Annotated in this window: 340 protein-coding genes, 3 pseudogenes and 1 riboswitch; of the genes and pseudogenes, 186 read left to right on the top strand and 157 right to left on the bottom strand. The window is 69.9% G+C overall.

Features of this window, described 5'->3' with window-relative positions; genetic code table 11:
- Positions 1–148: 148 nt before the first annotated feature.
- Entirely contained in the window at positions 149–499 is a 351-nt protein-coding gene (locus tag ACIBHX_RS15590; protein WP_397067739.1) for a VOC family protein, read from the bottom strand.
- Positions 500–599: 100 nt separating this feature from the next.
- Here ACIBHX_RS15590 and ACIBHX_RS15585 point away from each other — a divergent pair, with 100 nt between their 5' ends.
- From ACIBHX_RS15585 to ACIBHX_RS15575, 3 genes are all read left to right on the top strand, one after another.
- Complete coding sequence (locus tag ACIBHX_RS15585) at positions 600–2,195, top strand: helix-turn-helix domain-containing protein (protein WP_397067738.1); 1,596 nt, start codon at positions 600–602, stop codon at positions 2,193–2,195.
- 37 nt (positions 2,196–2,232) lie between these two features.
- Complete coding sequence (locus ACIBHX_RS15580) at positions 2,233–2,643, top strand: SRPBCC domain-containing protein (protein ID WP_397067737.1); 411 nt, start codon at positions 2,233–2,235, stop codon at positions 2,641–2,643.
- Positions 2,644–2,855: 212 nt separating this feature from the next.
- Positions 2,856–5,384: an ATP-dependent Clp protease ATP-binding subunit gene (locus tag ACIBHX_RS15575; protein WP_397067736.1), complete on the top strand. Its 2,529-nt coding sequence runs from the start codon at positions 2,856–2,858 to the stop codon at positions 5,382–5,384.
- A gap of 3 nt (positions 5,385–5,387) precedes the next feature.
- On the opposite strand, the gene ptsP is transcribed toward ACIBHX_RS15575, so the two are convergent.
- The 8 genes from ptsP to ACIBHX_RS15535 are packed head-to-tail and all read right to left on the bottom strand — an operon-like array spanning position 5,388 to position 11,924.
- Positions 5,388–6,977, bottom strand: coding sequence for a phosphoenolpyruvate--protein phosphotransferase (gene ptsP, locus ACIBHX_RS15570; protein ID WP_397067735.1), 1,590 nt, complete (start codon positions 6,975–6,977; stop codon positions 5,388–5,390).
- Positions 6,970–7,242, bottom strand: coding sequence for an HPr family phosphocarrier protein (locus ACIBHX_RS15565; protein ID WP_397067734.1), 273 nt, complete (start codon positions 7,240–7,242; stop codon positions 6,970–6,972). The genes ptsP and ACIBHX_RS15565 overlap by 8 nt, the downstream gene beginning before the upstream one ends.
- 10 nt (positions 7,243–7,252) lie before the next feature.
- On the bottom strand, positions 7,253–8,257 hold the full coding sequence (locus ACIBHX_RS15560) for a zinc-dependent dehydrogenase (RefSeq protein WP_397067733.1): 1,005 nt from the start codon (positions 8,255–8,257) through the stop codon (positions 7,253–7,255).
- Positions 8,254–8,667: a PTS sugar transporter subunit IIA gene (locus ACIBHX_RS15555; protein WP_397067732.1), complete on the bottom strand. Its 414-nt coding sequence runs from the start codon at positions 8,665–8,667 to the stop codon at positions 8,254–8,256. The genes ACIBHX_RS15560 and ACIBHX_RS15555 overlap by 4 nt, the downstream gene beginning before the upstream one ends.
- A complete protein-coding gene (locus ACIBHX_RS15550) occupies positions 8,660–8,968 on the bottom strand; it encodes a PTS lactose transporter subunit IIB (protein WP_397067731.1) in 309 nt (102 codons plus the stop codon). Before ACIBHX_RS15550 ends, ACIBHX_RS15555 begins: the two co-directional genes overlap by 8 nt.
- A gap of 4 nt (positions 8,969–8,972) precedes the next feature.
- A complete protein-coding gene (gene mtlA / locus ACIBHX_RS15545; RefSeq protein WP_397067730.1) occupies positions 8,973–10,106 on the bottom strand; it encodes a mannitol-specific PTS transporter subunit IIC in 1,134 nt (377 codons plus the stop codon).
- Positions 10,107–10,152: 46 nt separating this feature from the next.
- Positions 10,153–11,166, bottom strand: a complete 1,014-nt coding sequence (locus ACIBHX_RS15540) for a 1-phosphofructokinase family hexose kinase (protein ID WP_397067729.1) — start codon at positions 11,164–11,166, stop codon at positions 10,153–10,155.
- Positions 11,163–11,924 (bottom strand): DeoR/GlpR family DNA-binding transcription regulator, encoded by a 762-nt coding sequence (locus ACIBHX_RS15535; protein ID WP_397067728.1) that lies wholly within the window; start codon positions 11,922–11,924, stop codon positions 11,163–11,165. The genes ACIBHX_RS15540 and ACIBHX_RS15535 overlap by 4 nt, the downstream gene beginning before the upstream one ends.
- 101 nt (positions 11,925–12,025) lie before the next feature.
- On the opposite strand from ACIBHX_RS15535, the gene ACIBHX_RS15530 reads away from it, so the two are divergent.
- Positions 12,026–12,886 (top strand): hypothetical protein, encoded by an 861-nt coding sequence (locus ACIBHX_RS15530; RefSeq protein ID WP_397067727.1) that lies wholly within the window; start codon positions 12,026–12,028, stop codon positions 12,884–12,886.
- Here ACIBHX_RS15530 and ACIBHX_RS15525 read toward each other — a convergent pair.
- Positions 12,868–13,212, bottom strand: a complete 345-nt coding sequence (locus tag ACIBHX_RS15525; RefSeq protein ID WP_397067726.1) for an MmcQ/YjbR family DNA-binding protein — start codon at positions 13,210–13,212, stop codon at positions 12,868–12,870. The genes ACIBHX_RS15530 and ACIBHX_RS15525 overlap by 19 nt on opposite strands.
- 266 nt (positions 13,213–13,478) lie before the next feature.
- Positions 13,479–14,003, bottom strand: a complete 525-nt coding sequence (def, locus tag ACIBHX_RS15520; protein WP_397067725.1) for a peptide deformylase — start codon at positions 14,001–14,003, stop codon at positions 13,479–13,481.
- Positions 14,004–14,120: 117 nt separating this feature from the next.
- Between def and ACIBHX_RS15515 the strand changes: the two genes are divergently transcribed.
- Positions 14,121–14,915, top strand: a complete 795-nt coding sequence (locus tag ACIBHX_RS15515; RefSeq protein WP_397067724.1) for a class I SAM-dependent methyltransferase — start codon at positions 14,121–14,123, stop codon at positions 14,913–14,915.
- Between the two features lie 213 nt (positions 14,916–15,128).
- Here the strand turns inward: ACIBHX_RS15515 and ACIBHX_RS15510 are convergent, their stop codons facing one another.
- Positions 15,129–15,650, bottom strand: a complete 522-nt coding sequence (locus ACIBHX_RS15510; RefSeq protein WP_397067723.1) for a hypothetical protein — start codon at positions 15,648–15,650, stop codon at positions 15,129–15,131.
- Between the two features lie 11 nt (positions 15,651–15,661).
- Positions 15,662–16,516 carry a hypothetical protein gene (locus tag ACIBHX_RS15505; RefSeq protein ID WP_397067722.1) on the bottom strand — a complete coding sequence of 285 codons (855 nt, stop codon included), beginning with the start codon at positions 16,514–16,516 and terminating at the stop codon, positions 15,662–15,664.
- 106 nt (positions 16,517–16,622) lie between these two features.
- Here ACIBHX_RS15505 and ACIBHX_RS15500 point away from each other — a divergent pair, with 106 nt between their 5' ends.
- Together ACIBHX_RS15500 and ACIBHX_RS15495 are read left to right on the top strand one after the other, a co-directional pair.
- Positions 16,623–17,552: a GNAT family N-acetyltransferase gene (locus ACIBHX_RS15500; RefSeq protein WP_397067721.1), complete on the top strand. Its 930-nt coding sequence runs from the start codon at positions 16,623–16,625 to the stop codon at positions 17,550–17,552.
- A gap of 56 nt (positions 17,553–17,608) precedes the next feature.
- Positions 17,609–18,367 carry an arylamine N-acetyltransferase gene (locus ACIBHX_RS15495; RefSeq protein WP_397067720.1) on the top strand — a complete coding sequence of 253 codons (759 nt, stop codon included), beginning with the start codon at positions 17,609–17,611 and terminating at the stop codon, positions 18,365–18,367.
- On the opposite strand, the gene ACIBHX_RS15490 is transcribed toward ACIBHX_RS15495, so the two are convergent.
- Both ACIBHX_RS15490 and ACIBHX_RS15485 read right to left on the bottom strand, forming a co-directional pair.
- A complete protein-coding gene (locus tag ACIBHX_RS15490; RefSeq protein ID WP_397067719.1) occupies positions 18,349–19,092 on the bottom strand; it encodes a DNA polymerase beta superfamily protein in 744 nt (247 codons plus the stop codon). The genes ACIBHX_RS15495 and ACIBHX_RS15490 overlap by 19 nt on opposite strands.
- Entirely contained in the window at positions 19,089–19,730 is a 642-nt protein-coding gene (locus tag ACIBHX_RS15485; RefSeq protein WP_397067718.1) for a DNA polymerase beta superfamily protein, read from the bottom strand. The genes ACIBHX_RS15490 and ACIBHX_RS15485 overlap by 4 nt, the downstream gene beginning before the upstream one ends.
- Before the next feature lie 193 nt (positions 19,731–19,923).
- On the opposite strand from ACIBHX_RS15485, the gene ACIBHX_RS15480 reads away from it, so the two are divergent.
- The 7 genes from ACIBHX_RS15480 (at position 19,924) to ACIBHX_RS15450 (ending at position 27,973) form a co-directional block, all read left to right on the top strand.
- Positions 19,924–21,807 (top strand): amino acid transporter, encoded by a 1,884-nt coding sequence (locus ACIBHX_RS15480; protein ID WP_397067717.1) that lies wholly within the window; start codon positions 19,924–19,926, stop codon positions 21,805–21,807.
- 43 nt (positions 21,808–21,850) lie between these two features.
- Complete coding sequence (locus ACIBHX_RS15475; protein ID WP_397067716.1) at positions 21,851–23,707, top strand: propionyl-CoA synthetase; 1,857 nt, start codon at positions 21,851–21,853, stop codon at positions 23,705–23,707.
- Between the two features lie 97 nt (positions 23,708–23,804).
- Positions 23,805–24,392, top strand: a complete 588-nt coding sequence (locus tag ACIBHX_RS15470; RefSeq protein ID WP_397067715.1) for a biotin transporter BioY — start codon at positions 23,805–23,807, stop codon at positions 24,390–24,392.
- A 2-nt stretch (positions 24,393–24,394) separates the two neighbouring features.
- A complete protein-coding gene (locus ACIBHX_RS15465; protein WP_397067714.1) occupies positions 24,395–25,621 on the top strand; it encodes an AMP-binding protein in 1,227 nt (408 codons plus the stop codon).
- A gap of 1 nt (position 25,622) precedes the next feature.
- Entirely contained in the window at positions 25,623–26,771 is a 1,149-nt protein-coding gene (locus ACIBHX_RS15460) for a thiolase family protein (protein ID WP_397067713.1), read from the top strand.
- A complete protein-coding gene (locus tag ACIBHX_RS15455; protein ID WP_397067712.1) occupies positions 26,772–27,446 on the top strand; it encodes an energy-coupling factor ABC transporter ATP-binding protein in 675 nt (224 codons plus the stop codon).
- A complete protein-coding gene (locus tag ACIBHX_RS15450; RefSeq protein ID WP_397067711.1) occupies positions 27,443–27,973 on the top strand; it encodes an energy-coupling factor transporter transmembrane component T family protein in 531 nt (176 codons plus the stop codon). The genes ACIBHX_RS15455 and ACIBHX_RS15450 overlap by 4 nt, the downstream gene beginning before the upstream one ends.
- Here ACIBHX_RS15450 and ACIBHX_RS15445 read toward each other — a convergent pair whose 3' ends face one another.
- Entirely contained in the window at positions 27,974–29,146 is a 1,173-nt protein-coding gene (locus tag ACIBHX_RS15445) for a sensor histidine kinase (protein ID WP_397067710.1), read from the bottom strand. It lies immediately after the preceding gene.
- Complete coding sequence (locus ACIBHX_RS15440) at positions 29,143–29,799, bottom strand: response regulator transcription factor (protein ID WP_397067709.1); 657 nt, start codon at positions 29,797–29,799, stop codon at positions 29,143–29,145. Before ACIBHX_RS15440 ends, ACIBHX_RS15445 begins: the two co-directional genes overlap by 4 nt.
- A 113-nt stretch (positions 29,800–29,912) precedes the next feature.
- On the opposite strand from ACIBHX_RS15440, the gene ACIBHX_RS15435 reads away from it, so the two are divergent.
- From ACIBHX_RS15435 to ACIBHX_RS15420, 4 genes are read left to right on the top strand one after another with little or no spacing between them, the layout of a single operon-like run.
- The gene (locus ACIBHX_RS15435) at positions 29,913–31,292 is read left to right on the top strand and encodes a hypothetical protein (protein WP_397067708.1); all 1,380 of its coding nucleotides are present in this window, start codon (positions 29,913–29,915) and stop codon (positions 31,290–31,292) included.
- 48 nt (positions 31,293–31,340) lie between these two features.
- Complete coding sequence (locus ACIBHX_RS15430; RefSeq protein ID WP_397067707.1) at positions 31,341–32,228, top strand: hypothetical protein; 888 nt, start codon at positions 31,341–31,343, stop codon at positions 32,226–32,228.
- 33 nt (positions 32,229–32,261) lie between these two features.
- On the top strand, positions 32,262–33,170 hold the full coding sequence (locus ACIBHX_RS15425; RefSeq protein WP_397067706.1) for a hypothetical protein: 909 nt from the start codon (positions 32,262–32,264) through the stop codon (positions 33,168–33,170).
- 11 nt (positions 33,171–33,181) lie between these two features.
- The gene (locus tag ACIBHX_RS15420) at positions 33,182–34,075 is read left to right on the top strand and encodes a hypothetical protein (RefSeq protein WP_397067705.1); all 894 of its coding nucleotides are present in this window, start codon (positions 33,182–33,184) and stop codon (positions 34,073–34,075) included.
- A gap of 129 nt (positions 34,076–34,204) precedes the next feature.
- Here ACIBHX_RS15420 and ACIBHX_RS15415 read toward each other — a convergent pair whose 3' ends face one another.
- Together ACIBHX_RS15415 and ACIBHX_RS15410 are read right to left on the bottom strand one after the other, a co-directional pair.
- Positions 34,205–35,338 carry a UDP-N-acetylglucosamine--N-acetylmuramyl-(pentapeptide) pyrophosphoryl-undecaprenol N-acetylglucosamine transferase gene (locus ACIBHX_RS15415; RefSeq protein ID WP_397067704.1) on the bottom strand — a complete coding sequence of 378 codons (1,134 nt, stop codon included), beginning with the start codon at positions 35,336–35,338 and terminating at the stop codon, positions 34,205–34,207.
- A 4-nt stretch (positions 35,339–35,342) separates the two neighbouring features.
- Positions 35,343–36,158, bottom strand: a complete 816-nt coding sequence (locus ACIBHX_RS15410) for a formylglycine-generating enzyme family protein (protein ID WP_397067824.1) — start codon at positions 36,156–36,158, stop codon at positions 35,343–35,345.
- 143 nt (positions 36,159–36,301) lie between these two features.
- Here ACIBHX_RS15410 and ACIBHX_RS15405 point away from each other — a divergent pair, with 143 nt between their 5' ends.
- Entirely contained in the window at positions 36,302–37,228 is a 927-nt protein-coding gene (locus tag ACIBHX_RS15405) for a Ppx/GppA family phosphatase (RefSeq protein ID WP_397067703.1), read from the top strand.
- Positions 37,229–37,280: 52 nt separating this feature from the next.
- Positions 37,281–38,351, top strand: coding sequence for an amidohydrolase family protein (locus ACIBHX_RS15400; RefSeq protein ID WP_397067702.1), 1,071 nt, complete (start codon positions 37,281–37,283; stop codon positions 38,349–38,351).
- Positions 38,352–38,362: 11 nt separating this feature from the next.
- On the opposite strand, the gene ACIBHX_RS15395 is transcribed toward ACIBHX_RS15400, so the two are convergent.
- Positions 38,363–39,172, bottom strand: a complete 810-nt coding sequence (locus ACIBHX_RS15395) for a helix-turn-helix domain-containing protein (protein ID WP_397067701.1) — start codon at positions 39,170–39,172, stop codon at positions 38,363–38,365.
- 88 nt (positions 39,173–39,260) lie between these two features.
- On the opposite strand from ACIBHX_RS15395, the gene ACIBHX_RS15390 reads away from it, so the two are divergent.
- Positions 39,261–39,641 carry a nuclear transport factor 2 family protein gene (locus ACIBHX_RS15390; protein WP_397067700.1) on the top strand — a complete coding sequence of 127 codons (381 nt, stop codon included), beginning with the start codon at positions 39,261–39,263 and terminating at the stop codon, positions 39,639–39,641.
- A gap of 273 nt (positions 39,642–39,914) precedes the next feature.
- Here ACIBHX_RS15390 and ACIBHX_RS15385 read toward each other — a convergent pair whose 3' ends face one another.
- A complete protein-coding gene (locus ACIBHX_RS15385; RefSeq protein WP_397067699.1) occupies positions 39,915–40,472 on the bottom strand; it encodes a permease in 558 nt (185 codons plus the stop codon).
- 72 nt (positions 40,473–40,544) lie between these two features.
- On the bottom strand, positions 40,545–40,973 hold the full coding sequence (locus ACIBHX_RS15380) for an SRPBCC family protein (protein WP_397067698.1): 429 nt from the start codon (positions 40,971–40,973) through the stop codon (positions 40,545–40,547).
- 75 nt (positions 40,974–41,048) lie between these two features.
- Between ACIBHX_RS15380 and ACIBHX_RS15375 the strand changes: the two genes are divergently transcribed.
- The 3 genes from ACIBHX_RS15375 (at position 41,049) to infA (ending at position 43,468) form a co-directional block, all read left to right on the top strand.
- Positions 41,049–41,900 carry a LysR family transcriptional regulator gene (locus tag ACIBHX_RS15375; protein ID WP_397067697.1) on the top strand — a complete coding sequence of 284 codons (852 nt, stop codon included), beginning with the start codon at positions 41,049–41,051 and terminating at the stop codon, positions 41,898–41,900.
- 523 nt (positions 41,901–42,423) lie between these two features.
- A complete protein-coding gene (locus tag ACIBHX_RS15370; RefSeq protein ID WP_397067696.1) occupies positions 42,424–43,176 on the top strand; it encodes a GNAT family N-acetyltransferase in 753 nt (250 codons plus the stop codon).
- Between the two features lie 67 nt (positions 43,177–43,243).
- The gene (gene infA, locus ACIBHX_RS15365) at positions 43,244–43,468 is read left to right on the top strand and encodes a translation initiation factor IF-1 (protein ID WP_397067695.1); all 225 of its coding nucleotides are present in this window, start codon (positions 43,244–43,246) and stop codon (positions 43,466–43,468) included.
- Here infA and ACIBHX_RS15360 read toward each other — a convergent pair.
- Complete coding sequence (locus tag ACIBHX_RS15360; RefSeq protein WP_397067694.1) at positions 43,456–43,752, bottom strand: hypothetical protein; 297 nt, start codon at positions 43,750–43,752, stop codon at positions 43,456–43,458. The genes infA and ACIBHX_RS15360 overlap by 13 nt on opposite strands.
- A gap of 51 nt (positions 43,753–43,803) precedes the next feature.
- Between ACIBHX_RS15360 and ACIBHX_RS15355 the strand changes: the two genes are divergently transcribed.
- The 4 genes from ACIBHX_RS15355 to ACIBHX_RS15340 all read left to right on the top strand — a co-directional run bounded on the left by ACIBHX_RS15355 (position 43,804) and on the right by ACIBHX_RS15340 (position 47,237).
- Positions 43,804–44,154, top strand: coding sequence for a nuclear transport factor 2 family protein (locus ACIBHX_RS15355; protein WP_397067693.1), 351 nt, complete (start codon positions 43,804–43,806; stop codon positions 44,152–44,154).
- Positions 44,155–44,195: 41 nt separating this feature from the next.
- Positions 44,196–45,185 (top strand): Leu/Phe/Val dehydrogenase, encoded by a 990-nt coding sequence (locus ACIBHX_RS15350; RefSeq protein ID WP_397067692.1) that lies wholly within the window; start codon positions 44,196–44,198, stop codon positions 45,183–45,185.
- A 251-nt stretch (positions 45,186–45,436) separates the two neighbouring features.
- Complete coding sequence (locus ACIBHX_RS15345) at positions 45,437–46,456, top strand: dipeptidase (RefSeq protein ID WP_397067691.1); 1,020 nt, start codon at positions 45,437–45,439, stop codon at positions 46,454–46,456.
- Positions 46,356–47,237: a GNAT family N-acetyltransferase gene (locus tag ACIBHX_RS15340; RefSeq protein ID WP_397067823.1), complete on the top strand. Its 882-nt coding sequence runs from the start codon at positions 46,356–46,358 to the stop codon at positions 47,235–47,237. The genes ACIBHX_RS15345 and ACIBHX_RS15340 overlap by 101 nt, the downstream gene beginning before the upstream one ends.
- Here ACIBHX_RS15340 and ACIBHX_RS15335 read toward each other — a convergent pair.
- Positions 47,221–47,523 carry an ATP-binding cassette domain-containing protein gene (locus ACIBHX_RS15335; RefSeq protein WP_397067690.1) on the bottom strand — a complete coding sequence of 101 codons (303 nt, stop codon included), beginning with the start codon at positions 47,521–47,523 and terminating at the stop codon, positions 47,221–47,223. The two genes, ACIBHX_RS15340 and ACIBHX_RS15335, sit on opposite strands and share 17 nt — an antisense overlap.
- Positions 47,524–47,739: 216 nt before the next feature.
- Between ACIBHX_RS15335 and ACIBHX_RS15330 the strand changes: the two genes are divergently transcribed.
- Positions 47,740–48,327 (top strand): isochorismatase family protein, encoded by a 588-nt coding sequence (locus ACIBHX_RS15330; RefSeq protein ID WP_397067689.1) that lies wholly within the window; start codon positions 47,740–47,742, stop codon positions 48,325–48,327.
- Here the strand turns inward: ACIBHX_RS15330 and ACIBHX_RS15325 are convergent.
- Both ACIBHX_RS15325 and ACIBHX_RS15320 read right to left on the bottom strand, forming a co-directional pair.
- Positions 48,298–48,705 carry a PucR family transcriptional regulator gene (locus tag ACIBHX_RS15325; protein WP_397067688.1) on the bottom strand — a complete coding sequence of 136 codons (408 nt, stop codon included), beginning with the start codon at positions 48,703–48,705 and terminating at the stop codon, positions 48,298–48,300. The two genes, ACIBHX_RS15330 and ACIBHX_RS15325, sit on opposite strands and share 30 nt — an antisense overlap.
- 151 nt (positions 48,706–48,856) lie before the next feature.
- A complete protein-coding gene (locus ACIBHX_RS15320) occupies positions 48,857–52,696 on the bottom strand; it encodes a helix-turn-helix domain-containing protein (protein WP_397067687.1) in 3,840 nt (1,279 codons plus the stop codon).
- 162 nt (positions 52,697–52,858) lie between these two features.
- Here ACIBHX_RS15320 and ACIBHX_RS15315 point away from each other — a divergent pair, with 162 nt between their 5' ends.
- The 13 genes from ACIBHX_RS15315 to ACIBHX_RS15255 all read left to right on the top strand — a co-directional run bounded on the left by ACIBHX_RS15315 (position 52,859) and on the right by ACIBHX_RS15255 (position 70,267).
- On the top strand, positions 52,859–53,461 hold the full coding sequence (locus tag ACIBHX_RS15315) for an RICIN domain-containing protein (protein ID WP_397067686.1): 603 nt from the start codon (positions 52,859–52,861) through the stop codon (positions 53,459–53,461).
- A 22-nt stretch (positions 53,462–53,483) separates the two neighbouring features.
- The gene (locus ACIBHX_RS15310; RefSeq protein ID WP_397067685.1) at positions 53,484–54,527 is read left to right on the top strand and encodes a hypothetical protein; all 1,044 of its coding nucleotides are present in this window, start codon (positions 53,484–53,486) and stop codon (positions 54,525–54,527) included.
- A gap of 149 nt (positions 54,528–54,676) precedes the next feature.
- Positions 54,677–58,564 (top strand): hypothetical protein, encoded by a 3,888-nt coding sequence (locus ACIBHX_RS15305; RefSeq protein ID WP_397067684.1) that lies wholly within the window; start codon positions 54,677–54,679, stop codon positions 58,562–58,564.
- 178 nt (positions 58,565–58,742) lie between these two features.
- Positions 58,743–60,236 (top strand): nitrilase-related carbon-nitrogen hydrolase, encoded by a 1,494-nt coding sequence (locus tag ACIBHX_RS15300; RefSeq protein WP_397067683.1) that lies wholly within the window; start codon positions 58,743–58,745, stop codon positions 60,234–60,236.
- A gap of 61 nt (positions 60,237–60,297) precedes the next feature.
- The gene (locus ACIBHX_RS15295; RefSeq protein WP_397067682.1) at positions 60,298–61,515 is read left to right on the top strand and encodes a sensor histidine kinase; all 1,218 of its coding nucleotides are present in this window, start codon (positions 60,298–60,300) and stop codon (positions 61,513–61,515) included.
- On the top strand, positions 61,506–62,150 hold the full coding sequence (locus ACIBHX_RS15290) for a response regulator (RefSeq protein ID WP_397067822.1): 645 nt from the start codon (positions 61,506–61,508) through the stop codon (positions 62,148–62,150). The genes ACIBHX_RS15295 and ACIBHX_RS15290 overlap by 10 nt, the downstream gene beginning before the upstream one ends.
- 28 nt (positions 62,151–62,178) lie before the next feature.
- Positions 62,179–63,702, top strand: coding sequence for an alpha-L-fucosidase (locus tag ACIBHX_RS15285; RefSeq protein ID WP_397067681.1), 1,524 nt, complete (start codon positions 62,179–62,181; stop codon positions 63,700–63,702).
- 29 nt (positions 63,703–63,731) lie between these two features.
- A complete protein-coding gene (locus tag ACIBHX_RS15280; protein WP_397067680.1) occupies positions 63,732–64,751 on the top strand; it encodes a LacI family DNA-binding transcriptional regulator in 1,020 nt (339 codons plus the stop codon).
- A gap of 24 nt (positions 64,752–64,775) precedes the next feature.
- Positions 64,776–66,275 (top strand): ABC transporter substrate-binding protein, encoded by a 1,500-nt coding sequence (locus tag ACIBHX_RS15275; protein WP_397067679.1) that lies wholly within the window; start codon positions 64,776–64,778, stop codon positions 66,273–66,275.
- Positions 66,272–67,258: a carbohydrate ABC transporter permease gene (locus ACIBHX_RS15270; protein WP_397067678.1), complete on the top strand. Its 987-nt coding sequence runs from the start codon at positions 66,272–66,274 to the stop codon at positions 67,256–67,258. The genes ACIBHX_RS15275 and ACIBHX_RS15270 overlap by 4 nt, the downstream gene beginning before the upstream one ends.
- Positions 67,255–68,070, top strand: coding sequence for a carbohydrate ABC transporter permease (locus ACIBHX_RS15265; RefSeq protein ID WP_397067677.1), 816 nt, complete (start codon positions 67,255–67,257; stop codon positions 68,068–68,070). Before ACIBHX_RS15270 ends, ACIBHX_RS15265 begins: the two co-directional genes overlap by 4 nt.
- A gap of 65 nt (positions 68,071–68,135) precedes the next feature.
- Positions 68,136–68,924 (top strand): endonuclease/exonuclease/phosphatase family protein, encoded by a 789-nt coding sequence (locus ACIBHX_RS15260; RefSeq protein ID WP_397067676.1) that lies wholly within the window; start codon positions 68,136–68,138, stop codon positions 68,922–68,924.
- Positions 68,921–70,267 (top strand): beta-N-acetylhexosaminidase, encoded by a 1,347-nt coding sequence (locus tag ACIBHX_RS15255; protein WP_397067675.1) that lies wholly within the window; start codon positions 68,921–68,923, stop codon positions 70,265–70,267. The genes ACIBHX_RS15260 and ACIBHX_RS15255 overlap by 4 nt, the downstream gene beginning before the upstream one ends.
- Positions 70,268–70,330: 63 nt before the next feature.
- Here the strand turns inward: ACIBHX_RS15255 and ACIBHX_RS15250 are convergent, their stop codons facing one another.
- The 3 genes from ACIBHX_RS15250 to ACIBHX_RS15240 form a co-directional block, all read right to left on the bottom strand.
- Positions 70,331–71,164 carry an alkaline phosphatase family protein gene (locus ACIBHX_RS15250; RefSeq protein WP_397067674.1) on the bottom strand — a complete coding sequence of 278 codons (834 nt, stop codon included), beginning with the start codon at positions 71,162–71,164 and terminating at the stop codon, positions 70,331–70,333.
- A 77-nt stretch (positions 71,165–71,241) separates the two neighbouring features.
- Positions 71,242–72,858 carry a multicopper oxidase family protein gene (locus ACIBHX_RS15245; RefSeq protein WP_397067673.1) on the bottom strand — a complete coding sequence of 539 codons (1,617 nt, stop codon included), beginning with the start codon at positions 72,856–72,858 and terminating at the stop codon, positions 71,242–71,244.
- On the bottom strand, positions 72,851–73,273 hold the full coding sequence (locus ACIBHX_RS15240; protein ID WP_397067672.1) for a hypothetical protein: 423 nt from the start codon (positions 73,271–73,273) through the stop codon (positions 72,851–72,853). Before ACIBHX_RS15240 ends, ACIBHX_RS15245 begins: the two co-directional genes overlap by 8 nt.
- Positions 73,274–73,381: 108 nt before the next feature.
- Between ACIBHX_RS15240 and ACIBHX_RS15235 the strand changes: the two genes are divergently transcribed.
- On the top strand, positions 73,382–74,293 hold the full coding sequence (locus tag ACIBHX_RS15235) for a LysR family transcriptional regulator (protein ID WP_397067671.1): 912 nt from the start codon (positions 73,382–73,384) through the stop codon (positions 74,291–74,293).
- 52 nt (positions 74,294–74,345) lie between these two features.
- Here ACIBHX_RS15235 and sigJ (ACIBHX_RS15230) read toward each other — a convergent pair whose 3' ends face one another.
- Positions 74,346–75,257 carry an RNA polymerase sigma factor SigJ gene (gene sigJ / locus ACIBHX_RS15230; protein ID WP_397067670.1) on the bottom strand — a complete coding sequence of 304 codons (912 nt, stop codon included), beginning with the start codon at positions 75,255–75,257 and terminating at the stop codon, positions 74,346–74,348.
- Positions 75,258–75,486: 229 nt separating this feature from the next.
- Here sigJ (ACIBHX_RS15230) and ACIBHX_RS15225 point away from each other — a divergent pair, with 229 nt between their 5' ends.
- The 3 genes from ACIBHX_RS15225 to ACIBHX_RS15215 all read left to right on the top strand — a co-directional run bounded on the left by ACIBHX_RS15225 (position 75,487) and on the right by ACIBHX_RS15215 (position 78,079).
- On the top strand, positions 75,487–76,056 hold the full coding sequence (locus ACIBHX_RS15225) for an NADPH-dependent FMN reductase (protein ID WP_397067669.1): 570 nt from the start codon (positions 75,487–75,489) through the stop codon (positions 76,054–76,056).
- 71 nt (positions 76,057–76,127) lie between these two features.
- Positions 76,128–76,568 (top strand): YybH family protein, encoded by a 441-nt coding sequence (locus ACIBHX_RS15220; RefSeq protein WP_397067668.1) that lies wholly within the window; start codon positions 76,128–76,130, stop codon positions 76,566–76,568.
- Positions 76,569–76,834: 266 nt separating this feature from the next.
- Positions 76,835–78,079, top strand: a complete 1,245-nt coding sequence (locus ACIBHX_RS15215) for an FAD-dependent monooxygenase (RefSeq protein WP_397067667.1) — start codon at positions 76,835–76,837, stop codon at positions 78,077–78,079.
- 579 nt (positions 78,080–78,658) lie between these two features.
- Here ACIBHX_RS15215 and ACIBHX_RS15210 read toward each other — a convergent pair.
- The 8 genes from ACIBHX_RS15210 to ACIBHX_RS15175 form a co-directional block, all read right to left on the bottom strand.
- Positions 78,659–79,294 carry a TetR/AcrR family transcriptional regulator gene (locus ACIBHX_RS15210; RefSeq protein ID WP_397067666.1) on the bottom strand — a complete coding sequence of 212 codons (636 nt, stop codon included), beginning with the start codon at positions 79,292–79,294 and terminating at the stop codon, positions 78,659–78,661.
- A 235-nt stretch (positions 79,295–79,529) separates the two neighbouring features.
- A complete protein-coding gene (locus ACIBHX_RS15205; RefSeq protein ID WP_397067665.1) occupies positions 79,530–81,131 on the bottom strand; it encodes an amidohydrolase in 1,602 nt (533 codons plus the stop codon).
- The gene (locus ACIBHX_RS15200) at positions 81,121–82,521 is read right to left on the bottom strand and encodes an amidase (protein WP_397067664.1); all 1,401 of its coding nucleotides are present in this window, start codon (positions 82,519–82,521) and stop codon (positions 81,121–81,123) included. Before ACIBHX_RS15200 ends, ACIBHX_RS15205 begins: the two co-directional genes overlap by 11 nt.
- Positions 82,518–83,315 carry an ABC transporter ATP-binding protein gene (locus ACIBHX_RS15195; protein WP_397067663.1) on the bottom strand — a complete coding sequence of 266 codons (798 nt, stop codon included), beginning with the start codon at positions 83,313–83,315 and terminating at the stop codon, positions 82,518–82,520. The genes ACIBHX_RS15200 and ACIBHX_RS15195 overlap by 4 nt, the downstream gene beginning before the upstream one ends.
- On the bottom strand, positions 83,312–84,268 hold the full coding sequence (locus ACIBHX_RS15190) for an ABC transporter ATP-binding protein (protein ID WP_397067662.1): 957 nt from the start codon (positions 84,266–84,268) through the stop codon (positions 83,312–83,314). Before ACIBHX_RS15190 ends, ACIBHX_RS15195 begins: the two co-directional genes overlap by 4 nt.
- Entirely contained in the window at positions 84,268–85,110 is an 843-nt protein-coding gene (locus ACIBHX_RS15185; protein WP_397067661.1) for an ABC transporter permease, read from the bottom strand. The genes ACIBHX_RS15190 and ACIBHX_RS15185 overlap by 1 nt, the downstream gene beginning before the upstream one ends.
- The gene (locus ACIBHX_RS15180; protein ID WP_397067660.1) at positions 85,107–86,087 is read right to left on the bottom strand and encodes an ABC transporter permease; all 981 of its coding nucleotides are present in this window, start codon (positions 86,085–86,087) and stop codon (positions 85,107–85,109) included. Before ACIBHX_RS15180 ends, ACIBHX_RS15185 begins: the two co-directional genes overlap by 4 nt.
- Positions 86,057–87,667, bottom strand: a complete 1,611-nt coding sequence (locus ACIBHX_RS15175) for an ABC transporter substrate-binding protein (protein WP_397067659.1) — start codon at positions 87,665–87,667, stop codon at positions 86,057–86,059. The genes ACIBHX_RS15180 and ACIBHX_RS15175 overlap by 31 nt, the downstream gene beginning before the upstream one ends.
- Before the next feature lie 96 nt (positions 87,668–87,763).
- Here ACIBHX_RS15175 and ACIBHX_RS15170 point away from each other — a divergent pair, with 96 nt between their 5' ends.
- On the top strand, positions 87,764–88,798 hold the full coding sequence (locus ACIBHX_RS15170; protein ID WP_397067658.1) for a LacI family DNA-binding transcriptional regulator: 1,035 nt from the start codon (positions 87,764–87,766) through the stop codon (positions 88,796–88,798).
- Between the two features lie 196 nt (positions 88,799–88,994).
- Here ACIBHX_RS15170 and ACIBHX_RS15165 read toward each other — a convergent pair whose 3' ends face one another.
- Both ACIBHX_RS15165 and ACIBHX_RS15160 read right to left on the bottom strand, forming a co-directional pair.
- The gene (locus ACIBHX_RS15165) at positions 88,995–90,038 is read right to left on the bottom strand and encodes an enolase C-terminal domain-like protein (RefSeq protein WP_397067657.1); all 1,044 of its coding nucleotides are present in this window, start codon (positions 90,036–90,038) and stop codon (positions 88,995–88,997) included.
- A gap of 23 nt (positions 90,039–90,061) precedes the next feature.
- On the bottom strand, positions 90,062–90,838 hold the full coding sequence (locus tag ACIBHX_RS15160; RefSeq protein ID WP_397067656.1) for a FadR/GntR family transcriptional regulator: 777 nt from the start codon (positions 90,836–90,838) through the stop codon (positions 90,062–90,064).
- 142 nt (positions 90,839–90,980) lie between these two features.
- Here ACIBHX_RS15160 and ACIBHX_RS15155 point away from each other — a divergent pair, with 142 nt between their 5' ends.
- From ACIBHX_RS15155 to ACIBHX_RS15135, 5 genes are read left to right on the top strand one after another with little or no spacing between them, the layout of a single operon-like run.
- The gene (locus ACIBHX_RS15155; RefSeq protein ID WP_397067655.1) at positions 90,981–92,240 is read left to right on the top strand and encodes an ABC transporter substrate-binding protein; all 1,260 of its coding nucleotides are present in this window, start codon (positions 90,981–90,983) and stop codon (positions 92,238–92,240) included.
- Positions 92,240–93,145: a carbohydrate ABC transporter permease gene (locus ACIBHX_RS15150; RefSeq protein WP_397067654.1), complete on the top strand. Its 906-nt coding sequence runs from the start codon at positions 92,240–92,242 to the stop codon at positions 93,143–93,145. The genes ACIBHX_RS15155 and ACIBHX_RS15150 overlap by 1 nt, the downstream gene beginning before the upstream one ends.
- Positions 93,138–93,962 carry a carbohydrate ABC transporter permease gene (locus tag ACIBHX_RS15145; RefSeq protein WP_397067653.1) on the top strand — a complete coding sequence of 275 codons (825 nt, stop codon included), beginning with the start codon at positions 93,138–93,140 and terminating at the stop codon, positions 93,960–93,962. The genes ACIBHX_RS15150 and ACIBHX_RS15145 overlap by 8 nt, the downstream gene beginning before the upstream one ends.
- A gap of 2 nt (positions 93,963–93,964) precedes the next feature.
- Complete coding sequence (locus ACIBHX_RS15140; RefSeq protein ID WP_397067652.1) at positions 93,965–95,137, top strand: Gfo/Idh/MocA family protein; 1,173 nt, start codon at positions 93,965–93,967, stop codon at positions 95,135–95,137.
- Between the two features lie 11 nt (positions 95,138–95,148).
- On the top strand, positions 95,149–97,488 hold the full coding sequence (locus tag ACIBHX_RS15135) for an Ig domain-containing protein (RefSeq protein WP_397067651.1): 2,340 nt from the start codon (positions 95,149–95,151) through the stop codon (positions 97,486–97,488).
- A gap of 10 nt (positions 97,489–97,498) precedes the next feature.
- On the opposite strand, the gene ACIBHX_RS15130 is transcribed toward ACIBHX_RS15135, so the two are convergent.
- The 4 genes from ACIBHX_RS15130 to ACIBHX_RS15115 form a co-directional block, all read right to left on the bottom strand.
- A complete protein-coding gene (locus ACIBHX_RS15130) occupies positions 97,499–97,939 on the bottom strand; it encodes a DoxX family protein (RefSeq protein WP_397067650.1) in 441 nt (146 codons plus the stop codon).
- A 64-nt stretch (positions 97,940–98,003) separates the two neighbouring features.
- Positions 98,004–98,543 carry an isochorismatase family protein gene (locus ACIBHX_RS15125; protein WP_397067649.1) on the bottom strand — a complete coding sequence of 180 codons (540 nt, stop codon included), beginning with the start codon at positions 98,541–98,543 and terminating at the stop codon, positions 98,004–98,006.
- Positions 98,544–98,619: 76 nt separating this feature from the next.
- On the bottom strand, positions 98,620–99,015 hold the full coding sequence (locus tag ACIBHX_RS15120) for an ATP-binding protein (RefSeq protein WP_397067648.1): 396 nt from the start codon (positions 99,013–99,015) through the stop codon (positions 98,620–98,622).
- 32 nt (positions 99,016–99,047) lie between these two features.
- A complete protein-coding gene (locus tag ACIBHX_RS15115; RefSeq protein WP_397067647.1) occupies positions 99,048–99,593 on the bottom strand; it encodes a TetR/AcrR family transcriptional regulator in 546 nt (181 codons plus the stop codon).
- A 101-nt stretch (positions 99,594–99,694) separates the two neighbouring features.
- On the opposite strand from ACIBHX_RS15115, the gene ACIBHX_RS15110 reads away from it, so the two are divergent.
- Together ACIBHX_RS15110 and ACIBHX_RS15105 are read left to right on the top strand one after the other, a co-directional pair.
- Positions 99,695–101,263: an MDR family MFS transporter gene (locus ACIBHX_RS15110; RefSeq protein ID WP_397067646.1), complete on the top strand. Its 1,569-nt coding sequence runs from the start codon at positions 99,695–99,697 to the stop codon at positions 101,261–101,263.
- 214 nt (positions 101,264–101,477) lie between these two features.
- Positions 101,478–102,407 (top strand): GNAT family N-acetyltransferase, encoded by a 930-nt coding sequence (locus tag ACIBHX_RS15105; RefSeq protein ID WP_397067645.1) that lies wholly within the window; start codon positions 101,478–101,480, stop codon positions 102,405–102,407.
- Here ACIBHX_RS15105 and ACIBHX_RS15100 read toward each other — a convergent pair.
- Genes ACIBHX_RS15100 through ACIBHX_RS15090 form a run of 3 tightly spaced genes read right to left on the bottom strand, consistent with a single transcriptional unit; the run spans position 102,404 to position 106,100 of the window.
- Positions 102,404–103,675, bottom strand: a complete 1,272-nt coding sequence (locus ACIBHX_RS15100) for an AAA family ATPase (RefSeq protein WP_397067644.1) — start codon at positions 103,673–103,675, stop codon at positions 102,404–102,406. The two genes, ACIBHX_RS15105 and ACIBHX_RS15100, sit on opposite strands and share 4 nt — an antisense overlap.
- On the bottom strand, positions 103,672–105,087 hold the full coding sequence (locus ACIBHX_RS15095; protein ID WP_397067643.1) for a hypothetical protein: 1,416 nt from the start codon (positions 105,085–105,087) through the stop codon (positions 103,672–103,674). Before ACIBHX_RS15095 ends, ACIBHX_RS15100 begins: the two co-directional genes overlap by 4 nt.
- Positions 105,084–106,100 carry a hypothetical protein gene (locus tag ACIBHX_RS15090; protein ID WP_397067642.1) on the bottom strand — a complete coding sequence of 339 codons (1,017 nt, stop codon included), beginning with the start codon at positions 106,098–106,100 and terminating at the stop codon, positions 105,084–105,086. The genes ACIBHX_RS15095 and ACIBHX_RS15090 overlap by 4 nt, the downstream gene beginning before the upstream one ends.
- Before the next feature lie 212 nt (positions 106,101–106,312).
- On the opposite strand from ACIBHX_RS15090, the gene ACIBHX_RS15085 reads away from it, so the two are divergent.
- Complete coding sequence (locus ACIBHX_RS15085; RefSeq protein WP_397067641.1) at positions 106,313–107,539, top strand: serine hydrolase domain-containing protein; 1,227 nt, start codon at positions 106,313–106,315, stop codon at positions 107,537–107,539.
- On the opposite strand, the gene ACIBHX_RS15080 is transcribed toward ACIBHX_RS15085, so the two are convergent.
- Positions 107,536–110,700 carry an ATP-binding protein gene (locus ACIBHX_RS15080; RefSeq protein WP_397067640.1) on the bottom strand — a complete coding sequence of 1,055 codons (3,165 nt, stop codon included), beginning with the start codon at positions 110,698–110,700 and terminating at the stop codon, positions 107,536–107,538. The genes ACIBHX_RS15085 and ACIBHX_RS15080 overlap by 4 nt on opposite strands.
- Before the next feature lie 221 nt (positions 110,701–110,921).
- Here ACIBHX_RS15080 and ACIBHX_RS15075 point away from each other — a divergent pair, with 221 nt between their 5' ends.
- Entirely contained in the window at positions 110,922–111,095 is a 174-nt protein-coding gene (locus tag ACIBHX_RS15075) for a hypothetical protein (protein WP_397067639.1), read from the top strand.
- A 70-nt stretch (positions 111,096–111,165) separates the two neighbouring features.
- Here the strand turns inward: ACIBHX_RS15075 and ACIBHX_RS15070 are convergent, their stop codons facing one another.
- Positions 111,166–111,750, bottom strand: coding sequence for a TetR/AcrR family transcriptional regulator (locus tag ACIBHX_RS15070; RefSeq protein WP_397067638.1), 585 nt, complete (start codon positions 111,748–111,750; stop codon positions 111,166–111,168).
- Between the two features lie 451 nt (positions 111,751–112,201).
- On the opposite strand from ACIBHX_RS15070, the gene ACIBHX_RS15065 reads away from it, so the two are divergent.
- Entirely contained in the window at positions 112,202–112,783 is a 582-nt protein-coding gene (locus ACIBHX_RS15065; protein ID WP_397067637.1) for a TIGR03086 family metal-binding protein, read from the top strand.
- 581 nt (positions 112,784–113,364) lie between these two features.
- Here the strand turns inward: ACIBHX_RS15065 and ACIBHX_RS15060 are convergent.
- Positions 113,365–113,829, bottom strand: a complete 465-nt coding sequence (locus ACIBHX_RS15060) for a PaaI family thioesterase (RefSeq protein WP_397067821.1) — start codon at positions 113,827–113,829, stop codon at positions 113,365–113,367.
- A gap of 7 nt (positions 113,830–113,836) precedes the next feature.
- Positions 113,837–114,508, bottom strand: coding sequence for a class I SAM-dependent methyltransferase (locus ACIBHX_RS15055; RefSeq protein WP_397067636.1), 672 nt, complete (start codon positions 114,506–114,508; stop codon positions 113,837–113,839).
- 33 nt (positions 114,509–114,541) lie between these two features.
- On the opposite strand from ACIBHX_RS15055, the gene ACIBHX_RS15050 reads away from it, so the two are divergent.
- A complete protein-coding gene (locus tag ACIBHX_RS15050; protein ID WP_397067635.1) occupies positions 114,542–114,946 on the top strand; it encodes a hypothetical protein in 405 nt (134 codons plus the stop codon).
- Positions 114,943–115,539 carry a TetR/AcrR family transcriptional regulator gene (locus tag ACIBHX_RS15045; protein ID WP_397067634.1) on the top strand — a complete coding sequence of 199 codons (597 nt, stop codon included), beginning with the start codon at positions 114,943–114,945 and terminating at the stop codon, positions 115,537–115,539. Before ACIBHX_RS15050 ends, ACIBHX_RS15045 begins: the two co-directional genes overlap by 4 nt.
- On the opposite strand, the gene ACIBHX_RS15040 is transcribed toward ACIBHX_RS15045, so the two are convergent.
- The 3 genes from ACIBHX_RS15040 to ACIBHX_RS15030 form a co-directional block, all read right to left on the bottom strand.
- On the bottom strand, positions 115,536–116,144 hold the full coding sequence (locus tag ACIBHX_RS15040; RefSeq protein WP_397067633.1) for a hypothetical protein: 609 nt from the start codon (positions 116,142–116,144) through the stop codon (positions 115,536–115,538). The genes ACIBHX_RS15045 and ACIBHX_RS15040 overlap by 4 nt on opposite strands.
- Positions 116,145–116,216: 72 nt before the next feature.
- Positions 116,217–117,146, bottom strand: a complete 930-nt coding sequence (locus ACIBHX_RS15035) for a phosphotransferase family protein (RefSeq protein ID WP_397067632.1) — start codon at positions 117,144–117,146, stop codon at positions 116,217–116,219.
- Entirely contained in the window at positions 117,143–118,324 is a 1,182-nt protein-coding gene (locus ACIBHX_RS15030) for an acyl-CoA dehydrogenase family protein (protein WP_397067631.1), read from the bottom strand. Before ACIBHX_RS15030 ends, ACIBHX_RS15035 begins: the two co-directional genes overlap by 4 nt.
- Positions 118,325–118,376: 52 nt before the next feature.
- Here ACIBHX_RS15030 and ACIBHX_RS15025 point away from each other — a divergent pair, with 52 nt between their 5' ends.
- Together ACIBHX_RS15025 and ACIBHX_RS15020 are read left to right on the top strand one after the other, a co-directional pair.
- Positions 118,377–118,712, top strand: coding sequence for a DUF6285 domain-containing protein (locus ACIBHX_RS15025; protein WP_397067630.1), 336 nt, complete (start codon positions 118,377–118,379; stop codon positions 118,710–118,712).
- A gap of 45 nt (positions 118,713–118,757) precedes the next feature.
- Positions 118,758–122,507 carry a CHAT domain-containing protein gene (locus ACIBHX_RS15020; RefSeq protein ID WP_397067629.1) on the top strand — a complete coding sequence of 1,250 codons (3,750 nt, stop codon included), beginning with the start codon at positions 118,758–118,760 and terminating at the stop codon, positions 122,505–122,507.
- 34 nt (positions 122,508–122,541) lie between these two features.
- Here ACIBHX_RS15020 and ACIBHX_RS15015 read toward each other — a convergent pair whose 3' ends face one another.
- The 8 genes from ACIBHX_RS15015 to ACIBHX_RS14980 form a co-directional block, all read right to left on the bottom strand.
- Positions 122,542–123,936 carry a CATRA conflict system CASPASE/TPR repeat-associated protein gene (locus tag ACIBHX_RS15015; protein ID WP_397067628.1) on the bottom strand — a complete coding sequence of 465 codons (1,395 nt, stop codon included), beginning with the start codon at positions 123,934–123,936 and terminating at the stop codon, positions 122,542–122,544.
- Positions 123,929–124,228, bottom strand: coding sequence for a CATRA system-associated protein (locus ACIBHX_RS15010; protein WP_397067627.1), 300 nt, complete (start codon positions 124,226–124,228; stop codon positions 123,929–123,931). Before ACIBHX_RS15010 ends, ACIBHX_RS15015 begins: the two co-directional genes overlap by 8 nt.
- A 93-nt stretch (positions 124,229–124,321) precedes the next feature.
- Positions 124,322–125,917, bottom strand: coding sequence for a monocarboxylate uptake permease MctP (mctP, locus tag ACIBHX_RS15005; protein WP_397067626.1), 1,596 nt, complete (start codon positions 125,915–125,917; stop codon positions 124,322–124,324).
- Positions 125,914–126,123, bottom strand: a complete 210-nt coding sequence (locus tag ACIBHX_RS15000; RefSeq protein WP_397067625.1) for a DUF3311 domain-containing protein — start codon at positions 126,121–126,123, stop codon at positions 125,914–125,916. Before ACIBHX_RS15000 ends, mctP (ACIBHX_RS15005) begins: the two co-directional genes overlap by 4 nt.
- Before the next feature lie 114 nt (positions 126,124–126,237).
- Complete coding sequence (gene mctP, locus ACIBHX_RS14995; protein WP_397067624.1) at positions 126,238–127,863, bottom strand: monocarboxylate uptake permease MctP; 1,626 nt, start codon at positions 127,861–127,863, stop codon at positions 126,238–126,240.
- Positions 127,860–128,063 (bottom strand): DUF3311 domain-containing protein, encoded by a 204-nt coding sequence (locus ACIBHX_RS14990; protein ID WP_397067623.1) that lies wholly within the window; start codon positions 128,061–128,063, stop codon positions 127,860–127,862. The genes mctP (ACIBHX_RS14995) and ACIBHX_RS14990 overlap by 4 nt, the downstream gene beginning before the upstream one ends.
- Positions 128,064–128,148: 85 nt before the next feature.
- The gene (locus ACIBHX_RS14985) at positions 128,149–128,775 is read right to left on the bottom strand and encodes a carboxymuconolactone decarboxylase family protein (RefSeq protein WP_397067622.1); all 627 of its coding nucleotides are present in this window, start codon (positions 128,773–128,775) and stop codon (positions 128,149–128,151) included.
- On the bottom strand, positions 128,775–129,323 hold the full coding sequence (locus ACIBHX_RS14980; RefSeq protein ID WP_397067621.1) for a VOC family protein: 549 nt from the start codon (positions 129,321–129,323) through the stop codon (positions 128,775–128,777). Before ACIBHX_RS14980 ends, ACIBHX_RS14985 begins: the two co-directional genes overlap by 1 nt.
- 78 nt (positions 129,324–129,401) lie before the next feature.
- Here ACIBHX_RS14980 and ACIBHX_RS14975 point away from each other — a divergent pair, with 78 nt between their 5' ends.
- A complete protein-coding gene (locus tag ACIBHX_RS14975; protein ID WP_397067620.1) occupies positions 129,402–130,295 on the top strand; it encodes an SDR family oxidoreductase in 894 nt (297 codons plus the stop codon).
- A 169-nt stretch (positions 130,296–130,464) separates the two neighbouring features.
- Here ACIBHX_RS14975 and ACIBHX_RS14970 read toward each other — a convergent pair whose 3' ends face one another.
- Both ACIBHX_RS14970 and ACIBHX_RS14965 read right to left on the bottom strand, forming a co-directional pair.
- Positions 130,465–131,394, bottom strand: a complete 930-nt coding sequence (locus tag ACIBHX_RS14970) for a helix-turn-helix transcriptional regulator (RefSeq protein WP_397067619.1) — start codon at positions 131,392–131,394, stop codon at positions 130,465–130,467.
- Positions 131,376–132,953: a CocE/NonD family hydrolase gene (locus ACIBHX_RS14965; RefSeq protein WP_397067618.1), complete on the bottom strand. Its 1,578-nt coding sequence runs from the start codon at positions 132,951–132,953 to the stop codon at positions 131,376–131,378. The genes ACIBHX_RS14970 and ACIBHX_RS14965 overlap by 19 nt, the downstream gene beginning before the upstream one ends.
- 44 nt (positions 132,954–132,997) lie before the next feature.
- Between ACIBHX_RS14965 and ACIBHX_RS14960 the strand changes: the two genes are divergently transcribed.
- Positions 132,998–133,756 carry an SGNH/GDSL hydrolase family protein gene (locus tag ACIBHX_RS14960; protein ID WP_397067617.1) on the top strand — a complete coding sequence of 253 codons (759 nt, stop codon included), beginning with the start codon at positions 132,998–133,000 and terminating at the stop codon, positions 133,754–133,756.
- Here ACIBHX_RS14960 and ACIBHX_RS14955 read toward each other — a convergent pair.
- The 9 genes from ACIBHX_RS14955 to ACIBHX_RS14915 all read right to left on the bottom strand — a co-directional run bounded on the left by ACIBHX_RS14955 (position 133,749) and on the right by ACIBHX_RS14915 (position 142,613).
- Positions 133,749–135,179: a glycosyltransferase family 39 protein gene (locus tag ACIBHX_RS14955; protein ID WP_397067616.1), complete on the bottom strand. Its 1,431-nt coding sequence runs from the start codon at positions 135,177–135,179 to the stop codon at positions 133,749–133,751. The two genes, ACIBHX_RS14960 and ACIBHX_RS14955, sit on opposite strands and share 8 nt — an antisense overlap.
- An 11-nt stretch (positions 135,180–135,190) precedes the next feature.
- On the bottom strand, positions 135,191–136,303 hold the full coding sequence (locus ACIBHX_RS14950) for a Glu/Leu/Phe/Val dehydrogenase dimerization domain-containing protein (protein WP_397067615.1): 1,113 nt from the start codon (positions 136,301–136,303) through the stop codon (positions 135,191–135,193).
- Positions 136,300–138,291: an acetate--CoA ligase family protein gene (locus ACIBHX_RS14945; protein WP_397067614.1), complete on the bottom strand. Its 1,992-nt coding sequence runs from the start codon at positions 138,289–138,291 to the stop codon at positions 136,300–136,302. The genes ACIBHX_RS14950 and ACIBHX_RS14945 overlap by 4 nt, the downstream gene beginning before the upstream one ends.
- The gene (locus ACIBHX_RS14940; RefSeq protein ID WP_397067613.1) at positions 138,288–139,448 is read right to left on the bottom strand and encodes an acyl-CoA dehydrogenase family protein; all 1,161 of its coding nucleotides are present in this window, start codon (positions 139,446–139,448) and stop codon (positions 138,288–138,290) included. Before ACIBHX_RS14940 ends, ACIBHX_RS14945 begins: the two co-directional genes overlap by 4 nt.
- A gap of 9 nt (positions 139,449–139,457) precedes the next feature.
- Positions 139,458–140,459: an ABC transporter ATP-binding protein gene (locus ACIBHX_RS14935; RefSeq protein WP_397067612.1), complete on the bottom strand. Its 1,002-nt coding sequence runs from the start codon at positions 140,457–140,459 to the stop codon at positions 139,458–139,460.
- Positions 140,456–141,232: an ABC transporter permease gene (locus ACIBHX_RS14930; protein WP_397067611.1), complete on the bottom strand. Its 777-nt coding sequence runs from the start codon at positions 141,230–141,232 to the stop codon at positions 140,456–140,458. The genes ACIBHX_RS14935 and ACIBHX_RS14930 overlap by 4 nt, the downstream gene beginning before the upstream one ends.
- Complete coding sequence (locus ACIBHX_RS14925) at positions 141,229–141,774, bottom strand: ABC transporter permease (protein ID WP_397067610.1); 546 nt, start codon at positions 141,772–141,774, stop codon at positions 141,229–141,231. Before ACIBHX_RS14925 ends, ACIBHX_RS14930 begins: the two co-directional genes overlap by 4 nt.
- A gap of 65 nt (positions 141,775–141,839) precedes the next feature.
- Complete coding sequence (locus ACIBHX_RS14920) at positions 141,840–142,433, bottom strand: TetR/AcrR family transcriptional regulator (protein ID WP_397067609.1); 594 nt, start codon at positions 142,431–142,433, stop codon at positions 141,840–141,842.
- Positions 142,434–142,466: 33 nt separating this feature from the next.
- Positions 142,467–142,613, bottom strand: a complete 147-nt coding sequence (locus ACIBHX_RS14915) for a hypothetical protein (RefSeq protein ID WP_397067608.1) — start codon at positions 142,611–142,613, stop codon at positions 142,467–142,469.
- A 207-nt stretch (positions 142,614–142,820) separates the two neighbouring features.
- Here ACIBHX_RS14915 and ACIBHX_RS14910 point away from each other — a divergent pair, with 207 nt between their 5' ends.
- Together ACIBHX_RS14910 and ACIBHX_RS14905 are read left to right on the top strand one after the other, a co-directional pair.
- Positions 142,821–144,947, top strand: coding sequence for an anthranilate synthase component I (locus ACIBHX_RS14910; protein ID WP_397067607.1), 2,127 nt, complete (start codon positions 142,821–142,823; stop codon positions 144,945–144,947).
- A 47-nt stretch (positions 144,948–144,994) separates the two neighbouring features.
- Positions 144,995–146,140, top strand: coding sequence for an amidohydrolase family protein (locus tag ACIBHX_RS14905; protein WP_397067606.1), 1,146 nt, complete (start codon positions 144,995–144,997; stop codon positions 146,138–146,140).
- Between the two features lie 54 nt (positions 146,141–146,194).
- Here ACIBHX_RS14905 and ACIBHX_RS14900 read toward each other — a convergent pair whose 3' ends face one another.
- The 3 genes from ACIBHX_RS14900 to ACIBHX_RS14890 form a co-directional block, all read right to left on the bottom strand.
- Positions 146,195–146,668 (bottom strand): MarR family winged helix-turn-helix transcriptional regulator, encoded by a 474-nt coding sequence (locus ACIBHX_RS14900; protein ID WP_397067605.1) that lies wholly within the window; start codon positions 146,666–146,668, stop codon positions 146,195–146,197.
- A 13-nt stretch (positions 146,669–146,681) separates the two neighbouring features.
- On the bottom strand, positions 146,682–147,032 hold the full coding sequence (locus ACIBHX_RS14895) for a DoxX family protein (RefSeq protein ID WP_397067604.1): 351 nt from the start codon (positions 147,030–147,032) through the stop codon (positions 146,682–146,684).
- A 168-nt stretch (positions 147,033–147,200) separates the two neighbouring features.
- Complete coding sequence (locus tag ACIBHX_RS14890) at positions 147,201–147,812, bottom strand: GntR family transcriptional regulator (RefSeq protein ID WP_397067603.1); 612 nt, start codon at positions 147,810–147,812, stop codon at positions 147,201–147,203.
- 301 nt (positions 147,813–148,113) lie between these two features.
- Here ACIBHX_RS14890 and thyX point away from each other — a divergent pair, with 301 nt between their 5' ends.
- Positions 148,114–148,896, top strand: coding sequence for an FAD-dependent thymidylate synthase (gene thyX / locus ACIBHX_RS14885; protein ID WP_397067602.1), 783 nt, complete (start codon positions 148,114–148,116; stop codon positions 148,894–148,896).
- 70 nt (positions 148,897–148,966) lie between these two features.
- Here the strand turns inward: thyX and ACIBHX_RS14880 are convergent, their stop codons facing one another.
- Positions 148,967–149,275, bottom strand: a complete 309-nt coding sequence (locus tag ACIBHX_RS14880) for a hypothetical protein (RefSeq protein WP_397067601.1) — start codon at positions 149,273–149,275, stop codon at positions 148,967–148,969.
- A gap of 4 nt (positions 149,276–149,279) precedes the next feature.
- The gene (locus ACIBHX_RS14875) at positions 149,280–150,359 is read right to left on the bottom strand and encodes a WD40/YVTN/BNR-like repeat-containing protein (RefSeq protein ID WP_397067600.1); all 1,080 of its coding nucleotides are present in this window, start codon (positions 150,357–150,359) and stop codon (positions 149,280–149,282) included.
- Between the two features lie 159 nt (positions 150,360–150,518).
- On the opposite strand from ACIBHX_RS14875, the gene ACIBHX_RS14870 reads away from it, so the two are divergent.
- Positions 150,519–151,316 (top strand): helix-turn-helix domain-containing protein, encoded by a 798-nt coding sequence (locus ACIBHX_RS14870; protein ID WP_397067599.1) that lies wholly within the window; start codon positions 150,519–150,521, stop codon positions 151,314–151,316.
- On the opposite strand, the gene ACIBHX_RS14865 is transcribed toward ACIBHX_RS14870, so the two are convergent.
- Positions 151,313–152,431, bottom strand: a complete 1,119-nt coding sequence (locus ACIBHX_RS14865) for a globin domain-containing protein (RefSeq protein WP_397067598.1) — start codon at positions 152,429–152,431, stop codon at positions 151,313–151,315. The genes ACIBHX_RS14870 and ACIBHX_RS14865 overlap by 4 nt on opposite strands.
- A gap of 329 nt (positions 152,432–152,760) precedes the next feature.
- Between ACIBHX_RS14865 and ACIBHX_RS14860 the strand changes: the two genes are divergently transcribed.
- From ACIBHX_RS14860 to ACIBHX_RS14810, 11 genes are all read left to right on the top strand, one after another.
- A complete protein-coding gene (locus ACIBHX_RS14860) occupies positions 152,761–153,426 on the top strand; it encodes an NAD(P)-dependent oxidoreductase (RefSeq protein ID WP_397067597.1) in 666 nt (221 codons plus the stop codon).
- Between the two features lie 60 nt (positions 153,427–153,486).
- Positions 153,487–154,629 carry an MFS transporter gene (locus tag ACIBHX_RS14855; RefSeq protein ID WP_397067596.1) on the top strand — a complete coding sequence of 381 codons (1,143 nt, stop codon included), beginning with the start codon at positions 153,487–153,489 and terminating at the stop codon, positions 154,627–154,629.
- A 378-nt stretch (positions 154,630–155,007) separates the two neighbouring features.
- Positions 155,008–156,669, top strand: a complete 1,662-nt coding sequence (locus tag ACIBHX_RS14850) for an ATP-binding protein (RefSeq protein WP_397067595.1) — start codon at positions 155,008–155,010, stop codon at positions 156,667–156,669.
- Positions 156,670–156,680: 11 nt separating this feature from the next.
- Positions 156,681–157,070: a roadblock/LC7 domain-containing protein gene (locus tag ACIBHX_RS14845; protein WP_397067594.1), complete on the top strand. Its 390-nt coding sequence runs from the start codon at positions 156,681–156,683 to the stop codon at positions 157,068–157,070.
- The gene (locus tag ACIBHX_RS14840) at positions 157,067–157,420 is read left to right on the top strand and encodes a DUF742 domain-containing protein (protein WP_397067593.1); all 354 of its coding nucleotides are present in this window, start codon (positions 157,067–157,069) and stop codon (positions 157,418–157,420) included. Before ACIBHX_RS14845 ends, ACIBHX_RS14840 begins: the two co-directional genes overlap by 4 nt.
- Complete coding sequence (locus tag ACIBHX_RS14835) at positions 157,398–157,985, top strand: GTP-binding protein (protein WP_397067592.1); 588 nt, start codon at positions 157,398–157,400, stop codon at positions 157,983–157,985. Before ACIBHX_RS14840 ends, ACIBHX_RS14835 begins: the two co-directional genes overlap by 23 nt.
- The gene (locus ACIBHX_RS14830) at positions 157,982–159,181 is read left to right on the top strand and encodes a cytochrome P450 (protein ID WP_397067591.1); all 1,200 of its coding nucleotides are present in this window, start codon (positions 157,982–157,984) and stop codon (positions 159,179–159,181) included. The genes ACIBHX_RS14835 and ACIBHX_RS14830 overlap by 4 nt, the downstream gene beginning before the upstream one ends.
- A complete protein-coding gene (locus ACIBHX_RS14825; protein WP_397067590.1) occupies positions 159,178–160,389 on the top strand; it encodes a cytochrome P450 in 1,212 nt (403 codons plus the stop codon). The genes ACIBHX_RS14830 and ACIBHX_RS14825 overlap by 4 nt, the downstream gene beginning before the upstream one ends.
- Positions 160,390–160,602: 213 nt before the next feature.
- The gene (locus ACIBHX_RS14820) at positions 160,603–161,313 is read left to right on the top strand and encodes a gamma-glutamyl-gamma-aminobutyrate hydrolase family protein (protein WP_397067589.1); all 711 of its coding nucleotides are present in this window, start codon (positions 160,603–160,605) and stop codon (positions 161,311–161,313) included.
- A gap of 9 nt (positions 161,314–161,322) precedes the next feature.
- The gene (locus tag ACIBHX_RS14815) at positions 161,323–162,237 is read left to right on the top strand and encodes an alpha/beta hydrolase (RefSeq protein ID WP_397067588.1); all 915 of its coding nucleotides are present in this window, start codon (positions 161,323–161,325) and stop codon (positions 162,235–162,237) included.
- Entirely contained in the window at positions 162,234–163,013 is a 780-nt protein-coding gene (locus ACIBHX_RS14810) for an enoyl-CoA hydratase/isomerase family protein (protein ID WP_397067587.1), read from the top strand. Before ACIBHX_RS14815 ends, ACIBHX_RS14810 begins: the two co-directional genes overlap by 4 nt.
- Here the strand turns inward: ACIBHX_RS14810 and ACIBHX_RS14805 are convergent.
- Both ACIBHX_RS14805 and ACIBHX_RS14800 read right to left on the bottom strand, forming a co-directional pair.
- Positions 163,010–164,191 carry an acyl-CoA dehydrogenase family protein gene (locus ACIBHX_RS14805; RefSeq protein WP_397067586.1) on the bottom strand — a complete coding sequence of 394 codons (1,182 nt, stop codon included), beginning with the start codon at positions 164,189–164,191 and terminating at the stop codon, positions 163,010–163,012. The two genes, ACIBHX_RS14810 and ACIBHX_RS14805, sit on opposite strands and share 4 nt — an antisense overlap.
- Before the next feature lie 63 nt (positions 164,192–164,254).
- Positions 164,255–164,845 carry a class I SAM-dependent methyltransferase gene (locus ACIBHX_RS14800; protein WP_397067585.1) on the bottom strand — a complete coding sequence of 197 codons (591 nt, stop codon included), beginning with the start codon at positions 164,843–164,845 and terminating at the stop codon, positions 164,255–164,257.
- A gap of 129 nt (positions 164,846–164,974) precedes the next feature.
- Between ACIBHX_RS14800 and ACIBHX_RS14795 the strand changes: the two genes are divergently transcribed.
- From ACIBHX_RS14795 to ACIBHX_RS14735, 13 genes are all read left to right on the top strand, one after another.
- Entirely contained in the window at positions 164,975–166,570 is a 1,596-nt protein-coding gene (locus ACIBHX_RS14795) for a sensor histidine kinase (protein WP_397067584.1), read from the top strand.
- Positions 166,567–167,265: a response regulator gene (locus tag ACIBHX_RS14790; protein ID WP_397067583.1), complete on the top strand. Its 699-nt coding sequence runs from the start codon at positions 166,567–166,569 to the stop codon at positions 167,263–167,265. The genes ACIBHX_RS14795 and ACIBHX_RS14790 overlap by 4 nt, the downstream gene beginning before the upstream one ends.
- A 64-nt stretch (positions 167,266–167,329) precedes the next feature.
- The gene (locus ACIBHX_RS14785; RefSeq protein WP_397067582.1) at positions 167,330–167,737 is read left to right on the top strand and encodes a hypothetical protein; all 408 of its coding nucleotides are present in this window, start codon (positions 167,330–167,332) and stop codon (positions 167,735–167,737) included.
- 9 nt (positions 167,738–167,746) lie between these two features.
- Positions 167,747–168,337, top strand: a complete 591-nt coding sequence (locus ACIBHX_RS14780) for a phosphoribosylanthranilate isomerase (RefSeq protein ID WP_397067581.1) — start codon at positions 167,747–167,749, stop codon at positions 168,335–168,337.
- Between the two features lie 115 nt (positions 168,338–168,452).
- Positions 168,453–169,034 carry a CDP-alcohol phosphatidyltransferase family protein gene (locus tag ACIBHX_RS14775; RefSeq protein ID WP_397067580.1) on the top strand — a complete coding sequence of 194 codons (582 nt, stop codon included), beginning with the start codon at positions 168,453–168,455 and terminating at the stop codon, positions 169,032–169,034.
- Between the two features lie 4 nt (positions 169,035–169,038).
- Positions 169,039–171,540, top strand: a complete 2,502-nt coding sequence (locus tag ACIBHX_RS14770; protein ID WP_397067579.1) for a sugar phosphate nucleotidyltransferase — start codon at positions 169,039–169,041, stop codon at positions 171,538–171,540.
- A 632-nt stretch (positions 171,541–172,172) separates the two neighbouring features.
- Complete coding sequence (locus ACIBHX_RS14765; protein ID WP_397067578.1) at positions 172,173–172,685, top strand: FHA domain-containing protein; 513 nt, start codon at positions 172,173–172,175, stop codon at positions 172,683–172,685.
- The gene (locus tag ACIBHX_RS14760) at positions 172,682–173,335 is read left to right on the top strand and encodes a MerR family transcriptional regulator (RefSeq protein ID WP_397067577.1); all 654 of its coding nucleotides are present in this window, start codon (positions 172,682–172,684) and stop codon (positions 173,333–173,335) included. The genes ACIBHX_RS14765 and ACIBHX_RS14760 overlap by 4 nt, the downstream gene beginning before the upstream one ends.
- A 73-nt stretch (positions 173,336–173,408) precedes the next feature.
- Positions 173,409–173,879 carry a bifunctional nuclease family protein gene (locus ACIBHX_RS14755; RefSeq protein ID WP_214316545.1) on the top strand — a complete coding sequence of 157 codons (471 nt, stop codon included), beginning with the start codon at positions 173,409–173,411 and terminating at the stop codon, positions 173,877–173,879.
- 147 nt (positions 173,880–174,026) lie between these two features.
- Entirely contained in the window at positions 174,027–174,647 is a 621-nt protein-coding gene (locus tag ACIBHX_RS14750) for a MerR family transcriptional regulator (protein WP_397067576.1), read from the top strand.
- 74 nt (positions 174,648–174,721) lie between these two features.
- Positions 174,722–174,815, top strand: a riboswitch (glycine riboswitch).
- 139 nt (positions 174,816–174,954) lie between these two features.
- Complete coding sequence (gcvP, locus tag ACIBHX_RS14745; RefSeq protein WP_397067575.1) at positions 174,955–177,765, top strand: aminomethyl-transferring glycine dehydrogenase; 2,811 nt, start codon at positions 174,955–174,957, stop codon at positions 177,763–177,765.
- Positions 177,766–177,993: 228 nt separating this feature from the next.
- Complete coding sequence (locus ACIBHX_RS14740) at positions 177,994–178,593, top strand: hypothetical protein (protein WP_397067574.1); 600 nt, start codon at positions 177,994–177,996, stop codon at positions 178,591–178,593.
- Positions 178,594–178,620: 27 nt separating this feature from the next.
- The gene (locus ACIBHX_RS14735) at positions 178,621–179,412 is read left to right on the top strand and encodes a tol-pal system YbgF family protein (protein ID WP_397067573.1); all 792 of its coding nucleotides are present in this window, start codon (positions 178,621–178,623) and stop codon (positions 179,410–179,412) included.
- A gap of 390 nt (positions 179,413–179,802) precedes the next feature.
- Here the strand turns inward: ACIBHX_RS14735 and ACIBHX_RS14730 are convergent, their stop codons facing one another.
- The 3 genes from ACIBHX_RS14730 to ACIBHX_RS14720 form a co-directional block, all read right to left on the bottom strand.
- Positions 179,803–180,240, bottom strand: a complete 438-nt coding sequence (locus ACIBHX_RS14730) for a hypothetical protein (RefSeq protein WP_397067572.1) — start codon at positions 180,238–180,240, stop codon at positions 179,803–179,805.
- Between the two features lie 107 nt (positions 180,241–180,347).
- Positions 180,348–180,512, bottom strand: a complete 165-nt coding sequence (locus ACIBHX_RS14725; protein WP_397067571.1) for a hypothetical protein — start codon at positions 180,510–180,512, stop codon at positions 180,348–180,350.
- A 127-nt stretch (positions 180,513–180,639) separates the two neighbouring features.
- A complete protein-coding gene (locus ACIBHX_RS14720; RefSeq protein ID WP_397067570.1) occupies positions 180,640–181,014 on the bottom strand; it encodes a hypothetical protein in 375 nt (124 codons plus the stop codon).
- 82 nt (positions 181,015–181,096) lie between these two features.
- On the opposite strand from ACIBHX_RS14720, the gene ACIBHX_RS14715 reads away from it, so the two are divergent.
- A complete protein-coding gene (locus tag ACIBHX_RS14715) occupies positions 181,097–181,690 on the top strand; it encodes an alpha/beta family hydrolase (protein ID WP_397067569.1) in 594 nt (197 codons plus the stop codon).
- A gap of 22 nt (positions 181,691–181,712) precedes the next feature.
- Here ACIBHX_RS14715 and ACIBHX_RS14710 read toward each other — a convergent pair whose 3' ends face one another.
- Together ACIBHX_RS14710 and ACIBHX_RS14705 are read right to left on the bottom strand one after the other, a co-directional pair.
- Positions 181,713–181,910: a DUF5999 family protein gene (locus tag ACIBHX_RS14710; RefSeq protein ID WP_250572460.1), complete on the bottom strand. Its 198-nt coding sequence runs from the start codon at positions 181,908–181,910 to the stop codon at positions 181,713–181,715.
- Between the two features lie 175 nt (positions 181,911–182,085).
- Entirely contained in the window at positions 182,086–182,646 is a 561-nt protein-coding gene (locus ACIBHX_RS14705; protein WP_397067568.1) for a TetR family transcriptional regulator, read from the bottom strand.
- A 94-nt stretch (positions 182,647–182,740) separates the two neighbouring features.
- Here ACIBHX_RS14705 and ACIBHX_RS14700 point away from each other — a divergent pair, with 94 nt between their 5' ends.
- Positions 182,741–183,139 (top strand): hypothetical protein, encoded by a 399-nt coding sequence (locus ACIBHX_RS14700; protein ID WP_397067567.1) that lies wholly within the window; start codon positions 182,741–182,743, stop codon positions 183,137–183,139.
- Between the two features lie 93 nt (positions 183,140–183,232).
- Here ACIBHX_RS14700 and ACIBHX_RS14695 read toward each other — a convergent pair whose 3' ends face one another.
- The 3 genes from ACIBHX_RS14695 to ACIBHX_RS14685 form a co-directional block, all read right to left on the bottom strand.
- Positions 183,233–184,528, bottom strand: a complete 1,296-nt coding sequence (locus tag ACIBHX_RS14695) for a sigma-70 family RNA polymerase sigma factor (RefSeq protein ID WP_397067566.1) — start codon at positions 184,526–184,528, stop codon at positions 183,233–183,235.
- Between the two features lie 164 nt (positions 184,529–184,692).
- The gene (locus tag ACIBHX_RS14690; RefSeq protein ID WP_397067565.1) at positions 184,693–185,046 is read right to left on the bottom strand and encodes a hypothetical protein; all 354 of its coding nucleotides are present in this window, start codon (positions 185,044–185,046) and stop codon (positions 184,693–184,695) included.
- Positions 185,047–185,169: 123 nt separating this feature from the next.
- Entirely contained in the window at positions 185,170–186,312 is a 1,143-nt protein-coding gene (locus ACIBHX_RS14685; protein WP_397067564.1) for an AMP-binding protein, read from the bottom strand.
- 30 nt (positions 186,313–186,342) lie between these two features.
- On the opposite strand from ACIBHX_RS14685, the gene ACIBHX_RS14680 reads away from it, so the two are divergent.
- The 3 genes from ACIBHX_RS14680 to ACIBHX_RS14670 all read left to right on the top strand — a co-directional run bounded on the left by ACIBHX_RS14680 (position 186,343) and on the right by ACIBHX_RS14670 (position 189,668).
- Positions 186,343–187,290, top strand: coding sequence for an o-succinylbenzoate synthase (locus tag ACIBHX_RS14680; RefSeq protein ID WP_397067563.1), 948 nt, complete (start codon positions 186,343–186,345; stop codon positions 187,288–187,290).
- The gene (gene menD / locus ACIBHX_RS14675; RefSeq protein WP_397067562.1) at positions 187,287–188,936 is read left to right on the top strand and encodes a 2-succinyl-5-enolpyruvyl-6-hydroxy-3-cyclohexene-1-carboxylic-acid synthase; all 1,650 of its coding nucleotides are present in this window, start codon (positions 187,287–187,289) and stop codon (positions 188,934–188,936) included. Before ACIBHX_RS14680 ends, menD begins: the two co-directional genes overlap by 4 nt.
- An 84-nt stretch (positions 188,937–189,020) precedes the next feature.
- Positions 189,021–189,668: a DedA family protein gene (locus tag ACIBHX_RS14670; protein WP_397067561.1), complete on the top strand. Its 648-nt coding sequence runs from the start codon at positions 189,021–189,023 to the stop codon at positions 189,666–189,668.
- On the opposite strand, the gene ACIBHX_RS14665 is transcribed toward ACIBHX_RS14670, so the two are convergent.
- On the bottom strand, positions 189,612–190,352 hold the full coding sequence (locus ACIBHX_RS14665) for a GntR family transcriptional regulator (protein ID WP_397067560.1): 741 nt from the start codon (positions 190,350–190,352) through the stop codon (positions 189,612–189,614). The genes ACIBHX_RS14670 and ACIBHX_RS14665 overlap by 57 nt on opposite strands.
- A gap of 185 nt (positions 190,353–190,537) precedes the next feature.
- Positions 190,538–191,218 (bottom strand): HAD family hydrolase, encoded by a 681-nt coding sequence (locus tag ACIBHX_RS14660; protein ID WP_397067559.1) that lies wholly within the window; start codon positions 191,216–191,218, stop codon positions 190,538–190,540.
- Between the two features lie 155 nt (positions 191,219–191,373).
- Here ACIBHX_RS14660 and ACIBHX_RS14655 point away from each other — a divergent pair, with 155 nt between their 5' ends.
- A complete protein-coding gene (locus ACIBHX_RS14655; RefSeq protein WP_397067558.1) occupies positions 191,374–192,144 on the top strand; it encodes a Scr1 family TA system antitoxin-like transcriptional regulator in 771 nt (256 codons plus the stop codon).
- Between the two features lie 28 nt (positions 192,145–192,172).
- Positions 192,173–192,949, top strand: a complete 777-nt coding sequence (locus ACIBHX_RS14650; RefSeq protein ID WP_397067557.1) for an SAM-dependent methyltransferase — start codon at positions 192,173–192,175, stop codon at positions 192,947–192,949.
- On the opposite strand, the gene ACIBHX_RS14645 is transcribed toward ACIBHX_RS14650, so the two are convergent.
- A complete protein-coding gene (locus tag ACIBHX_RS14645; protein ID WP_397067556.1) occupies positions 192,935–193,561 on the bottom strand; it encodes a GntR family transcriptional regulator in 627 nt (208 codons plus the stop codon). The genes ACIBHX_RS14650 and ACIBHX_RS14645 overlap by 15 nt on opposite strands.
- Before the next feature lie 18 nt (positions 193,562–193,579).
- On the opposite strand from ACIBHX_RS14645, the gene ACIBHX_RS14640 reads away from it, so the two are divergent.
- Together ACIBHX_RS14640 and ACIBHX_RS14635 are read left to right on the top strand one after the other, a co-directional pair.
- Positions 193,580–194,767, top strand: a complete 1,188-nt coding sequence (locus tag ACIBHX_RS14640; RefSeq protein ID WP_397067555.1) for a CaiB/BaiF CoA transferase family protein — start codon at positions 193,580–193,582, stop codon at positions 194,765–194,767.
- Entirely contained in the window at positions 194,764–195,558 is a 795-nt protein-coding gene (locus ACIBHX_RS14635; protein ID WP_397067554.1) for an HpcH/HpaI aldolase/citrate lyase family protein, read from the top strand. The genes ACIBHX_RS14640 and ACIBHX_RS14635 overlap by 4 nt, the downstream gene beginning before the upstream one ends.
- On the opposite strand, the gene ACIBHX_RS14630 is transcribed toward ACIBHX_RS14635, so the two are convergent.
- Together ACIBHX_RS14630 and ACIBHX_RS14625 are read right to left on the bottom strand one after the other, a co-directional pair.
- A complete protein-coding gene (locus tag ACIBHX_RS14630; RefSeq protein ID WP_397067553.1) occupies positions 195,538–196,557 on the bottom strand; it encodes an exo-alpha-sialidase in 1,020 nt (339 codons plus the stop codon). The genes ACIBHX_RS14635 and ACIBHX_RS14630 overlap by 21 nt on opposite strands.
- Positions 196,558–196,585: 28 nt before the next feature.
- Complete coding sequence (locus tag ACIBHX_RS14625; RefSeq protein WP_397067552.1) at positions 196,586–197,218, bottom strand: TetR/AcrR family transcriptional regulator; 633 nt, start codon at positions 197,216–197,218, stop codon at positions 196,586–196,588.
- A gap of 118 nt (positions 197,219–197,336) precedes the next feature.
- On the opposite strand from ACIBHX_RS14625, the gene ACIBHX_RS14620 reads away from it, so the two are divergent.
- The 9 genes from ACIBHX_RS14620 (at position 197,337) to ACIBHX_RS14580 (ending at position 206,222) form a co-directional block, all read left to right on the top strand.
- A complete protein-coding gene (locus tag ACIBHX_RS14620; RefSeq protein WP_397067551.1) occupies positions 197,337–198,326 on the top strand; it encodes a sugar ABC transporter substrate-binding protein in 990 nt (329 codons plus the stop codon).
- Positions 198,323–199,357 carry an ABC transporter permease gene (locus ACIBHX_RS14615; RefSeq protein ID WP_397067550.1) on the top strand — a complete coding sequence of 345 codons (1,035 nt, stop codon included), beginning with the start codon at positions 198,323–198,325 and terminating at the stop codon, positions 199,355–199,357. The genes ACIBHX_RS14620 and ACIBHX_RS14615 overlap by 4 nt, the downstream gene beginning before the upstream one ends.
- On the top strand, positions 199,354–200,109 hold the full coding sequence (locus ACIBHX_RS14610) for an ATP-binding cassette domain-containing protein (RefSeq protein ID WP_397067549.1): 756 nt from the start codon (positions 199,354–199,356) through the stop codon (positions 200,107–200,109). Before ACIBHX_RS14615 ends, ACIBHX_RS14610 begins: the two co-directional genes overlap by 4 nt.
- 83 nt (positions 200,110–200,192) lie before the next feature.
- Positions 200,193–200,780, top strand: coding sequence for a TetR/AcrR family transcriptional regulator (locus ACIBHX_RS14605; RefSeq protein WP_397067548.1), 588 nt, complete (start codon positions 200,193–200,195; stop codon positions 200,778–200,780).
- Positions 200,781–200,794: 14 nt separating this feature from the next.
- Complete coding sequence (locus ACIBHX_RS14600; RefSeq protein WP_397067547.1) at positions 200,795–201,280, top strand: cupin domain-containing protein; 486 nt, start codon at positions 200,795–200,797, stop codon at positions 201,278–201,280.
- A 181-nt stretch (positions 201,281–201,461) separates the two neighbouring features.
- Positions 201,462–202,769 carry an MFS transporter gene (locus ACIBHX_RS14595; RefSeq protein ID WP_397067546.1) on the top strand — a complete coding sequence of 436 codons (1,308 nt, stop codon included), beginning with the start codon at positions 201,462–201,464 and terminating at the stop codon, positions 202,767–202,769.
- Entirely contained in the window at positions 202,766–203,716 is a 951-nt protein-coding gene (locus tag ACIBHX_RS14590) for a hypothetical protein (RefSeq protein ID WP_397067545.1), read from the top strand. Before ACIBHX_RS14595 ends, ACIBHX_RS14590 begins: the two co-directional genes overlap by 4 nt.
- Positions 203,713–204,738, top strand: a complete 1,026-nt coding sequence (locus ACIBHX_RS14585) for a DUF917 domain-containing protein (protein WP_397067544.1) — start codon at positions 203,713–203,715, stop codon at positions 204,736–204,738. Before ACIBHX_RS14590 ends, ACIBHX_RS14585 begins: the two co-directional genes overlap by 4 nt.
- 23 nt (positions 204,739–204,761) lie before the next feature.
- Positions 204,762–206,222: a PucR family transcriptional regulator gene (locus ACIBHX_RS14580; RefSeq protein ID WP_397067543.1), complete on the top strand. Its 1,461-nt coding sequence runs from the start codon at positions 204,762–204,764 to the stop codon at positions 206,220–206,222.
- A gap of 825 nt (positions 206,223–207,047) precedes the next feature.
- Here the strand turns inward: ACIBHX_RS14580 and ACIBHX_RS14575 are convergent.
- From ACIBHX_RS14575 to ACIBHX_RS14555, 5 genes are all read right to left on the bottom strand, one after another.
- Complete coding sequence (locus ACIBHX_RS14575) at positions 207,048–207,851, bottom strand: ABC transporter permease (RefSeq protein ID WP_397067542.1); 804 nt, start codon at positions 207,849–207,851, stop codon at positions 207,048–207,050.
- Positions 207,848–208,810: an ATP-binding cassette domain-containing protein gene (locus ACIBHX_RS14570; protein WP_397067541.1), complete on the bottom strand. Its 963-nt coding sequence runs from the start codon at positions 208,808–208,810 to the stop codon at positions 207,848–207,850. The genes ACIBHX_RS14575 and ACIBHX_RS14570 overlap by 4 nt, the downstream gene beginning before the upstream one ends.
- A gap of 984 nt (positions 208,811–209,794) precedes the next feature.
- A complete protein-coding gene (locus ACIBHX_RS14565) occupies positions 209,795–210,646 on the bottom strand; it encodes a DUF4097 family beta strand repeat-containing protein (protein ID WP_397067540.1) in 852 nt (283 codons plus the stop codon).
- A 212-nt stretch (positions 210,647–210,858) separates the two neighbouring features.
- Positions 210,859–211,377 carry a toxin-antitoxin system HicB family antitoxin gene (locus tag ACIBHX_RS14560; RefSeq protein ID WP_397067539.1) on the bottom strand — a complete coding sequence of 173 codons (519 nt, stop codon included), beginning with the start codon at positions 211,375–211,377 and terminating at the stop codon, positions 210,859–210,861.
- Between the two features lie 266 nt (positions 211,378–211,643).
- Complete coding sequence (locus ACIBHX_RS14555) at positions 211,644–213,038, bottom strand: serine hydrolase domain-containing protein (RefSeq protein ID WP_397067538.1); 1,395 nt, start codon at positions 213,036–213,038, stop codon at positions 211,644–211,646.
- Positions 213,039–213,143: 105 nt separating this feature from the next.
- Between ACIBHX_RS14555 and ACIBHX_RS14550 the strand changes: the two genes are divergently transcribed.
- The 3 genes from ACIBHX_RS14550 to ACIBHX_RS14540 all read left to right on the top strand — a co-directional run bounded on the left by ACIBHX_RS14550 (position 213,144) and on the right by ACIBHX_RS14540 (position 215,777).
- Entirely contained in the window at positions 213,144–213,905 is a 762-nt protein-coding gene (locus ACIBHX_RS14550) for a TetR/AcrR family transcriptional regulator (protein ID WP_397067537.1), read from the top strand.
- Between the two features lie 192 nt (positions 213,906–214,097).
- The gene (locus ACIBHX_RS14545; RefSeq protein WP_397067536.1) at positions 214,098–214,766 is read left to right on the top strand and encodes a HEAT repeat domain-containing protein; all 669 of its coding nucleotides are present in this window, start codon (positions 214,098–214,100) and stop codon (positions 214,764–214,766) included.
- Positions 214,767–214,772: 6 nt separating this feature from the next.
- Entirely contained in the window at positions 214,773–215,777 is a 1,005-nt protein-coding gene (locus ACIBHX_RS14540; RefSeq protein WP_397067535.1) for a MerR family transcriptional regulator, read from the top strand.
- A gap of 44 nt (positions 215,778–215,821) precedes the next feature.
- Here ACIBHX_RS14540 and ACIBHX_RS14535 read toward each other — a convergent pair whose 3' ends face one another.
- Positions 215,822–217,453 (bottom strand): FAD-dependent monooxygenase, encoded by a 1,632-nt coding sequence (locus tag ACIBHX_RS14535; RefSeq protein WP_397067534.1) that lies wholly within the window; start codon positions 217,451–217,453, stop codon positions 215,822–215,824.
- A gap of 89 nt (positions 217,454–217,542) precedes the next feature.
- Here ACIBHX_RS14535 and ACIBHX_RS14530 point away from each other — a divergent pair, with 89 nt between their 5' ends.
- The 3 genes from ACIBHX_RS14530 (at position 217,543) to ACIBHX_RS14520 (ending at position 219,957) form a co-directional block, all read left to right on the top strand.
- Entirely contained in the window at positions 217,543–218,151 is a 609-nt protein-coding gene (locus ACIBHX_RS14530) for a TetR/AcrR family transcriptional regulator (protein WP_397067533.1), read from the top strand.
- Between the two features lie 152 nt (positions 218,152–218,303).
- Positions 218,304–219,188, top strand: coding sequence for a DUF2268 domain-containing protein (locus tag ACIBHX_RS14525; protein ID WP_397067532.1), 885 nt, complete (start codon positions 218,304–218,306; stop codon positions 219,186–219,188).
- A 10-nt stretch (positions 219,189–219,198) separates the two neighbouring features.
- Positions 219,199–219,957 (top strand): MerR family transcriptional regulator, encoded by a 759-nt coding sequence (locus ACIBHX_RS14520; protein WP_397067531.1) that lies wholly within the window; start codon positions 219,199–219,201, stop codon positions 219,955–219,957.
- Positions 219,958–220,065: 108 nt separating this feature from the next.
- Here the strand turns inward: ACIBHX_RS14520 and ACIBHX_RS14515 are convergent, their stop codons facing one another.
- The 7 genes from ACIBHX_RS14515 to ACIBHX_RS14485 all read right to left on the bottom strand — a co-directional run bounded on the left by ACIBHX_RS14515 (position 220,066) and on the right by ACIBHX_RS14485 (position 225,084).
- Positions 220,066–220,311 (bottom strand): hypothetical protein, encoded by a 246-nt coding sequence (locus ACIBHX_RS14515; protein ID WP_397067530.1) that lies wholly within the window; start codon positions 220,309–220,311, stop codon positions 220,066–220,068.
- A 1-nt stretch (position 220,312) separates the two neighbouring features.
- Positions 220,313–221,266: a sigma-70 family RNA polymerase sigma factor gene (locus ACIBHX_RS14510; protein WP_397067529.1), complete on the bottom strand. Its 954-nt coding sequence runs from the start codon at positions 221,264–221,266 to the stop codon at positions 220,313–220,315.
- Positions 221,259–221,990, bottom strand: a complete 732-nt coding sequence (locus ACIBHX_RS14505; protein WP_397067528.1) for a DUF899 domain-containing protein — start codon at positions 221,988–221,990, stop codon at positions 221,259–221,261. Before ACIBHX_RS14505 ends, ACIBHX_RS14510 begins: the two co-directional genes overlap by 8 nt.
- 28 nt (positions 221,991–222,018) lie before the next feature.
- Complete coding sequence (locus tag ACIBHX_RS14500; protein ID WP_397067527.1) at positions 222,019–222,726, bottom strand: hypothetical protein; 708 nt, start codon at positions 222,724–222,726, stop codon at positions 222,019–222,021.
- A 60-nt stretch (positions 222,727–222,786) separates the two neighbouring features.
- Complete coding sequence (locus ACIBHX_RS14495; protein ID WP_397067526.1) at positions 222,787–223,602, bottom strand: SDR family NAD(P)-dependent oxidoreductase; 816 nt, start codon at positions 223,600–223,602, stop codon at positions 222,787–222,789.
- A complete protein-coding gene (locus ACIBHX_RS14490; protein WP_397067525.1) occupies positions 223,599–224,357 on the bottom strand; it encodes an SDR family oxidoreductase in 759 nt (252 codons plus the stop codon). Before ACIBHX_RS14490 ends, ACIBHX_RS14495 begins: the two co-directional genes overlap by 4 nt.
- 136 nt (positions 224,358–224,493) lie before the next feature.
- Positions 224,494–225,084: a TetR/AcrR family transcriptional regulator gene (locus tag ACIBHX_RS14485; RefSeq protein ID WP_397067524.1), complete on the bottom strand. Its 591-nt coding sequence runs from the start codon at positions 225,082–225,084 to the stop codon at positions 224,494–224,496.
- 90 nt (positions 225,085–225,174) lie between these two features.
- Here ACIBHX_RS14485 and ACIBHX_RS14480 point away from each other — a divergent pair, with 90 nt between their 5' ends.
- The 8 genes from ACIBHX_RS14480 (at position 225,175) to ACIBHX_RS14445 (ending at position 233,750) form a co-directional block, all read left to right on the top strand.
- A complete protein-coding gene (locus ACIBHX_RS14480) occupies positions 225,175–226,584 on the top strand; it encodes an MFS transporter (protein WP_397067523.1) in 1,410 nt (469 codons plus the stop codon).
- Positions 226,585–226,622: 38 nt separating this feature from the next.
- On the top strand, positions 226,623–227,573 hold the full coding sequence (locus ACIBHX_RS14475; RefSeq protein WP_397067522.1) for an SDR family NAD(P)-dependent oxidoreductase: 951 nt from the start codon (positions 226,623–226,625) through the stop codon (positions 227,571–227,573).
- Positions 227,574–228,110: 537 nt separating this feature from the next.
- Positions 228,111–228,734 carry a hypothetical protein gene (locus ACIBHX_RS14470; RefSeq protein WP_397067521.1) on the top strand — a complete coding sequence of 208 codons (624 nt, stop codon included), beginning with the start codon at positions 228,111–228,113 and terminating at the stop codon, positions 228,732–228,734.
- 622 nt (positions 228,735–229,356) lie between these two features.
- Positions 229,357–229,977, top strand: a complete 621-nt coding sequence (locus ACIBHX_RS14465) for an RNA polymerase sigma factor (RefSeq protein WP_397067520.1) — start codon at positions 229,357–229,359, stop codon at positions 229,975–229,977.
- Complete coding sequence (locus tag ACIBHX_RS14460; protein ID WP_397067519.1) at positions 229,974–230,822, top strand: zf-HC2 domain-containing protein; 849 nt, start codon at positions 229,974–229,976, stop codon at positions 230,820–230,822. The genes ACIBHX_RS14465 and ACIBHX_RS14460 overlap by 4 nt, the downstream gene beginning before the upstream one ends.
- A complete protein-coding gene (locus ACIBHX_RS14455; protein WP_397067518.1) occupies positions 230,807–231,664 on the top strand; it encodes an ABC transporter ATP-binding protein in 858 nt (285 codons plus the stop codon). The genes ACIBHX_RS14460 and ACIBHX_RS14455 overlap by 16 nt, the downstream gene beginning before the upstream one ends.
- The gene (locus tag ACIBHX_RS14450) at positions 231,661–233,142 is read left to right on the top strand and encodes a hypothetical protein (RefSeq protein ID WP_397067517.1); all 1,482 of its coding nucleotides are present in this window, start codon (positions 231,661–231,663) and stop codon (positions 233,140–233,142) included. The genes ACIBHX_RS14455 and ACIBHX_RS14450 overlap by 4 nt, the downstream gene beginning before the upstream one ends.
- Positions 233,133–233,750, top strand: coding sequence for a hypothetical protein (locus tag ACIBHX_RS14445; protein WP_397067516.1), 618 nt, complete (start codon positions 233,133–233,135; stop codon positions 233,748–233,750). The genes ACIBHX_RS14450 and ACIBHX_RS14445 overlap by 10 nt, the downstream gene beginning before the upstream one ends.
- A gap of 464 nt (positions 233,751–234,214) precedes the next feature.
- On the opposite strand, the gene sigJ (ACIBHX_RS14440) is transcribed toward ACIBHX_RS14445, so the two are convergent.
- On the bottom strand, positions 234,215–235,069 hold the full coding sequence (sigJ, locus tag ACIBHX_RS14440; RefSeq protein WP_397067515.1) for an RNA polymerase sigma factor SigJ: 855 nt from the start codon (positions 235,067–235,069) through the stop codon (positions 234,215–234,217).
- 81 nt (positions 235,070–235,150) lie between these two features.
- On the opposite strand from sigJ (ACIBHX_RS14440), the gene ACIBHX_RS14435 reads away from it, so the two are divergent.
- The 3 genes from ACIBHX_RS14435 to ACIBHX_RS14425 all read left to right on the top strand — a co-directional run bounded on the left by ACIBHX_RS14435 (position 235,151) and on the right by ACIBHX_RS14425 (position 239,017).
- Positions 235,151–235,285 carry a hypothetical protein gene (locus tag ACIBHX_RS14435; protein WP_397067514.1) on the top strand — a complete coding sequence of 45 codons (135 nt, stop codon included), beginning with the start codon at positions 235,151–235,153 and terminating at the stop codon, positions 235,283–235,285.
- A gap of 76 nt (positions 235,286–235,361) precedes the next feature.
- Complete coding sequence (locus ACIBHX_RS14430) at positions 235,362–237,392, top strand: hydantoinase/oxoprolinase family protein (protein WP_397067513.1); 2,031 nt, start codon at positions 235,362–235,364, stop codon at positions 237,390–237,392.
- Positions 237,389–239,017, top strand: coding sequence for a hydantoinase B/oxoprolinase family protein (locus ACIBHX_RS14425; RefSeq protein WP_397067512.1), 1,629 nt, complete (start codon positions 237,389–237,391; stop codon positions 239,015–239,017). The genes ACIBHX_RS14430 and ACIBHX_RS14425 overlap by 4 nt, the downstream gene beginning before the upstream one ends.
- A gap of 19 nt (positions 239,018–239,036) precedes the next feature.
- Here ACIBHX_RS14425 and ACIBHX_RS14420 read toward each other — a convergent pair whose 3' ends face one another.
- Complete coding sequence (locus tag ACIBHX_RS14420) at positions 239,037–240,041, bottom strand: zinc-dependent alcohol dehydrogenase family protein (protein WP_397067511.1); 1,005 nt, start codon at positions 240,039–240,041, stop codon at positions 239,037–239,039.
- A 66-nt stretch (positions 240,042–240,107) separates the two neighbouring features.
- Between ACIBHX_RS14420 and ACIBHX_RS14415 the strand changes: the two genes are divergently transcribed.
- From ACIBHX_RS14415 to ACIBHX_RS14405, 3 genes are all read left to right on the top strand, one after another.
- Positions 240,108–240,425 carry an ArsR/SmtB family transcription factor gene (locus tag ACIBHX_RS14415; RefSeq protein ID WP_397067510.1) on the top strand — a complete coding sequence of 106 codons (318 nt, stop codon included), beginning with the start codon at positions 240,108–240,110 and terminating at the stop codon, positions 240,423–240,425.
- 83 nt (positions 240,426–240,508) lie between these two features.
- A complete protein-coding gene (locus ACIBHX_RS14410) occupies positions 240,509–242,770 on the top strand; it encodes a HelD family protein (protein WP_397067509.1) in 2,262 nt (753 codons plus the stop codon).
- Positions 242,771–243,083: 313 nt separating this feature from the next.
- Positions 243,084–244,058 (top strand): tyrosine-type recombinase/integrase, encoded by a 975-nt coding sequence (locus tag ACIBHX_RS14405; protein WP_397067508.1) that lies wholly within the window; start codon positions 243,084–243,086, stop codon positions 244,056–244,058.
- A 66-nt stretch (positions 244,059–244,124) separates the two neighbouring features.
- Here the strand turns inward: ACIBHX_RS14405 and ACIBHX_RS14400 are convergent, their stop codons facing one another.
- Together ACIBHX_RS14400 and ACIBHX_RS14395 are read right to left on the bottom strand one after the other, a co-directional pair.
- On the bottom strand, positions 244,125–244,868 hold the full coding sequence (locus ACIBHX_RS14400) for an ABC transporter permease (protein WP_397067507.1): 744 nt from the start codon (positions 244,866–244,868) through the stop codon (positions 244,125–244,127).
- A gap of 62 nt (positions 244,869–244,930) precedes the next feature.
- A pseudogene (locus ACIBHX_RS14395) lies at positions 244,931–245,569 on the bottom strand (ATP-binding cassette domain-containing protein); the annotation flags it as partial.
- Positions 245,570–245,657: 88 nt separating this feature from the next.
- Here ACIBHX_RS14395 and ACIBHX_RS14390 point away from each other — a divergent pair.
- Together ACIBHX_RS14390 and ACIBHX_RS14385 are read left to right on the top strand one after the other, a co-directional pair.
- Positions 245,658–246,761, top strand: coding sequence for a sensor histidine kinase (locus ACIBHX_RS14390; protein WP_397067506.1), 1,104 nt, complete (start codon positions 245,658–245,660; stop codon positions 246,759–246,761).
- Positions 246,758–247,381, top strand: a complete 624-nt coding sequence (locus tag ACIBHX_RS14385; protein WP_397067505.1) for a response regulator — start codon at positions 246,758–246,760, stop codon at positions 247,379–247,381. The genes ACIBHX_RS14390 and ACIBHX_RS14385 overlap by 4 nt, the downstream gene beginning before the upstream one ends.
- A 6-nt stretch (positions 247,382–247,387) precedes the next feature.
- Here ACIBHX_RS14385 and ACIBHX_RS14380 read toward each other — a convergent pair whose 3' ends face one another.
- A complete protein-coding gene (locus ACIBHX_RS14380) occupies positions 247,388–248,707 on the bottom strand; it encodes a transposase (RefSeq protein WP_397067504.1) in 1,320 nt (439 codons plus the stop codon).
- Positions 248,708–248,785: 78 nt separating this feature from the next.
- The gene (locus ACIBHX_RS14375; protein ID WP_397067503.1) at positions 248,786–248,932 is read right to left on the bottom strand and encodes an ATP-binding cassette domain-containing protein; all 147 of its coding nucleotides are present in this window, start codon (positions 248,930–248,932) and stop codon (positions 248,786–248,788) included.
- 659 nt (positions 248,933–249,591) lie between these two features.
- On the opposite strand from ACIBHX_RS14375, the gene rox reads away from it, so the two are divergent.
- Positions 249,592–251,118 (top strand): rifampin monooxygenase, encoded by a 1,527-nt coding sequence (rox, locus tag ACIBHX_RS14370; RefSeq protein WP_397067502.1) that lies wholly within the window; start codon positions 249,592–249,594, stop codon positions 251,116–251,118.
- A 273-nt stretch (positions 251,119–251,391) separates the two neighbouring features.
- Here rox and ACIBHX_RS14365 read toward each other — a convergent pair whose 3' ends face one another.
- Complete coding sequence (locus tag ACIBHX_RS14365) at positions 251,392–252,204, bottom strand: lysostaphin resistance A-like protein (RefSeq protein WP_397067501.1); 813 nt, start codon at positions 252,202–252,204, stop codon at positions 251,392–251,394.
- A 1,065-nt stretch (positions 252,205–253,269) separates the two neighbouring features.
- Between ACIBHX_RS14365 and ACIBHX_RS14360 the strand changes: the two genes are divergently transcribed.
- From ACIBHX_RS14360 to ACIBHX_RS14350, 3 genes are read left to right on the top strand one after another with little or no spacing between them, the layout of a single operon-like run.
- A complete protein-coding gene (locus tag ACIBHX_RS14360; RefSeq protein WP_397067500.1) occupies positions 253,270–253,596 on the top strand; it encodes a PadR family transcriptional regulator in 327 nt (108 codons plus the stop codon).
- Complete coding sequence (locus ACIBHX_RS14355) at positions 253,593–253,949, top strand: DUF1048 domain-containing protein (protein ID WP_397067499.1); 357 nt, start codon at positions 253,593–253,595, stop codon at positions 253,947–253,949. Before ACIBHX_RS14360 ends, ACIBHX_RS14355 begins: the two co-directional genes overlap by 4 nt.
- A 1-nt stretch (position 253,950) precedes the next feature.
- Entirely contained in the window at positions 253,951–254,277 is a 327-nt protein-coding gene (locus ACIBHX_RS14350) for a DUF1048 domain-containing protein (RefSeq protein ID WP_397067498.1), read from the top strand.
- Positions 254,278–254,439: 162 nt separating this feature from the next.
- On the opposite strand, the gene ACIBHX_RS14345 is transcribed toward ACIBHX_RS14350, so the two are convergent.
- Complete coding sequence (locus tag ACIBHX_RS14345; protein ID WP_397067497.1) at positions 254,440–254,721, bottom strand: hypothetical protein; 282 nt, start codon at positions 254,719–254,721, stop codon at positions 254,440–254,442.
- Positions 254,722–254,995: 274 nt separating this feature from the next.
- Here ACIBHX_RS14345 and ACIBHX_RS14340 point away from each other — a divergent pair, with 274 nt between their 5' ends.
- From ACIBHX_RS14340 to ACIBHX_RS14315, 6 genes are all read left to right on the top strand, one after another.
- Positions 254,996–255,784: an alpha/beta fold hydrolase gene (locus ACIBHX_RS14340; RefSeq protein ID WP_397067496.1), complete on the top strand. Its 789-nt coding sequence runs from the start codon at positions 254,996–254,998 to the stop codon at positions 255,782–255,784.
- Positions 255,785–255,787: 3 nt separating this feature from the next.
- On the top strand, positions 255,788–256,405 hold the full coding sequence (locus tag ACIBHX_RS14335; protein WP_397067495.1) for a DUF1707 domain-containing protein: 618 nt from the start codon (positions 255,788–255,790) through the stop codon (positions 256,403–256,405).
- A 63-nt stretch (positions 256,406–256,468) separates the two neighbouring features.
- The gene (locus tag ACIBHX_RS14330) at positions 256,469–256,645 is read left to right on the top strand and encodes a hypothetical protein (protein ID WP_397067494.1); all 177 of its coding nucleotides are present in this window, start codon (positions 256,469–256,471) and stop codon (positions 256,643–256,645) included.
- A gap of 267 nt (positions 256,646–256,912) precedes the next feature.
- On the top strand, positions 256,913–257,509 hold the full coding sequence (locus tag ACIBHX_RS14325; RefSeq protein ID WP_397067493.1) for a dihydrofolate reductase family protein: 597 nt from the start codon (positions 256,913–256,915) through the stop codon (positions 257,507–257,509).
- Positions 257,510–257,562: 53 nt separating this feature from the next.
- A complete protein-coding gene (locus ACIBHX_RS14320; protein ID WP_397067492.1) occupies positions 257,563–257,886 on the top strand; it encodes a YciI family protein in 324 nt (107 codons plus the stop codon).
- A complete protein-coding gene (locus ACIBHX_RS14315; RefSeq protein ID WP_397067490.1) occupies positions 257,883–259,118 on the top strand; it encodes an RNA polymerase sigma factor in 1,236 nt (411 codons plus the stop codon). Before ACIBHX_RS14320 ends, ACIBHX_RS14315 begins: the two co-directional genes overlap by 4 nt.
- Before the next feature lie 280 nt (positions 259,119–259,398).
- Here ACIBHX_RS14315 and ACIBHX_RS14310 read toward each other — a convergent pair whose 3' ends face one another.
- The 5 genes from ACIBHX_RS14310 to ACIBHX_RS14290 form a co-directional block, all read right to left on the bottom strand.
- Positions 259,399–260,415: a tyrosine-type recombinase/integrase gene (locus ACIBHX_RS14310; RefSeq protein WP_397067488.1), complete on the bottom strand. Its 1,017-nt coding sequence runs from the start codon at positions 260,413–260,415 to the stop codon at positions 259,399–259,401.
- A gap of 165 nt (positions 260,416–260,580) precedes the next feature.
- Positions 260,581–262,386, bottom strand: a complete 1,806-nt coding sequence (locus ACIBHX_RS14305; protein ID WP_397067486.1) for an ATP-binding cassette domain-containing protein — start codon at positions 262,384–262,386, stop codon at positions 260,581–260,583.
- A complete protein-coding gene (locus tag ACIBHX_RS14300; protein ID WP_397067485.1) occupies positions 262,386–264,191 on the bottom strand; it encodes an ABC transporter ATP-binding protein in 1,806 nt (601 codons plus the stop codon). Before ACIBHX_RS14300 ends, ACIBHX_RS14305 begins: the two co-directional genes overlap by 1 nt.
- Before the next feature lie 285 nt (positions 264,192–264,476).
- Complete coding sequence (locus tag ACIBHX_RS14295; RefSeq protein ID WP_397067484.1) at positions 264,477–266,711, bottom strand: Tn3 family transposase; 2,235 nt, start codon at positions 266,709–266,711, stop codon at positions 264,477–264,479.
- Complete coding sequence (locus tag ACIBHX_RS14290) at positions 266,606–267,511, bottom strand: DUF4158 domain-containing protein (protein ID WP_397067483.1); 906 nt, start codon at positions 267,509–267,511, stop codon at positions 266,606–266,608. The genes ACIBHX_RS14295 and ACIBHX_RS14290 overlap by 106 nt, the downstream gene beginning before the upstream one ends.
- On the opposite strand from ACIBHX_RS14290, the gene ACIBHX_RS14285 reads away from it, so the two are divergent.
- Both ACIBHX_RS14285 and ACIBHX_RS14280 read left to right on the top strand, forming a co-directional pair.
- A complete protein-coding gene (locus ACIBHX_RS14285; protein WP_397067820.1) occupies positions 267,499–267,873 on the top strand; it encodes a DUF6069 family protein in 375 nt (124 codons plus the stop codon). The two genes, ACIBHX_RS14290 and ACIBHX_RS14285, sit on opposite strands and share 13 nt — an antisense overlap.
- Positions 267,874–268,087: 214 nt before the next feature.
- Positions 268,088–269,464, top strand: a complete 1,377-nt coding sequence (locus tag ACIBHX_RS14280) for an MFS transporter (protein WP_397067481.1) — start codon at positions 268,088–268,090, stop codon at positions 269,462–269,464.
- A gap of 59 nt (positions 269,465–269,523) precedes the next feature.
- Here ACIBHX_RS14280 and ACIBHX_RS14275 read toward each other — a convergent pair whose 3' ends face one another.
- Positions 269,524–270,483, bottom strand: coding sequence for a zinc-binding alcohol dehydrogenase family protein (locus ACIBHX_RS14275; protein ID WP_397067480.1), 960 nt, complete (start codon positions 270,481–270,483; stop codon positions 269,524–269,526).
- Positions 270,480–270,728: a hypothetical protein gene (locus ACIBHX_RS14270; RefSeq protein ID WP_397067479.1), complete on the bottom strand. Its 249-nt coding sequence runs from the start codon at positions 270,726–270,728 to the stop codon at positions 270,480–270,482. Before ACIBHX_RS14270 ends, ACIBHX_RS14275 begins: the two co-directional genes overlap by 4 nt.
- 82 nt (positions 270,729–270,810) lie before the next feature.
- Here ACIBHX_RS14270 and ACIBHX_RS14265 point away from each other — a divergent pair, with 82 nt between their 5' ends.
- Entirely contained in the window at positions 270,811–271,443 is a 633-nt protein-coding gene (locus tag ACIBHX_RS14265; protein ID WP_397067477.1) for a TetR/AcrR family transcriptional regulator C-terminal domain-containing protein, read from the top strand.
- A 63-nt stretch (positions 271,444–271,506) separates the two neighbouring features.
- On the opposite strand, the gene ACIBHX_RS14260 is transcribed toward ACIBHX_RS14265, so the two are convergent.
- On the bottom strand, positions 271,507–272,763 hold the full coding sequence (locus ACIBHX_RS14260; protein WP_397067475.1) for an amidohydrolase family protein: 1,257 nt from the start codon (positions 272,761–272,763) through the stop codon (positions 271,507–271,509).
- Between the two features lie 158 nt (positions 272,764–272,921).
- Here ACIBHX_RS14260 and ACIBHX_RS14255 point away from each other — a divergent pair, with 158 nt between their 5' ends.
- The 4 genes and pseudogenes from ACIBHX_RS14255 to ACIBHX_RS14240 all read left to right on the top strand — a co-directional run bounded on the left by ACIBHX_RS14255 (position 272,922) and on the right by ACIBHX_RS14240 (position 275,696).
- A complete protein-coding gene (locus ACIBHX_RS14255) occupies positions 272,922–273,821 on the top strand; it encodes a LysR family transcriptional regulator (protein WP_397067819.1) in 900 nt (299 codons plus the stop codon).
- Between the two features lie 172 nt (positions 273,822–273,993).
- Entirely contained in the window at positions 273,994–274,917 is a 924-nt protein-coding gene (locus ACIBHX_RS14250) for an alpha/beta fold hydrolase (protein ID WP_397067474.1), read from the top strand.
- Positions 274,865–275,014: pseudogene (locus ACIBHX_RS14245) on the top strand (hypothetical protein); the annotation flags it as partial. The gene ACIBHX_RS14250 and the pseudogene ACIBHX_RS14245, both read left to right, overlap by 53 nt.
- A 40-nt stretch (positions 275,015–275,054) precedes the next feature.
- Positions 275,055–275,696: a MerR family transcriptional regulator gene (locus ACIBHX_RS14240; RefSeq protein ID WP_397067827.1), complete on the top strand. Its 642-nt coding sequence runs from the start codon at positions 275,055–275,057 to the stop codon at positions 275,694–275,696.
- 339 nt (positions 275,697–276,035) lie between these two features.
- Here the strand turns inward: ACIBHX_RS14240 and ACIBHX_RS14235 are convergent, their stop codons facing one another.
- Both ACIBHX_RS14235 and ACIBHX_RS14230 read right to left on the bottom strand, forming a co-directional pair.
- Positions 276,036–276,881, bottom strand: a complete 846-nt coding sequence (locus tag ACIBHX_RS14235; protein ID WP_397067472.1) for a methyltransferase — start codon at positions 276,879–276,881, stop codon at positions 276,036–276,038.
- 148 nt (positions 276,882–277,029) lie between these two features.
- On the bottom strand, positions 277,030–277,608 hold the full coding sequence (locus tag ACIBHX_RS14230; protein WP_397067470.1) for a helix-turn-helix domain-containing protein: 579 nt from the start codon (positions 277,606–277,608) through the stop codon (positions 277,030–277,032).
- Positions 277,609–277,703: 95 nt separating this feature from the next.
- Between ACIBHX_RS14230 and ACIBHX_RS14225 the strand changes: the two genes are divergently transcribed.
- Complete coding sequence (locus tag ACIBHX_RS14225; RefSeq protein WP_397067468.1) at positions 277,704–278,282, top strand: hypothetical protein; 579 nt, start codon at positions 277,704–277,706, stop codon at positions 278,280–278,282.
- Positions 278,283–278,419: 137 nt separating this feature from the next.
- Positions 278,420–280,024, top strand: coding sequence for an MFS transporter (locus tag ACIBHX_RS14220; protein WP_397067467.1), 1,605 nt, complete (start codon positions 278,420–278,422; stop codon positions 280,022–280,024).
- Positions 280,025–280,351: 327 nt separating this feature from the next.
- Here ACIBHX_RS14220 and ACIBHX_RS14215 read toward each other — a convergent pair whose 3' ends face one another.
- The gene (locus ACIBHX_RS14215; protein WP_397067465.1) at positions 280,352–281,785 is read right to left on the bottom strand and encodes a DHA2 family efflux MFS transporter permease subunit; all 1,434 of its coding nucleotides are present in this window, start codon (positions 281,783–281,785) and stop codon (positions 280,352–280,354) included.
- A 50-nt stretch (positions 281,786–281,835) separates the two neighbouring features.
- The gene (locus tag ACIBHX_RS14210) at positions 281,836–282,114 is read right to left on the bottom strand and encodes a hypothetical protein (RefSeq protein WP_397067463.1); all 279 of its coding nucleotides are present in this window, start codon (positions 282,112–282,114) and stop codon (positions 281,836–281,838) included.
- A gap of 461 nt (positions 282,115–282,575) precedes the next feature.
- Here ACIBHX_RS14210 and ACIBHX_RS14205 point away from each other — a divergent pair.
- Positions 282,576–282,665: pseudogene (locus ACIBHX_RS14205) on the top strand (helix-turn-helix domain-containing protein); the annotation flags it as partial.
- A gap of 142 nt (positions 282,666–282,807) precedes the next feature.
- On the opposite strand, the gene ACIBHX_RS14200 reads toward ACIBHX_RS14205, so the two are convergent.
- The gene (locus tag ACIBHX_RS14200) at positions 282,808–283,482 is read right to left on the bottom strand and encodes a TetR/AcrR family transcriptional regulator C-terminal domain-containing protein (protein ID WP_397067462.1); all 675 of its coding nucleotides are present in this window, start codon (positions 283,480–283,482) and stop codon (positions 282,808–282,810) included.
- A gap of 187 nt (positions 283,483–283,669) precedes the next feature.
- Here ACIBHX_RS14200 and ACIBHX_RS14195 point away from each other — a divergent pair, with 187 nt between their 5' ends.
- From ACIBHX_RS14195 to ACIBHX_RS14185, 3 genes are all read left to right on the top strand, one after another.
- The gene (locus ACIBHX_RS14195; RefSeq protein WP_397067460.1) at positions 283,670–284,638 is read left to right on the top strand and encodes an NAD(P)-dependent alcohol dehydrogenase; all 969 of its coding nucleotides are present in this window, start codon (positions 283,670–283,672) and stop codon (positions 284,636–284,638) included.
- Positions 284,639–284,734: 96 nt separating this feature from the next.
- Positions 284,735–285,211 carry a DUF6326 family protein gene (locus ACIBHX_RS14190; protein ID WP_397067458.1) on the top strand — a complete coding sequence of 159 codons (477 nt, stop codon included), beginning with the start codon at positions 284,735–284,737 and terminating at the stop codon, positions 285,209–285,211.
- A 387-nt stretch (positions 285,212–285,598) separates the two neighbouring features.
- The gene (locus ACIBHX_RS14185) at positions 285,599–285,895 is read left to right on the top strand and encodes a hypothetical protein (protein WP_397067456.1); all 297 of its coding nucleotides are present in this window, start codon (positions 285,599–285,601) and stop codon (positions 285,893–285,895) included.
- Here the strand turns inward: ACIBHX_RS14185 and ACIBHX_RS14180 are convergent.
- A complete protein-coding gene (locus tag ACIBHX_RS14180) occupies positions 285,882–287,132 on the bottom strand; it encodes an FAD-dependent monooxygenase (protein WP_397067454.1) in 1,251 nt (416 codons plus the stop codon). The genes ACIBHX_RS14185 and ACIBHX_RS14180 overlap by 14 nt on opposite strands.
- A gap of 72 nt (positions 287,133–287,204) precedes the next feature.
- Here ACIBHX_RS14180 and ACIBHX_RS14175 point away from each other — a divergent pair, with 72 nt between their 5' ends.
- From ACIBHX_RS14175 to ACIBHX_RS14165, 3 genes are all read left to right on the top strand, one after another.
- Positions 287,205–287,831 carry a TetR/AcrR family transcriptional regulator C-terminal domain-containing protein gene (locus ACIBHX_RS14175; protein WP_397067453.1) on the top strand — a complete coding sequence of 209 codons (627 nt, stop codon included), beginning with the start codon at positions 287,205–287,207 and terminating at the stop codon, positions 287,829–287,831.
- Positions 287,832–287,943: 112 nt separating this feature from the next.
- Positions 287,944–288,087: a hypothetical protein gene (locus ACIBHX_RS14170; RefSeq protein ID WP_397067452.1), complete on the top strand. Its 144-nt coding sequence runs from the start codon at positions 287,944–287,946 to the stop codon at positions 288,085–288,087.
- A gap of 23 nt (positions 288,088–288,110) precedes the next feature.
- Entirely contained in the window at positions 288,111–288,509 is a 399-nt protein-coding gene (locus ACIBHX_RS14165; protein WP_397067451.1) for a hypothetical protein, read from the top strand.
- Positions 288,510–288,655: 146 nt separating this feature from the next.
- Here the strand turns inward: ACIBHX_RS14165 and ACIBHX_RS14160 are convergent, their stop codons facing one another.
- Positions 288,656–289,099 (bottom strand): MarR family winged helix-turn-helix transcriptional regulator, encoded by a 444-nt coding sequence (locus ACIBHX_RS14160; RefSeq protein WP_397067450.1) that lies wholly within the window; start codon positions 289,097–289,099, stop codon positions 288,656–288,658.
- A 75-nt stretch (positions 289,100–289,174) separates the two neighbouring features.
- On the opposite strand from ACIBHX_RS14160, the gene ACIBHX_RS14155 reads away from it, so the two are divergent.
- Both ACIBHX_RS14155 and purB read left to right on the top strand, forming a co-directional pair.
- Positions 289,175–292,426 carry an efflux RND transporter permease subunit gene (locus tag ACIBHX_RS14155; RefSeq protein ID WP_397067449.1) on the top strand — a complete coding sequence of 1,084 codons (3,252 nt, stop codon included), beginning with the start codon at positions 289,175–289,177 and terminating at the stop codon, positions 292,424–292,426.
- A gap of 216 nt (positions 292,427–292,642) precedes the next feature.
- Positions 292,643–294,073 carry an adenylosuccinate lyase gene (gene purB, locus ACIBHX_RS14150; RefSeq protein ID WP_397067447.1) on the top strand — a complete coding sequence of 477 codons (1,431 nt, stop codon included), beginning with the start codon at positions 292,643–292,645 and terminating at the stop codon, positions 294,071–294,073.
- Positions 294,074–294,088: 15 nt separating this feature from the next.
- Here purB and ACIBHX_RS14145 read toward each other — a convergent pair whose 3' ends face one another.
- Positions 294,089–296,299: an alpha/beta fold hydrolase gene (locus ACIBHX_RS14145; RefSeq protein WP_397067445.1), complete on the bottom strand. Its 2,211-nt coding sequence runs from the start codon at positions 296,297–296,299 to the stop codon at positions 294,089–294,091.
- Positions 296,296–296,607, bottom strand: a complete 312-nt coding sequence (locus ACIBHX_RS14140; RefSeq protein ID WP_397067444.1) for a hypothetical protein — start codon at positions 296,605–296,607, stop codon at positions 296,296–296,298. The genes ACIBHX_RS14145 and ACIBHX_RS14140 overlap by 4 nt, the downstream gene beginning before the upstream one ends.
- Here ACIBHX_RS14140 and ACIBHX_RS14135 point away from each other — a divergent pair.
- Both ACIBHX_RS14135 and ACIBHX_RS14130 read left to right on the top strand, forming a co-directional pair.
- Positions 296,597–297,394, top strand: coding sequence for a sensor histidine kinase (locus ACIBHX_RS14135; protein ID WP_397067442.1), 798 nt, complete (start codon positions 296,597–296,599; stop codon positions 297,392–297,394). The genes ACIBHX_RS14140 and ACIBHX_RS14135 overlap by 11 nt on opposite strands.
- The gene (locus ACIBHX_RS14130; RefSeq protein ID WP_397067440.1) at positions 297,382–298,050 is read left to right on the top strand and encodes a response regulator; all 669 of its coding nucleotides are present in this window, start codon (positions 297,382–297,384) and stop codon (positions 298,048–298,050) included. The genes ACIBHX_RS14135 and ACIBHX_RS14130 overlap by 13 nt, the downstream gene beginning before the upstream one ends.
- Positions 298,051–298,126: 76 nt before the next feature.
- Here the strand turns inward: ACIBHX_RS14130 and ACIBHX_RS14125 are convergent, their stop codons facing one another.
- Both ACIBHX_RS14125 and ACIBHX_RS14120 read right to left on the bottom strand, forming a co-directional pair.
- A complete protein-coding gene (locus ACIBHX_RS14125; protein WP_397067439.1) occupies positions 298,127–298,864 on the bottom strand; it encodes a polyprenol monophosphomannose synthase in 738 nt (245 codons plus the stop codon).
- Positions 298,865–299,400: 536 nt separating this feature from the next.
- A complete protein-coding gene (locus tag ACIBHX_RS14120) occupies positions 299,401–302,547 on the bottom strand; it encodes a BTAD domain-containing putative transcriptional regulator (RefSeq protein WP_397067437.1) in 3,147 nt (1,048 codons plus the stop codon).
- Positions 302,548–302,678: 131 nt separating this feature from the next.
- On the opposite strand from ACIBHX_RS14120, the gene ACIBHX_RS14115 reads away from it, so the two are divergent.
- The 4 genes from ACIBHX_RS14115 (at position 302,679) to ACIBHX_RS14100 (ending at position 307,343) form a co-directional block, all read left to right on the top strand.
- A complete protein-coding gene (locus ACIBHX_RS14115) occupies positions 302,679–303,824 on the top strand; it encodes a serine hydrolase domain-containing protein (protein ID WP_397067435.1) in 1,146 nt (381 codons plus the stop codon).
- 42 nt (positions 303,825–303,866) lie between these two features.
- Positions 303,867–304,655, top strand: coding sequence for a hypothetical protein (locus ACIBHX_RS14110; protein ID WP_397067433.1), 789 nt, complete (start codon positions 303,867–303,869; stop codon positions 304,653–304,655).
- A 53-nt stretch (positions 304,656–304,708) separates the two neighbouring features.
- On the top strand, positions 304,709–305,875 hold the full coding sequence (locus ACIBHX_RS14105; protein WP_397067431.1) for a serine hydrolase domain-containing protein: 1,167 nt from the start codon (positions 304,709–304,711) through the stop codon (positions 305,873–305,875).
- 478 nt (positions 305,876–306,353) lie between these two features.
- Positions 306,354–307,343, top strand: a complete 990-nt coding sequence (locus ACIBHX_RS14100) for a DUF4037 domain-containing protein (protein ID WP_397067430.1) — start codon at positions 306,354–306,356, stop codon at positions 307,341–307,343.
- Positions 307,344–307,432: 89 nt separating this feature from the next.
- Here ACIBHX_RS14100 and ACIBHX_RS14095 read toward each other — a convergent pair whose 3' ends face one another.
- The 5 genes from ACIBHX_RS14095 to ACIBHX_RS14075 all read right to left on the bottom strand — a co-directional run bounded on the left by ACIBHX_RS14095 (position 307,433) and on the right by ACIBHX_RS14075 (position 311,082).
- Positions 307,433–308,212 carry an SRPBCC family protein gene (locus ACIBHX_RS14095; RefSeq protein ID WP_397067428.1) on the bottom strand — a complete coding sequence of 260 codons (780 nt, stop codon included), beginning with the start codon at positions 308,210–308,212 and terminating at the stop codon, positions 307,433–307,435.
- Entirely contained in the window at positions 308,209–308,502 is a 294-nt protein-coding gene (locus ACIBHX_RS14090) for an ArsR/SmtB family transcription factor (RefSeq protein ID WP_397067426.1), read from the bottom strand. Before ACIBHX_RS14090 ends, ACIBHX_RS14095 begins: the two co-directional genes overlap by 4 nt.
- Positions 308,503–308,523: 21 nt before the next feature.
- A complete protein-coding gene (locus tag ACIBHX_RS14085) occupies positions 308,524–309,378 on the bottom strand; it encodes an alpha/beta fold hydrolase (protein ID WP_397067425.1) in 855 nt (284 codons plus the stop codon).
- Positions 309,379–309,521: 143 nt separating this feature from the next.
- Positions 309,522–310,145 (bottom strand): PadR family transcriptional regulator, encoded by a 624-nt coding sequence (locus ACIBHX_RS14080; protein WP_397067424.1) that lies wholly within the window; start codon positions 310,143–310,145, stop codon positions 309,522–309,524.
- Positions 310,146–310,296: 151 nt separating this feature from the next.
- Positions 310,297–311,082, bottom strand: a complete 786-nt coding sequence (locus ACIBHX_RS14075; RefSeq protein WP_397067422.1) for a MerR family transcriptional regulator — start codon at positions 311,080–311,082, stop codon at positions 310,297–310,299.
- Between the two features lie 77 nt (positions 311,083–311,159).
- Between ACIBHX_RS14075 and ACIBHX_RS14070 the strand changes: the two genes are divergently transcribed.
- From ACIBHX_RS14070 to ACIBHX_RS14055, 4 genes are all read left to right on the top strand, one after another.
- On the top strand, positions 311,160–311,939 hold the full coding sequence (locus ACIBHX_RS14070) for a MerR family transcriptional regulator (protein WP_397067421.1): 780 nt from the start codon (positions 311,160–311,162) through the stop codon (positions 311,937–311,939).
- Positions 311,936–312,454: a GyrI-like domain-containing protein gene (locus ACIBHX_RS14065; protein ID WP_397067419.1), complete on the top strand. Its 519-nt coding sequence runs from the start codon at positions 311,936–311,938 to the stop codon at positions 312,452–312,454. Before ACIBHX_RS14070 ends, ACIBHX_RS14065 begins: the two co-directional genes overlap by 4 nt.
- 55 nt (positions 312,455–312,509) lie before the next feature.
- The gene (locus ACIBHX_RS14060) at positions 312,510–312,698 is read left to right on the top strand and encodes a hypothetical protein (RefSeq protein ID WP_397067417.1); all 189 of its coding nucleotides are present in this window, start codon (positions 312,510–312,512) and stop codon (positions 312,696–312,698) included.
- A gap of 181 nt (positions 312,699–312,879) precedes the next feature.
- The gene (locus ACIBHX_RS14055) at positions 312,880–313,605 is read left to right on the top strand and encodes a VOC family protein (RefSeq protein WP_397067416.1); all 726 of its coding nucleotides are present in this window, start codon (positions 312,880–312,882) and stop codon (positions 313,603–313,605) included.
- Between the two features lie 283 nt (positions 313,606–313,888).
- Here ACIBHX_RS14055 and ACIBHX_RS14050 read toward each other — a convergent pair whose 3' ends face one another.
- The 3 genes from ACIBHX_RS14050 to ACIBHX_RS14040 form a co-directional block, all read right to left on the bottom strand.
- The gene (locus tag ACIBHX_RS14050; RefSeq protein WP_397067414.1) at positions 313,889–314,383 is read right to left on the bottom strand and encodes an NUDIX hydrolase; all 495 of its coding nucleotides are present in this window, start codon (positions 314,381–314,383) and stop codon (positions 313,889–313,891) included.
- 205 nt (positions 314,384–314,588) lie between these two features.
- Positions 314,589–315,056, bottom strand: a complete 468-nt coding sequence (locus tag ACIBHX_RS14045; RefSeq protein WP_397067413.1) for a class I SAM-dependent methyltransferase — start codon at positions 315,054–315,056, stop codon at positions 314,589–314,591.
- A gap of 204 nt (positions 315,057–315,260) precedes the next feature.
- On the bottom strand, positions 315,261–315,944 hold the full coding sequence (locus ACIBHX_RS14040; protein WP_397067411.1) for a TioE family transcriptional regulator: 684 nt from the start codon (positions 315,942–315,944) through the stop codon (positions 315,261–315,263).
- Positions 315,945–316,034: 90 nt separating this feature from the next.
- Between ACIBHX_RS14040 and ACIBHX_RS14035 the strand changes: the two genes are divergently transcribed.
- Positions 316,035–317,210, top strand: coding sequence for an erythromycin esterase family protein (locus tag ACIBHX_RS14035; RefSeq protein ID WP_397067409.1), 1,176 nt, complete (start codon positions 316,035–316,037; stop codon positions 317,208–317,210).
- A 406-nt stretch (positions 317,211–317,616) separates the two neighbouring features.
- On the opposite strand, the gene ACIBHX_RS14030 is transcribed toward ACIBHX_RS14035, so the two are convergent.
- From ACIBHX_RS14030 to soxR, 4 genes are all read right to left on the bottom strand, one after another.
- Positions 317,617–318,009: a DUF1048 domain-containing protein gene (locus tag ACIBHX_RS14030; protein WP_397067407.1), complete on the bottom strand. Its 393-nt coding sequence runs from the start codon at positions 318,007–318,009 to the stop codon at positions 317,617–317,619.
- Between the two features lie 3 nt (positions 318,010–318,012).
- On the bottom strand, positions 318,013–318,342 hold the full coding sequence (locus ACIBHX_RS14025; protein WP_397067406.1) for a PadR family transcriptional regulator: 330 nt from the start codon (positions 318,340–318,342) through the stop codon (positions 318,013–318,015).
- A gap of 208 nt (positions 318,343–318,550) precedes the next feature.
- Positions 318,551–318,814 carry an ArsR/SmtB family transcription factor gene (locus ACIBHX_RS14020; RefSeq protein WP_397067405.1) on the bottom strand — a complete coding sequence of 88 codons (264 nt, stop codon included), beginning with the start codon at positions 318,812–318,814 and terminating at the stop codon, positions 318,551–318,553.
- Positions 318,815–318,948: 134 nt separating this feature from the next.
- Complete coding sequence (gene soxR, locus ACIBHX_RS14015; RefSeq protein ID WP_397067403.1) at positions 318,949–319,428, bottom strand: redox-sensitive transcriptional activator SoxR; 480 nt, start codon at positions 319,426–319,428, stop codon at positions 318,949–318,951.
- A 105-nt stretch (positions 319,429–319,533) separates the two neighbouring features.
- Between soxR and ACIBHX_RS14010 the strand changes: the two genes are divergently transcribed.
- From ACIBHX_RS14010 to ACIBHX_RS13995, 4 genes are all read left to right on the top strand, one after another.
- On the top strand, positions 319,534–320,067 hold the full coding sequence (locus ACIBHX_RS14010; RefSeq protein WP_397067401.1) for a hypothetical protein: 534 nt from the start codon (positions 319,534–319,536) through the stop codon (positions 320,065–320,067).
- Positions 320,068–320,110: 43 nt separating this feature from the next.
- The gene (locus ACIBHX_RS14005; protein WP_397067400.1) at positions 320,111–320,860 is read left to right on the top strand and encodes a glucose 1-dehydrogenase; all 750 of its coding nucleotides are present in this window, start codon (positions 320,111–320,113) and stop codon (positions 320,858–320,860) included.
- 330 nt (positions 320,861–321,190) lie between these two features.
- A complete protein-coding gene (locus ACIBHX_RS14000) occupies positions 321,191–321,793 on the top strand; it encodes a DUF5994 family protein (RefSeq protein ID WP_397067398.1) in 603 nt (200 codons plus the stop codon).
- Positions 321,794–321,870: 77 nt separating this feature from the next.
- The gene (locus ACIBHX_RS13995) at positions 321,871–322,194 is read left to right on the top strand and encodes an STAS domain-containing protein (RefSeq protein ID WP_397067396.1); all 324 of its coding nucleotides are present in this window, start codon (positions 321,871–321,873) and stop codon (positions 322,192–322,194) included.
- A gap of 85 nt (positions 322,195–322,279) precedes the next feature.
- Here the strand turns inward: ACIBHX_RS13995 and map are convergent, their stop codons facing one another.
- Entirely contained in the window at positions 322,280–323,047 is a 768-nt protein-coding gene (gene map, locus ACIBHX_RS13990) for a type I methionyl aminopeptidase (RefSeq protein ID WP_397067394.1), read from the bottom strand.
- A 45-nt stretch (positions 323,048–323,092) separates the two neighbouring features.
- On the opposite strand from map, the gene ACIBHX_RS13985 reads away from it, so the two are divergent.
- Entirely contained in the window at positions 323,093–323,347 is a 255-nt protein-coding gene (locus ACIBHX_RS13985; protein ID WP_397067392.1) for a helix-turn-helix domain-containing protein, read from the top strand.
- Positions 323,348–323,988: 641 nt separating this feature from the next.
- The gene (locus tag ACIBHX_RS13980) at positions 323,989–324,087 is read left to right on the top strand and encodes a helix-turn-helix domain-containing protein (protein ID WP_397067390.1); all 99 of its coding nucleotides are present in this window, start codon (positions 323,989–323,991) and stop codon (positions 324,085–324,087) included.
- A gap of 137 nt (positions 324,088–324,224) precedes the next feature.
- Here the strand turns inward: ACIBHX_RS13980 and ACIBHX_RS13975 are convergent, their stop codons facing one another.
- Positions 324,225–325,328 (bottom strand): winged helix DNA-binding domain-containing protein, encoded by a 1,104-nt coding sequence (locus tag ACIBHX_RS13975; protein ID WP_397067389.1) that lies wholly within the window; start codon positions 325,326–325,328, stop codon positions 324,225–324,227.
- Entirely contained in the window at positions 325,325–326,308 is a 984-nt protein-coding gene (locus ACIBHX_RS13970; protein WP_397067387.1) for a zinc-binding dehydrogenase, read from the bottom strand. The genes ACIBHX_RS13975 and ACIBHX_RS13970 overlap by 4 nt, the downstream gene beginning before the upstream one ends.
- 91 nt (positions 326,309–326,399) lie before the next feature.
- Here ACIBHX_RS13970 and ACIBHX_RS13965 point away from each other — a divergent pair, with 91 nt between their 5' ends.
- Both ACIBHX_RS13965 and ACIBHX_RS13960 read left to right on the top strand, forming a co-directional pair.
- Positions 326,400–327,371 (top strand): helix-turn-helix transcriptional regulator, encoded by a 972-nt coding sequence (locus ACIBHX_RS13965; RefSeq protein WP_397067386.1) that lies wholly within the window; start codon positions 326,400–326,402, stop codon positions 327,369–327,371.
- A 247-nt stretch (positions 327,372–327,618) separates the two neighbouring features.
- A complete protein-coding gene (locus ACIBHX_RS13960) occupies positions 327,619–328,026 on the top strand; it encodes a VOC family protein (protein WP_397067385.1) in 408 nt (135 codons plus the stop codon).
- 474 nt (positions 328,027–328,500) lie between these two features.
- Here ACIBHX_RS13960 and ACIBHX_RS13955 read toward each other — a convergent pair whose 3' ends face one another.
- The gene (locus ACIBHX_RS13955; protein WP_397067383.1) at positions 328,501–329,154 is read right to left on the bottom strand and encodes an O-methyltransferase; all 654 of its coding nucleotides are present in this window, start codon (positions 329,152–329,154) and stop codon (positions 328,501–328,503) included.
- A gap of 70 nt (positions 329,155–329,224) precedes the next feature.
- Between ACIBHX_RS13955 and ACIBHX_RS13950 the strand changes: the two genes are divergently transcribed.
- Positions 329,225–329,830 carry a TetR/AcrR family transcriptional regulator gene (locus ACIBHX_RS13950; protein WP_397067381.1) on the top strand — a complete coding sequence of 202 codons (606 nt, stop codon included), beginning with the start codon at positions 329,225–329,227 and terminating at the stop codon, positions 329,828–329,830.
- Positions 329,831–329,911: 81 nt separating this feature from the next.
- Positions 329,912–330,262 carry a hypothetical protein gene (locus tag ACIBHX_RS13945; RefSeq protein WP_397067380.1) on the top strand — a complete coding sequence of 117 codons (351 nt, stop codon included), beginning with the start codon at positions 329,912–329,914 and terminating at the stop codon, positions 330,260–330,262.
- 276 nt (positions 330,263–330,538) lie between these two features.
- On the opposite strand, the gene ACIBHX_RS13940 is transcribed toward ACIBHX_RS13945, so the two are convergent.
- Positions 330,539–331,231, bottom strand: coding sequence for a TetR/AcrR family transcriptional regulator (locus ACIBHX_RS13940; RefSeq protein WP_397067378.1), 693 nt, complete (start codon positions 331,229–331,231; stop codon positions 330,539–330,541).
- A 53-nt stretch (positions 331,232–331,284) separates the two neighbouring features.
- On the opposite strand from ACIBHX_RS13940, the gene ACIBHX_RS13935 reads away from it, so the two are divergent.
- The gene (locus tag ACIBHX_RS13935) at positions 331,285–332,469 is read left to right on the top strand and encodes an FAD-dependent oxidoreductase (protein ID WP_397067376.1); all 1,185 of its coding nucleotides are present in this window, start codon (positions 331,285–331,287) and stop codon (positions 332,467–332,469) included.
- Between the two features lie 352 nt (positions 332,470–332,821).
- Here ACIBHX_RS13935 and ACIBHX_RS13930 read toward each other — a convergent pair whose 3' ends face one another.
- The 3 genes from ACIBHX_RS13930 to ACIBHX_RS13920 form a co-directional block, all read right to left on the bottom strand.
- A complete protein-coding gene (locus ACIBHX_RS13930) occupies positions 332,822–333,838 on the bottom strand; it encodes a tyrosine-type recombinase/integrase (protein ID WP_397067374.1) in 1,017 nt (338 codons plus the stop codon).
- Between the two features lie 176 nt (positions 333,839–334,014).
- Positions 334,015–335,544: a helix-turn-helix domain-containing protein gene (locus ACIBHX_RS13925; RefSeq protein WP_397067373.1), complete on the bottom strand. Its 1,530-nt coding sequence runs from the start codon at positions 335,542–335,544 to the stop codon at positions 334,015–334,017.
- Between the two features lie 16 nt (positions 335,545–335,560).
- Positions 335,561–337,234 (bottom strand): enoyl-CoA hydratase-related protein, encoded by a 1,674-nt coding sequence (locus tag ACIBHX_RS13920; protein WP_397067371.1) that lies wholly within the window; start codon positions 337,232–337,234, stop codon positions 335,561–335,563.
- Between the two features lie 222 nt (positions 337,235–337,456).
- Between ACIBHX_RS13920 and ACIBHX_RS13915 the strand changes: the two genes are divergently transcribed.
- The 4 genes from ACIBHX_RS13915 to ACIBHX_RS13900 all read left to right on the top strand — a co-directional run bounded on the left by ACIBHX_RS13915 (position 337,457) and on the right by ACIBHX_RS13900 (position 342,174).
- The gene (locus ACIBHX_RS13915; RefSeq protein WP_397067369.1) at positions 337,457–338,134 is read left to right on the top strand and encodes a hypothetical protein; all 678 of its coding nucleotides are present in this window, start codon (positions 337,457–337,459) and stop codon (positions 338,132–338,134) included.
- 56 nt (positions 338,135–338,190) lie between these two features.
- A complete protein-coding gene (locus tag ACIBHX_RS13910) occupies positions 338,191–339,804 on the top strand; it encodes an FAD-dependent oxidoreductase (RefSeq protein WP_397067367.1) in 1,614 nt (537 codons plus the stop codon).
- 32 nt (positions 339,805–339,836) lie between these two features.
- Positions 339,837–341,057, top strand: coding sequence for a cytochrome P450 (locus ACIBHX_RS13905; protein WP_397067365.1), 1,221 nt, complete (start codon positions 339,837–339,839; stop codon positions 341,055–341,057).
- Positions 341,058–341,352: 295 nt separating this feature from the next.
- Entirely contained in the window at positions 341,353–342,174 is an 822-nt protein-coding gene (locus ACIBHX_RS13900) for a nitroreductase/quinone reductase family protein (RefSeq protein WP_397067363.1), read from the top strand.
- A 5-nt stretch (positions 342,175–342,179) separates the two neighbouring features.
- Here ACIBHX_RS13900 and ACIBHX_RS13895 read toward each other — a convergent pair whose 3' ends face one another.
- The 3 genes from ACIBHX_RS13895 to ACIBHX_RS13885 all read right to left on the bottom strand — a co-directional run bounded on the left by ACIBHX_RS13895 (position 342,180) and on the right by ACIBHX_RS13885 (position 344,487).
- A complete protein-coding gene (locus ACIBHX_RS13895) occupies positions 342,180–342,365 on the bottom strand; it encodes a hypothetical protein (RefSeq protein WP_397067361.1) in 186 nt (61 codons plus the stop codon).
- Positions 342,366–343,702: 1,337 nt separating this feature from the next.
- Positions 343,703–344,149: an SRPBCC domain-containing protein gene (locus ACIBHX_RS13890; protein ID WP_397067359.1), complete on the bottom strand. Its 447-nt coding sequence runs from the start codon at positions 344,147–344,149 to the stop codon at positions 343,703–343,705.
- A complete protein-coding gene (locus ACIBHX_RS13885; protein ID WP_397067357.1) occupies positions 344,146–344,487 on the bottom strand; it encodes an ArsR/SmtB family transcription factor in 342 nt (113 codons plus the stop codon). Before ACIBHX_RS13885 ends, ACIBHX_RS13890 begins: the two co-directional genes overlap by 4 nt.
- A gap of 85 nt (positions 344,488–344,572) precedes the next feature.
- On the opposite strand from ACIBHX_RS13885, the gene ACIBHX_RS13880 reads away from it, so the two are divergent.
- Positions 344,573–345,994: a DHA2 family efflux MFS transporter permease subunit gene (locus tag ACIBHX_RS13880; RefSeq protein WP_397067355.1), complete on the top strand. Its 1,422-nt coding sequence runs from the start codon at positions 344,573–344,575 to the stop codon at positions 345,992–345,994.
- The last annotated feature ends 225 nt before the right edge of the window (positions 345,995–346,219 follow it).

Raw genomic sequence — 346,219 nt, 5'->3', positions numbered from 1 at the left:
CTCGCCCAGCGCGTCTGAACGTCTCGCCCAGCGCGTCTGAACGTCTCGCCCAGCGCGTCTGAACGTCTCGCCCAGCGCGTCTGAACGTCTCGCCCAGCGCGTCTGAACGTCTCGCCCCGCTCGTGAACGGCGAGCGGGGCGAGGCGGACTACGCGGTGATGCAGAACGGGTGCCCCTCGGGGTCCAGCAGGACGATCCAGTCGCCGTTGCCCGGCTGGAACTCCGGCCGCGTGGCCCCCAGCGCGACCAGTTCCTTCGCGGCGGACGCGAGATCGCCCACCTTCAGGTCCAGATGCACGTGCTTACCGGCGTTCGGCCACCCGGGACCCTGATACTCGTCGACGCGCTGGAAGGCCAGCCCGACGGGCCCGCCCTCCACGCTCGCCCAGTCGTCCCCGCTGTCGGACACCTGCCAGCCGGTCGCCTTGCTGTAGAACTGGGCCAGCGCCGCCGGATCGGCCGCATCGAAAATCACCGTGGAGATGGATGTAACAGTCATGCCCCCACCCTCTCCACCCACCCGCCCCCCGTCTTGAACATCCTTGCACCCCCGGCCCGACCCCCGTGGATTGTCAGACCTCAGGCGTACCGTTTCGCACATGCGTTCAGCCGTCCTCCTCGCCGCCGGAGCCGGGTTCACCATCGACGCCGTGACCTGCGTCGACGACCACCGCTCGTGGTCGGCCACCGAGGTGAGCTCCGCCTACCGCATGGTCCTGGTGCGCCGAGGCCGCTTCCGCCGCATGACCGACGGCCTCCCCGCCGACCTCGACCCCACGATCGCCTACCTCGGCATCCCCGGCGAGGAAGAACGCTTCGCCCACCCCACCGGCGGCGACCTCTGCACCTCCATAGCCGTAACCCCCACCCTCTGGCACACCCTCCTCACCCCACCCCCCACCACCCCCGCACGCCCCTCCACCACCCCCGCACGCCCAACGCGCCCCTCCACCACCCACCCGCCCGCCCATACGAGCACCCAACCCGACGCCGAACCCCCGCAAGATCCCACCGTCCCCCTACGCGACTCCACCAGCGCCCCGCCCGCCCATACGAGCACCCAACCCGACGCCAAGCCCCGGCAAGGCCCCGCCGTCCCCCTACGCGACTCCACCAGCGCCCCGCCCTTGCCCACCAGCCCTGGTCACGTCACTGCTGACACCCGAGCCGCCCTCACCGACACCCGGGCCGCCGTCATTGACACCCGGCCCGCCCTTGCGGACGCTTCGCCAGCCGCCGAGTTCGGGCGCGGCCTCGCCAGCCCGCGCCCCAGGTCTGTGCGCTCCCCGTCCGAGCGCGCGAGCGCCTCGCCCCTCCCCACCGCCTCTGGGCACTCTCCCGCCGACTCCCCGGCCACTCCCGCGAGCGCCCCACCTGACGCTGATTCCCAGGTGCTCGTCAGCCCACCATCCGCCCCCGCCACCACCTCGCCCGCTCCTGCGAACGCCTCACCTGACGCCGATTCCCACGCTCTCCCCAGCCCACCACCTGCCCCCGCCACCAGTTCGCCCGCTCCCGCAAGTGCCCCGTGTGACTCCTCGGCCGTGGTGCGCGATCACGTCGTCGTGTCTGTCGACTCTCCGGGTGCGGGGCGCGAGTCCGGCGGTGGCGAGCGTTCGGCCTCGAGCGATGCCACGCGGCCGCCGAGGGAGCGGGGACCAGTGGGCGGTCGGAGGCATGGGACGGGGGCGGTTCCGTCGACGTTCTACGTGGATGCGCGGGTCGATCTGGCGCATCGGAGGGTGCTGGTGGCCGGCCGTACAGGCGATGTCGCGTATGCCCTCACCGAGTCGTTGCTCACCTTGATGACCGCCGCGCTGGCGATGCGGCCGGAATCCTCGTCCCGGTCCGCCAAACCCATCGTGGACGCCGCCAGGGAAGCCATCGCGTCAGGAGACCCGGCCGCCGAGGGGCTGCTGCCGCTGGCGGAATGCCTGGACGTCTCGCCGTACCAGCTGAGCCGCGCCTTCACCCGGGAGCTCGGCGTCTCCCTGACCCACTACCGCAACCGCGTGAGGGTCGGCGCCGCACTCGACCGCTTGGAAGCGGGCGAGCCCAGCCTCGCCGTACTCGCCGCCGACCTGGGCTTCGCCGATCAGGCCCACCTGACCCGCACGATCCGCCAGCACGTCGGCCACACCCCCACCACCCTGCGCCGCCTGCTGACCCCGGAAGGCGCCCCCGATGCCCCCTGACCACAGCCACCCCCCAACCCCCGCCCACCAATACCCGATGCTGGTTGATGAGTCGATTGTCATCGCTGTGCCGGTGCGCGCCGTGTGGCATGCGCTGGCGGATCCGGGGGCGCGGGCCGAGTGGTGGGACTACATCGACTTCGACCTGGTCCCCGGCGGCAAGCTCGAGGAACGGTGGAGCGACGAGCACGGCGAGCCGATGGTGACGCTCGGCCAGGTGGTGGAGGTGGACGACGGACGCCTGCTCCGCTTCACCTGGGCCGACGAGGGGCAGCCCGCCCCGACCGAGGTACGCATCTCGCTCCACCCGCAGGGCGGCGCCACCATGGTCCGCATCCAGGAATCCGGCTGGAACCTCCTGCCCGACGGGCCCGCCCTCGCATCCGACCACCGCGCCGGCTGGCGCGTTCACCTCACCAACCTCCGCCGCCACCTCGAACGCACCTGAGCTCCCCACACGTGGCGCTCGTGCGGCGCATTCCCGGTTCGCGCAGGCGGCTGCTTCCGCTGACACCTGCAGGCGCCCACGGGTGTTAGCGCAGGGGGTTTTGGGGGGAGCGGCTGGGCGTTTGGGCTCTGGGCGGGGGGTGGGAGGGGCTTTGCGATTTGTGGGGCTTGTTGGGCGTGTTATCTGGCAATGGGCACCCTGGAGGAGGAGAGATGACCGATATGTCGCCATTTGGGTCTTTCTTTGGGCGAGACCCGTTCCGAGGATTTGAAGAGCTCACCGGCCGTGTGTTCGGCGATATGGACGCGTGGCCGCCGACACGCCCAAGCGTGCAACGGGTCGACGTGGGCAAGTTGCTCAGCGCCTCCGCCAAGGAGGTCCTGGCCAAAGCCATGGAGACAGCGGCCCAACGCGGTGCCCCCGACCTGGACGCGCTCGACGTGCTGGACGCGCTGACCGAGAACGACCAGACGCAGGCCATCATGCAGGCCGCGGGCGTGGAGCTGGGCAGGCTGCGTGACCGGATTGACCAGAGCGCCGGTGAGGGAAGTGCCACCGAGCCGCCCACGACGCTCAGCCCGGCCGCCAAGCGGGCCATCCTGGACGCCCAGCGCATCTCGAGAGCGCTGGGTTCGTCGTATATCGGGCCCGAGCACCTGCTGCTGGCGCTGGCCGCGAACTCCGGCTCCACCGCCGCCCGGCTCCTGGAGGACCAGGGTGTCACGGCCAACGAGCTGCAGGAGGCGATGCTGCTCGTCCGCAGGCGCCAGTCGGGCATGGCCGCGCAGGAGCAGGGCCAGACCCGGGGCGACACGCCCACGCTGGACCAGTACGGGAGGGACATCACCGAGCAGGCCCGCGAGGGCAAGATCGACCCGGTCGTCGGCCGGGAGGACGAGATCGAGCAGGCCATCGAGGTGCTGTCGCGGCGCACCAAGAACAACCCGGTGCTCATCGGCGAGCCCGGCGTCGGCAAGACCGCGATCGTCGAGGGCATCGCGCAGCGCATCGTCAACGGCGAGGTGCCCGACACGCTGAAGGACCGCCGGGTGGTCGCCCTCGACCTGACCGGCATGGTGGCCGGGTCGAAGTACCGCGGCGAGTTCGAGGAGCGCATCAAGAAGGTCATCGACGAGGTGGTCGCGCACGCGGACGAGACCATCGTCTTCATCGACGAGGTGCACACGCTGGTCGGCGCGGGCTCGGCCGAGGGCGGCATGGACGCCGCCAACATACTGAAGCCGGCGCTGGCACGCGGTGAGCTGCACGTGATCGCGGCCACCACGATCGACGAGTACCGCAAGAACATCGAGAAGGACGCCGCGCTCGAGCGCCGCCTCCAGCCGATCCTGGTCGCCGAGCCCACGGTCGAGCAGACCATCGAGATCCTGGGCGGGCTGCGCGACGCCTACGAGGCGCACCACCAGGTCCGCATCACCGACGAGGCGCTGGACGCGGCCGCCAACCTGTCGGCCCGCTACATCAGCGACCGCTTCCTGCCCGACAAGGCCATCGACCTGATGGACCAAGCCTCGGCCAGAGTACGGCTGCGCTCGCGCACTCCGGGCGCCGACGTGCGGGAGCTGGAGGAGCGCCTGGAGTCGTTGCGCCGCGAAAAGGACCAGGCGGTCTCCAACGACGACTTCGACCACGCCAAGGAGATCACCGCCGACATCGACAAGCTCAGGCCCGAGCTCGAGGCGGCCCGCCGCGGCCACGACGAGGTGCCGATGGTCATGGTCGAGGACATCGCCCAGGTCGTCTCGCGCCGCACCGGCATCCCGGTCACGCAGCTCACCGAGCAGGAGCGCGACCGCCTCATGCGGCTGGAGCAGCACCTGCACAAGCGCGTGATCGGCCAGGACGAGGCCGTCACGGCGATCGCGGAGGCGGTACGGCGGGCCAGGGCGGGCCTGGCGGACCCGAACCGGCCGGTGGGCAGCTTCCTGTTCCTCGGCCCGACCGGCGTCGGCAAGACCGAGCTGGCCCGCGCGCTGGCGGCGGCTCTGTTCGGTGGCGAGGATCACATGATCCGCATCGACATGAGCGAGTTCCAGGAGCGGCACACCGTGTCGCGGCTGATCGGTGCTCCGCCCGGATACGTCGGATACGAGGAGGCGGGCCAGCTCACCGAGGCCGTGCGCCGCCGCCCGCACAGCGTGGTCCTGCTCGACGAGATCGAGAAGGCGCACCCCGACGTGATGAACATCCTGCTGCAGATGCTGGACGACGGCCGGCTGACCGACGGCCAGGGCCGCACGGTCGACTTCACCAACACGATCGTCATCATGACCAGCAACATCGGCGCCCAGATGATCCTGGAGTCGGAGGGCGACACGCCGGAGATGCGGGACCGGCTGATGGACCTGCTGCGCCACTCGCTGCGCCCCGAGCTGCTCAACCGGATCGACGAGACGATCATCTTCAAGCGGCTGGAGCGCGAGCAGCTGCGCCAGATCGTCGACCTGCTGCTGGACAAGACGCGCCAGCGGCTGCGCGGGCAGGGCATCTCACTGGAGGTGACAGAGGCCGCCAAGGACTGGCTGGCCGAGCGCGGCCACCAGCCCGAGTTCGGCGCCCGCCCGCTGCGCCGCACGGTCCAGCGGGAGCTCGACAACCGCCTGTCCACCATGGTCCTCACCAATGAGGTGGAGGAGGGCGGCACCGTCGAGGTCGACGTCAGCGACGACCAGCTCGTCCTGCGCGCCCTGGCAAAGGCCGGCGCCGGCGCGTCGGAGTGATCCTCATCCTAAGGGCACCAGCGAGGCGGCCTGGTCGCGGCACTGCTCGAGGGTGTGCTCGGCCAGCGCCTCGCGCACCGCGGGCACCATGACGGCCGCCATCGACAGGCTGGTCACGCCGAGCCCCGCCAGCACCGGCGCCAGCCGCGGATCGGCGGCCGCCTCGCCGCACACGCCCACCGGCTTGCCCGCTGTCAGGCCTGCCCGCGCGCACTCGCCGATCAGGCGCAGCAGCGCGGGCTGCCACGGGTCGAGCAGGTCGGCCAGGTCGGGATGCTGGCGGTCGGTGGCGAAGGTGTACTGCGCGAGGTCGTTGGTGCCGATGCTGAGGAAGCCGACCTCGCGCAGGATCTCGCCTGCCTGCAGCGCCGCCGCCGGCACCTCGATCATGACGCCGACGTGTTCGAGGCCGTGCGCTCTCGCCCGCGTGGCGAACGCCGCCGCCTCGGCCCGGGTGGTGATCATGGGGGCCATCACCCGCGGCTCGGCTCCGGTCGCGCGGGCGGCCTCGGCGATCGCCTCCAGCTGGGTGTCCAGTACGGCGGGCCGTACGCGATCGACGCGGAAGCCGCGCACGCCGAGCGCGGGGTTGTCCTCGGCGGGCAGGCCGAGGAAGGGCAGCGGCTTGTCGGTGCCGGCGTCGAGCGTGCGGATCACCGCGTCGGGCACCTCGGCCAGCACGGCGGCGTAGGCGGCGACCTGCTCGTCGTATGAGGGCGGGTCGGCGCGGTCGAGGAAGAGGAACTCGGTGCGGAACAGGCCCACGCCTTCGGCGCCGGGCCGCAGGTCGGTGGCGGAGCCGATGTTGAGCAGCAGCCGCACCGGATGCCCGTCGGCCGTCCTGCCGGGACCGTGGCTCGCCGCCAGCCGGGCCCGCTCGGCACCGGCACGATCGAGCACCCGAGAAACCTCCGAAGCCGTGATGCCGGTGACGACCTCGCCGGTGGCGCCGTCGACCGAGACGAGCGTGCCGTCCGGCAGCGACGCCGCGCCCGGGCAGGCCACGACGGCGGGCAGGCCGCGCCCGCGGGCCAGGATCGCGGTGTGGCTGGTCGGCCCGCCGCGTTCGGTGACCAGCGCCACCACGTCCGCGGTGAGCGCGGCCGTGTCGGCGGGGGAGAGGTCGCGGGCCACCAGCACATGCGGGTGCCCGGGCTCGGGCAGGCCGGGCATGGGCAGGCCGAGCACGGCGGCGATGGCGCGGTGCTTGAGGTCGTCGAGGTCGGCGGCCCGCTCGGCCAGGTAGCCGCCGAGCGCGGCCAGGGTCTCCCTGTGCTCGCCGAAGGCGGCCTCCAGCGCGTGCGGGGCGTCGAGGCCCTGCGCGGTGCGCTGCTCGGCGCCTTCGAGCAGCATCGGGTCGTCGGCGATCATCGCCAGCGCCTCGAGGATCTCCCCGGCCGGGCCGCCCGCCCTGGCGGCCCGGCGGTTCAGCTCGGCGGCCACCGCCTGCAGGGCCTTGGCCACGGCGGCCGCCTCGGCGGCGGGTTCGGTCACCTGGCGCGGCGCGGGCAGCCGCGGCGGATCCGCCATCCGGTAGGCGGGGCCCGCCGCCAGCCCGGGGCTCACGCCGAGACCGGTGAGCCGGTCACCCATCGACCGCGTCCAGGTCGCGGGCCAGCAGCTCGGCCAGCTCGGCGACCGCCTCGTCACCGCCGGGCGCATCCGATTCCAGCGTCACCTCGGTGCCGCGCACAGCGCCGAGCGAGAGCACGCCCAGCATGCTGCCGGCGGGCACCGCCTTCTCGCCGAGCCGGATCCGCACCGGCACGCCCAGCCGGATCGCCGCCTGCACGAACAGCTTGGCGGGACGCGCGTGCAGCCCGCTGGCCGAGGCGATCACCACCGTACGGGTAGCCATTGCACCCTCCTCAGGGTTCGATCGTGACCTTGATCGCCGCGCCCCTGCTGACCAGGTCGATCGCGTCCAGCACGCCGTCCAGCGGCAGCCGGTGCGTGATCAGGTCGGCCACCGGGACCGCGCCCGAGGCGATCAGCGCGAGCGCCTCGGCGTTGTGTGCGGGACTGGAACCGTTCGCGCCCACGATCGTCAGTTCCCGGTAGTGCACCAGGTTCGAGTCGCAGCTGATGATCGGGTCGTCCTTGGGCAGCCCGCCGAAGAAGCTGATCCGGCCCTGCCTGGCCGCCATCCGCAGCGCCTGTTCCTGTGCCGCCCCGGAGGCCGCCGCCGTGATCACCACGTCGGCGCCCCTGCCGCCGGTCAGCTCGAGCACCGCCTCCACCGGGTCGGCGTCGATCACGGCGTCGGGCTCGACGAGCTTGGCGGCCATCGCCAGCCGGTCGGCGTTGACGTCCACGAGCGCCACCCGGGCCGCGCCCCTGGCCCGCGCCAGCCGTACGTGCAGGCAGCCGATCGGGCCGGCGCCCATCACCACCACGTCGTCGCCGGGGCCGACGCGCGCCAGCTGCTGGCCGTTGAGCACGCAGGCCAGCGGCTCGGCCACGGACGCCTCGGCGAAGCCGACGCCGTCGGGGATGCGGTTGACGCCGCCGACGGCCTGCACCTTGGCCGGGACGACCATGTACTCGGCGAAACCGCCGTCGTAGTGGTAGCCCATCGACTCCTGGTTCGGGCAGACCGTCATGCGGCCGCGGACGCAGTCCTGGCAGGCGCCGCACGGGATCGCCGCGATCACCTGGACACGCTCGCCGGTCCCGACGACCTCGCCGGCGATCTCGTGTCCCATCACCCTCGGCGGGCGGATGTGGTGGTGACCGTACTTGAAGATCTTGGCGTCGGTGCCGCAGGTGGAGCAGTTGCGCACCCTGATCTTCAGCTCGCCGGGGCCGGCCTGCGGCTCGGGGGCGTCCTCGACGCGGATGTCGCCGGGGGCGTGGAATCGCGCGACCTTCACCGCAGCTCCTTCAGCACGGACTCGACGTCGGACGCCTCGCGCAGCGCGCGGGCGCGGTCCGGGTCGAGCAGGATCTCGGCCAGCTCCGACAGCAGCTTGACGTGCCCGTCGCCGCCGGCGGCGATGCCGACGCACACGGTCACCCGCTCGCCGTCCCAGTCGACCCCGGCGGGGAAGCGCACGAAGCAGATCGCGTCGCGCAGCACCCCGTCCTTGTAGCCGTGCGGGATCGCGAAGCCCTCGCCGACGTAGGTGGAGATCGACCGCTCGCGTTGCAGCATGGCCTCGATGTACGGCTCGGCCACCGCGCCCATGCCGACCAGGACGCGCCCGCACTGCCGGATCGCGTCGTCGCGGTCCGAGGCCGTGGCGTTCATGCGCACGGCGCGCCCGTCGAGAACCTCATGCACCGACCGTGCCGCCCTTCTTGATGGTGGAGACCAGGTTGGTGACCACCGGGTCGCCCAGGAAGATCTGGAACGACAGCAGCACCTTGCCGGGCGCGCTGACGCGGGCCCTGGCTGCCAGGCCGACGTGGCACAGCACCACGTCGGCGTCGGCCGGGATGTCGTTGACCGGGGTGTGCTCGACCTCGACGCCGCTGCCCTTGAGCTGCTTGCGCAGCGTGCTCGCCAGCATGACGCTGCTGCCCATGCCCGCGTCGCAGGCGACGATGATCTTGCGGATGTCCTTGCTGTCGATGGTGGTCACTTGATCAGGCTCCTTGCGTTCTTGTGGCGCTCTCGTCGGCGGTTTCGACCACGGCGGGCGCCTCGGGCTGGTCCTGGGTCTCCTCCGGTTTCTCGCCGCGTCCGAAGCCGAGCAGGACCGCCGCGGCCAGGAACGAGACGCCGGCCGCGATCAGGATCCCGAGGATCACGCCGAACCAGCCGCCCTTCGGGGTGACGGCCAGGTAGGCGAAGATGCTGCCGGGTGACGGCGTGGCGACCAGGCCGGCCCCGGTGATCAGGAAGGTGAACACGCCCGCCGCGCCGCCCAGGATGGTGGCCAGGATCAGGCGGGGCTTCATCAGCACGTACGGGAAGTAGATCTCGTGGATGCCGCCGAAGAAGTGGATGATGATCGCCGCGGGCGTGCTGGGACGCAGCTGGCGCGGGCCGAAGAACAGGTAGGCCAGCAGCAGCCCGAGGCCGGGACCCGGGTTCGACTCCAGCATGAACAGGATCGACTTGCCCGCCTCCTTGGCCTGCACCACGCCCAGCGGGCCGAGCACGCCGTGGTTGACGGCGTTGTTGAGGAACAGCACCTTGGCGGGCTCGATGAGGACACTGGCGATCGGCAGCAGGTCACGGGTGATCAGCCACTCGACCGCGTCGCCCGCCGTCGTGGTCACAACCCGGACGATCGGGCCGATGCCCCAGGCGCCCAGCAGCGCCATGGCGCCGCCCACGATGCCGGCGGTGAAGTTGTCGACCAGCATCTCGAAGCCGGCCTTGGTCCGCTCCTCCGTGAACTTGTCAACATATTTCAGGACGAAGGCCGCGAGAGGACCGATGATCATCGCACCGAGGAACATCGGGATGTCCGCGCCCACGACCACGCCTATCGTGGCCACGGCCCCGACGACCGCCCCGCGCTGGCCGTGGACCATCCGGCCGCCGGTGTAGCCGATGAGGATGGGCAGCAGCGTCGTGATGATCGGGCCGACGAGCTTGGCGAACATCTCGTTCGGCACCCAGCCCGTGGGGATGAACAGGGCGGTGATCAGGCCCCACGCGATGAACGCGCCGATGTTCGGCATGATCATCCCGGCCAGATGACCACCCAGGCGCTGGATGGAGGCCTTGATTCCGGTCCCGACAACCGGAGGTGTGTAGGTGTCGGCCATGGGACGTGCTCCTTCGGGGGGATGAGCGATGACAGGTCGGCGACCGTTACCGGGGCCGCGCCTCGCCGGGCGACTTGGGGGTGGGGGAGGTGAGGGGGCGGGCGGGGTCGGGCGGGCCTACGTGGACCCGGGTCCGGTCGATGTCGGCGGGGGCGGGCACCCGGCTGCCGGGCAGCGCGACCGCGGCGGAACCCCAGGCGAGGGCCTCGGCCAGGGCTCGGGGCCCGCGGGCGCCGCCGGCGAGGAAGCCGGCGAGCATGGCGTCTCCCGCTCCCACCGAACTGCGGGGCTCGTCGACCGGAGCCTGGCCGTACCAAAGGCCCTCACCGGAGACCAGCACGGCACCGTCGGAGCCGAGGCTGGCCAGCACGGCCCGCGCCCCCGCGGCACGCAGCTTCTCTGCGGCCTGGACCACGTCGCCGACGCACCGCGGCGCCATGCCCGTCACGGCGGCGAGCTCGTCCAGGTTCGGCTTGACCAGCGCGGGACCGGCCGCCACCGCGCAGGCCAGGGCGGGTCCGCTGGTGTCGACGGCCACGTTGATGCCCGCCTCGGCGAACCTCCTGCACAGCCTGGCGTACACGTCGGCCGGCACCTCGGGCGGCAGGCTCCCCGAGGCCACCACCCAGTCCGCGGCGGCCGGCTCCCCGGGCCCGTCGCCCGGCGGGGTGATCGACGGGCGGGCGGCGGTGAGGACGGCCTCGGCGATGGTGTCGAGTTCCTGCGGCGACAGGGCCGTGCCGGGTTCGTTGATCTTGGTGATGGTGCCGTCCGGCTCCGCGAGCGTGACGTTCGAGCGGGTACGGCCCGCGACCGGCACCGTGACCATGTCCAGGCCCGCCAGTTCGAGCAGGTGGACGAGCTGCCGGCCTTCGTCCCCGCCATAGGGGATCACCGCGCGTCCCGCGATCCCGTTGGCCAGCAGGGCGCGCGCGACGTTCACCCCCTTGCCGCCCGGATCGAGGCGCGCCGCCGCGGCCCGGATGACCGCGCCGCGGTCCAGCAAGGCGATCTCGATCGTGCGGTCGAGGCTGGGATTGAGGGTCAGCGTCAGGATCACGCGCGCACCACCTCGGGTCCCGCCGCCGACAGCTCGGCGGCGATCGACAGGTCCAGCCCCGAGTCGGTGATGACGACGTCGATCTCCTGCAGCGAGGCGAACCCGGCCAGGTAGGTGTTGGTGAACTTGGTGTGGTCGGCCAGCAGCACGCACCGCTGCGCCGCCTTCACCATCGCCCGCTTGATCGCCGCCTCCGCCGGATCCGGGGTGGTGAGGCCGTCGGGGATCGAGCACCCGTTGGTGGCCATGAACGCCACGTCCACGTGCAGGTGCGCGAGCGGCTGCAGGGCCCAGTCGTCGACCGTGGCCAGCGTGCGCCCGCGCACCCGGCCGCCCAGCATGATCACGTGCAGGTTCGGCCGTGCGGCCAGCACGGTCGCCAGCGGCGGCGAGTTGACCACGACCGTGAGCTCCCTGTCGGGCGGCAGGATCTGCACCAGCCGTCCGGTGGTGCTGCCGGCGTCGATGATCACCGAACCGTCCTCCGGCAGCTCGGCCAGCGCGGCCTTGGCGATGCGCTCCTTCTCCGCGGTCATCACCTCGTCGCGGGCGGCCAGCGCGGGCTCGAAACCCAGCCGCTCCACCGGGATCGCGCCGCCGTGCACCCGGCGCAGCACGCCCGCCCGCTCCAGCGCGGTCAGGTCGCGGCGGATCGTCTCGGTCGTCACGTCGAGCTCGTCGGCCAGCGACACCACGTCGACCCGTCCGGACGCGCGCGCCCTGCGGAGGATCTCCTGCTGCCGCTCCTCGGCGTACATGATGTTGGTTCACCGCCGTTTCGATGTGGTTTCTGCTTTGTTTATACCCGCTTTCGTTGGACCGTCAAGAGCGACATTTCAGGATCTGGTAGTTATGGCGGATGCGAATCAAGCCGTGGGCCGCCGTGGCGGCAGCCGTACCCCTTGCAGCCGGATGCCTCGTCGGCCCCGCGCCGGCCTCAGCCGGCAGCAGCGCTACGGCCGCCGCCCCGAAGGTGCCGTTCGGCACGACGGCGGGATGGGTGGTCTTCGACCGCAAGGCCGGCAAGATCGTGGCGACCAGGAACGCGCACAGGAAGTTCCGCTCGGCCTCGGTCGTGAAGATCATGATCGCGATCGACTACCTGGAGAGCCACGGCAGCGTGCCCGCGGCGGACGCCGCGCTGCTGAAGGTGATGCTGCGTTCCAGCGACGACGACGCGGCCAGCACGTTCTGGGACAGGGACGGCAAGGGCGCCATCATCCGGCGCGTCGCGCGCAAGCTCGGGCTCTCCGACACGACCCCGCCGCCGGCCAGCAGGCCGGGCTTCTGGGGCTACACGTCACTGAGCGCGTACGACGTGGTCAGGACCTATCGCTACCTGCTCGACACCGCCGACGCCCGGGTCCGCGACACGATCCTGGGGCACCTGCGCGCGTCCACGCCGTGCGGCACCGACGGCTTCGACCAGACCTTCGGCATCCCGAGCACGGTGCCCAGGCCGTGGGCGGTCAAGCAGGGCTGGTCGGGCTTCGGCGACGTGCCCGCGGTCAAGTGCGTCAAGAAGAGCGGGAACTCGGGCGGCGCGCTGCCCGGCGTGCCCGACTACGGGCGGCCCGTCCTGCACAGCACGGGGCTGCTCGGCAAGGACGACCGGCTGATCATGGCCGTGCTCACGGCCCACCCGGCGGGCGCCTCGTGGAGCTCGTCGGTCGACCGGATCACCAGGCTGACCCGGGACCTCTACCGCAGCGTCACGTAGGCGTTGTAGACCTTCTTCGGCACGCACATGCGCCAGGCCTCGATGACGAGCTCGCGCATCTCGGCCTCGTCGATGGCCGCCATCCGGACGTGCACCCACTGGTAGCGCATGTCGGACTCGCTGGGCAGCATGAACTTCTCCGGCTCGGCGGCCACCAGCGCGGCCCGCTCCTCCTTGGGGAAGCCGAACCCCATGACGGTCTCGTCGCGGGAGAAGGCCACGTACACGATGCTGCCCACGCGGAACTTGATCCGGTCCCTGATCAGGTGCTCGGAGGAGCGGGGCAGCGTCGACGCCAGCCGGCGCACGTCCTCAACGGTGACCATCCGGTCAATCTACTTCAGCAGGCGGCGGTTCATCGTGGCCAGCCGTTCCAGGAACGCGGCGAGGAAGGCCAGCTCGTCGTCCGAGTAGTCGCCCATGAGCTCGGCGGACGCCTCGGCGAGCGGCGAGAACAGCCGCGCGGTGGCCTCCTCGTGCCGCCCCGTCGTGATACCACGAACACCCGCCGAGGCGGCGCCCAGGCTTGCGCGAAGGGCTTGGGTGCGGGGGTGGTCGTGCGCGCCGTACGTCTGTGTGGGGTGTGGGGTGGCTAGAGGGGTTGGGGGAGGGAGGTGGTGTGGGCGGCCAGGAGTTGTTTGCGGCGTTTGGTGGGGAGGCGGTCTATGAAGAGGCGGCCTTCCAGGTGGTCTGTCTCGTGTTGGAGGCAGCGGGCCAGGAAGCCTGTGCCGGTGACCGTGATGCGGGCGCCCGTGACGTCGTGGCCGTGGACCGTTGCTTGGTCGGGGCGGGGGAGTGGGGCGTACTGGCCGGGGATCGACAGGCAGCCCTCGTCGCCGGGGTCCAGGTGGCGGTCGCGCAGGCCCGGTAGTTCGATGGTGGGGTTGACGACGACGCCCTTGTGGGAGACGTCGTCGGCGTCGGGGCAGTCGTAGACAAAGACGCGCAGCGGGACGCCGATCTGGTTGGCGGCCAGGCCGACGCCCTGGGCCGCGTACATGCTCGCGAACATGTCGTCCACCAGCGCCGCGAGCTCGTCGTCGAACCGGGTGACCGGCTCGCACGGGGTGCTGAGCACCGGGTCGCCCACGTACACGATCGGCCGTGCCTGTGCCACTTCGACCGCCCTTCCCGAGTATGGTGCGATCAAGTCTATGGTGTTCATGATGTGAGACGAATCTTCTTGTATGTCGAGACAGGCGATAAGGTCACGGTAGTCGACGAGGGAGATGCGATGACCGCCGTGTACACCCATGGCCACCACGAGTCGGTGCTGCGCTCACACCGCTGGCGTACCGCCGAGAACTCGGCCGCCTACCTGTTGCCGCACCTGAAGCCGCACATGATCGTGCTGGACGTGGGCTGCGGGCCGGGCACGATCACCGCCGACCTGGCCGACCGGGTGGGGCACGTGACGGCCTCCGAGGTGACGCCCGAGGCGCTGGAGCTGGCCAAGGCCGCGATCGGGGACCGGCAGAACGTCGAATACGCGGTGGCGGACGTGCACGAACTGCCCTTCCCCGACGACTCGTTCTGCGTCACCCATGCCCACCAGGTGCTGCAGCACGTGGGAGACCCGGTTCAGGCGCTGCGCGAGATGGGCCGGGTGACCAAACCGGGCGGCTACGTGGCGGTCCGTGACAGCGACTACGCGGCTTTCACATGGTGGCCGCAGCTGCCCGAACTGGACGAGTGGCTGGACCTCTACCGCAAGGTCGCCCGGGCCAACGGCGGCGAGCCCGACGCGGGACGGCGGCTGCTGTCGTGGGCGCGCGAGGCCGGGTTCGAGGACGTCACGGCCTCGTCGTCGACGTGGTGCTTCGCGACGCCGGAGGACCGCGCGTGGTGGGGCGGCATGTGGGCGGAGCGCATCCTCCACTCGGCGCTGGGGGAGCAGGCGGTCGCCACGGGTCTGGCCACGCGGGAGGACCTCGAGCGCATCTCGAACGGCTGGCGCCGCTGGGCCGAGGCGGAGGACGGCTGGCTCTCCATCCTCCACGGCGAGCTCATCTGCCGCCTCCCCCACTAGAGCCGGGGCCTGTGTGGTGGTTGCCGGTTGGGCGCCGTGCGTGTTGCGCCGGGCTCCGCCGTACTTTTCCTCGCCGTACCGGCGCATGGTGGTGCGGGGAGGGTGTCCGCACCTGCCTGGCGGCAGTGTGCGTTCAGGGATCGTCAGCGAGCGCGCGTCGGTTGGGGGCCGTGCGCGTAGCGCTGGGTTACGCCGTGCGGCTGCTTGGGCGGGTTAGAGGCCGAGGGTGCGGGCGCGTTGCCATTGGGGGTCGCGGTAGAGGACGGCGTCCGTGCCGTCCAGGAGTTCGTCGGGGGCGGAGATCATGTGGATCTCGCCTGATTCCTGCATGAGGAGGAGGAGGTCGCGGACCCGGGGGCCGACCGGGAGGCGGCCGGCGGGGAGGGCGAGGCCGTCCCTGACGGCGTCGGCGATCTCAGAAAGGTGGAAGGGGCCCTCGTAGGACGCCACCACGCCACGGACCATCGACAGGGTGATCACCTCGACGGCCTCGGCGTGGGCGAGCTGCCAGGTGATCTGCTCGCGCCGCCGCCCCGTCCCCGCGCACGCCGTGCACTCGCGGGTGAACCCGGGCACGGGCTCCTCGACGGCCGAGCCCAGGCACGAGGTGCACCGGTGGTGCTCGGAGGCGTGCAGCTCGGCGTTGACGCGGTCAGGCAGCAGCGAGCCGCAGGTGCAGGCGTAGCCGTCGCCCATGAGCGCGCCGCTGCGCGGGGTGAGCGTGTGGTCAGTCATCCCGACCGACTCTATCGGGACAAACCGTGCAGCCGCCGCAGCGCCTTGCGGGCGGCCGCCGCCACACCGGGGTCCGGGTGGTGGTCGATGAAGACGCGCAGCACCGCCGCGGTGTTGGGATGGTCGCACAGCGCGAGCAGCGAGATCGTGCCCGCCTGCTCGTCCGTGACCGACTCGGTGACCTGCGAGATCTCCCCGCCGAACTCCAGCAGCGCCGCCGCCATGTCGACCAGCACCCAGGCGATCTCCTCCGGCGCCGGCCTCCTGTCGTCCCTGCCGAGCCGGGCCGCGACCACGGCGCCGACGCGCGGTTCGTAGATCAGCTCGCCCAGCTCCCGCGCGCCGTACTCGCCGAACGAGGTCGACAGCAGTTCCACGCCGACGGCCCTGCTCAGCGGGCTGGCCTCGGGGATCGCCCTGGCCAGCTCGGCCGCGGCGGCCTGCTCGTCGCGTCCGGCCAGCCATCCCGCCAGCTCCTCGGCGCGCTCCTGCTCGGGGTAGGAGCGCAGCCCGCGCAGCAGCCCGGCCGCGTCCGCCTTCGCGAGCGTGCCGAGCACCGGGATGTCCTGCCCGCTCAGCTCCGAGATCAGCAGTCGCGCCGTCCACAGGCCCAGGGGGGTCAGCTCGTACGGCCGGCCGTCCCGTACCGCCAGACCCAGCTCCTCGAGCTGATCGGCGTCGTCCAGGACCAGCGGCTCGCGGGCCAGGAACAGGCGCACCAGCCCGAGGAAGGCCGGCCCGTCGGGATCCAGAAGGCGGCGGCACCCCTCACCCCACGCGTCGAGCGAGCCGTCTGGGACCTTCTCGGCGAGCTCGGACTCCGAGGGGAGGCGCACGGGTGGCTGGAGGGGCAGGACGTCATCCACGGTCCCATCCTTGCGGATGCTAAGGTGCGGGACCGTAGGAAAGTCGGAAAAGTCGGAAGAAAGGAGGAGTCACGGTGTCCCCTTGCTTCTACTCTTCGGAGGAACAGTGCTTTTCCGCTCCACGGTCGAGGCAGATCTCGACCGCCTGCTCGGCTGCGTGATCGACGAGCCCGTCAGCTGGTCACACCCCGATCGCCTGCTCACCTTCCTCGAGGACGGCCAGTACCGGCACGACCGGATCTGGATCGCCGAGGACGAGGACGAGGACAAGATCCTGGCCCGCGCCGTCTGGTGGGCCTTCCCCGGCGCGGCCAAGCCGCTCGCCCTGGACTGCCTGTACGTCCACCCCTCCGTCGAGGACCGGGTAGGCCTGGCCGCAGAACTGCTGACCAGGGCGCACGAGGCCTTCGGCGACGCGCCCGACTACCACGTCTTCCTGCGGAACGGCTGGCGTGACGACCCGCGCGCGGTGGCGGCCGTCGGCTGGCGGCGCGAGGCCCTCGCGCGGGCCGGGATGAGGCAGGAGCTTGAACGGCTGCGCTACGACTGGACGGCCGGCAGCCCCGTGCCCGAGCCCCCGGACCGGGTGGTGTTCCGCGCCGAGCCCGACGACGAGGTGTTCGTCGACGCCTTCCGGCGGGTGGCCGTCGGCACCCTCGACCACCACACCCGGGAGGCCCTCGGCCGGATGGAGGCCGAGGCGCAGGCCCGCGACGACGTGGCCGGCTACCGGGAGATGCCGGGCGACCGGTCGTGGTGGCGCCTGGCCTACACGCCCGGCGGCGAACTGATCGGGCTGGCCGTCCCGTCGGCCAACAACGGCGGGCCGGTCGTCGGCTACGTGGGCGTGGTGCCCGAGCAGCGCGGCCACGGCTACATCGACGACCTGCTCGGCGAGATCACCCGCCAGCACGCCGAGCGGGGCGCCCAGCGGGTCGTGGCCGACACCGACACCACGAACGTGCCGATGGCCAGAGCGTTCGAGCGTGCCGGCTACCGCAACTTCGCGGTCCGCCTGGTGGTCTCCAAGGCCTGAGCCGTACGTCCAGGGTCGGATGGTGCGCGGGCCGTCGCAGGCGGCACCCTTGGGTCATGAGCTGGAACATCGACGAGCTGGACCTGGACGCCTACCTCGCCCGCGTCGGCTACGACGGCCCGCGCACCCCGACGCTCGAGACGCTGCGCGCGCTGCACCGCGCGCACGTCACGGCGATCCCGTTCGAGAACCTGGACGTGGTGCTCGGCCGGGGCATCGACCTGGGCATGAACGCCCTGCAGGACAAGATGGTCACGCGCGGGCGCGGCGGCTACTGCCACGAGCACAACCTGCTGTTCGCGGCCGCGCTGGAACGCCTGGGCTTCCGCCTGCGGCGGCACCTGGCCAGGGTCCGGCTGGGCCGTGACTACCTGCCGCGCACGCACGCCACGCTGACGGTCGAGGTGGACGGTGTCCGGTGGGTGGCCGACGTGGGTTTCGGCGGCCAGGGCCTGGTGGAGCCGATCGTCTTCGCCGAGGGGGCGACGGCCCGGCTGGGCGCCTGGCGGTGGCGGCTGGGCAGGGAGGGCGCCGTCTGGGTGCTGCACGAGGGCGACACCGAGCTCTACGCGTTCACGGACGGCGAGCCGGACCTGCCCAGCGACTTCGAGGTGGCCAACTTCTACGTGGCCAACAGCCCGCGCTCACCCTTCATCCGCCACGTGCTGGCCCAGCGCACGACGCTCGACGCCAGGATCCGCATCGAGGACTTCGCTCCGGCCGGCCCGGCCGAGCTCGCCGACATCCTCCGCAACAAACTCGGCATCCCCGTCACGGACGCCGATGCGGCGATACTTCACGAGAAATTGGGATGAAGCCTGGTCCGCACGACCAGGGCGTGCAGGTCGTCCTGGGCCGTGGCGGCGTCCGGCAGCGAAGTGTGCTCCCTGGCCTCTTCCAGAGCGGCTGTCATGCGGGTGACGTCCTGTTCGGCCGAGGCCACGGACGGCGCCGCCCCGTGCTCGGCTTCCCGCTTGGCCGCCACCAGCTCGGGCAGGTACGGCGGGCCGTAGGAGTAGAGCCGCGTGAGATCGGCCACCAGCTCCCCGGTCCGCATGAGATGCGTGCCCGTGGCCAGCACCCGGAAGGTGTACAGCAGCGGCTTGAGCCCGCCCGACTGGGTGTGCAGCCGCCACTGCGTCCGCGCGAACCCCAGGTAGTGGTGCGCGTGATGCCGCGTCACGCACCGCGGCGCCAGCGCCACCAGCTCCTCGTGCACCGGCGACGAGGCCACCACCAGCGGCGACAGCAGCTGCTCCAGCACGTACCCGTTGCGGTTGAGCAGCAGCCGGCAGAACTTGGCCAGGTCGTGCGTGACCAGGTCCACCTCGACGCCGTCGCGCGTCCAGGTCCGCTCCAGCGTCTCGGATCCGGTGCGCAGCCCGACGATCTCCTCCAGCGGCAGCCGGTGCACGCCGCGCAGGTCCACGTCGGAATCCACCGACGGGAACCCGTACAGGTGCGCCCCGCTGACGGTCGCGAACGCCAGCGGGTGCGGCTGCGCCGCCGCCACCTCGCCCAGCCAGCCCGGTAGGTTCACAGGTTCTCCCGCCGCACGTCCATGAGGAACTCCTCGACCGCCTTCCGATCGGGTACGGCGGGCAGCACGCTGGAAGCGGTCGCCGCCTGCGCCGCGAGCCGGGCACGCCACGCCTCCACCTCGGCCCAGGGCACCTCCCCGCGCCGGATCGCCAGCAGCCGATCCCGGTGCCCGCCCACCCGGACCAGCGGGGAACCGTGCTCCAGCAGATGGAGCCCGCTCAGCAGCAGCCGGATCATGTGCATGGCCTGCTTCCATCGCGGCCGCTCCGGATCCAGCCGCTTGCACTGCGCCTGCGCGTATTCGAGGAAGGACTGCCGAGCCCGCTCGGACACGAACGCGTCCCGCAGCCCCAGCAGCCGTTCGCCGCTGGGCGTGGCCAGCTCGACCAGCGGTGACCACAGGCACTCCAGGACCGTCGGGTTGGCCTGGAGCGCCAGCACGCAGAAGCGCTCCACCTCCCACGAGAACTGCTCGGGCAGCGGCCCGTCCCGGTGCGTGGGCGGCTTGTCCAGGCGCCAGAACTCCGGCGTCGGCACCACGAACACGCCCCGCCGGTCTGTGTCGGACTCGGGAGTGTCCAGCCCGTAGGCCCGCGACCCGGTCACCACCTGCAAGATCACGTCGTCACCCCCCATGGACGCCTCCTCCCAGGCAGCACAGAGGCCGCACGGAACCTCCGCACGGCCTCGCGGGATGGAGAGCGGGCGCGCTGAAATCACCCAGGAGCCACCCCCGCCTGATCACCGTACCCGGACACACCCTGAAATGTCCCGCCATTTGCCTGGCTGAGCCCTATAGGGTCTGGGGGCGTCAAGAAAGGGTAAACGGGTGTCAATACGGAACTGGCTGCTGCACGGACTGCAGCCCGCCTCGGGCATGCACGACGGGCATCCAGGCAAGCGTCACGCCTGGTGGCAGGTCATGTGCCTGACCGGCGTCGACTACTTCTCCACGCTGGGCTACCAGCCGGGAATCGCCGCGCTGGCCGCGGGCGCCCTGTCGCCGATCGCCACACTCATGCTGGTGGCGCTGACGCTGTTCGGCGCGCTGCCCACCTACCGCGCCGTCGCCGCGGAGAGTCCCAACGGGATGGGCTCGATCGCGATGCTGGAGCGGCTGCTGCCGCACTGGTGGGGCAAGCTGCTGGTGCTCGTGCTGCTCGGGTTCGTGGCCACCGCGTTCATCTTCACGATCACCCTGTCGGCCTCCGACGCCACGGCGCACATCCTGGAGAACCCGTTCGTGCCCGACGCGCTCGACGGGCAGCAGGTGCCGATCACGCTGCTGCTCATCGCCGCCCTCGGCGCGATCTTCCTGCGCGGCTTCAGCGAGGCGATCGGGCTCGCCATCGCGCTGGTGGCCCTCTACCTGGTGCTCAACGTGGTCGTGGTGGGCATCGCGGTCGGCAAGGTGCTGTCGTCCCCGTCGCTGGTGGCCCACTGGCAGGACGCGCTGGTCACCGCCGGGCACGGCAGCCCGCTGGCGATGATCGCGCTGTCGGCGGTCGCGCTGCCGAAGCTGGCGCTGGGCATGTCCGGCTTCGAGACGGGCGTCGCGGTGATGCCGCAGATCGAGGGCGACCTGCAACGCCGCATCCAGGGCGCCAAGCGGCTGCTGACCACCGCCGCGCTGATCATGAGCGTATTCCTGGTCTTCAGCGGCTTCGCCACCGCCGTGCTCATCCCGCCCGCCGAGTTCCAGCCCGGCGGCAAGGCGGCCGGGCGGGCGCTGGCCTACCTGGCTCACGAGTACCTGGGCGACTGGTTCGGCACCGCCTACGACATCTCCACGATCGCGATCCTCTGGTTCGCCGGCGCCTCGGCGCTGACCGGCCTGCTCAACATCGTGCCCCGCTACCTGCCCAGGTACGGCATGGCCCCCGACTGGGCGCGCGCGGTGCGGCCGCTCGTGCTGGTGTTCACCGCGATCTCGTTCGGCATCACGATCATGTTCGGCGCCAACGTCGAGTCGCAGGGCGGCGCCTACGCCACCGGCGTGCTGGCCCTCATCCTGTCGGCGGCCGTGGCCGTCACGATCTCCGTCGCCCGGCAGGGCCGCCGCCTGCCGGCGGCACTGTTCGGGCTGATCTCGCTGATCCTGGCCTACACGTTCACGGCCAACGTCTTCGAGCGGCCCGACGGCCTGTCGATCGCCGTGTTCTTCGTCGTGGCCATCATCGTCACCTCGCTGATCTCCCGGGCCACCCGCTCGACCGAGCTGCGAGCGACCACGATCGACCTCGACGAGGAGGCCAAGCGCCTGATCGACTCGCTGCCGCCGGGCGAGCTGCGCATCGTCGCCAACGAGCCGGACGCCCGCGACGAGGCCGAGTACCGCGAGAAGGACCGCGAGACCCGCGAGTACCACCACCTGCCCGACTCCGAGGCGATGATCTTCCTGGAGGTCACGCTCGGCGACACGTCCGACTTCGAGTCCGAGATCCACGTGCACGGCGAGGAGCGGCACGGCTACCGCGTCCTGACCGTGCGGAGCGCCGCGATCCCGAACACGATCGCCGCCGTCCTGCTCCACCTGCGTGACACCTCCGGGCGGCGCCCGCACGTCTACTTCCACTGGGCCGAGGGCAACCCGATCGGGGCGCTGCTGCGCTACCTGCTGTTCGGCGGCGGCGACGTGCCGCCGCTGACGCGCGAGGTGCTCCGCCAGGCCGAGCCCGACCTGCAGCGCAGGCCCCAGGTGCACGTGGGCTGAGTTCCTGCTTGAAGTCTCGGCCCTGACCTGGTCTTATCGTTGGATGGGTGGTTTTGAAGCGGTCTACCGGACGAGCATCGACGAACCCGAGCGCTTCTGGGGGGAGGCTGCCCGCGGCATCGACTGGGACCGGCCGCCCTCCGTCGTCTCGGAGGGGAACCGGTGGTTCCCCGACGGGCGGCTGAACACCTGCCACAACGCCCTCGACCGGCACGTCGCCGCGGGCCGCGGCGACCAGGCCGCGCTCGTCTATGACAGCCCCGTCACCGGTGTCGAGCGCACCTACACCTACGCCGAGCTGCTCGAGGAGGTACGGCGGGCCGCCGGGATGCTGCGCGGGCTCGGCGTCCAGGCCGGTGACACCGTGGTCGTGTACATGCCGATGGTGCCCGAGGCCGTCATCGCCATGCTGGCCTGCGCCCGGCTCGGCGCCGTGCACTCGGTGGTGTTCGGCGGCTTCGCCGCCAACGAGCTGGCCGTGCGGATCGACCACGCCAAGCCCAAGGTCGTGGTGTCGGCCTCGTGCGGGATCGAGCCCACCCGGGTCGTGCCCTACAAGCCGCTGCTGGACGCCGCCCTCGCCCAAGCCACCCACCAGCCCGGCCACTGCGTGATCGTGCAGCGGGAGCAGTCTCCCGCTGAGCTGGTCGAGGGCCGTGACGTCGACTGGGCCTCGAACGTGGCGCAGGCCGCCCCGGCCGACTGCGTGAGCGTGGCCGCGACCGACCCGCTGTACATCCTCTACACCTCCGGCACGACCGGCGTGCCCAAGGGCGTCGTGCGCGACAACGGCGGCCACGCCGTCGCGCTGCACTGGAGCATGTCGCACGTCTACGGCGCCGCGCCAGGAGAGGTGTACTGGGCGGCCTCCGACGTGGGCTGGGTCGTCGGCCACTCCTACATCGTCTACGGGCCGCTGCTGGCCGGCTGCACGACGGTCCTGTACGAGGGCAAGCCCGTCGGCACCCCCGATCCCGGCGCGTTCTGGCGGGTCGTGGCCACCCACGGCGTACGCACCCTGTTCACCGCGCCGACCGCGATCAGGGCCATCAAGAAGGAGGACCCCGCGGGCCAGTTCACCGGGAAGTGGGACCTGTCCGGCCTGCGGTACCTGTTCCTGGCGGGGGAGCGGCTCGACCCCGACACCTACCACTGGGCCTCCGACCTGCTCGGCATCCCGGTGATCGACCACTGGTGGCAGACCGAGACCGGCTGGCCCATCGCCGCCAACTGCGTCGGCATCGAACGCCTGCCGATCAAGCCGGGCTCGCCCACCAAGCCCGTGCCCGGCTACGACGTGCGCATCCTGGACCCCGAGGGCAACCAGTGCCCGCCCGGCGTCGAGGGCGCGGTCACGCTGCGCCTGCCGCTGCCGCCCGGCAACCTGCCCACCCTCTACCGCGACGACGAGCGCTTCGCCGAGGCCTACCTGTCGCGCTTCCCCGGCCACTACCTCACCGGCGACGGCGGGTACCTCGACGACGACGGCTACCTGTACGTCATGGGCCGCATCGACGACGTCATCAACGTGGCGGGCCACCGGCTGTCGACCGGCGCGATGGAGGAGGTCATCGCCTCCCACCCGGACGTGGCGGAGTGCGCGGTCATCGGCGTCGCCGACGAGCTGAAAGGGCAGTTGCCCGTGGGGTTCGTGGTGCTGAAGGCGGGCGCGGAGCGCGACCCGGCGGAGGTCGAGCGCGAGCTCACCGGCTTGATCCGCGACAGGATCGGGCCCGTCGCCGCCTTCCGCCGAGCCGTGGTGGTCGGGAAGCTGCCGAAGACGCGTTCGGGCAAGATCCTGCGCGGCACCATGCGCGACATCGCCGCCGGCCGCCCCTACACCACACCCTCCACGATCGAGGATCCCGCCGCACTCGACGAGATCGCCAGGTCGCTCTGACCGAGGAGCGTTTGGCGGGCGGGTTCGACACCCGCTGAGGAATGTTGTGGGATTCCTACATGCGTGAACATGACCCCGGTGGTGTGGGATCGTCCTCATGAATCGAACCATGGTGGGCGATCTGGCCCGGGTGGCGGTCTTCGCCGCCGTAATCGCGGTGCTCGGCCTGCCCGGAGCACTGAACGTCTTCGGCGACGCCGTCCCCATCACCCTGCAGACCTTCGGGGTGATGCTGGCCGGCGCCATCCTGGGCACCTGGCGCTCCGCGCTCGCGGTCGCCGTGCTGCTCATCCTCGTTGCTGTCGGGCTGCCCCTGCTCGCGGGCGGCCGCGGCGGGCTGGCCGTGTTCTTCGGGCCGTCGGCCGGGTTCCTCATCGGCTGGATCCCCGGCGCGGCCGTCACCGGCTGGATCGTGGAGCGCGGCGGCACCCACCCCGGCATCGTCCGCCTGCTCACGGCCTGCCTGGTGGGCGGCGTCCTGGTGATCTACGCCTTCGGTATCCCCGTGCAGGCCGCCATCACCGGCATGTCGCTGGGCAAGGCGGCCCTGCTCAGCATGGTCTTCCTGCCCGGCGACGCGATCAAGGCGGTGCTCGCCTCGATCATCGCCCGAGGCACGCACCGGGCCTATCCTGACGCCATCCCCGCCGTCCACCAGGAACGCGTGCGGGCGGAGTCGCGCTGAGCATGCCGTTCGCCGCACAGGTGGTACGGCATGCCGCCGAACGTCCCCGCCACCCGGCCCTGCGAGGCCCGTCGGGCGAGGTGAGCTACGGCGAGCTCGCCGCGATGATCACCCGGGACCGGGGCCACCGCCCCGGTCAGCTCGTCCCACTCACCCTGCCCGACCCGATCGACCTGCTCGCCGCCGCGCTCGCCGCCGAACACGCGGGCGCCACCCCCCTCATCTGCGACCCCACCTGGTCCGAGGAACGCCGCTGCGCGGTCCTGTCCGGCATGCCGGCGGACCTGCCTTCAGGCGGGTGGGCGTGCTTCACCTCCGGCAGCACAGGCAGGCCGCGGGCCGTGCTGCGGAGCCGGGAGTCCTGGGCCGGGTCGTTCCCGCATCTCGACGCGCTCACCGGGATCGGGCCCGACGACGTCGTGCTCGTGCCGGGATCGCTGGTCTCCTCCCTGTACGGTTTCGCGGCCGTGCACACCCTGGCCGCCGGGGCGACCGCGGTCATGCCGGGGCGCTGGCCCGCCGGAGACCTGGCCGCGCACCTGCGCGACGCCACGGCCGCGCACCTGGTGCCGCACCAGCTGCCCGCCGTGCTCGAGCACGACAACCGGCTGCGCGTGGCCGTGGTCGGCGGCGCGGCGCTGCACGAGCGCCCGCCCGGGCTGAACGTGGTCGCCTACTACGGCGCGACCGAGCTGTCGTTCGTCGCCGTCGACACCGACGGCACGGGGCTGCGCCCCTTTCCCGAGGTGGAGGTCGAGGTCAGGGACGGCGAGCTGTGGGTGCGCTCTCCCTGGCTGGCCCACGGCTACCTCGCCGGAGCCGAGGGACCCCTGCGCCGCGACGCCGGCGGCTGGACGACGGTCGGCGACTTGGCCGAGCCGTACCGGCCCGGCGGTAAGCTGCGGCTGCGGGGCAGGGGCGACGGCGCGATCCAGACCGGCGGCGCGACCGTCGTGCCGGAGGACGTCGAGGCCGTGCTCAGGCGCGTACCCGGCGTGGGCGACGTGGTCGTGCTCGGCTCGCCGCACCCGGAGCTGGGCTCCGTCGTGACCGCCGTCGTCGAGGGATCCGCCTCGCGCGCGGCGCTCGAAGCGGTGGCACGCGGCGGGCTCGACCCCGTGCAGCGGCCCCGCCGCTGGTACACCGCCGACGCGCTGCCGCGCACCCCGACGGGCAAGCCCGCCCGGGCGCTCATCGCCGCCGTACTCGACCAGCTGAAGCGACTCTGACGTGCCACGAACCCAAACCCCGCAGACCCCACCACCGAGGACGACGCCGCCGGGCGCGCCGGTCGTCGTGGCGGCGCGCCGGACGCCCATCGGGACGGCCGGGCACGCCTTCAAGAAGCTGACCGCCGAGCGGCTGGCCGCGCCCGTGATCGCGGCCGTGGCCGGCGACCTGGGCGGGCTGCCGGTGGACGACGTCGTGCTGGGCAACTGCATGGGGCCCGGCGGGAATCTGGCCCGCGTGGCGGCCCTGGCGGCCGGGCTCGGCCACGAGGTGCCGGGGCTGACCGTGGACCGGCAGTGCGGCAGCGGGCTGGCCGCCATCCTGGTCGCCGCGCAGGCGATCGGCAGCGGCGCGATGGACGTGGTGATCGCCGGAGGCGTGGAGAGCGCCTCCACGGCGCCGCTGCGGACCCAGGTGGGCGCGGCCGAGCCGTACCAGCGAGCGCCCTTCGTGCCGGAGGGCTGGCCCGACCCCGACATGGGACCCGCCGCGGAGGCACTGGCGAAAGCCAGGGGGATCAGCAGGGAACGGCAGGACGCCTACGCCTGCCAGAGCCACGCCAGGGCGCTGGCCACCGACTTCGGGCAGGAGATCGTCCCCATCGAGGGGCGCACGACCGACCAGCGGCCACGCCCGCTGAAGCCGGCGTCGCTGGCCCGGCTGCCCGCGGCGTTCGTGGCGGGCGGGACCGTGACCGCGGGAAACTCCTCGCCCATCAGCGACGGCGCCGCGGCCGTGGCCGTCGTGCCCGACCGGCTGCGCGCGGGCAGGCCGGGCCTGCGGCTCGTCACCGGCGCGGTGGCCGGCTGCGACCCCGAGCTGCCCGGCTGGGGCCCCGTACCCGCAATCAGGAAATGCCTGGAAGAGGCGGCTATCGGGATAGAAGCCATCCAAGCCGTGGAGATCGTGGAGGCGTTCGCCGCCCAGGTGCTGGCCGTCACCGACGCCCTCGGCGTCGAGCGTGACCGCGTCTGCGCGGGCGGCGGCGCGCTGGCGCTCGGCCACCCCTGGGGCGCCTCCGGCGCGGTGGCCGTCACCAGGTTGTTCACGCGCCTGGTACGTTCGGGCGCGCTGCGGGGGACTCTGGGCCTGGCCGCGGCCGCGGTCGGCGGCGGCCTGGGAGTCGCCGCCCTGTTCGAGGTGGTGTGAGTGATCGAGTTGGCCGACGTCCACGTGCGGCTGGGCGAGCGCGACGTGCTGCGCGGCATCACGCTGACGCTGGCCGAGCGGCACGTCGGCATCGTCGGCGCCAACGGCTCGGGCAAGAGCACGCTCGCCCGCCTGCTCAACGGCCTGGCCAGGCCGACCTCGGGCACCGTGACCGTGCTCGGCCTGGACACCCGCCGCGACGGCGCCAAGATCAGGCGGCGGGTCGGCTTCCTGTTCACCGACCCCGACGCGCAGATCGTCATGCCGACCGTGGCCGAGGACGTGGCCTTCTCCCTGCGCCGCAAGGGTCTCACCCGCCAGCAGGTCGACGCCCGCGTGCGTGAGGTGCTGGAGCGGTACGGCCTGGGCGAGCACGCCGCCCACCCCGCGCACCAGCTGTCCGGCGGTCAGAAGCAGCTGCTCGCGCTCTGCTCGGTCATGGTGCTCGAACCCGACATCCTGGTCATGGACGAGCCCACCACCCTGCTCGACCTGCGCCACTCGCGGCGCGTGGCCGACCTCGTGAACGGCCTGGACCAGCAGGTCGTGGTCGTCAGCCACGACCTGGAGCTGCTGTCGGGCTTCGACCGGGTGCTCGTGCTCGACGAGGGCAAGATCGTGGCCGACGACGAGCCTGGCGCCGCGATCGGCTACTACCGCAGGCTCATGTCGTGAGCGTCGGCTTCAAACTGCTCGGGCTGGCCGCCGGATGCACGGTCCTGGTGCTACTGCGCTCGCCGTGGGCGCTGGCAGGCGCCGCGGTCGCCGTCGCAGCGCTCTACGCGGGCGCCCGGGTCGGGCTCGCGGCGGCGTGGGCGCAGATCCGGCCGCTGCGCTGGTTCGCGGTCCTGCTGTTCTGCAGCCAGCTGCTCTTCGCCGACCTGCCGACCGCGATCTCCTCCACGCTGCGGGTCCTGCTCGCGGTGGCGCTGGCGGGGCTCGTGACGCTCACCACGCCCACCTCCGAACTGCTGGCCTGGCTCGACCGGCGCGGCGTGCCGCCCAAGGTGTCGCTGCTGCTGTCGCTCACGCTGCGCAGCGTGCCCGTGATGGCCGAGCTGGCCGTACGGGTGCGCGAGGCGCAGCGGGCCAGGGGAGTGGAGCGCAGCGTACGCGCGTTCGCCGTGCCGCTGCTGGTCAGCGCGCTGCGCCACGCCGACGCGCTCGGCGAGGCGCTGAGCGCGCGCGGCGTCGACGACTGATCACGGCTCCCGCAGCGGCAGCTCGACCGAGATCGTCAGGCCGCCCTCCTCGCGCGGGCTGGCCACCACTGTGCCATCGTGCGCCTCGGTGATGACCCGCACGATCGACAGGCCCAGCCCACTGCCCCGGTCGGAGCGCAGCCGGTCACCGTGCAGCCGGCGGAACGGCTCGAAGATCGTCTCGATCTCGTACGGTGCCACCTGCAGCCCGGTGTTGGCCACCACCAGCTCCACGACGCCGGCCGCCGGGCCGCCGCGGCGCCGGGTCGTCACCCACACCTCGCCCTTGGGCTGGTTGTGCCGGATCGCGTTCTCCACCAGGTTCTGCACGAGCCGCTCCACCAGCACCGCCTCGCCCGCGGTCGGCGCGGGGTCGAGCAGCCGGTGGATCGTCACCTCGCGCTCGGCCGCCTCGGCCGCCGCCTGGTCCAGCACGTGCTCGGCCACGTCCTGCAGGTCGAACGGCCGGCGGTCGAGCACCGCCTGCTCGCCCTCCGTCAGAGCGAGCAGCCCGTCGATGAGCCGCTCGTGGCGCGCGTTGACCAGCAGCAGCGACTCACCCAGCCGCCGCACGTCCTCGGTGGCGTCGGGCCTGCGCACCGCCACGTCCACCAGAGTCCTGTTGATCGTCAGCGGGGTGCGCAGCTCGTGCGAGGCGTTGGCCACGAACCTGCGCTGCCCGTCGAAGGAACGGGCCAGCCTGCCGAGTATCGTGTCGTAGATCTCGGTGAGCTCCTTGAGCTCGTCGCGTGGCCCCTCGTAGCCGATCCGCTCGCTCAGGTCCTGGCTCTGCGCGATACCGCGGGCCGAGGCGGTCACGTTGCTCAGCGGGCGCAGCACCCACCCCGCCGCCCGCCACCCGATGCCGAAGGCCGCCGCCGTGCCGGCGAGCACCGCCAGCGCGCCCACGGTCCGGACGTTGGACAGCGTGTCGGCCTGATAGACGGCCCGCACCTGCATGGCCCGCTGCCTGGCCACCTCGTAGTAGTCGTCGAACCGCTGGAACTCGTTGACCCCCCAGGGCCTGTTGATCAGGATGCTGCTCGGCGTGAGCAGCCCGGCGCGGTAGTCCAGGCTCTGCCGTACCACCACGTAGATCCCGACGAGCACCAGCGCGGCCAGGACGAAGAACACCCCGGCGCAGGCCAGGGAGAAACGCAGCCGGATGCTCATGGAATGCGGTACCCCGATCCGGGAACGGTCTCGATGACCTGTGGCTCGCCCAGCTTCTTGCGCAGCTTCATCATCGTGGTGCGCACCGTGTTGGTGAACGGGTCGATGTGCTCGTCCCACACCCGCTCGAGTAACTCCTCCGCCGAGACCACCGCCCCCTGTGCCCGCAGCAGCTCGGCCAGCACGCCGAACTCCTTCCGGGCCAGCGGCACGTACACCCCGTCGCGGAACACCTGCCGGTGCGCCCAGTCCAGCCGGATCCCGGCCCGCTCCAGCATCGGCCGGTCCGCGGGTCGGGCCCGGCGGCCCAGCGCGTGCACCCGCGCCACCAGCTCCTCGAACGCGAACGGCTTGGGCAGGTAGTCGTCGGCCCCCAGCGACAGCCCCGCCACCCGTGCGCGCACATCGGAAGCCGCGGTCAGCATCAGCACCCGCACCAGCCAGCCCCTGTCGACGACGGTCCTGCAGACGTCGTCGCCGTGCACCTGCGGCAGGTCCCTGTCCAGGATCAGCACGTCGTACTCGTTGACGCCCAGCCGCTGCAGAGCCGCCTCGCCGTCGTAGGCCACGTCGACCGCCAGCGCCTCACCGCGCAGCCCCTCGGCGATCGAGTCGGCGAGCATGCGCTCGTCCTCGGCGACCAGAACCCGCACCCGCGCCCCCTAAAAGCTCGAAATGCCCGGCATCTTCCCGTAATTCGCATAACGCGGGCATAACCACATGTGGTGACGTTCAGGTTAGCGGTCACCCGCTGAACTGCCGCTCCATGACCGTCCTGAGCCCGCCGGGCGTCGTCGCCGACGTTCCCGTCGCCGGGCCCCGCCACCGGTTGTTCCTGCTCGTCCTCGTGCCTGCCGCGGCGCTTCGGGTGCTCATCATGCTCGCCTACGACAGCGCGCAGGTCTACTGGTACGACTCGTTCGAGTATCTCGACATGGCCGTGCACCCGCGGCCCGGCGAGCAGTTCCACCCGGCCGGCTACTCCTGGTTCCTGTGGCTGCTGCGGCCCTTCCACAGCGTCCAGGTGATCGCCGGGATCCAGCACGCGCTCGGGCTCGGCGTGGCCGTGCTGATCTACCTGCTGCTGCGCCGGTACGCCGTGCCCGCCTGGGGCGCGACGCTGGCGTGCGTGCCGGTGCTGTTCGACCCGGCCTTCCTGCGCCAGGAGCACGCCATCCTGTCGGACCTGCAGGTCTACGCCCTCCTGCTGGCCGCGCTCGCCGTGCTCATGTGGCACGAGCGGGTCACGGCCAGGGCGGCCGCGGTGAGCGCGCTGCTCGTCGCCCTGGCCGGGCTGACCCGCACGGCCGCCGCCCCGCTGCTGGTGCTGGTGGTCGGCTACCTGCTGGTACGGCGGGCCGGATGGCGCCCGGTGGCCGTGGCCGTCGCCGCCGGAGCGCTGCCGCTGGTGGCCTACGCGGGCTGGTTCCAGGCGGCTTACGGGCGCTTCACGCTGACCGGGGCCGACGGGGTGTCGCTGTGGGCCAGGACCATGACGTTCGCCGACTGCCGGGTGATCGAGCCGCCCCGGGACCTGGCCCGGCTGTGCCCCAACGGGACCCGGCTCGACGCCGCCTCGGAGTACGTGTGGGATGCCCACGCCTCGATCAACCTGATGCCAGGAGGCCGGTACGCCGCCAACGCCCTCGCCAAGCGGTTCGCCGTCGCGGCCATCCTCGCCCAGCCGCTGGACTACCTGCGGAACGTGGCCGCCGACACCTCGCTGGCCTTCACCTGGATCCCGGTGGCGCACCCCCGGCGGGTCTCGTCCGGGCTGTCGTTCCCGCACGTCTCCATGACGCTGCCCGCCGGGCAGCCGCTGATCGACAAGGTGAAGGCCGAGTACGACCCGGACATCCACGGGCTGACCTCCGTCGAGCCGTACGGCACGGTCCTGTCCGCCTACACCTACCCGTGGGTCCTGCACGCTCCGGTGTTCGGGCTGATCCTGCTAGCCGGCGGGGTGGGCGGGCTCTGGCGCGACAGGCGGGCACTGCTGCCATGGGCCTTCTCAGTAGCCCTGCTCGTCGGGCCCGTCGCGGTCCTCGACTTCGACCAGCGCTACGTCACCCCGGCGATCCCCTTCGCCTGCATCGCGGCGGCGATGGCCCTCCGCACCCGCACACACGGGCGAAATGTTCCGTAGCATGCGAGCATCACGAGCGTTGGGGGCGCCAGGGTGCCAGGGCAGGGCGTGGGAGTGGTGGTCGATCCGGGAGTCGCCCCGGAGATCGCCGGGCTGCTGCGCGCGAACCCCCACCTGCTGTCCAGGATCAGGGCCGGATGGGTGCCTCCGCCCGCCGTACCCGAGCCACGGCACAGGAGCCCGTCGCACGTCGCGCTGCTGGCCGCCACGCCCGTCGTCCTCGCGCTCATGGCCGTCCTGCTGGAGTCCCCGATACGGCCCGTCGGGTTCGTGCTGTTAGGGGCGTTCGTCTTCGTGGTGCTGATCCGCATCGCCTCGATCAACGAGGTGCCCCCCGGCGAACGGCCGCGCGAGCGCGAGCTGCTGGAGAAGGCCCGCCTGAACGACGGCCGCTACCTGCTGCCCGAGGACTTCGACGAGGAGGCCGCCGCGCTGCTACGGCGCGCGCAGCAGGCCGGCACGCTCGTCCTGCACTCCCACGTCAACGCGGAAGGGCTGCTGGACGGCCCGCGCAACGCCTTGCTCCTGCCCGAGCAGGAGTGGGAGATCGCCCGGCTGCTCGCCAAGCTGTCCGCGCTCCGCGCCGAGCACGTCGAGCTGCTCGAACGCGGTATCGCGCCCGAGGTGGCCGCCGTCGTCGAGCATCTGGAGGGGGCCCTGGCCATCAGCCAGGAAGCGGTCACCGCCCGCGTCGAGGCCCTGGAACGCTACGCCGAGCACGTCGCCGAGGCCGAGCGCGCCTACCACGCCCGCGGCCAGATCGAGGAGCTGCGCGCCCGGCTGCCGCGCTACGAGGAGCTGCTGGCCGAGTCGGGGGCCGACGCGCTGGCCGTACCGGAGCTCGAGCGGCTGGCGCGGGACGCCGACGACCTCGAGCGCGTTCTGCGGCGAAGTGTCACCTCGGCGCAGGAGGCCTTCCGCTATCTCGAAGGCTGACATCCGGACAGACCGCCACTTAGGATCCGAAGTGTGCCCGGGCGTCTTGCGAAGGTGGTCGTAGATCCGGCCGTGCCGGAGGAAATGGCGGAGCTGCTGCGGCAGAATCGCAAGATCCTCTCCCGGATGCGCACGGGCTGGGCGCCCGACTACAAGCGCCCCGCGCCCGTGATCGGCGTCGCCTTACGCGCCGTCTTCAGCGTGAGCGCCGTGGCCGCCGTGCTCATCGGGCTCGGGCTGTTCCGCGACGGCGCCTACTCCGCCTTCGTGGTCGCGATGTCGGCCGCCGCGCTGCTGATCATGGGCGTGCTGCTGATCCCGCGCAGGAACACCGAGATCGAGCGGATCAGGGCCGCCGAGCTTGACATCTACGACAGCGCCCGCAAGTACGAGGGCCACTACGTGGTCCGCGAGGACCTCGACGAGCCGGGCAGGACGCTGCTCGGCCGGGCGCAGGCCGCCATCCAGGGCGTCACCGACTCCACCGTCAACGCCGAGGGGCTCCTCGACGGTGTGCGTAACGCCGTCATGCTGCCCGCCCAGGAGTGGGAGATCGCCCGGCTGCTGGCCAAGCTGTCGGCGCTGCGCGCCGAGCACGAGGAGGTCGTCGCCGAGGGCATCACCCCCGAGGTGGCCGCTGTCGCGGAACCCCTGGCCGAGGCGCTGGCCATCAGCCACCAGGCGGTCACCGCCCGCGTCGAGGCGCTGGAACGTTACGCCGGGCACGTCGGCGAGGCCGAGCGCGCCTACCGGGCGCGCAACCAGATCGAGCGCTTCAGCGCCAAGCTGCCCCGCTACGAGGAACTGCTGGCCGAGTCCGGGGCCGACGGGTCTGCGGTCCCGGAGCTGGGCCGGTTGTCCGAGGACGCCGACCGGCTCGAACAGGCGCTGCGCGACAGCGTGAAGTCGGCACACGAGGCGTTTCGCCACCTGCGCGACTAAGATCCATATGCATGGCGGAAATGGTGGTCGATCCGGGGGTACCACCCGAGGACGCTTCGTTACTCCACGACAACCCGCACCTGCTGTCCAGAATGCGCCGCGGTTGGGTGCCCGACCCGCCGCCCCGCCGGGCAGGCCGCCTCGCTCGCGTGAGCGTGGTGATCGTCGGCCTGCTCACGATCCTCCTGATGCTGATGATCTCCGGGATCGTGGGCACCAGCACGGGCGCCCTGCTCCTCGGCGTGATCGGTGTCCCGCTGATCATCATGTCCCTCGTCGGCGCCGACATCCCCGAGGGCGACGGCGTGCGCACCGACCGGGAGACCTATCAGCGGGCCCGCTGTTACGAGGGCCAGTACGTGCTGCCAGAGGAGCTGGACGAGGCCTCGCAGCGCCTGCTCGCCCGCGCCCAGTCCGCGATCAGGGCGGTCACCTACTCCTCCGTCAACGCCGAGGGGCTGCTCGACGGTGTGCGCAACGCGGTCATGCTGCCCGCCCAGGAGTGGGAGATCGCCCGGCTGCTGGCCAAGCTGTCCGCCCTGCGCGCCAAGCACCGGCAGACGGTCTCGGAAGGCCTCACCCCCGAGGTCGCCGCCGTCGCGGAACCCCTGGCCCGCGCCCTGGACAGCAGCGAGGACGCCGTCGTCGCCCGGGTGGAGGCCCTCGAACGTTACGCCACCAACGTCGCCGAGGCGGAACGCGCCTACCGCGCCCACCACCAGATCGAGGAACTACGCGGGCGTCTGGGTGAATACGAGGAGCTCGTCGCGGAATCGGGCGCGGACAGCTTCGCCGTACCGGAGATCACCCGGCTGGCTCAGGAGGCCGACCAGCTGGAACAGGCCCTGCGCCGCAGCATCACCTCCGCCCACGAAGCCTTCAGACACCTGCCCGGCGAGTCATGATCGTCGACCCTGCCCTGGACCCGGCCGACATCCGCCTCATGCACGCCCACCGGGCCCTGGTCGTGCGCCTGCGCCAGGGCTGGATGCCGAACAAGCCGACCTCCACCAAACCGCCGTTCGGCTCGGGTACTAGGCGGCCGGCTGGGCGGTGGACAGCAGCAGGTCGCAGAGCGCGTCGGCGGCGTCCAGGCGGCCGAGCTTGGAGGCCGCCTCGGCCATGGACGCGCGCAGTGCCGGGTCCGCCAGCAGAGGCATGAGTTCGGCCAGGAGCTGGTCCGCCGTGGGGTTGGGCTCGAGGAAGGTCCGGGCGGCGCCCGACGACGCCAGGTAGCCGGCGTTCTTGCGCTGCTCGTCGCCGCCCGTCGGGATCAGCGGGATCAGCACCGACGGCTTGCCGATGGCCGTCAGCTCCGAGACCGTGCCCGCGCCGCTGCGCGAGATCACCACGTCCGCCGCCGCGAACAGGTCAGCCAGCTCCGACCCGACGTAGGGGACCGGGTGGTAGCGGTCCACGAGCCCGGCAGGCAGCGCGATCGCCCGCATCTGGTCGATCCACGCGGGCCCGCACTGATGGACGATCTGCGCGTGCGGCAACAGCCGCGGCAGCGCCTCCGCGATCAGCGTGTTGATCTGCTTGCTGCCCTGCGCGCCGCCGGTCACGTAGATCAGCGGCACCTCGAAGGTCAGCCCGAACAGGTCGTAGGCGGCCGCCTTGTTGCCCTGCAGCAGCTCGGGCCTGATCGGGTTGCCGGTCACCACGGCCTTGGCCCGCGCCGAGGCCGGCAGGTACTCAAGCGACGACTCGTGCGACAGCGCGATCCTGGTCGCCAGCCGTGCCAGGATCCGGTTGGCCAACCCCACCACGGTCGTCTGCTCGTGCATCACCAGCGGCCGCCTGATCAGCTTGGCCGCCACCCCGATCGGCACCGCCACGTAGCCGCCCGTCGACAGCACCACGTCCGGCAGGTAGCGGGCCGCGTGGCCCACCGCCTGCGCGACGCCCACCGGGATGCGGAACACGTCGGCGATGTTGGTGCCCAGCTCCTTGATGTTCGGCCGGCGGCGCAGCTTGCCCGTGGTGATCGCCTTGAACGGGATGCCGTGCTCGGCGGTGATGCGGGCCTCCAACCCGTTCGCCGTGCCCACCCACAACACGTCGAGCGGCAACTGGCGCCGCTGCACCGCGGACAGGGTGGTGAGGGCCGGGTAGGTGTGACCGCCGGTGCCGCCACCGGTGATCAGCAGTCGCAGGGTTCGTGACATGCGATCAGAGTATGGCCGCACAGCGGAACCCGGTGTGCCCGGTCGACGAGTCAGGCGTGTTCGCCGTCCTCGCCGCCACCCGATACCGGTTGCAGTAGGAATCATGGCACATGTACGACCCGCCCCTCATGACCTTGGCTGTTCCCGTTTCCGGGCCCGCCGGGTTCTCGGCGCGCGGCTCCCATGCGGTGTCCCACCAGTCGGCCGTCCACTCCCAGACATTTCCCGAGACGTTGTACAGGCCGTAGCCGTTGGGCTGGAACGACTTCACCGGCATCGTTCCCTTGCTCGGCGCGCTGGGGAAGTGGCCCTGCCAGATGTTGCACCGCTGCCTGCCGTGGGGCGCCAGCTCGTCGCCCCACGGGTACCGCTTGCGCTCCAGGCCGCCGCGGGCGGCCATCTCCCACTCGGCCTCGGTCGGCAGCCGCTTGCCCGCCCACGTGGCGTAGGCGCCGGCGTCGTTCCACGACACGTGCACGACCGGGTGGTTCTGCCTGGCCGAGATCGACGAGCCGGGACCCTCGGGGGAGCGCCACGTCGCGCCCTCCACGCCCACCCACCAGGGGGCCTGCGGCACGGTCGCGTCCATGATCCCGTGCCTGGCGAACTGGCGGAACACGAACGACCAGCCGATCGACTCCGCCTCCGTGACGTACCCGGTCTCCTTCACGAACGTGGCGAACTGGGCGTTCGTCACGCACGCCGGGTCGATCAGGAACGGTGCCAGCCGTACCTCGCGGACCGGACCCTCGCCGTCCTCGGGGCGCCCGTCGGGGTCGTCGCCGCCCATCAGGAACGTCCCGCCCGGGATGCGCACCATGCCGCGCGGCTGATGCCTCGGCTCGACCCTGACCTGGTACGGCGGAGCCTGCGCATCCCTGCTCGGCCCGCAACACGCGCTTCCCACCCGAGGAAGGGTAGCCTGCTTCGCCGTACCGGCCGCATACCGGTAGCGTCATCAACATGCGACTCGGCGTGCTGGACATCGGTTCGAACACTGTCCATTTACTGGTCGTCGACGCCCACCGCGGCGCCCGGCCGATCCCGGCGTACTCCCACAAGGAGGAGCTGCGCCTCAACGAGCTGATCAACGCCGAGAACCGCCTGACGGACGAGGCCATCGAGCGGCTGGGCGACTTCACCGAGGAAGCGCTGCGCATCGCCGAGGACAAGGGCGTCGAGGACTTCCTCGCCTTCGCCACCTCCGCCGTCCGCGAGGCCGCCAACGGTGAGGAGGTCCTGGCCAGGGTCGAGCAGCGTTGCGGGGTCAACCTGCAGGTCCTGTCGGGGCGGGACGAGGCCCGCCTGACGTTCCTGGCCGTGCGCCGCTGGTTCGGCTGGTCGTCGGGGCGGCTGCTGGCCTTCGACATAGGGGGTGGCTCGCTGGAGATCGCCGCCGGCGTCGACGAGGAGCCCGACGTCGCCGTGTCGCTGCCGCTCGGCGCGGGGCGGCTGACGCGCGGCTGGTTCACCGCCGACCCGCCGCCCGCCGACGAGGTCCGCAAGCTCCGCAAGCACGTGCGCGCCGAGATCGCCCGCACGGTCGGCGACGTCGCCAGGTACGGCGCGCCTGACCGGGCCGTGGCCACCTCCAAGACCTTCAAGCAGCTGGCCCGCATCGCCGGGGCGGCCCCCTCCAGCGACGGCCTCTACGTGTCCCGCTCGCTCACCCGCGAGTCCATGGCCGACTGGGCGGCCAAACTCACCACCCTGAGCTCCGCCGAACGCGCCCAGCTCTCCGGGGTCTCCGAAGGCCGCGCCATCCAGCTGGCCGCCGGAGCCCTTGTCGCGGACGCCGCCATGGACCTCTTCGAGGTCGACCGCCTGGAAGTCTGCCCCTGGGCCCTCCGCGAAGGCGTCATCCTCCGCCGCCTCGACATCCTCCCCTGAGGCCAGCAGCGCGATCTGGCCGCCCGCAGATCCATTTCAACCGCTCGGCGCGATGGAGTCCCTCCTGTGGGTCCTGCCGGTCGACAAGACCGGACGACCCACCGGCCCGGCCCGGCAGGTCACCCGAGAGCTGTCCGACTCCCCGACCTGGGCCGGCGACTCCACGACACTGCTCTACCTGAACGGCAGGCGGCTGAAGACCGTCAACGTCGACGGCACGTCCGGCCGGTCCATCCCTGTCCAGCTGTCCTGGCGCAACGATCCCGGCCCCGACCAGGTCGTCATCCACGCCGGCCGCATGTGGGACGGTGTCAAACAGGTCTCGTCCCACTACCACTACCCGGCGATCGCGATGGGCGGCGACCAGACCGAGCATGTCGGCGCGACCAACCGGTTCGGCTACTCACGCACCGTCACCAATGTCGGCTCCGCCTACTCAGACGTCCTCTCCATGTTCAACGCGTCGAAGATGGCCCGCACCCCCACCTTGTTCAGCTCAAGCACCCTGTACAAGGAGGACACCGACGAACGGGTCCGCAGGCTCTACCCGAACTGGCGGATGGCGAAGCTACAGGCGTCGGTCACCTCCGCGCAAACCACCGACCAGACGGTGATCAGGGCGAACCTGGCCAACCAGGTCGCGCAGTTGGTGGCGATGATCCGCGGCGGCGGCGTCGTCACCGCCGGCACCGACGCACCGATCGATCACCTCGCGGTCAGCCTGCACATGAACCTGGGAGCCATGGTCAAGTACGGCCTGACCCCACTGGAGGCGCTCACCAGCGCGACCGGCACGTCCGGGAGATACCTCGGCCAACCGCTGGGCAGGATCGGCAAAGGCATGTACGCCGATCTGGCCATCGTCGACGGTGACCCGCTGTCCCGAATTGAGGACGCCGCGAACGTCACCGCCGCCGTCGTCGGCGGGAGGCACCACACGGTTGAGCAGTTGCTCGCGCCGTACCCGTCGTCAACGGCCACCGACCAAGCCGCGCCTGGTGCCTTGGCGCCTCCCGGCAAGATCAAAGCCCGTGTCCCCGCACACCCGAGCACCGCGGGATTCTGGTGGAACAACCCCACCGAGCTGGAGCGAGCCCGCGTCTCCTGCGACCACGACCACTAGCCTCGGGCTCTTCACCGGAACTTGTCATTGAAGGCTTGGGGTGCAGCGGCTTCCGTTAGGAAGAAGCGGGCGGTGGCGTCGTCGGCGGGGAAGTATGCCTCGACGGCGATCTCTTCCAGGGTGACGTCGAAGGCAGCGCCGAATGTGGTGATGGTGTTGATGAAGCACAGCTCCGCTCCGCGATGGTGGATGCGGATGGGCAGCGCGATGTCGGCTGGATCGGGCGGCGGCGGATCGTCGGCGGGGCCGTAGGACAGCAGTTCCTCATACAGCGCGCTCAGCTCTGGCTCGCCGCTCTGCGCCACCTGACGGGCGAGCCGGGGCAGTAGGTAGGCGCGGACCTGCCCGAGGTTGCGCAGCCGCGGCGCGAACCCGCCCGGATGCAGGCCCAGTCGCATCATGTTGACCGGCGGTTGCAGCAACGCTGCGTCGACGCCCTCCAGGAAGACGTCGATCGCGGTGTTGGCGAACAGCATGTTCCAGCGACGGTCCACGGCGAGCGCCGGATACGGTTCGTGCCCCCGCAGGATCTGCATCAGGACATTCCGTGCCGAGGCCAGGTGCGGGTCTTCCAGCGGGCGTTCGCGGACGACGGGTGCGTGCCCGGCCGCGACCAGCAGGCGGTTGCGTTCCCGCAACGGGACGCCCAGATGCTCGGCCAGCCGCAACACCATCACGCTGCTGGGAATGGTCCGTCCCGTCTCCACGAAGCTGACGTGCCTTGCGGACACGTCCGCCTGGATCGCCAGGTCGAGCTGGCTGAGCCCTCTGCGGTGCCGCCACTCGCGTAGCAGCTCACCGACCGGCCGGTCCTGCATCATGCGGCGATTATCGTCCCGTCTCGTCGATGACCACGATTACATGCCATGTAATCGACAGGGCCGGGCAGCGGCTGGAACGGTGGCCCGCATGAACGAGACCAGCAAAGCCGCACGCAACAAGCACCTGGTTGTCGACGGCTTCACCCAGTTCGCGGCGGGGAACATCGACGTGCTCCGCACGCTCCTGCACGAAGACTTCATCGAGCACAGCCCGGGAAACCCCTCCGGGCGGGAGGCGTTCATCGCGTTCATCGCCCAGGCTCCCGTGGCCCGCGCCCGGCTGGACCTCAAACGGGTCATCGCCGACGACGATCACGTGGCGATGCACTACCACATGACCACACCCGACGACCCGCGCGGCGTCGCCGTCGTCGACATCTGGCGCCTGACCGACGGCCAGATCGTCGAGCACTGGGATGCGGTCCAGCCAGTGCCGGAACCCGCCCAGGTTCCCCACGGAATGTTCTGAGCCGACGGGATCTCCACGGCCAAGGAGGTCTGATCCGCCTGGAATCCGTTCATCCGCGAGGCGTCCGGCCACCTTGGGCTCACCCTGAGGATTTCCCAAGCCCAAGCCCAAGGACGGCCGACGAGGTTCTCGGTGTCACGGCACACCCCACCGGGCAGTGGGTCACCCAGCTCCGGCCTCGGCGGCTCCCGGATGATCCCGCGCCTACCTGATCAACACCTCCTCCGCCTCCAACCCCTGGTGGCGACAAATCTGGACGGGGGGCCCTGGCGACTAGGACAGGATGTCGGTGACCAGGGTGATCGATCCGGCCGCCACGAGGAGCAGGGAGATCAGCGTGGCCCGGCCCTTGGGCATACCCCCTTGGACCGAGGAGCGCCAGTAGAGCAGCGCGCCCGCCAGCACCAGGGCGGCCTCGGCGGCGGCGGTGGCGCCGGGATGGCGCCAGAGCCCCAGCCCGAGCCTGGGTCCCGTACCAGGGATGAGGGCGAGGTCGGTGCGGTGGACGATCAGGTCGAGGACCCAGTGCGAGAACACGACGGCGCCGATGACGACCCCGCCCCTGCGCCCCCAGCGCCGCGCCGCGACCCAGCCGGTGACCCCCGAGATGACCAGCGAACCCACTAGGGAATGGGTGTAGTCGGCGTGGATGATGCCCTCGCCGTATCCGGCGTGAGTGCCGGAGACCGGGTCGATGTGCTCGACGCCCGCGAGCAGCAGGGGGATGAACAGGACGTCCAGCCAGACGGCGGCGAGCATCAGCGCCCAGAGGGGCACCGACCGCTGCGTGGACTTGACCACCGCGGCGAGCCCGAAGTGACCGGTGATCATTTGCCCTCGCTTCGCGCGTCGAGTACGCCGATGACGACGCAGAACAGGAGGATGCCGACAACGAACGCCATCTCAGGCCTCGGCCCTGTGCTTGAGTGCTTGGTTGAGGGCGCGGAAGTCGTCGGCGGTCCGGGCGACCGCCCCGCCGAGGAAGGGCGTCAGCAGTCCGGTGAACTTCTCGCTCTGGATCAGGTTGGTGCCACTTGCGGTCCGGTGCAGCACGAACCGGTGCTCGCCGTCGAAAATGCCGGGAATGCCCAGGCTGCCGCGCCAGCACAAGGTTCTGGGGGGATCGGCGATCAGCACGCGCGGGCGGAAGGTGGTGGGCTTGCCGTCACCGCCGGGGAACATGCGCAGGACCAGGGTGGCCCCGACTGTGATCTCCCCGGAAGCCTGCTTGATGAACGGGTTCCAGTCGGAATAGGACTTCACATCGGTAAGGATCTGCCAGACCACCTCCGGCGAGGCGGTGATCTCGACAGATTCCGAAATCGAACGCATGTCGCCAACCGTGGTGGAAACCGGGCACCTCGAACAACGCCGATTCGGGCAACGACCGTTAAGCTACGCCGAACGATGGAGAGATACGAGATCGAGGCCTTTCTGACGCTCGCCGAGGAACTGCACTTCGGGCGGGCGGCCGAACGGCTCGGCTTGTCCAAGGCCCGGGTCAGCCAGACGATCAGCAAGCTGGAGCGTCGGATCGGCGCGCCCCTGTTCGACCGGACGAGCCGCGCGGTACGGCTGACGCCGATCGGGCAGACCTTCCGCGACGATCTCGCGCCCGGCTTCGAGCAGATCCGGGGGGCGGTCAAGCGGGCGATGGCGGCGGGGCGGGGGTTCACCGACGTGCTGCGGGCCGGGTTCCTGTGCGCGGCGGCCGGGCAGAACCTGCTGCGGATCGCCGAGAGGTTCGGGCGGGACTTTCCCGAATGCGAGGTCCGCTTCCGGGAGACCCAGATCGGCGACGGGTTCGAAGGGCTGCGGGACGACGTGTTCGACGTGCTGCTCACCATGTTCCCGGTGCGCGAGCCGGACCTGCGCAGCGGCCCGGTGCTGCTGTCGGAGGGGCGCGTGCTGGCGGTGCCGTCAGGCCACCCGTTCGCCCGCCAGTCATCGCTGGTCATGGCGGACCTGGCCGGCCAAACGGTCATCGACCTGCCGCACACCCTGCCGGACTACTGGGTCGCTTCGCGGATCCCGGCGCACCTGCGCCGTGGCCCGGTGGCCAACACCTACCAGGAGATCCTCACCATGGTGGCCGGAGACCGGGGAGTCTTCCCGCTGGGCGAGTTCACCGGTCAGTTCTACGCACGTCCAGATGTCGCCCTGGTCCCGATCTCCGACGGACCGCCGTTGGACTGGGGGCTGACCTGGCGCGCCGCGGCGGAAACCGCCCGAATCAGGGCCTTCACTCAATACGCCTGAGTTTATGGGGCGGCCGAGTTCTTGGCACCCACAGGCATCCCCGCATCCTTTCCTGTGGGGCGCCAATATCCCGTTCATCGCTTCGAGCTGCGAAGTCTAGGGGAGTGGTTGCCCTTGGTCGAGCAATCACACATCGATAGAAATACGTGGTCCAGAGCAGACAGTGCAATTTTCGGCACCCAGTGTCCAGCGAACGCACAGATCAGACGCGGTCACTTCACGGCTCGCACGAATTGCGCGACGGTAGCTGGGGAAGATCGTGATCTTCGACAGGGGTTGAGGGGCATCCGCGGGAAAAGGTGTTGGTGGGGATGACCCGTGGCTGCTAGCGTGCGGGACACCGTGACTGGACGCAAGGAGGTGAGACCCCATGAACGCTGTATCCATGTGGGTGCTCCCACTCTGCCGTCACGGTGGGCGATTGACGTAGGTGTCGCCGGGAGCGCCTGAACAAGGCACTCCCGAAAGGCGACAACCTATGAACTCTGTGCATGTACCTTCGAGTGCGGGCGAGCACTCGGTAGTGATCACGCGGGTCGCGGACCGGCAATGGAACGCTGTGGACGACGGCCGGGTGGTCGGTCGTGGCGACGCTTCGCGCAGGCCCGACGGGCGGATCTTCGTCAGCATCGACTCGTGGCACGGCGCGGTCTTCGACCGACTCGCCGATGCGATGCTGGCGGACCTGCCGACGCCGCTGTACACGCTGGTCGACGAGACCGACCTCGACTTGACGTCCAGTTGGGAGCGAGCCGGCTTCACGATCCGGCGCCGCGAGTGGGAGTACCTCGTGCCCACCGACCCGCGGGTCACGGGGCTCAACTCAGTACAACCGCCGTCGGGCGTGACGATAGTGCCCGCCGGTGAGGCAAACGAAGGCCCTCTGCGCACTTTGGACCGCGCGATTCGCGACGAAGTCGAGGCCACCGTCGGATGGCAGTCGATGCCGGCTGAGGTGTTGCCCCTCCCGGACGGGATTACCGTGCTGGACCCGTCGAAGTATGCGGTGGCAGCACTGTCCGATCAATACGTGGGACTGCTCCGGTTGGCGCCGGTGGCCCGGCAGCCGCGGATCGGGCTGATCGCGGTCCGGGCCGGCCGGCACCGCCGCGGCATCGCCCGGGCGCTGCTGGCCCACGTGCTGGGTTCGCTGCACCGCTCCGGGATCGGAACGGCATCGGCAGAAGTGAACGAATCCAACAGAGCAGCCATGGCGCTGTTCGAGGGCGCCGGCGCCCAGCGCGCGAGCAGCAACCTGGAGTTGGTGCGCCGCTGACGCCTCACCACATCACCACGCGACTGGACCGACCCCGAACGGTCACCGACCGAAGAAGCGAGAGAACATGGCAAGAACAGCAGGGGGCATCGAAGTGGAGGGCACCGTCGTCGAGTGCCTACGCAACGCCACCTTCAAGGTGGAGCTCCAGAATGGGCACAAGCTGCTCGCACACATCAGCGGGAAGATACGAAAGAACCACATCAAGATCTTGCCGTTTGACCGGGTGCTCGTGGAGCTCAGCCCGTACGACCTCACCCGTGGCCGGATCCTCTTCCGTTACAGGGCGTAGCGGCGGGCGGGACGCGCGGAAAGAGGAAAGCGGTGGGTGATGGAGGAATCAAGACCAGATCCTTCGGCCTGACCTGACAGATATCGGCGCCCGGCCACAAAGTCGGGCGCCGGTACCGCCTGCGCATCCAGATGATGGATCCACGCAGCTGAAGTCCCGCCAAGCGTCTCACGGCCGAGGGCAAGCCGCGACAGCGCGGACGCTGCCCCGCGCCCGAAAGAGGCGCCGACCACGCGCTTCCAGCGCGTTGATGCGTACGCGCGAACGAATTCCAGGAGATCCATTCGTCTGGGGATACCTATTCCGTCCGCCGTGCATTCCCGAGACTTTCGGTCATGGCATTGCGTGACATCGCTCTCGCGTACTACGACGCCGTAGACGCCGGTGACAACAAACGCCTGCTGGCGATGTTCCACCCTGACGTCGTCTATCGGCGCGGTGGCTACCCCGCCATCAAGGGGTCTGAAGCTTTACGCGACTTCTATGAGAACGTCCGAATCATCGAGCACGGCAAGCATCACATCGACACCATCGTCTGCGACCACGGCGAGGTCGCGGTGCGCGGCCGCTTCACCGGAACCGCCAGAGACGGTCGCGCCCTCTCCATCGGATGGGCGGACTTCATGACCTTCGACCGCGGCCTCATCCGGGAGCGTGTCACCTACTTCTTCGCGCCGGGAGTTTGAGCGTGTTCGATCTCATCACCACCGACGGCCACGAGCAGGTCATGCTGTGCCACGACAAGGCGACAGGTCTCAAGGCCGTCATCGCCATTCACGACACCACGCTCGGTCCCGCTCTCGGCGGGGTCCGCATGGTGCCGTACGCCACCGACGACGAGGCCATTCGGGACGCGCTGCGCCTGGCGAAAGGCATGACGTACAAGGCTTCGCTCGCGGGCCTGAACCTCGGCGGCGGGAAGAGCGTGATCATCGGGGACCCCGGCCGGGACAAATCCGAGGCGTTGCTGCGCACGATGGGCAGGTTCATCCAGACCCTCGGCGGTCGCTACATCCCCGGCATCGACAGCGGGACGACGCAGGATGACCTTCGGGTGATAGGGCTGGAAGCCGAGCGGGTCTCCTGCGTCGGCGAGGATCCGTCACCGCGGACCGCGCTGGGGGTCTATGCGGCCATCGTCGCCGCGATCCGCCACCTGCACGGCACGCCCGATCTGGCGGGCATGCGGATCGCCGTGCAGGGCGTCGGTCACGTGGGTGCGGCGTTGGCTCGCATGCTCGTCCGGGATGGTGCGGAGCTCGTGATCACCGATGTGCGCATGGCTCTCGCCAAGCAGGTGGCCAACGAGCTCGGGGCGGCTGTCGTCGAGCCGGACGCCATCGTGAGCGTGCCCTGTGACGTCTTCGCACCCTGCGCTCTGGGCGACGCGATCAACGACGACAGCCTCAAGGTGCTGGATGCCGCGATCGTCGCCGGCGCCGCGAACAACGTGCTCGCCGTACCCGAGCACGGGGCTGAGCTGCATCGCAGAGGAGTGCTCTACGCGCCCGATTACGCGGCCAACGCCGGCGGGATCATATTCCTGGCCGAGGAGATGCTGGGCCACGACGCGCCCACGACCGATCGCCGGGTCATGACGATCGGTGACACGCTGGCGACCGTGTGGCGGCGCTCCGGAGAGGAGGATCTTCCACCGGAGGTCGTGGCCGATCGCATGGCGGAAGAACGCATCGAAGCGATCCACAGTGCCGATTGAGCGGCAGACGCACCCACGCCTTCGGATGCCCATACCAACGACACCGGCTTTTTCGTATCGGCATCCGGACTACGGCTCGTTGAAGTCACCTAGCCTGCCGATGCACGTGGATCGATTCGAGGGAGAGCCTGGTGGAAGCGGTGCCGGCCTCGACGGCCCCTGACGGGTTGGTGCGCTGATACGGAAAGGCGGCCAAGCTTTGTCCCGCACGCACAATCGTGGCACGTTCGACCTGCCATAACGTCACCGATATGTCCCTTCATGACCGCGCAGTCGTCGCGGACACGCACAACGACCTGCTGATGGCGGTCGTCGAGCGCCCACCTGCCCGGTGGGCGGACTTCTTCAGGGAGCGCTGGCTGCCGCAGCTGCGCGAGGGCGGGGTCGACCTCCAGGTCCTGCCGGTCTTCGTCGACGATCAGTTCCGGCCGGAGGGCGCGCTCCGCCGTACGCTGCGCATGGTCGAATGCGCGCACACGATCGCGGAGGGCAACGCGGATGCCGTACGGCTGTGCCGTACCGGAGAAGAGATCGACGAGGCGCTGGAGCAGGACAAGATCGCCCTGGTGCTCGCGCTGGAGAGCGCGCCCGGCGTGGATGCGGACGTGGAGCTGTTCAGAACGCTGCACCGGCTGGGTGTGCGGGTCGCGTCGATCGCGCACTGGGGCCGCTCGGCGCTCGCCGACGGCAGCGGCGAGGACGCGACCGGAAGCAGGCTGACCAGCGCGGGCGTCGAGGCCCTCCGGGAGCTGGAACGGCTCGGTATCGTCTTCGACATCTCCCACCTCGGCGCGTCCGGTGTGGCTCACGTGCTGGAGCTGGCGACCCGGCCCGTCATCGCCTCGCACTCCTCGGCGCGTGCGTTGTGCGACCACCACCGCAACCTGACCGACGACCAGATCCGGGGGGTCGCGGCCACAGGTGGAGTCGTGTGCGTGAACTTCGTGCCCGACTTCCTCGACACCGAGCGTGAGCGGCAGACGATCGACCGGCTCGTCGACCACATCGAGCACGTCGTGTCGGTCGCCGGCATCGAGCATGTGGGGATCGGTCCCGACTTCCTGCGTGAGGTGCTCGCCGACGTCGTGCCGGCGTGCTGCGACGAGGTGGACTACACGGGCGTCGCCAACGACGCGAGCCTGCCCGGCCTTGACGGGCCGGCCGAGCTGCCTGCTCTCACGGCGGCGATGGTACGGCGCGGCCTCGAGGACAAGGACATCGAGGCGATCCTGGGCGGAAACGTTCTACGGCTGTTCCGGGCGGCGTTGTGAGCAAGCTCGTCCGCGGGCCGGTGGCGCGATGAGCGACGTGGCGATCAGAGAGCTGCATGACCTCGACGAGTTCAACGCCGTCCTGGCGCTGTTCACCGAGATCTGGGGGTCGACACCGGGGAACGAGCCGGTCACCGTCGAGCAGATGCGCGCGCTGACCCATGCGGGCAACTACGTGACCGGCGCTTACCGGGACGGGCGACTCGTCGGTGCGGCAGTCGGTTTCTTCTCCGCGCCCGTCGGCACCTCGCTGCACTCACACGTCACCGGCGCGCTGCCCGGGTACGGGGCCGGGTACCTGCTGAAGCTGCATCAGCGTGAGTGGGCGCTGGCCCGCGGGCTGGAACGCATCACGTGGACCTTCGATCCGCTGATCCGCCGTAACGCCTACTTCAATCTGGCCAAGCTGGGCGGGCTGCCTGAGGAGTACCTGCCGCGCTTCTACGGGTCCATCCACGACGAGATCAACGGCGGCGACGACACGGATCGCGTTCTGGTCGGCTGGCACCTGACCGAGACGCGCGTCGGTGCGCGGGTCCCGGAGGACGCCCGGGTCGCGCTCTGCGAGCGGGACGGCAGGCCCGTCATCGGCACGATGGACGCCAAGACCCTGCTCGTCGAGACCCCTCCCGACATCGAGGCGCTACGTCACACCGATCCCGGCGCGGCCCAGGCTTGGCGGCTCGCGCTGCGCGAGGTACTCGGTGGCCTGTTGCTCGAGGGCGCTCGGGTCACCGGATTTCACGACAAATCCAGTTATGTGGTTACGAGGCCTTCTTGAAGGTCACCGGAAGGGCCCCCGGGGAACCCGGAAACAGCAGGGAAAGGCCCAGCTCGGCACGCAACTCCCTGATCAGGTTGAGCACCGCGCCCTGCACCGACACGTCCAGTGCGGAGGTGATCTCGTCGGCGATGAGCAGGTCGGGCTTGGCGGCCAGCGCGCGGGCGATGGCGACCCGCCGACGCTGCCCGCCGGACAGCTCGCGCGGGTACCTGGCCGCCGTCGCAGCGGGCAATGAGACCAGGCCGAGGAGGCGTTCGATCTCCGCCCGATCACGCTTGCCCACCCCTTCGCCGATCGCGTCGCCGGAGTTTGGAGTAGGAGTATCCGGCGCCGGGGACCTCGAACTGGGCCGCCAGGGCCGCAAAGCGGTCGATGTTCACCGTCGGTAACCCTATTGACGTGGGAGTTTGATCCTCTTGGCATGGGCCACAAATCGACGCCCCCTGGTTTTGTACCCACACACCAACTCGGACCTGGCACCCGCACGTAGGGTGCCAGGATGCCGCTGCTTGAACGTGACGACTGCGCCCTCGTCATCATCGACGTCCAAACCGAGTTCTATGGCCCCAAACGCCTGGACGTCGACCGACTCCAGCTCCAGCGCGTGGCCGAGCGGATCGCCTGGCTCACCGCCGTGGCCGCCAGGCTGGACGTCCCGGTCGTGGTGACCGAGGAGGACCCGGACTGGAACAAGCACACCTTCGAGGTGATCGGCAAGGAGCTCCCGCCGGGCGCGGTGACGCTGCCGAAGAACGCCTTCGCCGTGTGGGACAACCCCGACATCGCCGCCGCGATCGAGGCTACGGGCCGTGGCTCGATGGTGCTGGTCGGCCTGGAGACCGACATCCGCGTCGCGCACTCCGCGATCCAGCTCACGGGGGCGGGCAAGCGCGTGGCCGTCGTGCACGACGCCACCTTCTCGCCCGGCGCCGCGCACGAGGCCGGGCTGCGGCGCCTCGACGCCCAGGGCATCGAGACGCTCACGGTCAAGGAGGTCTTCTACGACTGGATCCGCACGGTCGAGGCGGCCAACGCCTTCCACGACGCGCACCGCGACCTAGCCCGTCCTGTGGGGCTCGTCCTCTAGCGGTAGGTCCATGAGGCGCAGTTGCAACATCGCGGCGAAGCGGATCGAGGGATCCTGCAGATCGATCCCCGCCACCTCGGCCACCCGCCGGACCCGGTAACGGAAGGTGTTGGGGTGGACGTACGCGTTCGCCGACGCCGTGATCACGTCGCCGAAGGCGTCCAGCCAGGCCCGCAACGTCTCGACGAGGTGGGCGTTGTGCCTGCCGTCGTAGGCCACCAGCCGTGCGATGGGATCGATCAGCTCGTGACCGTTCGCCGCGGCCTGATCGCGCATCTCCCGCAGGAGCACGTCGGCGATCGACGCCACCCGCCGGGCGACCTGGCCGCTCATGAGCACTCTCAGCGTGTGGTCGGCGTTGGTCCTCGAGCGGCCCAACCCCGACGGTCCCTCCGCGACAGACCCGACCGGTTCGTCACTCCAGGTAGAGGAGCCTGATGCCGGTGGACGGCCGCTGCCACCGCCGCGAGAACAGGTGGTGGCCACTGGCCATACCGCCTCGCGTCGGCGCACGAACGGGAGCTGGCGCTCATCGGCAGGGTGGGTGGAAAGCGAGTTCGGGTATGTACTGCTGCCATTGCTCTGGGGTGAGCGTGCTGCCAGTCGTGGCGCAGACTCGCCGGATGGCCGAAACAAGGTCCAAATCCGACAACTCGACGATGTGATCAGCGCCGGCACTCGCGAGCGTGCGCCCGTCGGGGCGGAACGCGGCACCTTCGATCGGGCCGATGTGACCGGCGTGCATCGGTTTCCCCAGCGAGGTGGCGTGTGCCGGGTCGGACACGTTCCACATCCGTACGGTCTCGTCGTCACCGGCGCTGACCAGCGTCCGTCCGTCCGGGCTGAAGCCCGCCCAGCGAACCAGGCTGGTGTGCCCTGTCAGCGGCCGTCCGAGCGCTCTCGGGTGGGCGGGGTCGTGGACGTCCCACAGCTGGATCGTGTGACCGGCACCGGCCGTCGCCAGGACGCGTCCGTCAGGGCTGAACGCGCCCCAAAGGATACCCCCGGTGTCGCCGGTCACGATCGTCGCGAGCGGTTGCTCGTGTCCCGGTTCTCTTACGTCCCACAAGCGCACCTTGTCATCGGCGCTCGAGCCGGCGAGCGTGTGCCCGTCCGGGCTGAATCCTGCCCAGTGCGGCGGGCTGATCTGCCCGGTGAGCGGCCGTCCCCACGCGGCGGGATGCGCCGGGTCGCGGACGTCCCACAGCCTGATGGTGTGGGCGGCGCCGTCCGTGGCCATGAGCCCGGTCGGGCCGAACGCCAAGGCGTCGGCAGAGTTCGCATCTCCGATCGGGAGGGATGCGAGGGTCTGCGGTCGCGCGGGCTCGCGAACGTCCCACAGTCGTACGACCCGGTCAGCGCCGGCCGCGGCCAGAGTCCGGCCGTCGGGACTGTAGGCGACCCTGTTGACCGTGGCGCTTGTGGTAAGCGGTGGCCCCCATGCGCCGGGATGCGCCGCGTCGCGGAGGTCCCACAGCCTCACAGTGCGGTCCTTTCCCGCGCTGGCCAGCGTCCGCCCGTCGGGACTGTACGCCACGGTGTCGACCGTGCCGGTGTGGCCGGTCAGCGGGGCCCGGGGCAGGCTCCACACTCGGACGGTGTGGTCGTCACTGGCGCTGGCCAACGTGCGGCCGTCCGGTCTGAAGGCGACCCAGTTGACGAAGCCGGTGTGGCCGACCAGCGGTGGGCCCAAAGCGGCCGGGTGGGAGGGGTCGGAGACGTCCCACAGCCTGATGGTGTTGTCGGCGCCGCCGGTGGCCAAGGTACGGCCGTCGGCACTGAAGGCCACCGCGAGGAGAGTGTCGGTGTGCCCGGTCAGCGGCCGTCCCAGCACGGTGGGGTGGGCGGGATCGGACACGTTCCACAGCCGCACCGTACGGTCGTTGCCCACACTGGCCATGGTCCGGCTGTCCGGGCTGAAGGCCACGGCGTAGACGACGTCGGTGTGGCCGGTCAGCGGCGGTCCCCACGCGCGTGGGTGCGTGGGGTCGGTGACGTTCCAGAGACGGATCGTATGGTCGTGTCCGGCGCTGGCCACCGTACGTCCGTCGGGGCTCGAGGCCGCGGAGGCGACGGAGTCGGTGTGCCCTCTGAGAGGGCCCCCGACAGGCACCGGACGGGCCGGATCGGAGACATCCCACAGTCTCACCGTATGGTCGAAGCTGGCGGTGGCGAGGATGCGCCCGTCACCGCTGAAGGACACCGAGAACACGTAGCCGGTGTGACCGGTCAACGGCATCCCCCACTGCCGCGGGTGCGCGGGATCACGGACATCCCACAGCCGTGCAGTACGGTCACGGCTCGCGCTGGCCAGGGTGCGGCCGTCAGGACTGAACTGCAACCAGTAGACCCAACTGGTGTGCCCGGACAGCGGTGGGCCCAGTGGGGTGGGATGGGTGGGATCGGACATGTCCCACAACCGGATCGTGTTGTCACGGGCGCCCGTGGCCAGGGTGCGGCCGTCAGGACTGAACGCCACCGCGTACACCGCCTGGGTGTGCCCGGTCAGCTGGTTGGACAGGGGGATGTTCTGGGTGTCCAGCAAGCTGGTCGACGCCTCCCGCGTCGGCCGGATCCGGTAGGCCACCAGTTCGAGCTGGGCGGCGAGCGACGGGTCGCTGTCACGAAGCTGGTCCGCTTCGGTGAGCACCTGTTCGGACATGGCTCTGTCGCGCTCGGCTTGGGCCGTGGAGCGTTGCTGGAAGGCGACGCCAGCAGCGGTGAAGGCGACCAGCGTGAGTACGGCCAGCGCGCCGACCGCCGCACGGCGCAGCATGACGGAACGGTTCTGTTGCCGATCCGACGCGACGAGGAATTTTTCGACGCCTTCGGTGAGCAGGACGTCGCCGCGGTGGCGTTCGGCCCACTCGGCCGCGACGGCAAGTCGACCGCCGCGATACAGGAGACTGTGGTCGCGGTGCTCGCGTTCCCAGGTCGAGGCCGCCACCGTCAGTTGCTGGAGGACCAGCAGCCCGGCGCGGTCCACATTGATCCACTCACGCAGGCGCGGCCACGCGTACAGCAGTGCCTCATGGGTCATCTCGACGGTGTCGGTGTCCAGGGTGACGAGATGGGCACGGGTCAGCGCATCCATCACCTCGGCGGTGTCCGGATGAGTGTCGAGGTCGCTGCGGAGAACACGCCGTTTCGTGTCGCCCGTGCCGTCGCCGATGGCGACGAGCCGCAGGAAGACTCCTCGCGCCAGGTTCTGCTGCTCGATGGTGAGGCCGGCGTAGACGGCCTCGGCGGTCTGGGCGAGCGCATGCTGGATGCCACCCGCGGCCTCGTAACCGGACAAGGTCAGAGCGTTGCCGCGGCGACGCCGCCACGTCTCACGCAGGGCATGCGAGACCAGGGGGAGCACGTTCGCCTGCCCGACGGCGTCGGCGACGACACGGGCGAGCAACGCGCCCTCGATCACGCAACCGGCTCGGATCGCGGGCTTGCTGATCGCCCGACGTAGTTCGTCCGCGGTCATCGAACCGACGAGCAATTGGGTGTCCCGCAGCGCCTCGACCAGAGCGGGATGCTCCGCGCACCGTGCGAAGAAATCGGCTCGAACACCGAGGACCACGCGCGTTCGGCTGTTGGCGGCGCCGGCGGCCGTGGCCAGCCCATCGATGAACGACCTGCGCTCCTGAGTGCTCTGGCAGAGGGCGAAGACCTCCTCGAACTGGTCCACCACCACCAGTAATTCGCTGCCTTCCGGCCGATCGGCCAGAATCTGCAACGCGGTGAGGTGCAGAGCCCGTGGATTGTCCGCCAGTTCGTCCCGCAGGGCGTTGGCCGATCCTCCGCTCAGGGCGGCCAGCCGTGCGGCGCATTCTTCCAGCGGATGTGGGCCGGGCGTGAATAACAGCGTGGGCCACGCGGCGCTTTCGGACCTCGTACCGTGAATCGCGGACAGGAGCCCGGCCCTCAGCAATGACGACTTTCCGGAGCCGGACGCACCGAAAACGGCGACAAAGCGATTGTCGCGTACCCGCGATACCAGATCCTCGGTGAGTCGTTCCCTGCCGAAGAACCATTCCGCGTCCTCGGGCTGGAATGCGGCCAGCCCCACGTACGGGGCGCGCGCCCCGTCGTCAGGCGCAACGGGAAACGCGTCGGCCGAATCGGTTTTCGCGCGGTCCGCGGCCAGCTGCTGCCATCGGACCTCCCATTCCGACGGATCACCTCCGCAGGCCCGCACATAGGCGAGCGCGACGGCCAGGCTCGGCAGTCTCCTGCCCGAGGCCGCATCGGCCAGTGTCGTCGGCGAGTAGTGGGCCCGGCCGGCCAATTCGCGGTACGGCGGGCTTCCCGCTTCCGCTCGCAATAGTCGCAGGTCAGCGGCAAAACGCGTTAACGCGCTGCCATCGTCGTCCAACGGCCGTTCGGCTCGTGGCATCTCAGAAACCCCCGTTTCGAATCCCCGGGGCACATTGTCCGGATCCTGTTGTCCGGCGTCTACCCCCCGACACCGGACAACGCTCCACCAGTAGAAACCGACTGAGCCCGTCCAGACGGGACCGGAGAACGGGAGGTAGAGATGAAACGCGACAAGCCGCCCAGGCTCGCGACAGGCTCCACGGCCGCGCGGTTCGCACGCAAGGCGGCGCTGCTTTCGGTCGGAGCGACCATGGCCTTCGCCGCGATTCCCGCGCTTACCGCGCACGCCGACGGAAGAGTCCAGTGGAAGAACCTCGGCATGGGGCGATATCTGGAGGTCTACAAGTCCTCGAAGCAGAAAGGCGCCATCGTCGGCGCGTGGCCGGGAAACGGCAGCAAGACGCAGTACTGGTACGACGTGAAACTCTCCAAGGGCGGGTATTACGCGGAGTTCAATTACAACAGCAAGCTCCTGCTGACCGCCTACACCGACTGCAACCAGGGGGTGACGCAGTGGCCCACGTCCCCAGGAAACTATGCGTACACGACCCAGCAGTGGCGGGAACACCATCTTTCCAGCGATGAGGGATGGGCTCTCATCAACAAGGCCGGGTGCAGTGGCAACGAGTGGACCGACATTCTTTCCATCCATCCCCAGCACCCCGACTGGTACAACGTGTACCTGTTCTCCGAGAAATCCGGCCCCTGCGACATCTCTTATTGGCCGGACGCGGGACCCCAGAGCTACTGCTTGTGGAAATAGAAAACAGAGGAGCCGCTTGACCATGGAACGCGCATTCCCGCACAAAAGACGAGCAGCGGTGGTCGTGGCCCTGAGCGCGGCGGTTCTCGCCGCCGGCGGAGCCGCCACGGCGATGGCCACGGCCCGGGGCCCAGGTGGGCCGGCGGCCGGTAACACCCCTGCGCCCGTCGAGAGCACCAACGGGCCGACGCCCGCCCCCGACTCGACATCGGACCCGGCCGATCACCTACCGCCGGAGCCGGCGCCAACCTCCGAGCCTTCTCTCGGCCCGATCCCGAAGATCACGGACCGGAATCCGCTCCCCATGCCGCTGGATTCGGTGATGACTTCGCTGAGCGACATCAAGCTCATCGAAACCGCCGGCGGACTGAAGGCCCGCGACTGCATGAGGTCACTCGGATTCGCGCACTGGACACCGGAGAGCGTTGCCAGCCCCGCGGACGACAAGGACTCCGATGTGCTCGACTACCTCGCGCCGTCGGATGTCGCCCAATCCGGGTACCCATCGATCTTCATCAACAAGTCCGGCCAGGCGAGCCTCAAGAAGTCCGCCTCGCAGTCGGACCCGAGTCCGGACGCCCTGCGCGCCTACCTCGGCACCGAGTCCAGGACGGCCGCGGGCGCCGCGGTGCCTGAAGGCGGTTGTGAGTCCAAGGGGGACAGCGACGTGCGGGGCGATGCCCTGGACCTTCCTGTCGACCCACGACTGCTCGCGGGAGAGGCGAAGTTCGCAGCCCTGCGCGATCAACGGATGATGAAGATCTTCGCGACCTGGAGCTCCTGCATGGAGCGGCGCGGCCTGCATTACGACGATCCGCTCAGTGCCCAGGTCGACCCGCGGTGGGGGACCCGTACGGCAGGCACTCCGGCGAGCGCCGATGAGAAGAGCACGGCGGCGGCCGATGCGGCCTGCCAGCAGGAGGTCAACCTCGTCGGCACGTACAAGGCGCTGGAGATCGCCTATCAGCAGCAGCTGCTCGGCACTTACCGGTCGCAGCTCACGACGGCTCTGTCGATCTTCGGTACGTGGGTCTCGAACGCCAAGTCCGTCATCGCCAAAGGCTGACCGTCTCCCATAGGGCCCGGCCGGCCCTACCTTCTCACCCGATCCGCGACGCGCTCCCTTCCGGCGTGCCGAGCTTCCCGTGACCGACGGTGAGCTCGGCACGCGGTCACGGGTGGCTTTCGCATGCCCCGAGCAAGGAGAGACCAGAGATGAAAGCGCATCGGCGCTGGATCCCGCTTGTCGGAATGAGCCTGATCGCCTCGATTTCCTTACCCCCGGCGATCGCCACGGCATCGCCCACCGACCCCTCGCAGTCCCCGCAGCCACAATCCGCTCAGCCCGCGCCCACTGCTTCAACCGCTGGGAGCACCGTCGACGCACAACAGCGGGACGGGGTGCTGCCGAAGGACTGGCGATCGTCCAGCGACGTCGCATGGACCACGAACGGTGACGCCACCGGCCTTCATCTGCTGGCGGCCGACGCGTCCAGCGGCTACACCTGGCGCACGGTCGCGACCCTGGCAGAGCCCGGGCTGGAGACCGACCAGTGGATCGGAAACGCGTGTTTGACGGCTTCAGGACAGCGCGCCGTCGTGGTCTACGCCCCCCGGTCGTTCACCAACAAGCCCGAGCTCGCCCGCAGGGGAGCATTCACGGCGGTGGTGGACATGAGTTCGGGAGCCGTCACGAAGCTGCCCATCACCACGAGCCTCTCGTACTTCAACCCGGGCTGCGGGACGGGGGAATCCGCCATCATCACGCAGGAGGGCGACGAGGACCTCGGGGCGACCCGGCTCTTCCGCGTCGACGCGGAGACCGCCAAGCCCGGTAAGGCGCTGAAGGTCGAGGGGCAGGTCACCTCCGCGGTCCCCACCGATGACGGGATCGTGGCCGCCAAGGGCGCCCGGCTCGTGCGGCTCGGTCAGGACGGCCGGACGACGCCGCTGGCGGACACCGCCAACATCCCCTTCGACCTGCGGGTGGACGCGGAAGGCGGTGTCGAGTATCTGGACCACGTGGACAAGGACGTCCGGGTTCTACGGACTGTCGGAACGCGGACCACGACGCTCGTGAACGGCCCCCTCGGCGCCGTCGGACTGGCCCCTGGCACGGATGGCAGGGTCTTCATCACCGGAAACCCGTCGTCGCTCACCGCTCTGCCGTCGTCGGTACAGCAGCTGAACGTGCCTGCGAGGGCACAGGTCTCGACCCAGGGCCGGGCGACGCTCACCAGCGTGGACGCGAAGAATCCCGTCAGCCGGGAAATCGGGGCCCCGGTCGATCCCGACCGCCCCGAGCCCGTCCAGATGGAGGCGCTGATCCCGGAGACGGGCAAGACGGTGGCCTTCAACGTCGAGCCCGGTGAACGGCCCAGCAGCCGGTACGCGGATGGCCGCGCGCCCGTACGGCTGCAGGGGCCGAATCAGGCACACCCATCCGCCACCGCGTCATCCAGCAACCCCGTCGACACGGACAGGTACTGCTCGATACCACGCAACGACGTGAACGCACAGGCATACCAGCCGACCCCACGTCAGGTCGAGTGGGCGGTCGACCTCGCGGTGCTGGGAAATCTCAACGTCCTCCGCCCAGCCGGATATCGCGGATTCGGACTTCCCGACTACAGACCCCAGGGCTTGTTCCCCCCAGGTCCGGGACTGGCCGGGGGTGGCCACGTGCCGCCGCAGGTCTTCCTCGGCATCCTCTCGCAGGAATCGAACCTGTGGCAGGCGGACCGCTACGGCAAGTCGGGCGAATACAGCAACCCCCTGATCGGAAATTTCTACGGGCTCAAGGCGGACAGCACCACCGGCGAGATCAACGACTGGACCATCCACTGGGACAACTCCGACTGCGGCTACGGCATCTCGCAGATGACCGACGGCATGCGCCTGGCCGGCCATGCGAAGGAGCACGAGACGCCGCTCCCACCGACGCAGCAGCGGGCGATCGCCCTGGACTACGCGGCCAACATCGCCGCCGGCCTGAAGCTGGTGTCGGACAAGTGGAACGAGCTGTATCCGATCATGAAAGCCAACAACGGCGACCCCAGCAGAATCGAGAACTGGTATTACGCGACCTGGGCATACAACAGTGGATTCCACGCGCAATCGGAGGCGGCGGCCAACCACGGTGCGTGGGGCCTGGGCTGGTTCAACAACCCGGCCAATCCACGCTACAACCCGGATCGGGAGCCTTTCCTGTACGGCAACTCGTGGTCCGACGCGGCGCATCCGGAGCGCTGGACCTATCCGGAGAAGGTCATCGGGTTCGCGTCCTGGTCGATCGACACTCCTGACGGCCCCGGCTTCCGGCCGGCCTGGTGGAACAACGATGATCAGCGTAAACGCGCGACGCCGCCGATCAACCAGTTCTGCGACAACTCCAACGAATGCGAGCCCGGCAAGAAGTATCAACCGACCGATCCCGACGTCAAGAACGAAAAGCCCGGACCGTGTGCGCACCAATACAACGGCCTTTACGACCTGCACTGCTATTACCACCAGTCGTCGACCTGGAAGAATGACTGCGATTCCAGCTGCGGTCACGAGCTGATTCGCTTCGACGCGAGTTATCCGGAACAACCCGACGGCACCCATTACCCGCCCCAGTGCGACCAGGGCGCAGGCCTGCCTTCCGGCGCACTCGTCATCGACGACGTACCGAGCGGCACCTACATCGCACGATGCGGTAAGTCGGTGTCCAGCGCAGGGACATTCAGCTTCGACTTCGATCCGAACCACCACAACCCCAGCACCTACACCGCCAAGATCGATCTACATCAACTCGGGGGCGGCAACGGCGGACACACCTGGTTCGCCCACTCACGGACACCGGGCGACGAGTTCGCGATGAAGGGGACCTGGACTCTCAACCGGAGCGTCAACGGCTGGGCACGGGTATTGATCCACACGCCCGACCACGCCGCCCATTCCCGCGAAGCCACGTACAGACTCAATGACACCCTGAAGTCGTTTCGGGTGGTGCCGCAGCGCACACAGGCCAACGCGTGGGTATCGCTCGGCGTGTTCAAGTTCGCTGGCGCCCCGGCAATCACGCTGGGCAATGAAACCGACGATGGCAGCGGGCTGGAGGACCTCGCCTGGGATTCCGTCGCGGTCCAGCCTCTGTCCGCCAAGCCCAAGGACATCGTGGTGGCGCTGGGCGACTCCTACTCCTCCGGCGAAGGGGCCTCGCAGCGGAGCAATCCCAGCGACTACTACAAGGAGAGCGATGTCGACGGCACCGACAAGGTGTGGCGCGACGCTTGCCACCGCTCGCCGTACGCCTGGTCTCGGCAGGCGACGATCCAGGACAGCTCGACGAGCGTAGGCGACAGGGCCGACCACTGGGACTCCGCGATGGACTACCACCTCATCGCCTGCTCCGGAGCAGTGACCGCCAACGTTCTCCCGGCGACCGTCGATGACGTTCCCGGCGGACACAAGGAATACAGCGAGTTGCCCCAGCTCTCCCAGGGGTATCTCAACGAGAACACCACGCTGGTGACCATCTCCATCGGAGGGAACGACGCCAGATTCTCCGACATCGTCAAACAGTGCATCTACAAGGCCACGCCCTTCCTCTGTGAGGACACGACGCTGTCGGGAGACTCGGACGAGCTGAGCGTCGCCGAACCACAACGGATCAAGGGGCCCGTGCACAAGGCCATCAAGACCGTCCTACTGAAGATCCACGAGCTCGCCCCCAACGCCAAGATCATGCTCATGGGGTATCCGAAACTGCTGGAACGCCAAGGACAATGCATCACAGGAATCGCCGTCCCGGAGGCGGCCTGGCTGAACGACACAGCTGACGTTCTCGCCGACGAGATGAAACAGGTCGCCGCCGAGGCCACCACCGCCGGTGCGCCGACCTGGTTCGCCGACCCTCGCGGTAACTTCGCCGGGCAGGGGGTGTGCGGAGACCCGGAAACCATTCACGGAGTCGTGCTCGACAAGACTCCTGGTGACTCGCCCGTGGCCGATTTTCCCGGAGCTCCGACGATCTCGTCGCAGTCGTTCCATCCGAAGATCCCGGGCGCCGCGAACTATGCCGGCGCCGAAAACGCGATTCTGCGGAAGATGGGCATGTAGCTGAAGCGACGGGTGCCGCCGAGCTCAACCCTCGGCGGCACCCGTCGTCATCCGCCCGGCCGGGCCGCCCTGACGACGCCGCTCGGACCCGGCTTGGGCTGGAGGTGGAGATATCTACAGGGAGAGTGGAGCGACAACCGCAATGGCGGCGGCCGGGCAATCGGAGAGGCTCCGATGCATGGCAAACTCGTACTTCGCCACCGGGTGGCGGAAATACGGCTGGCTGGCGGCCGGCATAGCGCTCGGACTATTCGGCACGAACAGCGAATGGTCGATTCCGATCGCCGGCTGGCTGTTCTCCATCGGTCTGATGCGGTTCACCAGAAGCTCCAGGGTGCTCGCCGGACTCGCGTGCATCGGCCTGTCGGCGACGGCGACGACGGTCGTCTACGTCGCGGCCGCGGGCCAGTCCGGTGTCCTGCCCATCCTGCTCGGCTGTCTGCTGCTGAGCCTGATCCTGAGTATTCCGCTGCTGGCCGACCGGCTGCTCTTCCAGCGGTTGAATCCGTTTCTGGCCACGCTGGTCTTCCCGGCGGCCCGGGTGACGGTCGAATTCCTGGTCGCGGCGATCAGTCCGCTCGGGACGATTTTCGGGCCGTTGGCCGCGACGCAGTCGGCGAACCTGCCGCTGCTCCAGACGGTGTCCGTCACCGGCATCTACGGGCTCAGCTTCCTGATGGCCTGGGTCGCACCGGTCGTCAATCTCGCGCTGGAACGCCGGCTGCACTGGCCGTCGATCCGGACCGTCGCGTTGACGTACGTCTCGGTGCTCGTACTCGTCCTCATCGGCGGTGGCCTGCGGCTGGCCATGGCGCCGACGGCGCCGAGTCTGGTGCGTGTCGCCGGCATCAGCGCGTCGCTCGCGGCCGAGGGCCGTATGCGACAGATCAACAACTTCCACACGCCGCAGGTCCTGCCCGAGCAGAAGCCGACGCTGCGCAAGGCGTTCGCGGTGCTCAACGACGACCTGTTCGCCCACAGCCGGATCGAGGCCGACGCCGGCGCGAAGATCGTGGCCTGGCCGGAGACCGCCGCCGTCGTGCTCAACGAGGACTTCCCCGATTTCCTGCGGACCGCCCAGAGCCTGGCCAAAGAGAAGCAGATCTATCTCGACATGGGGATAGCCGTCATCCTCGACGGCCAACCGCACTCACGCGACATCGCCGTGCTCGTGGGACCCGACGGCAAGCTGCTGTCGACCTTCGACAAGGCGCATCCCGTACCCGGTATGGAAAGCCTTCGGCCCGGCGACGGCATCGTGCCGGTGTCCGAGACGCCGTACGGCAGGCTGGCCAACGTCATCTGCTTCGACGCAGATTTCCCCAGCACGCTCCGCACGCACGCCGACATCATGTTCGTCCCCGCCAACGACTGGAAAGGCATCGAGCGTACGCACTCGGCGAACGCGGTGTTCCGCGCCGTCGAGAACGGATACTCCCTCGTCCGGCAGACCAGCGGCGGCATCGCGATCACCGTCGACGCCTACGGTGCGAGCCTGGCCAGGACGAACTACTTCAGCACCACGCAGCAGAGCATGATCGTGTCCGTGCCGACGCGAGGCACCTGGACGGTCTACGGCCTGGTCGGCGACCTGTTCGCCTGGCTCTGCGTCACGAACGTCGTCGGGCTGACGGGACTGGCCATCTTCCGGCGAATCGGACACCAGGGCTGATCGTGGGCTTTCCTGATGAGAGTGCGATGATGCCACCAGCGCGGAACGGGGGAGACAAACGATGAGGGCGAGGCTTGCGACACCGGTGCGCGCGCTGGCCATGATCGGCCTGTCGGTCGCCGGTATCTGCGCCGCCGTCCTGGTCGTGGTCAGTGCCGCACTGATGCTGGTCGGCGTCGGCCGGTATGTGTTCCCGCCGGCCGTGTCGCTGCTGCGGACGGTCGCGGACGCGGCCCGGCGGCTGGCGGGCCGGCTCGGCGTGGACATCGAGCGTCCCTACGGCCCCCAAACGGACGCGGTCGCGCTGCTGAAGGAGCGTGCGACCTGGCGGGACGTGCTCTGGGCGGTCCTCGACCCGATCATGGGCACGTGGGCGGCCGCGCTGGCGCTCGGCATGCCGCTCTACGGGTTGTACGGCGCAGCCGTACAACCCTTCGTGTGGCAGGCGAACGCCCGAGCCGGCGGCACCAACTCCTACGGCGTCATCCACGTGACCTCGACGGCCAGCGCGTTGGCGGCGGTCCCGGCCGGGCTCGCGTTGATCGCGCTCGGCCTGTACATCGGGCCGAAGGTGCTGGGGCTGCGCGCCCGGTGGGCGCGCGGCCTGCTCGGGCCGTCACGGACGACCGAGCTGGAGCAGCGGGTCGACACGTTGGTGGAGACGCGCGCGGACGGTGCCGACGCGCAGGCCGCGGAACTGCGCCGGATCGAACGCGATCTGCACGACGGCGCGCAGGCACGGCTGGTCGCGGTGGGCATGGGGCTCGGCAATGCCGAGCGGCTGTTCGACGAGGACCCGGAGGCGGCGCGCGCCCTGCTGGCCACGGCTCGGGAGGCCTCGTCGAAGGCGTTGGACGAGCTGCGCGACCTGGTGCGGGGCGTTCACCCGCCGGTGCTGGCCGACCGTGGCCTCGCCGACGCGATCCGAGCCCTGGCGCTGGATTGCATGCTCGATGTCGAAGTGTCGTCCGATCTGACCGGACGGCCATCGCCACCGGTCGAGTCGGCCGTCTACTTCGCCGTCAACGAACTGCTCGCCAACACCAGCAAACACGCGGGCGCGGCGTTGGTCCGTGTCACCCTCGGCTACCGGCACGGCGTGCTCAGCTGCGATGTCGTCGATGACGGCGACGGTGGCGTCGATCCGGCCAATGGCACCGGGCTGCGTGGCATCCAAAGCCGACTGGCCGTCTTCGACGGAACGATCGCCGTCGACAGCCCGCCCGGCGGACCTACTCGTGTGCATCTGGAGGTGCCGTGCGCGATCAGATCCGAGTAGTCGTCGCCGAGGATCTGTTCCTCATCCGGGACGCGTTGATCCGCATGCTCACCGAGCACGGCTTCACGGTCGTGGCCGCCGTCGACAACGGCCCGTCCCTGCGCAAGGCGCTGGCCGAGGAGCGGCCCGACGTCGCGGTCGTCGACGTACGGCTGCCGCCGTCGTTCACCGACGAGGGCCTGCAAGCCGCGATCCAGGCGCGCCGCGAGCGGCCCGGCTTCCCGGTGCTGGTGCTGTCGCAGTACGTGGAGCAGCTCTACGCCCGTGAACTGCTCGCGGACGGCGCCGGCGCGGTCGGCTACCTGCTGAAGGACAGGGTGTCCAACACCGAGCAGTTCATCGACGCGGTCAAGTCGGTGACCCGTGGCGGTACGGCGATGGACGCGCAGGTCGTGGCCAAACTGCTGACCCGGGGGGACGCGCGCGGCCGTACGGCGGAATTGAGCCCCCGCGAACGCGAGGTGCTGAGCCTGATCGCCGCAGGGCGCTCCAACGCGGCGATAGGTCATCAGCTCACGATCTCCGCAAGCGCGGTCAACAAACACATCTCCAGCATCTTCGGCAAGCTCCACCTGCCGGAGTCCGAGGACGACAACCGCCGCGTCCTGGCCGTGCTCGCCTATCTCAACCGCTGACAGGACGCCGACGGGTCAGGAGGATCGCATGGCAGATGCTTTGATGGCGGGCAAGGGCGATGGTCGGGCGAGTGCCGAGGCCGTGGGCAGTGATTGGCGAGTGGCGCTCGAGCCGGGTGATGACGTCGTCGGCAAGGCGGCGTCGGTGCGGCCGAGTGGGCGGCAGCTGGCCTGGCTGGCCCTCGAGCGGACCGCGTTCCTGCACTTCGGCGTCAACACCTTCACCGGCCAGGAGTGGGGCTACGGCGACGAGGACCCCGAGCTGTTCCAACCCGAGGACCTCGACACCGACGAGTGGGCCCGCGAGCTGAGCGCGGCCGGGTTCCGGCTGGCGATCCTCACGGTCAAGCACCATGACGGCTTCGTCCTGTACCCGTCGAAGCTCACCACCCACACGGTCGCCTCCTCGACGTGGCGAGCCGGACGGGGCGACGTCCTCAGGGATTTCGTCACGTCGATGCGCGGTCACGGCCTCAAGGTGGGCGTCTACCTCTCCCCGGCGGACGAGCACGAGCCCACCTACGCCAACGGCAGCCAACGCCGGCCCCGCCGGATCGGCGACCTGACCCTCCCCGCCAGCGACTACGGCGCCTACATGCTGGGCCAGCTGCACGAGATCCTCACCGGGTACGGGCCCATCGACGAGGTCTGGTTCGACGGCTCGCTGGGGCGCATCCCCGACGGCCGCGCCGAGCACTACGACTTCGACAGCTGGTACACCCTGATCAGGACCCTCTCCCCGGACGCCGTGATCGCCAACTGCGGCCCCGACGTCCGCTGGGTGGGCAACGAGACCGGCCTGGCACGCGAGGACGAGTGGAACGTCGTCCCCGTGCGCGTCGACCGCGAGCGCGTCGACGTGCTGCCGACGTATGACGCCCCCGACCTGGGCAGCCGCCGGGCCCTGGAGAACGCCACCTCCGCGCAGGACCACCTCGCGGCTTCGCCCTCATGGTTGCAGTGGTGGCCGGCTGAGGTTGACGTGAGTATCCGTCCCGGATGGTTCTACCACGACGACGAGCGGCCCAAGACGCCCGAAGATCTCATGGCGATCTACGGCGAGTCCGTGGGCAGGGGTGCGGTGCTGCTGCTCAACATTCCGCCCGACCGCCGTGGACACCTGCCCGCCGAGGACGTCGCGGTCCTGCGCGAGTGGGCGTCCATGATCGAGCGTGACTGGGAAGGCCCGCTCCCTGCCAGGCGCGACGGTGAGGTGCTGGAGTTCGACGAGCCTGCCGAGGTCGCCCGCCTGGCCCTGGCCGAGGACCTGCGCCACGGCCAGCTCATCGAGGACGTGGTCGTCGAGGCCGAGCAGGAGGACGGCTGGCAGCGGATCGCCGGATGCGGGACGGTCGGCGCCAAACGCCTCATCACGCTCCCCGCCCGGGTGACGGCCCGCCGCTTCCGCGTGCGGGTCCTCCGCGCACGCGCCACCCCCACCTCACGACGATCGATTTGTACGGCAACGCCTGATTCGTCCCGGTTTACCGGTTTATTTCGGGACGAAGTTTGGGCCAACCCATTGACGCGCCCCGCGCGATGCCGTTACTAAATGCATTTAGTAACCGCGAGGAGGCAAGAGTGGACGGCCCGACGATCGCCGACGTAGCCCGCCTGGCCGGTGTGTCGAAGGGCGCGGTGTCCCTGGCGCTCAACGACAAGCCGGGCGTCAGCGAGGAAACCCGCCAGCGCATCAAGCAGGCGGCCAAGGACCTCAACTGGCGCCCCAGCATCCACGCCCGCGCCATGCTCCGCTCCCGCGCCTTCGCTGTCGGCCTGGTGCTCGCGCGCGACCCGCGCCACCTGGCCCTCGACCCGTTCTTCGCCGGCTTCCTTGGCGGCGTCGAGACCGTGCTGGCGGGCAGTGGCTCGGTGCTCGTGCTCCAGGTGGTCGGCAGGGACGAGCGGGCGGAGGCCGAGAGCTACCGCGGCCTGGCCACCGAGCGCCGCATCGATGGCGCTTTCCTGCTCGACATCCGCCGCGACGACGGCCGGCTCCAGCTGCTGTCGGAGCTCGGCCTGACCGCCGTGGCGATCGGCCCGGCCACCGTGGACTACGGCGCCACCCCGGCCGTGGGTATCCGCGACGCCGACGGCATCACGGCCGCCGTCGACCATCTGGTGGAGCTGGGTCATCGCAGGATCGCCTTCGTCGAAGGGGATCCGGCCTACCTGCACTCCAGCTCCCGCCTCGACGCGTGGCTGCAGGCCATGCGCGGTCACGGGCTGCCCGCCGTACTGCATGAAGTGGGTTACTTCACCGGAGACGGCGGGGCGGCGGCGACGCGGCGGCTGCTCGCGCGGGAGCAGCACAGGCCGACCGCGATCGTCTACGCCAGCGACCTGATGGCCGTCGCCGGGATGTCTGTGGCGCGGGAGGCCGGGCTGCGGGTGCCGGAGGACCTGTCGGTGACAGGGTTCGACGACAACCCGGAGGCCGCGCATCTGCATCCCGCGCTCACCACCGTGCACCAGGATCCCGTCTCCGTCGGGGCGGCGGCCGCCGAGCTGCTGCTGGCCCTCATCGACGGCCGGGACGGCCGGCCGGACACGGTCGCGCCCCGGCTGATCACCCGCGCTTCGACCTCGCCTCTTTCCTGACCCCCCACCGATAAGGAACGCGCCATGTCCTCATCACCCCTATCTCGTCGTGCCCTTTTCCGGGGCGCCGCCGGTGTCGGCGGGCTGCTCGCGCTCGGCGCCTGCTCCACCACCAAGAGCCCGGGCGCGAAGAGCGCGGCCAAGATCGTCGACGTGAGCCACTGGGACCAGCTGGTCAGCCAGGAGCCGTGGGTCAAGAAGGAGATCGAGCTCTTCCAGGCGGCCCACCCGAGCATCGCGATCAAGCGCACCCAGCAGGCCAGCGGCGACCTGGGTAACCTGCTCGACCTGGCCTGGCGGGGCGGCAGCGCGCCCGACATCTTCAAGGTGCCCAGCGACAAGCTGGACGACTACGTGGCCGACGGGCGGGTGCTCGACCTCGGCAAGTACGCCACGGCCGACTGGCAGAAGACGTTCCCGCCGTACTCGTTCGTCGAGGGGATCAACACGTTCGGCGGCAAGATCTACAGCTCTCCCTTCGAGGGGGACGCGCCCTGGGTGCAGCTGTACATCAACAACAAGGTCTTCAAGGACGCCGGGCTGGTCGAGGCCGACGGCAACGTGAAGATCCCGAAGACCTGGGACGAGGTCACGCTGTTCGCCGAGCAGATCACCAAGAAGGGCAACGGCAGCGTGCACGGCATCGGCTTCGGAAACAGCGCCTTCTCGATCATCCCGTGGTGGGTGGAGCTGTTCACCGCGGGCGCGGGCTTCCCGGGTTCGATGCCGCCCGGCTTCCCCGGTGGGCTCGACCCGCGTACCGGCAAGTTCACCCGCACCACCGAGCGGGCCATCAGCGACTTCCTCACGCTCTTCCTGGAGTGGAAGAGCAAGGGGTTCGTCACGCCGAACGCGCTCAGCATGGACGACGAGATCTCCCGGCAGCAGTTCGCGCGCGGCAAGTTCGGCATGATCGTGGGCGGCGTGTGGAACCAGCCCGGCTGGAGCGAGCTGGGCTTCACCGACTACTCGGTGACCACCCTGATCACCGCGGACGGGCAGCCGAAGAGCTTCTTCTACTACGGGCCCGGCAAGTACAACCTGGCGATCTCGGCCACCGCCAAGCACCCGGACGAGACCTGGGAGTGGTTCAAGTGGTGGAACGGCCCCGAGGCCGGAGCCAGGTACGTGCAGGAGCTCAAGGGCGGCGTCTCCATCCATCCCGAGGCCAACGACCCGAGCAAGGTGGACTTCGCGCCGTTCGCCGCCTTTGTGGGCATGACCAAACTCAGCCTGGCCGGCCCGAATCCGGCGCTACGCAACCCGGCGACCGGCAGCGTGGTCGTCAAGAAGATCACCCCCGACTTCGACGCCATCTGCACCGGCCTGTTCACCGGGCAGATCAAGGACATGGGCGCGGCGCTGTCTCGACTGCAGGAGCAGCAGGAGAAGGCGTTCAACGACGCGCTGGCCAAGGCGGCGGCCAAGGGGCACAAGGCGACGATCGCCGACTACACCTTCAGCGACTGGGATCTCACCAAACCGTATAAGTGGGACATCCCTCAGTACATCACCACGAAATGACCGCCGAGCTCGCCGGGGCGGCCAGGAGCGCCGCCCCGGTCACCCGCAACGGAACGCTCTGGCGCAGGATCCGCGAGAACCGCTGGACCTACGCCTACCTGGCGCCCTTCGTGGTGCTCACCTCGGTGTTCGTGATCTACCCGATCTTCGCCTCGGCCGGTTACACGCTCTACGAGTGGAACGGCCTGGGAGATCCGTCCGACTTCGTCGGGCTGCGGAACTTCCGCGACGTGGTCGGCGACGGCTTCTTCTGGAGCTCATTCAGGCACGCGGCGATCTACACGGTCGTGCTCGTGCCCGTGCAGCTGGTACTCGCGCTCTCGCTGGCGCTGGTGTTGAACAACCGCAAGCTGCGCGGCTCAACGTTCTACCGGGCGATCTACTTCCTGCCCGCGGTCACGTCGGTGGCCATCGTGGGCGTCGTGCTGAAGCTGATGCTGTCCAACTTCAGTGACGTGATCAGCCAGCCGCTGGTCAAGCTGGGGCTGATCGACCAGCCGGTGGACTTCCTCGGCAACCCCGACGCCGTGCTCTGGGTGATCATCGCGGTCGGCATCTGGAACACGCTCGGCTACAACATGGTCTACTTCCTGGCCGGGCTGCAGGCGATCCCGAAGGAGCAGTACGAGGCCGCCCAGATCGACGGCGCCGGGCGGGTCGCCCAGTTCGTCCACGTGACGGTGCCCGGGCTGCGCAGCGTCGGCGTGGTCATCGTGTTCCTCGCCATCATCGGCAGCCTGCAGGTCTTCGACCTGGTGATGGTGCTGACGGGCGGCGGGCCGTACTTCGCCTCGGAAGTGGTGAACACCTACATCTACCACCAGGCCTTCGGCGGCACGATCGGCAGCGGCGCGGGCGGAGAGCCGAACGTCGGCTACGCCTCCGCGGCGTCGTTCTTCTTCGGGCTCATCCTGCTGGTGCTCACGTTCGGGCAGTTGTGGGCGGTCAGGAAGTTGCGCTCACGGAAGGGGGGAGCGGAGTGAGGCGCGCGTTCACCCACATCATGCTGCTCGGCTTCGGCTTCGCCTACGTCTACCCGTTCCTGTGGGCGGTCGGCAGCTCGCTGAAGTCGCCGATCGACTTCCTCGACACCGGGCTCGGGCTCAAGCCGACCACGTTCATGTGGGACAACTACGTCAAGGCGTGGGACCAGGCCAGCTTCGGCACGTACTTCCTCAACACGCTGATCATCTCGGTGACCACGGTCGCGTTCGTGCTGCTGCTGACAGCGATGGCCGGGTTCGCGCTGGCCCGGCACACCTTCCCGGGGAAGAAGGCGCTGATCGGGGTGGTGCTGGCGACGTTCCTGCTGCCGCACGGATACACGATCATCCCGGTGTTCGACATCGTGAAGGCGCTCGGGCTGCTCGACACGCTCTGGTCGGTGATCCTCGTCCAGGTCGGTGGCGGGCTGGTGTTCGGGACGTTCATGTTCATGGCCTACTTCCAGACGATGCCCCGCGAGCTGGAGGAGGCCGCGCGGGTGGACGGGGCCGGGTACAACACGCTGTTCTTCCGGGTGATCCTTCCGCTGTCGCGCCCGATGGCGGCCACGCTCGGGCTGTTCACGTTCATCAGCTCGTGGAACAACTTCTTCCTGCCGCTGGTGTTCACGCTGGGCAAGCCGGAACTGCGCACGCTCGGCGTCGGGTTGTACGCCTTCACCAGCCAGACGTCCACGAACTGGACGCTGCTGTGCGCGGGAGCGATCATCTCGCTGGCGCCGATCGTGGTCGTCTTCATCGTCGCCCAGCGCTACGTGGTCGACGCCATCGCCGGCGCGGTGAAGGCCTGAGAGACGTCCACCGGCTGGACCCGCAGGCCTCCGCCTGCGGGCCCACCTCCCAGGAGGCCAGGGAAGTGCGGCTGCGGATCATGACGTGGAACATCCTCGACGGCGGCCGGTTCGGGGTGGCGGCGCTGATCGCCGCCGTCCGCGCGGACGTGATCGTCACGATCGAGACGTACGGCCTGGGCGCCGAGATCGGGGCCGCGTACGGCCACCAGGGAGTGCCGATCACCCGCAGGCCGCCGGGCGAGGGCGACAACCTCTGGCTGTTCAGCCGGTATCCGATCGCCGAGGCCTATCCCGAGCCGACAGGGGAGCACCTGTCGTCGTTCAACGCGGGCGGGGTGCGGCTCGGCCTCGGCGGTGGGCGGGAGCTGGACGTCTTCCCCGTGTGGCTGCATTACCTCGACGACCTGGTGGGAGAGCTGGAGCGGGGCAGGCGGGAGGGCCTCGATGAGCTCGACCACGCCCGACATGTTCAGATCAAAGCCCTTCTCTACGACTATGTCGCCACGCACGGCAGCCCGGATCGGCCCGCGATCCTGGCGGGCGACTTCAACACGGTCTCTCACCTGGACTGGGGTGACGTGGTCGAGGGAAGGGTGACCAGAGAGGTGCAGCAGGCCGGGTTCCAGGACGTCTACCGGTCGCTGCGGCCGGATGTGCTCACCGATCCCGGCGGATCATGGGATGTGCTCAAGCGGTTCGACGGGGCCTATCGCATCGACTACCTCTTCACCCGCGGCGCGATCGATCCCGTCGCGACCTGGATGCTGGGGGAGCGCGCCCCCGGCGATCCGCCGCAGGACTTCTTCTCCGACCACGCAGCGCTCATCGCCGACCTGAGGATCCAGTCATGAACATCATTCCTCGTCCCGCCCGACTGACCAGGCAACCGGGCTTCTGGCGGCCGACTCCCGACGGGGTCACGCTGCGTATCGAGCGGACCGGACTGGGGCCGGAGGGATACCGGCTCTCCGTGACGCCCGACGGAGTGCTCGCCACCGCCGAGGACGAGCGCGGGTTGCGGTGGGCGGAGCAGACGCTGCGCCAACTGGAGGCCGATGGACAGGTGCCGTGCGTCGAGATCGAGGACGCCCCGCGCTTCCCCTGGCGGGGCGTGATGCTGGACGTGGGCCGCTGGTGGTTCCCCGTCGGCTTCCTGCGCCGGATGATCGACCTGGCCGCCCTGCACAAGCTCAACGTCGTCCACCTGCACCTCACCGACGACCAGGGCTGGCGCATGGAGATCGAACGCTACCCACGGCTGACCGAGGTGGGCGCCTGGCGCGCGGAATCCATGCTCGGCCACCACCGCGACCAGCGCTACGACGGCCGCCCGCACGGCGGCTTCTACACCAAACAGGAGCTACGTGAACTGGTCGAGTACGGCACGAGCCGCGGCGTGACCCTGGTCCCGGAGATCGACCTGCCCGGGCACATGCGCGCGGCCATCGCCGCATACCCGCACCTGGGCAACCACCCGGAGGCCGAGCTGCCGGTGCCGGGCGAGTGGGGCGTGCACGAGCAGGTGCTGAACGTGGAGGAGGAGACGATCCGCTTCTGCCAGGACGTGCTGGCCGAGGTCATGGAGGTCTTCCCGAGCCCGTACGTGCACATCGGCGGCGACGAGTGCCCGAAGCAGGAATGGCGCGAGTCGCCACGCGTCCAGCAGCGGATGCGCGAGCTGGAGCTGCCTGACGAGGACGCGCTGCAGAGCTGGTTCGTCGGCCGGATGGCGGAGTTCCTGTCCGCCCATGGCCGCCGCCTGGTCGGATGGGACGAGATAGTGGAGGGCGGGCTCGTTCCGGGCGCCACCGTGATGTCGTGGCGGAGCGAGGAGGGCGGCATCGCCGCCGCCAAGGCGGGGCACGACGCCGTGATGTGCCCGTCCTCGCACACCTACTTCGACCACTACCAGGCCGACCCCGATACCGAGCCGCTGGCCATCGGCGGGCTCACCACGCTCGCCCAGGTGTACGCCTACGAGCCCGTGCCCGCCGGGCTGGACGCCGGCGCCGCCCACCACATCCTGGGCACTCAGGGGCAGGTGTGGACGGAGTACCTGCCCACACCGGAGCAGGTGGAGTACATGGCCTTCCCACGACTGTGCGCCCTGGCCGAGGTGGCCTGGGGCACAACCGGCGACTTCGCCGAGTTCGAGGAGCGGCTGGCGCGCCATGTGCCGCACCGGCTCACTTAGCTGGCGATCCTTCCTGCCGAGAATCACCCGAGACAGCCGGCTGACCCGCTTTACACCGGCGTCCTAGGCGAACGGCCGCCCCGCCAGGGCCGACTCCGGCGCGACACCCAGGGCTGCGAGCACGTGCGCGTGAACGTCGGCTTGCTCCAGCCGGGCGGGTGGCCGGGTGGGGACGCCCGGTCCCGACGCGGCGATCCAGGCGGTGCGCTCGGGCTCGCTCTCGCCGCCGTGGCCGCCCTCGTCGGCATGCCCGTGGTCGGTCACCGCGATGACCGTCCAGCGCTCGGCGGCGAAGCCGGGCCGGTTCTCGATGGCGGCGATCACCTGGCCGATGCGCCGGTCCGAGCTCTCGATCGCCTCGGCGTAGGCGGGCGTCAGGCCCTGGTCGTGCGCCACCACGTCGGGCAGCCCGAAGTAGACGAACGCCGCGGAGATGGAGTCACCTCCGAGCACCTTCGCGGCGTCATCGGCGACCATCTGGTCGGCGTCGTGCCACGCGGGCAGCGTGGGCGGGTCCTCGCCGTAGGGCAGCCTGCCGCCGCCCAGGAAAATGGGCCCGCCCAGGGTGTCGGTGACGAGCTGAGGCCAGCATCCCGAGGCGTACGTGGTGCCGCCACGCTGCCTGACCCGAGTCAGAAAGTCCGGATATTTCGCGAGATGGTGGCCGCGCAGGTCGTTGCCGTAGATGCCGTGCCGGTCGGCGAGCACGCCGGTGGCGATCGTGGCCCAGCCAGGTCCGGAGATCGTCGGCCCCGCGTCGTTGACCCGCACCGGGGCGAGGAACCCGGCAGCCTCGATCGCGTCCAGCGTGGGCGTGCGCGCCGCCCGCAGGGTGTCATACCTGACCCCGTCGACACCGAAGACGACGACGTGGTCACGGATGCTGTGCTCAGTCACCCGTTGATCGTCGTCGTGCCCCGCGGCGCCGACAAGGTCGGGTTTTCTATGAGCGCTATTGCTGGATCAACGACAGGCTAGATGATCTCGAGGTTGGCCATCATGCCCATGTCCTCGTGTTCGGCGTTGTGGCAGTGGAAGAGGTAGCGGCCTCGGTATCCGTCGAAGCGGGTGATGATCTCCGCCGATTCGCCCGGCCGCAGCGAGATGGTGTCCTTGAGGCCCGCGTCGTGGGGCAGCGGCGGCCCGCCGCCGCGCGACAGCACCCGGAAGCCGACCAGGTGCAGGTGGACTGGGTGATGGACGTCGGCGACCAGCCGCCACACCTCCACGTCGCCGAGACCGACCGTGACGTCGGCGCGTGTCGGGTCGAACGGCAGCCCGCCGATCAGCCAGCCGTAGCCGCCGTGCATCCGCCCGGCGCGAAAGGAGAACTCGCGCACCCTGACAGCGTCCTCCCGCCGCCAGGAGGGTAGGTCGGTGGACAGGGCGCGCGGGACGCGGCTGCCGTCGGTCGCCTTGCGCGCGACGCGGAAGGCCATCACGTCGCGGGTACGTCCGGAGCCCAGCTGGTTGACCACCTTGACCAGGCTCCCGACAGGGACGCCGGAGAAGTCGACGACCACGTCGTAGCGTTCCGCGGGCGCCATCGGCAGCAGCCGGTGGGTGACGGGGGCGGCGAGCAGCCCCTGGTCGGCGCCGATCTGCACGAGATCGAGCCGGCGTCCGTCGTCGGTGACCGCTTCGAGCTCGTAGTGGCGGGCGTTGGAGGCGTTGAGGATGCGCAGCCGGTAGCGGGCCGCGTCGACCTCGTGCACGGGCCACGGGGCGCCGTTGACCAAGATCACGTCGCCGAGGACGCCTGCCAGGTACGGCTCGCGCACGCCAGGCCGCTCGCGCAGAGTGGGGTCGAGGGAGGGATAGGCGAGGCTGCCGTCGGCGGCGAACGCACGGTCGGCGATCATGAGAGGCAGTTCGCGCGGCCCTGAGGGCAGGCCGAGATCGTCCTCGGCGTCGTCGCGGATGATGTGCAGCCCGGCCAGCCCACGCCAGATCGCGGGAGCTGTGTAGTCCATCCGGTGGTCGTGGTACCACAGCAGCGTCGGCCGCTGGTCCAGCGGGAAGGTGTAGTCCCGCGTCACCTTGGTCACCACGGCCCGCGGATCCTGCATGCCTCCCTGCATGCCGTGCTCAGAGCCGTGCCCCATCTGCATGGTGGCGTCGTGCCAGCCTTCGGGCAGGACGAGGTCGGTCGGGTATCCGTCGGAGGCTGCCGGGGTCCGTCCGCCGTGCAGGTGTACGACGGTCGGCACGGGCAGGGTGTTGCGGTGTGACACGGTGATCGGCCGGCCACGGCGCGACTCGATCGTCGGCCCGGGGAAGGTGCCCTCGTACGTCCACAGCGGTGTTTTGACACCGGGCAGGATCTCCGCGCTCGCTTCGCGCTGGGTGATCTCGTAACGGTCGGTGCCGCCCGAGGTGCCGACCGGCTTCAGCACGGCGGGAATCGGCAGCGGCACCTGGAAGGGCGGCGGTAGCGGTACGGCGCTGCGCAGCTCGGCACCGGTGATCGACGGCCGGCGGGCCAGCGCGGCCGAGGCCGACAGTCCGGTGGCCGCCATCAGCCCGAGCGCCCCGCCGATGCCCAGCATCCGCCGCCTGGTCAGGCCGCGGCCCTCGTCGTGCTCACGCATCGCGGGCCTCCCGCCGCAGGAGGGGCTGGCGCCAGACGGCGATGAACTGCACAACGAGCGCGGCGACGGTCATCACGCCCAGCGGGATGTGCAGCCACAGCGCACCGTCCAAGCCGGCGAAGTACTGGACTGTCTCGGCCGCCACCACCGCCGTCGTGCCCAGGAACGGCCAGACCTGGCGCAGCCGTACCCATACCACGATCGCCGCGATCAGCTGCACATAGCCGATGGAAGTGACCACGTCGGCGCCGAGCGCGTGCCAGCGCAGGCCGTCGAAGTCGCCGGTCAGATACACCCCGGCGAACACCGGCTGGGCGACGATCGCCACCATGTGCGCGCTGACAACGGCCCGGAAAACCCACTCGGCCGGCCCTGTCCGATGCGCGGCAGCGGATCCCAGACGGCTGGTGACCATGAAGGATCCTCCTCACTCTGATCTCCGTGTACGAACGCACCCGACACTATGGCTCGTGAGTTATCTTGTCTAAGATCAATATTGCTATGGCGTTATGTATGCGGAGGCATGATGGAGCTGAACTCGCTCAAGCAGTTCCTGGTGGTGGCGCGGCTGGAGCACCTCAGCCGGGCGGCCGACGAGCTTCACATCGCCCAGCCGTCGCTGAGCCGTACCATCGCCCGGTTGGAGAGCGAGCTGGGCACACCGCTGTTCGACCGGAGCGGCCGGCTCCGGCTCAACGACGCGGGCAAGCTCTTTCGCGACCACGTCGAACGCTCCCTCGGCGAGCTCGACGCCGGACGACGCGCCGTCGCCGAGGCCACCCGCGAGGGCCTGGGCACCGTGAGACTGGCGTCGGAAACCTTCCTCACCCTCACCGGCCCACTGGCGGCCTACAAGCGAGCTCACCCCTCCGTCGAGATCGAGCTGCACTGGTCCCTGGCCGAGGACATGGGCCGCCGCCTGCGGGCCCAGGACGTCGACCTGTGTGTCGCCTCGCAGCCGATCCACGCCGAAGGCCTGGAGTCGACGCAGCTGTTCGACGACGCTGTGGGGCTGGTCGTGCCACTCGACCACCCGCTCGCGGGCCGCACGTCCGTGAGCATCGACGAACTCGCCGACCAGCCCTTCGTCACCGCCCGCACGGGACACTGGATACGCCGGCTGCTCGACCGGCTCTTCGCCGCACGAGGCCTCACACCGAAGATCGCCTGTGAAAGCGACGAGCCCAGCGCCATCGCGGACCTGATCAGCGCGGGACTCGGCATCGGTCTCGTCCCCGGCTTCGCCCGCCGCAGCGCCACGCCTGTCCCCATCCACAACCCCATCGTCTGGATCGCCGTCGACAGCCCCGACTGCCGTCGTACGGTCACCCTGCACTGGGGCGCCGACAGCCACCTGTCAACCGCCGCCCGCCTGATGCGCACCACGATCACCAGCTGGGACTGGACCAGCGGCGAGCCCCAAGAGCAACGCTGATGATCAGCTCGCGGGTGGGCGCGTCTTGGCCACCCCGGCTGGGCAGCCCATGTCAGCCTGTCGTCCACGGGCGGAGCTTGTCGGGGTTGCGTACGGCCCAGATGTGCTTGATCCGGTCGCCTGCGACCTCGAACGCGTACACCGATACAGTGACGCCGTCCTGCTGGGCGACCAGGCCGGGTTGGCCGTTGACCGTACGCTCCAGGATTGTCAGGTTGCGGAGCCTGCCCTCGAGCTGAACCAGGGAGCGCACGATCTGCTCGGCGCCTTCGATCGGGCGGAGCGCGGCGCCGATGACACCGCCGCCGTCGGCGATCGCCGTGGCGTCGGGGTCGAGGAGACCGATGAGGGTGTCGATGTCCTTGGCTTCCCAGGCCTGCTTGAAATCCCTGACGATCCCAGCCTGCCGGGATGCCGGCGTCGCGGGGGCCTGTGAGTCGCGGATGCGGCGGCGGGCCGAGGAGGCCAGCTCGCGGCATGCCGCCGGGGTGCGGCCGGTGATCTCGGCGATTTCGGCGAAGGAGTAGCGGAAGACGTCGTGCAGGATGAGCGCCACGCGCTGGGCCGGGGTCATCGATTCGAGTACCACGAGGAAGGCCATGCTGACCGACTCGTCCAGGGTGACCCGGTCGGCTGGGTCGGCCGCGGCGGTGCCCGGCCGTCCGCTGATCCACTCGGTTCGGTCGGGCAGCGGCTCGGGGATCCATTCGCCCACGTAGTGCTCGCGTCGGGCCCGCGCCGAGCCGAGCAGGTCCAGGCAGATGCGACTGGCGACCCTCGTCAGCCAGGCGCCGGGCGACTCGATGGCGTCCTGCTGCTGCCGGGACATGGCATACCAGCGGGCGTAGGTCTCCTGGACGGCGTCCTCGGCCTCTGCCAGGGAGCCGAGGAGCCTGTAGGCGAGATTGATCAGTTGACGCCGCTCGCTGATGATCGCGCTCAGGCCCGCGTCGTGGTTGGTCATGGTTCCGGGGGCTCCCTGGGTCGGATCTGTCCTCACCAGTCCGACGAGATAACGCACCACATTGTCAGGCTGCCGCGCCCCTGACATTACGGCGGCTTGTGTCGTCGTACTGCTCGGATGCGTCTATGAGGTCCGATACCTCGACACCACTCCACTGGCAGGCGCTCGCGATCCGCGCCGGGGCCCAGCAGCGGCAGGTTGAGCGCACCAGCATCAGAACAGGAGAACGATGATCAAGATCGGAATCATCCTCGGTAGCACCCGACCCGGCCGCAAGGGCGAACAGGTCGCCAAGTGGGTCGATGAGATGGCATCGCGCCGCGGAGACGCCGACTTCGAGGTGATCGACCTGCTCGACCACCCGTTGCCGCACCTGGACGAGCCGACCCCGGCGCCGGCGTCCCCGGGCCGGTATCAGCACGAGCACACCAGGGCCTGGGCGGACACCATCGCCTCGTTCGACGGGTTCGTGATGGTCACTCCCGAGTACAACCACTCCACCTCCGGAGTGCTCAAGAACGCCATCGACTACCTGTACGCGGAGTGGAACAACAAGGCGGTCGGGTTCGTCTCCTACGGCGGCGTGGGTGGCGCCCGCGCAGTTGAGCAGCTGCGGCTGATTTGCGGGGCACTGCAGATGGCCGATGTGGCCCCGCAGGTCGCCCTGCCCCTGCTGACCGAGTTCGAGAACTACGCCACTTTCAAGCCGGGCGACTACAACGTCACCGCCCTGGACACGCTGCTGGACCAGGTCGTCGCCTGGAGCACCGCCCTCGTGCCACTGCGCGCCGCGGCCTGACATCCCGGGGTGCTGTGTCGTCGTACTGGTGAGAAGCAAGATTCCACACCGAATGGAAGGGATAGGTAGCGATGCCTACGCAACGCGAGATAGACGAAGCCAAGATCCGGCAGCAGGTCGACAAGATAGTCGAAGGGCTTCGAGACAAGGATCTCGAGGGCCTGAAGCGGCTTTACGCGACGGACGTAGTGTCCTTCGACGTCGAGCCGCCGCTGCAGCATGTAGGGATAGAAGCGAAATTGAAGAACTGGGCGAACGCGTTCGCGTTCTTCCAGGATCTGACTTATGAGGTACGCGACCTGACGTTCACCGTGGGCGATGATGTGGCATTCGGGCACTGCTTCGGTCGGCTCAGCGGCACGCTGAAGAACGGTACGGCGACGAGCGGTATGTGGGTCCGGGCCACTTTCTGCTTCCGGAAGATCGACGGCAATTGGTTGATCGCGCACGACCAGGTTTCTGTGCCGCTCGATATGGCGAGCGGCAAAGGAGTGGTCGACCTCGAGCCCTGAGTGGTGCTGCCCGTTGAGCCACTGACCTGGTTTCGCAGGCCGGGGGCGCGGCGGTGCTACTGCCGGTAACGCACGAGTTGGTGGGGACCGGGGCGTTACCGGCCGAGCAGGTCCAGGCAGATGCGGCCGACGAGCCGCCCCCCGGGGAACGTGAGGTCGCCGCCTCGCCTCATGTTCCCGGGGCTGGGGCCGCTCTCACGTGAGACGCAATCGGCACTCCGGTTTCACGAGCCGGAGTCGCCCGCAACCCTGCAAGGAGAAACCTCGTGGACACAACGAACAAAGGTGGCCGCCGGGCTCTGGTGGTCGGGCTGGGCATCAGTGGGATCGCGACGGCGCTACGGCTGCGGCAGATCGGCTGGACGCCGATCATCATCGAACGGGGTGCCTACCGGAGGTCCGGCGGATACTTCATCGCACTGTTCGGCGCGGGCCGTGCCGCTGCCCAACGCCTGGGCATCCTGGACAACCTGACCGATCGAGGCCCGGACGGCGCCGCGTACGACATCGACCGCGCCGGAAGGCGCCGGCCAGGGCTGAGCTTCAAGGACTTCCCCGGACGGCCGTGGATGATGATGCGGGGAGACGTGGAGGAGGCCGGCTTCGCCGCGTTGCCGTCCGATGTCGAGATCCGCTACTCCACCGTGCCGGCCCGGATCGAGCAGGACGCCGACGGGGTGAACGTGACGCTGGCCGACACCGCCGGCGGGACCTCGGTCACCGAGCGTTTCGATCTGGTCGTCGGCGCGGACGGGCTGCGCTCCACAGTGCGGCAACTGGTGTTCGGGCCGCACGAGGATTACCTGCGCCGGATGAACTACATGGTCGTCGCCTACCAGCTGCCCGGCCCACTCCCCGGCCACGACGAGACCGATTCCGTCATCCTTGCCGAACCTCAGCGGTCGATGTGGATCTTCCCGTTCAAGGACCGTCCGCCGACCGTGATGCTGAGCTACCACACCGACGACGTGGACGCCGAGTTCACCGGGCCGATGATCGATCGGGTGCGCGAGGTGTTCGGCCCGGAGCCGACCGGCTCGGTGCTGGGGGCGGCGCTGGATGCGTTGGAGTCGGCCGACCAGGTGCTGTTCGACTCGGTCGAGCAGGTGCGCATGGACGGCTGGCATCGCGGCCGGGTGGTGCTTGTCGGTGACGCGGCTTGGTGCGTGACGCTGTATGCGGGGATGGGAGCCTCGAGCGGGATGGCCGGGGCCGATCTGCTGGGCACCATGCTGGCTCGCCACCCCCGCAACGTGACCCAGGCGCTGACCGAATGGGAGCAGCGGCTGCGCCCCTCCATCGACTACCTCCAGGGCAACGGGATGCAGATGCGCAGCCTGTTCGTCCCGGCTTCCCGCTTCGAACTCGCGCGGCGCAAGGTGATGGTGCGTATGAGCAAGATGCCGGTCACCTCCCCGCTGTTCCTCAGATGGCGGACCAAGGGCAAGGCGGCACGAATGAAGGACATGGACTTTTCCCACCCTGGCTTCGCATACCCCCAGCCCCGCTGAGCGGACTTTCCGTTGCCTCTGAAACCCGGGGAAAGGAGAGCCGGCGGGCTTGCCGCCGGCTCTCCTTGGGTTCGTCTACCACCACCACCTACGGCGGCAGCCGCAGCCGCCCCATCCGCGGCGCCAGCCCCATCCACGGCGCCAACCCCAGCGACGGCCTCTGGGCCACAACCAGTTCGGGCCCGGGCCACCGCCCCACGCAGGGAAGCCGACACGTGCCATTGATTCCCCCCATTGAGCAGACTCTCGATACGAGAGCCGTCCTATGCTGACAAACGGACAATAGCACCGAAAAGGATGGCATATTAGGACATAGCGGGACAATTGGGAAATGCTTTGTGTGGCGTTCGAGAGAAGCGTGATGGTGGCGCGTCAATCAATTGAATGCACTGCGCCTGCGAAGCCCTATGGAATCGCGTGAGACGGCACAGATCGCAGGTTGGCGTCGAGAGTCGAACGCGAGCGCGATTTGTTCAATTCTGTGAATAGAAATACACCATACAATGACGAAATCCAACGTTTCCCAATAGGTTTGGACGTCGCCTTATGACTCCAGGACGATGCCAGGTGATCAGGTCGTCAGGCGATCTTCTGCGGCGGGGTGAGCAGGCGGTCGAGCAGGATGTGGAGATACCTGCGGAAGTCGTTGCGGCCTTGCTGGTCATCGGGCTCGATGCGGTTGCCCTCGTCGTCGAGTACGTCGCCGTAGCAGAAGCCTTCGACGCACCAGATCATCGTCCAGAGGACGTACCTGAAGTCGGCAGTGTCGTCGATGTGTCCGGCATCGAGGGCGGGTTGGATGCTCTTGCGGATCTGGACGTGCAGCGGCCAGACATAGCGACGCTCAAGGTCGGTGATGTCCTGGGCGTCGGCGAGGCTGCGGTGCGCCCAGAGTGCGGGGATCTGCGGGTTGGACACGCAGAAGTCCAGATAGCTGTCGGCCAGTGCGTGGATCATCCGGGGGGCGTCGGCGGGCGACAGCGGGGCGAACTGGTTCATGACCTCCTCGATCGCGGCGCGATCGGCCTGGTGGGCACGTTCCATCACGGTGAGGTAGAGGTCTCGTTTGTGCCCCACCTGGGTGGTCACCGTGGCGACATCGAGCCCGGCGGCCTCCGCTATCTGCCGAAGAGAAGTCCCGTCATAGCCGAGGGCTGCGAACATGCGAGTCGCGATCTCTAGGAGCTTCTCTCGCTGGTCGGCAGCAAAGGTCATGAAACGGACGGTATGGATGGAACTCGGCAGGGTCAACCATTTGATGGACAAGGACAGGCCATCTGTCGGCCCGTTCGAGGAACAGAGACGCCAAGGCGCCGACTTTCCCGCCCATGACTGAGCGGGAGAGCCTGTCAACGGTCAGGTACGGCTGGCGCGCGGCACCCCGAGTCGGCCCCGATCACCGATCGGCGGCGGGGAGACTCAGGATGCGCGCGCCGCGTGAAACCGGCAGCTATGAACCGTGGACGCGGACGCCGTCCACGTAGGTGGCCAGGACGGTCGTGCCGCCCAGCTCCTCGGCGGGGACGGCGTACGGGTCGCGGTCGGTGAGCACCAGGTCGGCGAGCTTGCCCACCTCGATCGTGCCTGTGCTCGCCTCGAGGTGGTTCACCCGAGCCGTCCCGCTCGTGTACGCCGCCAGCGCGGTCGTCAGGTCGATCCGCTGGGCGGGCAGGAACGCCGGCTGCGCGGAGCCGGGGATCATCCGGTTGACCGCGACGTGGATGCCCTCGAACGGGTTGGGGCTGCTGACCGGCCAGTCGCTCCCGGCGGCCAGCGGAACCCCGGACCGGAGCAGATCGCCGAAGGGATACTGCCACCCGGCCAGCGCCGGGTCGAGGAAGGGCAGGGTCAGCTCGTCCATCTGCGGCTCGTGCGCCGCCCACAGCGGCTGCATGTTCGCCGTCACCGAGAGCTCGGCGAAGCGTGGCACGTCGTCGGGGTGGACGACCTGCAGGTGCGCGATGTGGTGCCGGTTGTCGGAAGAGCCGTTGATGGTACGCGCGGCCGCGAAGGCGTCCAGCGCCTCCCGCGCCGCCCGGTCGCCGACGGCGTGCACGTGCACCTGGAACCCGAGCGCGTCCAGTTGCGTGACGTAGCCCCGCAGCAGCGCGGGGTCGACGAAGCTCAGGCCGGTGTTGCCGCAGCCGTGCTGGTAGGGGGCGGTCATCGCGGCGGTGAAGTTCTCCGCCACGCCGTCCTGCATGATCTTGATGCTGGTGGTGCGGAACCGGCCCGTGGTGATCCGCCGCTCGATCAGCTCGGGGATCTGTTCCTCGCCGCGCTCGCGGTCCCACCACAACGCGCCCACGACCCGCCCGGTGAGCAGGCCGGATGAGGCCGCGGCCTGGTAGGCGGCCTGGATCTGCGGGTTGACCATGGCGTCCTGCCAGGCGGTCACGCCCACCGAGTGCAGCCGCCGCTGGCCCGCGGCCAGGCCCTCCAGCATCATCTCCGGCGTCGGCTCCGGCAGGTGCCGCGCGACCAGGTTGGACGCGCCCTCGTGGAGGGTGCCCTGCGGGGTGCCGTCGGATTCGCGCTCGATGCGGCCGTCGACCGGGTCCGGGGTTTCCTTGCTCACGCCGCACAGCTCCAGGGCGCGGGTGTTGACCCAGGCGCCGTGCCCGTCGCGGTTGACGAGGTGCACGGGCCGGTCGGAGACTACGGCGTCGAGCATTCCCCGGCTGGGCGTCCCGCCGGGGAACCACTCCATGGACCAGCCGCCGCCCGAGATCCACTCGGCTTCCGGGTTCGCGCGAGCGTACTCGGCGATGGCGGCCAGCGCCTCGTCGGCGTCTTCGGCGTCATGCAGGTCGCACCTGATCATGGTGAGCCCGGCGAACACCGGGTGCACGTGCGCGTCCTGGAACCCGGGGAGCAGCGCCCGCCCGGCCAGGTCGACGACCTCGGTGGCAGGCCCGATGAGCGGCTCGACGTCGGCGTTCTCACCGACCGTGACGATGCGGCCCTGCCGTACGGCTGCCGCCTGGGCGACGGTACGAGCGGCGTCGAGCGTGTGCACGGGGCCGTTGCGGAAGACCAGGTCAGCCTGCATGGGGGAGGATCTCCTCGAAGGTCCAGGGGCGGGCCCGCTCCAGCGCGGCGCCAAGGTGGAAGACGGTCGCGTCGTCGAAGGTGCGGCCGACGATCTGCACGCCGGTCGGCACGCCGCTCGCCGAGCGTCCGGAGGGCACGGCCAGCACGGGGCAGCGGCTGGCGATGTTGAAGACGGGGGTCAGCGCGTACTCCAGGTAGTGGTCGAGCTCGACGCCGTTGACGGTGAGCCGGGTGTCGATGAACTCCTCGCCCGCCGGCAGGCCAGGCGCCCCGGTGGTCGGGCAGATCAGCGCGTCGTAGCGGTCGAGCAGCTGGCCGATCGGCGCGTAGATCGCCGCCTCCAGCTCCAGCCCGGTCAGGAAGTCGCCCTGGTCACGGGTGTCCGCCACGAAGGCGCGCGCGTAGTCGGTGAGCAGCTGCTGCTCCGGGACCCGCGCGACCATCGGCCCGAAGATCGCGCCGAAGTGGATGAAGGCGGCCCGCATCACGTCCGCGCGCCGCAGCCCCACCTCGACCTCCTCGACGATCGCGCCGCACGCGCGCAGCGCGTCGGCGACGGCCGCGGTGTTGGCCGCGATCTCCGGCTCGATCTCCCAGTCGCCGAGATTGGCGGCGTAGGCGACCCGCATCCCGGCCACGTTGCCGAGCTGATGAGGCAGCTGTATGGCGGGCCGCAACGACACCACGTCCAGCGGATGAGGCCCGGCGATGACGTTCTGCAGCAGCGCGCAGTCGGCCACGGTGCGCGCCATCGGCCCGTCATGGCAGTAATGGTCCAGGTTGTAGGGCGGCATCGCGGGGACCCGGCCGTACGGCGGCTTGTACCCGACGGTCCCGGTGTTGGCCGCGGGGATCCGGATCGAGCCGCCGATGTCGGAGCCGGTGGCGAGCAAGGCCGTACCGGAGGCCAGGGACGCGCCGGCGCCGCCGGAAGAGCCGCCGGGGGAGTAGTCCAGGTTCCACGGGTTACGGGTGATCCCCCACACCTTGGACTGGGTGAAGGCCGCGCAGCAGAACTCGGGCGTGGTCGTGCGGGCGTGCACGATCCCGCCGGCGGCCTGGACCCGCTCGATCACCGGGTGGGTCACCGACGCCACCTCGTCGGCGAAGGCCAGCGAGCCGTCGCAGGCGCGCCGCCCGGCGATCGGCTGCTCGTCCTTGGTCGCCACGGGCAGCCCCTCCAGCGGGCGCGGGCTGCCGCCGGGGCCGTAGGCCTGTTCCGCCTGTTTGGCCTGGTCGAGAGCTTCCTCGAAGAAGCGCTCGCTCAGCGCGTTGACCTGTGGTTCGACGGCCTCGGCCCGTTCGATCACGGCGGTCATCAGCTCGACGGGCGACAGCTCGCGAGACCTGAAGAGCCGCAGCGCTTCGGTGGCGGGCAGGTAGTTCACAGCAGCCTCCTGGCGGCGGCGATCTGGGCGGGATCCCAGCCGGGCCGCGGCACGGAGTGCAGCAGCAGGCGGGTGTAGGGATGTTCGGGGGCGGACAGCACGCGCCGGGTGGGCCCGGCCTCGACCACCTGTCCCCGGTGGAGAACGACCACGTCGTCGGCCAGGTGCTTGACCATCGCGAGGTCGTGGCTGACGATCACGTACGCGACGCCGAGATCGCGGCGGAGCGCGGCGAGCAGGTCGAGGATCTGCGCCTGGATGGAGACGTCGAGCGCGGCGGTGGCCTCGTCCAGGATCAGCACCTTGGGCTCGGTGGCCAGCGCCCTGGCGATCGCGACCCGCTGGCGCTGCCCGCCGGACATCCGCCGCGGCAGCGCGCCTGCCTCGCGCGAGCCCAGCCCGACCAGCTCAAGCAGCTCGTCGCGCCGGGCCTCGCGCCGTTCCCTGCTGTGTGAGAAGTGCAGGCGCAGCGGCTCCTCGACGCACGCGGCGACCGTGATGCGCGGGTCGAGAGAGAGGTAGGGGTCCTGGAAGACCATCTGTATCTCCCGGGCTCTGGCCAGCCGCGCCGCCTTCCCCTTGGCCGCGGCCAGCCGGTCGCGGCCCTCGACCAGGATCCGCCCGGCGTCGGGCCGTTCCAGCCCGACCAGCATCCGCGCGGTCGTCGTCTTGCCCGAACCCGATTCGCCGACCACCGCGAGCGAGTGCCCTGCCTCGAGGCTGAAGGACACGCCGTCCACGGCCACCTGCCCGCCGAACGCCTTGCGCAGCCCGTCGGCTTCCAGCAGCTTCATCCGACCTCCTCGGCCCGCAGGCACGCCACGCTCGCGCCGTCCAGGGTTCGCAGCTCGGGTCGCTGCTCGTCGCAGCGGTCGTGCGCGTGGGCGCAGCGCTGGGCGAACGCGCACCCCGGCGGCGAGTCCGCAAGCGACAGCGGCCGCCCGGGGATGCCGTGCGGCGGAGTCTCCGACTCCAGCCGCGGCGTCGCCGCCAGCAGCCCGGCCGTGTAGGGGTGCCGGGGCCGGTGGAACAGCTCGGCCGTGGCCTGCTCCTCCACGATCCGCCCGGCGTACATCACGTAGATGCGGTCGCAGATCGCCGACGCCAGCTCCAGGTCGTGGGTGACGAACAGCATCCCCATCTCGCGTTCGGCCCGCAGCCGTGCCAGGATCGCGATCACCTCGGCCTGCGTGCTGACGTCCAGCGCGGTCGTGGGCTCATCGGCCAGCAGCAGCGGCGGCTCCGCCGCCAGCGCCCCCGCGATCATGACCCGCTGCAGCATGCCGCCGGAGAACTGGTGCGGGTAGCGCCGCAGCGCCGCCCGCGGCTCCTGGATGCCGACCGCCTCCAGCAGCTCGACCGCCCGCTCCAGCGCCATCTTGTACGGCGTGCCCCCCGCCCGCAGCCCCTCGGTGACGAAGTCTCCGATCCGCCGCACCGCGTTGATCGAGGCCCGTGGATCTTGAAAGATCATCGCCGCCCGGGTCCTGCGCAGCGCCCTGATCCGCTCGGCGGGCATGGCCAGCACGTCCTCCCCGCCGACCCGCACGCTCCCCGACGTCTCCGCGCCGCCGGGCAGCAGCCCCAGCACGGCCCGGCAGGTGACGGACTTGCCGGAGCCCGACTCGCCCACCAGCCCGACGGCTTCGCCCTGCGCGACGTGCAGGGAGACCTCGTCGAGAATCGGACGGGCGGCGTCGGGGCCGGCCAGCCGTACGCTGAGGTTCTCTATCTCGAGCAGCGCCATCAGCGCTCCCGCTTGGAGATGTGGTCGGCGAGTCCCTCGCCGACCACGCTGAAGGCGACGACGGTGAGCACGACCGCGACGCCGGGCGCCAGCGCGGGCAGCGTCGCGCCCTGAAGCAGCGCCGACGCCCCTTCGTTGATCATCGCGCCCCAGTCCGCGGTGGGCGGCTGGACGCCGAAGCCGAGGAAGGACAGGGCGGCCAGGTCCATGAGCGCGTACCCGAAGTTGATCGCGGACTGGGCGAGGACCAGCGGCGCGATGTTGGGCACCAGGTGCCTCAGGCAGATCACCCAGCCGGACCACCCCTGCACCCGGTAGGCCTGGATGTAGGGCCGGGACATCTCCGCCATGGCCACGCCGCGCACCAGGCGGCCGACGTAGGGGGCGTAGGCCAGGCTCATCGCGACGACCGGGGCCACCAGCCCGGCGCCGAACAGCGCAACCATCATGATCGCCAGCAGCAGTGCGGGGAAGGCGAAGATCAGGTCCATCGCCCGTGACAGGAATGAGTCGACGATCCCGCCGCACCACGCGGCGATCACGCCGAGCAGCATGCCCAGCACGGTGGAGACGCTCACCACCAGCAGCGGACCCAGCAGTCCGGCGCGCGCGCCGTAGATCAGCCGCGACAGGATGTCGCGGCCGGACTGGTCGGTGCCGAGCAGGTGGTCCGCGGTCGGCCCGCTGAGCGTGGCCGAGAAGTCGACCTCGAGCGGGTCGTGCGGGGAGATGACCGGCGCCAGCACCGCCGCGGCCGCCAGCACGACCAGGACGACCAGACCGGCGACGACCAGGTTGTCGGCGGGCAGCCGATATCGGCGATACAAGGGGATGGCTGTCATGAGTTTGTGCTCCTCGCGTGGGTGAGACGCGGATCGATGAACGGGTGGAGCAGGTCCACGAGGAGGTTGGCCAGCGCGAAGGCCAGCACCACGAGCAGGCTGACCGCCTGCACGACCGGGAAGTCCTTGACCGTGACAGAGCTGACCAGCAGCTGCCCCACCCCGGACAGGCCGAAGGCGGTCTCCACGATCGAGGTGGCGACCAGCAGCCCGGCGATCACGGTTCCGGTCACGGTGCTGATCGGGCCCATCGAGTTGCGCAGCACGTGCCTGCGGACCACGTCCCGCTCCCGCACGCCGCGCGAGCGGGCCACTTCGACGTGCTCGCGGGCCAGCTCCTCCAGCATCGACGAGCGCGTCACCCGGGCCAGCAGCCCGGCGAACGTCAGCGCCAGCGCGACCGCGGGGAGCGTCAGGTGGACGATCCGATCGCCGAGGCCGGTCCCGTTGCCGAAGGCCGGGAACCAGCCGAGCTGGACCGAGAACAGTGAGATCAGGCCGATCGCGGCGACGAACGACGGGGTGGCCGTCGCCACCCCGGTCCCGAGCAGCACCACCCGGTCGATCGGGCCTGGCCGCAGCGCCGCCAGAGCGCCGAGCGCCAGCCCGGCCAGCAGGATGAGCACCCCCGCGTAGGCCACCAGGGACAGCGTCGTGGGCAGCCGGGCCAGGATCAGCCCGGCCACGTCCTGCCGGAACTGCACCGATCGGCCCAGGTCGCCGGTGAACACGCCGCCGATCCACTTCACGTACTGCACGACGAACGGGTCGTCCAGGTGGTACTGCGCCCGGATGGCCGCGAGCGCCTCCGGTGAGGCTGACCGCCCCTGGATGAGGAACGACGCCGGATTGCCCGGGGCCAGGTAGATCGAGGCGAACACCGCGAACGAGGTCGCCAGCAGCGTCGCCGCCATGCCACCCAGCCGCCGCACCAGGAAGCCGAGCATCAGCCGGCCGACCCGATCATGGCCGCCCACGGGTAGACGAGCTGGGAGATGCTGGTAGGCGCGCCGGTCAGCCGCTTGTTGAGGAACATGCTGTGCGGCACCTCGTACAACGGGATCCACACCAGGTCCCTGACCGCGATCTCCTGCAGCTTGGCGACCACCGCGGCGCGCGCGGCCGGATCGGCCAGCGCGTTGGCCTCGTTGACGAGCTTGTCGTAGTCGGGGTTGGAGTAGCCGCCGTAGTTGGCGAAGTCGCCGGTCTGCAGGATGCCGTAGAACTCCAGCGGGTCCGGTGTGGAGTCGTACCAGATCGTCATGACCAGGTCGATCCCCTCACGCGCCTTCGGATCGGAGAACAGGGCGGTGTAGGCGTCCGGCGCCACCGCCTTCAGCTCGACCTTCAGCCCGATGGACTGCCCCGCGGCCTGCACCGCGTTGGCGATGACCGAGATCTCGGGCGACATCGTGCTGGTGGCCATCACGATCTTCTTGCCGGTGGCCCCGGCCTCCTGGACCAGCTTCTTGGCGCCCTCCACGTCGCGGGTCAGCGCGGGCAACTGCGCGTAGTAGCCCTTGGCCTGCTCCGGCGCGATCCCCCACGCGCCGATGGCCGCCGGAGCCTTGGCCGGTACGCCGACGCCGGTCGTGGCGGCCTTGAGGATGCCCTGCCGATCCAGCGCCATCGACAGCGCCTTGCGCACCCGCAGGTCGCCGAGCGTGCCCTTGAGATTGGTCGGGATCAGGTCCACCGCGGTGGTGTTGGGCCCGAAGTAGAGCTTGCCGCTCGGCGCTGTGGCGAGCTTGGTGAACCCGCTGGACGGCAGCAGGTAACCGCCGTCCACCTCGCCCGACAGCAGCGTGTTGACGCGCGTGGCGGGGTCGGCGATGAACACGTTCTTGACCGTCGCCGCCTTGGCGGCGAGCTTGGTGTCCCAGTAGCCGTCGAACTTCTTCAGCGTGATCGACTGCCCCTTCTCCCAGCCGCCGAAGGAGTACGGGCCGGTGCAGTTCACGCCCACGTCCGGGCTGCCGTAACCGGGCTTGCGCAGGGACGCGGCACTCTCGATGGTCCCGGCCGAGGTGCCCATCTCCTCGTTGAACAGCTGGTCGGGCTTGCGTAGGTGCACGGTTACGCGCATCGGCCCGCTCTTGTCCACGGACTTGACGTTCTGGTAGGCCGAGACCCAGTAGGAGCCGACCTTCGGATCGAGGTGCCGCCGCATGCTGGCGACCACGTCATCCGCGGTGAGCTGCGTACCGTCGTGGAAGCGCACGCCCTCACGGATCGTGTACACCCAGGTCAACGGATCGGGATTCTCGGCCTTGACCGCCAGCCCAGGCTCCATCTTCAGATCCGGCGTGACCCGCATGAGCTGCTCGCACACGTTGGCCAGCACCGTGTTCGGCGGGTAGTCGAAGGCATAGGCGTAGTCCAGGGACTGCGGCTCTGCGTACAGGGACCAGGTGACCGTGTCCACCGGGCCCTTGCCCGGAGGAGTGTCCTTGCTGATCTCGAAGGCCTTGCGGGGCACAGAAGGAGTCGTGCCGCCGCAGGCGACCGCTGCGAGCGCGGCGAGCGCCACCACGGCTCCGAACCGGGCTCTACGCATCGGACCACCTCTTTCGGGGGAAGGTTGCAGCGAGTATTCGTGAAGGAACATTCCTGCACAAGACTTTGGAGGAACGATTCTGCAATGCTTGAGCCCATGAGAGTTCGACTCGTCGACGTAGCCCGCGCGGCCGGGGTCTCCAAGACCACCGTCTCCGACGCGCTGAACGGCACCGGCCGGTTGCCCGAGGCCACCCGCGAGCACGTCAGGCAGGTGGCGCGGAGCCTGGGCTACCGGCCCAACGCCACCGCCCGGCTGTTGCGCGCCGGGCACACCCGGCTCATCGGCCTGGCCGCCAGGGAGTATGTCGCAGGTCCCTGGGTCTACACCGAGCTGGCCTACTTCGCCCAGCTGTCCACGCTGTGCTCGCGCGAGGCGCTGGCGCGCGGCTACGGCATCGTGCTGCTGCCCAACACCGGGCCCGACGACTGCTGGCTTGAGCTGCCGCTGGACGGCGTGTTCATCGTCGATCCGGTCGCCGGCGACCCGCTGGTGGGCGACTTCCTGTCGGCCGGGATCCCGGTCCTGTCCGACCGGCGGGCGATGGAGGACACCGGCGGGCCGTGGATCGACTTCGACTACGCCCTCGCCGTCCGGCAGGTCCTGGACCACCTGGAGGCGGCGGGCGCCCGGCGGGTCGCGGCCATCGCGGGGGCCACCACGGCCGCCTTCCACCAGGATTCGGCCCGCGCCTACCTCGACTGGTGCGCCGAGAGGCACAGCGAGCCCCGGCTGGTCTCGTTGGCCGAGCCTGGGCTGGAGGGCACGCTGGCGGCGGTCGACACGCTGCTGGCCGCCGACGAGCCCCCAGACGCGCTGTTCTCCCTGGTGGAGGCGAGCCCGGCGCTGCTGCTCGACGCGATCCGCAGGCGGGGCAGGTCGGTGCCCGGCGACCTGCTGCTGGTGTGCGCCACCGAGGACCCGACCGCGCCCTACACCGACCCGCCGGTCAGCACGCTCAGTTTTCTGCCGGAGGAGACCGCCCGGGTCGGCATCGAGCTGCTCGTCGACCGCATCGAGGGCCGCGGCAGCGGCGACGGGCGGCTACTGCGGGCTCGGCTCGACATCCGCGCCTCGTCGGCCCTCCTGCTTGAACCCCGAAGTGAGAGGCCGAACTCCGTCAAGCTTTGAGGCTGCCCGCCAGTGCCCGGTGATGAAGCGGAGTAGGATCAATCAACCCTCAGCAGTGGATATGAATCTGAAAAATAGACTTCCAGCCCCGGAAACCTCGCGGGTCGGCGCGTCCGCGCGCATGCTGGGGGTGGTCGCGAGGCTTCCGGTGACAACGATGTGTCGTATCTATCGGAGGGCAGACGAGCCAGGTCACTCAGTGGTCGTCTGGTCCGTAGCCGATCCCCGGTGCGGTCGGCGCGCGGAGGAGGCCGTCGGGGCCGATCGCGGGCTCACGGGTCACCGGGTTGCTGTAGATGAGGGACTCGTAGTAGGTGGTGTTGGGGATGGCCATGCACAGGTGGGCGTTGACGATGCCCGCCCCGTGCACTTCCGCCCGGAGCTGGAAACTGTCGGCGAGGTGGGCGACGCGCATGGCGCCGGTGATGCCGCCCTTGTACTGGGCACTCGTGCGGACGTATCCCGCGGTGCCCGCCATGATGAAGTCCGCGACGTTCATGTGCGCGCCGTCGGACGTCTCGGCGACCAGGAGAGGGATGGTCAGGCGTTCCGCCAGCCAGCGGTAGGCGGTCACGCTGAATTCGCGCATCGGCTCCTCGTACCAGGTGTACCCGGCCTCGGACAGAGCCTGGCCGACATAGAGGGCGTCGGCGAAGTCGAAGCCCGCCGAGCCGTCGTACATCAGGGACACCTCGTCGCCGACATGGGAGCGGAGCTTCTGGCACAGCTCGGCGTCGGCGCGCGCGTCGCCCCAGGCGTGCAGCTTGATCGCCTGGAAACCCAGGTCAAGGCACTGGTCGGCGACGTCGAGGTACTCCTCCATGGTGGCGAAGGTCACCGTACTGGCGTAGGCGGGGATGGCATCCCGGTAGGTGCCGAGCAGCTGGTGGACGGGCAGGTTCGCGGCCTTGCCCGCCAGGTCCCACAGGGCGACGTCGACCAGGCCGAGCGCGTAGATGGGCAGTTCCTCGATGCGGTCGAGTTCCCACAGGCGGTGCCAGAGGAGCTCGCGCCAGAGTGGATCGCGGCCGAGCAGGTCATCGCGGATCCGGCGTTGGACCAGGTCGGCCACGATCAATCCGCGCCTGGTACGCGCCTCGCCGGTAAGGCCGTCGTCGGTGTGGATGCGCAGGATGCCGCCGACCGCCGGCCCTTCCGAGCCTGGGAGCCCGGCCCGCCAGCGGAAGGGCGGCTGGGCGGGCAGTTCGACGAGTTCGACGGTGACATCGGTGATTCGCATGGATTCCTTCGTCTTGGGGAGCGTCAGGACGAGGCGTCGTGGTGGGGGAAGATGCGGTGGCGAATCTCCTCCTGAAACTGTCGCATCGTCATGTCGATGTGCTGGGTCATGAGCGCGACGGCACCGTCCTCGTCGCCCGAGGCGACGGCGTCGGCGATCGCCAGATGCTGTTCACCGGCCACGACGAGTGATCCGCCCACGACCCCGGCCATCCCGATGATGCTGACCTCACGCTGGAGTCGCTGCACCGATTCGATGGTCGCGGACAGGAACATGTTGGCCGCGGCGGCGGCGACGTCCCTGTGGAACTGCTCGTCGGCCCGGTTGAATGCCTCGATGTCGTCGCGTTCCGCGGCCTCCGCCGACAGCCGCGCCGCCTCACGGAGCGCTTTCACCTGCGCGGGTACGGCTCGCTGTGCCGCCAGGCGGGTGGTGGCGGACTCGATGTGCCGCCGGAACTCGAACATCTGGTCAACCTGCCCGAGGTCCGCGGGCAGGAACTGGGAAAACGACTCCCGCCAGGGGGCGTCCTCCGGCTCGGCGACGTAGATCCCCCTGCCCTTCTGCACGCTCAGCCGCTTCAGCGCGGAGAGGATCTTCACCGCCTCCCGCACGACCGTCCTGCTCATCTGTACGGCGTCAGCCAGATCCTTCTCCGTCGGCAGGCGATCTCCAGGCCGGAGCTCTGCCTGGACGATGTACTCCAGGATCCGCTCCGCGGCGATCTCGTAGCCGGGCCGGTAACCGGCCTCCGAGCTCGGCTGCTGCGGGAGCGCCGATGGTGGGTTCAATCCGCTCACAGGTTCATCCTAGTCGCAAATGTTTCGGATCTATAGGGTTGACGTGACGGGATTCACTGGCCAAGACTACGAAACATCTTACCCGTTCGCCGACAACGCGGCTCGAATCCATCAGATCAATCCTCCCGGAAGGGGACCTTGTATGCGTACAGAGCCGCGATGGCGGTCGTCGGTCGTGGTGGCGGGGCTCCTGCTCGGCGTCGCCGCCTGCGGCGGGGGAGACCCCGCTGACGGAAAGGTCGAGCTCAGCTACCGGATCTGGGACAAGAACCAGCTTCCAGCCATGCAACAGATCGTCGACAGGTTCCAGGCGGCGCACCCGAACATCCAGATCAAGATCCAGCTCACCGCGAGCCAGGAGTTCTGGACCAAGCTCCAGGCCGACGCGACCGGCGGCAGCGCACCCGACGTCTTCTGGATGAACGGCCCGCACGCCCAGCTCTACGCCTCCAACGACATGCTCCTGCCGCTGTCGGACACGATCAAGAGCGGCCAGGTGAAGCTGTCCGACTACCCCGAGGCGCTGGCCCGGATCTACAGCTACCAGGGCACGCAGTACGGCATCCCCAAGGACTTCGACACGGTCGGCCTCTGGTTCAACAAGAAGCTCTTCGACGCCGCCAAGATCAAATATCCCGACGACACATGGACCTGGGAAACAGTGGCCCAGGCCGCGCGGAAGCTGACCGACACCGCCAAGGGCGTCTACGGGATCGCGGCGCCGCCCTTCGGCCAGGAGAACTACTACGACACCATCTTCCAGGCGGGCGGGCAGGTCATCTCGCCCGACGGCAGGTCCTCGGGCTACGACCAGCCCGCCACGATCACCGGCCTGCGATTCTGGACCGACCTGATGAAGGCCGGCGTATCGCCGTCGCTGAAGTCCATGACGGACACCTATCCCACCCAGCTCTTCGAATCCGGCAAGATCGGGATGTACTACGGCGGCTCCTGGAACGCCATCACCTTCGCCCAGAACAGCGCGACCAAGAACGACGTGGACGTCACGGTCCTGCCCAAGGGCCTCAAGCGAGCCGTGGTGATCCACGGCCTGGCCAACGTCGCCTACGCCAAGACCAAGCACCCCAAGCAGGCGACCGAGTTCCTCGCCTTCCTGGGTTCGAAGCAAGCGGCCGACATCCAGGCACAGACGGGCGCCGTCATGCCCGCCTTCAACGGCACCCAGGACGCCTGGGTCAAGTCCATGCCGCAATACCGGCTGCAATCCTTCCTCGACCAGCTCGCCTACGCCGTGCCGTTCCCGACCTCGAAGAACACCGACGCCTGGCAGAGCCAGGAGGCCACGGTCCTCGGACCGGCCTGGTCGGGTGACAAGGATGTCGAGACCGCCGCCAAGGAGATGGCGGCGACGATGAACACGGCGCTGGGCAAGGAGAAGTGATGCCCCCCGGGCGGCGCGCGGAACACGCGTGGGCCTATGCCATGGTCGCCCCCATGACGATCGGGCTGTCGATCTTCTACCTGTGGCCGATCGCGCAGACCTTCTACTACAGCTTCACCGAGTCGGGCCCCTTCGGCGGGCACACCTGGATCGGAGCGGCGAACTACCGGGCGCTCGTCGACGAGCCGGCGGTGGGGCAGGCGCTGGCCAACACCCTGGTCTACACGGCCATCCAGCTCGCCGGAATCCCGCTCGCCATCCTGGTGGCCGCCCTGCTGAACAGGCGCGGGCTCCGCGGGCGCTCGGTCTACCGGACGCTGTACTTCCTGCCGGTCGTCACGATGCCGGTGGCCGTCGCGATGCTCTGGCGCTGGATGTACAACGGGGACTACGGCCTGGTGAACTACATGCTCTCCCTGGTCGGGATCCAGGGACCGCACTGGGCGGCCGACCCGTCCGTGGCGCTGTACGCCCTGGCCGCGATCGGGATCTGGATGGCCCTGGGCTACAACATGGTCATCTTCCTGGCCGGTCTGCAGGGCATCCCCGCCGAGTTCTACGAGTCCGCCGCGATCGACGGAGCGGGCCCCGTCCGGACGTTCCTGCGCCTCACCGTGCCGCTGCTGAGCCCGAGCATCTTCTTCGCGACCGTCCTCACGATGATCAACTCGCTGCAGATGTTCGACCTCGCCTACATGATGATGAGCACCCCGGGCAGCGCGGCGGGCACCGCCAATCCCGCGCTTCCCCGGGTCCGCACGATCGCCTACCTCTTCTACCAGAAGGCCTTCGTCGAGCATGATCTCGGTTTCGGGGCCGCGGTCGCCTTCGTGCTCCTCGCCTTCATCCTCGCCGCGACCGCCATCCAGTTCCGGCTCCAGCGCAGGTGGGTGCACTATGCGTGACCGGAACGCGGGCTCGGTCGCCACCCACGCCGTGCTCGCGACGGGCGCGCTGGTGATGGTCGGCCCCTTCGTCTGGCAACTGCTCACCTCCGTCAAGACGTTCAGCGAGACCACGCGGGTGCCGCTGACGCTCCTGCCTCAGCAATGGCAGTGGGGCAACTACGGGCGCGTGTTCGACGTGCTGCCCTTCCAGCAGATGCTCCTCAACACCGTCCTGATGGCCGCTGGCCGTACCCTCGCGCAGTTGGTGTTGTGCTCCCTGGCCGCCTACGCCTTCGCCCGCATGCGCTTCCGCGGCAACAGCCTGCTGTTCGGGCTGTTCCTGTCCGTGCTCATGGTGCCCAGCCAGCTCTTCCTGATCCCGCAGTACGTGATCATCCAGGACCTGGGGTGGGTCAACACCCTGCAGGGGCTGATCGTGCCAGGGATGTTCAGCGCGTTCGGCACGTTCCTGCTCCGGCAGTTCTTCCTCGCGCTGCCCCGCGACATCGAGGAGGCGGCGCGCCTGGACGGAGCCAACCCGCTGCGGGTCTACTGGCACATCGCGCTCCCTCTGGCCAGGCCCGGCCTGATCGCTCTGACGATCCTCACCGCGCTCTGGTCGTGGAACGACCTCATGTACCCGCTCGTCGTCACCACCGATCCGAGCAGCATGCCCCTCTCGGTGGGCCTGGCGACCCTCCAGGGCGAGCACTTCACCGACTACTCGATGCTGATGGCCGGATCGATCATGGCGACCGCCCCCATGATCGTCGCTTTCGTCCTGCTGCAGCGCCACTTCGTCCAGGGCATCGCCTTCACCGGCAGTAAGGGCTGACCATGCGTGATCTCAGACTCGGCGTGATCGGCCTCGGCGTGCGCGGCGAGCTCGCGAACCTGGCTCATCGTCCCGCGGCGGGTTCCCGGGTGGTGGCCTGCTGCGATCTCGACCCCAAGATGCCAGCGGACGCCCAGCAACGCTTCGGCCCTGATGTGATCGTCACGCAGGACCATCGCGAGCTCCTGAACGCCGGGCTCGACGGGGTACTGGTCCTGACCCCCGATCACACCCACGAGCCGATCGTCCTGGACTTCCTCTCCCACGAGGTCCCGGTGTTCGTGGAGAAGCCCCTCGCGATCACCACCCTCGGCTGTGATCGCATCCTCGCCGCCGCCCGGACCTCTGGCACGCGGCTGTACGTCGGGCACAACATGCGCCACCTGCCGGTCGTCAAGACCATGCGCCGCCTGATCGTCGCGGGCGTCATCGGGCAGGTCAAGGCCATCTGGTGCCGGCACTTCGTCGGCCACGGAGGCGACTTCTACTTCAAGGACTGGCACGCCGACCGGCGCAAGACCACCGGGCTGCTGCTGCAGAAGGGAGCGCACGACCTCGACGTCATCCACTGGCTCGCCGGCGGGTACTCCCGGCTGGTCACCGGCATGGGCGGGCTGGTGGTCTACGGCGACATCCAATCCCGCCGGGACCACACCGGGGAGAGGATGACCGACTGGCTGGCACCCGATCTCAACTGGCCGCCGCACCGGCAGCGTGACCTCAACCCGGTCGTGGACGTCGAGGACCTCAGCATGATGCAGATGCGGCTGGACAACGGCGTGCTCGCCAGCTACCAGCAATGCCACTTCACCCCCGACTACTGGCGCAACTACACGATCATCGGCTCCGAAGGGCGCATGGAGAACTTCGGCGATGCCGACGACGCGACCGTCAAGGTCTGGAACCGCCGCTCCGACTACAGCCCGGACGCCGACGAGGTCATCCACGTCCCGGCGTCATCGGGTTCGCACGGTGGAGCGGACCCGCGGCTGATCGATGAGTTCCTGGACTTCGTACGGCATGGCGGCACCACCATCACGTCCCCCGTCGCCGCCCGCGAGGCGGTCGCCGCGGGATACGCGGCCACCCGGTCGCTACGCAGCGGCAGCCGCCCCGTCGCCGTCGCTCCCCCCGACCCAGCACTCGTCACCTACTTCGAGACCGGCCAACTCTGAGGAGGCCCCCCATGGACAGACGCACCTTCCTCACCGCCGGCGCGGTCAGCTCGCTCACCGCGCTGACCGCTCCGAGCATCCCCGCCCATGCTGCCACCACCGATCCACTCAAGATCACCGCGGGATTCCTGTCCATGGGCCTGAGCGCGACAGGCACCGTGACCAGCCTCGTGGACCTGCGCGACGGCACCGACCACCTGGCCGCGGGCAAGTCCGTACCGCTGGTCAGCGTGGTCGTCGACGGGCAGCACGAGGTGCCCACCGCACTGCGGACCGCGCCCGGGGTCCTGGTGTTCTCCAGCGGCAAGGTGACGATCGAGGTGAAGGTCGTCACGCATCCCACCTACACCACCTTCGAGGTCACCAAGCTCACCGCCGCCACGGGCGCGGACGTGCAGACACTGCTGTGGGGTCCGCTGCCGACCAACGTCACCGAGACGATCGGCCAGACCGTCGGCGTCATCAGGAACGACACCTTCGCCTTCGGGATGCGCCCGGTCAACGACAAGACGGTGGGCGGCTGGCCGAACGAGCACCTCGCCTACGGCTTCGGCCCCGACATCGTCTGGAATCCCTACGGCCTGCAGACCGGCGACGACCAGGAGTGGCTCAGGAACAACGTCGCCGCCAAGACCGGCTGGGGCAGCGTGTTACGCGCCTACACCTACGACTACAGCAGGACCCGGATCCGCCGGCGGACCTCCGGCTACCAGGTTGCGCTCGAGCCGGTACCCGCACAGGAAGGCCAGATCGTCGGATCCAAGATCGCGCTGTTCGGCAGCGCGCCCGACCTCGCGCTCAGCGTGATCGGCCTGATCGCAGGAGGCGAAGGCCTGCCGTACCCCACTCTCGACGGCCAGTGGCAGAAAGCCGCGCAAGCCGCCTCGCAGTCGTTCTTCGTGCTCTTCGACCTCAACACGGAAACGGCCGCCACCGCGAGCCGCTACGCCAAGCAGGCCGGCATCGGGACCATCTACGCCATCGCCGGCGACGGCCCCTGGAAGTCGCACGGCCACTACGAGTTCAACGCCGCCTTCGGCGGATCAGACACGGCCGCGGCGAAACTGGTGGCCACCGCACGCGAGAACGGAGCGGAGGTGGGCGTGCACACCCTGTCCGACTTCATCGACACCTCCGACCCCTACATCACTCCACCGCCGGCCGACGAGCGGCTGGCCGTGGGCGTCCCCGTCAAGCTGACCCGGCCCGCGACCGCCTCGGACACCACGCTCTACGTGGACGCGAACGAACCACTCGGCGAGGGCGTCGCGGGCAAGAGGCTCCGTATCGGCGACGAGTTCGTCACCTACTCCGGCATCACTACGGCCGGCGGGCAAGAATGGCAGGTCACCGGTGTCCAGCGGGCCCAGTGGGGCTCCTCTGCCCAGGACCATCCCACCGGGACCCGCGCCACGCGCATCATCCAGAACGGGTACGGCGGAGCCATCGGCGGCCTGCCCATCATCGACGAGATCGCCACGCGCCTGGCCACCGCCTACAACGCCACCGGCATCACGTCCACCTCCTACGACGGGCTGGAGTCCGCGGCCGAGAGCGGCTGGGGAGGCTATGGCTTCGCACGTCTGGTCAACGGCGTCTACCGGCGCCTCAAGTCCGTCGACGGCTTCATCACCGAAGCCAGCAACCTGTGCTCCAACACCTGGGACGCGCAGTCGCGGGTCAGCTGGGGGGAGATCGGCGTCACCGACTACGCCCAGATCAAGCGGAGCAACACCTTCTACCGCGCCAACTACCTTCCAGGAATGATGGGCTGGCTGGGAGTCTCGGGATCGGACAGCCTGCTGAAAGTCGAGGCGACCATGGCGCGCGCCGCCTCCCTCGACGCGGGCATCGGCTTCGAGACCACGGTGCGGAGCTTCGAGACCGGATCCAACGCGGCCGCCGTCCTCGACGCCGTCAGGACCTGGGAATCCGCGCGCCGCGCCGGCGCCTTCACCGCGGCCCAGAAGACACTGCTCGGCGACCCCGCCACCAACTGGCATCTCACCGTCGTCACCCCCGACCGGACATGGTCACTCCAGCAACTCGACGCCGAGGGCAAGCCCGTCGGAGCGCCACAGACCGTCGAGGCCCCTGAGCCCGGCTTCTCCAACCCGCAGCCGCCCGAGGCTCGAATAGGCAAGCTCTACGAATTCAAGATCACATCAAGGTCGCCGCTCACCACCCGTTACGACATCACCTCAGGAACGCTCCCGGCCGGCCTCACCTTGCACAGGGACACCGGCGCCGTCACCGGCGTCCCCACCAAGCCCGGCGCGAGAAGGTTCACGATCACCGCCCGCGGCGGGACCGACGCGTCCATCACCTACACGCTGAAGGTGACCGTCTAGACCTCCAGCGTCAGAGGGCGGCGGCTACGGCTGCGGCGATGAACAGGATCTGGAGGGCCGTCCGCTGGGGGAGTGGGGTGACCGGGCGGCCGCCGAGGGTGAGGCCGCGGCGGGCGGCCGAGACGTTCGCGGGGAACAGGGCGAGCATCATGAGCGCCAGGCAGATCGCCGCGACCGGCGCCAGGGGCGGGATCAGCAGGCCCGTGGCGCCCGCCAGCTCCAGCACCCCGGTGATCAGCACAAGCAGCTCGGGGCGCGGGAACGCCGGCGGGATCATCGCGGCCATGTCCCGCCGCCACCGGGGCAGGAAGTGCGGAACCCCCGTGGTGACGAACATCAGCGCCAGCCCCCCGCGCAATGCCGGCTGCCAGCCGTCAAGCGCCTCGACCCCCGCCACCCCGACGAGCCGCAGCGCGATGAAACCACCGATGAGAGCGATGAGCGGAACCATTCCGTCCTCCAATCTTTCCAATGACTAGATTGCAGGATCGGCGGCATGTTGTCAATGTAAAGATTCAGTCGGCGAGCCTGTGCAGGGTGGTGATGATCTCGCGCCCCTGCGGCGTGGTGAAGTCCCTGACCATGTCGGCCGCGAAGCCCGCCACCGAGGTGACGATGCCGCCCGCCGCCTCGATCTGCCGGAAGGCCGCCGCCTCCGTGCGGTCCGAGAGCCCGCCGCACGCGTCGACCAGCACGTGCACCGCGTACCCGGCCGCGAGCGCGTCGATCGCGGTCCTGAGTACGACGATCTCCGAGGTGACGCCGGCCAGGGCGATGACGGGCCGGTCGTTCGCGGTGACGGTCTTGCGGGTGGCCTCGTCGTCCCAGGCGCCGGGGCCCGTGCGGACCAGGACGGGAACGCCGGCGGGGATCTCCTCGATCACGCCCGAGCCGGGGGCGAGCGAGGCCGTCATCGGGATGTCCAGGACGCCGGTGACGGTCGACAGCACGCCGACCGCGCGCCGCAGGGCGGCCGGCGGGTTGGTGCGGCTGGCCTCGACGATGCCGGACTGGAGGTCGCCGAGGAGGATCTGGACGGTGCGCGAGTCGAGCATGAGGTTTCCGTTTCTCAAAAGAACGATTCAGTAGCTGAATCATATGAGCGCACGCGACATTGTCAAGCGGGCCCGGCTAGGGGCGCAGCCGCTTCTCCAGGCACACCACGGCGCCGTTCTCCCGGCGATTGGCGAAGCGCACGTCGTCGGCCAGCGCCCGCATGATCTGCAGGCCGCGCCCGTGCTCGGAGCCGGACCCGACCCGTCGCATCGCGTGCGGGTCGAAGCCGCCCCCGGTGTCCACCACTCTGATCACGCACAGGTCGTCGTGGAGGATCGCGTTCACCAGATACTCGTCGCTGGCCGCGGCGTGCTTGATCACGTTCGTGCACGCCTCGGTCAGCATCAGTTCGATGTCGTCACGGATCTGGGGTTCGACGTCCAGAGAGCGGAGGGTCCCGTCGAGCACCCGCCGTACCAGCGGCACACTGGCCGCATCCCTGGGCAGTCGCAGTGCGATGGTCGCCTCCATGAGGGGCACCTGCCCAGGACGGGCGGCTTCAATCAGGGTTCGAGGAGCCGCAGCGCCACCTTCAGCGCGGCCTCGTGCACCTCGCGCTCGTCCAAGTCCTCGTTCTGGGTGAACCACTTGCTGGCGTGCAGCGAGAACAGCGCCATCGACCGCGCCAGCCGTACCTCCAGCGCGTCGTCGCCGGCGCTCAGCTCGCCGACCATCTCCAGCATGACCTCGCGGATGCGCGTCAGCGTGGGATGATCGCGCAGGGCCGTCTGGTTGCGCTCGAGGAAATGGGCCACCTTGTGGTGGCTGGAGCCCAGCATGGTGTCGGCGTAGCGGTGCACGAGCTCGCGACGGGTCTCCGGCGTCTTGGGCTGGGTCTTCAGCCAGGCCAGCAGCTCCTCGAGCTGCTGCTGCCGCTGCTCCACCAGGCTGGCGACGATGTCGTCCTTCGTCTTGAAGTGGTAGTAGAGTGCGGCCTTCGTCACACCGAGCTCCTCGGCGATCTCGCGCAGGGACGTCGCCTCATAGCCCTGTTCGATGAAGAGCCTGAGGGCGATCTCCTGGATCCGCGTCCGGGTGTCTTCCCGCAATGTGCACCTTATTCGACTTGACGGCCGGCAAGTACAGAATCTAGCTTATTCTAGACTTGCCGGGCGGCAAGTAAGCAAGATCGAACTCAGGGGGTGCGTCGGTGTCAGAGGTTGCTGGACGACGACGGGAAGTCATGGTCGTCCTGCCGGGACTGATGCTCGCCATGGTGCTGGCGATGCTGGACAACATGATCGTCGGTACGGCGATGCCCCGGATCGTGGGCGAGCTGGGTGGCCTCACCCATCTGTCCTGGGTCGTCACGGCCTACGTGCTGGGCACGACCGTCTCCACGCCCATCTGGGGCAAGATCGGCGATCTCTACGGCCGTAAGACGATCTTCATCACGTCCATCGTGATCTTCATGGTCGGCTCCATGCTGTGCGGCATGGCCGGTTCCAGCATGCTCGGCGGCCCGGCGGACGGCATGGCCGAGCTGATCGGCTTCCGCGCGCTGCAGGGCCTGGGCGCGGGCGGCCTGATGGTCAACGTCATGGCCATCATCGGCGACCTGGTCCCGCCCCGCGAGCGCGGGCAGTACCAGGGCATCATGGCCGGCGTCATGTCGCTGGCGATGATCGCCGGCCCGCTGGTGGGCGGCTTCATCACCGACAACCTCAACTGGCGCTGGGCCTTCTACGTGAACCTGCCGGTCGGCTTCGTCGCCCTGGCGCTGATCGCGCTGCAGCTGAAGCTGCCCAAGCACACCAGCAAGGTGCGCATCGACTGGGTGGGCGCGATCCTGCTGTCGATCAGCATCACCTCGATGGTGCTGATCACCACCTGGGGCGGCAACGAGTACGCCTGGGGCTCCTGGCAGATCCTGACGTTGGTCGGGGTCGCGGTGGTGTTCCTGGCCGCGTTCATCTACTTCGAGCGCTTCGCCGAAGAGCCGATCATGCCGCTGCAGCTGTTCCGCAACCGCAACTTCACCCTGATCTCCGGGGTCGGCTTCCTGCTCGGCTTCGCGATGTTCGGCGCGATGAACTTCCTGCCGCTGTTCCAGCAGACCGTGCAGGGCGCCTCGGCCACCAACTCCGGACTGCTCCTGCTGCCGATGATGGCCTCGGCCATGGTGGTCTCGCTGTTCGTCGGCAAGGCGATCACCTCGACGGGCAAGTACAAGATCTACCCGGTGATCGGCGGGATCGGCATGGCGGTGGCCATGTGGCTGCTGTCGATGATGGACGTCAACACGCCCAGCTGGCAGACCGGCATCTTCATCGCCGTGCTCGGCCTGGGCATGGGCTTCCTCATGCAGACCACGATGCTGATCGCGCAGAACAGCGTCGAGCAGCGCGACCTCGGCGTGGCCAGCAGCGCCAGCACGTTCTTCCGCTCGATCGGCGGCTCGTTCGGAGTCTCGCTGTTCGGGGCGATCTTCAACAACCACCTGCTGTCGGAGATGAGCGCCAGGTTCGGGCCGCAGGCCGCCGCCCAGATCACCAAGGGCGGTGGCGCCGGCCGGCTGGACCCGGCCACGCTGGCGCACCTGTCGCCGCAGATCCGCACCGGCATCCTGGGGTCGCTGGCCACCTCCATCTCGGGCGTGTTCGGCTGGGCCATCGTGTTCGCGGTCGTCGTGCCCGTGCTGGCCGTGTTCGTCAAGGAGATCCCGCTGCGCGGCGCCGCCACGGTCGACGCCGCCAAGGAAGCCGTCGCCGCCTCCTGAGGGTGCTGCTCGCCGTACAAGAGCTTGCTCTTGTACGGCGAAGCCGCGCCCACCGCCACCCGCCGCACTCCGCCCAGGGCCTGTCCAGGGAGACGCTCCTCCGGCGATGAGCGCGGGCCGCCGATACGAAGCAAGCGGAAGCCGCCCAAGCGCGCCGGCCGCCTGGTGAAAAATGCGGTGCTTCGGAGGGTGGTGGACGTGCAGAATCCCTGGCATGCATACCATCAGCCGGCCGCGGGCCGAGGACGCCGCCGCCATCTACGAGCTCATCTCGGCCTATGACACCTCGGTCATCGGCGTACCCGACATGACCCCGGAGGACGTGGCGGACGAGCTGGCCGAGCCGGGCTTCGACCTGGACAAGGACGGCTGGCTGTGGCGCGACGCCGACGGCCTGCTGGTGGGGTGGGCGTGGGCCTGCCGTAAGGGCGACAGCGAGAACGTCGACGTCGAGGTCATCGTGCGGCCGGGCGTCGACGGGGTGGAGTCCGAGGGGTGGCGGCTGGTGCTGGAACGCGCCAAGCAGCTGGCGGACGAGGCGGGACACGCGCAGGCCACCGTCGACGTCGGCGTCTACCGCGAAGACGACGGCAAGCGGAAGACCGCCGCCGATCAGGGCTTCGCGGCCGCCACCGGCTTCCACCGGATGCGCATCGACTTCGACGGCCCGCTCGAGGCGCCCGCGCCGCCGCCCGGGGTGAGCCTGCACACGGGTGAGTCCGAGGAGGTCAGGCGCGAGGGGCACGCCGTGCACCAGGAGGGCTTCGCCGAGCACTTCGGGTTCGTGAAGGTCGACTACGACCACTGGTACGAGCGCAGGCAGGCGCAGAGCGTCAACGACTGGTCCCAGCTCACCGTGGCCCGCCTCGACGGGGAGCCGGCGGCGATGGTGCACTGCACCAACATGTTCCTGTCCGACGAGGGCTGCGGCTACGTGGCCACGCTCGCCGTGCGGCCCCAGTTCCGCGGGCACGGGCTGGGCCGCTTCCTGCTGCGTCACGCCTTCGCCCAGGACGCGGCGCGCGGCAGGAAGGGCACGATCCTGCATGTCGACTCCAACAACACCACCCCCGCCCTCGGCCTGTACACCTCGGCGGGGATGCGGCCGGTGCTGGTGATCGACGTCTGGCGCCGCCGGCTCTAGACGCGGTGGGCCGCGAGGTGGTCGAGGACGGCCTGGTTGGCCTCCCAGCCGTCGGGGAACTTGACCGGCACGCCCAGCGACACCGGCTCGGCCGAGGGATGGGCGTCCAGCAGTTCGGCGATGCCCGCCCTGGCCACCACCACGCAGGCGTGCCGGTGCCGCGACGCCAGCACGCACAGCCGTCCCGACTCCAGGTGGAAGGCCGTGGCGTCCCTGCGACCCGAGAGGGGGTGGAGCACGACCGTCACGTCGTACTCCCGGCCCTGCAGCCGGTTGGCCGTGTCCACGGTGATCTCGGGCGGCAGCCCGGCCGCGCGGATCGCCGCCACCTGGTCGCGGTGCGCCGCCCCCACCGCGATCCGATCCGCGGTGACGGGCCGCTCGCCCTGCTCCGAGCTCGCCACCGCGCCGCGCCGCAGCAGCCTCTGCCCGAGCAGCGCCACGGCCTGTACGGCTTCCGCGTCGGTGCGCACCGTGTGCCGTTCGGGCAGCTCCAGCAGCGCCCACCCGGAACGCGCCGCCTCCTCCAGCGCCCTGTCGTGCACGCTCCCGTCGCCGGCCCCGGCCAGCTCCAGGCTCCGATCGCCGGGACCGGTGCCCGAGCGGAACCCGGTGAACGGGTAGAAGGCGCGCGAGACGACCGGCGCCGCCGAGGCGGGCAGCCGCCACGACACCGGCAGCCGGTGCACCGGCAGGTCAGGGTTGTGCCGCAGCAGCACCGAGACCGCGCTCTGCAGCGGATCCCACGACAGCCCCGACCAGCGCCCGCCCTCCACGATCGAGAACGGGTCGAGCTGGCCGGGATCGCCGACGAACAGGGCCCGCTCGAACAGCCCGGCGATGCGCAGCAGCTTGTCCGAGCGCATCTGGTAGGCCTCGTCCACGATCGCCCACGGCCAGCGGCGATCGGCCACCCAGGCCCACTTGTCGGACGTGGCGATGACGACGTCCTGCTCGCCCAGGTCCTGCACCCGGCTGCCGATCGTCACGCCCGGCAGGTCCAGCAGCCGCTGCGGCGGCTCGTACCCGCTCGCCGACAGCCGGCCCACGGTGAGTCGGGGGTGCTTGTCCATGATCCGCACGACCAGGTCGTCGACCTGCTCGTTCGTCTGCGCCACGATCATCAGCGGCTCGCCCGTCTCGGCCAGGTGCGCCGCCGCCCGCACGACCAGCGTCGACTTGCCCGCGCCCGGCGGGGAGTCGACCACCACACCGCGATGCCGCGGCAGGTCGGCGAGCACCGCCTGGATGACCTCCTCGGGCGTCACGACCAGTCCTCCACGGCGTCCGTGTCGCTCGGCTGGTACGCCGGTGGGGGACCGCCGTGGGTCCACGGGGTGAACTCGGCCTCCGGCAGCGCGGGGGAGCCCTGGAAGTCGTCGGTCAGGCTGGTGTAGCAGACCCGCTCGCCGACCTCGGGCACGGACCCGGGCGCCGCCGTCTTGCCGCGCCCCATGCCCTTCACGATCTTCACGGTCACCAGGCCGCCGTCGGCCGAGACGAGCTGGGCTCCCTGGCCGCGCCGCTGCGGCGTGCCGAGGGAGGCGCCCGGCGCCAGCCGTACCGGATCGTCGGTTTTGATCACCACCAGCGGGCGCAGCTTGCGGCCCTCGGCGTTGGCCGGGTCGCAGGAGACCACCTCGCCCGCGAACGCCTCGCCGGACAGCCGGAACTCGGCCATGACGAGCGGGTCGTCGTAGGCGCGCTGGACGTCGTAGCCGGACTGGGCGCGCTCCATGCGGGACAGCCGGGCCGCGGCGGCGACCGCGCCGTCGCGGCGCGCCTGCGGGGGAGCGTCCTCGGCCTGCTGGGCGGCCATGCCGCTGAACGAGGCGCGGTCGTGCTCCCACCGCTGCGCCACGCTCGCGCCCGGCTCCAGCTGCCGCAGCAGGTCCAGCGCCTGCCAGACCAGGCGCCAGGTGGGCTCGAGCTGGGTACGGACAGCGGCGGCGATCCTGGCTTCGTCCTGGCCGTCGATCGCCGGGGCCAGGACGCGGGCGTCGAAGCCGGGATCGGTGGCCGGTCCCGCGGGCGGCCAGATCGCCGGGTCCTCGGCGCCGGGGTCCGGGCCGGTGGTGATCCAGGCCAGCAGCGCGGCCAGGTTGGCGTCCTCGAGCGCGCTCTGGCCCGTCGCCCAGTGGCGAGACAGCTCCTCGGTCACGGCCAGCGTCAGCGACGAGCCGGGGTAGGCGGCCCGTTCGGCGAAGTACGTCAGCCACCTGCCCAGCACCGGCACCCGCGGATCCACCGGGTACGGCCCGTCGGGCCGCCGGAAGCGCGTGGACCGGCCGAGCAGCGCGGTGAACGCCACGCCCGCCGGGTTCGGCAGCACCAGCTGCGGCGCGTCCAGCGCGCGCTCGTACGGGTCGGCGTTCTTCCGCTCGACCGTCTCGGTCTCCCGCGAGAACCCCTCGACGTACGGCACGACGATGCCGGCCAGCTCGGCGGCCCAGCCGAAGCGGTGATCCCGGTTTCGCGGCTGCGGCACCACGAGCAGCCGTGGCTCGTCGCGATCGGTCCCCACCATCGCGGCGAGCGGCGCCGCCGCCTCCCCGGACAGCTTCAGCGGCACGAACACCAGCGGCCGCGCCGCGACATGACAATGCCGCACGGTCACCAGCGGCTGCGCGAGGCCCGCCGCCATGGCACGCAACCGCGCCAACGCCGCCAGCACGCTCACGTCAGGCACTCCGCGCGCAGGCGGGACGCTTCGCGCAGGAGACGGGCGATCTCCTCCTGGCCAGGCTCCGGGTCGCGGGTGCCGTCGGCGAGCGCCAGGGCCTCCCCGACCGTGGCCACGCCGCCGAGCGCGTCGCGAACGTGCCTGCCGAGCTGGTCCGAGGCGCCGGCCTGGCGGGCCTCGTCGCGGCAGAAGTAGCACAGGTCGCACGTCGACAGGCACTCGGGCGCGTAGCGGGCCGGTGCGTGACCGAGGGCGGTCGCCAGGTCCGCGGCCGGGCGGGTGGGCTCGCCGGAGTCGTCGGGCCGCAGGTCGAAGGTGACCTCCGCCGGGAGCGTGGCGGCCAGCGAGTCGAGGGACGTCATGCGGCCGAGCTGGCGCCGCAGCACCGCCAGCTGCCGCCGCACGTCCACGAGCGTGGCGACCGGGCGGTTGGCGAAGTTCTCCGGGCAGACGAGCACCATGTCGTCGGCCACCCGCAGGCCGGACGCCTGCAGGGCGAGGGCGTAGACGGCGCCCTGCCGGGCGGCGGCCGCCACGGCGGCGGGATCGGCCTGCCCGTCGATCACCGCGAACGACTTGACCACCACGACGTGGCACCGCCCGCCGTACGACAGCACCGGCACCGACGGCTCGAGCGGCGTCGACTGCCCGGCGATCGGCAGCGTCAGGCCAGGACGGTCGTGCAGAGTGGGCGAGTCGTCCGAGACGGCCAGGGGCGCGCCCCGAAGGTCGAGGTAGGTGACGTCGGCGAGACCGAGCACGGACCCGAGCAGCTCCGCGAGCGAGGTCCTGACCTGCGCCTCGAAGACGTTGCCGCGGGCGATCGCGAAGGGCGACTGCCCGAAGGGCGGCGCGAAGCCCAGATGCCGGGCCGTGGACGACTTGTCGATGCCCGCCCCGTCCATGAGCGCCCGCCGCGCGCAGCCGGGGTTGGCGGCCAGCGCCGCGATCGCCCTGGCATCGTGCGGTTTGGGCGGGGTCGTGCCCCGCAACGCGGCCAGCCGATCCACCCGGCACCCCCTCCCACCTCGAGACGAAGGAGATCAGCCTAGCTTGCCGCGCTGGTAGCGGCGGTCAGCATTGCGCTTACGAGTCGCTTCAGTGGTCCGCGGGCGGCTGACAGCGTGCTGTGTGTGGTTTGTGAGCGGCGGGCTGGAGGGTGAGGTCGTCCGCGTCACCTATCACCCGGAGGAACCGGTCCATGTCCCAACGTGATCTTTCGATGCGGCCGCTTTGGCGGCGCACGCTCACAGCTTCGGCGCTGGCCGTGAGTCTGGCCGTGGCCGCGGCGTTCCCGGCTGCCGCCGCGGCCACGCCGTACGCGAACTGGAGCGGCACCGAGGCGCAGCGCGCTCAGCTACAGCAGTTGGCGCGGAAGCTGGTGGAGGCCGGGGCGCCCGGCGTGATCGTGCGGGTCGACGACGGCCGCGGCCGGCCGGTCGAGATCGCCGAGCAGGCCACCTGGACCAGACGGGATCACCTGCTCAAGGTGGGGGACGAGTTCCGGATGGGGTCCAACACCAAGACGATGGTGGCCGCGCTCGTGCTGCAACTGGTCGCCGAGGGCAAGCTCGCCCTGACTGACCCGGTGGAGAAGTGGCTGCCGGGCAAGGTGCCCAACGGCAAGGCGATCACGTTGCGCATGCTGCTGAACCACACCAGCGGCCTGTTCGACTACACCGATGACGCCGCGGTCCGGCCGTCGATGCTCGGCAAGGATCGGCGGCGGTGGACCTTGGCGAAGCTGCTCGCTGTGGGGGTGAAGCACGATCCACTGTTCGCGCCGGGCACGAAATGGTCCTACAGCAACACCGGCTACGCCGCGATCGGCGCCGTCCTGGAGCGCGTCACCGGGGCGAGCCTGGCCGATCTGGTCCGGGACCGGATCGCCCGGCCGCTCCGCCTCACGCACACCTACTACGCCACGGACTCCACCTGGCGTGGCTCCCACGCCCACGGCTACGAACGGGATGCCGCGCCGGGGGTGCCGGCCGAGTTCAGGCATCCCGCCGGGCCGCGCCGCCACGGTCACGTGGACGTCTCCGGCAACGATCCCGGGTGGGGCGGGGCGGCCGGGGCGGTGGTGTCCACCACGCAGGACTGGTCCCGGTTCTACACCGCGTTGATGTCCGGCAAGCTGCTGCCCGCCGCCCAGCTGGCACAGCTGCGCACCACGGTGCCGGTGGACTCACGGCAGCCGGACGGGCCCGGCTACGGGCTGGGCATCCAGACCGCCGCCCATCCGTGCGGCACGTTCTGGGGTCACGACGGCGGCATGCCCGGCTACCTGACGACCAACCTCACTGACCGCACCGGCAGCCGCACGGCGACCGTCCTCATCTCGACGGAGTTCTGGGCCGAGTTCGAGGCCGACCCGAAGATCGCCAAGGCCGCCCAGGCGCTCCAGACCGCCGTGACCTGCACGATGTTCGGCAAGCCTGTGCCCTAACCGACCCCGGGCGCGGTGATGATCGCGGACACCAGGTCTTCTGCCTCGGCCCGCGACATCGCCGCACCCGCGGCGTGCGCGGCCGCGAACCCGGCGGCGCCCAGGGCGGCCGTGGCCCGCTGGGTGATCGTCCGCACGTCGGCGTCGCCGAGGTCGGCCCAGCCCCGCAGCACGGTGGCGACCCCCAGCAGCCGTCCCGCCCGCTCCGGCCGATCGCGGCACAGCTCGATCGCGGCTACCACGACCGCGATCGAGGCCGCGACCGGCGTATGCCAGGTCAGCGTCAGGTGCACCGCCGGGTGGTCGAGCCGGCGTACCGCCTTGTCCGGGAAGCCCTCCGCGACGTCCACCTGGGCGAGCACGCCCAGCAGCAACGCGGCCAGATGCGGGGTCGACCGGCCGGGTGGCGCCTCGGCCAGGCCAAGCCGGGCATATTCGCGGGCCGGCCCGAGCCGCCCGGCCCGCCACTCCAGCCGTGCCAAGCCCAGGCACACCTGAGCTCGCGACTCCGCCGACCCGGTCCGCTCGACCTGGTCGAGCAAGTCCGTCAGCTGCTGGCGCCCGCCGTCCACGTCGCCGGCTTGGGCCAGGTGCAGTGCGGCCGCCACCTCGCTCTCCATCGTGTGCTCGGGCATGCCGAGTTCCTGGAAGTAACGGCTGGCCCGCTCGGCCAGCGCGGGTGTACCGGCGGGGTCGCCGGCCCGCTGCAAGGCCGCGTTCAGGGTGCTCAGCGTGGTCGCCAGGCCCCACCGCTCGCCGAGTTCCTCGAAACCGGTCAGCGCGCGCGACAGCAAGCGCGTCGCCTCGGCGGCGTGCCCGCCGTTCATGGCCAGCACGCCTCGGACCAGCAGGGCCAGCGACCGGCTCCAGGGATCCGCCGGCTCGCCCGGGGAACTGAGATCGGGGCCCGAGCCCACGGCGAGCGCCAGCCGGGCCATCTCCAGGATGGGGTGGGTTTCCGGGGCGACGCTCTCCAGCACCTTCTCGATCCGGTCGAAGGCGGCTTCCGCCTCCTCCGGCCGGCTGATGGTCTCCGTGGTGGCGAGCGCGTGCGCGGCGACCACCAGCGCGCGGGCCTGCGGCTCGGTCTCGCCGCGAGCCTGGAGTACCCGGCCGAGCAGGTCCAGCGACTCTGGCGGGTAGTCCCTGAGAAACCAGAACCAGCTCAACGCGACGCCGAGCCGTACCGCCAGGCCGCCGTCGCCGGACTCGACCGCCCAGCGGATCGCGGCCGACAGGTTGTCCCGTTCCGCGGACAGGCGGACCAGCCAGCGCAGTTGGTCGGATGTGCGCAGGTACGGGTCCGCGGTCTCGGCCAGCTGAAGGAAGAAGCGGGCATGCCGCTCGCGTGCTTCGGCGATCTCGTCGCGCCGGGCCAGTTGCTCGAGGCCGTACTCCCTGATGGTCTCCAGCAGGCGGTAGCGCGGCTCGAGCGGGTCGGCGGGCTCCACCGGGTGCAGCAGGGACTTGTCGACCAACGCCGCCAGCAGCTCCCGGACGTCGCGCGACCGGCCGATCGCCTCCGCCGCGTCCTCGGTGAAGGTGCCGGGCACGACCGACAGCCGCTCCAGCAGTGCTCGCTCGTCGGCTTCGAGCAGGTCCCAGCTCCAGGCCACCGCCGCGCTCAAGGTCTGGTGCCGCGGCAATGCCGTACGGCTGCCGCCGGTGAGCAGCCGGAACCGGTCGTCCAGCCGCGCCGCGACCGCCTCGACCGGCAGGGCACGCAACCGTGCCGCGGCCAGCTCGATCGCCAGCGGCAGGCCGTCCAGGCGGCGGCAGATCTCCGCCGCCGCCGTCAGCGCGCTGCCTTCCAGAGCGAAGTCCGGCCGCACCGCGGCGGCCCGGTCGTGGAACAGCCGGACCGCCGCGCAGGCGCGGGCCCGCGCGCCCGTCGACCCCGGTTCGGGCAACTCAAGCGGGAGCACCGGGTGCAAGGTCTCGCCGTCGATCCGCAGCGGTTCGCGACTGGTCGCCAGCACCCGCAGCCTCGGGCACCGGCCGAGCAGGGACCCGGCGAGCGTCGCGGCGGCCTCGATCACGTGCTCGCAGTTGTCCAACACCAGTACCAGGTCCTCGTCGGCGAGCGTCTCGACCAGGTGGTCCAGGGTCTTGTCCGGAGCCACAGGCCGCTCTTCGCGCGCCCGCAACAGGTCGAGCACCACGCGGGGCACGTCATCAGCGCTGACCGGGGCCAGCGGGACGAACCACACCCCGCTGGACGGCGTGAGCTGCCGGCCGATGGTGTTGGCCAGCCGGGTCTTGCCCGCCCCTCCGGGACCGACCAGGGTGACCAGCCGAACTCGGCCGAGCAGGTCGACCACGCGGCGGACGTCCTCGTCACGGCCCACGAAGCTGGTGAGCGGGACGTCCAGGTTGCCGTACGACCGCCGGGACCGGGGACGTTCACCGCGCAACACCGCCAGGTGGGCCTCCTGCAGCTGCGGCCCGGGATCGCTGCCGAAACTGTCCGCGAGCAGGCCGCGGATCCGCTCGTAGGCGGCCAGCGCCTCGGCGCCGCGACCGTTCAGCGCCAGGGCTCGGATCAGCTGGGCGTGCAGCCGTTCGCGCAGCGGGTGCGCGGCGGTCAGCGACTCGAGCTCGGCGACCAGGTCGAGGTCGGCGCCCAGCGTGAGCTCGGCCTCGACCCGGTCCTCCAGTACGGCCAGCCGGGCCCGCTCGAGCCGTTCGGCCTCGGCGGCGGCGAAGGGCGCCTCGCGCACGTCCGCCAGGGCGGGGCCGCGCCACAGGCTCAGGGCCTCGCGCAAGGTGGCGGCGGCCTCGGCGGGCCGGGACTGCGCGTGCGAGCGCCGGCCCGCGCGGGCCAGCCGCTCGAACCGGACGGCGTCGACCGCGTCCGGCTCGACGGCCAGCCGGTACCCGGCCGGGCCCGAGGTGAGCAGCTCCGGGTGGCCCAGGACGCGCCGTAACCGGGACACCAGCGATTGCAGCGCGTGCAGGGGTGCGTCCGGTGTCGTCTCGCTCCACAGCGCCTCGACCAGGGTCGCCGGCCGTACGGCATGCCCGGCGTCCAGCGCCAGCCGGGCCAGCAACATCCGCAGCCGCGCACCCCCGACCAGCGTCGGGCCGGCAGCGGTGTCCAGCACCAGGGAACCGAGAACGCCGACGCGCACTGCGCCGCACGACTCGGCCGCGTTCGCCATGGCCAGGAGTCTACGTATTTCCTGCTGTTCAAGATCCGAGCCCCGCCTGCTCGGCGGCATCCTCACCCCGACGAGCGGCACCGTGCGGGTCAACGGCCTGGTGCCGTGGCGCGACCGCTCGGCCAACGCGCGCAACGTCGGCGTGGTATTCGGCCAGAGCAGCCAGTTGTGGTGGGATCTGCCGCTGATCGAGTCGTTACGACTGGTGGGCTCCCTCTACGATGTCCCCGCTCCCCGCTCCGCGCTTCGAGACGTCGCTGAAAAAGGTGCGCGACCTGCTCGGGCTCGACGAGTTTCTCGACACTCCGGTGCGCCAGCTCAGCCTGGGCCAGCGGATGCGGGGCGACCTGGCCGCGGCCGTGCTGTACGAACCTCCGCCCCGCTGCTGGGAGTGATCCTGGTCGCGCTGGCGTACCTCATCTGGCGGCGTCAGCTCGACCACTACCAAAGCGTCGGTCATTGAGCTCACAGTGGTCGTTCAGCAGCGAGTAGACGGTCGACCAGCGCGTTGACGTAGTCGGGGGTGAGCGGCCCGGCGCCGAACAGGACGCGGATGTACATCGGGGCCAGCAGGTGGTCGAGGATCTCCAGGCCGTCCGGCGGGTGCTCGCCTCTGTCGCGGGCGCGGTCAAGCATGAGCTGCAGTTGGCGCCCGCGTTCGGCCAGGAAGGCATCGCGTGCCCGGAGCCCGGCGTCCCCGGCGGTGGACAGGGCGATGACCAGGCGCAGTACGGCCAGGCCGTCGGGGCCGCTGATGTCGCGGGCGACGTTGGCGGCGTAGGCGTGCAGGTCTGTTTCCAGGCTGCCGGTGTCAGGGATGGGTGAGGTGGTGGTGAGCCAGGTGATCGCAACGTCCGTGAGCAGGGTTTCGAAGTTGCCCCAGCGGCGGTAGACGCTGGTGTCGGCCACGCCGGCGCGGGTGGCGACGTCGCCGATGGTGAAGTTGCCGTATCCGCGTTCGGCGATCAGTCCGGTGACCGCTTGATGTACGGCGGCGCGGACGCGGGCGCTGCGCCCGCCAGGCCGACGGGCTCGCTCCTGTTCCAGCATGCCCGCCATCTTAACGCAGTCATGACTTGCGTTTGTGTGAGCATGCGTCCTACAGTCCCCCTAACGCAGTCGGTAACTGCTTTAGGGGGTGAGCATGAAGTTCCTCTTCCACGACGAATCGTTCTCTTTCGAAACCCTGCGTACGGCGTGCTTCGCCGGATACGGCGGCGCCGATCTGGGCGAGATCCTGGTGACGGCCCGCGCCATCGGCGACGGTGACGAGGCCTCCTGGCACCAGGAGTGGAAGGCGACCGCGGCACGGGTCCACGCGCTCGGCGAGAGATCACGGGCTGCACCAGGCTCTCACCAGCCCGAACACCAGCATCACCTTCCCCGAGTCGGAAGGGACCGGCGAGCACTGCAGCTACGGCGGGCGCGCCACGGTGCACCAGCACATGTTCGAGTGGCTCGACCGAACGCTCGAAACCTCATGAAGATGTGGAGCAACGAGATGAGCAGCGTGATCGACCAGATCGACCGGGCCATCGCCATGACGGCCGACATTGTCAAGGGCATCACCGACGACCTGCTCGCTGCCCCCACTCCCTGCCCTGGGTGGGACGTACGCACCGAACTCAACCACCTGGTCGGTGGCATGCGGATCTTCGCGGCCGAACTCACCGGCACCGACCCCGGCGCCGCGCATGAGGACGACTGGCTGGGCAGCTCCCCGGAGGCGGCCTTCGCCATCGCCGCCGACCTTGACCGCGCGGCTTGGCACCGCCCCGGCGTCCTGGAGACTCCCGTGCGCCTCGGGTTCGGTGCCGTACCCGGGCCGATGGCCGCGCTCATCCACCTCACCGAGGTCCTGGTGCACGGCGTGGACCTGGCCATCGTCACCGGCCAGGAACATCTCGTCGACGGGCAGGCCTGCGAGCAGTTGCTTGCCATCATGCGCGGCATGGACTTCGACGCCTTCCGCCGACCCGGCATGTTCGGCCCCGAAGCACCGGCCCCCGTCGGCGCCCCTGCTCATCGGCGACTCCTGGCCTTCCTCGGCCGCGACCTCCAACCAGTCGCTCACCAGCACTGACCCGCCCCGAGAGGGGAACCGGGGACGGCCGGCCGCCCGGGACGCCCAACCCGCCTCCGTCTGCTGCACCCCCAAGGCGACCGCGGAACCATCCGGAGCCGCCGAGCCGACCACGACGGCCACGGCTTCGGGCTGCTGAGGATGCCCAAGAGCCCGGCGCGGTAGGGACTCGATGAGCTCCGTCGTACTCGCCGTACGAGGGCGCCGACCTTCGCCGCGCTCCACCTCGCCGACCCGGCGCCTGCGACCGATTGCCCCGGCTCCCGGACCACCATCCCCGGGAACCTCGACCTCGGGAACCTCGACCCCAGGAACCTCGACCCCGCGATCCCGAACCTTCGCGGGCTGGGCGGCGGGGGTGGTGGAGACCGCGGTGCCCGGGCACGGTAGGCGTGGCGGCGGGCAGGCGGCGCCGACTCGCCAGGAGCGCCGGACGCGGGTCCTCAGCCGAAGTGTGGCGGGCGGCCGGTGGGGCGGCTTGCCGTACGAACAGGGCTAAAGGGGCGGTGGGGTGGGGCGGTTTGCCGTGTGAACAGGGCTAAAGGGGCGGTGGGGTGGGGCGGTTTGCCGTGTGAACAGGGCTAGAGGGTCGGCGGCGTGGGGCGGCTTGCCGTATGGGTTGGTGGGGTGGCGCGGCTGGGGGTTAGGGAGGCGGTGGCCTGGGCGTGGAGGGTGGTGTCGGGGGCGGTGATCGTGGCGTGGGCCAGGAGGCGGGTGTTGCCGCGGTGCGTGAGTGTCCCTGTGACCGTGTAGGTCGTGCCGGGGCGCAGCGGACGGACGTAGTCGACGTTGAGGTTCATCGTCAGGTGCAGCGTGGGCCGGTCGGCGGCGCTGCCTCCGGCCATGCTGCAGGCGTCGTCCAGCGCCCCGGCGATGTAACCGCCGTGGACGACGCCCGAGCGGTTGAGCAGGGCGGGACCCGGTTCCCAGGTGAGCTCGACCCTGCCGGGCGTGACGAGGCTGAGCCGCAGGCCGAGGTGGCGCATGTGGTTGGACAGCGGCACCGTGCCGTCCTGGATCCCGAGCAAGAAGTCGATTCCGGCCATCACACGCCTAGAGTACGGCCAGTACCCAGGTGCGTTCCTCGTTGAGGAAGCGGACCAGCCGCAGCCCGGCCTCGGCCAGCTCCGCCTCGAGCTGCTCGTCGGTGAGCCGCCTGGAGGAGAACGACTGCGTCCACACGTCGTCGCCGTGCCGGTAGCGCATGGTGGCGTGGAAGAGCCCCGGTGAGACCTCGTCGACGGCGGCCAGCTCGATCGTGAGGTCGTCGACGGTGCGGCCCTGGCCGGGTCGCCAGGCGTCGTGCCGTTCCGCGGGCATCCACTGGATCAGCAGCGCGCCGCCGGGCTTGAGGTGGCGGGCGGCGGCGGCCAGGAGTTCGGCCGCCGCGTCGGTGTTGACCAGCTGGGAGGCCAGCGTGACCGCGTCGAAGCGGCGGTCCAGCCGCAGATCCTGGGCGCGGGCGCGGACGGTCCGCGCGCCGTGGATGTGCGCGAGCATGTCGGCGGACTCGTCCACGGCGACCACCTCGAAGCCCAGCTCCACCAGCCGATGGGTGACGCGGCCGACTCCCGCGCCGATCTCCAGGACGGTCCCGCCGATGGGCACCACCTGGGCGATCAGCTCGGCCTCGCCCTGCGGCTTGAGCATCGTGTAGAACTCGACGGGGGAGCCGTCAGGGGTGATGGATCCCGGTCCTGTGCCGCTGTTCGGTGTGATCGTCATGCCTCGACGCTAACTCCGGGGGATGATGGCTGGGTGCGCCATCTGATCGGAACCGCCGCCGGCCTGGTAGCGCTGCCGCTGGTGTACTACCTGACCGAGGCGGGCGCCCGGACCCTGCGCGCGGCCTACACCGCCTTCGATCCCGGCACGGCCGGGCTGGTGTGCCTGGCGGGGGCCGCCGCGATCGTCGCCGTGGTGTCGCTGTCGCCGATGGCCGCGCTGGTGTGCGGGCTGCCGCTGGCCGCCGCGGGCATGCTGTTCACGCTGGTGCCCGACTACGCCGTACGGCTGGCGGCCCGGTTACCGCAGGTGGGGGCGCTTCCGGGCGAGCCCGCCGGCACGCTGGCGGGCGTGGGCGGCCTGTACGGGGTGATCGGCTTCGTGCTGGTGTTCTCCGCGCTGCTGCCGGCGCGGCTGCGCACTATTCTTGGCGCGTGAGCGGACGCGATCCCGATCGGCGCAGGTCACTGCTGGAGGCAGCCGACCGGGCGATCCTGCGCGACGGGCCCGAGGTGTCGATGGCGGCGATCGCGGCCGAGGCAGGCATCACCAAGCCCATCCTCTACCGCCACTTCGGCGACAAGAGCGGCCTGTACCAGGCGCTGGCCGACCGCCACGTGCGCACGGTCATCGCGCAGCTGCGGCCGGCCTTCACCGAGCGGGGCGCCGACCTGCGCGCCCGCGCCCGGCTGACGATCGCCGTGTACCTCGATCTGATCTCGGCCAACCTGAACCTCTACCGGTTCCTGTTCCACCGTGCCAGCGCCGAGGACACCCGGATCCGCTCGCACATGACGTCCCTGGTCCGCAGCCTGGGCGAGGAGCTGGGCGGGGTGCTGGCCGCCGAGCGGGTGGTGCCCGACCCGGTGCGCGCGCAGGTGCTCGGCCACGCCTTCGTCGGCATGGTCCAGACGACCGGCGACTGGTGGCTCGACCACCCCGAGGTCGACCGGGACGAGGTGGTCGAGGGCCTGGTCGACGTGATCGTCGCCGCCATCGGCCAGCGATCCCGTACGGCGGGCCGTACCTAGATCAGGGCGATGATCGCGCCCGCGGTGCCGATGGCCTGGGCGGCGGAGTTGATCATGGCGCCGATGTCGATGTTGGCGCCCGCCTTCCACTGCCAGCGGTAGCAGCCTGACAGCTCCGGCCAGGCGGCCGCCAGCGCCGGGTTGGTGCCGCTGGTGTTCCAGTTGAAGTCGCGCGAGCCGGACTCGAACGTGCCGTGCACCCTGCCCTGGGCGGTCAGGCTGAAGCTGGGGTTGCCGTCGCAGGTGGTGACGATCCAGGTGACGGCCACGTTGTAGCTGGGCGCGCCGGAGACGTGCATGTGGCCGCTCATGTTGTAGGCGCCGTTGGGGAACAGCGCGATCGAGGTCCAGCCGCCGACGGGCACACCGCCGCCGAAGACGATCTGGCCGGAGGCCTCGATGTCGCCCTGGTCGGCGGCCAGGTCGTCCTTGAGCACGTCCTTGACCCTGTCGCCCAGCAGGGCCAGCTCGGACACCTCGCCGGCACCGATGCCGGGTGAGGAGTCGTAGGAGCCGCCGACCACGGGGGTGCGGGCGGCCGCCCGCAGTTCGTTGTGCGCGGTGCCGAGCAGCATCTTCATCTGCTCAGGTGAGAAGTCGCTCATGAAGGGTCCCCTCCTCGTTTGGGAATGCCCCTTCGTCGTACGCCCGGGCGTGTGATCAGGCCTGAGTACCCCCTACTCAAGCAGGCCGAGCAGGTCCCACTCGTTCTCGCACACGCGCCTGCCGATCGCGGCCAGCTCCACCGAGCGGGCGCCGCCGCGCAGGTGCCGCATGGTCTGCATGACGCAGATGATCCCCCATTTGAGCACGCCGAACGTCTCCCACCAGCGCAGCGCGGCGCGGTCGACGGGCTGCCCGCCGGCCTTCTCGTAGGCCTCGACCAGCTCGTCGTATCCGCCGAACCCGCCCACGGGCGGCTGCTCGCCGAAGCGCCAGGCCTTCACGCACAGCCAGCCGAGGTCCTCGATCGGGTCGCCGGCGTGGGCCAGCTCCCAGTCGAGCACGGCCCTGACACCGTCGGGCCCGACGATGAGGTTGCCGTTGCGGAAGTCGCCGTGCACGACGGTCGTCCGGGTGGTCGCGGGCCTGGTCGCCGCGAGTCTGCGGAACGCCCACTCGAACACCGGGTGCGGCTCGCCGAGCATGTCCAGCACGTCCCGCCACTGGGTGAGCGGGTCCTCGGGCGCGGCCTGCGCGACAGCGTCCAGCGGCATCCGATGGATCGCGGCCAGCGCCCGCCCGCACTGCGCCGCCAGCCGCGGCCGAGCCTCCCGGTAGGCGTCGTCGCGCAGGATCCTGCGCGGGATCGTCTCCCCGGCCACGCGTTCCATGAGGATGTACGGCTCGGCCGCCGCCACGATCCGTGGCACGGGGACGCCGGCCTGCTCCGCCGCCCGCATCAGCCGGGCCTCGGCGGCCAGCCCGCTGCCCGCCTCGAGTGCCGCGCCCGGCGAGTCGAGCCGCAGGACGAGCTTGTGCACGGTCCCGTCCGCGACCGCGTCCACCGACCACGTCTCGCGCGACGCGCCGCCGGGCAGCCGGGTCGTGGACGTGATCTCGGTGGCGGGTCCGAGGGCCTGCCGTACGATCTCCTCGACCGTCATCGCAGGCCGAACTCCCAGTTGCCGCCGGCGGCGTACTCGCCCAGGACGCGGCGGCCCACGGAGTCGATGTGCACCTCGTCGGGCCCGTCGTAGATCCGCCCGGCGCGGGCGTGCCGGTACATCCGGTCGAGAGGCGTGTCGGGGGTCAGGCCCGCCGCGCCGTACACCTGGATGGCCCGGTCGATCACGTTGTGCAGCATGCGGGCGCCCACCACCTTGATCGCCCCGATCTCGACCCGGGCCTCGGACCCGGCGTCGATGGCCTCGGCGGCGTTGAGCGTGAGCAGCCGCGCGGCCTGGATCTCGGTGTAGGAGTCGAACACGTGCTGCCGCATGAGCTGCTTCCTGGCCAGGGGTCCGCCGAACGCGGTCCGCTCGTGCAGGCGGCGGCACATCAGGTCGAAGGCGCGCTGTGCCTGCCCGAGCCAGCGCATGCAGTGGAAGATCCGCCCGGGCCCGAGCCGCTTCTGCGCGATGACGAAGCCGCGGCCGCGTTCGCCGAGCAGGTTCGAGGCGGGCACCCGCACGTCGTCGTAGCGGACCTCGCAGTGCGCGCCGTCCAGACCGAGCACCGGCGTCTCGCGCACGATGGTGTAGCCGGGCGTGTCGGTCGGCACCAGGATCATCGAGAACGCCAGGTGCGGAGGGGCGTCCTGCTCGGTGCGGCACATCACGGTGGTGTAGGCGGCCAGGGATGCACCCGTGGTGAACCACTTGTGTCCGTTGATCACCCATTCGTCGCCGTCGAGCACCGCCGCGGTCCTGATCTGGGTGGGGTCGCTGGAGGAGATCGTCGGCTCGGTCATCGCGAAGCTCGGCGAGATGTCGCCGCGCACCAGCGGCGCCAGGTAGCGTTCGCGCTGCTCGGGGGAGGCGTTCTCGTGCAGCATCAGCGAGTCCTGCAGCGTGAACGTGCCCAGCGCGATCTGGCCGAACTCGCTGCGGCCCTGGACCTCGTTGACGTAGACGTAGTCGAGGAACGGCAGCCCGCCGCCGCCCAGCTCCCTGGGGTGGCCGAGCGCCCACAGGCCCTCCTTCTTGGCCTCCCGCCGCAGTTCGTCCAGGGGCGCCGCGTCGCCCGCGTACAAGGCCGGTTCCGCGGGTTCCACCCGTTCGGTCATGAACTGGTAGACGGCATCCCGGATCGGGCGGACGCTGTCGGGCACGGCGAAGCTCATGAAAGGATCTCAGCCGAAAATCGTTGCCGGGTCAACGGATAAGGGGTCCCTTATGGCGCCGCACGACGTCCCCACGGCTGCCCAGCTCGTCGCGGCGGTCCGCGACTTCCTCGCCGCCGACGTGCTGCCCGCCGTCGAGGGGCGGGTCCGCTTCCACACCCGGGTGGCGATCAACGTGCTCGGCATGGTCGAGCGCGAGATCGAGCTCGGCCCCGGCCAGGCCCGCGATCACGCGGCACGACTGGCGGAGCTGGGCGTGGCCGACGACACAGAGCTGGCCGCCGCGATCAGGGACGGCCGCCTCGACGACTCGGCCGCCCTGGTGGACCTGCTGCGCCAGACCGTCAGGGCCAAGCTCGAGGTGGCCAACCCCGGCTATCTCGAGTAGGCCCTACTCAGGCGTCTTGAAAGCCGGCTCGCGCACCATGTGACCATGAACTTGCGCGGGTTCAGAGCCGAGGTCGCGACGCGATCGGCCATGCTGCACATCGCCAGATTCACCCAGACGGGCGAGCTGAAGGAGATGGAACGAGCGACGGCCGCCATGCGCAAGGCCGTCGCGCTGACCTCCGAGGAGGACCCCGCCTACCCGGGGAGGCTCGCGGACCTGGGCGACTCGCTGTCGCAGACCTTCGACATCACGGGCGAACGCGCCTTTCTAGAGGAGGCGCTGTCCGTCCTGGACAGGGCGCTGCGCACGGCCCCGCCAGGCCACCCCGGGGCGGGCCGGGTCAGGATCAGCGCCGGCATCGTCCGCTTGAACGACTTCCGCGCGGGCGGCCCCTCCAAGCACCTCGACCAGGGGATCGAGCTCCTCGGTCAGGCGGAGGAGATGCTGCCGCGCGGCGACGCGGACGCCACCCTCGCCCTCAGTAACCTGGCGGAGGGGTACAAGCACCGCTACATCCGCGACGGCGACGTCGCCGACCTGCGCGAACACGCGGCCACGTTACGCACGGTGGTGGCCGCGACCGCCGCGGGCGACCCCTACCGGGTGTTCCGCGTCGCCAAGCTGGTGGCCGCCCTCCAGCTGGTGCGTGACGAGCCCGGCGTCGAGGAGGAACTCGAGCGGGCGATCGAGACCCTCCGCGAGGGCCTGCCCGGCGTGCCCGAGCCCATGCGCGGGCAGATCCATCTGATCGCGGGCATGCAGCTGTACGGCGACCTGCCCATGTTCGATGCGGAGCAGCTCGCGATGATGCGCCAGATCATGCGGGACATGCAGCAGCGCGGCGACACCGGGATCAAGCTGCGCGGCGCCGTACTCAGCGACCTGGGCAGCGTCCTCGTGGCCCAGGCCATGCAGTCGGGCAAGCTGGAGGAGGTCGACGGCGCCATCGCCATGCTGCGCGACGCCCTGCGCGCGGGCCCCGGGAACCAGGACAGGGCGGGACTGCTGACCAACCTCGGCAGGGTGCTCGGCCAGCGCATCGAGTGGACGAAGGACGTCGGCGGCGTCGACGAGATGGTCGAGATACTGAGGCAGGCCGTCGACGCTGCGCCGAACGACCATCCGGACCGCGGTCTCTACCTGAGCAACCTCGGCAACGGGCTGTCGTTGAAGTACACACTGGTCGGAGGCGACGACGTGTTGAAGGACGCGATCGCCGTCTACAGACGGGCGCTGGAGCAGATCCCGCAGGAGCGTCTGGAGCGAGCCATGGCGTTGACGGGCCTGGCCGCCGTGCTGTTCGACGCACACGAGAGATGGGGCGCCCTGGCCGAGCTGAACGAGGCGATAGACACGCATCGCGCGGCCGTCGCCATCACCCCACAGGACAACGAGTACCGCCCGATCTACCTGGCCAACCTCGGTAACGCCCTGTTCCGCAGGCACGAGGCGACCGGCTCCCTCCTCGACCTGGACGAGTCGGTCGCCGCCATGCGCGAGTGCGTCGCGCTGGCCCCGCCCGCGCACCCGCATCGCGGCGCGTGGATGTCCTCGCTGGCCACCGGGCTGCTGATGCGCTACGACAGGACGGGGCAGCACAGCGCGCTCGACGAGTCGATCGCCCTGTTCCGCCAGGCGCTCGAGCTGTCGCCCCGTGAGCACTTCCAGCGTCACCTGATCCTGATCAATCTCGGCAGGGCGCTGGGCCGCGTCGGCACGCTTGCGGCGCTGGACGAGTCCGTCGAGGTCATGCGCGCGGCCAAGGAGGCGGCGCCGCCGGGGACCGCAGTGGTGCATCGGGCGGGCTCCGGGCTGGCCATCGCCCTGATCCTGCGGTTCTTCGGCTCGGACGAGATCACGCTGACCGATGAGGAGCGCCTGGCGGCCATGGGCTGGCTGCTCGCCGGAGGGACGGGCGAGCCACCCGTGGAGGAGTTCGCCGCCCGGCGCCGGTTGGAGCGGAGCGAGCGTCTCGACGAGTCGATCGCGCTGCTGCGGGAGGCGATCAACGGCCTGCCGCCCGGCGACCCGGGCAGGGCGAGGGCCGCCGGCCAGCTCGGCATGGCGCTGAGCGTCCAGTACACGCTGACCGGCAAGGGCAGGCAGCTCGACAGGGCGATCCGGTTGCAGCGTGAAGCGCTGGAAGGCGCCGAGGAAGACGACCCCCTGCAGTCGGTCATGCGCTACCACCTGGCACGGGCATTGACCGACAGGTGGGAACGCTCGGGCGATGAGAAGGACCGGGAGGAGGCCGCCGCGCAGTACCGGGCCGCCGCGTCGGTCGAGACCGCCGCGCCGACCTGGCGGGCGGGCGTCGCGAAGAGCTGGGGTGAGTTCGTCGCGGCCGAGTACGGCCCCGCCGCGGCGGTGGAGGCGTACGCGGCGGCGGTGGGGCTGCTCGACGCGGCGGCCTGGCGTGGGCTGCAGCGGGAGGACCAGGAGAGCGTGCTGACCGAGTTCCAGGGGCTGGCATCCGACGCGGCCGCCTGCGCGATCGCCGCCGGAGACCCCGAGCGGGCCGTCGAACTGCTCGAACAGGGCAGAGGCGTGCTGCTCGCCCAGGTGATCGATGCGCATCCGCGCCTGGACGCCCTGGAGAGCCTGTCACCTGAGTCGGCCGCGCGGCTGAAGGAGATTCAGGACGGCCTGGACGCCGAGGACGATCTCGACCGGCGGCACGTGCTGGCCCGATCGCGGGAGGAGACTCTCGCGGAGATCAGGACGCTGCCAGGGCTGGCCGACTTCCTGCTTCCTCCGCCCTTCAGCAGGCTTCGCGACGCCGCCGCCGAGGGTCCCGTGGTGGCGATCAACGTCAGCGGCCACCGGTGCGACGCGCTCGCCGTCGCCGCCACGGGTGTCACGCTGATCCCGCTGCCGCAGCTCACCGCGGACGGCGTCGCCGGCACCGCCGCGGCGTTCGTGGACGCGATCGCCGCCTACGCCCACGACGACGACCCCGACCCAGAGCTGCTTGACCGTATCCCGGCCACCCTCGACTGGCTCGGCGAGAACGTCACCGGGCCCGTGCTGGAGGCGCTCGGGCTCGGCGAGACCCGGCCCAGGCTGTGGTGGTGTCCCACGGGTCCCCTGTCTCTGCTGCCGCTGCACGCGGCCGCGCTGGAGACGGTCGTTTCGTCCTACACCCCGACGCTGCGCGCGCTGCTGCATGCCCGCGAAGCGGCGGGGCCGCGAGCCGACGGCAAGCCGCTGGCCGTCGCCCTGCCCAGCACGCCGGGGGAGGCGGACCTGCCCGGCACCTCGCAGGAGACCGACACGGTGCTCGGCCTGCTGCCCTCGGCGGTGGCGCTGGTGGGGCCTGCGGCGACCCGCGAGGCGGTGCTGTCGGCGCTGCCACGCAGCCCGTGGGCGCACTTCGCCTGCCACGCCTCCCAGGATCCGTCGGCGCCTTCGCAGGGCAGGCTGCACCTCTACGACGGGCCGCTGACGGTCAGGGAGATCGCCGCGACCCGGCTGGACAGGGCGGAGTTCGCCTTCCTCAGCGGGTGCGAGACTTCACGGGGTGGCGACGAGCTGGCCGACGAGTGCATCAGCCTCGCGGCGACCGTGCAGCTGGCCGGGTATCCCAGCGTGATCGGCACGCTGTGGCCGATCAGCGACCTGCACGCACCCGAGGTGGTGGAGGGTGTGTACCGGATGATGACCGCGGGCGGGACCCGCGAGCCCGACCCGGCCGCGGCCGCCGTCGGACTGCATCTGGCGGTACGCGCCCTGCGCGCCGAGCACCCCGGCCACCCCGTGCTGTGGGCGGCCTTCACGCACATTGGCCCCTGATCAACGGCGGCATTTCAAGCATGGCGGCTCCTGATCAACGGCGGCGGCGGGCTACATAGGCGCCCGCCGCCGCTGCCGGTACGGCCAGCGTCACCGTCAACCATGCGGGCGCCGCCGTACCCGACAGCAGATAGACCGCCACCGAGCAGCCCACCCAGGCCACCGCGGCCCCCGACAGCCCGGCGAACACCCGCACCGCCACCCCGGCGCCGCGGGCCTCGTCACCCGCCGACCACAGCGTCACCGTCGCCAGCAGCAGCGCCAGCGACCCCAGCAACCCGATCACCGCGGGCGTGATGGGCGGGGGCAGCGGTACCCGGTAGCCGAACGCCTGGATCGCCGCCAGCACCATCAGCACCGACCCCAGCACGGCGGTCTGCAGCAGATCGATCCGTTCGCGCCGCCGCTGGGCGACCTCCTGGCGCCGCTGCAGCCGCTCGCGCCGGTCCTGGACCGCCTCCTCGGCCGCCATCGTCACCTCGGTCAAGCCGTCGCGTGCCCGCTCGCGCGCCGCGTCCAGGTAGAGCACGTCGTCGGACAGCTGCACAGCCAGCCATTCGGCCAGCGCCACGTCCTGCGCCACGAGCCCGGGGCCCTCCGCCAGATCACCCGCCGGCAGGCGCATGTTCGAAGCCGCGATCCGTGCCGTGCGTTCCATCTCCCGAAGCCGCGTCGCCAGCTGAGTCAGTCCGTCGGACCCCGCAAGCAGCCCGGCGAGCCGGCGGCGCAGCTCGGCCAGGCCGTCGGCCGGATCAGCCGCCCCCGCGGCGGCCCGCGCCCGCAGCAACTCCTCCGCCCGCTCGAGCAGCTCGTCGTAGCGGCCGGCCTCCCGCAGCCGCAAGTGGTGGCGAACCTTGGCCGCGTGCGACAGGTGCACCGCGAACGGAGCCAGCCGCTCGTCCCCGCGTGACCACAGCCAGGCATCGGACTCGTCCTGCCTGCCCGCGACGGCTATCGCGTGGATCCTGCGCAGGAACCTGCCGTCGGGTCCTTCGTCCTCCCAGACCGCCGTGTGCCCGCCCACCACGTGCCCGCGCTCCGGCTCCGGGAGCACCCCGGTGAGCAGCCGGGCTTCGCCCAGCGCCCACTCCGGCGCGTCACCCGCCACCCGCGCCCACCGCTCCTCCAGTTCCGCCCAGCCGTCCTCCCCGCCGAAGGGCGCCAGCGCCACCGACAACACCAGCACGTCGTGCCTGCGCCGGACGACCGCCTGGAAGACACCCTCGGCGCGCGACCTCGACTGGCGGGCGGCCAGCGCCTCGCCGCCGCCCCGGGCATCCAGGCGCAGTTCGTACGGCGCGATCTCCGGGATCGGCCAGGTGAGCCCCAGCTCGTCGCCGAGCCGCCGCCACAGCTCGCCGAGCCGCTCCGCGACGCCTTCCCGCCGCGCGGCCACGTACAGGTGGACGACCAGGGCGCGGTCATCCATCGGCGTCGCGGTCCTCGGCGGGCGGCTCCGCCAGGTCGAGGACGAGCCTGTTCAACCGCTCCCTGGTCTCGGGCGGTGCGGGCACCCGTGGCGGGTCACCCACCCTGGTCCTGATCCGCAGCGGCCCCGCCAGCTCCAGATCGTGTACGGCGGGCGCGATCGCGTCCTCGGCGCCCGAGCGCAGCGCCCGCTCGACGGCGGACAGCGCCCTGTCCACCCGGACCCAGCGCCCCTCCGTCAGCTGCCACTGCGAGACCTTTCGCAGGACCTCCGCCACCCTCGCGCGCTCCATGGCCGCCATCGTAGGAGGGCCGGGAGCGCGGCGACAGACGCCGAGGCCCGTCTCCGCCGTCGGCGGAGACGGGCCCCGTGGAGCCGGACCCCGCTAGTGGGAGCCGGCCAGGTCCAGGTCCTTGACCCGGGGGTCGCCCTCGTCGGCGACGTAGTCGCCGATGGAGGTGGCGTCCTGGCCGTCGGCCACCTTGAGCGCCCTGAACAGCAGCGTGCCGAGGGCGGCCACGACCAGGTTGACGATCAGTGCCAGGAACCCGGCGTAGATCGTCATCTTGGTGTCCAACCCGAGGTTGGCCAGCGGGAAGGCCGAGCCGCCGAAGTGCAGCTTGCCGTTGGCCGGGTTCGGGATCTGGTACAGCATCCAGGTCCCGGCCGCCAGGCCGAACGCCCAACCGGCGATCAGGCCGCCCTTGTGGAACCAGCGGGTGTACAGGCCCAGAGCCACCGACGGCAGCGTCTGCAGGATGATCACGCCGCCGATCAGCTGCAGGTCGATCGAGAACTGCGGGTCCAGCAAGAGGATGCACAGCACCGCGCCCACCTTGACCACCAGCGAGACCAGCTTGGAGACCTTGGCCTCCTGGGCGTCGGTGGCGTCCTTGCGGATGTACTCGCGGTAGATGTTGCGGGTGAACAGGTTCGCCGCCGCGATCGACATGATCGCCGCGGGGACCAGCGCGCCGATGCCGACCGCGGCGTAGGCGACGCCCGCGAACCAGTCGGGGAACATCTGGTGGAACAGCATCGGGATGATCGTGTTCTTGTCCTGACCCACCATGGGCGTCTTGGCCGCGATCGCCATGTAGCCCAGCAGCGCGATCAGGCCCAGCAGGAAGCTGTAGGCGGGCAGCGCGGCCATGTTGCGCTTGATCACGCCGCGGTTCTTGGAGGCCAGCACGCCGGTCAGGCTGTGCGGGTACAGGAACAGCGCCATCGCCGAGCCCAGCGCCAGGGTGATGTACTGCAGCTGGTTGCCGGCGTTGAGCACGATCCCGTCGGACGGTGCCGGCGTCTTGGCGAACTTGGCCGCCGCCGCGTCGAAGACCGAGCTCCAGCCGCCCAGCTTGGCCGGGATGTAGATGACCGCGGCCAGGATCACGATGTAGATCAGCGAGTCCTTGACGAACGCGATCAGCGCCGGCGCCCGCAGCCCCGACTGGTAGGTGTAGGCCGCCAGGATCGCGAAGGCGATGATGATCGGCAGGTGCCCGGTGATGCCCATCGCCTTCAGCACCGACTCGATGCCCACCAGCTGCAGCGCGATGTACGGCATCGTGGCCACCAGCCCGGTGATCGCGATCAGCAGCGCCAGCGTCGGCGAGCCGAACCTGGCCCGCACGAAGTCGGCCGGCGTGACGAAGCCGTGCACGTGCGACACCGACCACATCCGCGCCAGCAGCAGGAACACCAGCGGATACACCACGACCGTGTACGGCAGGGCGTAGAACCCGATCGCGCCGGAGGCGAACACCAGCGCGGGCACGGCCACGAACGTGTAGGCGGTGTACAGGTCACCGCCGACCAGGAACCAGGTGATCCAGGAGCCGAAGTTGCGCCCGCCCAGGCCCCACTCGTGCAGGCTCTCGATGCTCGAAGGCCGGCGCCAGCGCGCCGCCACGAACCCCATCACGCTGACCAGCAGGAACAGTACGCCGAAGACGACGAGCTCGGTGACGTTCACGCTCATTTGGTCATCCTGTAGACGATCGTCGTCGCGGCCACGCCGACCGCGATGAAGGCGATCTGCAGCCAGTAGAACAGCGGGAAGCCCGCCAGCCGCGGCTGGTCGGCGTTGAACAGAAACGTGCACAGGGGTAGCACGATCGGCACGATCAGCAGCCAGTTCCACGGGCTGCGGTCGCTACGTGGCTGCCCGGGTTCCCGAGTCGTCATGGATCCTCCGCAATATATGACAGAGACCAGCCACTTTCGGCTGATCTCTGTCATGGAGGGTAGCTTCGCGGGGGTATTAATCCAGATGACGGCCGTATTACAGTTTGGCGTTAATCATATTGACCCGGACAGGTCGAGATCCTTGATCCGGGGGTCGCCTTCGTCGGCGGTGAAGTGGCTCGGCTGCGTGCCGTCCGGGCCGTCGGGAGCCTTGGCCGCCCTGGCGACGATCGTGCCGAGGATCGCCACCACCAGGTTGACGATCAGGGCCACGAACCCGGCGTAGATCGTCATCTTGGTGTCGAAGCCCAGCTTGGACAGCGAGAACGCCGACCCGCCGAAGTGCGCGTGCTTGGTGGCCGGGTTCTCCACCGTGTACAGCATCCACAGGCCCGAGCCCATGCCCGCGATCCAGCCGGCGATCAGGCCGCCGCGGTGGAACCAGCGGGTGAACAGCCCGATCGCCACCGACGGCAGCGTCTGCAGGATGATCACGCCGCCGATGAGCTGCAGGTCGATGGAGAACTGCGGGTCGATGGCCAGCACGAACAGCACCGCGCCCACCTTGACGACCAGCGAGGTGACCTTGCTGACGCCGGCCTCCTGCGCCTCGGTGGCGTTGCGGTTGAGGTACTCGCGGTAGATGTTGCGGGTGAACAGGTTCGCCGCCGCGATCGACATGATCGCCGCCGGGACCAGCGCGCCGATGCCGACCGCGGCGTAGGCGATGCCGGTGAACCAGTCGGGGAACATCTTGTCGAACAGCAGCGGCACGGCCATGTTGCCGTCGGGCAGCCCGTTGGTGCCCAGCGGCGGCACCACCTTGGCCGCGATGGCCATGTAGCCGAGCAGCGCGATGAGCGCGAGCAGCAGGCTGTAGGCGGGCAGCGCCGACATGTTCCGCTTGATCACGTCCCGGTTGCGGGAGGCGAGGACGCCGGTGACGCTGTGCGGGTACATGAACAGCGCCAGCGCCGAGCCCAGCGCCAGCGTCACGTACTGCATCTGGTTGTTGGCGTTGAGCAGGATGCCGTCGCCCGGGTTCGGGGTCTTGGCGAACTTGGCGGCCGCGGCGTCGAAGATCGAGCCCCAGCCGCCCAGCCTGGCCGGGATGTAGATGATCGCGACCAGGATGACCAGGTAGATGAGCGCGTCCTTGACGAACGCGATCATCGCGGGCGCCCGCAGGCCCGACCGGTAGGTGTAGGCGGCCAGGATCACGAACGCGATGATCAGCGGCAGGTCGGCCGCCATGCCGCCGCCGGCGAAGCCCATCGCCTTCAGCACCGAAGAGATGCCGACCAGCTGCAGCGCGATGTAGGGCATCGTGGCCACGATCCCGGTGATCGCCACCAGCAGCGCCAGCGTCGGCGACCCGAACCGCACCCGGACGAAGTCGGCCGGCGTGACCAGGTTGTGCACGTGCGACACCGACCACAGCCTGATCATGACGAGGAACACCAGCGGGTAGGTGATCACGGTGTACGGCACGGCGAAGAAGCCCGCGGCTCCGGCGCCGAACAGCAGCGCGGGCACCGCCACGAACGTGTAGGCGGTGTACAGGTCGCCGCCGATGAGGAACCAGGTGATCCAGGAGCCGAAGTTGCGCCCGCCCAGGCCCCACTCGTCGAGGCTGGCCAGCGTGCCCGGACGGCGCCAGCGGGCGGCCACGAAGCCCATGCCGCTGACGAGGAGGAACAGCAGGACGAAGACGACGATCTCGGTGATGTGCTCGCTCATGGCCGCCTCTTGGTCATCTGGTAGACCAGCGCGGTCGTACCGACACCGAGCGCGATGAAGGCGATCTGGAGCCAGTAGAACAGCGGGAAGCCGAACAGGCGGGGCGCGTCGGAGTTGTACAGGAACGGAAGGAGGGGGATGACGATGGGGACGAGCAGCAGCCAGTACCAGGGGCTGCGGTCGCGCTTATCATCGGGCACGGCGGTCTCCTTATGGGAGCGTCACAGTGCCCGCACTCTAAGGACGCGAATATCGCGTTCGGGTCACCGATCGCCGAGTGGTCGGCTACTCGCGACAAACGGTCAACTCGTCGGCGATGTCACGCGTGCCGTACCCGTGTGGAGCGGGGACCTCCACGATGGGGTCGGGCCGGTCGTCGAACTCCAGCCGTAGCGCCCGCGCCATCGTGGCGTGCATCTCATACAGGCACGTGACGTATGTCAGCTCAAGGAGATGCTCGTCCGTCAGGTGCCGTTTGAGCGCCGCGAACACCTCGTCGTGCACCCGTCCGCCGTCCAGCACCAGCCCGTCGGTGTAGGCGAGCACGGCCCGCTCCAGCTCGTCGAACTGGTCGCTGACCTGCCAGTGCGCGACCGCCTCGATCTTCTCCTCCGGCACGCCGAGCGCCCGCATCTGCTTGCAGTGCTGGGAGAAGACGAACTGCGACTGCCGCGTCCAGCCCGCCCGGGTCTGCCCGAGCTCGCGCAGTACCGGATCAAGCGACGACTCGCGGTAGAGCTGGAAGCCCTTGACGCAGTGCCGGAAGATCTTCGGATCCAGCGCGAAGACCCGCCACCAGTCGCCGGGCGAGCCCGTGGCCGTGCTCCCGTCGGCGGTCAGCAACTGGTCGTAGAAGAACGCGGTCAGCGGATCGGTCACCTCGTCGCGGGGGACCTGGCGCAGCCGCGGCATCAGACCGTCCGATCGGCGGCGGTCCTGGGCTCGTGCCGCACGTCCTCAGGACGGTCGAGCTCGCGCAGCCAGCAGGCGAACTCGATGAGGATCCCGTCGGGGTCCTTGAAGTAGATCGAGCGTACGAACACCCCGTCGTGCAGCTTCGGCGCCACGCCGAACTCGCTGTCGTCGTGGTTGAGCAGCACGCCCACGTCCACGCCCTTGGCTATCAGCTTGTCGCGGTACTCCTCGATCTTCTCCGGCGGCACGTCGAAGGCGATGTGGTTCATCGAGCCCACCGCCGACAGCAGCTCGCCCCTGTCGGGCAGGTTCTTCGGCGCGGACACCCCCGGCACCGCCTCGGGAGCGTCGGGGAACCAGAAGAACGCCAGCGCGTTGCCGCCCCCGCAGTCGAAGAAGAAGTGCTGCCCCCAGCCCATCGGCAGCTCGATCGTCTTGATCAGCGGCATCCCGAGGACGCCGGAGTAGAAGTCCACGGTCCGACTCATGTCCGAGCAGACCAGCGCGAGGTGGTTGACGCCGCGGAGCTCGAATTCGCTGTTCATAGTAACCAACTACTTATCACAGGCTTCCGGCGAAAAACATGACATGAGATGTCCTCTTTTCCGGGGAACATCATGCTCATGATTGCTTTGGTGGCGGGCGCGACCCGCGGCACGGGACGGGGCATCGCGATCCAGCTGGGCGCGATCGGCGCCACGGTCTACTGCACCGGACGGACGACGCGCGAGCAGCGCTCGGAGATGAACAGGTCGGAGACGATCGAGGAGACCGCGGAGCTGGTGACGGCCGCGGGTGGCAAGGGAATTCCGGTCCAGGTCGACCACCTGGACTCCGGCCAGGTCAAGGCCCTGGTCGAGCGGATCGACAGGGAACAGGGACGGCTGGACGTCCTGGTCAACGACATCTGGGGCGGCGACCCCCTCTTCGAGTGGGACAGCCCGATCTGGGAGCACGACCTCGACAACGGGCTGCGGCTGCTGCGGCTGGCGATCGACACGCACATGATCACCAGCCACCACGCGCTGAAGCTGCTGATCCGCAACCCGGGCGGGCTGGTGGTCGAGGTGACCGACGGCACCACCGACTTCAACGCCACCCGCTACCGGGTCTCGCCCTACTACGACCTGGCCAAGGTGTCGGTGAACCGGCTGGCGTTCGGGCAGGCGCAGGACCTGGCCAAGCACGGCTGCACGGCGGTGGCGATCACGCCCGGCTTCCTGCGGTCGGAGTCGATGCTCGAGCACTTCGGCGTCACCGAGGAGAACTGGCGCGAGGGCGCCACCAAGGAGCCGAGCTGGGCGGTGTCGGAAACCCCCGCCTACGTCGGCCGCGCGGTCGCCGCCATCGCCCAGGACCCGGACAAGCAGCGCTGGAACGGCAAGTCGGTCGACAGCGGCGCCCTGGCCAAGGTCTACGGCTTCACCGACGCGGACGGCAGCCGGCCGGACGTCTGGCGCTTCATCACCGAGGTCCAGGAGCGAGGCAAGGACGTCTCTCCCGACGACTATCGGTAATTGATCTGTTACGGCACAGCCACCCCCACCGCCAGTCGCCGCACTTCGGCTGAGGACCTCCAGGGAGACGGCCGCTGACCGGGTGGTGGCTGACCGCCGTGACGACGCACGGAACCCGCCCGGCCGGGACCGGCGTCAGCCGTACAGTCCCGCCCGGCCGGGGCCGGCGTCAGCCGTACAGGGCGGACATGCGGGACGTGGCGTCGCGCAGCATCTCCCGCAGCTCCGGCGGGTCGAGGACCTCGGCCTCGGGGCCGAAGCGGAGCACCTGGGAGTAGGCGACATCGATGCCCTCGACGCCGAGGCGGACGGTGCCGTCCGGCTGGAGCGAGGCCAGCGCGTCGTCGAGGGCGGCGGGGTCGGCGACGAAGCGCAGCATGCGCACGCCGCGTTCGGTCAGCCGCAGCGTGATCTGGGTCCTGAGCAGGGAGCGGGTGAAGACCGCCGACTGCTCGGCCCAGAACGCCGCCAGGTCGAAGGCCAGATCCCGCTCGAAGGTCTCTTCCAGCACCTCGACCGCGCCGAAGCGATCCACCCGGTAGATCGCGCCGGAGGCCACCAGATACCAGGCACCCGCCTTCAGCACCAGGCCGTAGGGATCGAGCACGCGCAGCCGGTCCTTGTAGACGGTGGCGACCCTGCGGTCGTTCCACACCGCGCGGGCCAGCGGCACCAGCGCGTCGGGAGGCGGCTTCTCGCCGGCGAACCAGCCGGGGGCGTCCAGATGGAAGCGCTGCGCCGCGGTCGCGGGCGCGTCGCGCAGGCCGGGCGACAGGGCCGCGGCGGCCTTCAGCCGGGCCGTGGCCGCCACCTCCTGCAACCCCATCTCGCGCAGCGCCCCCGGCACGCCGGACAGGAACAGCGCCTCGGCCTCGGCCCGATCCAGCCCGGTCAGCCGGGTCCGGTAGCCGTCGAGCAGCCGGTACCCGCCGCCGCGCCCGCGGTCGGCGTAGACGGGGATGCCCGCCTCCGACAGCGCCAGCACGTCGCGGTGCACGGTCCGCTCGGAGACCTCCAGCTCCTTGGCCAGCTCCGCCGCCGTCATCCCGCCGCGCCCCTGCAACAGCAGGAGCAGCGACATCAACCGGGCTGCGCGCATCGCGGCAGCACCACGGCGGAGGGATGGCCGGGGGAGTGGAAGACCTCGACGTCGTTGGTCACCATCGGACCGCCGTTGCCGAGAGGATCACCGGTGCCCGGGTTGCGGGCGATCGTCGGGTACGCCCCGGCCGCCACGTGCACCCGGATCCGGTGGCCGCGCCGGAACCTGTGCCCGATCGGCCAGAGATCCACCTCCACCTTCCTGATGTCTCCCGACTCCGGCGAGGGAGTCAGCCGGCGCACCCCCTCGCACACGTTGAACGAGCTCCCGTCGGGACGCACATCGCACACCCGCACGACCACGTCCAGATAGGGGCGGCTGGACCGCACGAAGATCTCCGCGCTCACCGGCCCGATCATCTCGACATCCGACTCCAGCGCGGGCGAACTGTAGACCAGCACGTCCCTGCGGGCCTCCAGCCGCCGCTGGTCGCGCGGCCGCGAATCGGCCAGCAGCACGGGACCGCCGATCACCGGCGTGGGGTGATCCGGGTGGTATCTGAAGGAGTCCGGCGCCGACTCCTTCGGCTCCGCCATGCCGAGCCCGAACCCGTCCTGCAGGTGCCACCGCTCGGGCGACACCCCCGGCACCGGCCAGTCCGGGTAGTCCCGCCACTCACCGGCGCCGGTCACGTAGAGCCGCACCGGGTCGGCCCGCAGTCCCGCCTCGTCGCCGAGCAGGTGCGCACGGAACCAGGCCGCCGCCTCGCGCAGGGACGGACGCCCGTGCCTGGCGTCCACGTGGTACCACGGCCCGATCGTCAGGTACGGCCGCCGCCCCGCCGCCCGCATCGCCAGGTAGTCCTTCAGCTGCCAAGGCAGGAACACGTCGTACCAGCCGCCCAGCATGGTCACGGCCGCCGTCACCTGGCCCACCCGCGGTGAGAAGTCGCGCCGGTCCCACCAGTCGGCCGGCTCGCCGTGGTGGTCGATCAGGTCCTGATAGAACCGCAACGGCTTGCCGGCGGTCACCAGGTCCATCTCGGCGACCGGCCGCCCCGACAGCACCGCCTTGCGGGTCAGCCGGGGCGCGGTCAGCGGCGCCGTGCCGCCGAAGCGGCGCGACAGCCCGTCGGTCAGCGTGGTCCAGCTCAGCGCCGACTCCAGCGCGAAGGCCCCGCCCACGTAGGCCGCGTCACGGAACTGCGAGGCCGTGATCTGCGTGGCCATCGCCTTCAGCTCCGGGCCCGCCTCGGCCGCGATCGCCCACTGCGTGTAGCCGAGGTAGGAGGGCCCGAACATCGCGAACGACCCGCCGTACCAGCTCTGCTCACGCATCCAGGCGACCGTGGCCAGCCCGTCGTCGCGCTCGTCGCCCAGCGGGTCGAGTAACCCGCCCGACCCGAAACCGCCCCGGCAGCTCTGGATCAGCACCTGGAACCCGCGCCTGGCGAAGCCCCGCCCGTACACCATCCCGAACAGCCCGCGCCTGCCGTACGGCGAGCGGATCAGGATGACCGGAGCCCCCTGCACGCCCACCGGGGCGTAGTGATCCGCCAGCAGCCGCACCCCGTCGCCCATCGGGACCTCAAGATCCCTGTCCACCCGCACCCGCATACTGACCAGTAAAGCAAAACGCTTTTGTGGCAAACTATCCGGTCATGGGACGAATTGCGTCGTATGTCGCCCTAGGGGACAGCTTCACGGAAGGACTCGAGGACCCGGCCGACGTCGGCTTCAGGGGATGGGCGGATCGGCTGGCCGAGCACATCGAGGCGGACCAGCCCGGCCTGCGGTACGCGAACCTGGCGGTACGGGGACGCCTCATCGACGAGATCGTGGCCGACCAGGTGCCGCGGGCGGTCGAGCTGGGGGCCGACCTGGTCTCGCTGTGCGCGGGAGGCAACGACATCCTGCGCCCCAGCAGCGGGCCCGCCATCGTGGCCAGGCGACTGGAGCAGGGCGTGCGCACGCTGACCGAGGCGGGCACCAGGGTGCTGCTGTTCACCGGGTTCGACCTCCGGCACGTGCCGGTGATGCGGCTGGCGCACCGCAAGATCGAGATCTACAACCTGCACATCCACGACATCGCCCGGCGCTACGACGCGCTGCTGGTGGATCTGTGGCCGATGACGATCCTCCGCGACCCGCGCGCGTGGTTCGCCGACCGGCTGCACCTCAGCCCGGACGGGCACCGCCGGGTGGCGCTGTGCGCGGCCGAGGTGCTCGGTGTCCCCGTGGTGGAGGACTGGCGCGAGCCGTACCCGGCGCGCAGGCCTCCGGTGTGGAGCGACGCCCGCAGGCAGGACCTGCGCTGGGCCAAGGACGCGCTGTGGCCGTGGATCAGCAGGCGGCTGCACGGCACGTCCTCCGGCGACGGCGTCGAGGCCAAGCGGCCGGAGCTGACGCCGCTCAGCTGAAGTGCCGCCACTGCGGCCAGGCGGCCGACCACGGCTGCTTGTGTCCACGGCAGACGAACACGCCCATGTCCTGCTCCTCGTTGTCGACGCCGACGTGGTTGTCGACCTGCGCCTTCTGCTCGCAGGTGTCGAACTGGGCCAGCGCCACGCGGGTGCCCACGTTCAGCACGACGGCCACGTCGGCGGTCTCGGGCGGCGGGCCGTACTCGAAGAGCTGGTTGTGACCGCTGTAGACGCGGGGGAGCCCGGCCTTGTCGAGCATGCCGTACTCGCCGTAGTTGCCGACCAGGACGGCGGCCTTGGCCTGGTCGGCGGGCGGCAGGCCGCGCAGGACCCCGGAGACGGTGGCGGCGAACCCGGGCCAGCCGACCGACTCGCGCGCCACCTCGTTGACCTTCGGCACCGGCGTCCGGGCGAGCGCGGTCACCGGGATCAGCGGCAGGGCGATCACCACGCAGCCGAGAGCGTTGAAGGCCAGCGCCGCCGCGGTCGTCCTGGGCCGGCGTGCGGCGCCGACGCAGCCGGCGGCGAACAGCAGCAGGATCAGCCCGGCCGTGTAGTCGTAGCGCCCGCCGCTGACCACGGTCACCACGGCCGTCACCGGGTAGGCGACGGCCAGCGCCCGCACCCGCCTGTCGCGCCACAGCCGCAGCCAGCCGAAGATCCCGATCACCGTCGCGACCGGGCCGAACAGGATGAACTGCATCGGCACGAAGAAGATCCGGAAGTCGGCGCCCTTGTCCTGGCTGAGCGCCGCCGCCATCTTCAGCTGCGGCCAGTCATGGGTGACCTGGTAGAGCAGGTTCGGTACGGCCAGCGCCGCCGCGATCGCCGCGCCCGCCCACAGCCACGGGCTGGCCAGCACCCGTCGCGGCCCTGCCAGCAGCAACCCGGCCAGCAGCCCGATCAGCAGCATCACGATGAGCTGCTTGTTGTAGGTGGCCACCCCGATCACCGCGCCGGCCGCCGGCCACCAGCGGGGCTGGTCGCGCAGCAGCGCCCGCAGGATGAACAGGATCGCCGCCGCCCACAGCGGCATGTCGAAGCTGAGCGTCAGCAGCGTGTGCCCGGCGACCAGCGGGTAGGCGGCGGTCGCCACGCCGGCGGCCGACAGGCCCTGCGCCAGGCCCCGCCCGCCCAGCTCGCGGGTGATGAGCGCGGCCAGCACGACCAGCGTGGCGGTCGCCAGCGCCGGGAAGATCCGCAGCGCCGTGACGGTGTCGCCGAACAGCGCCATCGCCAGCCTGGCCAGCATCGGCGTCAGCGGTCCCTGGTCGACGTAGCCCCAGGCGGGGTGGGCGGCCAGGACCCGGAAGTAGAGCTCGTCCCTGTGGTAGCCGTACTCGGGGCTGAACACGAGCAGGACGGCTAACAGCGATACCGCGATCAACGTGACGGAGCGCCACGCGAAGGGCAGCTTCATGACTGCCCAAACTAGATCACCAGATTGGCTTCGGCCAGCAGTCGCGCGGCCTTTCGTAGATCGGGGGCGTCCCTGACGGAGGCGACCAGCCGCCGCATCGTCGTGGTGATCTTGGCGAAGGCGGCCTCGGGGGTGGGGTCGATGTCGCCGAAGACGACCCACCACCACCAGGCGTTGGTCATGACGTTGGCCAGGAAGTCGGGCACCAGCGTGACACCCCTGGCCAGCAGGGAGGCCTCCGCCTCGGGCAGCGTCGGGAGATTGGCGCCCTCGACGACCACGCGGGCCCTGACCCTGTCGGCGTCGTCCGGTCCGATCACGTAGGACATGGCGGCCGGGACCAGCAGGTCGGCGGGCACGTCCAGCCACCGTTCCCGGTCCTCGAGCCTGGTGCCTGGGCCGAGGCGGGACCTGTCGACCACGCCGCGGGCGTCGCGGGCGGCCAGCATCCGCTCGACGTCCAGGCCGTCCTCGCGCACCATCAGCCCCTCGCGGTCGGCGACCGCCACCACCCGAACGCCCGCCCGCGCCAGGTAGCGGGCGGCGGCACCGCCGATCGAGCCGAACCCCTGCACCACGGCCGTCCCGACGTCCGGCGCGATCTCCAGCGCCGCCCTCGCCACGCCGAACCCGCCCACCAGGTCCGCCAGCGCGACACCGTCCACCACCCGCGCCATCGCGCTCCTGAGCCGCTCGCGGGCGGCCGCCTCGTCTTCCACCAGGCGGAAGGCCGGCTCGACCGTCGAGGCCAGCCCGAGCTCGGCCGCCACCTCGTCGAGCTGCTCCTGGCGCAGCCCGAAGTCCTCGCCGGTGTTCCACTGCGCGCGCAGGACCGGCAGCACCGCGGCCATGAACCTGCGCAGGATCGCGGGCGCCTCGGGATCGCGCGGGTCCACGTCGATGCCGCCCTTGGCGCCGCCCAGTGGCACGTACCTGTCGCCCGGCGTGTGGACCAGGGCTTCCTTCAGCGACATGCCCCTGGCCAGGCCGCGCACCTCGGCCAGCGTGCAGCCCTCGCGCATGCGCAGCCCGCCGCTGGCAACCCCGCGGACCAGCCGGTCGATCACGACGTAGCCGCGCCGCGCGGTCACCGGGTCGGTCCAGGTGATCTCCAGCAGGCTCATCGCCCCTCCTCCCTCGTGACCACCAGCGCGTCGACGGCCACCGCGCCGTCGGGGCCGACGCGTAGCGGGTTGACCTCGCACTCTGCCACGTCATCTCGCTCGGCGATGAGCCTGGACACCGCCGCGACCGCCTCGGCGGCCGCCCGCAGGTCGGCCTTCCGCGCGCCGCGCCAGCCGTCCAGCAGCGGGAAGCCGCGCAGCCTGCGCAGCATCGCCTCGGCCGTGCCCGCGTCCACCGGCGCCAGCTCCACCGTCACGTCCGCGTACACCTCGCTCGCCGTCCCGCCGATCCCGACGGCCACCACCGGACCGAAGGACGGGTCGCGCCGCCCGCCGACGACGAGCTCCACCACGCCGTCGCGGCCGTCCAGCTCCTCGATCACGTACTCGCCGTCGCCCAGCCGGTCACGCAGCCGCCTGATCGCGGCCGCGGGGTCGGTCACGCCGACGGCGACGCCGCCCACCTCGGTCTTGTGCTCCAGCCAGCCGGCCTTGACCACGTACGGTCCCCGCATCCCGCGCACCGCGGAGGCCACGTCGCCGTCCGCCTTCACGCCCATCGCCTTGCCGTACGGCACGCCGTACCCGGATAGCAGATGCCTGGCCTCGAGGTACCCCCAGCCGCGGCCGGGGGACGCGGGGCCCGGCGGGGCGGAGCGGGCGGGAGCCACGGGGGAGGGGCGGGCCAGCGCCCAGCCGACCTGGTCGATCGTGGCGTACACCGGGATCCCGCGCTCGCGCAGGGCACGGACGGCGGCCGAGTCGCGGGTCATGCTGTGCACCACGACCGGGCGGCCGTGGCGGCGCACCAGGTCGCCGAGCGCGGCCACCACGTCCAGCTCGGCCCGGGCCAGGGCGGGCGTGTCGGCGCCGTAGGAGGCGAAGTAGCCGGTCAGCACCACCGCGTCCACCTCGCCTGACGCCAGCAGCGGCTCGATCACGGCCGAGTAGGTCCCCAGGTCTCGCTCCCCGGCGCCGGCCAGGTCGAGCGGGTTCGCGGTTCCGTCCGGCAGAGCGGGGAGGGACAACCCGTGGCGCGCGAGGACGTCGGCGGCGAGGGCTCCCTGGCCGCCGCTGTCGCCCACGATCGCCACGCGCCAACCGCCTGATGCGCGGCGCCGCTCTCCGGCCAGGCCGCCTGTGTGCACGAGGAGCTGCGCCACGTCCACGGCCTGCGCCGGGGTCTGGACGAGGATCGCTCCCGCGGCGCGGCAGGCGGCCTCGACGACCTCGGTGCCGGCCGTGAGGGCCCCGGTGTGCGAGCGGGCCGCCTCGCGTCCGGCCCGGCTGGCGCCCACCGTGAGCACCACCACGGGCTTGCCGGCTTCGCGCAGCCGTACCAGCGTCTCGACCAGCGCGCGGCCGTCGCGGAAACTCTCCAGGTACAGCAGCACCGCGGCCGTGGCATCGTGGCCGGCCAGCCCGGCGAGCACCTCGGCGGCCGTCACGTCCACCTGGTCGCCGACCGAGACGAAGCGCGAGACGCCCATGCCCGCCTGCGCGGCCAGCCCGGCCAGCTCGAGCCCGAGCTGGCCCGACTGCGAGACGATCCCGAGCGAGCCGGGCGTGAACGTGCCCCAGGCCAGCTCGAGCGAGGTGGTCGAGTCGTAGATACCCAGGCAGTTGGGCCCGACGAGGCGGGCGCCCGCGGCGCGGACCCGCGCGGCCAGCTCCTGCTCGCGCTCGCGATCCAGCCCCGCGGTGATCGCCACGAAGGCGCGCACGCCCAGGTCAAGCGCCTGCGACAGCACCCCGTCGAGCGCGGGCGCGGGCACGCACAGCACGGCGAGCTCCGGCGCCTCCGGCAGCCGGTCGAGCGACGGGACGGACGGCACGCCGTCCACGACCGCGCCCGAACGGTTGACCAGGTGCACCTTGCGCCGGTGCGCGCCCCGCAGCGCGCCCCTGGCCAGCCAGTATCCCCACTTGGCGGGGTTCGCGGAGGCGCCGACGACCACCACGGAGGCCGGATCGAACAGCTCGTTCATCGGGCCAGCGACCGGGAGATGATCAGGCGCTGGATGTCGGAGGTGCCTTCCTCGATCTCCTCCAGCTTGGCGTCGCGCATCCACTTCTCCAGCAGGAACTCCCGCGAGTAGCCCCAGCCGCCGTGCGTCTGCAGCGCGGCCCAGGTGCACCACATGGCGTTCTCCGAGGCGGTCAGCTTGGCGATCGAGGCCTCTTCCGTGGCCGGGTCGCCCTGGTCGTAGAGCCGGGCGGCGCGCATCGCCAGCAGGTGGGAGGCGTCCGTCCTGGCCGCCATGTCGGCCAGGCGGAAGGCCACCGCCTGGTGCTGGATGATCGGCTTGCCGAACTGTTCACGCTGCTTCGCGTAGTCGACGGCCGCGTCGAGCGCAGCGCGTGACAACCCGGTACACGCGGCCGCGATGAGGATCCGGGAGGCGTCGAAGGTGCGCATCAGCCCGTAGAAGCCCAGGCCCTCCTCGCCCAGCCGCTGGTCGGCCTCGACGCGCACGCCGTCGAGGAACACCTCGGCGCTGACGATCGCCCGCTGGCCCATCTTCGGCAGCGCTCGCCCGATCCGCAGCCCCGGCGTGCCACGTTCCACCACGAACGCCGTGACGCCCCGCGAGCCCAGCGCCGGGTCGACCGTCGCGAACACCACGATCCACCGGGCGTAGGGCGCGTTCGAGATCCACGTCTTCTGCCCGGTCAGCACGTACCCGGAGCCGTCGCGCTCCGCCCGCGTCGTCAGTGAGGCCGCGTCGGAGCCCACGCCCGGCTCGGTCACGGCCAGCGCCGTCAGCGGCGGGTCCTCCGTGCACAGCGGCGCCAGCCACCGCTCCCGCTGCTCCGGCGTGCCGAGCGCCTCGACCGGCCCGGCGAAGAAGCCGTTGGAGGTCAGCAGGTTGCCGATGCCGATGTCGCCGTGGCACAGCTCCTCGGTCACCAGGGCCTGCGTGACCAGCGAGGACACCCCGCCCCCGCCGTGCTCGGCGGGCAGCATGAACGACGTCAGCCCCAGCTTGGCCGCCCGCGACCACAGATCGAGCGGCGAGACGTGATCGGCGTCGTCCACCTCCCGCGCCCGCGGCCGGATCTCGCGCCGGGCGAACTCCCTGGCCAGCTCGACGAACTCACGCTGCTCGGCGCCGAGCTCCAGGCCGTCACGGATGGCACGCATGCGGGCTCCTCACTGCTGCTCGGAAGGGTGCGCGGAAGGGATGGTGATACGGACGCGCGGACTCCAGTGCGCCACGATCGGGTCGTCGGCCACCGGCGGCGGATCCAGGCGCGTCGCGGTGCGGGCGACCAGCCGGGTCCCGTCGCGCAGCTCCACCTCGACCCGCAGGCCGCTGCCCAGGTAGATGACCTCGCGGATCTTGCCGTCCACCGCCTCGTGCCCGGCGGGCAGCGCGGTCCCCGGCGGGCTCAGCTCGACGTCCTCCGGCCTGACCAGCACGTCGCCTGGCAGCAGGTTCGACTCGCCCAGGAACTCCGCCACGTAGCGCGAGGCCGGCCGCTCGTACAGGTCGGCGGGCGTGCCGATCTGGACCACGCGGCCGTCGCGCAGCAGCGCGATGCGGTCCGACATGGTCAGCGCCTCCTCCTGGTCGTGCGTGACGAACACGAACGTGATCCCCAGCTCCCTGTGCAGGCGCTTGATCTCCAGCTGCAGCTGCTCGCGCAGCCGCTTGTCCAGCGCGCCCAGCGGCTCGTCCATCAGCAGCACCCGCGGCTGGAACACGATCGCCCGCGCCAGCGCCACCCGCTGCTGCTGCCCGCCGGACAGCTGCCCCGGCCGCCGGTCGCGCAGCGCGCCCAGCTCCACCGTGTCCAGCGCCGCCGCCACCCGCTCGGACAGCTCCCCGCCGCGCACGCGCCGCCGCCGCAGCGGGAAGGCCACGTTCTCGAACACCGACATGTGCGGGAACAGCGCGTAGTGCTGGAACACCATGCCCAGGTCACGCTTGTACGGCGGGGCGGAGGTGATGTCCGCCCCGTCCACCTCGACCGAGCCGGAGGTCGGCTCGGTGAAGCCGGCCACCACGTTCAGCAGCGTCGACTTGCCGGAGCCGCTGCTGCCCAGCAGCGTCATGAACTCCCCGGCGCGCACGTGCAGCGTCACGTCGGCCAGCGCGACGGCCTCGCCGTACACCTTGGACACGCCGCGCACGTCAACGGTCCCCGTCATGCCTTCCTCCGCAGGATCAGCCGGGTGAGCCCGGCGGCGCAGAACAGCGCCAGCGTGATCATCAGCAGCATGCTCGACACCGCCGCCACGGTCGGGTCGATCTGCACCCGCACGCCCGACCACATCCGCACCGGCAGCGTCGTCAGGTCGGGACCCGACAGGAACACGCTGGTGACGACCTCGTCGAAGGACGTGACGAACGCGAACAGCGCCCCGCTGGCCAGGCTCGGCGCGATCAGCGGCAGCGTCACCCGCGCGAACGTCGTCACGGGCCCCGCGCCGAGGTTCATCGCCGCCTGCTCCAGCCGCCGGTCGAACGACATCAGCGCTGACGACACCGTGATGATCACGTACGGCACGGCCAGCGCGGTGTGGACCAGGATGAACCCGACCGGCGTCTGCGTGAGCCCGGCGCGCAGGAACACCGCGTAGACCGCCAGCCCGATGATCACGTAGGGGACCAGGACCGGTGCCATCACCAGCGCGGACACCAGCGACCGCAGCGGATACCGGCCGCGCACCATGCCGAGCGCGGCCGCCGTGCCCAGCACCAGCGACACCAGCGTCACCTGGAAGGCGATCTGCAGCGAGTCGACCGCGCTGTCGAGCCAGGTGGCGTCGGTGAAGAAGTTCTCGTACCAGCGCAGCGACCACGCCTTCGGCGGGAACTCCAGGAACGCGCTGTCGGAGAACGAGGTCGGGATCACGACGAACACCGGCAGCACCAGGTACACGGCCGTCAGCCCGGCCAGCGCCCACAGCAGCTTCCTCATCGCAGCAGCCTCCGCAGGTCCACCAGCCGGGAGGCCAGCAGCAGCAACGCGCCCGTGACCACCAGCAGGATCACCGCGAGCGCCGAGGCGAAGCCCCAGCGCAGCACCCCGGACAGCTGCTGCACGATCAGCTCGCCGATCATCACGTTCTTCGGCCCGCCGAGCAGCGCAGGCGTCACGTAGAAGCCCAGCGACGACACGAACACCAGCAGCGTCGCGGCGGCCACGCCGGGCGTGGTCAGCGGCGCGTAGATCCGCCAGAAGGCGAACGCCGGCCGCGCCCCGAGCCCTTCCGCGGCCTGCAGCAGCCGCCGGTCGATGGCGCGCATCGTGGCGTAGATCGGCAGCACCGCGAACGGCAGCATCACCTGCACCATGCCGATCAGCACGCCGGGCAGGCTCCGCAGCAGCGGCACCGGCGGGCCGGGGATCAGCTCGTTCAGCACGCCGGTGTCGCGCAGGACCAGTCTGGTGCCGTTCTGGACGAGCCTGCTGGTGCGGACGTTCGCCTGGGTGCAACCTGCGCGCCATGCCGCCTCCAATAGTTGACTGGCGAGCCAGTTATTAATGAAGGACTGTGGCCCACGATACGCGGCTCTGTCAACACTTACGGCTGCCGCAGCTCCAGCAGGAACGCCTGGCAGACGGCGCTCATCCGCTCCACCGTCATGTTCTTGGAACCCACCAGGACCTGGATCGCCAGCCCGTCGATCATGCCGATCAGCCGGTTGGCGTAGTCGACCGCGTCGCCCGCCCTGAGCAGGCCCTGGGTCTGGCCGTCGCGGATCACCGCGGCCACGATCCTGCGCCACTCGCCGTAGACGCGCTCGTTGAGCTCCTGCAGCTCCGGTTCGCGGAAGGCCTCGCTCCACAGCTCCATCCAGACCCGCCACGCGCGGACGGTCTCCTCGCCCTCGGGTAGGTAGGAGCGCACGAACGCCATCAGCCGGTCGCGGGGATCGTCCTCGGCCTCGAAGATGGGTCTGCGCCGCTCGATGGAGCGCTGGAAGTTGTACTCGAAGGCGGCGTGCACCACGTCGCGCTTGGCGGCGAAGTAGTAGTGCACGGTGCCATTGCTGGTGCCGGCCCTGCGCGCCACGTCGGAGACCCGCAGCGAACGCAGGCCGACCTCGGCGATCACCTCGCACGCGGCGCGTAGGATCTGCTCCTTGCGTTCCGCCTCAACACTCGGCCGCGGCATCCGTCCCCCTGTGCTCGATATCCGGCCCGTCAGTCAACTATCCCACTCCTTGAAGACCACCTCGACGGTCTCCGTCACCTCGTTACGGCGGGCAGCCCCGTCCGACTGCTTGCCGTTCTCGCACGGACGCGAGCCGGGGGCGGCGGGTGGCGTTACCTCGGCCTGCCGTACATCTGACATGAGGAGCAATGAGTATGGCGGCGCGCCCTCGAGTGCGTTGCGCGATCTTGAGGTGTCCGGTTAGGCTTGTCCGCATGCGAAACTTGACTCAGTGGTGGCGCCGCTCGTAGGCGGCGCGAGTTTCGCATTCTCAGACGACGGCCGCCCCGGGAGGCGGCCTTTCGTGTGTCTGCCCCGGGGCTCATCTTTCAACATGAGGGGCAGCAAGTGGAGACGAGCGGATATACCACCGCCGGGGGCATCGCCGTCGAGCGCGAGACGCGCGATGTGTCGGAGGCCGCGCTCGAGGAGATCGTGACCGCGCTCGGAGAGCGGCGCGGCGGGGCGTTCTCCTCCGGTATGGACTACCCCGGCCGTTACAGCCGATGGGCGTTCGGCTACGTCGACCCCTGCCTCGAGCTGGTCGCCAAGGGCCGCACCATCTCGGCGCGGGCGCTGAACGAGCGGGGCAAGGTCGTGCTGCCCGTGGTGGCCTCCTGCCTGCTGGCCGCCGGTAAGCCGGTGTCCGAGCCCACGGCCGGGTACGTCGAGGTGTACGTGCCCGAGTCGGCCGACCTGCTGCCGGAGGAGATGCGCAGCCGCAGGCCGACCGTGTTCACCGCGATCCGCGAGGTCATCGCCGCCTTCCGGGGTGACGACCAGCACCTGGGCCTGTACGGCGCCTTCGGCTACGACCTGGCCTTCCAGTTCGAGCCGATCAGGCAGGAGCTCGTCCGCCCCGGCGACCAGCGCGACCTGGTGCTGCACCTGCCCGACAGGCTCGTGGTGATCGACCGGCAGCGCGAGACCAGCGTCGAGCACCGCTACGAGTTCACCGTCGACGGCGTCAGCACCCGCGGGCTGGACCGGATCGGGGAGAACGTGCGGCCCGCCGTACGCACCGAGATCCCGAAAAATCCGGAAAAGGGGGCGTACGCGGAGGTCGTCGCGAAGGCCAAGGAGAAGTTCAAGCGGGGCGACCTGTTCGAGGTCGTGCCCGGGCAGGTGTTCCACTCCGCCTGCACCGACCCGGCCGCCTTCTACCGTTCGCTGCGCCACAGCAACCCGGCCCCGTACGAGTTCATCATCAGCCTCGGCGAGGGCGAGCACCTCGTCGGCGCCTCGCCCGAGATGTACGTCCGGGTGAGCGGCGATCGCGTGGAGACCTGCCCCATCTCCGGCACGATCGCCCGCGGCAGCAACCCCGTCGAGGACGCCGAGGCCATCCGCACGCTGCTGTCCAGCGTGAAGGAGGAGTCCGAGCTGACCATGTGCACCGACGTGGACCGCAACGACAAGTCGCGCATCTGCGTCCCCGGCACCGTCCAGGTCATCGGCCGCCGCCAGATCGAGCTGTACTCCCGCCTGATCCACACCGTCGACCACATCGAGGGGCGGCTGCGTCCCGAGTTCGACGCGCTGGACGCCTTCCTCACCCACATGTGGGCCGTCACCGTCACCGGCGCGCCCAAGACGTGGGCGATGCAGTTCATCGAGGACCACGAGGCCACCACGCGCAGGTGGTACGGCGGGGCCATCGGCTTCATCGGCTTCGACGGCTCCATGAACACCGGCCTGACCCTGCGCACCGCGCAGATCAAGGACGGCGTGGCCATCGTGCGGGCCGGCGCCACCCTGCTGTTCGACTCCGACCCCGAGGCCGAGGAGCGCGAGACGGAGCTGAAGGCCAGCGCCCTGCTCGGCGCGCTCGCCGCGGTCAACAAGACCGCTCCGGCGCCCGTCGCGCCCGTGCGCGAGCAGCCGGGCCTGGGGATGAAGGTGCTGCTCGTCGACCACGAGGACTCCTTCGTCAACACCCTGGCCGACTACTTCCGCCAGCAGGGCGCCGACGTGGTCACGCTGCGGCACGGCTTCCCCGCGGCGATGCTCGACGAGATCGCGCCCGACCTGGCCGTGCTGTCGCCCGGGCCTGGCTGGCCGTCCGACTTCGGGATGTCGGCCCTGATCGACCAGCTCTACGCCCGCGACCTGCCCGTCTTCGGCGTGTGCCTGGGGCTGCAGGCGATGGTCGAACACGCCGGCGGCAAGCTGGAGCTGCTCGACTACCCCGAGCACGGCAAGCGCGGCCAGGTGACCCGCCAGGGCGAGAGCGCTCTGCTGGAGGGGCTGCCCGGGGAGTTCATCGCGGCGCGCTACCACTCGCTGCACGCCAAGGTGCCCGGCGTGGTCGGCTTCACCGCCACCGCGATCACTCCCGACGGCAACGTCATGGCCATCGAGGACACCGGAAAGAGGCGCTTCGCCGTACAGTTCCACCCCGAGTCGATCCTGACGACGGAGGGCGGCGCGGGGGCGAAGGTCATCGCGAACGTGCTGCGCTTGACCAAGCGCTGACGCGAAACAGCGTGTGCCGGGCGGGGAGAGCGCCTAGAGTCGCGGGCATGCTCCCCGCAGACCTGCCCGATGCGCTGCGTGACGCCCTCGCGGCGCCGCTCGTGGACCACCACTGCCACGGCGTGCGGCGGGACGAGCTGTCCAGGGCGCAGTTCGAGCTGCAGATCACCGAGAGTGACAGCCCGGCCCCGCCCGGCACCACGCACTTCGACACCCCGCTCGGCGCGGCCATTCGCCGCTGGTGCGCGCCGGTGCTCGACCTGGAGCCGCACGCCGCGCCTGCCGTCTACCTGGCGCGGCGGGCCGAACTCGGCGCGGGCGAGGTCAACCGGCGGCTGCTGGAGGCCGCCGGCGTGGTGGCCTTCCTGGTCGACACCGGGCTGGAGCGGCCGGAGCTGCTGACGGCGGCCGAGATGGGCAGGCACGGCGGGGCCGCGGCCGACGAGATCGTCAGGATCGAGCAGGTCGAGCAGGACGTGGCCGAGGTGGCCGACGTCGCGGTCGACTACATGGACAGCCTGGCCGAGGAACTGGCCGCCCGCGCGGCACGCGCCGTCGGGCTGAAGACCGTCATCGGCTACCGGTGCGGGCTCGACTTCGACCCGTCCAGGCCCAGCCGCGGCTCGGTGATCGCCGCGGCCAACCGGCGGCTGTCGGACCCCAAGGAACGGCTCGACGACCCGATCCTGCTGCGCCACCTGCTGTGGACCGCGGTCGACGTGGCCCACCGCCGCGGGCTGCCGCTGCAGTTCCACACCGGGTTCGGCGACTCCGACCTGGACCTGGACCGCGCCGACCCGGCCAGGATGACGGGCTTCATCAGGGCGCTGCAGCCGCTGGGCGTGCCGGTGATCCTGCTGCACTGCTACCCCTTCCACCGCCAGGCCGCCTACCTGGCCGGGATCTACCCGCACGTGTACGTGGACGTCGGGCTGGCCATGACGCACACCGCGGCCGGCTCACCCCGGGTGATGGACGAGCTGCTCGAACTCGCCCCCTTCCACAAGCAGATGTTCAGTTCCGACTGCTACGGCGTGGCCGAGACCTGCCACCTGGGCGCGCTGTACTACCGCAGGGCCCTGGCCATGGCGCTCAAGTCGCGCATCGACGCGGGGGAGTGGAGCGCCGCCGACGCCGCCCGCGTCGTCCACATGATCGGCTCCGCCAATGCCCGCAGGGTCTATCGCCTCTGACCGTGACCTGGGTGTTCGCCGCCGTGGCCTCGGCGACCACGCTGCGGCGCGACGTCACGTAGGCCGGTGCAGCCCCTCGGGGCCGTGCATGCAGGCACCGAGCTTGGTGCCGACGATCTGCATGGCGTCGGCCAGGGCCGCCGTCTGCTCGGGGGTCAGGTGGTCGAAGAGCACCTCGCGCAGCGCCCTGGTGTGCTCGGGGGCGATCGCGGCGATCACGGCCCGGCCCTGGTCGGTGATCTCGGCCACGCTGGCTCTGCCGTCGCTCTCGTCCGGCCTGATCCGCACGTAGTCGCGGTCGACCAGCTTGCTCATGCGGTGGCTGAGGCGGCTGATCGACACGTTGCTGATCACCGCGAGGTCGCTCAGCCGCATGGGCCGTGCCGCGAGCATGTTGAGCAGGCCGTACTCGATGTGGACCAGCCCGTGCGCGCGGAAGGTGCGCTCCACCTGCGGCATGCCGACGAGCATGACCGCCAGCAGCCCCTGCCAGGCGCGTTGCTCGTCCTCGTGGAGCCCCTCCAGCAAGCGTCCCCCAGCGTCAGAACCGTCCGACCGCGACGATGACCGCCATCGCCAGCAGTACTAGGGTAATCGCGAAATTCTCCTTGCGTCGAAGATGAACGCCGGCCGCCACGACCATCGTGACAGCCAGCCCTGACGCGGCCAGCGGCGTCAGCACCGGGGCGATGCCGGTCGCCCACGGCAGCACCAGACCGAGCGCGCCCAGCCCCTCGATCGCGCCGATCGCCCGGATCTGGCCCTGCGAGAAGTCCTCGACGTACGGCATGCGCGGCTGGAGTGCGGTCTTGGGCACGGTGAGCTTGCCGGTGCCGGCGACGAGGAAGGCCAGGCCGAGGAGGATCTGCAGCACCCACAGGACCACGTTCATTGCTTGACCCTTCAAGTTATGGGGCCTCCGACTGTAGCCTCCTAAACTTGAAGCAACAAGCTTCAGTCGCAGCGGGTGTCGGCTCGAGCCGGGGGCCGGGTCTTGGCGGTGGCGCACTCGGTGCGGCTGCCGGAATGACGGCCTGGCGGACGTGGTTGCTGGGTGTCGTTATCGGTGGAGGGCTGCGCGGAGGCGGTGGCGGGCGCCCAGGAGGTGGTCCGCCAGGGCGGCCACGGCGGCGTCCTCGTCGCCGGAGCGGGCCAGGGTCAGCAGGTCGGCGTGGGCCGCGACGGCCGGGAGGAGGTCGCGGTCGCGGGCGTTGGTGACATCCAGGATCACCGCGAACGTGGGCCGGTACTGCTCCCACACCGCGCCCAGCCGCCGGTGCCCGGACAGCCGGTAGAAGCCGGAGTGGAAGTCCAGGTCCGCCCGGGAGAACGCGTCGACGTCACCCCGCTCGGCGGCCCCGCGCATACCTTGCAGCGCCTCGGCGGCCTCCGCCCAGTCGCCCTCGGACGCTCCGCGCATCGCCAGCCGTACGGCCAGCGACTCCATCGACTCGCGCAGCGAGTAGAGCTCGTCCACGTCGGCGTCGGTCAGGCCTGTCACGTAGACTCCGCGGCGGCGCGACTCCAGCAGGCCCTCGGTCTCCAGCACGCGCAGCGCGTCGCGGATCGGGCCGCGGCTGACGCCGAACTGCTCCGCCAGCGACTCCTCGACCAGATGCGTGCCACTCGCCAACTCGCCACCGATGATCAGCAGCCGGAGCGAGTGCGCCACCCTCTCACCAAGCGAAACGCGGGCGATCGGGATCACGGGCGGCCCCTTCGAATACGGAAGTTCGTCAACAGTCAACGATACGATCCCCCACTCACCCCACCATCCACCCCCCACCCCTACCTCACCCCCAACCCCCACGCCCGCCCAAAAACGGAAGCACACGCCCCTAACCCGAGGGAGTGCGGTCCTGTGGGTGGCTTGTGAGGAGAAGTCCGTGGCCAGAGGAGGGGGCGGCTCGCGTTGGGGGGCGGGAGCTGGTTTGCTTGGGCCGTCACATCGCCGACCCGAGCGGGGGCTCGCCATGCGCACAGTCGAACCCGAGGTCTTCCTCGTCGCCCGTCCTGAGCTGGACTACGACGAACTGGCCCGATACCTGGGCGAGGTCGGCGGTGAGAGCTGGCTTGAGCGCCTCGACAGGGGCGATCTCGACGCGCAGGACCTGGCCGAGTTCGCCGGACGCCTGTGCTACCGCTCCTTCGAGCCCGGCCTCAACCCCAACGTGGTCAAGATCCGCACCGACCAGAACGACTATCTGCGCAACATCCTGGCCAGCGCGCACGGCTCGGTGCTCGAGCACGTGTCCTTCAGCTTCGTGCTGCACAACGTGAGCCGGGTGCTCACCCATGAGCTGGTACGGCACCGCCCGGGCGTGGCCATCTCGCAGGAGTCGCTGCGGTTCGTCCGGCTCACGGAGCTGCCCTTCTGGTTCCCTGAGTGGGCACAGGGGGATCCGGAGCTGATGAAGCGGGCCACGGCGATGCTGGAGCAGCTGGAGCAGTTCCAGATGTGGATGGCCGACCACTTCGGGCTGGATGAGGACGGCGTGCCGTTCGCGGAGAAGAAGCACCGCACGTCCTTCATGCGGCGCTTCGCTCCTGAGGGGCTGGCGACGGGGCTGGTGTGGACGGCCAACGTGCGCACGCTGCGCCACACGATCGAGGCCCGTACGGCCGCCGGAGCGGAGGAGGAGATCCGCCTCCTCTTCCAGCGCATCGGCGAACTCATGCGCAAGGAGGCCCCCGCTCTCTTCGGCGACTACGTCGTCGAGGACGGCACCTGGATCCCCGGCTGGCGCAAGGTCTAACCACCCCACCCTTCCAGCCGCCGCGCCGAACGCCCCGGCTTCTTGCCGGGGCGTTCGCTCGGTGGGGCAGTTAGGCGAGGGCGGGGAGGACGTAGACTTCGGCGCCCGGGGGGAGGGCGCAGTCGAGGCTGCCGAGGCCGCGGGCGTTCTCGCCGCAGACGATCATGTTGATGTGGCGTCTGATGCGGCCGTAGTCGTCGCGTAGGCGTTCTTCGAGGCGGGGATGCGTGCGGCGCAGCTTGTCCAGCGCCGAGCCGAGGGTGGGCGGCGTCTCGTGGTCGGCCCCGACCGCGAAGACCTTGACCTCCGTCTCGCCGCTCACCCAGTGGCGCAGCGAGCTGGGCAGTACGAACACGACCATCGTCACGGGCTTGGCCATGGAACTACAGCACCGCCGCGCGCACGGTCAGGACGTCCGGCAGGTGGCCCGCCACCCGCGTCCAGGTCTCGCCGTCGTCGCGCGAGCAGTAGACCTCGCCGTCGCGCGTGCCGAAGAAGATCCCGGCGGGTGAGGCCGTCATGGCGTCCCGCAGCACGCTGGCGTGCACCGGTTCCCTGGGCAGGCCCTCGGAGAACGGCTCCCAGGTCGAGCCGGCGTCCTGGCTGCGGAAGACCCGGTAGTGGTGGTCGACGGGCGTACGGTCGACGTCGGCCTGCAGCGGCAGCACGTACACCGTGTCCGGAATCGTGGGGTGGGCCACGATGGGGAAGCCGAAGTCCGACGGCAGCGACGAGCCGATGTCGCGCCAGGACCCGCCGAAGTCGTCGCTGCGGTAGACGCCGAAGTGGTGCTGCAGGTACAGCCGGTCGGGCTGGGCCGGGTCGATGCCGACCTTGTGCACGCACTGGCCGAACTCGGGGTACTGCTGCCCCTCGGGCATGAACGGCGCCCTGATGTTGTGGTTGGCGGCCTCCCAGCTCGCGCCGCCGTCGGTGCTGCGGTAGAAGCCGGCGGCGGAGACCGCCACGGCCATGACCCGGGAGTCGCTGGGGTGGTTGATGATCGTGTGCAGGCACAGCCCGCCGCCGCCGGGCTGCCACTGCGGCCGGTGCGGGTGGTCCCACAGCCCCTGCACCAGCTGGTAGGTGACGCCCCTGTCCTCGGAGCGGAACAGCGCGCCCGGTTCGACGCCGGCCCAGACCACGCCGGGCTCGGAGGGGGAGGGCAGCAGCTGCCAGACCTTGGCCAGCGTCGCGCCCGTGCCCTCGGGGAAGGCGATGGGCGGCTTGGAGGCCTCCTGCCAGGTCTCGCCGAGGTCGTCGGAGTACATCACCGACGGCCCGAAGTGTCCGTATTCGATCCCGGCCAGCAGCCGGGGCGTCGTCTCGCGGGTGTCGATGGCCACGGAGGGCACCGCGACCGTGGAGAACTGGATCGGCTCGACCTCGAACGGGCCGCCGTCCGTCGAACGGGCCAGGAACAGGCCCTTGCGGGTGCCGATCGCGAGCAGCGCTTCGCTCATTTCACGCTCCCATCGCTCCCATGTTCGCCTCTTGGCCATCGTGTCACGCCATTGCGGACACCGCCGGGGTCTGCGCGAATTGCGCCGAAGGTCGTTCTGGTTGCGCTTTACCTGGGGGGTAATCGCCATCCTTCCCTGTCGATCGATACCTTTTCGGACATGGGAGCGCTAGCCGTACAGGATGAGACATTTGGCGATTTGCTGCGGTCGTGGCGTCAGCGGCGGCGGGTGAGCCAGCTGGACCTGGCGATCGAGGCGGACGTGTCGGCCCGCCACATCAGCTTTCTGGAGACCGGGCGCGCCCGGCCGAGCCGCGAGATGGTGATGAAGCTGTCCGAGGAACTGGACGTGCCGCTGCGGCACCGCAACAGGCTGCTGGTGGCGGCCGGGTTCGCCCCGGTCTTCCACGAGCGCGAGGTGCGCGCGCCGGAGATGGAGGTGGTACGGCAGGCCCTGGACAAGATCCTGGCGGGTCACGAGCCGTACCCCGCGCTGGTCGTGGACGCGGCGTGGAACCTGGTGGCGGCCAACTCCGCGGTCGCCCTGTTCATGGACGGCGTGCCGGCCGAACTGCTCGAGGAGCCGGTCAACGTGATGCGCCTGTCGCTCCACCCGCAGGCGATGGGCGGCAGGCTGCTCAACCTGCCGGTGGTGCGCGCCTACCTGCTGGCGCAGCTGCGCCGCCAGGCCGAGGCGTCGGGCGACGGGGTCCTGGCCGAGCTCCACGACGAGCTGGCCGGCTACACCTACCCGGGCGTCGAGCTCAACGTGGCGCACGTGCCCGGCCCGGGTGACATCCTGCTGCCGCTGCGGATCAGGCACGGCGATGAGGTGCTGTCCATGTTCACCACGATCGCCACCTTCGGCACCCCGCTCGACGTCACGGTCTCCGAGCTGGCCATCGAGACGTTCTGGCCGGCCGACGAGGAGACCGCGCTGGCCTTCAAGAAGGGTTAGCGCTCGGCCAGGACGATGTCGCGGTGGATGCGGGGCAGCGGAACGCCGCCCTGCTGCAGGCGGCGCACAGTCTCGTTGACCATGGAGGGCGGGCCGCAGACGAAGACGTCGTGCTCGGCCCAGGAGTGGAAACGCTCGACGACCTCGGGCAGGTGGCCGCGCATCCCGTCGTAGGCGGGGTCGCCGGAGACCACGGGCAGGACCCGTAGCCACGGGAACGACGACTCCATCCTGATCAGGTCGGGCAGGTCGTACAGCTCGGCCGCGCTGCGGGCGCCGAACAGCAGGTGGATGTTGGGCCGCCGCCCGGAGGTGATGATCTGCTCGATGATCGCCTTCAGCGGCGCCAGCCCGGTGCCGCCCGCCACGCACAGCACGTCCCGCGCGCTGCGCTCGGGCGCCGTCATCGTGCCCACCGGCGGGCCGAGCATGACCGTGTCGCCGATGCGGGTGTCCCTGATCAGCGTGGTCGACACCCACCCCCCTGGCACCGAGCGCACGTGCAGCCGGATCGTGTTGTCCGGCCGCGGCGCGTTGGCGATCGAGAAGGTCCGCCACACCCGCGGCCACCGCGCGGTCTGCACGTTGACGTACTGTCCCGGCGTGTACGGCAGGCGTTGCGTGGGCCGCAGCGTGATGACCGCGATGTCCCTGGCCCTGCGCTCGTGGTCGACGACCTCCGCCAGCCACCAGGCAGGGGAGACGCCCGCGTCCGCCTCGGCGCTCTGGACCATCAGGTCGGCCGCCGCGGTGTAGGCGGCCACCCACGCGGCCTCGATCTCGTCGGTCCAGATGTCGCGCGCGAAGCGCCGGATCGTGGACAGCAGCGCGGTGCCGACCGCCGTGTAGTGCTCGGTGATCACACCGTACTTACGGTGGTCGCGGCCCAGCTGGCCGAGGAACGCGGCCATGCTGTCCGGGCTGTCCAGGCTCCAGACGATGCGGGTCAGCGCGCTGAAGAGCCGGTCGCGCTGCACATCCATGGAGGGCGGGAACATTCCCCGCAAGTGCGGATTCTCGGCGAAGAGACGGCCGTAGAAGTACGCGGCCGCCTTGTCCGCCACCGGCTCGACGACGGAGAAACTCTCCTTAACCAGGCGCGGGTTCAGCGACATATACCAGTCCCCACCTATTGACCGGAATTAAATTCCGGTCGTGTCGTTCCACCTCCCTGACGGTTCCGGGTGTAGAACGTTCGGCGGGCCCCGGCTCATCCGATCGTTCCGAAATTGAGTGTTACACCGCCCCCCGGACGTCACAACCGTTTCACCCCAATACGGTGCGAACCACAACTATCCGTGACGGTACCGTTATTTTCCGCAATCAACGTTCCATGGTTTCAGAGGCGAAAGTGAAAGTAAATCGCATTCGCCAGGAAAAGCCCGCTTGTCACACTCGTGCGCCGCGATCCGTCACACAGGTGACGACTGAAACGGAGCACAGAGTGAAACTCACCGTCTTCGCGGCCACCGGCAGGGTGGGCCGCCACGTTCTCGAGCAGGCGCTGAGCGCGGGCCACGACGTCACGGCCGTGGTGCGCGACCCGGGCAAGCTGCCCGCCACGCAGGCCCGGGTCGTGACCGCCGACCTGGCGAAGGCCACCCCCGCCGCGTTGCTGCCCGCCGTACAGGGAGCCGACGCGGTGCTGTCGGCGCTCGGCCCGCCGCGCAACTCCGAGGCGGGCAGCACCTGGGTGGGCACCAGGGCCATCGTGCAGGCCATGCGCACGGCCGGGGTACGCAGGCTGATCGCGCTCAGCGCGGCCCCCGTGGCCACCATGCCGGGACCCGGCCGTCCCGCTGTGGCGCACGACCCCGGTGACGGCGTGTTCCTGGGCCGGGTGGTGTATCCGCTGCTGAAGCTCTTCCTCCGCAGGACCTACGCCGACCTGGCCCAGATGGAGGACGTGCTGCGCGACAGCGGCCTCGACTGGACCTCGGTGCGTCCCGTCCAGCTCACCGACAAGCCCATGACCGGGTCCTACAGGACCGAGATCGGGCGGAACGTGCCGCGCGGGCGGTACATCTCGCGGGCCGACGTGGCGCACTACATGCTGTCGACCCTGGAGCTGCCCGGCACGGTCCGCCAGGCGATCGGGGTCGCGGACTGAGCCTGGTCAGGTCCTGAACCCGCCAGCGACGGCGGGGCGGCGACTGCTGGAGTGGGGCGCATGCTCACCACCACACGCTGGCCCGCCGTCGTCTCCGTCACGCTGGGGATCTTCTCGATCGTCACCACCGAGATCCTCCCGATCGGGCTGCTGACCCCGATCGGGGCGAGCTTCGGCATCTCCGACGGCACCGCGGGGCTGATGATGACGATGCCGGGCGTGCTCGCCGCGGTCGCCGCGCCGGCCGTCGCCTCCGTGGCAGGCCGTACCGACCGGCGGGTGGTGCTGTGCGCGCTCATGGCCGTGCTGGCGCTGGCCGACCTCCTAGCGGCGGTGGCGCCCGGCTACTGGCTCGTCATCGTCTCGCGGGTGCTGGTCGGGCTCGTGATCGGCGGGTTCTGGGCGCTCGGCTCGGGCCTGGGCGGGCGGCTCGCGACCCCCTCCCAGGCGGGTACGGCTACCGCGGTGATCTTCTCGGCGGTGCCGCTCGGATCCGTGCTCGGGGTGCCCGCGGGGACGCTCCTCGGGCAGCTGGCCGGGTGGCGCGCGGTGTTCGCCGTCATGGGCCTGCTGACCGTGGGCGTCGTCGTGGCGCTGGCCGTCTGGCTGCCCCCGCTGCCCGCCCTTTCCGCTCCTCGCGCGGGCGGGCTGCTCGGGCGTCCCGGGACGGTCAGGGCGCTGGTCGCGACGTTCCTGATCGTGCTCGCGCACTTCGGGGCCTACACCTACGTCCGGCCGCTGCTGCAGACCGTCACGCATGCGGGCCCAGGGCTCGTCACGGGTTTGCTGCTGGTGTACGGCGTGGCCGGCGTGGCAGGGAACTTCGCGGCGGGCTCGCTCGTGGGGCGCCGGCCGCGGGGCGTGTTCGCGGCGGCCGCCGGCCTGGTCGCCGTGGCCACCCTGTCGCTGCCCCTGCTCGGCGGGTCGCCCCTCGGGGCGGGGGTGCTGCTGGTGGTGTGGGGCCTCGGGTACGGGGCGGTGCCCGTGTGCTCGCAGACCTTCTTCGCCCTGGCGGCGCCGGACGCGCCCGAGGCGGCCACCGTACTGTTCACCTCGTCCTTCCAAGCCACCCTCTCGGCCGGGGCGCTCCTGGGCGGCGTCGCGGTGGATGCCACCTCGCCGTCCACGGTGATGCTTTTCGGCGGCGCCGTTGCCCTCCTCGCGGCCGCCTCCGCCACGCGCCACCCTCGCGCTGTCTCGTGATCTTCTTGCTCGCCGTACAAGGGCGCCGTACCCCTTCTCGCCGACGCGGTGCCTGGGAAGGGAGCTGCGCGGGCGGAGTGCGGCGCTTTGGTGGGGGTGTGTGGGTGGAGTGTGGCGCTTTGGGGAGGAAGCGGAGGCGGGGGCGTGAGGGAGGGGCGAGGGGGGAGATGTGGGCGTAAAGAGGGATAAAGGCGGCAAAGCCTACCTTTGTTACATATCTGACAGATCGCGTCGAGTCGATTGACTGATCGGGTCGAGTCGGAATAATCGGATCTTGGTTGGCGTGCGCAACCGCGGCGCCGCCACCGAGCGTCCTCGCGAGATCGCGCGCCGCTACCGCCCGACCGCCGTCTCGTCGCCGTTCCGCAAAAGGTGATCATGGCTTCTCCCCCTCGTGCGCCGTGGCTCTGGCCCGCCACGCTGGCCCTGCCGCTGCTGGCCGCCGCCTGCTCGGTGGGCGCCGTCCTGGCGGGCGGCAGGCCCGCCCTCGTCTGGACGTCCCTCGGCGCGGGAGTGTTCGCGCTGCTCGCGGCGGTGGCGGTGGCGATGCTGCGGCAGTCGCAGCGGGAGCTCCAGCGGACGCTGGCCCAGCGCGAGAGCGCCATGCAGCGGCGCGAGAAGGAGTTCCAGCAGCACCTCCAGCAGCGCAATTCCCAGTGGACCAACCACCTGGCGGCCCGCTCGGCGGCGTTGGAGGAGGCGATCGGGCAACTGGTCCAGGTGCGGATCCCGGCGGTGATGGGCCGGCAGCCGGTGCCCGCGCCGTTCCAGAGCAAAGCGCTGGACGAGAAGGCGGCCGCGGCGCTGGAGGACGTGCTGGACACGGTGGCCCAGACCGCCGAGCGCGAGCGGGAGCACCAGGAGTCGCTGCGGCTGGCCGTCCTGGCGCTGGCGCGGCGAGTGCAGACCTCGGCGCACCGCATCCAGGAGACGGTGTCGCTGATGGCCGACCGCCATCCGCACAATCCGGACGTGCTGGAGTCCAGCATGCAGGTCGACCACGCGGCCGCCCAGCAGGGACGCCACGCCCAGAGCCTGGCCGTGCTGTGCGGCGAGTGGCCGGGGCAGCAGTGGCCCCGCCCGCTCGCCCTGGTCGACGTCGTCCGCGCCGCCGCCTCCCGCATCGTCGCCTACAAGCGCATCGAGGTCTCCGGCGACCCCGACACCGCGGCCGCCGCGCAGGTGGTCGAGCCGCTCATCCACCTGGTGGCCGAGCTGCTCGCGAACGCCACCCAGTGCTCGCCGCCCTCGACCAAGGTGCTGGTCGCCGTCCGCAACGTCCAGCGCGGCGCGGTCATCGAGATCGACGACGGCGGCGTCGGCATGGACGAGCACCATCTGGAGCAGGCCCGCGAGATCGTCTCAGGCCGCCGCCCCGTCGACGTGGGCGAGGTCGGCGAGATCCCGCAGACGGGCCTGGCCGTCATCGGCCACTACGTACGCCGCCACGGCTTCCTCGCCGACCTGCTGCCCTCGCCCTACGGCGGAGTGCGCGCGGTCGTGCTGGTGCCCTCCGAGATCGTCGAGACGCTCGAGCCGATCACCTCGCCGCTGTCCCGCGCGCCCGAGCGTGCCCGCCTCTCGCCCCCGCCCGCCGTACGGCAGGCCGAAGCGGACCCCCTCGCAGCCCGGCCCGCCGTCGTGGACCCGCTCCGAGCCCAGCCCGCAGCCGTGGACCCGCTCGCGGTCGGGCCGGCCGAGGTGGACCCGCTCGGGGGCAGGTCGGCCGAGACGGACCCGGGGGTGGTACGGCCGGCGGAGGCGGACCCGCCGCGGTCCCACGAGACCGGCCCGCTCGCCGTACAACCGCGCGAGATCGAAGTACACGAGACCGGCCCGATCGACGTGATCCCGCACGAAGGGGACCTGCTGGACGGGGGAGAGCTGCCGCGCAGGCGCTCACGCAGGGGGGAGCGGGCCGAGGAGCCCGAGCCTGCGCCGCCCGCCGGGCAGCCCAGCCCCGAGCAGGCGGGCGCGTGGATGGCGGCCTTCTTCGACCAGGACGAGGAGCCTCCCGGTCAGCCGGAGGGCGAGCGATGAAGGGGGAACGCGTGCAGCAGCAGGATCAGGACTGGATGATCGACGAGGTCGTCTGGGTGCCCGGGGTGAGGCATGTGGTCGTGCTCAGCTCGGACGGGCTGCTCAAGGCCCGCTCCGCAGGCACCGACAGGGACGTCGCCGACCGGCTGTCGGCCGCCTGCTCGGGGCTGCAGTCGCTGGCCCAGAGCGTGGGCCGCGAGTTCGGCAGCGGCGGCAGGGCCGTCAGGGAACTCATGGTCGGATTCGAGGGCGGGTTCCTGTTCGCCCGCGCGGCAGGGACGGGCTCGCACCTCGTGGTCATCACCGACCCGGTGGTCGATCCGCGGCTCATCGCCCAGCAGATGCAGGCCCAGGTCATCAAGCTCGGCGAGAGGAACTTCAGCACCCCGGCCAGATCATGACCGACTACCGGGACAGCGCCGTCCGGCCCTACGTGCTCACCCAGGGCAGGGCCCGCCCGACCCGCAACACGATCGGGCTCGACACGCTGCTGGTCGCCGCGGATCCGGCCAAGCCGCTGCCCATCTCGGCCAGCCGCCAGGAGCGGGCGCTGCTGCGCATGTGCTCGCGGCTGCTGTCGCTGGCCGAGGCGGCCGCCCACCTGGAGCTGCCGCTGAGCGTCGTCGGCATCCTGGCCTCCGACCTGGTCGACTCCGGCCACCTGACCGCCCGCTCGCGCATCCCCGAGGCCGGAAGGCCGAACCTGGAAACCCTGCAGGAGGTGCTGAATGGTCTCCGCAAGCTCCGCTGACCGCTACCTGCCCGAGACGGTGGAGCAGGCCGTGAAGATCCTCGTCGTCGGCGACTTCGGCGTCGGCAAGACCACGATGATCGGCTCGGTCAGCGAGATCGAGCCGCTGCGGACCGAGGAGACGATGACCGAGGCCAGCGTCGGCGTCGACGATCTGGAAGGCCTCGAAGGCAAGAAGACCACGACGGTCGCCATGGACTTCGGCCGCATCACGCTCGGCCGCAGTATCGCGCTCTACCTGTTCGGCACGCCGGGCCAGCGCCGCTTCTGGGACCTGTGGGCGGGCCTGTCACGCGGAGCCGTGGGCGCGCTCGTCCTGGTCGACACCCGCCGCCTCGAGGGCAGCTTCGAGGTGCTCGACCAGCTCGAGCTGCGCGGCGACCTGCCGTTCGCGATCGCCGTCAACCACTTCCCCGACTCGCGCAGGCACACCCCGCAGGCGCTGCGCGAGGCGCTGGACCTGCCGCCGGGCACGCCCATCGTGGACTGCGACGCCAGGAGCCGCGCGTCGTCGGTGGAAGCCCTGATCACCCTGGTCGAGCACGCGCAGAAGGTGACCGCATGATCCCGCTGTCCGCCACCACCACCTGCCAGGACCCCCACACCGTCGTCCGCCGGCTGCGCAGGGAGTGGGGCGAGGTGGCCTGGGTCGAGCTGGAGCCGGGCGTGGGCGCCTGGCTCGTCATGGGCTACCACGAGGTGCTGACCATCGCCAGGCAGGAGAAGCTCTACTCCCGCGACGCCCGCAACTGGCGGCTGTTCCAGGAGGGCGTCGTCCCGCCCGACTCCGGGCTCGGACCGATGATGTTCTGGCGCCCCAACGTGATCGGCGCCGACGGGGCAGAGCACCGGCGGCTGCGCCGCCCCCTGGACGACGGGGTCGGCGCCATCGACCAGCGCCGCATGCGCAAGTCCGTGGAGTCCATGTGCGGGCAGCTGGTCGCGGCCTTCGCCGGGCGCGGCAGCGCCGACCTGGTCGCCGAGTACGCCGCGATCATCCCGATGCTGGCCATCGCCGACCTGTTCGGGCTGGACGTCGAGCAGGGCCACGAGCTGCTGGCCGCGCTGCGCGCCCTGTTCGGCAGCGCCGAGGACTCCCAGGAGGGCAACCGCAAGTTCGAGGAGATCCTCGGCGGCGTCATGCACGCCAGGAAGAGCGTGCCCGCCGACGACCTGACCACCCGCTTCCTGGCCCACCCCGACCTCAACGGCGACGCCGAGGTGCTCCAGTCGATGGTCGTGATGATCTCCGCCGCGCAGGAGACGACGACCACCTGGATCTCCCAGACGCTGCGCCTCATGCTCACCGACCCGCGCTTCGCCGGGCGGCTGCGCGGCGGGCGGCTCGGCGTGGACGACGCCCTGGACGAGGTGCTGTGGCGCGACCCGCCGATGACGAACATGCCCGCCCGCTACGCGCTGCGCGACACCGAGCTCGGCGGCCAGCGCATCCGCCGCGGCGACGCCCTCATCCTCGGCCTGTCGGCGGCCAACGCCGACCCCCGCGTGCACACCGGCGACGAGACGATCGAGCTGGGCAACCGCGCCCACCTGGCCTGGGGCGCCGGGCCGCACGTCTGCCCGGCGCCCGTGCCCGCCCGCCTCATCACCCGTACCGCGGTGGAGACGGCCCTGCACCTGCTGCCCGACGTCCGCCTCGCGGTGGCCGCCGAGGAGCTGACCCCGCATCCCTCACCGTGGACCCGCTGCCCCGCATCGCTGCCGGTCCACTTCAGCGCCACCCCAGGAGGCCGCTCATGATCCCGGTCGTCACCCTGGACCCCACCGGGTCCGACCATCACGGCGAGGCCGCAGAACTGCGCGAGCTCGGCCCGGTCGTGCGCGTCGTGCTCCCCGGCGACGTGCACGCCTGGGCCGTCACCCACCACGGCCTGCTGGCCGAACTGGTGGCCGACCGGCGTGTCAGCAAGGACTGGCGCAACTGGAACGCCATCAAGCGCGGCGACATCCCCGACGACTGGCCGCTGATCGGCATGGTCAAGGTAACCAACATGGTCACCGCCGACGGCCGCGAGCACCACAGACTGCGCAAGTTCGTCACCCAGACGCTCACCCCGCGCCGCGTCCAGGCACTGCGCCCGCGCATCGAGGAGATCGTCGCCGGCCTGCTGGACGAGCTGCCGGGCCACGCCGGCGCCGACGGCGGCGTGGACCTGCGGCGGCACTTCGCCTACCCGGTGCCGATGCGGGTCATCTGCGAGCTGGTCGGCGTGCCCGAGGACGAGCGGGACGAGCTGCGCCACCTGGTCGACAGCATCTTCCGCTCCACCACCAGCGCCGAGGAGGTGCTCGCCACCCAGCGCGACATCTACCTGCTGCTCGGCCGCCTGGTCGCGCTGCGCCACGCCGACCCGGGCGACGACCTGACCAGCGCCCTCATCGCCGCCCAGGAGGACGACCCCGAGCGGCTCACGGACGAGGAGCTGGCGGGCACGCTCTGGCTGATGCTGGCCGCCGGCCACGAGACCACGCTCAGCCTGATCGTCAACGCCGTCCGCGCGCTGCTCACCCATCCCGACCAGCTCGCCTTGGCGGTCGCGGAGCAGTCCTGGGACGCGGTGGTGGAGGAGACGCTGCGCTGGGACGCGCCGATCGGCAACTTCTTGGCCCGCTACCCGCTGGAGGACGTCACGATCGCCGGGGTGACGATCCCGGCGGGCGAGGCCATCCTGGCGCCCTACAGCGCGGCCGGGCGCGACGGCGCCCAGCACGGGGAGATGGCCGACCGCTTCGACATTACCCGGTCGCAGAAGCGGCACCTGGCCTTCGGCGGCGGGCCCCACCTGTGCCTGGGCGCGCCGCTGGCCCGGCAGGAGGCCACGATCGCCCTGTCAGCACTCTTCGCGAAATATCCGGATCTGTCGTTGGCGGTGCCCGTGTCCGGCCTTGCCCCGGTCCCGTCCCTGTTCTCCAACAGCGCCTCCTCGTTGCCCGTCCTGCTGTCCTGAGGGTTTTGTACGGCTGGCGCCACCGGTGAGCCATGTGCCTGCCCTACGGCGGGCGCTCACCGGGATCCCGTGTGGCGCGCCGTACGGCACAAGAACCGTTTCGGTGGGTAATGCAAGTGAAAGAACAGGATCTCCGGGAGAGGTGACATAAGCGAAATGGTGTGCGCCATGATGGGCTAGTGGCAGTCGCCACGCATGCCCCCTGGAGATCGCATGTCCCGACCCTTGATCGGTATCACCGCCTACTTCGAAGCCGCCCGCTGGGGCTCCTGGGTCAGGGAGGCGGTGCTGTCACCTCCGTCCTACGCCAAGTCGATCGAGCGGGCGGGCGGCGCGCCGGTCGTGCTGCCCCCGCTCAACCTGCACGCGATCGACGACTACGTGCGCGGGCTGCGGGGCGTCGTGCTGGCCGGCGGGGTGCCGATGGGCGCCGACACCTACGGCGCCGAGCAGGACGAGCGGGTCGAGGAGGCGCAGGCCCACCGCGACCGCTTCGAGCTGGCGCTGGCCAGGGCGGCCGTGCAGGCCGACGTGCCGATCCTGGGCATCGCCAGGGGCATGCACGTGCTGAACGTCGCCCAGGGCGGCACGCTGATCCCGTGGCTGCCCGAGGTGCTCGACAACGACAAGCACGGCGAGCCGCACACGCCGCACGTGATCCAGGTGAGCGTCTCCAGCAAGCTGGGCAAGGCCGTCGGCGACAAGATCGAGGTGGTGTCCCCGCACACCCAGTCGGTGCGCAGGCTCGGCAACGGCCTGCTGGCCGTGGCGTGGGCGGAGGACCAGATCGTGGAGGGCATCGAGCTGCAGGGCCACCGCTTCGGCGTGGGCGTCCAGTGGCACCCCGAACGTTCTCAGGAGGGCGGCCCGGCCGGCGGCACCGGGAGCAAGCTGTTCGATGCGCTCGTGGAGGCGGCCCGCTAGGCTGCGATCATGCCGCTGCACCCCCAGGCGCGGGAGTACGTCGCGCAGTACCCCACGGACCTAGGCGTCGACCTGGCCACGCTCGACCTGGAGAAGATCAACGAGCTGCGCGGGCAGGACGCGTTCGCGCTCAAACGCGGCCCGCACACCCAACTGCCCTTCGTCAGGGACGAGACGGCCGAGGGCGTGCCCATCCGCATCTACCGGGCCGACCGCGGCGACGGCGCGCTACCGGTGATCGTCTACTTCCACGGCGGCGGCTGGGTCTTCGGCAGCGTCAAGCGCAACGACGCCCAGGCCCGCGACCTGGCCATCCGCGCCGGCGCCGTGGTGGTCTCCGTCGACTACCGGCTGGCCCCCGAGCACCCCTTTCCCGCCGCGGCCGACGACGCCTGGACCGTGGTCAGAGACCTGTTCGCCCGGCCCGCCTTCTACCAGAGCAACGGCGGCGTGGCCGTCGTCGGCGACAGCGCCGGCGGCAACCTGGCCGCAGTGGCCGCCTGGCAGGCCCGCGACGCCGGCCTGACCCTGGCACACCAGGTGCTGATCTACCCGGTCACGGACGTGGCCATGACCACCCCGTCCTACCGCGAGTTCGCCGACGGCTACGGCCTGGCCGCCGCGGAGATGGCCTGGTTCATCGAGCAGTACGCCGGCGAGACCGACCCGCACGATCCGCGCCTGGCGCCGCTGCGGCTGGCCGACTGCGCGGGCCTGGCACCCGCCACGATCGTGACCGCCGAGTACGACGTGCTGCGCGACGAGGCCGAGCAGTACGGCACGCGGCTCGCCCAGGCAGGGGTCCCGGTCGAGATGCGCAGGTTCGACGGCGCCGTGCACGGCTTCTTCGGCCTGCCCGGCCTGTTCGACCAGGCCATGGAGGCCCGTGACTACGTGGCGGACCGGCTACGGGAGGCGCTGTGAGCTACCAGAAACTCAAGACCGACACCCCCGCCGAGGGCGTGCTGCGGATCACCATCAGCGAGCCGCGCAGGCTCAACGCCGTCGACATGACGGGCCACCGCGAGCTGGCCGAGATCTGGCGCGACGTCGACCGCGACGAGTCGGTCAGGGCGGTCGTGGTCAGGGGAGAGGGCGAGGCGTTCTCCGCCGGAGGCGACCTGTCGATGATCGAGGAGATGATCGACGACCACGCCACCCGCCTGCGGGTGTTCGCCGAGGCCCGCGACATCGTCTACAACGTGCTCAACTGCTCCAAGCCCGTCGTGTCGGCCATCCAGGGTCCGGCCGTCGGCGCCGGGCTGGCGGTGGCGCTGCTGGCCGACATCTCGGTCGCCGGTCGCACCGCCCGCATCATCGACGGCCACACCCGGCTCGGCGTGGCCGCCGGCGACCACGCGGCGATCATCTGGCCGCTGCTGTGCGGGCTGGCCAAGGCCAAGTACCACCTGCTGCTGTGCGAGCCGGTGACCGGTGCGGAGGCGGAGCGGATGGGCCTGGTCAGCCTCTGCGTCGACGACGCCGAGGTGCACGACAAGGCGCTGGAGATCGCCGTCCGGCTGGCAGCCGGGTCGCAGGAGGCGATCCGGCTCACCAAGTACTCGCTCAACAACTGGCTGCGCCTGGCCGGGCCCGCCTTCGACGCCTCACTGGCCATGGAGTTCCTCGGCTTCACCGGGCCCGACGTGCGGGAGGGCGTGCGGGCGGTCCGGGAGAAGCGCCCGCCCACCTTCCGCTAGAACGAGCGCGGCAGCCCGAGCACCTGTGTGGCCACGTAGTTGAGCAGTAGTTCCTCCGTCACCGGCGCGACCTTGCCGATGCGGGCGTCGGTCAGCAGCCTGGCCACCGGATACTCCAGCGAGTAGGCCATCCCGCCGAGCGTCTGGAACGCCGCGTCCGCCGCCTCCCAGGCCGCCTGCGAGGCCGTCAGCTTGGCGATGTTGGCCTCCGTCGCGCACGGCTCGTTCCGGTCGAAGGCCCACGCCGCCTTGTACAGCATCAGCCTTGCCAGCTCGATCTTGGCCTTGACCTGCGCCAGCGGGAACGCGATGGCCTGGTTCGCGCCGATCGGGCGGCCGAACACCTCCCGCTCCTTGGCGTAGGAGACCGCCACCCGCAGCCCCACCTCCGCCCCGCCCAGCGCCGAGGCGGCCAGCAGGATGCGCTCGGGGTTCAGGATGTCCCACAGCACCGCCGCGCCCTGGTCCACCTCGCCGACCACGCTGGAAGCCGACACCCACAGGTCGTCGATGAACACCATGTTCGACGGCGTGGTGTTGGCGCCCAGCTTGGGGATCGGCCGGTAGGACAGCGTCCCCGCGGCCACCGCCTCGGGCACGTTCACCAGGAAGACGGTCAGGCCGTTCGTGCGCGGCCTGGCCTCCGCGGCCGGGATCGTCCGTGTCACCAGCAGCATCCAGCTCGCCCGCTGCACCCCGGTGATCCAGATCTTCTGGCCGTTGATGACGAAGTCGCCGCCGTCGCGGCGGGCGCTGGTGGTGATCGCCAGGGAGTTCGACCCGGCGTCCGGCTCGGTCAGCGCGAAGCAGGTCTCGATCTCACCCGTGGCCAGCCCCGGCAGCAGCCGTTCGCGCTGCTCCGCCGTACCGTGCCTGGCCAGGGTGAGCGCGCCGAAGCCGGGCGTGAGCACGTAGGTGAAGGCCGAGCCCCCTGCCGCGCCGGAGGCGGCCAGCGTCTCGGTGGCCACGGCCAGCTCGAGCAGCCCCTGCCCGCCGCCGCCGTACTCCTCGGGCACCGCCAAGCCGAGCCAGCCGCCCTTGGCCAGCTCCGCCCACACCTCCTCGGGCCAGCGCCTGTCGGCCTCGCACCGCTGCCAGTAGTCCAGGTCGTAGCGCGAGCAGATGTTCGCGACGCCGCGCTGCACGGCAAGCGCGCTCTCAGGAAGCGTGAAATCCATCACGCCATAGAACCAAGTTCTGTTCCCGCCGACAAGATTCCTCCTGTACGGCGGAGCCGCAAGTCAGGCCCGGGGACGCCGGGCGTTGAAGACGAACGCCGGGGGAGCGTTGCGCCACACCGTCCGCCCGTGCACGACCTCCTCGAACCGCTCGGCCAGCAGCGCACGGAAGCGGCGCGCCGAGCTGAGCGGGATGGCGTGGATGTAGGAGAACGTGGTGAAGGCCGCAGTCGGGCCCATGCACGAGATCACCGCGCCGAGCAGTTCTCGCTGTGAGGAATCGGGGAAGGCCGCCCACGGCAGCCCGCTGACCACCACGTCGGCCTGCCCGAGCCCGCGCTCGGTCAGCAGCGCGCACAACTGTGCCGCGTCGGCGTTGATCACGTCGACCGCGGGAAAACGGTCGGCAAGCAGGTCGGCCATGGTCTTGTTCACCTCGACCGCCAGATGGTGGCCGCGGCCCGACAGCCGGCGCTGGATCTCCGCGGTGAACGGCCCCGTGCCGGGCCCCAGCTCCACCACGGTCGGCTCGCCCCGCTCGGGAATCGGCGCGCAGACCGCCTCCGCCAGGCGTCGGGAGCTGGGGGCCACCGCGCCGATGGTGGCGGGGGCTCGCAGGAACTGACCGAGGAACAGCGCGGTGTCGTTGGACATACTTCGACACTAGGTGCCGCCGCACCCTGCTCTCCTCCGCCGTCGGGACGTTGTTGCGGCCACTTGGAGGAGGCGGACTCCTCCGCCGGGAGGATCGGCCGACCAGGGCCTGGCGGATACCGTGTGGCCATGCGTTGGCGTGGAATGCCGCTGGACATCTTGCTTGCGGTCTCGGGGATAGGGCTCGACCTGCTGTTGTCCGGCAAGGCGGGCCTGGCGCAGGGCCTGCCCGAGGTCATGGTGCTGCCCTTCGCGATCCTGGTCGGCGCGCCCATGGGCCTGGTCAGGAAGTGGCCGATGCCGGTCAGCCTCTACCTGGCGGCTTTCCTGGTCTTCACCGACCAGATCGGCGCGTTCACCTCCAACACCGCCCAGATCCTGCTGTGCGTGGCGGTCGGCGTGGTGGCGCACCGCTCCAGCTGGCGGGCCATCCCGATCGCGCTGGCGGCCGCGGTGGCCGCCACCGCGATCAACATGGCCGACCCCGGCCTGGCCTTCACCGCCAACTCCTGGATGTACTCCTTCCTGGTGCCGGGCTTCCCCGCCGTCGTCGGCGCCTACCTGCGCGGACCCGCGGGACGGCTGGAAGAAGGCGACATCACGCCCGACATCCTGCTGGCCGGCGGCGGCGTGGCCGACACCGTGCTGAGCACCTGGACCACCTGGCACAACAACGCCCTGCCCGTCTGGGTGGTCGGCATGTTCGCCGTGTTCGGCGGGCTGTCGCTCGGGGTGGCCAGACGGCTGCCCGGCATGGTGTTCCTGTTCCAGGGCGCGCTGCTGTTCGCCGCCGACACCTACCTGCAGGAAGTGGCCAACACCTGCCTGATCCTCACGCTGATCGCGCTGGGCGTGTTCGCCATGCGGGTCGCCTCGTGGATCTGGACCACCGCCGCGTACTTCGCCGGATGCCTGCTGGCCGCCGTCGCCGTCGTCGAGCCGGGCACCGAGGTCACGCCGTTCCGCATCGCCGTGCTGATGGCGCTGGTGGCCACGCCCATCGCCATCGGCCGCTACCTGGGCGCCAGGCAGGCCGCGGCCGCCGCCGAACGGCTGCGCTCCTCCCAATCGGCCCGCCTGGCCGTCGCCCAGGTGCGCGCCGACCAGCTGGCCGAGCGCGAGCGCATCGCCCGCGAGGTGCACGACATCGTCGCCCACCACGTCGGCGCCATGGTGCTGCGCGCCAGCGCCGCCCGCTACGCCGCCCCCGACGGGCCCGTCGCCGACGCCCTGTCCGACATCCGCGACACGGGGCACCAGGTGCTCGAAGACCTGCGCGGCCTGCTCGACCTGCTGCGCGACCCCGACAGGCAGCCCGACCTGCTCGCCGACCCCGCCGACGTGGTGCGCGAGGCAGCCGAGCGCATGTCGGCCGCCGGGCTTCTGGTAGACCTGGAACTCGACCCCGCCTCCGACGGCGCGCCCCTCGTGGCCCGCGCCTCGGCGGCCCGCATCGTTCAGGAAGGCCTCACCAACGTGCTCAAACACGCCGGCCCCGGCACCAAGGTCCGGGTCAGCGTGGCCTCCGCGGCCGACGGGCTGGCCATCGAGATCCGCAACGGCCGCCCGCCCACCGTCATGCACCGCCTGCCCTCCTCCGGGCAGGGGCTGGCCGGGATGCGCGAACGGGTCAGAGCCCTCGGCGGCACGCTGCGCGCGGGACCCGACGAGGACGGCGGCTGGCTGCTGGCCGCCAGCCTGCCCGCCGCCAGGGGCGCGGCATGATCCGCGTGCTCATCGCCGACGACCAGGCGCTGGTGCGGGCGGGCGTGAAGATGCTGCTGCAGGCGGCCGGCGACATGGAGGTGGTCGCCGAGGCCGACGACGGCGCGGAAGCCGTACGGCTGGCGGAACGGCACCTGCCCGACGTCATCCTCATGGACCTGCGCATGCCCAGGGTCGACGGCCTGGAGGCGATCAAACGGGTGCTGGCCGCCCGCCCCGCCACCAGGATCGTCGTGCTGACCACCTTCGCCGAGGACTCCAACGTCTACGCCGCGCTGCGCGCGGGAGCCGTCGGCTTCCTGGTCAAGGACGACGAGCCGGAACGCATGGTCGACGCCGTCCGCCGGGCCGCCTCCGGCGAGCAGCTGCTGGCCCCGTCGGTGCTGCGGCGCGTCCTGGACCGCTTCCTGGCCGCCGAGGAGCAGGCCGCCGCGCCGCCGCCCGCCGGGCTCACCGAACGGGAGCTGGAGGTGCTCGCGCTGGTCGGCACCGGCCTGTCCAACGCCGAGATCGCCGAGGAGCTGCACGTCGGCGTGACCACGGTCAAGACCCATATCGCGGCCGCGATGGACAAGCTCGGGCTGCGCAACCGCATCCAGGCCGCCGTCGTCGCCCACCGCTCCGGGCTCGTGGACGCCGCCTTCCGCCCGGTGCGTCCGCCCCGCGGCGGACTTTCGAATCCACCGACAGGGTGACGACCCGTTGATCGCCTGACGGACATCCTGTGGTCCTTCTCGTTCCGACGAAAGGATCACAACGATGCACGAAACCCTCGCGCCGCCGCCGGTCAAGCGCGTCTCGCCCGGCCTGCTCTACAGCCTGCGCCTGGTCATCATCGCCCAGGCCGCCGCGCTGCTGGTCGCCGCCTCCTTCGCCGGTCAGGCCGTGGCCACCAACGGGGCGCTGGCCGACGCGCACGTCATGGCCGGGCTGGTCGTCCACCTGGTCGCGCTCGTCCAGATCGTGCTGGCCGTCCTGGTCTGGCGGCCGGGACGCGGCGCCGGATGGCCCGCTCTGGCCAGCGTCGCGCTGTTCGTCGTCGGTGGGCTGCAGCACGTCACCTGGCTCTGGCTCGGCGCCCACCTGCCCAACGGCGTGCTGCTGTTCGGCCTGATCGGCGCCATGCTCATCTGGTCGTGGTCGCCGGGGGCCGCCAGGCGCCGCTAGCCTGGGAGGGTGTTCGTGAAGATCTGCGGGCTGAGCGAGCCCGAGCACGTCGAGGCGGCCGTCGAAGCGGGCGCCGACGCCATCGGGCTGGTCATGACCCGCAGCCCCCGCCAGATCACGCCCGCGCGGGCGGCCGAGCTCGCCGCCCTGGTGCCCGGCCACGTGCTCACCGTGGGCGTCTTCCGCGGCGAGGAGCCTGACGCCGTGCGCGAGGCGGTGCTCACCTCCGGCGTCCGCGCCATCCAGCTGCACGGGCCCAAGCACCCGCACTCCCACTTCACCGCGCTCAAGGACCTGTCCAAGACGCTCATCAGGGCCGTCGACTCCTCCGCCGACCTGCGCTGCGGCGCCTTCGACGAGGACCTGCTGCTGGTCGACGCGCCGCACGCGGGCTCAGGGCAGGCGTGGGACTGGGCGGCCATCCGCGGCCGCCCCACCGGCCGCTGGCTCCTGGCGGGCGGCCTCACCCCCGCCAACGTCCGCGCCGCCATCGCCGCCGCCGACCCCTGGGGGGTCGACGTCTCCAGCGGCCTCGAGACCTCCCCCGGCGTCAAGAGCACCCCCCTGATCCAGTCCTTCCTCGCCGCCGCCCGCTCCTAGCCTTTCCTGTGGTGCCGTCCAAGAGAACGCTCGCGGCGTAGGGGAGCTCCGGGCAGGAGAAATTCTCGCTGGGCGGGAGAAAATCCGGCGGGATGCACGCAGTAGGGTCTGCTGCGTGAGCGAAACTTCCGCCGAGGACCGGATCTGGACGGTTCCGAACCTGCTGAGCTTCCTGCGCCTCCTCGGTGTCCCTGTCTTCCTCTGGCTGATTCTGGGGCCGAAGGCGGACGGGTGGGCGATCGCGCTGCTGGCGGTCGCCGGGTTCACCGACTGGCTGGACGGCAAGATCGCGCGGGCGTTCAACCAGACCAGCCGCCTGGGCAGGCTGATCGACCCGGCGGCAGACAAGCTCTACGTGTTCTCCACGATCATCGGGCTGCTGCTGCGCGACGTCATCCCGTGGTGGCTGGTCGCGGTGATCCTGGGTCGCGAACTCTTCGTCGTGAGTTTCGCCCCCGTACTCCGCAAACACGGTTACAAGGCACTCCAGGTGCATTTCCTGGGCAAGGCAGCCATGTTCTGCCTTATGTATGCCTTTCCCCTCCTCTTCCTTGCATCCCACACGGGGTGGTATGCCGATATCTCAAGGGTTGCGGGCTGGGCCTTCGCACTGTGGGGAATCGGCCTGTACTGGTGGGCAGGGGTGTTGTATGTCGTACAGGTGCGGCAGCTCGTAGCGGACGCCAAGAAGGAGTGATCGCGTGAAGGCGGTCGTCATGGCGGGCGGGGAGGGGACTCGGCTGCGCCCGATGACCGCCAACCAGCCCAAGCCCCTGCTTCCCGTGGTCAACCGTCCGATCATGGAGCACGTGCTGCGGCTGCTCAAACGGCACGGCATCACCGAAACCGTGGTCACCGTGCAGTTCCTGGCCGCGCTGGTGCGCAACTACTTCGGCGACGGCGACGAGCTCGGCATGAGCCTGCAGTACGCCACCGAGGACCTGCCGCTCGGCACCGCCGGCAGCGTCAAGAACGCCGCCGACCGCCTGCGCGACGACCGTTTCCTGGTCATCTCCGGCGACGCACTGACCGACGTCGACTTATCGGCGATGATCCGGTTCCACCGGGAGAACTCGGCGCTCGTCACGGTCGGTCTGAAGCGGGTGCCGAACCCGCTGGAGTTCGGGATCGTCATCGTCGACGAGCTCGGCCGGGTGCAGCGCTTCCTGGAGAAGCCGACCTGGGGCCAGGTCTTCTCCGACACCGTCAACACCGGCATCTACGTCATGGAGCCCGAGGTCCTCGACGAGGTGGCCGCCGGCGAGGTCGTCGACTGGGCCCACGACGTCTTCCCCAAGCTGCTGGACCGCGGCGCCCCGCTCTACGGTTACGTCGCCGAGGGCTACTGGGAGGACGTCGGCACCCACGAGAGCTACCTCAAGGCCCAGGCCGACGCCCTGTCCGGACGCGTCCGCGTGGACATCGGCGGCTTCGAACGCTCCCCGGGCGTCTGGGTCGCCGAGTCGGCCACCATCGACCCCGACGCCGTGCTCAGGGGCCCATTGCTCATCGGCGACTACGCCAAGGTCGAGGCGGGCGCCGAACTGCGCGAGTACACCGTGCTCGGCAACAACGCCGTCGTACGCGAGGGCGCCTTCCTGCACCGCGCCGTCATCCACGACAACGTCTACCTCGGACCCGGCACCCACCTGCGCGGCTGCGTGATCGGCAAGAGCACCGACGTGATGACCGGCGCCCGCATCGAGGAGGACGCGATCATCGGCGACGAGTGCGTCATCGAGGCCGAGGCCTACGTCTCCAGCGGCGTCCGCGTCTACCCGTTCAAGACCATCGAGGCCGGCGCCGTCGTCAACACCAGCGTCATCTGGGAGTCGCGCGGCCAGCGCAGCCTGTTCGGCCCGCGCGGCGTCAGCGGCCTGGTCAACGTGGAGATCACCCCGGAGCTGTGCGTCCGCCTGGCCAGCGCCTACGCCACCACGCTGAAGAAGGGCGAGAGCGTCGTCACCTCCCGCGACTCCTCGCTGGCCGCGCGGGCGCTCAAGCGGGCCGTGATCAGCGCGCTGACGGCCGGCGCCATCAACGTGCTCGACCTGGAGGCCGCGCCGCTGCCCGTGGCCCGCTTCCACACCGCCCGCGAGTCGGCCTCCGGCGGCATCGCGCTGCGCACCACGGCCGGCGACCCGCAGAGCGTCGACATCATCGTCATGGACCCCCGCGGCGCCGACCTGCCGCCCACCGCCCAGCGCAAGCTCGAGCGCGTCTTCTCCCGCCAGGAGTTCCGCCGAGCCTTCCCCGGCGAGATCGCCGAGCTCACCTACCCGGCCCGCATCGTCGAGGACTACGCCCACGAGCTGCTGCGCCGCATCGACATGACGGGCGTGCGGGACATGAAGGTCGTCGTCGACTGCGCGGGAGGCACCTCCTCGCTGGTGCTGCCCACCCTGCTCGGCCGCGTCGGCATCGAGGTGCTCACCGTCAACGCCCGCCTGGACGACATCTCGCCCACCGAGACCCTCGCCGAGCGCCGCCGCGACCTGCAGCGCCTGTCGGAGCTCGTCAGCTCTTCGCGCGCCGCCTTCGGCGTCCGCTTCGACCCCGTCGGCGAGCGGATCGCGCTGGTGGACGAGATGGGCCAGCTCATCGGCGAGGAACGTGCCCTGCTCGTCGTCCTCGACCTGGTCGCCGCCGAGCGCCGCGGCGGCCGCGTCGCGCTGCCCGTCACCACCACCCGCGTCGCCGAGCAGGTCTGCCGCTTCCACGGCGTGCAGGTCGAATGGACCTCCACCGCACTGAACGCCCTCACCTCCGCCGCCGAGGGCGACGACATGATCTTCGCCGCCGACGGCGCGGGCGGCTTCATCGTGCCGGAGTTCAGCCCCGGCGTCGACGGGCTGGCGGCCTTCATGCGCCTGCTCGGCCTGGTGGCGCGCACGAGGCTGTCGCTCAGCCAGATCGACGCCCGCATCCCCGAGGCCAAACTCCTCAAACGCACGGTCCCCACGCCGTGGGCGGCCAAGGGCGCGGTCATGCGCTCGGTCATCGAGGCCGCCGAAGCCGAAGGCCACCGTGTCGACACCACGGACGGCGTCCGCATCGCCGCCCAGGACGGCAGCTGGGTCCTCATCCTGCCCGCCGCCGGCGACCCCGTCACCGCCCTCTGGGCCGAGGCCCAGGACGTCGACTCCGCCCAATCCCTCCTCGAGCGCTGGGCCCGGATCGTCGAGCACGCGTCTGGACATTGATGTCGTACGGCGAGCCGCCGCCACCGGCCGCCCCTCGTACTTCGGCTGAGGGCCCGCGACCGGCGCTCACGGCGAGTCGGTGCCGCTTGCCCGCCGCCACGGCGATCCGTTCTCCGGGCACCACGGTCCCCCTGGCCCGCCGTACATCGCTCCGTACGACCTCCTCCTCGCCCGACCCCGGCGCGGAAAGCGCCGTACCGCTCTCCTGGAGCACCCGATTCTTTGGGGATGGCCGGGGGCGTGGAGAGGCTCCAGGGGAGGCTGTAGGGCTGCTGAGGGCTCGTGGGAGGGGTGGAGTTGGGGGTGGTGGTCAGGCGGCCTGAGAGGCGCCTGGCGGAGGGCGTGACGCTGAGTAGTCGGGAAGCGGGCGTAAGGGGCCGGGGACTTGTGGCGGACAGGGGGATGAAAGACAGCCGGAACGTGAATAAGATCAATGCCGAGAGAGAGCGGTGCGGATGGACCCGGGACAGCGGCGGCGGTAACTTTGTCACCGTCCAAGCCGTCGCGCGGCGCCCCGCCTTGACCTTTCTCGCTGATCAGCGTAAGTTGCGGCATTCGCAAACTTGAAGAGCGAAGCGAGGCGCGCCAAAGCACCGTTGCCGCGTCTTCGCGGTAGGAGGCCGAGCCGATCGATGCCGAGCGTCTACTGCACGCAGTGCGGGCACGCCAACCCCGAGGATGCCCGTTTCTGTTCCCGGTGTGGTTCACCGCTGACCAGGTCCGAGGTCGCGGGGGACACGACGTCGACGATCTCCGTCGCGGGAATCGAGGCATACGAGGCTGAGACGGGGGACATGCTCCTGGCGGAGCGGGCTCTGGTCGAGCAGTTGCCGCCCGGCGCGGCGTTGCTGACCGTGACCAGGGGCCCCAACCAGGGCAGCCGCTTCCGGCTCGACAAGGAGCTGACGACCACCGGGCGCCACCCGGAGAGCGACATCTTCCTGGACGACATCACCGTCTCCCGACGCCACGTGGAGTTCTACCGTCACCCCGGCGGCGTGTTCTCCGTGCGCGACGTGGGCAGCCTCAACGGCACCTACGTCAACAGGGAGCGCATCGAGGAGGTCGGACTGCACTCCGGCGACGAGGTGCAGATCGGCAAGTTCCGCCTCCTGTTCCTGCAGCGGAGCAACGCCCAGGCATGAGTGCTCAGGCGGCGCGCTCGCACATGAGCATCGGGGAGGTGCTCGCCCTGCTCCAAGGCGAGTTCCCCGACGTCACCATCTCCAAGATCCGATTCCTGGAGGGTGAGGGGCTCATCGAGCCTGAGCGCAGCCCGTCCGGCTACCGCAAGTTCACCCACCTGCACGTGGAGCAGCTGCGCTTCATCCTGACCGAGCAGCGCGACCACTATCTGCCGCTGCGGGTGATCAAGGACAAGATGGCCGAGTCGTTCGGCCGCCCGCACGCCGTACAGCAGGCCATGGAGATCCGCCTCAGCCGCGAGGAGTTGCTCGAGGCGGCGGGGCTCGACGAGGAGACACTCGCCGAGCTGGAGGACTACGGCCTGCTGGAGGCCAAGGCCCGCCGCTACGACGAGGAGGCGCTGAAGATCGCCCGCAGCGTCGGCGCCCTGGCGCGGTTCGGCCTGCACCCGCGCCATCTGCGCGCCGTCAAGGCCGCCGCCGAGCGCGAGACCGGCCTGGTCGAGCAGACCGTGGCCCCGATTCTGAAACGCCGCGCCCCCGGCGCCATCGGCGAAGCCGACGAAGTGGCCAGGGAACTGTCGGGCCTGCTGCTCGACCTGCACGCCGCGCTCGTGCGAACGGGCGTCGGGAGCGTTCTGGGCCGATGAGGCGGCGGGACCCCGCACGGTGTTACGTTGAAATGCAGAAGAACCGGGTCACATGGCCAGTCGGGAGCAGCCCGTGTTGCAGATGGAGGTCGTGGGTGTTCGCGTAGAGATGCCCACAAATCAACCAATCGTTCTGCTGAAGGAGGCACACGGGGAGCGGTTCCTGCCCATCTGGATCGGTATGACCGAGGCGACCGCGATCGCGCTCGCTCAAGCCGAGGAGCCACCTCCGCGGCCCCTGACGCATGATCTGTTCAGAGACGTTCTCAGCGCGCTCGGCGTAGGCCTGCGCGCCGTCAACATCGTCGCCCTGCGCGACGGCATCTTCTTCGCCGACCTGGTCTTCTCCAACGGGGTCGAGGTCAGCGCCAGGCCGTCGGACTCCATCGCGCTTGCACTCCGCACCGGTGCGCGCATCTTCGCCAGCGAGGAGGTCGTCCAGGAGGCCGGAGTGGTCATCCCTGACGACCAGGAGGAAGAGGTGGAGAAGTTCAAGGAGTTCCTTGACACGATCACTCCAGAAGACTTTGGCAGGGCGGGGTAGGTATTTCAGTGCATTTACGCTTCACGACGCGCCGGGCGGGATCGTTGACTGTGCATGGTCACGGTCCTACGGTGCAAGTGAAACCCGTGGTCGCGCATTACAAACCCCCAGATCAGGCCACGGGATGAGAGAAAGCCGGAGGTCCGCGTGGCGGTCAGCAGCGGCGAGGGAAAGACGGCCGGCCAGGAAGATCCGGTGCGGCGTGAGAGTGCGCGGCAGCGTGCCGGAGAGCAGGGCCTGCTCTTCGACGAGCAGCCTGCGACACTGCCCGATGACATCGGATACCGCGGCCCGACGGCCTGCGCGGCGGCCGGCATCACCTACAGGCAGCTGGACTACTGGGCGCGCACCGGCCTGGTCGAGCCCACGATAAGAGCCGCCCAGGGCTCCGGCTCGCAACGCCTGTACAGCTTCAGGGACATCCTGGTGCTCAAGGTGGTCAAGCGCCTGCTCGACACCGGGGTCTCGCTCCAGCAGATCCGCACCGCCGTCCAGCACCTGCGCGATCGCGGGGTGGGAGACCTCGCGCAGATCACGCTCATGAGCGACGGCGTCAGCGTCTACGAGTGCACCTCGGCCGACGAGGTGATAGACCTGCTCCAGGGCGGCCAGGGCGTGTTCGGCATCGCGCTCGGCAGGGTCTGGCGCGAGGTCGAGGGATCCCTCGCGGAGCTGCCGGGGGAACGGGCGGCGGTCGAGGACGACGTCCCGGCCGACCATCCCGCTGACGAACTCGCGCGCCGCCGGCGCGCCCGGCGCATAGGGTAGAGGCACAAATGCCACGACCTGCGATGGACCGGTTAACACGGTTCATCGTAGTAATCTAGGAACATAACGGCTGACGACCCCGTGCGGGAGAGTCCCCGGCCGCAACCGGGGCGCCGAAGGAGCAACCCTCCCCGGAATCTCTCAGGCATCCCGTACCGCTCGGGCGAGGCAACTCTGGAAAGCGGGCGCGTCCGCCAGACGTGTCTCACCGACGGTGCAAGCCCCTCACATGGGTGAAGCTCTCAGGTCCCGATGACAGAGGGGGAGAACCGTCCGCGCGCCGGTCTCCACTGCCTCGGGAGTCATCATGACCGATTTGACAGCACCGCCGTTCGCCACCAGGCACATCGGCCCCAACGCCGACGAGCAACAGCGCATGCTCGAGGCCGTCGGCTTCGAGACCGTCGCGGACCTGGTAGCGGTGGCCGTGCCCGAGGCCATCAGGGCCAAGGACCGACTCAAACTGCCCGCCGCCGCCAGTGAGACCGAGGCGATCACCGAGCTGCGTGCCCTGGCCGGCCGCAACCGGGTCATGACCTCCATGATCGGCCTGGGCTACCACGACACGATCACCCCCGCGGTCATCCGCCGCAACCTGCTGGAGAACCCGGGCTGGTACACCGCCTACACGCCCTACCAGCCGGAGATCTCGCAGGGCCGCCTGGAGGCGCTGCTCAACTTCCAGACCGTCGTCTCCGACCTCACGGGCCTGGACGTCGCCGGCGCCTCCCTGCTGGACGAGGGTACGGCCGCCGCCGAGGCGATGACGCTGGCGCACCGGGCCGGCAAGTCCAAGAGCGACGTGTTCGTCGTGGACGCCGACGCCCTGCCGCAGACCAAGGCCGTGCTGGCCACCCGCGCCGAGCCGCTGGGCATCGAGCTGGTCTACTCCGACCTCGAGGGCGAGCTGCCCGAGTGCTTCGCCGTGCTCGTGCAGTACCCGGGCGCCTCCGGCCGGGTCAGGGACTTCCGCCGCATCGCCGAGCAGGCGCACGCCGCCGGCGCGCTGGTCGTGGCCGCCGCCGACCTGCTCGCGCTGACCCTGCTGGCCACGCCGGGCGAGCTCGGCGCCGACATCGCGATCGGCTCCTCCCAGCGCTTCGGCGTGCCGTTCGGCTTCGGCGGCCCGCACGCCGCCTACATGTCGGTACGCGAGGGCCTGCAGCGCCAGCTGCCCGGCCGTCTGGTCGGCGTCTCCCTCGACGCCGACGGCGCGCCCGCCTACCGGCTGGCCCTGCAGACCCGCGAGCAGCACATCCGCCGCGAGAAGGCCACCAGCAACATCTGCACCGCCCAGGTCCTGCTGGCCAACATCGCCGGCATGTACGCCGTCTACCACGGGCCCGACGGGCTGCGCCGCATCGCCCGCCGTACTCACCGCATGGCCGTGACGCTGGCCGCTGCCCTGCGCGCGGGCAAGGTCGAGGTCGCGCACGGCGAGTTCTTCGACACCGTGCTGGCCCGCGTGCCCGGCAGGGCCGCCGAGGTCGTGGCCGGCGCCGCCGAGCGCGGCATCAACCTGTGGCGGGTCGACGACGACCACGTGTCGATCTCCTGCGACGAGAAGACCGAGCTCGCCCACCTGGAGCAGGTCGCCGCCGCCTTCGGCGTGGCCGTCTCCCTGACGGACCTGGCCGAGCAGGACGCGCTGCCGGCCTCGCTGGCGCGCGAGTCGGACTTCCTGACCCACCCGGTCTTCCACACCCACCACTCCGAGACCGCGATGCTGCGCTACCTGCGCAAGCTGCAGGACAAGGACATCGCGCTCGACCGGTCGATGATCCCGCTCGGCTCCTGCACGATGAAGCTGAACGCCACCACGGAGATGGAGCCCATCACCTGGCCGGAGTTCGCCTCGATCCACCCGTTCGCGCCCGAGGAGCAGACCGCCGGCTACCGCGAGCTGATCGAGACGCTGGAGGACTGGCTGGCCGAGGTCACCGGCTACGACGCGGTCTCCATCCAGCCCAACGCCGGCTCGCAGGGCGAGTTCGCCGGGCTGCTGGCCATCCGCGCCTACCACCAGGCCAGCGGCCATGGCGAGCGTGACATCTGCCTCATCCCGTCCAGCGCGCACGGCACCAACGCCGCCAGCGCCGTCATGGCCGGCCTCCGGGTCGTGGTCGTGGCCTGCGACGACGAGGGCAACGTGGACCTCGCCGACCTCGACGCCAAGATCGCCAAGCACCGTGACACGCTCGCCGCGATCATGGTGACCTACCCGTCGACGCACGGCGTCTACGAGGAGAGCATCACCGAGGTCTGCGCCAAGGTGCACGAGGCCGGCGGCCAGGTCTACGTCGACGGCGCCAACCTCAACGCGCTGGTCGGCCTGGCCAAGCCGGGCGAGTTCGGCGCCGACGTCTCCCACCTGAACCTGCACAAGACCTTCTGCATCCCGCACGGCGGCGGCGGTCCCGGCGTCGGGCCGGTCGCGGTGCGGGCGCACCTGGCCGCGTTCCTGCCCGGGCGGGGCACCGGTTCCGTCTCGGCCGCGCCGTACGGGTCCGCGGGGATCCTGCCGATCTCGTGGGCCTACGTCCGGATGATGGGCAGCGACGGGCTGACCGCGGCGACCGAGCAGGCGATCCTGTCGGCCAACTACCTGGCCCGCAGGCTCGCCCCGCACTTCCCGGTCCTGTACACCGGGCGTGGCGGGCTGGTCGCCCACGAGTGCATCATCGACCTGCGCCAGATCACCAAGGAGACCGGCGTCACCGTGGACGACGTGGCCAAGCGCCTCATCGACTACGGCTTCCACGCGCCCACGATGTCCTTCCCCGTGGCGGGCACGCTGATGATCGAGCCCACCGAGAGCGAGGACCTGGACGAGCTCGACCGGTTCGCCGACGCGATGATCGCCGTCAGGGGCGAGATCGCCAAGGTCGGGTCGGGGCAGTACGACCGGACGGACAATCCGCTGCGCAACGCCCCGCACACGGCCGAGTCGGTCACCGCCGACGAGTGGACCCACCCCTACACCCGCACCGAGGCCGCCTACCCGGTGGCGTCGCTGCGCGACGGCAAGTACTGGGTCCCGGTCCGCCGCATCGACCAGGCCTACGGCGACCGCAACCTGGTCTGCGCGTGCCCTCCTCTGGAGGCCTACGAAGACTAGGACCAGAAAGGTCTGCGCGTGCACTGTGTCCTACAACACTGGAGGCCTACGAAGACTAGGACCAGAAACGTCTGCGCGTGCACTGTGTCCTACAACACTGGAGGCCTACGAAGACTAGGACCAGAAAGGTCTGCGCGTGCACTGTGTCCTACAACACTGGAGGCCTACGAGGACTGACCAGTACCGTGGTTGTGACGACGGGTTGACTTTGCAGGGAGGTCTCCCGGGTTGGCGCGCGACGACGTGGTGGGCGACCTGATCAAAGGGCAGGTCTGCCTGTTAGGCGGCCTACTGGTGTGCATGGTCGTCCTGCCCTCGTGCGTGACCGGCAACTGCGGGATGAGTGACTTCGGCGTCCACTGGCGCACGATCGTGCCCTACGCGATCGGCCTGGTGGGCGCCGGTCTGTTCACCCGGCGGGGGCTGCGAGCCGCCGCGCCCGTGCTGCCCGCGCCGCGACTCGTCCGCCTGGCGGGAGACTCCTTCGCGCTGCTGCTGGTGGGCGTCCTGCTCACCCCCTACACGCTGGGGGAGGGCGTCCACTGGGTGCACCGCACGTTCGGCGCCGCGCTGTTCCTGTTCCAGCTGATCCTGGCCATCCGGCTGGTCGTGTGGGACGCGGGCGAGTTCCTCGCGGTCGTCCTGGTGTCGCTGCAGTTCCTCAGCGGCGTCGTGTCCGGCCTCTACGTGCTGTCCGACTCGGGACACCTGGTGCTCAGCCAGGCGGTGTTCCAGGCCGCCTTCGGCCTGGTGATGATCAGGACGGTGCGCCGGCTGTGGATCCGCGACAAACCGCCCAGCCCTTCACGGCCAAGTCGGCAGACATGATCGCGGGAAGTCGTTAGAGTCGGGCCGATGACGTCCTCAGAGCTGGAGTCTCCACCCCTCGACACCGCCCGCCATCTCGCCGAGCAGGGCGACCTCGAGGGCGCGGCGGCCATACTGATCGAGCTGGCCGCCGACCCCGACGGCCCCGACAGGGCGCAGGCGGCGGTGGGTCTGGCCGTGGTGCTGGAGGAGCGGGGCGACCTGGAGGGCGCCAGGGCCGCGGCCCGCACCGCGCTGGCCACCGGCCACCCCGAGTACGCCTCCCAGGCCGCCTGCCACCTGGCTCGCGGCTTCGAACGCGAGGGCCGCGCCGAGCAGGCCAGGGCCGCCTGGCAGGCCGTGATCGGCGTCGGCACCGACGCCTACCTGCCGCTCGCGCACCTCGCGCTGGCCAGGCTCGCCATGCAGGCCGACGACGCCGACGAGGCGGAACGCGAGCTCGGCGAGGTCGTCACCGGCGACGACCCGGTGCTGGCCGCCCGCGCCGCCCAGCACCTGGCCGACCTGGCGCTCGACCGGGGCGATCCCGCTGACGCGGCCGAGGTCCTGCTCGCGGCCCTGGAGACGGCGCCGGAGGAGGAGGCGCCGCGGCTGCGGGTGCAGCTCGGCATCGCGCACCTGGAGCTGGCCTGCGCCGAGCTGGCCACCGCGGTCGAGGAGGGCGGCGACCCGGGGACCACGGCGCTGGCGATCGAGCTGCTGGCCCGCACGCTGCCCCTGCGCGGGCGCGCGGACGACGCCGACCACGTGTGGTCCTACGGCCTCAACCACCCAGACCCTTCCGTCGCCGACGAGGTCCGCCTCCGCTACGCCCGCTAGCGCCGCCTGTCCGGCTGGGCCGCTCTTGTACGGCTGGGCCACTCTTCACGTTTTGTACGGCTGAGCCGCCGCTAACGGCCGCCTGCCGTACTTCGGCCGCGGGCCCGCGGGCGGCGCTTCCGGCGAGTCGGTGACACTCACCCACCGTCACGGCGCCTCGTAATCCAGGCACCACGGTCCCCACTACCTCCGCCACCGCGTCCCCGGTGATCTGGTCACCACGGTCCCTGCTGCTTCCGCCACCGCGTCCCCCGGTGATCCGGGCGCCACGGCCCACCTGGCCCGCCGTACATTGCGCCGGACGAGCGCCGCACCACGCCTCGCCGACCCCGGCGCGGGAATGCACCCGTGGAGGAGCCGCTTGTGCCGCGCAGGGGGCTGATATGCGGGTTAGGTGCGGGGCTGGAGGGCGAAGGTTAGCGAGCCGGCGAGGAGGACGGCGCCGGAGATGACGCCGCTGACGAAGGGGATCCAGGTGAGGGCTGAGGCGGCGGCCATGGCGAAGCCCGCGACGCCGAGGACGGTGAGCGTGACGCCGGTGACGAGGATGCTGCGCTGCCGCCAGACCGGGGCGAGCGCCATGAAGTGGACGCCGACCACGAAGGCGATCCAGGCCACGTTCACCTGCTCGGGCACCCCGAGCGCACGCATCAGCCACATCCCGCCGAACAGCAGCACGACCTCACCGGCCACCACCCACCGGTAGCCCACCCCGAAGAACGGCGCCGAAGGGACATTGTCGGGCGCCGCGGCGGCACCCGGCCTGGCCGCGCGGAACCACAGCCCGATCACGACTGCCAGCGCGATCCCGGCCAGCACCCGCAGCACAATCCCGGCGGTAGCTCCCAACGGGGCATGAGCATTCACAAAAACGAAAATCGCCCCGAAGACGGCGCCGATCAACAAACCAGTCATGCGTTGCATGATCCGCGATCCTACAAGGAATCGACTCCCACCCTGGCCGCCAGCCGTTCACGCAGCTCCGCGGCCGACCCGATGCACCTTGAGTCGCTCGCGCGCCCGGTCCACCGCCCGCCCGCAGGTGCGCTGACCGGATCGGCGAAGGAGGCAGGCACCTCCTGGTCGAGCAAGTCGCTCACGTCCGTCAGCGTGAAGCCCGGCGACACCAGGACCCGCCCGGGACCGGGGATGGGTGTGGGGAGGCTTTCCAGGCGGAAGTGCCTCGGGGCAAGGGATTCCAGGGCCCGCTCGGTCGTCGGGGGTGACTCACCGGTGCGCGATGGCCGCGGCGCCTGCCACGTTGATGGCCACGATCGCCACCAGCGCCACCAGCAGGCCGATGAACCCGGCGTTGGCGGCGGCGATGCCGACCAGCGGCACGCCCAGGGCCATCGAACCCAGCGCCAGCACCACCATGTGGCCCGCGCCGCTCCTGGCCTTGGCAGGTGGCGGGGGAGGGGAGTAGGGGGCGTAGGGGCTGGGGGCGTGGCCGTGCAGCTCGCTCTGGACGCGGGCGGCGATCGTCGCGTCCAGGCGCTCGACGAACGACTCGACGAGTGCGGCTTCGTAGTCGGGCCCCAGATCACGGCGTGCGTGCAGCGTCGCCTGAAGATCCTCCCGTAGGGGGCGCATGTCTGCCATGACGCTAATCCTCCCCGGCAGATGGCCCGCCGTCATCCGACCTGAGAGCCATGCGCGACTCCTCCCCAGGTACGGTGCTGCCATGGAGGTCATGACGCCGCGGGGTCCCGCCGTGGTCGAGGTGGACGAGCCGGAGCGGGCCCGCCTGCTGCTCGTGCTGACCCACGGCTCGGCTGGTGGGGTCGACGCGCCGGACCTGCTGGCCGTGCGCGACGCCGCGCTCGAGCGGGGGGCCGTGGTGGCCAGGGTCATGCAGGCGTTCAGGATCGCCGGGGCCCGTGCGCCCGGCTCGCCCGATCGGCAGGACGAGGCGTGGGCCGCCGTGCTGTCGGAGCTGCGGCCGCGCTGGCCGGACCTGCCTCTGGTGCAGGGCGGGCGGAGCAACGGGGCTCGGGTGGCCTGCCGTACGGCCAAGAGGGTCGGTGCGGCGGCCGTGGTCGCGCTCGCGTTTCCCCTGCACCCGCCGGGCAAACCGGAACGTTCCAGAGCAGACGAGCTGCGCGGCGCCGGGGTGGACGTGCTGGTGGTGAACGGGGATCGAGACCCGTTCGGCGTGCCGGATCCTGTGGACGCGGCGCGGCTCGTGATCATGCCAGGGGAAGGCCATGACCTGAAAAAGGATCCCGCCCGAGTGGGCGAGGTGGTGGCGGAGTGGATCTTCCACTACGCGCTGTGAGGAAGCCCCCGATTTCGGCCGATCAGGCCGCGCCGACCAGCGGGTCGGGACGGTGCGGTGCGATCACCGTGCCGCTGGGCAGGAGCTCCCCGGTGTCCTCGAAGAGGACGACGCCGTTGCAGAGAAGGCTCCACCCCTGCTCAGGGTGGCTGGCGAGGGTACGTGCAGCCTCGCGGTCAGGGGCCTCCGCAGACGGACAGACCGGGTCGTGCGGGCACATCGGCGTGCCTCCGATATCTCGTGAGTGCGCTCGGGTTGTCGTTTCAGCAAGTGTGCGACGTATGTCACACGTTCCGACATAGTCCATTAGGACTGTTAGAGGAGGATGCCGGAGGCATGTGACTCACGACACAGAGTGCCTTATGCAGGATAACGGTCCAAGCTCGACACGCCCACTAGGTTTGCAAGCCCTTGAGCAAAGCTTCCAGGCCCCGCTCGAAGTCCGCGTCCGCCCGCGCGTCGCGCCTGGTCCACTCGTCCACCTCCGGATCCGCCCAGCCCGACTGCTGCACCTCCACCGCGACGCTGCCGAAGACGAACGCCCGCAGCGCCCGCACGGCCTCCGTCGCGCCGGCCAGGCCGCCGTCGCTCAGCTGCTCGATCTGCTCGCCGATCGCGATGGCCGTGCCGCCCTTCGGCGGCTTGGTCAGCGCCAGCGCCAGCACGCCCGGATGCTCCCTGAGCAGTTCGCGGGAGGTCCGCGCCCACGCCTTGGCCGTGTCCTGCCAGGTGGCGGCCTGCTCGGCGTGGACCGCGGTGACGTGCTCGGCCAGCGCGTCCATCAGCGCCTCCTTGCCGCGGGGCAGGTGATGGTAGATGGCCATCGCCTCCACCTGCAGCGCGTCGCCGAGCCTGCGCATGGTCAGGCGGCGCAGGCCCTGGCTGTCGGCGATGTGCAGCGCGGCCTCGATGATGCGCTCCCTGGTCAGAGGTACGGGGGGTCGCTTGGCTGGCATGCTTACGAATCTACTATGTAAAGGGCCTGGGGACGGCGCCATCCGGCGTGTGTCGTACGCTTAGCCCTGGCTACGAGTGAAAGGCAGAGTGTCGATGGCGTTTTTCCGTCCGCGGGTGAGCCGCGAGGCCGAGGTCCGCTACCACGCGGACCTGGAGATCTCCAAGAGCTTCCCGGCGCTGCTCGACAAGGCCCGCGAGGCCGAGCACGTGCTCGGCGAGCTGCGCGCGGGCGAGGCCGACGAGCTGGAGCTGCGGGCGGCGGGGCTGGTCTTCGACAAGGCCCTCACCGAGGCGCTGCGGGCGGCCGAGTCCGGTCAGCGGGCCACGTTCGGCGTCAAGGCCTACGACGACCGCATCGCCCGCCGCAAGGCCAAGGCGACCCCGCCCGGCGCGGCCTGGACCAGGGAGGTCGATCGGCTGCGCACGGCGCGCGAGGAGAACCGCCTCTGGGGGATCCCGCGCGTCCCGCGCCCGGTGCCCGCGGTCCGATAGACAGCAGTACGGCGAGCCGGTACAAAACCGGCTCGCCGTACTTTTCTGTCTGGCCGGCACACCGCCTCCCTCGCGGGATGCCGGCCCGGCGGTCTAGCTCGCCCAGTCCAGCAGCGGGCGGGTGTTGCTGGGGTGGCGCAGCTTGGACAGCGATTCCTTCTCCAGCTGCCTGATGCGCTCGCGGGTCAGGCCGAGGTGCTTGCCGATCTCGTCGAGCGTGTGCGGCTTGCCGTCCACCAGGCCGAAGCGCAGCGCCATGATCTTCGATTCCCGCGGAGAGAGGTTGTTGAGCACGCCGCGCAGCTGGTCGCCCAGCAGCTGACGGTCGACGATCTCCGAGGCCTCGGGCGAGTCGACGTCCTCGATGAGGTCGCCGATCGTGGTCTCGCCGTCCTCGCCGATCGTGGCGTTCAGCGAGATCGGCTGGCGGCTGGTGCGCAGCAGCTCCTCGATCTGGTCCGGTGTCTTGTCCAGCTCGAACGCCAGCTCCTCCGGCGTGGGCTCGCGACCCAGCCGCTGGTGCATGTCACGCTCGATCCGCGACAGCTTGGACAGCATCTCCAGCACGTGCACCGGGAGCCGGATCGTGCGGGCCGAGTCGGCGAAGCCGCGCTGGATGGCCTGCCTGATCCACCACATGGCGTAGGTGGAGAACTTGAAACCCTTGGTGTAGTCGAACTTCTCGACGGCGCGGATCAGGCCCAGGTTGCCCTCCTGGACCACGTCCAGCAGCGACATGCCCCGGTCGGTGTACTTCTTGGCCACCGACACCACCAGCCGGAGGTTGGCCTCCAGCATGTGGTCCTTGGCGTCCTTGCCGTCCTGGACCACCATCTCCAGGCCCTCGCGCACGGCCGGGTCGGTCTCGGACTCCAGCTTGTACTCCGCGTACAGGCCGGCCTCGATCCTGCGGGCCAGGTCGACCTCCTGGGCGGCGGTCAGCAGCGTCCGGCGCCCGATCGACTTCAGGTAGGTGTGGACGGAGTCGCCCATGACGGACTGGTTGTCGTCCAGGTCGAGCGGCTCCTCCTCCAGGTCGTCGGCGTCCTGGAGCACGATCGCGTCCGGCTCCTCGACCTCGGCCCCGGCCTCGGGCTCCGGCTCCTTCTTTGGCTTCGCCGTGCGCTTGGCGGTAGTCTTCGTGGCGGCGGTCGCCTTCTTGCGGGGGGCAGCGGCCCTCTGCTTGGCGAGACTGGGCTCGTTCTCTGCGGCCAGGCTTACGCCGGCCTCGGTCAGCTCACGCAGCATGGACCGGCCGTCCGCAGGACTGATTCCGGCCTCGGCGAATGCCTCGCGAAGCTCCGCCAAAGACAGGTGACCCTGGGATCGCCCTCGGGCGAGCAGCTGTTCGAGGGTCGCGGGTGGGGTCGCCACGGCGGTTCGGGGCATGAGGACACCTCCTCCAAACGGAGTCGAAGCGATCAGGCAGGTTGTGGTGGGGCGGCTGTGGCCGCGCAGCGCACCAGTATCAATAACGTCAATCGCCGCCATTTGTTCCCGCGGGCATGAAAAAGGGGCGGACCGCCCAAAGCGGCGATGCGCCCCTGGAGTTCCTAGTTGCCCTGACGCACCTCTGGCATCGGCATGGGCTGGGCGTCTTCCATCCGCTTGTCGGTCCAGTACTGGATGACCTTCTGCGGGTCGTCGTTCACCTCATGCGACACGACGATGTCGTCATCCTTCTTGGCGATCGTGGGCGGGTCGGTCTGCGGCGTCTCGGTCCTCGGGGCCACGGTCTCGGGCAGCGCCGGCGGGACCTGCTGCGGCTGGCGGTTGTCCACCACTGCTCTGGTCTCCTGTCCCTTCTCGAGCCTGCCCGCCGTGGCGGCGGCCGCGACCGTGGTGCCGCCGACGACGACGACGCCGATCACCGCCGCGGATGCCCACAACTTGCGGGTCTGGTTCATGAAGGCTCCCTCCTTGCCGTCCCCAATATGACGCATCCGGGTGACATCAGGTTCCTGCCCAGACGCTGGCGTTATGGCTCCCGATACAGCATTGATTCGGCTTCTACCCCGCGCGAGGGGTGGTCAGAGGGTGGTGCGGAGGGTGAGGTAGTCGGGCTTGCCGTTCGGGAGGAGGGGAAGGCGGGGGAGCAGGCGCAGGGCGCGGGGGGCCGCGTAGGGCGGCAGGCGGTCGTGGCAGTAGGCGCGGAGCTGGGCGAGCGTCGGCGGGCGCGTCGCGTCGGCGGGGACGACGACCGCGGTGACGAGTTCGCCCCACTCGGGGTCGGGGTGGCCGACGACGGCGACGTCGGAGACCTCCGGGTGGCGGGCCAGGACGGCGGCCACTGCGGCGGCGACGACCTTCTCACCGCCGGTGTTGATGACGTCGTCCACCCGACCGAGCACCCGCAGCCGGCCGCCGGTCAGCTCGCCCAGGTCGGAGGTGGTGAACCAGCCGCCCTCCAGCGGCGCGGACGCGAAGCGGTAGCCGGAGAACAGCACGGGCCCGGCGATCAGGATCCGCCCGTCCTCCGCAATCTTGAGATCTACATTGTAAAGGGGCTGGCCGTTGTACACGCACCCGCCGCTGGTCTCGCTCATGCCGTACGAGGTCACCACCCGGGCGCCGAGGTCGCGGGCCTCATCGACCAGCCCCGGCCGGGGCGCCGCCCCGCCGAGCAGGATCGTGCGGAACACCGACAGATCGGCTCCCAGCTCGACCAGCCGGTGCAGCTGCGTGGGCACCATCGACAGGTGCTCCGCGCCCGACTCCAGCACCTGCGACGGGTCGAAGCGCTCGTGGATGATCGGCTCGGTCTCGCTCAGCAGCGACCTGACCAGCACCTGGAGCCCCGACACGTGCGAGGGCGGCAGGCAGCACAGCCACCGCTCGCCCTTGGAGGCCTCCAGTCGGCGCAGCGAGGCCGCCGCCGAGGCGCGCAGCGCGGTGGCGGACAACTGCACCCCCTTGGGCGCGCCGGTGCTGCCGCTGGTCGCGATCACGACGGCGACGTCTGCGGGGACGCCGATCCCGTCGGCCTGCCGTACGCCGTTGACATGCGTCGGGCGCAGCGCCGCCAGCGCCGCGTCCGCGTGGTCGGAGGGGAGGGGAAGGATCGCGGGTCCGTCGCCGGCGAGGGCGTCTCGGATCGCGGCGAACAGCTCGGGACCGGGCCGCCCGACGAGGGCCTGCAACGGTCGATCCGGGTGCGACGGGTTCCTCCTCATGCTCGTAAGGTTAGTGGCGACAGTTCGGACATGAGTGCGGGGAGGGTCGTGACGCATTCTCCCGTGGTCTTCCGGATTCCGATGCGCACCCGGTTCAGGGGACAGACCGCCAGAGAAGGGGTGCTGCTGCGCGGTCCCGCCGGGTGGGGCGAGTTCTCGCCGTTCCCCGAGTACGGTCCGCGCGAGTGCGCGCGCTGGCTGGCCGCCGCCCGCGAGGCCGCCTTCGAGGGCTGGCCCGCGCCGGTGCGGGAGTGGGTGCCGGTCAACGCGACGATCCCGGCCGTGGGCCCCGAACAGGCCTTTGAGCTGGTACGGCAGGCCGCCTGCGAGACCGCCAAGGTCAAGGTCGCCGAGCGCGGCCAGAGCTTCGCCGAGGACGTGGCGCGCGTGGAGGCCGTCAGGGACGCGCTCGGGCCCGCCGGCAAGCTGCGCGTGGACGCCAACGGGGCGTGGAGCGTCGAGCAGGCCGTGCGGCGGCTGAAGGAATTGGACCGTTTCGACCTGGAGTACGCCGAGCAGCCGTGCGCCACGCTGGAGGAGCTGGCGCAGGTGCGGCTGCTGTGCGACGTGCCGATCGCGGCCGACGAGTCGATCAGGCGGGCCGAGGATCCGCTGCGGGTACGGGCGGCCGAGGCGGCCGACATCGCCGTGGTGAAGGTGCAGCCGCTGGGCGGGGTGCGCAACGCGATGCGGGTGGTCGAGGCCTGCGGGCTGCCGGCGGTGGTCTCCAGCGCGGTCGAGACGTCGGTCGGGCTGGCCGCCGGGCTCGCGCTGGCGGGGGCGCTGCCGTCGCTGCCGTACGCGTGCGGGTTGGGCACGATGTCGCTGCTGACGGGGGATGTGGTGGGGGAGTCGCTGGTGCCGGTTTCCGGGCGGCTAGCCGTACCCGCGCAGCCTTATCAGGATTTGTCGGATAATTCATCGTTTGAGATTGAATCTCCCTCGTGGCTTCGCCGGATGCAGGAGGCCTCGCTGTGAATCCCGCTACCGCGCTGGCCACGGTGCTGGTCGACGAGTTGGTGCGCTGTGGTCTCACCGACGTGGTGGTGTCGCCGGGCTCGCGTTCGGCCCCCCTCGCACTCGCGCTGCACGCCGACTCCCGGGTGCGGCTGCACGTGCGCATCGACGAGCGCTCGGCCTCCTACCTGGCGCTCGGGCTGGCCAAGCGGTCCGAACGGCCGGTCGTGCTGATCTGCTCCTCCGGCACCGCCACCGCCAACTTCCACCCCGCGGTCATCGAGGCGAGCGAGTCGGGCGTGCCGCTGCTTGTGCTGACCGCCGACCGGCCGCCCGAGCTGCGCGGCACCGGCGCCAACCAGACGATCGACCAGCTCAAGCTGTACGGCACGGCCGTGCGGTGGTTCGCCGAGCTGGGCGTGCCCGAGGAGCGGCCCGGCCAGGTGGCGTACTGGCGTTCGCTGGCGTGCCGGGCCTACCAGCGCGCCCTCGGGCCGTCCGACCCGGGCCCTGTGCACCTCAACCTGGCCTTCCGCGAGCCGCTGATTCCCGATGGTGACACCACCTGGTGCGAACCTCTGGATGCCGACGGCCCGTGGGTACGGGCCCGGGTCGCTCCGCCGCCCGTCGCGCTGCACCTGCCGCCCACCCGCCGGGGCGTGCTGGTCGTCGGCGACGGCGCCGCCAACGTGCGCCGCTACATCGCCGCCGCCGGGATGGCCGGATGGCCGGTGCTGTCGGAGCCCAACGGCGGCGGCCGCTACGGTGACCACGCCGTCTCCACCTACCACTACCTGCTGGGCACCCCCGAGTTCGCAGACGCGCACCGGCCCGAGGTCGTGGTCACGCTCGGCCGTCCCGGCCTGTCGCGGCCGCTGCTGTCGTGGCTGAAGCGGGCAGACGAGCACATCGTGGTCTCGACCGATCTGGCCCGCTGGCCGGATCCCACCCGCTCGGCCACGCAGGTGGCGCAGGCGGTGGAGATCCCGGTGGCCTCCGGTGACGACGGCTGGCTGCACGCCTGGCGCACGGCCGACGCGGCGGCGCGCACAGCCATCGACGAGGTGCTGGACGCCTCCGGGCTGAGCGAGCCACGCCTGGCGCGTGACCTGGTCGACGCGCTGCCCAACGGGGCGCTGCTGTTCTGCGGGTCCTCCATGCCGATCCGCGACCTGGACCAGGCGATGCGCCCGCGGCGCGGTATCCGGCTGCTCGCGAACCGGGGCGCGTCCGGGATCGACGGGCTGGTGTCGACGGCGATGGGGGCGGCGCTGGCGCACAACGGGCCCTCGTTCGCGCTGGTCGGCGACCTGTCGTTCCTGCACGACCAGAACGGGCTCATCCTCGGGCCCAGGGAGCCGCGTCCCGACCTGTGCCTGGTGGTGGTCAACAACGACGGGGGCGGCATCTTCTCCCTGCTGCCGCAGGCGTCCCTGCGTGACCCGTTCGAGCGGGTCTTCGGCACGCCGCACGGGGTGGACCTGGGGTACGTGGCCGCCGCGACCGGCACGCCGTACACGCTGGTGACGGACGCGAGCGAGCTGCCCAAGGCGATGCGGGGGGAGGGGCCGCGCGTGGTGGAGGTCCGGACGGACCGCGAGGCGAACGCCGCCGTCCACGCCCAGCTCCGCGACACTGCCCAGTCCGCGGTCCGCGCCGCCCTCTAGCGTCTACGACCCGCCCGGCCGGGGGCGTGGCGTCCGGGAACTCGCATGGGTGTGGGGTGGGGCGGGGCTCGGTAGGCTGCAAGGGTGCACATCGAGGAGTGGCTGCAGACGATCCCGGCTGGGTGGCTGTGCGCTCTGGTCGGGCTGGTGATCGGGCTCGAGAGCCTCGGCATCCCGCTGCCCGGCGAGATCGTGCTCGTCAGCGCCGCGCTGCTGTCCGCCAAGGGCGTGGTGAGCCCCGTCTGGGTGGCCGTGTGCGCGAGTGCGGGGGCGATCATCGGCGACTCGATCGGCTACATGATCGGCCGCAAGGGGGGCAAGCCGCTGTTCGAGCGGCTGGGCAGGCGCTTCCCGAAGCACTTCGGACCCAAGCACATCGCCAAGGGCGAGCACTACTTCCACCGGTTCGGCGTGTGGGCGGTGTTCGTGGGCCGCTTCATCGCGCTGCTGCGGATCCTGGCCGGGCCGCTGGCGGGCGCGCTGCGCATGCCGTACTGGAAGTTCCTGATCGCGAACGTCCTGGGCGGCATCGTCTGGGCGTCGGGCACCACGGCGGCGCTGTTCTACCTGGGGCAGGCGGCCGACCGGTGGCTGAAGGGCTTCTCGTGGGTGGGGCTGGCGGTGGCGGTGCTGTTCGGCATCGGCACCACCTGGTTCCTCAAGCGGCGGGCCGCCTCAGCGCTCGATGAGGGTGACCTCGAGGGAGTAGTGCGAGGCCCGATAGACGTGTGAGCCGTGCTCGACGGCGCGTCCCTGGTCGTCGTAGGTGGTGCGGATCATCGTCAGCAGCGGCGCGCCCCGCCGCTCCTCGAGCAGCTTGGCCTCGGCCGGGCTGGCGGCGCGGGCGCCGATGCGCTGGTTGGCGACCCGCATGCGCACGCCCGCCCCGCGCAGCAGGTCGTACAGCCCGCGGCGCTCCAGATCCTCGGCGGTGAAGGTGGCCAGGCCGATCGGCAGCCAGTTGTGCATGACGGCCAGCGGCTCCCCGCCGGCGAAGCGCAGCCGCTCCAGGTGCAGGATCTGGCTGCCGGTCTCGACGCCCAGGACGGCGGCGATCTCCTCCTCGGCGGGGCGCGGCTCGAGCGTCAGCACCCGGGTGGCAGGCTCCTGCCCGGTGCGGCGCAGGTCGTCGTAGAGGCTGGTCAGCTCGACCGAGCGCTTGACCTGCCCGTGCACGACCTGGGTGCCGACGCCGCGCTTGCGCACGAGCAGTCCCTTGTCCACGAGATACTGAATCGCCTGACGGATGGTCGGCCGCGACAGGCCGAGCTTGTCGGCGAGCAGGATCTCGTTGTCGAGCCGGGATCCCGGCGCCAGATCGCCTCGCCTGATCGCCTCGGCGATCTGCTCGGCCACCTGGAAGTAGAGCGGCACGGGGCTGGAGCGGTCCAGCTCGATCGCCAAGTTCGCGGTCATGCTGATCAGATTAACCGAGGTCAGAATGTCCTGACAAATATCTCGCACAGCCCACTTGTCTGACCATCCCGTACGGCAGGCCGCCCCACCGGCCGCCCGCCACACTCCGGCTGAGGACCCGCGCCCGGCGCGACCGGCGAGTCGGTGACGGTGGCCCGCCGCGACGACTCCGCCCTGGGCGCGGCTCACAGGACTCCAGGGAGCTCCGTCAGGGACGTGATGCGAGCAAACCCGTCAGGCCCCGCAAGGACGGAATGCCGGTCCAGCCAGACCGACCCCATCCCCACGGCGGCGGGCCCGATGACGTCCTTGGCGATGTCGTCCCCCACCAGCACGACCTCCTCAGGAGCCAGCCCCAGCGCCTCGGCCGCGCCCGCGTAGGCCTCCGGAGACGGCTTGTAGTGCCCGCCCAGCAGCTCACCCGTCAGCACCGGCCCGACCCGCCCCTCCAGCCCGATGGCGCGGACCTTGTCCTCCTGCATCGACTGCCCGCCGTTGGTCAGCACGCCGAGCCGCAGCCCCCGCACCGAAGCGACGCCCGCCGCCGCGTCGGGGTAGGGCACCCAGTTGCGCCGATAGTGGACGGCGTAGGAGGCGAAGGCGGTGTCCACGTCGGCGGGCACGTCCAGCCCGAACTCACGGCAGAACGCCGTCACCCGCCGCCGGCGCTGCGCCTGCCACGTGCACTCGCCCGCGTGCCAGGCCGCCAGATGCGGCTCCTCCAGCGCCTCCCACGAGGCTGGGGCCTCGGCGAGCCGCGGATGGCCGGGCGCCCGCGCCTCCAGCCAGGCCGAGATCGCCGCGTTGGCGGCGGCACGGTGGTCCAGCAGGGTTCCGTCGAGGTCGAAAAGGAGGCCTTTGATCACCCCAACAGTCTGGCGGTCGCTCCACCGGGACCAGTGCCCGCCCCTGCGAGGCACGGGTTTCCGGCGTATGCATTCATCACCAATCCGCAGGGTGGCAATAGTGCAGCAACCCCGCCATCATGGCAACTTACTGGATTTGCGCATCTGGGGGGCGTATGCATGTGGTGGGGGAGCGGCTGGCGGAACTGCGCCGGACAGCGGGCCTGTCCGTCAGGGCGGCCGCGAGCGCCGCGGGGGTGAACCTGTCGACGATCTACCGCATCGAGCACGGCCTGGTCGCGCCGCGCGAGGCCACCGTCCGCGCCCTGCTGGCCAGGTACGGCGTGCCGGACGCGACACCGCTGCTGCGGCTCCTGCGCGGCGAGCGCGCCCCGGCCTGGTACGACGCCCCCGACGTCCCGCTCCACCTCGTCGAGGAACTCGCCCTGGAGCAGCAGGCCCAGGTCCTCTACACCTACGGCACGCACTACGTCCCGCCGTGGCTGCAGACCCCCGCCTACACCGCCGCCGTGCACCCCGGCGCGGAGACCCTCACGCAGCGCAGGCAGGAGGAGCTGGACGGCAGGCACCTGTGGGCGATCCTCGACCACGCGGCCCTGGCCGATCCGCCGCTGACTGGCGCCGACGACCGTCGCGAGCTGCTGGAGGCCGTCCAGGCCGCGGCCAAGCAGCCGCACATCGCGGTCCAGATCGCCCGCCCGAGCGCGCAGACGGGCCTGCTGCACACGGGCCCGCCGTTCACGCTGCTGCGCTTCGCCGAGCGGGACCGGCCGGACGAGCTGGTCCTGCACCTGCCCGCCGGTCCGGTCCTGGTGGCGGATCCCGGGCAGGTGGAGTCGCACCATCTGGTGTTCGCCCGGCTGAGCCTGGCGGCCTTCCGCGTCAAGGAGACCTTCGACGTGGTGAACGCGATCCGCGAGACATGACGGCGCAGGATCGGACAGGATGCCGCATGTGGAGTTGGATCGGGTCAGCCAGGCGCGCATGTACGACGCCGCCCAGGGTGGCAAGCAGAACTTCAGCGCCGACCGCGAGGCGCTGCGGCTGTCCGAGGAGATCAGCACCGACGCCGGCAACGCGCTCATCGCCCACCACCAGCACGTCCACCGCGTGGTCCGTCACCTGGCCCTGACTGGTCTCGACCAGTTCGTGCTGTACGGCACGGGCCTGCCCAGCACCGGCCTGGCCCACCAGAGCATCCACGCGGCCTGCCCGACGGCGCGCGTGGTCTACGCCGAGCAGGACACGTTCATGCTCGCGCACGCCGAGGCGACCGTCGGCAGGACCAGCGATCTGGTCAGGATCGTCTCCTGCGACCTGGCCGCCCCGGCGGACCTGCTCGACGACCCGATGGTGCGCACGTTCGTGGACTGGCGGCAGCCGGTCGTCGTCGGCCTGCTGGCCGTCCACTCGATCCCGCCGGACGACATCGGGCAGCTGACGCGGTTACGCGCGGCCATGGCGCCTGGCAGTCACCTGTGGATCACCGCGCTGAGCCTGGACGGGTACGGCCCCACGGTGCGCGAGGAGGTGCTGCGCAGCCACGAGAGGCTCGGCTTCACGATCCACTTCCGCACCTCAGGACAGGTGGTGGAGCTCTTCGACGGCCTGGACCTGCTGGAGCCGGGGCTGGTGTGGGCCACGCAGTGGCGCCCCGACGGCACCGAGGTGGCCATGGCCCCCGAATGCTCGGCCTGGCTCTGCGGGGTCGGCCGCTTACCCGCGGGCTAGGCCAGCCTGCCGTACATGGGCGATCATGACCTGCTCGGCCTCGGCTCCGTCACCGGCCTGCAGGGCGGCGAGGATGCGTTCGTGCGCGTCGAGCTGGCGGCGCGCCTGCTCCGGATCGAGCCAGAGTGAGGCGGAGGCCGGCACGGGGAAGCTGTTGCGCACCGCGCGGGCATGCTGGCCGAGGAAGGCGGGCCCGCCGATGTCGGCGATGGCCAGGTGGAAATCGCGGGACTTGTCGCCCAGCCCTTCCAGGGCGCCGCCGGCCAGGTCCGCGGCCATCGACGCGTGCAGCGCGCGCAGGGACTCCAGCTGCGGGGCGGTGATGCGGGAGGCGGCGAGCCGGGCGCCGAGCCCCTCGACGACCGCCCGCACGCCGTAGAACTCCTCCAGGGCCTCGGGCCCGAGGTCGACGACCGTGGCTCCGTGGTGCGGCTCGTAGCTGATCAGCCGGTCCTTCTCCAGCCGCCGCAGCGCTTCCCGCACGGGCGTGACGGAGACCCCGAGCCGCTCGGCGACGGCCGCCGCGCGCAGGGCGGTGCCGCCGGGGATGCGCGCGGTGCGGATCTCCTCCAGCAGGACGCTGTAGACGTAGTCCGCCTTACTCAGCCACATCTTATAAGTTATAGCACTATGACGAGTTTGGCGGGCCTGACGGTGATCGACGCCGCGACGCTGTTCGCGGGTCCTTCTGCCGCGATGATGCTGGGCGACTTCGGCGCCGACGTGATCAAGATCGAGCACCCGCGCAGGGGTGACCCCTCACGCGGGCACGGCGCTGCGGTCGACGGCGTGGGGCTGTGGTGGAAGACGCTGTCGCGCAACAAGCGGGCCGTGGCGCTCGACCTGTCGCAGGAGCAGGGGCAGGAGATCCTGCGCCGGCTGGCCGAGGGCGCCGACGTGCTGATCGAGAACTTCCGTCCCGGCACGCTGGAGCGCTGGGGCCTGGACCCGCAGGATCTGCTCGACAGGAACCCGCGGCTGATCGTGGCGCGGATGACCGGGTTCGGGCAGTTCGGGCCGATGGCCAGGCAGCCGGGGTTCGGCACGCTGGCCGAGGCGATGAGCGGGTTCGCCGCGATGACCGGCCAGCCCGACGGGCCGCCCACGCTGCCGCCGCTGGCGCTGGCCGACGGCATCGCCGGGCTGGCCATGGCCTACGCCGTCATGGTCGCCCTGCACGCCCGCGAGAGCACCGGCCGCGGCCAGGTGATCGACCTGGCCATCATCGAGCCGATCCTGGGCCTGCTCGGCCCCCAGATGACGGCCTACAAGGCGCTCGGCGTGGTCCCGCAGCGCACCGGCAACCGTTCGAGCAGCAACGCGCCACGCAACACCTACCGCACCCGCGACGGCCGCTGGCTGGCGATCTCCACCAGCGCCCAGCCCGTCGCCGAGCGCGTGGTCACCCTGGTCGGCCGCCCCGACCTGGTCCGGCAGCCGTGGTTCGCGACCGGCGCGGGCCGGGTCGAGCACGTCGACGAGCTGGACGAGGCGGTGGCGAGCTGGATCGGCGAGCGCGACGCCGACGAGGTGATCGCGGCCTTCGAGGCTGCTCAGGCCGCCATCGCGCCGATCTACAATGTAAAGGACATCGCCGTGGATCCGCAGTACGTGGCGCTGAACACCTTCGTCGAGCTCCCCGACGAGGAGCTCGGCCAGATCACCATGCAGAACGTGCTGTTCCGCATGTCGGACACGCCGGGCGAGGTCCGCTGGCCGGGCCGCAGCCTGGGCCACGACACCGACGAGGTGCTGGGCGGGCTCGGGCTGGCGGCGGAGGAGATCGCGAAGCTGCGCGAGGCCGGGGTGATCGCATGACCATCCCCGTGACCTGGCTGTATGTGCCGGGTGACCGGCCCGAGCGGTTCGCCAAGGCGGTCGCCTCCGGCGCCGACGTGGTCATCATCGACCTGGAGGACGCCGTCGCCCCCGAACGCAAGGACGAGGCACTGGCCAATGTCCTTGCCTACCTGCCGGGGGAGGGAAAGATCCATGTGCGCGTCAACGACCTGACCACCGCCCGCGGCCGCGCCGACGTGGCCGCGCTGGCCGGCGCGCCCGGCCTGGCCGGGATCAGGGTGCCCAAGGTCGAGTCCGTGCGGGTGCTCGACGTGGCGCCGATGCCGGTGCACGCGCTGTTGGAGTCGGCCGCCGGCATCGTCAACGCCGCCGAGATCGCCGCCCATCCCGGCGTGGCGGGCCTGGCGCTGGGCGAGCAGGACCTGGCGGCCGAGCTGTCGATCACCGACGGGCGGGCCATGGACCACCTGCGGCTGCAGGTCGTGCTCGCCGCCGCCGCGGCCGGCCTGCCGCCGGTGGCGATGTCGGTCTACCCGAACGTCCGCGACGACGCGGGCCTGCTGGCCTCCTGTACGGCGGGCCGCGCGCTCGGCCTGTTCGGCAGGAGCGCCATCCATCCCCGCCAGGTCCCGCTCATCCGGCAGGCCTTCCGTCCCACCGACGAGGAGGCCGCCCGCGCGCTGGAGATCGTCCAGGCCGCAGAGGAGTCGGGCCGGGCGGCCTTCGCGCTGGCGGACGGCCGTTTCGTGGACGCGCCGGTGCTGGCCAGGGCCCGCCGTACCGTCGAACTACACCGGCAGCTCGGCTAGCGGGATGCGTTCGAAGGCGATCTGCTCGTAGGGGCCGCGCTCGCCGGTCTCGTAGAGCAGGCCGAGGGTGTGGTCGTCCAGGCGGGCCAGGTCGGAGTAGGCGGCGGGCCGCTGCGAGACGGTGTGGACGGGCTTCCAGCTCTGGCCGGCGTCCCTGCTGGCGCGGATCGTCATCACCCTGCGCGCGGCGGGATCGGCCGGGCCCGAGTACAGCAGCAGGTCGGCGTCCCAGGCGAGCACGCTGCCCTCGACGACCGGGCCCACCAGGTCGGGCTGGGGCAGGAAGGGCCGCTCCAGGCTCTGGCCGCCGTCTGCGGAGTAGGCGTCGGCGCGCGTGCCGGGCAGCGGGGAGTCGGAGCGGGCGTTGACGTAGACCCGGCCGTCGGCCAGCTCGGCGGCGGTGCTCTCGTTGACGTGGGAGGGGCCGTCGTCGACGTAGCCCAGCCGCCAGGTCGCGCCGCCGTCGTCGCTGAGCAGCGCGTGGCCGCCGTCGTGGTGGTCGGGCGGCGCCGAGTGGTTGCCCGGCACCACGATACGGGCGTCGGACAGCTGGATGGCGTGGCCGGGCGTGGTGGCGTACCAGCCCCAGGCCGGGTCCTTCACACTCGCGGTGATCTCCCTGGCCGCCGACCAGCTGAGCCCGTCGTCGGCGCTGTCCTGGACGAACACGCGCCGCACGTCCAGGCCGCGCCGGATGCGCTTCTCGGTGGCGGTGGCCGCGTTGGTGACGAACACCAGCACGATGCGGCCGTCGCCGGTGACGACGGGGGCGGGGTTGCCCGCGGTGCCGCCGGCGGGCTCGGTGGCCACGACCTCCAGCGGCCCCCACGTGGCGCCCAGGTCGGGGGAGCGCTTGAGCACCAGGTCGATGTGGCCGGAGTCGCCGGCCGAGTCGTGCCTGCCCTCGGCGAAGGCCAGCAGCGTCCCCGCGCGTGTCAGCACGAGCGCCGGGATGCGGAAGGTGTGGTAGCCGTCGGTGCCCGCTTGGAAGACAGTCATCGCGCCAGGCTAGGCACGGCGGGTGAACTCAGGGTGTCCAGCGGGCCGCCAGTTCGCCCGCGTCCGGCGCGGGTCCCGGCAGGGGGCTGGTGTTGGGCGGCAGCCGCAGCCCGTCCAGGATCATCGCCAGGTGCCGGTGGCGGATCTGCATGGTCCGCTCGTGGTCGCCCAGCTTGATCGAGGCCAGCTCCTCGAAGATCAGCGAGATGTCGGCAGCCGTGACGTCGGCGCGCAGCACGCCCGCCTCGATCGTGCGCTCGTGCACCCGCGTGCCCAGCTCCTCGGCCCGGCGGGCGTCGCCGTAGAGCTCCGCGGTCGGCGTGAACGTGCCCGCCAGCGCGATCGTCAGCGAGCTGGTGTCGGCGTCGACCAGGTCGCGCATGAAGGTGGCGAACGACTCCCACGGGTCGCCGTGGTCGGCCAGCGCCTTCTCGGCACAGGCGATGTAGCGCTTGAGCCCGTCGCCGCACAGCTTCTGCAACAGGGCGTCCTTGCTGGCGTAGCGTCGGTAGAGGGCGCTGATGCCCACGCCGGCACGCTCGGCGACGGCAGCGATGGGGGCTCCGGGGTCGGCGGTGAAGACCTCCCTGGCAGCCGTGAGAATCAGCTCGTCGTTGCGCGCGGCCTGAGCCTTGCGGCCGCTCATCGGTGTGGTAGTCATGATCCCAGTATAGGGGAACGAATAATTCCGTTCTAGTGGGTACTTAGTCCTCATGTCTATACAAAGTGTTGACATTGATGTAGAACCAGGCCAAGCCCGTAGGTCACGGAGGTACCGGATGAAACGAACCTCGATCGCGCTGGTCCTGCTCGGGGCGCTGGCCCTGAGCGGCTGCTCCTCCTCCGGAGGCGGCGGCGCGACCGCCAGCCAGCCGGCCTCGGCCGGCTCCGCACCGGCGGCAGGCGGCAACAGCGCCACCTTCGCCGTCATCACCCACGGCGGACCGGGCGACTCGTTCTGGGACGTGGTCAAGAACGGCGCCGAGGCCGCGGGCAAGCAGTACGGCGTCAAGGTCACCTACCAGGGCGACGGCGACCCCGGCAAGCAGTCGCAGCTCATCGACCAGGCCGTGTCGGAGAAGGTGGACGGCATCGTGGTTTCGATGGCCAACCCCGACGCGCTCAAGGAGGCCATCGGCAAGGCGGTCGCCGCCAAGATCCCGGTGATCACCATCAACTCCGGCCTCGACAAGTCCAAGGAGTTCGGCGCCATCACCCACGTCGGACAGTCCGAGGACGTGGCCGGCCGCGGCGCGGGCGAGCAGCTCAAGGCCGCCGGGGTCACCAAGCTGCTGTGCGTCATCCACGAGGCCGGCAATGTCGGGCTCGACCAGCGCTGCAAGGGCGCGCAGGAAACACTCGGCGGCACGGTCGAGCGCCTGCAGGTCGACGTCGGCAACCTGGCCGACGTGAGCTCCAAGGTGACGGCCAAGCTGCAGTCCGACAAGTCCATCAACGGCGTGCTGGCGCTGAACCCGGCGGTGGCCATCGCCGCCCGCGACGCCATCAAGGACGCCGGCTCGCAGGCCAAGCTCGCCACCTTCGACCTGTCGGGCGACGTGGTGACGGCCATCAAGGCCGGTGAGATCCTGTTCGCCGTCGACCAGCAGCAGTACCTGCAGGGCTACCTGCCGATCACGTTCCTGCTGCTGTACAAGAACAACCTCAACACCGTCGGCGGCGGCCTGCCCGTCAACACCGGCCCAGGCTTCGTGACCAAGGACAACGCCGAGCAGGTCGCCAAGCTCGCAGAAGCGGGTACCAGATGACCACTGCGACGGCAGACGAGCGTCTGGCCAGGGTCGGGCTGCTGCGGCGGCTGCTGATCCGGCCCGAGCTGGGCGCGGTCGTCGGCGCGATCGTGGTGTTCGCCTTCTTCGCCGGCCAGTCGGAGGTGTTCCGCTCGCCCAGCGGCATCGCCAACTGGCTGGACCCGGCGGCCACGCTCGGCATCATGGCGGTGGCCATCGCGCTGCTGATGATCGGCGGCGAGTTCGACCTGTCGGCCGGCGTGATGACCGGCACCACCGGGCTGATCCTGGTGACGCTGGCCACCCGCTACGGCTTCAACGTCTGGCTGGCCATGCTGGCCGGCCTGGTCGTGGCGCTGGCCGTCGGATACGCCAACGGGCTGATGGTGACCAGGACCAGGCTGCCCAGCTTCATCGTCACGCTGGGCACCTTCCTGATGCTGCAGGGCATCAACCTGGGTGTGACCAAGGTGCTGACCGGCACGGTGCAGGTCAGCGGGCTGGCCAGGGCCTCCGGGTTCGACAGCGCGCGGGCGCTGCTCGCGGGCACGATCGAGATCGGCGGCACCTCCTACCGGGTGGCGATCCTGTGGTGGCTGGCGATCACGGCGCTGGCCACCTGGGTGCTGATGCGCTCCAGGGCCGGCAACTGGATCTTCGCGGTGGGCGGCAATGAGCAGGCCGCGCGGGCGGTGGGCGTGCCGGCCAGCCGTACGAAGATCGCGCTGTTCATGACGACGTCGGGCGCGGCGTGGCTGGTCGGGTCGATCATGGCGCTGCGCTACACCTCGGTGCAGGCCAACATCGGCATCGGGCAGGAGTTCATCTACATCATCGCCGCCGTCATCGGCGGCTGCCTGCTCACCGGCGGGTACGGCTCGGCCATCGGGGCGGCCATCGGCGCGGTGATCTTCGGGATGGCCGACAAGGGCATCGTGTTCCTCGGCTGGGACGCCGACTGGTTCAAGTTCTTCCTGGGCGCCATGCTGCTGCTGGCGACCCTGGCCAACCGCCTGGTCAGGCGGTATGCCGAGGAGGTGAGACATTGATCATCGAGACCCGGTCGATCGGCAAGACCTTCGGCTCGGTGCTTGCCCTTCGCGAGGTGTCGATGGGGGTGGAGGCCGGCAGGGTGACCTGCGTCCTGGGCGACAACGGCGCCGGCAAGTCCACCCTCATCAAGATCCTCGCAGGGGTGCACCAGCACGACACGGGCGCCTTCCTCGTCGACGGCGCCGAGGTGCGCTTCGCCAGCCCGCGCGAGGCGCTGGATCGCGGCATCGCCACCGTCTACCAGGACCTGGCGATGATCCCGCTGATGTCGGTGTGGCGGAACTTCTTCCTCGGCTCCGAGCCGCGCAAGGGGCTGGCCTTCGACGTGGCCAAGGCGCGCAGGGTGGCCCGCGAGGAGCTGCGCGCGATGGGCATTGACATCCGCGACGTCGACCAGCCCGTCGGCACGCTGTCTGGCGGCGAGCGGCAGTCAGTGGCCATCGCCCGCGCCGTCTACTTCGGCGCCCGGGTGCTCATCCTGGACGAGCCCACCTCGGCGCTCGGCGTCAAGCAGGCAGGGGTGGTCCTGCGCTACATCGCCAGGGCCCGCGACCGCGGCCTCGGGGTGGTCTTCATCACCCACAACCCGCACCACGCCTACCCGGTGGGCGACCGGTTCCTGCTGCTCAACAGGGGCACCAGCCTCGGCGAGTACGGCAAGGCGGACATCACCCGCGAGGAGCTCACGACCCTCATGGCCGGCGGGGCCGAACTGGAGGAGCTGGCGCACGAGCTCGACCGCGAATGAGATCTACATTGTAAAGGCGCTGCAACGGGTCCGATGGTGCTAGCCTAATTTCGAAACGCAGGTATCGAAATTGGGAGGCACCGGTGCGGGGCAGGCCACGCGATGCCGGGGTGGACGAGCGCGTGCTGCGCGAGGCCGCCCTGATGCTGCTGGCCGAGGGGTACGGCGGGCTGTCGTGCGAGGCGGTGGCCGAGCGCGCCGGCGTGGCCAAGACCACGCTGTACCGGCGCTGGCCGACCAAGGACCACCTGGCCGTGGCCGTGGTGGCCCGGCTGCAGGACGGCGACCTCATCAGCGAGACCGGCGACATCCGGCGCGACCTGACCGACTACATGGAGCAGATCGCGGCCGGGCTGAACCGGATGCGGCTGGCCGGCCGTACCGACGACGACCCCTGGTATCCGGGCGCGGCGGCCGAGCTGGTCGGGGCGGCGGGCCGGCATCGTGACATCGCCCGGCTGGGCCGCGAGGTCTACGCGCGGCGCAACGCGCTGGCCGTGGGGCTGATCGAGCGCGCGATGGCCAGGGGCGACCTGCCGGCCGGCCTCGACCCGCACACCCTGCTCGAACAACTGGCGGGAGCGCTGTACTACCGCGTGCTGATCACCGGTGATCCCGTGAACAGGACCTACGCCGAGAAGCTGGTCGCCTCGGCGCTGGCGCACATCTGAAAGGAACCGACTCCATGTCGATCGTGGACCCCAAGGCGGCGGTCATCCGCCTGCCCGACGCCGAAGTGCTGCAGGGCCCGGCCAACACCGGCAGGCTGCTGCTGGACTCCAGCTCGACCGGCGGCGCGCTGAGCGCCGTGCGGATGACGCTGACCGAGGGCGCCAACGGCGCGGTGCCCCACCGGCACACCACCGCCAGCGAGCTGTTCTTCCTGATCGACGGCACGCTCCAGGTGCTGGCCGGGCAGGACGTGCTCACCCTGGAGGCCGGAGATCTGGCGGTGGTGCCGCCCAACATGGACCACGCCTTCGCCGCGGCGCCGGGCGCGCCGGCCGATCTGCTGATCGTGGTCACGCCGGGGATCGAGCGCTTCGACTACTTCCGGCTGCTGGCGCGGCTGCAGAAGGGAGAGGCGAGCCTGGAGGAGCTGCTGGAGTCGCAGGAGCGCTTCGACAACCACTTCGTCGACTCGCCCGTCTGGACCGAGGCGCGCGCGTGACAGTGAATCTACATTGTAAAGGGCCTCGGACTTTTGACTATCAGTAAGCCTCACTTACCCTGAGCGATAAGGGCGACCTGCACAACCTCAGCGACGAGGGCAGGGCGCCGGGCACAGGGGATCCGGGAGGGGGCGGCTTTATGGTGCGGCGATATCTCGCACCCCCCTCCGAGGAGGTCCCATGACCGCCGTCGAAACCCGCACGCTCCCCATCGGGGCTGCGTTCGACCGGATGCCCTTCACCCGCCGGCACGTGCTCATCGCGCTGGCGCTGTTCATCGCGTTCGTCATCGAGTCGTGGGAGCAGCTCGCGCTCATCTACGTCTCCGGCGACCTGAGCAGCGCCTTCGGCATCGACGAGGCCGGGGTCGGCGTGGTGCTGTCGGCCGTGGCGTTCGGCATGATCCCCGGCGTCCTGGTGTGGGGCCCGGTGGCCGACCGCATCGGGCGCAAGCCCGCCAGTTTCTGGTCGCTGCTGGCCTACGGGGTGATCGCGTTCGCGTCGGCGTTCGCGCCGAACATGGCCACGCTGGTGACGTTGCGGGTGCTGTCGGGGCTGGCGCTGGCTGGCATCTACACGATCACGTTCCCGTACTTCCTCGAACTGCTGCCTACCAGGCAGCGCGGCAAGGCCGCCGTCTACCTGTCGATCGGCTGGCCGATCGGCATGCTGGCCGCGATCGCCGCCTCGGTGCTGCTGGGTGGGCTGGGCTGGCACGTGGTGGTCCTGGCCAGCGCCGCCGCCGGGCTGTGGGCGTTCGCGATCAAGGCGTGGGTGCCTGAGTCGCCGTACTGGCTGGTGGCGCGCGGGCGGCAGGACGAGGCCGGCGCGGTGCTGCGGGAGCTGGGCAGCCCGGACGCCGAGGCCAGGTTCACGATCGCGCACGAGCGGGTGGGCAATCCGCTCGACCTGTTCCGCGGCAGGCTCGCCAAGATCACGGTCGTGATGCTGGTGCTGAACTTCGCCTTCAACTGGGGTTACTGGGGTCTGCAGACCTGGCTGCCGACGCTGCTGCAGGAGAAGGGGCTTTCGCTGTCGGCCTCGCTGGGCTTCGCGGCGCTGAGCGCGCTGATGATGATCCCGGGTTACGTGTCGGCGTCGCTGCTGACGGCGAGGTTCGGGCGCAAGAAGGTCTTCCTGGTCTACGTGGTGGCGGCGGTGCTGGGCGGGCTGTGGTTCGCCACGGCGGGCTCGACCTGGCAGCTGTATGCGGGCAACTTCGTGCTGTCGTTCTTCAGCCTGGGCGCCTGGGGCGTGTGGAACACCTGGAACGGTGAGTTCTACCCGACCGCGCTGCGCGGCACCGGCTACTCGTGGGCGACGGCGGCGCAGCTGGTGGCCACGACGGTGGCGCCTTCGGCGGTGGGGGCGCTGCTGGCGCACGCCACCGGGTTCACCACGACCATGCTGGTCATCAACGCGTTCATGGTGGCCACGGCGCTGCTGGCGGTGCCGCTGCCCGAGACGGAAGGTCGCGAGCTGGAGTGATCCTGGGCGTCGCCTACGGCGGGCCGTCACCGGTGGTGGCGGCTGTGCGCGCGGGCGTCCTGCTGCGCACCTGGCAAGGCTCTTCCGGTACGGCGGGCGCGGCGTTCGGCGTCCCTGCGCGGGTGTGGCGCTCGGCCAGGGCCGCGTGCGTTGCGATGGACCTGGAGCAGGCGCCGCGGGCGCGGGTGGCGGTGATCAGGATCGGTGGGCCCTGCCCGCCGTCGCTGGGGCCGCCGGGCGGGTCCGGGGTGGCGACGATCGTGCGGGGCGGGCACAGCCTGACGGGGCGGCAGCTGGCGCCGCTGGACACCGAGGCGGTGCGGAGCTTCGCCGCCGGGTGCGGCCTTGCCCGTTTCGCGGTGACGGCGGTGGGCTCGCCGGTGACCTCCGATCACGAGCTGGCCGCGGCCGAGGTGGTCGCCGCGGCGGTGCCCGGGGCGCGGATCACCCTGTCGTATGAGTTCTCGCGGGCGGGGCTGCGTGAGCGGGAGGACACCGCGGTGCTGAACGCGGCGCTGGGGCCGGAGGCGTGGCGGCTGGCCGACGAGATCGAGCGCGAGTTGCCCGGGCTGCCGCTGTACTTCGCGCGGTCGGCGGGCGGGCTGGTGTCGGCGCACTATTTCCGGCGCTATCCGCTGGTCTGCTATCGGGGGCTGAGTGCCGGCGCCGCCCGCGGTGATGAGGCGCAGGGGCCGATGGTGGCGGCGGCGTACGGCGCGGCGCTGGCCGGGCCGGCGGCCGAGGTGGAGCGGATCGTGCTGGCGCGTGGGCGGGCCGAGCTGGACAGGGCTTTGCGGGAGGCGCGGGAGGAGGCGCTGACGCGGGTGGTGAGCGCCGGGGCGGTGCCCGGGTCCGCGCATATCTCCTCCTCCACGGTCAACCCGTTGTCGTACCTGCCGGACGGGTTGTATCGGGTGCGGGTGACGGCCGACGGGGCGACCCCGTGATCGATTCTGTCGCGTTGGCGGCGCTGGCGGCCGGGTCTCGGCTGTTCGCGACGGGGGCGGCCGAGGCGTCGTTCCGGGTGGCGCTGGACTGGGCGGGCGCGGTGATCGGCGAGGGTGTGGCGCTGGTGCGGGCCGAGGACCTGCCTGCGGACACCCTGTGCGTGGCGATCTCGCTGGTCGGCTCGACCACGGCGCTGGGCGAGCAACTGCCGGCGGGTGAGGAGCCGGCGCGAGCCGTACGGGCGCTCGAGCGGTGGCTGGGGGTGCGGGTGGGCGCGGTCGTGGCGCTGAACCTGGCCGCGGAGAACGCGCTGCTGCCGCTGGTGGCCGCGGCGACGGCCGGGGTGCCGCTGGTGGACGGCGACGGGACCGGGCGGGTGTTTCCGCTGGTGGAGCAGACGACGTACACGCTGGGCGGGGTGTCGGCGGCGCCGCTGGCGATGGCCGGTCCGTCGGGTGAGCTGGCGTTGCTGGAGACGGCGCCGGATCGGGTGGAGGACCTGGTGCGGCCGCTGGTGCTGTCGATGGGCGGGTGGGCGGCGGCGGCCTGTTATCCGATGGCGGCGCGGGATCTGGCGCGGGTGCAGGTGCCGGGGACGGTGAGCCGGTTGCTCGAGGCGGGGGTGGCGGGCGCGGATCGGTCGGTGGCCGCGCCGTACGGCGTGCGGATGCTGTGCAGGGGACAGATCACAGCGGTGGAGGGCAGCACCGGGCACGGGCTGGACGTGGCGCTGCCGTCGCTGCCGTCGAGCATCGTGGTGCGCGAGTCGGAGGGGTTGCGGCGGCTGGTGCGGCTCGAGGCGCACAACGAGATCGTGCTGGCGCTGGCCGACGGGGCGGCGGTGGCGATGGCGCCGGACCAGATCTGCATGATCTCGGCCGCCGACGGGGTGGTGGTGGACGTGGACAAGGCGGGGCCCGGCATGGAGGTCGAGGTCATGGTGGTGCGGGCGGCCCCGGTGTGGCACACCGAGCGGGGACAGGCGCTGGGCGGGGTGCGGGCGTTCGGGATCCCGCTGTGAGGCCGCCCGGGTGGGAGGCGCCTGTGACGGTGGCCGAGCTGGTCGACGCCGGGCCGCTGGCGGGCGCCCGGATGTACGGGACGGGTGAGGGCCCGGTGCATCAGGTGCGGATCGTGGATGAGCTGTCGGTGTTCGCCTCGGTGGCGCCGCACACGGCGGTGGTGCTGATCGGCGCGGCGGCCGGCGGCGGGTGGGCGGTGGAGATGGCGATGCGCCGGGCGTGGGAGCAGGCGGCGGCGTGCGTGATCGCGCCGGCCGGTGGGTTGAGCGAGGGCTCGGGCGGGGCGCTGGCCGAGCGGCTCGGTGTGACGTTGATCTTCGTGGAGGAGGATCCGCTGATCACGGCGGTCCGGGTGGCGTCGGCGGCCTCGCGGCCCGAGGGCGCGCGCACACAGTTGGTGGCGCGCTGCGCGACGCGGCTGGTGGGTGCGGGTTCGTCTGCTCGGCGGGTGCTGGGGGTGCTCAACGCGGAGCTGCCCGGGGTGTCGGTGGCCTTTGTCGATCCGTACGGCAGGTTGCTGGCGGGGCGGCAGTCCGCGGGGGAGGGGCGGGTGCTGGCCTCGGTGGAGGTGGCCGACCTGGGCGGCGCGTTGCTGGGGCGGCTGGTGGCGGGCGGGCCTGCGCGGTCGCCCGGGTGGCCGTCCGTGGTGTCGGCGGTGCTGGGGTTGGCGGTGGCGCCGTTGACGGCGTGGGCGGCGGCCGAGCGGCTGGCCGCGTCGCGGGACTTCGCCCGTCAGGAGGCGGTGGCGCAGCGGCTGCTCGCGTCGGCGGCGGACTCCGAGGCGGGTCTCTCTACTGGGATGCGGGCGGTCGTGGAGCAGGAGGCGCTGCGGGAAGCGGTCTCGCTGGGCTGGACGGTCGAGGGGCCGGTGACCGGATTCGTGGTGCGGCCGGTGGATGCCGAGGACGTGCTGCAGGTTCAGGCGGTGCTCGGTGCCACGGTGGGTGAGGTCCCTGTGGTGCGGCGGCGCGAGGGGGTGGCCGGGTGGTCGGCGCTGGCCGCGGATGAGCTCGCCGTACGGCTGGAGAGGTGTGTGGCGACGTTGCCGTGGGTGGCGTCGGCGGGGGTGGGCACGGCGGCGGCCGGGCCGGCGGGTCTGGGGGAGTCGTTGCTCGGGGCGGAGGCGGGTGCGCTGGTGGCGGGGCCGGGTTCGGTGGCGCGGGCGGATCGGATGGGGCCTGCCGAGCTGCTGGCGGCGCTGCCTGCCGGGGTGCTGCGGGCGCCGGCCACGGTGGTGCTGCGGCCGTTGCTGGCGGCCGACAGGGACGGGACGTTGCTGGAGACTCTGGTGGCTTTCCTGGACGAGGGTGGGGCTCTGAAGGCGGCCGAGCGGCTGGGCGTGCATCGCAACACGGTCGCCACCCGCGTGGAGCGCATCAGGGCGATCGGTTACGACCTCGATGATCCGGCCACGCGCCTGGCCCTGCATCTGGCGGGGCGCGTCCTGCTGACCGCTAGCGGGTCCAGCCCTCGGCGGCGGTGACCGTACGGGCCTGCGGGTCTGGAGGTTGGACGGCGCGGTTCTGGTAGGGGGTGGACAGCACGATGTGGGTGTTATTCGTGATGCCGAGGCAGGAGGCGTGCCCGGGGAATCGGCCGATGGGTCGATGCGGTCGCCCTAACCCGCTCCCGCCTCCTCACCTAACACCCCACGACCCGCCTCACCCACGACCTGGCCTCACCCACGACCGGCTTACGGCGCCCCACGGCGTGCCCCCGGCGTTCGTCAGGGACAACAGAGGCTGACCGCCTGGCGGCCGATCCGTCCTCAGCCACCCACGGTCGTCATCCGGAGCCCCCGGCGGTCATCATGCAAAGTCGCCCCCGATATCTGGCTCCGGCCGCCTGGCGGCTCACCATGGCACGGGGGACATGAGCAAGCCCTTCTCCCCACGCAGGAGATTCCCGCGCAGGGAGAAGGGCGCCCCCGCTGTTGCCCCGTCCTGGGGAGCAGTCCGCCACCTCTCGGCGACGGGCCCCGCTTCTCCCCGCACCGTGCAGGTTCCTCAGATTGGGTCCCGCTTCTCCTCGCGCCGGGCAGGCTCGGGACGCTTTCCTTACGCCGTGCACGTGGCTCGGCGCAGGCCCCGTCTTTCCCCGTGCAGGGCACGCGGCTCAGGGGGCTCGCGTCTCTCTGTGCCGGGCACGTGGCTCGGCGTGGGGCCCGCTTCTCGCTGTGCCGGGCACGCGGCTTGGGCGGGCTCGCTTCTTCTCGTGTCGGGGCACGGTCGGGGATAGGGGTTTCCTGCGGCTGGGTGGGGCCACGGTGTCGTGGCGGCCGGCCGTACAGGTGGATCTGGGGGATGGGTCAGCGGCTGACGGCCTTCTGGTAGAGGCGGGTGGCCAGGGGGACGAAGATGACCAGGATGAGGGCCGTCCAGAGGAGAGAGGCGGCGACCGGGTGCTGCATCGGCCAGGCGCCGGAGACCGGCATCGCCGGGTTGGTGTTGCCGAACAGTTGCCGGGTCGCCAGGGTGACGGCCGAGACCGGGTTCCAGTCGGCGAAGGCCTTGAGCGGGCCGGGCAGGCGGGTGCTGTCGATGAAGGTGTTGGCGATGAACGACAGCGGGAACGACACCAGCGTCGCGATGTTGTTGAACACCTCCGGCGTGCGCAGCGCCAGCGCGACCGCGGCCGTCACCCACGAGAAGGCGTAGGCGAACAGCACCAGCACGACGAACCCGCCGACCGCCTCCAGCGGCGAGGTGTGCACCCGCCAGCCGACCAGCAGCCCGACCAGCGCCATCACCATGACACTGCTGAGGTTCATGAGCAGGTCGCCGGTGGTCTGGCCGACCAGGACGGCCGAGGGTGACATCGGCAGCGTGCGGAAGCGATCGATGATGCCCTTCTGCAGGTCGAGCGTGAGCGTGTAGCCGGTGAGTTGGCCGCTCAGCACGACGGTCTGCGCGAACACGCCGGGGATCATGAACTCGCGGTACGACATGCCAGGAATGTCGATCACGCTGCCGAACACGTAGGCGAACATGAGCACGAACACGATCGGCAGCAGCACGACCGCGCCCAGCATGTCGGGCGTGCGCCGGATCTTCAGCACGTTGCGCCGGGTGATCGTCAGCCCGTCGGCGACGGCCAACTGCAGGGAGTTCATCGGATCGGCTCCTTGTCGGCCTCGGTGGTGTGCCCGGTCAGGACGAGGAACACCTCATCCAGCGTCGGCCGGCGCAGCCCGGCGTCGACGACGGCGACGCGCTCGTAGCTGAGCCTGCCCAGCGCGTCGGTGAGCGAGGCCGCGCCCGCCGAGACGGGCACCGTCAGGCGGTGGGTCGCGGCGTCGATTCGCATCTCACCTGCCGCCAGCGGCGCCAGCACCTGCCGTGCGGTCTCCACATCGGACGGTACGGCGAGCGTCACCTCCACCCGGTCGCCGCCGATCATGCCCTTGAGCTCGTCGGCGGTGCCCAGCGCGATGACCATGCCGTGGTCGACGACGGCGATCCGGTCGGCCAGCCGGTCGGCCTCCTCCATGTACTGCGTGGTCAGCAGCAGCGTGCTGCCGCCCGCGACCAGCTCGGCGATGATGTCCCACAGCTCGATGCGGGCCCGCGGGTCCAGCCCGGTGGTCGGCTCGTCCAGGAACAGCACCGGCGGGGCGGCGACCAGGGCGCCGGCCAGGTCCAGGCGGCGGCGCATCCCGCCGGAGTATCCCTTGACCGGCCGGTCGCCGGCCTCGACCAGGTCGAAACGCTCGAGCAGTTCCCTGGCGCGGGCACGGGCGCGCTTGGCGCCCAGGTGGTAGAGGCGTCCCACCATCTCGAGGTTCTCGGCGCCGGTGAGGCTCTCCTCGACCGCCGCGTACTGCCCCGAGGCGCCGATGTGCGCCCGCAGCCGCGGCGCGTCGGCCACCACGTCGAAACCGGCCACGGTGGCGCGCCCGGCGTCGGGCTTGAGCAGCGTGGTCAGGATCCGGACGGTCGTCGTCTTTCCGGCGCCGTTGGGGCCGAGCAGCCCGAACACGGTGCCTTCCGGTACGACTAAGTCCAGCCCGTCGAGCGCGGTCACCTGGCCGTATTTCTTGACCAGTCCTTCGGCCACGATGGCGTCAGGCATGATCACTCTCCTTTCCTGTAAGGATCACAAGTGGTACGGCACAGCCGCCTGCCTTCCCGGAGGCGGATGCCGATGACGCCCGGCCTTGCCCAGGCGCCCTTGGTACGTGAGCGGTGGTTGCCCGCCCGGCGCCCCCCTCGGGGCCGGGTGCGGCGTATGGCTGTGGGTCACGGCCGCTCCACCTCGAGGTTGGGCGCGGCGCGTGAGTGCAGGTCACGGTGTTGAAGCGACCGTCCCCCCACGTTGGGTTCGGACGTCGGTCACGTGGTGCGTTGGTAGCGCAACCGCGCCTCTCGGCTCGGAGAGGAAGGTCGCAACGTGATGCTGCGTGAGGGCTAGTGGGACGCGGTTTCGGGCACCCCTTCCAGCTGGGGAACCTGGTGCTGGGACGACACTGCATCCCGGGTGATGTCGGGTCGATCACCGCTTCCGGCTGGAGAACCTGTGCTGGGACGCTGCATCCCAGGTGATGTCAGGTTGACCACCACTTCCGGCTGGGATGGAGGTCGCAACGTGATGCTGGGGCGACACTGCATCCCGGGTGATGGGAGGACGCGGTGTCGAGGGCGGCCCCTCCTCCTCGGGAAAGGACCGGTGCTACCTGGTGCTGAGACGCTTCTCCGGCAGAGGGTGCGGGACGCGCTGACTGGCTTTGGCAGCCCCTCCCTGCTCGGGGATGCTGGGACGCTGCTCCAGCGGGGACGCGGGGACGCGTTGTCTGGTTCGGCGGCCCCTCCCTGCTCGGCGCTATCTGGTGCTGGGACGTTGATCCGGCGGGGACGCGGAACGCGCTGACCGGCTTGCTCGCTCCCTAACGGGCGAGCCGGACGTGGTGCGCCAGCCGGAGGGTGTGTGCTGTTGTGACTCGTTCCCTTACGTGCCGAGCCGGATTCTGGGCCCGGTGGTGGGGCGCGGTGGGTTTGGCCGGGGCCGGGCGCGGTGGATGAGGGTTACGCGCCGAGCCGGACTTTGGGTTCGGCGGGGTCAGGCGCGGTGGATGACGATGTCGCCGTAGCTGGTGCGGGCGCGGACCTCGACCGTGTCGGAGAGGTCGCCGGGGCCCTCGGCCTCGTCGAGTGCGACCTGGACGTCGCCGTACTGGGAGCTGACGTCGAGCCAGGCGGCCGTGCCGCGGCGGACGCCCAGGTCCAGGTTGCCGTAGCCGGTTTCGAGCAGGACCGAGCCGCGCACGACCTCGCGGATGCGCACGTTGCCCGCGGCGGTCTTGGCACCGACGCCTGCCTGGGCGCTGTCGACGGTGATTTCGCCGTAGGCGGTGTTGAGGCGGGCGTCGCCGGTGATGCGGCCCAGCGTGATGTTGCCGTTGGCGGTCTTGACGACGGCGGTGCCCTCGATCTCGCGGATGTCGATCTCGCCGTTGGAGGTGGTGACGTCGGTGTGGCCGCCGCAGCGCGTCACGCTGATGTTGCCGTGGGAGGTTTTCAGCTGCAGCTTGCCCGTCTCCTGCAGCCAGATGTCGCCCATCGTGGAGGTCAGCCGGGCCTCGCCGAGCCTGCCGTCGCTGCGGAACTCGCCGGTGCCCGTGGCCTCCACGCGCGAGCCGCTGGGCAGCTCCACGTGCACCTCGATCGAGCCGCCCCAGCTCATCCAGGACGTCCACGACCAGGTCTTGTGCTGGGGGCCCTTGACCACGAGCCGGCCGGCGGCGAAGTCGATCCTGGTGTTCTCGGCGGCCTCCACGTCGGTCGAGTCCGTCGGATCGCTGGGGTGCACCTGCACGACCGTGTCGGCGCGATCGCTCGCGCTGACACGGACGTTGCCCGTGGCAAGCTCGATGACGGCGGTGATGGGTTCTGGGGTGTCGAAGGTTGGCATGGCTGTCCCCTGGTCATGGCTAGGTAGGCGTCCCGGCCCGCCGGGACACGCGATGGTGCTCTCGATATATGGCAGGCGTCCCAGGCACGTTCAGGGCTGCCTTCTCTGGCCGAGCGTCCCGCGCCCATGCGCCACGAGCCTGCCTTTCTGGCGGGCGTCCCGTGCTGGTGTGCTCGTGTGCGCGGAGGCCTGCCTTCTGGTACGGCGGGCGGTCAGCGCACCCAGCCGGTGTAGCGGCGGCCGATGTCGGAACTCTCGCGCCGGCTGGCACGACGGGAAGGGCCTCCCTGTTCGAGGGCGGCGGACACGGCGCGCACCAGCCAGGAGTTGACCGAGATGCCCTCGCGGGCGGCGGCCTCCTCGATGCGCGGCTTGAGATGGTCGGGCACGCGCAAGGTGATGCGCGAGGTGCCGCCCTCATCGGCGTCGACCGGCGGGGGCGGTGGAGGCGACGAGGACGTGGACGCCTCGTCGTAGGACGGCGTGGCTGGTGGGGGCGTGACCACGAAGTCGGGATCGCGGCCGCGCAGCCGTACGTCGACCGAGCCGGGGGCGAGCTCGCGGGTGATCTCCTCCGCGGCGGCCGACAATGCCTCGAGCAGCGCCAGCCTGGTGGCTGATTCCAGCGGCGAGACCAGGCGCTCGGCCAGCGCACGGGCCTCCTCGCCCCCGGCCGCGGCAGCGCCCGCGAGCTCGCGCCTGAGGCTGTCGACATACGGCGTCAAATCCATGACACCACTATGACGCCATCGTGGCGTCAACACAAGTTCTACTGACGTCATTCCTCGCGACGCGCCGACGGGGGAGAGGGTAGCGTTCACGGCATCCGCCGCGGGCGGGCCGTCGCGATGCGCAGGGTGTCGGCCGCGAGGGGGTGCTCAGCAGGGACTCGCTGAGGGCGGAAGCCACCCACCGATACGCAAGGTGCCGACCAGACCGGCCCCGGCCCGCGTGCGCCGGCCGGCCTCGATGAGCGCACGGTCAGGACTTGTAGGCGCTAGGCGATCTTGGGGGCGGCGCGCATGCTGAACAGCATGTACGGCGTGCCGTCGGGCAGCGTGGCGAAGACCACCGGCCAGAATTCCTCCCCGAAGGGGATGCCCGAGGCGGCGAACACCGTGCTGGTCGACGACTGCGACACCGGCACCAGGTCGGCCTCCAGCGGCGGGGAGAAGTGCTTCATGCCGTCGACGAACTCGTAGCGCATGTGCCCGGCGCCGTCCGCGTCCTGGCTGATGGTCGTGACGACCCCTTCCCGCCGGTAGGTCCCCACCAGCGGCGCCAGGTCCAGCTCGGGCGGGTTCGCCGGCGGGGCGAAGGGCGGCGGCATGCGTACCCCGGCCAGTTCGTCCAGCAGCTCCCGGAACAGGTCGGCGTACAGGTGGCTGACCGCGCCGCCGTTGGCCAGCAGGGCGACTGCCACGCCCGCGTGCGGGATCACGCGCAGGTAGGAGTGCTGGGAGAGCGCGCTGCCGTCGTGGCCGAAGCCGAGGACCCCGTTCCAGTCGTGCAGGGTCCAGCCCAGGCCCCAGCCGTCGGCCGAGAAGGTCCACTTGTCCAGGCTGTCCACCTGGCGGCGTTGCATGGCGGCGACGGCGTCGGCGGGCACCACGCGGGTGCCGTCGGGGGCGAGCCCGCCGTCCAGGTGCATCCTGGCGAAGCGGACGACGTCCCCGGCCGAGACGATGACCCTGCCGTACGGGCCCGCCGAGCGCGGCATCACGTCCCAAACCGGGGCCGGTTCCGGGTCCCGGCCGGGCTCGCCCAGGTGGCCCATGGCCGCGCGGAACCGCAGCGCCTCCTCCGGCAGCGTCATCGAGTGCCGCAGCCCAAGCGGCCCGAACAGCCGGTCCTTCAGCGCCTGGTCCCAGGTCTGGCCGGTCAACACCTCCACGAGGCGGCCCAGCACCACGTAACCGGAGCTGCCGTAGGACAGCGTCATGCCCGGCGGGCAGTCCAGGGGCACGTTCCGGGCGGCCTGGACGTATGCGGCCAGGCAGTCGTCTCCCCGTCCTGCGTCGTAGGTGAAGTCGTTGGTCATGCCGCCGGTGTGCGACAGCAGCTGCCGGATGGTGATCGTCCTGGTGGCTTCCGGGTCCGGGGTGCCGAACTCGGGCAGCACGCTCACCACCGGCGCGTCCAGGTCCAGCTCGCCGGAGCCGACCAGTTGCATCACGAGCGTGGCGGTGTAGGCCTTGGCCAGGGAGCCGGCCAGGAACACCGAGTCGGTCGTGGCCGTCACGCCCGTGCCGCGGTGCAGCACGCCGCCGGCCAGTTCGTGGATCGTGCCGCCTGTCAGCACCGCCAGGGCGGCTCCGGGCACGTGGTGGGCGGCGCGGAGCTCGTCGAGCCTGGACTGCCACCGGTCGGCGTCGAAATGGGGCGATGCCATGGAAACCTCCGTACAGTGTGCGTCTTCCGAACACTGTATGGATAGCTGAACAGTGTTAGCAACCCGTACACTGTGCGAGAAAGAGGCGCGAGACGAGGAGGCCGCATGCCCGGCGACGAGGAACCGTTCGCATCGGTGTGGACACGCCCGCGGCCGCAGCGGCGGGAGCAGCCGGCGCTGAGCCGCGCGCACATCGTCTCCGCGGCGATGGAGCTGCTGGATGCCGAGGGCATCGACGCCCTGAGCATGCGCAAGCTCGGCACTCGGCTCAATGTCGCGGCCGCCTCGATGTACACGCACGTGGCCAGCAAGGAGGAACTGCTCGAGCTGGTCGTGGACGAGGTCCACGGCGAGGTCGAGGTGCCCGCCACGGGCGCGGGGTGGCGGGCGGCCATCACCCGGTGCGCCCACAGCGTGCGCTCGGCGCTCCTGCGCCATCCCTGGATCGTGTCCATGCTCGGTGAGACCGGGGTGGCCTACCTGGGACCGAACGTGTTGCGGATGTCGGAGGCCATGCTCGCCGTGTTCGAGGAGGGCGGCTTCTCCCTGGAGGCGGCCGACCAGGCGCTGAACACGGTCATGGCCTACGTCATCGGCAGGTCGACCAGCGAGGCCGCGTGGCTGACGAAGCTGGCCCGCAGCGGCCAGGACGAGCAGGAATGGGCCGCCCGCCTGTGGCCCGCCGCCGAACAGGCCGTGCGGGCCTACCCGCGGCTCAGCAGGCTGTACGCGGCGCAGCGCGGCCAGCACCTGCGCGACGCCCGCGACCGGGAGTTCGACCAGGGGCTCGAATGCGTCCTCGACGGCCTGGTGGCGCGACTGAAGCCGGCGCCGACCGGCGAACGGCAGGACCTGCGCGGGAGCTAGGTGGCGTGGGTGACTTCGAGGACGAGGACTGCGTAGGGGGCGCTGGGGTCGCCTATCCGCCGAAGTGCCTCATAACGTCACGCACGTCTCATCTGACTTGACAAGCACCGAACGCTTGGTGATCTCGCGGCGTGACCCCGCTTGACCTTGACACAGTGACAAGGCCTTCACTGTGCCAAGGAGGTGGTACCGATGACCATGCCGAAACAGGACACGGATACGATTCGAGCTTTCCAGGGGCTGGAGGACAGCAGCTCGTCAGTGCGGCTGCGGGCAGCCCTAGCGGTCGGCACGACCCCTGACCCGCGGTTCATCGACAAGCTCATCGAACGATGCGCGATCGAGCCCGAATTCCATGTGCGCGACATGCTGACGTGGGCACTCACCCGCCACTCGGCATCACTGACGATCCCAGAGCTTCTCAATGAAGTCCGCTCGGAGCGTGCGCAGGCACGAAGCCAGGCGTTGCACACGCTGTCCAAGATCGGGGATCGGCAGGCGTGGCCGGCGATCACACGGGCGCTTCTGTCCGACGCCGACGATGAGGTGGCGCGGAGCGCTTGGCGGGCAGCGGTCGTGCTCGTGCCCGAAGGTGAAGAGCCCGAGTTGGCCGCGGCGTTGTCGACACAGCTCGGGCGCGGCGAACGCGAGATGCAGCTGAGCCTCAGCCGGGCGCTTGTCGCGCTCGGTGAGGTGATTGAGCCCACGCTGCGCGCTGCGATGATGGATCTCGACCCTCGCGTGCGCGCGCACGCGATCGCCACGGAACGGCTGTTGCGGGACCCGGATGCCGGGTTCGGGTTCGCGATCGAGGAGGCGAAGCGCGTCGTAGCCCTCGGGAGCACCAGCCAGGAGGGGTGATAGGCAGTGTTGATCGGTGATGTGGCACGACGGTCCGGGGTCAGCGCCCGCATGCTCAGGCATTACGACTCGCTCGGCCTGGTGCGGCCGACGGGTCGTACCGACGCCGGCTATCGAGAGTACTCCAGCGAGGACATACGGCGGATCTTCCATATCGAGAGCCTGCGATCATTGGGGCTGTCGCTGCGTGAAGTCAGGCGCGCGCTCGATGATCCCGGCTTTACGCCCTCAGAGCTCGTCGAGGACCTCATCCGCCAGACGCGAGAACGCATTGCAAGTGAGACGGAGTTGCTCACGCGACTCCGTCGGATCGGTGCCGCAGAACCCGCCGGCTGGGAGAACGTCCTCCAGATCGTTGCACTCCTCCAGGCGTTGGGGTCAAAGAGCGCTGGGAAGCGCCAGCGCGCGGCCTTGTCCTCGGTTGAAGAGGTTCCGGTACCAGTGGAAGCACTGGTCGAGGCAGCGCTGAGCGAGACGGACCCGAACGTCGCCGGAGCCCTTCGATGGGCTTTGGCGCAATCGGGCGATGGCGGATTGGCGCTGCTGGCGGAGGGACTCGGCTCACCCGTAGCCGAGGTGCGGAAGCGTGCCGTCCAGTCCATCGCTGAGATCCCGAACGGTGAGGCGACCGCAGTGCTGCAGGACGCCCTCGCGAACCCCGACATCGTGGTCCGCAGGTATGCAGCTCTGGCGCTCGGGGTACGTGGAGTGGCCGATGCGGTCCCGACGCTTATCGATATGGTCGTCGAGGGGACGAATGACGTCGATGCAGCCGATGCGTTGAGCGCGCTGGCGAGTCGTCCCGCGTTGGCGGATCAGATCGCTGACAGGCTCGTTAATTGCCTTGCCCATGGCACCGTTGAAGCGTCTGCACGTCGACGGTTGACGCAGGCGCTCGCGGACATCCCGGGAATCACAGCGTCACGTGCCCTCGCAGAGCTGTCGCATGACGAAGACCGTGCCGTTGCGCTTACTGCGGCATACATTCTCGGGATACGCAACGCACGATAAGCGCCGGCATTCAGCGCAGTGTTTCCGGTGTGAGCTCGGCTGTCTCAGCGTGCTGTCGGGTGGTCGGCTCCCAGCGCCCGTCTTACGGCGGCGCCGAGGGCGCTGAGGGTGTCGGGGGCGGCGTCGGGAGCGCGCCAGGCGATCACATGGTCGGGACGGACCAGCAGGGCGCCGTGGTCGCCGATGCCGCAGGCGTCGGCGGGCCGTGTCGCTGCCGAGGCGATCTGGCCGGGCAGGAGCGTTGCGTCGAGGAAGGTGCCGTGCGGATCCAGCCGGCGTGCGGCTTGTACCCAGGGGCGTCCTTCGGGTCCGGCAAGAAGCAGGTAGCGGCCGTCGCGGACCAGGTCGAGCGTGGAGCCGGGCCCGTCCTGGCCGCCGAGGGGCAGGTGCGGCAACCGGGTGCCGGGCTCGCCACGCCAGCGGTCCGGCTCCCCGGCCACCGGTAGATCGGCGGCTGCCGGGTCGTCACCGGGCATGGGGTAGCGGTAGCCGATGGCCACCGCCGCCTCACTGAGCAGCGGACGGTCCTCGATCGGGACCCGGGCGCGGTCGCGGGCGCGCACCAGCGCCTGCTCCACGGTGATCCGGCCCACCGCGCGGCGCTCGGGCCCGTAGTCCTCCAGTAGCCGCGGGTCGGCGTGGCCGCGCCGTACCGAGACCAGTTTGGTGGTGAGGTTCCAGGCGTCCTGGATGCCGGTGTTGGCGCCGAAGCCGCCGGTCGGCGGGGTGACGTGCACCGCGTCGCCGAGCAGGAAGACCCGGCCGACGCGGTAGGAGTCAGCCACCCAGCCGCCCATCTGCCAGGGGCGGCGTCCGGTGAGCGTGAAATGAGATGGAGGCAGCCCGAGCGCGCGTGAGACGATCCCGCGGCACCGCTGGACATCGAACGTCGCCGGATCGTCGAGTGCGGGATCGTAGGTCACCGACACCGTCCCGTGGTCCTGTGCGGTGTTCCAGGACAGGTGCGCGTGCTCGGGCGGGCCGGTGAAGGCCAGGGCGAGCCGGCGGCCGTCGAGCATCTTGCGGATGTCGGCTTCGAAGCCGATCTCCATGACGTGCGCGATGACCTCGGTGCCGCTGCGGCCGATGCCCAGGCTCTCGCGGACAGCGCTGCCGTTTCCGTCCGCGGCCAGCAGATAGTCGGCCGCGACGGTGTACGTGCTGCCGTCGGCGCCGCGTATCCGCGCCACGACGTGTTCGTCGTGGCGGCGCAGTTCGACCAGACGGTGGCCGAATCGCAGGTCGGCGCCGGCGGCGTGGGCGTGCGCGCGGACGACCTTCTCCAGGTCGGCCTGTTTGACGAAGGCGCTGGGGCAAGGCGAGACACTGCTGAAGTCCTCCGCGGCCGGCAGCCGCCAGCGCCGCAACTCCGGGCCGGCAAGCGAGGCGACCACCGCGGCGTGGTCGGCAGGCGGGAGGCGGTGCTGGACGGCATAGACATCCTGGTCGGCCCCAACAGAGCGGTATGCCTCCATGGTGCGTGGATAGAACAGCTTGGCGCGCAGCCTGGTCGAGACCGCCGCGTGCTTTTCGACCAGGACGGGGGTGACGCCGCGGGCGGCGAGGAAGAGCGCGGCCGAAGCCCCCACGATGCTGCCGCCCACGATCAGAACGGGAACGCGTTCGGGCGGCGGATCGGCAGCGGCCGTGGCGGCCTCAGGGGCGGGATCGGACATGAGGACCTCCAGCAAACGAATCAGAACAGGTCTGTTCCATTATTACTGCATCGAAGAACCAAACGAAACAGCCCTGTATCGTTACTGGCGTGAACGAGGAACTCCCGGGCCGTCGCGGCGGGCGGCAGCGCGACCCTGCCACCGACGCGGCCATCATCGACGCGGTCCTCGACATGGTCGCCGCCGGCGCCACCCTCAGCGGCCTGTCACTGGTGACCATCGCCAAGCAGGCCGGAGTCTCACGCAACAGCGTCTACCGGCGCTGGAAGACCAAGGACGAGCTCTACCTCGACGTGCTGGAGACGATCAACAAATCGCGGCCCTCGCCGACCGGCGCCGGCACTCGCGACGACCTGGCCGTCCTCCTGCGGGCCCTGGCCGAGCGCGTCGTCGACAAACGGGCCAGCAGCATGCTGCGAGCCCTCAACGCCGAGGCTGTGACCTTCCCCCAGTTGCACAGGCGCTACTTCGAGCAGATCGTCGCCCCCCGCCGGGAAGCCATGAACCAGGTCCTGCGACGCGGCGTGGAACGAGGAGAGATTCGCCCAGACATCGACCCCGACTTGATCTCCGAGCTCCTCGTCTCGCCCCTCCTCGCCCGTATGGCATCGAGCAACACGGGCCAACTCGACCCGGAACGGGCCAGCCGGCAGATCATCGACCTGGTCCTCGACGGTGCGGCGGCCACACCGAGCTGACGGAGAAAAGCGGGGCGGGACACCGCGGACTGCAAGAGCGAGGAGCTGCGCACACCGGAAGTGCGGCTGACCAAGTTGAGTGAGTCCATCGCAGCGAAGAAGAGCGCCGCTGGTTTGACCTTGACGCTGCGTCAACTTCTAGCATCGGGGCCATGTCGATCACTGTTCTTGAAACCTACTCCGCCATGAAGCGGATCCTGCTGGCCCCGGTCGCGGACCGCGTTGACCTGCTGCGTTCGATGCTGGAGCCCACCAGGGGCATGTACCGCTACTACCCCGGCGAGGTCGACCTGGTGGCCATGCACCTCCAAGCGTCCGGGTTCCCCATCGACCGCGACGAGGAGCGTTGCCTCGACGCGCTCGAAACCCTGGCGGCGGCCGGAGCCTGGGAGCGGATGCAACGCGCCCTCGACGACGCTCTCACCGTACTGCTGGAGGCGACGCCGGGGCTGGAGGCCCCGGACATCACCGTGCTGCTCGTGCTCGGCGATCCAGGTGACGAGCACTTCATGGGTCCCTGCCAAGGAGTGACCGGGTTCGGCGGCATCTCGGGCCACATCGTGATCACGCTCTGGCCCTTCCCCGAGAACGTGGAGCGGCTGGAGGCCACCGCCGTGCACGAACTCAACCACAACCTGCGGTTCGGCCCGGGCGGGGTTGTGTGGGACCCGATGACCGTCACGGTCGGCGATCAGATCGTCTCCGAGGGCCTGGCCGACGCCTTCGCCCGGCAGCTCTACGGTGACGAGCTCGGCCCCACCCGCATCGGAGTGCCGCACCTGCACGACGACGAGATCTTCGGCAAGGTACTCACCGGGGTCGACGTGACAGGCATGCAGAACTTCACCGCCTGGGTGCACGGCGACCCCAGCGCCGAGCGCTTCGGCCTCACCCCGGTGGGACTGCCGATGGGCGCCGGGTACGCCGCGGGCAACCGGCTGGTCGACACCTACCTGGCGGCGAGCGGGCAGACGGCGGCGCAGGCCCTGCACGCCGAAAGCTCGGAGATCATCGCAACCACGCTCCGCCGCGGGTAACACTGGAACGATGGAGTGGACGATCCAGGAACTCGCGACAAGGGCCGGCATCACCAGCCGCACCCTGCGTCACTACGACCGCTTCGGGCTCCTGGCTCCGTCCCGGGTCGGCGAGAACGGCTACCGCTACTACAACCCCGCCGCGGTCGCCCGGCTACAGCGGATCCTGCTCATGCGCCAGCTCGGCATGGGCTTGCCGGCCATCGCCAAGGTCCTGGCCGACGAGGTGGACACGTGTGACGGGCTCCGTACCCACATCGCCGCACTGGAAGAGGAACGGGACCGCATCGAACAGCAGATCAGGTCTGTGCGTCACACGCTCGAGGCCCTGCAGGCGGGGGCGGAACCGCGGATGGACGTCATGTTGGCGGGGTTCAACGACCGCTACAAGGACGAGGTGATCTCACGCTGGGGCGAGCGCGCGTTCCAAGTGAGCAACGACTGGTGGCACGGCAAGACCATTGACCAGCAGCAGGCCTGGAAGCAGGACACCGAGGACCTCGTCGCCGCATGGGTCACCGCAGCGAAGGCCGGGGTTTCTCCGACATCGGAACACGCTCAGTCACTGGCTGCCCGGCACGTCCAGTGGCTGAGCCAGATCCCGGGTACCCCCACGGCCGACGGCGACCGGGATCGCTCGATCGAGATGGTGGAAGGCCTGGGGGACATGTACGTCGACGACCCCCGCTTCGCCGGCATGTACGACGACGCCGCGGGGGCGACGTTCGTCCGCGACGCACTGCGAGCGTACGCGCGGACCCGGATGTAGCTCGTGTGGCCCATGTGCCCAGCCCGGGTCAGCTCGGTGCGCTGGCGGAAGGACCCGGCGGGGCCGGTGAAGATGCCTAGATGCAGGCGTTGGAGTTCGTCGCGTAGCTTATTCGTGGGATGAACGACCGCGGGCCCCGCAGAGGTCGGCGGCGATACTGAATAGTCGGACGCGTTCTGATTGCCGATGCTGTTGATCGTCTTGGTGATCGAGTGCGCGATGGTAGATCTGCCGCATGACGCGGTCGTCGGCGTCGGCCGAACCGAGCATGAGGCGGCAGAACAGTCGCAACTGTGCGTGAAGCTCCTCGTTGTGCTGGGTGATGTTTTCTCGTTCGGACATGCCGTTGGCCATGTCAGAGCCCGAACAGTGGAAACAGCCCTGAGCCGTGGAACGCGACGATCCGGCAGACACCCTCGGTTGTGAGTGTCAGTACGTGCAGCGCATGTGGGTGGTGTGCGCCGTCGCGGCCGCGGGCGTACACGGCGAAGGCGGGTTGTCCGTTGGCGGAGGTGGGGACCAGTGCGGCCGGTCCGATCACTCGCATCTGTTCGGCCAGGAAGGCGAGGATGGTGTCGCGGCCTTCGAACCAGGTCACGATCGGCGGCATTTCCCATCTGGCGTCCTCGGTCAATACCGCGACGAGTTGATCGACGTCCGCGGTTTCGAAGGCGGTGACGTATCGGTCGAGCAGGGCCCGCTGTCGTGGCTCGGCGGGTTCGGTCAGGTCGTCTTGGCTGAGCGGAACCTGGGCACGGGCGCGCTGGAGCGCGCTGTTGACGGCCGCTGTCGTCATCTCCAGCAGTTGCGCCACCTCGGCGGTACGCCATTGCAGCACGTCGCGAAGAATCAGCACGGCTCGCTGTCGCGGCGGCAGCTGCTGAAGCGCTCCCACCAGCGCGAGCCGCAAAGTCTGTCGTTCCACCACGACCGTCGCCGGATCGGCCGGTGCGGTGCTGAACAGGAAGTCGGGTATCGGCTGGAGCCACGGCACCTCCCGAGCTTGTGCGCCGAGCGCCGCATCCAGGTCTGTCTGGGGGGCGCCGAGATCCGCGGGCAGAGGCCTGCGTCTACTCTTTTCCAGCGCCTTGAAACACGCCCGGGTCGCGATACGGTACAGCCAGGTACGCAGCGACGACCGTCCCTCGAACGCGTCGTAGGCACGCCAGGCGTCGAGGTAGACGTCTTGCACCACCTCTTCGGCCTCGTCGACCGAGCCGAGCATGCGGTAGCAGTAGGCGAGCAGCTCACGCCGGAACGGTTCGCTCAGCCTTCCGAAATCCTTGTCGCCGGCCTTGGCTTCAGTCATGGTGTGCATGATCCACCGATCCTGTGGTGGCGGGGTGCGCGGCTCGCCCGGTCGCACCGTATTCGTCGTGTCGCTTCAGCCACGAATATCGCGGCACCTGGGGGTATCCGTCGGGGGAGTCCTCCCAGTCCTCTTGGCGTCCGAGTGCGGTGAAGTCGAGGGAACCCAACGTTGCTCCCATCGGCTCGTGCTCGCGATCGTTGATGAAGTACGTGCGGTAGACGTCGTCGCCGTCACGGATGAATGCATTGGTGCCGTACCACTCGGCCACGTCGAAGTCGGCGTCGAAGCTGTCGGTGATCGTGTACCAGGGCCCGGCCCAGCCCATGCGCGCCTTCATCCGTTCGATGTCGGGTTGCGGTGCGCGTGAGGCGAATGCGAGCGTGGTGTCGCGGGCGTGGAGATGCGCGAGATGGGCGACCTGGTCGGCCATCAGCGAGCAGCCGACGCAGGCGTGGTCGGGCCAGCCGTCCACGCCTGGCTCGAAGAAGGCGCGGTAGAGCAGCAGTTGACGACGGCCCTCGAAGAGGTCGAGCAGCCGGGCGACGCCGTTCGGACCGTCGAAGGCGTATTCCTGGTCCACCTTCAGCCACGGCATCAGCCTTCGCTGAGCGGCCAACGCGTCCCGGGCGCGGGTCAGCTCCTGCTCCTTCGCCAACAGGCGCAGGCGGGCGGCCTCCCATTCCGCCGGCGTGACGACCTGGGCCCGGTAGGTGTTGTTCATCGTGATGTCCCTTGCGAAGGAATTCGGATCAGTGGACGGCGATGTCAGCCATGTCGATGGCGACGAAGACGATCTGGTCGTCGCCCATTGGGGCGTAGGCCCGTCGCGTGGCGGGGATGACGATGCCGTCGACGTCGCGGTAGTCGGCGGCGTAAAGCTGCGACTCGACCGTCCGGCCGACGATGTCGATGGTGAAGTCGTGGCGGCGCAGCAACCCGTCCGGGCCGAAGCAGAACACCTGCGTGCGGGTGTGGCTCTTGATGTGGTCGGGGAAGGTCACTTTCAGCCGCCGCCATGTTTCACCGTCGGCCTCAATCGGGGCGATCTCCTCGCAGGCGAACCCCGGCCAGGTGAACAGGAACGGCGTATTCAGGTACGTCCACAGTGCTTCCCCGGCGAAGTACGCGAGATGCAGGTCGTCCCACGGCGTCCCGAACTCGTGGTCGTCGAACGACCGTTCCGGGTCGTCGCGTGCCTCGACCACCGTGCCGATCGGTCGTTGCAGGACGACCCGGTCGGGTTCGAAGACCGACCGTCGGTCCTGGCCGACGAAGTCCATGGTCAGCCGTTCCCGCGTGGTGTCCACCTCGAAGCGGACCTTCGTCAGCGCGTCGCCTTGTCCCTTGATCTGCCAGAAGGCCCCGGTGATGGCGGCGTCGACAGCGATCGTGTGGATCTGGTTCCACCGGTCCATGCCACCGTGCGCGGCGACGGCGCTCGCGAGTAGATCGTTCATTGCTCTTGCTCCTCTGTAGGGATGCCCCGGCCGCCGGAACGGCGGTCGGGGCGAGTCGGGTCAGTCGACGATGATTCCGCCGGTCAGATTGGCGACGGTGCCGGTCATCGCGGATGCCCGGTCGGAGGCGAGGAACACCGCCGCTTCCGTGAGTTCGGCCAGCGTGGTCGGGCGCTTGCGGTGGCTCATACCACTCGCTAACGCAATCAACTGCTCCTTGGTGGTCCCCAGCGCGTCGGCCTGCAGCCCGTACACGACGTCGATGACCGGTGTCTCCACCATGCCCGTGGTGCGTAGGCAGATCGCGCGAACACCGTGCTGGGCCCATTCGGCCGACAGTGCGCGGTTGAGACCTTCCATCGCCGCCCAGCCGACGCTCATGCCGCCCACCAGGGGCAGCGGCATGCGGGCCGGTTCGGGTGTGTGCATCATGATCACCCCCGACCGCCGAGCGATCATGTGCCGTGCGGCGGATTTCGCGGTGATGAAATGAGCCTGGGCATACGCGGTGATCGGGCGCAGGAAATTCTCGACCGGCAGTTCGGTGAGCGGTATTCCCTGCAATCCCACGGGCGAGATTCCGATCGCGTTGAACGACACGTCGATGCTGCCGGCGTCGGCGACGACCGCGTCCAGGTGCTCGGCCACGGATTTCTCGTCCCCGGCGTCCACCACGGCCGTCTCGACCGCTCCACCCGCAGCGGAGATCTCCTTCGCGACCGTGTCGATGACGTCGAGATTTCGCCCGGTCAGGAACACCCTGGCACCTTCGTGAGCGAAACCGCGGGCCACCGCACTACCGACCGCGCCGCCCGCGCCGTAGACGACGACATTCTTGTTCTCCAGCAACATGACCTTCTCTTTCTGGTTGTTCACGCCATCGCGTGAAGTCCGTGGCCGGTGAGCTGGTACTCCCGGTGCTCGTCCTGGTTGTCGGTGTCCTGGCAAAGCCGCGCGATCTCGGCGCCGACGATGGCCGGCGTGAGAAGCGGTTGCAGTGCCGCCGCGAATGTGTCGGTGTCGATTCCCTGCCGCTGGGCGTATGCGGCGACCCCGGCGGCGCCGAGTTCGGTGGCAGGCGTCAGTTGCGGCAGCACGGTGGCGAAGCCGATGCCGAGCTGGGCGCGGCGGGATTCATCGGCGGCGTATCCGGCGAGAAATCGGATCATCGCCTTTGCGCCCGAGTATCCGCCGCTGAGCGGTGAGCCGCGCAGGGCTGCCCCGCTGGATATCGCCACCACCAGGCTGCCTGGCGTCAGCGGGTGGCGCAGTGCCGCGCGGATCCAATGGAAAGCGTGTTGGGTGTCGACCTGCCAGTTGCGGCTGAACGATTCCCAGGACTGTTCGTGTACCGGGCCGATGGCGGGTGTCGCGCCCGCGTTGAGCACGAGCAACGTCGGTTGGTGTTGCTCGATCAGGGTGCGGGCGGTCACCGCGTCGGTCGCGTCGGCGACAACCGGGACGAACGCCGCACCCAATCGTCGGTGCACGTCCGCCAATGCGTCGGCGGTGCGCGCAACGCCGACGACCTGGTGACCTTGGTCGATCAGCGCGGCGGCGATCGCCGATCCGAAGCCGCGGCCCGCTCCGGTGACCACCGCCGTGGTCTGTGACTGGCGCGATGAGCTCATGCCTATACAGAGGCGAGCTCACCGCGAAAGTCATCGCTGCGGCTCGGTTCGGGTTGCCGACACGGATTCGTCGAGGCGCCGTCGACCGCATGACTGGCTTCGGCGCGGCGGGCGAGCCGGTCAGGCGGGGGCCTGGTCAGGCTTCTTCGGGCGACTCGGGCCAGCCGGATTCGAGGAGGTCGAAGATGGCGTTCAGCGCGGCCAGGGGGTCGGATTCCGTGCCCGCGAGTTCGGGGATCTCCAGGACGTAGCGGGCGAGAGCGCGGACGGTCATGTCGGAGGGGTCGCGGCCGCTCTCGGCGGCGATCGCCTCGGCCAGCGCTCCCTCGCCGGCTATCCAGAGCTTGCGTGAGTACTCCCGAAGGGCGGGCGTGCTGACGATCAGGTCGCGCTTGCGCCGCAGTTCGGGCGGGAGATCGTCGGTGAAGGGTCCCCGGGCTGCCAAGCAGCGGCGCAGCGCTTCCAGCACCGACTGGCCGGAGGGCCGGTCGCGGACGGCGGCGACCAGCCAGACGCGTCGTTCGGCGCCGTCGTCGAAGATCAGCGCTTCCTTGCCGTCCGGCACGTGCGCGAACAGGGTGGCGATGGAGACGTCCGCCTCGTCGGCGATCTGAGCGACGGTGACACCGTCGTACCCGTGCTCGCAGAACAGCCGCAACGCAGCTCCCGACAACGCCTGGCGGGTCTGTGCCTTCTTGCGCTCGCGGCGCCCCATCGTCGTCGCCATGTTCTCATCGTACCGATCCAGAACTCTTCTGAATCTATAGTGGTTATAGTTTCAGAGTCAGTTCAGTTTCGTTCCGATGGAGAGATGTCCATGACAATGTCCGCGACGGTCGGCGCGTCCAGCCGGCGCATGTGGGCGATCTTGGGGTTGGTGCTGCTCGCCGACGCCCTCGACATGATCGACGCCACGGTCACCAACATCGCCGCGCCCACGATCACCGCCGAACTGCACGGCGGCGAGGGCCTGATCAAGTGGCTCGGGTCGGCCTACATGCTCGCCATGGGCATCCTGCTCGTGGTCGGCGGGCGGCTGGGCGACAAGTACGGCCAGCGCAGGCTGTTCCTCATCGGCATGAGCGGCTTCACGATCGCCTCGGCCGTGGCGGGACTCGCACCCAACCCCACTCTGCTGATCCTGGCTCGCGCCGCGCAGGGCGCGTTCGGCGCGCTCCTGATCCCGCAAGGCATGGCGATCATGACCAAGACGTTCTCGCGTGACATGCTCACCAAGGCCTTCGGAATGTTCGGCCCCCTCCTCGGCATCGCCTCGGTCGGCGGTCCGATCCTGGCCGGGTTCGTCATCGACGCCGACATCGCCGGGCTGTCGTGGCGCCCGATCTTCCTGGTCAACGTGGTGCTCGGCGGCCTCGGCCTGGTCCTGGCCGTCCGGCTGCTGCCGCACGACGACGGCGACGCGTCCACCGGCGTGGACGGGGTGGGCTCAGGGCTGCTCGCCGCTGCCATGTTCGGCCTGCTCCTGGGGCTTGTCGAGGGGTCCAGCAACGGCTGGAGCGCCGTCCCGATCCTCTCGATCGCCGCCGGCCTGGTGTTCCTGGCGGCCTTCGCCCGCCGTCAGGCCACGGCAGCCGACCCGCTGCTCAAGCCGTCCCTGCTGCGCAACCGCGGTTTCAGCTCCGGACTGCTCGTCGGACTGATCGTCTTCGCCGCCACCACCGGGCTGGTCTACGTCCTCTCCCTGTTCATGCAGCAAGGACTGCACGCCTCGGCAAGGGACACCGCCCTGGGTCTCCTGCCGATGACCGTCGGCATCATCGTGGCCGCCGGAGCGTGCATGGCACTGATCAAGAAGCTGGGCCGCACCCTCATCTTCCTCGGCCTGGCCATCATCCTGATCGGTTGCGGCTGGCTGCTCGTCCTGGTCGCAGCCTCCGGCACGGACCTGGACCTGTGGGCCCTCGCACCAGCCGTCTTCCTCACCGGCCTGGGCATGGGCGCCTGCTACGGCACCATCTTCGACATCGCGATCGGCGACATCGATCCCGACGAGGCCGGCAGCGCCAGCGGATCCCTGTCAGCGATCCAGCAACTCGCGGCCGGCATCGGCTCGGCCGCCGTCACCTCGGTCTTCTTCCAGTCAACCGCCTCCGGCCTCGGCCACGCCATGACGACCAGCCTCATCGTCGTCGCAGCCCTCACCGCCAGCACCGTCCCGGCCGTGATCCTGATGCCCAGACGAGCACCGGAAGAACTCCAGCACTGACGCAGCCACGACCGACCACCAACGTAAGGAGCCGGACCATGTCCTCCCTCCACAACCCCGCCCCCTGGGACGTACGACGCCTGCCGCGCGCCGAGGGCAAGAACTTCCTCGTCACCGGCGGTAATGCGGGCATCGGATACTTCGTCGCCGAACAACTCGCCGGCACCGGCGCCACCGTCATCCTCGCCAGCCGTGACAGCGCCAAAGCCGAAGCCGCCCAGGTCTCGATCCGCACCCGCGTCCCCGGCGCGCACGTCCGTCACATCCGCCTGGACCTCGCCGACCTCTCCTCGCTCAAAGCCTCCGCCGACGCCCTGAGACTGGAAAGACTGGACGCGGTCGTCTGCAACGCCGGAGTCCTGCTCGACCAGCCACCACGGCGCGAGACCAGGGACGGCAACGAGCTGATGTTCGCCACCAATCATCTGGGACACTTCGCGCTGATCTCGTGGCTCGCACCCCTGCTGACGGCCACACCCGCGAGCCGCATCGTCACCACCGGCAGCTTCACGGCAAAGTCCGAAAGCCTGGACCTCGACGATCTCCAGAGCATGCGCGACTACCGGCCGAAGCGCACCTACGCACGATCCAAACTCGCACAGATGCTCTTCGGCTTCGAACTCGACCGCCGCCTGCGCGCCGCCGGCAGCACGATGCTGAGCGTGATCACCCACCCCGGCGGCGCACTCGACTCCCTCACCCCCTCACGCCCGCCGGTCCACCTCCGAACCACCGGCGAACGACTGCGCGGCCTGCCCACCGGCCTCCTCTTGCAGAGCAAGGAGGCCGCCGCCTGGCCCGCCGTCCGGGCCGTCCTCGACCCGTCCGTGTGCGGCGGCCAGCTTTGGGGACCCCGGGTATTCGGGATCCGCGGCCTGCCCACCCTCGAACCCATCCAAGGTCACCTGGCCGACACCGTACTCGCGGCGCGCCTGTGGACCGCCACCGCCAGCCTGACCGGCCGCGATCCAAGCTCGAACCTCAGGTGAGCCGACGGTCGATCTCGATCGTCCATGACGCCACAGTGACCGTAGATCGTCGTAGGCGAGCGGCATCGTCGTTGGACATTCCGCCAGTCCGGAACCCTTATCCACCTCAGTGCGGAACACCACGTCACCGCAGGTCAGGGGCAGGTCGGTGGATTCTGCTCCATTGCTACTGGGCCCTGGAGGGGTAGCAGATCGCGGCCGCGCATGGCAACCACGGCGGCCGCCCCAAAGTGATCGACGAGGACATGCTCACCTTCGCTCTGGCACTGCGCACCAAGGGCGTCCCGATCCCCGAGATCGCCGCCAAGCTGACCATCACCACGGAAAGAACGCGGGCAAGCGCCCTTCGGTCGCCTCGGTGTACCGCGCCCTGGCTGAAGCCGACGCCGCGGCCGTGCAGGTGGTGATGATGGCGCTGGCCGCGCTGTGGGGCCCCGGTGGTGAAAAGCCGACAACGAGGCCGGCGGGGGTATCGGGGAGTCAGCTCAGCGGGCCGGCCTGGAGGCGGCGGTCGAGGCGCTGGTCAAGGCGGTGCGGATGCAGGCTGCCGGGGTGGGGTCGGTCCGGCAGGTGGTGGAGCGGGCCGGCGGCGCCGCCGCGCAACTGGCCGACATCGAGGAGGTCACGGCCTACCAGCACGACAACCACGAGCTGCTCATCCAGCAGTTCTTCAAGGCCGACCGCTCCACCATGCTCGCCCTGAGCGCCGTGCTGAGGTTCAAGGCGACCTCGGCCGACCGCAGCGTGTTGGACGCGCTGGAGCACGCCCTCACCTACTGGGGCAAGACCCGCGACTTCATCCCCGCTCGCGGCGCCGATGGCCGCCGGTTGGATCTGGGGTTCGCCTCGGCCAACTGGCTGCGCGCGATCCGGGATCACAAGCATCCGGGCATGCTGGTCAAACGGTACTTCGAGGCGATGGTGTTCGCCTACCTGGCCGAGGAGTTACGCACCTGCGACATCGCGGTGGCCGGGGCCGCCGAGTACGGAGACTGGCGTGCGCACCTGCTGAGCTTCGATCAGTGCCGGTCCCTGCTGGCGGCCTACTGCGCCGAGGCGGGCCTGCCGGCGAGCGCGGCCGAGTTCGTAGCCGAGTTGAAGGAGCGCCACGCCAGGCCACCGAGCACCTGGACGCCGGCTACGCCGACAACGAGGACCTGAGTTTCGCCAAAGACGGCACCCTGACGCTCAAGCGGCTGGCCGGGGTCGGCACCAGTGCGGCCGCGGTCAAGCTGGGGGCGGAGATCAAGGCGCGGATGCCCGAGCGCACATATTAGCCGGTTCGGCGTATACGCCACCGACGTGCTGCGGATGCGCCCCGACGCCTTCGACCCGGACCTGCCTGAGATCGACTTCACCACCCTGGCCGAGGCGACATAGACCACCATACGGGGAGCCTGGGCGCTGGGCGGTCCTCCGGGGATGCAGCCAGTTCGGCCGCCCGCAGCTGATGCAGGTCGGGGATGTGGTTGTAGAGAGTGCCGACCGACACGCCCAGCAGTTTGGCAATCGAGGTGACCGACCGTCCGGGGTCGGGCAGCAGATCACGGGCGGCGCGGATGAGGTCAGGGGTGGCCACGGTGGGCCGCCCGCCGGTGCGGGCGCGGGCGCGGGCGGGGGCCAGGCCCTCGTGGGTGCCGGCAAGAAACGACGCTTGAAGACCCTGCTACAGCGGGCAGCCAGACCTGGAAGCCGCTCGCGACCCGTGGCGGGTGCGTCCCGAAGTCGAGATATTTCTGCCATCACGGAACCAGACACGCCGGATCTTGCGATAGATCGGAATGTGCGCCCATTCTTTACACGCCGCCGCGAACCGCCCGCGGTCGGTCCCCGCAGTAACGATGCCGAGCTTCTCGCGGCCGTTGCGGCCGACCAGGTGGAGGCGCTGAAGCTCCTGCACCAGCGGCACGCGCCCTGGCTGCGGGTACGGCTGGCCCGCCGGTGCGCCGACTTCGATCTCGTGGACGACGCGATTCAGGACACCTTCGTTGCCGTCTGGCGCGACGCGCATCGCTACCGCGTGTCGGAAGGCGAGGCGGCGGCGTGGATCTGGACGATCGCGATCCGCAGGCTGATTTCCGCGCTGCGCCGCAGCGGCGCCACCCAGCCCATCGCCGCGCTCGATGACCCGCATGCAGCGGGGAGCCACCGATCAGGCGCACGCCCGGCCGCCGCACACCTGATCACCGAGTCGGCCGAGGACGCGGTCTTGGTCGGCGTGGAGCACGGCAACCTGGGCGCCGCACTGGCCAGGCTGTCGCCGGACCTGCGGGCGGCCATCCAGGCCACCGTCCTCGACGGCCTCACCGTACGTGAGGCCGCCCTGCTCCTCGGCGTCCCCGAGGGAACCGTGAAGACCCGCGTAATGCGGGCCAAGGCCCAGCTCAGGGGGTATCTCGCATGAACGCGCCATGGCACCTGCCCGAAGAGCTGATCGAGCACTACGTGAGCGGCTATCTCGAACCGGTTCAGGTGATGTCGGTGGAGAGCCACCTCGCCCGATGTGAACACTGCCGTGCGGCGGTGCCGTACGAGCGGGGGTGGCTCGCCGAGAGCTGGGCGAGGATCGAGGACCTGGTGGACCGGCCCCGGCCGCGACCTGTGGCGCGGCTTCTGCGCCGGTTCGGTGTCCCCGAGCACGTGGCCACGTTTCTCGCGGCCACCCCTGCTCTTGCCCGGGGATGGCTGCTGGCGGTCACTGCGGTGACGGCCTTCGCCGTGGCTGCCGCCCACTTGGTCAGCCGTGATACCCAGGCCGTTTTCGACGGACTGGTGCCCTTCCTCGTGCTCGCGCCCGTGCTGCCGCTGGCGGGCATCGCCGTCGCCTACGGGCCCCGGGTTGATCCCGTCCACGAACTGCAAGCCGCAACTCCCATGGGAGGTGCCAGGGTCCTGTTGTTGCGCGCCGTCGCTGTGCTGGTAACCGCGATCGTGCTGACGGGAATAGCGACGCCCCTGCTGCCCGGCCCGCCGGGGCTGACGGCGGCGTGGCTACTGCCCGCTCTCGCACTCACCGCGGCCACCCTGGCCATGTCGACCCGATTCCCGCCGCTGATCTCAGCTGCCGCGCTGACCGCCACCTGGTTCTGCGCCGTGGTGACCTCCACCAAGCTCACCGGTGACGTGCTGGCGCCCTTCTCACCTGCGGCCCAGGCTCTGTACGGCGCGGCCGCGCTGATCCTCATCCCTCTCATCTACCTGCGGCGTGCCCGCTTCGACTCAGGAGAACCCAAATGGACCCGACCGTGACCGTTCGCGGCCTGACCAAGAAATACGGCCGGTGCGTCGTGCTCGACGGCCTCACCCTGGAGTTCGGCCGAGGGGTGACTGGGCTGCTCGGCCCCAACGGTGCCGGCAAGACCACGCTGTTGCGGAGCCTGGCGACCACGCTGGCTCCCGACGGCGGCCAGGTGCGCGCTCTCGATCTGGATCCCGCGGACCAGGGCCAGCGGACCGAACTGCGCCGCCGCCTCGGTTACCTCCCGCAGGACCCGGGCTTCTACCCTCACTTCACGCTCTTCGACCTGGTCGACTACGTGGCGATCCTGAAGGAGCTGACGGACCGGCGTGAACGCCACCGGGAGGTGCGCCGGGTCCTTGCGGAGGTCGACCTGGGCGACCGCGCCAGGACGAAGGTGCGCAAGCTGTCCGGTGGCATGAAACAACGGCTGGCCCTGGCCCAGGCGCTGCTCGGCCAGCCCGACCTGCTCATCCTCGATGAGCCCACGGTCGGCTTGGACCCCGAGCAGCGCATGCGGTTCCGGGCGCTGGTCTCCCGGCTCGGCGAGAACCGTACGGTGCTGCTGTCCACCCACCAGACCGAGGACGTCGCGGCCCTGTGCGAGCGCGTGATCGTGATGAATCGGGGGCGCGTGGTGTTTCAGGGGACCCCCGGTGAGCTCGCCACTGTCGCGTCCGGCCAGGTGTGGGTCTCCGACGTGTCTCCCCTGGACTCTCGCCTGTTCTGGCGGACCGCGGACGGCCGCTACCGAAGCCTGGGAGCCAGGCCGCCGGACGCGGCGCCCGCCGCGCCGACCGTCGAGGACGGTTACCTGCTGCTGCTCGGTGAGCCGGTCGGGGCGGCGACATGATCTTCCGATCATTGTTCCTGTTCGAGGTTCTCAGGCTCATACGCAGCCCCATCCCATGGGGTGCCGCCGCGCTCTGCCTGGGGTTGCGGCTCATCGCGACCTGGCAGTGGTTGCCCGACATGAGCGTCGATCCGACGAGCACGTCGGGCGCGATGCTGCTCCTGGCGGTGGCCATGATGCTCACAGCCAACCTTGCGACGTCCCGGGACACCCGGGGCGGCATGCCCGAGACGCTCGGCGCGCTGTCCGGCCACGCCGCGGAGCGGACCAAAGCCGCGACTTTGGCGGCCGTGATGGTCGGAGCCGGGATCGCGCTGCCGTTAATGATCGGCTACTTGCTGGCGCGTTTCGCGATGGGCCCGGTAGCAGGCGTATTCGACCCCTTCGAGGCGCTGGGCGGAGTGCTGGCCGTGCCCTTCGCCGCGACCCTCGGCGCGATGCTCGGCAGGTGGACTCCCTGGCTGGTCGCCGTTCCCGTAATAGCCTTCCTGATCGGCGCGTTCACCTGGATAAACAGTCAGCAGAGCGGTTACGGGAGCTGGTTCCTGCCCGTCGTGCTCTTCCATGGGCCCGACTGGCCACAACGCCCATCGGCGTTGCACGCCATCTACCTCCTCGCTTCCGTCGCTCTCTTCGCGGCCCTGGCCCTGCTGCGGCACGGGGCCAGGCCGGTGCGGCTGGTCGCGGCCCTGACTGCTGCGGCGGTTGCGGTGCCCACGGGGGCGGTCGCGACCGCCGCCGCTCCGGGGGAGGAGATCAACCACCGGTTCGAGACCATGCAAAAAAATCCGGCCGAGTTGCTCAACGACATGGACGCCCAGGTCCGCGAACGCTATTTCGGGCGGGACGCGCGGCGATGCGAGAAGCACAGCGCGGTCACCTACTGCGCCTTCCCGGACTACGTCGCCTGGATCGCGTCTTGGGTATCGGCGGTGAACCCCGTGGCGCAGGCGCTGCCCCCGGCGGCGCGTGACCGGCTGCCGGTCGTGCGGCAATTCACCGACACATGGTTCAGCGCGGAGGACGATGAGGAGCCGTCCATCCGCACGTTCATGATGTGGGGACGGGCCGGAGCCGAGGACACCTACCGGGCCGTGCTCGCCTCTCAGCTCATCCGCTCTGTGCTGGGACTGCGACCGCCGAGTGCGGGCTGCGACCTCCAGGGCCAGAGCAGGGCACTGGTGGGTCTGTGGCTGCTCGGCCAAGCCGTTGCGCTGGCTCCGCCTGAGGGCCGAGAGATCCAGATTGGTTCCTCCGCCTTCCTGCCGGTGCAGTCACCGCTGGGCATGGTCCGGTACGGCACGGCCGAGCTGGGGTACGCCCGCAGGCTGCTCGCCACGCCCGGTGCCCAGCAACGGATTTGGACGCACTGGGACACGCTGCTGAAGCCCGGCACGACGGTCGAGCAGGCGCTTCCGCTGCTGGGCCTGCGTCCCGAGTTCGCCGCCGAGCCGGTGAAGGGGCAGCCATGCTCGTGATCCAGCTCATCAGACCGGTCGCGCGGGCGATCGACTGGATTCCTCTCGCGGTCACCGGAATGCTTGCCGTGGTCATGGCCTCGGTGATGGAGGCCGGTTCTGCGTTAGGCGTCGGGACCGCTTTCACCCTGCTCAGGATGATGGGAGTGATGCTGGGCGCCGCCGCCGGATTCGCCGTGATCGACGAGATGACCGTCAGTACGGGCGCGACCCCGGTGCCCCGCTGGCTCCGCCAGTGGCTGCGCTGCGGCCTCGGAGGCCTTACCACGGGGCTGATGTGGGGGATCGCGTGCGCCATCGCTGTAGCCCGGCTGCCCGAGGGCGGACAGCTCAAGGTTGCGGGGATGGCGGCGGAGGCAGCGGTGTGCATCGCGATCGGCCTGCTGACGGCATCGATAGCCGGGCGCATGCACCAAGGGAAGGCGGCCGCCCTCGCGGCCATGGGCGGTTTGCTAGTGATCGTCTCGGTGAGCCTGGTTCTGCGGGGACCCTACTGGCCGTGGCTCTATCCGGAAGAGGAGAACTGGGAGATCGTGCACCATGGGTGGCTGGCCATGCTGCCGCCCATACTCGCCGCACTGGGCTGGGCGAGCCGGGATCTACGCTGAGAAGCCGGACAAGGCGTCGGCTTCATCGATTCTCGGGTGTTCTGCCGCCTGGCTTGTGCCAATCGTAAGCACCGAAACGCTGAGCGCCTGCTCGGACACCGTCCAGGCGACTCTGCCCATGCCACCGTTTATCGGAGACATCGTTGAACCATCGGTTCCAGATGGAGCCGGCAGCGTCGGCGGTGATCTCTTCCCTACCGCACACGAGACCAGTGAGCTCACCCACTTCGGGGTCGTATCGATTGATCAACTGACAGCAGCGGCTACCTGATCATCAATCATGACTCCAGCATGCCTCAGAACAGCCGAGCTTCCGTGCGATCACTCTCGGCCACATCTGCACCCGACAGTCGGACGAATACGCGACAGTTGATTACACGACTCCGCCAGTCAGCCAGGCCTGGTGGCGCGACTGAAGCCGGCGCCGGCCGGTGAACGGCAGGCCGGCCAGCCGCGGCGGAGGGCTAGGTGGCGTGGGTGAGTTTGTCGGGGTTGGTGACGGCGTAGATGCCGCTGATCTGGGTGCCGTCGGGGGTTAGTTCGAGGACGAGGACGGCGTAGGGGGCGCCGGCGGCGAAGATGAGGGCGCTGGGGTCGCCGTTCACCTGGCGCCACTGGATGTCGAGGCCCTCCAGGGGCTGGTAGCGGCGGGCGATGAGGACCTTGGCCACGCGCTCGCGCCCGTGCACCGGGTGGCGTCCCGCCGCGGGTGCCTTGCCGCCGCCGTCGGCCCACATGGTGACGTCAGGGGCCAGGAGTTCCATGAGGGAGGCGAGGCTGCCGCCTTCGAAGGCGGTGCGGACGAAGCGTTCGGTGACCTGGCGCCGCAGGCCGGGATCGACGTTGTAGCGGGGGCGGCGGGCCTGGACGTGCTCGCGGGCCCGGTGGGCGACCTGCCGCACCGAGACGGGAGTTCGGCCGAGGATGCGGCTGATCTCGGTGTGGGCATAGCCGAACACCTCGTGCAGGACGAAGACGGCGCGTTCGAGCGGCGTGAGCGTTTCCAGCACGACCATGAGAGCCATCGAGACCGACTCGGTCCGCATCGCCTGCTCGGAGGCGTCGGAGATCAGCGGCTCGGGCAGCCAGGGCCCGACGTAGGTCTCGCGGCGGCGGCTGATGTCGTTTTGCCGTGCCAGCGCCTGATTGACCGCGATGCGCACCAGGTAGGCGCGCGGGTGCTCGATGGGGGTGCCGCGCGAGCGCCGATCCCAGGCCAGCCACGTCTCCTGCAGCACGTCCTCGGTGTCGGCCACGCTGCCGAGCATGTTGTAGACCATGGAGAACAGCAGTTCCCGGTGGTCGTCGAATTCCGACATGCCTATAGAGAGGGCGGAGCGGCCGGGAATGTGACATCCCTGGGACGCTCACTCGTGACCGGAGCCGCTTTCCTTCGCACCATGCGCGCCTCCCACAACACGATCGCCGACGACTACGCCGAACGTTACCGCCACGGCAGGTGCCGGCCCGACGACGTCGCCACCATGCTGGGCAAGGCGGGGCTCGCCGTACAACTCAGGACGCAGCGCAAGTGAAGAGTGCACAGCCGCGAAGGCGCGGCTGTGCACCCCGCACATGAAAGCCGAACCTTCGCGACATACGGTTCAGGGTATGAGCTATCGCGTCGCCATGGACATCGGCGGCACCTTCACCGACGTCGTGTGTTACGACGAGCGGACAGGGGCCGTCGTGGCCTCGAAGGCCCCCACCACCCCCGGAGACCTGGCCGAGGGCGTGTTCGCCGCCCTGGGCCGCGTGGTCGACTCGCCCAAGGACATCTCCTTCTTCGTTCACGGCACCACGCAGGGACTGAACGCGCTGCTGGAACGCAAGGGCGCCCGCGTGCTGCTGCTGGCCAACGAGGGCGGCCGCGACGTCTACCAGATCGCCCGCGGCAACCGTGACCGCATGTTCGATCTTCGCTACCGCAAGCCCACCCCGCTGGTTCCCCGCCAGGACGTCATGGAGGTCGGCGGTCGCCTCGACTGGCGCGGCCAGGAACTCGCGCCGCTGGATGAGCAGGCCGTACGGCAGGCCGCCCGCAGAGCCCGCCAGGAGGGCTTCGACGCGGTGGCGGTGTGCCTGCTGTTCGCCTACGCCAACCCCGACCACGAGATCAGGGCCGGCCGGATCCTGCGCGAGGAGCTCGGCGAGGAGGTGCTGGTGGTGCTGTCGCACGAGGTGGCCCGCGAGTGGCGCGAGTACGAGCGCACCTCCTCGGCTGTGCTCGAGGCCTACACCGGCCCCGTCGTGCGCCGCTATCTGGCCAGGATCGAGCAGCGTTTCGCCGAGCGCGGCCTGACGGTGCCGGTGCACGTCATGCAGTCCTCCGGCGGGCTGGTCCACGCCGGCTACGCGATGCGCCGCCCGCTGCAGACGCTGCTGTCGGGCCCGGTCGGCGGCACGATGGGCGGCGTTGCCGCCGCGCGCCTCATCAACAAAGACAACGTGATCTGCGTGGACATGGGCGGCACCTCCTTCGACGTCTCCCTGGTGGTCAACGGCCGTCCCGACATCAGCGCCGAGGCCCGCATCGAGGGCTACCCGGTGCTGATGCCGGTGGTCAACCTGCACACCATCGGCGCCGGCGGCGGCTCGATCGCCTACTCCGAGGCCGGCGCGCTGCGCGTGGGACCCGAGTCGGCCGGGGCCGTGCCGGGGCCGGCCTGCTACGGCAGGGGTGGGGAGCAGGCGACGGTGACCGACGCCAACGTGGTGCTCGGTCGGGTGGATCCGGCCTGGTTCGCCGGCGGGCTGATGAGCCTGGACACCGAGGCCGCGGGCACCGCGATCGCCACCCTGGCCGAGGAGCTGGACCTGGATCCGCTGCAGCTGGCCGAGGGCATCTGCGACGTGGCCAATGCCAAGATGGCCCAGGCCATCCGCACGCTGACCGTCGAGCACGGGGTCGAGCCGCGCGAGTTCGCGCTGGTGGCCTTCGGCGGGGCCGGCGCGATGCACGCGGTGTTCATCGCCCGCGAGCTGGGCATCTCCGAGGTGGTCATCCCGCGATTCCCCGGCGCGTTCTCCGCCTGGGGAATGCTGGAGGCCGACGTACGGCGCGACCTTACCCACCCCTACTTCCGGCCGCAGGACGCGCTGAAGGGCCACGACATGGCCGCGCGCCTGGCGAGCCTGGAGGAGCAGGCGCTGCAGGCGCTGGCAGGGCAGGGCGTGCCGGAGGATCGGCGGCGGGTGGAGCACGCGGTCGACATGCGCTACGAGGGCCAGGACTACACGCTGACCATCCCGCTGCGCGATGCCGACGAGCCGGCCGAGCCGGAGTTCCTCGACGAGATCGCCGCCCGCTACGCCGAGGCGCACACCGGCCGCTACGGTCACGCCACGCCCGAGGCGCCGGTGGAGTTCGTGATGCTGCGCAGCACCGGGTTCGGCTCCTTCCCGCGTACGGCCGCCGCTCAGGTGGCCGAGACGGATGGCGTGCCGCCGGCCGTACGGGATGTGATCTTCGACGGCGACGTGCACCAGACGCCGGTGCTGCGCCGCGACGGGCTGCGGGGCGAGCTGTCCGGGCCGGCGATCGTGGTGGAGGAGACCGCGACGACGGTGATCCCGCCCGGGTGCCTGGCCTGGGTGGACGACAACGGATTCCTCATCGTGAAGGTGGATGGCAAGCAGTGATCGACCCCGTGACGACCGAGATCATCCGCTGCGCGCTGCTGCAGGCCGCCGAGGACATGAACACCACCCTCATCCGCTCGTCCTACACCCCGGTCATCTACGAGGGCAGAGACTGCGCGGTGGCGCTGCTCGACCGCGACCACAACGTGCTGGGCCAGTCGTCGGGGCTGCCGATCTTCCTGGGCAACCTGGAGGTGGTCACCCGCGAGACCGAGGCCCGCTTCGGGCGCGAGGTGTGGCAGGAGGGCGATGTGTGGGTGCTCAACGACTCCTACATCGGCGGCACCCACCTCAATGACGTCACCGTCTACGGCCCGATCTTCGCCGGAGGTGAGCTGGTGGGGTTCGCGGCCTCGCGGGCGCACTGGCTGGATGTGGGGTCGAAGGATCCGGGCGGGTCGATGGACTCCACCTCGATCTTCCAGGAGGGGCTGCGGCTGGGCCCCGTCAAGGTCTACCAGAACGGCGAGCCGTGCCGGGACCTGCAGGAGGTGATAGCGCGCAACGTGCGCTTTCCCGCCGCGACGCTGGGAGACATGCGGGCGCAGGTCAGCTGCGCGATGACCGGGCAGCGGCGGCTGCAGGAGATCGTGTCGCGGTGGGGGATCGACACCGTGATGGCCGCGCGGGATGAGATCTTCGCCCAGACCGAGCGGATGGAGCGGGCGGCGATCGCCGCCATTCCCGACGGCATCTACGAGGCTTCGGGATTCCTGGACAACGACGGCATCGACCTGTCGCGGCCGCTGCCGGTCAACGTGACGGTGGCGGTGTCGGGGGAGTCGATCCATGTGGACCTGACCGACTGCGCCGACCAGGCCACCGGGCCGGTCAACTGCGGCGCCGCCCAGGCGGTCGCGGCGGTGCGGGTGGCCTACAAGCTGCTGGTGTCGGGGGAGGTGCCGCTCAACGGCGGCTCGTTCCGGCCGCTGTCGGTGGAGACGCGACCGGGCTCGATGCTGGCCGCGCAGTCGCCGGCGGCCTGCCAGTACTACTACTCCCACCTGGGGCTGCTGATCGACCTGGTGGTCAAGGCGCTGGCGCCGGCGCTGCCGGACAAGGTGGCCGCGGCCTCCTACGGCGACTCGATGATCGTGCAGTTCACCGGCACCGACCCGCGCACCGGCAAGCTGTACGTCTCGCAGGAGGCCACCGTCGGCGGCTGGGGCGCCTGGGACGGCGGCGACGGCGAGGACTGCCTGATCAACAACGTCAACGGGTCGTTGCGTGACATGCCGATCGAGGTGCTGGAGACGCTGTTCCCGGTGCGGGTGACCCGCTACGAGATGCGCGCGGGCACCGGCGGCGACGGGCAGTGGCGCGGCGGCAACGGCGTGGTGCGCGAGTACGAGTTCTGCGGCGACACGTCGCTGTCGCTGTGGTTCGAGCGTTCGGTCACCCCCGCGTGGGGGCTGGCAGGCGGCCGGGCGGGCGTGCCGCCGCGGGTGGTGCTCAACCCCGGCACGGCCGGCGAGCGCGAGATGCTGAAGATCAACGCGCTGCCGGTCAAGGCGGGCGACGTGCTGCGCTGCGAGTCCGGCGGTGGCGGCGGCTACGGCCCGCCCCAGCTGCGCTCGCTGGAGGCGATCGCCGACGACCTGGCACAGGGCCTGATCCTGACCTGAGCTGGTACGGCGGGCTGCCCTACTCCTCCTGGTCGACGGTGACGACGATCTTGCCGAACTGGGTGCCGGAGTCCATGTGCCGGTGGGCATCCACGATGTCCTCCAGCGGGAACAGCCGGTCCACCACGGGACGGAAGGCGCCCTCGCGCAGGCCGGCGGTGACGAACGCGGCGGCGCGGCGCAGCCGCTCGGGGTCCCTGGTGGTCTCGTGCATGGTGTAGGTGCGCATGTTGAGCGCGGGCATGCCCAGCTCGAACCCGGGATACGGGGTGGGCTGCCCGCTGAGCGCGCCGTACAGGAACAGCGTCCCGCCGGGCGCCACCGCGGAGGCCAGCCGGGTGACGCCGGGCCCGGCGACGGCGTCGAAGACGTACTCGGCGCCGCGGCCGCCGGTCAGCGTCAGCACCTGGGCGGCCACGTCCTGCTCGTCGGAGACGATGACCTCGGCCGCGCCCTCCTCGATCAGGCGTCGCGCCTTGTCGCGGGTGCGAGTGACGGCGATCGGGGTGGCGCCCACGCGGTTGGCGGTGTGGATGGCGGCCAGGCCGACGCCGCTGGAGGCCGCGGTCAGCACCACCACGTCGCCCGCCCGCATCCCGCCGACCTCGACCAGCCCGCCGTAGGCGGTCACGTAGGGCATCCACACCGCCGCGCCGGACACGGCGTCCACCCCGTCGGGGCGGTGCAGCAGCGCGGAGGCGGGCACGATCGCCTTACGGCCGTAGACGCCGTAGTCGTTCTGCGAGAAGCTCGGCACGACGCTCACCGCCTGCCCCGCCTCGAACCCGGTCACCTGGGGGCCGACGGCCTCGATCACGCCGGCGGCCTCGGTGCCGAGCCGGGCGGGCAGCTGTTTGACCGGTTCGATGTACACGTCGCTGCGGAACAACGCCTCGGCCCTGTTGATCCCGATCGCGTCCACGCGGATCAGCACCTCGCCGGGCCCCGGCTCGCCGGTGTCCACCTCTTCCAGCCGCAACACCTCGGGCCCGCCGGTCTCATGAAAGCGCACAGTCTTCGTCATGCGGAACACTCTGGCCCCGAAGTACGACCGCTGTCAAACTTTGATGATTGTCGTACCATGGGGCTCATGGGACGTACGCCGGCGCATCCAGAGGTCTCCCGCTTCGACCTGCAGCAGGTGCTCGAGGCCGTGGTAGACCCGGTACGGCGCAGCATCGTCGTGCAACTGGAGGCCGCGGGCCGGGACGTGGCCTGCGGCGGGTTCGACATCCCGGTCAGCAAGTCGACCGCCACCCACCACTTCAAGGTGCTGCGCGAGGCGGGCCTGATCCGGCAGTACTACGTGGGGACCTCGCGGATGAACGCGCTGCGTCGCGAAGACATGAACCAGGCCTTCCCCGGCCTGCTCGACGCCCTGACCACACCCGAGGCCACGCGGCGCTGAGATCAAGGCGGAGTGCTATGCTGCTCTGTCGGACGGATTCACTTCACGCCCTGACAGACCTCCGGTTAGGAGTATAGCACGGAATGGCGAATCGTCAAGATGCTCTTACCGAGGCCATGGCCACCGAGCAGGTCAAGGTCTCGATGCTGTACGGCAGGCTCGATGCGGCCAGGCGGCGGGCGCGCACGACACTGAGCGAGGTCTACGCCAGGGGAGCCGCGGGCGGGACCCGGCAGGCGATGGTCGAGCGGGAGGCCGTCGCGGGCGAGCAGGCGCGCCGGCTGGCGCAGCTGAACGCGGTCGAGCGGGGCCTGTGCTTCGGCCGCATCGACGACACCTCAGGACAGAGCACCTACATCGGCCGTATCGGGCTGCGCGACGAGGAGCACGAGTCGGTCCTGATCGACTGGCGCGCCCCGGCCGCCCGCCCCTTCTACGTGGCCACCGCCGGTGACCCCGGCGAGCTGGTGCGCCGCCGCCACCTGCACCTGCGTGACCGCACGGTGGTCGGCATCGACGACGAGGCCTTCGACCTGGAGCGGATGAGCGACGGCGACCGCGACACGCTGGTCGGCGAGGCGGCCCTGCTGGCCGCGCTGCGCAGGGGCCGCACCGGCCGGATGAGCGACGTGGTGGCCACCATCCAGATCGAGCAGGACCGCGTCATCCGCTCAGCCCTGCAGGGCGCCCTGGTCGTGCAGGGCGGGCCGGGCACCGGCAAGACGGTCGCGGCGCTGCACCGCGCCGCCTTCCTGCTCTACACCCACCGCGACACGCTCGAGCGGCGCGGCGTGCTGGTGGTCGGGCCGAACCCGATGTTCCTGCGCTACATCAGCCAGGTCCTGCCCGCGCTCGGCGAGACGCAGGTGGTCATGGCCACGCTGGGCGAGCTGTTCCCCGGCGTGCGCACGAGCCTGCCCGACGAGCCGCGCGCCGCCGTCGTCAAGGGCGATGCGCGCATGGCCGAGCTGGTGGCGCGAGCCGTACGCGATCGCCAGCGTGTCCCCAAGGGCGACCTTGAGGTCGAGGTGGACGGAGTGCGGATGGTCGTGCCGCACGAGGCGTGCGTGCGGCTGCGCGAGCGGGCCAGGGCGGTGCGGCTGCCGCACAACATGGCACGCAAGCTGTTCGTGACCGAGCTGCTGAAACAGCTGGCGCTGGCCGAGGCGCGCGCGGTGGAGGCGGCGCTGCGCCTGGACGAGATCGACTTCGGCGAGCCTGAGCTGAACGAGCCGATCGAGCTGGACAAGGACCTCGACGAGGTCGACCTGGCCCTGGCCGGCGAGCGGCTGTGGGCCGAGCCCGCGGTACGGCGGGCGGCCGACGAGCTGTGGCCGGAGCTCACCCCACAGCGCCTGATCGGCGAGCTGCTTGCCGATCAGGACACCCTGTGGGCGGTCTGCCCGTCCGGGCTGGACTGGGAGGCGCTGGTGCGCCCGGCGGACGCGCAGTGGACGGTGGGCGACGTGCCACTGCTGGACGAGGCGGCCGAGCTGCTCGGCCAGGACGACACCGCCCGCCGCCTCGCCGACCGCCAGGACGGCGACGACTGGCAGGAGCAGGAGCTGTACGCGCGCGAGGTGCTCGACGTCACCGGGCTGATCGAGGAGGGCATCTTCGTGCAGGCCGAGGTGCTGGCCGAACGGCAGGCCGACGCCGGCGCGGAGCTGACCATCGCCGACCGGGCGGCGGCCGATCGCTCGTGGGCCTACGGGCACGTGATCGTGGACGAGGCGCAGGAGCTGTCGGCGATGGCCTGGCGGATGGTGATGCGCCGGGTGCCCGCCAAGTCGCTGACCGCGGTGGGCGACCTGGCGCAGACCGGGTCCTCGGCCGGGGCGCGCTCGTGGGGCCAGGTGCTGGATCCGCACCTGGCCGGGCGCTGGCGAGAGGAGCGGCTGCTGGTCAACTACCGTACGCCGGCGGAGATCATGCGACTGGCTGCCGACGTGCTGCGCTCCTTCGACCCCGGCGGGCAGGTGCCGGAGTCGGTGCGCGAAGGGGAGGCCGAGCCGCGGGCGGTCCGCACGGGCCTGGACGGGCTGCCACGGGTGGTGGCCGAGGAGCTCGAGACGATCGAGGAGGGGCAGGTGGGCGTGATCGTGCCCGACGCCCTGCACGAGGCCGTCTGCGGGCTGCTGCCGGCGGGGGACCTGGACGCCCAGGTGGTGACGCAGGCCAAGGGGCTGGAGTTCGACGCGGTCGTGGTGGTGGAGCCCGGGTCCATCCTGGCGCAGTCACCGATGGGCGGCAGGGACCTGTACGTGGCGGTCACCAGGGCCACCCGGCGCTTGACGGTGGTGCACGAGGGTGAGCTTCCCGAGGTACTGTCTCGGCTGGCTTAGAAATCTACTTTGTAAAGGGCGTGGGTAGATGCGAAATCCGAGATCCACCCACCAAAACCCTCATCTCCGAGGGAGAGGGGGTCCCCGTAGCAAACGGTGGAAATCCAACGGATTAACGGGGTCAGCCCACATAAGCCCAAAACCCACATTGGGATGATCTTGAAGCAGCGAGCGGCGGGCGTTCGCGCTGGTTGAGGTCGGGTGCTGCCACGGATAATGCTCTATTATCTGCGCCATCAGGAAGCGCGACCTGCGGTGACATCTCCCGTCCGCGACACGAACCGGTCCTGTTATCTGCGGCAAGGGGGGAGCGGTGCCCACCGTCGTCCATCTACCGGTCGGCAAGACGCTCACCGTCCGGACCTCCGCCGACGTCTTCCTCGACTCGCTCGGCAACCCGAACACGATCCGCGCCTACAGAATCGGGGTGGGCAAGACCGCGCTGCGGCTCGGCGAGGACCGGCCGCTGGCCTCCATCGCCGACGATGAGGTCGGCGAGGCCCTGGAGCTGCTGTGGGGCACCGCCGCGGTGAACACCTGGAACGCCCGCCGCGCGTCGGTGCTGTCCTGGCTGGGGTGGTGCCGCGAGCGCGGCCATGAGGCGCCAGAGGTTCCGGCGTGGACCAAGCGGCTGACGGTGCCGGACTCCGACACCCCGGTCCGCTCGCGTGCGGCCATCGACCGGCTGATCGCCCGCCGGGAGGTGCGTCTGCGGGAGAAGACGCTGTATCGGATGCTGTATGAGAGCGCCGGGCGGGCGGAAGAGATCTTGGGCGTGAACATCGAGGACCTGGACCTTGCGGGGCGCCGCTGCCAGGTCAAGGCCAAGGGCGCGCAGACCAAGGCCCGCCGTCGGGGCCAGGTGCGTGAGGACTTCGTGCTGGAAAACCTCTACTGGGACGCCGGCACCGCCCGGCTGCTGCCCCGCCTGCTCAAGGGCCGCACCCGCGGCCCGGTGTTCGTCACCCACCGCCGCCCCGGGCCCGGGAAGGTGGTCAGCGCCCGGGACGTGTGCCCCGACACCGGCTTGGCCCGGCTGTCGTATGGGCAAGCCCGTGCCCTGCTGGATGAGCACACCGCCGTCGGCGGGCCGGGCACGGGCTGGGATCTGCACGAGTTCCGCCACTCGGCCCTGACGCACCTCGGGCAGGCCGGAGCGAGCCTGCTGATGCTGATGGCCAAGTCGCGGCATAAGAAGCCGGAGAACCTGCGCCGCTATTTCAAGCCCTCTCCGGAAGCCATCGCCGAGCTCACCAGCTTGCTCGCGCCCGGCGACAGCGTGCGCTGAATGTGGGTGGGACATCCCGCTCAAAGGTTGGGTCAGTGGTCATCGCTCACATAGAGGAACACAGCGCTAGGACACCCGCTTGTTGGCGAGGACCGCGATCAGCAGCGGTACAACAGCCCAGGCGCCCAGGACAGCGAAGGCGGCCGCGTCCGGCATGATGTTCGGCATCTGCTCGATGAGCTGAAGCGCCGGATAGCCCGGCAGGATCCGGTTGACCACCTCACCACCCGGCAACATCCGCCCGGCGAAGGGAACCAGCACCATCAGCACCACGAGCACGGAGATCGCCACGACGCCGTTGCGGAAGATCGCGCCGAGTGAAAGCCCGAGCATCGTGGTCATCACGATCATGAGCGTGCCGCCGCCGATCACCGCCCATGCTCCGGCGGGTGGCAGCGTGGGGTTGAATCCGGAGGCCACCGCGTGCCCGTACAGGTATCCGGGGATCGCGATGAGCAGTGAAGCGGCGATGGCGATCCCACCCAGCACGGACGCCTTGGCGAGCAGCACCCGTGAGCGCGACGGCGTGGCGATGAAGGTCGTGTGGATCATGCCGGAGGTGTACTCGCCGCTGATCGACATGGTGCCGAGCATGCCGAGCGGCAGCTGAGCCAGCACGACCCCGACATAGACGGCCACGACGATCCCCATCGCGGCCTGCTCGCCCGTCTGTCCCGGTTCCCAGCGTGAGATCACGGTGGATGCGCCGAGCGCGGTGAGCGCGAGCGCCGTCAGCACCCCCACGCCCAGGGCCCACCAGGTTGAACGCAACGTACGCAACTTGATCCACTCGGCGGCGACGGCATTCACGACGCGCTCCCTTCGATGACCTTCATGAACGTGTCCTCCAGCGACATCCCGGGCCGCACGAACTGCGTGATCTCCGTGTCGGCCAGCAGCCGGCCCCGCCCGATGACGATCAGGTGATCGGCGGTGACCGCCATCTCGTGCATGAGATGGCTGGAGACCAGCACGGTCCGCCCCTCGGCTGCCAGCGACTTCAGCAGCCCGCGCATCCACCGGATGCCTTCGGGGTCGAGCCCGTTGAGCGGCTCGTCGAGCAGCAGTACCTCGGGATCGCCGAGCAGGGCGGCAGCCAGCCCCAGCCGCTGCTTCATGCCGAGGGAGAAGCCGCCAACTCGCTTGCGCCCCGCTTCGCCGAGCCCGACCAGCTCCAGCAGCCCGCCGATGCGCGTGCGGGAGATCCCGTTAGCTCTGGCCAGCCACTGCAAGTGCTGCTCGGCACGACGTCCGCCCTGCACGGCGCTTGCGTCGAGCAGGGCGCCGACATGGGTGAGGGGGCGATCCAATGTCCGGTACGGCACGCCGTTCACGGTGGCCCGTCCGGAGGTCGGTCGGTCGAGTCCGAGGATGATGCGCATGGTCGTGGTCTTGCCCGCGCCGTTCGGCCCGAGGAATCCGGTGATCTTTCCGGGGGTGACGGTGAAGGACAGGTCGTCGACGGCGGCGCTCTGCCCGAAGCGTCTGGTCAATCCGATGACTTCGATCATGTCCATCACGATCCGCGTCGTTGGCCGGACCGCGCATCGGTCCTGAGACCGATACGCGCCACCGAGCCCGGTGGCTAGGGTCGAGGATGTGCGTGATCAGCCCCGGCTTCCCCTGCTGAGCCGGATACCGGACTGGGCCTGGGTGTCCCTCGACACTGTGGTGGCGCTGCTGCTGGCAGCCGGCTTCCTCGGGCTCATCAACTCGCGTAATCCCGCGCCGCCCGACATGCTCGACTACACGGTGGCCCTGGCCACCAGCTTGCCCCTCGCGGTCAGGCGCCTGTGGCCGCGGGCGGTGTTCGTGGTCGTGCTGATCGGCGGGCTGGGGATGCGGGAGTTCCTCATCCCGCAGGCAGATCCGTTCGGCCTGCCGCTCGTGCTGTACACGCTGGCCACCCGGAGCAAGGCGGTGCCCGCGCTGCTCGTGGCGGTGGCGGTCACGATGCAGGGGGTGGTGGAGTTTCCGCTGCGGGGCCAGGTCCTCGATCAGCTCGGGCTGGTGCTGGCGATCGTGGTGGCGGCCTGGACCGCCGGCACCGCGGTACGGCAGCGCAGGCTCTACACCGAGCAGCTGGCCGCCAAGGCTGAAGAGCGGGCCCGTGCCGAGGTGGCCAACGAACGCCTACGCATCGCCCGAGAGCTGCATGACGTCATCGGTCACAGCCTCAGCACGATCGCCGTGCAAGCCGGTATCGAACGGCACGTCGGCGGCGTCGAGGAGATGAGCCGCGCGCTGGGCTCGATCGAAGAGACCAGCAGGTCGGCGCTGCGCGAGACCAGGCGCCTGCTCGGCGTGCTGCGCGAGGACAGCCCGGCAGACCTGGTCCCCGCTCCCGGGCTCGGCGACCTCGACGATCTCCTGGCCAGGATCAGGGCCGCGGGCCTGGAGGTGCAGTTACGCCTCGACGGCGATGTCCGGGGGGAGATGGAGCTCACGGTCTACCGGATCGTGCAGGAAGCGCTGACCAACGTGCTCAAGCACGCCGGGGCCCAGCGGGCCACGGTGCTGATCGAACGGCAGGAAGAGGGGCTGGTCGTGGAGATCACCGATGACGGGAGAAACGCGCGGGAGCAGCCCTACGGAGACGGGCTGACAGGGCTGCGCGAGCGCGTGCGCATCTTCGGCGGCGAATTCGAGGCGGGCGTCCACCCGGTGCGTGGTTTCCGGGTGATGGCGAGGTTGCCGCTGTGATCAAGGTGCTGGTAGCCGACGACCAGCCACTCATCAGGGCGAGCTTCCGCCGGCTGATCGACAGCGTGCCGGGATTCCAGGTGTACGGCGAGGCCGCGACGGGCGCGCAGGCAGTCGCCGTCGCCGCGAGCGAACCGCCCGACCTGGTGCTGATGGACGTGCGGATGCCCGAGATGGATGGCATCGAGGCCACGCGCCGCATCTGCGCCGCGAATCCGCAGGCGCGCGTGCTCATCGTGACCACCTTCGACCTGGACGAGTACGTCTACGGAGCGCTCCAGGCCGGCGCCGCGGGCTTCCTGCTCAAGGACACCCCGCCGACCGAGCTGATCAGGAGCGTGCAGGCGATCGCGTCCGGCGACTCCCTACTCGGGCCCAGCGCCACGCGGCGGCTGATCGAGCGTTACGTGAGCCGACCGGCCCGTCGCCTGGACATCAGCGAACGCGAGCGACAGGTGCTGGTCCTGGTGGCGCGCGGCCTGTCCAACGCGGAGATCGCGCAGACCCTGTACGTCACGCTGAGCACAGTCAAGACGCACGTCAGCAGCCTGCTGCTGAAGCTTGACGCCCGCACCAGGGTTCATCTGGTCATCGCCGCCTACGAGGCGAATCTCGTCTAGAGCCTTTCAAAGTCGATCTACGACACGCCGTTGATCGACTCCGAGGCAGTCCCTCTGGAATAGGTCGGGGTCGAAGTCGTCGGGACGCAGGCGCAGCACGTCGGTGGCATACAGCCCGAACCGGCTGATGTGCGCAGTCAGGTAGGGCGACAGCTGCGCGATGTCGGCCGCGGTGATGTCCTTGCCCTGCTCAGGCTGCCAGCCCTCGGCCAGCAGTTGGCGGAGCACGTCCGTCATGTCCAGCGCGGTGTGGAAGATCACGCAGTTGGCCAGCAGGGAGTTGAACTTGATCATCTTCTCCTGCTCGGCCGGGTCGTTGTCGGCGATGACACCGTCGTTGCCGAACCGCAGCCAGGCGGAGAACCCGTTGAACCCCTCGACCTTGTTGGTGACCGCGGTGATGCGCCGCCGCAGGGCCGGATCGGCCAGGAAGCGAAGCAGCGCAACGGTGCGCACGCTGCGGCCGACCTCGCGAAACGCCCGGTAGATCTCGTTCTTGCGTGAATGGGAGCCGAGCCGGCGCAGCAGCGTGACGGAGTTGAGCCTGCCCTCCCGGATGGAGATCGCCACCCGCATGAGGTCGGGCCACATCTTCTCCACCAGGTCCCAGTCGATCACGTTGCGGTTGCCGCCCTCACCACAGAACAAGGAGTCGATGTGCCGGTAGGCGACCTGATCGGCGTGCTGGAAGAAGGTCAGGCCCTTCCAGTTACGGATACGCGGCATCAGATCGAACCCGAACAAATGCGCCAAAGTGAAGACAGGGAACGACTGGCCCTGAGTATCGGCGTGCACGGTCTTGGGCTGGACCTCGGAGGCGTTGGCGAGCAGCCCCTCGATGATGTAGATCGCCTCCCATGCCCCACAGGGCACAAAACGGGAAAACAAGGCAATATAGTTATCCGATACGTAATGGTAGGCAATACCGCCAAAGCCCCCATATCGGATCGAAGTCTCGGCCAGCAGGTTGTCGATGTAGGTGTCGACCTGCGTGCCATCGGTGCCCACGCTGCTGCCATCACCCCACGCCTTGACCACGTCGAGCTGGGCGAAGGCGTTGACCACATCGGTGATCGCCTTGTTCAGCTTGGCCAGGGTGATGTGCCGGTTCTTGGCTAGGGAGATCTCGTGCGCGGTGATCCCCTCGATATGGCGAGCGGCTTCGGCCGGGCCCATGTTCGACCCGCACGCGAAGGTGGTCAGCACGTAGCGTTCCTGGGGCTTGCTTAGCTTGTTGTCGTGGCCGGAGGCGGGCCCGAAGTGGCGGTGCCAGCCCAGCCAGTAGGCGGTGCGTGAGGCGATCTCGATCAGCGTGCGCTCGGGCATCCGGGATGCGATCTCCGCCCACCGGCTGGCTGGAAGCCCGCGCTGGCTGGAAGGGCGCCACCAGCGCCGCGGTGTTCCTCAACCAGCGCGGTGCAGCAACGTTGACTTGCCCGCGCCGCTCGGCCCCGTGACGGCGACGATCTCACCCTCCGCGATCTCCAGACAGACACCGGTCAGCGCCCTGGTCTGGCCGAACGACTTGCCCAGGCCCCTTGCCTCAAGCATTGCTGTCCTCCTTCATCCGCGCGAGCGCGGTCTCGATCCAGCGCAGGTCGGCGTCAAGGTGCTGCAGCGCGTAGCCGGAGTGCCCCGGCTCACCGGAACATAATTAGCCGCAGGCCAGGCCTGAATCCGTTGGATTTCCGCTGTTTGCTACGGCGACCCCGAGAGGGTCGGCGCGGCCACGGTTCTGGATGGCGTTGCGGCGGGTCACCGTGCACGGACCCTCAGCCGAAGTGGGCCCGCGAGGAGGATCGGAACGGACTGTGTCGGTAGCGGGGTTGATGCAGCAGCGGAACAGAAAGTCACGGTAGGGATGTAGGTTCCGCGGCTCGGTGAACAGCATCGGCCGCGTGGTGTCCAACCTTGATCATTCAGGAGCGGCCAGGATCAGACCGTCGACCGTGACCAGCCGGGCCGGCACGCCGGATTCGCCCTGTAACCGCGCGGGCCCGTTCGGAGTCGTGATCACGTGGCTGGAAAAGGATTGGACGGGATGATGTTCGGGCTTGTAGCTTGCGGTTGACCGTGACACCGCCCGAGGAGGTGAGACCCATGAATGCTGTATCGATGTGGGTGCTCCCCCTTCCCGTCACGGCCGGGCGATTGACGTAGGTGTCGCCGGGAGCGCCTCGCCAACAAGGCACTCCCGAAAGGCAACACCTATGCACTCTCCGCAGTTCCCCGCCGAGCCGTCGTCGAAAGACACGGTCGAGCGCGACGTCCCCGGACTCCGGTCGTCGGCCTCAGACGCCGATCGCACGCCCACGTTCGACGTCATCATTGCCGGGTGCGGGCCGACTGGTGCGATGCTGGCCGCCGAACTGCGGCTGCACAATGTGCGGGTACTCGTTCTGGAGAAGGAAACTGAGCCCAAGTCGTTCGTCCGCATAGTCGGTCTGCATATTCGCAGTCTCGAGCTGATGGCAATGCGCGGACTGCTGGATCGCATGCTCGAACACGGAAGACAGCGTCCGGCCGGCGGATTCTTCGCGGCCATCCCCAAACCCGCGCCCAAGGGCCTGGATTCCGCGCACGCCTACCTGCTGGGCATCCGGCAGCCGGTTATCGAACGCCTGCTCGAAGAACATGCGATCGAACTCGGTGCGCAGGTCCGACGCGGTTGCGCGGTGGCCGATTTCGAACAGGACGACGAGGGTGTGACTGTCGAGCTGGCCGACGGGGAACAGCTGCGTGCGCGCTATCTCGTCGGCTGTGACGGCGGGCGCAGTACGGTGCGTAAACTGCTCGGCGTCGGCTTCCCCGGCGAGCCCTCGCGGACCGAGACGCTGATGGGCGAGATGAAAGTGGGTGTGCCGCAGGAGGAGATCGCCGCCAAGGTGACCGAAATCGGCGAGACCCATCAGCGATTCTGGCTCAGGCCCTTCGGCGAAGGCGTCTACAGCGTCGTCGTCCCCGCCGCGGGAGTCAGCGATCGCGCGGAACCGCCCACCCTCGAGGATTTCAAAGAACAGTTGCGCACCATCGCCGGAACCGATTTCGGCGTGCACTCTCCGCGCTGGTTGTCCCGCTTCGGGGATGCCACCCGGCTGGCCGAACGTTATCGGGTCGGGCGGGTGCTGCTGGCCGGCGACGCGGCACACATCCATCCACCCACCGGCGGACAGGGCCTGAACCTGGGCGTTCAGGACGCATTCAACCTCGGCTGGAAACTGGCCGGACAGATCCGCGGCTGGGCGCCGGAAACACTGCTGGACACCTACCAGGCCGAACGTCATCCGGTCGCCGAGGACGTGCTGGACAACACCCGTGCCCAGATGGAACTGCATTCCACCGAACCGGGCCCGCAGGCCGTGCGCAGGCTGCTCACCGAACTGATGGACTTCGACGAGGTGAACCGCTATCTGATCGAGAAGATCACCGCGATCGGCATCCGCTACGACTTCGGCGAAGGCCCCGACCTGCTCGGCCGCCGTCTGCGCGACATCGACGTGAAACAGGGCCACCTCTACGATCTGCTGCATCGCGGCCGCGGCCTGCTGCTGGACCGCACCGAGCGCCTGACCGTCGGCGGCTGGTCGGACCGGGTCGATTACCTCGCGGATCCCACTGCGGTACTGGATGTTCCGTGCGTCCTGCTACGCCCCGACGGCCACGTCGCCTGGATCGGCGACGATCAGCAGGACCTGGACGACCACCTCTTCCGCTGGTTCGGCAAGCCCGCCAACTGATTTCGACTGAGCAACCGAAAAGGCCCGTGGGGAGGATCGGAACGGTCACTAGCGACTGACCGTCGGATGATTCCAGCAGGAAGCAGTGGCCCCACTTACAAGCCAGTTTTGCCGTCGTCGTAGCGGGCGGCGGTTGGGGATGCCAGGTGGACGTCCGGGGCCGGTCCTGGCGGGTTTGGGTGCGTCGGCCGGTTGGGCGAGTGCGGCAGCGGCAGTTCGACCGGCACCTGCCGCAACTACTCCACACCGGTCGACGCCCCTCGTCGTAGGGGGTTATGGCATGACCCCGAACAGCACGGCGAGGGTGCCGACCGTCGCCATGAGCAGCGTCGTGCCGGGATGCATGCCGATCGAGATTCGAATGTCCTTCTTGCGCCAGACGAGCCAGACCGCCGGGTAAAGGAAGATCACTTTGGACAGGTACGTCCAGGGCGTCCAGAAGTGGTAAACCGTGAACAGGACTGTGTTGAACAGCGGCGCCCACCGGCCCAGCTGAGGGAGGCGGGGCAGGAGGAAACCGCGGAAGTAGAGCTCCTCGATGAGCGGGAAGAGGAATCCGGTGAACGGCAGGCACAGCGCCAGCGAGATGAGGGTGGCGTTGTGCGAGTACCCGTCGAGGTAGGTGGTGGCGCTGCCGCCGGCACCCCTGTACTGGATCCACGTGAAGAAGTGGTTGTAGAAGAAGTTGTCCATGGGGACGAGTGCGAGCGACACGACCGTCATCCAGACGATGAGGGCGGCGATGAGGGCGGTGATCTTCCCTCGTGAGATCGGCTTGCCTGTGTTGTGCAGCACGCCGCGCAGCGAGAACCGGCCGTTGCGCCGGCGGCCCAGCCACAGCAGCAGGCCGAGTTCGGGCGGCGCGAGGGCCACGCCCATGGCGATCGCCCAGGCCAGGAATGGTGGGTAGCCGAGCTTCAGGACGAGCGGTTCGGCGAAGAACATGTAGACGGCGACGATCAGGGCCCCGGGGATGAGGTGCAGCGCGATCGACAAAGGCACGGAGTGCCGGTCGGCAAGCAGCACTTCAGCGATTCGGTTCGGACGAATGGCCTGCGGTGTGGCCGTGGGCCTCTGTGTGTTCATGCCGGAAATACTCGCCCGGTCCCCAGTTGTGGCACTGACGCGGAGCTGACATGGCCACCGACACCGCGCGAGGGCGGATCGGCGGCGCTCACAGTGATCGGTCGTCTTCTGCAGATGTCGGAGGCAGCCAAGATCCACCTGGCCCTCGCCCGGCACTTCATCCACCGCTCGAAGCGATCCGCGGTCGAGCTGCATAGCCATAGGCGCGGTGTCCTCGGTGAGGCTCAGTCGGTGTTCTGTTCTTGCTCTGGGCGAGCCGTGCGCTGGGATCGGCGGGTGCGGGCTGGGTATCGGGGTCGGCTTGGGCGGCGTTGCGAGTTTCGATCGCGACCACGTCCGCGGAGAGCGCGCCGACCCGCAGGGCGGTGGCGATCCCAGCGACGATGTGATCGCGGGCCATGCTGCGGTGCGCGGGCCTTCGTCGTCGTGGCGGGTCGGTTGTATCTCAGGCGGTGGCGGGCTGGAGGAGTTCAATCTCGATGGCCAGCACGCCAAGTGCTTCCTTCTCGGGCCGTAGATGCGGCGGATGTTGGCCGGTTGCTGCTCCCGCGGGCTGTCGGGGTTGACGTTGGCCGGGCCCTCGGCGTCGAGCATCTCCTCGAAGCCTGCCGTACCGGCTCATCCGCTTGACGCGAGCGAGGGCGTTGTCGCGGCCGCACACGAACGGGATGTGGTCGCCGGCCTAGAGGCTGCGCGGTTCGGATGCTGCACCCGGAGCTCGATGGTTTTGCGGCCGGCGGCGACCAGGTCGAAGTAGCGGCGGGAGAGGTTCATCTCGCGGGCGCGCACGCCCGTGGAGCTGCGCGGGCGTGCGGTCATGATCCTTTCCAGTTCGGCGGTGCTTGGGGTCGGCCAGCATGCGGCCGACCAGCCAGACCATGGCGTCAACGAAGGAGTCGACGTCGCCGGGCCAGGTGGTGGTGTCGAGCATCCGGTCGCGGGCCGGTGATTCGAATCGCTTCCGTGGTCTGCGCTCGCCGCTCGCTGGGCATTGGTCACTACTCTGTGGTACCGTTTAGTGGTACTCGGTACTACGAGGTACCAGGAGACCGAAGAGGACCCACGATGGACGACCTGACGGAGATGCTGAAGGGCACGCTTGAGGGCTGCGTGCTTGAAATCATCGGCAGCGAGGAGACCTACGGGTACGCCATCACGCGTCGGCTGAACGAACTCGGCTTCGCCGACGTCGTCGAGGGGACGGTTTACACCATCCTGCTGCGGCTGGAGAAGAACGGGCTCGTCCAGGCGACGAAACGACCGTCCGGGCTGGGCCCGCCGCGCAAGTTCTATGCGCTCAACGACGCGGGGCGCGAAGAACTCGCAACGTTCTGGGCTAAATGGGAGTACATCACATCACGGATCAACAAGCTCAAGGAGGGCGGGAGATGAACTTCTGGGAGACCATGACAGGCAGCGATCTCACCAGGGAATGGAAGGCGTTCGAAGCCCGGGCCGAGGCATTGCCGGCCGACTACCGGGCGGCGTGGGAAGAGATCAAGGGTCATATTTCTCCCTACTCGGACTTCACAGGTCGAAACCTGATGCCGATTCTCGACAATGCTCTGGGGCTGCTCGAAGAGACAGCGTCCGATGGGCAGAGCATTCACGAGGTGCTGGGTGACGACATCGAGGGCTTCTGCGCGGCGCTGGCCGGCGGAGAAGGGGCTCGGAGCTATCGCGACCGATGGCGCGAGCAGTTGAACAGGAACGTCGCAAGGAAATTGGGCCGGCTAGGAGGCTGACGTGGGCATCCAAGACATCATCGAGGGCAAGAAGCAGTGGCGGGCGCACATGGCGCGGATCAAGGCGCTCCCGCCGGACTACCAGATCGTCTACAAGGAGATTCGGAGGTACCTCTTCAAGGTTGGACCGATCGACTTGCTTGACGAGTCCCTGCTCTCAGGCCTCCTCGATTTCTTCGAGGAGGGCATCGCGGCCGGCAAGGGGGTCCTGGAACTCATCGGCAACGACGTCGCTGCCTTCAGCGACAACCTGATCAAGGACTCGCGCACTTACGCGGACATCTATCAGGAGTCCATCAGAGGGAAAACCGGCACGGCCGAGAAGTAACACCCGTCGACCCGGCCTTTACCGCTTGATCAGCGCCAGCGCCTGCATCATCGGCGCATGCACGGCGTTGGTCGACCCGGACTCCAGCGCCTCGATGATCTGAATCAAGCCCGTGCGGTAGTGGTTGGTGTAGGAGGCCTTGTACGCGCTGATTGTTGGCCTTTACTCGTGCAGCAGCGTCACCGAAGTCTTGTAGCCGCCGGGCACCGCGGGATAGATGACGTCCTCGACCGTCTCGGTCGGTGCCTCCAGCGCGGCCTCGGTCATCTTGAATCTGAACGCTAGCCCTCTCACCAGCGCGGCCCAGTCGACGTCTCCACCGGCAGTGGCGAGCTCCGCGTCCGCGCGATCCCCGCTTGCGGGGCCATCAATGAACACCGGCGGATACCCCGAGTCGGCGTGGCCGCCAGCGACCTGCCGGGTGAATTCGCCCAGCGGCGACACCGTCGTCGAGCGTGCGCACGGCGCGCTCACCGCGAAGACCGCCTCGGGCGCCGTCCGGGTCGGAGCACACCTACGCCGGAAACCGCGAGGTCGGCATCCGCGAGGGCACCCCCGGCTGGCTCGACGTGAACGCCATACCGGCAACGTGCGCAACGAGCTGGGCACCGCGAGGGCTCCAGAGAAGGCCGAGCAGATCGGTCAAGACCGGGTCTCTGCCGGGTGACTCCGACGACTAGACGAACCCACAAGACAACGAAGACAGAGACGAGGAACCATGACCAATGCGAAGTGGACCGGCATGATGCCGGTCGACGACACGGCGCTGGCCGTGACCGACACCGGCGGCCCCGGTATCCCTGTCGTCTACCTCAACGGCGCCTATGCCGACCAGTCACACTGGCGGCGCGTCATCGCCGACCTCGGCAGCGGCTACCGGCACATCACCTACGACGAGCGCGCCCGTGGCAAATCGAAGCGCTCGGCGGACTACTCGTTCGAGGCGTGCATCCGTGACGTCGATGCCGTCCTCAAGGCGAGGGGTGTGGACCGGCCGATCCTGGTGGGCTGGTCCTACGGTGGGGTGCTGGGGTGGCATTGGGCCGACCGGAATCCGGACCGCGTCGCCGGCCTGGTCACGGTCGACGCCTTTCCGGTCGGTCTCACCGGCGAGGCCGGCGCGGAGCGGATCCGCAAGCTGTTCCGCCGCATGCGGTTGTTCCTTCCGATCGCCTCCCGGCTGGGCCTGGCTGCGCGGATGAGCGCTGACGAGCACGCCGAGGTCAACATCGAACTCAACGAGATCGCCGCCGCCAGCGTGCCGGTCCTCGAACGCCTGACCCGCCCGGTGCGGTTCGTCCTGGCCACGGGGGACAGCCTCGGGAGCCAGGAAGGGGAGATGGAACAGGGGCGGGCCGTGCTCGATCCGGTGCTCGCCCGCAACCCGAACGTCAAGATCAGCGCGAAGGTCGCGAGCAACCACAGCAAGATCCTGCGCAACGACTCCCCGGCCGTCGCCCAGGCCGTACGTGAGCTCGCCGCCACCCGCGGCCACACGGTCGGCTAAGCCGTGACGGACGGCATCACGATCGGCCAGGCGAGCTCGCCCGCGATGCGCGCGTCCGACGCGGACCGCGACCGGATCATCGAAGTGCTGCGCGCCGCCGTCGCCGACGGCCGGCTCGACCCGGTCGAGTTCGACGAGCGGCTGGACGCGGCGCTGACCGCGCGCACCATCGACGCGCTGACCCCGCTCATCACCGATCTGATCGCGGTGCCAGGCAGCGACGGCGCACTCACGCTGCCGCTCGCTGAGACGCCGGGCGAGCCGGCGGCCGAACTGCTCACCATCAACGAGCGGCACGGCACGGTGCGTCGCGACGGCCGGTGGACGCTGCCGCACCGGCTGGCGCTGCGCACCGCGTGGTGCGACGTGCTGCTGGACCTGACCAGCGCGGTGCGCAGCGCGCCTGAGCTGGTCATCGAACTGCGGGTGAACGGCGGCAACGTAGAGCTGGTCCTCGCGCCGGGCATGGTGGTGGACGCCAACGAACTGTCGGTACGGCACAGCACGCTGGCGATCAGCAGGGACGCGGCCGACAACACGCCGAAGACGCTGCACGTCCGGTTGGTAGGCCGAATACGGCACGGCCGGCTCGCCACCCGGTGGCAGGCGCCGCGCCGGTGACGCGGCAGGGCCCGGCGCTGCCATCGCGCGCGTGATACAGGCTCGGCTCAGCCGGCGGCGAGGATGCCGTCGAGTAGCACGTCCAGGGCCCAGTTGGCCCTCGGCCAGATCGCCGCCTATCTGCGGGCCCACATCAGCCGCTTCGGCGCGTACGCCACCGACGAACTATGTCATCGGCCAGATCCGTTCGACCCCCTGCTGAAGGAGGTCGACTTCACCGACGTCGAGCTGGCCGCTTGATCACCAGCTCGCAGGCCAGGGGAGGGGAAGTTAGGAGAGCTCCAGCGAACTCAACTGAGGAACTGTTGCTCACCCAACTCGGCCACACCCACGCCACCGAACTCATCAACAACGGCATCTCCATCGAAGCCTCGGATCGATGACGACCGGCGTCCCGGAAAGTTCTTCAAAGAAGTCCGGGAGGAGGTGTCGGATCGGGGCGGTGGTGTTCGTAGCAGGGGTGAGGCCGCCCGCAAGGGGCGGCGCCAAGGCAAAGGAACCGCGATCATGAAGCTGACGACCATGACTCAGGTCACCATCGATGGAGTGATGCAGGGAAACGGCGGTCCGTCGGATGAGGACCGCAGGAACGGATTCGAGCGCGGCGGATGGGCCCGGGGGGCGGGTGACGACGAGACCAGGACGTTCATCACGCAGACCTTCCAGCGCGCCGAGGCGTTCCTGTTCGGCCGGCGTACCTACGAGTTGTTCACCTCCTGGGAATCAAGCACGCATCCCATCGGCGTGGCCTTGAACGAGGCCCCCAAGTACGTTGCCTCGACCACGCTCACCGCGCCGCGTTGGAAGGACACGACCGTTCTCCGCGGTGACCTCGCGGCGGCCATCAGCGAGCTGAAGGCCAAGCCCGGGGGTGAGCTGCAGGTGCACGGCAGTGGCATCCTGACCCGGTGGCTGCTGGAGCACGACCTGGTCGACGAGATGATTCTGATCGTGTTCCCGGTGATCCTCGGCCAGGGCGCGAGACTGTTCCCGGAGACCGGTCCGGATCTTGCGCTCGACCTGGTCGAGTCGCGGGTCGACTCGAAGGGCGTGACGATCCAGGTCTACCGGCCGGCCGGGCGCCCGCTGTATGCAACGGCCTGAAGTCCCTGACCACCGAACCACGCTGTCTTGACACCACAGGAGATGATCTTCAGATGCGGTACCTGGTTTCCGTGATCGATGACAAGAGCAGTCCCGGCAGCACGGACAGGCAGCCTGCCATCAGCGCGTTCAACGAACGATTGATCGCCGAGGGCTACTGGGTTTTCGCGGGCGGACTCGCGGACACCGATGCGGCCACCGTCATCGACAACCGGGGCGAGCAGGCGGTGTTCAGCGACGGGCCTTTCGTGGAGTCGAAGGAGTACCTCGCCGGCGTCTGGGTGTGGGAGGCCCCCGATCTGGATGTGGCGCTCAAGCTCGCCGCCGAGGCGTCGAAGGTCTGCGATCGGAAGATCGAGGTGCGGCCGTTCCAGTGAGCGACGTCGAGGAGGCGATCACCCGGGCCCACCACGACGAATGGGCGCGGGTGGTGGCCACCCTGACCAGACGCTTCGGTGACCTCGACATCGCCGAGGAGGCAGCGGCCGAGGCGTTCACGACCGCCGTCGAGCGGTGGCGGGCCGACGGCCTGCCCCCCAACCCGGGCGCGTGGCTGACCACCACCGCCAACCGCAAGGCCATCGACCGGATCCGGCGCGAGAACAAGCGCGACGACAAGCACAAGGAGGCTCAGATGCTGCACGACAACACCCCACCCGAGCCGCTGGGCGCCATCGACGACGACCGGCTCCGGCTGATCTTCACCTGCTGTCACCCGGCGCTGGCGGTGGAAGCGCGCGTGGCGTTGACGCTGCGCATGGTCGGCGGTCTGACCGTGCCCGAGATCGCCCGTGCCTTCCTGGTGCAGGGGACCACCATGGAGCAGCGCATCACCCGCGCGAAGGCCAAGATCAAGGCGGCTCGCATCCCCTACCGGATGCCGTCCGCCGACGATCTCCCTTCCCGTGTCACCGGTGTACTCGCCGTCCTGTACCTCGTGTTCAACGAGGGCTACCTGGCGACCGGCCCCGACACCGATCCTGTACGTCATGACTTGACCACCGAGGCGATCCGGCTCACCCGCCTGATCCGTGCCCTGCTACCGGACGACGGTGAGGTGGCCGGATTGCTGGCGCTGATGCTGATGATCGAGGCCCGCCGTACCGCCCGAGTTTCGGGCAGCGGCGAACTGGTCACTCTCGACGAGCAGGACCGCGGGGCCTGGGACACGGCGCTGATCGCCGAAGGCCATCGGCTGGTGCGCGAGCGCCTGGCCGCTGCCGCCGCGGGGGTGGCTCCGGGTCGCTATCAGATCCTCGCGGCGATCAACGCGGTGCACACCTCGGCCCGCGACATCCGCGACACCGACTGGTCGCAGGTCCTGGCCCTCTACGACCAGCTCGTCCGCCTCGACCCCTCGCCGATCATCGCCCTCAACCGGGCCGTCGCCGTGGCCGAGCTCGACGGGCCGGAGGTGGCGCTGGCCATCGTTGACGGCCTCGCCGAGGCGTTGGCCGGCTATCACGCCTACCACGCCACCCGCGCCGACCTGCTGCGCCGGCTGGGCCACAGTCAGCAGTCACGCGCGGCCTACGACCGGGCCATCGAGCTGGCAGGCAACACCGGCGAGACCGCCTACCTCACCCGCCGCCGCGACCAACTGCAGTAGCGCCCAGCGATGAAAGGCGACGCGGAACGCTGCACTATTGACATGTTCAGACGCCAACCCTTCTCGCCGAGCAACGCAGGATTCGGGGGCGCCGGGTTGCGGCGGCCGTAGAGACGCGGCCTGTTGTCGACCGGCCGCGACTCGCGCGGTACTGCTCGGCGGGCTGTTGGCCGGAGCCGTCGGTGCCAGCTTCCTCCTCTGCTACGTGCCGCAGTTGGATCGGCCTCCGAGGAGTCTGAGTGCAGAAATTAGCGGTAGCGACCTGCGGCTTCTTCGCCTGTTAGTGGTCTGTGATGAGGGCTTCCAGGGCAGCGGCCTTGTCGGCTTCGGTCGGCAGGGCGTACCGGCGGGTGGTGTCCAAAGAGCCGTGGCCGAGGAGTTCGGCGACCAGGATGGGGTCTTTGCCGTCGCGGATGAGCTGGGTGGCGAAGGTGTGGCGCAGGACGTGCGGGCTGAAGGGTTCGGCAGGGTCGTCGTTGATGCCGCAGGCCTCGCCGAGGCCGGTGATGATGTCGCGGGCGGCGCGGTCGGTCAGGCGGCCGCCGCGCTGGTTGAGGAACACCGCGGCGCTGGTGGCGCCCTTCCAGCCAGCGCGGGCTTCCAGCCAGCCGGTGAGGGCTTGGCGAAGGTCGGGGTGGACGGGCAGGTGGCGGATCTTGCCGCCGTCCCGTCCCTTGCCTCGGATACGCAGCTCGCCCTTGCGGGCTGACAGGCGTACGTCGGGCAGGTCGAGGCTGACGACTTCGGCGATGCACAGGCCGGCGAAGTAGGGAAGCAGCGCGAGTGCCTTGTCGCGCGGGGTGGCGGTGAGCTGGACGTGGCGGACGTAGCGGACGTAGCGGCGGGCCCGGCGTTCGTCGAGGGCGCGGGGTGCGGTGCGGCGGGAGTCGCGTTCGCGGCGGGCCTGAGGCTTGCCGAAACCGCGGCGGGCGTAGAAGTCGTCGATGGCCGACAGGTAGGTGTCGATGGTGTTGGGGGCGCGGCGGCCGTTCTTCAGGTGCCGGCGAAAGTCGCGCACGGCGCCGGTGGCGGCGATGGGGTCGGTGAGCGGGTCGCCGTCGAGGCCGCCGACGCCGGCGTCGGCTTGGTCGGCGAGCCAGGCCAGGTAGGCGCGCAGCCGGGAGTGGTACTTGGTTCTGCTGGAATCGGCCAGCGGTGAGCGCTCGAGCGCGATCGCGTACTCGCTGAGGATCGCCGCGTACGGGTCGGGGAGTGCGGCGGCTCGGGATCGGGTTGTGTTTCCGGAAGCTGTTCTGGGGGCTTGTGCGAGCTCTGGGGTTGTGTTTCCGGAAGTCACTCCCGGAGTCTACTTCCGGAATTGCCTGATTCCGGAAGCAGAGAAGGAGTGTCGCTTTGGGCGTTCCGTCATCGCCCGGGATGGCATCGAAATGTTGATCGGACCGTCTGAAGCACAGCGGGCCGCAGCTGCCTGTCGACGCAAAACAGCTGCTCATCTAGAACATCAAGCAGATGTGTATGCCGCCGTCTGCAGCCCATACAGCTCGGCGTAACGGCCCTGGGCTTTCAGCAACTGTCGATGTGAGCCGTGTTCGATGAGGGCTCCCTTGTCGAGGACGAGGATCAGGTCGGCTCCGGCGAGGGTGGAGAAGCGGTGTGACACGATCACCGTGACCGCTCCGCTATGGGCCGCCAGATGGCGGGCTCGTTCCATGTAACGCGTGAAGATGGCGTGTTCACTGGGCGCGTCCAGCGAAGCGGTGGGCTCGTCGAGGACGAACAGCAACGGCGCGTGCCGCATCGACGCCCGGGCCAGCGCGGTCTTCTGCCACTGTCCCTCCGAGAGGTCGACGCCGCCGAAGGCCCGGCCGAGCCTCGTGTCGAGGCCGGCTGGGAGGCTCTCCACGATGCCGTCGGCGTCCGCTGCCGCGATCGCGTCAGCGACGTGTGACGGGCTTGTGAGGTGGGCGAGATCGCCGAGTCCGACTGTCTCACCGAAGGTGAGGTGGGGGTAGCGGCCGAAGTCCTGGTAAGCGGCGCTGGTGCGCGCTCGCCATGCCTCGGTGTCCAGATCGGCGAGGTCTGTCCCGTCGACGAGAATGCGGCCGCCGTCCGGTTGATAGAACTTGCCCAGCAGCTTGATGAGTGTGGACTTTCCCGATCCGAACTCCCCGACGATCGCGACGACCGACCCTGCAGGCAGAAGAATGCTGACGTCGTCCAGGGCAGGGCGCAGCGTGCCTGGATAGGTGTAGCTGACTCCTTTGAACTCGATGCCGTCGCGCAGGACTTGGGGAGGCTGGAGCCTGCCGTGTCCCCGCGCCCGATCGGCTGCCGCGTAGTCTCGCAGCCACAGGTAGGGCTCGATGTGCAAGCCGGCGCTCATCGTGCCGGTGAGTTGGCCCACGGCGGCCTGAATCGTCGGCTGCAGCGACGCGGCAAGGGTGATCACCATCACCACGTCGCCCACGGTGGATCGGTCTTCCGCGGCCTGGACCATGACGACGGCGAGCGCTACCGTGAATGCGATGGTGAAGACCGACCAGCCCAGCAGTCGCCACGCGAAGCTGCGCATCCGTGCTCGGAAGCGTTCATGGACGACGGCGTGCCAGGCGCGCTCTTGGTGCTCCAACAACTGATCTGTTGCTCCGCTGACGCGGATCTCCTTGGCCGCGGCGACGTCGGTGGCCAATTCGAACAGGTGCCGCTGGAGGCGGAACTGCTCGGCGGTGGAGATTTGGGCGCGGTTGAGCTGCCCGCGCGCGCGGGCATCGCACCAGATCGGCACCGCGGCAAGTGCGAACAGCGTGAGCAGCCATGGTGAAACCTCGCCGAGGAGCGAGAGGACGACAGCGAGTCGGAGGGCGGAGAAAATCGTGCGCACTGCGGTCCACGCCCCGGCGACCAATTCCCAGGAGGAGGTGCGGAGAAGACCGATGCGGTCGAGATAGTCACCTCGCTCCATGTGCTCGATGCCTTCGATCGCGGCGACTTCGTAGGTGATGCGGTCGGCCAGCCAGCCCGGCCCGATCTTGTCGACCACGAGGAAGTTCCCGATCAGATCGCGCAGTCGCGTGGTCACCAGTGCTGCCGTGGCGGCGCATGCTGCCCAGACGGCTCCGCCCAGCGCCTCAGGTGTATCTCCTGCGGTGGCGCCGTTAGCTATCGCCCGCAGTGAAAGGGCCATCCCCACGCCGGCCAGCAGAGCAACGATCTCAACGACGAGGTTGGCGCCCGTCAGGACGGGAGCACGCGCGTGGGTCGTGCGCAAGATGCCCCACCAGAAGCGCAGGTAGCGGAGTCGGATCATCAGGAGGCCTCTTCTTCCATCCGGTCGTCGTAGCCGGCGCGGAAGCGTCGGGCCTGAATGGTGAACAGGCGTGCGTAAGTGCCTCTTCGCGCCATCAGCTCGTCATGGGTGCCGCTCTCGGTGACACGTCCGTCTTCGAGGAGGATGATGCGGTCGGCGGCTCGTACGGTGGATAGCCGGTGCGAGATCAGGACGACGCCGGTGTCGCCGCGGCGGTCGGTGATTTCCTGGAAGACGTCGAACTCGGTGCGGACGTCCAAGTGCGCGGTCGGCTCGTCCAGAACGAGGAAGTCGACCCCGCTACGCACACCGTAAAAGGCCCGCGCCAGCACGACTTGCTGCCATTGCCCTCCCGACAGGTCGACACCTCCGGTACGTGAGCGTGACAAGGGCGTCTCCCAGCCCGACGGCAGTATCGAAACGAGCTCTGCGAGCCCCGCGTCATGAGCCGCGCTCTCGAGACGTGCCTGCTCAGGGGCGGTGTCCGCTCGGCCCAGCGCTATGTTGTCCTTCACGGAGAGCGGGTAACGCACGAAGTCTTGGAAGACGATGGCGAGATGACGTCGCCATTCGGCCGGCTCCAGGGTGGCGATGTCGGTGCCATTGGCCGTGATGCGGCCTGAGGTGGGCCGGTACAGGCCGGCGAGAAGCTTGATCAGTGTCGACTTCCCCGCGCCGTTGAGCCCGACCACGGCGAGCAGTTCGCCGGGGTGCAGAGTCAGGTCGAGATTCTTGAGGACTGGGCGGTCGGTCCCCGGATAGTGGAACGAGACGTTCTCGAACCTGACCACAGGACGGCCCTCGCTAAGCTCGCCTCCGCCGGGCAGCGGTGACGTGTGATCGCGCACCTCGAGTTCTTGCGTGAGTTTCCCGACGGCGGCCAGCCCCGGCAGCGCGCCCTCGATCTCCTGGGCGTCTGCGTAGCCGAGTGCCGTGAGCACAGACCAGGCCGCTGCGAAGAGCGCCGTCATCTCGGCTACGGTGCCGCGACCTTGAACGGTATCCAGCACGACCAGGACGTACGCGGCCATCAGCGATGGACCGATGAGGACCGCCGGCAACCACTGCCTCCGAGCACTGCGCTCACCGGCTGCCCAAGCCGGTGCACATTGAGCCAGGGTCGCCTTCTGGGCTTGGTTCACGGCCCACGTGGCGAGGCCGAAGGTACGCACTTCCTTCCCTCCGGTCCACTCGGTGGCCAGTTGTGTCCAGTGCCGCGCACGGATCTCATGCGCCAGGCCAGTGCGATCCAGGGCCAACCCGGCGGTGAACTCCCGGCGCCACATCCGGCGGCACAGCATGGAAGGAAGTACGACCAGGGCTACAAGCCACCATCCGTGGCCGGCGAGCACCAGGCACGATGCCAGCATGCCGACGTAGCGCACCGTCAAGTTCAATTGAGAAAGGGCGCCTTCGCCCGGAGTGCGCTCGCCCCAGAATTCCCGCTCCCCTCGCGCGAGCCGCAAAAGCTCCCGCACACGAGGCCGCTCCAGCGAATCGATCGTGGCGCTGCCGGACACCAGACGGACCACATCAGCACGATGCTCACCATCGATGCGCTGCATGGCCAAATACTTAAGAGGGCCTATCAGCTCCTCAGCCGCACGACCGACAAGAAAGGCGCCGCCAACCAGCAGAAGTGCCGAGAATGTGCCCTCGAGAACAGGAGCCTGAGCCGCCGCCATCAGCCGATCCACGAGAAAACCGGTGGCCAGCGCAGTAGTGGCCGGAATGAGAGCGTTGGCTGCCTCTAACGCTGTGACCGCATACGCCAGACCATGACCTGCGCGCCGCAGCGTGCGCAACAGAACAACTCTATCTCCCGCAGAGGCCACAAGAGTCACCTTTCTCCGCAACAGGAAGGTCAACTGTTACAGATGGATCCTGCATTCCGCAAGGGGTTCATTTGGCGACACGTTGAAAGACCAGCAAATGCTGCTGTCATTTATATGAACCGTATCCGCGCCGGGCGCATTGGGTGATATTAATATGACAGTCCGGCGAGGGCGGCCATATAAACGACTCCGCCAAATGGATGTGCCGGCACCGGGATAGCGGCACGTCCCCCGCCCCGGCGGTACTGGCCCAGGTCATCCAGAGAGCTCAGTCGGTTGGTGGAAGGGGCGCAGCCCCGTGGCGACGTCGGCACGGGTGAAGGCGTAGCGGCCCAGGAAGTTGATGTGCTCGTACTGGATCGGTGACAGGCGTGCGCACATCTCGTCGGTGACCGGGAAGCCCTGCTCGCGCAACTGCTGGACGGCGGCGTCCAGGTAGAGGCTGTTCCACCAGATGACCGCGTTCAGCGCCAGGCCGAGGCTGCCGAGCTGGTCTTCCATGCCCTCGCGGTAGCGTTGGCGCAGCTGCCCGCGGTTGCCGAAGGCGATCTTCCGGGCCAGCCGGTGCCGGGCCTCCTGCACGTTCAACTGCGCGCCGATCATCCTGCGGTAGCCGGCATCGTGCAGAAATTGCAGCAGATGGAGAGTCTTGAAGATGCGGCCGTAGTGGACGAATGCCTCCCCCAGCCCGGTGGGGCGGCCGTCGGCCGACAGCATCCGGATCAGGTCGTAGGCGCGCACGGTGCCCATGGTCAGCGATCCGGCCACGCGCAGCATGTCGCCCCAGTGGGCGCGGATGCGGTCCAGGCGGATCACGTGGCGGGACATATCCTCCAGCGGGCCGTAGCTGGCGCGGGTGTTGGTCCGCCACAGCCGCATGTCGGCCAAGTCGGCGATGCGCGGGGAGAACTGGTAGCCACAGATCGCGAACAGCCCGAACACCAGGTCGGAGTAGCTGGCCGTGTCGGTGATGATCGTCTCCGGTCGGGGGCCGCCGTCCAGGTTGTGGATGGCGTCCAGGATGAACAGCGAGTCGCGCAGCGTGCCCGGCACCACCAGCCCACCGATGCCCATCACCTGGTCATTGACCACGTTCAGCCAGGTCGCGCCGCGCTGCCTCGCAAAATAGACCGGATTATGGCCTGCATGCAGGCTGGCCACCGGCACCACGAAGCGCAGCCCGTCGGCCGAAGCGATGTGCCCGCTGCCCCAATGCCGGACGATGCCGATGCCGACCTGAGCGCCGATCAGCCGGGCGTTGGCCGCCGCGATCGTCTCGGCGCGCAGATAGCCCTGGTCGACCTGCTGCAGCCGGGCCCGCGTCAGGGCGGGCACGTTCGGCTTCTCGATCGGGACCAGGCCGACATTGCACGCCTCGGCCACGATGAGGGCGGCCAGGCTCATCGGGAAGTCCTCCATCGTCGCATCGGTGCCGGAGACGTGGGTGAAGTCCGCGGGCAGGCCGGTGCGGTCGAAGACCTCCAGCAGCAGTTCGGGGAAGTCCAGCCGGGGCAGCATGCCATCGATCAGGCTGCGCAGTTCCTTCATCAGCGGCGGCTCGGCCAGCGGACCGAGCTTCTCCAGCTGTAGCCGGCCGCCGACGAACTGCACCGCGGTGTTGCTGCCGAGCCCGTCCAGCACGCGGACGTAGGCGCCCTTCAGCGCGCTGGCGAGCTCGGCCAGGTGCCCGGCCGGCTCCAGCTCGAGTTCCAGCGAGGTCAGCACCCGCGGCCGCGCCTGCTCCCACGCCTGGCCATCCAGCAGCCGGGCCCGCGGATCGCTCCACCGCTCGGAACCCTCGGCGAACACATCGCGCCGGCGCAGCGCGGTGTGCAGGTGCATGAGCGCGCACAGCACGAACGCGGCCTTGTCGATCTGCCCTTCGGGAAGATCGGGATTGCGGTACACCAGCGGCCGCCAAGACCCCGTGATCAATTCAGCATGTGCGGCGATGTCACCCGGCGCGTAGCGGCGCCGGCTCTTGGCCATCGCCGCGGCGGTGCGCACCATGGCCAGCACCACTGTGCCGGCCTCGACCGCGCGGAACCGGATTGTGGAAAGCAGCGGCTCGATGAAGCCCTGCACGGTGCGGTAGCGCTTGACCAGCTCGGCCCGCCACTGCGCGGCCGCATCATCGTCGGTCGTGGGCACGAACGCGGCGACCGTCTCCACCGCCGAGGCCAGCTTCTCGCGCGGCACCACCTCCTCGATCGCCTTCCACACCTCCACCAGCGACACCAGCCGCTCCTCGGTCGCCTCCGGCACCGCCATCAGCACCTCCATCGCCGAGGCCATCGTTCGCGCCGCCTTGCGCAGCCGGGGAAAGGTACGCAGTTGCTCGGCCTTGCCCGCCCGCTCCGCACGAGCCAGCAGATTGGAGGAGATCAGCAGATCCAGCACGTCCAGGGCGTCATCGACCGAGGCGGTCTCCAGGTGCCGCACCGTAGCCAGCAGCGTCGCGCCCTGCCGATCGGCTGCCAGATCCCGCAACGTGCGCGCCTTGGCCGCCAGCCCATAACGGGCAGCGCCCCGAGCTTGACCGCCGGCACCGGATCGGTAGCCACCTGCCCGGCGCCGAGCTCGGCGATCTCGGCCACCCGGCGCAGTTCCTCGGCAAGCACCCGGCCCGAGGCCTTGGTCGGTGCCGTCCGCAACCGCTCCAGCTCCGAGCGGCGCTTGCCGTCCGGCACCGCCAGCAGTCCCATCAGCGCGGCGCGCATCTCGGCCGACAACCGGCCAGACAACAGTGCGTGCAGCCGCTCGTTCTCCGCCCGCCGCACCTCGCCGACCAACCGCACCAGCACGGTCATGCCCGGGAGCAGGATGCGCTCCTTGAGCATGTGCACCCGGGCCCGGTCGAACAGCGCCCGCGGCCCCTCTGCCGAGGCCCACACCCGGGCCGACACGTACTGGCGCACCTCGCTCTCGCACGAGCCGAAGTCGCGATAACCCAGCAGCTCCCGGATCTCCCAGGCGTGCTCGTACACCGTCTGCTGCCGCTGCCCATAGTCGGCGAAGTGTGCCGGATCCAGGCCGAGCTGCTCGGCGACGAACGCGACCACGCCCGGCGGAACCGCCAACGGATCGTCGGTCAGGAACACCCCCAGCAGGCGCACCGTACCCCACTGCACGGCCCAGCCGAGCTTCGTGACCGGACGCCGTTTCGACGCCAGCGCATCCAACGCACGTCGATCCAACCGGAAGAACTGCTCCAGCTCCGCGGCCGAGGGCTCCTCGGGGAAGCGGCCATAGCGGGCGATCTGCTCATCAGAGAGAAATTCGAAAGGCATGGCCCAGGAACGTAGGCCCCGCGACCTGCCTAAACAGGCGCTGTCACCGAACCGGTACGAAGATCAACTCTCTACCGCTAATTTCTGCACTCAACCTCCTCGAAGGCCGATCCGTCCTTGCGGTAGGTGTCGTGCGTCGAGCCGCCCGGCCGCAACAGATCTTCGTCCGGGTCGCATTCGCGCTGACCACGGTCTCGTTCGCGCTCCCGCTTGCTCCGAGCCACACGACTACATCGGCCAGGCTCCTGCTCGCAGGTGGTCATGTACTGGCAGCGGCGATCGTCATATCGGGCCTGACGTGGGCGATCCGGAGAGCGCCGCGACATCTCCAGCTGTCGCACGCGGCTGAGAAGCGTGCGTAGGTGCCTGCACACCACCGTGGTCGGTTCGCTGACGACACACGCGCCGGAAGATCTCCACGAAATCTTTTTGTGGGCGGTGTCGGATCGGGTCGGGGGTGTTCGTAGTGGGGGTGAGAGGCCGCCCAGGAGGGGCGCCCCGGGTAAGCGAAGGACGTTCCTCGTGACCGACTTGACGGAGCCGAGCACAGTCACCCCACGCCGCTCCAGCCCCCTGATGTGGGCGATCCTGGGGCTGGTGCTGCTTGCCGACGCGCTCGACGTGATCGATGCGACCGTCACGAACATCGCCGCCCCCACCATCGCCCGCGAGCTCCACGGCGGTGAAAGCCTGATCAAGTGGTTGGGAACGGCGTACATGCTCGCTATGGGTGTCCTGCTCGTGGTCGGCGGGCGGCTGGGTGACAAGTTCGGCCAACGCAGGCTTTTCCTGATCGGCATCAGCGGGTTCACCCTGGCCTCGGCGGTCGCCGGGTTCTCACCCAACCCGGCCCTGCTCATCGTCGCCCGGGTCGCTCAGGGAGCGTTCGGGGCTCTGCTCATCCCGCAGGGCATGGCGATCATGACGAAAGCGTTCAGCCGCGACATGCTCGCCAAGGCGTTCGGGCTGTTCGGCCCGGTTCTCGGCCTCTCCAGTGTCGGCGGCCCTGTTCTGGCTGGATTCGTCATCAGCGCCGATCTGTTCGGTCTGTCCTGGCGCCCGATCTTCCTGGCAAACGTCATCCTTGGCTGCGTTGGGCTGGTCATAGCCGCCAAGATCCTGCCGCGGGACGACGACAGCGACCGGTCCACCGTCGTCGACGGGTGGGGCTCCGGCCTGCTTGCCGTAACCATGATCGGGCTGCTGTACGGCCTGATCGAGGGCTCGACCAATGGCTGGAGCGCCGTCCCCGTCGTCTCGATCATCGTCGGCGTCCTGTTCTTCGCTGCCTTCGCCTACCGTCAGCGGACCGCAGCCCACCCGCTCATCACGCCCGCGCTCTTGCGAAACCGGGGTTTCACCTCCGGAATGCTCGTGGGCCTGTCCGTCTTCGCCGCCGGCACCGGCCTGATCTTCGTGCTGTCGCTGTTCATGCAGGAGGGGCTGCACGCCAGCCCGCGGGACGCCTCGCTCGGCCTGGTACCGCTCACCCTGGGGCTCATCGCCGCCGCGTTCGCCGCCATGGGGGGCCTGGTTGCCAAGCTCGGTCGCACCCTCGTCTTCCTCGGCCTCACCGTCACCCTCGCCGGTTGCGGTTGGGTCCTGGCCCTCGTCGATCACTCCGGGACGAACGTCAGCCTCTGGGCGCTTGCCCCGGCGTTGTTCGTCATCGGCATCGGCATCGGTCTCTGCTTCACCACGATCCCCACCGTTGCTCTCGGCGACGCGAGCCCTGAGGAAGCCGGCAGCGCCAGCGGCTCGCTCAGCTCGATCCAGCAACTCGCTTCAGCGCTCGGCTCGGCCGCGGTCACCTCGATCTTCTTCCAAGCCGCAACCTCCGGACTGGGCCACGCGATGAAAGTCAGTCTCATCGTCGTTCTGGCCGTCACCGCCCTCAGCCTCCCGGTCGTCGCCCTGATGCCCCGCAAGGCACCGTCAGAACCCCACCAGTGAGCATCCGAGCCGTTCTTGAGACGGCTGATCATCGCTGGTGTGTCGTGGGCGCGGGCCGGTCATGGCATCACGACGAGTCGCCTGCCTTTGAGGTCGGTTCGCTGCCAGGCGGTCTCGATGTCGCTCAGCGGGACCTTCTCCACGTCGAAGGTGAGCTCGCCGGACCGCGTCCACGTCACGATCTGCTGGTACACCTCGTCCATGGTCTGCGGGTCGAGGCCCTTGGCCGCGCCGTAGATCTCCACGCCGGAGGTACGCAGGCTCGACCCGGCGAGGGCGAGCTCGGTGCCGGCCGACTCGCCGATCTGGACCACCCGGGTCGGCTTGCCGAACGCGAACGACCGCGGCACCAGCGCGCGCAGCAGGATCTCGCTGGGCCTGCCCCACAGGTAGTCCACGACGACGTCGTAGCCGTCCGCCCTGGCGTCGAGGTACGCCTGCGCCAGTGCCTCGTCGGAGACCGCGGTGTTGATCACCGTGTCGGCCCCGATGGCCTGTACCTCGCGCAACTGGTTGTCGTCGCGGCCGGTGGCGACGATCCGGCCGGCGCCCAGCAGCCGGGCCACCTTGACCGCGAGCCGCCCCGCGACCCCGGTGGCGCCCTGCACCAGCACTGTCTCCCCGGGAACGAACCCCGCGGCCGCTTTCATCGACATTGCGGTGATGGCCGAGGCCATCACGGTCGCCACGGCCGGGTCGATGCCGTCGGGGATCGGCACGTAGGAGCCCTGGGGCACCACGGCCTTCTCGGCGAGCGCGCCGTAGGGCAGGCGGATGTTGCCGAACCCGACGAGCGTGCCGTCTGGGAGGGCGCCGATGCCGTCGAAGGCGGGGATCACCGGAAACTGGCCGATGTACTTCTCGCTGGCGTAGTGCGTGCCGGCCGCGATCGCCTTGTCGACGTTCTCGACGGCGACCGCCTTGACGTCGATGATCACCTCGCCGTCGCCGGCCACCGGATCGGGGAAGTCCTCATAGCGCGGGATGCCGCCGGCCTCGTGGAGCACCGCTGCCTTCATCCCAGCTCCTGACCGAACACGCGGGCGATCCGCGCCTGCCACGCCGCCAGGACGCGAGGCGGACGGGCCGGAGAGTGGTTGAACCCGTGGTGGTGCGAACGGTGGTGCGTGAGCGAGTGCCGCCACCCATGGCCGTGGCGGTCCTGGCCCTGGTGCCCGATCGGCCGTTCGGTGTGCGCGGGAACCCCCGGAATGCGATGGGTCGCCCAGTGCAGCAGGTCGCGAAGCGAGTGCCGGTGTCTCATCGGTGCCTCCTCTGGCACATAAGGTCTCTATCACCGATAGAGTACTCTATCGGTGATAGAGTGCGGAAGGGAGGTGCCGGAATTGGCTCTGGACAAGCAGCGGATCGTCACCGAGGCCGTCGCGCTACTGGACGCCGAGGGTCTCGACGGCGTGACCACCCGCAAATTGGCCGCCCGGCTCGGCGTACAGTCGCCGACCCTTTACTGGCACATCCCGAACAAGGCGGCGCTGGTCACCGCGATCGCCGAGGCGATTCTTGAGCAGCAGTTCCCCGAGATGGTGTCGCCCGCGCCGGAGGAGTGCTGGCAGGACTGGCTGAGCGGCCTGGCCGAGCGGCTGCGGCGCGCGTTGCTGGCCCACCCGGACGGGGCCCGGATCATCTCGGCCTCCCAACTGTCCCTCAAGATGGCCGCCATCTCCGAACTGGCGATGAGCACACTGGTCGGGCGAGGCATTCCCTTGCGGCAGGCTCGCCTGATCGTGTTGACGGTGTTGCGCTTCACCGTCGGCTACGTCCTGGAGGAACAGGCCGGCCGCCCCGACGCGGACGCCCTGGACGGCTTCGACATGGCCGCGTACGCCGCGGCGTACCCCACCGTGATGGCCGGCGTGACAGAGTACTTCCAGCCTGGCATCACCGTCGACGATCTGTTCCGCGATTGCCTGCAACAGATCATCCATGGTCCTGCGGCGCGGTCCGGCCCCACGTCCTGACCGGTCAGCCCTGGCACGAGCGCCCCGAGTCGCCCAACACAGCAAGCCGACATCGTCTCTGTTTCATAGGTGTCCGCCTATGAAACACCCGGCGCCCCGGGACCGGTGCTGGCGCGTCTGCCGGGAGTCGTGCTCAACACTGGCCCGCAAACGCCTCACCTCGTCGCGGTTCCACCGCGCCAGCTTCCGTCGGTCCCGACTGTTGCTACGGGTGGGCGTCGCGCCAGGCTTGCCAGATGTCCGGGCGCAGGCGGGCCGCACCCGCCACCGGATCGCCGCCCACCGCCGAAGTACAGGCATGGGCCACGCGCAACTGGCATCGTCGTCCCCGACCCGGTCTCGGGGGCGCTGGCGGGTACGCCAAGGCGTTGCCTCCGGCGGCCACATCTGGGCGGTCCATGAGCTACGGGACCCGCGTTCAGGGGACCTTTCGGCCAGTCGCCGCACGTTGTCCTCGGCCCGCGAGTAGGGCGGCATTTCCCGGCCACGCCATCCCGAGGCACCCGAGGTCAACCGGCGTGCCCAGGCGTCCCCGAGCGCCTCAGCGAGCCGCGGGTCTCCTGCCACTGCTGCGCCACCCGGTTCACCGAGGGTGTTCTCGATGGTGGCCAGCGTCGGACCGACCACGATTCCGGCCTCGGCCATGCGTTCGACCAGGGCCTTGTCCAGCTCGGCGTCCGCGGGGACGTGGGCCAGCACATCGACACCAGCGGACACGACCTCCTCGACACCGGCCGTCGAACTCACGTGAGCGACGACGACCAAGCCGCTGGCGTGCGCGGCAGTGACCAGTGCCTTGATGGTTTCGGAGTCCAGCGACGGCCATAGACCCCCGGTGCCGGAGATGATCTTCAGATAGTCCGAGCCCTCCGCGATCCGTTCCGCGACGAACTGCTCGGCCTGGCCGGCGGCGGTCAACGTCGGGAACGGGGGGTACATCATCGACGGGTGCCCGCCGGGCGCGGTGGCACCGACACCCGAGGAACGCACATCGGCCACGTCCGGACGGGAGCCGGCCTGCTCCTTGGCCCCGGCCACCAGGTCGGGTTGGCTGAACATGTCGAGAACGGTGGTAACGCCGAAGGTCAACGATTGCGCGAGGGCGCCGGGAGCGAGGTGCACGTGCGCGTCGATCAGACCGGGAAGCACGGTCCCGCCACCCGCGTCGATCACTTCGTCGCCTTCTTGGGCGGCCGAGGTGGCCGAGCACTTGGTGATCAGCCCGTCAGCGAACCGTACCGAAGTCCAGTCCTGCGACTGCGTCCCGTCGAATACCTTCGCGTTCACGATCGTTGTTGCCGCGGCCACGACGTCCCCCAAGGGATCTTGAAAAACCTGGACAGAAGAGGTTCACCCAACCGGAGGTCCTCGACCTCGCACGCTCTATTCAGCCGGTCTCACCAGGGCCGATCAACGACCAACCCAGCCATGGAACAATCACCAAGAGGAATCGATCGAGGCGAGGGAGGGGGGTGGCGATGGAGGTCCGGCAGCTGCGCTATTTCGTCGCCGTCGCCGAGTGTGAACACTTCGGTCAGGCCGCGGAGGCCCTGCACCTCGTTCAATCCGCGGTAAGCAAGCAGGTCGCGCGGCTGGAACGCGAACTCGGACTGACCTTGTTCGACCGGTCCCACCGTCGGGCCCGGCTCACCCCTGACGGCCAGGCATTCCTTGTCCACGCGCGCCGCGCGCTACGCGGCATCGACCGTGCCGCCGCCGCGGCCGCCGACATCGCCGCCGGCAACACCGGTTTACTGCGCATCGGCAGCAGCATCGTATTCGGCCCTCGTATCGAAGCTGCTCTTGCCGCTGTCCGCGACGCCTACCCCGGCATCACGCTCCAGGTGACAAGCTCCGCCTCAACGACCGGTCAGCTCGCCGCCCTCGCCGCTGACGACCTCGATGCCGCGTTCGTGGCGGCGCCACCGGACACCCCGGGCGTGCGGGTTCATCACCTCTGGGACGAGCCGCTGGTCCTGGCGGTCCCCGCCGCGTACGCCCGCACCGCCGGCAACCTCGCCACGCTCGCCGAGCTTCCCCTGTCCCGATCCGCCCGCGCAGATAACCCCGGCATCTACGACCTGATTACGGTCGCCTGCCAAGCGGCCGGGTTCACCCCCCGCGTGGGGCCGACTCTGACCCGAGTCCAAGACCTCCTTGCCGGACCCGTTGCCTCCGGAGGGTGCTGGACCCTGCTCCCCGCCGGCGTCGTCTCGCAAGACTGCACCGCCGTCGCCCTCATCCAGCCCAACCCACCGATCCGCGTCCCCGCCGCACTCGCACTACCCGACCCCACACGCCGCGCCTCCGCGCTGAGCCTGCTCACCGCTGCACAGACCAGCACAGCAAGCAAGCAGACACCGACGAACAGTAGTTGACTCTGCAACTACCGTTCGTGGTTGCCAGCAGATAGGCCGGCTCCACGATGAGCGGGCCACCTGCTCAGACTCAATGTCAAGAAGCCATGACAGCCATCGAACGGCCGTGTGTGTCTGAGGGTGACGGGGAAGGCTTGACCCTGACGCTGCGTCGGGGTTGCAACCTTGCTTTATGACGAAGAACATCGCTTCCGCAGCTCCGCCTGCTCCGCCTGCTCCGCCGATCGGAGGGTTCCAGGAGGTCGACGGCCGCCGGGTTTTCGTGCATCGGTTGGGCAGTGGCGGACCGGCCGTCGTGTTCCTGCCGGGCGCGGGCGCGGTCGGTCTGGACTATTTCGCTGTTCAGCAAGGGGTTTCGCAGTTCCGCACCGCGGTGGTCTACGACCGTCGCGGCACCGGGTACAGCGATCCGGTACCGCTGCCGCGCACCGCCGCCGCGGTCGCGACGGAACTGCACGAGTTGCTGCACGCCCAGGACCTCGCCGCCCCGTACGTCCTGGTCGCGCACTCCCTCGGCGGCGCCTACGCGCATCGGTTCACCCAGTTGTACCCGCAGGAGGTGGCCGGGCTGGTCTGGTTGGATGGCTTCCACCGCGACTGGGAGGACTTCATGCCCGCTGCGGCGAGCCCCGCTGCCGACCAGCAGACGGCACCCGGTCCCGAGCAGATCCGGCAGATGCGCCCAGCCCTACACGAGATGTTCGCCGAACTGGTGGCGGACTACCCGCAACACATGCGGCAGCCGCTGATCGAAGCCCATGTCAGCGACGAATGGCTCCGGGTTGGCATCGCCGAGCGGGGCAATGTGGTTGCACTCGCCGACGAACTGCGTGCCGGTCCGGACATTCCCGACGTACCGGTGGTCGCGCTCACCGCCGAGGGCACCGACCCCGGCCCGCAGGCGCTGATGCCGGAGCAGACGATACGTGCGATACACGAGGGCATGAGGAGGATGGCCGCGGCCGTGGTGAGCACGGTGTCGTTCGGGGAACATCGCATCGTCTCCGACGTCGGCCACCACCAGCTGTGCTTCACGCGCCCCGATGTCGTGGTCCAGGCGATCCGCGACGTCGTCGACCGGGTGGCTCGCACCTAAACTCGGCTTGGCCACGTTTACCGAAGAGCGGAGGCAGACAGTGCTCACGATCGGCCAGCTCGCGGCGACCGCCCGCGTGACCGTGCGCACCGTCCGCCATTACCACCAGGTCGGCCTGTTGCCCGAGCCTGAGCGTGATGGCCTCCGGCTACCGCCGTTACAACGCGCAGGCGGCGGTAGATCTCGTCCGGATCAGGACTCTTGCCGATGCCGGAGTGCCACTGGCCCGCATCGACGCGCTGCTGCACGCACAACCAACTGAATTCGCAGCTGCCATCACCGACATCGACACCGCATTGCAGGCCAAGATCGACCAGCTTACCGAGCATCGCCGCCGCATCGCCGGATTGGCAAGCGGCGAAGAGCTTGTCCTGCCCCCCGAGATGGTCGCCATACTGAACCGGCTGCGCAGCCTCGGAGTCAGCGAACGGACGGTCCAACTCGAGCGCGACTGGTCGATCCTGATGCAGGCATCGGACCCGCACGCGGTGCCGCAGTGGATACGGGACAAGAACGCCGGCTTCGACGACCCCGAGAAGATGCGCCTGTATCTCGCATGTGATCAATCAGTCGACTGGGATCCGCACGATCCACGCGTGGATCGGCTCATCAACGACCTGGAAACATGGGAGATCAAACACGAAGGTAACAGCAGCCGGCCCGAGAACCCGACGCCGGTCTTTTCCCTGATCCTCAGGGAATCACCGGCATGGCGTCGAATCCTCGATACGCTCGTCCGCCGCGCCGAGCGGCGCCGAGCCGCCATGCCCGACAGCTAACCGTGTGCTGCCGTCGATGTGCACGCCGTCAGCGGCCGCGGCCGTCACGGTCAGGGCGCCGGCTTCGTTGGTGCTCCACGCTCCCGGGACACCGGAAAGGGTGTGGGTGTCACGGCCGATGATCTTCCCGTTGGCGACGACCTTGGCCTTTCCGTTCGCTCCGGCGATCTTTTCACAGCGGCCCTTGCGCCACGCTTGGTATGCGGCGGGCATGACGCTTGCGGCGCTGTTGCCTGCCGCATTCGTGCCGAGGCGCTGTGCGGTGCAGCCGGTGTTGCGTATAAGGCAAGGTGTAGGTGCTGGGGCTGCCGGGCGAGCAAGTCTGCGCAGTTGGTGAGATCAGTTGCGGCGGGCGGCCCAGACAGTGCGTTCGGTGCGTACTGCGAGGTCGCGGCGGCGCAGGATGCTGTGCGGGCTGCCAGTGTCGAGCAGCTGGTCGAGCGCGGCGAGGTCTTCGGGCGAGAGCGCCTGGACGGCGGTGCCACGGATGCGCTGCAGGGCACTGAGGGCGTAGCGGGCGATCGCCTCGCTGCGGGAGCCCTCGATGTGCACGGTGATGGTGCGTTCGCCGTCGAGAGCGAATCCAGCGCCGGTCAGCATCGGTCCCCAGTCGGCGCCGCGGTGGGGCACGTGGTCGGCGTGGAGGTGGCCGGTCGCGGCGTGGCAGCGGTCTTCCAGGCCGGGCCGGTCTTCGGGTGCGCTGTCGGGCAGGAAGCGAGGGAAGCCGGCCAGCTCGACGACGGCGAACAGGCCGCCGGGCGCGAGCATGTCGTGGACGTTGCGTATGACGCGGTCGGGGTCGGCCATGTGGTGCATCGAGGCCGACGCCCATACGAGGTCGGGCGTGCCGAGGTCGGGCCAGTCGGCGTCGTCGAGGTCGGCCTGCACGATGTGCACGCGGTCATCCATGTCACGGGCGCATGCCTTCTCGTGCAGGCGCTGCAGGTGCCCGGGTGAGGTGTCGACGGCTGTGACGTGTGCCTTGGGGAAGCGGTCGAGGAGGGCAAAGGTGCCCGCTCCGGTGCCGCAGCCCACATCCACGATATGACGCGGGCTGGTGGTCAGGGGCAGCCACTCGGTGATGGCGGTGAGGTGCTCGGCGAGGACTTCCGCGTCCAGGTCGAGGATCTCCTCTTGGCTGCCGGCGCCGTGGTCGTGGCCGGTGTGCAGGTGCGTTCGGGTCATGACGTCACATTACGGAGGCCATGCGCGCTCGGCATAGCTCCTTTCGTGTCGCGCAAGACAATGGCCGCCGGTACTGCCGGACGCGCAAGACGCACCCTCGCACGTCCAGCAGCGCCAGGCACTTTTCGCGCCATCAGTCACAGCCCTCTTAGGCATCGCGGTCGCCGTCCTCACGCTGGTGTCCGCGTCGGGCGTCGCGGTCGAAGATGCCCAGAATCTCGCACGGCCCGCCTTCGGCGCCGATGGCGTGCGGCATCATCGTGGGGAATTCGGCGGCCTGGTTGGCCTCAAGGCGGAAGCGGCGGGTGCCCAGCATGAGGATCGCCGTGCCCGACAGGACGACAAGCCATTCCCGTCCTGGGTGGGCGCGCATACGGGCGGGATTGTCAGGCGGCGGCTCGGTCATGCGCTGACGCATCACGGTCATGCCGGGGTCGCCCTTGATGGGCCAGCGCATCACGCCGTGGGCGCCATCGATCATCGGGCTGGTGACGACGTCGTCGGTGGCGGTCTCGACCAGTTGGTCGAGGGTTGTGTCCAGAGCGCGGGCGAGGGTGACGAGCTGATCCAGCGCGAGGCGGCGCTGGCCGTTCTCGATGCGGCTCAGCGAGGACTGGCTGAGCCGGGCACGGGTGGCCAGCTCTTCCAGGGACCAACCCTGCGCGACCCGCAGGGCGCGGATGCGCTTGCGCACGAGGCCGTCCAGACCCTCATCATCTTGCTTCATAGGCAACATCCTATGCCCTTGATGCAAGCCGGGGATATCGTCGCACGTAGAGGGCCCTGATTCGCTGGGGCAATGCACCGAGGAGAGGTGAGGACATGTCTGTGCAGACTTCCGCATATGCGACCGACACGCTGCCGGCTGACACCGTCGACGTGGTGGTCATCGGCGGCGGCGCAGCAGGCCTGAACGGTGCGTTGATGCTCGGTCGTCGTGATCGACAGTGGCACCACCCGGAACGCGCCTGCCGAGGCCATGCACGGCTTCATCGTGCCCGCGCGCGCTTCGCCGCCCGCGACATCGGCATCATCGACACCCCGGCGCAGGAAGTCGTGGACAGCCAGGACGGCGCCAGCGCGGGGGTACGCCTGGCCGACGGCACCCTCGTGCCCCGTCGCGTCCTCGCCGTCGTCGCCGGGATGCAGGCCCGCACCGAGGGCATGGACGGTCTGAAACTGCCGACGGAGGAGCTGCCCGGCAACATGGGCCGCCGCTTCGCTTCCGGTATGGCCGGCACCACCGACGTGCCGGGGGTGTGGGTGGCCGGCAACGCCACCGACCTGACCGCCCAGGTGGGCGCCTCCACCGCGGCCGGCGCTCTGGCCGGCTCCTACATCAACGCCCTGCTGGCCACCGCGGACACCGACGTGGCCGAGGGCGTTCCCGCCACCAGCTGACGTCCGCACCTCGATCGGCCTGCGGCGCCAGAGGCGCCATCCTCCTGGCGCATCCGGCGACGCAGGCACCTTCCCCGGCTCATCATCGTGGCGCGGACCTCACCAGCCTGTTTGGCCTGCCTTTTCGAGAGGAATTCATGAGCACGAACCAGCCCGCCCAAGGGGCAACCGCCGAAGCAAGTGGCAGGGGCGCGCCGGACGCGCGCCAACTGCGCACCATCCTGATCGCCGTCTGTGTCGCGTTGATGGCGGTCATCGCCTCGGTGACCGGGTTGAACGTCGCCCAGCCCGACATGGCCGTCGAATTCGGCGCCTCACAGACCACCATCCTGTGGATCATCAACATCTACACCCTCACTCTGGCCGCGCTGCTGCTTCCGCTCGGCGCGATCGGTGACCGGCTGGGCCGCAAGTCCATGCTGATCACCGGCCTGATCATCTTCGGAGCCGCCAGCGCGTTGGGGGGCCTGGCCCCGTCATCCGAAGTCATGATCGCCGCCCGTGTGCTCAGCGGTGTGGGCGCAGCGATGATCATGCCGATCACCCTCGCTGTGATCACCTCGACCTTCCCCGACGAGCAGCGTGGAAAGGCGATCGGCGTGTGGACCGGCGTCGCCGGAGGCGGCGGCATCATCGGCATGTTCCTCTCCGCCTTGCTTGTGGACGTGGCGGACTGGCGGTGGCTGTTCCTGCTGCCCGTCGTCCTGGTCGTCGTCTCACTCGGCATGATGCGGTCCGTACCCAACTCTCGCGAGCACTCCGGGCACTCCTTCGACACCATGGGCGCGCTGGCCTCCGTCGTCGCCGTGGTAGGCCTCATCTTCGTCCTGCAGGAAGGCCCGGAGCGCGGCTGGAGCGACCCTGTCACGCTGACCAGTCTCGTCGTCGGTCTGGTGGCCCTGATCTTCTTCGTGGCCTGGGAGCTGCGCCGCAGGGACGCATCCTTGCTGGATGTGCGCCTCTTCCACGAGCGCGGCCTGGCCGGCGGCTCCATCACACTGCTGGTGGTCTTCGGTGTCCAGGCGGGTGTCTTCGTGGTCCTCTTCCCATTCCTGCAAGCCGTCCTCGGCTGGTCGGGACTGCTGTCCACCCTGGCGATGATGCCCATGGCCCTGCTGATGATGATGACCTCCGGCCTGGCGCCCAAGCTGGCCGCGCGTATCGGCGCACGCTCGACCATGGCAGCGGGAATCGCGTTGTTCGGCGCCGGTCTGGCCCTCATAGCCAGCATCGTCTCCGTCGACGGCGGCTACCTGTCCATCCTGCCCGGCATGCTCGCCATGGGCATCGGCATGGGCCTGGCGATGACCCCCTCCACCGAGGCCATCACCAGTTCCCTGCCGCGGGAGAAGCAGGGTGTCGCCTCCGCGCTCAACGACATCACGCGCGAGTTCGGCACCGCACTCGGCGTCGCCCTGCTCGGCGCCCTCCTGGCGAGTGGCTACCGCAGTGCCATCGATGACAGGCTCGGCGGCATCCCTCAAGGCGCGGCGGACGCTGCGCGCCAGGGCGTCGCCAACGCCATCGAGGCCGCGGGCACTGCCGGCTCCCACGCGCAGACGCTAGTTGATGCCGCCCGTCAGTCCTTCGTCGACGGCTGGCAGCAGGCCATGTGGGCAGGTGTCGTCGTCATGGGCGTCTTGTTCGTCTACACCGTCGTCCGCGGCCCGCAAAACAAGCTCTCCGCGTCGGCGGACGAGGAGAAAACTCCCGAAGACCGACACCCCCAGGTGACCGCGTAAGAGGGGTCCCAGTAGCAATGCAGAAACTTTCACCGGATATGCCGCTGACCTGCGATAACGCCGGAGCCCTCGCCTGAGGTCTCGGCTTGATCACGGTGTTGGATCATGACTAAGGACAGTTCGCGGCTCGGCGCCGGCCAGGAACGGCCGTTGCTCGCATCGTCCATTCCGTGACAGCGATGATCATCGCCGGAAGTGCAGGCAGGGGCTCGACGTCGGGGACCCGGCCGCGGCGGGCCGGGGCGCTGCTCCGAGGTGGCAGACTCCTGCGGGTGTTCTTCGGTGCCGCCGGGCCGCGGATGACCCAGCAGGCCTACGCCGAGCGGCTCAAGACGCGGGCCGACCGGGAGGAACTGTCAGCGCCGGCTCACTGGCTGCTCGGCCTCCTGACTGTTCGGCCCGGAGGCCCCTCGGCGTCCGGGCCGCGGTCAGCCACAGGCTGGTGAATACGGCGCCGGCCAGGGTGACGGCGCCGGCCGCGAGGAAGGCGCTGTTGAGGCCGGATTCGAAGGAGGCGCCGCCGGATTCCCGCGTGTGGACGATGGCTCCGAGCACCGCCACGCCGAGCACCGCGCCGATCTGCCGGGTGGTGCTGCTGACACCCGAGGCGAGGCCGCCCTCCTGCGGGCTGACCGCCTGGATGGCGGCCCCGGTCAGCGGGGACATGGTCACAGCGAAACCGATGCCGACGATGGCCAGCCTCCACCACACATTTCCGTAACCGGTATCGGCGTGCACGAAGCCCAGCGCCAGCAGCCCCAGCCCGGCCAGCGCCAAGCCGATGCCGACCACGATCCGGAAGCCGTACCTGGCGGCCAACCGGCCCGCGTACGGGCTGACGACCACCATGGCCAGCGAGACGGGCAGGGTCCGCAGCCCGGCGACCAGGATCGAAGTGCCCTGGACGTAGACGAAGAACTGAGAGAAGAAGAACGACGAACCCATCAGCGCGAAACCCACCACGACCATCGCCGTGTTGCACACCGTGAACAGCCGCTGACGGAACAGCCGCAGCGGCAGCATCGGCGTCGAACCACGACCCTCGACCACGACGAACGCGGCCAGGAGTACCAGCCCGGCGGCGAATCCGCCCAGGATCACCGGCGAGGTCCAGCCACGGGAACCGCCCTCGATCAGGCCGTAGGTCACAGCGCCCACGCCCGCGACGGACAGGACCGTGCCGGGGACGTCGATCGCCGGCGCGCCAGGGTTGCGGGATTCCCCCAGCACGCGCAGACCGGCCAGCAGCAGGACCACCCCGATGGGCACATTGACCAGGAAGATGGCGGGCCAGCCGAAGGCCTCCACCAGAATCCCGCCCGCCAACGGTCCGGCGGCCAGGCCGATGCCGCTGAACCCGGCCCACAACCCGATCGCTCTGACGCGCTCCCTCGGGGCGGGATACGCGGCGGCGAGCAGCGCCAGCGAGGCGGGGCTCAGCGCCGCGGCCCCAACGCCCTGCACCACCCGCCCGGCGATCAGCCAGCCGATCGAAGGCGCGAGCGAACACACCACCGACGCGGCCGTGAACACCACCACCCCGGCCAGGAACACCCGCCTGCGGCCGAACCGGTCGGCGAAGACGCCGCCCGACAGCAACAGCATGGCCACCAGCAGCACGTAGGCGTCGACAATCCACTGCAGGCCGGTCAGCCCGGTGTGGAGCCGCTGCTGCATGTCGGGCAGGGCGGCGCCGACGATCGTGTTGTCGAGCAGCACCATGAACTGACCTGCGCAGGTCAGGGTGAGCAGCGCTCTCACGCAAATCCCTCCTAAAGCAGTTAATTACTGGTCTCACGCTTTGAACGCGGTCAATGGTGTGCGGGATCTTCTCCATGCTCGGCCACTGGTTCGCGCCCGCTTCGCCGACCTGGGCGACCAGCGGTTCTGGCGCACCGACCTGCACCCCTGGCAGCTACGGGCCGCTGGAAGTGATCGCCCGCAACGGACACCCGCACACAGATCGCGTTGATCACCTTGTCGTCCCGCTCGATGCGGGCGATCGCCTCGTCGGTCAGTTCCGCCGAGGTCACTTCACCGGCACCCATGGCGGCCGCGAGTTCTTCAGCCGATCGAAAAGTCGATTCCATGAATGTGCACCCTAATGGCCTGCCACAGGCGCTCGAAAAGCCGAAAAAACTGCTTCCGAGATGTCCCGTCCCAGGTCAGAGGGGTTATCGATGGGGAGGCCATAAAATGGCGCTCCGCACAATGAGATAGATGTCTCATGCTCATCGATGCATGGCCATAGCGAGCGGGATTTGTCCAGTAGCGGAATAACTCTTTTAAAATCTTCCCATGTCAACGGGTGTAGGCCAACAGATGTTGACATCGAGCGCGGCTAGGTCAACAATCGTTGACATGCGACGGAAGGAGCACACCAGCACCGGGACCAGCACCGGGGCATCCGCTCGGTCCGCCGCTGTCTTCAGCCGCTACGTGGCCCGTGACTAACGATCTTGCGAAAGCTGGCGCTAAGGATGATCTTGGTGTTCGGTAGGGGTGTGTTCGGCCGGCTGCCGGCCTCCCCGTAGTAACCAGCAAAAAACAGCAGAAATCGGCGCTGGCAAAGGAATTCGGCATCAGCCGCGAAACCGTGTACAGCTACCTACGCGCCACGCCAGCCGAAGCCCGCACCTAGATCATCCTTAGCGCCAGTATCAAGCGCCGTCTACTCCTCAACCAAGTTCAACTTTTTGGCCCCTGGTCGCAAGATCGTCAGGAAACCCCCTTATGGATCGGAACTGCGGTGCAGGGGGCCGCGCGACGGTCCGTGAGCGTCGCTATGCGGAGGCTCTCAGGGGCTCGAGGGCGGCTAGGACGAGGTCGAGGCCGAAGATGAACTCCTCCGCCGGGTCGTAGCCGGCAGCGACGAGCGCCGCGGCGGACTCGTTGAGGTAGGGGAACTCGTCGGGAGGAAGCTGGGGCAGGTAGACGTCCTCGGCCATGTCCGCGAGCTCATCGGCGGTGTCGAACGGCAGGCTGGCTTCCTGCAGGGCGAAACCGTAGACATAGCTGTCGAGCAACCAGTTGGCGTGCGTCGCCATCAAGACCCCGAAGCCAGCCCTCCGCAGGCAGGCGGTGACCGCTTCGTGGTGGCGGAGGTTCGCGGGCCCCGGCGATGTCCGCGACTCCATCAGGCCGATCGCCCACCGGTGGCGTGCGAGAACCTGTCGGGCGGATACCGCCCGCCGTCGCATCGCCGACTGCCAGTCGGCCTCTTCGGGCGGGAGCTCGATCTCCTCGAACACGACGTCGATCATGGCGTCCAGCAACTCCTCCTTGCTCGCCACGTAGTAGTAGAGCGACATCGCGCCCGCGCCGAGCGCGCCAGCCAGCCGGCGCATGCTCAGCCCGCCGACCCCCTCGCGGTCAGCGAGCCGGACCGCCTCGGCCACCACCCGCCGCTTGCTCAGCCCCGCGTCTGACGCGACCTGGCGTTGTTCCCTCGCAGACACGGTTCTCCTCGCTCTCGAACGGCTTGACAATCGTACAGCGTACTATCATAGTACGGCGTACGACGTACGGTGTACGAGCCTGCGAGAGTCGCAGCTCGGACGTGAGGAGGCTTCGGTGGGAATCGAACAGCGATCGAATGCCGGAGCACGCCTGGTGCCGGGGGCGAGTCCGGCCGGGGCGGCGACGATGCGGGCCGCCGTCCAGTACCGCTACGGGCCGCCATCAGTGCTCGAGTCGTCCGCCGTCGGGCTACCGCTGCCCGGTCGAGGCGATGTGCTCGTCCAGGTGGGCGCGGCCTCGGTACACCCTGGCGACTACTTCGTGATGACCGGTGTGCCGTATGTGGTGCGCCTGGCGTTCGGGCTCCGCCGGCCGCGCCACGGCATCCCTGGCAGGGACCTCGCCGGCGTGGTGGCAGCGGTCGGGAAGGATGTCACCGCTCTCCGCCCCGGCGACGAGGTGTTCGGCTGGAGCACCGCCGGAACGCTCGCGGAGTACGCCTGCGTCCCGGCGGACAACCTCGTGTCCACGCCTGCAAACCTGTCGGTCGTGAACGCGGCAGCGGTGCCCACGTCGGCCATGACGGCGTTGCAGGCATTGCGCAAGATCGCGAACGTTCAACCGGGCCAGACGGTGCTGGTCACGGGCGCGTCGGGCGGCGTGGGCTCCTTCGCCGTGCAGATCGCCAAGGCTTTCGGCGCCGAGGTGACGGGTGTATGCAGCACCCCCAACGTCGACTTGGTCCGGTCGCTCGGTGCCGACCATGTCGTTGACTACACGAGAACCGACTTCACCCGCACCGAGAAGCGCTACGACGTCATCCTCGACAACGTGGAAGCCCAGCCCCTGGCTGCTGTCCGCCGAGTGCTGACGCCCACCGGCACCCTCATCCCGAACAGCGGACGCGGCGGCCGCTGGATCGGCCCCCTCGGCCGGATCGTCAAAGCGCGCGTGCTGTCCGGGTTCACCCGTCAGCAGCTGAGGCCCTTCACGTCGGTCGGGAAGCGCCAGGACCTGCTCACCCTGGCCGAACTGCTCACGACCGGGCAGGTCACGCCCGTCATCGACCGCACCTACCCCCTCGACGAAGCAGCCGACGCCCTCCGCTACGTCGCGGCCGGCCACACCCGAGGAAAGGTCGTCGTCACCGTCTGACGACCGGACCGACGAGAACGACCCAACCCGTGCGTATGCACGCCCAGACCTGCCGCCACTCCGGCGGACGGACCGCTCCTCTCGAAAGAAGAACCGATGACCAACCGAACGAACACCCCGAACCTGCTCGACAACCCGCCGATCCCCGTGCAGGCCAAGCTCGCCGCCGCATGGACCAGCTTCATGTTTCTCTACGCCTACGTCGACATCTTCAACTTCTTCAAGCCCGGCGTCATCGACGACATCCTGGCTGGCGTCGTCTTTAAGTTCGACATCAGCTCGACGCTGTTGACCATTTTCCTCGTGTCCGTGTCGATCCCGGCCCTTATGGTGGTGCTCTCCATGACGCTGCCCGCCCGGGTGAACCGCGCCACGAACCTCGTCGTGGCATCGCTCTACATCCCCTATTCGATGTTCAACGCGGCAGGGGGGACCTGGGAGTGGGCCTCTTTCTACGGCCTCTCCATCGGAGTCGAGGTGCTGCTCCTGGCCTTCATCCTGCGCTCCGCCTGGACATGGCCTCGAACCCCCGCCGTCCCAGCCGCTCCCGCGACGACCGACCTTCGACAGTAGGTATCCGTGTAAACGCGCCTCGGAAAGTCCTACGGCGTGAAGCCCGCCGCCGCGGACACCGCCGACCGTGACCAGCTCAGTCGCCGTATGCGCAGAGAACCTGCTCACGAACGGTCCGGTGTGCACATGCCGAAATGCTCAGAAGCCCACCGCTTGGGCGGTGAGTGAGAACGGGTTGTGAGAACAGATTCGGCCCGGATCCGGCTCGTCGGCGGATCGGTTGATCTTGCTCTCAGAATGGATCGTTTATGAGAACGACGAACCGCCCTGAACCCCAAGATCATCCTTAGCGCCAGTTTTCGCAAGATCGTTAGTCACGGGCCTGCGTGCCGGCCTCATCAAGCCGCAACTGCCACCACCGCCGCCCAAGGTCCGCGAAGTGACCAGGTGGATCACCAGCCATCCCGACTGCCTCACCCAGGTCAAAAGCACAGTCCGCTCCTGGAGCGGCTCAGCACCCACGTCACCGCCTTCGCCGAGATGCTCACCGGCCGCTACGGCGACCGGCTCGCCGGCGCCGACAACGACGACGTGCCGCACCTGCAATCCTTCATCCAGGGCATCCACCGCGACCACGCCGCCGTCCTGGCCGGATTCACCCTGTCCCACAGCAGCGCCACAGGCCAAGCCTTGGTCACGACGGTCATCAGCCCCCGATGTCCGGCCGCTTTCAGACGGTGCTGATCGGAGCCGGGTTCTCGGGGAGCTGCCAGCTGCCGCCGCGGTCCTCCTTCGAAAAGCGCGCGGCGAGATCGGGGACGTGCAGGAAGCAGGCCAGCGCGGTGGCGGCCTGGAAGGCGTTGATCGCACGCTGGGTCATCGGCATGCCCAGGCGCAGGAGGCGCGGATTCACTTCGCCCTGGATCTCGTCGACGAAGGGCCGCAGCACGCTGTCGTAGTTCGCCAGTGCGGTCGGCAGGTCGCCCGGGTGCCGGTTGATCTCGCCGGCCAGGACGTAGGCGCCCACCAGGCCGCCGGAGATGCCCATGCCGCTGTAAGGGGAGGCACAGTGGGCGGCGTCGCCGGCAAGGACCACGCGGCCCTTGGACCAGGTGTCGGTGCGGACCTGGACGATCTCCTGGGAGTAGAAGAAAGGGCTCGTCTGCATGCCGTCGATGAAACGCTCGGTCTGCCAGCCCGCGTCGCGGAACCTGCTCGCCCAGAACTTCTGCTGGCGCTCGACGGGTTCCCGGTGGATCGCCGAGGCCTCCTCGGACTCCTCCCGCATCACGAAGTACACCTGGGTCTCGGTCGGGTTGTGGCTGCGGCGCATGATCTGACGGCCACCCGGGACCATGTAGGTGTCCCGGATGTTGCTGTCGGACGCGATGCGCGGGATGAACCAGTAGGCCATGTGGATGCCGACCCGCCAGTACGGGTCGAAGCCCTCCGGGAGGATCGTCTGCCGGATGCGCGATCCCTGCCCGTCCGCGCCGACCAGGAGGTCGAACGCGCCGGAGGAGCCGTCGGAGAAGTGCGCGATGACCTTCTGTTCGTCCTGCTCGAAGCCGTCCACGCTCACGCCGAAGACGTACTCGGTGTCGTCCTTCGACGCGTCGTGCAGGATGCGTACCAGGTCGCCGCGCATGATCTCGTACTCGGACGTGAGGGTCTGCCGGCCCTGGCCGGAGGTGTTGGCCATGATCGTCGCCTTGGTCCTGCCGCGCGCGTCGACGAAGGCGACACCCGCCTCGTCCACCAGCTTGCCGCGGACGGCGTCAAGAAGCCCCATCCGCTCGACGGCCTCGATGCCCTGCCCCCGGAGGTCGACCTGCGCCCCGGTGGCCCGCAGCGCCGGAAAGCGTTCGACGACGGTCACCCTGTGGCCGCCCCGCGTGAGCCAGAAAGCCAGCGCCTGGCCTGCTATCCCGCCGCCGGCAACAAGGACCCGCAGGGGGTGCGCCCCCGATCCGTTTGCCATGCCCATCACCCCAAAAATCTATCAGTGAATGATTCTTCTCCAGATTCACCTGTCAGTGATAGATTTGTCAACGTGACCAAGGTGAACCGTGAGATCGTCGTCTCCGAAGCGCTCGACCTCCTCGACGAGGTCGGGCTGGACATGGTCAGTACGCGGCGGCTGGCGAAGCGGCTGGGCGTCGAACAGTCCTCGCTCTACTGGTACTTCCGCACCAAGAAGGACCTCCTCGCCGCCATGGCGGAGGCGGCAATGGCACCGCATGCGGCCGCCCCGCTGCCGATGCCCGACGACGACTGGCGCGACTGGTTCCTGGACAACACGCGAAGCTTCCGGCGCACCCTGCTGATGCGCCGGGACGGCGCACGCCTCCACGCAGGTAGCACCCCTGCCAACGACCTCGACCGGATCCGCCGCAAGATGGACTTCCTGGTCACCTCCGGAGTGCCTGAGCGGGACGCGCAGATGGCGATGCTGGCCGCCGGCCGTTTCGCGGTCGGCAGTGTCCTGGAGGAACAGGCGGACGCCGGCTCCGGCGACGGCTCGGATCCACCGGCGGACATGCCTGTGATCGACTACGAGTCGGCATTCGAGGCCGGCCTGGCCCTCATCTTTGACGGCCTGGTGCACCGCACCGCAATGCGGGCCGCTTCTCCGTCGGCAAACGAACGTTTGACGACAGGCGCCAGGCGCATCCCATGAACCCGGACATTCCAGGACGCGGGGGCGGCGCCGATCCAATCAGATCCGATGGCGATTGATGACAGGGTTTGACGACAGATAGGGGCCATTCCTCCACACGGAAGGGGCCTCGGTGGCGAACCTGGTCTACAAGCGGGTGTCGACCGCCCGGCAGAACCACGTCCTGGATGAAGCCGGGATCGAGAACCCGGTCATCTTCGAGGAGGACCCGGGCACCTCCAGCCGCTCCGGCGCCCGAAGTTCGGCGAGCTACTGACGTACGCGCGGCCGGGTGACACCGTGCACATCTCCGAGATGTTCCGCCGCCCCGCTGGGAAGACCGACGCCGTCCGCACGGCGTACCTGGAAGGCCGGCCCATCGCCGCCCTCGCTCGCGAACACGGCGTCAGCCGCGGCGCCATCCGCACGACCGTGGCCGACCTCATGCCCGAGCACACCGCCGTCGGCCGCGAGGATGTCCCGGCCCTGGAGCTACCGGTCACCCTCGTCATGCCGGGCAAGGTCGCCGACTTCCTCCGCGCCGCCGAGCTGGAGCCCGCCGAGCGGGCCGCGCTCGACCACGGCGTGACCGTACGGCGAGGCCAGAGCTACACCCTCCGCGTCAGCGCCATCCCCTCCGAGCACCGCGGACTCCTCGCCCGCTGCCAATCCCTCGACGGCCCCAGGGCGCCCCAGTAGTCCCGGCCCAGCGCAAGGCCCGTCGCGAGTACGAGAACGCGTCACCGTCGTTGCGGCCGCAGCCGAACCATGATCCGGTCCGTGGTTACGCCAGTTTCCGTTCGGATACTCCGCGAGGGCCAGCATTGGCTCAGAGAGGCACTGGCTCATGGGAAGAGCTTTTCCGCCACTTCATGGATTCGCTTGATGGCGTGGTCGAGGGCGCGCAACGTGTCGGTGTCGAGGTGTTGCATGATGCGGCGGTAGTGCTCGAGGCCGGCTTCGCTGATGTCGGTCATGAGGCGCTGGCCGGCCGGGGTGAGTTCGACGCGGCGGACGCGGCGGTCGTGGGGGTCTTCGCGGCGGGTGACCAGGCCGTGGCCGACGAGGCGGTCGACGATGCCGGTGACGGTGGCCAGGCCGACACCGAGGCCGTGAGCGAGGTCCTGGCCGGAGGCGGAGCCGGTGACCGACAGGAGCATGACGACCTTGAGCTGGCGCATGGTGAGGTTGGAGGAGAACAGCGGGGATTGGTGCTGGGCGAAGAATCGCCCGAGGTCACGCTGGGTTTGGGTGATCCTTTGGATCAGGTCTTCACGTTCGACGTCCACACTCACCTCTCGCTTCCTGAGAAGGTTATCAGGAAAGCCAAGGCTCGCTAAATATTTGTCTAAGGCGAAGTGTTAATGTGGGGCGAACTCTTGAAGGGACCCCCGATGACCGCTCTCGCCAGGTTGAGTCTTGCCAACCGCAGCCTTGTGATCTTGCTGGCGTTGGTGCTCAGCGCGTTCGGCGCTTTCGCGATTCCACAGCTCAAGCAGCAGTTGCTGCCCTCGCTCTCGTTCCCTGGCGCGTTCGTGGTGGCCCCGTACGCGGGGGCGTCGCCGGAGATCGTCGAGGATCAGGTGACCAAGCCGATCGAGGATTCCTTCCAGGGCATCCCCGGCCTGGAGAAGATCACCTCGGTGTCGAAGGAGGGCATGGCTCAGGTCCAGGTCGCCTTCGCGTTCGGCACCGACATCGAGGCGTCGGTCAGCAAGATGCAGCAGGCGGTGAGCCGGATCCAGACGCAGCTGCCCAACGGTGTCGATCCGCAGGTGGTGGCCGGTAACACCGACGACATCCCGGTGATGGTGCTGGCGGTGGGCGACGGCGGCGACGAGCGGGCGATGGCCGACAAGCTGCGCAAGGTCATGGTGCCGGAGCTGCAGGGCATCGAGGGGGTGCGGGAGGCGCAGGTCACCGGCACCCGTGACGAGGTCGTGACGATCACGCCGGATGCCAAGAAGATGGCGTCGCACGGGGTTTCGGCGGCGCAGATTCCCGACGTGTTGAAGGCCAACGGGACGCCTATCCCGGCGGGGACGCTGACGGCGGACAACAAGTCGCTGACGGTGCAGGTCGGTTCGCGGGTGGATTCGCTGGCGGAGCTGAAGGATCTGTACCTGACGCCGGCACAGCCGCAGGCCGTACCGCAGCAGGCTCAGCAGCAGACCGCTCAGGGCCGGCCGCAGACCGGTCAGCCTCAGGCGGGCCGGCCGCAGTCGCAGCAGCAGGTGCCGGTGCAGCAGCCGAAGCCGCTCAAGCCGGTCAAGCTGGGTGATGTCGCCGAGATCAAGCAGGGTCTGGCCGACGCCACGACCATCACCAGGACGGACGGCAAGACGAGCCTGGGTGTGTCGGTCACGATGACGCCCGACGGGAACGCGGTGTCGATCTCGGATACGGTGCGTGACAAACTGCCGGAGCTGACCAAGTCGCTGGGCGACTCCTCCGACACGGCGGTGGCGGTGGTGTTCGATCAGGCGCCGTATGTGACCCAGTCGATCGAGTCGCTGACCACCGAGGGCCTGCTCGGGCTGGCGTTCGCGGTGCTCGTGATCCTGGTGTTCCTGCTGTCGGTGCGGTCGACGCTGGTGACGGCGGTGTCGATCCCGCTGTCGGTGGTGATCGCGCTGATCGCGCTGTGGGCGGGCGACTATTCGCTGAACATGCTGACGCTGGGCGCGCTGACGATCGCGGTGGGCCGGGTGGTCGACGACTCGATCGTGGTGTTGGAGAACATCAAACGCCATCTCGGGTACGGCGAGCCCAAGCTGTCGGCGATCCTGGCGGCGGTGCGTGAGGTGTCGGGCGCGGTGACGGCTTCGACGCTGACGACCGTGGCGGTGTTCGCGCCGATCGCGGTGGTGGGCGGCATGGTGGGCGAGTTGTTCGGCCCGTTCGCGATCACGGTGTCGGTGGCGTTGCTGGCTTCGCTGCTGGTGTCGCTGACGGTGGTGCCGGTGATGGCGTACTGGTTCCTGAAGGCGCCGAAGCTGACTCCCGAGCAGGCGCGGGTGCAGCGTGAGGCGGCCGAGGCGCGCGAGCTGCGCAGCCCGTTGCAGCGTGCGTATCTGCCGGTGTTGCGGTTCGCGACGCGGTTCAAGCTGGTGACGGTGCTGATCGGGTTGGCCGTGTTCGTCGGCACGATGGGGTTGGCGGGCCGGTTGCAGACCAACTTCCTGGATTCTTCGGGGCAGAACACGATCTCGATCAGTCAGAAGATGCCGGTGGGCACGGATCTGGCCACGACGGACGCGGCGGCCAAGAAGGTCGAGTCGGTGCTGTCGCAGGTTGACGGCGTGGAGAGCTACCAGGTCAACGTGGGCGGCGGTAACCAGATGCGGGGCGGCGTGGGCGGCGGCGCCGACCGGGCCTCCTACAACGTGACCGTCAAGGACGGCCTGGACACGCCGAAGCTGGAGCAGACGCTGCGCGACAGGCTGGCGGGCTTGCCGGGAGTGGGCGAGGTGAAGGTCGGCGGCGCCGAAGCCGGCGGCCTCTCCTCCGACTCGATCCAGGTGGTCGTGCGTGGCGCTGACAGCGCGGCGCTCAACACGGCGGCCGACACGGTGAAGACCGCGATGACGCAGGTGTCGGGGTTGCGGGATGTGTCGTCCGATCTGGAGGCGAGTGCGCCGCGGATCGAGGTGCAGGTCGATCGGGAGAAGGCCGCGGCCAAGGGCGTGTCGGAGGCGCAGGTCGGCCAGGCGGTGGCGCAGGCGTTCAGGGGTGCGCCGCTGGGCCAGATCACGCTGGACGGGCGCGCTTCGGACCTGGTGCTGCGCGGTGGTGACGCGCCGTCGGACGTCAAGGCGGTGGAGAAGCTGAAGCTGCCGACCGCGGGCGGGCTGGTGAAGCTGTCGTCGGTGGCCACGGTCAAGCAGGTGGCGGGTCCGACGCAGGTGACAAGGATCGATGGTGACCGTTCTGCGACGGTGTCGGCGAAGACGACCGGCAGCGACCTGGGCGCGGTGACGCAGGAGCTGAAGAAGAAGCTGGACGCCACGGGCGTGTCGTATGAGATGGGCGGCGCGTCGGCCGACCAGCAGAAGGCGTTCTCCGATCTGGGGCTGGCGATGCTGGCGGCGATCGCGATCGTGTTCATGATCATGGTGGCGACGTTCCGGTCGTTCGTGCAGCCGCTGATCCTGCTGGTGTCGATCCCGTTCGCGGCGACCGGCGCGGTGGGCTTGCTGGTGGCGACCGATACGGCCATGGGCGTGCCGGCGCTGATCGGCATGCTGATGCTGATCGGGATCGTGGTGACCAACGCGATCGTGCTGATCGACCTGATCAACCAGTATCGGGAGCAGGGCATGGGCGTGGTCGAGGCGGTCATCGAGGGTGGGCGGCGCAGGTTGCGGCCGATCCTGATGACGGCGGTGGCCACGATCTGCGCGCTGACGCCGATGGCGCTGGGCATCACGGGCAAGGGCGGGTTCATCTCGCAGCCGCTGGCGATCGTGGTGATCGGCGGGTTGATCTCGTCGACGCTGCTGACGCTGGTGCTGGTGCCGACGCTGTACACGATGGTCGAGCGGGCCAAGGAGCGGCTGCGCCGTACGCCTGCCGAGCCCAAGCACGAGGCGCGCACTCTCACGCCGACGGGTTGATCTTCTTGTAGAGGGCTTGTACGGCGGGCAGCCCTTGCGGCCGCCCGCCGTACTGCGGTTGCGGGCCTGTGACCGGCGCTGCTGGCGAGTCGATGCCGGTGGCCCGCCGCGACGGAGCACGGGATCTTGTGGGGTTGGGTCCCGTGCTCCGTTGTGCCGCATGCCGGCCGGACCGGGTGCGTGGTGGGGTGGGGGTCGCTAATACACTGGGGCGATGTGACGTTGAAGCCGCATATCCCTGATGTCCTGGCCGCCCGGTACGCCTCGCCGGAGCTGGCTCGCCTGTGGTCGCCCGAGTACAAGGTGGTGGCCGAGCGCCGGCTGTGGCTGGCGGTGCTGCGGGCGCAGGCCGAGCTGGGGGTGGCGGTGCCCGAGGGGGCGATCGCCGCGTACGACAAGGTGGTCGAGCAGGTCGATCTGGCCTCGATCGCCGAGCGGGAGCGGGTGACCCGGCACGATGTGAAGGCGCGGATCGAGGAGTTCAACGCGCTGGCCGGGCACGAGCAGGTGCACAAGGGCATGACCTCGCGCGACCTGACCGAGAACGTGGAGCAGCTGCAGATCCGCGACAGCCTGCTACTGGTGCGCGACCGGGTGGTGGCGCTGCTGGCACGGCTGGCCAGCCTGGCCGAGCAGCACGAGGCGACCGTGGTGGCCGGCCGTTCGCACAATGTCGCGGCGCAGGCGACCACGCTCGGCAAGCGGTTCGCGACGGCGGCCGATGAGCTGCTGGTGGCCTTCCAGCGGCTGGAGGAGCTGGTCGGGCGTTATCCGCTGCGCGGGATCAAGGGGCCGGTGGGCACGGCGCAGGACATGCTGGACCTGCTGGGCGGCGACCGGGCCAAGCTGGCCGCGCTGGAGGAGCGCGTGTCGGGGCATCTGGGGTTTTCCCGGCGGTTGGTGAGCGTGGGTCAGGTGTATCCGCGTTCGCTGGACTTCGAGGTGGTGACGGCGCTGGTGCAGCTGGCGGCCGCGCCGTCGTCGCTGGCCAAGACGATCCGGCTGATGGCCGGGCATGAGCTGGTCACCGAGGGGTTCAAGGAGGGGCAGGTCGGTTCGTCGGCAATGCCGCACAAGATGAACACCCGTTCCTGCGAGCGGGTCAACGGCCTGACGGTGGTGTTGCGGGGTTACGCCTCGATGGTGGGGGAGCTGGCCGGCGACCAGTGGAACGAGGGCGACGTGTCGTGCTCGGTGGTGCGGCGGGTGGCGTTGCCGGATGCGTTCTTCGCCTTCGACGGGCTGGTGGAGACGATGCTGACGGTGCTGGACGAGTTCGGCGCGTTCCCTGCGGTGATCTCGGCGGAGCTGGATCGGTATCTGCCGTTCCTGGCCACGACGAAGATGCTGATGGCCGCGGTGCGGGCCGGGATGGGGCGCGAGCAGGCGCACGAGCTGATCAAGGAGCACGCTGTCGCGGCGGCGCTGGCGATGCGCGCCAGCGGTGTCGGCAACCGGCTGCTGGAGCTGCTGGCGGCCGACGAGCGTTTCCCGCTGGACCGGGCGCGGCTGGATGAGCTGCTGGCCGACCGGGTGTCGTTCACGGGCGCGGCCGCCGACCAGGTGGAGGCCGTGTCGCAGCAGGTGGGTCAGGTCGTGGCGGCCTACCCGGAGGCGGCCGCCTACCGCCCCGGCGCCATCCTGTAGAGGAGGCGATCCGCGTCAACTTTCCGCGTGACAGACGGTGTTCCTGGGCGGGACGCGGAGGTTGATGAAGTACCGGTTGGCGTGCGCGATCGTGCACGGGTCACCCGTGTGGTACAGCCCGTGCCCCTGCCCCTCGAAGCGGATCGTGCCCGATCCCGGCACCCGGAGGGCGAGGTCGGCGGTGTCCGCATAGTCCGTCCACGTTCCCGCGCCGACGAACGGCGGCAACTGGTCCACGGGAAGAGGAGCGGTAAGTTTGCGGACCGGTTCCGGCCAGCCCACGCAGCCCACCGGGTGCCACAGCTCGGTGCCGGACAGGTGCGGCGCGATCCGGTCGCCCAGGGCTCGCAGGCGACGGTACTCCGCGTAGTCGCGATAGCGCATTCCGTCCAGGCAATGCGTCATGTTCATCCCGACGAACGAGGGCGGCTTCAGGCTGCCCAGCGTTCCCGCCTTGACGTAGTCGGAGAATCCGGTGGCGTCCCCCTTTTCGGCCCGCCTGATCGCCTGGGCCAGTTCCTTCCACCGGGCGTTGTCCGCGCCGGGCGACACGAGGTGGGGCATGGCGGCCACTGCGATGTCGAAGCCGCTGTACGCGACCCCCTTCTCGGCGGGTACGGGGGAGCGGTTGGCGGTGGAGAGGAGTTCGTTCCAGGCCGTGGCGACGTCGCGTCCATGCAGCGCGCAGGCGGAGTCGTTCGAGCACCACTGGGAGAAGCGGGTGAACTGCGCCTCCATGAGGGCGTATCGCGCTCGCTCCTGCTCGCTCTCGTCTCGGAGTGTGTTGACTGCCCCGTCCAGGTACATCGCTCGTACCCGGCTGGGGAAGAGCCTGGCATAGGCGAGCCCGGGAACGCCGCCGTAGGAGGTGGCCATGAAGGTGAACTGCCGCTCGCCCATCGCCGAACGGATCGCGTCGATGTCGCGTGCGAACGAGGCGGAGTCGAGGTGACCGAACAGCTCAGGGTCGGCGGCGCGACAGCGTTCTGCGGCCGCCCGGTTCGTGCGGGCCAGCGCGGCCCACTCGCGTTCGTTGTCCGGCGTGGTGATCCACGGGCCGGTGCTGAGGCAGTCCTGGTCGAGGACGCCCAGCTCGAGGCCGTTGCGCGGCAGGAGGCTGACGACGTCGAAGCGGTCCCGGATCTGGCCGAAGCTGCCCGCGTGCATCTTGAGGTCCTGCACTCCGGACCCGCCGGGCCCGCCGGGGATGGAGAACAGCACGCCGATGCGGTGGCGCCTGCCGGTGTGGGGCAGCATCGCGAGGGGGAGCATGATCGTGCGGCCCTGGGGTTCGGCCCAGTCGACGGGGACGCGGATCTCACTGCAGAGCATCTTGTCGCAGAGTTTCCACGTCAATGTGGAGTCGGGAGTGGCGGCGGCGGATACTGGCGCGGCGGCCACCAGGAGGATGGTGGCGGCCGAACCGGCGAGCAGCGGCCGGAGGCGGTGTCCGCGCAACGCGATGGCGGCCGCTGCGGCGGCCAGGGCGGCGACGGTGTAGGCGGCCAGCAATGCGCCCGCGGCGATCGGGGTGAGCAGGCCGTCAGCGGCGATCTGGCCGGGCAGCGCCCCGATGAGGTGCGCGCCGATCTGGTAGCCGAGCGGGCGCGGCAGGGTCTGCGCGGCGACGGGCAGGATCAGCAGCAAGACGATCAGCGCGACCAGCGTGCCCGCCGTGGAACGGATCGCCGTGCCGAGTCCCAGCCCGATGAGCGCGACCAATGGCATCGAGGCGCCGGTGATCAGCAGCCCCGCCAGGACGCCCGGCTCGGACAGGGAGGCAGCGAGCGTCTCCCCGTCCAGCAGTACCGTGTCCGCTCTGGTGCCAAGGACCGCCATGGTGGCGGCGTACATGCCGAAGACCAGCACCTGCCCCGCGACCAGGCTCACGGCCACCAGGACCGGGATCTTCGCGAGGAGAAAGGTCTGCCGAGCCGGGACGGCCGTCAGGCTCGTGCTGATGTGGCCGGTGCCGTACTCGGTGGTGATGGAAAGCGCGCCGAGCGCGCCCACCACGAGGTGGGCGAAGGGAAGCCCGGTGCCCAGCCCGTCGCCCAGGCTGTCGAAGCGCCTCAGGTCCGCGCCCTGCTGGGCGTCGAAACCGCGCGCGACCAGGAAGGCCACGCCCGCGCTGAGGCCCACCGCGACCAGCGCGGAGATCAGCAGGTAGAGGTTGGAGCGTAGCGTTCTGAACTTCAGCCACTCCGCCGCGATCGCGTCCTTCATCGGGCCACGTACTCCCTGCTGTCGTCGGTCAGCTCCATGAACGCCTCCTCCAGGGAGGCCTCGCGCGGCGTGAGCTCGTACAGCGCGATGCCGTGGGCGAAGGCCAGCTCCCCGATGCGCTCGGCCTCGAGCCCGGTCACCGCCAGCCCGTCCTCCGTCCGCACGACGCCCCCGTTGGCCTGCAGGACCGTCGCCATCCCCGCCCGTGAGCCCGGCCTGCGCGTGCCGGTCTGGCTGGCGATCAACGCCGTCGTCGGCCCGGCTCTGCTGATGGCGGTGGCCGCCATGGTGAACACCGTGGGTGTCATCTTCTCCCTGCAGCCCGCGGTGAACAGCCCGAGCGTGACCTTCACGCTCAGCCTGGCGCTGCTCACCCTCTCGGCTCTCGCTCTGGTCATCGCCGCGCTCATGGGACTGGCCGAGGCTCGGCTCGCCGAACTGCTGCTCGGCGGTGGTGGCTCGCTGGCCCAGCGGGTGCGGGAGCTGACCGCCTCCAGGGCTGCCGCCGTGGACGCGCGGGCGGCCGAGCTGCGCCGGATCGAGCGCGACCTGCACGACGGCGCCCAGGCCAGGCTCATCTCGGTACGGATGAACCTCGGCCTGGCCAGGAGCGCCAACGACCCTGAGCAGGCCCGCGAGCTGATCGAGGAGGCATGGGAGTCGGCCGGGCAGGCCCTCACCGACCTGCGCGATCTGGTGCGCGGCATCCACCCGCCCGTGCTCGCCGACCGCGGCCTGGCGGGCGCGATCGAAGCGGCCGCCCTGCTCTGCCCCATCCCGGTCGCCACCGACCTCGTCCTGACCGGCCGCCCCGAGCCGCCGGTCGAGTCCGCGCTCTACTTCGCCGCCGCCGAGGCCATGTCCAACGTCACCAAGCACAGCCAGGCCACCCGGGCATGGGTACGGCTGCGCCACACCGGCGACGGCCTCCGCCTGGTCGTCGGCGACGACGGGCACGGCGGCGCGGATACAGCGGCGGGCAGCGGCCTGCGCGGGATCGCAGAACGCCTGTCCGCTTTCGACGGCAGGCTGACCGTGCAGAGCCCGCCGGGCGGTCCGACCATTCTCACCATGGAGCTGGCGTGCGCGTTGTGATCGCCGAGGATCTCGCCCTGCTTCGCGACGGCCTGATCCGGCTGCTGTCGGCGCACGGCTTCGAGGTGGTCGAGGCGGTGGACAACGGCCCCATGCTCCTGACCGCCCTGATGGAGCAAACGCCCGACGTGGCCGTCATCGACGTGCGACTGCCGCCCACCTTCACCGATGAGGGCCTGCGCACCGCGCTGGAGGCCCGGCGGCGCCGGCCGGGGCTCCCGGTGCTGATCCTGTCGCAGTACGTCGAGCAGCTCTATGCCCGCGAGCTCCTGTCGGACCGGTCGGGCGGCATCGGGTACCTCCTGAAGGACCGCATCGGCGACGTGGCGGAATTCGTCGAGTCGGTGCGCCGGGTCGCCGGCGGCGGCACCGCCATGGACGCGGAGGTGATCTCACAGCTCCTGACCCGTCGGTCGAGGGACGAACCCCTGGCGGAGCTGACCACCAGGGAGCGCGAGGTCCTCGCCCTGATGGCGGAGGGCCTGTCCAACCTGGCGATAGCGGCCCGCTTCGGGGTCACGGACAAGGCGATCGGCAAGCACACCAACAACATCTTCGCCAAGCTCGGCCTGCCGCCTTCCGACGACCACAACCGCCGCGTCATGGCCGTCCTCGCCTACCTCCAGGCTGCCCCCGCCTCTCCGGATCCGCCCTAGCAAGCCGGTGGGGCTTGTCACCGCGTCTCGTTCCTGGCGAACTCCGTGTACGGCGTGCGGGGCTTGCCGTACCGGGTCAGCGTTTGAAGAGCAGGCGCCAGGGCATCAGGGCGGATTCCAGCTGGACCCGCAGGCTCATCTTGGACGCGCCTGCGTGGCGGTCGGAGAAGTGGATGGGGATTTCCACGATCGTCATCCCGGCTTTGGTGGCGCGGTAGTGCATCTCGACCTGGAAGCTGTAGCCGCCGGAGGAGATGTCTGCCAGGTCGAGCTCGGCCAGACAGGTGGCGCGCCAGATCTTGAAGCCGGCCGTCACGTCCCGCAGCCGCATCCGCAGGATCGCCCGCACGTAGAAGCCCGCCCAGGCCGACAGCGCCCGCCGGTGCCAGCTCCATTCGGCCGCCAGTGTCCCGCCGGGCACGTAGCGGCTGCCTATCACGCAGGCCGCGCCGGTGGCCTCGGCCGTGCCCAGCAGCCGGGGTACGGCCTCGACCGGGTGGGACAGGTCGGCGTCCATCTGGACCACGTAGTCGGCGCCGTGAGCCAGTGCCGTGGTCAGCCCCTCGACGTAGGCGCGGCCGATACCCTGGCGTCCCGGCCGGTGCACGACCTCGACCCGGCCCGGGTGCGTTTCTGCCAGTTCGTCGGCGATCTTGCCGGTGCCGTCGGGGGAGTTGTCGTCGACCACGAGCAGCCGTAACCCCTCGACCGGCAACGCCAGCAACTGCTCGGCTATCAGCGGCAGGTTGCCGGCCTCGTTGTAGGTCGGGATCACCACGGTGACCGTGGGCGGGGGTTCCTGGCTCGTCGGCATCAGCGCCACTTTAGCGCCCACTTCTCCCTTCAGCCGCTGGCCTCACCTCCTGCTCACTCGCGCTTGTACGGCAAGCCACCCCACCGCCACCTGCCGCCCGTGGCGGGCGCCTCCAGGGAGACGCTCCTCCAGCACCCCCTGCCCCACCGCCACGGCCCCCGGAACCCCCGTCCCGCGGCCCATACTCACGGCGCCACGCTGCTCAACTTCGGCGTGTTCGACCTGGTCGGCAAGGTCCTGACGCCGCGTCGCGATCTGCACTGGGCCCAGCAAGGCGCGATCGTCCGCTCACACCCTGCAGGATCAGACCGAACAGGCCTGGTGCCTCACGATCCTGACCAACGCGGTGATCACCTGGACGACCGAGTACTACGCGATGGGGATCAAGAGTTCCTTGGCGGCCGGGTTCGAGCAGATCGTCGGCCGCGGGCGAGGACGCGAAGTGCGACGCCCTCGCCGCGCTCATCTGTGCGATGTGCGATTAATCGGCCCGAATGCCTCAACAGCACCGCCGGCTACGTCTGCCACTCTGGGACTCATACCCGCAGCTGTGTCAGGCGGTCGGTGGCCTCGTGCGGTGTCATGTCGGCGCCTCGCTGGTAGGCGGTGTCGTAGTCGGTACGGCCGAGCAGTTCCGCGAGCACCTCCGCGAGGCGGCGCAGTTCGGTGTCGCCGTCGTCGAAGGCGCCGCGGATGGCCTGGCTCAAGCCGAGCGCGGTGGCCGCGCTGGCCGGGTCACCCTCCAGGAACAGCAGCCTGGCCAGGAGCTGAGCGGCCGATGGGGCGTCCATGTTCTTCTGCGCTGCTTGGATGGCGCGGGGCAGCAGTTCGCGGGCGCGTACAGCGTCCCCGGCGGCGAGAAGGTTGGCCATCCGAGCAGGGAGCACCCGATCGGCGGTGATCCCGGCCGACAGGGGCAACTCGCGGGCGAGCGTCTCCATCCGATCGAGCTCTTGATCGGCGCGTTCGACCTCTCCGCTGCGGCGGTACAGCTCAGCCGAGGCGTTGAGCACTTCGATCTCCAGCACCGGCTGGCCACGCCGCCTGGCCCCTCGTTCGGCGGTTGCGATGTCGTGCCTGGCGCCGGTCAGGTCGCCGGCGCGCATGCGCTCGGTGGCGAGACCGAGCCGGGTGGAGACCTCATCTTGCGAGCCGAGGTCGGTGGCGATCGCGAGGCTGTGCTCGTAGGCGGTGATCGCCTGGTCGTGGTCGCCGGCGATGGCGTGGATCTGCGCCAGGCCGTACAACGCCTTCGCCGTCCACCACCGATCGCCCACCTCCTCGAACGCGTGCAGCGCCGCCGCCATCGCGGTCGCGGAGCCTTCCCTGTCGCCCCGTTCGCGATGCCGCATGGCTTCGATCATGAAGGTGCAGGCGATCGCCCAGCGGTCCGGGCCGCCGCGCACCCGGGCGATCTCCTGATCGAGCAGCCCATCCAGCCCGAGTGTCACCGCCATCACCAGCACTATCGTCAGCAGCATCGGATAGCGGCGCAGCGCGCCCGTGCGCGCGCAGTCGTCGATGAGCGCGCGCAGCCACTCGGGGTCGGTGATCGGCACGCCCTCGACGCCCACCAGGTGGATCGCGGTGAACGCGGCCCGGGCGTCCGCGGGCAGCGCGTCGCCGAACTCGGCGACCTTGGCGACGTAGGCGTCGGCCCGAGCGTCATAGCGGAGCATGACCCAGTACCAGTACAGCGGTCCGAGAATCCGGGCCGCGGTCTCGGCGTCGCCGCCGTCGATGGCCGTTTGCAGGGCGAACATCAGGTTGTCGTACTCGGCATGGAACAGCCGCAGCGACGCCGCCTGCTTGTCCGAGCGCAGCAGCGGCTCGTGCTCATCGGCCACTTCGGCGAAGTGCCGGGTGAGCCCGCGCAGGACGGCCTCGGCTTCCCCCGCGAGCCGGAGCTTGTCCGCCGCGTAGGTCCGGATGGTCTCCAGCATCCGGTACGCGTCGTCGGACTGCTCCACGATGGACTTGTCGACCAGGGAGTCCAGCAGATAGATGACCTCGTCTGCGGGGAGCGTCTCATCTCCACAGACCGCCTCGATCGCCGCAATGCCGGTTTTCGACGAAAATATCGACATTCGGCGGGCTAGCGTACGTTCTTGATCGGTGAGGAGATCCCAGCTCCACTCGATGACCGCATGCAGCGTCTGCTGGCGTGGCTGGGCGCTCCGGTTGCCGGTGCTGAGCAGCCGGAAGCGGTCATCCAGCCGCCGGGCGACCTGGTCGGCGCTCATGGTCCGCAGTCGTGCCGCGGCCAGCTCCAGGGCCAGCGGCAGTCCGTCCAGCCGGCGCACGATGTCCACGACCGGCCCCGCGGTCGACGCGTCCAGCGCGAAGCCGGGTCGTACGGCTGCCGCCCGGTCGAGGAACAACCGCACCGCGGCCGATGCGGAGGCACGATCGGGATTCGAGCCCGCCGGGGGAAGGCCGAGCGGTCCCAGGCGGCACAGCGCCTCACCCATGACTTCCAGCGGTTCCCGGCTCGTGGCCAGGATGGTCAGGTCCGGCTGGCGCTCCAGCAGGTGCCCGGCGAACTCCGTGACGGTGCCGGAGATCTGTTCGCAGTTGTCCAGTACCAGCACGCCTTCACCACCGGCGAGCAGGTTGACCACCCGCTCCAGTGGCGTGCCGACCGGCTGAGCTTCGGCGAGGCTGAGCGTGCCCAGCACTGCCTCCACCAGCCCGTCGGCCGTGTTCACCGCGGCCAGGGAGACGAGCCAGGCCCGGCCGCGCTGATGGGCCCGATGCCGGCTCGTCGCCTGCACGGCCAGCCGGGTTTTGCCCACTCCTCCTGGCCCCACGACGGTGACCAGCCGGGAGGTCTCCAGTAATCCGGCCAGCACCCTCAGCTCGTCCTGCCTGCCGACGAAGCTGGTCAGCTGGGCCGGCAGCCGCCCTGGCACCGCCTCCGGCCGAACCTGCTCCGTCTCGGGGACATCCAGTTCGCCCCGTAGCACGGCGAGGTGCGTCTCACGCAGCTCCTCGGAGGGGTCGACCCCCAATTCCTCGGCGAGCGTTTCGCGGACCTTCTCGAACACGGCCAGCGCATCGGACTGGCGGCCCGCCGCATGCAAGGCCCGCATCCGCAGCCCGGCCAGCCGTTCCCGCAGCGGATGGGCCGCGGCCGCCGCCTCCACATCGGCCAGGACCTCGCCGTGGTGGCCGAGCCGTAGCTTCGCCTCGAAGCGGTCTTCGGTGGCCCCGACGCGCAGTTCGTCCAGGCGCGCGCCAGCCGTACCGGCAAAGGGGATGTCGCGCACGTCGGCCAACGCGTCTCCCCGCCACAGCGCCAGCGCCTCGTCCAGCAGCGAGGCCGCCCGCTGTACGCCGCCCGCGGCCAGTTCGCGGCTGCCTCGCTTCGCCAACTCCTCGAAGCGGACCGCGTTGACCTGTTCGGCGCGTACGTGCAGGCGATACCCGCCGGCCGCATACTCCACCACCCCGGCCTCGCCCAGGGCCTTGCGCAGCCGATGCACCAGCGCGTGCAAGGCGTTGACGGTGTCCCCGGACGCGCGGTCGCCCCACAGCGCGTCGAGCAGCGCATCGACCGACACCACTTCGCCCCCGGCCAGTGCCAGCCTGGCCAGCAGCGCACGCACCCTGGTGCCGCCCAGGTCGATCGGCGCGCCATCGTCGGCATACGCCAGAACCGGCCCCAACACCTCAATCCGCATGCGTTCCAGGCTACCGATCAAGCACTGGCTTACAGCCCGGGCCGGTGTGGCTGGAAGCGGGATATAAGCCGCCTGTCAGAGCTGCCGGACATCGTTGCGGACATCGGAAGAACCACACGGAAGGCAGTGCGATGGCAGCGAACGAGAACGTGCAGCAGGTGCTCGACTGGTCGGTGGCGGAGGTCGGCGTCCCCGGCATCGTCGCCGAGGTCAAGGACGGTGACCGGACCTGGTTCGGCACCGCCGGCGTGGCCGACATCGAGACCGGTTCCCCGCGCGTGCCGGGCGAGTACTTCCACACCGGCAGCAGCGGCAAGGCCTTCACCGCCGCGACCATCCTGGCCCTGGAGGCCGAGGGCGGCCTCAGCCTCGATGACACGGTCAACGCCCACCTGCCCGGCGTGCTGGACGTCAACGGCTACGACGGCGACAAGATCACCATCAGGCACCTGCTCAGCAACACCAGCGGCCTGTTCGCCACCGGCCTGGCCCCGGAGGTCAGCTACCGCTACGCCACCCGCTCCGGGTTCGACCAGCATCGCTTCGACACCTTCAGCACCGAGGAACTGCTGCGGCTGGCGGTGTCCCAGCCGCCGGTCGGTGCGCCCGGCGAACGTTTCGAGTACGCCAACGGCGGCTTCTACATCGCCGGCGCGATCATCGAGAAGATCACCGGTAACAGCTACGCCGACGAGGTCGACCGCCGGGTCGTCCAGCCCCTCGACCTGACCCACACCCGGGTGCGCCCCACCACCGAGACCGGATACCCCGCTCCGCACCCGCGAGGCTACTCCCACCAGTTCCTCAAGGACGGCGCCGACCCGGCAGCGGTCACCCCGGAGAACTGGGAATCGCTGATGGAGGAGCCCGGCCTGCCGCCCCTGGACGTCACCGAGCTCAACTCCTCCCTGGGCTACGCGGCCGGCAACGTCGTCTCCACCACGGCGGACATGATCCGCTTCTTCAACGCGATGACCACCGGCAGCCTGCTGCCGCCCGCCCAGCACCGGCAGATGTGGACCACCGTCTCCACCGAGGGCAGCTACTGGATGCCGCACACCCGCTATGGCCTGGGCCTGTTCGAGTTCGACAAGCAGGCGACCGGCGGCCGGACGCTGCGCGGCATCGGCGGCAGCCTCTGGGGATCCTGGTTCTTCGCGGTCGGCACCCCCGACGGCCGGCACACCGTCGCCGTCCACACCAACACCGAATGGAAGACCTGGGACCCCATGTTCAAGGTCATCGAAGCGGAGTTCGGCATTTCCATCGGTGCGTAAACACGCCGCCCGCCACCGACTCCCGCTGAAAGAGGAACATCAGTGAATACCTTTGACACACCGGAACCGATCACCGCCGCCATCTCGTTCACCGCGGCCGACATCCGCATCAGCGCGACCCAGCGCACCGACACCACCGTCGAGATACGGCCGGCCGATCCGGCCGACGCCACCGACGTCGCAGCCGCCGAACGCGCCCGCGTCACCTACGCAGGCGCCCGCCTGACGGTCAAGGACCGCTCGAGCATCCGATCCCTGCCCGGCCGCGTCGCGGTGACGGTCGAGCTGCCCAGCGGCTCGGCGCTCGACATCAGCATCCACGACGGGCTCCTCAACGGCCAGGGCCGCCTGGGCGCGGTGCGGGCCCACGTCTCCCGAGGCCACATCCACCTCGACCGCACCGGCGAGTCGCGCCTGACCACCGACGACGGCGACATCTCCGTGGCCACCTCCGGCGGCCCGGCCGCCCTCACCACCGCCCACGGCCAGATCAAGGTCGGCGAGAGTACCGACACCACAGTGATCGGCAACGGCGCCGGGAACGTCACGGTGGACCGGGCCGCCGACGGCCTGCGCGTGTCCGTCGAACAAGGCGCCGTCAAGGTCGGCGCGATGGCGCGCGGGCGCGCCGATCTGGACGTCGGCACCGGGACGATCACCGTCGGGATCCCGGTCGGCACCCCCGTATTGCTGGACGCCAACACCACGCTCGGCAGGGTCCGCGACAACCTGGGCGACGACCCCGAGGTGGCCGACGGCAACACCGTCGAGCTCCACGCCCACCTCGCCCACGGCGACATCCTGCTCCACCGTCTCACCAGCGGCCGCTAGCCCGCGCCTTTCCTCTGCACGAACACTCCACTCGAATGAAGGGCGATCAACCCATGACTAAGATCCTCCACACTGCCGCCTGCCTGCTCGCCGCCGCACTGGCCGTGACCGCAAGCGCGTCGTCGGCGGTGGCCGACGACCACGCCGAAGTCCAGCGGGTGCTTGACGAGGCCGTAACCGACGGCGGCATGCCCGGCATCCTCGCTGAGGTCCGCGACACCGGCGGGGTGTGGTTCGGTACGGCGGGCGTGGCCGACACCGAGACTGGACGCAAGCGCCGCCAGCAGGACAGCTTCCGCGCCGGCAGCGCCACCAAGACGTTCACCTCGACCGTGGTGCTGAAGCTCGCGGCCGAAGGCCGGCTGAGTCTCGACGACACCGTGGACAAGTGGCTGCCCGGCGTGGTCCGCGGCAACGGCCACGACGGCAGCAAGATCACCATCCGGCAGCTGCTCAGCCAGACCAGCGGCGTGTTCCCCTACACCTCGGACAAGAGCATGGTGCCCAAGTACTTCACGCCCGCCTTCCTCGAGCACCGCTTCGACACCATGCGCCCCGAGGAAATGGTGAAGGCCGCCATGGCCAACCCGCCCGCCTTCGCCCCCGGCACGGCCTGGGGCTACTCCAACACCAACTACGCGCTCGCCGGAATGATCATCGAGAAGGTCACTGGCAGGTCGTACGCCGAGGAGGTCGCGCGGCGGATCACTCGCCCGCTGGGCATGACCGCGACCTACGTGCCCAGTTACCGCGAAACGAAGCTGCGCGGACCGCACGGACGGCAGTACTCCACGCTGTGGGTTACCGAGCCCGACGCCAAGGTCTACGACGTCACCGACATGAACGCCTCCTGGGCCTGGGCGGCCGGCGGCATGGTCTCGACCGCCGGGGACCTGCACACCTTCTACCGGGCGCTGCTGGGTGGCCGCCTTCTGCCGCCCGCGCAGCAGAAGGAGATGTTCACCACTGTCTCGACCGAGGGCGCGGGGTGGCCGGTCCCGAACGCCAGGTACGGGCTCGGCGTCTTCTCCCAGAAGCTGTCCTGCGGAGTGACGGCCTGGGGTGGAGGCGGCATGATCCACGGTTCCTGGACGTACGCGATGGGCAGCCGGGACGGCAAGCACACGGTCGTAACCAACGTCAACGGCGACTGGGGCAACCCGATCAGCATCTTCACCAAGGTGCTGGAGGCCGAGATGTGCCCGCCGAGTTCCCGGTAACCGCTCGATATCACCTGCTCATCCGGTCTCGCGAGCGCGAGGCCGGATGAGCTCGCGAACCGCATGCTGCTCGGCGGACATCTTCCCGGCCATGCCGAACCTGGAGAGCGCCGGCAGCACGGCGGGGGACAGGGGCCGTGGGAGCGGGGTCCCGGGTGTCGTGACGGCGGGTGAGTGTCCTCGACTCGCCGCCCGCGCCGGGCGCGGGTCCTCAGCCGGGGGACGGCGGGCGGCCGGTGGCGGCGGCCTGCCGTACAGGAGCGCCCACCAGAAACGCCCACCAGGAGCGCCCGCTCGCGACAGGAGTCACCACCACCGACAGCAACCGATGGCGGCGGCCGAAAGCTTGGACGAAGGGGCTCTGAGCTGGGGGTTCATAATTCGGGTGTGCCGGAACCTTGGGTCAGGCACAGTTGACAGGGTGATGTCCGATTTTGTGCCGGGAATTGAGCTTTCCCGAGCGTTTTATGCAGAAGTGGTGGCGCCGCTGCTGGCCGGGGTGCCGCACAGTGCCGCGTTGATCGGGCCCGGCTCGGAGGTGCTGGCCTTCGACACGCAGCGTTCGGCCGATCATGACTGGGGGCCGCGCGTGCTGGTGTTCGTCGCGCCTGAGGTGGTGGCCGAGGTGCGGGCCCGGGTGGCGGCGGGGTTGCCTGAGCGTTTCGGCGGGTATCCGACGGTGTTCGACTACCACGGCGTGCTCGGGCCCGGCGTGGTGGTGACCGATCTGGGCTCCTGGCTGGAGGAACGGCTCGGCTTCGACCCGCGTCGGGGGATGGGGCTGGTCGACTGGCTGGTGCTGCCATGGCAGAGCCTGGCCGAGGTGACGTGCGGCGAGGTGTTCCACGACGGGCTGGGCGAGCTGGAGGAGGTACGGCAGGCGCTGCACTGGTATCCGCGTGACGTGTGGCGGTATGTGCTGGCCTGCCAGTGGCAGCGCATCTCGCAGGAGGAGCCGTTCCCCGGCCGGTGTGCCGAGGTGGGCGACGAGATCGGGTCGGCGGTGGAGGGTGCGCGGCTGGCGCGGGAGGTGATGCGGCTGGCGCTGCTGCTGCGGCGCCGCTATCCGCCGTATGGGAAATGGCTGGGGAGCGCGCTGGCCCGGCTGCCGGGGTCGGCGGAGCTGGCGGAGTCGTTGCGGCAGACGCTGACGGCCCGGTCGTGGCGGGAACGGGAGGAGGGGCTGTCTGCGGCGTATGTGCGGCTGGCCGGGCTGCAGAACCGGATGGGGCTGGCGGCCGAGCAGGACGTCCAGGTGCGGCCCTTCTACGAGCGGCCGTTCCGCGTGATCGGCGGGGAGCGGTTCGCGCGGGCGCTGCTGGCGGAGGTGAACGATCCGGCGGTGCTGGCGTTGCCGCTGGTGGGGTGCGCGGACCAGGTGTCGGACTCGGTTGATCTCCTCACGCACCCCGACCGTGCCCGGGCGGCCACGGTGGCCGCGCTCGGGCTGCACCAAGCCGCCGCCTGACACCCGGGGCCCGGGCCGGCGGGCCTGCCTGCAACACGTCCGGGCGCTCGGGTGGTTGCCCGCCGTACAACACGGCGTGCGTCGAAACGTCAGGAGGCGGGTGGGAGGGTGGCCAGGTGGCCGCTGAATGCTTCGACGTGAGAGCGCCAGGCCGGCAGGTGGTCGGGTGTGGCGCCGGTGTGGGTGATGACCAGGCGGGCGCCCTGGCCGGTGCCTTCGGTGAGTTCGAAGCGGACGGGGCCGAACTCCACCAGTTTGGCCTCCTCCACGCGGGAGACCGGCCCGGTCACGCCGGGGATGGTGAATCCGGGCGGCGGCGGCGAGCCGAGGCTGATCGAGGGGCCGGACAGGGCCTGCCAGACCTGCGGGGCGTGCCGGGGGAGCTGGCGTTCCAGGCGGATGGTGCCGTCGGTGTAGGTGCCGGAGATCAGGCCGAGGATGGCGATGTAGTCCTCGTGCCGGCGTGCCATGTCCGCGCCGGCTTCGGGGGTGCGGCCGTCCAGCCGTACGGCCATGGTGGCGATGCAGGTGTGCCAGCCCGCGGCGAAGCTGGCGGCGCCGTAGTGGTCGGTGAAGGTGTGGGTGAAGATGAGCAGGCTGCCGTCGCCGTCGGGGTGGATCTCCCAGCGCAGCACGTCCTGGCCCCAGGTGTGGGCGAACACACGCGGCTCGTCGAGCTCCAGGATCTTGCCGTCGGGGCCGAAGCCGTAGCTGACGTGGTCGCCGGTGATGTGCATCTCGGCGGGGAACCACTGGCGGGACTCGGTGGGGTCGGTCAGTGCCCGCCACACTTTGTGCGGGGGGTGGGCCAGGCGGCGTTCCATGCGTAGCGTGGTGCGGCCGGCTTCGGTGGTGATGTGCTCGTTCACGAGTCCTCCATGGAGTCCAGGTGGCGCTCGAGGGAGTCGAGCAGCCGTCGGTAGGGGGCCAGCCAGGCGTCGATGTCGGCCAGGGGCTGCGGGCGCAGCTCGTACCAGCGGCGCTGGGCGTCCTTCCTGACGGTGACCAGCCCGGCCTCGCGGAGCACTCGCAGGTGCTTGGAGGTGCCGGGCTGGGTCAGGCCGAGTTCGGCGCTGAGCTCGCCGACCAGGCGGGGCCGCTGCAGGAGCAGATCGAGGATCTTGCGGCGTGCCGGTTCGGCGAGCACATCGAATGTCACACCCCTAACATACCCCGACGGCTATATACCTAGGAAGGCATGAAGCTCTTTGGCGACCGCGCCGGGGTCTCCGCCCTGGTCGGTGGGGCCGGTGGCGCCGTGGCCGAGGCCGGGCAGTTCCACCCGGCAGGCGTGCGGCAGGACCCCTTCCAGCGCGGTGAGGGCCTGCTTGAGGTAGGCGGGGCTCTTGCTGCCGCCCAGCAGCAGCACCTCGGCCTCGACTGCGGCGAAGCCGGCCAGGTCGTCGGCGGTCTCCTGGACGATCCACGCGTCGTTGTGCAGGGTGGGCGCCAGCTGGCGGAAGGTCGGCTCGCCCGGCTGGGAGTCGGCGTCCTGGCGCTTCATCATCGCGTTGGTCATGGGCCGCAGCAGCCATTCGGGCATGGCGTTGAGCAGCGGCGGGCCCATCTGGGTGCGCTTCATGCCCATCACCAGCGCGCCACTGATGTCGCCTGAGGCGATGCGGGCGTCGAAGAGCGGCAGCCAGCCGGGGTCGTTGGAGCCGTTCACCGACAGCGGCGGCTCGAAGATGACGGCCTTGTCCAGTTCGGGCCGCACCAGCGCGGTCTTGAGCGTGATGATGGCGCCCGAGCTGACCCCCAGCACCATGCGCGCCCCGCTGGCCTCCATCAGCGCCGACAGGTCCTCCACTTCGCGCTGGACGCCGTAGCGCAGGCCGGAGGGGCCGCTGGCGCCGCGGCCGCGCCGGTCGGGCAGGTAGCAGGTGTAGCGGTCCGACAGCGCCTTGGCCAGCTGCAGGTGGCTGTGGCCGGCCGACATGGCGCCGTGCAGGATGATCAGCGCGGGCCCGCGGCCGAGCCGGCGGTAGCCGATCGTGGTGTCGTCCTTGGAGATCACGTGGTGTGTCACGATCATGGTTCCCTTCGCGTGGAGCGAAAGGGGTGCCCGGCTATCCTTGCGGTTGCCACTCCTTGAACGCCGGATCCCCGTTCGCGGTTTTCGGTTGTCGAGAGTGTTCGCCCTGGCGGCGGTGTTGCAGCACCGCCGCCGGGGCCTTGTCACAGGTCGGTCAGCTCGGGCGGGACGTGCCCGGTGGCGTGGTAGGCGACCCAGCCGTCCAGGCCGGGGAAGGTGCCGTCGGTCAGCTCCTGGAGCAGGGCCGCCACCCAGTCGGCCTCGGCCTGCCAGAGGGCCAGCTCGTACTCCTCCTCCACCAGGAACAGCCGCGGCAGCTGCTCGGCTTGCCGCTCCAGCTCGCGCCGCCGCTCCTCCAGCCGGCCGCGCAACGCCTCAAGCCGGGTACGGAGCAGCGGGATCACCTCGTCCGGGCGCAGCGCGCCCAGCACCGACAGCGCCGCCTTGAAGCGCGGCAGCTCCGGCTCGGGCGTGGCCACCAGCTCCCGAACCCAGTCGCGCATCTCGGCGGTGCCCGCATCGGTGATGCGGTAGATGGTGCGCTCGGGCCTGCCGCCCTCGCGCCCGCTGCCGGCCTCGGCGATCAGGCCGTGCCGCACCAGGTTGCCCACCACGGTGTAGAGCGAGCCCCACTTGATCGGCATGTCGGCGTCCTTGCCGCGCCCGCGCAGCACCGAGGCCATCTCGTAGGGATGCATCGGCCGCTGCGCCAGCGCCGACAGCACCGCCAGCGCGAGCAGGTTGCCCACCGGCCGTTTCTTCGCCATCCACCCTCCTTACTCGCTTACGAGTATACGTACGCGAGTATATTTTGGGAAGTGTCGAAGGTACGGCAGGCCGCGCCACCGGCCGCCCGCCGTACTCCGGCCGATGGCCCGCGCCCGGCGCGGGCGGCGAGTCGAGGACGGTGGCCCGCCGTCACGGCGCCAGAAAGACCGCCTGGAGACGATCCCTGTGGGCGGCGTTGGCGTCGATCGCGAGCCGGAAGTACGCCGCCAGCCCGGGCACCAGGTCGTCGTAGTTGCGGGTGAAACGCGGATCGGTCACATACAGCTCGCCCAGGCAGCGGTGGATGTCGTAGTCGCAGTCGTAGAACCAGCGGCAGATGTGGGCGCGGTGCCGCTCGGCCACGTCCATCGCCTCCCGGCTTGCCGGGGGCAGGCCCGCCTTGTGGACGTCCACCAGGTCCTGGGAGATGGTGGCGGCCTCGGCTTTGATCTCCAGCCAGTCGGCCTTGGTGTAGGAGGCCGTCCGGCGGCGGGACTGGGCGTACTGCTCGGCGTGGCCCCAACGCCGCTCCATCTCCGCCTGGTGGTCCTGCGGCCGGAACTCCCCGAACACCTCCAGCCGCTCCTCGGCCGTCAACGCCACCCCCGAGGTGACCGCCTCCATCGCCCGCTCCACCGCAGCCATCATCCGCGACAGCCGTTCGGCCCGCCCGCGCAGCAACTCGTGCTGGCGCCGCAGATGCGTCATCTCGTCGACCTGCGGATCGTCCAGGATGACCGCGATCTCCTCCAGCCCGAACCCCAGCTCCCGGTACAGCAGCACCTGCTGCAGCCGCAGCAGATCCGCATCGGTGTAACGCCGGTAGCCGGCCCGGGTGCGCTCGCTGGGGCACAGCAGGCCGATCTCGTCGTAGTGGTGCAGCGTGCGCACCGTCACCCCGGCGAGCCGCGTCACCTGCCCCACCGCCATGCTCATGCCTCCACCATGAACCCTCACGTTACGTCAGGCGCAACCCCGTGGCCCGCGTTGACTCTCCCGGCGAGGGAGACACCATGCTTGAGCCCATGAGCGAGGACCTGCTGCCGATCGGGCAGTTCGCCAGGCTCGGCCGGCTCAGCATCAAGCAGCTGCGCCGCTACGACGAGCTCGGCCTGCTGCCGCCCGCCCACGTCGACCCCGACACCGGCTACCGCTACTACCGGCCCGAACAGGCCCGCGACGCGATGGCCATCGGCCTGCTGCGCTCGCTCGACGTGCCGCTGCCCGACATCGACAAGGTCCTGAGAGGTACGGCCGGCGTCCTGGAAGGCGTGCGCGACCAGCTGGAGGCCGAGCTGGCCCGGCGCAGGCGCACCCTGGCCTCGCTGGAGCGCATCATGACCGGCGGCCTGCCCAGTGTCGAGGTCCGCCTGGTCGACCAGCCGCCCCAGCACGTGGCCGTGGCCCGCGAGAGCATCGCCGACCCGTCCGACATCGCCCGCGCCACCTCCGCCTGCGTGGCGCGCCTGCTGGCCGGCGGGGCGTACGGGCAGCTGACCGGGCTGTTCCCGCTGGACCTGAACGCCGTCATCGAAGTGGCCGTCGCCATGACCACCGACCAGCCGGTGCCAGGCACCCGCCCCGACGTGCTGCCCGGCGGGCGGTTCGCCGCCGCCACCCATGTGGGCCCCTACGACCAGATCGGGCTGACCGCGCACGCCCTGCTGGCCTGGTGCGCAGGACGCCACCCCGTCACCGGGCCCATCCGCGAGGTCTACGTCTCAGACCCCGCCACCACACCACCCGACCAACTCATCACCCACCTGTTGATCCCCTTGGAGGAGAACGCATGAACCCGACCATCGTCACCCACGACACCGTCACCTGCCTCAACGTCACCGGCCAGGGCGAACCCGGCGGCGCCGAACATGTCTCCGCCATCCGGGCGCTGTACACGGTGGCCGGCGCGCTCGGCGTGCCCATCGGGCCGCTGCAGGGCCGCTGGTGGGCCGAGGACGCCACCCGCCCGCCGCTGGAGGTGCCCCGTGACCAGTGGCGCTGGCACCTGCTGCTCGCCCTGCCCGCCGTACCGGAAGCCGGGGCGCTCGAGCGCGCCCAGCAGGCCGTGCGCGGCTCCGGGGCGCCGGTCGAGCGGGTACAGGTGGTCACCTTCACCGAAGGCCGGTGCGTCGAGCTGCTGCACGAGGGCCCCTACAGCGAGGAGCCTGCCTCGCTGAAGGTGATGGCCGACTTCATGGCCGAGCAGGGGCTGCGGCCCAGCGGGCTGCACCACGAGGTGTACCTGACCGCCCACGACGACCCCAACCCGCGCACCCTGCTGCGCCAGCCCGTCGAGGCGGTGGCCTGACAACTCCACCGCTCGGGGGACAGACGCGCCCGCCCGCCGCTCCTAGCGTGGGGTCATGTCGAAGAACGTGAAGAGCGGCCTCATCGCGGCGGGGATCGCACTGGTGCTGTGGGTGCTGCTCAGCCTGGCCTTCCGGCTGGCCGTCACCGAGATCGTCATCCTGGCCCCCATCGTGTTCGCGGTGACGCTCGGCATGACCATCCTCATCGCCACCCTCATCACCCGCTCCCGGGCCAAGCCCTAACTCCTCCCTTGGCGGCGGGTCGGCGGGTCCGGACGGCGGCGATCGTCTGGCGCCGGAAGCGTCGCCCGCTGGCTCATAAGCGTTGGCGTCGCAGTCCTCGAGCAGGCTAGCGTTGCTTGCGCCATGCGTCGGCAGGGCGTGCCCTGTCTGCGCATGTGAGTCAGCAGATTGGAGATGCGGGATGACTTCTCAGCTCGTCGCGCTCTGCTTCGATGCGAACGACCCGCTCCATCTCGCGCGCTTCTGGGCCGGAGTTCTGGGCTGGGAGATAGCCGACGACCCCCACGATGGCATCACACTCCTGCCGAGCGATGACACCGGGTTCGGGATCCGGTTTCTTCCGTCCCAGGAGAAGAAGACCGGCCAGAACCAGATGCACTTCGATCTGACGAGCACGTCCGTCGATGACCAGCAGCAGACGGTGGCGAGGTCGCTCGGACTCGGTGCGCAGCACATCGACATCGGGCAACTCCCGGAGGAGGGTCATGTGGTGCTCGCCGACCCCGAAGGCAATGAGTTCTGCGTCATCGAGCCGGGCAACAACTTCCTCGCTGACTGCGGATTCATCGGAGCGCTCGCATGTGACGGTTCGCAGGAGGTCGGATACTTCTGGAGCGAAGCCCTGGCCTGGCCACTGGTCTGGGACCAGAACCAAGAGACCGCGATCCGCTCGCCACACGGCGGTCCGAAGATCACGTGGGGCGGTCCGCCGCTGATGCCGAAGACAGGGAAGAACAGGCTGCACTTCGACCTCGCCCCACCCACGCACGATGACCAGCAAGCAGAGATCGACCGTCTCGCCTCCCTGGGCGCGACTCAAATCGACCTCGGCCAGCGCGGGCACAGCCGGGTGCTGATGGCCGACCCCGACGGCAACGAGTTCTGTGTCTTGGGGCATCGGGGCTAAGCGCGGATGCTCGACACGTTCCTGGAGGATCCTGTGGACATGCCGCGGGTCGTGGGTCCCGGTCACGGGCCCGGTCAGTAGCTCCAGCTGTACCCCGCCGCCTTGAAGCTGAGCGGAGAGGGCCATCAGTTGATCTCTGCTGGCACGTGAGGGACGTGTGGTGGTTTTGTACGGTATTTGCGGGGGTTGAGGCAGCGGCCCGTGGCGGAGTTGGTCACGAATGTGCTGAAGCCGCTGCCCCGTCCTGTAACTGAGGAAGCATCAGCCAGGGAGCGGCTGTTCGTCACTGAGCTGAGCGGCCAAGATATCGGCGCAGGGCTTCTCGCCCACCTGGAACGAAGGGCCCTCGATTGACCACCTTCCGCAGTTCGAGCTCCGTGAGCCAGGCATGCCAAGCGATCTCGGACGGATCTGGAGCCAATGGCTCGGCGATCAAGGCCTCGTGCACCCCGAACCAGACAGGGCTGAACCCGTCCTGGCACAGGAACTTGAACAAAAAGCGGACCGGGACGCCGGCGCCCAGTTCCTCGACCAGTTCGCGGGCCGCCGCGTCCTCATACGGTTCGCCTACGCCCACGGCGCCGCCGACCATCACGTCATAGCGGCCGGGAAAGCGAACATGCCCCTCGGCTCGGCGCAGCACGAGGATCCGCCCCATCGGATCGCGGCAGATCGTCGTCGCGATCCGATGCATCCACCGCCGACGCTCCGCCTCTGCGCGCTCCACGACTTCCAGCACGCGATCCTGTTCATCCACCCGCTCGATCAGCTCACCCATGCAGCACACGGTCGCAGACGCCACTGACAACCTGGCTTGGGATCACCCCACCGCTGTGTCGATAGCGCAACCCGAGCCTTCTTCGATAGTGCCATCGCGGTGACCACCACTGTCACGCTCTCGTGGGCCCTCGGTGCTTGATCGGTGGCCTCATCCGACGCGACCGGTCGTTAAGGACGCTGTCACCAAGTACACGCGAGTGGTGTTAGCCCTGCCACTCACTTGATCGCGTGGCCTGTGTGGGGGATGCCGTCAACACACTAGTGATCTTGAAGTGCCGTGAGGACTTCTTCAGTGCGTCTACCCGAGCCGCTTCCTTCACGACGGTGGTGAAGTCGTCGACGTCGCTGGAGACCCACAGCGCCGTGACGGTCGGGAAGATCGCATCTTCGAACGGAAGTGCGGCGGCATCTGCTCTGACCAATAGGTCGGCGTCTCTGCCCTGGGCGATCCGTAGCTGATCGGCTGAGTAGTCCAATCCGATGATGCTGCGGCCCGTCGACCGGATCGTCTCGAAGTACTGACCGCCGCCGCAGCCCAGATCCAGGCACGGGCCCTCGCCCGGCCCCAGCAACTCGCGAATCGCCGCCTGGTTGGCCGCAGCCGCGGGCGCGTTGTACTCCTCGTACCAGTCAGCCAGCCCGTCATACCGAGCGAAGGACGCCACACCCACACAAGCCTCCCGGCAAGCACACGGAGCCCACGTTTGGCTCTCATCACCTCACAATCGCCGCTCTGCATCAGCCAAACCAAGAACGTTCGCTGAGGACGGACATGCCTTGAGCCGTCCACCGCCGCGGCGATGTCGCCCAAAGCCGCCCGGTAGTGGATCCCGGCCTGGCCGCAGAACTGCTCGGCCAGCGGCGCGCACTCGGCCTCAGGGTTCGCGGGCGCGGAGGTACGCGTCCAGGTCGGCGGCGCCCTTGAGCATGGCGCGGCCCCGGGCGGACAGGCGGGCCTGCCAGTCGCGCAGCGTCGACTCCAGCGGGGCGACACCTCCGGCGGAGCGGACCTGAGCGATCAATGGGGCGATCTGCTCCAGCAGGTAGCCGCCCCGCCTGAGCTGGTGGGCCAGCCGGACGTCCCGTACGTCGGCCGCGCTGTAGATCCGGTAGCCCGTCTGCGGATCGCGGCGCGGCCGGACCAGCCCGGCGTTCTCCCATTTGCGCAGGGTGGCAGAGCGGATGCCGAGCCTCCTGGCCAGAGGGCCGATGAACGTGTCGCCGCGCTCCTGCGGCACGGGCGCCAGATCGCGGAGCGCGGCGTCGACGGCCTGGAGGGTGCGGCGGTCGTCCAGGAGCTGGCCGTGGCTCTCGTCGATGAGCCGCAGCGCGTCCTCGGTGGCACCCCGGTTGACCGCCTCCATGATCGACGTGGCTGTCTGGTGACCGTGCCCGGGCACGAGGGCGAGGAACGCGCGCAGGGCATGCGCGTGCAGCGGCGTATAGGTGCGATAGCCGTGGACGGTGCGTTCGGCGGCGGGCAGGATGCCGGCGTCCTCGTAGTTCCTGATCGCCTGGGTGGACAGGCCGTGCTCGCGCGCCAGGTCCACTGGCCTCATGAATGCATCACCGATTGAAGGTCCGTCGCGATGGAAGCGGGTATTTCGGGAAAAAGTTTACACCGAGTGTTCAACGATACCGTTAAAGGCATGGATATCAAGGACACAGCCCGTCCGCTGGACGGCGCGAGCGTCTCGGCGTTCCTCCGGTCGCTGCCCGCCAAGCCCCTGCTGCTCGGCCTGGGCGAGGCCAGGCACTTCGTGCAGGAGCTGGGCGAACTGCGCAACGAGATCTTCCGGCATCTGGTCGAGCACGAGGGCTACCGGTCGTTCGCCATCGAGAGCGACTGCCTCATGGGCCTCGTGGTGGACGACTACATCACGACGGGCGAGGGCACGCTCGACGACGTCATGGAACGCGGTTTCAGCCACAATTTCGGCACCTCACCGGCCAACCGCGACCTCGTACGCTGGATGCGCGCGTACAACGAGGAGCATGACGAAAAGCTCCGGTTCTTCGGATTCGACGGCCCGCTGGAGTATTGGGCGGCGAGCCCGCGCCAGGCGCTCACCGCCCTCTACGCCCTCCTCGACGGCCCGCTCCTCAGCACTGTGGTAACCAGGGAAACCCTCGACACGCTGCTGGGCCCGGACGACCGGTGGGCGAACGAGGCCGCGGCCATGGATCCGTCCCAGTCGATCGGCCGGTCCGCCGAGGCCCAGCGGCTGCGGCTGATCGCCGACGACCTGGTGGCGCTGTTCGACACGCAGGCGCCGCAGCTGAGCGCGCAGGACAGAGAGCGGGCGAAACTGTACGGGCGCACCGCCACCGGCCTGCTTCGCTACCACTACTGGATGGCCGACGCCTCCCCGGCACGGTGGACCCGGCTGTCGGCCCTGCGGGACGCAATGATGGCCGCCAACCTGTGTGCCGTCGCCGAGGACGGCCCGGCCCTGGTCTTCGCCTCCAACCTGCACCTGCAGCGGAACAAGAGCCTCATGTCGTTCGGCGACCAGACGCTGGAGTGGTGGAGCGCGGGGGCGATCACCGAGACGTACCTGGGCGACCGGTACGCCTTCCTGGCCTCGGCCCTCGGCACGGCCGGCGACAACACCCCGCCCCCGGACACCGTCGAGGGCATCCTGTCCACGCTCCCGTGGGACCACTCTCTCATCGATGCCCGCCGCCTGGCCGAGGCCATCACGAAGCCCGCCCCGCGCATCTCCCACGATTTCGCTTATTTCCCGCTGGACCCGGCCCAGCTCGACATGATCGACGGCGTCGTCTTCCTCAAGCAGGCTGTCAGGCTGGAAAAGCTGGGTTGACAGGCGCGTGCGTGTCAGGTTGGGCACGCACGCGCATCAATCAACATCCATGGCGCCGCCCGGGATCGCCAGGCGATTGCTGCCGTAGGGGCTCGTCGCCGGCCCGCTTGACGGCGCCGACAAACCGAGGAGTCCCCAAAGATGCGGGTATCGCGGTTAGAGGGCTGTCGGGAACCTAGTCGGCGGCAGGTCTGGCTACCACCGGAGCGGCGCGCTTTGCGCCTGTGGCGGGGAAGGCGGCCCGCTCAGCTCCAGGCGGCGCTCGCCTGTCCCGTACGGGGTCATGTCCGTGGTGATCGGCCTGACACCACTGAGACGGTGTTCCAGCTGGTCGCGTCTTGGACGACTTCTCCAGGTCCTGCACGTGGATCGCGGGCCCCTGGTCATCCCGGTATCCGTTCTGTTGTTACGGTTTGTCGCCGGTGGCGCGATCGATGGCGTCGGTCAGCCGTTCCCGCTCACGGCTGATCCATTGGCCCTCGGGGTAGTTGCGGAGGAACGCCTCGGCGAACTCCACCGGGTCTTCGCCGACGACGTCGCGGATCGGGGTTGCGTCCGCCGCGCTCTGCTCGAACAGGTCGGCGAGGTCGTCCAGCATCGCCAGCAGGCTGTCGGCCTTGCCCGGCCCGAAGTGCTCCAGGTAGCGCTGCAGCGCATCGATCGCGGTGTGATAATCCGCGGGAAGCCGCTCGGTGCGGGCCTTGTACTGCCGGTAGCGCCTCTTGTCCTCCAGCGGCCCGGTGACCAGCTCCAGGTACTGCCGGTAGCGGCTCTTGTGCTCGTTCGACTCTGCGGCCATGCCTTACATGCCTCCTTCGCGCAGCTGCTGAAGCCTCTCCGACAGGAAGCTCCAGGTCCTCCAGAACTCCTCCAGATGCTCCCGGCCCCGGACGTTGAGGGAATACACCTTGCGCGGCGGCCCCTTGTCAGACGCGACCTTCTCCACATCGACCAGGCCACGCTGCTCGACCCTGACCAGCAACGCGTACACGGTGCCCTCGGCGATGTCGGAGAAGCCCTGATCCCGCAGCCACGCCGTGATCTCGTAGCCGTACGCGGACCGGCCGGACAAGATCGCCAGCACGATGCCCTCCAGCGTGCCCTTGAGCATCTCCGTCACCTGCTTGCCCATGGACCACCCCCCTTCAGCTACCCAGTGTTGCTGACTACTAGTACATAGTAACACTGAGCAAGCCCCACGTGGCGGCGGCAGGTGTCGGCTCTTGCCACCTGAAGGCTCGAACGGAATCCGCCTCGCCGGGCCTCGGACGACCTGTCACGGTGGCCTGGCGCTGCCGCCGCCCATGAGGACAGCGATCACGGCTCGCCCGGACGTTGAGTCACAACGGGCCGGTGTTCGGCGACTCGGCCGCGGTGAGGCGGAGGATCGGGTCGAGCAGGCCCGGGAAGCGGTCGCGTAGATCGGCGGCGCGTAGCCGGATCCGCCGGTGCCGGCCATCGACGGCCATGCTGATCAGCCCCGCCTCGCGCAGGATCCGCCAGTGATTGGACAGCGTCGATATCGGCACATCCATACCGTCGGCGAGAGCGGAACAGGTCGACTCGGGATTACCCCAGGCCCGCCGTACCAACTCCAAGCGCACCGGATCGCCGAGCGCGTGCAGGACTGGCGCGAGCGTGGCAGCGTCGTCCCCAGCAGGTCCGGGCGCCCGGGGCCGCCCATCGGCTCGGTGAGCTCGGCGTCTGCGCTCCCGAGGGCCGGTGTGATAGCGGACGGCTACCGCGATTGAGACAACTCCGCTCCCTGATCAGGGGGCAGGAGTACGTGCGCACCTTGTCCGGCGAGTTTGTCACCCGGGTTGACCAGCTGGCACTGGTCGAAGGACAGGCAGCCACAGCCGATGCATTCGGTGAACCGGTCGCGCATGCGCTCCAGCGTGGCGATGCGGGTGTTGATGGTCTCGCTCCAGCACTCCGACGCCTTCAGCCACAGCTCCCGGGTGGGAGCGACATGGTGCGGCAGGTAGTCCAGGACGCCCTCGATCACCGACAGGGGGATGCCGACGCTTTGCGAGGCGCGGATGAACGCGAGCCTGCGCAGCGTACTGCGGTGGTAGCGGCGCTGGTTGCCCGCGGTGCGGCGGCTGGCGATGAGCCCCTTGCGCTCGTAGAAACGCAGCGCTGAGGCGGGCACGCCGCTGCGCTCGGACAGCTCTCCGATGGTCAACTCCGTGACGATCGCGTCGGAATCCGGCATACGGCCAACCTAGCTTGACTTGAACCTTGGTTTAACAACGAGGCTGGCTCAGCCGGGACGTCCAAAGGACGCCGGACTTGCCTTGTGACCAGTGGAGAGACCGCCGTGCCCGCAGAGCCGCTCCAGCTTGCAGTGATCGTCGGCAGCGTACGGGACGGCTGGCTCGGCCCGACCATCGCGGCCTGGATCGCCGACCAGGCTCGCTGTCGCGGCGACTGGAACATCCACGTCATCGACCTGGCCGGGATCGACCTGTCCCTGGCACCGCCGGACTTCGGCAGCACACCCACGCCCGCCGCGGCCCAGGCTCTGCAGACGCTCGGAAAGGGCCGAGGCGTTCGTCGTGCTCACCCCCGAGTACAACCACAGCTTTCCCGCCTCGGGCCCGGCTACCTGTCGGTCGGCCTGACCTTCACCTGCGGCGCGCTGCCTGCATCAATACCCAGCCCGCCGGCGGACTTCGCCGAGACACCGCTGGGCGCCGCCAGCCTGGAGGCGTTCCTGCTCGACCTGCGTACGGCCGGCCCTGACCCCGTACGCGCCTGGCTGCAGGCCCCGGCGGCCGAGACCCCGCAGAACACCTGTCCGGCGGATCCTTCGGCGGCTGGTTCGACGTCGTCGCACACCACCGGCGGGTGACCCCCGTACACCTCATCTCCACCTGACACAGCAGGAAGGCGCCATGCACACTCTCCACGGCAAGACCGCCCTCATCACCGGCGCGAGCAGGGGCATCGGCCGGGCCATCGCCCAGCGCCTGGCCCGTGACGGCGCCCGCGTCGCCGTCCACTACGGCGGCAACGAGCAAGCCGCGAAGGAAACCGTCGCCGCGATCGAGGCGGAGGGGGGACAGGCCTTCTGCCTGCAGGCCGAACTGGGCACGCCCGGCGACGCCGAACGCCTCTGGTCCGCCTATGACGAGCGCGCCGACGGGCTGGACATCCTGGTCAACAACGCGGGCATCCTCAACGACGAGCCCGGCATCGAGCACGTGACCAGGCGGCAGTTCGAGCGGATCTTCGCGGTCAACGCCACCGCCCCGTTCTTCGTCACCCAGCTTGCGCTGCCGCGGCTGCGCGACGGCGGCCGGATCATCAACATCTCCACGATGCTGACCCGCGGCTCGGCCATGCCCCAATCCATCAGCTACGCCATGTCCAAGGGCGCGCTCGACGTGCTCACCTCGACGCTCGCCAAGCAACTCGGCCCCCGCGCGATCACCGTCAACACCGTGGCGCCTGGCGTCATCGACACCGACATGCACGAGGGCAGGCTCGTCGGGGACGCGCTGGCCTGGGTGTCGTCGCTGTCGCCCATGGGCCGCGTGGGCACCCCCGAGGACGTCGCCGACGCGGTGGCCTTCCTGGCCTCCGACGACAGCCGCTGGGTGACCGGCCACTGGCTGGACGCCTCGGGAGGAACCCTGCTGTAACGGGTCACGACGAGACCGCCTCCCTGACGAACGCCGGGGCGGCCCGTGAGGACGGATCCTTGCGCCCGGTCGATGTGACCGGGCGCAACCGTGGCGAGCTGGACGTTGAGCCCGAGGCGATCGCCGGCGCCCCGGCCCGGGTCGATGAAGGCGACGTCGGGGTGAAGTACCGGATCAGATCGCCGCGGCCCATGTCACGGAGTACGGCGAGCCCTATAGAGGTAAACTGAACCCACCGAGGACTTTTCGTGCGTTGGCAATCACGTCGGCGTCGCCCACGGCGATCCAATATCTGCGGGCCCAGCACGGGCCCGGTCAGGCCGGCCAGCCATGAAGCCCACGCTTCTGTCTCACCTGAAGCCGCTGAGCGCCATCGCCCGCGCAGCTCCCACCACCGACTCCGCGGTCAGGCTCTGCCTCAATCCGGTGCTGGACCGGCGAGCCGTCGTGGACGGGGCGTGGTGGCCCCGTTCCCGTGATGCCGCCGCCGAACTACCCAGCCTCATCGCCGCCGTCGACCAGCGGCTCGACCAGATCACGGTAGGTGTCGGCATCTACCGGGACGCCTGGTACGACCTTCCGCACCGTATCCCGGCCCGAGGGCGCCGGATCCAGGTCAGCTGCTTCCACCGCACCGACCCACGCGTGATCACCTTGATCCCCTCGGTCGGCAAGCCGATCGTCCTGCTCATCATCGAACCGAACACCACGAGCGGCGCCGCCGCGCTCACCGCCCAGGACACCACGGGCCTGAGTCCGGCCGACATCATCACCATCCCGCCTTTCCCAGCTCCCAGCCCGGCAGACGCAGACACCGCGGCCAAAGGGGAGAACGAGGGCCGGCCCAGCGCTGATCACACGGACGCTCGCCGTACTGGCCAAGTGGCCGTACGCGGCTTCGCGCTGCCTGCCGGCCGGATCGAGCGGTCCTGAAAAGTCGGCTGGCCGATCTCTGGCCGGCAGGCGCCTCATCCCGACTTATCGCTGCTCTTCTCCGATGGGAGAACCTGATGACCGTCATTGACACAGCCCCGCCCGGGAGGGTCGGATCTTCGATACCCACCACCGTCCACCTGTCCGGCGAGATCGACATCTTCACCTGTCCGGCGCTTCGCCGGCAACTGCTGCACACGCTGCACCAGTGCACGAGCCTGCTCATCGTCGACCTGTCCGAGGTGACGTTCTGCGACGCCGGCGGCCTGGCCGTCATGGTCGGCATCCAGCACCGCGCCCGAGCCCAGGGCATCACCTTCGTCCTGACCGGGCCGCGCCCGTTCATGTCCCGGCTCCTGCACATCACAGGTCTGGACCGCAGCCTGCCCATGGTGGGGTGATCGGATGACCAACCAGGTGCCTGCTTCGTGACCGGGGCTCCGGGGGTGACGGTCGGCTTCCACCGCCTGCCCATGGCCTGCTGCATCAGGGGAGGGTGAGGATGCGGGGCCCGTCATCGGTGACGGCGACGCTGTGCTCGACGTGGGCGGCACGCGTGCCATCCACGCTGCGCAGCGCCCACCCGTCACGATCGACCTGGTAGGCCCCGTCCCCGCCGGCCACGAACATCGGCTCGATGGCCAGCGTCATCCCCGCCCGCAGCACCATGCCGCGCCCGGCCCGCCCGTAGTTGGCTACGTGCGGGTCCTCGTGCATGCGCCGCCCGATGCCATGCCCGCCGAAGTCGACCATCACGCCGTACCCACCGGCGACCGCGTGCTGGGCGATGGCGTGGCCGATGTCGCCGATGCGGTTGCCCGGCGTCATCGCGGCGATCCCGGCCTGCAGGGCCTGCTCGGTGACCGAGATCAGCTCCACGTCACGCGCCCGCGGCATGCCCACCGTGAACGACACCGCCGAATCGCCCGCCCACCCGTCCAGGTAGGCGCCACAGTCGATGCTGACCAGATCGCCGTCCCTGAGCCGGGAGCGGCCGGGGATACCGTGCACGATCACGTCGTTGACCGACGCGCAGATCACCTTCGGATACGGTGTCGGCGCGAAGGACGGGTGATAGTGCAGGAACGCCGGCGTCGCACCCGCCTCGGCGATGACGGCCGCGGCCACCTCGTCCAACTCCGCCAGCCGCACGCCGACGGCCGCGTGCTTGACGACCTCCTGCAGCGCCCTGCCCACAATCCGGCCCGCCTCACGCATCGCGTCGAGCTCACCGGCAGTCTTGATCTCCACCATGCCGATAACTATACCGGTATTTCTATCCCGGTATAGACTCGTGCCATGGTCCGACCACCCCTGAGCCCCGAGGAACGTCTGCGCGGCGAGCAGCTCGGCACCCTGCTGCGCCACGCCCGGGGCGAACGCAGCATCGTCGAGGTGGCCGCCGCCGCGGGCATGTCCGCGGAAACCCTCCGCAAGATCGAAACCGGCCGCATCGCCACCCCCGCCTTCTTCACCATCGCCGCCCTGGCCGACGTCCTCGGCGTCCCCCTGGACTACCTCGCCATCCGCCTCACCCCCGCCGTCCCCACCTGACTCATCGCCGCCCCCGGCCCCCTTCCCCGAGCTGTGCCGCCGCACAGCCACACGCCCCCCAACAGGTCCTCCCGAACGCCACGAACGCGACCGGCACGCCTACCTGGCAGGTCCTCCTATCCGGCAGGTTCTCCTGGTTCTCCCGACGGCAGGTTCTTCTGACGGCAGATGTTCCTGTACGGCAGGCCGCCGCCCCCGCCACCCGCCGCACTCCGGCTGGCCTCCGTCCAGGGAGACGCTCCTCCAGCACTCCCACACCCCACCGCAACGCCCCTCCACACCCGGGCACCACGGCCCCACCAACTCGCCGCACAGGCCCCGGCGAACTCGCCGTACACGGCGCCGCCTCCCACCGCACTCCCATCCCGCCGACCCGGCGCCAAGACCCGCCCGGGCCAGAAGGCGGCAACCCCGGCGGGCAGCCAGCGAGGCACTCAGGCCGCGGCTCCCCGGGGCACCGCCAGCGAGGCACCCAGGCACAGACCACCCCCGCCAGGACCCTGCCCGGACCGGCCCGGGCCCGGGCACAGGCCGCGGCTCCCCGGAGGCGCTTCCAGGGCGGCTGCTTTGTCGGCTTCGGCGGGCAGGGCGTAGCGGTGCGTGGTTCAAGGGAACCATGGCCGAGGAGTTCGGCGCCCAGGATGGGTCTTTGCCGGTTCACGACGCTGACCAAGATTTGCGACGTACTCGACTGCCAGCCAGGTGACCTGCTCGGCTATCGCCGAGCAGAAGAAAGATGACCGGACGCGTTCCGCTCTCTGAGTACGGGTCCAGCCGAGATACGGGTAAAACCGGCTAAGAGCCGATCTTGATGCCCGTAGTGACCCCGTGCTTACCGCGTCTGGCTTGGTTCCAGCGGTCGATGCCGGGTGGGTGGTCAGGACGACGACCGGGTCGCGATCGGGCCGCTGTAGGACACGTTCTTGCCTCCCACGAACGGCAGCAGGCGCTCCGTTTCCTGCTCCAAGGCGGCCTGATCGGTCGCGGTCAGGGGGCGGAACGGAGTGAGGTGCAGGGTTTCGCCTTTGAGGGACCAGCTTCCATGCACGTGGCCGTTCACGAGGAAGGTGGGCCGTACTTGAGCCTGGCCGGGCATCACGCGTTTTCGGTCCTCGTGGCTGATGATGCGGGTCCGGTCGGCGTGGCCGAGCAGGGCGTTGTCAAAGGCGGGCAGCAGTCGCACGGGGGCGGGCGTGTCGGGGTCGGGCAGTTCCGCGTCGGCCAAGTCGATCAGTTCCCTGCCGTCGGGGTCGCGGTAGTGGCGCAGTTCGGCGCGCATGTCGGAGACGATCTCGCCGAGGCGGGTCAACCCGGACCAGGCCTGCACGTCCATGATCCCGGCTGGGCCGAACGCTGCCAGATAGCGGCGGATGAGGTCCTTGGCGGTCGCCGGAACCATGGGCCGGCCGAGCCAGACCTCGGCGGGCGTGACGGAGACCGCCGACCGGGTGCCCCAGGAGCCCCATGTGCCGGTGGCCGGGTTGTGGATGAGGGGGGTTCTGAGTTCGACCTCCCCGGCAAGGACCCGCCCGTCGCGGCCTGGGTGGCATTCGGCCAGCCACCGGGCCAGCTCCTTTCGCGTTGTCGTCCCGCCCGCCAGCAGCTCAAGCCCGGTGGCGACCAGCGAGGCGGTGTCCAGGCCCGCGCTGTTGCGGGCGAAGTACGCCGAGCGGGCGGTGCGGTCGAGGACGGGCTGCAGCAGCGGCCGCAGCCGGCGGAAGTCGTCGGCCGCGGCGAGGTGCTGGGTGCTGCGAAGCAGGCCGGAACGGACCACCTTCCGATCCTGCAGCAGCGTGGTGAGCTCGGAGTGGGTGAAGCCGTGGATCCTGCTCCACAGCCCGACGTAGGGCCAGTTGGGCTCTTGCGCCTGCAGCGCGACCAGGCGCCCGATCACCTCCAGCGGGGTGTGATCGGTGCGGGCCAGCAGGAACTGGCGGCCCAGCAGGGCCCGGTTCAGGGCCCTGCTCGAGAGAGTCGTCACGACAGCCGCACCGAGACATTGCCCCGGTAGGAGCCCTGGAGCAGGGACAGGAACGCCTGCGGCACGTCTTCGACCGCGCCCTTGATGACCGTCTGCGGGTAGACGAAGCGGCCCTCGCCCAGCCAGGTGCTGAAGTGCTCCCGCCAGGCGGCGATCTGGTCGGGAGTGTGGTAGCAGGAGAACGGCAGCAGCTCGACACCCCTGGCCTGGGCCGCGGCATGGTCGGGCTTGGGGAAGCGCTCGGCCGTGTCGCCGAGCTGGCTGGACAGCGAGCCGCACAGCGCGAAGCGGGCGCCGGGCCTGGCCGCCTGCAACGCGGCCTGATACTGCTCGCCGCCCACGACGTCGAAGAACACCGAAATGCCCTCGGGTGCGAGCTCGCGGAGCCGGTCGGCCGGCGAGCCGTCGTGATAGTCGAACGCGGCGTCGTAGCGGAGCTCGTTCACCAGATAGTCGACCTTGGCCGGGCTGCCGGCGCTGCCGATCACCCGCGCCGCGCCTAGGCACTTGGCGATCTGCCCGGCCAGTGAGCCGACCCCACCCGCCGCGCCGGAGACGAACACCACGTCGCCCTCGCCGACGCCCGCCACGTCGGCCATCCCGTAGTAGGCCGTCGGCCCCTGACCGAGGTAGTAGCCGGGGTCGGCGATGGGGTCAAGCTTGGTGTACTGGGCGGCCGGGCCAGCCGAGTACTCGCTCCAGCCGGTCATCGACTGGACCAGGTCGCCAACCGCGAGCTCGGGGCTGTCGGACCGGACGACGGTGCCGATGGCGGCCACTCCCACCCGCTGGCCCGGCTGCCAGGCAGGTACCGGGATGCTGCAGTCCGCGCGCATCAACTCCAGGTAGGTCGCGGCGAGCCCTACCTGGTCAGTCCGCACCACAACCTCGCCGTCCACCTCGGTCGTGGCGACAGTGAAGTGGTCGAGCGTGGGGATACCGGCGATCTGTGCGGCCAGCTGGATCTCACGGGTGATCATTTCTTGGTCCTTATCTCGGTACGGCCTTCGAAATCGACTCTATAGAGGCTTCCGGTCACTTTTTGACCGGAAGTCGGGCGAGGATGGCGGTATGGCGAACACCAGCTCACGGACCCTCCGACTGCTCTCGCTGCTGCAGACCCACCGCCACTGGCCCGGCATGGAACTGGCCGAGCGGCTCGGGGTATCCGAGCGGACCCTGCGCCGCGACGTTGACCGGCTGCGCGAGCTCGGCTATCCGGTCAGCGCGGCCCGGGGGACCGACGGCGGCTACCAACTCGCGCCCGGCGCAGTACTGCCGCCGCTGCTGCTGGACGATGAGGAGGCGGTGGCTCTGGCGGTGGGCATCGGCGACGCGGCGCAGAGCGGGATCGCCGGGACGCAGGAGGCGTCGCTGCGTGCGCTCACCAAGGTGATCCGGGTCCTACCGCCCCGGCTGCGGGCCAGGGTGGACGCCCTGCGGGAGGTGACCCTCTCCGTCGCCGCGTCCGGGCCGGTCGTCGCGGCGGAGGTGCTCACCGCGGTCGCCCAGGCCTGCCGGGACCAGGAGCGGCTGCGCTTCGGCTACACCGCCAGAGGCTCCGCCCCCACCGAGCGGGAGGTCGAGCCGCACCGCGTGGTCGCCCTCGGCGGACGCTGGTACCTGGTCGCCTACGACCTGACCCGGCATGACTGGCGAAGCTTCCGCCTCGACCGGCTGACCGAGCCGGCCGGGACCGGCACGCGATTCCGGCCGCGTCCACTTCCGGCCGAGGACGCCGCGGCCTTCGTCCAGGCAGCCAGCGGAGCCCCGGCGCCCTACACGGTCCAGGCGCTCGTCCACGCCCCCGCGGCCCAGGTACGGCAGGCGGTCGGCCAGTGGGGCACGATCGAACCGCTCGACCACGACAGCTGCCGGATCACCATGACCTCGACCTCTCTCGATTGGCCGACCCAGGCGCTGGGCAATGTGGGCGCCGAGTTCGAGGTGCTGGGGCCGCCGGAGTTCGCCGCGCACATCCAGGAGTGGGGCGCCCGCTTCATCCGGGCCACCAGCGCACCCGGCAGGCCGTCCGCGCCGTAGCCGGGCGGTCGGCGCTCATAGGAGCTTTACGGGGATACACGACACAGGATGTCGTGATTCGTTGGGAGGCTTAACGGAGTGACCCCTCAGACACCCTGAGCGGTCACTCCATACGGGTCTAGGCGCGCAAGCGGTTCCCGCGGGGCCCGAACCTCGGCGGTCGAGCACTGCCAGGTTCGGATAACCGTCGGTGCCCCGCTGCTGCGGTCCTGGCCGTTCGCAATTCACTCACACGAAGGAGCCTCAGATGGGGTCTCAACTCAACCCGTGCCTCGCTTTCAACGGGAACGCACGGCAGGCGATGGAGTTCTACCGGGACGTCTTGGGCGGCAAGCTGGAGATGGGCACGTACGCCGAGTTCGGCTCGCCGGACGCACCCGCCGACACGATCATGCATGCCACGCTCCGCACCCCAGACGGCTACACGCTGATGGGTTGGGACGTCCGGGAAGGGATGCCCCACACCCCGGGCAACAACGTTGCGGTCTTCCTCGGCGGCGACGACCCCGAACTCCGCGGCTACTTCGAGAGGCTGTCCGCTGGCGGCACCGTGACGTTGCTCTTGGAGAAGCAGTCGTGGGGTGACGAGGCCGGCTCGCTCGTGGACCAGTTCGGTATCACTTGGATGGTCAACATCACCCAGCAGCAGTCCTGATCGACCACGGAAGTAGGCCCGCCGGTAAGAATCGCGCCACACGGCCCAACCGAGCGACCTCGCCGCAGGTCACGGTGTGCGACTGTGCGACCCCGCCAAGGGCCGGTTTCGGTCCGGGCATTCGGGGATGAGTCAGGTGCCCTGCGGTTCGAACGCTGGATCGGGCGTTCTCGCAGGTCGCGTTGCTCGCTAAGTGTTTTTATGTCAACCCCCTGTCTCCCCGGCCGGTCCGGGCTCCGCCGCCCCGTCGCCCGCCTCCGGCCCCGCCAGGCGCAGCGTCTGCCATCCGTCCGCGCCCGCCTCCACCCGCCAGCACGGCGGCCACACCCGCCGCCACCCGCGCGCCGTCCAGCTTGGCCTGTCGTTAAGGAAGCTGTCACCAAGTACACGCGAGGGCTCGTCTGCTTCGTGCTCGGCCTAGCCCAGGAGGTTCAGGCGGCCGGCGACACCCTCTAGGAGCGCTGCTTCACCAGCTCAGAGACGGCAGCTGATCTCCATGCCGTCCTCCACGGGGAAGGTGACGCTCTGGTACCCGTTGCGCGGGTCGCGGACATAGTCCAGATAGGGCCGCAAATCATCGAGCACCACGTCGTCGGCCACCACGACGGCGCCTGATGGCAGCCGGGCCTCCAGGAGTCGGAGCACCGGCAGGCACAGGTCCTTCCACCCGTCGAGCAGGACGAAGCCCACCTCCCCGTCGATGTCGGCGAGGGTGGCTCGGGCGTCTCCCTCCAGGACGGTGACCACGTCGTCGAGTCCGGTCTCGACGAAGGTACGGCGCGCGGCGGCGGCCTTGCGTGCGCTCAGCTCCGTGGTGATCACCCGGCCTACGCCGTTGTCGCGTACGGCTGCCGCCAGATAGAGCGTGGAGATGCCGAACGACGTGCCGAACTCGACGATGGTGACCGGGCGTGCCGCCCGGACCAACGTGTACAGGAGTTGCCCGCCTGGGGCGGAGATCGGCATGTATACCTCCGCCTTGGCGTCGGCCTGTTCCTGCGCCGTAGCCCAGGCCGTGCCCGCTTCCTGCAGGTGTCGGCGGGCGAGCTCGTCGTGTGCGGCGGCTTGGAACAGGCGGTCGAGGGTGGATTCGACTCGGCGGTCGTGGAGTGTGCAGGTGCGTTCCATAACCCTTAGGCTAGACACTCCGTTGCGTCCAGTCTAGAGATGGTCTTATCCTGAGCGCCAGGAGGCGAAGGTGGAACCAGGACGCACGCGTCATCACGGCAACCGTCACGGGCGCAGCGAGCAGGCCAGACATGCCGTGCTGGAGGCCGCCGACGACCTCCTCGTAGACAAGGGCTTCGCCGGTGTCACCATCGAGGGCATCGCCGCGGCGGCGGGCGTCGCCAAGCAGACCATCTACCGGTGGTGGACCTCCAAGACCGACATCCTCCTTGACGCCTTCCTTCTGGACGCAGCCGAAGCCCTGGAGCCGCCCGACCACGGCGACCTGTCCCGCGACCTGCGCAGCCATCTGCAGCAGGTCGCCGAATTCCTGACCCGCTCCGACGCTGGCGCGGTCTTCAAAGCGCTGCTCGGACACGCCCAACACGATCCGGCGTTCGCCGCCGTCTTCCGGGCCAGATACCTCGACGAACAACGCCGCCGCGACCGCCTCCCACTGGAGCGCGCCATCGGCCGCGGCCAACTCCCCCCCGACCTCGACATCACCACCGCGGTCGACCGACTCGTGGGACCCGTTTACCACCGGGTGCTGGTCACGGGCGACCCCGTCGACGGTGAATTCACCGACGAGCTGGTCGACCACTTCGTCCACGGTCTGCCAACATCCCAAGCCTGACGGCACCCCTGCCCGCCTCACCACGGTCGTGGGGACTACCCCGGCGAACATTCGGTTGGTGACCGCACACTGCAGCGCAGATTGCCCGCCTACGCCGCGGAGACGTGGCGGGAACACCTGGCCGCGGCCTGCACCCGCCACGCCACCATCTCCCGCGCGCTGCACACCGTCCGCCGTGCCCTGCCCGAAGGCCCCGAGCGCACGGCCGTCCGCCACGCCCTCGACGACCTCACCTACCGCCATCACCTCTCCGCGGAGGCCGAGCGCATCGCCGACGAACAGCTCGACAGCGAGATCGAGAAACAGCGTGCTCCCGGGGTGACCGCCTGGTGTCGCCGGGCCGTCGCAGAGTACATCGCCCTACACCCGACCCGGCAGGCATCGACGGGTTCCGCACCATGCTCGGTGAGGACGCACCCTAGCTCCGTGTGATGGGTTAGGTTGGCGATCGCCGGTCATCGCGGTCGCGGTGCTGTGTCTGTCGGGTCGCGCCGACAGGCCTGCGAGGAGGCTTGCCGAAGCTGGAAGAGTTCCGAGCGGTCCGGGGGTCCTGTCTGCGAAGAACGTACGGATGTCGTGGACGAAGAGCCCGCGTACCGCTGCAGATGGCGCGGCCCTTCCAGCGCCGCCCGGCCGTCCGGCGTCAGAGCTTGCCTCTGAACCAGTCGAGCAGGTGGGTGCGCAGTCTGGCGGCGTCATGCAGTAGCGTCACGCCGGCGGCCGGGCGAGTTTGGCGGCCACGGCGTCGAGGACCCAGTCCAGGCCGGTCGCGAAGGACTCCTCGGCGTCCACCTCCGTGCCGTCGTGCACGAACCTGGCCAGCGCCGGGAAGCGGCCCGTGGCCAGCATCCTTTCCACATGCGGGCCGAAGGCGCGCTGCCAGTCGCGCTTGGACAGGCCCGTGGCGCGCTCGGCCCGCAGGTTCGCGATCTCGCGCCTGATCGCGCCGGTGAAGTAGGCGCCGACGGTCTCCACGGCGCGCATGACGGTGTCGAGGTCGGCGAGGCCATCGAGGGCGGCCAGCGTGGCCTCAGTCACGGCGAGGGCGTTCGGGCCCAGGGTCGGACGGCCGCCGAGCAGGTCGGCCAACCATTCGTGACGGAGAGCGGCCTGCCTGGTGCGGTCGGCGCGGATGCGCAGCACCTCCCGCCAGTCGCCGGGCTGCTCCTCGGGGAGGATCTCGGCGTGGACCTCGTCCACCATGAGGTCGAACAGCTCCTCCTTGGTGGAGATGTATCCGTACAGCCGCATCGGGCCGACGTCCAGCCGGGCGGCGACCTTGCGCAACGACACCGCCTCCAGCCCGCCCTCGTCGGCCAGCGCGATGGCGGCGGCAACGATTCGCTCCCGGTCGAGCGGCGCGGGGCGAGTCGGCGGCTCCGGTCGGTCCCACACAGTCATGGATACATCGTACAGTTGCGATACGCCGTATCGGCAAAATACAGTGTATCTACATGAGACATCGTATCGCCGTAATTGGAGGCGGCCCCGCCGGCCTTACCTTCGCCCGCGTCCTGCACCGCCACGATCACCCCGTCACCGTCCTCGAACGTGATCCCGCCCCCGACGCCCGTCCCCCGGGCGGCACGCTGGACCTGCACGAAAAGCTGGGCCAGCTCGCGCTGGACAAGGCGGGGCTGCTGGCGGAGTACCAGGCGCTGTCCCGTCCCGAGGGGCAGGCCATGCGCATCCTGGACACGGACGGGACCGTGCTTCGCGACTGGCAACCCCGCCCGGATGACCGGGCCAATCCCGAGATCGACCGCGGGCAACTCCGTGACCTGCTGCTCGGCCCCCTGAACGTTCAGTGGGGGCGGGGCGTGACGGAGGTAGTGCCGGGGACCCGGGATGGCGTGCTGGTCCATTTCGCGGACGGGCGACAGGAGACGTTCGACCTCGTGGTCGGCGCGGACGGCGCCTGGTCCCGGGTCCGCCCGGCAGTCTCGTCGGTGACGCCGCACTACACCGGCGTCACCTCGGTCGAGACCTCCCTGGACGACGTCGACATCCGCCACCCCGACCTCGCCCGGCTGATCGGCGACGGTTCCATGGCTGTGTACGGCGCGAACCGCAGCCTTGTCGCCCAGCGCAACAGCGGCGGCCACGTCAAGGTGTACGCCCGGTTCCGCGCGCCGCTGGACTGGCACACGAACCCGGGCCGGCATATGGGCCTGAACCGGCGCGCAGGCATGGACACAGGCCTGGACGCGGGCCTGGATATGGCCGACGTCGAGGCCGTGCGATCAAGCCTGCTGGCTCTGTTCGACGGCTGGGCCGCTCCCGTCCTCGACCTCCTCCGCCACGGCACCGCTTTCGTCCACCGCCCCCTCTACGTCCTGCCTGTGTCCCACACCTGGGCCCACGTCCCCGGGGTGACGCTACTGGGCGACGCCGCCCACCTGATGCCCCCCTTGGGGGTGGGCGCGAACCTCGCGATGCTGGAAGGCGCCGAACTCGCCGAGTCCGTCGCCGCCGCCCCCGGTCCTGGCGATCTGGACGAGGCCGTCCGCGCCTTCGAGGAACAGATGTGGGTACGGGCCGGCAGGTGGGCGGAGATCACGGCGGCCGGTCTGGAACGCCTCGTGAGCCCGGACCCCGCCGAAGCCCTCGCCGTCTTCGACGAAGTCCAGCCAGCCTGACTGCCAAGCGCGAGAGCACCAGCACCGGCATCGACACCAGCCGATCCCGCCATGCACCCCACCGCCGCAGTCGGCGCACCCCCACAGACACCGCCATCAAGGTCATCCGCGAAGCCGTCGCCTCCGGCGCGCCCATCAGCACCTCCACCGCCGAGCCCATCGGGCGCACCGCCGAACGCAGCTTCGGGAAGGTGCGCAACTGCCCGGCCTCGCCCGCCCGCGCCAGCAGATTGGATCCAGCACATCGAGCGGTAACCACACCCAACCAGCCGCATTCACCCGTCCGAAACGATCACGGCCCAGGAAATTGATGTGCTCGTAGCCCGGGCCAGGTGTTGTCGGGGGGATGGGGTCAGCGTTCTCGGGGTGGGCGGAGGAGGGGGTGGGTGCGCATGGCGACCTCCAGTTCGCCCGGGAGGTCGTCGCGGTAGCGGCCCAGGGTGGACAGGTCGCTGTGGCCCAGGACGCGGCGGACGGCGTCCATGTCGACCGCGTCGGCCAGCAGGTGCGTGGCGGTGGTGTGGCGCAGGCCGTGCGGGGTGACCGTGCGGAGCTGCGTGGGGTCGACGCGGCGCTGGACGCGTTCGATGACGCCCTGGACGTCGCCGCGGGCCAGGCGGCGGCCCCGCCACGACAGCAGCAGCGCCTTGTCCTGGGCACCGGGCGACGACGGGCGTTCACGCTCGAGGTAGGCGTCCAGGGCGAGGGCGACGTCGCGGGGGAGTGGCACGTCGCGGGTGCGGCCGCCCTTGCCGAAGATGCGCCAGTAGCGCACCCCGTCGTTGGTGAAGAAGTCCTCCACGTTGGCCCGCACCAGCTCCGACACCCGCGGCCCCAGCGTCGACAGCAGCAGCACGATCAGCGCGTCCCGCAGCTCCGTCCGCTGGTCACGCCGACCCTGGCCGGGCTCGTCGGACAGAGTCCTGGCCGCGCCGATCAGGCCCTGCGCCTGCTCGCGGGTCAGCGCCCGCCGTTCGGCACGCAGGCCACCCCGCTGCCTGGCCGTCACCGTGGCGGCCGCCATCGGGTTCAGCTGCACCCAGCCGGCCAGCGCGGCATGCTTGAACAGCGCCGAGATCGACCGGCGAAAGCGCGCCTGCGAGGCCGGGCTCTGCCCGCCCTCGACCCGGGAACGCCGCCCGTCCGGCCGGCGCGCGAACGCCAGCAGGATCGCATCCACGTCCTCACCGGTCAGGTCGTCCAGCACCGTGGCCTCACCGGCCAGCTCCACCAGCGTCGCCACGTCCCGCGCGTACACCTCCGCGGTCGAGGTGGCCAGCGCGCCCGTCAACGTCCTGGCCCGCACCAGCTCCACATACCGGTCGGCCGCCTCGGCCACCGACAACCGCTCCAGCTCCGCAGGCCGCAACCCCGCCCCTCTCCACGACGAAGATCCACCGATGAAGATCCACCAGCGAAGGTAGCGGCCCCCACCGACAAAAACGCGGCCACGACAAGCCAGCGGCCCGCCGTACACAAGCTCGCCATAGAACGGCAGGCCCGCCGTACACGCAAAGCCGCCGTGCAAGGCCGTACAGAACAGAGCTAGATGTCGCGGAAGGTCTCGATGCGCGCCCCCAGGGCGTTGAGCCGCTCGGCCAGCCCCTCGTACCCGCGGTTGATCACGTACACGTTGCGCAGCACCGAGGTGCCCTCGGCCGCCAGCATCGCCAGCAGCACCACCACCGCGGGCCGCAGCGCCGGCGGGCACATCATCTCCGCCGAGCGCCACCGTGTCGGCCCCTCCACCAGTACCCGGTGCGGGTCCAGCAGCTTGACCGAGGCGCCCAGCCGCGTCAGCTCCGTCAGGTAGATGGCCCGGTTGTCGTAGACCCAGTCGTGGATCAGCGTCGAGCCCTGCGCCACGGCGGCGATCGCGGCGAAGAACGGCACGTTGTCGATGTTCAGCCCGGGAAACGGCATCGGATGGATCTTGTCGATGGGGGAGACCAGCTTGGAGGGCCGCACCGTCAGGTCCACCAGCCGGGTGCGGCCGTTGGCGGCGGCGTACTCGGCGCTGCGGTCGTGCTCGAGCCCCATCTCCTCCAGCACCGCCAGCTCGATCTCCAGGAACTCCACCGGCACCCGGCAGATCGTCAGCTCCGAGGACGTCACCACCGCCGCCGCCAGCAGCGACATCGCCTCGACCGGGTCCTCGCTGGGGGAGTAGTCGACGTCGGCCTCGATGTGGGCCAGCCCGTGCACCGTCAGCGTGGTGGTGCCGATGCCCTCCACCCGCACGCCCAGCTGCTCCAGGAAGAAGCACAGGTCCTGGACCATGTAGTTGGAGGAGGCGTTGCGGATCACCGTCACCCCGTCGTGCCGCGCCGCGGCCAGCAGCGCGTTCTCGGTCACGGTGTCGCCCCGCTCGGTCAGCACGATCGCCCGCCTGGGCGACACGTCGCGATCGACCCGCGCGTGGTAGAAGCCGCCGGTGGCGGTGATGTCCAGCCCGAACGGCTTGAGCGCCGACCAGTGCGGCTGCACCGTACGGGTGCCCAGATCGCACCCGCCGGCGTAGGGGATGCGGAATTGGTCGGTGCGGTGCATCAGCGGCCCCAGGAACATGATCACGCTCCTGGTACGGCGGGCCGCCTCGGTGTCCATCGCCTCCAGATCCAGCCGGGCCGGCGGCACGATCTCCAGGTCGTTGCCCTCGTTGATCCACCGGGTCCGGACCCCGATCGAGGCCAGCACCTCCAGGATCCGGTACACCTCCTCGATCCGCGCCACCTTCCGCAAGATCGTCCGGCCGTCGTTCAGCAGCGAGGCGCACAGCAGCGCCACGCACGCGTTCTTGGACGTCTTGACCGCGATGCTGCCCGACAACCGGCGGCCGCCCACCACCCGTAGATGCATCGGCCCGGCATATCCCAGCGACACGATCTCGCTGTCGAGGGCTTCCCCGATCCGGGCGATCATCTCAAGACTGATGTTCTGGTTGCCGCGCTCGATCCGGTTGACCGCGCTCTGACTGGTCGCCAGAGCATCGGCCAGCTGAAGCTGCGTCCATCCACGATGCTGACGCGCGTCCCGAATCAGCCGGCCGATCCGCGCAAGGTAGTCGTCTGCCACAGCACGACAACATATCTCACATATGAGATTCCAAATCCCGGTGCGCCGCCAGATGCTCCGGCGTGGCCGACGGCTTGCCCTTGTGCACGAACGCCTGCCGCGCCGCGCGGAAGCCCGACCGGTCGTCGAACATGTCCCTGCTCATCTCCGCCAGCTCCTCGGCCCGGTAGGCCGACAACGGCTTGCGCGCATCGTCGGCCTCACGCGCCTCGGCCTTGGCCGCCAGCAGCCGCGCGTAGTCGCCGCCGGCGGCCAGGCGCTCGGCGTAGTCCAGCACCTGCCGTTCGAACTCCAGCCGCGAGCCCGCCAGCACGTGATCGGCCAGCCCCAGCCCGGCCGCCTCGGCCGCCCCGATCGGCAACGCCTCCTGGGTGAGCCGCCTGGCCGTCTCGGCGCCGACCCGCTTGGGCAGGCTGTAGGTCCACAGCTCCGACCCGAACAGGCCCATCGTGCGGTAGTGCGGGTTCAGCACCACCGGCTCGCGCATCAGCACCCGGTCGGCGCCCAGCCCCATCATCACACCGCCCGCGCCGGCGTTGCCGCCCACCGAGGTCACCACCAGCTGCGAGGTGCACGTGACGATCTCGCGGCAGACCTGGTTGATGGCGTTGATGTTCATCCACGCCTCCAGCTCAGGATGCCGCGCCGCCTCGATCACGTTCAGATGGATGCCGTTGGAGAACGTCTCGCCGCCGCGCACCACCAGCACCCGCGTGTCCTGCGCCACCGCGTACTTCAGCGCCGCGGCCAGCCGCCGGCACTGATCGGTCGACATCGCGCCGTTGTAGAAGTCGAAACTGACCACGCCGACACTCTCGGAGCGGTCGTAGGTGATCTCGCTGTAGCCGGAGCGCTCATCCAGCTGCGACACGCGCTCGCCCAGCACCATCGCGGACGGCAGCTTGACCGCGCCCGGCCGCTCCAGCCGCAGATGGCCCACCCACACCGAGGCGTCGCCGGTGTTGACCAGCACCGCGCCCTCGCGCCTGGCCGCTATCGTGCCCGGCTCACCGCCCAGCGCCGGCCCGCGGTAGGTGTCGAACACCCTTACCGGCTGCTCGCCCAGCACCGCCCGCCCGCCCGGCGAGCCGTCGGCCGCCCGCACCCGCCGCAGGATCGCCTCCGTCGGCTCCTCCCACGACAGCTGCCTGTCGTCGTTGCGCATCGCGCGCCGCAGCCGGCCCCGCACCTCCGGCCGCCGGTAGTCCAGCGGCGCCGGCGAGAACGCCGGATCGCCCGCCTTGGCCGCCACCTCGACCACCAACTCCACCGCCGCATCGGCCACCGCCCCGTTGTACAGGGCGGACTTGCGCACCGGCTCGTCCGGCAACGGGAAGGTCCGGAAACCCCAGATGGGGCCGGCGTCCATCTCCTCGACCGCCTGCAGCGCGGTGACGCCCCACTCGCGCTCGCCGTCCAGGATCGCCCAGTCCAGCGACGACGGCCCCCGATCACCGGGCGGCCCGGGATGGATGATGATCGTGCGATGGCTCTGCCACAGCCGCGAGGGCACCTTCTCCTTCAGAAACGGGCAGATCACCAGGTCAGGCTTGGCCAGCGCCACCGCCTCCAGCATCACCTGCTCAGAGACGGCCAGCTCCACGCTGACGTCGTGCCCGGACCTGCGCAGCTCCAGCCACGCACGCTGGGACAGGCCGTTGAAGGAGGAGCAGAGCAGCAGAATACGCAACGGAAACTTCCTCAATCACTCACACAGGGATTCGCCCCACGAGCCCGGAATGCCACAGGCGTTCGTGTGAGCCCCATCCGACCCGATACTGACATGAGAGTGCAAGCCGCACTGACAAAACACAGCAAAAAGGCCCAACTTCTCCCGTACGGCAAGCCACCCGGAACCCCATTTCGGCCACCCGCCGATTACCCGCCGCAACAGCCGGATACATAGAGTCACATGCGGCGACCACCGGCCCACTCACTGCGCACACCCCGCGCCGCGGGAGCAGCCGGCATCGCCGCCGCCCTCCTGCTCGGCGGCGCCATGATCGCTGTACGCCGGGCCATACCGTCACGCCCGCTGGACGTAGCCGCCTACCTGGCCGACACCACCAGCCGCCACACCCTCAACCTGGCCCTGATCCTGCTGCCCTTCGGCGGCATCCTGTTCCTGTGGTTCATGGGCGCCATGCGCGACTCCATCGGCGCCCGCGAAGACAGGTTCTTCGCCACCGTCTACCTCGGCTCCGGCTTCCTGTACGTGGCCAGCCTGTTCGTCTTCGGCGCCACCGCCAGAGGCTTCCAGCTCACCCTCGACCACGCCGGCCCCAACCCGCCCTCGGCCGACCTGCTCCACTACGGCCGCTACCTGACCATCGCCCTGCTGGCCGAATACGCCCCCCGCATGGCCGGCGTGTTCGCCCTCACCACCACCACCATCGGCACCCGCCTGCGCATCGTGCCACGCTGGCTGACCCTGCTCGGCTACCTCGCCGGCCTCATCCTGCTGCTGCTGGTCAACCCCCTGCCCTGGACCGAGCTCGTCTTCCCGCTCTGGGTCCTGATCGTCGGCTGCTTCCTCCTCACCGTCCACAAACCCGATGATCTAGACAATCGAGAAGAAACCGACACTTAGCGCCGACGAACCCCCGGGTACACCGCCAGACACACACCCAACCCGGGGGAGAAGCAGTGAGAGTTGTCGTCGACCTCACGCGCTGTCAAGGCTACGGACAGTGCGCATTCCTGGCACCCGACGCCTTCACCATGCCAGGCCAAGAAGCACTCATGTACGACACCGACCCCGACGACACCCAACGCGAGCACATCCTCCAAGCCGCCGCCGCATGCCCCGTCCAAGCCATCCACGTCGACCACATGGCCACCCAACACCGCACCAGAGACCCCGAACTCGCCCACCCCACCAGCGACCACGACACCCACTTCAAAACCACCGGCCACATCGTCATCGTCGGCGCCTCCCTCGCAGGCGGCCGCGCCGCCGGCGTCCTACGCCGAGACGGCTTCCAAGGCACCATCACCCTCATCGGCGACGAACCCCACCAGCCCTACGACCGCCCACCCCTGTCCAAACAAGTCCTCACCGGCGCCGTCCCCGCCCAACACACCATGCTGCCCCACCTACGCAACATCGAAGTCGAATGGCTCCCCGGCACCCCCGCCACCCAACTCGACATCGCCACCAAAACCGTCCACCTCGCCGACGGCCGCACCATCCCCTTCGACAAAGTCCTCATCGCCACCGGCGCCCGCGCCCGCCCCTGGCCACACCCAGACCAAGCCACCCTCAACGGCGTCCACGTCCTGCGCACCCTCGACGAAGCCGACCGCATGCACCGCCAACTCACCAACGGCGTCAACCGCGTCCTGGTCATCGGCGCCGGATTCACCGGATCAGAAGTCGCCTCCGTCTGCCGCGACCTAGGCCTCCCCGTCACCGTCATCGAAGCAGGACCCGCACCACTAGCCGGCTCACTCGGCAAATTCATCGGCGACATCGCCGCCGACATGCAACGCCAAGCCGGCATCGACCTCCGCTGCAACACCACCGTCACCCAGCTCAACCACACCAACGGCACACTCACCGGAGCCACACTCTCCGACGGCACCACCATCGACGCCGACATGGCCGTCATCGCCCTCGGCGCCATCCGCAACGTCGAATGGCTCCAAGGCTCAGGACTGGCCGCAGGACCCTGGGGAGTCGCAACCGACGCCGGATGCCGCGCCGTCGACATCAACGGCCTCGTCACCGACGACATCTTCGTCGCAGGCGACGTCGCCCGCTTCCCCCACCCCGTCTACCACTACCAATTCCTCGCACTCGAACACTGGGGCAACGCCGTCGCCCAAGCCGAAATCGCCGCACACAACATGCTCAGCGACCAAGCCCACCGCTGGCCCCACCTCTCACTACCCGTCTTCTGGTCCAACCAGTTCCACACCAACATCAAATCCGTCGGCGTCCCCACCGTCGCCGACCAGATCGTCATCACCCAAGGCTCCATCGAACAACGCCGCTTCGTCGCCGCCTACGGCTACAAAGGCCGCATCACCGCCGCCGTCACCTTCGACCAAGGCATGTGGCTCGACTTCTACCGCGACCAAATCGAACAAGCCGCACCCTTCCCACCCGAACACCGCATGGTCAACAAACCCGACCACCTCCGGCCCATCCCCGCAGACGTCCCACAACACATCGCACCCGCAGAAGGCGCCACCGTCGTCGTCACCGGCCACGACCCGGGCGAACGCCGCGTCACACTCGTCCGCCCCCCGCAATAAACCACGCACAACACACAAGGGGGGACACCCTCGTGGCACCGGCAAGCATCTACGAACAAATACTCCAATACGCCAACCGCGCCGACCCATACACCCTGTACAAAGAACTCCGCAAAACACCCGTAGCCCGCCAAGAAGACGGCAGCTACGTCGTCAGCACCTACCAAGAAATCGTCGCGCTCCTGCACGACCCACGCGTCAGCAGCGACCGCCGCAACCTCAACACCCCACCCCCCGAAGCCATCCCCTCCTCCTTCATCGGCATCGACCCACCCGACCACGACCGCCTCCGCCGCATCGCCATGACCCGCTTCGGCCCACCCCACTCACCCCGCACCGTCGAAAACCTGCGCGACGAACTCCAAAAAATCATCATCAACCTCGTCGACGACATCACCGACCGCACCCAAGCCGACATCGTCGACGACATCGCCTACCCCTTCCCCGTCACCGTCATCTGCCGCCTGCTCGGCGTCCCACGCGAAGACGAACCCAAATTCCACGTCTGGGCAGAAGAAATCGTCGAAGTCCTCGGCCCGGGGGAGGGCGACCAGGAAGAACGCAACAAACGACGCCAGAACGCCCTGCTCGGCCTGGCCGGCTACCTGGGCGACCTCGCCGAAGCCCACCGCAGAGACCCCGGCCCCGACATCCTGTCAGGACTGGTCACCTACGACGGCCCAGAAAAGCCCATGACCGACATCGAGGTCGTCACCACCGCCTCCCTGCTCCTCATCGCCGGCCACGAAACCACCGTCAACCTCATCGCCAACGGCATGCTCACCCTCCTGCGCAACCCCGAACTCCTACAACGCCTGCGCAAGCAACCCGACCTGGCCATCCACATCGTCGAAGAACTCCTACGCTTCGAACCACCCGTCCACTTCGTGCCACAACGCGTCGCCCTCGACGACATCACCATCGCCGGCGTCACCATCCCCAAAGGCTCCAACATCGTCCTGGCCCTGGCCTCGGGCAGCCGCGACCCCGCCCACGTCCACAACCCCGACAGCTTCGACCCCGACCGGCCCTACATCCAGCACCTCGGCTTCGGCGGCGGCATCCACGCCTGCTTCGGCGCGCCACTGGCCCGCCTCGAAGCCCAACTGGCACTGCGCGAACTGGCCAACCGCCTGGTCAACCCGCACCTGGTCACCGACCCACCGCCATACCGATCCAGCGCGACCCTGCGCGGCCCGCGCCACCTGCTCATCACCTACGACGACGTCCTGCCACACACACCCAACGCATAAGCCCAGGTGGAGGCGGGCCCGAGGCCGTACCCTGGGCCCGCCGTACCGGAGCGACCCGGGGAAGCGGCGGCAGACCTGTGCCTACGTGCTGCGACGGCAGCGGGTAGCCATCACGCATGTGACATTTTGCGGAAAATATCTTGGTGAAGTAGCGTGACCCGCGTGACTGCCGGGTCGGCCTTGGGCCACAAACCAGAGAGCAGCCCGGCTGACGGTTGATCGCCAGGCGGGCGCGCGGCCCGCCATTCCTCTTCTCCATTCAGCACGGCACAGCAGAAACCACCAATGGAGAAGAATGGATTTCAACAAGCAGGTCATCGACGACTTCCGCGCCAACAACGGCCAGGTCGGCGGCTATTTCGAGGGAGCGAGACTGCTCCTGCTCACCACCACGGGCGCCCGCTCAGCCCAACCGCACACGACCCCGCTCGGCCATCTGCCTGACAGCGTTGGACGCATGCTGGTCATCGCCTCCGCCGGGGGAGCACCGAACAACCCGGCCTGGTACCACAACCTGAAGGCCAACCCACGCGCCACCGTGGAGACCGGCGTCCTCATCTTCGACGTCGAGGCGGAGATCCTGGCAGGCGCCGAACGTGACGCGGCGTTCGCCCGCGCAGTGGAAGGCGATCCCGGCTGGGCCGAGTACCAGGCCAAGACAGCGCGCACCATCCCAGTCGTCGCACTTCGCGTGGTCGGTCCGCCCCGGAACAGCGCACCGTCGGCCGGTGCCTACCTCAAGCTGGTGCACGACGGCTTCCGCCGGGAACTCGCGCTGATCCGCAAGGAACTGGCCGACTCCGGCCGCCCCGGCCTGGGCGCGCAACTGCGGATCAACTGCATGACCATGTGCCAGGGACTGCACCACCATCACACGGGCGAGGACATGATGATGTTCCCCGGCCTGGCCGAGCAGCATCCCTCGCTCGCCCCGACCCTGGAGCGGCTCGGGCGGGAACACGAGCACATCGCCGTACTCCTGGAAGAGCTGAAGCAGGCCCTGTCAGGCGACGACCCGCTGAAGGTACGCGCGGAGATCGAGCGGCTCATCGACGAGCTCGAAGCGCACCTGACGTATGAAGAGGAGCAGCTTGTGCCGATTCTCGATCTCGCCTGAGCCCGTCAGGAGGCCTGTTCCACGAAACGGCTGGCGATCTGCTGGCCCCGGGTGCCGGAGAACAGGCCTTCGGATTCCAGATTGATGCCGGCCTGGACGAACGTGGCAGCGTCGCCGACCTCGAAGCCCAACTCCTCGATCCACCCGCCGGAAAGTAGCCCGGCAACACCCCGGCCGAGGGGTCCGATCACCTATCAGGTGACAGGGTCCCTCGGCCAGGACCAGAGCGATCGACGGTTGGCCAGCCGGGCCGCCCGACGCAAGACGGCTTCTGCAGGGGCGTGTTCCCAGGCAAGGCTCGGTCGTTCGGGCCGTCGTCGGCAATACGTGCAACCAGGATCACCGCAGACGCTTTCACGCCACTGGTCGCACACCACACACAGCACTGCGTCATACCGTTCGCAGTAGTCCTGCCTGGTGCCGCACCGCAGGCATGATCCAGACTCCGGGCGGATGGCGGAGGGGCGCTTACGAGGCATCCCCCTGTGCGAGGTTCAGCATCTCCGCATCCACCATGGCTGAGACGGATCACCATAGGAGTCCACGATCGTGCGAGAACAGTAGAACTCGTCAAGCGGATGCACCCGCCGCCGAAGCTCCCGCGACGCGCCTGCCGGAAGCCCGCACAGAGCCTGCTCCAGCGTCTCTCGTGGATGAGCGTCAGAGGGACAGCACGCTTCAACTCCGCAGCCACGGAGCTGTGGATCTGTCAGCCCACGGGCCGGTCCGTGAACGGTGCCGACCCACCGCGCCATCGCGTCGGCGATGGCCCCTGGCCACAAATGTGAATCCTCGAACGCGGCAATCTCGCTTTGTGTGCGCGCCGAGACCCCAGAAACGATCTTCCTGCCAGGCTCCGGGCGGAGCCTGCGCGACAGCTTGGCGCGCACCTGGCCTGGCCGTCTACGCGCCATAGGCCTTTCGTCGGTTCGTCATAGACGACATCCTTCCAAAGGGAGGCCGTTCCGATCAATGCGGCCCTGTCCATCCGGCCAGGCCTCTGCCCGAGGGCCAGACTTCCCGACCTCTCTTGATCTTCCGTCGATTAGCTGTGCACTACGTATCGCCGCAGGTCGACGGCCATCTATGGACTCCCGCGGTCGGTAAAGCGCACGACCACCCACTCATCCAGCCGCTGCCCGCCGGCATCCCGGCCGCGGTGCTCCGGAGAGCGTCCGAGGTGCCCGGACACGAACTGGGCGAACATCGATCACACACGATGGTCTCGGGAACGATCACCGCCGCATTCGCCGGCCGCTCATCCAAGGTCAGCAGCCGCTGATGGGGGAGTACCGACCAAGACATCCGCAACGCCTGTGCCCAGCCCGGCCGCATCGGCTCCAGCGTGACCGTCCGGGCCGGCAGCAGGGAGGCGTCAACGGACTTGGTGGTCGGGCTCAGCACCGCCGCGGTGATGGTCCGCGTGGCCAGATCCACCATGCCGGTCAGCTCGACCCGTAAATCCCATACCGGACAGAATCCACCTTCTGTCCGGTATGAATACGAGAGGGGCAAATGTCGGCTATCCCTACGAGGGATGAGCGGCGAGATGGGCCTGGAGTTTGCTGAGGATGTCGGACCAGGCGGCCTCGGCGCCGGCTCGGAAGCGTGGGGCGGGCAGTCGCTCGTGCAGGATCGTCATCTGGGTGGTGTCGCCGTCGGGGGTGAGAGTCACGGTGACCCTGGTCGGACGGGCGCCGGTGCTGCCCGGAGACTGCCAGGTGAACACGAGGCGGGTGGGCGGCTCGACGACCAGGTATTCGCCGGTCACCTCATCGACGCCCGTCGGAAAGAGCTTGGCGATACGGAACCGCCCGCCGACGACGGGGTCGGCCGAGGCCTCGGCGACGGTGCCCGAGCCGGGGAACAGCCACTGGCTCATCCGGTCGGGGTTGGTCCAGGCGTCGAACGCCTCTTCGGCGGAAGCGTTGAGGACACGCGTGACGTGGACGGACTCTTCGGCTCGGACGGTCATCGATCGCTCCGGTCGCTGGATTCTTTCAGATGGCGCACCAGCGCGTCGGCGCTCCGCTCCCAGAAGCCGGTGTAGTCGGAGATCCACCTCTCGGCCTCGGACAAGTGTTCTGGGTCCACGGTCAGGTAGTGGTCGCGTCCATGAACGTCACGACGGACCAGGCCCGCGCGCTCCAGGACCTGGATGTGCTTGGACACCGTGGCCAGCGCCATGGGGAACTCGCCGGCCAGTTCGGTGACGCGCAGCCGCTCGTGCTGGAGCCGCCGCAGGATCTCGCGCCGGGTCGGGTGTGCGAGCGCCGCGTAGGTGAGGTCCAACACCCCCAAACGTTCAGCCATGTTGCGAAACATTAGCCGCCGCACCTATGTTTAGCCAAGTCGCTGAATAACTCAGCGTGACGTTCGATTGAGGGGTTCACACGTGATGACACGATCCGCCCGGACGGGCTGGACGCTGGCGCTCGCGTCGCTGGGGGTCTTTCTGACCTCCCTGGACGTCGTCGTGGTGGCGACGGCGCTGCCGGTGCTGAGAGGGCGGTTGGGCGCGAGCCTGGCCGACCTGGAATGGACGATCAACGCCTACAACCTGGCGTTCGCCTGCCTGATCCCCACCGGAGCCGCGCTCGGCGACCGGTTGGGACGCCGCCGCGTCTATGTCGCGGGGCTCGGGGTGTTCACTGCGGCGTCGGCCGCCGCCGCGCTGTCGCAGAGCGCGGGAGAGCTGATAGCCGCGCGGGTCGCGCAGGGCGTGGGGGCCGCGCTGGTCCTGCCGTTGACACTGACGCTGATCAGTGCCGCGTTCCCTGCGGACAAGAAGGGCGCGGCGATCGGGATCTGGGGCGGAGTCTCGGGGCTCGGCGTGGCGGCCGGGCCGTTGGTGGGCGGGGCGATCCTGCAGGGCATCTCCTGGCAGTGGATCTTCTGGGTGAACGTGCCGGTCGGCCTTGTGGTGATGGCGCTGACGACACTGCTCGTGCGCGAGTCGCGTGGTCCGCGTCCCCATCTGGATGTGGTGGGTCTGCTGTTGGCCGGTTCCGGGCTGTTCGCGCTGACTTGGGGTCCGGTGCGCGCGCCCGAGGCGGGCTGGGGAAGTGTGCAGGTGGTGGTGGCTCTGATCGCCGGAGTGGTGCTGCTGAGTGCGTTCGTGGCGTGGGAGCGGCGGGCTGCGCATCCGATGGTGCCGTTGGCCTACTTTCGTAACCGGGCTTTCGCCACGGCGAACGTTGTGATCTTCTGTCAGCTGATCTCCCTGCTCGGCTCGCTGTTCCTCATCACGCAGTTGTTCCAGATCGCCCTCGGATACTCGCCGCTGCAGGCGGGGCTGCGGATTCTGCCTTGGACGGCGATGCCGATGCTGGTGGCGCCCGTCGCCGGGGCGCTGGCCGATCGTGTGGGGTTTCGGCCCTTCATGCTCGGTGGGCTGGTCTTGCAGGCTGCGGGCCTTGGCTGGCTCGCGGCTGTCGCCTCGCCGGGCATCGGGTATGGGAGCGTCGTCCTGCCGCTGATCGTCGCCGGAGTGGGTATCGCCATGTGCTTTCCCACCGTGGCGGGCGCCGTGGTCTCGGCCGTACCTGCCGAGGACGTGGGTACTGCCGCAGGGGTGAACAACGCGCTGCGCGAGGTCGGCGGCGTGTTCGGCGTCGCCATCGTGGCCGCGGTCTTTGCCGGCAGCGGGCACTACGGATCGCCGCAGGGGTTCCTCGACGGATTCGTTCCGGCCGAGTGGGTGGCCGCCGCTGTCGCGGCGGCGGGTGTGATCGCCGCCTGGCTCGCTCCTGGCAAGCCCCGCATGCAGCCTGACGTCGCCGCTGAGGTGGAGCCCGCCCTGGCTCTGGAGGCCGAGTGATCGCCTGGCCAGATGTCAGCGGGAACGGGTGTGTTGGTAAGACCTGCGCCTAGGCCCGGTCTTACCAACACACCCGGCGCCGGTGTCCGAGCAGTCGTGGGATCGCCTGTCGGCCTCCGAGTGGGGGTGCGTTCGCCTGTAGGACTGTCCGTTGCGAGTGTCGCTGGCCGAGCAATGTGGCTGCGATGCCGCGTAGCGGATGATCTGTCCAGGTCAGGCGCGCCG

Source organism: Nonomuraea sp. NPDC050536 (genome assembly GCF_044457685.1).
GTDB lineage: Bacteria > Actinomycetota > Actinomycetes > Streptosporangiales > Streptosporangiaceae > Nonomuraea.
Note: the sequence above shows the minus strand (reverse complement) of the source record. Positions and strands in the feature narration are given on the sequence as shown.

Bases quoted from the DNA above. Each gene is read 5' to 3' on its own strand.
- ACIBHX_RS15590 (WP_397067739.1), bottom strand. From the start codon at position 499: ATGACTGTTACATCCATCTCCACGGTGATTTTCGATGCGGCCGATCCG.
- ACIBHX_RS15585 (WP_397067738.1), top strand. From the start codon at position 600: ATGCGTTCAGCCGTCCTCCTCGCCGCCGGAGCCGGGTTCACCATCGAC.
- ACIBHX_RS15580 (WP_397067737.1), top strand. From the start codon at position 2,233: ATGCTGGTTGATGAGTCGATTGTCATCGCTGTGCCGGTGCGCGCCGTG.
- ACIBHX_RS15575 (WP_397067736.1), top strand. From the start codon at position 2,856: ATGACCGATATGTCGCCATTTGGGTCTTTCTTTGGGCGAGACCCGTTC.
- ptsP (WP_397067735.1), bottom strand. From the start codon at position 6,977: ATGGGTGACCGGCTCACCGGTCTCGGCGTGAGCCCCGGGCTGGCGGCG.
- ACIBHX_RS15565 (WP_397067734.1), bottom strand. From the start codon at position 7,242: ATGGCTACCCGTACGGTGGTGATCGCCTCGGCCAGCGGGCTGCACGCG.
- mtlA (WP_397067730.1), bottom strand. From the start codon at position 10,106: ATGGCCGACACCTACACACCTCCGGTTGTCGGGACCGGAATCAAGGCC.
- ACIBHX_RS15535 (WP_397067728.1), bottom strand. From the start codon at position 11,924: ATGTACGCCGAGGAGCGGCAGCAGGAGATCCTCCGCAGGGCGCGCGCG.
- ACIBHX_RS15530 (WP_397067727.1), top strand. From the start codon at position 12,026: ATGCGAATCAAGCCGTGGGCCGCCGTGGCGGCAGCCGTACCCCTTGCA.
- ACIBHX_RS15525 (WP_397067726.1), bottom strand. From the start codon at position 13,212: ATGGTCACCGTTGAGGACGTGCGCCGGCTGGCGTCGACGCTGCCCCGC.
- ACIBHX_RS15515 (WP_397067724.1), top strand. From the start codon at position 14,121: ATGACCGCCGTGTACACCCATGGCCACCACGAGTCGGTGCTGCGCTCA.
- ACIBHX_RS15510 (WP_397067723.1), bottom strand. From the start codon at position 15,650: ATGACTGACCACACGCTCACCCCGCGCAGCGGCGCGCTCATGGGCGAC.
- ACIBHX_RS15495 (WP_397067720.1), top strand. From the start codon at position 17,609: ATGAGCTGGAACATCGACGAGCTGGACCTGGACGCCTACCTCGCCCGC.
- ACIBHX_RS15485 (WP_397067718.1), bottom strand. From the start codon at position 19,730: ATGGGGGGTGACGACGTGATCTTGCAGGTGGTGACCGGGTCGCGGGCC.
- ACIBHX_RS15475 (WP_397067716.1), top strand. From the start codon at position 21,851: ATGGGTGGTTTTGAAGCGGTCTACCGGACGAGCATCGACGAACCCGAG.
- ACIBHX_RS15470 (WP_397067715.1), top strand. From the start codon at position 23,805: ATGAATCGAACCATGGTGGGCGATCTGGCCCGGGTGGCGGTCTTCGCC.
- ACIBHX_RS15465 (WP_397067714.1), top strand. From the start codon at position 24,395: ATGCCGTTCGCCGCACAGGTGGTACGGCATGCCGCCGAACGTCCCCGC.
- ACIBHX_RS15445 (WP_397067710.1), bottom strand. From the start codon at position 29,146: ATGAGCATCCGGCTGCGTTTCTCCCTGGCCTGCGCCGGGGTGTTCTTC.
- ACIBHX_RS15435 (WP_397067708.1), top strand. From the start codon at position 29,913: ATGACCGTCCTGAGCCCGCCGGGCGTCGTCGCCGACGTTCCCGTCGCC.
- ACIBHX_RS15420 (WP_397067705.1), top strand. From the start codon at position 33,182: ATGGCGGAAATGGTGGTCGATCCGGGGGTACCACCCGAGGACGCTTCG.
- ACIBHX_RS15415 (WP_397067704.1), bottom strand. From the start codon at position 35,338: ATGTCACGAACCCTGCGACTGCTGATCACCGGTGGCGGCACCGGCGGT.
- ACIBHX_RS15410 (WP_397067824.1), bottom strand. From the start codon at position 36,158: ATGGTGCGCATCCCGGGCGGGACGTTCCTGATGGGCGGCGACGACCCC.
- ACIBHX_RS15405 (WP_397067703.1), top strand. From the start codon at position 36,302: ATGCGACTCGGCGTGCTGGACATCGGTTCGAACACTGTCCATTTACTG.
- ACIBHX_RS15400 (WP_397067702.1), top strand. From the start codon at position 37,281: ATGGAGTCCCTCCTGTGGGTCCTGCCGGTCGACAAGACCGGACGACCC.
- ACIBHX_RS15395 (WP_397067701.1), bottom strand. From the start codon at position 39,172: ATGATGCAGGACCGGCCGGTCGGTGAGCTGCTACGCGAGTGGCGGCAC.
- ACIBHX_RS15390 (WP_397067700.1), top strand. From the start codon at position 39,261: ATGAACGAGACCAGCAAAGCCGCACGCAACAAGCACCTGGTTGTCGAC.
- ACIBHX_RS15385 (WP_397067699.1), bottom strand. From the start codon at position 40,472: ATGATCACCGGTCACTTCGGGCTCGCCGCGGTGGTCAAGTCCACGCAG.
- ACIBHX_RS15380 (WP_397067698.1), bottom strand. From the start codon at position 40,973: ATGCGTTCGATTTCGGAATCTGTCGAGATCACCGCCTCGCCGGAGGTG.
- ACIBHX_RS15375 (WP_397067697.1), top strand. From the start codon at position 41,049: ATGGAGAGATACGAGATCGAGGCCTTTCTGACGCTCGCCGAGGAACTG.
- infA (WP_397067695.1), top strand. From the start codon at position 43,244: ATGGCAAGAACAGCAGGGGGCATCGAAGTGGAGGGCACCGTCGTCGAG.
- ACIBHX_RS15360 (WP_397067694.1), bottom strand. From the start codon at position 43,752: ATGGATCTCCTGGAATTCGTTCGCGCGTACGCATCAACGCGCTGGAAG.
- ACIBHX_RS15355 (WP_397067693.1), top strand. From the start codon at position 43,804: ATGGCATTGCGTGACATCGCTCTCGCGTACTACGACGCCGTAGACGCC.
- ACIBHX_RS15350 (WP_397067692.1), top strand. From the start codon at position 44,196: ATGCTGTGCCACGACAAGGCGACAGGTCTCAAGGCCGTCATCGCCATT.
- ACIBHX_RS15345 (WP_397067691.1), top strand. From the start codon at position 45,437: ATGTCCCTTCATGACCGCGCAGTCGTCGCGGACACGCACAACGACCTG.
- ACIBHX_RS15330 (WP_397067689.1), top strand. From the start codon at position 47,740: ATGCCGCTGCTTGAACGTGACGACTGCGCCCTCGTCATCATCGACGTC.
- ACIBHX_RS15315 (WP_397067686.1), top strand. From the start codon at position 52,859: ATGAAACGCGACAAGCCGCCCAGGCTCGCGACAGGCTCCACGGCCGCG.
- ACIBHX_RS15310 (WP_397067685.1), top strand. From the start codon at position 53,484: ATGGAACGCGCATTCCCGCACAAAAGACGAGCAGCGGTGGTCGTGGCC.
- ACIBHX_RS15305 (WP_397067684.1), top strand. From the start codon at position 54,677: ATGAAAGCGCATCGGCGCTGGATCCCGCTTGTCGGAATGAGCCTGATC.
- ACIBHX_RS15300 (WP_397067683.1), top strand. From the start codon at position 58,743: ATGGCAAACTCGTACTTCGCCACCGGGTGGCGGAAATACGGCTGGCTG.
- ACIBHX_RS15295 (WP_397067682.1), top strand. From the start codon at position 60,298: ATGAGGGCGAGGCTTGCGACACCGGTGCGCGCGCTGGCCATGATCGGC.
- ACIBHX_RS15285 (WP_397067681.1), top strand. From the start codon at position 62,179: ATGGCAGATGCTTTGATGGCGGGCAAGGGCGATGGTCGGGCGAGTGCC.
- ACIBHX_RS15275 (WP_397067679.1), top strand. From the start codon at position 64,776: ATGTCCTCATCACCCCTATCTCGTCGTGCCCTTTTCCGGGGCGCCGCC.
- ACIBHX_RS15270 (WP_397067678.1), top strand. From the start codon at position 66,272: ATGACCGCCGAGCTCGCCGGGGCGGCCAGGAGCGCCGCCCCGGTCACC.
- ACIBHX_RS15255 (WP_397067675.1), top strand. From the start codon at position 68,921: ATGAACATCATTCCTCGTCCCGCCCGACTGACCAGGCAACCGGGCTTC.
- ACIBHX_RS15245 (WP_397067673.1), bottom strand. From the start codon at position 72,858: ATGCGTGAGCACGACGAGGGCCGCGGCCTGACCAGGCGGCGGATGCTG.
- ACIBHX_RS15240 (WP_397067672.1), bottom strand. From the start codon at position 73,273: ATGGTCACCAGCCGTCTGGGATCCGCTGCCGCGCATCGGACAGGGCCG.
- ACIBHX_RS15235 (WP_397067671.1), top strand. From the start codon at position 73,382: ATGATGGAGCTGAACTCGCTCAAGCAGTTCCTGGTGGTGGCGCGGCTG.
- sigJ (WP_397067670.1), bottom strand. From the start codon at position 75,257: ATGACCAACCACGACGCGGGCCTGAGCGCGATCATCAGCGAGCGGCGT.
- ACIBHX_RS15225 (WP_397067669.1), top strand. From the start codon at position 75,487: ATGATCAAGATCGGAATCATCCTCGGTAGCACCCGACCCGGCCGCAAG.
- ACIBHX_RS15220 (WP_397067668.1), top strand. From the start codon at position 76,128: ATGCCTACGCAACGCGAGATAGACGAAGCCAAGATCCGGCAGCAGGTC.
- ACIBHX_RS15210 (WP_397067666.1), bottom strand. From the start codon at position 79,294: ATGACCTTTGCTGCCGACCAGCGAGAGAAGCTCCTAGAGATCGCGACT.
- ACIBHX_RS15205 (WP_397067665.1), bottom strand. From the start codon at position 81,131: ATGCAGGCTGACCTGGTCTTCCGCAACGGCCCCGTGCACACGCTCGAC.
- ACIBHX_RS15195 (WP_397067663.1), bottom strand. From the start codon at position 83,315: ATGAAGCTGCTGGAAGCCGACGGGCTGCGCAAGGCGTTCGGCGGGCAG.
- ACIBHX_RS15190 (WP_397067662.1), bottom strand. From the start codon at position 84,268: ATGGCGCTGCTCGAGATAGAGAACCTCAGCGTACGGCTGGCCGGCCCC.
- ACIBHX_RS15185 (WP_397067661.1), bottom strand. From the start codon at position 85,110: ATGACAGCCATCCCCTTGTATCGCCGATATCGGCTGCCCGCCGACAAC.
- ACIBHX_RS15175 (WP_397067659.1), bottom strand. From the start codon at position 87,667: ATGCGTAGAGCCCGGTTCGGAGCCGTGGTGGCGCTCGCCGCGCTCGCA.
- ACIBHX_RS15170 (WP_397067658.1), top strand. From the start codon at position 87,764: ATGAGAGTTCGACTCGTCGACGTAGCCCGCGCGGCCGGGGTCTCCAAG.
- ACIBHX_RS15165 (WP_397067657.1), bottom strand. From the start codon at position 90,038: ATGCGAATCACCGATGTCACCGTCGAACTCGTCGAACTGCCCGCCCAG.
- ACIBHX_RS15155 (WP_397067655.1), top strand. From the start codon at position 90,981: ATGCGTACAGAGCCGCGATGGCGGTCGTCGGTCGTGGTGGCGGGGCTC.
- ACIBHX_RS15150 (WP_397067654.1), top strand. From the start codon at position 92,240: ATGCCCCCCGGGCGGCGCGCGGAACACGCGTGGGCCTATGCCATGGTC.
- ACIBHX_RS15145 (WP_397067653.1), top strand. From the start codon at position 93,138: ATGCGTGACCGGAACGCGGGCTCGGTCGCCACCCACGCCGTGCTCGCG.
- ACIBHX_RS15140 (WP_397067652.1), top strand. From the start codon at position 93,965: ATGCGTGATCTCAGACTCGGCGTGATCGGCCTCGGCGTGCGCGGCGAG.
- ACIBHX_RS15135 (WP_397067651.1), top strand. From the start codon at position 95,149: ATGGACAGACGCACCTTCCTCACCGCCGGCGCGGTCAGCTCGCTCACC.
- ACIBHX_RS15130 (WP_397067650.1), bottom strand. From the start codon at position 97,939: ATGGTTCCGCTCATCGCTCTCATCGGTGGTTTCATCGCGCTGCGGCTC.
- ACIBHX_RS15125 (WP_397067649.1), bottom strand. From the start codon at position 98,543: ATGCTCGACTCGCGCACCGTCCAGATCCTCCTCGGCGACCTCCAGTCC.
- ACIBHX_RS15120 (WP_397067648.1), bottom strand. From the start codon at position 99,015: ATGGAGGCGACCATCGCACTGCGACTGCCCAGGGATGCGGCCAGTGTG.
- ACIBHX_RS15105 (WP_397067645.1), top strand. From the start codon at position 101,478: ATGCATACCATCAGCCGGCCGCGGGCCGAGGACGCCGCCGCCATCTAC.
- ACIBHX_RS15085 (WP_397067641.1), top strand. From the start codon at position 106,313: ATGCGGCCGCTTTGGCGGCGCACGCTCACAGCTTCGGCGCTGGCCGTG.
- ACIBHX_RS15080 (WP_397067640.1), bottom strand. From the start codon at position 110,700: ATGGCGAACGCGGCCGAGTCGTGCGGCGCAGTGCGCGTCGGCGTTCTC.
- ACIBHX_RS15075 (WP_397067639.1), top strand. From the start codon at position 110,922: ATGTCCCCGCTCCCCGCTCCGCGCTTCGAGACGTCGCTGAAAAAGGTG.
- ACIBHX_RS15070 (WP_397067638.1), bottom strand. From the start codon at position 111,750: ATGCTGGAACAGGAGCGAGCCCGTCGGCCTGGCGGGCGCAGCGCCCGC.
- ACIBHX_RS15065 (WP_397067637.1), top strand. From the start codon at position 112,202: ATGAGCAGCGTGATCGACCAGATCGACCGGGCCATCGCCATGACGGCC.
- ACIBHX_RS15060 (WP_397067821.1), bottom strand. From the start codon at position 113,829: ATGGCCGGAATCGACTTCTTGCTCGGGATCCAGGACGGCACGGTGCCG.
- ACIBHX_RS15055 (WP_397067636.1), bottom strand. From the start codon at position 114,508: ATGACGATCACACCGAACAGCGGCACAGGACCGGGATCCATCACCCCT.
- ACIBHX_RS15040 (WP_397067633.1), bottom strand. From the start codon at position 116,144: ATGAGCGACTTCTCACCTGAGCAGATGAAGATGCTGCTCGGCACCGCG.
- ACIBHX_RS15035 (WP_397067632.1), bottom strand. From the start codon at position 117,146: ATGACGGTCGAGGAGATCGTACGGCAGGCCCTCGGACCCGCCACCGAG.
- ACIBHX_RS15030 (WP_397067631.1), bottom strand. From the start codon at position 118,324: ATGAGCTTCGCCGTGCCCGACAGCGTCCGCCCGATCCGGGATGCCGTC.
- ACIBHX_RS15025 (WP_397067630.1), top strand. From the start codon at position 118,377: ATGGCGCCGCACGACGTCCCCACGGCTGCCCAGCTCGTCGCGGCGGTC.
- ACIBHX_RS15020 (WP_397067629.1), top strand. From the start codon at position 118,758: ATGAACTTGCGCGGGTTCAGAGCCGAGGTCGCGACGCGATCGGCCATG.
- ACIBHX_RS15015 (WP_397067628.1), bottom strand. From the start codon at position 123,936: ATGGATGACCGCGCCCTGGTCGTCCACCTGTACGTGGCCGCGCGGCGG.
- ACIBHX_RS15010 (WP_397067627.1), bottom strand. From the start codon at position 124,228: ATGGAGCGCGCGAGGGTGGCGGAGGTCCTGCGAAAGGTCTCGCAGTGG.
- mctP (WP_397067626.1), bottom strand. From the start codon at position 125,917: ATGAGCGTGAACGTCACCGAGCTCGTCGTCTTCGGCGTACTGTTCCTG.
- ACIBHX_RS15000 (WP_397067625.1), bottom strand. From the start codon at position 126,123: ATGACGACTCGGGAACCCGGGCAGCCACGTAGCGACCGCAGCCCGTGG.
- mctP (WP_397067624.1), bottom strand. From the start codon at position 127,863: ATGAGCGAGCACATCACCGAGATCGTCGTCTTCGTCCTGCTGTTCCTC.
- ACIBHX_RS14985 (WP_397067622.1), bottom strand. From the start codon at position 128,775: ATGCCGCGGCTGCGCCAGGTCCCCCGCGACGAGGTGACCGATCCGCTG.
- ACIBHX_RS14980 (WP_397067621.1), bottom strand. From the start codon at position 129,323: ATGAACAGCGAATTCGAGCTCCGCGGCGTCAACCACCTCGCGCTGGTC.
- ACIBHX_RS14975 (WP_397067620.1), top strand. From the start codon at position 129,402: ATGATTGCTTTGGTGGCGGGCGCGACCCGCGGCACGGGACGGGGCATC.
- ACIBHX_RS14970 (WP_397067619.1), bottom strand. From the start codon at position 131,394: ATGCGCGCAGCCCGGTTGATGTCGCTGCTCCTGCTGTTGCAGGGGCGC.
- ACIBHX_RS14965 (WP_397067618.1), bottom strand. From the start codon at position 132,953: ATGCGGGTGCGGGTGGACAGGGATCTTGAGGTCCCGATGGGCGACGGG.
- ACIBHX_RS14960 (WP_397067617.1), top strand. From the start codon at position 132,998: ATGGGACGAATTGCGTCGTATGTCGCCCTAGGGGACAGCTTCACGGAA.
- ACIBHX_RS14955 (WP_397067616.1), bottom strand. From the start codon at position 135,179: ATGAAGCTGCCCTTCGCGTGGCGCTCCGTCACGTTGATCGCGGTATCG.
- ACIBHX_RS14950 (WP_397067615.1), bottom strand. From the start codon at position 136,303: ATGAGCCTGCTGGAGATCACCTGGACCGACCCGGTGACCGCGCGGCGC.
- ACIBHX_RS14945 (WP_397067614.1), bottom strand. From the start codon at position 138,291: ATGAACGAGCTGTTCGATCCGGCCTCCGTGGTGGTCGTCGGCGCCTCC.
- ACIBHX_RS14940 (WP_397067613.1), bottom strand. From the start codon at position 139,448: ATGCGTGCCATCCGTGACGGCCTGGAGCTCGGCGCCGAGCAGCGTGAG.
- ACIBHX_RS14935 (WP_397067612.1), bottom strand. From the start codon at position 140,459: ATGACGGGGACCGTTGACGTGCGCGGCGTGTCCAAGGTGTACGGCGAG.
- ACIBHX_RS14930 (WP_397067611.1), bottom strand. From the start codon at position 141,232: ATGAGGAAGCTGCTGTGGGCGCTGGCCGGGCTGACGGCCGTGTACCTG.
- ACIBHX_RS14920 (WP_397067609.1), bottom strand. From the start codon at position 142,433: ATGCCGCGGCCGAGTGTTGAGGCGGAACGCAAGGAGCAGATCCTACGC.
- ACIBHX_RS14915 (WP_397067608.1), bottom strand. From the start codon at position 142,613: ATGTCAGATGTACGGCAGGCCGAGGTAACGCCACCCGCCGCCCCCGGC.
- ACIBHX_RS14905 (WP_397067606.1), top strand. From the start codon at position 144,995: ATGCTCCCCGCAGACCTGCCCGATGCGCTGCGTGACGCCCTCGCGGCG.
- ACIBHX_RS14895 (WP_397067604.1), bottom strand. From the start codon at position 147,032: ATGAACGTGGTCCTGTGGGTGCTGCAGATCCTCCTCGGCCTGGCCTTC.
- thyX (WP_397067602.1), top strand. From the start codon at position 148,114: ATGCGCACAGTCGAACCCGAGGTCTTCCTCGTCGCCCGTCCTGAGCTG.
- ACIBHX_RS14880 (WP_397067601.1), bottom strand. From the start codon at position 149,275: ATGGCCAAGCCCGTGACGATGGTCGTGTTCGTACTGCCCAGCTCGCTG.
- ACIBHX_RS14875 (WP_397067600.1), bottom strand. From the start codon at position 150,359: ATGAGCGAAGCGCTGCTCGCGATCGGCACCCGCAAGGGCCTGTTCCTG.
- ACIBHX_RS14870 (WP_397067599.1), top strand. From the start codon at position 150,519: ATGGGAGCGCTAGCCGTACAGGATGAGACATTTGGCGATTTGCTGCGG.
- ACIBHX_RS14865 (WP_397067598.1), bottom strand. From the start codon at position 152,431: ATGTCGCTGAACCCGCGCCTGGTTAAGGAGAGTTTCTCCGTCGTCGAG.
- ACIBHX_RS14855 (WP_397067596.1), top strand. From the start codon at position 153,487: ATGCTCACCACCACACGCTGGCCCGCCGTCGTCTCCGTCACGCTGGGG.
- ACIBHX_RS14850 (WP_397067595.1), top strand. From the start codon at position 155,008: ATGGCTTCTCCCCCTCGTGCGCCGTGGCTCTGGCCCGCCACGCTGGCC.
- ACIBHX_RS14840 (WP_397067593.1), top strand. From the start codon at position 157,067: ATGACCGACTACCGGGACAGCGCCGTCCGGCCCTACGTGCTCACCCAG.
- ACIBHX_RS14835 (WP_397067592.1), top strand. From the start codon at position 157,398: ATGGTCTCCGCAAGCTCCGCTGACCGCTACCTGCCCGAGACGGTGGAG.
- ACIBHX_RS14830 (WP_397067591.1), top strand. From the start codon at position 157,982: ATGATCCCGCTGTCCGCCACCACCACCTGCCAGGACCCCCACACCGTC.
- ACIBHX_RS14825 (WP_397067590.1), top strand. From the start codon at position 159,178: ATGATCCCGGTCGTCACCCTGGACCCCACCGGGTCCGACCATCACGGC.
- ACIBHX_RS14820 (WP_397067589.1), top strand. From the start codon at position 160,603: ATGTCCCGACCCTTGATCGGTATCACCGCCTACTTCGAAGCCGCCCGC.
- ACIBHX_RS14815 (WP_397067588.1), top strand. From the start codon at position 161,323: ATGCCGCTGCACCCCCAGGCGCGGGAGTACGTCGCGCAGTACCCCACG.
- ACIBHX_RS14805 (WP_397067586.1), bottom strand. From the start codon at position 164,191: ATGGATTTCACGCTTCCTGAGAGCGCGCTTGCCGTGCAGCGCGGCGTC.
- ACIBHX_RS14800 (WP_397067585.1), bottom strand. From the start codon at position 164,845: ATGTCCAACGACACCGCGCTGTTCCTCGGTCAGTTCCTGCGAGCCCCC.
- ACIBHX_RS14795 (WP_397067584.1), top strand. From the start codon at position 164,975: ATGCGTTGGCGTGGAATGCCGCTGGACATCTTGCTTGCGGTCTCGGGG.
- ACIBHX_RS14790 (WP_397067583.1), top strand. From the start codon at position 166,567: ATGATCCGCGTGCTCATCGCCGACGACCAGGCGCTGGTGCGGGCGGGC.
- ACIBHX_RS14785 (WP_397067582.1), top strand. From the start codon at position 167,330: ATGCACGAAACCCTCGCGCCGCCGCCGGTCAAGCGCGTCTCGCCCGGC.
- ACIBHX_RS14765 (WP_397067578.1), top strand. From the start codon at position 172,173: ATGCCGAGCGTCTACTGCACGCAGTGCGGGCACGCCAACCCCGAGGAT.
- ACIBHX_RS14760 (WP_397067577.1), top strand. From the start codon at position 172,682: ATGAGTGCTCAGGCGGCGCGCTCGCACATGAGCATCGGGGAGGTGCTC.
- gcvP (WP_397067575.1), top strand. From the start codon at position 174,955: ATGACCGATTTGACAGCACCGCCGTTCGCCACCAGGCACATCGGCCCC.
- ACIBHX_RS14735 (WP_397067573.1), top strand. From the start codon at position 178,621: ATGACGTCCTCAGAGCTGGAGTCTCCACCCCTCGACACCGCCCGCCAT.
- ACIBHX_RS14720 (WP_397067570.1), bottom strand. From the start codon at position 181,014: ATGGCAGACATGCGCCCCCTACGGGAGGATCTTCAGGCGACGCTGCAC.
- ACIBHX_RS14715 (WP_397067569.1), top strand. From the start codon at position 181,097: ATGGAGGTCATGACGCCGCGGGGTCCCGCCGTGGTCGAGGTGGACGAG.
- ACIBHX_RS14710 (WP_250572460.1), bottom strand. From the start codon at position 181,910: ATGTGCCCGCACGACCCGGTCTGTCCGTCTGCGGAGGCCCCTGACCGC.
- ACIBHX_RS14705 (WP_397067568.1), bottom strand. From the start codon at position 182,646: ATGCCAGCCAAGCGACCCCCCGTACCTCTGACCAGGGAGCGCATCATC.
- ACIBHX_RS14700 (WP_397067567.1), top strand. From the start codon at position 182,741: ATGGCGTTTTTCCGTCCGCGGGTGAGCCGCGAGGCCGAGGTCCGCTAC.
- ACIBHX_RS14695 (WP_397067566.1), bottom strand. From the start codon at position 184,528: ATGCCCCGAACCGCCGTGGCGACCCCACCCGCGACCCTCGAACAGCTG.
- ACIBHX_RS14690 (WP_397067565.1), bottom strand. From the start codon at position 185,046: ATGAACCAGACCCGCAAGTTGTGGGCATCCGCGGCGGTGATCGGCGTC.
- ACIBHX_RS14685 (WP_397067564.1), bottom strand. From the start codon at position 186,312: ATGAGGAGGAACCCGTCGCACCCGGATCGACCGTTGCAGGCCCTCGTC.
- ACIBHX_RS14680 (WP_397067563.1), top strand. From the start codon at position 186,343: ATGAGTGCGGGGAGGGTCGTGACGCATTCTCCCGTGGTCTTCCGGATT.
- ACIBHX_RS14665 (WP_397067560.1), bottom strand. From the start codon at position 190,352: ATGACCGCGAACTTGGCGATCGAGCTGGACCGCTCCAGCCCCGTGCCG.
- ACIBHX_RS14655 (WP_397067558.1), top strand. From the start codon at position 191,374: ATGCATGTGGTGGGGGAGCGGCTGGCGGAACTGCGCCGGACAGCGGGC.
- ACIBHX_RS14645 (WP_397067556.1), bottom strand. From the start codon at position 193,561: ATGTGGCTGAGTAAGGCGGACTACGTCTACAGCGTCCTGCTGGAGGAG.
- ACIBHX_RS14640 (WP_397067555.1), top strand. From the start codon at position 193,580: ATGACGAGTTTGGCGGGCCTGACGGTGATCGACGCCGCGACGCTGTTC.
- ACIBHX_RS14635 (WP_397067554.1), top strand. From the start codon at position 194,764: ATGACCATCCCCGTGACCTGGCTGTATGTGCCGGGTGACCGGCCCGAG.
- ACIBHX_RS14630 (WP_397067553.1), bottom strand. From the start codon at position 196,557: ATGACTGTCTTCCAAGCGGGCACCGACGGCTACCACACCTTCCGCATC.
- ACIBHX_RS14625 (WP_397067552.1), bottom strand. From the start codon at position 197,218: ATGACTACCACACCGATGAGCGGCCGCAAGGCTCAGGCCGCGCGCAAC.
- ACIBHX_RS14620 (WP_397067551.1), top strand. From the start codon at position 197,337: ATGAAACGAACCTCGATCGCGCTGGTCCTGCTCGGGGCGCTGGCCCTG.
- ACIBHX_RS14615 (WP_397067550.1), top strand. From the start codon at position 198,323: ATGACCACTGCGACGGCAGACGAGCGTCTGGCCAGGGTCGGGCTGCTG.
- ACIBHX_RS14600 (WP_397067547.1), top strand. From the start codon at position 200,795: ATGTCGATCGTGGACCCCAAGGCGGCGGTCATCCGCCTGCCCGACGCC.
- ACIBHX_RS14595 (WP_397067546.1), top strand. From the start codon at position 201,462: ATGACCGCCGTCGAAACCCGCACGCTCCCCATCGGGGCTGCGTTCGAC.
- ACIBHX_RS14575 (WP_397067542.1), bottom strand. From the start codon at position 207,851: ATGAACTCCCTGCAGTTGGCCGTCGCCGACGGGCTGACGATCACCCGG.
- ACIBHX_RS14570 (WP_397067541.1), bottom strand. From the start codon at position 208,810: ATGCCTGACGCCATCGTGGCCGAAGGACTGGTCAAGAAATACGGCCAG.
- ACIBHX_RS14565 (WP_397067540.1), bottom strand. From the start codon at position 210,646: ATGCCAACCTTCGACACCCCAGAACCCATCACCGCCGTCATCGAGCTT.
- ACIBHX_RS14560 (WP_397067539.1), bottom strand. From the start codon at position 211,377: ATGGATTTGACGCCGTATGTCGACAGCCTCAGGCGCGAGCTCGCGGGC.
- ACIBHX_RS14555 (WP_397067538.1), bottom strand. From the start codon at position 213,038: ATGGCATCGCCCCATTTCGACGCCGACCGGTGGCAGTCCAGGCTCGAC.
- ACIBHX_RS14550 (WP_397067537.1), top strand. From the start codon at position 213,144: ATGCCCGGCGACGAGGAACCGTTCGCATCGGTGTGGACACGCCCGCGG.
- ACIBHX_RS14545 (WP_397067536.1), top strand. From the start codon at position 214,098: ATGACCATGCCGAAACAGGACACGGATACGATTCGAGCTTTCCAGGGG.
- ACIBHX_RS14535 (WP_397067534.1), bottom strand. From the start codon at position 217,453: ATGTCCGATCCCGCCCCTGAGGCCGCCACGGCCGCTGCCGATCCGCCG.
- ACIBHX_RS14525 (WP_397067532.1), top strand. From the start codon at position 218,304: ATGTCGATCACTGTTCTTGAAACCTACTCCGCCATGAAGCGGATCCTG.
- ACIBHX_RS14520 (WP_397067531.1), top strand. From the start codon at position 219,199: ATGGAGTGGACGATCCAGGAACTCGCGACAAGGGCCGGCATCACCAGC.
- ACIBHX_RS14515 (WP_397067530.1), bottom strand. From the start codon at position 220,311: ATGGCCAACGGCATGTCCGAACGAGAAAACATCACCCAGCACAACGAG.
- ACIBHX_RS14510 (WP_397067529.1), bottom strand. From the start codon at position 221,266: ATGACTGAAGCCAAGGCCGGCGACAAGGATTTCGGAAGGCTGAGCGAA.
- ACIBHX_RS14505 (WP_397067528.1), bottom strand. From the start codon at position 221,990: ATGAACAACACCTACCGGGCCCAGGTCGTCACGCCGGCGGAATGGGAG.
- ACIBHX_RS14500 (WP_397067527.1), bottom strand. From the start codon at position 222,726: ATGAACGATCTACTCGCGAGCGCCGTCGCCGCGCACGGTGGCATGGAC.
- ACIBHX_RS14490 (WP_397067525.1), bottom strand. From the start codon at position 224,357: ATGAGCTCATCGCGCCAGTCACAGACCACGGCGGTGGTCACCGGAGCG.
- ACIBHX_RS14485 (WP_397067524.1), bottom strand. From the start codon at position 225,084: ATGGCGACGACGATGGGGCGCCGCGAGCGCAAGAAGGCACAGACCCGC.
- ACIBHX_RS14480 (WP_397067523.1), top strand. From the start codon at position 225,175: ATGACAATGTCCGCGACGGTCGGCGCGTCCAGCCGGCGCATGTGGGCG.
- ACIBHX_RS14475 (WP_397067522.1), top strand. From the start codon at position 226,623: ATGTCCTCCCTCCACAACCCCGCCCCCTGGGACGTACGACGCCTGCCG.
- ACIBHX_RS14470 (WP_397067521.1), top strand. From the start codon at position 228,111: ATGCAGGCTGCCGGGGTGGGGTCGGTCCGGCAGGTGGTGGAGCGGGCC.
- ACIBHX_RS14460 (WP_397067519.1), top strand. From the start codon at position 229,974: ATGAACGCGCCATGGCACCTGCCCGAAGAGCTGATCGAGCACTACGTG.
- ACIBHX_RS14455 (WP_397067518.1), top strand. From the start codon at position 230,807: ATGGACCCGACCGTGACCGTTCGCGGCCTGACCAAGAAATACGGCCGG.
- ACIBHX_RS14450 (WP_397067517.1), top strand. From the start codon at position 231,661: ATGATCTTCCGATCATTGTTCCTGTTCGAGGTTCTCAGGCTCATACGC.
- ACIBHX_RS14445 (WP_397067516.1), top strand. From the start codon at position 233,133: ATGCTCGTGATCCAGCTCATCAGACCGGTCGCGCGGGCGATCGACTGG.
- sigJ (WP_397067515.1), bottom strand. From the start codon at position 235,069: ATGTCGGAATTCGACGACCACCGGGAACTGCTGTTCTCCATGGTCTAC.
- ACIBHX_RS14435 (WP_397067514.1), top strand. From the start codon at position 235,151: ATGCGCGCCTCCCACAACACGATCGCCGACGACTACGCCGAACGTTAC.
- ACIBHX_RS14430 (WP_397067513.1), top strand. From the start codon at position 235,362: ATGAGCTATCGCGTCGCCATGGACATCGGCGGCACCTTCACCGACGTC.
- ACIBHX_RS14420 (WP_397067511.1), bottom strand. From the start codon at position 240,041: ATGACGAAGACTGTGCGCTTTCATGAGACCGGCGGGCCCGAGGTGTTG.
- ACIBHX_RS14415 (WP_397067510.1), top strand. From the start codon at position 240,108: ATGGGACGTACGCCGGCGCATCCAGAGGTCTCCCGCTTCGACCTGCAG.
- ACIBHX_RS14410 (WP_397067509.1), top strand. From the start codon at position 240,509: ATGGCGAATCGTCAAGATGCTCTTACCGAGGCCATGGCCACCGAGCAG.
- ACIBHX_RS14380 (WP_397067504.1), bottom strand. From the start codon at position 248,707: ATGCCCGAGCGCACGCTGATCGAGATCGCCTCACGCACCGCCTACTGG.
- ACIBHX_RS14375 (WP_397067503.1), bottom strand. From the start codon at position 248,932: ATGCTTGAGGCAAGGGGCCTGGGCAAGTCGTTCGGCCAGACCAGGGCG.
- rox (WP_397067502.1), top strand. From the start codon at position 249,592: ATGCACTCTCCGCAGTTCCCCGCCGAGCCGTCGTCGAAAGACACGGTC.
- ACIBHX_RS14365 (WP_397067501.1), bottom strand. From the start codon at position 252,204: ATGAACACACAGAGGCCCACGGCCACACCGCAGGCCATTCGTCCGAAC.
- ACIBHX_RS14360 (WP_397067500.1), top strand. From the start codon at position 253,270: ATGGACGACCTGACGGAGATGCTGAAGGGCACGCTTGAGGGCTGCGTG.
- ACIBHX_RS14355 (WP_397067499.1), top strand. From the start codon at position 253,593: ATGAACTTCTGGGAGACCATGACAGGCAGCGATCTCACCAGGGAATGG.
- ACIBHX_RS14340 (WP_397067496.1), top strand. From the start codon at position 254,996: ATGACCAATGCGAAGTGGACCGGCATGATGCCGGTCGACGACACGGCG.
- ACIBHX_RS14330 (WP_397067494.1), top strand. From the start codon at position 256,469: ATGCCGTCGAGTAGCACGTCCAGGGCCCAGTTGGCCCTCGGCCAGATC.
- ACIBHX_RS14325 (WP_397067493.1), top strand. From the start codon at position 256,913: ATGAAGCTGACGACCATGACTCAGGTCACCATCGATGGAGTGATGCAG.
- ACIBHX_RS14320 (WP_397067492.1), top strand. From the start codon at position 257,563: ATGCGGTACCTGGTTTCCGTGATCGATGACAAGAGCAGTCCCGGCAGC.
- ACIBHX_RS14305 (WP_397067486.1), bottom strand. From the start codon at position 262,386: ATGATCCGACTCCGCTACCTGCGCTTCTGGTGGGGCATCTTGCGCACG.
- ACIBHX_RS14290 (WP_397067483.1), bottom strand. From the start codon at position 267,511: ATGCCTTTCGAATTTCTCTCTGATGAGCAGATCGCCCGCTATGGCCGC.
- ACIBHX_RS14280 (WP_397067481.1), top strand. From the start codon at position 268,088: ATGTGGGCGATCCTGGGGCTGGTGCTGCTTGCCGACGCGCTCGACGTG.
- ACIBHX_RS14275 (WP_397067480.1), bottom strand. From the start codon at position 270,483: ATGAAGGCAGCGGTGCTCCACGAGGCCGGCGGCATCCCGCGCTATGAG.
- ACIBHX_RS14270 (WP_397067479.1), bottom strand. From the start codon at position 270,728: ATGAGACACCGGCACTCGCTTCGCGACCTGCTGCACTGGGCGACCCAT.
- ACIBHX_RS14255 (WP_397067819.1), top strand. From the start codon at position 272,922: ATGGAGGTCCGGCAGCTGCGCTATTTCGTCGCCGTCGCCGAGTGTGAA.
- ACIBHX_RS14250 (WP_397067474.1), top strand. From the start codon at position 273,994: ATGACGAAGAACATCGCTTCCGCAGCTCCGCCTGCTCCGCCTGCTCCG.
- ACIBHX_RS14240 (WP_397067827.1), top strand. From the start codon at position 275,055: ATGGCCTCCGGCTACCGCCGTTACAACGCGCAGGCGGCGGTAGATCTC.
- ACIBHX_RS14235 (WP_397067472.1), bottom strand. From the start codon at position 276,881: ATGACCCGAACGCACCTGCACACCGGCCACGACCACGGCGCCGGCAGC.
- ACIBHX_RS14230 (WP_397067470.1), bottom strand. From the start codon at position 277,608: ATGAAGCAAGATGATGAGGGTCTGGACGGCCTCGTGCGCAAGCGCATC.
- ACIBHX_RS14225 (WP_397067468.1), top strand. From the start codon at position 277,704: ATGTCTGTGCAGACTTCCGCATATGCGACCGACACGCTGCCGGCTGAC.
- ACIBHX_RS14220 (WP_397067467.1), top strand. From the start codon at position 278,420: ATGAGCACGAACCAGCCCGCCCAAGGGGCAACCGCCGAAGCAAGTGGC.
- ACIBHX_RS14210 (WP_397067463.1), bottom strand. From the start codon at position 282,114: ATGGAATCGACTTTTCGATCGGCTGAAGAACTCGCGGCCGCCATGGGT.
- ACIBHX_RS14195 (WP_397067460.1), top strand. From the start codon at position 283,670: ATGCGGGCCGCCGTCCAGTACCGCTACGGGCCGCCATCAGTGCTCGAG.
- ACIBHX_RS14190 (WP_397067458.1), top strand. From the start codon at position 284,735: ATGACCAACCGAACGAACACCCCGAACCTGCTCGACAACCCGCCGATC.
- ACIBHX_RS14180 (WP_397067454.1), bottom strand. From the start codon at position 287,132: ATGGCAAACGGATCGGGGGCGCACCCCCTGCGGGTCCTTGTTGCCGGC.
- ACIBHX_RS14155 (WP_397067449.1), top strand. From the start codon at position 289,175: ATGTGGGGCGAACTCTTGAAGGGACCCCCGATGACCGCTCTCGCCAGG.
- ACIBHX_RS14145 (WP_397067445.1), bottom strand. From the start codon at position 296,299: ATGAAGGACGCGATCGCGGCGGAGTGGCTGAAGTTCAGAACGCTACGC.
- ACIBHX_RS14140 (WP_397067444.1), bottom strand. From the start codon at position 296,607: ATGACACCCACGGTGTTCACCATGGCGGCCACCGCCATCAGCAGAGCC.
- ACIBHX_RS14125 (WP_397067439.1), bottom strand. From the start codon at position 298,864: ATGCCGACGAGCCAGGAACCCCCGCCCACGGTCACCGTGGTGATCCCG.
- ACIBHX_RS14120 (WP_397067437.1), bottom strand. From the start codon at position 302,547: ATGCGGATTGAGGTGTTGGGGCCGGTTCTGGCGTATGCCGACGATGGC.
- ACIBHX_RS14115 (WP_397067435.1), top strand. From the start codon at position 302,679: ATGGCAGCGAACGAGAACGTGCAGCAGGTGCTCGACTGGTCGGTGGCG.
- ACIBHX_RS14105 (WP_397067431.1), top strand. From the start codon at position 304,709: ATGACTAAGATCCTCCACACTGCCGCCTGCCTGCTCGCCGCCGCACTG.
- ACIBHX_RS14085 (WP_397067425.1), bottom strand. From the start codon at position 309,378: ATGATCGTGACACACCACGTGATCTCCAAGGACGACACCACGATCGGC.
- ACIBHX_RS14080 (WP_397067424.1), bottom strand. From the start codon at position 310,145: ATGGCGAAGAAACGGCCGGTGGGCAACCTGCTCGCGCTGGCGGTGCTG.
- ACIBHX_RS14075 (WP_397067422.1), bottom strand. From the start codon at position 311,082: ATGAGCATGGCGGTGGGGCAGGTGACGCGGCTCGCCGGGGTGACGGTG.
- ACIBHX_RS14070 (WP_397067421.1), top strand. From the start codon at position 311,160: ATGCTTGAGCCCATGAGCGAGGACCTGCTGCCGATCGGGCAGTTCGCC.
- ACIBHX_RS14065 (WP_397067419.1), top strand. From the start codon at position 311,936: ATGAACCCGACCATCGTCACCCACGACACCGTCACCTGCCTCAACGTC.
- ACIBHX_RS14060 (WP_397067417.1), top strand. From the start codon at position 312,510: ATGTCGAAGAACGTGAAGAGCGGCCTCATCGCGGCGGGGATCGCACTG.
- ACIBHX_RS14055 (WP_397067416.1), top strand. From the start codon at position 312,880: ATGACTTCTCAGCTCGTCGCGCTCTGCTTCGATGCGAACGACCCGCTC.
- ACIBHX_RS14050 (WP_397067414.1), bottom strand. From the start codon at position 314,383: ATGGGTGAGCTGATCGAGCGGGTGGATGAACAGGATCGCGTGCTGGAA.
- ACIBHX_RS14040 (WP_397067411.1), bottom strand. From the start codon at position 315,944: ATGAGGCCAGTGGACCTGGCGCGCGAGCACGGCCTGTCCACCCAGGCG.
- ACIBHX_RS14035 (WP_397067409.1), top strand. From the start codon at position 316,035: ATGGATATCAAGGACACAGCCCGTCCGCTGGACGGCGCGAGCGTCTCG.
- ACIBHX_RS14030 (WP_397067407.1), bottom strand. From the start codon at position 318,009: ATGGCCGCAGAGTCGAACGAGCACAAGAGCCGCTACCGGCAGTACCTG.
- ACIBHX_RS14025 (WP_397067406.1), bottom strand. From the start codon at position 318,342: ATGGGCAAGCAGGTGACGGAGATGCTCAAGGGCACGCTGGAGGGCATC.
- soxR (WP_397067403.1), bottom strand. From the start codon at position 319,428: ATGCCGGATTCCGACGCGATCGTCACGGAGTTGACCATCGGAGAGCTG.
- ACIBHX_RS14005 (WP_397067400.1), top strand. From the start codon at position 320,111: ATGCACACTCTCCACGGCAAGACCGCCCTCATCACCGGCGCGAGCAGG.
- ACIBHX_RS14000 (WP_397067398.1), top strand. From the start codon at position 321,191: ATGAAGCCCACGCTTCTGTCTCACCTGAAGCCGCTGAGCGCCATCGCC.
- ACIBHX_RS13995 (WP_397067396.1), top strand. From the start codon at position 321,871: ATGACCGTCATTGACACAGCCCCGCCCGGGAGGGTCGGATCTTCGATA.
- map (WP_397067394.1), bottom strand. From the start codon at position 323,047: ATGGTGGAGATCAAGACTGCCGGTGAGCTCGACGCGATGCGTGAGGCG.
- ACIBHX_RS13985 (WP_397067392.1), top strand. From the start codon at position 323,093: ATGGTCCGACCACCCCTGAGCCCCGAGGAACGTCTGCGCGGCGAGCAG.
- ACIBHX_RS13980 (WP_397067390.1), top strand. From the start codon at position 323,989: ATGGGTCTTTGCCGGTTCACGACGCTGACCAAGATTTGCGACGTACTC.
- ACIBHX_RS13970 (WP_397067387.1), bottom strand. From the start codon at position 326,308: ATGATCACCCGTGAGATCCAGCTGGCCGCACAGATCGCCGGTATCCCC.
- ACIBHX_RS13965 (WP_397067386.1), top strand. From the start codon at position 326,400: ATGGCGAACACCAGCTCACGGACCCTCCGACTGCTCTCGCTGCTGCAG.
- ACIBHX_RS13960 (WP_397067385.1), top strand. From the start codon at position 327,619: ATGGGGTCTCAACTCAACCCGTGCCTCGCTTTCAACGGGAACGCACGG.
- ACIBHX_RS13955 (WP_397067383.1), bottom strand. From the start codon at position 329,154: ATGGAACGCACCTGCACACTCCACGACCGCCGAGTCGAATCCACCCTC.
- ACIBHX_RS13940 (WP_397067378.1), bottom strand. From the start codon at position 331,231: ATGACTGTGTGGGACCGACCGGAGCCGCCGACTCGCCCCGCGCCGCTC.
- ACIBHX_RS13935 (WP_397067376.1), top strand. From the start codon at position 331,285: ATGAGACATCGTATCGCCGTAATTGGAGGCGGCCCCGCCGGCCTTACC.
- ACIBHX_RS13915 (WP_397067369.1), top strand. From the start codon at position 337,457: ATGCGGCGACCACCGGCCCACTCACTGCGCACACCCCGCGCCGCGGGA.
- ACIBHX_RS13900 (WP_397067363.1), top strand. From the start codon at position 341,353: ATGGATTTCAACAAGCAGGTCATCGACGACTTCCGCGCCAACAACGGC.
- ACIBHX_RS13890 (WP_397067359.1), bottom strand. From the start codon at position 344,149: ATGACCGTCCGAGCCGAAGAGTCCGTCCACGTCACGCGTGTCCTCAAC.
- ACIBHX_RS13885 (WP_397067357.1), bottom strand. From the start codon at position 344,487: ATGGCTGAACGTTTGGGGGTGTTGGACCTCACCTACGCGGCGCTCGCA.
- ACIBHX_RS13880 (WP_397067355.1), top strand. From the start codon at position 344,573: ATGACACGATCCGCCCGGACGGGCTGGACGCTGGCGCTCGCGTCGCTG.